General features: G+C 45.9%; 382 protein-coding genes, 10 tRNA genes, 3 rRNA genes, 19 pseudogenes, 1 CRISPR repeat array, 8 riboswitches and 1 other annotated feature (1 of these 424 running past the window's edge). Of the genes and pseudogenes, 138 read left to right on the top strand and 276 right to left on the bottom strand.

The features are described 5' to 3' along the window. Positions 1-67 precede the first annotated feature (67 nt). Entirely contained in the window at positions 68-1,186 is a 1,119-nt protein-coding gene (locus NSQ19_RS02955) for an RNA-guided endonuclease TnpB family protein (RefSeq protein ID WP_340702346.1), read from the bottom strand. Positions 1,187-1,273: 87 nt separating this feature from the next. Between NSQ19_RS02955 and NSQ19_RS02950 the strand changes: the two genes are divergently transcribed. Continuing rightward, positions 1,274-1,414 carry a ribbon-helix-helix protein, CopG family gene (locus NSQ19_RS02950; RefSeq protein WP_003352379.1) on the top strand — a complete coding sequence of 47 codons (141 nt, stop codon included), beginning with the start codon at positions 1,274-1,276 and terminating at the stop codon, positions 1,412-1,414. Positions 1,415-1,718: 304 nt separating this feature from the next. Here the strand turns inward: NSQ19_RS02950 and NSQ19_RS02945 are convergent, their stop codons facing one another. Then, positions 1,719-3,113 (bottom strand): MATE family efflux transporter, encoded by a 1,395-nt coding sequence (locus NSQ19_RS02945; RefSeq protein WP_133537693.1) that lies wholly within the window; start codon positions 3,111-3,113, stop codon positions 1,719-1,721. Between the two features lie 578 nt (positions 3,114-3,691). Between NSQ19_RS02945 and NSQ19_RS02940 the strand changes: the two genes are divergently transcribed. Together NSQ19_RS02940 and NSQ19_RS02935 are read left to right on the top strand one after the other, a co-directional pair. Further along, on the top strand, positions 3,692-4,567 hold the full coding sequence (locus NSQ19_RS02940) for a 3-hydroxyacyl-CoA dehydrogenase (protein WP_340702345.1): 876 nt from the start codon (positions 3,692-3,694) through the stop codon (positions 4,565-4,567). Positions 4,568-4,632: 65 nt separating this feature from the next. Further along, positions 4,633-4,782 carry a hypothetical protein gene (locus tag NSQ19_RS02935; RefSeq protein ID WP_340702344.1) on the top strand — a complete coding sequence of 50 codons (150 nt, stop codon included), beginning with the start codon at positions 4,633-4,635 and terminating at the stop codon, positions 4,780-4,782. A gap of 33 nt (positions 4,783-4,815) precedes the next feature. Here NSQ19_RS02935 and NSQ19_RS02930 read toward each other — a convergent pair whose 3' ends face one another. The 5 genes and pseudogenes from NSQ19_RS02930 to NSQ19_RS02910 form a co-directional block, all read right to left on the bottom strand. After that, the gene (locus NSQ19_RS02930; RefSeq protein ID WP_340702343.1) at positions 4,816-8,337 is read right to left on the bottom strand and encodes an AAA family ATPase; all 3,522 of its coding nucleotides are present in this window, start codon (positions 8,335-8,337) and stop codon (positions 4,816-4,818) included. Next, the gene (locus tag NSQ19_RS02925; RefSeq protein WP_340702342.1) at positions 8,334-9,608 is read right to left on the bottom strand and encodes a metallophosphoesterase family protein; all 1,275 of its coding nucleotides are present in this window, start codon (positions 9,606-9,608) and stop codon (positions 8,334-8,336) included. The genes NSQ19_RS02930 and NSQ19_RS02925 overlap by 4 nt, the downstream gene beginning before the upstream one ends. 138 nt (positions 9,609-9,746) lie before the next feature. Beyond that, a pseudogene (locus NSQ19_RS02920) lies at positions 9,747-9,923 on the bottom strand (helix-turn-helix domain-containing protein); the annotation flags it as partial. A 207-nt stretch (positions 9,924-10,130) separates the two neighbouring features. Further along, positions 10,131-10,703, bottom strand: coding sequence for an NADPH-dependent FMN reductase (locus NSQ19_RS02915; protein ID WP_017554788.1), 573 nt, complete (start codon positions 10,701-10,703; stop codon positions 10,131-10,133). Between the two features lie 409 nt (positions 10,704-11,112). Then, positions 11,113-11,862 (bottom strand): alpha/beta hydrolase, encoded by a 750-nt coding sequence (locus tag NSQ19_RS02910; RefSeq protein ID WP_013858544.1) that lies wholly within the window; start codon positions 11,860-11,862, stop codon positions 11,113-11,115. Positions 11,863-12,008: 146 nt separating this feature from the next. Between NSQ19_RS02910 and NSQ19_RS02905 the strand changes: the two genes are divergently transcribed. From NSQ19_RS02905 to fbpA, 3 genes are all read left to right on the top strand, one after another. Further along, a complete protein-coding gene (locus tag NSQ19_RS02905) occupies positions 12,009-12,170 on the top strand; it encodes a hypothetical protein (RefSeq protein WP_235430878.1) in 162 nt (53 codons plus the stop codon). 138 nt (positions 12,171-12,308) lie between these two features. Then, a complete protein-coding gene (locus NSQ19_RS02900; RefSeq protein WP_013858543.1) occupies positions 12,309-13,073 on the top strand; it encodes an alpha/beta hydrolase in 765 nt (254 codons plus the stop codon). 41 nt (positions 13,074-13,114) lie between these two features. Beyond that, a complete protein-coding gene (fbpA, locus tag NSQ19_RS02895) occupies positions 13,115-13,300 on the top strand; it encodes a Fur-regulated basic protein FbpA (RefSeq protein WP_013858542.1) in 186 nt (61 codons plus the stop codon). Positions 13,301-13,694: 394 nt separating this feature from the next. Here fbpA and NSQ19_RS02890 read toward each other — a convergent pair whose 3' ends face one another. The 4 genes and pseudogenes from NSQ19_RS02890 to NSQ19_RS02875 form a co-directional block, all read right to left on the bottom strand. Then, positions 13,695-14,474 carry a Cof-type HAD-IIB family hydrolase gene (locus NSQ19_RS02890; RefSeq protein WP_340702341.1) on the bottom strand — a complete coding sequence of 260 codons (780 nt, stop codon included), beginning with the start codon at positions 14,472-14,474 and terminating at the stop codon, positions 13,695-13,697. A 23-nt stretch (positions 14,475-14,497) separates the two neighbouring features. Then, positions 14,498-15,043, bottom strand: coding sequence for an SIS domain-containing protein (locus tag NSQ19_RS02885; protein ID WP_237348964.1), 546 nt, complete (start codon positions 15,041-15,043; stop codon positions 14,498-14,500). A 141-nt stretch (positions 15,044-15,184) separates the two neighbouring features. Further along, positions 15,185-16,144, bottom strand: coding sequence for a LacI family DNA-binding transcriptional regulator (locus NSQ19_RS02880; protein ID WP_340702340.1), 960 nt, complete (start codon positions 16,142-16,144; stop codon positions 15,185-15,187). Between the two features lie 300 nt (positions 16,145-16,444). Then, positions 16,445-16,932: pseudogene (locus NSQ19_RS02875) on the bottom strand (MFS transporter); the annotation flags it as partial. Between the two features lie 341 nt (positions 16,933-17,273). On the opposite strand from NSQ19_RS02875, the gene yfkAB reads away from it, so the two are divergent. Both yfkAB and NSQ19_RS02865 read left to right on the top strand, forming a co-directional pair. Next, entirely contained in the window at positions 17,274-18,425 is a 1,152-nt protein-coding gene (gene yfkAB / locus NSQ19_RS02870; protein WP_013858537.1) for a radical SAM/CxCxxxxC motif protein YfkAB, read from the top strand. Between the two features lie 140 nt (positions 18,426-18,565). Beyond that, positions 18,566-19,099: a hypothetical protein gene (locus tag NSQ19_RS02865; protein ID WP_340702339.1), complete on the top strand. Its 534-nt coding sequence runs from the start codon at positions 18,566-18,568 to the stop codon at positions 19,097-19,099. Positions 19,100-19,310: 211 nt separating this feature from the next. On the opposite strand, the gene NSQ19_RS02860 is transcribed toward NSQ19_RS02865, so the two are convergent. Beyond that, positions 19,311-19,511 carry a hypothetical protein gene (locus NSQ19_RS02860; RefSeq protein ID WP_013858535.1) on the bottom strand — a complete coding sequence of 67 codons (201 nt, stop codon included), beginning with the start codon at positions 19,509-19,511 and terminating at the stop codon, positions 19,311-19,313. Between the two features lie 212 nt (positions 19,512-19,723). On the opposite strand from NSQ19_RS02860, the gene NSQ19_RS02855 reads away from it, so the two are divergent. Further along, entirely contained in the window at positions 19,724-20,149 is a 426-nt protein-coding gene (locus NSQ19_RS02855; RefSeq protein ID WP_013858534.1) for a universal stress protein, read from the top strand. Positions 20,150-20,282: 133 nt separating this feature from the next. On the opposite strand, the gene NSQ19_RS02850 is transcribed toward NSQ19_RS02855, so the two are convergent. Next, positions 20,283-21,611, bottom strand: a complete 1,329-nt coding sequence (locus NSQ19_RS02850; RefSeq protein WP_340702338.1) for a polysaccharide biosynthesis protein — start codon at positions 21,609-21,611, stop codon at positions 20,283-20,285. A 105-nt stretch (positions 21,612-21,716) separates the two neighbouring features. Here NSQ19_RS02850 and NSQ19_RS02845 point away from each other — a divergent pair, with 105 nt between their 5' ends. After that, entirely contained in the window at positions 21,717-22,544 is an 828-nt protein-coding gene (locus NSQ19_RS02845; protein ID WP_272907865.1) for an aminoglycoside N(3)-acetyltransferase, read from the top strand. A 331-nt stretch (positions 22,545-22,875) separates the two neighbouring features. Here NSQ19_RS02845 and NSQ19_RS02840 read toward each other — a convergent pair whose 3' ends face one another. Continuing rightward, positions 22,876-23,862 carry an SDR family oxidoreductase gene (locus NSQ19_RS02840; RefSeq protein WP_340702337.1) on the bottom strand — a complete coding sequence of 329 codons (987 nt, stop codon included), beginning with the start codon at positions 23,860-23,862 and terminating at the stop codon, positions 22,876-22,878. 147 nt (positions 23,863-24,009) lie between these two features. Here NSQ19_RS02840 and NSQ19_RS02835 point away from each other — a divergent pair, with 147 nt between their 5' ends. Beyond that, a complete protein-coding gene (locus NSQ19_RS02835) occupies positions 24,010-24,591 on the top strand; it encodes a biotin transporter BioY (protein WP_340702336.1) in 582 nt (193 codons plus the stop codon). 236 nt (positions 24,592-24,827) lie between these two features. On the opposite strand, the gene map is transcribed toward NSQ19_RS02835, so the two are convergent. After that, positions 24,828-25,571 carry a type I methionyl aminopeptidase gene (gene map, locus NSQ19_RS02830; RefSeq protein ID WP_029142023.1) on the bottom strand — a complete coding sequence of 248 codons (744 nt, stop codon included), beginning with the start codon at positions 25,569-25,571 and terminating at the stop codon, positions 24,828-24,830. A gap of 245 nt (positions 25,572-25,816) precedes the next feature. On the opposite strand from map, the gene NSQ19_RS02825 reads away from it, so the two are divergent. Beyond that, positions 25,817-26,260 (top strand): C40 family peptidase, encoded by a 444-nt coding sequence (locus NSQ19_RS02825; protein ID WP_061574980.1) that lies wholly within the window; start codon positions 25,817-25,819, stop codon positions 26,258-26,260. 204 nt (positions 26,261-26,464) lie between these two features. Beyond that, positions 26,465-26,980, top strand: coding sequence for a hypothetical protein (locus NSQ19_RS02820; RefSeq protein WP_237348959.1), 516 nt, complete (start codon positions 26,465-26,467; stop codon positions 26,978-26,980). 248 nt (positions 26,981-27,228) lie between these two features. Here the strand turns inward: NSQ19_RS02820 and NSQ19_RS02815 are convergent, their stop codons facing one another. The 8 genes from NSQ19_RS02815 to NSQ19_RS02780 form a co-directional block, all read right to left on the bottom strand. Then, a complete protein-coding gene (locus tag NSQ19_RS02815; RefSeq protein ID WP_340703163.1) occupies positions 27,229-28,359 on the bottom strand; it encodes a DEAD/DEAH box helicase in 1,131 nt (376 codons plus the stop codon). Positions 28,360-28,458: 99 nt separating this feature from the next. Next, complete coding sequence (adhE, locus tag NSQ19_RS02810; RefSeq protein WP_340702335.1) at positions 28,459-31,071, bottom strand: bifunctional acetaldehyde-CoA/alcohol dehydrogenase; 2,613 nt, start codon at positions 31,069-31,071, stop codon at positions 28,459-28,461. A 410-nt stretch (positions 31,072-31,481) separates the two neighbouring features. Next, positions 31,482-32,423 carry a magnesium transporter CorA family protein gene (locus tag NSQ19_RS02805; RefSeq protein ID WP_340702334.1) on the bottom strand — a complete coding sequence of 314 codons (942 nt, stop codon included), beginning with the start codon at positions 32,421-32,423 and terminating at the stop codon, positions 31,482-31,484. A gap of 337 nt (positions 32,424-32,760) precedes the next feature. After that, a tRNA-Lys gene (locus NSQ19_RS02800) sits at positions 32,761-32,833 on the bottom strand. Positions 32,834-33,211: 378 nt separating this feature from the next. Then, positions 33,212-34,660 (bottom strand): sodium/pantothenate symporter, encoded by a 1,449-nt coding sequence (gene panF / locus NSQ19_RS02795; RefSeq protein WP_340702333.1) that lies wholly within the window; start codon positions 34,658-34,660, stop codon positions 33,212-33,214. After that, positions 34,657-34,929, bottom strand: a complete 273-nt coding sequence (locus tag NSQ19_RS02790) for a YhdT family protein (protein ID WP_013858520.1) — start codon at positions 34,927-34,929, stop codon at positions 34,657-34,659. The genes panF and NSQ19_RS02790 overlap by 4 nt, the downstream gene beginning before the upstream one ends. 211 nt (positions 34,930-35,140) lie before the next feature. After that, positions 35,141-36,028 (bottom strand): UTP--glucose-1-phosphate uridylyltransferase GalU, encoded by an 888-nt coding sequence (gene galU, locus NSQ19_RS02785; protein ID WP_081105606.1) that lies wholly within the window; start codon positions 36,026-36,028, stop codon positions 35,141-35,143. A 22-nt stretch (positions 36,029-36,050) separates the two neighbouring features. After that, complete coding sequence (locus NSQ19_RS02780) at positions 36,051-37,535, bottom strand: bifunctional ADP-dependent NAD(P)H-hydrate dehydratase/NAD(P)H-hydrate epimerase (protein ID WP_013858518.1); 1,485 nt, start codon at positions 37,533-37,535, stop codon at positions 36,051-36,053. A gap of 148 nt (positions 37,536-37,683) precedes the next feature. Between NSQ19_RS02780 and NSQ19_RS02775 the strand changes: the two genes are divergently transcribed. From NSQ19_RS02775 to thrB, 5 genes are all read left to right on the top strand, one after another. Further along, entirely contained in the window at positions 37,684-38,097 is a 414-nt protein-coding gene (locus NSQ19_RS02775) for a DUF4064 domain-containing protein (protein WP_340702332.1), read from the top strand. 325 nt (positions 38,098-38,422) lie between these two features. Further along, positions 38,423-39,202 (top strand): arginase family protein, encoded by a 780-nt coding sequence (locus NSQ19_RS02770; protein ID WP_340702331.1) that lies wholly within the window; start codon positions 38,423-38,425, stop codon positions 39,200-39,202. Between the two features lie 116 nt (positions 39,203-39,318). Then, a complete protein-coding gene (locus tag NSQ19_RS02765; protein WP_340702330.1) occupies positions 39,319-40,614 on the top strand; it encodes a homoserine dehydrogenase in 1,296 nt (431 codons plus the stop codon). A 4-nt stretch (positions 40,615-40,618) separates the two neighbouring features. After that, a complete protein-coding gene (thrC, locus tag NSQ19_RS02760; RefSeq protein WP_237348952.1) occupies positions 40,619-41,683 on the top strand; it encodes a threonine synthase in 1,065 nt (354 codons plus the stop codon). Next, positions 41,680-42,600 (top strand): homoserine kinase, encoded by a 921-nt coding sequence (thrB, locus tag NSQ19_RS02755; protein WP_029142013.1) that lies wholly within the window; start codon positions 41,680-41,682, stop codon positions 42,598-42,600. The genes thrC and thrB overlap by 4 nt, the downstream gene beginning before the upstream one ends. A 29-nt stretch (positions 42,601-42,629) precedes the next feature. Here the strand turns inward: thrB and NSQ19_RS02750 are convergent, their stop codons facing one another. From NSQ19_RS02750 to NSQ19_RS02730, 5 genes are all read right to left on the bottom strand, one after another. Next, positions 42,630-43,379 carry an ABC transporter ATP-binding protein gene (locus tag NSQ19_RS02750; protein ID WP_340702329.1) on the bottom strand — a complete coding sequence of 250 codons (750 nt, stop codon included), beginning with the start codon at positions 43,377-43,379 and terminating at the stop codon, positions 42,630-42,632. Beyond that, positions 43,376-44,374 carry an ABC transporter substrate-binding protein gene (locus tag NSQ19_RS02745; protein WP_017553400.1) on the bottom strand — a complete coding sequence of 333 codons (999 nt, stop codon included), beginning with the start codon at positions 44,372-44,374 and terminating at the stop codon, positions 43,376-43,378. Before NSQ19_RS02745 ends, NSQ19_RS02750 begins: the two co-directional genes overlap by 4 nt. Continuing rightward, positions 44,371-45,168: an ABC transporter permease gene (locus tag NSQ19_RS02740; protein WP_019722212.1), complete on the bottom strand. Its 798-nt coding sequence runs from the start codon at positions 45,166-45,168 to the stop codon at positions 44,371-44,373. Before NSQ19_RS02740 ends, NSQ19_RS02745 begins: the two co-directional genes overlap by 4 nt. Then, positions 45,119-45,442, bottom strand: coding sequence for an MTH1187 family thiamine-binding protein (locus NSQ19_RS02735; protein WP_029141401.1), 324 nt, complete (start codon positions 45,440-45,442; stop codon positions 45,119-45,121). Before NSQ19_RS02735 ends, NSQ19_RS02740 begins: the two co-directional genes overlap by 50 nt. Positions 45,443-45,523: 81 nt before the next feature. Then, a riboswitch (TPP riboswitch) is annotated at positions 45,524-45,627 on the bottom strand. A 104-nt stretch (positions 45,628-45,731) separates the two neighbouring features. After that, the gene (locus tag NSQ19_RS02730; RefSeq protein WP_340703162.1) at positions 45,732-47,219 is read right to left on the bottom strand and encodes an amidase; all 1,488 of its coding nucleotides are present in this window, start codon (positions 47,217-47,219) and stop codon (positions 45,732-45,734) included. Between the two features lie 123 nt (positions 47,220-47,342). Between NSQ19_RS02730 and NSQ19_RS02725 the strand changes: the two genes are divergently transcribed. Then, positions 47,343-47,834: a general stress protein gene (locus NSQ19_RS02725; RefSeq protein WP_340702328.1), complete on the top strand. Its 492-nt coding sequence runs from the start codon at positions 47,343-47,345 to the stop codon at positions 47,832-47,834. A gap of 48 nt (positions 47,835-47,882) precedes the next feature. Here NSQ19_RS02725 and prpB read toward each other — a convergent pair whose 3' ends face one another. The 11 genes from prpB to NSQ19_RS02670 form a co-directional block, all read right to left on the bottom strand. Then, positions 47,883-48,809 carry a methylisocitrate lyase gene (gene prpB / locus NSQ19_RS02720; protein ID WP_237348948.1) on the bottom strand — a complete coding sequence of 309 codons (927 nt, stop codon included), beginning with the start codon at positions 48,807-48,809 and terminating at the stop codon, positions 47,883-47,885. A gap of 15 nt (positions 48,810-48,824) precedes the next feature. After that, a complete protein-coding gene (prpD, locus tag NSQ19_RS02715; RefSeq protein ID WP_340702327.1) occupies positions 48,825-50,282 on the bottom strand; it encodes a 2-methylcitrate dehydratase in 1,458 nt (485 codons plus the stop codon). Positions 50,283-50,391: 109 nt separating this feature from the next. After that, positions 50,392-51,513: a citrate synthase gene (gene mmgD / locus NSQ19_RS02710; RefSeq protein ID WP_340702326.1), complete on the bottom strand. Its 1,122-nt coding sequence runs from the start codon at positions 51,511-51,513 to the stop codon at positions 50,392-50,394. 267 nt (positions 51,514-51,780) lie between these two features. Next, positions 51,781-52,155, bottom strand: coding sequence for a DUF956 family protein (locus NSQ19_RS02705; protein ID WP_237348945.1), 375 nt, complete (start codon positions 52,153-52,155; stop codon positions 51,781-51,783). A gap of 312 nt (positions 52,156-52,467) precedes the next feature. Further along, complete coding sequence (locus NSQ19_RS02700; protein ID WP_340702325.1) at positions 52,468-53,379, bottom strand: PTS system mannose/fructose/sorbose family transporter subunit IID; 912 nt, start codon at positions 53,377-53,379, stop codon at positions 52,468-52,470. 19 nt (positions 53,380-53,398) lie between these two features. After that, positions 53,399-54,208, bottom strand: a complete 810-nt coding sequence (locus tag NSQ19_RS02695; RefSeq protein ID WP_029142005.1) for a PTS mannose/fructose/sorbose transporter subunit IIC — start codon at positions 54,206-54,208, stop codon at positions 53,399-53,401. A gap of 36 nt (positions 54,209-54,244) precedes the next feature. Further along, on the bottom strand, positions 54,245-55,213 hold the full coding sequence (locus tag NSQ19_RS02690) for a mannose/fructose/sorbose PTS transporter subunit IIA (RefSeq protein WP_340702324.1): 969 nt from the start codon (positions 55,211-55,213) through the stop codon (positions 54,245-54,247). Positions 55,214-55,286: 73 nt separating this feature from the next. Then, positions 55,287-55,790 (bottom strand): PTS system mannose/fructose/N-acetylgalactosamine-transporter subunit IIB, encoded by a 504-nt coding sequence (locus NSQ19_RS02685; RefSeq protein WP_019722201.1) that lies wholly within the window; start codon positions 55,788-55,790, stop codon positions 55,287-55,289. Positions 55,791-56,125: 335 nt separating this feature from the next. Next, positions 56,126-56,431, bottom strand: coding sequence for a PRD domain-containing protein (locus NSQ19_RS02680; protein ID WP_340702323.1), 306 nt, complete (start codon positions 56,429-56,431; stop codon positions 56,126-56,128). Between the two features lie 370 nt (positions 56,432-56,801). Continuing rightward, complete coding sequence (locus NSQ19_RS02675; protein ID WP_340702322.1) at positions 56,802-59,666, bottom strand: sigma 54-interacting transcriptional regulator; 2,865 nt, start codon at positions 59,664-59,666, stop codon at positions 56,802-56,804. Between the two features lie 454 nt (positions 59,667-60,120). Next, positions 60,121-62,844 (bottom strand): GTP-binding protein, encoded by a 2,724-nt coding sequence (locus tag NSQ19_RS02670; RefSeq protein WP_340702321.1) that lies wholly within the window; start codon positions 62,842-62,844, stop codon positions 60,121-60,123. Positions 62,845-63,153: 309 nt separating this feature from the next. Here NSQ19_RS02670 and NSQ19_RS02665 point away from each other — a divergent pair, with 309 nt between their 5' ends. After that, positions 63,154-64,206, top strand: a complete 1,053-nt coding sequence (locus NSQ19_RS02665; RefSeq protein WP_340702320.1) for a lactonase family protein — start codon at positions 63,154-63,156, stop codon at positions 64,204-64,206. Positions 64,207-64,417: 211 nt separating this feature from the next. Here the strand turns inward: NSQ19_RS02665 and NSQ19_RS02660 are convergent, their stop codons facing one another. The 5 genes from NSQ19_RS02660 to NSQ19_RS02640 form a co-directional block, all read right to left on the bottom strand. Then, positions 64,418-64,726 carry an MTH1187 family thiamine-binding protein gene (locus NSQ19_RS02660; protein WP_013858492.1) on the bottom strand — a complete coding sequence of 103 codons (309 nt, stop codon included), beginning with the start codon at positions 64,724-64,726 and terminating at the stop codon, positions 64,418-64,420. 371 nt (positions 64,727-65,097) lie between these two features. Beyond that, complete coding sequence (locus NSQ19_RS02655; protein WP_042512392.1) at positions 65,098-66,513, bottom strand: ISLre2 family transposase; 1,416 nt, start codon at positions 66,511-66,513, stop codon at positions 65,098-65,100. Between the two features lie 133 nt (positions 66,514-66,646). After that, positions 66,647-68,776 carry a YhgE/Pip domain-containing protein gene (locus NSQ19_RS02650; protein WP_340702319.1) on the bottom strand — a complete coding sequence of 710 codons (2,130 nt, stop codon included), beginning with the start codon at positions 68,774-68,776 and terminating at the stop codon, positions 66,647-66,649. 194 nt (positions 68,777-68,970) lie between these two features. Further along, positions 68,971-69,519: an HD domain-containing protein gene (locus NSQ19_RS02645; RefSeq protein WP_017554123.1), complete on the bottom strand. Its 549-nt coding sequence runs from the start codon at positions 69,517-69,519 to the stop codon at positions 68,971-68,973. A 103-nt stretch (positions 69,520-69,622) separates the two neighbouring features. Further along, positions 69,623-69,811 (bottom strand): hypothetical protein, encoded by a 189-nt coding sequence (locus NSQ19_RS02640; RefSeq protein ID WP_026685048.1) that lies wholly within the window; start codon positions 69,809-69,811, stop codon positions 69,623-69,625. 230 nt (positions 69,812-70,041) lie between these two features. Between NSQ19_RS02640 and NSQ19_RS02635 the strand changes: the two genes are divergently transcribed. Continuing rightward, the gene (locus NSQ19_RS02635; protein WP_061565691.1) at positions 70,042-71,256 is read left to right on the top strand and encodes a 3D domain-containing protein; all 1,215 of its coding nucleotides are present in this window, start codon (positions 70,042-70,044) and stop codon (positions 71,254-71,256) included. Positions 71,257-71,466: 210 nt separating this feature from the next. On the opposite strand, the gene NSQ19_RS02630 is transcribed toward NSQ19_RS02635, so the two are convergent. Both NSQ19_RS02630 and NSQ19_RS02625 read right to left on the bottom strand, forming a co-directional pair. Further along, entirely contained in the window at positions 71,467-72,405 is a 939-nt protein-coding gene (locus NSQ19_RS02630; RefSeq protein ID WP_046721206.1) for an L-lactate dehydrogenase, read from the bottom strand. Between the two features lie 424 nt (positions 72,406-72,829). Continuing rightward, complete coding sequence (locus NSQ19_RS02625) at positions 72,830-73,120, bottom strand: hypothetical protein (RefSeq protein ID WP_235601585.1); 291 nt, start codon at positions 73,118-73,120, stop codon at positions 72,830-72,832. Positions 73,121-73,413: 293 nt separating this feature from the next. On the opposite strand from NSQ19_RS02625, the gene ppc reads away from it, so the two are divergent. Both ppc and NSQ19_RS02615 read left to right on the top strand, forming a co-directional pair. Beyond that, positions 73,414-76,173, top strand: a complete 2,760-nt coding sequence (gene ppc, locus NSQ19_RS02620; RefSeq protein ID WP_340702318.1) for a phosphoenolpyruvate carboxylase — start codon at positions 73,414-73,416, stop codon at positions 76,171-76,173. A 201-nt stretch (positions 76,174-76,374) separates the two neighbouring features. Beyond that, on the top strand, positions 76,375-76,617 hold the full coding sequence (locus NSQ19_RS02615) for a hypothetical protein (protein ID WP_046721204.1): 243 nt from the start codon (positions 76,375-76,377) through the stop codon (positions 76,615-76,617). 39 nt (positions 76,618-76,656) lie between these two features. Here NSQ19_RS02615 and NSQ19_RS02610 read toward each other — a convergent pair whose 3' ends face one another. Both NSQ19_RS02610 and NSQ19_RS02605 read right to left on the bottom strand, forming a co-directional pair. Further along, entirely contained in the window at positions 76,657-77,391 is a 735-nt protein-coding gene (locus NSQ19_RS02610; RefSeq protein WP_258921932.1) for a sensor histidine kinase, read from the bottom strand. Beyond that, complete coding sequence (locus NSQ19_RS02605; RefSeq protein ID WP_340702317.1) at positions 77,370-77,888, bottom strand: hypothetical protein; 519 nt, start codon at positions 77,886-77,888, stop codon at positions 77,370-77,372. The genes NSQ19_RS02610 and NSQ19_RS02605 overlap by 22 nt, the downstream gene beginning before the upstream one ends. Positions 77,889-78,069: 181 nt before the next feature. On the opposite strand from NSQ19_RS02605, the gene NSQ19_RS02600 reads away from it, so the two are divergent. The 4 genes from NSQ19_RS02600 (at position 78,070) to pgmB (ending at position 84,195) form a co-directional block, all read left to right on the top strand. Further along, positions 78,070-79,047, top strand: coding sequence for a LacI family DNA-binding transcriptional regulator (locus tag NSQ19_RS02600; RefSeq protein WP_013858482.1), 978 nt, complete (start codon positions 78,070-78,072; stop codon positions 79,045-79,047). 521 nt (positions 79,048-79,568) lie between these two features. After that, a complete protein-coding gene (locus tag NSQ19_RS02595; protein WP_340702316.1) occupies positions 79,569-80,975 on the top strand; it encodes an SLC45 family MFS transporter in 1,407 nt (468 codons plus the stop codon). Between the two features lie 19 nt (positions 80,976-80,994). After that, positions 80,995-83,277, top strand: a complete 2,283-nt coding sequence (locus tag NSQ19_RS02590; RefSeq protein ID WP_340702315.1) for a glycoside hydrolase family 65 protein — start codon at positions 80,995-80,997, stop codon at positions 83,275-83,277. Between the two features lie 228 nt (positions 83,278-83,505). Next, on the top strand, positions 83,506-84,195 hold the full coding sequence (gene pgmB, locus NSQ19_RS02585; protein WP_013858479.1) for a beta-phosphoglucomutase: 690 nt from the start codon (positions 83,506-83,508) through the stop codon (positions 84,193-84,195). Between the two features lie 147 nt (positions 84,196-84,342). On the opposite strand, the pseudogene NSQ19_RS02580 reads toward pgmB, so the two are convergent. Next, a pseudogene (locus tag NSQ19_RS02580) lies at positions 84,343-84,645 on the bottom strand (transposase); the annotation flags it as partial. A gap of 370 nt (positions 84,646-85,015) precedes the next feature. Between NSQ19_RS02580 and NSQ19_RS02575 the strand changes: the two are divergent. After that, complete coding sequence (locus NSQ19_RS02575) at positions 85,016-85,927, top strand: LCP family glycopolymer transferase (protein ID WP_328191786.1); 912 nt, start codon at positions 85,016-85,018, stop codon at positions 85,925-85,927. Positions 85,928-85,980: 53 nt separating this feature from the next. Here the strand turns inward: NSQ19_RS02575 and NSQ19_RS02570 are convergent, their stop codons facing one another. Continuing rightward, a complete protein-coding gene (locus NSQ19_RS02570) occupies positions 85,981-86,640 on the bottom strand; it encodes an HAD family hydrolase (RefSeq protein ID WP_035189428.1) in 660 nt (219 codons plus the stop codon). Positions 86,641-86,985: 345 nt separating this feature from the next. On the opposite strand from NSQ19_RS02570, the gene qoxA reads away from it, so the two are divergent. From qoxA to qoxD, 4 genes are read left to right on the top strand one after another with little or no spacing between them, the layout of a single operon-like run. Continuing rightward, positions 86,986-87,912, top strand: coding sequence for a cytochrome aa3 quinol oxidase subunit II (gene qoxA / locus NSQ19_RS02565; protein ID WP_019722179.1), 927 nt, complete (start codon positions 86,986-86,988; stop codon positions 87,910-87,912). A gap of 24 nt (positions 87,913-87,936) precedes the next feature. Continuing rightward, on the top strand, positions 87,937-89,886 hold the full coding sequence (gene qoxB / locus NSQ19_RS02560) for a cytochrome aa3 quinol oxidase subunit I (RefSeq protein ID WP_035189426.1): 1,950 nt from the start codon (positions 87,937-87,939) through the stop codon (positions 89,884-89,886). Continuing rightward, positions 89,883-90,491 carry a cytochrome aa3 quinol oxidase subunit III gene (gene qoxC / locus NSQ19_RS02555; protein ID WP_029141974.1) on the top strand — a complete coding sequence of 203 codons (609 nt, stop codon included), beginning with the start codon at positions 89,883-89,885 and terminating at the stop codon, positions 90,489-90,491. Before qoxB ends, qoxC begins: the two co-directional genes overlap by 4 nt. Then, on the top strand, positions 90,491-90,775 hold the full coding sequence (gene qoxD, locus NSQ19_RS02550) for a cytochrome aa3 quinol oxidase subunit IV (RefSeq protein ID WP_029141973.1): 285 nt from the start codon (positions 90,491-90,493) through the stop codon (positions 90,773-90,775). The genes qoxC and qoxD overlap by 1 nt, the downstream gene beginning before the upstream one ends. Positions 90,776-91,039: 264 nt before the next feature. On the opposite strand, the pseudogene NSQ19_RS02545 reads toward qoxD, so the two are convergent. The 5 genes and pseudogenes from NSQ19_RS02545 to NSQ19_RS02525 form a co-directional block, all read right to left on the bottom strand. Next, a pseudogene (locus NSQ19_RS02545) lies at positions 91,040-91,258 on the bottom strand (SDR family NAD(P)-dependent oxidoreductase); the annotation flags it as partial. A 205-nt stretch (positions 91,259-91,463) separates the two neighbouring features. After that, a complete protein-coding gene (gene tagH, locus NSQ19_RS02540; protein ID WP_017552234.1) occupies positions 91,464-92,276 on the bottom strand; it encodes a teichoic acids export ABC transporter ATP-binding subunit TagH in 813 nt (270 codons plus the stop codon). 67 nt (positions 92,277-92,343) lie between these two features. Further along, a complete protein-coding gene (locus NSQ19_RS02535) occupies positions 92,344-92,829 on the bottom strand; it encodes a VanZ family protein (RefSeq protein WP_061566515.1) in 486 nt (161 codons plus the stop codon). 255 nt (positions 92,830-93,084) lie between these two features. Next, positions 93,085-93,579 carry an Ig-like domain-containing protein gene (locus NSQ19_RS02530; protein WP_328194243.1) on the bottom strand — a complete coding sequence of 165 codons (495 nt, stop codon included), beginning with the start codon at positions 93,577-93,579 and terminating at the stop codon, positions 93,085-93,087. A 344-nt stretch (positions 93,580-93,923) separates the two neighbouring features. Continuing rightward, complete coding sequence (locus NSQ19_RS02525) at positions 93,924-95,666, bottom strand: phospho-sugar mutase (RefSeq protein ID WP_340702314.1); 1,743 nt, start codon at positions 95,664-95,666, stop codon at positions 93,924-93,926. Positions 95,667-95,854: 188 nt separating this feature from the next. Between NSQ19_RS02525 and NSQ19_RS02520 the strand changes: the two genes are divergently transcribed. Next, positions 95,855-96,730: a cation diffusion facilitator family transporter gene (locus NSQ19_RS02520; protein WP_029141967.1), complete on the top strand. Its 876-nt coding sequence runs from the start codon at positions 95,855-95,857 to the stop codon at positions 96,728-96,730. Positions 96,731-96,902: 172 nt separating this feature from the next. Here NSQ19_RS02520 and NSQ19_RS02515 read toward each other — a convergent pair whose 3' ends face one another. The 4 genes from NSQ19_RS02515 to NSQ19_RS02500 form a co-directional block, all read right to left on the bottom strand. After that, complete coding sequence (locus tag NSQ19_RS02515) at positions 96,903-97,889, bottom strand: acrylyl-CoA reductase family protein (RefSeq protein ID WP_340702313.1); 987 nt, start codon at positions 97,887-97,889, stop codon at positions 96,903-96,905. Positions 97,890-97,905: 16 nt separating this feature from the next. Further along, positions 97,906-98,220, bottom strand: a complete 315-nt coding sequence (locus tag NSQ19_RS02510) for an iron-sulfur cluster biosynthesis family protein (protein ID WP_014096042.1) — start codon at positions 98,218-98,220, stop codon at positions 97,906-97,908. 181 nt (positions 98,221-98,401) lie between these two features. Next, the gene (locus NSQ19_RS02505; RefSeq protein WP_118498086.1) at positions 98,402-99,127 is read right to left on the bottom strand and encodes a WecB/TagA/CpsF family glycosyltransferase; all 726 of its coding nucleotides are present in this window, start codon (positions 99,125-99,127) and stop codon (positions 98,402-98,404) included. Between the two features lie 280 nt (positions 99,128-99,407). Next, entirely contained in the window at positions 99,408-100,154 is a 747-nt protein-coding gene (locus NSQ19_RS02500) for an AraC family transcriptional regulator (RefSeq protein WP_340702312.1), read from the bottom strand. Between the two features lie 115 nt (positions 100,155-100,269). Between NSQ19_RS02500 and NSQ19_RS02495 the strand changes: the two genes are divergently transcribed. From NSQ19_RS02495 to NSQ19_RS02480, 4 genes are all read left to right on the top strand, one after another. Then, the gene (locus NSQ19_RS02495; RefSeq protein WP_118498084.1) at positions 100,270-101,514 is read left to right on the top strand and encodes an extracellular solute-binding protein; all 1,245 of its coding nucleotides are present in this window, start codon (positions 100,270-100,272) and stop codon (positions 101,512-101,514) included. A 185-nt stretch (positions 101,515-101,699) separates the two neighbouring features. Next, the gene (locus NSQ19_RS02490) at positions 101,700-102,914 is read left to right on the top strand and encodes a carbohydrate ABC transporter permease (protein ID WP_118498083.1); all 1,215 of its coding nucleotides are present in this window, start codon (positions 101,700-101,702) and stop codon (positions 102,912-102,914) included. A gap of 12 nt (positions 102,915-102,926) precedes the next feature. Beyond that, on the top strand, positions 102,927-103,754 hold the full coding sequence (locus NSQ19_RS02485; protein WP_014096047.1) for a carbohydrate ABC transporter permease: 828 nt from the start codon (positions 102,927-102,929) through the stop codon (positions 103,752-103,754). Positions 103,755-103,956: 202 nt separating this feature from the next. Next, on the top strand, positions 103,957-106,251 hold the full coding sequence (locus NSQ19_RS02480) for a glycoside hydrolase family 65 protein (protein ID WP_340702311.1): 2,295 nt from the start codon (positions 103,957-103,959) through the stop codon (positions 106,249-106,251). A 148-nt stretch (positions 106,252-106,399) separates the two neighbouring features. Here NSQ19_RS02480 and metC read toward each other — a convergent pair whose 3' ends face one another. The 5 genes and pseudogenes from metC to NSQ19_RS02455 form a co-directional block, all read right to left on the bottom strand. Next, positions 106,400-107,575, bottom strand: a complete 1,176-nt coding sequence (metC, locus tag NSQ19_RS02475) for a cystathionine beta-lyase (RefSeq protein WP_340702310.1) — start codon at positions 107,573-107,575, stop codon at positions 106,400-106,402. Further along, positions 107,572-108,687, bottom strand: coding sequence for a methionine biosynthesis PLP-dependent protein (locus tag NSQ19_RS02470; protein WP_340702309.1), 1,116 nt, complete (start codon positions 108,685-108,687; stop codon positions 107,572-107,574). Before NSQ19_RS02470 ends, metC begins: the two co-directional genes overlap by 4 nt. A 77-nt stretch (positions 108,688-108,764) precedes the next feature. Continuing rightward, positions 108,765-108,885, bottom strand: a riboswitch (SAM riboswitch). A gap of 141 nt (positions 108,886-109,026) precedes the next feature. Beyond that, entirely contained in the window at positions 109,027-110,004 is a 978-nt protein-coding gene (locus tag NSQ19_RS02465) for a KpsF/GutQ family sugar-phosphate isomerase (RefSeq protein ID WP_340702308.1), read from the bottom strand. A 14-nt stretch (positions 110,005-110,018) separates the two neighbouring features. Continuing rightward, positions 110,019-110,861, bottom strand: a complete 843-nt coding sequence (kdsA, locus tag NSQ19_RS02460) for a 3-deoxy-8-phosphooctulonate synthase (RefSeq protein ID WP_340702307.1) — start codon at positions 110,859-110,861, stop codon at positions 110,019-110,021. A 402-nt stretch (positions 110,862-111,263) separates the two neighbouring features. Next, positions 111,264-111,929, bottom strand: a pseudogene (locus tag NSQ19_RS02455) (IS110 family transposase); the annotation flags it as partial. A 35-nt stretch (positions 111,930-111,964) separates the two neighbouring features. On the opposite strand from NSQ19_RS02455, the gene NSQ19_RS02450 reads away from it, so the two are divergent. Beyond that, a complete protein-coding gene (locus NSQ19_RS02450; RefSeq protein ID WP_013858443.1) occupies positions 111,965-112,372 on the top strand; it encodes a YndM family protein in 408 nt (135 codons plus the stop codon). Positions 112,373-112,517: 145 nt separating this feature from the next. Here the strand turns inward: NSQ19_RS02450 and NSQ19_RS02445 are convergent, their stop codons facing one another. The 4 genes from NSQ19_RS02445 to NSQ19_RS02430 all read right to left on the bottom strand — a co-directional run bounded on the left by NSQ19_RS02445 (position 112,518) and on the right by NSQ19_RS02430 (position 117,660). Continuing rightward, positions 112,518-113,243: an Ig-like domain-containing protein gene (locus NSQ19_RS02445; RefSeq protein ID WP_340702306.1), complete on the bottom strand. Its 726-nt coding sequence runs from the start codon at positions 113,241-113,243 to the stop codon at positions 112,518-112,520. A 280-nt stretch (positions 113,244-113,523) separates the two neighbouring features. After that, complete coding sequence (locus NSQ19_RS02440) at positions 113,524-114,819, bottom strand: transposase (protein ID WP_014097075.1); 1,296 nt, start codon at positions 114,817-114,819, stop codon at positions 113,524-113,526. A gap of 200 nt (positions 114,820-115,019) precedes the next feature. Next, positions 115,020-116,126: a M30 family zinc metallopeptidase gene (locus NSQ19_RS02435; RefSeq protein WP_340703161.1), complete on the bottom strand. Its 1,107-nt coding sequence runs from the start codon at positions 116,124-116,126 to the stop codon at positions 115,020-115,022. A gap of 235 nt (positions 116,127-116,361) precedes the next feature. After that, on the bottom strand, positions 116,362-117,660 hold the full coding sequence (locus tag NSQ19_RS02430) for a globin-coupled sensor protein (protein ID WP_340702305.1): 1,299 nt from the start codon (positions 117,658-117,660) through the stop codon (positions 116,362-116,364). A gap of 169 nt (positions 117,661-117,829) precedes the next feature. Here NSQ19_RS02430 and NSQ19_RS02425 point away from each other — a divergent pair, with 169 nt between their 5' ends. From NSQ19_RS02425 to NSQ19_RS02415, 3 genes are all read left to right on the top strand, one after another. After that, positions 117,830-118,048 (top strand): DUF1659 domain-containing protein, encoded by a 219-nt coding sequence (locus NSQ19_RS02425; RefSeq protein ID WP_013858440.1) that lies wholly within the window; start codon positions 117,830-117,832, stop codon positions 118,046-118,048. Between the two features lie 25 nt (positions 118,049-118,073). Beyond that, on the top strand, positions 118,074-118,292 hold the full coding sequence (locus tag NSQ19_RS02420; RefSeq protein WP_013858439.1) for a DUF2922 domain-containing protein: 219 nt from the start codon (positions 118,074-118,076) through the stop codon (positions 118,290-118,292). Between the two features lie 62 nt (positions 118,293-118,354). Beyond that, complete coding sequence (locus tag NSQ19_RS02415; protein WP_013858438.1) at positions 118,355-118,495, top strand: YvrJ family protein; 141 nt, start codon at positions 118,355-118,357, stop codon at positions 118,493-118,495. Positions 118,496-118,723: 228 nt separating this feature from the next. On the opposite strand, the gene NSQ19_RS02410 is transcribed toward NSQ19_RS02415, so the two are convergent. Further along, the gene (locus tag NSQ19_RS02410) at positions 118,724-119,941 is read right to left on the bottom strand and encodes an MFS transporter (protein WP_340702304.1); all 1,218 of its coding nucleotides are present in this window, start codon (positions 119,939-119,941) and stop codon (positions 118,724-118,726) included. Between the two features lie 186 nt (positions 119,942-120,127). Here NSQ19_RS02410 and NSQ19_RS02405 point away from each other — a divergent pair, with 186 nt between their 5' ends. Both NSQ19_RS02405 and NSQ19_RS02400 read left to right on the top strand, forming a co-directional pair. After that, on the top strand, positions 120,128-121,042 hold the full coding sequence (locus tag NSQ19_RS02405; protein ID WP_026104874.1) for an LCP family glycopolymer transferase: 915 nt from the start codon (positions 120,128-120,130) through the stop codon (positions 121,040-121,042). 665 nt (positions 121,043-121,707) lie between these two features. After that, positions 121,708-122,073 carry a hypothetical protein gene (locus NSQ19_RS02400; RefSeq protein WP_340702303.1) on the top strand — a complete coding sequence of 122 codons (366 nt, stop codon included), beginning with the start codon at positions 121,708-121,710 and terminating at the stop codon, positions 122,071-122,073. 260 nt (positions 122,074-122,333) lie between these two features. Here NSQ19_RS02400 and NSQ19_RS02395 read toward each other — a convergent pair whose 3' ends face one another. Continuing rightward, on the bottom strand, positions 122,334-123,515 hold the full coding sequence (locus NSQ19_RS02395; RefSeq protein ID WP_340702302.1) for an aminotransferase-like domain-containing protein: 1,182 nt from the start codon (positions 123,513-123,515) through the stop codon (positions 122,334-122,336). A 370-nt stretch (positions 123,516-123,885) separates the two neighbouring features. Further along, positions 123,886-124,596, bottom strand: a complete 711-nt coding sequence (locus NSQ19_RS02390; protein WP_029142617.1) for a FadR/GntR family transcriptional regulator — start codon at positions 124,594-124,596, stop codon at positions 123,886-123,888. A gap of 215 nt (positions 124,597-124,811) precedes the next feature. Between NSQ19_RS02390 and NSQ19_RS02385 the strand changes: the two genes are divergently transcribed. Together NSQ19_RS02385 and NSQ19_RS15740 are read left to right on the top strand one after the other, a co-directional pair. After that, the gene (locus NSQ19_RS02385; RefSeq protein WP_046721814.1) at positions 124,812-126,485 is read left to right on the top strand and encodes an L-lactate permease; all 1,674 of its coding nucleotides are present in this window, start codon (positions 124,812-124,814) and stop codon (positions 126,483-126,485) included. A 254-nt stretch (positions 126,486-126,739) separates the two neighbouring features. Then, positions 126,740-126,844, top strand: a pseudogene (locus NSQ19_RS15740) (zinc ribbon-containing protein); the annotation flags it as partial. Between the two features lie 165 nt (positions 126,845-127,009). Here NSQ19_RS15740 and NSQ19_RS02380 read toward each other — a convergent pair. The 3 genes from NSQ19_RS02380 to NSQ19_RS02370 form a co-directional block, all read right to left on the bottom strand. Next, positions 127,010-127,225 carry a hypothetical protein gene (locus NSQ19_RS02380; RefSeq protein ID WP_340702301.1) on the bottom strand — a complete coding sequence of 72 codons (216 nt, stop codon included), beginning with the start codon at positions 127,223-127,225 and terminating at the stop codon, positions 127,010-127,012. 340 nt (positions 127,226-127,565) lie between these two features. Next, entirely contained in the window at positions 127,566-128,651 is a 1,086-nt protein-coding gene (locus NSQ19_RS02375; RefSeq protein ID WP_026104662.1) for a M42 family metallopeptidase, read from the bottom strand. A gap of 542 nt (positions 128,652-129,193) precedes the next feature. Further along, positions 129,194-130,834, bottom strand: a complete 1,641-nt coding sequence (locus NSQ19_RS02370) for a bifunctional metallophosphatase/5'-nucleotidase (protein WP_340702300.1) — start codon at positions 130,832-130,834, stop codon at positions 129,194-129,196. A 208-nt stretch (positions 130,835-131,042) separates the two neighbouring features. Here NSQ19_RS02370 and NSQ19_RS02365 point away from each other — a divergent pair, with 208 nt between their 5' ends. Both NSQ19_RS02365 and NSQ19_RS02360 read left to right on the top strand, forming a co-directional pair. Beyond that, entirely contained in the window at positions 131,043-132,356 is a 1,314-nt protein-coding gene (locus NSQ19_RS02365; protein WP_017554688.1) for an IS1380-like element ISBco1 family transposase, read from the top strand. Positions 132,357-132,648: 292 nt separating this feature from the next. Further along, positions 132,649-133,596: a phosphate/phosphite/phosphonate ABC transporter substrate-binding protein gene (locus NSQ19_RS02360; protein WP_029142613.1), complete on the top strand. Its 948-nt coding sequence runs from the start codon at positions 132,649-132,651 to the stop codon at positions 133,594-133,596. Positions 133,597-133,711: 115 nt separating this feature from the next. On the opposite strand, the gene phnE (NSQ19_RS02355) is transcribed toward NSQ19_RS02360, so the two are convergent. Genes phnE (NSQ19_RS02355) through phnC form a run of 3 tightly spaced genes read right to left on the bottom strand, consistent with a single transcriptional unit; the run spans position 133,712 to position 136,061 of the window. Beyond that, positions 133,712-134,515, bottom strand: coding sequence for a phosphonate ABC transporter, permease protein PhnE (gene phnE / locus NSQ19_RS02355; protein ID WP_013858424.1), 804 nt, complete (start codon positions 134,513-134,515; stop codon positions 133,712-133,714). Then, on the bottom strand, positions 134,512-135,291 hold the full coding sequence (gene phnE, locus NSQ19_RS02350) for a phosphonate ABC transporter, permease protein PhnE (RefSeq protein WP_013858423.1): 780 nt from the start codon (positions 135,289-135,291) through the stop codon (positions 134,512-134,514). Before phnE (NSQ19_RS02350) ends, phnE (NSQ19_RS02355) begins: the two co-directional genes overlap by 4 nt. Further along, positions 135,291-136,061, bottom strand: a complete 771-nt coding sequence (phnC, locus tag NSQ19_RS02345) for a phosphonate ABC transporter ATP-binding protein (RefSeq protein ID WP_029142746.1) — start codon at positions 136,059-136,061, stop codon at positions 135,291-135,293. The genes phnE (NSQ19_RS02350) and phnC overlap by 1 nt, the downstream gene beginning before the upstream one ends. A gap of 397 nt (positions 136,062-136,458) precedes the next feature. On the opposite strand from phnC, the gene NSQ19_RS02340 reads away from it, so the two are divergent. Then, positions 136,459-137,454, top strand: a complete 996-nt coding sequence (locus NSQ19_RS02340; RefSeq protein ID WP_019722143.1) for an MBL fold metallo-hydrolase — start codon at positions 136,459-136,461, stop codon at positions 137,452-137,454. 89 nt (positions 137,455-137,543) lie between these two features. Here the strand turns inward: NSQ19_RS02340 and NSQ19_RS02335 are convergent, their stop codons facing one another. The 6 genes from NSQ19_RS02335 to NSQ19_RS02310 all read right to left on the bottom strand — a co-directional run bounded on the left by NSQ19_RS02335 (position 137,544) and on the right by NSQ19_RS02310 (position 141,797). Continuing rightward, positions 137,544-137,735, bottom strand: coding sequence for an AMP-binding enzyme (locus NSQ19_RS02335; protein WP_041818730.1), 192 nt, complete (start codon positions 137,733-137,735; stop codon positions 137,544-137,546). 44 nt (positions 137,736-137,779) lie between these two features. Further along, positions 137,780-138,610 carry a glycerophosphodiester phosphodiesterase family protein gene (locus NSQ19_RS02330; RefSeq protein WP_340702299.1) on the bottom strand — a complete coding sequence of 277 codons (831 nt, stop codon included), beginning with the start codon at positions 138,608-138,610 and terminating at the stop codon, positions 137,780-137,782. 37 nt (positions 138,611-138,647) lie between these two features. Beyond that, positions 138,648-138,923: a hypothetical protein gene (locus NSQ19_RS02325; RefSeq protein WP_013858419.1), complete on the bottom strand. Its 276-nt coding sequence runs from the start codon at positions 138,921-138,923 to the stop codon at positions 138,648-138,650. Continuing rightward, positions 138,920-139,078: a hypothetical protein gene (locus NSQ19_RS02320; protein WP_340702298.1), complete on the bottom strand. Its 159-nt coding sequence runs from the start codon at positions 139,076-139,078 to the stop codon at positions 138,920-138,922. Before NSQ19_RS02320 ends, NSQ19_RS02325 begins: the two co-directional genes overlap by 4 nt. A gap of 376 nt (positions 139,079-139,454) precedes the next feature. Then, entirely contained in the window at positions 139,455-140,918 is a 1,464-nt protein-coding gene (locus NSQ19_RS02315) for a transposase (RefSeq protein ID WP_340702297.1), read from the bottom strand. A 450-nt stretch (positions 140,919-141,368) separates the two neighbouring features. Further along, complete coding sequence (locus NSQ19_RS02310) at positions 141,369-141,797, bottom strand: transposase (RefSeq protein ID WP_236579010.1); 429 nt, start codon at positions 141,795-141,797, stop codon at positions 141,369-141,371. Between the two features lie 125 nt (positions 141,798-141,922). On the opposite strand from NSQ19_RS02310, the pseudogene NSQ19_RS02305 reads away from it, so the two are divergent. Next, positions 141,923-143,475: pseudogene (locus tag NSQ19_RS02305) on the top strand (IS5 family transposase). Between the two features lie 25 nt (positions 143,476-143,500). Here the strand turns inward: NSQ19_RS02305 and NSQ19_RS02300 are convergent. The 6 genes from NSQ19_RS02300 to NSQ19_RS02275 form a co-directional block, all read right to left on the bottom strand. Further along, complete coding sequence (locus NSQ19_RS02300; RefSeq protein WP_047185753.1) at positions 143,501-143,824, bottom strand: hypothetical protein; 324 nt, start codon at positions 143,822-143,824, stop codon at positions 143,501-143,503. Between the two features lie 12 nt (positions 143,825-143,836). Continuing rightward, entirely contained in the window at positions 143,837-144,274 is a 438-nt protein-coding gene (locus tag NSQ19_RS02295; RefSeq protein WP_340702296.1) for a hypothetical protein, read from the bottom strand. A gap of 66 nt (positions 144,275-144,340) precedes the next feature. Next, positions 144,341-145,603 carry an IS1380 family transposase gene (locus NSQ19_RS02290; protein WP_445684497.1) on the bottom strand — a complete coding sequence of 421 codons (1,263 nt, stop codon included), beginning with the start codon at positions 145,601-145,603 and terminating at the stop codon, positions 144,341-144,343. Between the two features lie 399 nt (positions 145,604-146,002). Next, positions 146,003-146,293 carry a hypothetical protein gene (locus NSQ19_RS02285; protein ID WP_340702295.1) on the bottom strand — a complete coding sequence of 97 codons (291 nt, stop codon included), beginning with the start codon at positions 146,291-146,293 and terminating at the stop codon, positions 146,003-146,005. A 102-nt stretch (positions 146,294-146,395) separates the two neighbouring features. Beyond that, positions 146,396-148,330: a DUF2339 domain-containing protein gene (locus NSQ19_RS02280; protein WP_340702294.1), complete on the bottom strand. Its 1,935-nt coding sequence runs from the start codon at positions 148,328-148,330 to the stop codon at positions 146,396-146,398. Between the two features lie 100 nt (positions 148,331-148,430). Beyond that, on the bottom strand, positions 148,431-148,790 hold the full coding sequence (locus tag NSQ19_RS02275) for a glycoside hydrolase (RefSeq protein ID WP_340702293.1): 360 nt from the start codon (positions 148,788-148,790) through the stop codon (positions 148,431-148,433). A 241-nt stretch (positions 148,791-149,031) separates the two neighbouring features. On the opposite strand from NSQ19_RS02275, the gene NSQ19_RS02270 reads away from it, so the two are divergent. The 5 genes from NSQ19_RS02270 (at position 149,032) to NSQ19_RS02250 (ending at position 153,527) form a co-directional block, all read left to right on the top strand. Next, complete coding sequence (locus NSQ19_RS02270; protein ID WP_017552432.1) at positions 149,032-149,178, top strand: hypothetical protein; 147 nt, start codon at positions 149,032-149,034, stop codon at positions 149,176-149,178. 25 nt (positions 149,179-149,203) lie between these two features. Next, positions 149,204-149,467, top strand: a binding site (T-box leader). A gap of 48 nt (positions 149,468-149,515) precedes the next feature. After that, positions 149,516-150,370 carry an SAM hydrolase/SAM-dependent halogenase family protein gene (locus tag NSQ19_RS02265; protein WP_013858410.1) on the top strand — a complete coding sequence of 285 codons (855 nt, stop codon included), beginning with the start codon at positions 149,516-149,518 and terminating at the stop codon, positions 150,368-150,370. Between the two features lie 13 nt (positions 150,371-150,383). Next, on the top strand, positions 150,384-150,938 hold the full coding sequence (locus NSQ19_RS02260) for an ECF-type riboflavin transporter substrate-binding protein (RefSeq protein WP_340702292.1): 555 nt from the start codon (positions 150,384-150,386) through the stop codon (positions 150,936-150,938). A 20-nt stretch (positions 150,939-150,958) separates the two neighbouring features. Then, on the top strand, positions 150,959-152,656 hold the full coding sequence (locus tag NSQ19_RS02255; RefSeq protein ID WP_340702291.1) for an ABC transporter ATP-binding protein: 1,698 nt from the start codon (positions 150,959-150,961) through the stop codon (positions 152,654-152,656). Between the two features lie 4 nt (positions 152,657-152,660). Next, positions 152,661-153,527 carry an energy-coupling factor transporter transmembrane component T family protein gene (locus NSQ19_RS02250; protein WP_237348905.1) on the top strand — a complete coding sequence of 289 codons (867 nt, stop codon included), beginning with the start codon at positions 152,661-152,663 and terminating at the stop codon, positions 153,525-153,527. Positions 153,528-153,870: 343 nt separating this feature from the next. On the opposite strand, the gene NSQ19_RS02245 is transcribed toward NSQ19_RS02250, so the two are convergent. Further along, the gene (locus tag NSQ19_RS02245) at positions 153,871-154,659 is read right to left on the bottom strand and encodes a formate/nitrite transporter family protein (protein ID WP_017552436.1); all 789 of its coding nucleotides are present in this window, start codon (positions 154,657-154,659) and stop codon (positions 153,871-153,873) included. A gap of 788 nt (positions 154,660-155,447) precedes the next feature. Between NSQ19_RS02245 and NSQ19_RS02240 the strand changes: the two genes are divergently transcribed. Next, entirely contained in the window at positions 155,448-157,133 is a 1,686-nt protein-coding gene (locus NSQ19_RS02240) for an IS1634 family transposase (RefSeq protein WP_340702290.1), read from the top strand. 160 nt (positions 157,134-157,293) lie between these two features. On the opposite strand, the gene NSQ19_RS02235 is transcribed toward NSQ19_RS02240, so the two are convergent. After that, the gene (locus NSQ19_RS02235; protein ID WP_019722134.1) at positions 157,294-157,821 is read right to left on the bottom strand and encodes an NYN domain-containing protein; all 528 of its coding nucleotides are present in this window, start codon (positions 157,819-157,821) and stop codon (positions 157,294-157,296) included. Between the two features lie 1,047 nt (positions 157,822-158,868). Between NSQ19_RS02235 and NSQ19_RS02230 the strand changes: the two genes are divergently transcribed. Continuing rightward, complete coding sequence (locus NSQ19_RS02230) at positions 158,869-160,164, top strand: transposase (RefSeq protein ID WP_014097075.1); 1,296 nt, start codon at positions 158,869-158,871, stop codon at positions 160,162-160,164. A 453-nt stretch (positions 160,165-160,617) separates the two neighbouring features. On the opposite strand, the pseudogene NSQ19_RS02225 reads toward NSQ19_RS02230, so the two are convergent. The 6 genes and pseudogenes from NSQ19_RS02225 to NSQ19_RS02200 form a co-directional block, all read right to left on the bottom strand. Continuing rightward, positions 160,618-161,214 (bottom strand): annotated as a pseudogene (locus NSQ19_RS02225) (IS21 family transposase); the annotation flags it as partial. A gap of 345 nt (positions 161,215-161,559) precedes the next feature. Next, positions 161,560-162,261 carry an ATP-binding cassette domain-containing protein gene (locus NSQ19_RS02220; RefSeq protein WP_029143145.1) on the bottom strand — a complete coding sequence of 234 codons (702 nt, stop codon included), beginning with the start codon at positions 162,259-162,261 and terminating at the stop codon, positions 161,560-161,562. A gap of 12 nt (positions 162,262-162,273) precedes the next feature. Next, the gene (locus tag NSQ19_RS02215) at positions 162,274-163,005 is read right to left on the bottom strand and encodes an ABC transporter permease (protein ID WP_029143144.1); all 732 of its coding nucleotides are present in this window, start codon (positions 163,003-163,005) and stop codon (positions 162,274-162,276) included. An 11-nt stretch (positions 163,006-163,016) separates the two neighbouring features. Next, positions 163,017-163,586 carry a M16 family metallopeptidase gene (locus tag NSQ19_RS02210; protein WP_340702289.1) on the bottom strand — a complete coding sequence of 190 codons (570 nt, stop codon included), beginning with the start codon at positions 163,584-163,586 and terminating at the stop codon, positions 163,017-163,019. 6 nt (positions 163,587-163,592) lie between these two features. Then, positions 163,593-165,146, bottom strand: a pseudogene (locus NSQ19_RS02205) (IS5 family transposase). 312 nt (positions 165,147-165,458) lie between these two features. Continuing rightward, a complete protein-coding gene (locus NSQ19_RS02200; RefSeq protein ID WP_118499514.1) occupies positions 165,459-166,604 on the bottom strand; it encodes an IscS subfamily cysteine desulfurase in 1,146 nt (381 codons plus the stop codon). An 83-nt stretch (positions 166,605-166,687) separates the two neighbouring features. Between NSQ19_RS02200 and nadB the strand changes: the two genes are divergently transcribed. The 4 genes from nadB (at position 166,688) to NSQ19_RS02180 (ending at position 171,523) form a co-directional block, all read left to right on the top strand. Continuing rightward, positions 166,688-168,280, top strand: a complete 1,593-nt coding sequence (nadB, locus tag NSQ19_RS02195) for an L-aspartate oxidase (protein ID WP_340702288.1) — start codon at positions 166,688-166,690, stop codon at positions 168,278-168,280. Continuing rightward, on the top strand, positions 168,249-169,100 hold the full coding sequence (nadC, locus tag NSQ19_RS02190) for a carboxylating nicotinate-nucleotide diphosphorylase (RefSeq protein WP_017552440.1): 852 nt from the start codon (positions 168,249-168,251) through the stop codon (positions 169,098-169,100). Before nadB ends, nadC begins: the two co-directional genes overlap by 32 nt. After that, entirely contained in the window at positions 169,097-170,194 is a 1,098-nt protein-coding gene (gene nadA, locus NSQ19_RS02185) for a quinolinate synthase NadA (RefSeq protein ID WP_340702287.1), read from the top strand. Before nadC ends, nadA begins: the two co-directional genes overlap by 4 nt. Positions 170,195-170,440: 246 nt before the next feature. Further along, on the top strand, positions 170,441-171,523 hold the full coding sequence (locus NSQ19_RS02180) for an iron-containing alcohol dehydrogenase family protein (protein ID WP_340702286.1): 1,083 nt from the start codon (positions 170,441-170,443) through the stop codon (positions 171,521-171,523). Between the two features lie 203 nt (positions 171,524-171,726). Here NSQ19_RS02180 and NSQ19_RS02175 read toward each other — a convergent pair whose 3' ends face one another. From NSQ19_RS02175 to NSQ19_RS02165, 3 genes are all read right to left on the bottom strand, one after another. Beyond that, on the bottom strand, positions 171,727-171,891 hold the full coding sequence (locus NSQ19_RS02175) for a hypothetical protein (protein WP_013858399.1): 165 nt from the start codon (positions 171,889-171,891) through the stop codon (positions 171,727-171,729). Positions 171,892-172,018: 127 nt separating this feature from the next. Next, positions 172,019-172,993, bottom strand: a complete 975-nt coding sequence (locus tag NSQ19_RS02170) for an Rpn family recombination-promoting nuclease/putative transposase (RefSeq protein ID WP_340702285.1) — start codon at positions 172,991-172,993, stop codon at positions 172,019-172,021. Then, a complete protein-coding gene (locus NSQ19_RS02165) occupies positions 172,938-174,515 on the bottom strand; it encodes a YifB family Mg chelatase-like AAA ATPase (protein ID WP_133536231.1) in 1,578 nt (525 codons plus the stop codon). Before NSQ19_RS02165 ends, NSQ19_RS02170 begins: the two co-directional genes overlap by 56 nt. A gap of 151 nt (positions 174,516-174,666) precedes the next feature. Here NSQ19_RS02165 and NSQ19_RS02160 point away from each other — a divergent pair, with 151 nt between their 5' ends. Further along, positions 174,667-175,188 (top strand): carboxylesterase family protein, encoded by a 522-nt coding sequence (locus NSQ19_RS02160; protein ID WP_029142388.1) that lies wholly within the window; start codon positions 174,667-174,669, stop codon positions 175,186-175,188. A gap of 29 nt (positions 175,189-175,217) precedes the next feature. Here the strand turns inward: NSQ19_RS02160 and NSQ19_RS02155 are convergent, their stop codons facing one another. Further along, positions 175,218-175,934 (bottom strand): MBL fold metallo-hydrolase, encoded by a 717-nt coding sequence (locus NSQ19_RS02155; RefSeq protein WP_013858395.1) that lies wholly within the window; start codon positions 175,932-175,934, stop codon positions 175,218-175,220. Between the two features lie 623 nt (positions 175,935-176,557). Next, positions 176,558-177,373: an SGNH/GDSL hydrolase family protein gene (locus NSQ19_RS02150; protein ID WP_013858392.1), complete on the bottom strand. Its 816-nt coding sequence runs from the start codon at positions 177,371-177,373 to the stop codon at positions 176,558-176,560. 303 nt (positions 177,374-177,676) lie between these two features. Between NSQ19_RS02150 and NSQ19_RS02145 the strand changes: the two genes are divergently transcribed. The 3 genes and pseudogenes from NSQ19_RS02145 to NSQ19_RS02135 form a co-directional block, all read left to right on the top strand. Beyond that, positions 177,677-178,249, top strand: coding sequence for a cupin domain-containing protein (locus NSQ19_RS02145; RefSeq protein WP_013858391.1), 573 nt, complete (start codon positions 177,677-177,679; stop codon positions 178,247-178,249). A 150-nt stretch (positions 178,250-178,399) separates the two neighbouring features. Continuing rightward, positions 178,400-178,693: a hypothetical protein gene (locus NSQ19_RS02140; RefSeq protein ID WP_013858390.1), complete on the top strand. Its 294-nt coding sequence runs from the start codon at positions 178,400-178,402 to the stop codon at positions 178,691-178,693. A 350-nt stretch (positions 178,694-179,043) separates the two neighbouring features. After that, positions 179,044-179,223 (top strand): annotated as a pseudogene (locus tag NSQ19_RS02135) (SDR family NAD(P)-dependent oxidoreductase); the annotation flags it as partial. 122 nt (positions 179,224-179,345) lie between these two features. On the opposite strand, the gene NSQ19_RS02130 reads toward NSQ19_RS02135, so the two are convergent. After that, positions 179,346-180,464: an RNA-guided endonuclease TnpB family protein gene (locus tag NSQ19_RS02130; protein WP_340702284.1), complete on the bottom strand. Its 1,119-nt coding sequence runs from the start codon at positions 180,462-180,464 to the stop codon at positions 179,346-179,348. An 86-nt stretch (positions 180,465-180,550) separates the two neighbouring features. Here NSQ19_RS02130 and NSQ19_RS02125 point away from each other — a divergent pair, with 86 nt between their 5' ends. Next, positions 180,551-180,691 (top strand): ribbon-helix-helix protein, CopG family, encoded by a 141-nt coding sequence (locus NSQ19_RS02125; protein WP_003352379.1) that lies wholly within the window; start codon positions 180,551-180,553, stop codon positions 180,689-180,691. Positions 180,692-180,790: 99 nt separating this feature from the next. After that, positions 180,791-181,652, top strand: a pseudogene (locus NSQ19_RS02120) (SDR family oxidoreductase); the annotation flags it as partial. A gap of 272 nt (positions 181,653-181,924) precedes the next feature. Here the strand turns inward: NSQ19_RS02120 and NSQ19_RS02115 are convergent. Together NSQ19_RS02115 and NSQ19_RS02110 are read right to left on the bottom strand one after the other, a co-directional pair. Continuing rightward, positions 181,925-182,485 (bottom strand): maltose acetyltransferase domain-containing protein, encoded by a 561-nt coding sequence (locus NSQ19_RS02115; RefSeq protein ID WP_029142384.1) that lies wholly within the window; start codon positions 182,483-182,485, stop codon positions 181,925-181,927. A gap of 14 nt (positions 182,486-182,499) precedes the next feature. Next, positions 182,500-183,045, bottom strand: coding sequence for a GbsR/MarR family transcriptional regulator (locus NSQ19_RS02110; RefSeq protein ID WP_340702283.1), 546 nt, complete (start codon positions 183,043-183,045; stop codon positions 182,500-182,502). Positions 183,046-183,241: 196 nt separating this feature from the next. Between NSQ19_RS02110 and NSQ19_RS02105 the strand changes: the two genes are divergently transcribed. Genes NSQ19_RS02105 through NSQ19_RS02090 form a run of 4 tightly spaced genes read left to right on the top strand, consistent with a single transcriptional unit; the run spans position 183,242 to position 186,662 of the window. Further along, a complete protein-coding gene (locus NSQ19_RS02105; RefSeq protein ID WP_340702282.1) occupies positions 183,242-184,387 on the top strand; it encodes a betaine/proline/choline family ABC transporter ATP-binding protein in 1,146 nt (381 codons plus the stop codon). An 11-nt stretch (positions 184,388-184,398) separates the two neighbouring features. Beyond that, a complete protein-coding gene (locus NSQ19_RS02100) occupies positions 184,399-185,052 on the top strand; it encodes an ABC transporter permease (protein ID WP_019720482.1) in 654 nt (217 codons plus the stop codon). Positions 185,053-185,067: 15 nt separating this feature from the next. Then, a complete protein-coding gene (locus NSQ19_RS02095) occupies positions 185,068-185,982 on the top strand; it encodes an osmoprotectant ABC transporter substrate-binding protein (protein WP_340702281.1) in 915 nt (304 codons plus the stop codon). 2 nt (positions 185,983-185,984) lie between these two features. After that, entirely contained in the window at positions 185,985-186,662 is a 678-nt protein-coding gene (locus tag NSQ19_RS02090) for an ABC transporter permease (protein WP_046721282.1), read from the top strand. A gap of 388 nt (positions 186,663-187,050) precedes the next feature. Here NSQ19_RS02090 and NSQ19_RS02085 read toward each other — a convergent pair whose 3' ends face one another. From NSQ19_RS02085 to NSQ19_RS02070, 4 genes are all read right to left on the bottom strand, one after another. After that, positions 187,051-189,048 (bottom strand): beta-galactosidase, encoded by a 1,998-nt coding sequence (locus NSQ19_RS02085; protein ID WP_340702280.1) that lies wholly within the window; start codon positions 189,046-189,048, stop codon positions 187,051-187,053. Positions 189,049-189,245: 197 nt separating this feature from the next. Further along, positions 189,246-190,232, bottom strand: a complete 987-nt coding sequence (locus NSQ19_RS02080; RefSeq protein WP_340702279.1) for a LacI family DNA-binding transcriptional regulator — start codon at positions 190,230-190,232, stop codon at positions 189,246-189,248. 285 nt (positions 190,233-190,517) lie between these two features. Beyond that, complete coding sequence (locus NSQ19_RS02075; protein WP_029142377.1) at positions 190,518-191,717, bottom strand: MFS transporter; 1,200 nt, start codon at positions 191,715-191,717, stop codon at positions 190,518-190,520. After that, positions 191,714-192,142 (bottom strand): MarR family winged helix-turn-helix transcriptional regulator, encoded by a 429-nt coding sequence (locus NSQ19_RS02070; protein ID WP_029142376.1) that lies wholly within the window; start codon positions 192,140-192,142, stop codon positions 191,714-191,716. The genes NSQ19_RS02075 and NSQ19_RS02070 overlap by 4 nt, the downstream gene beginning before the upstream one ends. Positions 192,143-192,595: 453 nt before the next feature. Between NSQ19_RS02070 and NSQ19_RS02065 the strand changes: the two genes are divergently transcribed. Further along, the gene (locus NSQ19_RS02065; RefSeq protein WP_181981030.1) at positions 192,596-193,993 is read left to right on the top strand and encodes an MFS transporter; all 1,398 of its coding nucleotides are present in this window, start codon (positions 192,596-192,598) and stop codon (positions 193,991-193,993) included. Positions 193,994-194,013: 20 nt separating this feature from the next. Here NSQ19_RS02065 and NSQ19_RS02060 read toward each other — a convergent pair whose 3' ends face one another. Both NSQ19_RS02060 and NSQ19_RS02055 read right to left on the bottom strand, forming a co-directional pair. Continuing rightward, positions 194,014-194,427, bottom strand: a complete 414-nt coding sequence (locus tag NSQ19_RS02060) for a hypothetical protein (RefSeq protein WP_259299168.1) — start codon at positions 194,425-194,427, stop codon at positions 194,014-194,016. After that, positions 194,424-195,116 (bottom strand): helix-turn-helix transcriptional regulator, encoded by a 693-nt coding sequence (locus NSQ19_RS02055; RefSeq protein WP_259299169.1) that lies wholly within the window; start codon positions 195,114-195,116, stop codon positions 194,424-194,426. The genes NSQ19_RS02060 and NSQ19_RS02055 overlap by 4 nt, the downstream gene beginning before the upstream one ends. A gap of 284 nt (positions 195,117-195,400) precedes the next feature. On the opposite strand from NSQ19_RS02055, the gene NSQ19_RS02050 reads away from it, so the two are divergent. Next, positions 195,401-196,813 (top strand): glycoside-pentoside-hexuronide (GPH):cation symporter, encoded by a 1,413-nt coding sequence (locus tag NSQ19_RS02050; RefSeq protein WP_118499587.1) that lies wholly within the window; start codon positions 195,401-195,403, stop codon positions 196,811-196,813. 234 nt (positions 196,814-197,047) lie between these two features. On the opposite strand, the gene NSQ19_RS02045 is transcribed toward NSQ19_RS02050, so the two are convergent. From NSQ19_RS02045 to NSQ19_RS02025, 5 genes are all read right to left on the bottom strand, one after another. Then, complete coding sequence (locus NSQ19_RS02045; RefSeq protein WP_327077200.1) at positions 197,048-197,254, bottom strand: HTH domain-containing protein; 207 nt, start codon at positions 197,252-197,254, stop codon at positions 197,048-197,050. Positions 197,255-197,343: 89 nt separating this feature from the next. Beyond that, positions 197,344-198,114, bottom strand: a complete 771-nt coding sequence (gene istB, locus NSQ19_RS02040; RefSeq protein ID WP_035191190.1) for an IS21-like element helper ATPase IstB — start codon at positions 198,112-198,114, stop codon at positions 197,344-197,346. Then, positions 198,098-199,693 (bottom strand): IS21 family transposase, encoded by a 1,596-nt coding sequence (gene istA / locus NSQ19_RS02035; RefSeq protein WP_412734241.1) that lies wholly within the window; start codon positions 199,691-199,693, stop codon positions 198,098-198,100. Before istA (NSQ19_RS02035) ends, istB (NSQ19_RS02040) begins: the two co-directional genes overlap by 17 nt. 254 nt (positions 199,694-199,947) lie before the next feature. Further along, a complete protein-coding gene (locus tag NSQ19_RS02030; RefSeq protein ID WP_029143032.1) occupies positions 199,948-201,147 on the bottom strand; it encodes an MFS transporter in 1,200 nt (399 codons plus the stop codon). Positions 201,148-201,739: 592 nt separating this feature from the next. Then, positions 201,740-202,753, bottom strand: coding sequence for an NADP-dependent oxidoreductase (locus tag NSQ19_RS02025; RefSeq protein WP_019720364.1), 1,014 nt, complete (start codon positions 202,751-202,753; stop codon positions 201,740-201,742). Between the two features lie 490 nt (positions 202,754-203,243). Between NSQ19_RS02025 and NSQ19_RS02020 the strand changes: the two are divergent. Beyond that, a pseudogene (locus NSQ19_RS02020) lies at positions 203,244-203,481 on the top strand (CoA transferase); the annotation flags it as partial. A gap of 96 nt (positions 203,482-203,577) precedes the next feature. Here NSQ19_RS02020 and NSQ19_RS02015 read toward each other — a convergent pair. Both NSQ19_RS02015 and NSQ19_RS02010 read right to left on the bottom strand, forming a co-directional pair. Continuing rightward, on the bottom strand, positions 203,578-203,838 hold the full coding sequence (locus tag NSQ19_RS02015) for a hypothetical protein (protein WP_340702278.1): 261 nt from the start codon (positions 203,836-203,838) through the stop codon (positions 203,578-203,580). After that, positions 203,835-204,749, bottom strand: a complete 915-nt coding sequence (locus NSQ19_RS02010; RefSeq protein WP_340703160.1) for an Rpn family recombination-promoting nuclease/putative transposase — start codon at positions 204,747-204,749, stop codon at positions 203,835-203,837. The genes NSQ19_RS02015 and NSQ19_RS02010 overlap by 4 nt, the downstream gene beginning before the upstream one ends. A gap of 196 nt (positions 204,750-204,945) precedes the next feature. Here NSQ19_RS02010 and NSQ19_RS02005 point away from each other — a divergent pair, with 196 nt between their 5' ends. Then, entirely contained in the window at positions 204,946-205,863 is a 918-nt protein-coding gene (locus tag NSQ19_RS02005) for an aldo/keto reductase (protein WP_118499696.1), read from the top strand. 233 nt (positions 205,864-206,096) lie between these two features. Here the strand turns inward: NSQ19_RS02005 and NSQ19_RS02000 are convergent, their stop codons facing one another. Next, positions 206,097-207,065 carry an LCP family protein gene (locus tag NSQ19_RS02000; protein WP_340702277.1) on the bottom strand — a complete coding sequence of 323 codons (969 nt, stop codon included), beginning with the start codon at positions 207,063-207,065 and terminating at the stop codon, positions 206,097-206,099. A 677-nt stretch (positions 207,066-207,742) separates the two neighbouring features. On the opposite strand from NSQ19_RS02000, the gene NSQ19_RS01995 reads away from it, so the two are divergent. Both NSQ19_RS01995 and NSQ19_RS01990 read left to right on the top strand, forming a co-directional pair. Continuing rightward, positions 207,743-209,206: a transposase gene (locus tag NSQ19_RS01995; protein ID WP_042512439.1), complete on the top strand. Its 1,464-nt coding sequence runs from the start codon at positions 207,743-207,745 to the stop codon at positions 209,204-209,206. Positions 209,207-210,064: 858 nt separating this feature from the next. Further along, on the top strand, positions 210,065-211,453 hold the full coding sequence (locus tag NSQ19_RS01990) for an Ig-like domain-containing protein (RefSeq protein ID WP_340702276.1): 1,389 nt from the start codon (positions 210,065-210,067) through the stop codon (positions 211,451-211,453). A 124-nt stretch (positions 211,454-211,577) separates the two neighbouring features. Here the strand turns inward: NSQ19_RS01990 and NSQ19_RS01985 are convergent, their stop codons facing one another. Further along, positions 211,578-213,233, bottom strand: coding sequence for an APC family permease (locus NSQ19_RS01985; RefSeq protein ID WP_340702275.1), 1,656 nt, complete (start codon positions 213,231-213,233; stop codon positions 211,578-211,580). Between the two features lie 670 nt (positions 213,234-213,903). On the opposite strand from NSQ19_RS01985, the gene NSQ19_RS01980 reads away from it, so the two are divergent. Then, a complete protein-coding gene (locus tag NSQ19_RS01980) occupies positions 213,904-214,422 on the top strand; it encodes a hypothetical protein (RefSeq protein WP_017553320.1) in 519 nt (172 codons plus the stop codon). A 328-nt stretch (positions 214,423-214,750) separates the two neighbouring features. Further along, positions 214,751-215,907: a CRISPR direct-repeat array (repeat unit 32 nt; unit sequence ATTTCAATTCACACACTCACGAGGAGTGTGAC). Between the two features lie 373 nt (positions 215,908-216,280). Here NSQ19_RS01980 and cas7c read toward each other — a convergent pair. Genes cas7c through cas3 form a run of 4 tightly spaced genes read right to left on the bottom strand, consistent with a single transcriptional unit; the run spans position 216,281 to position 221,686 of the window. After that, positions 216,281-217,204: a type I-C CRISPR-associated protein Cas7/Csd2 gene (gene cas7c / locus NSQ19_RS01975; RefSeq protein WP_017552738.1), complete on the bottom strand. Its 924-nt coding sequence runs from the start codon at positions 217,202-217,204 to the stop codon at positions 216,281-216,283. 3 nt (positions 217,205-217,207) lie between these two features. Next, positions 217,208-218,884 (bottom strand): type I-C CRISPR-associated protein Cas8c/Csd1, encoded by a 1,677-nt coding sequence (cas8c, locus tag NSQ19_RS01970; RefSeq protein ID WP_328013449.1) that lies wholly within the window; start codon positions 218,882-218,884, stop codon positions 217,208-217,210. Then, positions 218,885-219,532, bottom strand: a complete 648-nt coding sequence (cas5c, locus tag NSQ19_RS01965; RefSeq protein WP_104851188.1) for a type I-C CRISPR-associated protein Cas5c — start codon at positions 219,530-219,532, stop codon at positions 218,885-218,887. It lies immediately after the preceding gene. A gap of 3 nt (positions 219,533-219,535) precedes the next feature. Beyond that, the gene (gene cas3 / locus NSQ19_RS01960; RefSeq protein ID WP_340702274.1) at positions 219,536-221,686 is read right to left on the bottom strand and encodes a CRISPR-associated helicase Cas3'; all 2,151 of its coding nucleotides are present in this window, start codon (positions 221,684-221,686) and stop codon (positions 219,536-219,538) included. Positions 221,687-222,381: 695 nt separating this feature from the next. Between cas3 and NSQ19_RS01955 the strand changes: the two genes are divergently transcribed. After that, positions 222,382-225,954, top strand: a complete 3,573-nt coding sequence (locus NSQ19_RS01955; RefSeq protein ID WP_340702273.1) for a glycosyl hydrolase 53 family protein — start codon at positions 222,382-222,384, stop codon at positions 225,952-225,954. A gap of 232 nt (positions 225,955-226,186) precedes the next feature. On the opposite strand, the gene NSQ19_RS01950 is transcribed toward NSQ19_RS01955, so the two are convergent. Together NSQ19_RS01950 and NSQ19_RS01945 are read right to left on the bottom strand one after the other, a co-directional pair. Further along, a complete protein-coding gene (locus NSQ19_RS01950; protein WP_340702272.1) occupies positions 226,187-226,399 on the bottom strand; it encodes a DUF3006 domain-containing protein in 213 nt (70 codons plus the stop codon). 15 nt (positions 226,400-226,414) lie between these two features. Continuing rightward, a complete protein-coding gene (locus NSQ19_RS01945) occupies positions 226,415-227,746 on the bottom strand; it encodes a ComEC/Rec2 family competence protein (protein ID WP_340702271.1) in 1,332 nt (443 codons plus the stop codon). A gap of 261 nt (positions 227,747-228,007) precedes the next feature. On the opposite strand from NSQ19_RS01945, the gene NSQ19_RS01940 reads away from it, so the two are divergent. The 3 genes and pseudogenes from NSQ19_RS01940 to NSQ19_RS01930 all read left to right on the top strand — a co-directional run bounded on the left by NSQ19_RS01940 (position 228,008) and on the right by NSQ19_RS01930 (position 230,130). Then, positions 228,008-228,514 (top strand): DUF1648 domain-containing protein, encoded by a 507-nt coding sequence (locus NSQ19_RS01940; protein ID WP_340702270.1) that lies wholly within the window; start codon positions 228,008-228,010, stop codon positions 228,512-228,514. A gap of 274 nt (positions 228,515-228,788) precedes the next feature. Continuing rightward, positions 228,789-229,144 (top strand): annotated as a pseudogene (locus NSQ19_RS01935) (MmcQ/YjbR family DNA-binding protein). A 2-nt stretch (positions 229,145-229,146) separates the two neighbouring features. Next, on the top strand, positions 229,147-230,130 hold the full coding sequence (locus tag NSQ19_RS01930; protein WP_017553301.1) for an NAD(P)H-dependent flavin oxidoreductase: 984 nt from the start codon (positions 229,147-229,149) through the stop codon (positions 230,128-230,130). A 456-nt stretch (positions 230,131-230,586) separates the two neighbouring features. On the opposite strand, the pseudogene NSQ19_RS01925 reads toward NSQ19_RS01930, so the two are convergent. The 3 genes and pseudogenes from NSQ19_RS01925 to NSQ19_RS01915 form a co-directional block, all read right to left on the bottom strand. Continuing rightward, positions 230,587-230,985, bottom strand: a pseudogene (locus NSQ19_RS01925) (class II aldolase/adducin family protein); the annotation flags it as partial. Positions 230,986-231,144: 159 nt separating this feature from the next. Further along, positions 231,145-231,897 carry an HIRAN domain-containing protein gene (locus NSQ19_RS01920; RefSeq protein ID WP_017553302.1) on the bottom strand — a complete coding sequence of 251 codons (753 nt, stop codon included), beginning with the start codon at positions 231,895-231,897 and terminating at the stop codon, positions 231,145-231,147. Further along, on the bottom strand, positions 231,898-232,740 hold the full coding sequence (locus NSQ19_RS01915) for a HipA domain-containing protein (RefSeq protein ID WP_061566290.1): 843 nt from the start codon (positions 232,738-232,740) through the stop codon (positions 231,898-231,900). 690 nt (positions 232,741-233,430) lie between these two features. On the opposite strand from NSQ19_RS01915, the gene NSQ19_RS01910 reads away from it, so the two are divergent. Beyond that, positions 233,431-236,097 carry a glycoside hydrolase family 70 protein gene (locus NSQ19_RS01910; RefSeq protein WP_340702269.1) on the top strand — a complete coding sequence of 889 codons (2,667 nt, stop codon included), beginning with the start codon at positions 233,431-233,433 and terminating at the stop codon, positions 236,095-236,097. 171 nt (positions 236,098-236,268) lie between these two features. Here the strand turns inward: NSQ19_RS01910 and NSQ19_RS01905 are convergent, their stop codons facing one another. Further along, a complete protein-coding gene (locus NSQ19_RS01905) occupies positions 236,269-236,889 on the bottom strand; it encodes a class I SAM-dependent methyltransferase (protein ID WP_340702268.1) in 621 nt (206 codons plus the stop codon). Between the two features lie 1,017 nt (positions 236,890-237,906). Here NSQ19_RS01905 and NSQ19_RS01900 point away from each other — a divergent pair. Next, positions 237,907-238,206, top strand: a complete 300-nt coding sequence (locus NSQ19_RS01900; protein ID WP_340703159.1) for a glycosyltransferase — start codon at positions 237,907-237,909, stop codon at positions 238,204-238,206. Positions 238,207-238,586: 380 nt separating this feature from the next. Then, positions 238,587-241,256, top strand: coding sequence for an SH3 domain-containing protein (locus NSQ19_RS01895; RefSeq protein ID WP_340702267.1), 2,670 nt, complete (start codon positions 238,587-238,589; stop codon positions 241,254-241,256). Positions 241,257-242,146: 890 nt separating this feature from the next. Here NSQ19_RS01895 and NSQ19_RS01890 read toward each other — a convergent pair. Both NSQ19_RS01890 and NSQ19_RS01885 read right to left on the bottom strand, forming a co-directional pair. Continuing rightward, a complete protein-coding gene (locus NSQ19_RS01890; RefSeq protein WP_340702266.1) occupies positions 242,147-242,701 on the bottom strand; it encodes an FMN-dependent NADH-azoreductase in 555 nt (184 codons plus the stop codon). Between the two features lie 109 nt (positions 242,702-242,810). Continuing rightward, positions 242,811-243,929: an RNA-guided endonuclease InsQ/TnpB family protein gene (locus NSQ19_RS01885; RefSeq protein ID WP_340702265.1), complete on the bottom strand. Its 1,119-nt coding sequence runs from the start codon at positions 243,927-243,929 to the stop codon at positions 242,811-242,813. An 87-nt stretch (positions 243,930-244,016) separates the two neighbouring features. Between NSQ19_RS01885 and NSQ19_RS01880 the strand changes: the two genes are divergently transcribed. Next, positions 244,017-244,157: a hypothetical protein gene (locus NSQ19_RS01880; RefSeq protein WP_013858507.1), complete on the top strand. Its 141-nt coding sequence runs from the start codon at positions 244,017-244,019 to the stop codon at positions 244,155-244,157. Between the two features lie 152 nt (positions 244,158-244,309). Here the strand turns inward: NSQ19_RS01880 and NSQ19_RS01875 are convergent, their stop codons facing one another. Together NSQ19_RS01875 and NSQ19_RS01870 are read right to left on the bottom strand one after the other, a co-directional pair. After that, a complete protein-coding gene (locus tag NSQ19_RS01875; protein WP_340702264.1) occupies positions 244,310-244,669 on the bottom strand; it encodes a helix-turn-helix domain-containing protein in 360 nt (119 codons plus the stop codon). 259 nt (positions 244,670-244,928) lie between these two features. Continuing rightward, positions 244,929-248,507: an Ig-like domain-containing protein gene (locus NSQ19_RS01870; protein ID WP_340702263.1), complete on the bottom strand. Its 3,579-nt coding sequence runs from the start codon at positions 248,505-248,507 to the stop codon at positions 244,929-244,931. A gap of 321 nt (positions 248,508-248,828) precedes the next feature. Here NSQ19_RS01870 and NSQ19_RS01865 point away from each other — a divergent pair, with 321 nt between their 5' ends. After that, positions 248,829-250,166 carry an IS1380 family transposase gene (locus tag NSQ19_RS01865; protein WP_081355869.1) on the top strand — a complete coding sequence of 446 codons (1,338 nt, stop codon included), beginning with the start codon at positions 248,829-248,831 and terminating at the stop codon, positions 250,164-250,166. Positions 250,167-250,373: 207 nt separating this feature from the next. Here NSQ19_RS01865 and NSQ19_RS01860 read toward each other — a convergent pair. Continuing rightward, a protein-coding gene (locus NSQ19_RS01860; protein WP_445798028.1) for an IS5 family transposase occupies positions 250,374-251,170 on the bottom strand; the annotation gives its coding sequence in 2 pieces (ribosomal slippage) (positions 250,374-250,897 and positions 250,897-251,170; 798 coding nt in all). Positions 251,171-251,287: 117 nt separating this feature from the next. Here NSQ19_RS01860 and NSQ19_RS01855 point away from each other — a divergent pair. From NSQ19_RS01855 to NSQ19_RS01845, 3 genes are all read left to right on the top strand, one after another. After that, on the top strand, positions 251,288-252,217 hold the full coding sequence (locus NSQ19_RS01855; RefSeq protein WP_340702261.1) for an IS30-like element ISLpl1 family transposase: 930 nt from the start codon (positions 251,288-251,290) through the stop codon (positions 252,215-252,217). A gap of 127 nt (positions 252,218-252,344) precedes the next feature. Beyond that, the gene (locus NSQ19_RS01850) at positions 252,345-253,691 is read left to right on the top strand and encodes an MFS transporter (RefSeq protein WP_340702260.1); all 1,347 of its coding nucleotides are present in this window, start codon (positions 252,345-252,347) and stop codon (positions 253,689-253,691) included. A gap of 225 nt (positions 253,692-253,916) precedes the next feature. Then, positions 253,917-255,227, top strand: coding sequence for a transposase family protein (locus NSQ19_RS01845; protein WP_013858128.1), 1,311 nt, complete (start codon positions 253,917-253,919; stop codon positions 255,225-255,227). Positions 255,228-255,720: 493 nt separating this feature from the next. Here NSQ19_RS01845 and NSQ19_RS01840 read toward each other — a convergent pair whose 3' ends face one another. From NSQ19_RS01840 to NSQ19_RS01795, 10 genes and pseudogenes are all read right to left on the bottom strand, one after another. After that, a complete protein-coding gene (locus tag NSQ19_RS01840; protein ID WP_340702259.1) occupies positions 255,721-256,521 on the bottom strand; it encodes a hypothetical protein in 801 nt (266 codons plus the stop codon). A gap of 165 nt (positions 256,522-256,686) precedes the next feature. Next, the gene (locus tag NSQ19_RS01835; protein WP_340702252.1) at positions 256,687-258,150 is read right to left on the bottom strand and encodes a transposase; all 1,464 of its coding nucleotides are present in this window, start codon (positions 258,148-258,150) and stop codon (positions 256,687-256,689) included. A gap of 278 nt (positions 258,151-258,428) precedes the next feature. Continuing rightward, positions 258,429-258,590, bottom strand: a complete 162-nt coding sequence (locus tag NSQ19_RS01830) for a hypothetical protein (RefSeq protein WP_340702258.1) — start codon at positions 258,588-258,590, stop codon at positions 258,429-258,431. A gap of 206 nt (positions 258,591-258,796) precedes the next feature. Continuing rightward, positions 258,797-259,894, bottom strand: a pseudogene (locus tag NSQ19_RS01825) (nucleotide sugar dehydrogenase); the annotation flags it as partial. A 25-nt stretch (positions 259,895-259,919) separates the two neighbouring features. Further along, positions 259,920-260,945, bottom strand: a complete 1,026-nt coding sequence (gene rfbB, locus NSQ19_RS01820; RefSeq protein ID WP_340702257.1) for a dTDP-glucose 4,6-dehydratase — start codon at positions 260,943-260,945, stop codon at positions 259,920-259,922. Positions 260,946-260,948: 3 nt separating this feature from the next. Continuing rightward, positions 260,949-261,794, bottom strand: coding sequence for a dTDP-4-dehydrorhamnose reductase (gene rfbD, locus NSQ19_RS01815; protein WP_340702256.1), 846 nt, complete (start codon positions 261,792-261,794; stop codon positions 260,949-260,951). A 2-nt stretch (positions 261,795-261,796) separates the two neighbouring features. Next, positions 261,797-262,360 (bottom strand): dTDP-4-dehydrorhamnose 3,5-epimerase, encoded by a 564-nt coding sequence (rfbC, locus tag NSQ19_RS01810; RefSeq protein WP_017550923.1) that lies wholly within the window; start codon positions 262,358-262,360, stop codon positions 261,797-261,799. A gap of 15 nt (positions 262,361-262,375) precedes the next feature. Continuing rightward, positions 262,376-263,254 (bottom strand): glucose-1-phosphate thymidylyltransferase RfbA, encoded by an 879-nt coding sequence (gene rfbA / locus NSQ19_RS01805; RefSeq protein ID WP_017550924.1) that lies wholly within the window; start codon positions 263,252-263,254, stop codon positions 262,376-262,378. A gap of 276 nt (positions 263,255-263,530) precedes the next feature. Continuing rightward, on the bottom strand, positions 263,531-264,685 hold the full coding sequence (gene wecB / locus NSQ19_RS01800; protein ID WP_017550925.1) for a non-hydrolyzing UDP-N-acetylglucosamine 2-epimerase: 1,155 nt from the start codon (positions 264,683-264,685) through the stop codon (positions 263,531-263,533). Continuing rightward, a complete protein-coding gene (locus tag NSQ19_RS01795) occupies positions 264,675-265,337 on the bottom strand; it encodes a glycosyltransferase family 4 protein (RefSeq protein WP_340702255.1) in 663 nt (220 codons plus the stop codon). The genes wecB and NSQ19_RS01795 overlap by 11 nt, the downstream gene beginning before the upstream one ends. 149 nt (positions 265,338-265,486) lie before the next feature. On the opposite strand from NSQ19_RS01795, the gene NSQ19_RS01790 reads away from it, so the two are divergent. Beyond that, positions 265,487-266,797 (top strand): transposase family protein, encoded by a 1,311-nt coding sequence (locus NSQ19_RS01790; protein ID WP_013858128.1) that lies wholly within the window; start codon positions 265,487-265,489, stop codon positions 266,795-266,797. A 180-nt stretch (positions 266,798-266,977) separates the two neighbouring features. Here NSQ19_RS01790 and NSQ19_RS01785 read toward each other — a convergent pair whose 3' ends face one another. From NSQ19_RS01785 to NSQ19_RS01730, 12 genes are all read right to left on the bottom strand, one after another. Next, positions 266,978-267,502, bottom strand: coding sequence for a glycosyltransferase family 4 protein (locus NSQ19_RS01785; protein WP_340702254.1), 525 nt, complete (start codon positions 267,500-267,502; stop codon positions 266,978-266,980). A gap of 15 nt (positions 267,503-267,517) precedes the next feature. Then, complete coding sequence (locus NSQ19_RS01780) at positions 267,518-268,813, bottom strand: hypothetical protein (protein WP_340702253.1); 1,296 nt, start codon at positions 268,811-268,813, stop codon at positions 267,518-267,520. Continuing rightward, complete coding sequence (locus tag NSQ19_RS01775; RefSeq protein WP_340703158.1) at positions 268,814-269,548, bottom strand: glycosyltransferase family 2 protein; 735 nt, start codon at positions 269,546-269,548, stop codon at positions 268,814-268,816. A gap of 260 nt (positions 269,549-269,808) precedes the next feature. After that, the gene (locus NSQ19_RS01770; RefSeq protein WP_340702252.1) at positions 269,809-271,272 is read right to left on the bottom strand and encodes a transposase; all 1,464 of its coding nucleotides are present in this window, start codon (positions 271,270-271,272) and stop codon (positions 269,809-269,811) included. Positions 271,273-271,584: 312 nt separating this feature from the next. Further along, positions 271,585-271,878 carry a glycosyltransferase family 2 protein gene (locus NSQ19_RS01765; protein ID WP_340702251.1) on the bottom strand — a complete coding sequence of 98 codons (294 nt, stop codon included), beginning with the start codon at positions 271,876-271,878 and terminating at the stop codon, positions 271,585-271,587. Further along, positions 271,871-272,983: a hypothetical protein gene (locus NSQ19_RS01760; protein ID WP_340702250.1), complete on the bottom strand. Its 1,113-nt coding sequence runs from the start codon at positions 272,981-272,983 to the stop codon at positions 271,871-271,873. Before NSQ19_RS01760 ends, NSQ19_RS01765 begins: the two co-directional genes overlap by 8 nt. Beyond that, positions 272,980-274,245 carry a flippase gene (locus tag NSQ19_RS01755; protein WP_017550930.1) on the bottom strand — a complete coding sequence of 422 codons (1,266 nt, stop codon included), beginning with the start codon at positions 274,243-274,245 and terminating at the stop codon, positions 272,980-272,982. The genes NSQ19_RS01760 and NSQ19_RS01755 overlap by 4 nt, the downstream gene beginning before the upstream one ends. A 547-nt stretch (positions 274,246-274,792) precedes the next feature. Next, entirely contained in the window at positions 274,793-275,491 is a 699-nt protein-coding gene (locus NSQ19_RS01750; RefSeq protein WP_340702249.1) for a sugar transferase, read from the bottom strand. A 12-nt stretch (positions 275,492-275,503) separates the two neighbouring features. Continuing rightward, the gene (gene galU / locus NSQ19_RS01745; RefSeq protein ID WP_340702248.1) at positions 275,504-276,400 is read right to left on the bottom strand and encodes a UTP--glucose-1-phosphate uridylyltransferase GalU; all 897 of its coding nucleotides are present in this window, start codon (positions 276,398-276,400) and stop codon (positions 275,504-275,506) included. Between the two features lie 324 nt (positions 276,401-276,724). Further along, positions 276,725-277,489, bottom strand: a complete 765-nt coding sequence (locus NSQ19_RS01740) for a tyrosine-protein phosphatase (RefSeq protein WP_061565270.1) — start codon at positions 277,487-277,489, stop codon at positions 276,725-276,727. 126 nt (positions 277,490-277,615) lie between these two features. Beyond that, positions 277,616-278,311 (bottom strand): CpsD/CapB family tyrosine-protein kinase, encoded by a 696-nt coding sequence (locus NSQ19_RS01735; RefSeq protein ID WP_118500488.1) that lies wholly within the window; start codon positions 278,309-278,311, stop codon positions 277,616-277,618. Continuing rightward, on the bottom strand, positions 278,301-279,038 hold the full coding sequence (locus NSQ19_RS01730; protein ID WP_340702247.1) for a YveK family protein: 738 nt from the start codon (positions 279,036-279,038) through the stop codon (positions 278,301-278,303). Before NSQ19_RS01730 ends, NSQ19_RS01735 begins: the two co-directional genes overlap by 11 nt. A 290-nt stretch (positions 279,039-279,328) precedes the next feature. On the opposite strand from NSQ19_RS01730, the gene NSQ19_RS01725 reads away from it, so the two are divergent. Beyond that, positions 279,329-280,141, top strand: a complete 813-nt coding sequence (locus NSQ19_RS01725) for a hypothetical protein (RefSeq protein WP_340702246.1) — start codon at positions 279,329-279,331, stop codon at positions 280,139-280,141. A gap of 173 nt (positions 280,142-280,314) precedes the next feature. Here the strand turns inward: NSQ19_RS01725 and NSQ19_RS01720 are convergent, their stop codons facing one another. Further along, a complete protein-coding gene (locus tag NSQ19_RS01720) occupies positions 280,315-280,908 on the bottom strand; it encodes a sigma-70 family RNA polymerase sigma factor (RefSeq protein WP_049783528.1) in 594 nt (197 codons plus the stop codon). A gap of 288 nt (positions 280,909-281,196) precedes the next feature. On the opposite strand from NSQ19_RS01720, the gene NSQ19_RS01715 reads away from it, so the two are divergent. Next, positions 281,197-281,670 carry a competence protein ComK gene (locus tag NSQ19_RS01715; protein ID WP_017554778.1) on the top strand — a complete coding sequence of 158 codons (474 nt, stop codon included), beginning with the start codon at positions 281,197-281,199 and terminating at the stop codon, positions 281,668-281,670. A gap of 458 nt (positions 281,671-282,128) precedes the next feature. Then, positions 282,129-282,314, top strand: coding sequence for a CsbD family protein (locus NSQ19_RS01710; RefSeq protein WP_013858290.1), 186 nt, complete (start codon positions 282,129-282,131; stop codon positions 282,312-282,314). 905 nt (positions 282,315-283,219) lie between these two features. Here the strand turns inward: NSQ19_RS01710 and metH are convergent. From metH to NSQ19_RS01680, 6 genes are all read right to left on the bottom strand, one after another. Next, a complete protein-coding gene (gene metH / locus NSQ19_RS01705) occupies positions 283,220-286,684 on the bottom strand; it encodes a methionine synthase (protein ID WP_340702245.1) in 3,465 nt (1,154 codons plus the stop codon). A 76-nt stretch (positions 286,685-286,760) separates the two neighbouring features. Then, positions 286,761-288,596, bottom strand: coding sequence for a bifunctional homocysteine S-methyltransferase/methylenetetrahydrofolate reductase (locus NSQ19_RS01700; protein WP_340702244.1), 1,836 nt, complete (start codon positions 288,594-288,596; stop codon positions 286,761-286,763). Between the two features lie 67 nt (positions 288,597-288,663). Then, positions 288,664-288,764: riboswitch (SAM riboswitch) on the bottom strand. 352 nt (positions 288,765-289,116) lie between these two features. Beyond that, positions 289,117-289,716: a hypothetical protein gene (locus NSQ19_RS01695; RefSeq protein ID WP_340702243.1), complete on the bottom strand. Its 600-nt coding sequence runs from the start codon at positions 289,714-289,716 to the stop codon at positions 289,117-289,119. Further along, positions 289,709-290,671, bottom strand: coding sequence for an LCP family protein (locus NSQ19_RS01690; protein WP_340702242.1), 963 nt, complete (start codon positions 290,669-290,671; stop codon positions 289,709-289,711). The genes NSQ19_RS01695 and NSQ19_RS01690 overlap by 8 nt, the downstream gene beginning before the upstream one ends. Before the next feature lie 608 nt (positions 290,672-291,279). Then, positions 291,280-291,879, bottom strand: coding sequence for a DedA family protein (locus tag NSQ19_RS01685; protein WP_013858283.1), 600 nt, complete (start codon positions 291,877-291,879; stop codon positions 291,280-291,282). Positions 291,880-291,910: 31 nt separating this feature from the next. After that, the gene (locus tag NSQ19_RS01680; protein ID WP_340702241.1) at positions 291,911-293,185 is read right to left on the bottom strand and encodes a VTT domain-containing protein; all 1,275 of its coding nucleotides are present in this window, start codon (positions 293,183-293,185) and stop codon (positions 291,911-291,913) included. Between the two features lie 1,181 nt (positions 293,186-294,366). Between NSQ19_RS01680 and NSQ19_RS01675 the strand changes: the two genes are divergently transcribed. Beyond that, the gene (locus NSQ19_RS01675) at positions 294,367-294,690 is read left to right on the top strand and encodes a winged helix-turn-helix transcriptional regulator (protein WP_019720495.1); all 324 of its coding nucleotides are present in this window, start codon (positions 294,367-294,369) and stop codon (positions 294,688-294,690) included. A gap of 44 nt (positions 294,691-294,734) precedes the next feature. On the opposite strand, the gene NSQ19_RS01670 is transcribed toward NSQ19_RS01675, so the two are convergent. From NSQ19_RS01670 to NSQ19_RS01635, 8 genes are all read right to left on the bottom strand, one after another. After that, on the bottom strand, positions 294,735-295,820 hold the full coding sequence (locus tag NSQ19_RS01670; RefSeq protein WP_340702240.1) for a DUF1648 domain-containing protein: 1,086 nt from the start codon (positions 295,818-295,820) through the stop codon (positions 294,735-294,737). Further along, the gene (locus NSQ19_RS01665; protein WP_017554236.1) at positions 295,808-296,209 is read right to left on the bottom strand and encodes a GntR family transcriptional regulator; all 402 of its coding nucleotides are present in this window, start codon (positions 296,207-296,209) and stop codon (positions 295,808-295,810) included. The genes NSQ19_RS01670 and NSQ19_RS01665 overlap by 13 nt, the downstream gene beginning before the upstream one ends. 159 nt (positions 296,210-296,368) lie before the next feature. Then, entirely contained in the window at positions 296,369-297,076 is a 708-nt protein-coding gene (locus NSQ19_RS01660) for an amino acid ABC transporter permease (protein ID WP_019720496.1), read from the bottom strand. Positions 297,077-297,102: 26 nt separating this feature from the next. After that, positions 297,103-297,756, bottom strand: coding sequence for an amino acid ABC transporter permease (locus NSQ19_RS01655; RefSeq protein ID WP_017554238.1), 654 nt, complete (start codon positions 297,754-297,756; stop codon positions 297,103-297,105). A gap of 65 nt (positions 297,757-297,821) precedes the next feature. Then, positions 297,822-298,631 carry a transporter substrate-binding domain-containing protein gene (locus NSQ19_RS01650; RefSeq protein ID WP_340702239.1) on the bottom strand — a complete coding sequence of 270 codons (810 nt, stop codon included), beginning with the start codon at positions 298,629-298,631 and terminating at the stop codon, positions 297,822-297,824. 671 nt (positions 298,632-299,302) lie between these two features. Continuing rightward, positions 299,303-300,103: an amino acid ABC transporter ATP-binding protein gene (locus NSQ19_RS01645; protein WP_412734228.1), complete on the bottom strand. Its 801-nt coding sequence runs from the start codon at positions 300,101-300,103 to the stop codon at positions 299,303-299,305. Positions 300,104-300,341: 238 nt separating this feature from the next. Next, positions 300,342-301,367 carry an AI-2E family transporter gene (locus NSQ19_RS01640; RefSeq protein WP_340702238.1) on the bottom strand — a complete coding sequence of 342 codons (1,026 nt, stop codon included), beginning with the start codon at positions 301,365-301,367 and terminating at the stop codon, positions 300,342-300,344. Positions 301,368-301,879: 512 nt separating this feature from the next. Further along, on the bottom strand, positions 301,880-302,065 hold the full coding sequence (locus NSQ19_RS01635; RefSeq protein WP_013858271.1) for a twin-arginine translocase TatA/TatE family subunit: 186 nt from the start codon (positions 302,063-302,065) through the stop codon (positions 301,880-301,882). A gap of 175 nt (positions 302,066-302,240) precedes the next feature. On the opposite strand from NSQ19_RS01635, the gene NSQ19_RS01630 reads away from it, so the two are divergent. Beyond that, complete coding sequence (locus NSQ19_RS01630; protein WP_029142908.1) at positions 302,241-303,077, top strand: undecaprenyl-diphosphate phosphatase; 837 nt, start codon at positions 302,241-302,243, stop codon at positions 303,075-303,077. Positions 303,078-303,555: 478 nt separating this feature from the next. Here the strand turns inward: NSQ19_RS01630 and NSQ19_RS01625 are convergent, their stop codons facing one another. The 4 genes from NSQ19_RS01625 to NSQ19_RS01610 all read right to left on the bottom strand — a co-directional run bounded on the left by NSQ19_RS01625 (position 303,556) and on the right by NSQ19_RS01610 (position 310,407). Continuing rightward, on the bottom strand, positions 303,556-305,376 hold the full coding sequence (locus NSQ19_RS01625) for an APC family permease (RefSeq protein WP_340702237.1): 1,821 nt from the start codon (positions 305,374-305,376) through the stop codon (positions 303,556-303,558). A gap of 109 nt (positions 305,377-305,485) precedes the next feature. Then, positions 305,486-305,634: riboswitch (cyclic di-AMP (ydaO/yuaA leader) on the bottom strand. Between the two features lie 1,290 nt (positions 305,635-306,924). Then, positions 306,925-308,307: a glycine--tRNA ligase gene (locus NSQ19_RS01620; protein ID WP_340703157.1), complete on the bottom strand. Its 1,383-nt coding sequence runs from the start codon at positions 308,305-308,307 to the stop codon at positions 306,925-306,927. 473 nt (positions 308,308-308,780) lie between these two features. Further along, positions 308,781-309,803, bottom strand: coding sequence for an HD-GYP domain-containing protein (locus tag NSQ19_RS01615; protein ID WP_340702236.1), 1,023 nt, complete (start codon positions 309,801-309,803; stop codon positions 308,781-308,783). 130 nt (positions 309,804-309,933) lie between these two features. Continuing rightward, entirely contained in the window at positions 309,934-310,407 is a 474-nt protein-coding gene (locus NSQ19_RS01610) for a hypothetical protein (protein WP_118498435.1), read from the bottom strand. Positions 310,408-310,550: 143 nt separating this feature from the next. Here NSQ19_RS01610 and NSQ19_RS01605 point away from each other — a divergent pair, with 143 nt between their 5' ends. The 3 genes from NSQ19_RS01605 to ric all read left to right on the top strand — a co-directional run bounded on the left by NSQ19_RS01605 (position 310,551) and on the right by ric (position 313,422). After that, a complete protein-coding gene (locus tag NSQ19_RS01605) occupies positions 310,551-311,669 on the top strand; it encodes an NADH-dependent flavin oxidoreductase (RefSeq protein ID WP_340702235.1) in 1,119 nt (372 codons plus the stop codon). Positions 311,670-311,984: 315 nt separating this feature from the next. Further along, complete coding sequence (locus NSQ19_RS01600) at positions 311,985-312,521, top strand: YceI family protein (RefSeq protein WP_133536621.1); 537 nt, start codon at positions 311,985-311,987, stop codon at positions 312,519-312,521. 196 nt (positions 312,522-312,717) lie between these two features. Next, positions 312,718-313,422, top strand: coding sequence for an iron-sulfur cluster repair di-iron protein (gene ric, locus NSQ19_RS01595; RefSeq protein ID WP_327077098.1), 705 nt, complete (start codon positions 312,718-312,720; stop codon positions 313,420-313,422). 502 nt (positions 313,423-313,924) lie between these two features. Here the strand turns inward: ric and NSQ19_RS01590 are convergent. After that, complete coding sequence (locus NSQ19_RS01590; RefSeq protein WP_445798027.1) at positions 313,925-314,605, bottom strand: Crp/Fnr family transcriptional regulator; 681 nt, start codon at positions 314,603-314,605, stop codon at positions 313,925-313,927. A 204-nt stretch (positions 314,606-314,809) separates the two neighbouring features. Here NSQ19_RS01590 and NSQ19_RS01585 point away from each other — a divergent pair, with 204 nt between their 5' ends. Continuing rightward, positions 314,810-314,950, top strand: coding sequence for a ribbon-helix-helix protein, CopG family (locus NSQ19_RS01585; RefSeq protein WP_003352379.1), 141 nt, complete (start codon positions 314,810-314,812; stop codon positions 314,948-314,950). Positions 314,951-315,087: 137 nt separating this feature from the next. Here the strand turns inward: NSQ19_RS01585 and dctA are convergent, their stop codons facing one another. The 7 genes from dctA to helD all read right to left on the bottom strand — a co-directional run bounded on the left by dctA (position 315,088) and on the right by helD (position 325,183). Next, positions 315,088-316,356: a C4-dicarboxylate transporter DctA gene (gene dctA, locus NSQ19_RS01580; protein WP_041818673.1), complete on the bottom strand. Its 1,269-nt coding sequence runs from the start codon at positions 316,354-316,356 to the stop codon at positions 315,088-315,090. 255 nt (positions 316,357-316,611) lie between these two features. Continuing rightward, positions 316,612-318,240: a glycerol-3-phosphate dehydrogenase/oxidase gene (locus tag NSQ19_RS01575; RefSeq protein WP_061566193.1), complete on the bottom strand. Its 1,629-nt coding sequence runs from the start codon at positions 318,238-318,240 to the stop codon at positions 316,612-316,614. 504 nt (positions 318,241-318,744) lie between these two features. Continuing rightward, positions 318,745-320,235, bottom strand: coding sequence for a glycerol kinase GlpK (gene glpK, locus NSQ19_RS01570; RefSeq protein WP_340702233.1), 1,491 nt, complete (start codon positions 320,233-320,235; stop codon positions 318,745-318,747). A 15-nt stretch (positions 320,236-320,250) separates the two neighbouring features. Continuing rightward, positions 320,251-321,051 carry an MIP/aquaporin family protein gene (locus NSQ19_RS01565; RefSeq protein ID WP_061566190.1) on the bottom strand — a complete coding sequence of 267 codons (801 nt, stop codon included), beginning with the start codon at positions 321,049-321,051 and terminating at the stop codon, positions 320,251-320,253. A 436-nt stretch (positions 321,052-321,487) separates the two neighbouring features. After that, on the bottom strand, positions 321,488-322,048 hold the full coding sequence (locus NSQ19_RS01560) for a glycerol-3-phosphate responsive antiterminator (protein WP_026684237.1): 561 nt from the start codon (positions 322,046-322,048) through the stop codon (positions 321,488-321,490). Positions 322,049-322,392: 344 nt separating this feature from the next. After that, entirely contained in the window at positions 322,393-322,584 is a 192-nt protein-coding gene (locus tag NSQ19_RS01555; RefSeq protein WP_081110474.1) for a hypothetical protein, read from the bottom strand. Positions 322,585-322,891: 307 nt separating this feature from the next. Next, the gene (helD, locus tag NSQ19_RS01550; protein WP_328004962.1) at positions 322,892-325,183 is read right to left on the bottom strand and encodes an RNA polymerase recycling motor HelD; all 2,292 of its coding nucleotides are present in this window, start codon (positions 325,181-325,183) and stop codon (positions 322,892-322,894) included. Between the two features lie 368 nt (positions 325,184-325,551). On the opposite strand from helD, the gene NSQ19_RS01545 reads away from it, so the two are divergent. Continuing rightward, positions 325,552-326,559 carry a glycosyltransferase family 2 protein gene (locus NSQ19_RS01545; protein WP_327077093.1) on the top strand — a complete coding sequence of 336 codons (1,008 nt, stop codon included), beginning with the start codon at positions 325,552-325,554 and terminating at the stop codon, positions 326,557-326,559. 307 nt (positions 326,560-326,866) lie between these two features. Here the strand turns inward: NSQ19_RS01545 and NSQ19_RS01540 are convergent, their stop codons facing one another. The 4 genes from NSQ19_RS01540 to NSQ19_RS01525 all read right to left on the bottom strand — a co-directional run bounded on the left by NSQ19_RS01540 (position 326,867) and on the right by NSQ19_RS01525 (position 332,019). Beyond that, positions 326,867-328,168: a CitMHS family transporter gene (locus tag NSQ19_RS01540; protein ID WP_340702232.1), complete on the bottom strand. Its 1,302-nt coding sequence runs from the start codon at positions 328,166-328,168 to the stop codon at positions 326,867-326,869. 146 nt (positions 328,169-328,314) lie between these two features. Beyond that, positions 328,315-329,004 (bottom strand): response regulator, encoded by a 690-nt coding sequence (locus tag NSQ19_RS01535; protein WP_061577727.1) that lies wholly within the window; start codon positions 329,002-329,004, stop codon positions 328,315-328,317. Continuing rightward, on the bottom strand, positions 329,001-330,602 hold the full coding sequence (locus tag NSQ19_RS01530; protein ID WP_340702231.1) for a sensor histidine kinase: 1,602 nt from the start codon (positions 330,600-330,602) through the stop codon (positions 329,001-329,003). The genes NSQ19_RS01535 and NSQ19_RS01530 overlap by 4 nt, the downstream gene beginning before the upstream one ends. Before the next feature lie 163 nt (positions 330,603-330,765). Then, the gene (locus NSQ19_RS01525; RefSeq protein WP_013858247.1) at positions 330,766-332,019 is read right to left on the bottom strand and encodes an ammonium transporter; all 1,254 of its coding nucleotides are present in this window, start codon (positions 332,017-332,019) and stop codon (positions 330,766-330,768) included. 277 nt (positions 332,020-332,296) lie between these two features. On the opposite strand from NSQ19_RS01525, the gene NSQ19_RS01520 reads away from it, so the two are divergent. Further along, entirely contained in the window at positions 332,297-333,454 is a 1,158-nt protein-coding gene (locus tag NSQ19_RS01520; RefSeq protein ID WP_315957937.1) for an iron-containing alcohol dehydrogenase, read from the top strand. Between the two features lie 191 nt (positions 333,455-333,645). Here NSQ19_RS01520 and NSQ19_RS01515 read toward each other — a convergent pair whose 3' ends face one another. Then, a complete protein-coding gene (locus NSQ19_RS01515; RefSeq protein WP_029142176.1) occupies positions 333,646-335,049 on the bottom strand; it encodes an amino acid permease in 1,404 nt (467 codons plus the stop codon). Positions 335,050-335,548: 499 nt separating this feature from the next. Here NSQ19_RS01515 and NSQ19_RS01510 point away from each other — a divergent pair, with 499 nt between their 5' ends. Genes NSQ19_RS01510 through NSQ19_RS01500 form a run of 3 tightly spaced genes read left to right on the top strand, consistent with a single transcriptional unit; the run spans position 335,549 to position 338,438 of the window. After that, complete coding sequence (locus NSQ19_RS01510; RefSeq protein WP_265114491.1) at positions 335,549-336,268, top strand: (Fe-S)-binding protein; 720 nt, start codon at positions 335,549-335,551, stop codon at positions 336,266-336,268. A 23-nt stretch (positions 336,269-336,291) separates the two neighbouring features. Next, the gene (locus NSQ19_RS01505; RefSeq protein ID WP_340702230.1) at positions 336,292-337,722 is read left to right on the top strand and encodes a LutB/LldF family L-lactate oxidation iron-sulfur protein; all 1,431 of its coding nucleotides are present in this window, start codon (positions 336,292-336,294) and stop codon (positions 337,720-337,722) included. Beyond that, positions 337,719-338,438, top strand: a complete 720-nt coding sequence (locus tag NSQ19_RS01500) for a LutC/YkgG family protein (protein ID WP_029142179.1) — start codon at positions 337,719-337,721, stop codon at positions 338,436-338,438. Before NSQ19_RS01505 ends, NSQ19_RS01500 begins: the two co-directional genes overlap by 4 nt. Positions 338,439-338,503: 65 nt before the next feature. On the opposite strand, the gene NSQ19_RS01495 is transcribed toward NSQ19_RS01500, so the two are convergent. Then, positions 338,504-339,913, bottom strand: a complete 1,410-nt coding sequence (locus NSQ19_RS01495) for an amino acid permease (protein WP_019720533.1) — start codon at positions 339,911-339,913, stop codon at positions 338,504-338,506. A 502-nt stretch (positions 339,914-340,415) separates the two neighbouring features. On the opposite strand from NSQ19_RS01495, the gene NSQ19_RS01490 reads away from it, so the two are divergent. Further along, on the top strand, positions 340,416-341,804 hold the full coding sequence (locus tag NSQ19_RS01490) for a hypothetical protein (RefSeq protein WP_013858238.1): 1,389 nt from the start codon (positions 340,416-340,418) through the stop codon (positions 341,802-341,804). A 699-nt stretch (positions 341,805-342,503) separates the two neighbouring features. Here the strand turns inward: NSQ19_RS01490 and NSQ19_RS01485 are convergent. The 5 genes from NSQ19_RS01485 to NSQ19_RS01465 are packed head-to-tail and all read right to left on the bottom strand — an operon-like array spanning position 342,504 to position 346,848. Continuing rightward, positions 342,504-343,577: an ABC transporter substrate-binding protein gene (locus NSQ19_RS01485; RefSeq protein ID WP_019720134.1), complete on the bottom strand. Its 1,074-nt coding sequence runs from the start codon at positions 343,575-343,577 to the stop codon at positions 342,504-342,506. Further along, a complete protein-coding gene (locus tag NSQ19_RS01480) occupies positions 343,574-344,383 on the bottom strand; it encodes an ABC transporter permease (protein WP_340702229.1) in 810 nt (269 codons plus the stop codon). Before NSQ19_RS01480 ends, NSQ19_RS01485 begins: the two co-directional genes overlap by 4 nt. 3 nt (positions 344,384-344,386) lie before the next feature. Continuing rightward, positions 344,387-345,178: an ABC transporter permease gene (locus tag NSQ19_RS01475; protein ID WP_019720133.1), complete on the bottom strand. Its 792-nt coding sequence runs from the start codon at positions 345,176-345,178 to the stop codon at positions 344,387-344,389. Then, the gene (locus tag NSQ19_RS01470) at positions 345,175-346,275 is read right to left on the bottom strand and encodes an ABC transporter ATP-binding protein (RefSeq protein ID WP_118498396.1); all 1,101 of its coding nucleotides are present in this window, start codon (positions 346,273-346,275) and stop codon (positions 345,175-345,177) included. Before NSQ19_RS01470 ends, NSQ19_RS01475 begins: the two co-directional genes overlap by 4 nt. A gap of 30 nt (positions 346,276-346,305) precedes the next feature. Continuing rightward, positions 346,306-346,848, bottom strand: a complete 543-nt coding sequence (locus NSQ19_RS01465) for a helix-turn-helix domain-containing protein (protein ID WP_026684611.1) — start codon at positions 346,846-346,848, stop codon at positions 346,306-346,308. Positions 346,849-347,305: 457 nt separating this feature from the next. Then, positions 347,306-347,499: riboswitch (Lysine riboswitch) on the top strand. 99 nt (positions 347,500-347,598) lie between these two features. Here NSQ19_RS01465 and NSQ19_RS01460 point away from each other — a divergent pair. Both NSQ19_RS01460 and NSQ19_RS01455 read left to right on the top strand, forming a co-directional pair. After that, complete coding sequence (locus tag NSQ19_RS01460; protein WP_340702228.1) at positions 347,599-349,089, top strand: amino acid permease; 1,491 nt, start codon at positions 347,599-347,601, stop codon at positions 349,087-349,089. Positions 349,090-349,434: 345 nt separating this feature from the next. Then, the gene (locus NSQ19_RS01455) at positions 349,435-350,928 is read left to right on the top strand and encodes a peptide MFS transporter (RefSeq protein ID WP_207369097.1); all 1,494 of its coding nucleotides are present in this window, start codon (positions 349,435-349,437) and stop codon (positions 350,926-350,928) included. Between the two features lie 67 nt (positions 350,929-350,995). Here NSQ19_RS01455 and NSQ19_RS01450 read toward each other — a convergent pair whose 3' ends face one another. The 3 genes from NSQ19_RS01450 to NSQ19_RS01440 form a co-directional block, all read right to left on the bottom strand. Next, positions 350,996-352,363, bottom strand: a complete 1,368-nt coding sequence (locus tag NSQ19_RS01450; RefSeq protein ID WP_340702227.1) for an amino acid permease — start codon at positions 352,361-352,363, stop codon at positions 350,996-350,998. A gap of 229 nt (positions 352,364-352,592) precedes the next feature. Beyond that, positions 352,593-353,159 carry a nitroreductase family protein gene (locus NSQ19_RS01445; RefSeq protein ID WP_340702226.1) on the bottom strand — a complete coding sequence of 189 codons (567 nt, stop codon included), beginning with the start codon at positions 353,157-353,159 and terminating at the stop codon, positions 352,593-352,595. Between the two features lie 89 nt (positions 353,160-353,248). Then, the gene (locus tag NSQ19_RS01440; protein ID WP_340702225.1) at positions 353,249-354,181 is read right to left on the bottom strand and encodes an aldo/keto reductase; all 933 of its coding nucleotides are present in this window, start codon (positions 354,179-354,181) and stop codon (positions 353,249-353,251) included. 92 nt (positions 354,182-354,273) lie between these two features. On the opposite strand from NSQ19_RS01440, the gene NSQ19_RS01435 reads away from it, so the two are divergent. Then, positions 354,274-354,825, top strand: coding sequence for a spore coat protein (locus tag NSQ19_RS01435; RefSeq protein ID WP_340702224.1), 552 nt, complete (start codon positions 354,274-354,276; stop codon positions 354,823-354,825). A gap of 363 nt (positions 354,826-355,188) precedes the next feature. Here the strand turns inward: NSQ19_RS01435 and hxlB are convergent, their stop codons facing one another. From hxlB to NSQ19_RS01395, 8 genes are all read right to left on the bottom strand, one after another. After that, positions 355,189-355,740, bottom strand: a complete 552-nt coding sequence (gene hxlB / locus NSQ19_RS01430) for a 6-phospho-3-hexuloisomerase (RefSeq protein WP_340702223.1) — start codon at positions 355,738-355,740, stop codon at positions 355,189-355,191. 558 nt (positions 355,741-356,298) lie between these two features. Beyond that, positions 356,299-356,679 (bottom strand): LacI family DNA-binding transcriptional regulator, encoded by a 381-nt coding sequence (locus NSQ19_RS01425; RefSeq protein WP_340702222.1) that lies wholly within the window; start codon positions 356,677-356,679, stop codon positions 356,299-356,301. 544 nt (positions 356,680-357,223) lie between these two features. After that, the gene (gene istB / locus NSQ19_RS01420; RefSeq protein WP_035191190.1) at positions 357,224-357,994 is read right to left on the bottom strand and encodes an IS21-like element helper ATPase IstB; all 771 of its coding nucleotides are present in this window, start codon (positions 357,992-357,994) and stop codon (positions 357,224-357,226) included. Next, positions 357,978-359,573: an IS21 family transposase gene (istA, locus tag NSQ19_RS01415; protein ID WP_412734241.1), complete on the bottom strand. Its 1,596-nt coding sequence runs from the start codon at positions 359,571-359,573 to the stop codon at positions 357,978-357,980. Before istA (NSQ19_RS01415) ends, istB (NSQ19_RS01420) begins: the two co-directional genes overlap by 17 nt. A 290-nt stretch (positions 359,574-359,863) precedes the next feature. After that, a complete protein-coding gene (locus tag NSQ19_RS01410; protein ID WP_340702221.1) occupies positions 359,864-360,499 on the bottom strand; it encodes a hypothetical protein in 636 nt (211 codons plus the stop codon). A 666-nt stretch (positions 360,500-361,165) separates the two neighbouring features. Then, a complete protein-coding gene (locus NSQ19_RS01405; protein WP_013858225.1) occupies positions 361,166-362,521 on the bottom strand; it encodes a PFL family protein in 1,356 nt (451 codons plus the stop codon). 15 nt (positions 362,522-362,536) lie between these two features. Next, positions 362,537-362,806: an ACT domain-containing protein gene (locus NSQ19_RS01400; protein WP_061574608.1), complete on the bottom strand. Its 270-nt coding sequence runs from the start codon at positions 362,804-362,806 to the stop codon at positions 362,537-362,539. Between the two features lie 300 nt (positions 362,807-363,106). After that, entirely contained in the window at positions 363,107-363,754 is a 648-nt protein-coding gene (locus NSQ19_RS01395; protein ID WP_017554217.1) for a carboxymuconolactone decarboxylase family protein, read from the bottom strand. A 120-nt stretch (positions 363,755-363,874) separates the two neighbouring features. On the opposite strand from NSQ19_RS01395, the gene NSQ19_RS01390 reads away from it, so the two are divergent. Then, the gene (locus NSQ19_RS01390) at positions 363,875-365,044 is read left to right on the top strand and encodes a MalY/PatB family protein (protein ID WP_118499690.1); all 1,170 of its coding nucleotides are present in this window, start codon (positions 363,875-363,877) and stop codon (positions 365,042-365,044) included. Between the two features lie 104 nt (positions 365,045-365,148). Here NSQ19_RS01390 and NSQ19_RS01385 read toward each other — a convergent pair whose 3' ends face one another. From NSQ19_RS01385 to mvk, 8 genes are all read right to left on the bottom strand, one after another. Then, positions 365,149-365,712, bottom strand: a complete 564-nt coding sequence (locus tag NSQ19_RS01385) for a hypothetical protein (protein WP_445798026.1) — start codon at positions 365,710-365,712, stop codon at positions 365,149-365,151. After that, positions 365,703-365,879, bottom strand: a complete 177-nt coding sequence (locus tag NSQ19_RS15735; RefSeq protein WP_445798025.1) for a sigma 54-interacting transcriptional regulator — start codon at positions 365,877-365,879, stop codon at positions 365,703-365,705. The genes NSQ19_RS01385 and NSQ19_RS15735 overlap by 10 nt, the downstream gene beginning before the upstream one ends. Before the next feature lie 83 nt (positions 365,880-365,962). Continuing rightward, a complete protein-coding gene (locus tag NSQ19_RS01380; protein WP_340702220.1) occupies positions 365,963-366,283 on the bottom strand; it encodes a Fis family transcriptional regulator in 321 nt (106 codons plus the stop codon). Positions 366,284-366,733: 450 nt separating this feature from the next. Continuing rightward, a complete protein-coding gene (locus NSQ19_RS01375) occupies positions 366,734-367,378 on the bottom strand; it encodes an SDR family oxidoreductase (protein ID WP_340702219.1) in 645 nt (214 codons plus the stop codon). Between the two features lie 120 nt (positions 367,379-367,498). Next, positions 367,499-367,732, bottom strand: a complete 234-nt coding sequence (locus NSQ19_RS01370; protein ID WP_041818660.1) for a hypothetical protein — start codon at positions 367,730-367,732, stop codon at positions 367,499-367,501. A 359-nt stretch (positions 367,733-368,091) separates the two neighbouring features. Then, positions 368,092-369,192 carry a phosphomevalonate kinase gene (locus NSQ19_RS01365; protein WP_340702218.1) on the bottom strand — a complete coding sequence of 367 codons (1,101 nt, stop codon included), beginning with the start codon at positions 369,190-369,192 and terminating at the stop codon, positions 368,092-368,094. Positions 369,193-369,550: 358 nt separating this feature from the next. Beyond that, the gene (gene mvaD, locus NSQ19_RS01360; RefSeq protein WP_013858215.1) at positions 369,551-370,531 is read right to left on the bottom strand and encodes a diphosphomevalonate decarboxylase; all 981 of its coding nucleotides are present in this window, start codon (positions 370,529-370,531) and stop codon (positions 369,551-369,553) included. Positions 370,532-370,932: 401 nt separating this feature from the next. After that, on the bottom strand, positions 370,933-371,874 hold the full coding sequence (gene mvk, locus NSQ19_RS01355) for a mevalonate kinase (protein WP_340702217.1): 942 nt from the start codon (positions 371,872-371,874) through the stop codon (positions 370,933-370,935). Positions 371,875-372,503: 629 nt separating this feature from the next. Between mvk and NSQ19_RS01350 the strand changes: the two genes are divergently transcribed. The 3 genes from NSQ19_RS01350 to NSQ19_RS01340 all read left to right on the top strand — a co-directional run bounded on the left by NSQ19_RS01350 (position 372,504) and on the right by NSQ19_RS01340 (position 377,559). Beyond that, a complete protein-coding gene (locus NSQ19_RS01350) occupies positions 372,504-374,021 on the top strand; it encodes a glycosyltransferase family 2 protein (protein WP_340702216.1) in 1,518 nt (505 codons plus the stop codon). Between the two features lie 465 nt (positions 374,022-374,486). Next, complete coding sequence (gene glmS, locus NSQ19_RS01345) at positions 374,487-376,322, top strand: glutamine--fructose-6-phosphate transaminase (isomerizing) (protein ID WP_340702215.1); 1,836 nt, start codon at positions 374,487-374,489, stop codon at positions 376,320-376,322. Between the two features lie 295 nt (positions 376,323-376,617). Continuing rightward, positions 376,618-377,559, top strand: a complete 942-nt coding sequence (locus NSQ19_RS01340; RefSeq protein ID WP_340702214.1) for a cation diffusion facilitator family transporter — start codon at positions 376,618-376,620, stop codon at positions 377,557-377,559. On the opposite strand, the gene NSQ19_RS01335 is transcribed toward NSQ19_RS01340, so the two are convergent. Both NSQ19_RS01335 and NSQ19_RS01330 read right to left on the bottom strand, forming a co-directional pair. Continuing rightward, positions 377,551-377,841 (bottom strand): hypothetical protein, encoded by a 291-nt coding sequence (locus tag NSQ19_RS01335; RefSeq protein ID WP_340702213.1) that lies wholly within the window; start codon positions 377,839-377,841, stop codon positions 377,551-377,553. The two genes, NSQ19_RS01340 and NSQ19_RS01335, sit on opposite strands and share 9 nt — an antisense overlap. Positions 377,842-378,320: 479 nt before the next feature. Next, positions 378,321-379,214, bottom strand: a complete 894-nt coding sequence (locus tag NSQ19_RS01330; RefSeq protein WP_340702212.1) for an NERD domain-containing protein — start codon at positions 379,212-379,214, stop codon at positions 378,321-378,323. Positions 379,215-379,436: 222 nt separating this feature from the next. Between NSQ19_RS01330 and NSQ19_RS01325 the strand changes: the two genes are divergently transcribed. Together NSQ19_RS01325 and NSQ19_RS01320 are read left to right on the top strand one after the other, a co-directional pair. Then, positions 379,437-380,372, top strand: a complete 936-nt coding sequence (locus NSQ19_RS01325; RefSeq protein ID WP_445798024.1) for a DMT family transporter — start codon at positions 379,437-379,439, stop codon at positions 380,370-380,372. Between the two features lie 121 nt (positions 380,373-380,493). Next, a complete protein-coding gene (locus NSQ19_RS01320; protein ID WP_340702210.1) occupies positions 380,494-380,718 on the top strand; it encodes a hypothetical protein in 225 nt (74 codons plus the stop codon). A 303-nt stretch (positions 380,719-381,021) separates the two neighbouring features. On the opposite strand, the gene NSQ19_RS01315 is transcribed toward NSQ19_RS01320, so the two are convergent. Next, positions 381,022-382,062, bottom strand: coding sequence for a GGDEF domain-containing protein (locus NSQ19_RS01315; RefSeq protein ID WP_340702209.1), 1,041 nt, complete (start codon positions 382,060-382,062; stop codon positions 381,022-381,024). A 78-nt stretch (positions 382,063-382,140) separates the two neighbouring features. After that, a riboswitch (cyclic di-GMP riboswitch) is annotated at positions 382,141-382,226 on the bottom strand. Positions 382,227-382,481: 255 nt separating this feature from the next. Next, positions 382,482-384,074 carry a long-chain-fatty-acid--CoA ligase gene (locus tag NSQ19_RS01310; RefSeq protein ID WP_340702208.1) on the bottom strand — a complete coding sequence of 531 codons (1,593 nt, stop codon included), beginning with the start codon at positions 384,072-384,074 and terminating at the stop codon, positions 382,482-382,484. A 233-nt stretch (positions 384,075-384,307) separates the two neighbouring features. Between NSQ19_RS01310 and NSQ19_RS01305 the strand changes: the two genes are divergently transcribed. Then, positions 384,308-385,411: a glycerol dehydrogenase gene (locus NSQ19_RS01305; RefSeq protein ID WP_029142933.1), complete on the top strand. Its 1,104-nt coding sequence runs from the start codon at positions 384,308-384,310 to the stop codon at positions 385,409-385,411. A 725-nt stretch (positions 385,412-386,136) separates the two neighbouring features. Here the strand turns inward: NSQ19_RS01305 and NSQ19_RS01300 are convergent. From NSQ19_RS01300 to NSQ19_RS01270, 7 genes are all read right to left on the bottom strand, one after another. Continuing rightward, positions 386,137-386,667 carry a YbaK/EbsC family protein gene (locus NSQ19_RS01300; protein ID WP_340702207.1) on the bottom strand — a complete coding sequence of 177 codons (531 nt, stop codon included), beginning with the start codon at positions 386,665-386,667 and terminating at the stop codon, positions 386,137-386,139. A 138-nt stretch (positions 386,668-386,805) separates the two neighbouring features. After that, positions 386,806-387,432, bottom strand: a complete 627-nt coding sequence (locus tag NSQ19_RS01295) for an NAD(P)-binding protein (RefSeq protein WP_340702206.1) — start codon at positions 387,430-387,432, stop codon at positions 386,806-386,808. A 316-nt stretch (positions 387,433-387,748) separates the two neighbouring features. Further along, positions 387,749-388,489, bottom strand: coding sequence for a sirohydrochlorin chelatase (locus NSQ19_RS01290; RefSeq protein WP_340702205.1), 741 nt, complete (start codon positions 388,487-388,489; stop codon positions 387,749-387,751). Positions 388,490-388,495: 6 nt separating this feature from the next. Then, positions 388,496-389,254, bottom strand: coding sequence for a uroporphyrinogen-III C-methyltransferase (gene cobA / locus NSQ19_RS01285; RefSeq protein ID WP_340702204.1), 759 nt, complete (start codon positions 389,252-389,254; stop codon positions 388,496-388,498). A gap of 127 nt (positions 389,255-389,381) precedes the next feature. Further along, a complete protein-coding gene (locus NSQ19_RS01280; protein ID WP_014096354.1) occupies positions 389,382-390,107 on the bottom strand; it encodes a phosphoadenylyl-sulfate reductase in 726 nt (241 codons plus the stop codon). 91 nt (positions 390,108-390,198) lie between these two features. Further along, a riboswitch (SAM riboswitch) is annotated at positions 390,199-390,303 on the bottom strand. Positions 390,304-390,404: 101 nt separating this feature from the next. Further along, entirely contained in the window at positions 390,405-390,584 is a 180-nt protein-coding gene (locus NSQ19_RS01275; protein ID WP_019720423.1) for a hypothetical protein, read from the bottom strand. A 29-nt stretch (positions 390,585-390,613) separates the two neighbouring features. Further along, positions 390,614-390,919: a TIGR04104 family putative zinc finger protein gene (locus NSQ19_RS01270; protein ID WP_061565026.1), complete on the bottom strand. Its 306-nt coding sequence runs from the start codon at positions 390,917-390,919 to the stop codon at positions 390,614-390,616. Positions 390,920-391,089: 170 nt separating this feature from the next. On the opposite strand from NSQ19_RS01270, the gene NSQ19_RS01265 reads away from it, so the two are divergent. Then, a complete protein-coding gene (locus NSQ19_RS01265; protein ID WP_327076800.1) occupies positions 391,090-392,493 on the top strand; it encodes a glycosyl hydrolase family 28-related protein in 1,404 nt (467 codons plus the stop codon). Between the two features lie 1,303 nt (positions 392,494-393,796). Here the strand turns inward: NSQ19_RS01265 and NSQ19_RS01260 are convergent. Both NSQ19_RS01260 and NSQ19_RS01255 read right to left on the bottom strand, forming a co-directional pair. Further along, positions 393,797-395,215: an NAD-dependent succinate-semialdehyde dehydrogenase gene (locus tag NSQ19_RS01260; RefSeq protein ID WP_340702203.1), complete on the bottom strand. Its 1,419-nt coding sequence runs from the start codon at positions 395,213-395,215 to the stop codon at positions 393,797-393,799. A 231-nt stretch (positions 395,216-395,446) separates the two neighbouring features. After that, positions 395,447-395,776 (bottom strand): annotated as a pseudogene (locus NSQ19_RS01255) (RNA-guided endonuclease InsQ/TnpB family protein); the annotation flags it as partial. A gap of 108 nt (positions 395,777-395,884) precedes the next feature. On the opposite strand from NSQ19_RS01255, the gene NSQ19_RS01250 reads away from it, so the two are divergent. Beyond that, entirely contained in the window at positions 395,885-397,300 is a 1,416-nt protein-coding gene (locus NSQ19_RS01250; RefSeq protein ID WP_340702202.1) for an ISLre2 family transposase, read from the top strand. Between the two features lie 803 nt (positions 397,301-398,103). Here NSQ19_RS01250 and NSQ19_RS01245 read toward each other — a convergent pair. Then, positions 398,104-398,688, bottom strand: a complete 585-nt coding sequence (locus NSQ19_RS01245) for a TetR/AcrR family transcriptional regulator (protein WP_327077300.1) — start codon at positions 398,686-398,688, stop codon at positions 398,104-398,106. Between the two features lie 175 nt (positions 398,689-398,863). Between NSQ19_RS01245 and NSQ19_RS01240 the strand changes: the two genes are divergently transcribed. Together NSQ19_RS01240 and NSQ19_RS01235 are read left to right on the top strand one after the other, a co-directional pair. Beyond that, positions 398,864-399,412, top strand: a complete 549-nt coding sequence (locus NSQ19_RS01240; protein WP_327077299.1) for a hypothetical protein — start codon at positions 398,864-398,866, stop codon at positions 399,410-399,412. Between the two features lie 367 nt (positions 399,413-399,779). Beyond that, positions 399,780-401,216 (top strand): IS5 family transposase, encoded by a 1,437-nt coding sequence (locus NSQ19_RS01235; protein ID WP_445798023.1) that lies wholly within the window; start codon positions 399,780-399,782, stop codon positions 401,214-401,216. 299 nt (positions 401,217-401,515) lie between these two features. Here NSQ19_RS01235 and NSQ19_RS01230 read toward each other — a convergent pair whose 3' ends face one another. The 4 genes from NSQ19_RS01230 to NSQ19_RS01215 form a co-directional block, all read right to left on the bottom strand. Further along, positions 401,516-402,535, bottom strand: a complete 1,020-nt coding sequence (locus NSQ19_RS01230) for an STAS domain-containing protein (RefSeq protein WP_340702201.1) — start codon at positions 402,533-402,535, stop codon at positions 401,516-401,518. Positions 402,536-402,714: 179 nt separating this feature from the next. Then, positions 402,715-403,434 (bottom strand): YebC/PmpR family DNA-binding transcriptional regulator, encoded by a 720-nt coding sequence (locus tag NSQ19_RS01225; protein ID WP_029142573.1) that lies wholly within the window; start codon positions 403,432-403,434, stop codon positions 402,715-402,717. A 107-nt stretch (positions 403,435-403,541) separates the two neighbouring features. After that, a complete protein-coding gene (locus NSQ19_RS01220; RefSeq protein WP_445798022.1) occupies positions 403,542-404,105 on the bottom strand; it encodes a hypothetical protein in 564 nt (187 codons plus the stop codon). Positions 404,106-404,124: 19 nt separating this feature from the next. Continuing rightward, positions 404,125-404,691: a membrane-spanning protein gene (locus tag NSQ19_RS01215; RefSeq protein WP_340702199.1), complete on the bottom strand. Its 567-nt coding sequence runs from the start codon at positions 404,689-404,691 to the stop codon at positions 404,125-404,127. Positions 404,692-404,769: 78 nt separating this feature from the next. Between NSQ19_RS01215 and NSQ19_RS01210 the strand changes: the two genes are divergently transcribed. Then, on the top strand, positions 404,770-405,027 hold the full coding sequence (locus tag NSQ19_RS01210) for a hypothetical protein (protein ID WP_340702198.1): 258 nt from the start codon (positions 404,770-404,772) through the stop codon (positions 405,025-405,027). Between the two features lie 134 nt (positions 405,028-405,161). On the opposite strand, the gene NSQ19_RS01205 is transcribed toward NSQ19_RS01210, so the two are convergent. From NSQ19_RS01205 to NSQ19_RS01195, 3 genes are all read right to left on the bottom strand, one after another. Next, positions 405,162-406,199, bottom strand: a complete 1,038-nt coding sequence (locus NSQ19_RS01205; RefSeq protein ID WP_340702197.1) for an NAD(P)/FAD-dependent oxidoreductase — start codon at positions 406,197-406,199, stop codon at positions 405,162-405,164. Positions 406,200-406,230: 31 nt separating this feature from the next. Beyond that, positions 406,231-407,046, bottom strand: a complete 816-nt coding sequence (locus tag NSQ19_RS01200; RefSeq protein ID WP_014096376.1) for an ABC transporter ATP-binding protein — start codon at positions 407,044-407,046, stop codon at positions 406,231-406,233. Between the two features lie 314 nt (positions 407,047-407,360). Further along, positions 407,361-408,323: an ABC transporter substrate-binding protein gene (locus tag NSQ19_RS01195; RefSeq protein WP_340702196.1), complete on the bottom strand. Its 963-nt coding sequence runs from the start codon at positions 408,321-408,323 to the stop codon at positions 407,361-407,363. A 157-nt stretch (positions 408,324-408,480) separates the two neighbouring features. Here NSQ19_RS01195 and NSQ19_RS01190 point away from each other — a divergent pair, with 157 nt between their 5' ends. From NSQ19_RS01190 to NSQ19_RS01170, 5 genes are all read left to right on the top strand, one after another. Beyond that, positions 408,481-409,527, top strand: a complete 1,047-nt coding sequence (locus NSQ19_RS01190; protein WP_061574565.1) for a FecCD family ABC transporter permease — start codon at positions 408,481-408,483, stop codon at positions 409,525-409,527. Continuing rightward, positions 409,527-410,549 carry a FecCD family ABC transporter permease gene (locus NSQ19_RS01185; protein ID WP_340702195.1) on the top strand — a complete coding sequence of 341 codons (1,023 nt, stop codon included), beginning with the start codon at positions 409,527-409,529 and terminating at the stop codon, positions 410,547-410,549. Before NSQ19_RS01190 ends, NSQ19_RS01185 begins: the two co-directional genes overlap by 1 nt. 133 nt (positions 410,550-410,682) lie before the next feature. After that, positions 410,683-411,465, top strand: a complete 783-nt coding sequence (locus tag NSQ19_RS01180; protein WP_017554321.1) for a TSUP family transporter — start codon at positions 410,683-410,685, stop codon at positions 411,463-411,465. Positions 411,466-411,566: 101 nt separating this feature from the next. After that, positions 411,567-411,908, top strand: a complete 342-nt coding sequence (locus tag NSQ19_RS01175; RefSeq protein WP_013858186.1) for a DMT family transporter — start codon at positions 411,567-411,569, stop codon at positions 411,906-411,908. Continuing rightward, positions 411,908-412,222, top strand: a complete 315-nt coding sequence (locus NSQ19_RS01170; RefSeq protein ID WP_013858185.1) for a DMT family transporter — start codon at positions 411,908-411,910, stop codon at positions 412,220-412,222. The genes NSQ19_RS01175 and NSQ19_RS01170 overlap by 1 nt, the downstream gene beginning before the upstream one ends. 55 nt (positions 412,223-412,277) lie before the next feature. Here NSQ19_RS01170 and NSQ19_RS01165 read toward each other — a convergent pair whose 3' ends face one another. Together NSQ19_RS01165 and NSQ19_RS01160 are read right to left on the bottom strand one after the other, a co-directional pair. Beyond that, the gene (locus NSQ19_RS01165; RefSeq protein ID WP_340702194.1) at positions 412,278-412,775 is read right to left on the bottom strand and encodes a PaaI family thioesterase; all 498 of its coding nucleotides are present in this window, start codon (positions 412,773-412,775) and stop codon (positions 412,278-412,280) included. 131 nt (positions 412,776-412,906) lie between these two features. Next, positions 412,907-413,269: pseudogene (locus NSQ19_RS01160) on the bottom strand (DUF4351 domain-containing protein); the annotation flags it as partial. A 269-nt stretch (positions 413,270-413,538) separates the two neighbouring features. Here NSQ19_RS01160 and NSQ19_RS01155 point away from each other — a divergent pair. Together NSQ19_RS01155 and NSQ19_RS01150 are read left to right on the top strand one after the other, a co-directional pair. Further along, the gene (locus NSQ19_RS01155; protein WP_340702193.1) at positions 413,539-414,624 is read left to right on the top strand and encodes a glycosyltransferase; all 1,086 of its coding nucleotides are present in this window, start codon (positions 413,539-413,541) and stop codon (positions 414,622-414,624) included. Next, positions 414,621-415,235, top strand: coding sequence for a glycerol-3-phosphate acyltransferase (locus NSQ19_RS01150; RefSeq protein ID WP_340702192.1), 615 nt, complete (start codon positions 414,621-414,623; stop codon positions 415,233-415,235). The genes NSQ19_RS01155 and NSQ19_RS01150 overlap by 4 nt, the downstream gene beginning before the upstream one ends. Positions 415,236-415,613: 378 nt before the next feature. On the opposite strand, the gene NSQ19_RS01145 is transcribed toward NSQ19_RS01150, so the two are convergent. The 3 genes from NSQ19_RS01145 to NSQ19_RS01135 are packed head-to-tail and all read right to left on the bottom strand — an operon-like array spanning position 415,614 to position 419,273. Then, complete coding sequence (locus NSQ19_RS01145; protein ID WP_029142232.1) at positions 415,614-416,657, bottom strand: ribonucleotide-diphosphate reductase subunit beta; 1,044 nt, start codon at positions 416,655-416,657, stop codon at positions 415,614-415,616. Beyond that, positions 416,602-417,084, bottom strand: a complete 483-nt coding sequence (locus NSQ19_RS01140; protein WP_061565650.1) for a flavodoxin — start codon at positions 417,082-417,084, stop codon at positions 416,602-416,604. Before NSQ19_RS01140 ends, NSQ19_RS01145 begins: the two co-directional genes overlap by 56 nt. After that, positions 417,069-419,273 (bottom strand): ribonucleoside-diphosphate reductase subunit alpha, encoded by a 2,205-nt coding sequence (locus NSQ19_RS01135; RefSeq protein ID WP_013858177.1) that lies wholly within the window; start codon positions 419,271-419,273, stop codon positions 417,069-417,071. The genes NSQ19_RS01140 and NSQ19_RS01135 overlap by 16 nt, the downstream gene beginning before the upstream one ends. Before the next feature lie 156 nt (positions 419,274-419,429). Continuing rightward, positions 419,430-419,626: riboswitch (cobalamin riboswitch) on the bottom strand. A gap of 371 nt (positions 419,627-419,997) precedes the next feature. Between NSQ19_RS01135 and NSQ19_RS01130 the strand changes: the two genes are divergently transcribed. Next, positions 419,998-420,246 (top strand): hypothetical protein, encoded by a 249-nt coding sequence (locus tag NSQ19_RS01130; RefSeq protein WP_328013339.1) that lies wholly within the window; start codon positions 419,998-420,000, stop codon positions 420,244-420,246. Between the two features lie 266 nt (positions 420,247-420,512). Here NSQ19_RS01130 and NSQ19_RS01125 read toward each other — a convergent pair whose 3' ends face one another. The 3 genes from NSQ19_RS01125 to NSQ19_RS01115 form a co-directional block, all read right to left on the bottom strand. Further along, positions 420,513-420,734 carry a heavy-metal-associated domain-containing protein gene (locus NSQ19_RS01125; RefSeq protein WP_017553182.1) on the bottom strand — a complete coding sequence of 74 codons (222 nt, stop codon included), beginning with the start codon at positions 420,732-420,734 and terminating at the stop codon, positions 420,513-420,515. A gap of 21 nt (positions 420,735-420,755) precedes the next feature. Beyond that, positions 420,756-422,699: a heavy metal translocating P-type ATPase gene (locus NSQ19_RS01120; RefSeq protein WP_340702191.1), complete on the bottom strand. Its 1,944-nt coding sequence runs from the start codon at positions 422,697-422,699 to the stop codon at positions 420,756-420,758. A gap of 205 nt (positions 422,700-422,904) precedes the next feature. Then, the gene (locus NSQ19_RS01115) at positions 422,905-423,657 is read right to left on the bottom strand and encodes a Crp/Fnr family transcriptional regulator (RefSeq protein WP_029142236.1); all 753 of its coding nucleotides are present in this window, start codon (positions 423,655-423,657) and stop codon (positions 422,905-422,907) included. A 135-nt stretch (positions 423,658-423,792) separates the two neighbouring features. Here NSQ19_RS01115 and NSQ19_RS01110 point away from each other — a divergent pair, with 135 nt between their 5' ends. Next, the gene (locus NSQ19_RS01110) at positions 423,793-423,900 is read left to right on the top strand and encodes an ATP-binding protein (protein ID WP_302466540.1); all 108 of its coding nucleotides are present in this window, start codon (positions 423,793-423,795) and stop codon (positions 423,898-423,900) included. A 13-nt stretch (positions 423,901-423,913) separates the two neighbouring features. Here the strand turns inward: NSQ19_RS01110 and uvrC are convergent, their stop codons facing one another. Further along, entirely contained in the window at positions 423,914-424,999 is a 1,086-nt protein-coding gene (uvrC, locus tag NSQ19_RS01105; RefSeq protein ID WP_340702190.1) for an excinuclease ABC subunit UvrC, read from the bottom strand. Beyond that, a complete protein-coding gene (locus tag NSQ19_RS01100) occupies positions 424,996-425,457 on the bottom strand; it encodes a flavodoxin (protein ID WP_017553187.1) in 462 nt (153 codons plus the stop codon). The genes uvrC and NSQ19_RS01100 overlap by 4 nt, the downstream gene beginning before the upstream one ends. A 696-nt stretch (positions 425,458-426,153) precedes the next feature. On the opposite strand from NSQ19_RS01100, the pseudogene NSQ19_RS01095 reads away from it, so the two are divergent. Beyond that, a pseudogene (locus NSQ19_RS01095) lies at positions 426,154-426,318 on the top strand (ISLre2 family transposase); the annotation flags it as partial. Beyond that, positions 426,315-426,584 (top strand): annotated as a pseudogene (locus NSQ19_RS01090) (ISLre2 family transposase); the annotation flags it as partial. The pseudogenes NSQ19_RS01095 and NSQ19_RS01090, both read left to right, overlap by 4 nt. 356 nt (positions 426,585-426,940) lie before the next feature. Here the strand turns inward: NSQ19_RS01090 and NSQ19_RS01085 are convergent. Then, positions 426,941-427,918: a 2-hydroxyacid dehydrogenase gene (locus tag NSQ19_RS01085; protein WP_340702189.1), complete on the bottom strand. Its 978-nt coding sequence runs from the start codon at positions 427,916-427,918 to the stop codon at positions 426,941-426,943. Positions 427,919-428,132: 214 nt separating this feature from the next. Between NSQ19_RS01085 and NSQ19_RS01080 the strand changes: the two genes are divergently transcribed. Further along, positions 428,133-428,540 carry a CBO0543 family protein gene (locus NSQ19_RS01080; RefSeq protein ID WP_340702188.1) on the top strand — a complete coding sequence of 136 codons (408 nt, stop codon included), beginning with the start codon at positions 428,133-428,135 and terminating at the stop codon, positions 428,538-428,540. A gap of 129 nt (positions 428,541-428,669) precedes the next feature. Next, positions 428,670-429,008, top strand: a complete 339-nt coding sequence (locus NSQ19_RS01075) for a DsrE family protein (protein ID WP_013858157.1) — start codon at positions 428,670-428,672, stop codon at positions 429,006-429,008. A 263-nt stretch (positions 429,009-429,271) separates the two neighbouring features. Here NSQ19_RS01075 and NSQ19_RS01070 read toward each other — a convergent pair whose 3' ends face one another. After that, positions 429,272-429,412, bottom strand: coding sequence for a hypothetical protein (locus NSQ19_RS01070; protein WP_340702187.1), 141 nt, complete (start codon positions 429,410-429,412; stop codon positions 429,272-429,274). Positions 429,413-429,443: 31 nt separating this feature from the next. Further along, the gene (locus NSQ19_RS01065) at positions 429,444-430,622 is read right to left on the bottom strand and encodes an acetyl-CoA C-acetyltransferase (protein ID WP_328005163.1); all 1,179 of its coding nucleotides are present in this window, start codon (positions 430,620-430,622) and stop codon (positions 429,444-429,446) included. Positions 430,623-430,796: 174 nt separating this feature from the next. Here NSQ19_RS01065 and NSQ19_RS01060 point away from each other — a divergent pair, with 174 nt between their 5' ends. Next, positions 430,797-431,969 carry a hydroxymethylglutaryl-CoA synthase gene (locus NSQ19_RS01060; RefSeq protein ID WP_340702186.1) on the top strand — a complete coding sequence of 391 codons (1,173 nt, stop codon included), beginning with the start codon at positions 430,797-430,799 and terminating at the stop codon, positions 431,967-431,969. A 303-nt stretch (positions 431,970-432,272) separates the two neighbouring features. Here the strand turns inward: NSQ19_RS01060 and NSQ19_RS01055 are convergent, their stop codons facing one another. From NSQ19_RS01055 to sigW, 10 genes are all read right to left on the bottom strand, one after another. After that, positions 432,273-433,562, bottom strand: a complete 1,290-nt coding sequence (locus NSQ19_RS01055; RefSeq protein WP_104851093.1) for a hydroxymethylglutaryl-CoA reductase, degradative — start codon at positions 433,560-433,562, stop codon at positions 432,273-432,275. Positions 433,563-434,170: 608 nt separating this feature from the next. After that, complete coding sequence (locus tag NSQ19_RS01050; protein WP_340702185.1) at positions 434,171-435,166, bottom strand: LLM class flavin-dependent oxidoreductase; 996 nt, start codon at positions 435,164-435,166, stop codon at positions 434,171-434,173. Then, on the bottom strand, positions 435,163-435,462 hold the full coding sequence (locus NSQ19_RS01045) for a DUF3219 family protein (protein WP_340702184.1): 300 nt from the start codon (positions 435,460-435,462) through the stop codon (positions 435,163-435,165). The genes NSQ19_RS01050 and NSQ19_RS01045 overlap by 4 nt, the downstream gene beginning before the upstream one ends. A gap of 174 nt (positions 435,463-435,636) precedes the next feature. Next, positions 435,637-436,071, bottom strand: coding sequence for an ArsR/SmtB family transcription factor (locus tag NSQ19_RS01040; RefSeq protein WP_340702183.1), 435 nt, complete (start codon positions 436,069-436,071; stop codon positions 435,637-435,639). A gap of 983 nt (positions 436,072-437,054) precedes the next feature. Beyond that, complete coding sequence (gene glmS, locus NSQ19_RS01035; RefSeq protein ID WP_340702182.1) at positions 437,055-438,857, bottom strand: glutamine--fructose-6-phosphate transaminase (isomerizing); 1,803 nt, start codon at positions 438,855-438,857, stop codon at positions 437,055-437,057. A gap of 429 nt (positions 438,858-439,286) precedes the next feature. Continuing rightward, positions 439,287-440,639 carry a phosphoglucosamine mutase gene (gene glmM / locus NSQ19_RS01030; RefSeq protein WP_013858135.1) on the bottom strand — a complete coding sequence of 451 codons (1,353 nt, stop codon included), beginning with the start codon at positions 440,637-440,639 and terminating at the stop codon, positions 439,287-439,289. A gap of 36 nt (positions 440,640-440,675) precedes the next feature. Continuing rightward, the gene (locus NSQ19_RS01025; RefSeq protein ID WP_340702181.1) at positions 440,676-441,926 is read right to left on the bottom strand and encodes a CdaR family protein; all 1,251 of its coding nucleotides are present in this window, start codon (positions 441,924-441,926) and stop codon (positions 440,676-440,678) included. Beyond that, the gene (gene cdaA, locus NSQ19_RS01020) at positions 441,919-442,746 is read right to left on the bottom strand and encodes a diadenylate cyclase CdaA (RefSeq protein WP_017553452.1); all 828 of its coding nucleotides are present in this window, start codon (positions 442,744-442,746) and stop codon (positions 441,919-441,921) included. The genes NSQ19_RS01025 and cdaA overlap by 8 nt, the downstream gene beginning before the upstream one ends. Before the next feature lie 146 nt (positions 442,747-442,892). Then, positions 442,893-443,507 carry a zf-HC2 domain-containing protein gene (locus tag NSQ19_RS01015; RefSeq protein WP_017553451.1) on the bottom strand — a complete coding sequence of 205 codons (615 nt, stop codon included), beginning with the start codon at positions 443,505-443,507 and terminating at the stop codon, positions 442,893-442,895. Positions 443,508-443,519: 12 nt separating this feature from the next. Next, the gene (sigW, locus tag NSQ19_RS01010; protein ID WP_340702180.1) at positions 443,520-444,083 is read right to left on the bottom strand and encodes an RNA polymerase sigma factor SigW; all 564 of its coding nucleotides are present in this window, start codon (positions 444,081-444,083) and stop codon (positions 443,520-443,522) included. 175 nt (positions 444,084-444,258) lie between these two features. On the opposite strand from sigW, the gene NSQ19_RS01005 reads away from it, so the two are divergent. Next, on the top strand, positions 444,259-444,432 hold the full coding sequence (locus tag NSQ19_RS01005; RefSeq protein WP_013858130.1) for an aspartyl-phosphate phosphatase Spo0E family protein: 174 nt from the start codon (positions 444,259-444,261) through the stop codon (positions 444,430-444,432). Positions 444,433-444,538: 106 nt separating this feature from the next. Here the strand turns inward: NSQ19_RS01005 and rocF are convergent, their stop codons facing one another. The 18 genes from rocF to NSQ19_RS00915 all read right to left on the bottom strand — a co-directional run bounded on the left by rocF (position 444,539) and on the right by NSQ19_RS00915 (position 458,856). After that, positions 444,539-445,438 (bottom strand): arginase, encoded by a 900-nt coding sequence (rocF, locus tag NSQ19_RS01000; protein WP_013858129.1) that lies wholly within the window; start codon positions 445,436-445,438, stop codon positions 444,539-444,541. 262 nt (positions 445,439-445,700) lie between these two features. Then, positions 445,701-445,772 (bottom strand) — tRNA-Gly (locus NSQ19_RS00995). A 40-nt stretch (positions 445,773-445,812) separates the two neighbouring features. After that, a tRNA-Lys gene (locus tag NSQ19_RS00990) sits at positions 445,813-445,885 on the bottom strand. A 46-nt stretch (positions 445,886-445,931) separates the two neighbouring features. Continuing rightward, positions 445,932-446,003, bottom strand: a tRNA-Gln gene (locus NSQ19_RS00985). 64 nt (positions 446,004-446,067) lie between these two features. Continuing rightward, a tRNA-Tyr gene (locus tag NSQ19_RS00980) sits at positions 446,068-446,152 on the bottom strand. 5 nt (positions 446,153-446,157) lie between these two features. Next, positions 446,158-446,233: transfer RNA gene (locus tag NSQ19_RS00975), tRNA-Thr, on the bottom strand. A gap of 7 nt (positions 446,234-446,240) precedes the next feature. Next, a tRNA-Val gene (locus NSQ19_RS00970) sits at positions 446,241-446,313 on the bottom strand. Between the two features lie 11 nt (positions 446,314-446,324). Further along, positions 446,325-446,399: transfer RNA gene (locus NSQ19_RS00965), tRNA-Glu, on the bottom strand. Between the two features lie 11 nt (positions 446,400-446,410). Next, positions 446,411-446,483: transfer RNA gene (locus NSQ19_RS00960), tRNA-Thr, on the bottom strand. Positions 446,484-446,489: 6 nt separating this feature from the next. Beyond that, positions 446,490-446,561 (bottom strand) — tRNA-Asn (locus NSQ19_RS00955). Between the two features lie 7 nt (positions 446,562-446,568). After that, positions 446,569-446,684: ribosomal RNA gene (gene rrf, locus NSQ19_RS00950) — 5S ribosomal RNA — on the bottom strand. A 167-nt stretch (positions 446,685-446,851) separates the two neighbouring features. Then, positions 446,852-449,783 (bottom strand): 23S ribosomal RNA (locus NSQ19_RS00945). Between the two features lie 319 nt (positions 449,784-450,102). Further along, positions 450,103-451,656: ribosomal RNA gene (locus tag NSQ19_RS00940) — 16S ribosomal RNA — on the bottom strand. Together the 16S, 23S and 5S rRNA genes with 9 tRNA genes alongside form the textbook arrangement of a ribosomal RNA operon. 549 nt (positions 451,657-452,205) lie before the next feature. Next, positions 452,206-453,930 (bottom strand): thiol reductant ABC exporter subunit CydC, encoded by a 1,725-nt coding sequence (gene cydC / locus NSQ19_RS00935; RefSeq protein WP_019722032.1) that lies wholly within the window; start codon positions 453,928-453,930, stop codon positions 452,206-452,208. After that, on the bottom strand, positions 453,905-455,653 hold the full coding sequence (cydD, locus tag NSQ19_RS00930; RefSeq protein WP_029142970.1) for a thiol reductant ABC exporter subunit CydD: 1,749 nt from the start codon (positions 455,651-455,653) through the stop codon (positions 453,905-453,907). The genes cydC and cydD overlap by 26 nt, the downstream gene beginning before the upstream one ends. A 242-nt stretch (positions 455,654-455,895) precedes the next feature. Continuing rightward, the gene (gene cydB, locus NSQ19_RS00925) at positions 455,896-456,906 is read right to left on the bottom strand and encodes a cytochrome d ubiquinol oxidase subunit II (RefSeq protein ID WP_013858125.1); all 1,011 of its coding nucleotides are present in this window, start codon (positions 456,904-456,906) and stop codon (positions 455,896-455,898) included. Next, the gene (locus NSQ19_RS00920; RefSeq protein WP_029142969.1) at positions 456,906-458,297 is read right to left on the bottom strand and encodes a cytochrome ubiquinol oxidase subunit I; all 1,392 of its coding nucleotides are present in this window, start codon (positions 458,295-458,297) and stop codon (positions 456,906-456,908) included. The genes cydB and NSQ19_RS00920 overlap by 1 nt, the downstream gene beginning before the upstream one ends. 331 nt (positions 458,298-458,628) lie before the next feature. Further along, positions 458,629-458,856: a hypothetical protein gene (locus tag NSQ19_RS00915; RefSeq protein ID WP_019722035.1), complete on the bottom strand. Its 228-nt coding sequence runs from the start codon at positions 458,854-458,856 to the stop codon at positions 458,629-458,631. A gap of 138 nt (positions 458,857-458,994) precedes the next feature. Here NSQ19_RS00915 and NSQ19_RS00910 point away from each other — a divergent pair, with 138 nt between their 5' ends. The 3 genes from NSQ19_RS00910 to NSQ19_RS00900 all read left to right on the top strand — a co-directional run. Continuing rightward, positions 458,995-459,735: a polysaccharide deacetylase family protein gene (locus NSQ19_RS00910; RefSeq protein WP_013858122.1), complete on the top strand. Its 741-nt coding sequence runs from the start codon at positions 458,995-458,997 to the stop codon at positions 459,733-459,735. A gap of 571 nt (positions 459,736-460,306) precedes the next feature. After that, complete coding sequence (locus NSQ19_RS00905) at positions 460,307-461,221, top strand: helix-turn-helix domain-containing protein (protein WP_019722038.1); 915 nt, start codon at positions 460,307-460,309, stop codon at positions 461,219-461,221. Between the two features lie 112 nt (positions 461,222-461,333). Continuing rightward, a protein-coding gene (locus tag NSQ19_RS00900) for a C45 family peptidase (protein WP_327077246.1) crosses the window boundary here: on the top strand, positions 461,334-461,373 show its beginning. Its footprint extends 1,025 nt past the window's final position; only the first 40 of its 1,065 coding nucleotides appear in the window; its start codon is at positions 461,334-461,336; its stop codon lies beyond the right edge, outside the window.

The raw sequence follows: 461,373 nt of genomic DNA, 5'->3' as shown, positions 1-461,373 counted from the left end.
TATCGTTGCTTTTACTAGCCAACGAAAACTGACCGAGCTAACCCTCTTGTTCCAAGAGTTTTGTTACTTATGATAACGCTAATAAGCGTATACCTTCATTTTTGATATTGATTGCTGAATTATAGTCGCGATCTGCCACATAACCGCACGAACAACGGTAGGTGCGTTCAGATAGTTTCACAGGTTTTGCTGCACCACAACAAGAACACTTCTTAGTGGAGGGAAACCACTTATCAATTTTCACAAGTTGTTTCCCCTGTTCTTTTAGCTTATACGCTAAGAAAGTAGTAAACATCCCCCAGCCGTTATCATGAACGCTTTTCCCAAAGTGAAGGGCTTGAGACATCCCTTTCATGTTCAAGTCCTCAATCACGACAGCATCAAAGTTAGAAGCTAATTCTTTTGACTTATGATGAAGAAAATTCATGCGTTGGTTCGCCACTTTCTCATGTAACTTAGCCACTACTAGTCGTTGCTTGTTCCAACGTGCAGAACCTTTCTTTCTTCGAGAAAGAATTCGTTGTGCTTTTGCTAATTTATCTAAGGCTTGCCGATAGTAACGTGGGTAATTGGCTTTCTTACCCTGTTCACTCTCGACATATAGACCATCCATAGCAAAATCCAAACCAACAACTTTCTGTATGTTAACTGGACGAATATCTTTCTCATATTCTGTCAAAATTGAAATGTAGTACTTGCCTGTCTTTGTTTTAGAAATAGTGCAAGATTTGATTTTATAATCAGCAGGTATCTCTCTATGCTGTTTCATTTTTATTGGCTTTTTGATTTTTGGCAGTTTGATATGACCATTTTCTAGCTTAATATTTCCGTTGACCATATTAGTTGTATAGGATTGTTTTGCTTTACGATTTTTGAACTTTGGAAAATCCGCATTTCCTTCAAAGAAATTCTTATAAGCAGTCTGTAAGTTCATTTGTGCATTTGCCAAAGCTAAAGAATCCACTTCTTTTAGGAATGGAAATTCACTTTTATATTTTGCAGGAGTCGGAAACTTTTGCTTTTTAAGCAATTCTTTATCATCCTTGAACTTTTCATACGTTTCTTTGCGTTCAGCTAACATCTTATTGTAGACAAAGCGAACACAACCAAATGTCTTAGCTAATAATGCGGATTGTTCTTTGTTTGGTAACAAACGAAACTTGAAAGCTTTGTTTTGCTTGGCCATATCAATTCACCTCACTTTGTGCGGAAAAATTTCGTATATATTGATTATATCGTAAAAAATCCGTACAATCAATATGAGGTGATAATCATGAGAGAAGAGAAAGAACGTGTAGAAATTCGTATGCCTAAGACGATATTAGAAAAATTGGAGCAATATCAAAAAGAAAATGGGATTCCAACTAGAACAGCCGCAATCTTAGAATTGTTGAGAAAAGGATTGGAAAAATAACTTTGGCTAAAGCCAACCGAAATTCATCTCCCACCTACTCATTGGTGCAATTCGCACCTTCACATTCCTTGAGGATGGGAGACTTTTTTCGGAAAGCCGTTAAAAAACATTTCCAACCACGGATCACCCCTTTTGTCCCCCGGCAATCCTGTTCTTGAAACAGTATGCTTTCCAAATGAAAGGCAGTGCGATGAACGGGTCCTTCATCGCACTGCCTTTAGTTTGGTATTACAGGGGACCCAACCATGCCGCATCCTGTTTTTAAAATATAAAGCAGTGCGGGCGACCGCACTGCTTTCCGTCGTTAAACCAGTTTATGCGCATACCATTTGGAACCTTTGAAGCGGTTCATGAAAATGAGCCCGCGTACGCCCCATTCGGCAATCATCGCAACCCAGATGCCAGTGATGCCAAAACCGAATGTGATCCCTAAAATATAACCGAGTATGACCCGCAAAAGCCACATCGACAACAGCGAAGCCACCGATGTAAATGTTGAATCGCCTGCTGCCCGGAGCGCGGCCGGCATAATAAAACTTTGCGGCCATAACAGCGGCTGCCCGACTGCAGAAATCAGGACAATCGTAAAGATCGTCGGAATAATCGATTCAGGCGGATTAAACAGCTTCATCATGACAGGGAAAAACGGCAAAAGAACCGCTGACGTTACGACATAAAGCAGCGAAGACATAACAATAAACGACTTTGCAAATTTCCGCGCGTCAACGATATTCCGCCGGCCCATGCATTGTCCGACAATCGTGACAATCGCAATGCTGAGCGCGTTCGGTCCAATCTGGAAGAGCAGCGTGATTGAACTTGCGATCGCATTTTCCGTCAGCGCCAATGTCCCAAGCTGCACAATAAATGTCTGCGTCAGCAGTTTCCCGCCGTTAAAAAAGATTTGTTCCGCCGCAAACGGGATCCCGATAAACATCACTTTCTTCAATAATGAAAAATCGAGGTGAAGCGCATTTTTTATTTTAAAACGAACCGACTCATTGTACTTCATGACATAAAAAATGGAAGCGATCATGCCGAAAATTCTTGCACATAAAATGGATGTCACAAGGCCGACGACACCCATATGAAAAAAGGTAATAAACACAACATTGAGCACGGTGTTCGTTAAGTTCATAAACAGCGACAAACCGAGGCATGGCTTTGTATCCCCGACGCCGCGCAAACCGCCCAGTACCGCCTGGAAAATCGCAATAAAAGGATATGAGAGGCAGCTACCAATCAAATAAATTCTCGCATTATGAAAAACGGCTGCATCTGCTTTCCCGAACAGTAAATTTAAGGTCGGCGTGTTGAATACAATCACAAACGCGGCAAGCACGACGGAAAAAATGGCAACGGCAGAAATGGCCTGTGTCGCTGTTTTTGATACCATTTCTTTATTGCCAATTCCTTTATACTGGGCAACAATCACCGTTCCACCGGTTGCAATTGCGATAAATACGTTGACAAGAAAAATATTCAATGAATCTACCATGTTCACGGCACTGACAGCACTGACGCCGGCAGAACTGATCATCGCCGTGTTGAGAAAACTCATTAAGATCAAAAACGCCTGGTCCACCAAAATCGGGATAATAATGCCAATAACTTCCCGGTAATCTATAGAATCCCCCGTTAAGTATCTGTTCAGGTAAAAAGTAGACTTCTGCTTGAGTTTAACAGCTTTGATTTCCATAAGACCTCTCTTCTTCATTTTGCGGGCTTTTTTGTCCGTTCTTTTTAAATGCAACCCATATTATATCACCTTAATAAAAAGAGTAAAGCTTTTTCGCCTGGCGAAATTTACGATTTTGTGAATGGCAAATTACCCGGAAAGCAAGCGCCAGCACGCCAATTTTACATATAAAATATACTTCCGTTTTTCCACAGGAAGAACAATAACTACTTTTACAGTGGGGGAAAACGACAAAATTTATTTCGGGCTTGCTGAACGAATCCGATTATGGCTTGTATCTGATTTGTCAGCAAGCTCTACCTCAATATCATAGGAGAATGCATCTGCGAAAATGCTTTATTCTGTCCTCTCTGTATGTTGAATCAGCTTTAGAGTGCAAAGTTTTTCCTGCATTTTTTATAAAACCCTTGCATTTAAAGTTCGGCCAAAGCTGTCAGTATCCTTACCAAGTCTAGGACTTTTGCTTATTCAGCAAGCCCTATTTCATTTTATATGCATCTTTTATTTTGACGCTCTATTGATACAGTGATACGATGGATATGTAAGGGGTTACATAAAATGGGAAAGGAAGTATGGTTATGGACTTTCAAAATATCACAATAGCAGGGAGCGGTGTACTTGGGAGCCAAATCGCCTATCAAACAGCTTTTAAAGGCTTTCATGTATACGTTTATGATATTTCTGCCGAAGCAATTGAACAGGCGAAAGAAAGAATTTCCGGGTTGAAGGCACGCTACAGGAAAGATCTTAGTGCAACAGAACAAGAAGTGGACGCAGCCTATAATAGAATTTCTTTTTCTGATGATCTGGGACAAGCCGTAGCCAGTGCCGATCTGGTCATTGAGGCCATTCCGGAAGTGGTTTCCATTAAAACGGACTTTTACCAAAAACTTGGAAAATTGGCACCAAAAAAAACGGTCTTTGCAACGAACTCATCGACCCTGCTGCCAAGCCAGTTTGCTGAAGCTACCGGCCGCCCAGAAAAATTTCTGGCGCTCCATTTTGCCAATGAAATTTGGAAAAACAATACGGCAGAAGTCATGAAACATCCCGGCACAGATGAAAAAGTATTTCAAGATGTGATCGCGTTTGCAGAGGCAATCGGCATGGTGGCGCTGCCTTTGTACAAGGAACAGCCGGGCTATATTCTGAACTCATTGCTCGTACCGCTGTTGGAAGCAGCCCAAATGCTGCTGGTAAAAGGGATTGCCGATCCGGAAACGATTGACAAGACATGGCGCATTGCAACAGGCGCCCCGGCCGGGCCATTCCAGATTCTGGATGTGGTCGGCATCAACACCGCCTACAATATCAGTTTGGCAAAAGCAGAAGCTACCGGCGATGAAATGTACAAAAAAATTGCAGACTTGCTGAAAACGGAATACATTGACAAAGGCAAACTTGGAAAAGAAACAGGAGAAGGCTTTTACAAATATCCTTCCGATGAATCCTGATGTGACAGAAGGGCCCGCACAAAGCGGGGCCTTTTTTATTTTGCTCTGCTAAATGGGCAAAAGCCATGGACTTAGGCTCCAGCCAACATGCAAGAATGCGGAAAAAACTTAATTCAAAAGCCGCAGCCATGGATAGAAAAAAATCAGCCTATAGCTTTTCTATCGATGGCAAACTTTGGGCAAACTTTGCAGAACTTGCTAAACGGGCCGGGTAAAACGCCAAAACAGATTCGTCCAGCAAACCCTGTTTAATGCACGGTAACTTTCTGCCCGTGGAAAGCCAAATATTGGACGGCTTCCGGCGGGGCGATTTCCTGCATCATGTCGACAAGGCGCTGATGATGCGTGAAAAAGATGATTTGCGTGCAGCTGGAAAGTTCAAGTAATATTTTTAATGTTTCTTTTGAACGTTCATCATCGAAATGGACGAGGATGTCATCGACAATGAACGGCAGCGGCTCGTTTTCGGCTGCGTATCTTTCAATGCTCGCAAGGCGGAGGGACAAATACAGCTGGTCGGTCGTCCCATCGCTCATCCCGTTCAGCGGTACATTCTCCCCGCCGCGCACGCCCATTAAAACAGGCTCGTCCTGCTCGTTGTAATCAACAGCCAATCCGTCAAAAGAATGGAGTGTCAGCCGCGCAAAAATGTCACCCGCGCGGTTTAAAATCGGATTCTGATTCTGGCTACGGTAAAATTCAATCCCTTTTTGTAGCAAAGCTGTAGCGAGTTTCAACTGGATATATTGCTCGGTCAAACTGGCGATTTGCGCATGCACGCTTTCCCTTTCCTGGTCGGCTTCAATGGCTGTCATGTTGGCGCCGCGAATCTGTTCTTCGTATTCTTTTTTGACCGCCCCATATTCCTGCTCCACCTCGGAACGCGAGGCTTCCAAACGGTCAAGTTCACGCCCGGTTTCCGCCAAATCGGCGTCAATCGAGTCTGCATCAAACCGGGCCGCCTCATCAAGCAGTTCCTGCAGTGACTTACCGGCACCCGCATCCAGCATATCCGCTTCGATTTGCCGGATTTCCTTTTCAAAACTTTTTTTCAGCAGGAATGCTGTTTCAATCTGCTTTAGTTCTTCGATTGTGCTGCAGCCTGCCTGTTGGAAAAGTTCTTTTAAAACCGCACCGGCTGCTTCCAGTGCTTCCGCTTCTTCTTTTCTCTCATTCTCCAAGTCTTCTGACTGGCGTTTGAGCTTTTTCAAAGCGGCATCGTCCTGTTTGGCATTTTGCAACAGCTGGTACATCCGGTTTACGGCAACAGCAGCATTCTCCCCGCTCAATGGAAGTTGGGCCGTTTCAAGGATCTGCTGCACTTTTTCTTCAAAGCGCGCCATTTTTTCAGTGACGGCTTGCTGCTCTTTTTCAGTCTGGTTGTATGCATCATAGAGTTGCATACATGTTTCATAGCGGGCGAGCAGGGATTCAGCAACCGCCGGCGGCACCTCTTCCAATATTGCCGTGCCCGCGACAGCCGAAGACCAATTTGCCAGCCATGCTTCGCGTTTCTTCCCGATTTCCGCTTTCTCCGTTTGCATTTCTTCCCGTTTTTCTTTTAAATCGCGGATGGCCGTTTCAAGGCTGTCCTTCTTTGCTGCAAGATTGCGGACTCGTTTCAATTCATTTTCTGCAAGGCTCACCAGTTCCGCAAGCGGCTGTCCTTCTGAAACGGCGGCAAATGTTTTCAGCACGGCAGATAGCGCATTGCAGCAGTCCGCACAGCTATCATGAAGCGCGCGCATTTTTTCTTGCGCCTTCTCATAATCCTGCATCAAGCTTTTAATTTGCGCGTGTTTTTGCAGCCATTCCCGCATCTCTGCAGGGGTAAGCGGACGGATTTGCGCCGGCGCCCAAAGTTTTTCCCAGGCGGATTCCCACGCACGCAAAGCTTCTTCAAGCCCGGATTTTTCCTTTTCAAGCTGTTCTTTTTTCCCACGGAACTTTTGAATATCGGCTAAAAGTTTATTCTTCTCGCCGACTTTTTCCGCCTCCAGCCGCATGGTATCAGCAATCTGGTCAGCCTCGCGGACATGTTTCTCATAAACCGGCACGACCGGCTCTCCCTTTGTATACGTTTCAGCCGTTTCATGCCAATGGCCGGTTTCAAGCTTGGTGCGGATCAACTGCCAGCCGGCATCCCTTAAGGCGCGGGCCGCCGACAGCTTTTCTTCGGACGGGATTTCAGCAATTGAATCAAGCCGGCGGATGCTTTCTTCTGAAGCTTCGATGTCCTCTTCCAACCGGAAAATCCGGCTTTGCACCAATTCCAGCTTCCGTGTCAATTGTTCCGCTTCTTTTTCAAATTTTTTCACCGTTTCTTCCAAACCGGGCACCGGAAGTTTGACAAGTTCTTCCGCCTCGCCATCCCATAACGGCAAAGCACGAACGGCTTCTTCCACTTGCCGCTGTTTTTGCCGGCATTCCGCGGCCAGCTCGTGTATCGCCGCTTCCACGTCTCCCGCACGGTTCACCTTGGTCAGGACGGCTTCCAGTTTTTCCACGTCCGGCAGATCAGGCAAGGCAGCCAATTCTTCCAGCTTCTTTGCCAGCTCTTTTTCCAGTTTTTCGCCTTCCCGTTTCAATGATTCATAAGCCTGATCGAGCAACGGCTTTTGCTTGCAAAGCTCGCGAATCATTTCTTTTTGGGCGGAAGGCAGCCGGTAATGTTCTATATTTTCAACTGCTGCACGGTCCGGGTCGATCTCCTTCATAACGGACATCAATTGGGCTTGGAGCTGCTGCTTTTTTCCTTCGAGCTCAGGCAGCATTTTTTCATCGTCTTCGTACTGTTGCACTTGGCGGTAAAGGCCGGTAATCGCGGCAGCCTGTTCCAAAATGTGTTCCGGAATGCTGATTTCTTTCATTTCTGCTTCGGCGCGCGCCAGTTGCCGGGAAATTTTGTCCAAGTTTGCCCGGGAAGCGTTCCATTTGTTTTCCGTTTCTGCACGGACTTCGGCAATATTTTCCGGAAGATCCGGGACATCGCCGAGCGCTTCCAATTTTTGCAAAAGATTTTCCCGGTTTGCGATCTTCGGCAAAATCCATTTGACGCGCTGCAGCTGTTCTTTTTGGCTGCGCAGCGTTTTAATTTTTGCGGTGAGGCGGCCGAGTTCTTTTTCCAACTCCCGGTAACGCGCCTCAAAAGCTTTCCATGCCTGTACTTTCAGCTGCTGCTCATTGATTTTTTTCGAAAGTTCTTTTTCCCGCTTGAGCAGCTTATTTAATTCAGGGACGGAACCGGTTTTTTTGTACAGTGCGCCTGCCTGTTTGTCGAAGTTCTCGAGAACCCGGCGCAGCACATTGATGCCCGAAGCGGCTGTGAAAAAACTTTCCCCGGCATTGCCGCCGCTTTCCAAAAGGCTCTCGCCGCCTTCACGGAGACGGACATGGTCAAGGGCAAACATATTTAAAAACTGGGATTCAGGCATATGGTTTAAAAAAGCGGCGACCGTATTTTCCGGGACCGGGTTGCCGTCCGGGCCAAGTGCCGTATTCTTTTTTCCTTTTCTGCGGGTAAACTGCAGAGCTTCCCCTTTTGTGTTGCGCAAAAGCCCTTCAATTCTTAATTTCGTATTGCCATGGAGGAAAGCGTCGTTCGTTTTTTGCGGAAATCCATATAAAAAATGCGTAATCGAGCGGAGTGTTGTGCTTTTTCCGGCTTCATTCGGCCCGAACAGCAGATGGAAGTTTTTCTCCGGATCAAAGGAAAGCATCTGGTCTGTAAAATGCCCATAAGCAAGCAGGTTCAAATAATCAAATCTCATGCCTTTTCCGCCCCCGTTTCCGTTAAGGAGTAAAGAATGAAGTCTTCCACATCTTTTATCCGCTTTTTGATCAGGCCGGGGTTGGAAAAATCAAACCCGTCTTCCCCTTCTTTCAGTTCATGCGGAATGGCCTGGCGGATATCACTGAACTCATCCAGCAGCGCTTCAAGCATCTCTTCATTTTCGGCCGTGCTGCGGATAAATTTTAGCACCGTCCCGATTGGCGACTGTTCATCGGAAAAGGCATCGGCATCGTTCAGTCCTGTTGTTTTGATTTTTACTTTCTCCACCCAGATTTCACCGAAACCTGTCTCAAGCGCAATGGAACGCAGCTGGTTCAAGAGGAGGTCTTTTTTTGCAATCAGTTCCCTGTGCATTTTCGTTGCGCCGGCCAATTCAAAACGCACCGCCAAGTAACGCCCGTCTGCTTCCCCGTATGCCTTTTCAAGCGCACTGCGGGCCGCGTCCATGAGCCCGTCCATCGTTTCGATGTCGCCCATATCAACCGGGCATAATGTCCAGCGCAACACATCAAGCGGGATGGGTTCCATCTTTTCAATCGTATCGTCTTTTACTTCCACATAGGTGCAGCCCTTTTCTCCTGTCTCCCGGATATGCCGTCCCTGGATATTGCCCGGGAACAAAATCACCGGATCATGCGGATGGAGCAATTCCCGCATATGGATATGGCCGAGCGCCCAATAATCATACTGCTTCTCCATCATATCTTCTATCGTGCACGGCGCGTAATTTTCATGCCCTTCACGCCCCGTCGCGCTTGTATGTAAAATGCCGATATTGAAATAGCCTTCTTTTTTCGGCGGATAGTTTTTCACAAGATTTTCTTCCACTGCCCGTTGTGCAAAACCTTGCCCGTGAATGGCGACGCCAAGGGCATCAAGGGTAACCGTTTCCGGCGCTTTTACCGGAAATTCGTGGACATTCTCCGGCAGTTTCAGAGATTTCGTCATCAAATTGGCCGCATCATGGTTGCCGCGGATGAGGAAAACAGGAATGCCTTCTTTCTGCAGGCGCACCATCTGGCTTGTGAAAAAGAGGCCGGTATTGTAATCTTTCCAGTTGCCGTCATACAAATCGCCGGCAATGATGAGAAAATGGACTTGCCGTTCAATCGCCGCATCCACCAAATTTTTAAATGCTTCACGGGTTGCACCGCGGATTTTTTCCACTGGTGCCCCCTCGTATTGCTCCAGGCCGGCCAAAGGGCTGTCCAAATGAATATCAGCCGCATGGATAAATGAAAAAGACAAGGCACTCCCTCCCAAATTTAAAAACGAGAACATTTATTTGCTATTTTTATTTTACATGGACAGGGAGGGAATGATCAAGAGAAAAAACGTTTTTCTGAAAAAAATTTATATTTTGGTAAAGCTTTTTGCAGGCCGCTGCAGTTTAAAATAGGCTGCCATTTTGGGAAGAATCACAATGTCCGGGTAACTTTGCCCTGTTTCCCATTTGAATACAGAGGCTTTTGAAACGCCCATGTAATCTGCAAGCTGTTCCTGTGTAATGCCTTTTTCCTTGCGTTTGCGGATAATGCATTTGCCAATATTCAGTCCGTTCATCCACCTCTTACCTCCATTGTATTTCCCCGTCCCACACCTGTCGATGGATTGTCTGTTGACTTTGATGAAAAAAGTTAACTAACCGGAAACTTTATCATAACTCCCACTTTTCGTCCTGCATGTCTTGGCATGCTCCCGTTCACCCAGAAAAGGGCGGACAGTTTTAGCTGTCCGCCCTTTTCTGATCCGTCCGGTACACGTGCGGCTTTAGTCGCGGGAGGTGTACGCTGCTTTTTTGGCTTCTTTTATTTTTGCATACGTTTCCGTAAGCATGACTGTGTCCTCCACAAGCCGGCTGATCCGCAAGAGGACGTCTTCATTGATAATTTCTTTCCGGTAAAAATCTTTTTCTTCGATAAAAACATAAGACTGGACAATTTGGGCCCTCATGTAAGACAAAATCGGCTTGATCTGCTGCTCGGCAATCAAATAATGTTTCGGCGAGCCGGCCGTGACAATGATGCTTGCCACCTTATCCCGAAGTGATTTTTCCGGCAGCAGGTCAAACACATTTTTCAATGTCGCCGGAATGGATGCCTGGAAAACCGGCGTGCCGATGATAAGCGCATCCGCTTCCATGACAGTTTGCGCCACAAATTTTGTATCCCCTTCGTAATCCATATAATGGCGCCCGTCGCTGAACTGCACATCGTAATCCGCCAGATCAAGGAGCGTGACTAACGCATCCGGATATTTCCCGCGGATCACGTTTACCGCGTAATTCATCGCTGTTCTTGTTTTCGAGCCGACGCGCGATCCCGAAAGTGCAACAATCTTCATTTATGCTCCCCCTGGTTCTTTGCTGTATATTTTTCAATGCCGGTAAAAAGTTCGCCGCAATCCGTATGTTTTGTCTATTTTTTCCAAACAGCATGCCGCCGCCGGGCAATCTTTCCCGTACTTTACAGCAGACTGCCGGCGTTATTCCTGTTATGCCTTTTTTCAAAGCGAAGGATACGGCATGGTAAGTGGTTTCGCCGTTCGGGACTTGCCATGTGCCAAGGCCGATTTTCGGAATCGCCACCCCATTTTCCAATACAAAGGTTTCATTTAAACATGACATGTGCAAACCTCCCAATTTTTACATAATGGTTTGTCATACAGCGCCGCTCGTCCCCAGTTATGCATGGAAAAATTTTCTGATTTTATCAATCTGGAACCGTTTTTCCGGCCGGTCAAATCTCCGCAATCAGGCATTAGCCGGAAACTGGCCGAGCACTTTATGAAGCCAGGAAACGCTCAGGCCAAACCATTGCGCCGCATCTGCATCCACATTGGCTTTCAATCCGTTTGAAGTGTGGGGTTTGGCGAGAGACAGCCCGTGCTTTCCCTTTTGAAAAATATGCGACTCGAATGGAATGCCGTGTGCATTCAACGCCTGCATAAAGGCAATCGAGTTTTCAATCGGCACGGTTTGGTCTTCAAACGTTGAAAACAGAAAGACCGGCGGCGTTTCGGCAGTCACTTCCTTGTCAACAGACGGCACCGGAAAAGCAAGGCTCCCGCTCATCGAATCCAAAATACAAGGGTAGCCTAAAATCAATGCATTGGGCTTATTTTTCCCGATCGTACCGAGTGCGGCGGCAAGATGCCCTCCTGCAGAAAAACCGGCAACCGCAATTTTTTCAGGGTCTGTATGCCATGCCCCCGCATAGTCGCGAATCCGCTCCATGGCTTCTTCCGCATCTTGTAAAACCGCTTCAAAACGGAATGATTCCCCGACCGAGTAGCGCAGTACAAACGCGTTGAATCCTTCCGCCAAATATGCCATCGCAACCGGTTCCGCTTCCCTGTCCGAGGTAAACCGGTAGGCGCCACCGGGAAAAATAAGCACACCCGGGCGCGCCCCGATATTGCTGAACTCGGGGGATCCGTCCAGTACGTACGCCGTCAGTTCAGCATCCTGATGCGCCTTTAAACGTAAAGTTTCTGTCTTCACAACCCTCTCCTCCTCCTGCCCATTTGCGGGACGGTTTCATTTTTACAGTAGCACCGGCCATTGCAAAAAACAATGAAAACGTTCCTGTATATCCTGCCCCGTTTAAAACAAAATAAGGTTGGTTCAAAAAAAGTGGAGGTTGAATCATGAAATTAGCCGCACATGAACTGTATGGTTTAAATGAACTGGCGATGGGCTGTGTCAACTCGATTACGAACATGGCATATATGCTCCAGCATGTCCAGGATCCGGCGTTCAAAAAAATTCTTGAAAGGCATTTTCCGCTCCATATCCGGGACTATAGTTAGCCCTTTTTTACAATGGTTTTTACCTATCCTGCGTCATTTTACCGATAAAACATACTTTACAACTAGGATTAATTGGTTTAAAATTACATTAACATTTTAAATTCACTGACCGTATAAACGTTAGGAAGGAGCTTTTTTATGGATGAAAACTATCCCGTTCTCCCGGGTGCAGATTCCTTTTTTATAAAAGGAAATGAAATTGGCATTCTCATCTCGCATGGATTCAACGGCACCCCGCAAAGTGTCCGCTTTTTGGGAAGGGCAATGGCATCGGACGGGTTTACGGTTTGCGCGCCAAGATTAAAGGGGCACGGGACGCACTATTTGGACATGGAACGCTGCACTTACAAAGACTGGATTGACAGCCTTGAAGAGGGTTATCAGCTGCTGAAACGGCATTGCCGCGATATTTTTGTTATCGGCCAGTCAATGGGCGGCACGCTGGCTTTGCATCTCGCGGAAAAACACCCGGATATCCGGGGAATGGTGTGTATCAACGCGGCCATCCAAAGCATCCCCGAACTGGAAAAATGCCTGGCGAAAGGGCGGTATATTCAAGAGGGCCCGCCGGATATCAAAGCAGCGGGCGTGCATGAAATTGCATATGAAAAAGTGCCGGCGGCTTCCATCCGTGAGCTTCTGTCCGTGATGCGGGAAACGCGGGAAAACCTCTCCGCCATCCATTGCCCCGCACTGTTTTTCCAATCAACAGAAGACCATGTCGTGCCTCCTGAAAATACAGATTATATTGCCGCGCATATCCTTGCCAGCCGGAAAAAAATCATTCCGCTCCGCAACTCTTATCACGTCGCTACAATGGATCATGAAAAAGAATGGATTGCGGCACAATGTTCATCATTTGTTCAAGAAATTGCGCATATCGAATCCCGTACGGAAATATGATGAGTTTTAAATCATGCTCCAAAGGATGGGAGGATGCGCATTTGAAAAATTTTCTGCGGCACGCGATAGAAAAAAAGCGGCAATATTTGATCGAACAACTGATTGCCCTTGGCGCCTATCGGGAAGATGACAAGCAGCTATTCACCCTGACTTTGACGGAACTTGAAACAGAATATGAGTACTTCAGCAAAATCAGCCAGGAGAAAGAAGCGTCGGGAAGGGAATAGTTTTGTCGGCGCGTCTTTTTTTTGTGTTTTTTAAATGCCCGAAAACGCCCTATAACTATTCCTTAACTATTCCTTAACTATTCCTTGGTACACCGGCGCCGGCAATTGCGCTTGTGGAAATAAAAAAGCACCGTTTCCATTTTGCGCTGAAAACGGTGCTTTTATTATAGGGCTTTTTCCGAATCGGGTTTTGGCTGGTATCCGTTACGTTGAAAACCGGCTTTCGAGTGCAAAACTTTTCCTGCATTTTTCATTTAGTGAACGCGGCGCCCGCAGAAGAATGAAAATTAGCCGGCGCATATTTTTGGGACAGGCTTTGCAGTGAAGTTTAGCCAAAACAGACAGAGCCTTTCCCGGTACGGGATGATTGCTTATACAGCAAGCCCTGTATGGATTATAACAGCCCGACAATCTGCAGGCCGTGGGGAATGCCCCTGTCTTCCACAGATTTTGTAATGTATTTGGCGGCGGCCTTTACCTTTTCTTCCGCATTCCCCATTGCCACACTGTTTTTAATCATGGACAGCATTTTAATATCATTTAACCCGTCGCCAAACGCATATTGGCGTTCTGGAGGAAAGCCCAATTTTTCAACAATCTTTTCAATTCCCCTCGCTTTTGACCCGCCTTTTGGCAAAACATCCACAGAGAGCGGATGCCACCGGATAAATTCAAAATCCGGAAACGCCTGTTCATACTGTTTCTCTTCCCCTTCTGAACAGAACAGGAGCGCCTGGTACAATTCCCGCCCTTTATAATAATGCGGGTCATACGCAGGAAAACTGCCAATTTTCAAAGACGCAATGCTCTTTTCTATATAATCGTGGTTTGGCACATTGGCTTTCATGTCTTCATGGTCCATATAGACGAGCGGATGCTTGTGGGAAAGGGCATATGCAGTCAATTCTTCAAGGGATTGCCTGTTTAACGGATTTTTATATAATACCTCCCCGTTCATGACGACATATTGCCCGTTATAGCTCACAAACGTATCCATCCCGAGTTCCTTCCGCAAATCTTCAAACATAAACGGGGCCCTGCCCGTTGCAATGGCTGTGACATGACCATCGCTTTTCAGCTTATCTATCGCTTTTTTGGTTGTGGCAGGCAGCTTTTTCTCATGTGTCAGCAAAGTCCCGTCTATATCAAAAAAAATCACGCTTTGTTGTTTCATATTCTTCCTGATCCTTTCCCGTTCTATTTCAGGCATACTTTTTCAGGCTGGCGTTTTTTCATTAAAGATGCTGTAATGACATCATAAATCAAAAAACTCAGCAGTTCAAATAAGGTTTCCGTTCTTTCCGGGGCAAGGCCGGCCTGTTTTATATTTTTAAATTCGGGCAGTTCACCCGGCAACAAGACTGTCAAATCAGCCATTTTTGCAAGGGTTGATTCAGGAGAAGCCGTTATGACCACCATTTTTATGCCGTGGAGCCGGGCTTTTCGGGCGGCATTCAATAAAGCGGGATTTTCTCCCGATTTTGAGCTGAAAAGGATGATATCCCCTTTTTTAGGAACAGGCGAAATTAAGTCGCCGATCATCCCAACCCGGAACCCCAAATGGACCAGCCTGTTGGCAAAGACACGGAGGATCATTTCCGAACAGCCCGTTCCTGCCAAAAACAAACGGTTCGACCGGCTGATCACATCTACAACCTTCTCTAATGGCTGACCGCCTATTTTGCTGCACAAACTGGCATACAGTTCTAAAACCATGGCCTTTGCATCTTCCAGTATATTCACTTTTCTCCCTCCCCGTTTGATCAAACAAAAGTATCCATTTTGCGGCGCCGTTTCGGGCACAGTGATTGTTTTGGCAGGCTGGGGCTGGCCGGGCTTTACACGCGGCAGAACTGAACGGAACTTCTCCAGCCTCCCTTTTCCCTATACCGTGCCTCTTTCAATGAGTTTTACAGAAATTTCCTTGTTTTTAATTTCCTTCCTCAAAACCTGGCGGACAAGGTTCCGGCCCATTTCAACAAGCGGAATATCAATGGTTGTGATATTCAGCATTCTGGCAATCGGTTCATTGTCAAATCCGATGATGGCCAGCTCATCCGGAATAGAAATCTGCTGTTTGTTGCAACTGATGACAATCCCTGCTGCAACCTGGTCGCTTGTCACAAGCAGTGCCGTCGGGGGCGGGTCCATTTCTTTTACCCGGCTTAAAACCATTTCTCCATCCGCATAATCGTAGCATTGGTCAAAAATATATTCCGGATGGTGCGGCAAATGGTATTTTTTATGAAAATCCCAATAGGCTTTTTCGCGGTTCCGGCTGTTGGTGCCGGATTTCCTGCCGATGCAATACCCGATTTTCGTATGGCCTTTCCGGTACAAAAATTCAAGTGCATCCATAAAAATTTTATAGTGGTCAATATACGTTGACGATATTTCGCCGCCTTTTACACATTCACAAAGCGCAATCGGCCCGAATGGCAGGTATTCTTCAATTTTGCGCATACTGCAGGCGCGCGAACAAATGATTAAACCGTCAATTTGCTTTTGTTGCAACATTTGCAGGGCTTCCGTTTCCCTGCTTTCCATATAGTCTGTTTGAAACAAAAGCAGCTTATAGTTATACTCGAGCGCCTGTTTTGCGATCCCTTTCAATAAAAGGGAAAAATAAGGATGATCTGTAAATGGCAAAACGACCCCGATCAATTTTGTTTTCCCTTTGCTCAAATGGACGGCATTGATATTTTTATGGTACCGGGTTGCTTTTACCGCTTTTAAGACGGCATTCTTTTTTTCTTCACTTACATACGGATGATTGTTCAGCACACGGGAGACGGTCGTCACAGACACGCCGGCCATTTTCGCCAAGTCTCTGATATTTGTCATAACCTCACCTAGTTAAAACACTTGCGATTTTTCAGCAGGCATCCATGCTTTAGGATGGAGGTATTTAAACCAAGCCCCTGCCGGCAGGCTCATTTTTATGTAGTTATAGTGTAAATAATGAAACGCATTTCATGTCAATTTTTATTTTTACAAAATCTGTTTCGGCACTGAAATAGAAAGCCGGCCTGTTAAAAAAGATGGGGACATGCAAAAAAGGGCTGGTGGCTGCAGCCCTCCCGTTTTACCGGGGAAAAAGCACCGACCCCTCGGTCTTCTGTTCAAAACCCCCGTACAACGGTTTCATCTTTTCTGCTCCAGCTCCTTCATCATCTTCCTGTATCTGTTTTCTGTAATAGATAGAAGCTGATCAGCAAAACAGACAGAAGAATAAAAATGCCGGGGATGATTGCATTTATGTCCTTAATCGCTTGAAGGGATGAAACGGACTGGGCTGCATTTGGAACATAGCCGGCCTTGTTTAAAAAGAATGCTGAAAATGAGCCGGCGAGCGCGACACCCAGTTTATTGGTAAAACTCATGCTGGAAATCACCACAAAGTCTGCGCGGATTCCCGTTTTCCACTCTGCATAGTCCACACAATCCGCAAGCATCCCCCATGCGAGCGTGTTCAGCGGGGTGGTAAAAAACCCGGAAACAAACAATATAAACAAAATCAGCGGAATAGAGGAATATGCTGTAAATTGTAAGCCGGCATAAGAAATCAGGGAAAGGGCTGCCGAAATCATCATGACGTTCTTCCTGCCCCATTGCTGCGTCATGGGAACAAAGCATCAGCATCCGCGATGAAGCGGAAAAATTCAATCAGTTTATAAAGAACAAAATCCAATCCCAAAAATAACAAGCCGGATAAATTGCTTTGGCCGGTTTTCGCCGATTTTTGGTTGCCGCACGCATTGTGGTAGGAGCGTCTGTCCTGATAATTGCGCCGGCTGTTTTTCGACACCCGGACCCCAGGAAATGGAATGTGCGAAAAAAAAAACAGGCTGCATGTTATAATGAACCATGGCATATATAGGAAAAAAGCAGAAAAAAGATGGGGCCTGCCATTTGGAGGTGGACACGGGCAAAGCAGGCGCCCGGGTTGATTTTTCAAAAAAGGAGCACAAACATGTTAAAAGAAGAAACATCACGAAGCATTACACCTGAATACGATCCGTGGGAAGCATACATGGACATTACGACACACGGCAAACTGACTTTGTCGAATATTGAATTCACAACGACCACTTTATGCAATATGCGCTGCGAACATTGTGCAGTCGGTTACACACTGCAGCCAAAAGATCCGGATGCGCTACCGCTTGATCTGCTGCTCAGGCGGCTGGATGAAATCAGCACACTGCGCTGCATCAGCATTACCGGCGGCGAACCGATGCTGTCAACCAAATCTGTTGAAAATTACGTTCTGCCACTGTTACAATATGCGCATGAAAGAGGGATCCGCACCCAAATCAATTCCAATTTAACAATGAAACTCGAAAAATATGTGCAAATTGCACCTTATCTCGATGTGCTGCACATCTCCCACAACTGGGGAACTGTCCGTGATTATATTGACGGCGGGTTTGCCAACATGCGGATCAAGCCAAGCGATCAGCAGGGTGAAAAAATGTTCAGGCGTATCGTGGAAAACAGCCGCGCCTTGTCAGAGATGGGCGTGATGGTTTCTGCAGAAACGATGTTAAACAAGCGTACATTGCCTTATATGGAACAAATCCATCATCAGATTGTCGAAGAAATGAAATGTGCAAGGCACGAAATTCACCCAATGTACCCAAGCGATTTTGCTGCTGATCTTGAAGTGCTCAGCCTGGATGAAATTCGGGAAGCCATCCACCATTTGCTCGATATCCGTGATGAAAGCGTGTGGATGCTGTTTGGCACGCTGCCATTTTATCCGTGCAGCAGCAATCCAGAAGACCAGGCATTGTTGAAAAGATTGTACGAAAGCAAAAATGTGACCATCCGCAATGACCCGGACGGCCGCTCCCGCCTGAATGTAAACATTTTTACCGGTGATGTGATTGTCACGGATTTCGGCGATACACCGCCGCTTGGCAATATCCGCCATGACAGGCTGCCCGACGTCTTTGAAAAATGGCTCAAAACGCCAATTGCAAAATCGCTGAACTGCCATTGCCCGCAAGCCAGATGCCTCGGGCCGAACATTTTAGTCAAAAATGCTTACTATAAAAATATTGATTTTACCCAACGAAAAGCTGTCATCGGCATGCAGGGCCCCTCTTCCCGGATGGGCTGAGAAACAGGCGAATGGGGCGCGCCTGCCCCATGCTTTCTCGTAATCTCAACTACTTTTATCCTGGTTATTTTCCTTCTTTTGCGTTAAAATACGCAGCAAAGATGAATAAAAGCAGCGAATTGACTTTTGATCAGGAGGGAATGAAATTGGGTTGGTTGATCGGGATTATCATTATAATCGTGCTCGTGCATTTTTTAATCATCCGTCCTTTGATCGAGCGGAACCGGCCGCAAATTATTGAACCGCGAAGAAGCATCTACAACGGGGATGCCTACGAGCCGCACCCGGAGCAAACCGGATGGAACGAGGGGGGCAATTCCGGAATCGGCCGGTTTGGCATGTTTGCCGGCGGGATGGCAACAGGCGCTTTGCTGACGTATTTACTGGAACAGGGCAGAATCGGTTTAGACCAGTTCGAGCATTTTCAAAATCTTGATGGCAACGATCTGTTGCAAGAACTGGAAGAGCAAAATATTTTACAACAGGATGAGATTGACCATCTTGAGGATTCGTTAAGGAACTTTGAAGACAGCGGCCATGATGCCCATGACAATGGGGATAATGGAGACAACGGCCAGCAGGGTACCGGTTTCGATTTAGCCAATTTCACTTCCAATGATGACAATGACTTCGGCGGATGGGACAGCGGATCGGATGACAATAACTGGTTGTAAGAAGTTAACGGAACAGGTGCTCAAACAGCCTGTTCCGTTAACATTCTTACAGCGGTTTCTAATGGCGGGTATGCCTGCATTGCTTTATTTCACTCCCGCTCCGGGCAAGACAGATACATTGCTGCTTGGCGGGTAATTTGAGTTCATTTTATACAAGCACCCGGGGATTCGGATTCCATTTTACCGGCCATCCCGCGGGTGCTTACAAAGTTTACGGCTTATACTTTTTTTCGCTTGAAGAAGTCGTTTTTTTGTCATGATCCGTTTTTTCTTCAAGCTTTTCTTCCCGCAAGTCTTCCATTGGAATCGGGTCAACTGTTTGTTCACTCATAAATTTATCATGCATGTCTTCGTTTTCTGTGGCAAATTGTTCAGGGTTGTCCATTTTTCCCTGCTTTTTGTTTTCGCTCATTTCGTATCACCTCGTATGGTTCAATACCCTTTATTTTTCCGAAAAGAACTGAAAATATCCGGCGAACATGCAAAAAAACCGCGCCTGCCTACCCCGGCCTGTCTTCCCCAAGGGCGGAAATTTTTTGTATTCCTTCCATATTCTCTGTTAATTGTTGCAATTTTTTATGATATGATAAGGTTGATGAGAAGAAAGCCGATGGAGATGATTTTATGTTTAATCGCATTCTTGTGGCAATAGACGGTTCAAAAATGAGCGACAAAGCACTGAAAGCCGCACTGAATTTTGCAAAAGAAAGGTTTACAAAAATCGGTGTGATCCATGTGGAGAAAAATCCGGTTATTCCGGATGGGATGCCAAATGCGTCAATAGATACCCTTTATTCTGAACAGCAGAGAGACGGAGATGTTTTGTTAGACCAAGCCGCTGCTCTTGCCGAAGAGGAAGAAATTGAGATAGAAAAATTTTATGAAACGGGCGATCCCGCTGCCCAGATTGTGAGAAAGGCGGAAGAAGGAAACTATCAGCTTATTATTATGGGGAGCAGAGGGCTCGGAAATCTGAAGGGGCTCATGCTTGGCAGCGTCAGCCAGAAAGTCACCCAGCTCGCCAAATGCCCGGTACTGATTATAAAATAGCCCTGCTTAGAAGCCTGCCCTGAAATACCGGACAGGCTAATTTAATTGGGCAAAAGCCGCCATAAGCATACTGCGGACGCTTAAAAAGCCCGGGCAATCATACAAAATGCCAGGCCGGAACCCGCATGTCCCGTTAAAAAGTATGTTTCGCCGGTTTGCGGAGAACCAAGGAAATTTCAATTTTTTTACAAATCGTTAAATAATGCATCATCATGATAAGCAATGTTCCCGTATTCATGGCAATGATGACGCCGGCCATTTGGTACTGTGGATTTGTGCCAAGATAATAAATGAGGCAGTACGTAACCATCGTTGACCAAATAAAATGTGCGAGGGCATCCCTGACCAGGCCGAGGCCGATTAAAAATGCCTGCATCGGAATGACAAAATAGTGAAACAGAAAATACGGCCATAACAGCCGGACATAAACGGCGGCGGCAGACGAATGGGAAAACAAGGTTGTTAGCGGTACGGAAAATAACTGAATGACAATGACAGCCGGAAGCCCGTAAAGAAACGTCATCATCATCACCTGCTGAAGCAGTTTCTGCAGCTTTATGCCATCTCTTTTGGCATAAGCTTCAGAAACAGTTGGAATTAATACGGTGGACAGGGAATGGGCAATAAAGGCCGGAAAAAATCCGATCGTAAAAGCGACGCCGGCCACCAGTCCGAAATGTTCGTTTGCCATCCCCTCCGTCATCCCGGATTTAAGCAATACCCATTTGATAAAAAACGGCTCAATCGCACTTGTTACGGCATGGAACACGCGCATGCCCGTTGTCGGCAATGATACGGAAAGAAGGCTCCTTCTGATTTCCTTCCCCCCCATTGGAGCATGTTCTTTTTTCTTGAGCGTCCGCATTTGCAGCACAAACATATGAAAAAGATACAGCAGCACAATCAAGTCACTACCGACAAGCGTGCATATCGCGATAAAAATCGACATTTGCACGTCAAATTCCATCCAATGAAATAGCAAGACAAGCAGGATAAGCTGCATCATTTTTCTCAGGAAGTTGGCAGCAGCAATCTTCCCCATTTGCTGGACACCCATAAAATAACCTCTCGCAATTGAGGAAAAGGCGATCATCGGGATAAGCGCAATGATCAGCCAGCGAAGATACGGGTGGTAATGATGGAAAATTGGAAGCACCGGCAGCAACAATGCAACTGCCGCCATGAGCAACAGGACAAACAAAGATGCCAGCCGGATTGTAAACCTCAGCATATCACGATGATATTTTTCTTCCTGTTCCGCAACAAATTTTGAAATGGAGATGGGCAGTTCCATGCTGGCGATGGTGACAATTAGAAAAATGGCCGGCAAAATAGACATGTATAGCCCCATGCCGTGCGCCCCGAGTTCATTTGCAAGTACCATATTGGTTAAAAATTCAATGCACTCTCCGATGAAAGCAACGCCAATCAGCATAAATGCCCCTTTAAAAAACACTGCCATGTTCTTCCTCTTCTCCTTATCAAGAAAAACTTTTTCAATAATAAAGGATATGAGGCAAGCCTGGAGAATCATTACAAATAAATCAATAGAGATGGAGGAACTCCTGTGACAGAAGAAAATGTAATTCGAAAAAAACAAACGCTCGTAACAAAAGAAAGATTAGTAGCCGATTTTCGCAAGCTCGGGCTGAAAGAAGGCATGGTGGTCATCGTCCACTCGTCTTTAAGCGCGCTCGGCTGGGTTTGCGGGGGAGAGGTTGCCGTCATTCGGGCTTTAATGGAAGTGGTGACAGACCGCGGCACCATTGTGATGCCGGCCCAAACAGCGAATAATACCGACCCCGCCTTTTGGGAAAACCCGCCCGTTCCGGAAGCATGGTGGGAAGAAATCCGGCGCTCCATGCCTGCTTTTGACCCTGCCATTACCCCAACTTACGGCATGGGCCGGATTGCCGAACTTTTCCGGACGTTTCCGGGAGTTTTAAGGAGCAACCATCCGAACTGCTCGTTTACCGCCTGGGGCCGGGATGCAAAATCGATTTTGAGCGGGCACTCGCTTGACTTCCCGTTCGGGGAAAAGTCCGCGCTCGCCCGGATTTATGACCGGGATGGCTGTATTTTGCTGCTCGGCGTCGATTACCAAGTCAATACATCCATGCATCTCGGCGAATCGAGGGCCAAGCATACAAAACGGTGTACGCAGAGCTGCGCGATGAAAATAAACGGAAAAAGAGTCTGGCAATCATACGAAGATTACGAGGAAAACTCCGACTTATTCAATAAAATTGGCCGCGCCTTTGAACGCAGCCATCAGGTAAAAACCGGTTTTGTCGGCGCTGCCCCGTCAAGGCTTATCAACCAGCGGGCGCTCGTCGACTTTACCGTGCAATATTTGGATGATTTATATGCAGATGCGGAAAAAGCGCACCACTAGTTTTCTTTTTGTACGCCGGCGCCGGTTCCGCTGCGGAAATGGGCGGGCACCCCATGCACGGAACTGGTTTCGTTTTTAAATAGGGCGGACAGATCATTCACGCATTTTGTTTGCAGCTGTACCGCCTCCGTTGCGGAAGTTGGCGCAAAGCATGCGCACCAATTTTAGTTGCTTTGCTTTACGCCTCCGCCGGCTTCGTTGTTGGAAAAAAAGCAAAACCCGGCATGGCACAAACTTCCTTTTGTTCCGTCTTGCGGAAACGGGAAAACCCGTCATGTGCCTTTGTTTGCACCGGGCGGAATCGGGCGGACATGCCTGTCTTGCCTCCTGCCTACGAGCCAGTAATCGTCCCGCCGTTTACATGCAGCACCTGACCGGTCACATAGCTGGAATCACGGGACGCGAGATAAACATAAGTCGGGGCCAGTTCGTAAGGCTGGCCGGCCCGCTTCAATGGCACATTACGGCCGAATTTGGCAACCTGTTCCGGATAGAAGCTTGCCGGAATCAGCGGTGTCCAAATCGGCCCCGGTGCCACCGCATTGACCCGGATCCCCTTTCTAACCAGATTTTGCGACAAAGAACGGGTAAAAGCCACAATTGCCCCTTTTGTTGCAGAATAATCGATCAAATTTGGATTTCCTTCATACGCCGTTACAGAAGTGGTAAAAATAATCGAGCTGCCGGCTTTCAAATACGGCAGTGCGGCTTTTACCAGGTAGAAAAAGCTGTGAATATTGTTTTTAAAGGTAAAATCCCATTGTTCATTCGTAATATCTTGCAAATCATGCTGCACAAACTGCATGGCGTGATTGTTCACAAGCACATCCAGATGCCCGAATGTATCCACCGTTTGCTTCACAACGTTTTGGCAATGCTCCGGATCTTTTAAGTCCCCCGGAATCAGCAGGCAACGCTGCCCGAACGCTTCAATCCTTCGCTTTGTCCGCCCGGCATCTTCTATTTCATAATTGGAATAATACGGGATCACGACATCCGCGCCTTCTTTCGCAAACGCAATCGCGGCGGCTGCGCCGATCCCGCTGTCCCCGCCGGTTACAATCGCCACTTTATTTTCAAGCTTTCCAGATCCCTTATAGGACGGGTCTTCGATCAGCGGGCGCGGATGCATCAGTTTTTCAATCCCCGGCTGTTCCGGCTGGTGCTGGGGCGGAAATGCATATTTTTGCCGGTAATTTTGGTAACCCGGTTCCGTCCGGGAAAAATACATATCTGGCTTGAGCCAATACAAATGGACCACCTCTTTATCCAGGCTTTTTCCGTTTAGTGTATTCGCCCAAAAGCCGGTGGGTGACAATTAATTTCCCCTCTCCCTCAATGTAAACTTCAAGATCGTAAGCCCAAAATCCTTTAAAATATGTAAACCAATTATATTTCTAAGTTGACATATATGCCGCGGTTTTTTAATCTATTAATAGATAAAGGAAAAAAGGGGAGTGAAAAAATGGAAGCGAAAAAATTCCGTGCCATTGATCTTTGTTATGCGGGTATGTTTGCGGCGCTGATGGCCATCGGGGCAAATATTACATCTATTGCGCCGTTTCTTGTCATCGGCGGGGTGCCGATCACATTGCAAACTTTTTTTGCCGTGCTGGCGGGTTTAGTGCTCGGCAGCAGGCTTGGAGCGATTTCGATGGTCGCCTATATGCTGATCGGCTTATTGGGGGCACCGGTTTTTGCGCGATTCAGCGGCGGGTTTCAAACCGTATTCAGCCCATCATTCGGATTTATTCTTAGCTTTATCCCCGCAGCCTGGGCCACGGGCAAGATTGTGGAAAAGCGCCAAAACATGGCAGCGTACTTTACCGCTTCCATCATCGGCATGATTGTAAACTATTTGATTGGGACCAACTGGATGTACGCCGCTTATAAAATATGGGCGCAGGCCCCGCAAGCGTTCAGCTACAAAATCGCCTGGATGTGGATGGCGGTGCCGCTGCCGAAAGACATTATTTTATCCTTGGTTGCAGGCTGGCTGGCACACCGGATCAGAGCCGTTTCCCCGCTTATTGCGTTAAAACGGTAGAATGGCCCGCTTATACTGCTCCGCCTGAAACGGTGCAATCTTCGGGCGGGGCGGTATTCCGGAGAGGGCATTTCTCCGCTTACTGCGTTAAAACGCGGTAAGACGGCGGGATCTTTTCAAATGCATACTTCAGCCCCCGCTTACGATTAAAACGAGCGGGCCATTTATTCCACTTGCTCCATGTCTGCCCGAATGGTGCATGCTTCGGGCGGGGCATACTCCGGAGCAGGTTCCCCTTATCGCGTTAAAACGATAGGGGTCCCTTTTGTTACAATGACGGTATGTTCCACTTGGGATACAAAGCTCCCGTCCGGCGTTACATACGTCCAGCCGTCGCCCGATTCGACCACTTCATCGGCGCCGGTCGAGACAAACGGTTCAAACGCAATGACCATGCCGTCCTGTAACAAACCTGTATCGTCCGGATCATAGTAATTTAAAATATACTCGGGATCCTCGTGCAAGGCCTTCCCGACACCGTGGCCCGTCAAATTCAGGAGCACTTCAAATCCGCTGCTGTACACTGCTTTTTCAACCGCCCGGCCAATTTGATTCTGCTTATTTCCGGCCCTGATCTTCTTCAAGCCGCTGTCAAACGCCCGCTGCGCACATTCGCACAGCGCAAATAATTCGGGATCTCCTTTTCCAACAACAAAAGAGATGCCTGTATCCGCATAATATCCATCCAGCGATCCGGATACATCCACATTCACAAGATCCCCCTCTTTTAACACGCGGTCTCCCGGAATGCCGTGCGCCACTTCTTCATTTACACTGATACAGGTGTACCCAGGGAAATCATACTCTCCCTTTGGCCCGGAGACCGCCCCGTTTTCTGCAAACCGTTTGCCTGCCCATTCATCCAGCTCTTTTGTTGTGATGCCGGGCCTGGCTTTTTCCTTCAGCTCATCGCGAATGCTGGCAACAAGCCTCCCGATTTTTTTCAGTCCTTCCAAATCCGCTTCTGACTTAACTATCATGTTGAACGTTCCCTTCTGCTTTAAAGTCATGACTCCATTATATAGAAATAACGTTAGATATCAAAATCCATGGTTCATCCGAACAAAAAAAGCTGCCGCGCCCCGCATGCCGGATGCTGCCAATCTTTTCACACTTTTGTCGTATACGTAATGTTTTTGTAATATTATTTAATGTGAGCGTAACCAAAGAATAGACAAAAATTGGTATAGTGGGATTGTGAGATTCATAGACAGAGGTGGGAAGTTTGAAGAAAGTAGCTCCAATATTGCTTGCGCTTATGCTGGGGACCGGTTTTTTACTGCCTGCTAAACAAGCGGCTGCTGCATCCTATTCCCCGTCAAAGGTCATCAGTACGGCAAAGAAATATATAGGGACGCCATACAGATGGGGCGGCACAAGCCCGTCAGGTTTTGATTGTTCCGGCTTTGTAGGTTATACATTTAAAAAGAACGGAAAAAACTTGCCGAGAACAGCAGCAAGCATTTACAAAAAAGGGAAAAAAGTCAGCAAGTCAAATTTAAAACCGGGCGATCTGGTTTTCTTCCATACTTATTCAAAAGGCGTTTCACATATCGCCATTTATATCGGCCATAATCAAGTCATCCACTCCGTATCGCAAGGCGTCAAGATCGACACCCTCAGCAATCCTTATTGGAAACCGCGGTACGTCGGGGCGAAAAGGCTTTGAGACAAAAAACTTCGGAGAGTCCCGATGTTTTTTTTTTGCCCCTACCCTTTCCCTGGGTATTTAAACGCGGATACGAAAAAGACGAATTAAAACTTTTTCCATAAATCTTATTTTTCCCTCCCCTATTTACCATAAGAAACAAAAAATGCTATGATCGTACTGCAAGTCTATTAAAAATTTACAGATTTAGGAAGGGGCTACAGCATGAAAAAAATTTGGTTTGCACTATTTAGCCTTGCCTTTGTGCTCGCACTTGGCGCATGTTCCGGAAATGCGGGCCAGTCCGGGGCAAAGAAACCGGCAAAAAGCGCCACAAAAACGGCTTTGATGAATTTTTACATGGATCTCACCAATCGTATCAACGCCCAGGACAGGGATTTAAATACGTATGAACAGGCGATCGCTAAGACGGACGACAGGCCGCCGAAAACCGAGCTTGCCACCATGCAGAAGGCGGCGCAGTCATCCGCAGAAAATGTGGGAAAGGAAGTAAAAAATACGAAAATCCCATCCAAATTAAACAACTATCAATCGGAGATAAAAACCGCTGTAAAAGATTTGCAACAGTCCTACCAAATGAAAGCGGATGAGTTGAAAAAAGCGAACCCTTCGCTGGATGCTGCGAACAAAAAGCTGGAACAAGCCAACGATGAACTCGGCAAAGTATTTAAGAAAGCCGGCTTGTCACCGGCCAGCCTCCCGGACGATGTTAATTCATAAGAAGGTTCAAAACACGATCGGGCGATTGCCGATGCTCATTCAAAAAGAAGTTTCAAAACACAAGGCCTGCCGGAAATCGATTTCCGGCAGGCCTTTCTTCCGCATGATAAAGCGTACAGAACTTTGCATTTCTTCTTCTCTAAAGCTAAAAAGCAGAATCATTTTCCCGCTTTCGGAATCCGCCCGCGGAATGAAGCCACCATCCGACAAATTTTCCGCATTTCAAAAAACAGGTTTTGCCCACATGCTTATTCGGGATCCACCAGTTCGCCCCGCTTGATGTCTTTCCGCCCCAGTTCCACATGCTGCGCTTTTGCGAATTTTTTCAACACCTTTTCTTCTCCGGGCGTCACAAGGGAGACAACTGTGCCGGCGTTCGAACCGAGCCGGCCTGTCCGCCCTGAGCGGTGGACATATGCGGATACATCTTCCGGCAAATCAAATTGAATGACATGCGTAATCACCGGGATATCCAGGCCGCGGGCAGCAACATCCGTTGCCAAAAGGAGCGGGACATCGCCATTTTGGAACAACCGGATGCTTTTTTCCCTTTCTTCCTTGCGCATATCGCCATGCAGTTCGGCGACGGCCAGCCCTTTGAACCGGAGCTTTTCCGCTGCAACCGAAACATCCCATTTGTTATTGAAAAACACGAGCCCCCGGACCCCCATCCGGGCAATTTTTCGTAACTGCTCGATTTTGCCGCGCGGGTCGCCCGTTACGATATAAATATGTTCAACCGGGCTCCGCGCCTCCTCTTTTGCAATACGGATCAATAGGGGTTCTTTCATCTGGTCTATTGCCTTTTGGGCTGCTGCATCAGGCAGAGTGGCTGAAAACAAAAGGATCTGGCAATCGCGCATGGCGGATTTTACAATTTGTCCGACTGTAAGGCTGTATTCCTTTTCGAGCAGCTGGTCCCCTTCATCGAGCACCATCATTTTCACTTCATGCATTTTCAGTTTTTTCTGGCGGATCAATTCGAGGATGCGCCCGGGCGTCCCGATCACAAGGTGCGGATGTCTTTTCAGTTTTTCAATTTGCCTTTTCACATTTGCGCCGCCGATCAGCGGGATGCTCTGTATTCCGCTTCCTTGTGACCATTTTCCGGCTTCCTCTTGTATTTGCATGACCAGTTCTTTAGAGGGCGCCAAAATGACAGCCTGGACCGCTTGTTTTCCGGGATCCATCCGGTCGAGCACAGGCAGCAGGTAGGCGAGTGTCTTTCCCGATCCTGTCGGTGCCACAGCAATCACATCCCGGCCGTCCAGCACAGCAGGAATCACTTTTTCCTGTACAAAAGCAGAATGTTCAAACGTTGAATTTTTCCATGCCTGTTGTAAAAAAGGCTGTAAATGATGAATGAATGTAGGTTCCATTGTTTTTCCCTGACCTTCCTTTTCCAGTCCTTTTATCATACACTACCCCGGCCGGAAAAGAAAAGAGCCCGGTTCACATCCGGGCTCTTAAAAAATCGTTTATTTTTCTTCAACGCCTTCAAAAGCTTTGCGTAAAATGTCTTCCAATTCGCTGACAAGCGGCAATTTCGGGTTTGCAGGCGTGCATTGGTCTTCAAATGCGCGGTCTGCAATAACGGCAACCCGTTTTTCAAAGTCCGCCCGGTTCACGCCGGCTGCTTTCAGGCTAAGCGGCATATTGAACAGTTTGCACATCCGGATAATTTCCTGGCAAAGGCTTTCGACGCCTTCTTCTGTCGTGCTTGCCGGCAGCCCGAGAATACGCGCAATTTCCGCGTAGCGCTGATCCGCTACGAAATGTTCGTATTTCGGGAATGCCGCAAATTTTTTCGGCCTTTGCGCATTATAGCGGATAACATGCGGCAAGAGAATCGCGTTGGCCCGCCCGTGCGGAATATGGAATTCAGCGCCGATTTTATGGGCAAGCGAATGGTTGATGCCAAGGAATGCATTCGAGAATGCCATCCCTGCCAAAGTCGATGCATTGTGCATCTTTTCGCGTGCCAGTTGATCGCTCCCATTTGCGTATGCTTTCGGCAAGTATTCGTGAACAAGCTGGATGGCCTTAATTGCCAGGCCGTCCGTATAGTCATTGGCCATGTTGGAAACATAGGCTTCAATCGCATGGGTCAAAACGTCCATCCCGGTATCGGCTGTTACGGATTTCGGGACGGTCATGACAAACTGCGGGTCAATGATCGCAACATCCGGCGTCAGTTCGTAGTCTGCGAGCGGATATTTTGTATTGTTCTTTTTATCCGAAATGACGGCGAAAGAAGTCACTTCAGAACCGGTGCCCGATGTGGTCGGAATGCAGACCAGCTGCGCTTTTTCACCCAGTTTCGGGAATTTGGCAACCCGTTTCCGGATATCCATAAATTTTTGCTTCAATTCGTTGAAATCAACTTCCGGATGCTCATAGAACAGCCACATGCCCTTTGCAGCGTCCATGGCCGACCCGCCGCCAAGCGCGATAATGACGTCCGGCTGGAAGCTTGCCATTGCTTCGGCGCCTTTCCGTACCGTTTCAATGGACGGATCCGGTTCGACTTCAGAGAAAATTTCACAGTGGACATAGTCCGGGCGTTTCCGCAAGTAGTATAGCACTTTCTCAACAAATCCGAGCCGGACCATATCCGGATCGGTGACAATAAAGGCACTTGAGATATCCGGCATTTTTTCCAGGTATTGGACCGAGTTCTTTTCAAAATACACGCGCGGTGGAATTTTAAACCATTGCATATTGACTCTCCGTTTCGCCATTGTTTTTACATTGTACAAATTAATGACACCGACGTTTGTGGACACTGAGTTGCCGCCGAACGTGCCGCAACCGAGCGTCAAAGAAGGCATGTAGGCATTGTAAATGTCGCCGATTGCCCCTTGCGAAGACGGGGAGTTGACAATGATCCGGCCGGCTTTCATTTTTAAGCCGTATTGTTCAATGACTTCATCATTTGTCGAATGGATCACAGCCGAGTGGCCGAGTCCGCCGAATTCGAGCATGGCTTCTGCAAATTCGAAACCTTGTTTTGTGCTGCTGGCTTTGTAGCAGGCCAAAACCGGGCTCAATTTTTCTCTGGAAAGTGGATAGTCCGGGCCGACGCCTGTAAGTTCAGCAATTAAAATTTTGGTATCTTCCGGGACGTCCACGCCTGCCATTTTTGCAATTTCATAGGCCGGTTTGCCGACAATGGCGCTGTTGACGGATTGCGTCTTTTCATTGATGACGGTTTTCTCAACTTTTTTCTTTTCCGCTTCATTCAGGAAGTAGCAGTGATTTGCAATCAATTCGTTTTTCACATTGTCATAAATTTCTTTGTCGATAATGACAGCCTGTTCCGACGCACAGATCATGCCGTTGTCAAACGTTTTGGACAAAATCAGGTCATTGACGGCGCGTTTGATATCAGCAGATTTTTCAATATAGCAAGGGACGTTTCCCGGCCCGACGCCAAGCGCAGGTTTCCCGCTCGAATAGGCGGACTTTACCATGCCGGAACCGCCCGTGGCAAGAATCAGCGAAATACCCGCATGTTTCATCAATTGCTGTGTCGCTTCAATGGCCGGTTTTTCGATCCATTGGATGCAGTTTTCCGGGGCGCCGGCTTTCACAGCAGCGTCAAGCATCACTTTTGCGGCATGACTGCTGCATTTTTGTGCGGACGGATGGAACGCGAAAATAATTGGGTTGCGTGTTTTAATGGCAATTAATGCTTTAAACATCGTGGTTGATGTCGGGTTCGTTACAGGAGTGACCCCGGCAATCACGCCGACCGGTTCCGCAAATTTAACAATCCCTTCATTATTGTTTTCGTCAATGATGCCGACTGTTTTGTTATATTTAATGTTGTGATAGATGTATTCTGTTGCAAACAAGTTTTTTGTCATTTTGTCTTCATATACGCCGCGCCCTGTTTCTTCCACGGCCATTTTGGCGAGCACCATATGCTGTTCCAACCCTGCAAGCGCCATTTGTTTTACGATATTGTCCACTTGCGCCTGATCCAGTTCCATAAATTCACGCAGTGCTTTTTGGCCTTTGACGACGAGGGAATTTACCATTTCCGTCATTTGTGCGGATTTGCCAACAACTTTTTCATCAATTGCCATGATCGTGGCCCCCATTCTGGTGATTTTGTGAAGAATTTCACATAAAGGGTAAAAAATAAAGTTTGTGAATAATTTCACATGATTTTCTGCTGTTTTTCAATATTTCTTTTCTTTATGGCTCTATTATATGCGATTTCACATGCTATGGCTGTGTCAGATTGGTGACAAATGAATAAATCATTTATAAACTTTTTTCTTTCAAATATTGCTTTCCAGCCGTGATTCAATTAAAATAAGTTTTTCCCGCCTTTTTACATTGTAAGTGCTTCCATTTTATATTTGCATATTTATGCAGAATTCAGTATAGAAATTGCCGTAAAAAAACCGCTTCTCGTTTGTGAAACCTGCACATTCACAAGAAAAAAACAGAAAAGGAGATGAATTTTATGCAAATCCATCTCCCGGGTATGTTAGAAATATCTTTTTTTCCAAAAAATGAGGGCTGTGACACTGGAAAGAACCAGAGAGACCAAAAACGCCAGCCAAAAACCATGGGGGCTTGATTGCCACGGCAGGCCGTGAAGATTCATTCCGAAAAAGCTGGATACCACCGTTGGCAGGGAAAGGATAATCGTGACCGTCGTCAAAAATTTCATCACGCTGTTCACGTTATTGGAAATGACAGAAGCATAGGCATCCATCATACCACTTAAAATATTGCTGTGGATTTCACACATTTCGATTGCCTGTTTGACTTCAATCATGACGTCATCCAGTAAGTCCATGTCATCTTCATATACTTTTAGGAAATGCTGCCGTGTCATTTTTTCCATGACGATTTTATTGGCTTTTAATGAGGTCGTAAAATACACGAGTGTCTTTTCAAGTCTCAGCAGTTCGAACAGTTCCTCGTTTCGCATCGATTCGTGCAATTCGCGTTCGATCAGGCTTGATCTGCGGTCGATATATTTCAAATAGTTTAAATAATAACTTGCAACTTCATATAGAATTTGAAGGGTAAATCTGGTTTTCATGTAGGTGTAAAACCCGCGCACCCGTCTGTGGATAAACTTTCCGATAATCGGATTATCCTGCAGGCAGACCGTGATGAAATAAAAAGGCGTGACGATAATTCCGAGCGGAATCGTATCATACAGCGCGGAGTCCACATCGTCCTTTACCTTAACGGGAAGGCCGACAATGATTAAAATATCATCGTCTTCTTTTTCAATACGGGAGCGTTCATCGACATCCAGCGGGTCTTTAATAAAATCGGCCGGTATATTCGTTTGCTGGACAACCTGGTTGATTTCTTCCTCTGTCGGGTTCACCAGGTTCACCCAGCATCCTTTTGATAAAGTTTCTGTTTCCTTCAGTTTGCCGTTTTCGTCCGTTAAATACATATTTAACATGCAGGCCACCTCCTCTTCACTTTTGAGGAAGCTCAAGCATACTTTACTCTTCCAGAGACTGATAACCTGTAGGGATGGTCGAGGCCAGTATGAAGACTTCCTTTTGCTTATGTTTCATGCACGACCTCGGATGCGCGTCAGAATCCATCAGTTATCATCTCCTTTTTTCTTCGATTCATAAATAGCTGCGAAACTTGCAACTATTTTATTATACCACAATATAGTATGCCTGAATATGTCCGCTTGTTATTTTTTAGCCGATTTATCCGCCTAAAAAACTTTATAAAAATAAAAAAAGCAATATAATGTCACATTTGTGCATCATATTGCTTCGTGATGGGACATGAGGGGCTCGAACCCACGACCCGCTGATTAAGAGTCAGCTGCTCTTCCAACTGAGCTAATGTCCCGCAGATGACAATCATTATATTACCACAATTCCGGGAGAGATGCAACGAAAAATTTTTTCGCAGCCTTAAATTCCAGCCATCATGAACCTGCTTCAGGCAGAAGAACAGCGAAAGCTTCGGTTCCAACCATAATTGGCTACCCCATTTTGAAACGCTCCCAATCTGCCGTGCATTTATCCCGGGGAAAATTTTGGCCATTTTTTGCGGATTTACACCAAATGATTTGCGGGCAGCTTCGCTTTTTCGGCAAAATTTTCGAGGCTGTCTTTCAATCAGGGGCCGGGAGGATGACTCGTCCCGGTCCGATTGATTCTTATTTTGCAGGCTTTCCCCGGGCACCGCGCATTTTTAGCCAAAATTTCAATTTGGGGCGCCAGATTACTCGGACCCGGCCCGAATGGCAGCCCTTTTGCGCCCGAAGAGGAGGCTCGCCGCAATAAACCCGGCGCATGAAATAAGAACCGGAAGCACAACTGTATGCAATCCGAACGGGTTTGGGTGCAGGCGGTCCAGCAAAATGTACGAGCCCATACCGAGTATCATGGAACAAACCGCGCCGTACTTGTTTCCTTTTTTCCAGTACAGGCCGAAAATAACCGGCCATATAAATACGGATTCCAGGCCGCCAAAGGAAAACAAGTTGAGCCATATAATCAATTTCGGCGGGCTGAGCGACAACAGCACGACAACGGCGGCAACCGCTGCGGTCACGCCGAAACTCGCTGCTTTCATCTGTTTTTCGGATGCGTCCGGCTTCACATAATTCAAATAAAGGTCTTTGACGAGCGCAGAACCGACGAGAATAAGCAGCGCATCAACGGTGGACATAATCGCGGCCATCGGGGCAGCGAGCACAATACCGGCCGGCACTGGCGGCAGCACTTTCATCGTTAATAGCGGCATAACCGTATCCGGCACTTCCACACCTGGTATGACAGCGCGTGCCATCACGCCGATAAAATGCATGCCGAACATAATAAAACCAATGACAATGGTACCGATGATGATCGCCCTGTGCATCGCCCGGGAATCTTTATAAGACATCGCCCGGACCGTAATTTGCGGCAGGCCGACGACACCGATCCCGACCAAAATCCAAAACGACGATACATAGGCAGGGGCCAGGCTGTGCCCATGCCCGAACGGCGTAATCAGGTCCGGGTCCTGCACAGCAAGATTGTGCATAATATGTTCCATCCCGCCGCCCGCTTTAATGGTTGCCACTAGTAAAATAAGCGTGCCGAGAAACATGACCGTCCCCTGGACCGCATCTGTCACCGCCACTGCGCGAAATCCCCCGACTACGACAAACAGCGTAACAGAAGCGGCAAAAATCAGGAGCGACGCCGTATACGGCAGGCCGGTCAGCGATTCAACAAGGCGTGCCCCGCCGATCCACTGTGCCGTCATGGATGAAAACAGAAAAATAATAATGCTTGCTGCCGCCAAAATGACGACGGTATCACTTTGATAGCGGCCTTTTAAAAAGTCAATCAGCGTCACCGCATCATATTTGCGTGCCATAATCGCAAATTTTTTCCCGAGTACCATCAGGACAAAATAACCGGTTGAAAGCTGCGCCATGGAAAGGAGCACCCAGCCAAGCCCCTGCGTGTACGCCACGCCCGGGCCGCCGATAAAGCTGCTGGCGCTCCCGTATGTCGCCACCATTGTCATCGCAAGGATAAAGCCGCCGAGCTGCCGTTTCCCAAGAAAATATTCATGTACAAAAGATTGCGTTTTGATCACATATTGATTGGCCCAAAAACCAACGGCAAAAATAATAAGCAAAAAAATGAGCAGTGGTGCCAGTACCGGCCAGTTCATGGCTTGTCCCCCTCTTCATCATCGAAAGGAATATCTTTGAAAAAGAACTTCACAATGAAGATGACAAGCGCCGTCACGACAATATAGCCGGCAATGCAGCTGTAAAAAAACCATGACGGCATGCCAAATATATAATGGTACTGTTTGGCCGGCCGTGTACCTAAGCCGTAAGCAAAACCGTACCACCAGAGAAAATTGAACAGCACAAGCCCGACGCCGATCCATGCTTCCTTATGCGCCTGTTTAAATCTTTGGTCATCTTTTTTCAAAATGTGCCATCCTTTCCTTGCTTTCGCTACTATCTTACATCTTTTTTCATCCGGCCGTGTGATTTTTGCCAATGGACAGGGTTTGTTTTTTGCATCAAAGCAGCCGGAGCTTCAGATTGTATCCCGCACCCCCTTCACACAGGTCCGATAAAAAACGCCTGCGTTCGCACATTTCACGAAACAGGCGTTTTTACCGGCAGACCCGGCAGCTTCAGATCCGGTCGTTTTGTATTCTCCATTGCAAATCTTCCAGATACCGGAGCAAATCATCGCGCAGATCTTCCCGGGAAAGCGCCATTTCAATCGTCGATTTGATAAACCCGAACTTTTCGCCGACATCGTAGCGTTTCCCTTCATAAGCATAGGCATACACTTTTTGGATTTCATTCAATTGTTCAATGGCATCGGTCAGCTGGATTTCTCCGCCTGAACCGGTCTTTTGCAATGAAAGGAAATCAAAAATCTCCGGTGTTAAAATATACCGCCCGATAATGGCGACATTTGACGGCGCTTCCTCCACTTTCGGCTTTTCTACAAAGCCTTTCACATCATAAATTCTTCCTTTTTGATCGAGCGGGTCAATAATCCCGTAACGGTTTGTTTCCTCACGCGCGACTTCCATGACGGCAATCACGCTGGAATGGACCTGTTCATAAACATCGATCATTTGTTTCAGGCAAGGCGGTTCAGCCTGGATGATGTCATCTCCAAGGAGCACGGCAAACGGTTCATTTCCGATAAATTTGCGCGCACACCAAATCGCGTGGCCCAATCCTTTTGGTTCCTTTTGCCGGATATAATGGATATCCACTTCTGCAGGCTGGCGCACTTTTTCAAGCAGATCAAATTTTTTCTTTGCGATCAAATTGTCCTCAAGCTCAAATGCATGGTCAAAATGGTCTTCAATCGCCCGTTTCCCTTTCCCGGTTACGATGATGATATCTTCAATGCCGGAATCAATGGCCTCTTCCACAATATATTGGATTGTCGGCTTATCGACAATCGGAAGCATTTCTTTCGGCATTGCCTTCGTCGCCGGCAGGAAACGTGTTCCAAGCCCCGCTGCCGGGATAATCGCCTTCTTGATTTTTTGCATCATTTGTCACCTCTTTATAAAACGGTCACCGTTCTCCTAAACCCGGCGCTTCACATGCATCTTTCGCGGCCGTTTCCAATTGGTGCATCACTTTTGGAAGCAGCCGGGAAAATTCATGGGCAGTGAGTGTAGAGGACCCGTTTTCCCGGATCCACAAGTCGGCGCATGCCCCGTGAATATAAACGGCATTGGCAACCGCTTCCTTGATATTAGCATACGTGCATATATTTGCCAAGAGCATGCCGGTTAATGTATCGCCGCTTCCGCCTTTTGCCAGGCTGCTGTTGCCGGTTGCATTTACATAGCCGCTGCCATCCGGAAAAGCCATCACCGTGTACTGCCCTTTTAAAACGACGGTGACCCCGTGTTCCTGCGCATAAGCGGAAGCAAGCCTGATCCTGTCCGATGCCATTTGCCCGGCCGGAATGCCCGCCATCCTTGAAAATTCCCCCGGATGCGGCGTTAAAACGACCGGAGCCGTGCGTTTCGGGTATGCCCTTTTATGTAATGCACCCGCATCGAGGACAACAGGAAGCGGTTCTTTTAAAACGCCATGAATGAAAGACTCCAGCTGCTTATCCGGTTCAATCCCGGGACCGATGGCCACCCCGGCAAACTTCTGCCCCAAATCGTTCAGCCGCTTTGAAAAATCCCTTTTTAAATAAGTGGCTTCAGGAACGAGTGTGGCAATCACATTCCGAGCACCGCTTTCCGTAAAAACGGAGAGTTTCCCGATCCCCATCCGCATCGCGCCGATCGCAGCCAACGCCGCGCTGCCCGGCATATCGTCACTTCCGGCAACCAAAAGCCCGGTCCCGAACGTGCCTTTATGGACATTTCCGCTTCTTTCGGGAAGCGAACGGATGACATCTTCTTCCGACCAAATTTTCCATTTTGATGTATGCGGCAGGCCGATTTCGACAGCCTTTGTTTCGCCAAAATAAGCGGAAGAAGGGAATAACAGGCTGGACGGTTTCAATCCATGGAGAGAAAACGTATAATCCGCGTGTACGGTATGCGGATCGGCATCACCCGTATCCCCCGCCACTCCCGTCGGTACGTCAATGGCGGCCACTTTTGCTTTCCGGGTATTGATCCAATCGGTTATTTCTGCAAGATCATCCCTGAGCGGCAGCCTGGTACCTACGCCAAGTAGCCCGTCTGCGATCCAGTCATACTGTTTCTCACGGTCAAAAGGGGCTGCTTCAAAGCCGCACGATTGAAAATAGGAAAAATGCTGCGCGGCCTCTTTCGTTTGCGGCGGACCTAAAGGAAAGATCAAATCCGCTTTGTATCCGTTCAGTTTTAAATAGCGGGCAAGCACGATTCCGTCCCCGCCGTTATTCCCCTTGCCGGATAGCACCGCAATCGTGTCGCGTTTGGAAAGGAGCGGCGCAAGTGCCCGGTACAGGCCGCTTCCGGCATTTTCCATCAGCGTAAACGTATCCATGCCGAAAGAAGCTGCCGTTGCATCGGCTTCCTTAATTTCTTTGCTTGTATAAATTTGCATTGCCAAACACCCCCGTTCTCATAGTTTTATTGTAACACTGCTTGAATGCGGCAACATAAAATTTCTAATTTCCGAATCCTTTTTTTGTTTTTTTCGTATTTATGGAAGGGAATGGGTTTTATAGACAAGAAAGAAAGGGGTGGTATAAATGAAACGAACTGCTGAAATTATACTGAGCGTCATTGGCGCGGTGCTAAACGGACTTGCCGCAATTCTTGTCTTCTTCGGTACAGTAGCCATGAAAAGCGAAGGTATCAACCAAATGGAAGCCCGGATGAAAACGGATGCCTCCATCCCGGAAACCGATTTTCAAACAGCCCTTCATACGATCCAGGCACTCGGCTGGGGAATTGCTGTGGTGCTTGCCATCGGAACGGCGGTCGGCATTTTCGCCGCTGTTCAACTGAGGAATAACAAAAGTCCGAAGCTGTCAGGCATTTTGCTTATTATCGGCGCAGTGCTTGTGTTCTTTTTCACCGTCGGATTCGGGGTGCTCCCGGCGCTGCTTTACCTGATTGCAGGCATTATGAGCCTCGTGCGCAAACCGCCGGTCATCGTTTAATAGAGCATAAAGCCTTCCTGCATGAGGGAGGCTTATTTTGATGCGAAAAAATAATACGGCCGGCGCGATTCCGCTTTTCATGCCGCAATCTCGCAATGAAAAATTCGGATGAAAATCCCCCCCAAAAGGACGCGGGAGCGCGGCGTTTGCCGGTTGCCATTTCAAGAATTTACGTGTGTAATCTTTCCCGCCCCTTCCTGTTGAGCCGGAAACGGTGCACGCTTTAAAAAAGTGTGATAAAATAAATCATAAACGTTTCAATATTCCGCCATTCAAAGGAACCTTGTTCAACCCGTTCTGTGATTTCTTAAAGGAGATGAAAGAGATGGGTTTATTGCATAAAGGTGTCACGATATTGGCTTTTGACGAAACGTATGATGAACAAAAAAGGGTCCAGTCTTTTCCCCATGAAACAATCAATATGAAACATATCCGCCATACCAATCTTTTTTGTGAAAAAGAGGCGCTTTTCCAAATTGAAACGGCACTGGGCCGCCGCAAGCAAAAAGGCATCACCTTTCTTGGAAGCGGCAATTACCATTATGTAACCTCCCTGCTTTTAAAAGAAGCGCCGGAACCGTTCACCCTTGTGCTGTTCGACAACCATCCGGACATGGACGACAGCTTTGAACAAACACTGCTGTCATGCGGGTCATGGGTTTCCTACGCCTTAAAAATGAACCCGCTGCTGAAAAGCGTTGCCATCATCGGCCCGACTTCTTTCATAACACATCGCCGCCCGCCGCAAACCGTCCAAATCTTTCCTTTTAACAGCCGGAATCTTGAAAACCGGCAACGGATTTTATCCGCCATTCCAACAGATACCGTCTATATCAGCATTGACAAAGACGTCCTTTCCCCGGCTTTTGCCGAGACAAACTGGGATCAGGGGGCGATGGGCAGGCAGGAATTGCTGTCCTGCATTTCGGCCATTCTCGATCAAAAACAAGTATTTGGCATCGATATATGCGGGGAGGCCGCAGTCTCGCCGGCTGAATGCTTTCTCCCGCATGCGTTTGAAATGGTCCAAAAAAACGACGCCATGAATGCCGCAATTCTCGAAGTTTGCCTGGAGCGGCACCCGCAACCAGCACTATACGTCTGATTCTTTTTCTTACTTTTAAAAAAAGAAAGACTTGATCTTCCTCTGTATTCATGCTTTAATGTCTATTATACAAAGACATTTGTTTTATGTAAAAATACATAAAGAGGTGTGATCAAATGAAATCGGACGTTTCAATCGGACTGCTCGGACTCGGAACCGTTGGCTGCGGCGTTGTCAGACTGATCCGGCAGCATCAGGAGGAACTCGTCCACCAGCTTGGGCGTGAAGTAAAGGTGAAACGCATTCTCGTGCGCGACATCGAAAAAGACCGCGGTGTAGACATTGATCCCGCCTCTGTCACTACAAATCCCGATGAGATATTAAATGACCCGGAAATTGATGTCGTCGTCGAAGTGATGGGCGGAATTGATGAAGCCCGGAGGTACATTGTCAAGGCGATTGAAAATAAAAAACATGTCATAACCGCGAACAAAGATTTAATTGCCCTCTACGGCCCGGAGCTTCAGGAACTGGCCTGGAAAAACCAGTGTGACCTCCTGTATGAGGCAAGCGTCGGCGGCGGCATCCCGATTATCAGGGGGCTCACGGACGGCCTTGTTTCCGACCGGATCCAAAAAGTGATGGGGATCGTCAACGGGACAACCAATTTTATTCTAACCAAAATGATGGATGAAGGCGTTTCTTATGACGAGGCACTGAAAGAGGCACAGGAACTTGGTTTTGCCGAAGCCGACCCGACGTCAGATGTGGAAGGCCTGGATGCGGCAAGAAAAATGGCGATTTTGGCACGGCTCGCATTCTATACAAATGTGAAACTTGAAGATGTGGAAGTGGAAGGCATTACCCATCTTTCATCTGCAGATTTGCATTACGGGAAAACGCTTGGGTATACGATGAAGCTGATCGGCATGGCGGAATGCCAGGATGAACATATTGAAGTGAGCGTGCAGCCGACGTTTATCGCCCAAAAACACCCGCTTGCTTCCGTGAAAAATGAATTCAATGCCGTTTATATTAACGGGGAAGCAATCGGCGAGGCGATGTTTTACGGGCCCGGCGCCGGAAGCATGCCGACTGCGACCGCGGTCGTGAGCGATTGTATTGCCGCGATTAAAAACATGCAGCTCGGTGTGAACGGCCGGAACCTCAGGGGCCCGCGCTTTGAACGGAAACTCATGCCGTCTGAGCAGCGCTACGGGCAATTTTATATCCGTATGCATTTAAAAGACCAGGTCGGCGCATTTTCGAAAATTACAGCCGCCTTCAGCGCGCTCAACATCAGCTTTAAACGGATTTTGCAGACGCCTGATAAACGCGATGAGCTTGCAGAAATCATCATTGTCACCCACAAAGTGTCGCTCGACCGTTTCCAAAAGGCGCTCGAGCAGTTAAATGACATGCCTGTTGTCAAAGAAGTGAACAGCTACTACCGTGTTGAAGGAGAGGCGTAAAGACATGAATCAATGGCCAGGATTACTCAAGCAGTACAAATCATTTTTACCCGTCACAGACAAAACACCAGAACTGACATTATTTGAAGGCAATACGCCGCTTATCCCGTTTGCCCGCTTATCGGAAAAACTCGGCGTGGAATTGTACGGAAAATTTGAAGGGTTGAACCCGACCGGCTCTTTTAAAGACCGCGGCATGGTGATGGCGGTTGCGAAAGCGATCGAAAGCGGCAGCAGGTCCGTTATCTGCGCCTCTACCGGCAACACATCCGCTTCTGCGGCCGCCTATGCTGCAAAAGCCGGGATCCGGGCGATCATCGTGATTCCGAGCGGAAAAATCGCGCTTGGCAAACTGGCGCAGGCCGTTATGTACGGTGCTGAAATCGTGGAAATTGACGGCAATTTTGACCAGGCGCTTAAAATCGTCAGGAAAGTAAGCAAAACTTCGCCTGTCACACTTGTAAACTCAGTTAACCCTTACCGGCTGGAAGGCCAAAAAACGGCAGCTTTCGAGATTTGTGAGCAGCTGGGTTCAGCACCTGATGTCCTTGCCATCCCGGTCGGCAATGCCGGAAACATCAGCGCGTATTGGAAAGGATTCAAAGAGTTCAATGAGAAATTTGAAACCGGCCTGCCGGAAATGCACGGCTTTGAAGCGGAAGGCGCGGCTGCCATCGTCCGGGACCGGGTGATCGAAAACCCTGAAACGGTCGCCACCGCGATCCGGATCGGCAACCCGGCAAGCTGGAAACTGGCCGTCAATGCCCGCGATGAATCAGGCGGCGTGATCGACTTGGTGTCAGACCCAGAAATTCTTGATGCGTTCCGGCTGCTCGCCCGCAATGAAGGGACGTTCGCCGAGCCGGGTTCATGTGCGTCCATCGCCGGTGTCATCAAGCAGGTCAAAACGGGACAGATCAAAAAAGGGAGCAAAGTGGTTGCTGTCCTGACCGGAAACGGGCTTAAAGACCCGCAAACCGCCATGTCCCAAGTCGAAGTCCGGCCTGCCGTGCTGCCGGCAACGGAAGAAGCCGTGACAGATTATCTTTCGAATGTGATCCATGTATGAACAGGCTGGTTATCCGTGTACCCGCAAGCACGGCAAATCTCGGGCCCGGATTTGATTCAGTCGGCATGGCGCTCAACCGTTTCTTAACGCTTGAAGTGTGCGGCAGCAAGGAATGGGTTTTTGAACAAGTATCGCCCCTTTTGCCGCCGCTTCCGGAAGACAGCGACCCTTTTATCTTAAAAATTGCGCGGCAGGTTGCGGATTTATATGGCAGCCGGCTGGCCCCGTGCAAAGTCATTGTTGACAGTGAAATTCCGCTTGCCCGCGGGCTTGGCAGCAGCGCCTCAGCCGTTGTAGCCGGCATTGAACTTGCCAACTTTGCCGGAAATCTCGGGCTTTCGCTTGCGGAAAAGCTGGACATTGCCTCGCGGATCGAGGGGCATCCGGATAATGTCGCGGCATCCCTGTTCGGCGGGCTCGTTGTTTCAGCCGAGCGCGGGGACGGACGGTTTGAAGTCATGCCGTTTTTTGACATCATGGCGGATTTGCTCCTTTTTATTCCCGATTATGAGCTGAAAACGGAAGATGCGCGCAGAGTGCTTCCTGATTTTTATGCGCGGAAAGAAGCGGTAAAAGGGAGCGCGGCCAGCAACCTTTTTATTGCGGCGCTCATAAGTGGCCAGTACGAACTGGCTGGAAAGATGATGGAACAAGACCGTTTTCACGAGCCATACCGGACAAAATTGATCCCCGAATTTTTGGAGATCCGCAGGCTGGCCAAATCACTCGGCGCATACGGGACGGTCATTAGCGGCGCCGGCCCGACGGTTATTTCGCTCGTACCGTTCGAAGAGGCAGAGGCCATGGCAGAAACGATCCGCGCCCATTTCCCGCATGTGCTGGTTGAACCGGCCAAAGTTGACCGCACCGGCCTTTCCGTCGAAAAATATGCAGCATCCAATATGCTGAACTTGTAAAAAAGGTTTGGAGCCTCTCCAAACCTTTTTTATTTCCCCAAAAATGAGGCAAGCTCTCTTAACAGTTCATCTTTGTCTTTTTTCAACACATCCGAAGAGAGCATCTCCCATTTCCGCGGGCGCGGCAAATGCACCTTCAATTCGTGGATGATGACGGACGGCTGCTGCGACATGACAAAAACACGGTCCGATAGCAGCACGGCTTCATCAAGATCATGGGTAACCATAAGAATCGTCTGATTTCCTTTCTCCCATGATTCAAGCAGCCAGCGGTGGACATCCATTTTTGTAAAAGCATCGAGTTTTCCGAACGGTTCATCCAGCAGCATAACCGGCTTTTCACATAAATACGTGCGCAAAAAGCTGATCCGCTGCCGCATGCCGCCCGAGAGCGAGGCGGGATAGTGGCCGGCGTAATCTTCAAGGCCAAACTGCCGGAGTACCTCCATCCCCCGCAAAATTCGTTCCCGTTTCCGCACCCCTTTTATTTCAAGCGGTAGGACAATGTTTTGCAGTGCCGTCCGCCAGGGCAGAAGCAAATCCTGCTGCGGCATGAAACCGGCGGCATCCTGAACCCCGTCCGGTTTGCCGCCAAGCATCACTTTGCCGCCATCCGCCTTTTCAATCCCGGCAATGATATTTAACAGCGTGCTTTTTCCGCACCCGCTCGGCCCGATAAAAGCGCAGAACTCACCTTTTTGGATCGTTGCGGAAATGCCGTCGAGCACTTTTTTCCCTCCAAATGTTTTCGTAATGTCTTCCAATTGCAAATACGTCATGGCCGGTTTGGAAGAAATTCGTTTGTGTAGGCAGCCTTGATGTTAATTTTTTTCTTAATGACTTTATGGTCATAAAGGAAGTCCATATAACGGCGCCACACTTCTTCCTTCTGTACCCCCCATTCCGCGGCATCGTCCTGGTACTTCGTGCTCAGCCACTTCTGGCTGGCGCGGACAAGCCCTTTATTTGTATCCGGCACGTCCTGAATCAGGATATCGGCAGCCTGTTCCGGGTGCTTGATCGCAAATGTATAACCTTGCGCCGCAGCCTTCATAAAAGATTTGACAAGGGTTTTATCCCCTTTGGCCAGTTTTTCGCTTGTAATGATGACCGGGCTGTAATAATCAAGCGCAGGGTCGAGATCTTTGACCATGATAAGATTCAGTTTTTTCCCGTTCCGCTCTGCCTGGATGCCGTCCCAGCCGTAATAAATCCATTCAAAATCCGCTTCACGTCCGATTGATTTGAAAAAATCCGTCTGGCCGAGCACGATATTTTTTACTTTGCTGTAGTCGGCGCCGTATTTTTCCATGACCGTTTTGATGACAGCTTCTTCAGACGGCGAACCCCAGCCGCCGTAGCGTTTACCTTCAAAATCTTTCGGAGAAGTGATGTTGTCTTTTTTCAAAGAAGCAAAGCCGGAAGTATTGTGCTGGATGATCGCGGCAATGGATACAATCGGGATTCCTTCCGTCCTTGCCGTGGTGACATTTTCCTGATAGCTGATCCCGAAATCCGCTTTCCCGGAGGCCACCATCTGTTCAGCCGTGATATTGTCTCCCGGCTGGATAATTTTCACATCTAGGCCCTGCTTTTGAAAATAATGTTTTGTTTTAGCCACATACAGGCCGGTATGATTGGTGTTCGGAAACCAGTCCAGCACAACCGTCACCTTTTGCAACGCTTTTTTGCTGCTGTCCTTCTGCCCGCTGCCGGCACATCCGGCAGCAAGCAGCAACATGGCCGCCTGCAACATGATTAAAATTTTCTTCATTGATGATCTTCCTTTCGATATACCCATGGTGCGGATAGCCTTTGCAAACATTCAACAGCGCCGTATAAAAGAAATGTGAGCCCAATGATGACAGCGGAGATGGCAAACAAGCGGGCAGTCATAAAAGATTTTGTCGCCCTTGTCAGCATGACGCCGAGCCCTTCGCTTGCGCCGAGCCACTCACCGATAATGGCACCCATCACACTATATGTAACGGCAATTTTTAAACCTGAAAAAAAGTAAGGGAGCACAGCCGGAAATTTGACTTTCATGTAAATTTGCCCTTTTGAAGCATGCATGGTCTTTAACAGTTTCACCAAGTCATCATCCACCGTTTGAAACCCTTCCAGGATGCTCAATGCCAGCGGGAAAAAGCAGATTAAAATGACCACAATAACTTTTGACTGGAGCCCGAATCCGAACCAGACGATGAAAAGCGGCGCAATCGCCACAATCGGAATTGTTTGCGAAACGACCAGTAGCGGCCGGACCAGCATCCGGAAAACGGGAACCATATCCATAAAAACGGCAATCGCTGCGCCAATCATAATGGAAAAGGCAAGCCCGATCAATACTTCTTTTGCAGTTTGCCAAATATTGGGCCAAACCATCCATTGCAGATTTTTCAATTCCTGCCATACTTCCGTCGGTTTTGGCAGCATCCATTCACTGATATGAAAGCCGGCCGTTACCCCTTGCCAGACGAAGAGCAAAAAAATGAGCCAGGCAGCCGTGAGCGCCGTGTTAACGAACAGGCTGCGGCGCTTGTTCGCGATATTTTGCAATTTTTTCATCCATTGTCACCCCGGTGCTTGGCCGGTAATGGATTTTGATCGATGTGATGACATCAATCGCACCGGCTTGGACGCAAGCATCCTGCGCTTTTTTGATGATCCCAAGCAGTTCGTCAAGATCGCCTTCCATCGTCGTTTCCATTGCCCCAACTTCATAACGTACGCCGGCGTTTTGAACAACTTCGATCGCGCGGTCGACGACACCGTATAAGTCATCACTTTTAATATGCGGGACAACTGAAAAAGAAACCGTTACTTGATTCGATTTTTCCATCAAATTTTCCTCCTTTTTTTCAAATAAAAAAGCTTTCATTGCATGCGCAAGAAAGCCTGTCCATCCAAAACATGCCGAAACATGCTTCAATATGAGACTCCCTACGCTGGCATTATCCAGATCAGGTGAAGGGTCGATGCAAAACGGCATCCTCTCAGCCAAAACCGGCTCCCCTGCTTTTTTTCTTGTCATTTTATTGTAACATGAAAATCATCCTTTTTGGCAAACATTTTTCAATTCTTCAATTCCTTAGAACGTCCGGGCCTGCACAACGCCCCTCATTTATGCTTTAAAGGCAGGGATTCCCCTGCATGCCAACCCAAAGTTCCGACTGTTCAAGCGCATATGCGACATCCAGCAGCCAATGTTCATTTCCTTTCGGCGCCACCAGCTGTATCCCGAAAGGAAGCCCGGCCGCCGTTATATGGACCGGCAGGCTGATCGCCGGCTGCCCGGTTAAATTGGCGAGCTGCGTAAATGGGGAAAACGTTAAGCTCGGCTCAAACATTTCATAGACAAGCGCCTGCTGCTTTTCTTTCGGGAGCCCGGTGACGCCAAACAATCGATCCCGCTCTTTCCCGGTCTGGGTAAGCTCCCCGATTTTCGGCGCAGTAAAAGCAGTTGAAGGCGTAAGATACAGATCATACGTTTCGTGGAATCCCGCCATTTGTGCTGCGGCCTTATCCCACTCCGCAAGGCTCTTTGCGTATTCTGCCGCCGTGACATTTTTCCCGGCAGCATACAAGACCCACGAAACCGGCTCCATATCTTTTTCCGTAAGCGGGCGTCCAAGTGCGCTTTCCAAATCCGAAAGTTCCGCCGCCATTTCCCCGCAGTTCATTAAATAATAGTTTTCCATCAGCCGTCTGCCGTCAACGCCGTTTTCGGCTTCTTCCACAAGATGGCCCTCCTGCTCCAGCCATTTTGCCGTTTTATAGACAGCCTGTTTTGCGTCGCGGCTGACAGGCGTCCCGACCGGCGATTCAACCGAAAATGCGATCCGGTATTTTTTCGTTCCGCTCTGTTTTAGTTCCTGTACATATCCCGGAAAAAGCGGCGTTTGAAAAGCAGCGGCGGGTTCCACAGTTTGCAGCACATCGAGGAGCGCTGCGCTGTCTCTGATTGTTTTTGCCAGCACGAAGTCAATGGCCGCCCCTTGCCATTGCCGTCCACGTCCCGGCCCGACTGGTGTCCTTCCCCTTGTCGGCTTTAATCCTATTAAACTTGTAAAAGAAGCAGGAATGCGGATCGATCCGCCGCCGTCGCTTGCACCGGCAACCGGTACCATCCCGGAAGCCACCGCAGCCGCGGAACCGCCGCTTGATCCGCCGGGTGAAAAATGGGGATTCCACGGATTGCGCGCCGGACCGTAAAGTTCAGGTTCCGTAATATTTTTTAATCCAAATTCCGGTACGTTTGTATGTCCGAGAATGATAAACCCCGCTTCCTTCAATTTTGCCGTAAAAAAAGCATCTTCTCTGGCACGGTTTTGCTGCAGCAGTTTTGATCCGGATGTGAGCAGCTCGCCCTTTACCGCCTGGGAAATGTCTTTGAGCAAAACCGGCACGCCGGCAAATGGCTGCTCATCTGTACGGAGCGCGGCCGCTTCCTTCTTTGCTTTCTCAAACCGTGTCCGGATGACGGCATTTAAACGCCTGTTTGTTTTTTCAATCCGGGCCATTGCCGCCTCCAACACTTCTTCCACACTCACTTCTTTTCGCTTTATGAGCCTGGCCAGTTCTGTTGCATCATACGATAGATATGCAGATTGTTCTATCTCAATCCCTCCATTCAATCTTATATTGACTGAATTTTATGGATATGTCAAAACCTGCGAAAACCGTTTAACCCTTTTTCTACCGGGTAAAAGTGCACTATCACCGTTAGGAGGCAGATAGAGATGGCAAAAGAAGTAGTTGGCATTTACACAACATTGCAGGAAACGATTAACGCAGTAGACCGGTTGACCGCAGAAGGCTACAGCACTTCCGATATTTCCATTATTTCAAACGGGAATGATGGGACTTTATTGAAAAACCAGACCGGCGCAAATGTGGACCACACCTCTTCTGCCCCGGATGAACAAAACAGCTCTCTCTGGGAGAAAATCAAAGGGTTCTTCAAGCCGGGCTATTATGACGAAACGACAAGAAAACTGACCAATCTCGATCTCCCGCAGGACGAACTGGACCGCTATTCGGCCGAAATTGATGCCGGACACTATCTTGTGCTCGTAGATAATGATGCTTCTGCCCTCAATGAAACGGCCGCTCCCGGAACAGCCGATCCTGCCGCAGAAGTTTCCGGCCAAACAACAGGATCCGGATTGAAAAACGAATTTGGCGAAAACTACTCCACGACGCAGGAGAAATCTAAACAGGCCGGCCGCTAAGTTGAATAGGGCAACCCCGCGCGCAAAAAGCGGGTTTGCCCTTTTTCTTTACGTTGATGATGAAGGATCAGGCGTAACAGGAAGAATCGTTTTAGCGATCGACTGGTCGAGCGCTTCAAATTCCTCTAAAGAAATCGTGCTGTACAGCTCTTTCCTCGTCTGCATGTCGGAGAGGGCATTTTTTTGCGTCCCTTCGTTCTTAATCTTTTCAAATACCCGTTCATAAGCCTTTGCGGCAACGCGCAGCGAAGTGACAGGATAAATAACCATGGCATAACCCATTTCTTCGAATTCTTCCGCCGTATAATAAGGGGTTTTGCCGAATTCGGTCATGTTGGCAAGGAGCGGCGCTTTTATTTTTTCCGCAAATAAACGGAACTCCTCACGGGACTCGAGCGCTTCCGGAAAAATGGCGTCCGCACCTGCCTCCACATAGACGTTGGCCCGCTTCAGCGCCGCTTCCACGCCTTCCACGCCTCTCGCATCCGTACGGGCTACAACGACAAGCGACGGCGTCACACTTTTCAACGCCCTGATTTTCTCGCACATTTCAGATGCAGTAACGAGCTGCTTCCCGTTTAAATGCCCGCATTTTTTCGGAAGCTGCTGGTCTTCAATCTGAACAGCCGCAACACCTGCTTCGACCATTTCGCGGGCGGTGCGGGCAACGTTCAGCACGCCGCCAAAGCCGGTGTCAATGTCAACAAGAACCGGTAAATCGGTGGCACGCACGAGATCACGTGCACGCTCCGCCATTTCCGTCGATGTGATCATGCCAAGATCCGGAATCCCTTTGCTCGCGGTATAGGCAGCGCCTGATAAATAAAGCGCCTCAAACCCTGTGTTTTTTGCAATGAGTGCCGCCATTGCATCATGCGCGCCGGGGATTTGCAAAATGCCTGGTGCCTGCATGCGTTCCTTAAACCGTTTGGCAAGCGCCTCCTGTGAAGACGGCTGATTGACAATCCAAACCATGGTGCAACATCCTTTCTACAAGGTGAATAAATTGACGAATTCATGAACGGCCATTTTTTCAAGCGCTTCTCCCGCAAGGCAGGCTTCTTTGATCCTTTCCTGCTGCTTCGCGGAATAGTGGGTGGCGATATTATCCGAAAACTTGGTGATAATTTTCGGGATCGCTTCTTCCCTTCTGAAGCGGTGGCCAAGCGGATACTCGACTTCCACATTTTCAGTTGATGTGCCGTCTTCAAAAAAGACTTGTACGGCATTCGCGATGGAACGTTTATCCGGATCAAGGTAATCGATGCTGTATTGTTTGTTTTCAACAACTGCCATTTTTTCCCTTAATGCATCAATGCGCGGGTCAGCGGCGGCTGCGTCTTCATAATCGTCCGCCGTAATATTGCCTTTGATCAAGCCGACTGCCGTCACATACTGGATGCAATGGTCGCGGTCAGCAGGGTTATGAAGCGGCCCTTTTTTATCAATGATGCGGATGGCGGACTCATGCGTCGTAATTGTAATCCGGCTGATTTGATCCAGTTTCCCAGCTACAACCGGATGGAGTTTGACTGCGGCTTCCGCTGCTGTCTGCGCATGGAATTCTGCCGGATACGACACTTTAAATAAAACGTTTTCCATCACATAGGAGCCGAGCGGGCGGGCCAGTTTCAGTTCTTTCCCTTTAAACATAACGTCCTGAAATCCCCAACCGGGTGCGGAAAGCGGCGTTTGATAGCCCATTTCCCCTTTCATCGCAACAAGCGCAAGCGCCACGCCCCTGCTGGTTGCATCGCCGGCCGCCCATGATTTGCGCGAACCGGTATTCGGCGCGTGCCGGTATGTGCGCAACGGGCCGTTATCAATCCAGGCGTGGGAAACGGCGTTCATGATTTCGTTTTTCCCTCCACCAAGCATTTTTGTCGCAACAGCAGCCGTCGCCACTTTGACAAATAAAACATGGTCAAGCCCGACGCGGTTCAAGCTGTTTTCCAAAGCAAGCACACCTTGGATTTCATGGGCTTTGATCATGGCCTCAAGCACATCGCGCACTTTGAGCGGCGCTTTCCCATTGGCAACGCGCGTTCGGCTCAAAAAATCCGCAACAGCAAGGATGCCGCCGAGATTGTCAGAAGGGTGCCCCCACTCCGCCGCGAGCCACGTATCGTTGTAATCGAGCCAGCGGATCATGCAGCCAATATTAAACGCCCCCGCAACCGGATCGAGCACATAGGAAGTGCCTGGCACATGCGTCCCGTTCGGCACGGCCGTACCCGGGACGACCGGCCCGAGCATTTTTACACACTCCGGAAAACGGAGGGCGAGAATGCCGCATCCGAGCGTATCCAAAAGCCCGTAACGTGCAGTCTCAAAAGCTTCGGAACTCGTAATCTCTTTGTCTGCCACATAACGGGCAATTTCTTCTATCAGGGCGTCCCGCTCCCCTGTTTTTTCATTTACAGCGGTTGTACCGGCCAATTTAAACATTCCCCTTTCCAAACTTTATCTGCAGGTCAAAGCCCGGATCATTTGAGACAGCGTTTCAATCCCGGCTTTTTGTTCACTTTATCTCTTAATGGTCCAGCCTTTTTAAAACTTAATCTTGCGGATGCAAACCGCGCGGGCCTTTGTATTGGACGCGCGGACGGAACAGGCGGTTGTTTTCATGCTGCTCCATAACGTGTGCGCACAGCCCGACCGTTCTTGAGCTGAAAAAGATCGGCGTATAAAGCGGAATCGGAATGCCGAGCATCCAGTAAACTGGGGCTGCATAATAATCGAGGTTCGGATAGAGCCCTTTTTCCTGCGCCATAATTTTTTCCCCGGCTTCGCACATTTCAAGCAGCGAATGATCCCCTTTTTCCTCACAAAGTTCCTTCAGCGCTTCTTTCATCATCAGGGCGCGCGGATCCATCTTTTTCATGTAGACGCGGTGGCCGAATCCCATTACTTTTTCTTTATTTTTCAGTTTCTTATAAAGCATTTCTTCGAATTTTTCCACCGTGCCGGCTTCTTTCAGCATTTCCATCACCGCTTCATTGGCGCCCCCGTGCAGATGGCCCTTGAGCGATGCCACCGCGCCCGTTAACGCCCCGTATAAGTCGGACAGCGTGGAAGCAATGACCCTTGCCGTAAAAGTCGAATTCGGCAGTTCATGTTCGCTGTACAGGACGAGAGAACGGTCGAAAATGCGTTCCTCCCTTTCCGAAGGGACTTTGCCGGTGATCATGTACAGGAAATTGGCGCTGTACGGCAAATCCTGCCGCGGTTCAACCGGGTCTTCGCCGTTTAAAAGATGGTAGCTGTTCGCGACAATGTTCGGCACATTCCCGAGCAAATGGTATGCACGGTTTAAATTGGCTTTGCGGGAACGGTCCAGCAGGTTTTCATCATACCCCGAAAGCGCCGAAACCCCCGTACGGAGCGCATCCATCGGGTGGGTGGATGCCGGCAGCAGCCTCAAAATGTCCAGCACAGCTTCCGGAATCCGGTAGTTTTTCTTTAAAGTTTCTTCCAACGCTTTTTTCTCGGCACCGTTCGGGAGCGTTCCTTCGAGAAGCAAATGCACGATGTCCAGATAGCTTTTCTTTTTCGACAACTCAATCAAGTCATACCCCTTTAAAACGATTTCGCCCTGGGCCGTATCAAGAAAAGAAAGCTCCGTTTCAACAGCGACAACCCCTTCAAGCCCCGGCACAAACTGTGTCGTGTTTCCCATCTCCATCCATCCTCCGTTTCTGTATTTTGCCAAAACTGTAAGCACTTACAGTTTTATGTAAAAAAACAAAGCTGCCCACATCCCTGATACTTTCATAAAAAAACATATCATAATATTTACAAAATGGCAACGCCCACAGGCTCCGGATGGCGCTGCGGACGGCCCTGTGCAAAAAAGCCGGCTTCAGGAAAATTTTTCATACGCTTCCTGCCATTTCTGGGAACGGCCAACAAAAAAAGACAAGTTTAACCTGCCTTGTCTTTCAAACTATTGCTTTTTCGGTTTTCTTTTAAAACTGCGCTTCACAACATCAAAGAAACTCAGCGACTGGACCATCCGGTTCGGGTCGACATATTGGCGGACCGCCCGCAATACTCTTTTCGGATCTTTGGAAGAAAAGGTGTATGTCCCGTTTTTCTTCGTTTTGATGGCATAACGTGGGATCCATTTTCCCTTGAACATGACGGAAGCGATCACGTAATCGACTTCTTCCCAAGGAATTTGAATGAATTTGCGCACATCGCGCTCATTGAAAAATTCAAATCCTTTATCGCCGATCATGATCTTGCCGTAATCTGTCAATCCCATATGCGAGGCTGCCTTTATCACCAAATCCACTTTTGTATTGATTGATTGGACCATTTGATCCACCCCGTTCTTTTCTTTTTGTGTTCCAAAAATTGATATCTATACAGCTGATCTTGATTTCCGGATCTTTGCTTCCAAAAAGGGGCCTGGTTGGCCGGTGAAACGGCTGTACGTCCCGTCTAAACCGGGGCCGGCTCCCAAGGCAAAATGCCGAAAGCGGCTTTTATAATAGGGAAGGCCTCTCCCTTATTATACGAAGTTTTATTGCCTGAAGCAAAACATACTCAGGATCCGCGTACAACCCGGGGGCTTTCGGTTTCTTTGAAAAAAGCCCAGGCCAGAAAGCCCGGGCATGTGCCTTTTCTCTTACATTAAGTGAATTAAATGGAATACGATACCAACAACAAACAATCCAAGAATCATAACGATCGGAGACACTTTCTTTTTCAAGAGCCACATGCAGAACAGCGTCAAAAGCAATGGGGCAAGGCCCGGAATTAAGCTGTCCAGGTTGTCTTGCAATGTCGTGACTTTGACCGGGTCCAGTGAGAGGCCGGCAGCTTGCTGTTCGAGCGCCGTTTTAATCCCTTGCGCTCCGGCAGGCAAATGATCCCAGTCAATATAAGCGCCTTTAGAAAGTTTTACTTGTGATACAACCGGTGTAAATTTAATCGATACCCACCGGTTAACCAGTGCGCCAAGGATAAACATCCCAAGGATTGATGCGCCTTTTGTAATATCCTGAAGAATGCCGCCCGATAAGTCCTCCGTAATTCTTGAACCGGCTCTGTAGCCGAATTCTTGCGTATACCACAGGAATCCCATCCGGATGAGGTTCCATGCAACGAAGAAAATAATTGGCCCGAGAATGTTGCCGTCCATTGCAAGAGAAGCACCTAACGCACCAAGGATTGGCCTGACCGTGAACCAGAATACCGGATCCCCGATCCCTGCCAGAGGCCCCATCATCCCGACTTTCACACCTTGAATGGCTGTGTCGTCAACGGGGGCGCCGTTTGCACGTTCTTCTTCAAGCGCTAAAGTTACACCAACAATCGGTGCAGCGACATAAGGGTGAGTGTTAAAAAATTCCAAGTGGCGCTGCAGGGCAGCAGAACGGTCTTCTTTCGTTTTATATAATTTTTTGATGGCCGGAATCATGGTATATGCCCAGCCGCCGTTTTGCATCCGTTCATAGTTCCAGGAACCTTGAAGGAAAGTTGAACGCCACCATACAGAAATACGATCTTTTCTAGATAATTTTAGTTCTTGTGCCATTTTTCTGTCCGCCTCCTTCTTAGTAATTGTCAATAATATCGCCTAACGGATCGCCGGTGTTTGCATTTCCGCCGCCTTTACCGGAGCCGCCTTGTTTGGAGAGCGCCAAATAAATCAGTGCAAGTGACACACCGATACCGCCAAGGCCGATAAGGGTAATTTGCGAAACAGTTGCCAAAACGAACCCAATGGCGAAGAACGGCCAAACTTCTCTTGTCGCCATCATGTTAATGACCATTGCATAACCAACAGCAACGACCATTCCCCCGCCGATTGCAAGGCCATCTGTCAACCAAGCTGGCATGGCGGATAACAAGTCACGCACTGGCCCTGCGCCAATGGCTAAAACCAGGACAGCCGGAATCGCAATACGCAGCCCTTGCAAGCAAATCGCAACAATATGCCAAAATTCAACTTTTCTAATGTTTCCTTCCCGTGCTGCGGCATCCATTAAGTGGACAATCCCTGTTGCAATTGTACGAACGATGATGGTCAATAAAAGGCCGGCAACCGCAAGCGGGACGGCAATCGCGATTGCAGAAGTTACACCGGCTTTGCCTGCACCGCTTAAAACTAAGATAATGGCAGACGCAACAGATGCAAGCGCAGCATCAGGCGCTACGGCAGCCCCGATGTTTGCCCAGCCCAAAGCGATCATTTGCAGGGTACCGCCTAAGATAATACATGGCACCAAGTTACCTGTAACGAGGCCAATTAACGTACAAGCAACGAGTGGCTGATGGAACTGGAATTGGTCCAAAATCCCTTCCATACCAGCTAAAAATGCTACGATAAAGACTAGTATCATTTGGACAATATTTAAATCCATAACGAGTCGTCCTCCCTTTTCTCCTGATGGGCAGGATTATTTTTGTTTGTTCAGCTCTTCCTGAGCCCTTTTGAGAATTTCGTCCATGTCGCCTTTTGCATCGCCCGGAACTTTGCGCACATCAAATTTCAAACCAAGTTGTTTCAGTTTCTTGAAAGTATCGACATCGTCCTGGCTGAAGGCCAGTACCTTGTTTGCCTGGACTTTGCCCGGCGAGTGTGCCATGGAACCGACGTTGATTGTTTTCAATGGAACGCCGCCTTCAACCGCCCGGAGCACGTCCTGCGGGTTTTCAAAAAGGAGCATGGCGCGCTGGCCGCCGAAATGCTGGTCATCCTTTGCAAGTTCAATCATTTTACGGATCGGAACAACGTGTGCTTTTACACCCGGAGGCGCAGCCTGTTGAATCAGTTTCTTTCGAAGTTCGTCCTTCGCTACCGCATCCGATACAACGATAATGCGCGTAGGCCGTGTCGCTTTTGTCCAAGCAGTTGCGACTTGCCCGTGAAGCAGGCGGGAGTCGATCCGTGCCAGCACGTATTCAAATTTGCCAGGAGCCCCCACCGTTAACGGTTTCCCGGCAGCCTTGGAAGGTGCGGCCGGCTGTAATGCTTCAGGCCTTACTTTCACGCCTTCTTTCGCTGCGCCTAAAATATGCGCGGCAATGTCATGGGCTTTGTTCATCGTGGCGCGCGCTGCAAATGCTTCAATGAGCATTGGCAAGTTCATGCCTGAGACGATGGCCCACTTGTCTTTGTGTTCTTCAAACAAGCTGTTGGCCTGGTTGAAAGGTGTTCCGCCCCAAAGATCGACTAAGAAAAGGACTTCATCCTGGTTGTCGAAAGAGGCGACTGCTTCTTTCATTTTTGCCTTTACATTATCAGGGCCTTCGCTCGGCATCAATGTAACAGCTTTTACATTTTCCTGCTTTCCGAAGATCATCTCTCCGGATTGCAAGACACCATTGGCGAAATCGCCGTGACTGGCAATGATAATTCCTACCATCTTCTTACCTCCCTATTCGTATTGTTACAGTATCAATCTTATAAATAAGTTCTAAAGAACCTGTAACCAAAATTCATGGATGAAGCAGTTTCTCCTTTTTGATCAGCTGCATCAAATCGATTTTCCGGTCGGCAGGCACTTGGCGGATTTCCAATTCGATGCCGAGTGCAGCCAGCTTCGCAAAGGCCTGGACATCATCCTCATTGACTGAAATAAAATTGGTGATCATCTTCTTGCCTTCCGTAAAACGCATGCCGCCGATATTGATCGATTTCAAACCAACCCCTGCCCGGACAACCTCCAGTACATCCTGTGGCGAAACAAACAGCAGCATCGCTTTCATTTCGTCAAACAGCCGGTTTTGGTAAAGTTCAAGCAGTTTTTGCTTCGTGATGACATGTGATTTGATGCTCGGTGGTGTCGCTTGCCTCAACAAAAGCTTTCGAAGCTCGTCATTGGCGGCTTCATCATTGACCACTAAAATCCGGTCAATCCCAACTGCCCTCGACCAAACTGTGGCAACCTGGCCATGAATCAAACGATCATCAATGCGCGCAAGCCGTATATCCAATGCCATCCGACCACCTCCTGCTAATCAATCGTAAAAAACTTGCCTTTCCGCCTTTTATAATGCAAGATGTGTGCCAACTTTTGAGTATCAAAAAACAGCCCTTGTTAAATAAGCGTTTTCAGTATCCCTTTATGTTTATGATACACAAACCGTTTATTTAATACACATTGAAAAAGGGTTTTATTTTTCATTTCACTACTGTATTAAAAAGTTCTGCAATATCCGTATCATTTTGATACTTTTGGCCTGCATGTGCATTCTGTATCTGTGATATCCCTCCGTCTTTTTCCCCAGCATAAAAAAAGCCTGCAAATAGCGAAACTGCGATTTGCAGGTGAGAATTACTGCACGGCTGCAGTTTGCTCGGTGGATAAATGGTCGATCATATCTGCAATATAATAGAGTTCATCATCCGACAGCCTCAATTTCAGCTGGTCTTCAAAAATTTGCGCCGCCTTTTTATATTTTTCGATTTTAGCAGCTTTTTCCGGCGTGATGTCATTTTTGTAAATGAGGCCGGACTGGGTGACCATTCTTTCGAGCGCGCAACCGATATGAATATTCATATTGATTTTTGAAGCGTTGTTAAACGGCCTTTCCGCTATTTTTTCAAGGGAAGTGACAAACGCCGTAATCGCTGCGATCACTCATCAATGCGCGCAAGCCGTATATCCAATGCCATCCGACCACCTCCTGCTAATCAATCGTAAAAAACTTGCCTTTCCGCCTTTTATAATGCAAGATGTGTGCCAACTTTTGAGTATCAAAAAACAGCCCTTGTTAAATAAGCGTTTTCAGTATCCCTTTATGTTTATGATACACAAACCGTTTATTTAATACACATTGAAAAAGGGTTTTATTTTTCATTTCACTACTGTATTAAAAAGTTCTGCAATATCCGTATCATTTTGATACTTTTGGCCTGCATGTGCATTCTGTATCTGTGATATCCCTCCGTCTTTTTCCCCAGCATAAAAAAAGCCTGCAAATAGCGAAACTGCGATTTGCAGGTGAGAATTACTGCACGGCTGCAGTTTGCTCGGTGGATAAATGGTCGATCATATCTGCAATATAATAGAGTTCATCATCCGACAGCCTCAATTTCAGCTGGTCTTCAAAAATTTGCGCCGCCTTTTTATATTTTTCGATTTTAGCAGCTTTTTCCGGCGTGATGTCATTTTTGTAAATGAGGCCGGACTGGGTGACCATTCTTTCGAGCGCGCAACCGATATGAATATTCATATTGATTTTTGAAGCGTTGTTAAACGGCCTTTCCGCTATTTTTTCAAGGGAAGTGACAAACGCCGTAATCGCTGCGATCACTTTCTTTGGGTTTAAAAAGGTTAAAAATTCATTCAGGCTTTCTTCCGTCATTTCCCGCACCATTGCCGGAGACCTTGGCGGTTGTTTCAGCAGCTGGTGGTTGTGAATGAGATGGGTGACCTGCGTTTCCCCGTCACCCATAAACAATGCTTCAAGCGGAACAAACGGGGCCTGGACTTTCGGATCGGCAATCCCGACAGCGAGCAAAATGTCATATTTCTGCATCAGCGTTTCTTTCTTTTCTTCTACTTCGTTGATCGGCAGCGGGATAACGGCAATATTGTTTTTGCCGATGTTTTTGAGCAGTCTTGTAATCAGCTGCTTTAATTTTTCCGCCGTCCCTTCCCCTGTTGAACAGACGGAAAGAATGGCCTGCGGTTTGACAGGCTTCCCTGTTTCCCGCGGTTTGCTTTCCATCTGGTAAGATCCGTAGCCGCGGAATTCCTTTAACGACTCATAAATATCGTCGAGGTCCATCTCCATAATCGTCGCTTTGCGGATCGCTTCAATGACGAGCGCCGTTGTCACCATATCGATGGTCCGCGTTTTGATGCCCGTTTCCTGTGTAATAATATCGCCGAACCCGGTCAGCGAGCCCATATCGACAAGCAGCAGGACACCTTTTCCCATATCAATTTCTTTTACCCGCCTCTTCATTTCCTCCAAAACATATTTCGGGTCCATATCGAGCGGCATATCGATGCAGTCCACATTCGATTCGCCCAGGAGGCTTTTCACAACACTTACCATGCTGCTTGCCGTGCTGAACCCGTGTGCGGCAACAAGGATCGCCACCTGCTCGGCCTTTTGTTCGTCTATGAGGGATGTGAGTAGAATCGTTAAATACATGGCTTCTTTTACCGGCACATGCACGCGGTATTTTTCCCCGATCATTTTGCAGATGTCAAGTGACAGCTGATACTCCTGCGGCCGGTCATTGATGACATTTTCGATATTCGTATAATTGGCTACCTGCTGGTTTTTTACCCGCTTCAGGAAGGAAGTCAAATGCAGGCTGAATGCCAGCAAAAAACGTTCATTTACTTTGCACTTCAGCCGCTTTTCCACGATATCCTGCACTTCTTCGCTGAAATTAAGGATATCTTCACTGACAATTTTTAAGATTTTCTCACGGTTCAGCGCATAGCTTGAAAACTTATTGTAAAACTTGTTTAAATGGATATCGATATCCAGCTTCAGAAACCGGTTAATGTCTTCATCCGACACGTCCTGTTCCATCATAAAACTGACTTTGTCCTCGATGATGTTGTACAGGTTAAAATCCGGTTCGTATGGGTCTTCTTCAAAGAGCGCCTTGTTTTCCCCTTCCGGATAAACCGTCAAATATGAATCAATTAAATCAGAAATCTCCTGGATTTCCTGGCGTTTTCTACTAAAATAGAAGAAACCGTTTTTCAGTTCGGAAGGCAAATCTTTAAAGTGGATGGTGATGACATCATCGTGCAGGCAGTGCAGAAAACCGTTGGCGCAGACAAGCTGTATGTTGGATTTCAACTGCCCGACGTTGCCGTATGACGTATTGCCGATTAATGCCTTCATCGATTCCGCATCAATTTTAATCGGTTTTTGGACGCGGTTTGCTTCAATGGCAAGCAGAAATTTCAAAATCTCAATCTTGTCAATTGCCGGTCGTTCTTCAAAAGACGGAATCCGGATCAGAATCGGAATACGGCGGACAAACGTTTTCAGCAAAGAAGATTCCGGGTCTTCCGTTGTCGCCCCGACGATCAGGACATTGGCGTTGCGATTCCGTTCGGTTTCCCCGAGCTTTGCATACGTCCCCGTATCCATAAAGTAAAAGAGCATTTCCTGGCCTTCAGGCGGGAGCCGGTGGATTTCATCGAGAAACAGCATGCCGCCGTCCGCTTTGGAAACAAGGCCGTCTTTTTCGCTGTCCGCACCCGTAAAGGCGCCTTTGATATGCCCGAAAATGTGGGAAATGAGCAGCTGCGGGTTATTTGCATAGTCCGCGCAGTTAAAGACAATAAACTGGGCGTCTTCGTCCATAAACGGTGCTGCCAGTTTTGCATAATTGAACATCAAATTGGCAAACAGCGTTTTCCCGACACCGGTCTGGCCGACAATGAGCGTATGAAGGCCATGCGGGGGATAGAGGACGGCCGCCTTTGCCTGTTCGACCTGCACTTTCAGGCTTGTTTTCGAACCGATCAGGTCATCAAAGGGATTCGTTTCCCAAGCGGTATCATGATTCGCAGACGGGCCGTTGCCCGGATCCGGGGATTGCCCGCCCGTCACTTCAAGTATATTTTCATATTCATATTGATCTTCCGGCAATTTCGTTCCCAGAAGGTCTTCCATGATTTGTTTGACCAAGTAATGAACCGGGCGGCCTTTTATTTTGATAATCCGTTTCTGCCGCAGCAGCTTGTTCAGCTCGGCACTGACATTGTTTCTTAAAATGCCAAGGTCTTTTGCGATATCCGAAGCCGTAAATCCTTCTATACGGATCCATTCATCAAGCGTTTTGCCTTGCGACTGTTCAACAAGATACGCGTAAATGCGGTCAATGCGTTTCAAATTGCCACCCCATTTCTAAGTATAAACTGTATCTTAATAGTATCACGAATGTATCATACATAATAGCAGGAATATTTGCGAACATGTGTCAAGTTTTTGCCGGAAGGGGGCTTATTTTTAATACACTTCAGGCTCCGCGGTGCTTCCGGGAAAACAGGGCAGGAAAAAACAGCGCCGCATATGGGCGCTGTTCATCCAACAATTTCCGGCCGTTTCAAGCCGTTTCCATCCTTCTGCTTTCCGCAACATCCGGCCGGTTAATTTTTTTGTTCCGGAACCGGTCCATGCATGTATTTCCGGCGGAATCCAGGCGGTTCATTTATGATCTTATATTATTGAGGGCTTGCTAAATCAGCACTCGGGCCCCATTTTCAGCACTTTAGCCATGCGTTCAGCAAGCCCCGTTTACCCCTTAAATCTTGTACCTGCCCCGTCCATCCGCCTTGCGAAAAGCTTACACTTTCCCGCCTGTTTTCTGCCCGAGTTGCATCCATTCAAACTGGCGGAGTTTCAGCTCGAACAATTTCAGCGGATCCTGATACACTTCCGGATTTTCTTTCATATTCTCCAGCATCTCTTTTGTTTCGGCAATGGCCGCCTCTGTTTCCGCAATGGTTTCGCGGAGAACTGTTTCCGGATTTTTAAAGAACAGGCGGACATCGCGCTCAAGCCCTTGTTCAAACAGCTCGAATTGCAGCATCACTTTATTCGTGACAAGGTTTGCAATTTCCGTATAATCTTCGCTTTCGATAAATTTTTTATAGCGGTTATACAGCATCGTTTTGTTTTGCGAAAGCACGCCAAACAATTTGCCCGCGCTCTTTAACAGGACCTGCTGCGGCGTATGGCGCAACAATATATTGACCGGTTCAAAAGGAATTCCGTTTGCCATCCGGTCCGCATCACGCCGCCAGTCCTCCATAATTTTAAAATCACAGGCAAGCACAAGAATCTCTTCCCCGTACAACTTATTAAACCCTTCCGCCATTTCATCAAGATAATCCTGGCTTTGCTGCAATTCCCCTTCTGACGCTTCTATCCACTCCGCCACCAGTTCCTCGTATTTCGGGGAAATGGTCGTCTGCAAAAAGTGCCGGATCCGTTTGTTCATTTCTTCATTCAATTCAAGATGAATTTTCCGGAAATCACTGTCCGGCTTAATAAAATCGGCGCTTTTCCGTAAAATTTCCGGAATCCGGTTTTGCAGTTCATCGCGGATTTTCTGGGTCATACTGTGGTAGGACGAGCGGACCAGTTCGGTTTGTTCATGGATGACATCCTGAAGCTGGTTTGCCGCCCCGTTTAATTTTGCGTACAGATCTTCATGCCGGTTGATTGACTCTGCCAGATGCTGTTCATTTTGCAGCCTTTGTTTCAGCAAATCGGCAATCGATTCCCGGATGCAGTGCGAAAGTTTGTCAATCCGGCTTTCTTCCAGGTTTTCCGGCTTGAAATTTTGCCGGAAAAAGCGGGCAAGATCCAGTCCTGCTTCCCGGGATGCATAATTGGACGTATAAGGGTGCAAGTTTGCCTGCGGAAAAATTGTTTTTACCTTTTGTACTGTTTCTTCCACTAAATCTGCCGCTTCCTGCTTGCTGTATATCATATCCATTTTGGACAGCAAAAAGTGAATCGCAAGCCCGGGCACTTGTTCCTTCATTTTCAACAGCATATCCGCTTCTTTGTCTGTAAGGGGATCATTTGCATTTAAAACGAATAAAACGCCGTCAACAAAACGCAAATACTCGTATGCTTTTCCCCGCCCCGGCCCGTTCAGCCCGGGTGTATCGATGAAAATAAGCGCATTTTCTTCCAGGAACCGGCTCGGGCCCCGCCATTCAAGCATGTCCCCGGGCTCCGGCGCCGCATTGTCCTCTTCCGTTACAGGCGAAATGCCTTTGTCCGAGATCACAGAAAGTGCATGTTCATCATCATGGCGCACCGCCATCACAAACTGTGTCGGCCGTTCGGGCAGCGGGTCGGCCAACACCGACTGGATAAAGGCCGTCTTGCCGCTGCCGTTCATGCCGGCAACGAGAATATGCTGGACATCAAAGTCAATCAGCTCCCTCGCCATCCATTTCAAACGGGTGCTGACAGATAGCCCGTTCCTTTTTGCCCATTGCATAATGGAATCAAAGAGCCGGAGCGCATATTCAAGCTGGTCCAATGTTTGCTCCGCATGATGCAAAATCGTTTCCGCATCGGCAATTTGCTGCGGCCCGATGCTGCCCGGAAAAAGATCGCCCCATGCGAGAACCGCAGTGGATGCTTGAAGGGCGTGCGCCTGGTCCGTGATCCGCAGCCAGTTCGTTAAAATGCCCGGCATCACCGGTGCCAGTTGTTCTAACAGATAGCTGCCGCTGATTAAAGAAAGATAGGTTTCCCCGTAAATGGCAGACAGCTCGTGCCACGTTTCAAGCGAATGGAGTTCAAGTCCGGCAAAAAGGCCGTTAAATTCGCGGAGCCAGCCAAGATACACGCCCTCCGTTTCGTAAGACCGCCAAAACGCAACCGCCAGTTGTTCAAACTGAATTTGATCCACCTTGTATAAAACGGACAGCGCATCCCGAAAATAATCCGGCGCAATCGTTTTGGTATGCCCATTTTCAATATACGACTTTAAAACTTGAAACCAGAACAGCGATTCAGTGCGGATGGATTCATTGACAGCCAGTTCAACCGCATTCATCCAGTCTTCGTTTTTTTCAAAGTAGGCACGGGCGATTTTCGTCACATTCGGATAGTCCGGGTTCATGGCGACCGCTTGTTTGATCGTCTGGACAGCCTGTTCATGCTTTTGCTCCTCCATATAAAGCGAGATAAGCTGAAGCGCAATCTCCGTCTTTAATACCATGGAGTCTGTCTGGACCGACTTGTAAATTTCTTCGGCCATGCTGGTGAGGCCGAGTTCAAAATAAGCATCCCCCATGTTTTTTTGCGCCCACGGTTCAAAGTCGTTATGTATGCTTTCCCATTTAAAAACGGCCGCTTCGTAATCTTTATAATGAAAATAAATTTCCCCTTGTGCAAAGCGGATATAGGAAAGATCGGCATTTTCAAGGGCGTTTTCTTTTTCGAACGCTTCCCCGAGCACTTCAAGCGGATGGCGCTCTTCCCCTTCTTTGATAAACGTTTCATAATAAGATTTTTGGACAAACTGGTCTTCCGGCTTCATGATTTTCCTCCTCACACGGCCTTTTATATCTCTATCATATGGCATCCGGGATGCAGCGATGTGTAGAATTTTGTCGATTACTTTATTTTATCAAAACATCTCCAGCAAAAAGTTTCAGTTCGCTTTCAATTTTGATACAAAAATGAAACATTTGCCATATTTTCGCTTGCATGCCGGCAATTTTGAACATGCTTCCCGTTTATCACGCCGTTTCCGCTCATGGCATCATACCCGGAAAAGCGCCGGAATGAACGGGAAACGTTTTCTATGTTATAATATTCACATTACAGATGGGAAGGAGCATCAGCCATGGGAAAGACAAAATGGACAGGGTATGCCGGCACCTATACAAAAGGCGCCAGCGAAGGGATTTACACCTTTACCCTTGATACAGAAAAAAAGCAAATTGAAGATGTGAAAGTTGCCGCCAGACTGGGCAATCCAACTTATCTTAATATCACGGCAGACAACCGCAATCTGTATGCCGTTGTCAAAGAAGGCAGCCAGGGCGGGGTTGCGGCTTTTTCAATTGATGCGGAAACCGGTGCTCTAACAGAGTTGAACCGCCAGTTATCCGGCGGCGCCTCCCCGTGCCATGTCAGCGTGGATTCAGCCAAGAAAACGGTCGTCTCCGCCAACTACCATAACGGGACGGTCAGCGCCTATCTGACAAACAAAGACGGCAGCCTGCAGCCGGCAGTAAGTGTTATCGAACATACCGGCTCCGGCCCGAACCCTGAACGCCAGGAAAAACCGCACGTCCATTTCGCAGACTTTACCCCGGATAAAAAATATGTCGTCGCGGTGGACCTCGGCAATGATACGATTACAACGTACGCGCATGATGGCGGCAAATTAACGGAAAAAGCCGTCCTTTCCGTCCGCCCGGGAAGCGGCCCGCGCCATCTTGCCTTTCATCCAGGCCGGAAATTGGCCTACTGCATGACAGAATTGAGCAATGAAGTGATTGTGCTCGAATTTGACGAAGCTTCCGGCACGTTTAAAGATGTCCAGTATATCAAAACGATTCCGGAAGATTTTACGGAAAACAGCCAGGGAAGCGCAATCCATCTCTCTTCCGACGGCCGTTTTGTTTATGCCGGAAACCGCGGCCATGACAGCATTGCCGTGTTTGCAGCCGGCCCGGACGGCAAACTGTCCCTTGTTGAATACACTTCAACCGAAGGAAGCTGGCCGCGCGACTTTGTGCTTGACCCGACCGAAAAATTTGTCGTTGCCGCAAACCAAGAATCGGGCACGCTCGTTTTATACGCCCGCGATCCGGAAACCGGGATCCTCACTTTGCTGCAAAAAGACGTCCCGGTTCCGGAAGTGGTTTGTGTAAAATTTTTGCACGGGTAAAATTTTAGCGATTCAAAAGGCGGGTCCCGGTCCGCTTTTTGCTTTTTCCGGGGAAATTCTCATCATTTTATCATTTTCATTTCACAAGTTTTTCTTTTTCATGTTTTACATTTAGGACAGCGGCAAGGAATTGCAGCAAACCATATTTGGCCAGGCTTCCCCCAGAGCCTGGCCAAACCTCCTTTTATCATACCGGCCTTGTGCCGGTTTTTTATTGGCCGAGTTTTTCGGCGACGGAGGCCAGTTTTCCTTCCATCGTGAGCTGTTTGTCCCTGCGGTCGTCGATGCGGATATTCGTTTCAACACGCTTTACGCCATTCGAAAAAGGGATTTCATGCAGTTTTTCAATGATTTCAAACAGGTCATGGATGTCCCCTTCTATTAAAGTGCTCATCGGGGTCAGCTTGATTTTCACCCTTCCCTGTTCTTTTCCCAGCGCCTTCTCAATCTCCGCCACATATTTGCTGATGCTTGTTGAATCCGTTCCGACCGGAAATATGGTAATATCGGCAATCGCCAATGCAATCCCCTCCTAATATTCTTCTTTCTTATTATAAACCAACTTTATTTTTCATGTCTTCCTTCTCATTTTTCGTATGTGTCAAGTTTTTCTCGACAAGGTTTAAATATCGGGTATTCCAAGACACTCTTTTTGTACACTTTCGGCTACCGTGCTTCACTTGCTCGGTGTAATTTTCGGAAAAGATGTGATATTTCCGTATAAAGATGGACAACGGGGATGTTGAGGCGCGCGAAATTCACTCGCTTTCCGCGGGCGGCCGGCGAGCCTCCTCGCTCGTACCTCGCTGCGGGGTCTCTCCTGGCTCGCTTTTCCCGCAGGAGTCTCGTAAATTTCGCGCGCCTCAACGATCAGTCCCCACTGAGCCAAGCTTAAAACGAAAGCTCTAATATTTTGCTTAAATGTCCCATTGCCGATGAACTGCTTGAATGCAGGGCAACTGATCCGTGCTTTACGCCCACTGACGGGCGTACAGGCTGCTTGAGTAGTTGAGACATCCTGATGGATTGTTTCAAGTTCCGTTGCTTTCTCTCGCTTCTTGAACGGTGTTTCAGATAGGCTTCTCTCAATGTCCCATTGAGTATGCCTTGTTTGATTTTCACCATGGCTTCTGCGCCAAGTTCACTCCAATGCATGCCCCTTTTTTTCATCCTGAAGGAGATATGCCTTTGATTCGATTCCATCGCTCCCAGGCCTCTCGCACCTTCCGGCACGTTTTTCACCCTGTCTCTCCAGTCAAAAATGCGGTCCCAGTTTTTCAAGATATACGAACGGAATTCCTTGATTTTCTTGAGGGCCTTTTTATCCGTCAAGGTGCTTTCGTGCGTATCCAAATATAACGTGAATTGGTCTAGGTCATGCTTTCTAATCGCTTTTCTAATCTGCTCCTTGATCTCGCTCTTTCCGCCCCCAAATGTCCTTACAATGGCTTGTGCAACGTGGTAGGTATCCAGCTGGTTGAGCACCGGGAATTCCGACTGTGAGAATGCTGTTTGAAACCGTTCAGCTGTGTACCCAGCACCTCCATCACTGTTTGTAATGACATGCGCTTTTTCGAGGGAATAGGTGTTGGCAGCTGTGGCTTGGACTTCATCCCAAAATGTCTGAATGTCTTCCGTCGTCATGATGACTGTGGGCTGACGCAGGGAGACCCTTTTTCCATTGGTTTCCCAACCTTCATAGAGAATGGCATGGTGGACTTCCATACCCTGTTTCTTTTCCAGTCCCCGGATGAATACGCCATCTGCTTCGGAAAACAGGTAGTCTACCTTCTTCCCATCAGGCAGTGAAGCAGCTATTTCCATCTCTTCTACAAGGGCCTTGTCGGCTTCCGCCTGCGTTTTCCCTACGCGTTTCACCATTTCCCCTACAGTTGTATGACTAAGACTCACGGCTGTCCATTCTTTTAAAATATTAGCCGCCTCCCGATAGGTGTTCTCACTTGCCAACTCTGCCACCTTTAATTCCACTAACGGGCTATATCTCTGGTGGGGTAACAGCCCCAAGCATTCATCCAAAGGATAATGTGAGTTCCCTCTCTTATCACGCATTAATGATCGTTTAAAAGTCACACTTCCAAATAGAAACTGAACGCTTCTGTTATCACTCCGGCAGTACTCCCAGCCTTCCTCCAACTTCTTCTGTTTTATTGTTTTATCTAACTCCTCAAATACATCCCCAACCCATTGTGTAAAAACCTTCTGCATCAGAATTTTAACCTGTTCTTCAAACTCCATAAGACTCTTTGTATTCTTTAATAATCCAGCAATTATTGATATAATATCCATGGGAAGACCTCTCTCTAGATGTTCATTCAAGGTGTACATTTAGATGATAGAGTGTCTTCCCATTTTTTTCCACTCATTTGCCCCTTCGAGTAAAATTTTACACATACCATTTTTCTTGTCTATTCCGCTTTTTTCATTCGAATAGCCCGCTTTCTTTCCCTTTTCTTGTAAAACGTTCGGTCATACGGCTGAGCAGTTTCTTGGCTGCGGTCCCGAAAATAAGCGCAATTGCCAGAAATCCTGCCAGATAAATGATATCTGTGATCACAGCCTCCATCAGCATCCCGCCAACAGCTTCACGCATTAAGCCAATTCCGTAAGTAAATGGCAGGAGCGGATGGATATGTTGAAAGAAAGACGGTTCCACCTGGATTGGAAAAGTGCCGCCCGAACCGGAAATTTGCAGGACAAGCAGGACAATCCCAAGTGCTTTTCCCACATTGCCAAAAACAGAAACGAGTGTATAGACCATCACGGTAAAAACAGCACCAATCCCGATACCGAATAAAATAAACCAGGCTTTTTCCTGCACATCCACATGTAAAATAAAAAGGTCACCCGCCGCCGTTATCGCCGACTGGAAAAACGCAATCGTTAAAAACAGGAGCAGCTTGCCGAAATAGACTTGCCAGCTGGCATATGCGCCGTCACGATGGTGTTCAACCGACAGCAGGGATACCAGCAGCATTGCCCCCACCCAAAAAGACAGCACCGTATAAAACGGAGCCATGCCCGAACCGTAATTTTTGATTGGATATAGGACTTTTTCTTTCAGCGATACAGGCTGCTTTAAAAATTCGCTTTCTTCCTGTGCATCGTTCTTCAACAATTGAATCCACTGGTCTATATTTTCCTGTTTTTCAAACGCCCGAATTTTATCAGCCAGTTTCCTGATTTTTCTCTCAGCAGCCGGCAGTTCCGTTTCAGCCGTTTTCAATTTTGCCTTTCCGATTGCAAGCCCGGTTTTCGTATCGCGGAGAATCGCCTGGATTTCCGGCAGGCTGCCTTCCAATTTTTGAAACAGCTTGTTTGCTTTTGCACTGTCCTGCCCGGCTTGTGCCACAAATGTTTTTAAATCCGCGGCGATGGCTGCACCATCGTTTTCAAGCAGGCTGCCGGCGATGGCCCCGGCACGGCCGGCTTCCTGCTTTAGATCTGCCTGCAATGTTTCCGGCAGCAACCCGTTATTGACCTGTTGGAGCATTTTCCCGTTTAGGTCCTGCTGTTTTTGAAAGGATTGGCTGAGTGCAATAAACCGGGCTGCCATACGCTTAAGATGTTCCGAACCGGTTTCTTCAGCAGCGGTTCGGAGCAAATCACTGAACGCGTCAGAGATTTGCTTGCTATTTTGCAAAATTATCGTATTTTTTGGCGCTGTTTCTGCAATTTTCGTTTTGTCTGCCAGCATACTCACCTGGTTCGAGACTGCAGGGGCGGCATTCAGTGCTTCCAGTCCGGTTTTGATCACGGTATCCGTCTGCTCAAGCAAACTTCCAGTGTTTCCAAAAAAGCGGGACAAGTCCCCTGAGACGGTTTTGCCGTGTTTTGCAAGCAGCAGGACATCGGGCATCGCGCTTTCTGCCTGTTTTCTTACTGCGTCTGCTTTCGTAATATCCCGATCTGCCGTCCTGATGATCCGGTTAAGCTCCGGAATGTCTCCCTCCAATCTAAAAACCCATGCTTTAAAATTTTCAATATCCGGCAAATCCCTTTCAAGTTCAATGCCGATTTGATTAAACATTGTAAAAATCGCTTTGCTAACGGTTTTTACAAATTGCGCACTAATTTGCTGTGTAATAGCAGACGCACCCGACCCTGTTATTCTAGGCGCAATCGCATTGATTTTTTCATTAACGGTATAAGTAATGACCGGTTTCTCCGGCTTATCACCCAGGATGGAAGCCAGTTTTTCCGAAAAATTTTCCGGGATGGTCAGGCTCGCATAATATTCTCCGGTCTTTACGCCGCGTGCGGCTTCCTTCTCCTGCACAAACCTCCAGCCGAGCGCTTTATTTTGTTTCAACTTTTTTATAACTTCATTCCCGGCGTGTACTTTTTTTCCGTTGATCGCTGTCCCCCGGTCCAAATTCACAACGGCTACCGCAATTCCTTTTGTGTGGCCGTATGGGTCCCAGGATGCCTTGATGTTAAACCAGGCATACAATGATGGAAGAATGATCAAGGCGGCAATGATCAGGCTTGCTGCCCAGTTTGTTGTCATTTTTTTCAAATCAGTTGCATAAATCCTCCATACCTTTTTCATTGGCAGCCTCCAAGTGTTGTTGTATCTTTATGTTTTCCAACCGCTTGAGCTGTCATGCACACGCAAAAAAGCCTGTGCGTCTCCGTTTTCGCACAGGTAACGTTAATATGATGAATGAAGGCCGGTGCCCATATTCGCAGTTTTTCAAGCAACAAGTCCGTTATTTCACCGGCAATGTCTTGCCCTGCACTTATTCATGTCCGGATAACGCCGAAAACCTGCTTTATTTCCGACTGCAGCTGCTCCAGTAAAGGAAAAGAATGGTGCAACGCAATAGTTTCTGCAATCTTTCTATAGTACCATTCCTGCTTTTCTTTTCCACGGCTAAACGCATTCCACACGCTTTCCCCGCTTTTTCGCAATTCTTCGTGTATCGTTTTCAAGTTATGGAGTTTATCTGCGCATATGAGCATACAAATTTCCTCTTCTGCCGTTTTTAATCGCTCGATGGTATGCTGCTTCCGTTCCTCCCACCGCACATTTTTAGGCGGTTCAGTGCAGGCTTCAACAATCCGGGCAACATTGCTTCCAAACTCGGCTTTTATCTCCTCGTTTGTCACCGCAGTATCTTCAACCGTATCATGAAGAAGCCCTGCTGTGACCACTTCTTTGCGGCAGCCTTCTGTTAAAAGCATCATGGCAACCGCATACGGATGCGCAATATACGGCAGGTCGGACGCTTTCCGGTATTGGCCTTCATGTGCTTTTGCCGCAAATTCAATTGCTTTTTCCACCATTTCCATAAGAAATTCCTCTCTTCATACAAAGCTGCTTTTATCATCATACCAAAACGGCGCGGCTATACATGAATGAAAATCGAAAAGCTCAGCACTACTTTTGGACTTCTTAAACATCAAAAGAATCCTTGACCGGCACAAAGGCACAGAATATTCCTTCCCATCCTGTCTGAATTGAAAAAGAAGCTGATCCTTGCTTCTTTTTATCTATTTTCTTTGCCTTTACCCCCGCGAATTCTTTTATGTTATCACTTTTTCCCACTTCTCGATATGCTTTATCCGACCATTGCTTGAGCACAGTGATTTGCCGCTGTACCCGCTTTATTTCTTTTTGCTGCTTTTCATACGCCTGGAGGCAGAAGTCTTATAACTGCCCATCATCATGCGAAAAAGCACCCAAATCTATCTTTTCCCTTTTTCGCATGATTTGAGTCCGTTTTCATTCTCGTAATATGAATTTAATCGTATTGTAATCTTCCTTTCTGCCTATTTGTGTTATAACAAGAGTACGGAGAAGGGAGTTGTCTTATGCACTTAAAAAGGCGAATTGCAGTTATGGCGTTTGCCATATTCGTTGGCACGGCACAACTAAATGCCTATGCAGAAACAGATCAAGGTTCCTTACAGAAAAAATTGGATGAAAATACGCAAACCATTCAAAAGAAAGAATCGGAGAAAAAAGCCGTCGAAAGCAAAATGGAAAATTTGCAAAAAGACTGGAACGCATTGCAATCATCCATTCAGAAAAATAAAGAAAATATCGCAGCAACTGAAGCGAAAATCCAGTCAGCAAAAGATTTGATTGAAAAGAAAAAAGAGGAAATCGTAAAGCTGGAGGACCAAGTTTCTGCACGGGAAGGCGTGATTAAAAAACGCCTCGTTGCCATGCAAAAAAACAACCAATACGACTATGTGATTGAAACGATTTTAAACGCGGAAAGCATTGGCGACCTGATCAACCGGGTCAGTGCAGTCGCGACACTGCTGAACGCTGATACAAGCCTTTTGGATCAGCAAAAAGCGGACCTTGCGAAAATTGAAGCCGATAAAAAAGCCATTGCAGACCAGGAAAAAGTGCTCGAACAGGAGCAGGCAAACTTGAAAAGCAGCCAGGCAAAACTGCAAACAAATTTAAAAGAAAAGGAAAAAGCATTGTCGGGATTAAAATCGAAGTATGACAGCATTCAAAATGAGCTGTCAAAAGCGGAACAAAAACAAACCGACTTGAATACGAAAATCAGCAACCTGCAAAAAGAAATAAAGGCACAGCAGGCGGCCGCAAAAGCAAGGGAAGAAGCCCTCGCAAAACAAGCGAGCGAAGCTGAAGCCGAAAAGGCAGCGGAAGCGCAAGCTGAAAAAACAGCAGAAACACAAGCGAAAAAACCAGCGGAAGCCGGTGCCGGGAAAACGGCCGGAACCAAATCCGCCGCATCTTCCGGCCACAGCACGCCACAAGGCAAATCCTTTTATGTGACGGCGACATCTTATAACCATGAAGATACGAAGCTGGATATTACCGCTTTGGGATATAACATTAAGAAAAACCCGAACATGAAATTGATCGCTGTCGATCCATCGGTCATTCCGCTCGGCAGCAAAGTCTGGGTTGAAGGATACGGGGTTGCCATCGCAGCCGATACCGGCGGTGCCATTAAGGGCCATATCATCGATGTCCTGATGCCGAACAAAAAAGCTTCCATCGCATGGGGGCGCCGTACGGTCAAAGTGATCATATTGAATTAAGAAAAAGCAGCCTTGAATCGATTCAAGGCTGCTTTTTTATATCCGCCTATGGCAGGCCCGCTCCTAACCCCGGCAAAAAACAGGCCCATGCTTTTCCCGGAAAGCGGGGCAAGCATGGGCACTTTTTTCGGCAGTCCGCCTTAAGCAGGCGCCGGGATTTTTTTCAAAGAAAAAGCCGGGCCTCCCATGAAGCCCGGCCGGCACAAATGCTTACAATACCGGTGCCATTGTTTCTTTTAGCACTTTTACAGAATGATTGAACTGTTCCTGTTCTTTTTCGTTCAGTTTGATTTCAACCACTTCACGGATGCCCTGGCGATTGATGATGGCCGGAACGCCAACGTACACATCGCTGTTTCCGTATTGGCCTTCAAGAAATGCAGAGACCGTCAATACGCTGTTTTCATTGTTCAGGATTGCCCTTGTAATCCGGGTCAGGGACATCCCGATGCCGTAAAATGTGGCCCCTTTTCGTTCAATAATATGATAAGCCGCATCTCTCGTATTGACAAAAATGTCATCTAACGTCTTTTCGTCAATAATTCCTTTTTGTAGATAACTTTCAATCGTATCATAACCGATATTTGTATGGCTCCATACCGGAAGTTCCGTATCGCCGTGTTCGCCGATAATCGCAGCATGCACATTGCGCGGGTCAATTCCAAATTGGGCGCTCAAAGAGTTGCGGAGACGCGCGGAGTCAAGCACTGTGCCCGAACCGATAACATGTTCTTTCGGCAGGCCGGACTCTTTCCAAGTTACATATGTCAAAATGTCAACCGGGTTGCTGGCAACAAGAAAAATCCCGTTAAAGCCGCTGTCCATGATGCTCTTAATCATGCCTTTAAAAATTTTTGCGTTTTTGGCAACAAGATCAAGCCTTGTTTCGCCCGGTTTTTGCGGGGAACCTGCCGTAATGACAACAAGATCGGCAGTGCCGCAATCGGAATAATCGCCTTTCCAAACGCGGGTCGGCGTAGGCGCAAATGGCAGGCCGTGGTTCAGGTCCATGGCTTCCCCTTCTGCTTTTGCTTCGTTAATATCGATTAAAACAAGCTCTTCTGCAACACCCTGATTAATCATGGCGTAGCAGTAACTTGTACCAACTGCACCCGTTCCAACCACTGCAATACGATTGACTTTTTTCATGTATAATCTTCCTTCCCATCAAAAGTAAAAAATATTTCCACTGTATGAAAGCAGTTTTGCAAGCCCGGCATGGCGGGCCCCTATCCAGTCTATGGATATTGTGCCAACTCCTAATGGATTCTATACTGCTTTTCCTTTAAAGCAGGACAATTAAACTTTTGCAGCAAATGCTGCCGTGCGGTTTGTGAAATAGATGGACGGCATGCCCTTTTATGGCTGAAATGGATCGTTCCGTTCATTTTCCTTCATTCCACATGGGTAAGTATACCACTATTTTTGTGATTAGATTCACATATTTTATGGCGAAAATTTGAAAATTTGCTTGCCCAAATGCCCGGTTTTAAAGGAAAATGACGGTTTTTCAAAATTATCCGTTTACATTTTTCACAAATGGCTTTATTTGAAAGAGCCAGATATGTAAGCGTTATTCATTCTTGTGCTGATTTTCACAAAGTTCCCCGGGCGGAGGAATAAATGGCTGATCCCGCCCAAATGATCTCTGCCATTTTTGCTCCTGAATGCCTGCCCTCCAAAAAAGCGGGTGCTGCCCGCTTAAAAGAATCTGCTTCACATGCATGGAGGCGTGCCCGCCAGACATCGACAAAAACGCAACTGTACAGCCATTCAATTGTGCATCAAAAATGAACATCGTGTGGACAGCCAGTACGACGGGCAAAATAAAGCCGACCATAAAATCAACTTCATATAAGTGCACTTTTTTCTCTCCATACCGGCTGCTTTCATTTATTATCAAAGAAGAAGAGACCGGTTTCAATGCCAATTCTTTTCTTTCCATTCTCGGTACTTGCCATGTAAAAACACGAATGATATTCGCAGTTGACTTTTAATTGTTCGCGTTTTATCCTTAATTTATCCCTTTATGCGGGAAATGTTCCTTTACTGGTTTTTAATTTTATAAAGTATTAGACTTTTTTCATTTTACAAGTATAATAATAAGTATCATTTTCTTTGTGCATTTTTCTGACCAAATGAAAGGAGCGATTATCCTTGCATCAAATTGATGAAAAGAAAGCCCCCCGGATGGCCCTGCAGGCAGACATGGATTTTCTCGCCGGGCTGCTGGATAAAGTGATCCTATTTGAAGGCGGCGAAGCATTGCTCAAAACAATCCAAAATATTCGCTCCCTGGCACAAAAAGCGAGGGAAACCGGCGATGAGGCTTTCTACCTTCAATTAAAAAAAGAAATTACAGACCTGAATCCGCCAGAACGGCAGGAAGTCATCCGCGCTTTCTCTACCTATCTGCAATTATTTAATATTACCGAGCAAAATTTCAGAATTAAGCGCCGGCGGGAGTACCAGTCGGAAGATACAGACCAGGTCCAACCGCGTTCACTTGAAGATGGCATCGAAACGCTGCGGAAAGAAAAAGTGCCAGCTGAAATGGTTGCAGAACTGCTGAACAGTTTATCGCTTGAGCTGATTATAACGGCACACCCGACAGAAGCAACGAGGCGGACCATTCTGCAAATCCATAAACGCATTGCAGACCTTTTAAAAACGCTCGAATTTACAAGCACCCGTTATGAGAAAAAAGTTATTGAAGAAACGATTTTGAATGAGATTACCATTTTATGGCAAAGTTCCGAAATCCGCGAGAAGAAACCGTCCGTTCTCGACGAGGTGAAAAACGGGCTTTATTATTTCGACAATGTCCTGTTCGACGTGCTGCCGCGCATACACGAAGACCTAGAAGACTATCTGTACGAATCGTACGGACAGCGTTTTAAAGTCCCTTCTTATCTTCATTTCGGATCGTGGATCGGCGGCGACCGGGACGGGAACCCGAACGTGACCGCGGACATCACCTGGAAAACGCTCGAGATGCAGCGTGAACTCGTATTGGAAAAATATAAAAAGTCGCTTACCACACTCCGGGAGCTGCTCAGCCATTCTGTCAAAAAAATAAGCGCCAGCCATGCCCTGCTTGCGTCTGTGGAAAGCGAAGAAAATACAATGCCGGCTGCAAAATTATGGCCGACAAAAGATGAAATTTACCGCAGAAAGCTGGCGATTATGATCCATAAACTGGAATGTGTGGGAAAAAGCAATGGCGGCTACCAATCCGCAGAGGAGCTCCTTGCCGATCTGTATATGATCCGGGACAGCGTGAACCAGCACCATCCGGCCGGGCATCCGATTAAATTGCTCCGCAAAGTTATCCGCCAGGTCGAATTGTTCGGGTTCCACCTAGCATCACTCGATATCCGCAACCATAGCGGCGAACATGAATCAGCACTTGCCGAGGTGCTTTATAACGTCAATATCGCGAAAGACTATAAAAATCTGCCCGAAAATGAAAAAGTCGCGGTGCTCCTGAAGGCTTTAAACGACCCGCGGCCGATGATTTCAATCTATGATACGTTTACGCCGGAAACGCAGGAAGTCATCAACACATTCCGGATGATCAAACGCGCCCACCAAACATTCGGCGAACGGTCCATCCAGGTGTATTTGATCAGCATGGCACATTCGGTCAGCGACGTGCTGGAAGTGCTCGTGCTCGCAAAAGAAGCCGGCCTGTACCGCGTCTACCCGAACGGCGAAATTTTAAGTGAGATCCATATCGCCCCGCTTCTTGAAACGATCGAAGACTTGCGGAACGGCGCGAAAATGCTCGAAACCCTTTTCCAAATGCCCATTTACCGCAACCATTTAAAGGTGCGCGGCAATCTGCAGGAAGTCATGCTCGGCTATTCCGACGGCAGCAAAGACGGCGGCACGATGACGGCGAACTGGCAGCTGTACAAAGCACAGAAAGAGATCCACGAAATGGGTGCCAAATACGGCATTAAGCTGAAGTTTTTCCACGGGCGCGGCGGTTCACTCGGACGCGGCGGTGGCCCGCTTTATTCAAGCCTTTTGTCCCAGCCGCCGGTTACACTTGGCGACGGCGTGAAAATCACCGAGCAGGGCGAAGTGCTGTCATCGCGCTATTTGCTGCGCGACATTGCCTACCGGAGCCTTGAGCAGGCGACATCCACGATGATGTGTGCCATCACAGAACAAAAACAGAACGAGAAAAATGGCAAAACGCCAAACGAAGAAGCTGTCAGGGCAATGGATAAAATTTCCGAATATGCGCTTGAAAAATATCAGGAACTCGTCTTCCGCGACCCTGACTTCCTGTCTTATTTCAAACAGGCAACGCCTTTAAATGAGATCGGTGAACTCAACATCGGCTCCCGCCCGATGAGCCGGAAAGGGAGCGCCCGTTTCGAAGACTTGCGCGCCATTCCGTGGGTATTTTCCTGGACGCAAAGCCGCCAGCTCCTTCCCGCCTGGTACGCAGCCGGGACAGGCCTGAGCAAATATGTGGAAGAAACCGGCAATTTCAAGTTGCTTCGGGAAATGTATGCATCATGGCCGTTCTTCCATGCAACGATCAATAACCTGCAAATGGCATTGATCAAGGCGGAGCTTTCCACGGCTGAAGAATATACAAGGCTGGTGAAAGATCCTGAAGTTGCCGGCCGGATTTTCGGCCTGATCAAAGCGGAATACGAACTAACGAAGGAAATGGTTTTAAAGATTGCGGACCAAAAAGAATTGCTGGATTACACGCCAAACATAAAAGAATCGGTGCGTCTCCGCAACCCGTACGTCGACCCGCTGAACCTGTTCCAAGTCTACCTTATTTCGCAACTGCGTGAACGCGAAAACAAAGATGAAAAAGCCCGGCACCTGCTGATGGAGGTCCTGCTTACGATCAACGGCATCGCCGCAGGGCTCCGGAATACAGGCTGATAGCAATCCCAAAAGCTCTTTTTAAAACAAAAAAACCGTTGGGAAAATCATTTTTTCCCGGCGGTTTTTCTCATTTTCCGGATGTTTTTCTGAAGGGCTGCCCCGAAAAGGCTGGCGGGAGCCCCCTTTTTTGACGGAAATGGTAAAAAGAATGCAGCACTTATTGTATAATGGGTTTAAGAATATGTCGGGGGTGGGCCAATGGATGACTTCATCGGATTGATTTCAGTCATTTTAATTTTTTCGGTGCCAATTGTCGCAATTGTCACGAATTTCTTTAAGTCGCGTGAAAAAATAAAGGTGCAAATATTGGAGAAAGAACTGGAGCTCGAAAAGCTGAAAAACGAAAACTTCCTGCTGGAAACAGAAAAAATGAGGCTGGAATTGCAAAAAATGGAGCTGGACGGGCCCAAGGATGAGTGGGTAATAAGCCGGGACCGGTAAATGTAAAACAGCTAAAAGAGCGGCTGCTCATTTGCCGCTCTATTTCACCTGCACATCTTTCCGCTTCTTTTTCGGGAAGGTAATCGTAAATGTTGTCCCTTCGCCAAGTTTGCTGTCGACTCTGATTTTGCCGCTGTGCTTTTCCACAATCCATTTTGCAATGGAAAGGCCGAGGCTTTCCGTTTTCGTCCGTGATTTGCTGACCTGAAAGAAGCGGTCAAATATTTTCTCACGGTCCTCCTCTTTCAGGCCGATGCCGTTGTCCTGTACGGAGATACCGACATGGTTTTTGCTTTCAAAGCAAGCCAGCTCAATTTTCCCGCCGTCCCCCGTGTATTTCATCGCATTGTCAAGCAAAATGACAATGAGCTGGTGGATCCGGTCGCGGTCCCCTGAAAACGTAACCGGCGGGGCGGATTTTAAAATCAGGGTTTTTCCCTGGATGGCCGCCAGTTCTGAAAAATGATCCATAATCTCCCGGAGCAGCTCATCGAGATAAAATGGTTTCCGTTCAATTTCAATTTTATCCGAATCGGAACGTGCCAGTGTCAAGAGGTTGGACACAAGCTTTGTAAGACGGCGGCATTCATTCAAAACAGTGGAAATATCCTGGAGAACATCCCGCACCGTTTCATTCGGCTTGCGCAGCAAAAGCTCCACTCGTGACTGGATCACCGCAAGCGGCGTGCGAATTTCATGGGAAGCATCAGAAACAAATTGCGTTTGTTTATCCCACGCGGCTTTGATCGGTTTTAATGCCCGTTCCGCCAACACCAGCCCGGCGAGCACCGCAAGCAGGTTGGCGCAATCGTAATGATCATCAGTTTATGGAGCATGAGCACTTCCCCGTCAATTTGCGCAAGGAACTGGATTTTCACATCTTCATTTTGCATCATGTCTTTTACCGTGTATGTCCGAAAGTAATGCCCCGCTACCTTGATCGCTTCCATAAAGTGGACATGTGCCGGTGCAAATTCCGCCGCATATTGTTCATAAAGATACACATCCGGACCGTCACTGGGTGTGGACATCAGGTTATTATTTTTGTCCCAGATCAAAATGCGCAGGCGGATATCATTGCCGTGGGGATCGCCGGCTAAGCTTCCACCTTTTTTTTCGATCCTGTCGAGCGCCCTGTAAATGGACTGGTCAGCCTCGCTGTACATATGTGTGCGCACATACATATAAATGACCGTTCCTAAAACGGCAATCAGCAAAATAAATACGCATGCGTTTAATGCCGTCAGCTTGATCCTCGTTTTACGGAACATGAATTATTTGTCCGGCTCCTTTAAAAGGTATCCAATCCCATTTTCCATTATATTAAAAATTAATTTAAAAATCATATATTCAGTCTATGATTTCTGTGAATAATTGCTTAAAATAAATCTATATAAGAGCTCTGCATCGATCCGATTATTCAGTTATTTTTCCTGAAGAAAGGTGATTTAGATGACAACCATTCGGGATATTGCGAAAAAAGCAAATGTCTCCGTTTCGACTGCTTCACGGGCTTTGAATAATAATCCGCGCATCAGCGTAAAGACAAGACAGCGCATCCAAGCCATCGCAGCCGCGGAAGGTTATATGCCGAACTATAATGCCAGGAATTTAACGCTTGGTGAGGCAAACGTCGTAGGGATTGTATTTCCGGCAGCTGAAAACAATGTACAGGGGAATCCTTTCTATATTGATATTTTACGGGGCATCAACAAACAGCTGGCCCCTCGCCACTACGTTCTGTCAGTTGCGATTGGTGATCACACAGAACAAGTTTTTGAGAACGTGAAATCTATGGTTGAACAGGCGAAAGTAAAGCGATTTATCTTACTGTATTCCTATGCAGGCGATCCGGTAACAGAATACTTGCGAAAAAAGGCACTGCGCTTTGTCATTATCGGCGAGCCGGTTGAAGATAAAAATGATTTTTATGTAGACAATAATAATTATCAAGCTGGTATTGCTGGAACAGAATACTTGCTTGGGCATTTAGGGGCGAAACACCCGGTTTTTGTCGAATCTTCCCATGAATGGCCTTATGAGCGCAGCAGGCGGGAAGGCTTTCAGGCAGCCATTTTAAGACGTGGCGTTTCCCCACTGATTTACCGCCTTCAAAAGGAAAACAATGACGGCATAACGGTGGAGTTTATCCGGCAGCATCCGGAAATTGATAGTATCATGGCGACTGATGATATGATCGGTTTTGAATTTTACCATCATTGGCAGTGCGCCCATCCTGGCAAAAGCATACCGGCTGTAAGCTTTAATCATTCTTTTATTTTACAATTGGCAAATCATCAGTTTCATTCGATCAATTTATTTCCGGAAAATCTCGGTTCTGCAGCTGTCGATCTGCTTTTTACAGATAAGGAAAATAAGGGGGGCGAAGAGCCACCGCGTAAAATCATTCTGCCATTTGAAATCAGTTAACGGCAGTGTTTTACATGCAGCAGATTCCAATCTTGCAACCGGTTTATGGATATTTTGTGAAACCGGTTGCGCTGATCCGGTAAAATCATATATAATAAAGATGTTCGATGCAGAAGACCCAAAATGAGGAACATGTTCATTTTTTATTGCCTGTAATGCAACCGATTGCGCAATCCCCTGCCATGAGGTTTTAATAAGATTAAATCTATAACTACTAGCTGGAACTAAGAAATCTGGAAGAAAATTGGTTGGGGCTTCCAATAAATATGGAAAGCGATAGTACATTGGCGGCAAAAATGCAACCGGTTGCGCCTTGAAAAGGGGGAATTACGATGAGGATTACCCAAAAATAAGGGAATAAAACTTCTGCTGGAACGAACCAATATGGATCTTCAAAGTCTGTAATAAATATGGAAGGTGTCTCTGCATTTACGGGGGAATGCAACCGGTTGTGAACGAAACCAGAAATATCCGTCCTGAGCGCAGGCTCTTAAATAGATTAATAGAATGGAGGAATGATCATGCGAGAAACGGTGAATACCGACGAAAAAAGTATTGGACGGGTAAAATCATCTGCAACTGTTAAAGACGGCAAGAAAATTGGCAGCCACCAATTGCCGGCGCTGCCAATCAGCACGATTTGGATGATTAGTTTTGGTTTTTTAGGTGTGCAAATGGCCTTTTCGCTGCAAAGTTCGAATATGGGGCGCATCTTTCAAACGATTGGCGCCGATCCTACAAAATTAGGTTTCTTCTTCATCTTGCCGCCGCTTGCTGGACTTGTTGTCCAGCCGTTGGTCGGTTATTTCTCTGACCGGACATGGATACCGAAACTGGGCCGCCGGATCCCTTATTTGTTGGTAGGGGCCGTTGTGGCTGTGATAGTTATGTGTTTGCTTCCGAATGCCGGAAGTTTTGGCTTTGGGTTCGGATCAATGACAGCATTGACATTTGGAGCGGTGACTATCTTGTTTATGGATTTATCTTCCAATGTAGCCATGCAACCGTTTAAGATGATGGTCGCCGACATGGTAAATGAAGAACAAAAAGGTTTTGCTTATGCTGTCCAAAGTTTTCTCTCTAACAGCGGTGCAGTACTGGCCTGTATTTTTCCGTTTGTTTTAACGGCATTGGGCGTTTCAAACAGTGCACCAAAAGGCGTGGTGCCGCAATCGGTTGTGGTCTCGTTTTACAGCGGAGCCGTTATTTTAATTGTGTGCAGCCTGTTTACGGTTTTTAAAGTCAAAGAATATCCCCCGGATGAGTATGCCGTTTATCATGGCATCCAAAATCAAGCACAAAAAGAAAAAAAGGGCATGTTTCAATTGCTCCTCAATGCGCCGAAAGAGTTCTGGACGATTACTCTCGTACAATTTTTCTGCTGGATGGGTTTTCAATATTTGTGGACGTATGGAGCGGGGGCAGTGGCCAAAAACGCTTGGAATGCAGTGGATCCGTCAAGCGCGGCCTATCAGGAAGCAGCCAACTGGTTCGGCGTTTTATCAGGTGTGTATTCCCTTGCCGCGGTATTTTGGTCTCTTGTGTTAACAAAGGTACCGAAAAATAAACAGAAACCGGCTTATGCGTTCAGCCTAGTGCTTGGCGGGGTTGGTTTCGGTTCAGTTTTCTTTATCCACAACCCGGGCACATTACTTGTTTCGTTTATCCTGATCGGCATTGCATGGGCTGCGATGATGGCATTCCCGTTCACGATTCTGACCAATTCATTATCAGGAGAGAATATGGGAACCTATCTCGGGTTGTTTAACGGCAGCATCTGTTTGCCACAAATTGTGGCTTCCTGCTTAAGTTTTGTGATATTCCCGGCGCTCGGGTCCTCTATGCCGGCGATGATTTTGTTGTCAGGCGTGCTGCTGGTTATTGGGGCGGCTTCTGTTTCGCTGATTAAAAAAACGCAAACAAAGTAAATTTTTATGGAAAAGGAGAATGAATATGAAACGTATTTTTGAAGTACAGCCATGGAATGTTGTCAGCCATGATTTTAACCGGGCAGAAAAAAGGTTGCAGGAATCCATGACCAGTTTAGGCAACGGCTATATGGGCATGCGTGGGTTTTTCGAGGAGAACTACAGCGGAGATACTTTGCCGGGCATTTATTTAGGCGGTGTATGGTTTCCGGACAGGACCCGTGTAGGGTGGTGGAAAATCGGTTATCCTGAATACTTCGGCAAGGTGATTAATGCCATCAATTTTATTAAAATCAATATTGCGTTAAACGGAGAATTTATCGATTTGGCTAAAGATGAGATTACCGGATTCGAACTGAATCTCGATATGAAAAACGCACGTCTTACCCGTTCTTTTACTGTGGAAAAGGGTACGGCAAAAGTTGTGGTTACCTTTGAACGTTTCTTGAGTGTTGCCCAAAAAGAATTGTCATTCCAGCGGGTTCGCCTAAAAAATCTCGGTTCAGATGATGTGGACGTTAAGATCATTTCAGCCATCGATGCGGACGTTAAAAATGAAGATGCAAACTACGGCGAACGCTTTTGGGAAGTATTGCAAACTGATCAAAAAGAACAATCCGGATCACTGGTTGCCATTACGAAAGCCAACCCGTTCGGAACCCCGCGCTTTACGGTCGGGGCGGAAATGCACCATCGGACAGCTTTGCAAGCGAAAGTAGCTGCACCGGCTCATGATAAAGAAGTTGTAAATGAATTTAGCGGTAAATTGGTAGCCGGTTCGGAAATCGATTTTGAAAAGCGCGTGATCGTGGTTACCTCTCGGGATTATCATACTCAAAATAATTTGGTTTCTGCGATGAACGCGATCAGCGAAAAAACTGACAATCTATCCTATGATGAATTATTCGATGCCCATCGTGCGATTTGGGCAGAGCGCTGGGAAAAGTCGGACGTCAAAATTGAAGGCGATGTTGCAGCACAGCAGGGGATCCGTTTTAACCTCTTCCAGATGTTTTCAACGTATTATGGTGAAGACGCCCGCCTTAACATTGGTCCGAAAGGATTTACAGGTGAAAAATACGGCGGTGCCACGTATTGGGATACTGAAGCTTTTGTCCTGCCGTTTTACTTGGGGGTGGCAGAACCAAAAATTTCCAAAAATCTGTTGAAGTACCGTTACCAGCAGCTCGATGGCGCTTATCATAATGCTAAAAAGCAAGGATTAAAGGGCGCTTTGTTCCCTATGGTCACTTTCGATGGCATTGAGTGCCACAATGAATGGGAAATTACGTTTGAAGAAATTCACCGGAATGCGGATATTGCTTTTGCCATTTATAACTACACCCGCTATACCGGAGACAAGTCCTATGTTTTAAACGAAGGCAGCAAAGTGTTGACAGAAATCTCCCGGTTCTGGGCTGACCGCGTGCATTTTTCCAAACGCAAACAAAAATATATGCTGCACGGCGTCACCGGTCCAGACGAATATGAGAATAATGTGGATAATAACTGGTATACCAACTACATGGCCCGATGGACTTTGGCATACACTTTGCAGGTCCTGGAGGAAGTTTCGCAGGAACAGGCAGCTGTTTTAAATGTGACAGAGGAAGAAAAACAGTTGTGGCAGGATATTGTAGACCGCATGTATCTTCCGGAAGATGAAGAGCTCGGCATTTTTGTCCAGCATGACGGTTTCCTTGATAAAGATATTAAGCCTGTGAGCGAAATTCCGGCTGATGAATTGCCAATCAATCAGCACTGGTCATGGGATAAAATACTGCGTTCGGCGTATATCAAACAAGCGGATGTATTGCAAGGAATCTGGAATTTTATTGATGAATTTACACCGGAACAGAAAAAACGCAACTTTGATTTTTACGAACCTTTAACCGTGCATGAATCGAGCCTGTCTGCTTCTATCCATGCGATTCTGGCTTCCGATCTGCACTATGAAAACAAGGCGGTGGAAATGTATGAACGGACATCACGTCTTGACTTGGACAACTATAACAATGATACCGAAGACGGGCTGCATATCACTTCAATGACGGGGAGCTGGCTGGCTATTGTGCAGGGATTTGCCGGCATGCGTGTCCGGGATGGCAAGCTGCACTTTGCCCCGTTCCTGCCGAAAAAATGGGACAAATACCAATTCCGCCTGTTGTTCCGAGGCCGTCTGATTGAAGTAGGTGTGGATACAAATGGAGTGTCACTTGAATTGCTGGAAGGCGAACCCTTGACGGTCGGTTTGTATGGAAAAGACGTTGAACTGGTTGCACAATCTTCGGTTTTTGTTTAAATGATTCTCCTTTATGCGAAGATATCGGAGGCATTTTTCCAAAATATTTTCATCTTAAGGCTCGGTTAAATGTTATTGTTGATGGCCGCGGGAGACTCCTGCGGGATAAGCGGGCCAGGCTGGCCCCCTCTTGCTGAGGTATCGGGCAAGAATTGGCAAACGGGCGGATATCGCGGCCATCAACATTGTACACTAACGTAAAAATAGAAAAACTCTGGGGGATTCCAAATGAGAAGTTTTCATGATATTAAAGGATTTGCTTTTGACCTTGATGGTGTATTGACGGATACCGCCCGTTTCCATGCACAGGCATGGAAGAAAACGGCAGAGGAAGTCGGCACGAAATGGACAGATGAACTGGCTGCGGGTTTAAAAGGAATCAGCCGGATGGATTCCCTGGAAATGATCCTGAAGGCCGGAAACTGTGAGCATTCTTATACACACGAACAGAAAGCACAATTGGCAGATGAAAAAAATGAGTATTATAAAAAGCTGATCGATACATTAACGCCGGAGGATATTTTGCCGGGAATGGCTGAATTTTTAATGGAGGTCAAGCATAAAGGGTACAAGCTTGCCGTCGCTTCGGCTTCCAAGAACGCACCCATCATTTTAGAGAGATTGGGCATCGCTGATATGTTTGATGCGGTTGTTGATCCGGCTGCTTTAAAATCCGGTAAGCCTGACCCTGAAATTTTTGTCCGCGCTGCAGAGTTGATGAATCTGCAACCTTGTGAAGTGATCGGCTTGGAAGACTCTATCGCGGGTATCAAGTCAATTAATGGTGCGGGGGAAGTATCGGTCGGGATCGGGGACAAAGATGAACTTTATGAAGCGGCTATCCACTTTGCCTCAACCGCGGAGGTCAGCCTTTCTGCCATTCAGGGTGATCCATATTTTTCTAGATCAAATTTGTAAAATATCCATTGTTCATCTAAGAAAAAGAAATGGATATTTTTTCAGAAAAGGGGCAGTCCCAAAGTCCTTTTTAAACAAGAAAACCCGTTGAGATATTAATTTTGAACTGCCCCCTGTCAAGTAGACAGTTGAAATAATAAAAATGATTTAAGCGGCTTTAGCTCTATATTCCATCGGGCTAAGGCCGTTTAATCGTTTTTGGTATCTTTCATGATTATAAAAATGGATGTATTCATCTATTGCCAGAGAAAGTTCCTCAAATGTCTTATATTGATGTAAATAATACTTCTCACATTTCAGTGTTCCCCAAAAAGATTCCATTGGCCCATTATCAATACCCCGACCAACTCGTGACATACTTTGTGTCATCTTTACTGCGTTTATCTTACGTTTAAATCCTTTGGAAGTGTACTGGAACCCACGATCACTATGAATAAGTGGATGTTCTCCATCTCATAATACTATAAATCGGATTTGGCTTAGTTTCGCCTCCTTTCGATCTCCTCTAACTTTTTTAAGAATAAGTTCTCCGCACGTAACCGTTCATTTTCTCTTTCTACCTTTTTCATTTGAAGTTTGAATTTCTCTTCTGGAGTCAGCTTAGCTTCTTCTTTCTTATTCCCACGTCTATTCCGCAACATCGATGGGGCAAACTTAAATTTTTCTTAATGTTTTCGTTGCAAAATGCGATGATTGAAAAACAGGCCGCACCGTCAGCCCGATACTGACGATATATGATGGGAATCGACAAAAAGGATATTCAAGCGTAGCGAATCATGTTATAATAACCAATTATATGACGAAAAAGTGAGGGCCATCGATGAAGAAAAAAATCCTGATGTCTTTTTTAAGCTTAATTGGGATCCTGGTCATCGCCTGTGGCGGTTATGCCTACTATGTTTATCACTCGGCAAAAGCTGCGGCTAATAAAATGCATGAATCGTTGGCAGGCACTTCAAATGAAAGCATCTCAAGCCAGAACGGGCAGCCGATTTCCGTTTTGCTGCTTGGTGTGGATGAACGTGCAAATGACAGCGGCCGTTCCGATGCCATCATTGTGATGACCATTAATCCGAAAAAAGGCACGACACAGCTCGTCAGCATCCCGCGGGATACAAGGACGCTGATCGCCGGACGCGGCACATATGACAAAATCAATGCTGCGTATGCATATGGCGGAACCAGTATGGCACTGCAGACCGTTGAGGACTTTACCGGTATCCAAATGGATTATTATGTGAAAATCAACATGCAGGCCCTGAAAAAACTGGTCGATGCGGTTGGCGGCATTACCGTCAACAACACAATTGACTGGCATGACGAAGGGTACTATAAAAAAGGGTACCATTACAAAAAAGGGGAAATTCATCTGAACGGAGCCCAGGCGCTCGGCTATGTCAGAATGCGCCATCTTGATCCGGAAGGCGATTTCGGCCGCAATAAACGGCAGCGGAAAGTGATCGAGGCGCTGATCCGGAAAGCAACCAGCATTTCTTCTGTGGCAAAATACAGCAGTATCCTTGATACGCTTGGCGACAATGTCAAAACAAATATGACGTTTAATGACATGCTTACGATTGAGAAAAATTACCGGAATGCCGCCAAAAACATTACCCAGTATGAAGTAAAAGGCACCGATGCCAACATTGACGGGATCTATTATTTGGCGGTGTCAGATGCTGAAAAAGAAAAAGTCACGCAAATGCTGGAAGAAAATCTGTCTGATGACTAAGGAATAGTGGAAACAAACAACCCGCTTCCGGCATGCAGAAGCGGGTTGTTCTGTCAACGGCTTTCAATAAACCGGATTACTTCTTCAAGCGGCGTTTCTGCCATTGACCCGAGGCGGTGGTCAATCTCGCCGAACTTGAGGTCTTTTGTTACCCGGTTGGGGACGACTACGCATGCCATACCGGCGCGTTTTGCCGCAAGCGACCCATTTGGCGAATCTTCGAAGACGAGGCATTGTTCCGGTTCCACGCCGAGACAGCCGGCCGCTTTCAAATACAAAGCTGGGTCCGGTTTGACTTTTTCAACGTCATCGGAAGATTTGATGCAGTCAAAATAAGCGAGAAGGCCAAGCTGGCGCAAATAGCGGTGCAGCCATTTCCTGTCAGAGCTTGAAGCCAGTCCGACTTTAAGCCCGAGGTTCTTGGCCGACTTTAAATAATCTTCCACGCCTTCGCGGGCCGCGCCTTTTTCGAGCCGTTTTAAAAACATTTCCTCCAGCTCGTGGTCCAGTTTTTCTGTATCAAGCGGCTTTTTGATCTGCTCTTCAAGATATTTAAACGGCTTAAAACCCGAATGCGTGCCAACCCCCTTTCCCCATAGTTCAAGCGGCATCTCGCAATTGTAGCCGCGAAAAATTTCACAAAGCGCTTCATAGTGTTCCGATTCCGTATCCATAATCAGCCCGTCGAAATCAAAAATCACAGCTTTTATCATCCGTAAAACCCCTTTCTGTTTCCCTTAACATTATACGTTAAAAACACTTTTCCTCCCAGAATGGTTTTGAAATCTTTTCCAAAATATTAAATACCGTATTCCTTCACAAAGTTGTAAATTATTTCTGGATAATGCCAGTATTTGACAAATCTATGAAAAATATATGAACTTTTTATGAAATTTTTATGAAACATGGCGGAATAAGGGTAAAAGACAATACATCTATATTTTTTTATTGTAAAATAGGTTAGCACCATAATAAAGGTGAAAAAATAAAAGTACCACCTTTTTTTCATTTGCTTTTATTTGTACACTATTTTACCAAACCGGAAGGAGAGAAAAAATGTGTTGAGGAAACTACCTTGGAAATTGGTGCTGCTTTTGTCCCTCACATCGCTCTTTTTGCTCGGCGGATGTGACACCAAAATTGCAGTGCTCGACCCACAAGGTCCAATGGCGCGGGAACAATATCATTTGATTGTTTACTCATCCATCTTGATGGCCTTTGTATTCGTCGTTGTCCTTGGGTTGTATCTTTATATGGTGATCAAATACAGGGCGTCGCGTCTGCCGGCTGATTATAAACCGCCGCAAATCCACGGCCATAAAGTGCTGGAAACGGTGTGGACCATTATCCCGGTGCTGATTATTATCGCCATTGCCATTCCAACCGTTAAAGCAAACTATTCGGTTGAAGAAACGCCAAAATCCATGAAAGGCGAAAAACCTTTAACGATTTATGTCACGTCATCGGAATGGAAATGGATTTTCAGTTATCCGGAACAGGGCATTGAAACCGTTAACTATGTAAACATCCCGGCTGGGCGGCCAATCAATTTCGAATTGACATCATCCGGTACGATGGCATCTTTCTGGATCCCTGAACTTGGCGGACAGAAATATACGATGCCGAACATGACGATGAGGCTGATTCTGGCTGCTGACCACCCTGGCGAATATACAGGAAGAAACGCAAACTTCAACGGGGAAGGCTTTGCAAAGATGGACTTCGATGTGTTGGCCCAAACGCCGAAAGATTTTAATGCGTGGGTGAAGGAAGTCAAAAGCAGAGCGCCTCAAATGAAAAAATCGGATTATGAAAAACTGATTAAAAAAGAAGGCCTCGTAGGAAGACAGACTTACACCGGGACCCATCTAAAATGGGATAAACCGGATGAACAAAAAAGCTATTATGAAGAATCGGAAAAAGGTGAGAAACAAAATCACCACCATCACCACGATATGTCCGGGATGGATATGGGCGGAAAATAATCATTGGAATAGGAGGAAAACAGTGTGAAACTTAGTGATTTTTTCGTCACCGGTGAACCGGCCATATATGCCGCCGAAGTTGGCATGGCACTTGGCGCGGCCGCTGTGATCTTTTCTCTAACCTATTTCAAGAAATGGAAATGGTTATGGAAAGAATGGCTGACAACCGTTGACCATAAAAAAATCGGGATTATGTACATTATCGTTGCGGTATTAATGTTATTCCGCGGCGGTGTCGATGCTTTAATGATGAGAACACAGCTTGCACTGCCGAACCAGCATCTGCTTGATGCCAACCATTATGACGGGATCTTTACGACCCACGGGGTTGTCATGATCTTATTTATGGCGATGCCGTTTTTGTTCGGCCTGATTAACGTTGCTGTTCCACTCCAAATCGGGGCGCGCGATGTTGCCTTCCCGCTTTTGAACGCATTCAGCTTCTGGGCAATGGTTGCAGGGATGTGCCTCTTTAATATTTCATTTATTATCGGGGGTTCCCCTACTGCCGGCTGGACGAACTACTTCCCGCTTGCAGGCACGGAATTTACAAAAGGTGTCGGAAACAACTATTATGCAATGGGCCTGCAGCTTTCCGGGATCGGGACACTGGCAACAGCCGTGAACTTCATTGTCACGATTCTGAAAATGAGGGCGCCGGGCATGACATTAATGAAAATGCCGATGTTCGTATGGTCTACTTTGATTACTTTTATCATCGTGCTTTTTGCTTTCCCTGTTTTGACAGTGGCTTTGGCAGAAGTAACGTTTGACCGTACTTTCGGCGCACACTTCTTTACCATGGGTTCAGGCGGCAGCCCGATGTTATGGGCAAACTTGTTCTGGATCTGGGGCCACCCGGAAGTGTACATTGTGTTGCTGCCATCTCTTGGGATTTACGCGGACATTATCGCTACATTCTCGGGTAAACGATTGTTTGGATATGCCTCCATGGTCGTTGCGATGGCTGGTATCGCATTCTTCAGTTATTTCACATGGGTTCACCACTTCTTTACAATGGGGAACACAGCAGTCGTAAACTCGTTCTTCTCGATCTCAACGATGATTATCGCGATACCAACGGGTGTCAAATTATTTAACGAAATCTTTACATTGCATAAAGGGAAAATTAGAACAACAACGCCTATGCTTTGGTCGCTTGCCTTTATCCCGACATTTTTGATCGGCGGGGTTACGGGTGTTATGCTTTCCATGGCAGCGGCAGACTATCAATATCACAATTCATATTTCCTGATTGCCCACTTCCACTATACATTGATTCCGGCAGTCGCCTATGCATGTTTCGCAGGGCTCCACTACTGGTATCCGAAAATGTTCGGCTATATGCTGAATGAAAAACTGGGCAAAATTACGTTCTGGTTGTGGATGGTCGGCTTTAACCTTTGCTTCCTGCCGCAATTCTTTGTCGGCCTCGACGGGATGGCGCGCCGGATGTACACTTATGAAGCAGGGCTTGGCTGGACAGGTTGGAACTTTGCCTCTACAGTAGGTGCCTATATCATGGGGATTGGGTTCCTCGTCCTGGCTTGGAACATTGTTTACAGTATTAAACATGGCGTTCGCGACACGACCGGTGATCCTTGGGATGGCCGCACATTAGATTGGGCAACCCCTACACCGGTTCCGGAATATAACTTTGCGAAACAGCCGGTTGTCTCTACACTTGATGCGTTCGCAGAATACAAAGAAAACGGCACACCGATTTACCGGGATGAAGAGTACAAACCGATCCATATGCCAAATAACTCGGCAATGCCATTTTTCTCCGCTGTATCGATGGGCCTTGCAGGTTTCGGCCTTGTCTGGTCCTGGTGGTGGCTCGCCATTCTCGGCGGTTTGATGATGCTCGGCTGCCTTGCGTGGAGATCGTTTGACCCGGATAAAGGGCACTATATCAGTGTAGAAGAAATCATTCGCACAGAAAATACAAGAGCAGGAGGTGTAAAACGATGAGCGACGAACATTTGGATACATCATTGCCCCTCGAATACCAGCGCAATCAGGACCGTTTAACCATTTTCGGTTTCTGGGTTTTCCTGGCGGCTGAAATCACTTTGTTTGCAACGCTGTTTGCAACGTATTTTACACTCCAGCACCAAACAGCAGGCGGGCCTGCTCAGCAGGACATCTTTGAGCTCAAAGGTGTCCTGATTGAAACCTTTGTCCTTTTGACAAGCAGTTTTACATGCGGAATTGCCGTCTTCAATATGCGAAACCGGAATAAAGGCGCGATGCTCGGCTGGTTTATCGTTACCCTTCTTCTCGGTTTAACTTTCGTCGGCTTTGAAATCAATGAATTTGTCACGTACGTTCATGATGGGGCAACACTGCAGACAAGCGCATTCCTTTCCGCATTCTATTTATTGCTCGGAACGCACGGATGCCACGTTTCCCTCGGGATTTTATGGGGAATATCGATTATTATACAACTGATCCGCCGCGGTTTAACGCCGATGACGGCACGCAAATTTTTCGTTGTAAGTATTTACTGGCACTTCCTTGATGTTGTCTGGATCTTTATCTTCACTTTCGTTTATTTAGGAGGGTTGATGAAATAATGGAGCATCATTCAAAATATCCGATCGGCCATGTCATCGGTTTTCTGCTTTCAATCGTATTGACCCTTGTGGCACTGTATGTTGCTTTGTATACCAACCTTTCTAAAACGGCGATCATCTGGACAATCGGATTGTTTGCCTTCCTCCAGGCTGGCGTGCAATTATTTATGTTCATGCACGTCAAAGAAGGCGAAAACGGAAAGATCAATGTCAGCAATATGATCTACAGCATCATCATTGCGATCGTCGTTGTTTACGGAACCATCTGGGTTATGCACTTTTAACCAAAAAAACCTGCATCCTTTTAGCGGATGCAGGTTTTTTTATGGCTTGTCTGGACAGACGCATTTGCAAATACGGCCAAATCGGCGATTCTTCCCGAGGGCCGGTTTATGGCTTGAACGCATCAACCGGTATCAACCCGGACCGGATGGATGCCTTTTGGCGCTGGTTATGCCGCACTTATTGCGCTGTATAACCGCCGTCCACGAGCAGGGCAATGCCGGTTACAAATTCATTTTCACTGAGGAATACGATGGCCTTGTCGCAAGGCCGGCGACGGACTGTTCATCAGATGCATCGGCGCGAATAAAGCAAACATCCGCCCCTTTTTCTTTGAGTTCTTTTTCAACCGTTTTGCCGCTTTCTTCGTTGTAATCGGAAATCACCACTTTCGCCCCTTTTTCCGTAAAAGCTTTTGCGGTTGCAAGCCCGATCCCGGAAGCGCCGCCTGTGACAATTGCAATTTTATTTTCTAAGCTGGCCATTATGATTCCCTCCCATTGTGAGTATGTGCACATTTTCACTATACCGCTTTAAAGTAAGCGCTGTCAATTCTTGATATCTTTTTTACGAAAAACATTTTGCCTGGCTGGAATTGTTCTTCAGCCGCCACTCCCGGTTTTCCAGCAAAAAGCCTGGTAAGCAGGAAAGCTGCTGCCCGGGATGCTTTTGCATCCCGGGCAGCAGCCCTTATTCTGCCACTTTTTCTTTTCTTTCTTTGCTCCGTTTTTCGAGAATCATCTGTTTGAAGTTTTTCTGTTTGTCTTTTGGCCATGATTTGAATTCTTTCAGGAACTTTTCGTAATTTGGCAGGACATCATCGATCGCGCCGTATTGCTTAATTTCCCCTGCTTCCAGCCACATCGCTTTCTCGCAAAATTTCTTTACCTGGCCCATCGAGTGGCTGATGAAAAAGATCGTTTTGCCCGCATCCTTGAATTCATTCATCTTCTCAAAACATTTATCGGCAAATGTCTGGTCGCCGACCGATAACGCCTCGTCAATGACAAGAATATCAGGGTCAACGTTGACCGAGATGGCAAATCCGAGCCGTGACTTCATCCCGCTTGAATATTTTTTAACAGGCTGGTCAATGAACTGCCCGATATCCGCAAATTCAATAATTTGCGGGGTTAGCTCCTTAATCTGCTTTTTTGTGAACCCAAGCATCAGGCATTTCAGTTCAATATTTTCAAGGCCTGACAATTCATTGTTTAAGCCGGAGTTAATGGCAATCAGCGATGTTTCGCCGTTTAATTCAATCGTTCCGGTTGTGGGCGGAATAATGCCGGTAATCAGATTGGACAAGGTTGATTTGCCGGCGCCGTTAACGCCGATCACGCCGATGACATCCCCGTTGCTCGCCTCAAAAGATATGTTCTGCAGGGCGTAAAAATCATCGCCATAACCGCCCGGCAAAATGATGTCGAGAATTTTTTCCGAATTGCTCCGGTACATTTTATACTTTTTCGAAACGTTTTTAAATCTGACAGATATGCTCATAGATTAGAACTCCCTGTTGTATATTCAATACGATTATTATAAAGAAACAAATGCCGTTCGTTAAGCATTATCGGGATTTTTTCCTTCGCGTAAACCATAAAAACAGACAGACGCCAATCAAGATTCCGAAGCTGTCAAAAGTGATGACATCTATAAAATGCCCTGTTCTGCCGCTGACAAAACTTTGATGCCATTCGTCGAAATTGGCATAGAAAAAACTTGCCAGAAAGCCGGCCGGGACTGCAAAACGGACAGGAACCAAAACCGTGCGCAAAGTTAGAAGGATCAGCAAAGTACAGACGGCATATTCCGCCACATGGCAGGATTTCCGGATCCAGAATTCAATAAAATCATACGGCAGCGTTGACGTGACAAGCGCACCCCCGTAATAAAATTCGATTTTCGGCAATGTGTTTGCATCGAGGTGTACCAGCTTTTCCAGTTCCGGCCGCATATCCTGTTCCTTATAGGGCTGGCTGGAGAAAAGAAACATGGCAGCCATAAACAGGATGCAGAGACCTGCAAGCACCAACGCGCTTTGTTTTTTCTTCATGAGCAATGGCAAAGCCTCCTATTCGCTCTTTCCATTTTACATGAGTAAGAAAAATGTTGCATCCTTTTTGGGCGTTTTTCTTCCAACGGACAACAAAAAAAGCCGCCCTTTTCAGCCGTTTCCGCGGAAGAAAAAAGCATGGCATTTGCCCTTTATCATAAGCAAAAAAACCGGGACGGCTCCCGGCCTTTTTGGCCCTGAAACGTTATGCTCCTTTTGAAAAGGATATCGTTTTGAATGGGGTGATCCGCTCTCCTATTTTTGTACCGTAATCGTTTTAGCGTCGCTCCAAATGCCGTTTTTAACAGCATACAACGACAATTTTGCGCCTGCCTTTTGCTTTTTGATTTTCACGGTGAACCTGCCATTTTTTCCGGCAACAGCATGGCCGATTGCCGTTTTTCCGGTTTTGACATAGACTTTGGACCCGCTAAGTGCAGTTCCGGTCACTTTCGTTGCGCCTGCTTTAACGCCCTGTGCGGACGGTGCCGGCGGTTTTACGGTTGTGGCTGCGGCCTTTCCTGTATGGCGCGCTGCATCGGTTGCATAGACATACAGTTTTCTGCCGATGCATTGCGGTTGTATCTTGGCCGCAAATTCCCCGTTTTTACCGGCCTTGCCGGTTCCGATCGTTGTTTTGCCGGCTTTCACCGTGATTTTCGCATATGGCTCTGCTGTGCCGGTTACCTTTTTCGAAAAATTGGTGACAGTCCGCAAACCGGACCGGTTGGCCGGACTCTGTTGAATCAAACAGATACGTCCCGGCCGAAAATGTGCATCTGCCCAGAATATACCATGCCTTATTTTTTAAGTAAAGAAAAATCAGGCTCATTTTTTCGCAAAATTTCTGCAAATGATGCCTGTTTTTGCAGAAAGGGAAAATCGTACTGAACCTGCATAGAAGCGGGAAAGAAGATCCGGCGTACATGGCAGGGCGGCACCAATACAGGCGGTTCCTGAGAGATGCCCGGGGCGCTGAAAATGAGCCTTGTCCTTTGTTGTGAGGGAGCCGATTATGGTGTTCTGCATCAATCTGCCGCACGGCGAAAAAACGCCCCGGACGTCAATCCGCCCGGGGCACCCTATGAATACAATTAAAGCATACGGTTTACGAGATTCATCACTTCATCGCTTAGGCGTTTGTTCCGTTGTTCGCTCTCCGCGAGACTGTCCGCTTTCACACCAAAGTAGAACTTCACTTTCGGTTCTGTTCCGGACGGGCGCATGCAGAACCATGAACCGTCTTCAAGGAAAAATTTCAGCACATTGGACTTTGGCAGTTCAATTTTTGACGTTTCTCCCGTTTTCGCGTTGGTCCGCAGTTGTGATTGATAATCCTCGCGGGCGGATACCGGGATGCCCGCCACTTCTGTTAACGGATGGGCACGGAAGTTGGCAAGGATGCCGGCGATTTTTTCCGATCCTTCTTTTCCTTTCAAAGTGAGCGATGTTAAGGATTCCTTATAGTAGCCGTACTGTTCGAAAATGTCGAGCAGGCCTTCATACAATGTTTTTCCCATCGACTTATAGTAAGCGGCCACCTCCGCAGCAAGGACTGCCGACTGCACCGCATCTTTATCGCGCACAAAATCGCCGATTAAATAACCGTAGCTTTCTTCATACCCAAATAAGAAAGTATGGGCACCGGTTTTTTCAAACTCTTTGATTTTTTCACCGATGAATTTAAAACCGGTCAAAGTGTCGATGGTCGGGATGCCGAAAGACCGGGCAATATCGCGGCCGATTTCAGACGTTACAATCGTTTTGATGACAATACCGTTTTCCGGCAGAGTCCCTTGCTTTTGTTTTTGTGTTAAAAGATAATGGAGCAGTAATGCGCCTGTCTGGTTGCCGGTTAAAACCTCGTATTTTCCTTCATGGTTTTTTACGGCAACGCCGAGGCGGTCAGTGTCCGGATCCGTGCCAAGCAAAATGTCCGCGCCGATTTCTTCGCCGTAGCGGATGGCAAGTTCAAAAGCGGCATGTTCTTCCGGATTTGGCGATTTTACTGTTGAGAACTCGGAATCCGGCAGCTCCTGTTCTTTTACAACGGTGACGTTTTGAAAACCGAAATTTTCAAGGCCGCGGCGGACCGGGAGATTGCCTGTCCCGTGCAACGGCGTGTAGACGATTTTGAAAGAATCTGCAACCGAGCTGATCACTTCCTTGTTTTGGCGGAGTTTGATGAGCTGGTCCTGGTAAGCTTTGTCTACATTTTCGCCGATATAAACGAGCAAGCCTTTTTCGATCAGATCCTTTTCTTCGCCGACTTCGACAAGCAGTTCATTTTCGACACGGTTCACATAGCCTGTCAGTTCGTCCGCTTCTTTTGGCGGCATTTGCCCGCCATCCGGCCCGTAAACTTTGTAGCCGTTGTATTCTTTCGGGTTATGGCTCGCTGTAATGACAACGCCGGCATAAGCGTTCAAGTACCGGACCGCAAATGACAAAAGCGGCGTCGGATGGAGGGAATCAAATAAATAGGCTTTGATCCCGTGCTTGCCGAGCGTTTTTGCGGTTTCAAGGGCAAACTCCGGCGATTTGCGCCTTGAATCGTAGGCGATCGCGACCCCACGGTTTATAGCTTCTTCCCCCTGGTCGAGAATGAAGTTTGCCAGCCCTTCTGATGCTTTCCGGACTGTATAAATATTCATGCGGTTCGTGCCGGCGCCCAGTTCCCCGCGCATACCGCCCGTTCCGAACTCAAGGTTTTTATAAAAGCGGTCTTCCAGATTTTTTTCATCCCCGCTTACGCCGGATAGTTCTGCTTTTAATGCGGCATCCAGCCCTGCAAAGCGGTTCCATTTTTCATAAGAAGTTTTCCAATCAGTGCTCATGTTGGCCTCCTGTAAAAAATTTTCTATTTCCATATTAGCATAAATTTGTTGAAATCCCAGACCTTAATGCATGAGAAGGCGGATTTTCCCGCATCTAACTTTTATAGCGGCCGGAAAAAACGTTGCTGTAGACCCACCCTGCACTTCATTGTTATGATAGAGAAGGAAACCAAATGGAAGTGAAAGCAATGAATGAAGAAAAATACCAAAATTTAAAATTAGGCGAGTACGGCATTATGATCAGCATGGCGGCCTATTTAAGCCTGTCGGTGCTGAAACTAGTGATTGCCTTCTATACGGATTCAAACGCCCTGAAGGCAGACGGGCTGAACAATATTACGGACATCCTGTCTTCGATCGCCGTCCTGATCGGGCTCCGCCTCTCCCGGAAACCGGCGGACCGCGATCATCCTTACGGGCACTGGAAAGCGGAAAACGTCGCCTCCATGGTTGCTTCTCTCATTATGGTGGCGGTCGGCATCCAGGTGCTCTATGATGCCATTCTCTCGATTGTGCATGGAAAATCCGAATCCCCGGATATGGCAGCGGCATGGACCGGGTTACTTTGTGCTGTTGTCATGTTTTTTGTCTATTTGTACAATAAACGGTTATCAAAACGCATCAACAGCCAGGCGGTGCGGGCAAGCGCGATGGATAATTTGTCCGATGCCTGGGTGAGTATCGGCGCGAGCATCGGCATCATCGGTTCGCAGTTCCATCTTCCGTGGCTTGACCCGGCGGCTGCGATTGTTGTCGGCTTATTGATTTGCAAAACCGCCTGGGAAATTTTCCGCGATACTTCCCATCTTTTAACGGACGGATTTGATGAGTCGGAGCTGGAAAATTATAAAGCGAAAGTATTAAGCGTAGCCGGCGTCCAAAGCGTGAAAGACATTAAAGCGCGGCAGTACGGAAATAATACAGTCATTGATCTTGTCATCGGCGTTGAACCGTCTCTTGATTTGCGCCATGCCCATGACATTTCAACAAAAGTGGAGAATTCATTGATTCGCGATTGTGAAGTATATGAGGTCATTGTGCATGTAGAGCCGGCGGAAAGTTAAAACCCGGACTCGCAAGCATGCCAGCTGGTAATGGAGGTACATTCGAAGGAAAGGTGAACCCTGGATGGAATGGCGGAATGGCCTCAAGACGCCAGCCGGTGCCCTTATCCATTCAACCAGCGCTTTTTGCGGTTGTTAAAAAGGATGCGCGAGTGCCACGCATCCTTTTTTGTTACATTTTTACAATTGTCCGGCCCTGGAGCTTGCCTTCCAAAATATCCGAAAGTGCGGCCGGGACTTGCTCAAGGCTGATTTCCCGGACAATTTCACTCGTCAAATGTTCCGGTTTGAATTCGCCGGCAAGTTTTTCCCAAACTTTCACGCGGAGATCCATCGGGCAAAAAACAGAATCAATCCCGATCCAGCTGACGGCCCGCCCGAGAAACGGGGTTACGGTTGTTTTGACTTCCCTTCCGCCGGTGAGGCCGCTCGTTGCCACCGCCCCGCCGTACTGCAGGGAGCTGATGATGTATTGTGTCGTTTTCCCGCCGACGGGATCGACAGCCGCTGCCCATTCCGTTTTGCGGATCGGCCGGTCTTCATGGTCCGTAACGGCTTCCCTGTCAAGGATGCGGGCCGCACCGAGCCGTTTCAAATAAGCGTGTGCCTCTTTTTTCCCGGTTGAAGCTGTGACCTCATAACCCCTTTTTGCCAAAATATCGACAGCAACACTGCCGACACCGCCGCTTGCTCCGGCAACAAGCACCGGCCCTTGTCCCGGTTTGAGCCCGTGGTCTTCCAGTTTTTGCACGGACAGCGCTGCCGTAAAGCCGGCTGTCCCTAAAATCATGGATTCTCTTAATGTCAGCCCTTTCGGAAGCGGTACCACCCAGGCAGCCGGCACGCGCGCCATTTCACTGAATCCGCCGAAATGCCCGGTGCCCAGCTTGTAACTTGTGACGATCACTTCATCGCCTTCTTTAAAGCGGCTGTCAGCGGACGCAAGCACCGTCCCTGCCAAATCAATCCCCGGTATAAACGGATAAGATTTGACAAAGTCCCCTCTCACGCCAACAAGCGCATCTTTGTAATTGACACTTGAATAGGCAACTTTTACGGTGACTTCCGCGTCCGGCAGCCGGCCCGTATCCCATTCCTGTACGGAGCGTGCCGGCTGTGATGCATTTTCCATGACCAACGCACGAAAAGTTTCTTTCAATGCAAAGCACCTCTTTTTACTCGGCTCTTGTCAAGTCAAGATTGTATTGGTAAACTTCCTGATCTGAAGAAAGTTTGTACCCTTTATTCGGATTGTAATCGATGATGACTTTCTCACCGAGCTGTTTTTGGCTTGCCTTCGATACAAGGAGCGGAATGCCATAAACATTAAACAAATCGTCATCTTCCCGTTTATGGTCAATTTTCAAAGAATGTTCAGCGGCAATTGTACAGCTCCCGACAAAGACCGCCTCAATCCGGATGCCTTCGCCTTCTTGAAATTCAATTTGTTTAAATTGGGAGAGTGCAGCGGGTTTGATATCAATTTCCATCTTTCTCACCTTTCTTTTACAAATGATTACATTATCCTACCCGCTTTTCCCTTTTGTAAAACAAAAATTGGCACATCTTTTATCGTTCGGCAAGTGCCGGGCATTCCCTTCTTTTTTTGGGCACGTGTCTGAATTCCCGCCCTGCACGCCCCGTTCCTTTTTCCGCGCCGGAAAAAGGAAGCTAAGAATGTTTCCATTTATATAGCAAAATCCGGCATAAAAAGATGAGGCTGCCGACATTCCGCTTCCACAGCCGTTTCGGTTCGCGCAACAGCCGGAACAGCCACTCGATCCGCAATTTCCGGAACAGATACGGGGCACGCGGTACGTTTCCGGATGCAAAATCAATAAAAGCGCCGACACCGAGCCGTGCCGTGCAGAAAAGTTCCCGATCGAAGCCGGCAATGAATTTTTCCTGGAGCGGCACGCCCATTCCGACGATCAGCACATCGGCATGCGAGCGGTTAATCGCCTCTACAATCTCATGGTTTGATTGAAAATAACCGTGATGGGCGCCGGCAATTTTCAAACCGGGATAGTCCCTGCGGAAATGTTGGATTGCACTTTTCAAATTCGTTTCGGTAGCGCCGAGCACAAATACGGAGAAGCCGTTTTTTTCACAGCGCTTTAATATTTTCGGCGTCAAGTCGGTACCGTTTAAATTGCCGGCAAGCGGAATATCAAACAGTTTTGCGCCGATTTCAATCCCGACCCCGTCGTTGAGCAGGTAGTCGGCTTCATTGATAATCCGGTAGTAGTCGCGGTCGGTTTGGGCGATATTGTAACAGTGCGCATTTAAAAAAAACACATTGGTTTTAATTCCTTCGTGTACCCGGCTCTCAAATTCGCCCAAAAATTGTTCTTCTGTAATCACGGTCAAATCAATATTGCCAAATGCCTTTTTCAAAACAGTTTTCTCCTTAGCATGTTGAAATGTTTCCATGTTTAGTATATACGTTCTGTGCACCGCCGGCAATTACAAATCCCCGCTCCGCCAACGCCTGTGGCAAAAAGGGAAGACCCGCAGCATGGGCGATATACGGTTTTGTTCGAGTGTGCAGACGGTGGCTAAGGAAAGGAACTTGATGGAAATCCGGACGTGAAACGGTGCTGTTGTTTTGTTAAACATTGGAAAATCACAAGGAAGCGCCGGCCGACCGTTAAAAAACGGATACATGCCAGCAAAACTAGTACTGGTTTTGCTTTCGGAATTCTTTTGGGGTGAGCCCCATATATTTTTTAAAAAGCGAAGTATAGTAGCTTTGGTTGCAAAAATGGAACAGAAGCGCAATTTCAGAAATGGGTATATTCGTATGGAGCAAAAAATAAATCGACTCTTCAATCCGCTTTTTATTTATATAATCCGTCACCGAGACGCCGGTCTCTTTTTTAAACAAGTGGGACAAGTAGCTCGGATTCAGGTAAACATGTTTTGCCAGCGATTCGAGCGTGACCACCTGTAAAATATTTTCATGAATATATGCCACAGCCATATGAATCGCATGGCTGTAGCGATGTTCCTGTTTCCTTGCCTGCCGGACGGTTTCCGTAAAATTGCGCAGCATGCTGTACTCCAACTCAAACAGCTTTTCCTGCGTCTCCATCCTTTCAATCTCCAAAATATGCGCATCGCTGATGTTAAAAGCGGTTTCCGGCGGCACGCCCGCTTCGATCGCCGCCCTCGTGAACAGCGTGCAAATGCAGATGAGAGAATTACGGAGCGAGCGGACCGGTTCTTCCGCAAGTTTTGCCCGCTCCAGCGTATTGATGTTTTTCAAAACGGATTCGGCTGCTTCCACTCTTCCTTCTTTTACAGCATTCAACAACTGCTTTTCCATCATATAAGGCGGATGCAGAAAATACTCGCGCTGGTGTTCAACGCGGTACGAAAGGTAGCGTTCTATAATGGATTTGCTGATGACAGACTGTTTCATCGGAGCCGCCCCTCAATCTAAAAATTTTATTATAGATCTAAAGATTTCAATATCATTGTATGCGCATACATGGTAATATTCAAGTGTAATCATCAAAACTAAAGGGGGCTTTAGGATGTGGAAAAAAGCGGGCGTTATTTTGGCAGCGCTTACGCTTGTTGTGGGCGTGCTGGCCGGCTGCGGCAGCAATTCAAGCTCGAAATCAAGTAAAAACGGCAGTTCCTCGAAAAAGATTGTGTTAAAATTTGCGGCACAAAATGACAGCACACCTGCGACAAAAGCAGTCATTGCAGCTTTTAACAAACAATCGAAAAAATACCAGGTGAAATGGGTGCAAATGACGAATGACTCGGCACAAATGCATGACCAATTGCTGACTTCGCTCTCCAGCGGATCAAGTGAGTATGACATTATGTCCATGGACGTTGTATGGGGCGGAGAATTTGCCGGTGCCGGTTACCTTGTCCCGATTGACAAGAAAATGATGGATGCCAATTTGACGAAAGACCAGTTCAATGCCGGTTCGATGGCTTCCGGAAACTATGAAGGGAAACAATATACACTTCCATTCTTCCCGGACCTCGGCATTCTGTATTACCGTTCCGATATTGTCAGCAAGGAAGATGCTGCGAAACTCGAAAGCGGGGACTACACCTATAAAGAACTCGGAAATATGGCTGCAAAATATGCCGGCAAAGGCGGAACGACAAACGGTTTTGTTTATCAATCCAAACAATATGAAGGCTTAACTGTCAACGTGACAGAATTCACGAATCATTATAAAGATATCAAAGGCGGCCTTGAGACGATGTACAATTTTACAAAAGCATCATGGGCGCCGAAAGATTTGCTAAACTATATGGAACAACAAACGCTGGACAGCTTTGCACAAGGAAAATCAGTCTTCGCGCGGAACTGGCCGTACCAGTACGGCACCATTAAAACAGGCGGAGAAGGCGTAAAAGTAGACATCAAAAATGTCGGCATTGCCCCGCTTCCAAACGGCGGCGCTGTCGGCGGCTGGCTTCTCGGCATCAACAAAAACTCAAAACATGTGGAAGGCGCATGGGAGTTTGTAAAATTCGTAGCCGGCAAAAAAGGGCAGAAGATTATGTCCACAAAAGGCGGTTACCTGCCGGGATATAATGATTTGCTGGATGATCCAGATGTCCAAAAACAAAACAAAATGCTGACCATGCCGGGCTTCCAAAAAGCGTTGAAAACGACGATTGCCCGCCCGGTATCCGCGAAGTACAGCAAAGTATCCGACACGATCCAAATTGCGGCCCACAAATATTTAAGCACAGGCCAAAATCTGGATGACGCAGCCAAAACGATCCAGGACGCAGCAGGCGAATAAGCAACCGTCCGGGGGCGCGTTTTACTCCCTTTCCGTCCCCGGGCGCCTGCTTTTCATAATGGTTTGATATCGGCGAAAGGCTCTATTCAATAGAGCCTTTTTTAAAAAGATATGAGGGGGCGCTGCATAAACTGTGCATCCTCCGTACGGGAAGAAACATTACGGCGAAAAGAGGTGCCAGCATCATGAAGAAGAACCGCTTGCAGGCTTTTTTATTTATCCTTCCAACCCTGCTGATTATCGGCGTATTCTCGCTGTGGCCGATTTTTCAGTCACTCCGGTATACCTTTTTTGATTACCAGCTGAATAACCAGCAAAAATCGGGGCTGTACATGAGCCCGCGCTATAATTTCAGCTTATTTGATGAAACGCAAACGTATGTCAGGCTATTTCTGACAGAAGACCGGGAAAAAATCACCGACCCGGCCGACCGGCAAAAAGCCGACAAACTGGTCCATCACGTTGCGGATGTAGCTAAACAGTATAAAGGCAGAAAAGGCGTCCAAAAAATCAGCAAAGCTGACCAGAAAAAGCTGATGGGCCTTTATACCGACTCATCTAAACTGGTAAAGGAAATCAATGCCAAATACGATACGCCGAACGGAAAAAATTTATCGAAAATTGTCAAAGATTTCAAAAGTAGCTTTGTACCTTCCAACTTCACCGGCTTCAAGTCTTATAAAGAAGCATTGCATGATAAACGGCTCGGGCATGCCTTATGGAATACCGTGCTCTTTACCGTCGTTTCGGTTTTCCTTGAGTTTGTCCTCGGCCTCGGCCTCGCCATGATTATGAACAAAGCGTTCAAAGGGCAAGGCATTGTAAGGACAACTTCGCTGATCCCGTGGGCGATTCCGACCGCGGTTGCCGCGCTCATGTGGAGTTATTTGTATGACGGCACAAGCGGCGTTGTCGCACACTTTTTCCAGTCTATCGGGCTGATCAGCGATTCGCGCATTCTGCTTTTAACGGGGTCCGGCGCGATGGTATCCACGATCTTAGCCGACGTTTGGAAAACAACGCCTTATATGGCCCTTTTGCTGCTTGCCGGCCTGCAAAACATTTCCAAAGGGTTGTATGAAGCCGCATCCATTGACGGCGCAACAAAAATCCAGCAGTTTTTCAAAATTACGCTGCCAATGCTCAAATCTTCCATTTTGGTCGCACTGCTGTTCAGGACACTTGACGCTTTTCGCGTTTTCGACCTGATTTACGTCCTGACAGGCGGCGGTCCGGGCGGGGCAACAGAAACCATGTCTGTCTACGGTTACAAAACGATGTTCGGGCAAACCAACTTCGGCTACGGCTCCGTCATTGTGATCATCATGTTTATTTGCGTTGCCATCATCGCAACCATTTACATTAAAGTGCTCGGTGCCAATCTGATGGATAAAAACTAAGGAGGGATGACCATGAAAACGAATCGCAAATGGAATGTGCTCATCATCGCCCTGATTGTCGTATTTTTATTTGGGATGATATTTCCGTTTTTCTGGATTTTTATCACCTCCTTTAAACCTTCCGGGGAAATTTTTGGGGACGGGGCTTTTCGGGTCTTTGCCCATCATCCGACATGGGAAAATTACACGCAGATTTTCCAAAAGGGAATCCTGACATCGGTGAAAAACAGTTTTATCGTTGCGACAACGACAACGGTTTACATTATTTTAATTGCCACGTTTACGGCTTACGCCATTTCGCGTTTTGATTTTAAAGGGAAAAACTTGTTGCTCGGGCTGATTCTGGCGGTTTCGATGTTCCCGCAAATGATTGTCACCGGGCCGATTTATAACTTGTTCCTGCATTTGCATTTAACGAACTCGTATGCGATTGTCCTGCCGTATTCGACGATCACCCTGCCGACTGCGGTATGGATCCTAGTGACGCATTTCAACCAGATTCCGCTCGCGCTTGAAGAATCGGCAAAAATTGACGGTGCGACGCCGGTTCAGACGCTGTTCCGGATCGTCTTCCCGCTTGCCGCGCCGGGTGTCTTTACAACTGCGATTATTACATTCATTGCTGCGTGGAACGAATTTTTGCTGACGATTACCTTAAACTCGGACGCTAATTACCATACTGTGCCGGTCGCGATTTCTTTCCTCCGCACCCAGTTCGAAATACTTTGGGGACAGGTCGCTGCCGCTACCACAGTCGTCACGGTCCCGACCCTGATCATCGTCCTTCTGTTCCAGAAACAAATCGTCTCCGGCCTTACAACAGGCGGGGTGAAAGAATAAAAATTTCCGCTAGCGGAGCGTTCTCCCCCGGTATCGCAACCGCGCGGCATTTTCCAGATCCCTGTCAAGCTGCCGTTGTTTAACTTACAGGCCCGGCAGGCAATCCGATACGGGGAAAGGGTTTTTCGGTCCGGGACATAAGAAAAAAAGGGCGCTTGGCACCATGCCCTCTTCGAATTTGGAATTTTTGGAGGAACAGCGTATGACATGGGAAATCACGAAACACGAATTGGACAAACAAATGTTGCTGGTCAATGAAAGCTTATTTGCACTCGGGAACGGCTATCTTGGCGTGCGCGGAAACTTTGAAGAAGGCTACCCGGAAGAAATCCCTTCTATCCGCGGCACTTATTTGAATGCTTTTTATGACAATACAGAAATCCAGTACGGGGAAAAAGCGTACGGATTCCCGGAAACCGGGCAGAAAATGCTGAATGTGATCGATGCGCAGACCATCGAAATTTTTCTTGGAGAAGAAAAAGAACGCTTTTCTCTTTTTGAAGGGGAAGTTCTCGGTTTTTCCCAAACTTTGCACATGAAACGCGGGTTTTCCGAACGCGTCATCCATTGGAAATCGCCTTCCGGAAAAGAAATCAAGCTCACTTTTTCACGGTTGGTTTCTTTTACATGGCGGGAACTGTTTGCGATTCAAGTGAAAATGGAGCCGGTGAACTTTTCCGGGCCGGTGCGGGTGATTTCCACTGTCAACGGTGATGTGCAAAATTATGTCGATAAAAACGACCCGCGGACCGGATCTGCCCATGCAAAAAGGCTGGCTGTGACAAAAGCAGCGGCGGAGAGCGGCACGATTGTACTGCTTGCCCGCACATTTGCTTCCGGGCTTGAAATGGCTTGTGCCACAACCCACGCCGTTTCCGCCTCTTGCGAATGTCATTATGAACAAGACGAACAAAAAGTGCACGCCATCATCGATTTCAAACCCGGCGAGCCGGTGTCCCTTACAAAATTTGCGATCTATACGGACACCCTCCGTCACGGGGACCATATCGCAGAAAAGGCGGCGGACATCCTGAAAAGCATGCAAGGGAAAGATTTTTCCGCACTCATACGGGAGCAGGAGCAATATTTAGCCACTTACTGGCAAACAGCGGACATTGAAATTGACGGCGATCCGAAACTGCAGGAAGGGATCCGTTTCAATCTGTACCAGCTCCTGCAGTCTGTCGGAAAAGACACCGCCAGCAATATTGCGGCAAAAGGGCTGTCCGGGGAAGGTTATGAAGGGCATTATTTTTGGGACACGGAAATTTATATTTTCCCGGTGTTTCTGTTGACGCATCCGGAACTCGCGCGGCATTTGCTGCTGTACCGTTACCATATCCTTGGCCATGCACGGGCAAGGGCAAGAGAAATGGGCCATCAAAAAGGCGCGCTATTTCCGTGGCGGACGATTTCCGGCCCGGAATGCTCCCCGTATTTCCCTGCCGGCACAGCGCAGTATCATATTAGCGCGGACATTGCTTACAGTTATATGCAGTACTGGTATGCCACGCAAGATCAGGACTTTATGAAGCAATACGGCGTCGAAATTCTCGTGGAAACGGCGCGGCTTTGGCTTGAGGTTGGCCATTACCGGGAAAAAGACGGCAAATTTGCGATTGAAGATGTGACCGGGCCGGATGAGTACACAGCCATCGTCAACAACAATTACTATACAAATGTAATGGCAAAATACAATTTAAAATCAGCCCACAAATTTTACCACTGGCTGAAAACAACAGATGCAGCCTATTTTGCGGCATTTGCTGCGCGGCTCGGTTTAACGGACAAAGAAGCGGCAAGCTGGCTGAAAGCAGCGGATGCCATGTATCTCCCTTATGATGAAAAACGCGGCATCCACAAACAGGATGACAGCTTTCTCGATAAAGCGGTCTGGGATTTTGAACATACGCCGAAAGACCATTACCCGCTCCTTTTGCATTACCATCCGCTCACGATTTACCGGTACCAGGTATGCAAACAGGCGGACACGGTGCTCGCGCATTTTTTGCTGGAAGAAGAGGCAGATCCGGAAACGATCCGAAACTCATATCATTATTATGAAAAAGTCACAACACACGATTCATCGCTGTCCACTTGCATCTTCAGCATCATGGCGTCCAGGCTCGGCGAAACGAAAAAAGCGTATCATTATTTTATCGAAACAGCCCGTCTTGATCTTGATAACACGCACGGCAACACAAAAGACGGCCTGCATATGGCCAATATGGGTGGGACATGGCTGTCCATCGTGTACGGATTCGGCGGCGTCCGGATCAAAGAAAATGGGCTTTTCTTAAACCCGGCCATTCCGGAACAATGGGACCGCTATTTATTCCGTCTCACCTACCAAAACCGCAGGCTCCAGGTGGAAGTCACGTGCCATGCGTTCAAAGTGGCATTGCTGGAAGGAGATGTGCTGGACATCCATATCGGCGGCCGGACAGAAACGCTGCAACCAGGCAGGACGATTACCCGGCCGATTTCCGGCTTGTAAATGCAAGCGTTCGTTCCTTTACACAAAAAATAGAAAAAAGCGGCGGGACCCTTTTTACAGTGGTTTCCCGCTGCTTTTTTCGGAACTTCTGAACGAAGCGGGCTTTAACCGGCAACAGTTGGCGTTTCCTGCTGAAGGAATCCGGCTTCTATTTCACTGTTGTGCCAGCTTTCGTGTATGAAAAAGCCTGCTCAAAATCGGCAATCAGATCATCCGGATTTTCGAGGCCAACCGATAAGCGCAACAAGCTGTCGGAGATGCCGCGTTTTCTTCGGTCCTCAGGTGGCATTGCGGCGTGGGACATTTTTGCCGGATAGGACAGAATCGATTCCACAGCGCCGAGGCTGACGGCAAAGACCGGGATTTTTACATGGCTGACGAATGCCCGGAGCGCTTCCTCATCTTCCAGTTCAAACGACAATACCGCGCCCGGCCCTTGTGCCTCCAGCTTTTGCAACGCATGCTGCGGATGGTACCCGAGCCCCGGATAATACACGTTTCGTACAAGCGGATGCGCATCAAGAAAATGTGCAATTTTCACCGCTGACTGCTGTGATTGGAGCAGCCGCACATGCAACGTTTTCAACCCGCGCAAAACGAGCCATGCATCCTGGACGCCGAGCACCGCCCCGAATGAGTTTTGCAAAAAGCCGAGGCGCGCTGCCAATGCTTCATCTTTTACTACAGCAAGCCCGGCGACGACATCGCTGTGCCCCGCTAAAAATTTCGTCGCGCTGTGCAGCACGATATCCGCCCCGAGTTCAAGCGGGCGCTGCAGGGCAGGCGTTAAAAAGGTGTTGTCGACAAAGGTGAGCGCCCCGGTTTCCTTTGCCAGTTCACTCACCGCACGGATATCCGTCACTTTTAAAAGCGGGTTTGAAGGGGTTTCTACATAAAAAGCTTTCGTGTTCGGGCGGACGGCCTGCCGCACTTCTTCAAGGTTGGTCATATCCACAAATGTATGTTCAATACCAAGCCGTGTCAGGACTTCTGTCACCATCCGGAACGTGCCGCCGTACACATCCTCGGTGATCACAACATGGTCGCCCGCCGACAAAAGCAGAAACGCCGTTGAAATCGCCGCCATCCCGGAAGCAAACGCGAAACCTTTGGCGCCGCCTTCGAGTTCGGCTATGACATCCTCGAGCGCTTCCCTCGTCGGATTGAGCGAGCGGCTGTAATCGTATTTGCCGAACTGATCAATGTCCGCCTGGTGGTATGTCGAAGCATGCTGGATCGGCACACTCACCGCACCGGTCACCTGGTCAATTTTGTGGCTGTTATGTAAAAGCCTCGTTTGAAAAGAATAATCTTCATTTGTCATCGTGTTTGCACCCCTTCGTGAATGTTGGCAAAAGCTTTTTCAATATCTGCAATCAAATCGCGGTCATCTTCAATTCCGACTGAAAAGCGCAAAAGGCAGTTGTCCACGCCCGAGGCAATCCGTTTTTCTTCCGGAATGTCGGCATGCGTCTGTGTAGCCGGGTAAGTGATAAAACTTTCCGTCCCGCCGAGGCTTTCGGCAAATGTAATCAGAGACAGGCCGCGTAAAAACGGGTCAATCCATGATTCTTCTTTTACACGGAAAGAAAGCATCCCGCCGCGGCCCGGATATAGCACATCTTTTACATCCGGATGCGCACTTAAAAAGGCCGCCACAGCTTTTGCATTCTTTTCGTGTTTTTCCATCCGGAGCGCCAGCGTTTTCATGCCGCGCATCAGAAGCCACGAATCAAACGGGCTGAGTGTGGCGCCGGCACCGTTATGGTACAAGAAAAGCTTGTCGCAAAGTTCAGCGCCCTTTGCCACGATCAGCCCGGCCAGCACATCGTTATGCCCGCCAAGATATTTCGTTGCGCTGTGGACCACAATATCAGCGCCTTCTTTGATCGGCTGCTGCAAAAGCGGGGTGTAAAAAGTATTGTCCACGATCAGCAGGATTCCGTGCCCTTTCGCAATTTCAGCCACTGCGCCGATATCCGTCTGCTGCATGAGGGGGTTTGTCGGCGTTTCAAGAAAAATGGCTTTCGTTTTCGAGGTGATTTCTTTTTCAATATTTTCCGGGTTGCACGTATTCACGTACTTACAACAAAGCCCCCATTTTTTATACCCCTGCTCAAGCAGGCGGTAGGTACCGCCGTATAAATCATCACTCACAATCCACTCATCGCCGGCCTGGAACAAAGATAAAACAGTGAAAATCGCAGCCATGCCGGAACTGCACGCAAACCCGCGGTCCCCGCCCTCCAGATCCGCAATCGCTTCTTCCAGCAACTGGCGTGTCGGGTTGCCGGTACGGGAATAATCAAAACCGGTCGACTGCCCAATGCCTTCGTGGTGGTAAGCGGTAGAAAAATAAACAGGCGGGTTCACCGCACCTGTCACGCGGTCACTGCGGTTTCCGATCTGTGCAAGTTTTGTTTCTGTATGATACATGATGGACACTCCCTCACTTAAAATCAAAAAGCCTTCTCCAATAAGAAGAAGGCCATTCTTTTCGTGCATGAACCATCTTCTTATCTTTCAAGTTATGGATCCCATAACTTGCAGGACTTAGCACCTTTTCAACGCGTAAAAGCATTGAAGGTTGCTGAGGCTTCATCGGGCCATTCCCTCAACCTCTCTTGATAAGAAAATACGAGTATGAAATTTGCCATAAACACCGCAAAAGCCATTACACAACGGACTTAAAAAATGCTTATGTTCAATTTATCCCCTTTTTTCGGATTCGTCAAGCTTTTTTAAAAAATTTCCAATTTAATTTTTACCATTTGTCTATATAGTCTGGACCAAATCCTGAATATGGAGCATGGCAACCGGTTTCTGGGCGGCAACAACCGGCAACACCTTGAAAGCATGGTCTTCCATTATCCGCAATGCTTCCGCTGCCAGCTGATGCTCACTGACGCAAACCGGATATTTTGTATACAAATCTGCCACTTTTTTATCCAGTACTTCATGGCCGTTTAAAAGCTCGCGCCGGATATCGCCATCCGTTAAAATGCCGGCAAGCCGGCCCTGCTTATCAATGACCGAGACAGCCCCCGTCCCCGCTTCCGTCATCATAAATAATGCTTCCTTTATGCCGGTATCCATTCTGGCAACCGGGTTCATGCTTTTGCGTTTAGCCACATGGCCAACTGTTAGAAGCAAACGCCTGCCAAGCGAGCCGCCGGGATGGAAGAGCGCAAAGTTTTCAGGTTTAAAATCCCTTGCCTTTAAAAGGGCTACCGCGATCGCATCCCCGAGCGCAAGCGTGACGGTGGTTGTAGAAGTCGGCGCAAGGCCGAGTGGGCACGCTTCCTCAACTTCCCCGATATCCATCACCAGATTCGAACACCGCGCCAGTGTCGACTTGCGTGAACCAGAAATGGCAATCATTTTTGCGCCGATCCTTTTGATGGAGGGGATCATATTTAATATTTCCGACGTTTCCCCGCTGTTGGAAATGGCAATGAGGATGTCTTCTTTTGTTATTTTTCCAAGATCGCCGTGCAGTGCTTCTCCCGGGTGAAGGAAAAATGCCGGGGTACCGGTGCTTGCAAATGTGGAAGCAAGTTTCCGGCCAATGATGCCCGATTTCCCCATTCCTGTAAAAATGACTCTGCCTTCGCACGCCAATATCATTTCAATGCCTTCATTTATACGAAAATTGATCCGGTCTTTCAGCTTTAAGATCTCATTGGCTTCTTTTTCCAGTACTTCACGGACGCTTTCGACATAATTGATGCTTCGTTTGAAATCTTTTAACATCCTATTCACCTCCGTTAATGGATGTTTGCTGCCGTTTGTTCTTTTATCATGTGATCAATTTCAATTATTGGCTTTAACATTTCTTCAATATCATCCAGTTTCACCATATTCGGGCCATCCGACCAGGCCTGGTCCGGATCAGGATGGGCTTCGAGAAACAACGCATCGATCCCGCAAGCCGCCGCTGCCCTTGCCAGATACGGGACAAACGCACGCTTTCCGCCTGTTGAAGTGCCGTTTCCGCCCGGAATTTGGACACTATGGGTAGCGTCAAACACGACCGGATACCCTAATCTGCGCATTTCCGGAAGTGCACGCATATCCACCACCAGGTTATTGTAGCCGAATGTCGAACCACGTTCTGTAAGGAGAATTTTTTCGGTGCCGGATTCTTCCAATTTTTGAATGACGTTTTTCATATCCCAAGGCGCCAAAAACTGCCCTTTTTTGACATTCACGATTTTGCCCGTTGCGGCGGCGGCAAGCAGCAAATCGGTCTGGCGGCAAAGGAAAGCGGGGATTTGCAGTATGTCGAGCACTTCCCCGGCTGCTTTTGCCTGGTGCGGCTCATGAATATCGGACGTGACCGGTGCGCCAAATACATTTTTAATCCGGTCAAGTATTTCGAGCCCTTTTTCCAGTCCCGGGCCCCGTTTGGAAAAAATGGATGATCGGTTGGCTTTATCGAAAGAAGCTTTAAAAACGAAAGGAATGCCGAGTTTTCCGGCAATGGTTTGAAGGGTTGCGGCTGTTTCCATGGCCATCGTTTCACTTTCAATTACGCACGGGCCGGCAATCAATACGAACGGCAGAGATGGGCCGAAAGCTATCCGGCTGTTCAGTTGGACTGTTTTCATTTGCTCACTCCTCATTTTTAAGTTTTCACGTGTCTTTACTCCTTCTGCTGCAGGTTACAAATATTATCCTTTAGGAAACCGCACAGGGCAAGGAAGTTGTAAAAAATATTCACAAACTTTTTTCATTTTTATGTAGGGTTATCTTCCAACAAAAGTGTAAGTGTGGAAACATTTTCCTTCCTCTCTGTTTCCATTTTCCCGATTAACGGCTGTAAGAGCGGGTTATGATATAGTACAAACACCAAAAGTCCTACGGTGTGATGTCAAGGGTTAAAAACAAGTGAATTGGAAATTTTATTGGCTCTATGTCGTAAAAATGGCAATACAGAACTAAGCCTCCAGATAACCGGAATAATCTGGAAGTTTTAAGTTCAGGCTATCGATGATGGTTACCTGGTTACCTCATCGCGTCACCTTCTTTTTCGGCGCATAAATTTGATCGTTGCGGAGCAGCGCATCGATCAGGCGCACCAGTTTTCTTGCCGTTAAGACGAGGGCGCGTTTGTGTGAGTGCTTATGCACCTCACGATATTTCTTTTGGTAAAAGGCGCGGTACTCAGGTTCGTGTCGCCGGACCAGATTGGCAGCCTCAACCAGGTAATACCGGAGATAACGATTGCCTGTACGCGCAAGCATTTTGTCATCAGCCTCAAAATCACCCGATTGGTGGCGGGGCCAGAACAATCCAGCAAATTTTGCGATCGCAGCTTGGTCGTCAAAGCGCTCAATGTCGCCGATTTCAGCGAGAATCCCAGCACAGCTCACCGGGCCTATTCCCGGAATGGTCTGGAGGGTATTCGGGATTCCATCAAGAACGCGGGCAATCGCCTTATCCAAATCCTTGATTTGGCGTTTAAGATGCCGGATGATCTCAATAGAACTGCCCAGGACCAAGTCAATCGAATCCTCCACACATTTAGAAAGCCGGTAAGAGGACCGGGCAGCTTTTTGGATGGATGCGGCCAAATCCTCGGGATCGCTAAAGCGGCCATGGCCTTTGGTCTGGAGATACATCGCTAAGTCCTCCAGAGGCATTTGGGCAATTTCATCGAGGCTATAGGCCTCAAGCTGGATTTAAACTTATTATACGAGGAGGGACCGTTATGGAACATGCAAAGGCGTTAGTGGTGAAATTTATTATGGTCGCAGTTGTGTTGGGCATCATTTTATCCGCCATCTTCAACATGCCGTTTGGCGATATGATCGCCACCAGTGTAGTGCTGACCATTCTTGCATATGTCCTGGGAGATTTGATGATATTCAAGCGGGAAAATGAACGCGAGGAGGATACGCAAAGAAATATCATGGCGACTGTCGCTGACTTTGTTCTGGCGTACCTTGTCGTGTGGCTGATGGGCAGATCACTCGCCCCGGACATGGACAATCTGTTATGGGCGGCGCTGGCTTCAAGCATCGTAATTGCAGCCGGCGAATGGTTCTTCCATAAATATTTGCACCATCTTTTCCATCACACGCCTGACCGTGAATATACCGGATACGGCGGTGACTGATTGAAAAAACGGCAGCTGATGAGCTGCCGTTTTTTCGTATTCCTATAAAAACTTACCATTCATCAATCAATCATCCAATTGTGCAAGCATCAAGTTTTTTCAATCGCTGTGCACTTCTTCGGGCCAAGCAAAACTTTTATTTCCCTCACCTTACCGTAACCATTCTTGTTTTGCTTTTGTTTCCGGCTCTGTCTTTCGCAAAAATGGAAAGCTTTGTGCCTTTTTTCTGTTTGCTGATTCTCACACTGTATGCGCCCTTGGCATTTGCTGTGGCTTTGCCGATCTGTTTGCTGCCGCGGTATACATAGACAACTGCTGATTTTTCCGCTTTACCCGCAACATGTGTGGACTTCGTTGTGACATTGCCGGCAGTCGGCATGCCCGGTGCCGTTTTGTCTTTTACCGTTACTTTCACTTTGCTGCTTTTTAAACCGGCCTCTGTGTAGACATAGAGGACTGTTCCGGCTTTTTGCTTTGGAACCGGGACTTTAAAAAGTCCTTTCCCGTCCGCTGTGCCGCGTGCAAGTATTTTTCCGTTCTTCATAATGGCCACTTCGATGCCCGGGTCAGCGCTGCCGGAAATGGATGTGCTATTATCGCCGACAGTCCATACTTTAGGTGTTTTCGGCTGCTGTGCCTTGCCGCCGATACTTCCGGACAGCAGCGTGTACGTCACATCCCGCCCTTTTCCGGACGGAACGGAGAAGCGGCTTGCCGAAGACAGCTTTTTCACAACCGCCCCGCCGCCTTTTAATTTCAGTGAACTGCCGTTGTAAGTTTTAATTCGGAGCGGTTTGAACGCGGCATTCCCTTTAAATCCGTATAATCCGTTTGTCTGCTTTAACACGAGTGCGGCCCGGAAATCGGTCATAAACTGCCCGAAAGTCAGGTTCGGGTCAATGTATTTTTGGATCGAGCTTTTTGCGATGTTAACAATTTTTCTTTCAATGCAAATAGAACACCACCAGAAATATAATATTGTCAGATAAATATATGCCCATTTTCACTATAAAGTCAATTTTACACGCTTAAAAAATGTACTGTTATCAGATAATTGTTGAAAAAATATAGAAATGTATCTAAAAAAAGGCGCACGAATCCAATGATCCACAAGCGCTTTTTTTGAAATTGATTTCCTTTATGTGGATAAGTTAAGAAACGAGGCTTCTCATTTTTTCAGCCTGGTTCTCTTTGATCCGGCCTAAGGCCATGGCTAACATGACACAGAGTGCCAGTCCACAACGCAGCTTCATTTTAGCCATTCCCCGAATTGTATGAAGTTCAAAGCCGAAAGAAGTATCAAGCCGGCTGTTCACGCGCTCTACAGCTGTACGTCTGTTGTATTCTTTTTTCCACTTATAGCTCGATCGATCAATGGGTGTAAAAATACGCCTGTCTTCAGATAATGAGATACGGAGCCCTTGTGCCACGGGGCATTGAGCCTTGCCTTCACATGTCACTCCCATTTGTTTCGCCGGGCAAAGTTTTTTTAGTTTCTGGCGGTCTTTCTCAAATCCCCCGTTGCACATTTCCCGTTGTTTACCTGTTTCAGGGCATACGCAGGATACGGTTCCTTTGTAGTTATAAACGACGTTTTCCTTTCCCGGGAGTAATCGTGTTTTGTCGGGGTCTTTCCACATATTGCGAATATCAATGATGGGCTTAATCTTATACGTATCCCAGAGTTTCGTAATCAGCTTCGTGTCATCATAACCCCGGTCTCCCGCCATCGTTTCCGCTGTTTTCAGAAGCTTTGGCTGCTTTTCTTCCATTTGCTCTAAGAGTTTATGCCCTTCCGTAATGTCTGACTCAGACGCTTTTGTAACCTTGAATGTTACCGGTAACTCGTAGGTTGCATCCACCACCAGATGCAGTTTGTAGCCAAACCATTTCACAACTTTTTGCCATGGGTTGCCTTCTTTTGTCACACCACTGTAAACCTTCTGGCTATGATTTGCATCCAGATCCCGGCGACCATCCTCGGTTTCATGCTTGTTCGGATGTTTAGAAAACGATGAGATCGCCTTGCTGTCGATTGCCAAGCGTTTACCAAAATCCGGCAACCGTTCCAGGAGCTGTTCTACCAAAGTCTCAAACATTTTATCCATCATTTCTTCGTCACGGATTAGGGATTTTAGAAAGCGCGTATAGGCATATGAAGTTGGAACCTGCCCTTCAAAGCCACACATCTCCCTTAATTGGCCATTACGGGAGAGTTCACGGCGTAATTTCTCAATGCTTTCATGTTGAAATACAATGCCTGCCAAGATAGAATTCCACATGGCACGAACGGGGTAGTCATTACGGCCCTTCCCCCTTTTCTTTTCAAGGCTTTGCATGAACGCTTCATCAGGCATGTAGTCCAGTACAAGGCGAAGACGGTCTAAATCTCCAAGAATCTCAATTTCTTTCCATGTAAACAGACTCATTTGTGGTATAATAGCCATACAGGTGAACCTCCCAGTGTTAACTCCCAGTGTTAAGATGTTAGTCCTAAAACTATTTTAACCTACTGGGGAAACGGGTTCACCTGTTTTTGTTTCAGTGGGGTGGAATTTTTGTCCACTCCTTATTTTTTTATCATTTTTGCTTGTTTCCCCCTCTTTTTAGGGGGAAAATTTTTTTATCCTTTTTTCAAACCCTTGGGCTACAAGGAGTCTGTAACATCGCAATTACCTCGGATCACATCCTGGATAGCTTTTTCATTTGTATTCGGATCATCCATGATTTTTTTGAAAATGGCATCTTCTTGTCCGCATTGGATTTTCAAATACTCCATAAACAAATAGGACAAGGAATAATTGGCAAGCACATCCCCGCTGTCATCCCAGTAGAGAAGCGAGTGGCCGTTTGTAATGGAAGCATCATTGTTATAGTCATCAATCCGGTCGGAAAGCGGTTTGCCGGTATAGATTTGCTCTGCGGCCATGGACATCCCTTCGTCAATCCATGTATCAAACGTATCCCAATGATGCTGGATGAACACTTTCTGGTTAAAAGAGATCATATGCTGAAACTCATGGGCGAGCGTCGAATACGCTTCGGTTACATTTACATTTTTGGATGTCCCCGTCCCCATAAGCGGGTATGTGTCAATATAAAAGATTTCCGACTTGTTGGAAGTGTCGGCATCAAAAAGGTCAAGCGGGTAAAAATAGCCGGCTACATATCCGCCCGAGCCGTCAAACCCGTCCTGGATGTCATAACAAAGAATATTCACTTTCCCATTACCATCAACATCGGACGGCATGCCGAAATATCTCGTATCGAGCGCATAAATACGGTTGTCAAATTCTTTTCCAAGCTGTGCAGCCTGGTCGCCGTCCAGCTGGTTGTTGTATACCCAGACATCCGCATGCGACCCGCTGTATAAAAGCTTGGCGCTTATTTGGTAATCTTTATTGCTGGCAAGATTGGACACCCAGAATTTTTTCGTATCACCTACCCGGGGAGGGCGGGTTTTTTTCATTTCCATGCGGATGGAATACTTCCGCAGGCTTAAATATTTTAATAGATCAAATGGCTTCTGGTAATCAATCCGGTAAACACTGCTTTTGAACTTTTGGTGGAGCGGTGCCAGGTTCGCAATCTTGAAAGTGCCGGTCGGCTCTGTCAAAAGGCTCGAGACAGACTCGTTGCTGACAAGCTTATAATAGTCCTGGGCCGACGCACTTCCGCCTGCGCCGAATACCCCGGCCGGGAGTATAAACAATAGCGATAGAATAATAGGCAAAGATAATGCCCGCCTGAACATTCTCAATGAAATTCCTCCTGTACCTTTGTCCGGGCAACCCGGCCTTTTGAAAAGTTGTTTCTTCCATTCTAGCACAGCCGTCCGAATGTTGGCTGAAAATGAGAGAGGTTTTTTTACAAGTTTTACCCAAATTTGCCTGGCTGCAATGTCGATGAGTGGATTCTTCTGCAGCAACAAAAGTATGGGACTGGCCTGCACAACCCTTACCATTTCCACTAAAAAGCAGCGGGAAGTTTCATATTCCCGCTGCATTGTGGAGTTTTTCGGCCTCCGCTGCGACCCCGGCGCTGGCTGTTTCGATTTCTTTTACAATTTTAACGAGTTCTGCCACATGGTTTTGGACGATTAATGCCGTTTGTTTGTTTTGTTTGACCGAAGCGGTAATTTGCCGGAACGATTGCCCTGCCGCTTCTGCGCTGTTCAACCCGGAGTGAATGGCGCTGTTCACTTGAACTAAAGAATTTTTAACATCCAAATTGTATTGCCCTGAGGCAGATAACATCGATTGAATCTGCCCTGCCAGCTTTTTCGTCTCCTCTGATAATTTCCGGATTTCTTGTGAGACAATCGCAAATCCTCTGCCATTCTCTCCGGCCCGTGCTGCCTCTATGGCTGAGTTTAACGCAAGCAGATTGGTCTGGTCAGCAATCTCTTTCACAGATAGCACAACATCTTCAATCTGGCGGGAAGAATCACTCAGATTCTCGATCGTTTCCATCATTTCTTTTGTACGGGCTGCAATCATTTTGACGTCGCGGATCAGGATGCCCAGCTTTTTTTGCCCCTCTGTTGCGGATAATTCGGCACGGTTTGCTTCCCGGCTGCTTTCAATCGCCGTTTCATCCGTTTTTTGCAGATTGAAACTTAAAGACTCAATCGAAGCTTGGGTTTCTTCTGCCAGTGCAACCAAACCTTCACTGATTTGCACCATTTGTTCTTTCAGATCGCGCTGGCCGGTTTGATACCGCTCGTTCAGTTTCCTGATCGTTTCACTTTCATAGGCTTCGAGCACAATTTGCTGTTCGAAACTCAATATCTTGCTGATGGCTGCCGAGATTATCCGGACTTCTTCTTTCCTGCCAATCTCAAGGAAAAGCACGTCGTTCAATGTGTTTTGAATGTTTTGAAAAGAACCGATATACCAGCCGTGTTCAAGGCCGATCCGATAATGCGTGCTAGCAATCCGCAAGCGTTTTTCGACAAAATTTTTGTTAATGTCGCCTTGAAACATTTCAATAAGATGGACCCTTAACGTTTTTTGGAGCCGCTCAACCGTGCTGTGTTTTTCAATGATCTCCTTCAGCTCCTGTACTCGCAAAATCGCATCATAAAAAGCTTTGACAATTTTATCAATATATTTCTGTACGAGCGGTTGTACGCTTTTTATGATTTTTAAATCTTCTTCCGTCAATTGGATCAATTTCAACCGTTCAAGAATGCCAGGTTGATCCAGATCGATGGAAACCTCCATTTTTTCTGCATCTTCCAACACGCTGCTCCGTTTATCCGATTTAAGCATATGATACAGACCCATACCGCCTTCCCTCCTGTCGATGTCAGTCAAAAATAAACATCAGTACCCCCGCCTATGTCTTTAGACCTATTATACAATAACTTTTGCCTATTTCTATCTTTTCAACAAAAGAATAGTACCCTTTTTTCTGTTCAGCCGCTATATAAGGAGTGAAAGGGGGTGAGCGGGAATGGCACAAGTCAATTTAACAAATTCCCGCATTTCATTAATCTTTGATAACGGGGTGAATGAAAATGGAAAACCGGTGACCAAAGCGAAGTCGTTTGCCAATGTGGCCGTGTCGGCAACACCCGATGCCATCCGGCAATTTGCAGAGGCATACGCTTCGCTGCAGCAAAAAGCGCTGGTCCGTGTGACGCGCACTGACTTGAACGACATCAGTGCGTGAAAATAAAAAAAGGGGGAATGGGTAGATGAAAACTTTGGAACTTCAGTTTTTGACGCAGGACAATAAAACAGTGAGGGTTGCAGTCGATGAGCCGGCAGAACCCATCGATACGGTGAAAGTGAAAAACGCCATGGCCCAGATGCTCGGCTCGGGCGTGCTGGTCAGTTCATCCGGCATGGCGCTCTCCAGCGTGAAAGGCGCACGCCTTATTGAGCAAAACATTACGGAATATACGCTGGCGTAATCTTTTGCCCCCGGTTCCCGTTCCGGAACGGGGGCTCTTGATTTTACAGGGGGAGAGGAGAAATGCATGAAATGGTGTCGCTCATCAGTGAAGTCGGATTTCCGGTCGCCGTCACCGTCTTTTTGCTGTACCGGATTGAGGCCAAGCTTGATGCGGTGATTGAATCGATCCAAAACCTGCCGGAACGGATGAAGGGAATCTGAAAGGGAGGGGCTTATGTACAAGCCCCTCCCTTTTGCCGGATGGATCATTTTCCGGTTTGCCGTTGTTCATATTCCACAAAGCAGCGCGAGCCACAATCTCCCCGCTTTTTCCCGCATACCTGCCGCCTGCATGCTCCATTCCGCAAAATCCACGCTATAGATGGTACACTTCGAGCAGAACGCGAACATTCGTGAGCAGTTCCCCCACATGAAAATTGGGACATGCCGCTATTTTCCCTCCGATTCTGCATTCCCCGGCACACCTGTTTTCAACATTGGAAAAACAAAGAACAGCCCGATGATGAAAAACAACGCAGCAAGTTCGAAAACAGCAGTGATCGAAAACCATTCCTTCAATGCCCCCGCAAGGCTCATGGTCACCACCATGGAACCAGTGAAAAGGGGGCTCAAAATGCCGTTCACCCTGCCGATAAAATCGGATTCTGTATTTTGCAGGATCAGGGTGTTGATGCCGATCTGGATGCTCGGCATGAAAAAGCCCGAAACGAGTTCGGCGGCAAGCGTCAGCCAGAGCGCAGTCGAAGCACCGATTACCGCAAGCCCGATGGCATTTGCAAGCATACCGGTGAACAGCATTTTTTGCGGTGAAGCGGATTTTGAAAGGGCCATGGAAAAAGCGCCGCCTGTAATCATCCCAATGCCATTCACCATCACAAGCCATTGCAGGTTCTCTTTCGGCAGGCCGAGGCGGTCCGTTACGAGGAAAATGTTCATTGGCTGGATAAAACCGACGCCAAGCCCGGCCGCCAGAAAACCAAGTCCCAACAGCCGCAATTCCCTTTTAGACAGTACATAGCGGACCCCGCTCTTCATTTCCTGGAAAATATTCGACAATTTTTCCTTCTTTTCAATTGCCTGGTCTTGCGGGATAAATGACAAACTGGCGGCGGAAAACAGAAAAGCGAGACCGGTTATCAAAATAGAATAATCTATTCCAAACCTTTCATAGGAAAACGTGCCGACCACCGGGCCAAAAATCATGAAAACAGCAAAAATGGTCTGGTAAACGGCCATTGCCTGCTGGATCAGGCGTTCCTCCAAATGCATTTTAAACAGTTTCATCCCGGACGGTTGCGAAAACTGCGATAAAATCGAGGAAATCAGTGTTGCAAAAAAGACGGACTGCCACGAGCCAAAAACAAGCGCGCCGATGACGCCAAAAATGGATACGGCACTCAGCAAATCACACCAAACCATTGTTTTCTTCGGCTGCCAGCGGTCCGCAAATGTCCCGCCGATAAAACTAAAAATGAAAATGGGCAGAAACTCCGCCACTGAAATCATGGAAACGGCAAACGGGTTCCCGTTTGTTTTTTCTGTCACAAACAACAGGACGGCAAAATTGCGCACCCAAATGCCCACCTGCAAAAACAACGCGGATACAAACACCATCCGGACAAACCGGTTTTTCAAAAGCTCTCCCACAAGCGCCCCCCTCTGGCCAAATCTGTCTCATATCGTGCCATTATCATACCGGAATCGGAAGCCTTAAGCAATACAGATTGATTTCCGGGCCGTTGCATAAACGAAAAATTCCCGTTAACAATTTGGAAAAACCATGATATGATAGCGATTAGATTAGAAAAAAATTTGAAGAAAAGGGTCGAAAAAATGAAGAAGAAGATATTTATCACACTCGGGATTCTCTTAGCGATCATCGTGATCGGAGGCGGAGGGTTCGCCTATTACGTCTACCATTCAGTCCAAAATGCCGCAGACAAAATGTATGACAGCAAATCCGTGAAACCATCCGAGAAGAATACAGAAAAAATTAAAAGTGAAAAACCCATCTCCATTCTTTTACTCGGTGTGGATGAACGGGCCGGAGATGTAGGAAGATCCGATACGGTCATTATTCTTACCCTGAACCCGCAAAAAAAAGCCATGCAGATGATTTCCATTCCGCGTGATACGAGGACAGAAATCGTGGGCAAGGGGACATTGAATAAGATAAATGCGGCTTACGCTTATGGCGGGCCAAAAATGGCACTGGATACAGTAAACAAATTTGCCGATTTAAATCTTGACCAGTACATACGCATAAACATGGAAGGACTGGCTGACCTTGTTGACGCTGTTGGCGGTGTAACCGTCTACAACAAAATCAGCTGGCATGACGAAGGATATTATAAAAAAGGCTATTATTACGCCAAAGGGAACATCACATTGGATACCGGCAAAAAAGCGCTTGGTTATGTGAGAATGCGCCACCTTGACCCTCAGGGCGACTTTGGCCGCAACCAGCGCCAGCGTGACGTCATTATGGCCGTCATTAACAAAGCGTCGACCATCCAGTCTTTCTCACGCTATCAGGAAATCCTGGCTGCGATCCAGAACAACATCAAAACAAACCTGACGCTTGATGATATGAAAAACATTGCGATGAACTACCGCGACTGCCGCCAAAATACGACAGACTATGAAGTAAAAGGCTCAAGCGCGACCATTGATGGCATCTACTACCTCAATGTCAGCCAGGCAGAACGCGACAAAGTCCATAACATGGTTACCAATATGGAACAATGAGGACAGGCCCCATTGCCCGGGGCCTGCCCTTTTCAATTTTTATTTTTGTTTTTCTTGCGGTTTTACCGGAGATCTTTCCGGCTCTATGTCTTTGTGATGATGCTGTTTTTCCTGTTGTTCCGGTGAGTCGCCTTTTTTGTCCTTGTTGTAATCCATTTGGTGCCTCCTCCCGGCTAGATTGATGCTCCTCAAGCAAGCATCACTGCCTGTTTGTTGTAAAAATACCTGGCAGGTGCACGGAATAAACAAAAAACATTGGCGCCTGCACCAGTTGGAGAGATACCTGTCCCTTTTACGGGGAACGTGTGCTAAAAGGCAAACAACCTTACAAACTTGCATCAGCCGCCGGTACCTGCCCCGTCCGGAGTGCTTTTACAAAAGCGGCCCGTGGAAAACGGAAACGCTCAAAACAGCTTGAACAAAACCCATATTACAAATGCCCACACCGGAATGGACAATCCAATGCCAATCAGACAGCCTTTCGCAAAATCTCCGTCTTTGTCATTCATTTCTTCATTTCCCTTTTTTATCAAGATGATCGAAATTCGCTTTGTTATCATTTTGGCGTATATGGTGAACATTATTATAACAATCCATTTTTCGAAAACCAAGTAACGATTGACCGGAACATGCGTTTGTTTATATAATGGAAACAGGTGATCCGTATGCCGCAAATCTTAACCGAGGAAGAAGAAAAACTGATCGAGGCATTTATCCTTCTGCCGCTTGCCAAAAGGACGCTGGAACGGGACCAGAGAGCGATCCGGGCAAGCCTGTTAAAATTTAAAGAGCCTTATCTTTTTGCAACAGACCAAATGCTTTTGCAAATTTCATCCTGCCTCGCCCAGGTTAAACGGGAAGCCGGCAGAAAAAAGATGCACTTTTACAAACGGAACGACCTTTCCTATACCGTGTTTGTGCGCGGCTGGCGGTTTGAAAAGAATTACCACCCGCAAATAGCAGCGGAGTGGGTAAGAAACCGAATCACCGGTTTCTTCCTCCCGTTGCGCCGGCCTTTTGAAGAACAGTAAAGAGCTTGCGAAAATCAACAGCTTTACTGGTATTTTAAGGAACGCCGCCCGGACGTAAAGCGCTCCAAAACGCCTGTCCATGAAGCATTCCGGAATACACGGGAGATTGGAATGCCGGGTGAAAGGGAGACGCCCCCCCTCTTTTTAAAGAACGCGAAAAAATTCCAATATACGATTGACAAACAGCCAGTGTAATCCCGGAGAACATGGCAGCCTGGAATTTTCACACGCCCGGAAATCCCTTTAGCGGATCCTCCCCGCTAAGCGCTTGTTTTCTTCCACTTTTTGAAACTTTCTTCCAGACGGGCAAACCCTTTTTTCATTTCCTCATCACTGCAGTAGGCGAAACAAAGGCGGATTTTTGTGTTTGGCCCGCGCTCAAGCGTAAAGGCATCACCCGGCACAAATACGGCGCCGTCCTGTGCCGCCATTTTCATCCATTCCGCCACACCGCCTTTTTTAACATCAATCCAGTAAAACAGCCCGCCGGCAGGTTCAGCCCCTTCCCATTGCTCCGTTTCGTGCATATGCTGTAAAAACCGTTTTGTCCAGTCTTTCCGTTTTTCATAAAAGTGTTTTTGTTTTGCAAGGATCTGTGGCCAGTTTCCGGAAGAAATGAGTTTTCCCGCCAGCATCTGGTTTATCGGCGATGTGCAGGCGTCTGTTACCTGCTTAAACTGTTCGAGTTTTTTCAGAAATGCCGGGTGTGCGAGAATAAAGCCGGTCCGCATCGCGGGTGCCATGACTTTTGAAAAACTGTACAGGTATATGGTTCTTTCTTTTAAGGAATCGAGTTCGAACAAGGAAGGAGGGCGGCTGTGAAACAGCAGATCACGGTACGGATCATCTTCTATAATGATAAAATGATACTGGTAAGCGAGTTCAATGAGTTTTTTCCGTTTTTCGAGAGAGGTCGTGACGCCGGTCGGGTTTTGGGCATTCGGAATAATATAAAGCGCTTTCAATCTTCTTGTTTGCAATGTTTTTTCAAGAAAATCAACATCCAGACCATCTTGTTCAAGCGGAATGCCGGCCGCCTTGAGCCGGTACTGGTGCACCGCCGAAAAGGCAATGGAATACGTGTACATTTCCATTGCAAAACTGTCCCCTTCATCCAACAGCATTCTGCAGACAAGGTCAACCCCCTGCGTATTGCCGTTTGTCGCCATGACATAAGCTTCAGGAATATTTTCCTTTTTGGAGATGGCATCCACATACGGACCAAACCCTTTTGCACTGCAATACTCATACAGGCGTGCCGGATCCGCCTCAAAGATTTCATTCATGATGCGCTGCAGTTCTTTTTTCGGGATCATGCCGCCATTTGGCATGCCGACGCTGAAAAATACCGGATCCCGGACAGCCGGATTGATACTATCCATATACACATCAATCGCATTTTCTCTAATCTTGCCGCTCAACGCTGAAAACATTTGCTTCATCGCCGCCGCACCCCGCTTTCCATTTCTGAAAAATTGCCTATACCCTATGTATATGGGAAAGCGCGGAGAAAAGTGACATAAAAAATGAAACGGGAAAAGAATACAAGACCACCCAGGCCGGATGCCCCAGCAGCCAACAAATGCCGGAACAATAGCGGAGAATGCTTCCCGCTGTTCTGTTTTGGCATTACCCTGTCATCGAAAGCCCGAAGCCGTACGGATCGGCGCAATACAAAAGCCTATCCCGCTTGAAAAATATTTCAAAGCGGAACAGGCTTTAAATTTCCTCTCATTCCCAGGTTTCTCAAAGGAGCCGTACTGTCCCAAAGCACATACTCTGCGGACGATTGCGTTCATGAAAACAGATTGGTTAACGCAGAAAATCCTGCAGGCTGCTTTCCACAAACTGCAAATGGCCGATCATGGCCTTGCGCGCTTTTTCGCTGTCCTTTTCTTCGATGGCTACCCTGATTCTTTCATGTTGTTCGTACAAGGCGCCCATTGTGGAAGGATCAGAAAAAAGAAGCATTCTGCGCGTTTCTTTCATTGCATCCTCCATCGTCTCGGCGACCTGGTTCATCAACCCGGTAAGAATCGGATTTTGTACAGCCCGGACAATGGCAAGATGAAAGGCAAGATCTGCTTTTTCACCGAGTTCTTCGTTTCCCGTCGCCCGCTTCATATCTGCGAGCGCCTGGCTTATACTTTCCAGATCAGCTTCAGTCCGTTTGACAGCGGCCGCGGCTGCTGCTCCGGCTTCGAGAATCTTCCGGACTTCAAGCAGGTTTGCCACATCTTCCTGGTTCATCAGTACTGCCTGCGAAATGGGATACGAAATGCCGCTTGCATCAAAGTTGCGGACAAATGTCCCCTCGCCCTGTTTTAATTCAATATAGCCGAGCGCCCTTAGTGATGTTAGCGCTTCTCTTATAGCCGATCTCCCCACTGAAAACTTTTCCGCCAGAAGCGGCACCGGATCGAGCTTATCCCCAGGCTTAAGCTCCCCGTTTTGGATCATCTCTATCAATTCATTTGCCACTTGTTCATAAATTTTTGCAGGTTTAATTTTTTTATACTTCATGTTTTCTCCTCTTATCCCTTTTCTATATTTTATGAATACCAGCAATCCGGAAAAATAGCAAACAAAAATTTAAAAAAAGAGTTGTTTTTTCTTTTCATTATACTTATACTTTTTAACATGTAAGCCTTATCATCTGATGACTATTTCATCTAATGACCTTAAAAATTGCAATTGGGATGGATTGGAGAAAATTTTTCAAAAAGGAGTGTAGATTGTTGGAGTACGTACAAAATTTTATTCCGCTTAAGGGGCATTTGTTTTTATCCGCACTGATTGCTGCCTTTCCGATTCTGTTTTTCTTCTGGGCACTCGCCATAAAAAAAATGGCGGCACATCTTGCAAGCCTTGCCACACTGGTGATTGCGCTGCTGATTTCTGTGATCGTTTACAGAATGCCGGCCGTACTGCCGGTTATGTCGGCCAGCCAGGGGATTGTGTATGGGATTCTGCCGATTGCCTGGATCATTATCAATTCTGTGTTCTTATATAAATTGACGGTCAAAACCGGCCAGTTTGATGTGATCCGCAACTCAGTCGTATCGATCACGGAAGACAGAAGATTGCAAGCTTTATTGATTGCGTTTTCATTCGGCGCTTTTTTGGAAGGCTGTGCCGGGTTTGGCGCACCGGTTGCGATTACCGCTGCGCTGCTTGTCGGTCTCGGATTCAACCCGCTTTATGCAGCCGGCATCTGCTTATTGGCCAACACTGCACCGGTCGCATTTGGCGCAATCGGATCCCCTGTCATTGCGATGGCAGGGCCGACCGGCGTTTCTGCGCTGGAAATTTCAAAAATGATCGGACGGCAATTGCCGCTTATTTCCATGTTCATCCCGCTATATCTCATCATTGTCATGGCGGGCTTTAAAAAAGCAATGGAAGTGCTGCCGGCGCTTATTGTATCAGGCTTGTCCTTTGCCTTGACACAGTTCTTCGCTTCCAATTTCCTGGGGCCGGAACTGCCGGACGTTTTATCGGCACTCGTATCTTTGGTTGTCCTTGCCGTCTTCCTGAAATTTTGGAAGCCGAAAAACATTTTCTATTTTGAGCATGAAGAGGCTGCTGCCGCGCTCGAAACGCCGCATGTTTCCAATACAGGCGGGCAAATTGCAAAAGCATGGTCGCCGTTTATTGTCCTGACGGTTTTGATCACCATCTGGGGCATCCCGCAGATCAAACTTGCGCTCACCGGGCAGTATGCCGGGGCGAACCCGGTATTAAAGGCTCTAAACCCGATCGGCGGGGCGGCTTCGTTCAGCGGGAATGTGCCATTTTTAAACAATCATATTATCAACGGCGCACACACCCCGATCGCGGCCATGTATAAGCTGGATCTGCTTGGCACTGCAGGCACAGCGATTTTTATCGCAGCCATTGTCACGAAGTTTCTTTTAAAAATTTCATGGAAAGCATGGTTTGCCGCATTCTTTGAAACGTTAAAAGAATTGAAGTTTCCGATTCTTACCATCTTGTTCATTGTCGGCTTTGCGTATGTCATGAACGCTTCCGGCATGATTACAACATTGGCATTGGCGCTCGCCAAAACAGCCGCATTGTTTCCGTTTTTCTCACCGGTACTCGGCTGGCTCGGCGTTTTCATTACCGGCTCGGACACTTCATCCAATGTTTTGTTCGGCACGCTCCAGCAAGTTTCGGCCCAGTCGGTCGGCATGAATCCGCTGCTTGCCATTGCGGCCAATTCATCCGGGGGTGTCACGGGAAAAATGATTTCCCCGCAGTCGATTGCCGTTGCCTGCGCTGCAACCGGGCTGATCGGCAGGGAAGCACAACTGCTGAGATTCACAGTCAAGCACAGTATGTTTTTGCTTTTCATCATTTGCCTGCTCACCTTCCTGCAATCCAACATCCTTTCCTGGATGGTGCCTTAATCAGGAACCCCGCTGCGGAAATTTCGCGGCGGGGTGTTTTATGTTCAATTACGGGATCCCGGGCAGCTTGTGGGAAAATGCCCCGGCGGAAAACCCGCTGCATGGCAGTTGGATTTCAGCCTGTAGCGAACGGGCAGTTTTGCACGCGTAAGCGCGCCGATGTTTAGAAACTTTTTCGCGCGGGTATTCAAACGGCAATACGAAACGAAAGGAGCATGGTCGATGCCACATACAGGTGAAACACCGGGAAAAGCGAGTACAAATGCAAAAATTGCGGGGAACAAATTACGCTTGATGAAGATAAGGACAGGCTCCCTCCATGCCCGAACTGCCACGAAACGGAGTATACGGAAGCGTGAGAAAAACGTCATCCTATTGGATGGTGTTTTTCTTTATTCATATATAAGTGAAATTGGAAATTTACATCTTTACGCACAGTCGGTTCATGTTCGTTTCCCTTCTTTTCTTAGTCCATCCGCATACGTTATTATCATGCTTCCCTCCCATTTCAAAGCCATCAGCCCTTATTCCTTTTCCAGCTTCTCCTTTATTTCAAGGATCTTTTTTTCAGAAAAGCCAGTTGCCTTTTTGGTAAAATCTAGTGGCATCCCAAGTTTAATGAGATTTCGGGTGATCTCGATTTTCCCTTCTTGTCTTCCTTCTCGTTTACCTTCTTGTAGTCCTTCTTTTCTCCCTTCTTCTCTTGCTCCTTGTTTTAGTTCATCTTCATACGTGATCATCGTGCCGCCCTCCCAATTTTTGATTTCCTGGTTAAATTTATTTTTCCACTATTTTCTATCAACCAGCTTCTCGTTTCAATATTTTTTCAAAAATTAGGTCTTTTAGGCTAACTTGGTTACTTATTTCCCTTTCTTCACTTACTAAAACCAGGATATTCAGATGGTGGCGGCCATCCATCATCTTCCCCATGAGACACCAATAAGAGGATATGAAAGGCGGACAAAAGAAGAGAATACTTGGTGGCAAATTTTTGCATAAAGGGCTTTTTGGTGGACTATCGGAAAACTTTATTCATAAAAAAATCCGGACATCAAAAAGTGCCCGGAATTTTTTATGATTTTAGTCAAAAATAATATGGTTTACTGTTTTGCGGTCGAGACGTTTGATCACTTCTGTTATTAGTTTAACAGTATTTTCGTAATCATCACGGTGCAAGATACCGGCGTGCGAGTGGATATAGCGTGTTGCAATCGTGATGGCAAGAGATGGAATGCCGCTGCCTGTTAAGTGAATGGAGCCGGCGTCTGTTCCGCCGCCCGGAATCGATTCAAACTGATACGGGATATTTAACTCTTCAGCAACTTTCACAACCGTATCGCGCAAGCCTTTATGCGCCACCATTGAAGCGTCGTAAATCACGATTTGCGGACCTTTGCCCATTTTGCTAAGCGCTTCTTTTTCGGAGATTCCCGGTGTGTCCCCGGCAATCCCGACATCAAGTGCAAAGGCAATATCCGGTTTCACTTTGCTGGCTGCCGTTTTCGCACCGCGCAAGCCCACTTCTTCCTGGACATTTGTTACGCCGTAAACGATGTTTGGATGGTTTTCTTTATGCAGATTTTTTAGCACATCAATGACAACTGCACAGCCGATCCGGTTATCCCAGGCTTTGGCAAGCAGCATTTTTTCATTTTTCATAACCGTAAATTCAAAGTAAGGTACCACCATGTCGCCCGGTTTTACGCCCCATTCAAGCGCTTCTTCCCGGCTTGTGGCACCAATATCAATGAACATATCCTTGATTTCGTACGATTTTTTGCGTGCATCCGGTGATAAAATATGTGGTGGCTTTGATCCGATCACACCTGTCACATCACCTTTATCTGTTACAACCGTAACGCGTTGGGCAAGCATCACCTGTGACCACCAGCCGCCGATCGTTTGGAAGCGCAGAAAGCCTGACTCATCAATTTGCGTCACCATGAACCCAACTTCATCCATATGGCCGGCGATCATAATCTTCGGACCGTCCGCCTGCCCCGTTTTCTTCGCAATTAAGCTGCCGAGGCCGTCTGTGTCGAGTTCATCGGCATAGGGCTCTATATATTTTTTGACAACGGCACGCACTTCTGCTTCATTGCCGGCAATCCCTTTTGCATCGGTTAAATCTTTCAACATGGACAATGTCTCATCTAACTTTGCCACTGGCATTCCCTCCTCGTCCCAATATGTACTGTTTTTTGCAAGAAAAAAGTGCAGAGTATTGCAGTATATAAATTCGTTTATACCGCATAAAAATTCAATCTGAATTCTCGCTATTAAGGGCTTGACATGGAGCCTCTGCAGCCATGATTCTTTTGCCAAGCGGCCAGCTGTAACAGATTTGGCAAACCCAAACAGGTTATCATGGCTACCCCTCCATGTAAAGCCCCTCTGCATAACCATTTGCATAGAAATTTTGCACATCTCTGCACTTTAATTTTGCAATAAACAATGTACAAAGCCTATTATAATCAAAATCGCAAAAAGTGTAAAAAGTTTCAGCCTTCTATTTTATATCACGTCGGTACTATACCGGGTATTTCTCGATACTCTTTTTGTGGGCTTTTGGCTACCGCGTTTCTGAGAAAAGTCACGACACAGTCCATTAGTGGAATTGAAAGTGACAGCCGTATGGGCATTTATGGTCATCAAGCAGCCGCATCGCATTGGGCTTTACCATTTTGGCCATGTGACATACACTTTCTTTAAAAAATCACTTTCCAATTGTGATCCACCGTTGCCCGAATCACTTTCCGTTCTAAAATGTAGTTGGCGATCAGTTCGGCCGCGTCGATTTGCACATCTTTTACAACAGGCTTACCCTTGAACATCAAATAATCACCGCCACCGCCGGCCCGGTAGTTATTCATCACGACATCATATTCGGCGGCCGGATCAACGGGCTTTCCTTTGTATTTGAGTTTAACAACCCGTTTGCCGACTGGTTTTGACAGATCGATCACATAGTCGATGCCCTCCCACATATCATAATTATAATGCTGTGGTTTTGGGTTCGAAAAAGCGGGGTTGACTTCGATTGTCCCGCCGTTACTAATCTTAAAATAGCTAGCCGAACGCTCAAGTGCCGCTTTTATATCTGCTCCGGTAATTCGGATAACCTTAAAGGTATTCGGATAAATGTAGTTGGAAACAACATCCCGCATTGTCACGTTTTCAGGAAAGCCTGGCGACTGGTTATCAAATAGTGCTGTGCATGATATGTCTACCCCAGTCGCTTCCATTTGCACGCGATTCATAAATTCAATCAGGGGATGATCTTTCAAGCGGACCTCCATCGGGTTATGCACGAGCATATCCCCTTCAATTTTACCGATTGGCTGGTCAAGCCAGGCCTGTGTCGCCTCTTCATATGGTTTGGCAAGAGAAATAATCGCAGGGTCGGCTTTTACTGTTTCAACAGACAAAAGTTCTGATGTCTTCTGAACACAGCGCCAGTGTCCCTGTTGTTTTTCCAATTGCAATACAACTTTTCCTACCGCCCTGCCGTTATTGCCTGGCTGTACCACCGTCACCCCGTTGATTGCTTTTCCAGCGATCATCCGGTGCTGATGACCGGTCAAAAGCACATCGATTCCGGATACTTTCTGGCACAGCTGGTAACCCTGATTTTCACCTGTCAAGTCTTCTGTCGGTTCGCCGCTGTCCAAGTCCCGTTCAAATCCGCCGTGGTAAGAGAGGATGACGATATCTGCCTGTTCTTTTTCACGCAAAAATTTCACCCACTGTTTTGCCGTTTCAACAGGGTCGGCAAACAACATCCCGCTGATATGCTGCGGCTGCTCCCAGTTTGGGATATAAGGAGTAGTCAATCCCAGTACGGCCACTTTCAATCCTTCCGCGAATCTTTTTATGATATAGGGGCGCCCAAAATAAGGCATTTTCGTCTGCTCGTTTAAAATATTGGCGGACAGCCACGGGAAATGGGATTCCTTCACCGCCCCCAGGAGCAGCGCTTGCCCATAGTTAAACTCATGATTTCCCGGCACGGCTGCATCGTACTGCAACGAATTGGCAGCAAGCACCATCGGGTTGGGACCTTCTGAATCAATCCTTGCATAATAGTAGGTTAGCGGCGTCCCTTGAATAAGGTCTCCATTATCAAGAAGCAGCACGTGCTTTTGCCGTGCGCGTTCTGTTTTGACCAAAGTGGAGATTTTTGCCAACCCAACAGCCGCTTCCTCATTTGTTCCATAATTGATCGGCAGAATATTTCCATGAATATCGCTTGTTTCAAGTATCACCAGCTCAAATGTTTTCATCCCTATTTCCTTTCTTTTCGACATCTCATTATCCACATTGTAGCTTTTTTCTTTTACATTTTCCATGTATGTTCAAAAATCCCCATTTTTTCTGCGTTGTTAAAACATTTATAAACAACCTGAATTATTCACAGAAATTCAGAAACTTATTATAACTTATGGATTACCAAGCCTTTTCGGCTTTATTGTAATTCATTAAAAAAATGAAAAAAGAATCCATTTCTGTTAAAGTTAAAGTAACCAAAACAAAAACCAAACAGAAAGGACTCTTTATATGGTTACTTTAACGCAAAAAACACTTGATTTCAATCATAAAATTAAATTGTCAAATGATGGAGGTTCTCTTTCCTCCGATACAGGTGAGTTTCTTTTTAGAGAATTCGATGAAAAAATTGGTTTTTCAAAGACTTTAGTTAAGTACTTGAGACTTAACGATTCAAGGAAATATTATCTTCATTCAAATGAAAACTTGTTACGTCAAAAAGTCTATCAACTCATTGCCGGGTATGCGGAAGATGATGCGGCTGATCAGTTGACTCATGATCCTGTGTTTAAGGAAATCATTGAAACTCCAACACTTGCTTCCCAGCCCAGTTTGTCTCGCTTTTATACACGATTTGATAAAGATTCAATTGAACAATTAAATCTGGCTAACCAAGAAATGCTTGATAAGATTCATTGTTTTCGACAATCGAAAGAGTTATTTATCGACTTGGATTCGACTCATTCGGATACATATGGGGACCAAGAATCTTCGTCATATAATACTCATTATGGCACGATGGGTTTTCATCCATTAGTCGCCTTTGATGGTGCGACTGGTGACTTTTTGAAAGCACAACTCCGTCCCGGAAATGTTTATACATCAAATGGTGTGGTGGAATTTATTCGGCCTCTCATTAAACATTATAACGAAATGTTTCCGGAAACTACCCTGTTTCTTCGTGGAGATAGCGGGTTTGCTGTTCCGGGATTATACGATCTGTGTGAAGAAGAATCTGTTTTGTATATTATTCGGTTGAAATCGAATTCACAACTACAAAGTTTAGCGAAGGAATACCATCCTTCTTCCGCACCTTTAGATGTTTCCAAGACGGAAACCTATTATGAAGAAACGATTTACCAAGCAAAATCATGGTCAAAACCAAGAAGGGTGATTATTCAATCGGTACGTCCTGCAGGTGAGCTGTTCTTTACCCATTCCTTTTTTGTTACTAACTTTGAATTAGCTTTTCCTCAAGATATCGTCCGAGCTTATCAAAAAAGAGGGACGATGGAAAACTATATCAAAGAAGCAAAAAATGGCTTTTACTTTGATCATATGAATAGCCACGCTTTTCTAGTGAACGAAGTAAAAATGATGTTAACACTTCTTGCATATAATTTGACCAATTGGTTACGAACTCTTTGTTTTCCGGAAGGTCAAAAAACTATGCAAATTGATACGATACGTACTCGGTTAATTAAAGCGGCAAGTAAAGTCGTGAAATCAGGCAGATCCCTTTACTTCAAACTATCATCGAGTTTTGTGTATCAAAATTTCTTTTGGGATGTACTGAATCGAATTCAAAAGCTACAATTGGAATGACCAATAGAATACTTCTCATAACTGAAAAAATAAATTTTTCAGTCAAGGGGCAAGTATGCCCAAAATACCAGAGTTGTTCTATTGAAAATTCAGTTATTTTATGAATTGGCTACGGTTCTTAATTAAATACCGTTATTTTCAACTAATTTTAACAAAATTTATCAAATGGGATTTGTAGCTATGAATATTTCAGGATAACAATTAAAATTTCGTTTATTTTGTTTTCCATGTAGTATATAATAGAAACTGGAAGTGAAGGTGAATCCATCATGATAAAATTGGGGGTAAATGTATGCTGAAAAAGTTTCTTGCACTGTTTGTCGTTTTAGGACTGACTTCCTCCTTGGCTGCCGGTTGCGGGAGTAGCGGGGAAAAATCAGGGAATAGCAGCCACTCCAGCAGCAGTTCCTATACACCTAAAGAACTGAAAATCGGCTTTGTGCCTTCCCAGAATGCCGAAACATTGGAAGCGAAAGCTAAACCGCTGGGGAAACTATTGTCAAAAGAACTCGGCATTCCGGTCACCGTAACAGTGACAACGGATTACAACAGTATTGTGGAAGCATTGGGTTCGAAGCAGCTGGATATCGGATTCCTGCCGCCAACGGATTATGTGCTTGCCCATAAAAAACACTATGCAGATGTCTTATTACAGGCGCTCCGCTACGGGGTGGATCCGAAAACCGGAAAACCCACTTCGGAAAAAGTGGATTACTATTATTCCGGCATGCTTGTTAAAAATGATTCTAACATTAAAAGCATCAAAGATTTAAAAGGTAAAAAGATTGGCTGGCAGTCACCAACATCTTCTGCGGGGTATGTATGGCCGGCCGTTGAAATGAAAAAAGCCGGTGTCGATGCGCAAAAAGATGTAACCGGCGTCCAACTGCAGGGCCATGACAAAGGCGTGCAGGCGCTGATGTCGGGTGACGTTGATGCTGCTGCCGTCTTTGTCGATGCCCGTAATATTGTTGAAAAAGAGTACCCGAATATTTATAAAACAACGCATTACTTATTCTTGACGGAGAAAATTCCAAATGACACGATTAGTGTACGGCCGGATATGTCTAAAAAGTGGAAAGACAAGGTCACTGACGCTTTTATCAAAATTGGAAATGATCCAAAAGGTCAAAAAATAATCAAAGATATTTACACACATGTCGGCTATAAAAAATCATCCGATGCGAACTTCGATACTGTTCGAGAATACAGCGAAAAAGTCCAGAAAATCGGAAAATAAGCACGAAAACGCATGAAAAGGCTGCCTGCAGGGCGTTAATAAAGCACTGCAGGCAGCCTTTTCTTTTATCTATTATCCTAATTGAACAGTCCATGTTTATCGAAAAAACCGCTTGTTATATCAAACGCTTGCGGATCGATCCGGAAATATAGTCGATTATCGTAACCATTATAATAATACCCCAAAGAATAATTCCAACCCGGTCCCATGAGTGGCCGTTTAAAGCAAAAATCAGCGGTGCACCGATTCCGCCGGCACCGACAATTCCCAAAATTGCCGCCGACCGTACGCTAATTTCAAACCGGTACAGCGTGTATGACATAAAAGCTGGCATGACTTCCGGCAGAATTGCAAACCACAGCACCTGGATCCGGTTTGCACCCGATGCGATCAGCGCCTCTCTGGCAGAAAAATTCATATTTTCAATCGACTCTCCGAACAGTTTTCCAAGCATCCCGATCGAATGGAAACCAAGTGCCAGTATCCCGGCAAAAGCGCCAAGCCCGACCGATTTAATAAACAAAAGTGCCATAATCAGCTCCGGAAATACGCGAATACTGCTTAAAACCACTTTTCCAAGCGTGGAAACGACATAATACTTGCTCATATTCCGCGCTGCCCAAAACGCAAACGGCACGCATAGAACTGCCGAGATAAATGTCCCTAAAACCGCGATTGCTAATGTTTCAAGGAGAGCATGCAACAAATCTTCCCCGTCCGGATCATAAATATAGCCGAAATCGGGGTGGATGAACCCATGAATGATCGCTTTTAATGCCTGTGCCGCCGTATCTTTTAATTCAAGATGGGGTGCACTGCCGAATGCCCATGCATAGATCAGAACGACAATCAGCACAATCGCCCATGTTTTGATCCTCTTCAGCAGCGGTTTTTTTACCAAATCCGATTGACCCCTCATATTAATTTCTCCCTTATCCGATTACTTAAGCCATCAATGATCAGAACGACAACAAACGTGTATAAAATGATCGTGAGCACTTGGTTATATTGGAAAAAACCGAGGGCATTATTTAAATACAGTCCGATTCCGCCAGCGCCGACATACCCCAGAACAGCTGCCGCACGAACATTAATTTCAAAACTATAAAGGAAATACGACATATAGCTTGCCGTCACTTGCGGCACTACTCCGAAAAAGATCCACTGGATTTTATTGGCGCCCACCGCTGTCATGGATTCAAGCGGCCCACTGTCAATCGCTTCAATCGATTCATAGAAAAGCTTGGCGATGACCCCGAATGAAAAAACCGCCAACGCAAATATTCCTGGTATTTCACCGATCCCGAAAACCGGTACGAACAATGCGGCAAGCAGCAGCTCAGGCAGCGTCCGGATCAAGTTCATCATGACGCGGGCAATTTGGTAGATGACCGGTATTTTCACAACATTGCTTGATGCAAGCAGGGCAACAGGAATCGCTGCGATGCCGCCAAAGGTTGTCCCCAAAATCGCCATGCGGATCGTAGCAAGCATCGGCTTGGTGACGGAACTGAAGTAATGCCAGTCAGGGGGGAACATTTCATTCAATAACGACCCCATGTTTCTGCGGCCTGCCCACAATGCTGCCAAAGAGACTTGTGTAGTATGCGCGCTCCCCCAAATGATAAGTATCAGGAAAAGGATGGTCAGGCTTGTCTTTATCCTTGCCACTCTTTTCCGCCTGATTACATCCATTACAACGCACCCCCTAATAGCTCATCATCCTTCAGATTACGGCCGTAAATATCAGCGAAAACATCATCTGTCGCTTCAGATACGGGGCCGTCAAACACGATGTTCCCGGCACGGATGCCAATAATTCTTGTCGCGTAGGCCTTCGCCAAATCAACGAAGTGAAGATTTACGACCGTTGTAATCCCCAGCTCCTGGTTAATCCGTTTGAGGTCATTCATTACCTGCTTTGTGGTGAGCGGATCGAGCGACGCTACCGGTTCATCTGCTAGAATGATTTTTGCCCCCTGTGCAAGCGCCCGCGCAATCGAAACGCGCTGCTGCTGCCCACCAGATAATTCATCTGCACGCGAATACGCTTTTTCTTTTATATTTACACGTTCCAACGCATCCATGGCAAGATCCATATCTTTTTTCGGGAACAGACCCAAGATTGTTCGGAGGGTTGAATGGTAGGCAACACGGCCGGATAACACATTACGCAGTACCGTAGAACGTTTCACTAAGTTAAAGTTTTGGAAAATCATCCCGATATTACGGCGGATATAACGAAGTTCCTTTCCCTTGGCAGCGGTAATCGACTTGCCATCAATCAGAATTTCACCTTCCGTGATTTCATGCAGTCGGTTAATTGAGCGCAGTAATGTAGACTTTCCCGCGCCGGAAAGACCGACAATTACGACAAACTCACCCTTATGTATCGTCAGGTTCACATTGTTTAACCCTCGTGTCCCATTCGGATAAACTTTAGAAACGCTCTTAAACTCGATCATTTCTACTCCCCTTTAATATTGAAAGTTGTCAAAATTTAATGTGCTATTTTTACTATACCAATGAATGCCCGCAAACTCAAGGATGATTTTGTTCCGTATATCTCACGTTTTTCTCGGCACTATACCAGGTATTTCCCGACGCTCTTCTTGTACGTTTTTGGCTAATCATCAGATGGCTCGTGATATGCCTGCAGAAAAAATCACGGAGTACCTCTTCATTGCAGCACGGGGCGTCACGTATGACTGGTGCTTGCATGATGGGGGTTATGATTTGGAAAAGGCAATGAGAGCGTATATGGGAAGATTGTTAAAGGTATTTTTGCAATAGACAAAATGGTTCAAATTCATTATAATAAAGAAAAATGAATGATCATTCATTTTAAAGGGGGCCTTACCCATGGCATATACGAAATTCGGGCCGCTTACCGTCATTCCGGGGGAAAACGGCAGCCGTGTCCCGTTCAGTACCTCGCTTCTCGTCGAGGGCGGGCAGGGGGCGGCGCTGGTTGACTGCGGCAGCGGCTTTCAAATTTTAAATGAAATAAAAAAGGAATACGCCATTCGGTCTGTTTATTTGACCCATTACCATCTGGACCATATTTGGGGCGCGTACCTGTTTAAAGACGCCGAAATTCAAATCAATCCATATGATGTAAAAAAACTGAATGATGTTGAAGAGCTGGCAAAAGCGAGCGGTATGCTGAGCCCGGCCGACCCGGAGAGCCGCAAAAAGTGGATGAAGCAGCTGTTTGAGAAACCGCCTGAAAACTGGAATCGCCCGCACTGGCAGCCGGTGCTGAACCTTACGGAAAAATGGTATCCGTACGGGGAAGAGCTCAATGTATATGGGACGAAAATGTTGATGATCCATGCGCCCGGCCATACGGAAGGATACTGCTGCCCGTATTTTCCGGAACACGGTGTCCTGTTTGCCGGCGATTTTGACCTGGCCTCTTTCGGACCGTGGTACAACAACGCCGACTCTGACATTGACGCCTTTATCGCATCCGCGAAAACCACGTTGGAAACAGATGCGCAAATTTTCATCACTTCCCACCATAAAGGGGTGGTGGACAGAAAAACATATGAAGAATTGCTGAAGCGGTATATCAACAAAATTTACGAGCGCGAAGAAAAAACGCGGTCTGCTGTAAAGCGGGGTGTGGCGCCGGACGAAATGATCTACGAAGAAATTTTTTATTTCCGGAAAAATCTAGAACAGAACCCGCAACTTGTGATTTCCGAAATTGTCGGCATCGCCAAGCACCTCGACAGGCTTGTGCGTAATGGGGAACCGTTTGAAGCTTATTTTGAGGCATTTTTGCAGCACTTTCAGTTAACAAGGGAAAATATTTTCTATCACACATCTTCTGTCCCGGCACAACTCCAATAACAGGTAGCGGCGCCCGCTTCGCCGCTATTTTTCCTGTAAAAGCCTTTTTCTATGCCGGACACAGCGCTTGCACAAAAAAACAACCGCCATTACGGTTGCAAATCGGCAGCTTGTTTCCTCAGCTGCGTTTTTAAAATTTTTTCGACCCCGTTGCGCGGCAGGTCATCTAGAAAGACAAATTTTTTCGGCACTTTGTTTTTCGCGAGATGCTTGAGGCAATATGTGGCCAAATCCTGCGCTGACGTTTCGTCTCCCGGCTTCTTCACGACAAAAGCGAGCACTTCTTCCTTCTTTCATGCAATAAAAAAAGCACCCACCCGGATGCTTATTTCAGTAATGCCTTTGTATAAGTAAGATGATTTGTAAAAACGCCATCAGCTCCATCTTCTATGACTCTTTTTTGTTCTGCTTTTTCTTTTTTAGAATCAAAGAAGAATACATATACTTTCAAATGGTTTTGGTGCATTTTTTGGATTAATTTTTTGTCAGCCAGTTTTGCATCTAAGCCAATGCCAACAGCGTACTTCCTCCATTCTCTTGTTTTCTGATCAGTGAAGTCTTTTTTGTTTTTAAAAAGCGTTAGTTGCACGAGAGGAACTGATCTATCCAATTTATGGATTTTCTCAAGGCTTCTTGCCGAAAAAGATTCAATCATTACCTTCTTTTTCTTAATTAGGCCTTTTTTATTCAGAAGCCTGATCAATGGCTCCTCCATTTTTAATTCATTGCCGACTCGTCTGGTTTCAATAAAATAATTTGTTTTCGATCCATACTGATTGATGAGTTCTTCAAGGGTAAGAATACGTTGGCCCTTGTATTTTTTACCGAACCAGCTTCCCGCATCCAACTTTTTGATTTGCTTCAAACTGTAACGTGTTACATCCCCTTTCCCATTTGTAGTTCTGTCCAAAGTTGGATCATGCATCAGTATGAGTTTGTTGTCTTTTGTTTCCCTTAAATCCAACTCAATATAATCAGCTTTTTCATTGACGGCAAGCCTAAATGCGGGCATTGTTTCTTCAGGTGCCCGGTCATCTGCTCCTCTGTGAGCAATAATAAGTGTTTCCTTTTTTTCTTTTTTCGCAACCGCGGAAGAGCAGCCCATCAGGTTAAAAACAAAAATGCAGACTATGGAAATAAAAAATATTCTTTTCATACTATTAATTTATCATAAGATGGGCAGAAATGTGTTTTTAATTTGTCTCTTGTTCTGCTGTATTATCTGCCGTCATGTCGTTCACCATGGCGGATAGATTTTCCGCCGTTTTCTGTGACAATAGTTTTTCAAATTTTTCCATATCGAATCCGGTACTGGTCAACTCATCACGTGTCAGGGTATACGTGCCAGATGTCGAAAAATACGCCGAATCAATTTGAGATGTCACCGTTACTGGAACCGTTGCACCGGTAATATTTCCGTCATTGTCCTTTGCAAGGTTAATATTTGTAAATTGGATTTTAGCGCTCATTTTTCATCCACTCCTTTTTCATCATTTTCGTCTTCCTCGTCATCTACTCCAAACTGGTCACATAGATAATCATAGATTTCCGATTGCTGTCCCTCATATTCGGTATCCTCAAATTTTTTTAACACCGCCTTGTGAATGCTAAGAGCCTCTGCCAAAATAAAAATATACCCTTGAGCGAGGCTCTGGAAAATTAATTATCCCGATTTTTTTTGCCTTTTCATCCAGATTTTCAATTTACATCCAGATTTTTAATTCAATAGAAGTAAAACGGTCATTTTTCTTCAGAGCCTCTGCCAAAATAAAAATATACCCTTGAGCGAGGCTCTGGAAAATTAATTATCCCGATTTTTTTTGCCTTTTCATCCAGATTTTCAATTTACATCCAGATTTTTAATTCAATAGAAGTAAAACGGTCATTTTTCTTCAAAAAAAGGGCATACGTATCCCGCCTTCACAAAATGGTTTTTTTCACTACCCTTTGTGGAAAGAAAACGTTCATTTGAGTTATTCACATATCCACCTGTGAATAACTTAATTTGCTCTTTGCAGCCGATTGCGTGTCCATCCACAATTGGCCTTTCCAGTCTGATGGTACGCCATATTTGCCATGATATGCATAGATATCATGCATCGATCTACATGAGCTTCAACTGCCTGTTTCCCACGCTTGTGAACACGACGGAGACTGTATCCGTCTTTTAGAATGCCAAAGATTCTTTCGATGATCGTCCTGGCACTATATAACACTTCAAATGTGCGACCATGTTGCGGCAACTCGACATCTACTTGAGGCGTTTGATCAAAGTCTATCCTAAATACTCTTCCTTGTGCTGCCCCATTACAACATTCCGCGTGATTCGCTAGCGGGCAGGTGAGACCTTCTTGCTTGGCATTTGGATGAAATACAGGACAAGTGTAAATATATTGCCCCTTTTCCCGATCAGATCCTCTAAGTTCCATTTTATGTCCACTGATACAGATGGGAGTGCCGTACCGGTTGATTTTTTCAATCCCCCGGGCGGTAGTTGGTTTATCTTTACGGTTCCGTGGATTGATCGGTGCCACCAATTTCGCCTGTAATACATCCTTTGTCACTTTTTGATTTTCCGGCGTTTGGTAGATTCCATCTGCCAGGATAAAGCTCAACTGCTCAGCCATCTCGGGGTGCTCTGCCTTAAACGTTTCCAATGTCGGTTCTAATGTTTTCCCATCGGGTGTATTTCCTTTAAATACTTCCCGCGTCAAAGGCAAACCGGATCTCACCCCGCACACCATTGATAATTTATGCGCAATATAGGAGACTGCATTACTTTTACGCATTACCCCTACATTGTCGTCCGTAAGGACTTTGGGGCAATCGCAATCACCCTCACAAGAACACGTCTTCCTTGTTTTATTCAAGGTTGCTTCTGCCTCTATATGCGATGTATCCACGGCGGCTGCTTCCTCATTCGTTTCAACCACGCCTTCCCCTTTATTATATTCAACAACCAATAGCCGGGCTTTTTCCCAAAGACCATTTGTTGTCATGATTTGATCAAAACGAGCAAAGGAACGGTAGCTCGGAATTTTCTCCGTAAATCCACACATGGTGGCAAATAGCGGGTTTGATTTCACTTGCAAATAGACACTCTCCACCATCACTTCAATATACTGTAAAGAGGCCAGTTCAAAAGCACGAAAAAAGGGCATGAAAGGATGCGGTTTTCTCCCAGTGGAAGGGAGATGAAATAATGAAGACGCAGACTTGTCTTCTTCCTCCGTTATTGAAAATAGTGCCGGTTGTATTTCATTAGAAGGATCATGTGCTCTTTCATTTTTTAGGTGCAAATATAAAAGGGTGTAGTATTCTCGTTCAATCGGCTTAAAAATCTCCCATGGGAAACACATGGCTGGAATGACAAATGGTATATCGGCATAGTCTTGCCAATTGTGGGGAATCAAATTTTGTTGTATTGAAAAGTCTCTGGTTTGTGTTAGAATAGAAATAGTCATGAAATCACTCCCTGGATATTTGGTCGTACTTATATCTTAACAAAGGAGTGGCTTTCATGGCTCTTTTTTTTCAAAAAAAATCATCCTTTTCCGTTTTACAATATTTACCACAGGAATGAGTAGCCTAATCTATTGAAACCCGCCCAAAACCGACCAAAGTGGAAAAATTTAGACACTTATAATAAATAAATTTACCCCATTAAAATCAAAAACTCACAATTTCTTTTTACATTTGTCATAATGTTCCTACAAACGTCTTTTTTCTTTAGTGGAATAAATCAACGACCTTTAATTGTCTGACTGCTTACAGTTTCAGGGGATATAGCATTTTGGCAAGGGCTCTCAAAAAAAGGGCATACGTATCCCGCCTTCACAAAATGGTTTTTTTCACTACCCTTTGTGGAAAGAAAACGTTCATTTGAGTTATTCACATATCCACCTGTGAATAACTTAATTTGCTCTTTGCAGCCGATTGCGTGTCCATCCACAATTGGCCTTTCCTGTCTGATGGTACGCCATATTTGCCATGATATGCATAGATATCATGCATCGATCTACATGAGCTTCAACTGCCTGCTTCCCACGCTTGTGAACACGACGGAGACTGTATCCGTCTTTTAGAATGCCAAAGATTCTTTCGATGATCGTCCTGGCACTATATAACACTTCAAATGTGCGACCATGTTGCGGCAACTCGACATCTACTTGAGGCGTTTGATCAAAGTCTATCCTAAATACTCTTCCTTGTGCTGCCCCATTACAACATTCCGCGTGATTCGCTAGCGGGCAGGTGAGACCTTCTTGCTTGGCATTTGGATGAAATACAGGACAAGTGTAAATATATTGCCCCTTTTCCCGATCAGATCCTCTAAGTTCCATTTTAGGGCTTGCTGAATAAGCAAAAATTCCAGATTTGACAAGGATTTTGGCTACTTTTGTCGAATATAAAGTGTAAGGATTTCAAAGGAAACACGTAAAAAACCTTGCACTTGGAGGCTGTTACGATGTACAAAAAGACCGAACATCAATTAACTTTTGTAGATGATTTTTTTCTACCATTCGGTGGGAAATGAAATAAAGAAAATCGCTGGGTCCGTCTTGCTGAAATGATTCCTTGGTGGATGGCCGAAGAAAAGTATGCCAAGTCCTTCAAGAAGAAATTCAAAGGCGAAAAGGCTTATTCTGTCAGAATCGCTCTTGGGGCTCTTTATATCAAAGAACGGCTTGGGCTGTCTGACCGGGAAACAGTCGAACAGATCACAGAAAACCCGTATCTTCAGTATTTTATCGGCTTGCCTGAATTCCAGGAAAAAGCCCCATTCGACCATTCTCTGATGACTCGTTTTAGAAAACGTTTGGGCGCAAATATCATCAACGAACTGAATGAATGGATCGTTCTGGAAGAACAAAAACGCCAATTGGAAGAAGCATCTAAGGAAAACGACAACAATGATGATCAGGATCACGACGATGACGATCATGATGATGAAGATCGTAATGATCATGATCATGATCGTGGCGATCTTCAGCCTTCCGGTTCCGATTCAGAAAAGCATTCAACTGAATCGGCTTCTCCCAAAACGAAGAACAGAGGAAAGCTCATTTTGGACGCAACCTGTGCACCGGCTGATATTGCTTACCCTACAGACCTCGGGTTGTTGAACGAAGCCCGTGAGAAATTGGAACATATCATTGATGTCCTGCATGAACCACACAAAGGGAAATTACGTAAGCCACGGACCTACAGAAAAAGAGCCCGCAAGGACTATCTTTCTGTCGCTAAGCAACGTAAAGCTGGCGCCCGGAAAATCCGGAAAGCTGTAGGCAAACAGCTCGGATATGTGAAACGAGATCTGGAGATCATTAAAAATCTTGTTTCCCAAAGCTCTCTGTCTCTTTTAAGCAAAGATGAATACAGGCAACTTCTCGTGATTCATGAACTTTACCGCCAACAGGCAGAAATGTACAAAAAGAAAACACACCGGGTTGACCACCGGATTGTAAGCATTTCCCAGCCACATGTCCGTCCAATTGTGCGCGGCAAGGCAAAAGCGAACGTGGAGTTCGGTTCAAAAGTCGCCATCAGTGTCGTAGATGGTTATGCCTTGATTGAGCACCTCGACTGGGAAAATTACAATGAAGGGACCACTCTCAAGGAATCTGTTGAAAACTACTACAACCGGTTCGGATTTTATCCGGAAGCGATCTTGGCAGATAAAATTTACCGAAACCGTAATAATCTGGCATACTGCAAATCTCTTGGCATTCGTCTGAGTGGGCCAAGGTTAGGACGCCCATCCAGAACGGAAGACAAAACCTTGGAACGCGTCGCAAGGCAGGATGCCTCTGAACGTAATGCCGTTGAAGGCAAATTTGGCGAAGGCAAGCGCAAGTATGGGCTGGGCCTTATTCGAGCACGCCTTCAGGAGACCAGCGAAACAGTAGTAGCCCTTCAATTCTTCATACTGAATCTGGAGCGCAAGCTCAGGGTTCTTTTTTTTAATTTTTACACAACACTATTTTATATTTTGATAATCGGAATTTGGCTTGTATCTGACCAAATTTGATTCGTTCAGCAAGCCCTAATTATCATCTTGTTTTCTTAACAATTTTTCACAGAGTTCCACACAAATACCTTGTGAGCTAAACCTTTTCAACAGTTCGCTTAAATTGACTGACAAACCATTATCTTGTAATATTTCTTCAAACTGTTGGTAGGTTAAATCAGGCATGATTTTTGCTTTCTTTTCCGGAAAAGTCGCTTGAAATTTTTTGTTAATATCTTCTGTTTTAGACTCTAGTACAATTGCTGTGGATGTGAAAGTCAAAATTGTTTCAATGAAATCAATATCAGTATTAGATAATCCTTTACTTCCTAACCATTCACTAACAGTTTCATTTTCCATACTATTTCACTCCTAAAAAAATAACCAATCAGCACCGTGAATTGCCCAAGCTACAGCGATTGATATATTTTCAGCTACTCCTTTGCTAACCCTTGTGTTATCTTTAAACCATACAGGAAGCTGAGTACGAACTTCATTAGCTGCGTTGGCCCCTGCATTTTCAAACTTCTTCAAAAAATTCCCTATCTTTACACTATTGCTTTTAAATGTTCTTGCAGTGGCAGAATCAATAATTTTGAAGGCTCTAGCTGCATCAATAACTTCATCTCCACCTTTTAAAAGTAACTCCTGAATCCGTGACGAAAATATAACAAACGCCGTTAATAGGTAGATTTCCCAAGAGTAAGGATATAGTGGTGTCCGACTATTCGATAAATGCACTTTTAGTGATTCAGTATGTAAAAATTTCCCTGTTTCATTCGTTTTTGTGCACGCCAAATAAATCTGCAAATTTCCATTTTTTGCAAGTTTTCGTTTTTTATTTCTTTTTTCCTAGTAGTCTATTGATCGGGATGTTTAGTAAAAGGCTTGATACAAACGAGTAAAGACCGGTAACCATTTGTTGGTCTCCGCGACTTTTAATTTCCATTGCCGGCCACGGAAAACCAGCTTTGAGGCCAGTGTGATCATATTCTGGATGACGGTTCGGATTCTTCTTCTTGTTGTTTTCTTTTTCAATGGCGTATCTTGTTTTTTCAAGCTTTCTTGTCCAATCAAGCGAAGCAGGTTATACGCAAATACACCGAAATGGAGCACAAGGCCATTCGTTTCATATTTGCCTGACGGCAGCCGTTCGAGATCCAGTTCTGATTTAATTTCACTATGGAACTGTTCGCAAGTGCCATGGTTATGATAAAGAGAGATCACCACATGAGGCGGCACTTCAAGGTCCGTCCAGTAGGTTTCAAATTCATACTCGGGAATTAAAAAAATTTGTCCGTCTCTTGAGATGGTTCTTTCGGTCACTTTAAAAACTTTTCGGATGCTTCGCTCCTGGTCCTTAATTTGAATGGTTTCGGGGATGGATCCAAGGTAAACCTTCTTTCCTTCCCGTTCTTCACAACAGATCCCATATTTTCGGGCAATGTACAGCCAGTCCTCAGCTTTTTCCTTACGGGGATTGCGTTTGATAATAAAGCTTGCATGGTTTTCTAGGAGAATAATGAGATTATCCCGGCTGTCATTTCCGGAATCAAGCCTGAAAAGCAATGGCTGATCTGTTAGTTTCCGGGCAGATTGAATGGTTTCCTGGATGAAATTTGGTGTACCTTTTTGGCAGTGGACACTTCCCTTTCGCATCTCAACATGCAGGCAGTAACCTTCCTGTCCCATGTAAGCGAACATAGGGGCATAACCGTCACAGCCTTTATAGGTTCTTTCTACCCCTTCCTTTTTTGTCTTGGAGTTATCGAAAGGGGAGACATCCAGATCAACCGGGATATACGGCTTGTCTTTGGCGTAAACCGGGCTGATTTCCGCATTTGTATGGCGAATCAGATCCAGCGATTCTTCGTGCAAGATCGTTTTCCATTTTTCCACCAAGGCGGCCTGGTCCAATCGTTGCCTGAGAGTCGGGCTGGAAGGAACCCTCTGGATATCCAAAGCCAGTGCAAAAAAAGCATCATCACGGAAGGTTTCAATATTGTCATAATCACTTTTTCCCTGGCAAAGCAAGCCGATATAAGATTTAGCCACATCGCCATTGAAGCAAGCCGGATACCGGGAGATATCCGGGAGTTTATAGGCATTCAACCTGTTTATTGCAAAATTAAAGTGCAGAGATGTGCAAAATTTCTATGCAAATGGTTATGCAGAGGGGCTTTACATGGAGGGGTAGCCATGATAACCTGTTTGGGTTTGCCAAATCTGTTACAGCTGGCCGCTTGGCAAAAGAATCATGGCTGCAGAGGCTCCATGTCAAGCCCTTAATAGCGAGAATTCAGATTGAATTTTTATGCGGTATAAACGAATTTATATACTGCAATACTCTGCACTTTTTTCTTGCAAAAAACATTCAACCTGGAAACTAAATTCGTTTGATTTAGTAAATTTCCTACTATCGCTAAGCCAGCTTGGGCAACAATTCATTCTTTTGTGGGTTCTATCACAAACTTTTTCATGAGATCACCTGAATGTGGAATGAATTTAATTTGTCTGATATACCAATTATACTAAATTTTATGCGATTTGTTTGCCTTTAAGCGGAAATTTCGTCACGGATTCAGGTTCGTTAAATGCCTTCATATCTTTCACGTCGTAGGTATCGTCGTGGATGATGGGTTCTCCGTTTTCATCTTTTTTTGAGTGCTCTTTTAATAGCTCAATGCGGTCTTGATCGACCAATATAGCGCGCTCCTGTAACATATCAATAAACCGACGACGGAAACGCGATTGTTTCCGTACCAGTTTCAGCCCGTACATAAAGTTGGCAATTTGTGTTGATTTTCCATTTTCCAATTCTACTTTCACTTGTCATGCCCCTTTTTAAGGATGATCGCGCTTTCATTTCACCGTTTTTTGCCTCTTCAGCCATATTTTTTAAAAAAAACTGCACCTATCACCTGCCTTCTTTCAGGTGATAGGTGCAAGGCAATAAAACACTATTTTTTTCACATAGAACAGCCTTGACACAAGCAACCCGACTGTCCCGAGCGCAATAAACAAAATCGTCCGGATGAAAAGGTTGACGGTATGCATATCGACAAAAATCAGTTTACAAAGCGTGATCAAAAGCAGGATCATCCCCGCGAGCCGGATCTTCTTATTGTCTTTCCAAACCCCGAGCGCCACTCCAGCTGCAGCATATACCATCCAGACAAAAGACTGGAGCATCATCCGCAGGCTGACGGACCAGCTTTCTGCAACCGCACCTGCCAGCTGGGTAAGAAAAACAAGATGAAAAAAGGCATTTACGGCGATCATAAAGTTTTTCAGACCTTCCTGTTTCAACGAAGGTGCAGCCAGCATCCGGTAGAAAAACAGCATCGTCCCGATCACAACAAGCCACACGAAAGTCTCCGCACTGAACACATCCCGGATCCATGCGGTGGAAAATAATTGAAAAGTTGTAAAAATATAAAGCAATAACCCGATAACCTGCTGAATGACTGCTTTAAAATGAAAGCCAAGATAAATGGCGACCGTGGCTACAATAAAATACACGGCAAGATTTAGCACATGATCAGGCAAAATCTGGTATAGGAAATAAACAACGCTTACTGTACAAATGGAAATGGAGACAGAGATCTGCTCCCGGTTTTGTTTTTCCCGGCCGTAGTAGGCAAACCAGCCGTAAGCGACTGCAGCGGCCAATAAGTATAGATTAAACAGCGCATGTTGAAGCGATGCTTGCAGCAATATGCCCGGCACTTCCTCCAGCGTACTATAAGCCCATCCGGTTGTCAGCACAAAGCTTGAGAATAAGACCGGCACCGTTGCCTCTCCTATTCCCTTCTTGTAAAAAGCAACCCAGCAAAGCAACGCATGCTGAATGATCGCCCCAAGCACAACAGAATACGAGATCCCTGCACCAACTTGATTGATCAAAAGATTGATATAAAGGATAAAAACGGCGGCATGCCACAGCCCACTTGCCGTATAAAACAGCGCTTTGTAAGCTTTCCGGACGGCAAACAAGAGCAAAAGCGCATAAAATGCCGTTTCATACCAAATAACAAAATGGGCGGCATGTTCCCTTCCTTCTACCAAAAGCGGCACAAGATATCCGGCACATGCGGTTAAAATCGCCATGGCTTCCGAACGGTGCCGGCCGGAAAGAAACATCCCGATCCCGACCCAGACCAGGTTCACGATAAATGCAACAAAAGGCGGTACCATGCCGTACAAAACATGCATCGCAAACGTCGTCAAAATGGCAACGGAAACGGCGCCGGACAGCAGCACGGTTCCAAGTGCCACCATTTGTTTCTTAATCTGTCTCTCCCCAAAAAAGTACAGCACAGCGGCCACGCCAAAACCGAGCAAAACCCTGATTAGTTCCGTCCCCGCAATGGCCACAATGGTAAAGGCAAAAATGATGCCCAGAAGCAGCACGAAAATAAAAATTCTCGGCAGCCACACCCTCCCAAGGCGGTATTCCCAATCAACCGGTTCCGGTTTCGCCTGAACCGGCGTTTTCTGCACCGGTATTTCAGCATTTTGCACCGGTGTTTCAGCATTTTGGGGGCGCGGTGCGGTTTTCTCAACCCGTTTATCCGGCGTGCCGGTGGTGGATGGCACGGTACTTTGACCGGCTTCCATTTTGGCCGGCCGGTTTCCTTGTTTCGCCGCAAGGCCAGTTTTTAATGTTGCCACTTCCTGTTCCAAAACGGCCACTCTTTGTTCAAGCTGTTCAATCCGGTCCATTTGGTTCCCCCTCAATTTCTCTTCTTCTATAAAGATATTCGAAGCAGGCAGTCTGATTTCCTTTCTCATTTTGTCTTTTTTCGACAGGTTAAGGCGGATTTTGCCGGTTGACCCGCAACCAGCAAGCGTGCCGTTTTCCAAATCGGGATTACCCCGCTGCAAGTTCCTTTTTGATGGCAATAACCTCCCCGGCTTTGTTCCGGATTGTCTGGATTGCGATTTCTATACTTGCACTTTCCTTTCAAAACTCATTTGCCAAATCTGCAAGCCGCCTTCCGCGGTTCTTGTAATTTGTAAAATTGCTTTTCACATCGATAAAAAGCGCATTCGGCGAAAACGGGCCTTTCTTAAGGTAGTGCAGATGGAAAGCTTCGGTGATGATTTCAAGCGAAACATCGTTTTCCAGCTTCCGGAATGCCGGGACCGGAAACTGCCGGTTCAGCACGGTTTGTGTCGCCCTGTCTTCAAATACGCCGTTTTCCGCGTATTCCAAGCGGATCAGCTTCGGCGTCAGCACGGTAAACCGGTAATGCTCCCCTGTTATAACAGCCTGCGGATCGGCCTGCGGGCTTAATGGAAAACGCATTTTTTCTTCATTCATCACGGACCACCCTTTTTTCATTTTACTATTCGCTCATGCAACCTTTTCCCTTTTTCCTCCAAACAGCAACTCTTTTCCCATTATAAATCATGCTGATCCGGCAAAAAAATTTTACAAATGGCACTTTTCAAAAGGAAATCGGCAAGAAAAGAAGAAATTATTCTTTGCATGCTTAAAAACGATTTAAATAGAACGGCTACCGGTATTCCGGCAGCCTTCGTTTCAAAAAGGGGAATGAGAAATGGCAAAACCGCTTTACGCGGAGCAGCGAAACCGTGCCGTTTTCATCTGCAACAAACCGGAAACGGCACGACCCGGAGTTGGAAGACGGCATTTGATGAAAAAGGCAGGAAATTTAAAATCTTCTCTTGAAATTTCAAATGATTAATCCTATAATGAATTCAAAGTTCATTCCAAAAACGAGGAAAAGGAAAAGTACGGTCCACGAATTTTCACAGAGAGCTTCGGTTGCTGAAAAGAAGCAAAAGGACGGATCGGAAAAATGGCCTTGGAGTTCCGTGCTGAAAGCTTAGCTGCAAGTAGGTTCCGGCGGGAAGAGCGCCCGTTAAAGCGCCGCAGTATAAGGAGATTGCAGGCTCCCGTACTGGCTAAGGCTGTTTATGTGAGTAAACAGTGAATGAAGGTGGTACCGCGTGAATTCAAACCACGCCCTTATCGTGTAGGGGCGTGGTTTTTTATTTTTCAAAATTCAAGGAGGAACTGACATGACAAAACCACTGGTACTTCAAACAGATTTCGGATTATGCGACGGCGCCGTAGCCGCGATGAACGGGGTGGCAATCTCGGTTGACCCGGCGCTCCGAATCTTTAACCTGACCCATGAAATTCCGCCATATCATATTTGGGAAGCTTCTTACCGGCTGTACCAGACCATTTCCTACTGGCCGGCGGATACCGTGTTTGTGAGCGTGGTCGACCCCGGTGTCGGATCCGACCGGCGCAGTATTGCCGCCAAAACGGCAAACGGCCAGTACATCATCACACCGGATAACGGCACCCTGACCCACATTAAAGACACCATTGTGGCCGCCAGAGAAATTGATGAAACCGCCAACCGGCTCCCGCATTCAGAAGAATCGTATACGTTTCACGGCCGGGATGTGTACGCCTACACCGGCGCGAAACTGGCTGCCGGGGTGATCCGTTTTGAAGAAATCGGGCCGGAAATCCCGGCTGGCTCCATTATTGAACTGCCGAGAAAAGCACCGGAGCTTCAGGATGGCGTGATTACAGGCACGATCGACACGCTGGATGTCCGCTTCGGCAATTTATGGACCAATATCGATTCTTCCTTGTTCAGACAATTGGACGTCAACTACGGCGATTCGTTCGAAGTCACGATTTTTAACGAATCCCGCCAGCACTACAAAAACATTATGACATTCGGCCATTCTTTTGCCGACAGCCATATTGGCGAACCGCTTTTATACATCAATTCCCTGTACAAACTCGGCATCGCCATCAACCAGGGCTCTTTCGCAAAAGCCTACCATATCGATACCGGCATCAAATGGAACATTACCATCCGGAAAGCGCCGAAAATTGTCTATCAAAAATAGGGGGAATCACGACATGCAATCAAACAGAAGATCGATCGTCACAATTGTTGCAATTGGGATTGGCGCTGCCATTTTCATTATTTTGGGCAGGTTTGTTTCCATCCCAACCGGCATCCCGAATACAACCATTGAAACGTCTTATGCTTTTCTTGCCCTTATGTCGATTGTATACGGCCCGGTTGCAGGCGCGCTGATCGGCCTGATCGGGCACGCGTTGAAGGATGCCATTTCCTACGGATCTATCTGGTGGAGCTGGGTGATCGTTTCCACCCTTGTCGGCTTCTTATTCGGCCTTGTTTCGAAAAAAATAGACATCGATTCCGGCATTCTAAACGGCAAAAAGATTTTTCTGTTTAATATCGTACAGGTCATTGCCCAGGCAATCGGATGGTTTCTTGTTGCCCCTTTGCTCGACATCCTCATCTACGCGGAACCTGCCAACAAAGTATTTTTGCAAGGCATTGTCGCGGGCGTGTCCAACATGGTGACTGTCGGCATCATCGGAACATTGCTGATTGCTGCTTACGCGAAAACGAGAAGCAAAAGCGGCAGTCTCCGAAAAGAATAAGAGAACAACGGGAGGAAAAGATGAAAAAGCCCGTCATTGAATTCCAGAATTATACGTTTCAATACAGAAGTCAGGCCACCCCTACCCTGCATGATATCAATTTAACGATTTATGAGGGGGAAAGCGTGCTGATCCTCGGGCAGTCCGGGTCGGGGAAGAGCACACTTGGCCACTGCATTAACGGTCTCATTCCTTTTTCATATAAAGGCAAAGTATCCGGAAGTCTAAAGATAAACGGAAAAGAAACAAAAGATATGGACATTTTCTCCATATCCAAATTAGTCGGGACGGTGCTGCAGGATCCGGACGGGCAGTTCATCGGCTTAACCGTCGGCGAGGATATCGCTTTTGCTCTGGAAAATGAAGGCCTTCCGCTCCGTGACATGCATGATGCTGTTGATGAAGCAGCACGGACAGTCGGCATTAGAAACAAACTTGCCGCACGTGTCCATGAATTATCAGGCGGCCAAAAGCAAAAAGTGTCTCTTGCCGGTGTAATGGTGAACAATACAGGGATTCTTTTGTTTGACGAACCGCTTGCAAATCTCGACCCGGCAACCGGAAAGCAAGCCATGGAGCTTATTTCGGACATCCGGAAAAAAACAAATGTGACCGTCTTGATCATTGAACACCGGCTTGAGGATGTGCTGGCTGAAAAAATAGACCGGGTCATTGTCATAGATGACGGCAAAATCATCAGCGACTGCACGCCGGATGAACTGCTTTCTTCTTCCGTGCTGGAAACGTGCCATGTCCGGGAGCCGCTTTATGTCAAAGCTGCAAAATATGCCGGCTGCCGCATCACACCGGAGATGAAGCCGGCACACCTGGATACTTTTCAACTCGGCCGGTGCAGAGATGCCCTTTTAAACTGGTATAAACATGCTGCTAAAAAGCCGGTTGCCCGCATTGAAACAGAACCGGTGCTTGAAATCCGTCAGTTGTCTTTTTCGTATAAACCCGGGCAGCCTGTGCTCAAAAACCTTTCTTTTACCATCCAAAAAGGGGAAATGGTAAGCATTGTTGGAAAAAATGGCGCAGGAAAATCAACGTTGTCACGTCTGATCTGCGGCTTTGAACAACCTTCTTCCGGAAAAATTTTTTACAAAGAGAAAGACATTACAAACGACACCATTAAAGAACGGTCGCTTCGGATTGGCATGGTCATGCAAAATCCAAACCAGATGATCTCAAAACATATGATTTTCGATGAAATTGCGCTCGGCCTGGCCAACCGTGGGATTGCACCGGAAGAGATCAAAAGCCGTACAGAAAATGCCATGCGGCTTTGCGGACTTTACTCTTTCCGGAATTGGCCGGTATCCGCGCTTAGTTTCGGCCAGAAAAAACGGGTAACGATTGCTTCTATTCTCGTGCTGGAGCCGGACATTCTGATTCTCGATGAGCCGACTGCCGGCCAGGATTATATGCATTACCATGAAATCATGGAGTTTTTGGCGGAATTGAATAAAAAAGGTATCACGATTCTCTTCATCACCCATGACATGCACCTCATGCTGGAGTATACGCCGCGCGCCATTGTGCTTGCAGACGGAGAAAAAATTGCCGACGGTCCGGCTGCCGGAATTTTAGGCCATTCTGATATGATCCGGCGCGCCAACTTAAAAGAGACATCCCTCTATACGCTTGCAAGCCGGCTGCATCTGAACCCGGAGCGTTTCACGGAACGCTTTATCACGTACGAAAGGGGGCTATAGCCAAATGGCAACCGAAATGCTGTCTTATATTGAGCGGAAATCCCCCGTCCATGAACTGGCCGGCGCGACAAAGCTGATCTGCTTTTTGACGTGGTCTTTTGCGGCTATGCTTACTTACGATACGCGTGTGCTCCTTTTCCTTTTTCTTTTGAGCCTTGTTATTTTTAAAATTTCACGCATCAAGATCCGGGAAATATTATTTATTTTGCTTTTTATCCTTGCTTTTCTGCTTTTGAACAACATTGCGATTTATATCTTTTCGCCGCAACAGGGCGTGAGAATTTACGGGACAAGCCATGTGCTGTTCTCGATTGCCGGTCGGTACAATATCACGTGGGAACAGCTTTTTTACCAGTTTAACGTCACACTCAAATATTTCACGGTCATTCCAGCCGCACTTCTGTTTATCGTAACAACAAATCCAAGCGAGTTTGCCGCATCGCTCAATAAAATCGGGATCAGCTACCGGATTTCATTTGCGGTTGCCCTGGCGCTCCGCTATATTCCCGATATTCAGCGGGACTTTCATAATATCGCCCTTTCCCAGCAGGCAAGGGGCTTAGATATGTCACGCAAAGAAAAACTGCCGAAACGGATAAAAAATGCCGCCTCCATCCTGATTCCGCTCATCTTGTCGAGCCTTGAAAAAATTGAAACCATCAGCAATGCCATGGAACTGCGCGGCTTTGGAAAAAATAAAAAACGCACCTGGTACAGTGCGCGCCCTTTTCAGTTAAAAGACTATGCAACAATGGCCGCCTTTTTGGTTATCCTGGTTGTTTCACTGCTGATCACCTTTCACAATGGCAGTCGCTTTTATAACCCGTTTCTTGGGCTTGCTTCGGTGGTTTATCTTGATAAAGGCTTGTAAAAAGAGATTTGGATTTTCTTTCCATTAAAAATTTTCGGGAACAGGTTGTTTTTCGTACGGAAGTTTATAGAATGATGCAAAATTAAGAAAAATGGGGAGCGACAGCAAATGGGCGTTAGCCCGGGAAGCTCTGTGGATATCCATTTTGATACGCGGGGCTTGGTAAATGGTCTTTATCCGGTTCATTCACCAAGTTCTGCATCTAGTTTGCCATAAAGCAGAAACAGGCGGAGTACAAGTTTTTGCTGCTTTTTCTATCAAATCTTTGCATTTTACGTTTTAATGACCCAAAGCGGCCCTATTTTTAATGAAAGGCTTCCCATTTTGTGAGAAGCCCTCCGTCTCAAAGTGCAGTGTCTGTCTTTTGAACTCCTTCTTTTTTATATGCGATAAAGTAGAGCATGCTGACAAACACAACTGCGCCTGCCGCATTTCCGAGGAAAACCGCGATGATATTTTTCAAAAATAACATCCATGAAAGATGCCCCGCAAAAATAGCGGCCGGAATAATGAACATATTGGCAACGACGTGCTGGAACCCGATCAGCACAAAAGCCATGATCGGAAACCAGATGCCGAGGATTTTGCCTGCAAACGTTTTGGCGCCGTAGCAAAGCCAGACCGCCATGCTGACAAGCCAGTTGCAACCGATCCCGGAGACAAATGCCTGCCAAAAAGGCGCGCTCGTCTTCATTTCTGCCGTGTGGACGGTTTTCGCCAAAAAATCCCCTTCTGTCAGGCCGATAAAATGCCCGAAAAAGTAGGCAACAAATAGCGCTCCAATCAGGTTGAAAATGGTTATCCACAACCAGTTCCAAATAAGCTGCAGGATGTTAATCTTTTTGTCAAAGCAGGCCATGCTGACGGCCATCATATTGCCGGTGACAAGCTCGCCGCCGCCAACCAAAATCAAGATCAGGCCGGTCGGGAACACTGCGGCGCCCATAAATGTGTCAAAACTGCCCCAGCTCTCCGGCATCGTGCCGGTCACCCGGATATACGCCAAATAACCGATAGCAATAAAAGCCCCGCCCAAAAAGCCGAGCACCACCATCGACAAAAACGAGCTGTTCGCTTTCGCTATTCCTTTTTCAATCGCTACGTCCGCAATTTCTTTCGGACTTAAGTCCATCTTACCCACCTCTCGTTTCTTATAGGATAGAGAATACAGACATTCCTGCTGCCTCTCACCCGCACCAGGATCAGCGCAAATTTTCAAAATAGATCATTCTAAATGAGGCTTTATTTAAGTGCCAGCGTGTTTCTTCCCGCTCCAGCCGTATTTTTTCTCGGGCGGGTATTATATCTTTTAGGGTGTATAAGCAAAATTTTTTTATCCCGTTTTCTTTGCATGATATTTTTTGAAACTTCCACGATGGAAAAATTTCTAATTTATAATATATATAAACTTTCCATGAAGTCGAATGCACTTTGGCGTTTCTGGACATTTGGCAAAATACCTTTCCCCGCTTCGGCGCATGCTTAAACAGACAAGCAGGGAATTTTATATTTCTTTTTAAAAAGATTCAGTCAGTATGGATATTTAAAGCTGCGCCCTAAAGAAGCCATTCATCTTATGGCGGAAGCCGCGCGTATTTTTGTCTAAATCATAAAAGCTATTCCCACACTGATTGCATGGCAGACAGTTTTTTCATTCCTTCAACCGGGAAAAAAATGTCGAAAGAAAATGGGTATGAACCCGTGTTGTCCGTTCATACTCATGATTAGAAGGCTGTACAGATTCGAACTATACAGCCAAGCGCATCATTGGCTGCCTTGAGGCTCGGACTCCGGGCAGCTTTCTTTTTCATCGCATATTCCGCACGTAAATTTTTCCATTTTAAGATTTTTTTAAAGGAATTTTCTCCTTCTTTGTAGAATTGAATGATTATCTAATTACGGGAAGATGAGGAAATTTTTATGTCAGATCAAATTTTAACCTTACATGTGGGGCCGTCTCAACTTTTATCTAAACTGTGTGATGAAATAGAACTCGAAAAAACCATTAATGATTTAGTCAAATGGGATTCTGTCCGTTGTCATATCTCACCCGGAACAAGGATTAAAGCCCTTGTCTTAAACATTTTATGCAGTGGCAAGCCCCTTTATAAGGTTCATGAATTCTATCAAAACCTAGATTCTGAGATGCTTTTCGATACATCGGTTTCACCCGATCAATTAAATGATGATGCATTAGGAAGAGCATTAGATTACTTGTATGAAGCCGAAGCATGGAAAGTCTATTCCACCCTTGCATTAAAAGCACTAAAAAAATTGAATCTTCCTATTGGTATACTGCATAACGATACAACCTCAATTTCTGTTTACGGCGAATATAAGCAACCGAAGGAAGATGGACTGCAAATTACGTACGGGTATAGTAAGGCCCATAGGCCTGACTTAAAACAAATCGTTCTGGGGATGGGGGTCACACCTGAACGAATTCCTATCCTTGCAAAAGTAGAAAATGGGAATACTTCGGATAAATCTTGGAATGTGGAATTCATTCAAAAGATGAGAAAAATCCTTTCCCATGAAGATTGGAAAAATCTCATTTATCAAGCCGATTCTGCATTAATCACAACGGAAAATCTAGCGGAAATTCAACAACAAAATTTATCGTTTATTTCCCGTTTACCTGATACATTCGGTTTAAGCACAGAACTAAAGAAAGAGGCATGGTTGCTCAATAACTGGGAAAGGGTAGGCTCACTTAGCAATAAAAAAGACGCAGCTATTTACCAAATTCAAGCTTTTGAAAGACAAATTCAAAACCTTCCTTACCGGTTTCTTGTTGTCCACTCAAACAATTTAGATCAACGAAAAGAGAAAACCCTAAATCGGGCGATCGAAAAGGAAGAAATACAATTAAAAAAAGAGATAGAAAAACTGAGTAAAGTTATCTTTCATTGTAAAGAGGACGCACTAGAAGCAATTCAATCTTTTAAGAAAAAACAAAAGGCTTCATATTTCTGTTATAAACTAAACGTCCAGATGAGTGATCAACCTATCAAACGAAAAAAGAGAGGAAGACCTAAAAAGGACGAACAGACAAAACGAGAACAAATCTATCAAATACAACTGGAATCGTTTGAAAAAGATCATGATTTTATCGAAAATAAGAAAAAAATGCTCAGCACTTTTGTTTTAATCACAAATAAATTAGATGAGGAGACACTATCCAATCAAGAAGTTTTGAGGGTTTATAAAGGACAGTCGGCCGCTGAGACCCGTTTCCGATTAATCAAAGATTCACAAATGATTGATGCCATTTACTTGAAAACCCCGGAAAGGGTTGAGGCCTTAGGTATTGTGTATGTGATGGCTTTATTAATCTATGGAATTTTAGAATATCGAGTTAGAAAAGAACTGAAAGAAAAGAACCTATCTCTAATCTTGAAAGGAAAAAGGAAACTCTATCAACCCACAGGCCAAGCATTGTTAGAGCAATTAGAAGATATTACCGTGATCCTTATAAATCAAAATCAACAAAAAATAAGGCTCTTACCCGATAATATTGATTCACAAGCCAAAAAAATCATTGAATTATGCGGGTATGATGTATCAATATACGTGTCAAAAAATGTCGAAAACAAAGGAGAATAACACACAATAGGAGGAATTCATGAAAAGAATGTCGAATTGAAAAGAATTTTATCGAAAATTCCTCAAAAATAAGAAGATATCATCCCACCAAGCCATTTAAATATAGTTCATTCAAAAATTAGAATAAACTATATTTAAGACGTGCGAAATGTGGGTTTCATTAACGCATGCACTGATTAAAGTCTTCTTTTTTTAAAGTGATATACTCATCACAAAGATCCTTCATATAACCTGCTTTTTGTTGGTCTACTACGCCGGCAACAACATTTTTCCCCAAACTTCTGGCCATTTTAATGGCTGCTTCGTAATCCGTATCGGCACTGAATAATATTGCCTCATCATAACCGTTATGAAAAGCAAGTGAGACCAGATCTACCGCTATATTTACATCTGTTCCTTTTTCTGTAAAAATGGGATTGCCCGACGCGTCCGTTCCGACAACACTTAAATAGCCCAGTTTCGCTATACATTTTGGAATCTTTTTATTTAAATGGTCAATAAATGATTTCGTTGCTGCTGCTTTTGCTTTATCCAAATTTCCGACTGCCGTGTAATAATAAATGCGCTGAAGCATCCCATCTCTCCGGGCAGCCACGTATTCTGCCAACTTTAAATAGTCCACCCTCTGCTGGGATCCGTACAAGGCAGTAAGAGCAGCTTCAAAATTATTGCCATCGATAAATACCATCACTCTCTTCACATTTGGTTTCCCCCTTTGACATACTAAAGGCGCCAGCTTCGATGCTGACGCCTTTTCTGATTCTCTTGTACTTAGCTCCGATTGCTAAGCACCTCACAACACTGAAAGACACCGCCTCCGACTGACGGTCTTATTATATCCCTTTTTGGTTAAGTTCCCGAGCTTCTTAACCTTTTCGAGGTAAATATATCACCATCCTGGGGAAGCTGTCAACAGCAAAATATTCTTCCATATACGCTGGTTCCGAAAATCTACATAAATCTATATAATCATACAGATGATCTAGATATTCGGATGATTCGCTCTTGAAAACAGGCCTTAGTTGAGCCAGTGGAACAGCTGTACACACAACTGCTCTATGCCATCACCGTTTCTTCCCACAACCGTAATTTTGAAAAACAGGTAGGCCCTCGCCTACCCTAGAGTAAAATGTAACCAGTGGTGACATTTGTAATAGGAGAAGGCCTGTTTTTTGATTGGAATTTTATTTTCTAAATGTCACTATCTATCGATTTCATATATGCCATTCACCTCTGTGTAGAAATCCCTGAAATTAAGGCGTCTATTAAACTCATCCACTATCTCTCGCTTTTTATCTCGTTTTGTTTCCCTGATGCCCAAAAATTCAAGAATTTCCTTTAAGTGACCCAACTCTAATAATATGTCCCTATAAAATATATGGTTTCGATATTTCCACTGCATCCTTCCATAGGTGCATGTAACTATCAACAGAGAGTCATCGTACTGAAAATTGTCTACAATTTCCCAATCATCGAGTAATGGTGACAAATATAATATTTTATGAGGTAATTGCGATGTTACAGACTCCTTGTAGCCCAAGGGTTTGAAAAAAGGATAAAAAAATTTTCCCCCTAAAAAGAGGGGGAAACAAGCAAAAATGATAAAAAAATAAGGAGTGGACAAAAATTCCACCCCACTGAAACAAAAACAGGTGAACCCGTTTCCCCAGTAGGTTAAAATAGTTTTAGGACTAACATCTTAACACTGGGAGTTAACACTGGGAGGTTCACCTGTATGGCTATTATACCACAAATGAGTCTGTTTACATGGAAAGAAATTGAGATTCTTGGAGATTTAGACCGTCTTCGCCTTGTACTGGACTACATGCCTGATGAAGCGTTCATGCAAAGCCTTGAAAAGAAAAGGGGGAAGGGCCGTAATGACTACCCCGTTCGTGCCATGTGGAATTCTATCTTGGCAGGCATTGTATTTCAACATGAAAGCATTGAGAAATTACGCCGTGAACTCTCCCGTAATGGCCAATTAAGGGAGATGTGTGGCTTTGAAGGGCAGGTTCCAACTTCATATGCCTATACGCGCTTTCTAAAATCCCTAATCCGTGACGAAGAAATGATGGATAAAATGTTTGAGACTTTGGTAGAACAGCTCCTGGAACGGTTGCCGGATTTTGGTAAACGCTTGGCAATCGACAGCAAGGCGATCTCATCGTTTTCTAAACATCCGAACAAGCATGAAACCGAGGATGGTCGCCGGGATCTGGATGCAAATCATAGCCAGAAGGTTTACAGTGGTGTGACAAAAGAAGGCAACCCATGGCAAAAAGTTGTGAAATGGTTTGGCTACAAACTGCATCTGGTGGTGGATGCAACCTACGAGTTACCGGTAACATTCAAGGTTACAAAAGCGTCTGAGTCAGACATTACGGAAGGGCATAAACTCTTAGAGCAAATGGAAGAAAAGCAGCCAAAGCTTCTGAAAACAGCGGAAACGATGGCGGGAGACCGGGGTTATGATGACACGAAGCTGATTACGAAACTCTGGGATACGTATAAGATTAAGCCCATCATTGATATTCGCAATATGTGGAAAGACCCCGACAAAACACGATTACTCCCGGGAAAGGAAAACGTCGTTTATAACTACAAAGGAACCGTATCCTGCGTATGCCCTGAAACAGGTAAACAACGGGAAATGTGCAACGGGGGATTTGAGAAAGACCGCCAGAAACTAAAAAAACTTTGCCCGGCGAAACAAATGGGAGTGACATGTGAAGGCAAGGCTCAATGCCCCGTGGCACAAGGGCTCCGTATCTCATTATCTGAAGACAGGCGTATTTTTACACCCATTGATCGATCGAGCTATAAGTGGAAAAAAGAATACAACAGACGTACAGCTGTAGAGCGCGTGAACAGCCGGCTTGATACTTCTTTCGGCTTTGAACTTCATACAATTCGGGGAATGGCTAAAATGAAGCTGCGTTGTGGACTGGCACTCTGTGTCATGTTAGCCATGGCCTTAGGCCGGATCAAAGAGAACCAGGCTGAAAAAATGAGAAGCCTCGTTTCTTAACTTATCCACATAAAGGAAATCAATTTCAAAAAAAGCGCTTGTGGATCATTGGATTCGTGCGCCTTTTTTTAGATACATTTCTATATTTTTTCAACAATTATCTGATAACAGTACATTTTTTAAGCGTGTAAAATTGACTTTATAGTGAAAATGGGCATATATTTATCTGACAATATTATATTTCTGGTGGTGTTCTATTTGCATTGAAAGAAAAATTGTTAACATCGCAAAAAGCTCTTTATTATTATGAATTGCAAATATATCTAATGTGTGCCTAGCACCGTTAGAAGGGTACGTCTTTTTTAGGTATGGGAAATTCATATAAATACATTTTGTTGATTTAAGCAGTTTATTTAATGAATGAAATAAATGAACTTCATTCCTTTTCTCTGTATATCCTGTAAGAGCATTGAATATTGTTTCATGGCGAACAGTGCCTGGCACTGTTCGCCAATTGTCGATGCGCAGTTTTCTCGGGACGCCTCCGGCTTGGCGAAACAGCTGAGTGAGCCCGTAAAGAAAACATTCGCTGTTTTCCGCCGGCAATGGATACGCATACGCGGCGTTGCTGTACGGAAAGCTCAAAATCAGAATTGATCGGTCTTCCTCTTTTCCTTCCTTCGTCACAACGGACATGGTGCCGAAATCCACCTGCGTTTCCCCCGGAGGGTGTTCCAGCCTCTCGTAACGCCGTTCCTTCTCCAGCTTAAGCTGAGGTCTTCGTTTTTGAACGTAGGCGCAAACCGTTCGATAAGACCCTTTAAAGCCATGTTCCTGCTTTAATTGTTCGTACATCTTCTTGCTTGTCCGCTGTTGTTTTCTTGGCAGTTTGGCGTCCTCCTCCAGCCAGTCATCAATGATTTGACCGTATCCTTCTTCCTCCATCATTCCCCGTTTTCTCTTTATTTTTTGTCTGACCGAAATGTCTCCATCCGCATATTTCTTGACTGTTCTCCAGTTAAATCCCGTCCTGCGGACAATTTCGGAAAGCGATAACCCTTTCTTTTCACGCAAATGTTTGATATGATGAATTTCAGGCATTGCTAGCATCCTTTCTTTACCTCCACTGTTTTGTTCTTCACAACCTTAACAGTAGAGGGAATTTTAGGAGCTGGCAAGCCTTTTTTTATGCCATGAAGCTCTGCACTTTTTTGTTGCAGAACTCTGTACTTTCATTTTGCACTAAACAACTAATTTCATATCATCTAGCCACAAGTGCTTTATTCACAACTTCTAATGCTTATTTCACCACTTGTAGTTAATAAAATTCATGGGAATGTTTTCTCCGTTTCATATATCAAAAGCCCCCCCTTCATTGATCACTACGATTATAAAAAACAACAACCTTATCGAGTGTCTAAATTCATTAGAGGGCTAATGAAAGGATGGTGAAATTTATCCCTGTTCGATCATTCTTGCGAATGCCTCATCAGGGTTAATTGTGTTAAATAATTTTAACCAGTCTTGAAAATCGCCTTCATAAAGGACCTTACCTTTGTGTAGCAAAATTAAATGCGAGTCAATATAAGATAAGTCTTGAAGTTGATGTGTAGAGATTATGCAGATACGCTGATTTTCAATTAATTTCTTAAATTTATTCATAATTTTTAATCTTGATGAAGGGTCAACACCACTTGTCGGTTCATCAAAGATATATAATTTTCTCTCAATACTACTGAGAAGGGCTATGAAAAGCCACTTTCTTTCACCAACAGACATCTTACCAATTTTCATAGACCACAGGTGTGCCATTAATTCTCTTTCCCTACTATCCAAAAAGTCCAAGTAGTCATCAATTTGGTTACTTCCTTTTTTTCCAGATAATCTAGCTACAAACTTTGCAAAGTCTTTTCCTTTAATTTCGGGTGAGAAAAATATATTTTGAGTTAGATAAAGCATTTCCTTTTTATCAGGTAGTGATATTTCGCCTGTTTCCGGAGTTAAGTTCCCAGTTAAACAATCAAATAAAGTTGTTTTTCCAGCACCATTAAGTCCAACGATAACATTAAGCTTTTTAGTATTTAACGTGAAAGTAACACCATTCAACACATAATCTTTTGCTTTTTTATACTTATATTTCAAGTTAAAAACATGCAATTAATTTTCCCCCTAACGAGATGTTAACGATAAAAGATTAAATCGTTTAATAATAAAAAGTCCAACTACAAGGTATAGAAGAATCGATAAAAGTAACAGATAAAAATTATACGTATAATCTATGCCCATTAGCAGATTAATGACTATTTCCGTAATTTCATGAATGATATAATACGGATTTACATAGTTTAATAGATTACTACTTCTGCTATTTAATGAGAGAAAAAAAAGAGGATAAACTAATATATTCATAATTGTAGATAAATTATTAAACTTAATTGGAATAGCGGCGATTGAGACACTTGCAATAGCTAACGGGAAACTCACTAGTAATACTATTAAAGAAGATAATAACAAATTAAAAGAAAAGGCTCTGTAATAAATGGAAACTATACTTGTAAATAGAAGCAAACTAATTGCCCCGAAACTAATTTGTGTTAAAAGGATCGCAGTTAGAAAAGTATATCTATTGCCTGTAATCATTACATAAGTCTTTAATAAACCATATTCTCTAATTCTAGCTATTTGAAGTCCTATACCGTTTATGTAAGTTGATATAATAATGAATACCCAAAAAAAGGAAATATACTGAACTATTTCTTTTTCGTCTGTAGCATCGTTTAAAAAACCTCTTTGAAATACAAGAGCTATTACTACTGGAAAGATAACAGACCAAATAAGAGCTATTTTCTCTGCTAGTAACATCTTTAAGTACAGAAGATAAAATGCTAGTACTTGACGCATAGTATTTCTCCTCACTTTTCATTTAGTAGTCCGTAATAAGAAAAAGGTTGCTCAAAGAATTTTTTTAAAAAATCACAAAAATATTCATAAGTAATTTCCTTTAGATTTTCCATCGTTTTATTCAAGTTGTTATAGTCAACTATGCTTCGGTTGTTATTTATCCCCAGTAGCTCATTTCTCCCGAGTTCCAGCATGATATCATGAGGATTCTCAGTTTTGAACAATATCTGTGATTTTATAATAGAGTGAACTCTGTCAAAATCTTTCTTATCTAATCCTCTATTCTTTAATCTTTCTATAACTTCTCCAAAAATACTTATTATTCTGTCTATGTTACTAGCAGAGTTAGATGTTGTACTGATTATTAATGCCCCTCCCTCGTTATAAGTATGCAAGTAGGCATTGAGATTATAGATAAGTCCCATTTCATCACGTAGTATCCTGTTTAATAATGAAGTACTTCCATATCCAAGAATACAAGTTAAAAAACTTAAATAAACTGTGTCGATTTCATGATAACTATATCCAGGCAACGCAAAAGAAATATAATTCCCTAAATTAGGGCTTGCTGAACGAATCAAATTTGGTCAGATACAAGCCAAATTCCGATTATCAAAATATAAAATAGTGTTGTGTAAAAATTTCAAAAAAAGAACCCTGAGCTTGCGCTCCAGATTCAGTATGAGGAATTGAAGGGCTACTACTGTTTCGCTGGTCTCCTGAAGGCGTGCTCGAATAAGGCCCAGCCCATACTTGCGCTTGCCTTCGCCAAATTTGCCTTCAACGGCATTACGTTCAGAGGCATCCTGCCTTGCGACGCGTTCCAAGGTTTTGTCTTCCGTTCTGGATGGGCGTCCTAACCTTGGCCCACTCAGACGAATGCCAAGAGATTTGCAGTATGCCAGATTATTACGGTTTCGGTAAATTTTATCTGCCAAGATCGCTTCCGGATAAAATCCGAACCGGTTGTAGTAGTTTTCAACAGATTCCTTGAGAGTGGTCCCTTCATTGTAATTTTCCCAGTCGAGGTGCTCAATCAAGGCATAACCATCTACGACACTGATGGCGACTTTTGAACCGAACTCCACGTTCGCTTTTGCCTTGCCGCGCACAATTGGACGGACATGTGGCTGGGAAATGCTTACAATCCGGTGGTCAACCCGGTGTGTTTTCTTTTTGTACATTTCTGCCTGTTGGCGGTAAAGTTCATGAATCACGAGAAGTTGCCTGTATTCATCTTTGCTTAAAAGAGACAGAGAGCTTTGGGAAACAAGATTTTTAATGATCTCCAGATCTCGTTTCACATATCCGAGCTGTTTGCCTACAGCTTTCCGGATTTTCCGGGCGCCAGCTTTACGTTGCTTAGCGACAGAAAGATAGTCCTTGCGGGCTCTTTTTCTGTAGGTCCGTGGCTTACGTAATTTCCCTTTGTGTGGTTCATGCAGGACATCAATGATATGTTCCAATTTCTCACGGGCTTCGTTCAACAACCCGAGGTCTGTAGGGTAAGCAATATCAGCCGGTGCACAGGTTGCGTCCAAAATGAGCTTTCCTCTGTTCTTCGTTTTGGGAGAAGCCGATTCAGTTGAATGCTTTTCTGAATCGGAACCGGAAGGCTGAAGATCGCCACGATCATGATCATGATCATTACGATCTTCATCATCATGATCGTCATCGTCGTGATCCTGATCATCATTGTTGTCGTTTTCCTTAGATGCTTCTTCCAATTGGCGTTTTTGTTCTTCCAGAACGATCCATTCATTCAGTTCGTTGATGATATTTGCGCCCAAACGTTTTCTAAAACGAGTCATCAGAGAATGGTCGAATGGGGCTTTTTCCTGGAATTCAGGCAAGCCGATAAAATACTGAAGATACGGGTTTTCTGTGATCTGTTCGACTGTTTCCCGGTCAGACAGCCCAAGCCGTTCTTTGATATAAAGAGCCCCAAGAGCGATTCTGACAGAATAAGCCTTTTCGCCTTTGAATTTCTTCTTGAAGGACTTGGCATACTTTTCTTCGGCCATCCACCAAGGAATCATTTCAGCAAGACGGACCCAGCGATTTTCTTTATTTCATTTCCCACCGAATGGTAGAAAAAAATCATCTACAAAAGTTAATTGATGTTCGGTCTTTTTGTACATCGTAACAGCCTCCAAGTGCAAGGTTTTTTACGTGTTTCCTTTGAAATCCTTACACTTTATATTCGACAAAAGTAGCCAAAATCCTTGTCAAATCTGGAATTTTTGCTTATTCAGCAAGCCCTATTTAAATTATTACATATTTAGCCGCATTTTTGGGGGGGATAGTTAAATTATCACGAAAAATTTTTACTCCTCAGAACTGATTGCAATTTTATATATTTTTCTTAGCTGTTTCATCCTCTTTCCGTCTTGCCAACTGCTTGAAACACAAGCCACTCCCAAATCCATCTTTATATATAATCCCCGCCGGATTCAACGGGCAAACAGGTCTTGCATAGCGGTTCCGGCACTGTGCGCAGCCGCAATCTTTTTTAATGTTTCTCCGAGTGACAGGATCTCCTCTTTTGTTGTATGGCGCCCAAAGGAAATTCTGAAAAACTGATCCATTGCTTCCTCCGCGTATCCCATTGCTTCAACTGCTTTGCTCCCGCCTTCATGATGTTCCTGGCAGGCGCTCCCGGTTGAGATCGCAAATCCCGCTTTGTTGCACTCCAATAAAACAAGCTGCCCTTGAACCCCTGGAATCATACCGCCGACGATGGAAGGAAGCTGCATCGCCCGTTCCCCCTCTATAAAAACAACCGTCCCACCGGATGCCTCTTTTAACGCGGTCCGGTACTCCCAGTCCCGCTCACTTTCTATCAAAATCTCCTCGGCAGCCGCAGCAAATCCGGCAATGCCAGGCACATTCACTGTCCCGCCGCGGAACCCCTTTTCATGGGAAAGGTACGGAAAAACGGGGGCGATGACGCAAGAGGGGTGAATGTATACTGCCCCGACCCCTTTTGGCCCGTGGATTTTGTGTGAAGAGAGGGTAATGCTGTCGACATAAGGGATCATGCGTGCTACATCTGCTTTGCCAAATGACTGCACACAATCGGAATGAAACAGGATCCCCCGCCTTCTTACCATCAGGGAAATTTCCTCAATGGGCTGGATGGTGCCGATTTCCTGGTTAATATGCTGAACCGAAACAAGCACCGTGTCCGGCCGGATCGCTGCTTCAAGCTTCTTTAAATCCACCGTCCCTTTTTCCGTAAACGGGAGCCTTGTCACTTCAAATCCCAGCCTTTCCAAAAATCCGAGCGCTGAATGGACGGACGCATGCTCCGCCATCGACGAAATGATATGTTTCCCCCTTCCGGAAGCTCCCATTGCAAGCGAAACAATCGCCAATAAATTCCCCTCCGTGCCACCTGAAGTAAAATACAGCCCTTCAGCCGGTACGCCGAGATAACCGCTGATCAAGCCCCGCGATTTTTCAAGCACCGCCCGCGCATCCGTCCCGATGTCATGCAGGCTTTCACTGTTTCCGTAAAAAGATTCGGCTGCTTCCATAAATGTCTCCCGTGCCCGTTCGCTCATTTTTGTCGTTGCCGCATAATCAAAATAAAACATGGCTGGCCTCCTAAAAAGTACTTGTATTCAGTTTAATTTTGTGCAAAGATAGGTGTCAAGACAGATGTAAAGTAGGGAGACGGATGAAAGAAAAAATATGTATCTTGGGAAGCGGGATTGCCGCCCTGCAATTGGCCGTGCACCTGGACAGCCGCTACGATGTGACGATCATTACAAAGTCGCAAACAAAGACGAGCAATTCCTACAAAGCACAAGGCGGGATCGCAGCCGTCCTCTCGCCGGAAGACCGTTTTGAATTCCATGTGAAAGACACAATCCGGGCGGGTTGCCGGCACCATAATGAAAAAGAAGTGGAAAAATTGGTGAAAGAGGGTGCGGCCGTAGTAGAAGAACTCGTAAAAAGCGGGCTTCCCGCAGACAGGCGGCCGGACGGCGGGCTTGATTTAGGGCTTGAAGGCGCACATACAGTGCACCGTATTCTCCACTGCGGCGGCGATGCAACCGGAAAATTTGTCATTCAGCATCTTCTCGGGCAACTTGGAAAAAGCGTCCGGATTATCGAACATGAGCTGGCGTTTGAACTCATGGTATCCGCAGAAACAGGACGCGTAACCGGTGTAAAAACAAAAACGGCCGACGGCAACATCCGCCACTATTTTTCCGATCATACCGTGATCGCAACCGGCGGGCTTGGGAGCTTGTATCCTTTCACCTCCAACCACCCGGAAATCATCGGCGACGGGATTGCAATGGCATACCGGGCCGGCGCGGAACTTGCAGATATGGAGTTCGTCCAGTTCCACCCGACATTATTGTATGCGGAAGGCCGCGCGAAAGGCCTTGTGTCCGAAGCCGTCCGCGGAGAGGGTGCAGTGCTTGTGGATGAAAACGGATCGCCTGTCATGGCGGGCGTCCACCCGTTAAAAGACCTGGCTCCCAGGCATGTGGTCGCCCACCAAATCCATCAGACGATTCATAGCGGAAAGAAAGTTTTTCTAGACATCCGTAAAATCAAAAACTTTGAAAAAAGGTTCCCGACCATTTCCCGGATTTGCCGGGAAAGCGGCATTGATATCCATTCCGGCCTGTTGCCTATTGTCCCGGGCAGCCATTTCTTTATGGGCGGCATCGTAGTAGATACATACGGGAGAACAACGGTAAACGGGCTGTATGCAATCGGGGAAGCAGCAGCAAGCGGCGTGCACGGTGCAAACCGGCTCGCCAGCAATTCGCTTTTGGAAGGGCTCGTATTCGGCAAACGGCTCGCAGCATTTTTAAATGCATTGGAACCTGAAGCAGCGGGCGGCGAAACAGCGGAAATCGCCCGCCCTCCTTTAAATCCGGAAATCGCCCGCCGGCTGGACACCGTGACATTGAAGAAAAAAATGATGGAGAATGCCGGCGTGATCCGCTCAGAAACCGGGTTGCGGCATCTTTTGCAGTGGCTCGAAGCACGTGGGGCTGATACGTTTTCCGCTTTTTCACTCGACCATCTTACAAAGGAAGAAACGGAAAAAGTCTTAATGTTTACAAACAGCTTGCTCATCACACAATCGGCGCTTTTCCGGAAAGAATCGCGGGGTGCCCATATCCGCGCCGATTACCCGGATGAAAGCAGCGGCTGGCAGGGTGTCCATCTCATTCATGCAAAAAACAAAGGCTTAATCACACGGAGGGGACTTTATGAACAAGCTCCAACTTCAATCCATGCTTAAACATTTTTTCATGGAAGACATTGGGGAAGGCGATATCAATACGGAATATATTTTTTCGCCGGATCAGCCGGGCAAATTAACGTTTATTGCAAAACAAAACGGGATTTTCTGTGGAAAGGATGTGATAGAAGAAGGTTTCCGTATTCTGGACGGTACGGTGAGACCGCGTATTTTTCCCAGGGATGGCGCCCGGATTGAAAAAGGGGCAGCTATTGCGGAAATTCGCGGCCCCATTGTAAGCCTCCTTTCCGGAGAGCGGGTAATCCTGAATCTCATCCAGCGCATGTCGGGCATTGCAACAACCACAAACGCAGCAGTCCGCGAGACGGAAGGCACCCACGCAAAGATTTGCGATACAAGGAAGACAACCCCCGGCCTCCGGATGCTTGAAAAATACGCCGTCAAAGCAGGCGGCGGATTCAACCACCGGCGCGGGCTGTACGACTGTGTCATGCTGAAAGACAACCATATCGCATTTGCCGGCAGCATCACAAAAGCCGTGGAAACAGTGAAAGCATCCATCGGGCATACCGTAAAAATTGAAGTCGAAATTGAAACAAAGGACCATCTGCTTGAGGCTGTCCGTGCCGGTGTCGACATCATCATGTTTGACAACCGCACACCGGAAGAAATCTGCGAATGGCTGCCACTCGTGCCACCCCATATTGCGACGGAAGCATCAGGCGGCATCACAATGGAAAATATCCGGAGCTATGCTGAAACCGGCGTCGATTGGATCTCGCTCGGATTTTTGACCCATTCCTATCAAATACTTGATATCAGTGCAATCGTGGAAAATACGAAGGAGGTTGCTTTATGAGCCTGCTGAAAACGTTACAACTTACGGCTTTGCCGGAAAAATATCAGTCCCTTGCGCAAGAAGAAATGGAAAACCGGGTTTGGGACATCAAAAAAGAAATGGGCGCGAAACTTTTCCTCCCGTGCCACCACTACCAGCGTGAAGAAGTATACCAGTTTGCTGATGCAGCCGGTGATTCGCTGCAGCTCGCGCAAATTTCGGCAAAAAACCGCAATGCCAAATATATTGTGTTTTGCGGTGTACATTTTATGGCAGAAACGGCGGATATTTTAACATCAGCGGAACAAACTGTCATTCTCCCCGACATGCGCGCAGGCTGCTCGATGGCAGACATGGCCGACATCCACCAGACGGAACGGGCATGGGATATGTTGCAATCTTTGTTCGGGGATACGATGCTGCCCCTTACCTATGTCAACTCCACAGCAGCGATAAAAGCATTTGTCGGGCGCAACGGCGGGGCAACCGTTACCTCTTCGAATGCGAAAAAAATGGTCAAGTGGGCCTTCACCCAGAAAGAACGGATTTTCTTTTTACCAGACCAGCATCTTGGCCGGAATACCGCATATGATTTGGGCGTGGATCTCGCAGATATGGCCGTCTGGGACCCGATCCGGAACGATCTTATCTACGAAGGTGCGCTGGAAAATGTGAAAGTCATTTTATGGAAAGGGCACTGCTCCGTACACGCGCACTTTACCACCAAAAATATCGAATTCGTGCGCGCGAAATATCCGGATATGCAAATCATTGTCCATCCGGAATGTGCGCATGAAGTCGTGGCCCGATCAGATTTCAGCGGCTCCACAAAATATATCATTGATACGATTGAAAACGCGCCCGCCGGGAGCGCCTGGGCAATTGGCACTGAAATGAACCTGGTGCAGCGCCTGATCAAAAATCATCCGGATAAAAAGATTATTTCGTTAAATCCGGTCATGTGCCCGTGCCTGACCATGAACCGGATCGACCTGCCGCATCTTTTATGGTCGCTGGAAAATATTGTCGAGGGCAAAGAAACAAACGTGATCAAAGTAGAGGAAAACACAGCGCGGGATGCGGTGTTGGCATTAGAGCGGATGTTAAAACTTTAATAATTCCCGGTTTCAAATTGGCACGTGCTTGGACTCAGGGGCCCCGGTTACTGCGGGAACCCCTTTTTGTCTTTTTGGCAGATTCCTGAGTCTGTTTGCTTTAAAACCACACTTTTCTTTTGCAACTCCCGGTAATCGAACCATTGATATATTAATAGCTGAATGATGAAAAAATTATTGAAATAAAACCTATTTAGGCGTAAGCTGGACATACATCAAATTTTTATATCACGGAGGTCCTGTAAAATGCGTCTAAGCCAAGTCATAAGAAGCGGTCCAAACCAATACATATGTGAAGAGGATGCAGCCAAATATTTGGAAGAAAAGCTGGAAGAATTCAAATATCCGGTTGTCATTACCGGGGTAAAATCATTCAAAGCATTTCAAAAATTTGCGTCAATACCGCAAAACTGGCCGATACTCCGGTACGATCATACTGCAAGTGAGAAAAACATGGCAAAACTGGCGGAACAGGCAGGCCGTGCAGATGTCATCGTCGGGATTGGCGGCGGCAAAGTGCTCGATACGGCAAAGGGAACAGCAGAACTGCTCAACTGTGAAGTCGTGCTCGTTCCAACGCTAGCCGGAACGTGTGCCGGTTATACGCCTTTATCCGCTGTTTATCATGAAGACGGCTCATTCAGTCATGTCGCTTATTACAAACGTTCCGCCTTTTTAACCCTGATCGATTTGCGTATTCTCCTGAACGCACCGGCCGAATATTTGCTGGGCGGAATTGGCGATTCTTTAGCCAAATGGTATGAAGCAGAAGGCATCACCCGTTCCATGAAACATTTGCCGGTGATGGTCGAACTCGGCCTCCGCTCCGCAAAAGCGATTTATGAAGGGATCTTGCGCGACAGTGAGCAGGCATTACACGACCGAAACGAAGGGAAGATAACCGACGCTTTCCGCAATATAGTTGAAATTATCATTGGCGCAGCCGGGACAGTCGGCGGCTTTGCCGGCGAATACGGAAGAATGGCTGGGGCCCACGCCATCCATAACGGGCTGTCCTTCCTGCCGGAAACGCATTCCATTCTGCACGGTTCCAAAGTGGCTTACGGCATCCTTGTCCAATTAGCGGCAACAGGCGATATCAATGAAGTGAAAAAACTGCTTCCGTTGTATCAAAAACTCGGTTTTCCTTATAATCTGGATACACTGCATGTGACGGAAAATCATGGCGCGGCCATTGAAAAAGTCGCAGCATATGCCGCAAAACCCGAAGAATCCTTTCGCCTGCTTGGCAGCTTTACGAAGGCGCAAATTGCAAAAGCAATGGAAACAATCGAACAGCTCACGACTGAAAAGGCTGATATCAAATGATTGGCACGGGCGGCCCCGGAACAAGGCCGCCTTCACCCTGCTTAAATGCAATCCGTTTGTTGCACCATTTTTTCAAAGTTTCCGCCTTTTCTGTTTGCATCACTTGCAATAGAAATGGCCGCCATAGCGGACTTTCATACGGGATCGCGATTTAAAATGCAGTTATGGAGGCAATTAAGCCTGCCAAAAAATTCGATGCCATATTAATCTTCACCCTTACTTGGATCTGCTTCATCCAGAGACAATCTGACCACTTTCGTATATTCACCTTTTGCTATTTCTTCCGGCGTTGCTTTTTGGTCGAGCTCTTCCTGGTCGTCAAGGCCAGTCGCAAGTGTCGGCTCAACACGTCCGTTCTCTTTTTCCACTCTCTCCACATCCTTATTGAAGTGATGCGGCTAGTTTTCCACGGATGCTCACAATTTATGCGATTGCAGCCGATTGCTCGGTTCTATTTTAAAATTTTGAATTTCTTCTTCCGGCAACCCAGTGTATTTATTGATCACACCTACGTCTGGTTGCTCCGCTCTGTTTCAGCTTTTTCAATTCTTCCTCTGCCAGCCCGGTGTATTTTGCGATTGATGCCAGATCCTGGTTCTCTTCCAGCATTCTTTTGGCAATCCTTAATGCCGCTCTCCTTTCCCCTTCTTTCAACCCCTCTTTCAATCCTTCTTCCTTTCCTTCTTCTTTTCCTTCTTCTTTCCCTTCTTCCTTCCCTTTTTTGTACCCTTTTTCGTAAAAGGAATTTGGCAGGCGCAGGATTTGGTCGGCTTCTTGCGGATCCAGATTTTTAATGCTTGACATCACAAGTTCATCCTCCTTATCCGTTAATTTAAAATAAGAATCAAAAAATCCATAGATGAGTGCCATTCTTGCTGGGTCGAGTTCCATGCGGGCCATCATTCTTAAGAACTCTACTTTTACCTGTACTTTTTCTTTTTTTGTATACCCCATTTTGCTGAGCAGTGCAGCCGCAACGGGATTGTTGCTTCGAATATATTCTTTCCAGTTTTTCCTGATTAAGTGTATGGACATATAACGAAAACGGATGGACTCAAAGTTGCGGATTCTTACGGTGAAAAGAGAAGGAGTTTCCCTGCGTTTATTATAACTGAAAACAGCAATTGGCAAAACCGGCAAGCGATATTTTTCATAAATGCGGGAATAGTAAATAAACATCCGTTCCGGAAATTCCATTTGATAATAAGACTGCGGTTCCACATGGATGAGGACAACCGTGTCTTCCCCTTTTAATTTCAATTTTGCCAAAATATCAATTCTGCGTTGTTCACCAGCTGTGATGTCTGTAAACAGATCCTGCTGGAGGAATTCCACATCAGAAAAGTCCATCCACCGCGCTACTTCCGGGAAAAAGGCTTCCATGAAATCTGCAAAAAAAGTTTGGATAAGTTCTTTAAACAAGCGGTCGTGCGGCAAATACTCCGCTTTTTCTTCCATCATAAGTTGCATATGCATCCACCTTTCTTTTTCCAAAAAGATGATTTCTTTTCATTTGCAATGCCTGCCAGAGCGCGTCTTCTGACAGCTCCCGGCTGCCTTGCAAATCTGAAATCGTCCTTGCCAGCCTGAGAATTTTCATTTGTGCCCGGCTGCTGAAGTTTTCCTTGCTTGCCCACTGCCTGAGCATTAAACTGCTGCTGTTTGCGAGCGGATTTTTTTGTAGAAAGATTTCGTTTGGCACTGTACCGTTACAAACTTCCGCCCCGTACCTTTCGTACTGCCTTTTCCTTGCTTCCGTGACGCGGGTTCGGATCTGTTCTGAAGTTTCGTTTATTTTCCCGGACTCTTCCAGTAACGGTACTGTCCCGACTGGCAAAAATATGTCAAAGCGGTCTAACAGCGGTCCGGAAATCCGGTTTTGATAAGCTTGAATTTGTTTTGGCGTGCATGTGCAATACGCATGGGGCGACCCGAGATAACCGCATGGGCACAAGTTCATGGCCGCAAGCATAATAAACCGGGCAGGGTAAGTCACCGTGGAAGCGGCTCTGCTAATGGTTACTTTCCCATTTTCAAGCGGCTGCCTGAGCATATCAAGCGTTCTTTTTGGAAACTCGGCCATTTCATCGAGAAACAGCACCCCGTGATGGGCTAATGAAATTTCACCCGGATGCGGCCGGGAACCCCCACCGACGAGTGAAACTGCAGATGAAGCGTGATGCGGCGCGCGAAACGGCGGTTTCCGGTGAAATCCCCTTTTCACGTTTGCAAGCTGATAGAGTCCCGCCACTTCAAAAGAAGACGTTTCCGAAAGCGGCGGCAAAATCGAAGGAAAAGCCTCAGCCAGCATACTTTTTCCGCTTCCGGGCGGGCCGTACATTAAAACATTGTGGCTTCCGGCGGCGGCAATCTCCAGTACTTTTTTCGCATGCCGGTGCCCAAGAATCATGCTGAAATCTGCTTCGAACGAATACTCATCTGGTTGCAGCTGCCTCTTTTTCCGGACAGGCGGCAGCTTCTTTCCGGACAATGAATCGAGTACGTCCTTTAAATGCTGGACAAATATAATATCCATCCCGTCCATTTGTGAAAAGGGAAGTTCCGCAGAGGCTGGCAAATACAATCTTTTCATGCCTAATCCCCTTGCTGCCATCACATACGGAAGCATCCCAGCCACTGCCTGAACAGACCCGTCCAGTGAGAGCGCGCCCAAAAAGGCAGTATGATCAGGAATTCTGGCATGAAAAAAGTGGTTTTCTGCCATCAGCCCGATTGCAATGGGCAGATCAAGTGCAGGACTGTTTTTCCGCTCGTCTGCCGGGGAAAGATTGACAATCGTTTTGCTTTGGAACAGCATACATCCAATCGATGAACATGCACCCCGTATTCGTTCCTTAGATTCTTTCACCGAAGCATCCGGCAACCCGACAATGGTGATCCCGGACCCGCACCCCAACATCATCTGCACTTCGGCATGAACACAATATCCTTCTATTCCCTTTAGGCCAATGCTGCTTATGATGGTTGCCATATTTTCGCACCCCTTCACCCGAACTTACATTCTATAAACAGAATAAAAGATCGTACGTTCGTTGTCAATCTATTTTTCAAAAAAAACTGAAAGGAAATTTGCACATTCCCGTCGAATACTTTAGAAATCCATTCCGGAAAGGAGAATAAAAATGAAGACAGCAATTGTTGAAACCGTTTTCGAAAAGTCCCAGGGATACGAGGAAAAAGGTGTGCAAATCTGGAAAGGGATTCCCTATGCAAAACCGCCAATCGGACCTTTGCGTTTCCGCCCGCCGGAACTGCCCGAACCCTGGGCAGGCGTAAAAGATTGCACGCAGTTCGGGCCAATTGCATGGCAGCCGCCGGTTGAACTGATGGATTTTCTCGGGAATCCGGCTGAAAATATGGACGAAGACTGCCTGAATCATAATATTTGGACGCCTGGAGCAGACGGGGAGAGGCAGGATGACAAGGCCGCCCGGAACATGAGCGGCAACAAAACCCATTTTATATCACACACCGGCGATACGGCCTGCACCAGAAAAGGAAGGCTGCGGGGCAAGGTCGGCCGCTATATGACTCAAAAACGACAAAAAACGGCCCACACCAGAAAAGGAAAAAACAGAAAGACAGGGACTTTTCTTCCCCATGTCCGGCATCTTTTCCCGCCCTCGGTTTGGCTTATGAAATAAGAACGTGGCTTTTTTGCCACGCTCTTATTTCATTCTGCAAGCTTGCGAATCTGTTCATTTACATTTTCATGGCACAGGCCGCCGTGGTAGCAGATGACGGATTCAATATCAAAATCAAGCAGCTTTTTCAATGAAGCCATTGCGGTTCCCATATCAGGCGTGACTTGCTGTCTGGGGCCATGCAGTTTGCCGTTGTCTGCAACCATCGCATCCGCAGCGATCAATGTTTTGCTCTTTTTAAGATACAGGCAGCAATGGCCAGGCGTATGCCCCGGTGTAAAAATCACCTCTATTCCGCCGCTAAAAGGCAGAACTTCTCCATCCCCGATCACTTTGTCCACTTTCGCTTTCGGCGGATTCAAATACATCTGTTTCATTTCTTCCGGCATCGATTCCCATCTTGCCGGATCGATCTTTTCCGGATCCGCTTTGATCAGAAGCCTCTCCCCTTCGATATATGGCTTGTCCAGCCCGTGTGCGTACACCGTAATGGAATGGCCGGACTCTGCCAATATTTCCGGCACGCTGCCAATATGATCCATATCCTGGTGCGTCAGAATAACTGCGTCCAATTTTTCAAACGGCACGCCCGCCTTCTCCATTTCTGCACGGATCAAATCAAGCGAACCCGGCATGCCGGCATCTACCAAAACCGCTTTCTGTTCATCCCAGATCAAAGTGGGGTGAATGATAAAATGGTTCAGGTTGATTTCCAGCATCGCAACGCCCTCGGCAATTTTTTTCAATTGAATCCCTCCCATCTGCATTGTCTTTTCCATCTTATCACAAAAAACAGACAGCCCTATTCTGCTGCCTTTCGCTATTCCTTCCGAAGCTGGAGCTTATGGCACTGGTGCGCGCCATCGCTGCACCAATAAGAAAAAGGAGGACTCCTGGCACGAGAACGTTAAAAACATGGGTGGCCGTATTAGGCAGCACCGTACTAAATCCGTTTCTCGGTGAAGAACTCCCGGCCACGCCGGCAACGCCAACTTTATAAAACCACAATTGGAAACGGCATGTTAACCTTTTGCATCTCGATAGTTCTTGATAACGAATTACAATGGGCATTGCATCAACTGTCTCTCAAAATAAATGCAGCTGAAAGCGGCGCCATTTTTTCGTAATAACGAACAAAATACTTTCTTTTTCGCAACATTCCTTTGTTTTCCTTGCTTTTTAAAAATATATTGAGAACAAATTGTTTTATATTACGAACAATTCGTTTTTCACTGGGGTGATTTATCCGGAAACAGCAAAAAGCCCTGTCTTTCAGAGATAGCCTTCTGAAAGACAGGGCGATATATTCACAATCCTTGAGCGCCTGCCAAAAGACCGGGGGTTGCCCTTCCGAAAAGCAGCCAGTATTTTACTTTAACAGCCCATACGCTTTTTTGTACACCGTATTTGCAATTTCTTTATGCCCTTTGTCATTGGCAAGCCAGCCATCGCTTTTGCCCGTGGCCGCTTTCTCTCCTTTCTGGCCGTGTGTATCGGAACGGTTCAGCCAGACAGATTCAATATTGGCAACAGGAACACCCTTTGCCTTCCCCACCTCTTCAATGGCGCGGTCATAAGTAAAAGACAACTGCCCGCTGTTCCAGGTGGTGAGCAAAATGATTTTTGTTTTCTTGCCGGTACTCTTTCTGATTTCATCCACAAAATGTTCGAGATCTTTCTTAAATTGGCCGGCAGAAACGTAAGTGTTTTTGGCATTCCGGTTCAGATCAAATGTACCGAACTCAATCGTCACAAGATCAGGATGATTGAAAATAATATGGGGAAGACTGTCTGCCCCATGTTCCTTCAGGCCGGCCCCGCTCTTGCCGTAGCCATTGATGGTCTTCACTTTATATCCAAGGCCTTGGTGAATGCGCGCAGCCAACAAAGCGGCATACGTTTTGCTTTTTTTCGTTGCAAAATCCCCTGCTGTCAGGCTGGAGCCGACCGGCAAATACACCAGTTCTTTCCCTTTATGTTTTTCGTAAATCTGTTTTGCCGCGCTTTCCTTTGCTGCCTTTGCCTCCAGGCTGCGCTTCTTTTCTTTTGCCAAGTCTTTTTTATATTGCTGCTGTGCTTTTTCAATCGTTTTTCCGGTGTTCGCCTGATAATACCAGTTACCGATTCCCAGCACACCAGCCGTAATGAAAAACAATAAAACTACGAGCCATCCTTTTTTTCCCAAACTGCCGTCCTCCTGAATGGTTTCTGAGACTATTATACAAGATTTGCCTGTAAGAGGGAAAAAGGATAGGATGTGGTTGGGTATCCAAAAAAACTTGCTTTGCCGTATCCCATTACACCATGGAGGCCTTTATTAAAAAAGCCCATGGATTTTTGGCAAAAAATGAAAGTTTCCGATAGTTAGGCGGGGGGAAAACAATAACAAGGGCGGAGCATACCAAAAAGAAAATTCTGCCTGTATCGTGCAGATGAACGAGAAGCCGGGAAATCATGAAACCTGATTAAAAGAGGAGGGGAAACAACCATGAAACGATTGCTTCCATTTATGTCAGCTTCAGATGGCAAAGATGCAGGGAGCACGGCAGCAAACGATAACGTTTCTGCATTTTATTTTGAGGAGAACGGCGGTATTCCGAATAATCCGTTTCTCCCTGTGCTCATTTACCACGGTGTTTTTAAAGGACGGACAGACGAAATTGAGAAAGTGTTTCAAAAAAATAATTGGGGAAACAACTGGGTATGGACCATTTTCCCTTACCATCATTTCCACAGCAATTCCCATGAAGTGATTGCGGTACGGAGCGGCCATGCCAAAGTACAGCTTGGCGGCCCTCAAGGTAAAATTTTTACAATTTCTGAAGGTGATTGTGTGCTGTTGCCGGCCGGAACCGGGCATAAACGGATTGAGTCAGGAGGCGGGTTCGCGGTGACAGGGGGTTATCCGGGCGGGCAGGATTATGATACCCAAATGAGGGCAGATGAAACCTTGCGCGAAAATATCCGCAAAACCGGCATGCCGGAAACCGATCCCGTGTTTGGAAAAAACGGGCCGCTTTTTTCCTACTGGACCCCTGAACCGGGCGGCAAAGCAGGATAAGCGGCAGTTCGCGGGCAGAAACGGCCGCCAGGGCAGGCTGGTTCCAGCGCAAAAGATGAAATTTCTTTCTCGTTTGCATTCCATATTGCATAAAATGAAACCCAACTTGAAAGACTAGCCTTGTATTCTTTACAGAAATGGGTGTGAATCATGAAGGAAATTTTGGAACAAGTGAAGGAAAAGCTCGAAAACGCTTATAATCATCCCGATTCAGCAGATTTAGATGCCTGCATCCGGCAGCTTCAGGATGCCCGCCAGCAGTACGGGGACAAAGGGACGATGATTGAAGATGCCATTACGGCGATCGAACAGGCGAAGCATTCGATCCCGGAACACCGCCATGCAGGTACTGATTCGGCGGCAGGCGCATTCGGCCAGGCATACAACGCCCTTGAGCATGCCATTGAGTCTTTCTCTGGAACGGAAAATAATGATCCATTTTAAAAGGCAGATTTTTAAAAACAGCATCGTGCTCCATTCAAACCTTGGATTTTCCAAGGTTTTTCTGTTATTCCATCCATGTAGCGCGAACCGGGCAACGATTTTGGCCAAGGAAGCCAATACTCTCCAAATGATTTCCGCAATCGCGGTTTCAGCAATTTCTCCCATGCATCCCTTAAAAAAAGCCCAACCGCGCCTTCCCTGCTTTTTCAATTCCGGAACCTCCCATTTCCAAATCCTGCTGCTGCAAAAATAACCGCAATCAGAGTATAGATATATTACGAAACACAGCAAAAAAACTTCAAGGAGGGCATACATTGGACCAATCTTATGTACAACAAGGCAACGGCAGTATGGATGCCAGTATGGAAAAACCATTATCACTGAAAAAACTGGCAGACCAGGTCATCGTGATCACCGGCGCTTCGAGCGGGATCGGGCTTGCCACCGCAAGAATGGCTGCAGCCCGCGGCGCACGGATTGTACTCCCGGCAAGGAATGAGCACGCGTTGAAAATTCTTGCCAATGAGGTGAACTACCCTCCACTTATCAACCTTACGGTTTGATTGAAGTGGGGGCTTCTCGACTTATCGTTGCTTTTACTAGCCAACGAAAACTGACCGAGCTAACCCTCTTGTTCCAAGAGTTTTGTTACTTATGATAACGCTAATAAGCGTAATCCCTCATTTTTGATATTGATTGCTGAATTGTGATCGCGATCTAATACAAAGCCGCAAGAACATTTATATACACGTTCAGATAATGGCATTTCTTTTTCCTTGCCGCAACATGAACACTTCTTAGTGGAGGGAAACCACTTATCAATTTTCACAAGTTGTTTCCCCTGTTCTTTTAGCTTATACGCTAAGAAAGTAGTGAACATACCCCAGCCGTTATCATGAACGCTTTTCCCAAAGTGAAGGGCTTGAGACATCCCTTTCATGTTCAAGTCCTCAATCACGACAGCATCAAAGTTAGAAGCTAATTCTTTTGACTTATGATGAAGAAAATTCATGCGTTGGTTCGCCACTTTCTCATGTAACTTAGCCACTACTAGTCGTTGCTTGTTCCAACGTGCAGAACCTTTCTTTCTTCGAGAAAGAATTCGTTGTGCTTTTGCTAATTTATCTAAGGCTTGCCGATAGTAACGTGGGTAATTGGCTTTCTTACCCTGTTCACTCTCGACATATAGACCATCCATAGCAAAATCCAAACCAACAACTTTCTGTATTTTAACTGGACGAATATCTTTCTCATATTCTGTCAAAATTGAAATGTAGTATTTGCCTGTCTTTGTTTTAGAAATAGTGCAAGATTTGATTTTATAATCAGCAGGTATCTCTCTATGCTGTTTCATTTTTATTGGCTTTTTGATTTTTGGCAGTTTGATATGACCATTTTCTAGCTTAATATTTCCGTTGACCATATTAGTTGTATAGGATTGTTTTGCTTTACGATTTTTGAACTTTGGAAAATCCGCATTTCCTTCAAAGAAATTCTTATAAGCAGTCTGTAAGTTCATTTGTGCATTTGCCAAAGCGAAAGAATCCACTTCTTTTAGGAATGGAAATTCACTTTTATATTTTGCAGGGGTCGGAAACTTTTGCTTTTTAAGCAATTCTTTATCATCCTTGAACTTTTCATACGTTTCTTTGCGTTCAGCTAACATCTTATTGTAGACAAAGCGAACACAACCAAATGTCTTAGCTAATAATGCGGATTGTTCTTTGTTTGGTAACAAACGAAACTTGAAAGCTTTGTTTTGCTTGGCCATATCCATTCACCTCACTTTGTGCGGAAAAATTTCGTATATATTGATTATATCGTAAAAATCCATACAATCAATATGAGGTGATCATCATGAGAGAAGAGAAAGAACGTGTAGAAATTCGTATGCCTAAGACGATATTAGAAAAATTGGAACAATATCAAAAAGAAAATGGGATTCCAACTAGAACAGCCGCAATCTTAGAATTGTTGAGAAAAGGATTGGAAAAATAACTTTGGCTAAAGTCAACCGAAATTCATCTCCCACCTACTCATTGGTGCGATTCGCACCTTCACATTCCTTGAGGATGGGAGACTTCTTTCGGAAAGACGTTAAAAAATAATGGCAGTTCCGCCATCTGGGTGCGGGCGGATGTCGGCCGCGAAGAAGATGTGAAGCATATTGCGGCAACCGCCATTAAAACGTTCGGCGGCTTTGACACCTGGGTGAACAATGCCGGCGTTTTCGATTTTTGGCGAAGCGATGGACGTCAGCATTGAAGACATGAAACGCATGTATGACACGAATTTCTGGGGCGCCGTATACGGGACAAGGTTAGCCGTCCAGCATTACAAAAGCCGCGGCGTGCCCGGCGCTGTGATCAATATCGGCAGCCTGTTCGGCGACCGCGGAACCGTCATCCAGTCCACCTATGCTTCCTCTAAATTTGCGTTGCACGGTTTTACGGAAAGCATCCGGATGGAACTTGAAAAAGAGCATGCGCCCGTTTCGATTACGCTCGTTCACCCCGGCCGGATCGATACGCCGTATAATGAGCATACGCGCAGCTACCTTAAGAAACAACCGGCGCATTATATGTCCATGATTTACCCGCCTCAAGCCGTCGCGGAAGCCATCCTGTTTGCAGCCGAGCACCCGAAGCGGGATATGTATGTCGGATCGCAGGCAAAAATAGTCGCAGTCTTAGGCCGCTTCTTGCCACGGTTCATGGATAAATTAATGGAGCTGACCATGTACCGGACGCAGCACAGCGACCGGCCGTCAAAGTCGAAAGCGGACAGCGCCCTCTACCATCCGGGTTACGGCCTGCATGAACGGGGCACGAATAAAGGCTGGATGCGCAGAAACAGTTATTATGTCAAGATGAGCAAATATCCGCCTGCATCAGCCGCCATAGCTGCATTTGTCGGGGCAGCGCTCTGGGCTGCCGTTTCACCCAGGCAAAAAGATTAAGGGGCAAGCCACCTTGACCGCAGGGTGGCTTGTTATGGTTGACATTCCGCTGTTTTTTTACTGATGGCCGCCAGTTTTCACTGATTCTGGTCACTCGATAGGCTATGTTTACATAACCCCAATTTTGAGAGTGTTTTTTTCACGTCCTCTCTTTTCCCTGGCTTTAACTGCTCTCCCGGCTTTTCCCAACTTCCCGGGTTTCCCATGGCGTTTCGTTGATACCAGGCTTGCATCCCTTCTTGCATCGACAAAAAAGGAAGGCGCCGCCTCCCTTATGATTCCGCCATCTTGATGATCCGCGCCGGGTTTCCGCCGACGACTGCATTGTCGGGCACATCTTTGACCACGACGGCTCCGGAAGCGATCACCGCGTTGTTGCCGATCGTAACGCCCGGGTTAATCACCGCGCGTCCGCCGATCCAGACGTTATCGCCAATTTTCACCGGTTTGGTCAACTCCAGGCCGGACACGCGCGTTTTTGCATCAAGCGGATGTGTTGCCGTATAAATATGGACACCCGGCGCCAGCATGCAGTTTTTCCCGATTTCAACCGGCCCCCCGTCGAGAATGACACAATCGAAATTCGCATAAAAATTCTCCCCGACATGAATGTTAAACCCGTAATCGCAGCGGAAATCAGATTCGATAAAGAGGCATTCCCCCGTCGAACCGAATAATTTTTTCAACAATGCTGTCCGGGTTTCCAAATCGGTTTCGTCCGTTTCATTGAACGTACGGACGAGGCGTCTTGCATTAAGCCTCGCCTGCGCGAGTTCCGGGTCTCCCGCATTGTACAACTTCCCGGCAATCATTTTTTCTTTTTCTGTACTCATGGGCCAGCCTCCGTTTATCCCTGTTTTTTCTTCGGTACATATTCAAAAATTTTTCCGCTCTCAAAAAAATCCACAAGCCGCGAAAGCCAATCATAATATTCTGCAAGATTGCCGAGTTCATTTAAGAAGTTATTCAGCTGTTTTTTCATTTCCGGCGGCAGTTCTTCATTGGCCTTCAGTTCTGCCAATTCACGCGCAAATTTTTTTTCAAAAAATTTGTTGCGGTGAATGATTTTCTGCAAATTGGACGTGAAAATGGTAACAAACGTGTCGTAAAAATCGAGGCCGACATTGTAAAGATCTTTCCGGACCCCTTTTTCAAACACTTTTTCTGCGATATTCATATCGACCATTTCGCGGACTACCTGGCTCATCCTTGTCTTGCTCATGCCTGTTGCCTGGGACAATTCATCGAGTGTCATCGGCCTGTGGTTCATATAGATAATGCCGAGGACACGCCCGACGGTTGGCGGGATGCCGAAAGCACGAATATGGTCCGCAATTTTTTCGATATATTGTTCCTTCGCCTGGACAACCTTGTCCAACGTCTTTTCTTCCATCTCTTAGAAATGCTCCTTTTGGCCGCTTTTTCAAATGCCGGAAAAAGGTACCGTAAAAAATGAATAACAAATCGCCTTCAATTACAATATATATCATCTATATAATAAGTACAATACGTAAACTTTTCATTTTACAAATTTTACGTTATACTAATATTGTAACCAATCTTTAACCAAAAAACTGGAGGTGCGAAAATTGTTAAAGTTTGACCACGTCTCGAAAATTTATAAGGGCGGCAAACGCGCCGTGGACGATTTGAATCTCGAATTCGAATCCGGCCGCTTTATCGTTTTTATCGGCCCGAGCGGCTGCGGTAAAACGACCACGATGAAAATGATCAATAGGTTGATTGAACCAACAGAGGGTACCATTTATATCAATGGCAAAAACATCAAAAATACGGACCCCGTCAAACTCAGAAGAGAAATCGGGTACGTGATTCAACAAATCGGTTTATTCCCCCACATGACAATCCAGCAAAACATCTCTCTTGTCCCGCGATTACTGAAATGGCCTGAAGAAAAACAACGGGAGCGGGCCAAAGAACTGCTCCAGCTCGTAGATATGCCTGAAGAATTTTTGGACCGTTACCCGCATGAATTGAGCGGCGGCCAGCAGCAGCGTATTGGCGTTTTGCGGGCACTGGCGGCAGACCAGCCGCTCATTTTAATGGATGAACCGTTTGGCGCGCTCGATCCGATTACACGCGACAGCCTGCAGGACGAACTGAAAAAGCTGCAAAAGGAACTTGGCAAAACCATCATATTTGTCACCCACGACATGGATGAAGCAATTAAACTTGCCGACCAGATTGTCATCATGCGCGACGGCAAACTGGTCCAAACTGGCACGCCGGATGAAATTCTCCGCGAACCGGCCAACGAATTTGTGGAAACGTTTATCGGCAAAGAACGGCTGCTTCAGGCTCGGCCGAATATCCAGACCGTTGAACAAATCATGAGCCCGAAAGCCGTTACAGTCACAGGCGATAAAACATTAACAGAAGCCATCCAAATCATGAAAGAACGGCGGGTTGACTCCCTGCTTGTCGTGGACAGCCGGAAAGTGCTCCTCGGCTATATCGATGTCGAAATCATCGACCGAAACCGCAAGAAACCGGTTCTTGTCAAAGACATGGTGGAAACGAATTTAATCGCAGTGGAAAAAGATACCCTCATCCGCGATACCGTCCGGAAAATTTTAAAACGGGGCATTAAATACGTGCCTGTTGTCGACCATGAACACCGGCTTGTTGGCATTGTCACGAGAGCAAGCCTTGTCGATATCGTTTACGACTCCATCTGGGGCGAAGAGGAAGCCGTATCTGAAATCATCAGTTAGGAGGAAAAATCATGGAAGCCTTCATGCAGTTTATGGAAGCCAACTGGAGCGAACTGTTGTTCAAAACATGGCAGCATTTCTATATCTCCATTACGGCTGTCATCCTGGGCATCGTTGTCGCTGTTCCGCTTGGCATCTGGCTGACAAAATACCGGCGGGCGGCACATATCGTGATGGGCATAGCGGGCGTTATCCAAACTTTCCCAAGCCTTGCCATTTTAGCCTTCTTCATTCCGATCTTCGGCATCGGAAAGCTTCCCGCAATTGCGGCGTTGTTTTTCTATTCGGTCCTGCCTATCTTGCGGAACACGTACACCAGTGTAAAGGGGATTGACCCAAAACTGGTGGAAGCAGGGCGCGGGATGGGGATGACCGGATGGGAAAGAGTGATCCATTTGGAACTGCCCCTTGCCATCCCTGTGATCATGGCCGGCGTCCGCCTGTCCACCGTTTACTTAATCGGTTGGGCAACACTTGCTTCCTTTATCGGTGCAGGCGGCCTCGGAGACTATATTTTCAGCGGCCTCAATTTATACCAGCCGGAAATGATCGCAGCCGGCGCAGTACCGGTAACCATTTTGGCGCTTATCGTGGACTATCTGTTTGGAAAGCTTGAAACGATTGCCACACCAAAAGGTATCCGGAAACAAAAACAGGCCGCTTAGAAAGGATGACGGCACATGAAAAAGTTAGCAGCCCTCTTGCTTATTTTCTGCTTAAGCATCTTTGCGGGCGGCTGCACCCTGCCAGGCCTAAGTGCCGCAGACAGCCAGTCCGTAAAGATCGGCATGACAAACTCAACCGAAACACAAATTATCGGTTATATGGAAAAAGATATGATCGAACATTATACCGATATAAAAGTCGATATGGTCAATAATCTTGGTTCGTCGATTGTGCTCCATAAAGCGATGACAAGCGGGCAGATCAATATTTCCGCTGTCCGTTACACCGGGACGGATCTTGCGGGCGCACTCGGCATGGAACCGGTAACCGATCCGAAAAAAGCATTAAAAATTGTCAAACAGCAATTTGAAAAACGGTTCCACCAAACATGGTTCGACTCTTTCGGATTTGCCAACACATATGCTTTTACCGTTACCAAATCCTTAGCAGACAAAGACCACTTGGCAAAGGTTTCCCAATTAAAACCAGTGGCAAAAGATTTGCGGCTTGGCGTGGATAACTCCTGGCTGAAACGGAAAGGCGACGGTTACGACGGGTTTGTGAAAACGTACGGATTTACATTTGGAAAAACGTACCCGATGGAACTCGGGCTTGTCTACAAAGCCGTCAAAAGCGGGAAGGCGGATGTCGTCCTTGCCTATTCAACCGACGGAAGGATCAATGCATACAACCTCGTTATGCTGGAAGATGACAAACACTTTTTCCCGCCGTATGACGCCTCCCCTGTCGTACGGGACGACACGTTAAAACAACATCCTGAACTCAGGAAAGTTTTACAAAAGCTTGTTGGAAAAATTGATACGAAAACAATGCAGCAGTTGAATTATGAAAGTGACGTCGAAATGAAAGAACCATCGACGGTGGCAAAAGAATTTCTGGAAAAACACCATTACTTTGAGGAGGGGTGATCATGGAAACGATCAGAAGCGTACTTCATTATTACGGGGAAAACGGCAACTATGTATGGGTACAGTTTTACCGCCATTTCCTGATGTCGGCATATGGGGTTCTGTTTGCAGCGGTCGTCGCGATTCCGCTCGGGATTTTCATGGCCCGCCGCCGCAAGCTGAGCGCTTGGATTCTCACCCTTGCCAATATCATTCAAACGGTTCCGTCGTTGGCGATGCTGTCCATGCTGATGCTCGTCATGGGGCTCGGCACCAATACGGTCGTACTTGCCCTGTTTCTTTACTCGCTTTTGCCGATTTTAAAAAATACGTATACCGGCATCCTCAGCGTGGATCAATTTTTGCTTGAGTCCGGCATGGCAATGGGGATGACAAAGTTCCAGATCATGCGGATGGTGGAACTTCCGCTTGCATTGTCTGTCATTATGGCCGGCCTCAGGACCGCACTCGTCGTTGCGATCGGAATTGCAGCCATGGGCACATTTGTCGGCGCAGGCGGACTCGGAGATATCATCGTCCGCGGAACCAGCGTCTCAAATGGCACATCCATTATTTTAGCCGGTGCAATTCCGACTGCCTTGATGGCTGTCGCCGCCGACTTTATCATGGGCTGGATTGAACGCCGCCTTTCCCCGGTAAAAAAGAAAACACGCAAACAGACCGTAGAACAGGCAGCATAAAAGGATCCCCCGCGGGGACGCGGGGGATCCTTTTTGATAGGCATTACCGGACGGACCCGGTACAGCTTTGTGCCGGATGTTGCGGTCGTGTTCGTATCCTTTTGATGTGCAATTGCAACATCTCTATCCTGGAAATTTATGCCTGCTGTTTTTTATCCCTCTGCTGATACATGTCCGCTACAGCATGGGCGTCTATTGCATTTCTCGTATCCGTGCTGCCGGAACTGCGGCTCAACGGTTCACCGGGTTTCTTCCCCGATACGTCTCGAATGGCCGCTTTGCACGGCTGACGAGCGCCGGCAATCCAACTTGAAAACCCGGAGTGGCCTCTAAAAACAGGCGGTTTTTCTGGAGTAGGCAAAGGGCAGTTTTCCAATCCGGGCGCTTCCTATTTTTCAATTACCTGCAAAATTTTCACATCCCGGGGCGAGAGCCGGACTGTTTCTGCTTCAGTGCGCCCGTAAATCAGTTCCGGATACGTGCCGCCTGCATCCACAAACTGAACCTGATCCGTATGGTTCAGCAGGAACAAAAATTTTTCATGCCCATTTTTGCGCACTGCCACTTCCACACCACGAGGAGCATCCAATGCCGGCCGGACATCCGCTTCCTTTAAAATTTCTTTTAAAAGCGAAGACAAATATTGTTCATCCGGCTGTGTCCCGATATAATAAGCTTTTCCTTTTCCGCAATGATGCGCGGTGACAGCAGGCGACCCGGCCAAATAGCCGTCTTTGAACCAGGCCAAAGCTTCGGCGCCTTTCAAGTGGATCTTTTCCTCCCACACGCGGATAGCCGCATCGCCATACCCGGTCCGGATTTGATGTACTGCCCCCTTTTTCATCGGCGCAAACTCTTCAACATAAATGCCAAGAATATCCCGGTACGCGCCCGGATAGCCGCCAAGATACACACGGTCGTTTTCATCCGCAATTCCGCTGAAGAAATTGGTGGCAAAATAACCGCCGTTTTCGACATAGGCTTTTACTTTATCCGCAAATGCCTTTGTCACCCGGTAACTTGCCGGCGCGAAAACCACTTTATACCGGTCCATTGCCTCGTCCGGGTGAATAAAATCGACACCAATGTTTTGGGTATGAAGCACCCTATAAAACGGCAGAAGCTGTTTGATATAGGTTACAAGCGAAGAAGGTTTTGAATCGAGTTCCAACGCCCACCAGTTTTTCCAGTCAAAAACAATCGCAACATCGGATGCATATGCTGAACCCGTTACCTTTTCCAAATTTTTCAATTCATTGCCGAGTTGTACCACTTCCCGGAAATTCCGGCTTTCTTCATCCCCGGAATGCGGTACCATCCCGCTATGGAATTTCTCCGCACCGCCCTGGGATGCGCGCCATTGGAAAAACATGATGCCGTCCGCCCCGTGCGCAGCCGCTTCATAACTCCAAAGCCGCATCACACCCGGTGCTTTCACAGCGTTTTGCGCCCGCCAGTTCACCGCGCCGGCTGCCTGTTCCATTAGCAAAAACGGCTGTTTTTTCAAACTGCGCGTCAAATCATGGGCCATGAATTGCGCATACGGGATGTCCTCAAACGGATCTGGGTAGGCATCCCATGTCACAAGATCCATTTCTTTCGCCCAATGGAATCCGTCCACCGGTTTGTGCAGCCCCATTAAATTTGTCATTACCGGCACATCCGGCGTATATGCTTTCAGGATATCGCGTTCCATTTTATAAAGTGCAAGCAGTGAATCATCCATAAAGGCTTTGTAATCGAGCTGTTGCATCGGATTGGCAAAAGTCGGCGTTTTCCCTGGCAGACAGATTTCTTCCCATTCATAATAACGCTGGCTCCAGAAGTCTGTTGACCAGCTTTTATTCAAGTTTTCAATCGTCCCGTATTTTTCTTTCAACCACTGCTGGAATGCGTGCTTACAATGATCGCAGTAGCATTCGGAAATATGGCAGCCGTATTCGTTGTTCACATGCCACATCACAAGCGCCGGATGGTTTTGATAACGTTCCGCAATTTTCTCAACCAGTTTTCCGGCAAGCCGCGCATAGTCTTTGCTGTTCGGGCAATAATGCTGGCGCGACCCCGGCAAAAAGCGCGACCCGTCCTTGTCAACCGGAAGCGAATCGGGATATTTCCGCGACAGCCATGCCGGCGGTGCCGCAGTTGCAGTGGCCAGGTCCGCCCCGATGCCGTTTTCCGCAAGCATATCCATGATTTTATCGAGCGTTGAAAAATCATATGTTTCTTCATCCGGCTGCAGCCTTGCCCAGCTGAAAATGTTGATGCTTACATAATTGACGCCGGCTTTTTTCATCAGCCGCATGTCTTCTTTCCATACAGATTCATCCCATTGTTCAGGGTTGTAATCCCCGCCGTAATAAAATTTTTCATGTTTTTTTAGCATCACGCATTCCTCCAAGTTGTCCGTTATTTAAGTACACGCCACCCTGTAAATTCCAATGCTTCAATGCTTCCTTTTTGTAAACGTTACCATAAACCAACACCATCGTACTACAATTTTACGCAAAAATCAATAAAAATTTAAACTTTTTAACTCCCTTTTTGCATAATTTTTACGTAAATATTTTGCAGAGGAAGCGTTCATTTACTGCTTTCTCTTATGGCAAGTTTTGTCCCCAGTCTGACTTTTTTAGGGATTTCCCGGCTGTTTATACGTTCCAGCAACAATGCCACCCCTTCTTCGCCCATCACTTCGGTATACACTTTTACTGTGCTCAAGGCGGGAACCGTATATTGGGACATACTTACGTCATTAAAACCGATCAAACTCACTTGTTCCGGAACCCGGATGTTATTTTCATGAAGGGCCTTTAAACTGCCGATCGCCATCGGATCATTTGCAATAAAAAAAGCTGTCGGCAAATGATCCCCCCTGTTCCTAATAGCAGAAATCATTTGCTGGTAGCCGGCACGAACATCATATTTCCCTTTAAAATCAAAAACATCTTCTTTACGATAGAGCCCTAACTTTTGCATATATCTGGTATATTCAAGACTGCGCGGATCAATTCCGGAATTCATTTCATCCTCAGCCAACGACCCGATATATCCAATCCGCTGATGCCCCTGTTGTACAAAATAATCAATGACATCTTTAACTGCCTGTTCAAAATCTACCATAACCTGATCAGCACTTCCCACCTCATAATAAGTATCCACAAAGCAAATCGGTTTTTGAAAAGATTGAAGCACTTGAATCTGCTGTTTTGAGAATTTCCCAATCGCTAAAATTCCTTCCACATCACCCGGGATCTTTTCGTATTCGGCATAAACCCGGGAGATGGACAAGCCGTGTTCCTCTGCGTATTTTTCAGCCCCCAAGCGGATGGACATATAGTAAATATCATTCAGTTCTTCTTCCTGCGAGCTCCATTGTACAATTGCGATTTTTTCCCTCCTGGCCGTTTTTTTGTTTATATGTTTTGTATAGTTCAGACTTTCGGCTGCTTCAAATATTTTTCGCCTTGTTTCATCAGATGCCACTACCTTATCATCATAATTCAGAACTCTGGACACGGTTGCAATGGATACCCCCGCCATTTTGGCAATATCAGCCATTGTCGCCATAATAACCACCTTATCCTTTACGAAAACTATATGTAAATTTTTATTTATTTTTACGTAAAAAACTCCGCTTATGTTTATTGTAAACGGAACAATTAGTGATAATCAAATTTTTTATAAAATATTTTTTAACTTATCTTATGAAAAAACAGGGACCTTACGCTGTGCAGTCAAAAGAGCCTGCCTCTTGCTTCTTTTTTGATTCCCCGGCCTTTGCTTTTGAACCGGGCAAACGGCTAAAAAAAAAAACAAACCCGGGGGCAATCCCCGGGTTTGTGTTCAGACAAATTATTCTGCTTCTTCCACCACGCCTTGCATAGATGCAGCTTTTTTCCCATGGACAAAATAATAAAGAAATACGCAAAGGACAAGGACAACAGCCATGATGGCGTACAAGCCGTGATAACCAGCGAACGGAACCAAAAGCCCGAGCAAAAACGGCCCGACCCCGACACCGGCATCAAGAAAAATAAAGAACGTTGAAGTTGCAAGCCCAATCCGGTTTTTCGGCGATACTTTGACTGCAATCGCCTGCCCGCTTGCCGAGAAAGTGCCGTACCCAAGCCCGACGAAAATTCCGGCCAATAAAATTAATAGTCCGCTGTCAGCCTGGTTCAGCAGCACGAGCCCTGCCGCAAACAAAAGAAACGAAGGATACATGACAAAGTTCTCGCCTTTTGTATCAAACCATCTTCCCGTAAACGGCCTGGACACAAGCACCGTTACAGCATAAACAATAAAGAAAAAGCTTGAAATATCAACAAGATTCATTTCTTTCGCATATGAAGTCAAAAAAGACAGGATGCTAGAGTAGCCGAGCCCGACAAATGCACTGATGATGGCAATTGGGAACACTTTCGGCTCAAAGAAATTGCTGATTTTGAGCCCCTTCATCTTTTCCAGATCCGCTTTTGAAAGTACCACTTTCGGCATCTTTAAAAAGAGGGCGGAGATAAAGCTCAAAGCCAATAGCACAAGGCATAAAGCAAATACCATATTAAAACTTGCGTGCTGAATGAGGAACATGCCGACAAAAGGCCCGACAGCCGCGGCAAGTGTCACACTCAATGCATAATAACCCGTGCCTTCCCCGCGGCGTTCATTTGGTATGATCCCGGCAACAATGGTTCCCGTTGCAGTTGAAGCTATCCCAAGCGCTGCGCCGTTTAAAAAGCGGACAGCCAGTAAAACACCTAGTTGATTCGTCACAAAATAAAATAATGAAATGATGATAATCGCAATAAAACCAGCATAAAGCATCTTTTTCCTGCCGATGCGGTCAATCGATTTGCCGGCAAAGAGCCGCGCAACCAGGACCCCGACGACGAAAATCCCTGATGCCAGGCCGGCCGCGCTTGGTGATGCATGAAACCGGTCAGTCGCAAAAATCGTAACGGTCGCCATCAATAAGTAAAATGTAAAATACAGAAAAAAGTTCGCGGTCGAAACAATTATAAAATCCTTTGTCCATAACTTCGGCCTGCTCAATTTGTTTCCTCCCCTTTGTGATCTAAATTGTCTCTGATTTGCGGAAGCAGTTCGAATACCATCTCTTGCTCCGCTTCCGGAATCCCCTTCATTGCCTGCTGTTCCAATCCGGTAATTTCCGCGCGGCACTGCCGGTAGAGGTTTTCGCCTCTTTCCGTCATCCGAATCACTTTTTCACGGCGGTCTTTTCCCGGGATCTGTTCTACGATTCCCTGTTCTTCCAGCTTTTGGACAATCCTTGTCACATTCGGTTTTTCAATTTGATAATACTTGCAAATTTCCACAAGTGTGCACGGGCCGAAATTCCGCACATAAAACGTCACCTGCCAGAGCGAATAGGACAACCCGAACTGTGCCAATAAGCCGTTCAATTTCTTGATCAGTACGCGGTACAAGCGTATATAGCGGTAAAACAGCCCTTGCATCAAGCAAGCCTCCTCCAATCCCTTGAGCATCTGCCCAGGCCCGCATTAGAAAGCTCCGGCCACAGCGAAATCACACAAACAGTTTCGTTACCCTAAGCAACATTTCACAAGACTAAATATACAGGTTCATTCAGTCGTTGTCAATGGGCGGTTATACTGATAATTCAAAAAATGTATCCATGTTCCTGATAATTCGGTAAGATTTTTCTCTTGTTTGCGTTTGATGCATTTATTTCAAGGTTTGTTAAACCATAATCATTCCGGCAAGAGAATGGATTCTTTCAGTGTCTCTTTAAAATCATCTTCAAAGCTAGATGCTATATAAATACAAAAAGTTTAAATTTTTCGCCGCCGATAGTTGACGATCCGGATGGGAAAAGTTTATGATATAAAAAATTGAGAATGTTTTAATTACAACAGCTTGGTCATACAGACGGAATAGGAGGAATATGTGTGGCAGTAACCATTGGGGCACAGTTGGATCAACTTGCTGTTGGAAAATACCATAAGCGCGCAACGATCATTATTGGAGTCGGACTATTTTTTGAGTTTTTCGAAGTATTTCTAGCAAGCGTTCTGGGCAGTGTTCTAAGTGAAGAATTCCATGTTAAGTCATCCATGCTTTCATTATTATTGGGTTCCAGTTTCTTAGGGATGTTTATCGGAGCTATCTTTTTGGGCAGACTGGCCGACAAAATCGGAAGGAAAAAAGCATTTCTTATCAATCTGGGGATTTACAGCATTTTTACCTTTTGCATTGCATTAAGTCCGAACGTTGGATTCATTATTTTATTCCGCTTTTTGGCAGGCTTGGGTCTCGGTGCACAGCCTGCGTTATGTGATGCTTATTTAAGTGAAATCATCCCGACAGCAAAGCGCGGAAAATACATTGCCTGGGCCTATACGCTTTCATTTCTCTCCATTCCGGCCGAGGGATTCCTGGCTCGCATGCTTGTTCCGTTAACACCGCTTGGAATTGAAGGATGGAGATGGATGTTTATGATCGGTTCGATTGGTGCCCTTATTGTTTTTTTAACAGCACACTTGCTGCCGGAATCCCCGAGATGGCTGGCAACGGCAGGAAAGTGGGATGAGGCGGCAGAAGTATTTAAAAAATTGGGTGGCAGTAAGACACAAGCAGAGGAATTCCGTACAAAGGCTTCCCTGACACAGCGTGATGCCGCTCAACAGGACAGGCAAAGCAGGCCGATCTTCCAAAAAAAATGGATGAAGAATACAATCATGCTTTACATTTTCCAAATTTTCCAAACGATCGGATATTACGGGTTTGGTACACTGTCACCTCTTGTGTTGGCGCAAAAAGGTTACAATATTAGTCATTCCTTAGAGTATATTGCACTCTCATTTATCGGCTACCCGCTTGGTGCTCTGCTTTCCGTTCCACTCATCGAAAAAATTGACAGAAAATGGCTTGTTAGTGCTTCAGCTTTTGGCATGGGCGTGTTTGGAATTTTATTTGGAATGGGGACTATTGCTTCCATGATCATTGTTTTTGGATTTATTTATACGCTGTGCAGCAATATTTTTTCAAATGCTTTTCATGTACTGCAGGCGGAAATCTTTCCAACTGAGATCCGGGCAACGGCCACCGGTGCAGCTTATAGCGTAAGCCGGCTGATGAGCGGTTTAATGCCTTTCATTCTATTGCCAGTTTTGGAGCATCAAGGTGCAACAACAATGTTTGCGATCGTGGCGCTGGCAATGATTATTGTCATATTGGATATCTCCCTTCTGGCACCAAGAACAACCGGGCGTTCACTGGAGCATATTGAAAATGCGTATGATGATGCGCCGCCTATTCGCGCTGATGGTGTTGAAGCAACAAAATAACATGCCATATCATGCGGCGGTTACAAAAAGAGGATATTTACACCTTCAAAGGTACGGTTATTCATATCGGTAAAATCCACTTTTTCATTGGGGTTGCAAGTGAAACAAACGAACTCGCATTGGCCGGAAATTTGCTTCAAAAAGGCTGCCTTAGAAGCTTCCGGAGAAACCGGCACATGCAGGCCTACTTTCACAGCAGAAGCCCGCTTCTTCACTGTTTGATAAAAAGCCTGGTAAAAGTTTCTTTGCGTGCCGCCCCACTCCCTGAAAGCCAATTCAAACCGCCATTTTTCGACAAAAGGGCTGCCAAAGTATTGAAGGCTGTGCTGTAAAAAGGCATCCAGCTTCTTTAAATATCCGGCACTGTCTGCTGCTTCTTTCTCAACCTCCACGCGAATGAAAGGCACAAGCCCAAGCCGTTGAAAACTGTTCAACAGGGCATCCATCTGGTAAAATTGGTAAAATTGCCCGCCAATTTGATAGAGGGGGGTGTCATCGCAAAGCTGTCCGAAAACAGATTGGAAAAATAGACATAGTCAAATCCGATTTCCTCCTGGACGAGCCTCAACTCCGCCTGTACCTCTTCATGCAAAGCATATTCCAGGTTCCCAATTGCCAGTATTTTTGCACCTTTTTCGCCAGTGAACACAGGCTCCGGCGGCAGATCGATATAGACGGTGGAGACCGCCAGTTCCGTCAGCATCGTGCTTTTTTCCCGGTCCGAAATGTATTTGCTGACTTCCATGAAAAATTGGGGCGACTTCAGCAATGTGGATTTTTTCTTTCCTCGCCCTTCCTCCGTATCCGAAAGTTCGATTTGGTGAAAACGGCGATATTCGGAAGGCGTTTGCCGGTATTTTTCTTTAAAAGCTTTATTGAATGCCTTTACATTTGGGAAACCATTGTTCAGGGAAATCCGGGTAATCGGGTGGTCCGTATAAATAAGCTCGCGGACTGCCGATTTCAAACGGAGCTGTTTAATATATTGGGAGAAACTGGCACCCACTTGTTCTTTGAAATAGCGGGATAAGTAGTAAAGCGACAAATAATGACGGTTGGCGATTTCCGCGAGTGTAATCGGTTTACGGTAATTTTTCCCAATATAAGCGAGAATCTCTTTCATCCGTTCATCCTTGATGCCGGTGTGGGCATGGCGGACGAGCCGGAAAGAGGCTTTCTCCTTTTGGAAAACGTGGAACATGTTCGTAGAGAAAAGTACGTCGCATTTTAGTAAAACTTTACTAAAAATCACTTGACATCGCGGTTAGATTGGCATATCCTTTCTTTGTAAGCGGTTTATGTTAGCGCTTTTATGGTTTTCCTCTATTATTCTCGTTTGAAACTCCAAAATTTTTAGTAAAAATTATGAAGCTTTATACAGGCAAACCCAGGCAGGAGGAGTTAAGAATGAAACAGTTGAAACAGTATTTGTCATATGCACTCGGGGCTTTTGGACATGATGCTTTTTACAGCGCTTTAAGCACCTATTTTATGATCTTTGTCACCAGCCAGCTTTTTGACAACAGCCATTCGGGATTGGGTGCGAAAATGATTGGGATTGTAACGACCATGATCGTCGTGATCCGTATCGCTGAAATCACGTTAGATCCGTTTATTGGCGGCATCATTGACAATACGGAAACGCGTTACGGAAAATTTAAACCATGGCTGTTTACCGGGGCGGCTGTAAGTTCAATCGGGCTGATTCTTATTTTTACCAATTTAGGCGGCTTAACGACAAAAAGCCCGTATCTTTATTTGATTCTATTTGGCATTATTTTTGTGATTCTTGATGTATTTTATTCTATTAAGGATATTTCTTTCTGGTCGATGCTGCCGGCTTTAACGATTGATTCGGATAAAAGGGCCAAATTCGGCACGATTTCCCGTTTCGGCTCTACGTTAGGAGCCCAGGGCGTTGTCATCGCGGTTGTACCGCTCGTTACTTTTTTCTCCCATATTTTTTCCGGTACATCAGGTGAGACGGAAACACGCGCCGGGTGGCTCGGTTTTGCAATTGTCATTGCGCTTGTCTCTTTTTTAGGGGCGATGGCCACCATTTGGGGGACGAAAGAAACAAAGAACTTGATCCGGGAAAGCGCCGAGAAGATTCGCCTTCGCGATGTGTTTAAAGTGCTCGGCAAAAATGACCAGTTAATGTGGCTGGCACTCTCTTATTTTCTTTTTGCCTTCGGGTATACGATTACAAACTCGCTTTTAATTTACTATTTTAGATATGTGTTAGGAAGACAGAGTGATTATTATTTAGTCGGCGTGATTACGGCCATCTTAGGAATGGTATCTGTTGCCCTGTTCCCGGTCATGGTGAAATGGGTGAAACGCAAAACCATTTACACCGGCGGCATTATATTCATGCTTTGCGGTTACGTGCTGTTTTTAACGGCCGGGCATCATTTAATTCCTGTTTTGGTTGCTGTTTCGCTGTACTTTTTCCCTTATCCGATGATTTTCCTGGCCGCGCTTATGACGATTACTGACAGTGTGGAATACGGGCAATTAAAAATTGGGAACCGGAATGAGTCTGTCACATTAGCCGTACGCCCTTTGCTTGATAAACTGGCCGGCGCCTTTTCCAACGGGATTGTCGGGATAGCGGCCGTACTTGCCGGTATGACAGGGAATGCCCTCCCGAGTGATATCTCAAGCCATGGGCTGTCCATCTTTAAACTTTTCATTTTCTTCGGCCCGATGATTTTAATTGCCATTGCAGCATTGCTCTACTTTTTCAAAATCAAGCTGTCAGAAGAAAAACACGCGCAAATTGTACAACAGCTTGAGCACAAACTAAGCACAAAGTAACAGCATAAATGTGAACGGCCGGCAGGAGTGTAAATCATGATGCTAGGAAACATTTTGAATAAGAAGTTTTATAAAATTTGCGTTAGGCAGCAACTTCAACTATCTGATTTGTTCAGTAAGCCCTAAACGAATCATGCAAAGGCCGTAATATTTCCTTTCCGCCTGTTCCTGGCAGCCTGTGGGAAAACAGGTTGCCGGCCATGGGAACAAAACGAATTTGCCCGCAGCATTCCTTTATTTCCATTTTACGCCAAGCTCATCGCTTTTCTGTTGAATTTGCCGAATTTCCTCCCTTACCGTCCGGTCGCTAATGCCCAGCCGCTCCCCGATGGCCTTCGCATTCAGAGGGCCATCCGACTTTTGTAACAACCATAATATTTGTTTTTGCCGATTCGAAATCAAGGCTTTTATTCCCCTTTCACTGCCCTGCTGTCCATTCATTTTTATAGAACGATATACGAAAAAGGGTGCTTCCGCCGTTTCGAAGCATCCTCTGTAGCCGTCAAGTAAAATTGAACACTTTTTGCTAATTAATTTTGAACACTTTTTTTCATAAAAATGGATGATCGATGTTTCATACGATAGCTGTCATCGTTCCTAAAATGGATGACTTCTGCTCGGTGTAATAATCTGTCCAAAATAGCTGTCGTAATACCTGGATCCCCCAATAGTTCACCCCATTCATTTGGGCCCTTATTAGAAGTTAGAATGACAGAAGCATTGTCATACAAGTCGTTAATTAAATGGAAAAACAAATTTGCCTCCCGTGAATCCATGGCCATGAACATCAAGTCATCAATGATGACCAGGTTTGAATCCCGGATGCGCTTCATTCTTGTTTGCGATTTTCGGGTAACATCTTCCGTCTTCAATGTTTGGATAAGCTGCCCCATGGAGATAAAAGAAACTTTGTAGCCCTGATGAATTGCCTCTATCCCTAATCCCGTTGCCAAATGTGTTTTTCCTACTCCAGGCGGTCCCAGAATAATTAAATTAAAAAGCTGATCAAGCCATGTGAATTCTTTTAACTGATTGATCTGTCTCCTACTTAGCGATTGTTGCTCGTCTACTTGGAATGCATCTATTGTCTTGTAAAACGGAAACGTTGCCCATTTTAATCGTTTTTCAATCAATTTCTCATCTCGGCGTTCCAACTCATAGCTAGTCAGATGTTCCAGAAAAGTGCGGTATGTCCAATCTTGTGATTCAGCTTCTTGAATCAGAGATGGCAAATGATTTGCCGTCTCTGATAATCGCAATGTTCGAAGCTGCTGCTGAAGTTGTTCAAGTGACTGTGTCATACTTTGTTGCTCCTTTCAACACATCCAAATATTGTGCTAATTCCCGGTTCTCCGGCTGTGTATCCAGAAGTGAAGGTTCTATGCCATGCAATGCCTTAATCTCCTCTTCTGCCCGTTTAAATTCCTCTTTTTGTTGCTGCTGTCGCTGAATGAATGCCAGTACGTCACTATATTCACTCGCACTGTATATCCCACGTTTGATGCATTCGCACAATGCTTCATCCCTAGTTCTTTGATCAGAAGCTTTAGACATCTTTAAAACGATTCCCAGCTGATCCCGAACATAACGTGGATATCTGTGATGAATTTCTTCCAGAAAAGCTTTAGCCCTTTCTTCATCTGTAAAATACGAAGATACAGTGGAAATATACGCAGCTATCCCTTTAGTACGATCTCGTGTGTGCTGCCTATCTTGTATAAGTTTTCCTCTCTCGAATGAAATGATATGGTTGGCAATAACTGGCCCATCTGTTTGTTCACGTATTACCAGACGATTCTCAGCTGTTATTTCAATATAGACATCTTTATCTTTTTGATAGGTTCCGAGAGGAACCGAATAGCGATTGGATTGATAGACGATCGTATTGTCCTTACGCACTGTTCTTGTTATACTAGAATTAATACTTGTAGTAGTAATTTCTTTGATAACCGGTTTGAGGTGTTGCTTTTCCAATGTAAACACTTCAACTGGCCTTTTTTTTGTTGTATTATGCACTTTTCGGTTCCCAGTCCTCTCCAGCCAGGATATGCAGCTTTCATTCCATTGATCAATATTTTGAAAGATGCGGTGTTTGGCGAAATTGCCCTTCACATAACCAACGACATTCTCAATTCGCCCTTTGCTTTCCGGGTCAGCTTTTCTGCAGAAATAGACCTTCAATTTTCTCGCTTCCCGATAAGACTGAAATTCCTTTGTCAGAATTAAATCTCCCGCATTCTCGTTTACCATGAGCAGGGCATCCTGATCATATACCAGTTCATCGGTCATCCCTCCAAAGTATTGGAAAGCGTGCTCATGCATGCGAATCATATCTTTTGTCGTAAAAGGCCTGTCCAGCCATTCAACATACTTATATCTAGAATGCGATAACACAAAGCTTATAAAATACAATTTTACACATTTACCTTGAGGCGTTTTCTGATTGGTTTTCCCGAAGTCTACCTGAGCTTGTTGCCCCATTGGCGGGTCAGGTATCGCTTGATAAACCCGTTGATGTGTCTCTTTTGGTATGGCATATTTTTCACGAAGTTCTTTGACATAACTACGTACCGTACTTTCCCCAACAATTAGTTTAGGGTAGTGCTCCATCAACCAATCATGGATCTGTGCCGAAGACACATCTGGGTTTTCACTCAGCCAAGTATGAATAATCATTTCATAAGCATCGAGCTTCTTAGTTCGAGTCTTTGTTGAGGCCTCCCACAAAGCCATTTCTTCCGGAGACTTTTCCAGATATTTATATACTGTGGTTCTTGATATACCAAGCTTTCTGGCTATTCTTCTTATCTTAAATCCTTGTTCTTTTAATTGCTTGATCTTCATGTACATTTCCCATTTGTCCACCTTTACTTCCTCCATAACAATATAAATCAAACTATATTATTATATCGTATCGAGGGAATTATTATCAGGGGAATAACGTCGATGCATTTGATAGGTGTTGCCCCTCCCCGGGGCAACACCTATCAAATGCAAAATACCTGCCCCCATATCTCAGTAAAAGTGTTCATTTTTATCTAGCAGGAATGGTCTACTTTAGTTTAGCATTCACATCCTCTTTTGGAAAACTTTTTTTGCAAATATGTTTGCCTCTTGCCTATCCCGCAAAGACTTCACCTCGCGTGTGATCTTTCTTTCATTAACGGGAAGGCAAAGCAGAGGCCGATGATAAAAAATAACGCCGCAATTTCAAAAACAGCCGTCACCGACAGCCATACTTTCACCAGGCCGGCAAGGCTCATCGTGATCACCATTGCCCCCGTGAAAAGCGGGTAAAGCGTGCCGTTCACCCTGCCAATATAGTCCGATTCCGTATTTTGTAAAACCATTGTGCTGATCCCGATTTGAATGCTTGGCAAGAACAGGCCGGAAACCAGCTCCGCAGCAAGCGTCAGCCAAAGAGAAGTTGACGCGCCGATCACCGCAAGCCCGAGGGCATTCGCGAGCAGTCCGGTAACGAGCAACTTAAGCGGGGAAGTGGATCTTGAAAAAAACATTGAAAACGCGCCGCCTGCAATCATGCCGATCCCGTTTACCATCACGAGCCACTGGAGGTATTCTTTCGGCAGGCCGAGACGATCGGTTACAAGAAAAATATTCATTGGCTGAATGAAACCAACGCCGAGCCCGGCAGTAAGAAATCCGCAGCCAAGCAGCCTGAGCTCCTTCTTTGCAAGCACATAACGAACCCCGCTTTTCATTTCCTGGAAAATATTTGTCATATTTTTGGCCTTTTTTACTTTTTCATCGCGCGGAATAAAAGACAAGGTCGCTGCGGAGAGCAGGAAGGCCACCCCGGTAATGGTTATCGAAAGATCAATTCCTAACCTTTGATAAGCAAATGTGCCGATCACCGGGCCGAAAATCATGAACACGGCATAAATCGTCTGGTACACCGCCATCCCCTGCTGAATCAGGCTTTCTTCCAGATGCATTTTGAACAGCTTTAATCCCGACGGCTGCGAAAATTGCGATAAAGTGGAAGAAACGAGCATGGCAAAAAAGATCACCTGCCACGAACCAAATATAAGCGCTCCGATCACGGCAAAAACCGAGGCGGCACTAAGCAAATCGCACCAGATCATCGTTTTCTTTGGCTGCCACCGGTCCGCATATGCCCCGCCGATAAAACTAAAGATGAAAATTGGCAAATAGTCTGCGACTGAAATCATCGATACCGCAAGCGGATTTCCGTTCGTTTTATCTGTAACAAACAACAGTACGGCAAAATTCCGTACCCAGATCCCGGCTTGCAAAAATAATTCCGATAAGAAGATCATCCGGACAAACCGGTTAGTTAGCAGTTCTCTCAAATTTTATATCCTCCTGCGCCGACACCATTGTGCCCCTATCATACCGGAATCACCAGGCGTGTGCAAGGTAAAGATATTTGACGATTTCCCCTCTGCACAGCCGGATTCTTGTGGTGAAATAATGAAAAATCTGCCAATAAAAAAGTAGACTTGCATGAAACCTGTTCTGTTTTTGGCTTTTGCTAAATACTGTTAAAGAAGATTTTTAAAACCAACAAGAAAATTCCAGAAATACCCTGGGAGCAGATAAACCATTGGGAAAAACCATCTTGCTCTGACTTTCTCTCATTGCACTCCGGTTTAAAAACACAGATTCGGCCACGATCCAAAAGTATTTTTGAATGGCCGTTTTTGAATTCTTCTATATAAAAGATGCAAAGCAATACACCGGTACAACGGTATTTTTAATTTCTGCTGCATTGTGATGGATCCTATTGAAAAATTCCATATAGCCTGGGGAACGCACAAAAGAAGGACATCACTTGTTGTCAAGTATGGCAGCCTTTATCCCCGCCCTATACCTGATCCATGAATCGTTATGCCCCAATTTGTGCAGCCGGCCTGCACCCATTATGCATTATTTCTCACTACATTACTCAAATTCGCTGATTTTCACCAGCTGCTTACCGATATTTTTTCCTTTAAACAAGTCGAGAAAAGCGTCAATGATCGAATCAAAACCTTCTGTTATCGTTTCTTCATATTTTAATTTGCCTTCGTTCAACCAGGCGGCAAGCTGGGCGCCGGCTTCTTTAAAACGGGAACTGTAATGGCCGACTGTAAAACCCTGCATCAGCGAACTCGTTTTGATTAAATAACTCTGTACACGCGGCCCGACATCCGGCTCTGTTTTATTGTAAGCGGATATGGCGCCGCATACCGGAATGCGCGCAAAATTGTTCAACAGCGGGAAGACCGCGTCGGAAATTTCACCGCCGACATTGTCAAAATATACATCAACACCGTCAGGGCAGGCTTCCTTCAGTGCCTTTCCGACATTTTCCGTTTTATAATTAATGGCAGCATCAAACCCTAATGCTTCTGTCAGGTAGCGGCATTTTTTCTCGGATCCGGCAATTCCGACAGCACGCGCCCCTTTGATTTTTGCAATCTGGCCGACAGCGGAGCCGACCGCCCCTGCAGCACCCGATACAACCACCGTTTCGCCTGATTTCGGCTTCCCGATATCGATCAGGCCGAAATACGCGGTAAGCCCGGTCATTCCAATGATGCCAAGATTGGCCGTAACGGGCGCAAGATCGGGATCCAGCTTCCGGATCATTTTTTCATGCGCAAGCGAATATGTTTCCCAGCCAAGTGAGCCGATCACGATGTCGCCCTTGGCAAATTGGGCGGACTTGGATGCGACAACCTGTCCGATCACGCCGCTTACAATGACATCATTCAGCTGAAACGGTGGGATATACGATTTCACATCCTCCATTCTGCCCCTTAAGTACGGATCGACGGAGATATACACATTCCGAATCAGCACTTCGCCTTCACCCGGTGTGCCAATTGGCGCTTCGGTAAAAGCAAAATCTTCCATCGTTGGCGTTCCAACAGGCCTTCTTGCCAGCCGGATCTGTTTTTTATTCCCCTCCATGAAAATCCCTCCTGAAAAACCATTTTCCTCTAATTTAACATTCCCCAATTCGGCGGTCAAAAATAAAGCAAACAATTTTTCCAGATATTGGCATTCAACACGCACTGGTATGATGAAAATCCAATCAACCACGCGCTATGCGAATGCACCATAAACCGCAATCAGCAGGGCCAAGCTGGCTGATAAACCGTACAGGGATGTCACCTGTTTACTTTGATTTTTTAATAAAAATATTCAAAAACAATTTACAATTTTGCCGGAATGGATTATCCTATATACATAACACCCGCCAAGCTTTGTGCGATGTTCCATCCCCGGAATACGTGAACAAAGCCAGCCGGGGGCAATCCTGTTGATGAAAGACATAACTGTTTATTCTGCCTGCTTATTCCGCAAGATAAGTTGTTCGGCAGAAAAAACCAGTCATTTTTATCCGTGCCTTTTGGATGCAAATGCTGGTTTTTTCTATTTTTTGAAAGGGGTGGATAGATTGAAAGCCGCATTGTCCGGGATAAAAGTGCTTGACTTAACAAGGGTGCTGGCCGGGCCTTTTTGCACAATGATCCTTGGCGATCTCGGTGCAGAAGTGATCAAAGTCGAAGCACCCGGCGGGAGTGACGAAACACGGGGATGGGGGCCGCCGTTCCAGCAAAACGTAAGCGCTTACTATTTATGCGCCAACCGGAATAAAAAAAAGCATTACGCTTGATTTAAAACGTGAAATTGGAATCGTTTGTAACAATTCTTCTCTTCCTTCATTTTTTCCCTTCCTATACCCGCGGTCAAGGTAAGAATTCGGCAGCTTTATTACTTGTTCTGCTTCGTCACAAACCGGGCTCAATGCTTCCCCCCTCTATCTGCCTTTTGATTTTCAGGATCTCCTCTTCACTCAAGCCGGATGCTTGGGCAATGATCTTCAAATCCACTTGATTTTTTAACAAGTTGGCAATAAATCTTTTTAACTTTTCTTCACCTTCTTCTCTTCCTTCTTCCCTTCCTTCTTCTTTTCCCTTCCTATACCCGCGGTCAAAGTAAGAATTCGGCAGCTTTAGTACTTGTTCTGCTTCGTCACAAACCGGGCTCAATGCTTTTCCCCCTCTATCTGCCTTTTGATTTTCAGGATCTCCTCTTCACTCAAGCCGGATGCTTGGGCAATGATCTTCAAATCCACTTGATATTTTAACAAGTTGACAATAAATCTTTTTAACTTTTCTTCACCTTCTTCTCTTCCTTCTTCTTTTCCCTTCCTATACCCGCGGTCAAAGTAAGAATTCGGCAGCTTCAATACTTGCTCTGCTTCATCCGGATCCAGCATTTTAATGTTTTCCATTACTTCCGCCTCCTCTTTTTCATTCAGTTTTAAATAAAAATCAAAGAAACCATATAACAGCCTCATTTTTGCAGGGTCGAGTTCCATCCGGGCCAGCATCCGCAGAAACTCCAGTTTGACCTGCACCCGCTCTTTTTTTGTATACCCCATTTTGCTCAGCAATGCTGCGGCAACGGGATTGTTGCTCCGGATATAATCTCTCCAGTTTTTCTTAATCAGATGAATGGATAAATAGTGAAAACGAAGAATTTCGATGTTGTGGAAGGCAAAGGTGTACGTATCGGGGGTCTCTGTTTTCTCCTCATAACTGAATATGGCAATCGGCAATACTGGTTTCCGGTGCCTGAGGCTGACCATCATGTAATAGCGAAATAGTCGCTCAGGAAAAAGTTTCTGGTAATACGACTGGGGCTCTACATGGATGAGAATCACGGTGTCTTTGCCTTTTACCTTCGTCTCGGCAAGGATGTCAACCCGTTTTTGTTCGCCGCCCGGAAAGTCCGTAAACTGTTCCTGCGACAAAAACCTCACCCGGCGGTAGTCAAGATCCGCTGACACATCCGGGAAGAACGCTTCCATAAATTCCTTAAAAAAGTTCTGGATCAGCTCCTTAAACAAACGGTCATGCACGTTGTAACCGGCCTGTTTTTCCATTACCAGTTCCAATGGCAAATCGCTCACTCTTTTTCTTATTTTTCAGTTTTATTTTAAAGGACACTCGCCCTATTTTCAAGTGGATTTTACTATCTGCAATTTGCAAATTTGATCCGCCATTTCCCGGTCGTGCAAGTGCTTTTCATTGACTTAGCAGACGATCCAAACTCATAATAAAATTGTGAAGAATTTTACAGGAGGTATGAAGTTGAATCATATCAATCTTGGCAAGAGCGGTATATTGGGATCAGAAGTTGCTTTAGGCTGCATGCGGATGAATGCGTTATCGGAAAAAGAGGCACAAACGATGATTGAAACAGCAGTCGAGCATGGCATCAATTTCTTTGATCATGCCGATATATACGGAAAAGGAGAATCAGAGAAAATTTTTGCAAATGCGCTGAAAAACAGTTCCATCAAACGGGAAGATATCATTCTACAATCAAAATGCGGCATCGGCGATAAAATGTATGATTTTTCCAAATCGCATATTTTACAAGCGGTTGACGGTATTCTGGAACGGCTCCAAACCGATTACCTGGATATACTCCTGCTACACCGCCCTGATCCATTAATGGAACCGGAAGAAGTTGCCGAAGCTTTTTCAGAACTGCAAGATGCCGGCAAAGTCCGCCAGTTCGGGGTCAGCAACTTCCATCCGTACCAGGTAGAACTTGTCCAAAAATTCGTTTCTCAAAAACTGATTGTCAACCAGTTGCAATTCAGCATCGCGCACACCGGCATGATTGACTTCGGGATGCACGTCAATATGAAAGACGAACGCAGCATCAACCATGACGGCGGAATTCTGGAATATTCCCGCCTGCATGATATCACCATTCAAGCTTGGTCGCCATTCCAGTACGGGTTCTTTGAAGGCGTCTTTATCGACGATCCAAAATTCCCGGAATTGAACGAAAAACTCGGCCAATTGGCGCAAGCACAAGGCGTCTCCAAAGAGGCCGTCGCAACCGCATGGATTTTAAGGCACCCGGCGAAAATCCAAGTCATTGTCGGAACAATGAACCCGGAAAGGCTGAAAAAAGTCACAGAAGCATCAAAAGTAAGCCTTACCCGCCGGGACTGGTATGATATTTATTTTGCTGCCGGCAACGATTTGCCTTAACGGGTATATTGTTGGATCCAAAAACAGCAGTGGGCCTCGTGATCGTTTCCCTTTTAAAACAACAGAGCAGCTTTCCCGCTTTAGCTTCATAATGATAAAAAGATGCCGTACCAAACAACGGCATCTTTTTATCATCCTTACACTGCTTCCCTTTCCACGTACTTCGTCTCGTCGGAAAATGCCGCTTATCCCAGCTCCATCATGCAAATCACAATCCCCCATTCCGAATCCTTTTATTCAAAGTGCTTCATGGTCTTTTTCAATGCCGTCTGGTCAAGGACGATTTCCGAGTTGTTGTTTTTTAAAATATCGTCATACATGCTTTTAGAAGTGCCTTTCAGCTGGTAATAGGTCACTTGCTTATCTGTGTTGAGATTTTTTACAAGAAGGCCGAGGCTTGCGATATCTGTTTTGGACATATTGGTAGCAATGACAAAATCAGATGATTTGTCCACCAGATTCGGCAGTTTTGTTAAATTTTTCGGCTGGAGTGCGGTTTTGGCAATACCGATCAGCACTTTTGCCTGCAACAGCTGGCGGTCATAGTCCACGTTTTTCAACGAATAGCGTTCATGTACAAGCTCTGTCACCATCTCCCCGTCAAGCGTCTGCGTGCCTTGCGCGATGACTTTTCCATTGTTTTCCGGGTACCAGGGGTGCGTCAGTTTTACATCAAACGGCACATCCACGTCAATCGTCCCCAGCGCATCCACCATCGACTGCAAGCCTTCATAATTCGTTTCCACATAATAGTTGACCGGTACGCCTGTCAATTGGCTGATTGAATTGATAGCGGCTTTAATCCCGGCTGTTGTGCCACCTGTTGCTTGTTTAATATATTGCACGCTTGTCAGTTTCGTATAGCCGTAGCCATCAAGATACACGCGCGTGTCACGGGGAATGCTGGCCATGTTATACTTGTGCTTATTCAGATCGACATGAAGCAAGATAATCGAATCCGAATGTCCTACCTTCTGCCCTTTCCGTTCGTCTGAACCGAGTAAAAGGACATTGAATACGTTTTCCTTCATTTTGGGTGTTGTTGTCCCTTGGCTGCCCGGGTTGTTCCTTGTTTTAGAAACGGTCGGCACGTTTTTAAAATGGTTCTCCGGCTGCAGCTTTTGGTAAGCAAAATAAGCTACACCGCCGCCCAATACAACAACCGCCAGTAAAATGGATAAAAAGATCCTCAGTTTTTTCATCATTTCCTCCAAAATCATTTATGTGTAAACTATTTAAATTATATAACATTTTTCCATCCAAGACTATACAATTCGACAAAATTTTGTTGTAGCTGGCAACTTATTCATATGATATCTCACCTTCCCCATGATGCCACAAGTTGAAAATTTGTCTGTTACCAAACAATGGGGCCATAGTTTCCTGTCCTATGAAGAACCTTCTCATATTTTTTTCAGATTGAAAATCCCCACTTTTAAACGGAACCCAGCTGCAGCCCCGCTGGTACTAACTGACTTCCCCGGAATTCCCGAACTACTCTGGAAAACAGGATTTGTAGCTTTAAAAATACGATAAATCCCTCAGAGCCCTTGCCAAAATGCTATATCCCCTGAAACTGTAAGCAGTCAGACAATTAAAGGTCGTTGATTTATTCCACTAAAGAAAAAAGACGTTTGTAGGAACATTATGACAAATGTAAAAATAAATTGTGAGTTTTTGATTTTAATGGGGTAAATTTATTTATTATAAGTGTCTAAATTTTTCCATTTTAGTCGGGTTTCAATAGATTAAGCTACTCATTCCTGTGGTAAATATTGTAAAACGGAAAAGGATGATTTTTTTTTGAAAAAAAAAAGAGCCATGAAAGCCACTCCTTTGTTAAGATATAAGTACCACCAAATATCCAGGGAGTGATTTCATGACTAGTTCTATTCTAACACAAACCAGAGACTTTTCAATACAACAAAATTTGATTCCCCACAATTGGCAAGACTATGCCGATATACCATTTGTCATTCCAGCCATGTGTTTCCCATGGGAGATTTTTAAGCCGATTGAACGAGAATACTACACCCTTTTATATTTGCACCTAAAAAATGAAAGAGCACATGATCCTTCTAATGAAATACAACCGGCACTATTTTCAATAACGGAGGAAGAAGACAAGTCTGCGTCTTCATTATTTCATCTCCCTTCCACTGGGAGAAAACCGCATCCTTTCATGCCCTTTTTTCGTGCTTTTGAACTGGCCTCTTTACAGTATATTGAAGTGATGGTGGAGAGTGTCTATTTGCAAGTGAAATCAAACCCGCTATTTGCCACCATGTGTGGATTTACAGAGAAAATTCCGAGCTACCGGTCCTTTGCTCGTTTTGATCAAATCATGACAACAAATGGTCTTTGGGAAAAAGCCCGGCTATTGGTTGTTGAATATAATAAAGGGGAAGGCGTGGTTGAAACGAATGAGGAAGCAGCCGCCGTGGATACATCGCATATAGAGGCAGAAGCAACCTTGAATAAAACAAGGAAGACGTGTTCTTGTGAGGGTGATTGCGATTGCCCCAGAGTCCTTACGGACGACAATGTAGGGGTAATGCGTAAAAGTAATGCAGTCTCCTATATTGCGCATAAATTATCAATGGTATGCGGGGTGAAATCCGGTTTGCCTTTGACGCGGGAAGTATTTAAAGGAAATACACCCGATGGGAAAACATTAGAACCGACATTGGAAACGTTTAAGGCAGAGCACCCCGAGATGGCTGAGCAGTTGAGCTTTATCCTGGCAGATGGAATCTACCAAACGCCGGAAAATCAAAAAGTGACAAAGGATGTATTACAGGCGAAATTGGTGGCACCGATCAATCCACGGAACCGTAAAGATAAACCAACTACCGCCCGGGGGATTGAAAAAATCAACCGGTACGGCACTCCCATCTGTATCAGTGGACATAAAATGGAACTTAGAGGATCTGATCGGGAAAAGGGGCAATATATTTACACTTGTCCTGTATTTCATCCAAATGCCAAGCAAGAAGGTCTCACCTGCCCGCTAGCGAATCACGCGGAATGTTGTAATGGGGCAGCACAAGGAAGAGTATTTAGGATAGACTTTGATCAAACGCCTCAAGTAGATGTCGAGTTGCCTCAACATGGTCGCACATTTGAAGTGTTATATAGTGCCAGGACGATCATCGAAAGAATCTTTGGCATTCTAAAAGACGGATACAGTCTCCGTCGTGTTCACAAGCGTGGGAAACAGGCAGTTGAAGCTCATGTAGATCGATGCATGATATCTATGCATATCATGGCAAATATGGCGTACCATCAGACTGGAAAGGCCAATTGTGGATGGACACGCAATCGGCTGCAAAGAGCAAATTAAGTTATTCACAGGTGGATATGTGAATAACTCAAATGAACGTTTTCTTTCCACAAAGGGTAGTGAAAAAAACCATTTTGTGAAGGCGGGATACGTATGCCCTTTTTTTGAAGAAAAATGACCGTTTTACTTCTATTGAATTGAAAATCTGGATGTAAATTGAAAATCTGGATGAAAAGGCAAAAAAAAATCGGGATAATTAATTTTCCAGAGCCTCGCTCAAGGGTATATTTTTATTTTGGCAGAGGCTCTCATACAAAAGCCCTATAAAAATTGTGGTTTATTTTTCCAATTTCTTTTATAATAGAATTAGTTTTTTTAATTTTGCAAAGAAAGGAGACGTGTTTTCCCACTTATTTTTAATTTGTCGATACTGGAGGGGTTGAATAGTGAAGGTTATAAAGAAAACCATTTACTTGGTCTTGGCAATTGCATTAATTTTACCAGCACTTGTTTTACAAACAGGTCATGCTTCTGCGAGCACCACGCAAACTTTAAACTTTAATACGACAGTTACTAACACAATAAGTAGGGCTTGCTGAACGAATCCGATTATGGCTTGTATCTGATTTGTCAGCAAGCTCTACCTCAATATCATAGGAGAATGCATCTGCGAAAATGCTTTATTCTGTCCTCTCTGTATGTTGAATCAGCTTTAGAGTGCAAAGTTTTTCCTGCATTTTTTATAAAACCCTTGCATTTAAAGTTCGGCCAAAGCTGTCAGTATCCTTACCAAGTCTAGGACTTTTGCTTATTCAGCAAGCCCTAAGTAACAAAAATGCTGAGCAAGTCTATAAAATTACACTGCCTTCGGCTGGTACAGTGAAAGTCAATTTAAACTCGTATATCGAAGCTGTTATCTTGGATCTGACAGATGAAAATGGAGAGAGTGTATGGGGTTATAGCAGAGACATTTACGATGGATCTGCTTCCACGCCAAAACAATGGTCGGATCAAGCTGATTTGGAGGCCGGGATCTATTACATCAAGATTTCCCAATCCAGTGACTATACTGGAAAATATGATTTAAAGGTTGGATTTAATACTGCTGGAAACAATGAAACAGAGCCGAACAATGGCACATCACAAGCACAGCCTATTACACTCAATACCCAGAAAATCAACGGTTTTCTTAGCTTAAATGATGATACGGATTGCTATAAATTCATTTTGAAACAAGCAGGCACCATTGATGTTCACGTAGATTCAAACATTTATAATGTTTCGCTGAATCTTCTGGATGAAAATGGAAATGATGTTTGGGGAGATGAAGACATATATGGTGAATCCTCTCAAACGCCGAAGCAATGGTCAAAGAGTGTTGATCTGGAGGCAGGAACCTATTATATCAAGATTTCTAATTCCAGCGGTTATACGGGTAAATACAATTTATATGTCAATTACACACCAGCAGGAAATAATGAAGTGGAGCCAAATAACAGTACATCTCAGGCACAGGAGCTGTCAAACGGCCAAAAAGTAACCGGTTTTTTGAGCTGGAGTGACGATACGGACGTTTATAAAGTAAACCTGCCAAAAGCAGGAAACCTTAAAATCAGTCTTGACTCCAGTATAGATTGGGCCTATGTGGATCTTATAGATGCGAACGGAAACAACATCTGGGACGACTATATTTACGACGGCTCCATTGAAACACCTAAACAATGGAACAAAAGTGAGAGCCTGCCAGCGGGAACATACTATTTAAAAATTAGCAGTGATTATAATACCGGCAAGTACGTTTTATCCGTCAATGCACCTTTGTACCCTTCTGCACCATCTATTAATACGGTAAGTACCAATAGTACAAGTGTATCTGGCAAGACAGACGCAAACTGCACGGTTTATGTTAAAGCCGGTTCCAAAACCTATAAAGGCAAAAGCAACAACAAAGGCGACTATAAAGTTTCTATTCCTAAACAAAAAGCCGGAACAAAAATTTATGTGTATGCTACAAACACCTATGGCAAAAGTGGAACAAAAAGCGTGACGGTGGTTGACAGAATTGCACCAAGTACACCGTCTGTTAACACTGTCAGCCACACTTCCCGTTATATCACCGGAAAAACGGAAGCATATGCAACGGTCACCGCTTATACCGGCAGTAAAAAAATCGGCTCTGCCAAAGCTGATAAACATGGTAGTTACAAAATAAAAATCAGCCCGAAGAAAAAAGGGACTGTGGTCAAAGTAAAAGCTACAGATAAATCCGGCAACAGCAGTGGATACCGGACGGTGAAAGTGAAATAAAAAGGCATAAAAAGCGCAGTGGTTCAGCTGCGCTTTTTTGGTATTCAGTTTTTCAATAATAAATGGGTTGCTGCTTTTTGTACGTGTTTTAAGGGATTCCCCTGTTAGACAAATTCTACGATAATCAGTGTGGCCAATCCGTTGAATAAGCCGGGTTTCGTTTCCCGTTTCCATTTTCATCATCATCCACACCCATGTCGTGCTCTTTCAAAGCTTTGTTTAATTTTGCAGCTTCAAGCAGGTCAGGTGTTTCGTATCCGCTTTTCACTGCCCAGATGTAAAAACCGAGCGAAACGAAAGCAATGAGGACCATGTCCCAGCCGTACGGGATCATGTTAAGGCCGCCAAATTTCTCACTTCCAAAATAAGAGATGCCCATCATCACAATCAGATAGGCGACCATCCAAATGCCGGACTTGAAATTTTTCGAAAAAGACTTCCATTTCCTTTTCGCCTGATAGTAAAAATAAATAGGAAGCCCGATCATGATGATGAGGAAAACTTCCCCGGTAAGCGGCCACCGTGCCCAGTACAGCGTCAACGAAGCAAAAATAAAGCCGCATGGCGCAATGATCTGCATGCCTTTCACCCGGAGCGGACGGTACAAGTACCCCGCAGTTTTTCGCAAAGCCATGACAGTCACAGGCCCGGTGATATAAGAAATCAACGTTGCAACAGAAATGACCTCTGCCAGTGAACCCCAGCCTTTAAACACAAACAGGAAAATAAAACAGATGGCTAAATTGACAAACATCGCCGGGCGCGGAATGCCATAAACCGGATGCAGTTTGCCGATAAACCGCGGCAAATATCCATTTTTCTCCATGCCATACAGCATGCGTGCCGTTGTTGCAGTATAGGTTATCCCGGTGCCGGATGGAGAAACAAAGGCATCCAAATACAAGACAATTACGAGCCAGTTAATATTTAACGCAATGGCAAGATCTGCAAACGGGGAGTTAAAATTCAAATGATTCCAGCCATGTGCCAGGACAGAAGGGCTGACACCCCCGATAAACGCAATCTGCAACAGAACGTAAATCACCGTTGCAATTAAAACAGATCCCACGACTGCAATCGGGATCGACCGGCCCGGCTTTCTCGCTTCGCCCGCCATATTGATCGGGCTTTGAAAGCCGTTAAATGCGAACACAATCCCGGATGTCGCCACCGCCGTAAGCACACTTGACCATCCATACGGGGCAAAAGCTTGGCCGTATGTAAAATTGCTGCCATGGAACCCGACAATCAGAAGTGCAAAAATCGTCAACCCTGGAATAATTATTTTGAATATTGTGATAAGTGAGTTTACCCTTGCAAATAAACTGACTGCCCAGTAATTCAGAAAAAAATAAATCAACAGCAGTAAAGAAGCAAGACCGAGTCCTTTTGGCGTCAGCATTCCGTTATGTGCCAAACTCTGTGCCCAGCTCCAATGCCATGAGCTCATATACTGCACAGAAGCCATGGCCTCACTCGGAATAACGGAAACAATGGCAATCCAGTTCGCCCATGCAGCAAGGAAGCCAACAAAAGAACCATGGGAATATTGGGTGTATTTTACCATTCCCCCCGCTACCGGAAACATGGCCCCCAGTTCACTGTAAGAAAGGGCAATAAACAAAATAACAACCATCCCGATCACCCAGGCAAAAATGGCTGCCGGGCCGGCAATCGTAGCTGCTTTCCAGGCACCAAACAACCAGCCGGATCCGATGATGGACCCAAGGCCGGTCATGGTAAGCGCAAAAGTTCCCAACTTACGATGCATCGTGTTCATACAAGATCCTTCTTTCTTTTTTCTGTGTTGGCCAAGTTGAAAATTTCAAAAAGCATGATATGAAAAATTTGATGAAAATTTTATTTTACCCCGGCAAAAGCGAGAGAAACTCATCCGCCTCCTCTAATAATGACAAAATTTATAAATACATAATTCCATTTTATCTTTAAAAAATACGAATGCCCAATAATTTGAATAGAATCTATACAATATCTTTTCCATCTTGAAGCAAGTGGATTCCCGGCCAGATTTCAGACTGTAAATGGACGGGCCGGCTCTCCTTTTCATTCGGATTCAACAGTTGGCACAAAAAAAATCGATCCACAATAGAAATTGCTGAACGAATCGGATTTAGGCATTTTAACCGATTTACCCAGCAAGCCGGCTTGAATGTTTACCACCAATAGAAGAAATATCTCAAAAAGGGGGTGATTTTGTCCTCTTCTAACCGTTAAAATGCTTTCGAGTGCAAAGTTTTTTTCTGTATTGCATTTAAAGTTCGACAAAATCTACGGAATCATTTTTAACTTTGAGAATGCCGCTTGTTCAGCAACCTCAAAATAAAAAGAGATGACGGCCGCAAGAACTACAAATCCACCATTGCACTCTTAAAAGCAGGAATTGTATAATAATAGCAAATAGAAAAAGTCAGAGGGGAGTGGGGCGTTAAATGCAAATCACGGTCGCGGAAGCACGGCTGCTTAAAAATGCGGTATCGAAAAAACTGCATGACTTGATCCAGGAGCGAAACCAGATTGCCTACGTTGAATTTGAAAAAGGGGAAAAATATACGCCGCATGCACGAACATTTCAGGTGGTGAGCGCGGAAATTCAGCAAGTGCGAAACCACTACCGGGCGGTCACAAAGGCACTGGCAGCATCCAACTTACGCACAACGATTGAATGGAAGGGTGAAAAAATATCCATCGTAGAGGCGCTAGAGCTTGTGAAACAACTTCGCGCCGAAGCTGAAATGCTCCAAGAGTTTGGCAACAGCCAACAAGTGGAACGGATAGCAAGAGGCGCTTTTGACGCAAATGTTGTCTACAAGAAAGCGCTGTTTGACCCCCCTGCGGTTAAAAAGCAGGCTGAAAAAACCGAAAAAGAAGCCAACCGTTTGTCGATACTGATTGATAAAGCCAATTTTAACGCAGCGGTTGACCTGGACTTTGTAGAGGAGTACCAGTAAACACCCGGCATGAGACCCGGCGGCAAGGGGCGGAGCTTGGATTCCGCCTTTTGCCGCCGGATCTCATGCCGGCAAGGAAAAGGAGATCTGGGGGCTTGCTGCTTAGATTTGAGCATATCAAATTGCTTGACACTCACTATTTACAACTGGTTGCGAACGAATCATGGTTCACGCTTGACGCCTTAACGCCGGAACACGCGTAACGAACGAATTTATTCTTTGGATAGAATATCACTGATTACGCCCCCGGATCTCTCCTTTTTCACAATTATTTCATGCGTAAAGTGACTGTTCGGCTCTGTTCCATTGTTTCCTGCTGCGTTTATTTTTTTCAATTTCTACACTCATGAGGAGTGTGACGCCGCCGTCAGCCATTTTACCGATAACCCGTTTGATTTCAATCCCCACACTCACGAGGAGTGTGACCCTTCCCGGTACCGGAGAGCGAACAAAAGCTGTGGATTTCAATTCACACACTCACGAGGAGTGTGAATTTAATTTCTTCGGCTGGCAAATTCGTTTTTTCAATATTTCAATTCACACACTCACGAGGAGTGTGACCGACTTTCGCCTTCTTGTAGCCGTTACCCTTCATCATTTCAATTCACACACTCACGAGGAGTGTGACGATGCTTTTGGCTGCAATTCGTTCACCTGCTGGATTTCAATTCACACACTCACGAGGAGTGTGACTGGACAATTGGAACGCCTGCTAACAAAATTATAAATTTCAATTCACACACTCACGAGGAGTGTGACGATTATGAACGCGAAGGAAAAAATCGCAGTATTAATTTCAATTCACACACTCACGAGGAGTGTGACGATACATAGATGATGATAAGGGGTTGACAATTATATTTCAATTCACACACTCACGAGGAGTGTGACACCATCAGCACAATGCCCGTGGCTACCAATCGCGATTTCAATTCACACACTCACGAGGAGTGTGACTTGACATTAGCTTATACTGGGATGAGAGTTGGGATTTCAATTCACACACTCACGAGGAGTGTGACCCCCCGGACGGCGACCCCAAAACGAAGGTTTTGGGATTTCAATTCACACACTCACGAGGAGTGTGACGAGCTCTCCAGCGCTATTAAACAAATCGGATGATATTTCAATTCACACACTCACGAGGAGTGTGACGCGGTACAAAATGGGTCAAATAACGGAGGTGGCTATTTCAATTCACACACTCACGAGGAGTGTGACACGTCTGTTTGACCGGTTTTCCCATTCCGGAATGATTTCAATTCACACACTCACGAGGAGTGTGACGGGTCGTAATTTTGAGCGGCATCCATTTCCATCAATTTCAATTCACACACTCACGAGGAGTGTGACATCAGTATGTAGACTTGGACGAGTGGGACGGCAGATTTCAATTCACACACTCACGAGGAGTGTGACGGACGGGACATTCAACTATGAAACACTTGTTTTTATTTCAATTCACACACTCACGAGGAGTGTGACAGCTATAACCTTGTAGAAATTTGATGTTTTTTGACGAATAACTGTGTTTTTTCCATATTATTCTAAATTTATCCATGCAAAAATTCCGTAATTTGAAAAAAAGCAAGGGGATTCCTGGTGCGAATCCCACGGGAAATTCATGTATACTCTCCATTCGCACAGTTGCGCCAAAAAGCAATTCTCATTACAAGGCTGCTATTTTGCATAAAACAGAGTGTTAAAACGCAGCAACATCATAGTCCACGGTCGTAACGCAATTAACATTAAACTATTTCTAATGGTTATTATGTTTTACAGGTTATAAGCCTCTGTTAAGCTTCTCCTTCAATAAAGAACGACACTGAAGAAAGGATCCGTATCCAAAAACAGCAACTCAGTTGACAACTTTAGCATCTTTAAAGGAATTTGCAATTTTGTGCAGTGTTACTCCCTCTGGCATCTTTTCATCAAAAACGACGGCATAATCTTTATATGATCTTGCAACCTTATGTTGATCAATGCGATGGATTTCAATTTTTTCAAACAATTGGTTAGATGGCGCATTGCCTAAGTAACTTTCATGTGAAAATACATATAATCCCCGGCATGCCATCCGGCCGCGGGAGGCTGAATGATCCAGATCCCACATGTTAATAAGCGACTCCCACAGTCCTTTTAAATCCTCTTCTCTTACTCCTGTCTGAACTGCAAATGATGGTGTATAAAAACCATAGGCGATATATAAACCGTATGGCACATAGGCTTTTCTCCCCATTTGGCCAGTACGTGCCTCTTCATCAGTAGCTTTCCCGCTTTTAATATCATCAGCATTCGTTAGTGCAACACGAGTAATACTCGATTCAGCAGGAAAAATAGGATCAACCGAGCGTGCGAATGTCAGTTGGACAGCTCCCCGCACTTGACCTGCATTAAATTTTTTTGTGGACATTACAGCGCCAAACATACGTGTATCAAAATAATGTTCGCACATCCACTGCCGCGCATCTTTTACTGTTTTCGGGCTGTCGTCGTTTTCCTGTTTTTCTAATTGTTCATAAGCCTTCTTCTGCTCCTTTGTGAGAATCCCGCGATGCTTGACATAAATATCAAAACCTTCCAAATGCCCTCTGGTCAAATAAATGTAATCCCTTATTTTTCTTTTTATTGCAACGTCCGTTACGATACCCTGCATTGTTTCCGGATCAATTCTCGGCAGATTGCCTGCATCCGGATCACCGTTCGGATTTCCATCCGTCACATCAAAAACGAGCACAAAATCATAGCGTTTGTTTGGATCAATAATTGAATTTATGTTCATGTATTACTCCCCCTCAACAACGGTTTTATTTAAATCACTTACATTGGCAGCATCAGCAGGCATATTTTCTTTTTTCTTGTATATATCTTGTCTTTCATGATAGTAGCCTAGCGCAAACTCAGCCTGTCCTTGCAAATCAAGGACAGCTGGGAATTCTTTCAATTGGCCGGTTATTAATTGAATCCTTTGCTGATAACGAACTTCATATCCTTTGTTTTCTTTACTAATTTTACTTAAATGCCATTTGCTATTTCTCATTAAAAGCCCGAAAATTGTCCTTGGAGTAGATGAAGCTGCCGCATAGAACCTTGAAGCAATCGTTTCGTTTCCCTTTACTGCTTCGTATTGTACCGCTTCCAATACCGCAAACAACCTGCCGCACAAGTAAGCCGGCGTGACTCTGGCTTGATCCAAATCCACTGTCCATTCCTCCTTTTTTTGACTAATCAACCAGCTTTTTATTGCTGCTGCATGTATCCATGCCATACCGCCTCTTGCCTGAATTCTTTTTACCATTTTTGCTATAATCCGCCCGGAGAGCCTTTTCCCGTAAATGGCCCAGTTCATCCAGTCCTGAACATCTTCCTTCTGCATTTCCTTTCTGCCGTCACGGTACATGCACGCCGCCAATAAATAAATGCTGGCCGGTTTTGGCGCTCCCACAATTTGTTGTGCATCAAAAAATTGCCGGATTTGGTTTTTCACCTTCCATACAGGCGGCTCTGCATAGTCGCGGACAACCATTCTGGCCTTGTTTGCTGAAAGTGCTAAAATACATATACGATCTAAAGAACCGTGATTTTCGGCCCGTTTGAACGGCGATGATAGAATTCTCCGGACTGCAACAGGATCCGGGTCGGATAGAAACGTAAACATGCTGGTCGTTTCCGGATCGTTTTGCCTTGCCCAATAAACGTATGTTACATTGCCGATTTCCATCATATGCGGGCCGCCGTGCTGCTTTTTGTTTGCATATTTTCTCAATAAGTACGAGAGCGCTTGCCCGTATTTTTGTTCACATTCAAAACAAGTAGGTGCAATCTCCGAGTTTTCCAATCCGTATGAAAGATAGGCACTTTCATTGGCAGAAATAAGCTTTGTCCTTTCTTTTCCCACAGAAAATTCAATGGTATGGCGTTTTACTGCCGGTGCAGAACGTCCGCAAATGAAGCAAACACTATCGTTCTCTTCCTTTGAGCTATTCTTTATTAGAAAATCCTCCCAAAACTTTTTTACTTTATTGTCTTCATGGGGAAAATCGCCCGCTTCCGTCCGAAACAAGATCACATCAGTAGATTTCATACCGTCTGGAATCTGCCAGTCTTGCCTTTCCAATATCTGCACGATCTTTTGAACAAGTTCATTGCGTGTGGCCTCACAGCATTCTTTCAATAACTTCATATATGCAAGGTGGCATTCCGCTGCTCTTTTTGCATTGGCGGGATTTTTAGGCAGCTTGAATACATACTCCGCCTTGTCAGTAAGCAAAATAGGCGACACACCCGATGCACGGCTGCGATTTGGGATAACACGCTGTTCCCCCCGATCAGCCTGAATAAATTCAAAACGGTCATCATGTGTAATTACAACAAACCATTGATAACTTCTCCGGGCATATCCGACAGGCGGCAAATCATTGGCATGCTGTTCGGCGAACTCCACCAATCTGCGCATATACATTCAGCCATCCACCTCCTTATATAAATACTCGGGCACATGCAATATACCCCGGTCCAATTTGGCATTAAAGAAATAGGGGATCGCACGCGCATTTTTTTGTCCGGGATCTGCGGGATATTTTAAGTCGAATAACATTGGGCCAATATCCATTGTATCGGGTATTGCCTGATCATCGTCTTCAGGCAGGGAAAAGTGAAGTGAACATTCCCTTGTCCCGAGATAAGGGCGATAAAAGCACTGCCCTTTGGCCACTCTCCGCAAAAACATGGATGCATACTTCCTCTTATTTTCCATCGTCGGGTTCATTAGATGCATTTCTGCCGTTATAATATAGGCAACGTCTCGCAGCATGATTGAATGGCGTAACTGCCGGTCATCATCTGTGAAATAGTCCCGCTTGCTTGTGACAATATTACTGGGTACAATTGAAGCAACTTCATTCCGCAAAATGGAATAATACTGAATGGGCTTCAAGACGTGGATGCTTTTTATTCGCCATTTGAATTCCGGCTTCCAAAAAATCCCTGTTAAAATACCCCTTGCCGCAGACGGAGTCATTACGGGATAAGATACCCGTTCCACTTTTGCTTCCACCCTGGTAAACAGCGCATACTCGCCCCAGACTTTCAGCCGGAAAATTTTCCCCATCAGTCAATCTCCTTTCTCGTCCATATCCATAATCCCGGTTTTCATGTCATAACCCCCGTGCCAAATATACCAACCTTCCGAAACCTTCTCTAGCTGATTTTGATTCTCTTTTAAAAAACGGCTGTCCACATATTCATTTACAGCAAATAACTGTGCTTCACGATACCATTCCTTTGTTAAATACGGCGCTTCTTTATACATCCGGATTAATCTTTCAATCTGTCCGTCTTCACCCTGGTAATTTTTGCAAAGGATGGACACCGTATTCTGATCAATCATTTGAAACAAGCGGTCCGCTGTCTCAAACGAAAAAGGTTTAAGGTTTGTTATCCCATATGAATCCAGCAAATCGTCTGCACCGAAGGAGTACAAGCTCCGAAAATATTTTTCGAAAATCCAAGGATCATGCAATGCAGCGGTGCTGTAGTGATCCAATAAAATCCTCGTTTGCTCCGTTCCTTTGCGGTACATTCCGCCAGGCATCCCCCCTCCAATCAATTCGAAAATAAACACTGCCCCCTTTTCCAGTTTACCTTCTCTATTGCTCCTTCCAGCAGCCTGGACAATCGAGTCCAAAGGGGCCATTGCGCGAAACACTGCCGGAAAATCAAAATCTACTCCCGCTTCTACCAATGACGTCGCGATTACAAGGATGGACTTTTCATTTTTTAAATCCTCTTTGATTTGTTCGATCACCTTTTTCCGGTGGTCAGGACACATCCGATTCGATAAATGATATAATTTCTGTCCGTTCACCTTTTGGCTGATTGCTTCGCGATATACCTGAAAAGCATCTTTCCTCGTATTTAGGATACAAAGTGCAGCAGGGTGTTCTCTCATTCTGGCCACAAGCTCTGAGACAGTTAGCGGCTTTTCAATCCGGGTATATTCAACCCGTTTCATGCTTGCAAACAGTTGATTGCGATTTTTACAGATTTCAATTGGAGTACCCATATTTCCTATCAATTTTGCATTTTCAAAAGACAATGGTGTTGCACTGCACAGAACGACAGTGACATTAAAATGTTCCATCAATAGGTGCAGAGCTTGAAAAATTGGCGCAAGAACATGGATGGGCAGTTTTTGAAACTCATCCAAAATGATGACGCTGTTTGCTAAACGGTGAAGCTTTCTCACTTTGCTTGTCCGGTTTGAAAATAAACTCTCGAACAGTTCCACTGTCGTTGTCACGATAATCGGAAACGAGTCCCAGTTTTCGGCTGCCAGCCTTGCCCGCTCCATTGCCTCATCTTTATCATCCGTATAACTTAGCTGGGAATGCTGTTCCAAAACAGATGCTTTTCCGAACACCTCTTGATACTTTTGGGCTGTCTGGTCAATGATGTTCACAAACGGCAATGCCACAATCACCCGTTTTTTGTTAAACCGTTTTGCCTGCTCAAGTGCAAAAGCTATTGAAGCCAGCGTTTTCCCCAGCCCGGTCGGCACCACCAGCGCCCGGAAAAACAAAGGCTGTTTTGCCGCTTCTCTGCAAGCCGTATATACTTCATTTCTGTATCTATTTATCTCTTTATCCTTGCCTTTCATCCGCAACTCAAGCATGTAGTTCTGTAATTGTTCATCCAGTTGATGTATACTGAATGCTTTTCCCTGCCGTTTTATACTCTTCCCATAATCAAAGTATCGTTCAGTATCCAGGAAATCAGCATCTACCAGTGCAGAAAAACACATTCTCATCAGCATTTCTTTGTATGCAAATGGAGATTTGCTATCAGATTTCCCTCCGAGCGGCAATCCCGGAAATCGCTTCAATATGTCTTTAATGATTTGCATTTCCGTTTGCGACAAATCCGGAATCGTTTTCAAATATTGCGGAGCGTCAGGGATCTTTTCATCAAACACTGTATTCAGATCCGGCATTCCTGTATGATGCCCCGCTACGATTGCTGCCGCCATGATCATCCGTTCATCCTGCACCCCCCGTTGCATGATGTCATGAAGTGCAATCGCACCGCCAATAGCATGTTGGACTGACCCGCGAATTTTTTTGTCTGCTTTTAAGTATTGTACAAACGCACCAGACTTTTTCCCCAAGTCATGTGCAATCGCAGCAATGGCCGTGATCCCGTATCGGTCAAACGTATGGCTGAAACGCCTTGCTTGAAAGTACGTCCCTTTCATATGCTCGTCCAAATAATGTGGCTCTTGACTTTCAGATTGAGATGAATGGGCAATGTATCTGATTTTTATCATCTTCTGTGAATTGGAAATTTAAATATATATTAATTATAGTTCAAATTTTCTTATGCTGCAACGAAAAATTTGAACTTTAAATAATTTTTAACCCCATATAAATAGGAAATAAGTTCACAAAAAAGTGATGTTTTTTAAATCTGGTTAGCATTTTTCCTTCGACTCAATGGTCATACATGTCTTTTAATTTTGAACTTTCACTCCCAATCTGCTGACGATCTATTCGCTCTACTGATAGCAGTGAAACAAATAAAAGCCAAACTGTCGGAGCAATACCCTGGCAGTTTGGCCTACACACGTAAAAAAATCAAGAATAACGTAAATTTCCAAATCACAATTTCAATCCACGCACTTACTGAGTACAGCAAAATATAAACAACGCATCCATTTCGCGTTAGCGTTTATACCTTATCGTACTCACCATAAATGCGAATACATCGGTAGTTTATCAAAGATGATTAAAAATTTCAAAGCATCTGTATTCACCTTCCATCTTCGTTTGTTTTCCGCACGCCTTCCCTGCATCCCTTGTTCAGCTCAATAAATGCAGGCAGAAAAAATGATTAACCATTCTTTTCGCAAACCAAACTATAGTATAATCTAATAGTATGTGAAAAAAATGAGGGGGAAGTTTGATGAAGAAAGTAACAAGGTCTTTACTGGTGGCTGGTTCTACGCTCGCTTTGCTGGCTGGTTCTTTTGCCCCATCTTTAGCTGTGCCATTCGCACTTGCTGATACACCTTCAGACACTGCGGCGGCCTACAGCAACGGGACAGATACGGGCGCTTTTAAATTGCCTGCCTTAATCAGTAAAGTATCCACTGTAACAGATGATACCATCCGCGGTATTGATTTAACACCCTATCAAGCAGAACTGGCCGCCGGGGTAAAATACAAAGACTTTAATGGCCGTTCGCTCGATGAAGAAGGCTTTATGAATCTATTAAAAGATTCCGGCGCCAATTATGTCAATCTTAAAGTTGCCGTGAATCCTGCAAATGATGAAGGCAAATCATACGGCGGCGGGAACCCGACGCTCGAAAACGCCGTTAAAACTGCACAGGCAGCCAAGTCAGCAGGATTGAAAGTCAATATTAATTTCTTATTCTCAGATTTTTACACAAGCAAAAATAACCAGAAGCTTCCCAAAGGATGGGCAACGGATAACTTAAAAGATACGGCTGTTCGCTATATAAGCGAATCCTTGAACAAATTAAAAAGCAACAAAGTAACACCTGATATGGTTACAGTGGGAAGCAACTTAGCCCAAAATTTTTTGAGCCAGGACATGGCAACCGGCAACGATATTTTGGCGGCTGTAACGAAAGAAATCCGGTCATTTGACAGTAGCATCCAAATTGCATTGGCCTATGCCGGGCCTGGTTCAAACTGGTTTACAACCATTGCGAACAACCTAAAAAGTGCAAATGTGGATTATGATATTTTGGGTGCCAATGTATATGCGGCATGGGATGCAATTTCTGATATCAAAGGGGCCATGGAAGCGGCAAAACAAGCCGGCAAAAAATTCGCAGTATTAAGTGTCAGCTATCCCTTTACAGACCAGGATTCAGACGGGGAAAGCAACGGGTCAACAGCTTCCGACATTCTGAAAAATGGAATTGGCGAAGTCAGCCCCCAAGGCCAGGCAACTTATCTGCACAATCTTTACAGCGCAATCACGGCAGATGGAAATAACACTGCTGACTGCGGTGCATTTTACGACAATGCTGTGTGGATTGCAGTGGAAGCCGGCAATAGTGGCACCCACTGGCAGCACAATAAAGACGCAGCTGAAAAATACGGGACAGGCTGGGCAACAACGGCGGCAGCCGGATATGTTGATGGCGCCGATCAATGGGCAGGCGCGAGTTCAGTGGATAACCAGGCATTATTTGATGACTTGGGCAATCCGCTCCAATCGCTCACAGCTTTTAAGCAGTTATTAACCGGTACAGATGATGGCAGCAGTGATAACACGAGTGGCAATACAGGCACAACGGCCCCTGCTCCACAATCAGACCCGTTTGAAACCGGGACGGACACCGGCTTAAAAGCACAGACTGTTACAATTAACAAGTTAACAAATATGTCCTCCGATACGATTCGCGGGGTGGATATCTCATCTTATGAAGCGCTGAAAGAAGCCGGCGTAAAATATTACGACTTTAGCGGCAATCGGGAAAGCCTCTTAAAAATTCTCCATGATAACGGCGTGAACTATATCAGATTACGGATTTGGAACGATCCAAAAAGTTCAACTGGCGCAATTTACGGCGGCGGGCAGTGTGACGTTGAACACGAACTGGCGATTGCCAAGGAAGCTGCCCAATACGGGATGAAAATCTTGCTGGACTTTCACTACTCGGATTTCTGGGCAGACCCGGCGCAGCAAATTTTGCCGAAAGCATGGCGGGGGCACAGTGACGCCCAGTTACAGAAAGATGTTTACGGTTTTACAAGCGGCACCATTAAAAAATTCCAGAACGCAGGCGCGGATGTTGGGATGGTGCAGGTCGGCAATGAGATCACCAACGGCATGATGGGCGTAACGACGAACCGTGACGCAGGAGAATCATACACCGGCATTTGGAATAATAAAACAAAATCAGCCCGGGTTGACAGTTATATCAAATCCGGCATCAAAGCTGTTCGCGATACTGTACCGAACGCTTTAGTCACTTTACACATTGAAACACCGGATGTGCAAAAGTATACAGACATTATGAATGCATGGAAACGTGATGGTGTCGACTATGATGTGCTTGGATCGTCATACTATCCATACTGGTCTGTAACGGCAAAAGCCAACACACCAGAAACCTTAACGAAGGTGGAAAAACTGGCCGCCAGCTACGGCAAACTGTTTGCCGTGATGGAAACAGCTTGGGTAAACAGCTTGAAAGATGCTGACGGGACACCAAATTCAATCGGCGAAGAGCAAAGCAATTGGCAAAACACAAATGCTTTCCCGGTAGGCCCACAAGGCCAGGTAGACGCACTGACAAGTTTATACAGTACACTGATGAGCCAGCAAAACGGCCTCGGGGCATTCTACTGGGAGCCGGCCTGGATTCCGGTTTACGCTGGCTGGGATAATTGGAAGGCGAATAAAGATGCTGCTGAAAAATACGGGACAGGCTGGGCCAGCTCAGGTGCTGTCGGTTATTTCCCAGACAGCAAAATGTATTACAACGGCAATCCTGCCTGGGGCGGTACATCTTGGGATAACCAGGGGCTATTTGATGACCGCGGCTATGCTTTGCAGTCACTGAAGTTTTATAGGGATGCTGTCAACGATGTATCCAGACAAACCACAGTAATCAAGTATGTAGATGCGAAAACGGGTGAACCGATTACACCAAATACAATTGTTAGAACAACTGTCGGCAACACCGCAAAAGTGTCTTTACCAAAAGTAAATCACTATACCCCGTCTTCAAAATCGTACAGCTACAGCTTGAAGGCTAATACTGCCGGCGTGAAAATGGTGACTGTAAAATATGACCTGACCAGCAAACAAGGGAATGCCATAAATTATGGCAAGTACGTGACAGTAACAAACAGCAAGTATGCTGTATACCAGAACTTTAACTGGAAAAAGAAAAATGTCAAAGTTGCCAATAAAACCTACCTTGCCAAATATGCCTATCATCATACAAATGGCTCAACTTATCTTTCACTTTATGATGCCAAAGGAAAGTGGGCCGGATATATCAACGCGTATGCTGTAAAAACCGGTCAAGGCAAGCAAGGTGCCGGAATTCCTTACAGCAAGTATGTCACAGTGACAAACGGCAAGTATGCTGTATACCAGAACTTTAACTGGAAAAAGAAAAATGTCAAAGTTGCCAATAAAACCTACCTTGCCAAATATGCCTATCATCATACAAATGGCTCAACTTATCTTTCACTTTATGATGCCAAAGGAAAGTGGGCCGGATATATCAACGCGCATGCTGTAAAAACCGGACAAGGTAAGCAAGGTGCCGGAATTCCTTACAGCAAGTATGTCACAGTGACAAACGGCAAATATGCTGTATACCAGAACTTTAACTGGAAAAAGAAAAATGTCAAAGCTGCCAATAAAACCTACCTTGCCAAGTATGCCTATTATCACAGCAATGGCCTCACCTATCTTTCCCTGTACGATGGCAAAGGGAAATGGGTTGGTTACATCAACGCAAAAGCGGTGAAAGCAAAATAATCATGATAGGAATAAGGGCGTGCCTAAAAGCCGGTCACTCGGCCGGGGCATGCCCTTATTTTTTTCACATTCCAGTACTTTACCAATCCTCCTTCTTTGCAGATCGTAAAAGTTAATGGGACACATAGATTCCCGTGTACTTCTTTATTATAAAAATTGGGCAGTACAAACCCTATTTGGATATAGCTATACGCCCAATCGGCATCCCGATAGATCCTTCCCCCCCTGCTGCCTACTCAAATAGTTCATCCGCCAATTTTTTGATTTGGGCTTTTCGTTCCTTCGTCAGTTGCCTGTCAATGCGCGGTATTCCATCTTCAACGATAATCACGTCCCCGGCATGGACACCGGATGGAAGCTCACTCAGACGGATATCCACCGTCGTCCGGTCATCTTTTTCACAAACAGCAAATTCCCCTTCGATCCGATCAACAATATATTTCATCAAAAACGGCCTCCTTTATTGCGGGGTAAAAGAAGTGTGGGTGGTATATGTTTTCCCTTTTACAACAGCTTTTATATCAATCCGCACTTCATAGCCGGGAGCCGCTCTGCCGATCCGAACCGGAAGCGGCGTCCCTGCCGTCCCCTGATAGACGGTGTCCTTGCTTTTGTAATGAAAAGTTGCCTGATATGCCGCGCCTGTCAAACCTGTAACCATTAAATTAATTTTACCATACTGCTCGGGCGTTTGATCATCAACCTTCGCCTGTAATGTACCATTAGAAGTGGTTCGCTGGGACGGCTGCTTTGCTGGCGGAACAGCCTTGCCGGAAGCCGTTGCATTCCCCGCTTCCGAAGACAAATGATTTGGCGTTAAAGACGGAACCGGCTGGAATTCAATGGAATGCCCATCTGTCACCGCTAAAATGGTCTTCATTTCGTCTGTCCGGAAAATTTGAATATGATTCGCCTTTAAGCGATTGATGACCTCGTCACTTGGAAGGCCGTACGAATTAACCTTCGCTACCGAAATAATCGCGTACTTCGGTTTTACGGCATCCAAAAACGCCTGGCTTGTTGCAGTCTTTGAACCATGGTGCCCCACTTTTAATACCTGAGACGAAAGATCCTGGTGCGTTGCAATCATATCTTCTTCAGAACGGAAGGGGGCATCTCCCGTGAATAGAAAAGTGCCCTTCTCCCCATAGGAGAGTTTTGCAACAGCCGACCAGTCATTCATCTCTTCGTGATAATCTTTTACAGGCGCGGCAAACTTCATCGATGCCCCCTGCAGCCCCAGATCCACATTCGCTTTTGCCTGTTTGATTTTAAGCCTGCTATTTTTCACGGCCAGCAAAAAATCTTCATAGGTTCTGGTTGTATTCACGACCCGCGGCGCATATACATTTTTTACTTTTAAGTTTTCCAGGACCGTATCCAGGCCCCCGATATGATCAGCATCCGGATGGGTGGCAATCACATCATCCAATTGGCTGACATGCAGCTGGCGGAGATACCGGACAACATCATCGCCTTTGTCATTATTCCCGCCATCAATTAACACATTTTCTCCTTTTGGCGTTTGGATGAGGATGCTGTCCCCTTGCCCAACGTCAAAAAAATAAACCTTTAGTTTTCCTTTTGGAAGTGATGCAGTACTTTTATGATGGCTGTCTGTCTTGTTAACAGTTTTGCTGTCTGCTTTACTCTCTGATTTTTCCGTGCTTACCTGCTGAACCTGCTTTTCTTTTGCCGGCTGGCTGTTAGCGGGTTGGGTTTGGCCGCAACCGCTGCAAAAGAGCATGAAGAATAATAGCAGAAACCATGCGCCCGTCCGGTTAATTTTCAAATTTTATTCTCCTTCTTTCCATATGGACTCAAATGGTGAAAAAACTGGAGCCCCTTTCAAAGTGGCAAAGACATCATTAGTTTACCATACACAACCCGCTCTAGAGAGAAGTCCGGATAAAAAAACCAATTTCAAATTTGATAAGAAATTTGGCTACTTTTGTCGTATATAAATAAAGATGGCATGGAATGTAAAAAAGCTTGCACTTGGAGACGCTGTCGTATACAAAAAATTTTTAAACTGGATTGGAGGGGAAATGGCATGCCAAACTCCCGGAAGCGGCCCAAATTGAAAATTCCCAAGACAAAAAGCAAATGGTTTTGGGACATCATTGGCTATTTATTTTTCCTTGGGTCGATTATTTTTCTGGCCAGCGTTTGGGGAAAACTTCCGGAAAAAGTCCCCGGACATTATGATGCCGCCGGTAGAGTTGATCGTTGGGGATCAAAATGGGAACTTTTGATTTTACCCGGCGTGGGGGCAATCCTTGCGCTATTGATGCAGGTTTTGGAAAAATTCCCTCATATTTATAATTATCCTGAACGATTAAATGCATTGAATGCAAAACAATTTTATGTGCATAGCCGGAAACTGCTAAATCAATTGAAAAATATCTGTCTGATTTTCTTTGCCCTCATCTTATTGGAGTCCATTGGGATTGCAATGGGATGGGATAACGGTTTTGGTAAATGGTTTTTACCCATCATAATCATTGGCATCGGAATTCCGATTGTATTAGGAATCGTGACGCAAAGGAAAATAAAATAACAACAATACGATAAAGGAAGCATGAACGTTGAAAAATTTCGCCATTTGGAACCAACATAAAGCACGCTTACGTTAAGAAAGTGAGAAAAAATGACGCCCTTCCACAACATAGACCGCGCCTGCATTAAGAAAACACGAATAAACAGCATCCTTCCTTAACAGATCCCAAGTCTCGTTAAGAAAGCGAGAGATATGAGAACTGGAAAAACTGACGGCACCCTAAATATTTTTATATAATATAAATAGCAAGCGGCATGTTGAAGGAGCATCATAAATGAAAACAAGAGAGGACGCTATCCATTACTGTTTAAAACTGGAAAACACGTATGAAGATTACCCCTTTAAAGATAAGAATTGGACATTAATGCGCCACAAAAAAAATAAAAAAGTCTTTGCCTGGATTTTTGAAAGAAACGGCCATATTTGGATCAATGTGAAAGGTGAAAACGGCTGGCTGGACTTTTATCGCGGAAATACCACGCTGTTGTTCCGGCATACCATCTGAACAAAGAACATTGGAATTCCGTTATTCTTGACGGCACCGTCCCGGAGGAAGAAATCTGTGATATGATAAGGCAAAGCTATCACTTAACGAAGAAAAAAGGAATTCAGTCAAATAGGGGCCGGTAAAAATGAGAACTCGCATTACGGAGATATTAAAAATAAAATACCCCATTATCCAAGGAGGCCTTGCTTATCTCGGATATGCGGAATTAGCTGCTGCTGTTTCCAATGCGGGCGGCCTGGGGCAAATCACTGCCGCGACGCTGCGAACACCTGAAAAACTTCGCAATGCAATTCACAAAGTACGAAAATTAACCGGGAAGCCCTTCGGTGTAAACTTTGCAATCGCAAGGTATAACGGCCGGTACGAGGAGTTGCTTGAAGTGGCCATTGAAGAAAAGGTTCCAGCCATTTCCATCAGTGGCGGTAACCCGCAACCGGTCTTCGAAAGGATAAAAGGAGAAAACATTCGTACACTTGTGCTTGTGGCTGGAACCAGACAAGCACAAAAAGCTGAACAATTGGGTGCAGACGCAGTGATCGCCGTCGGGCAGGAAGGCGGGGGCCATTTAGGCCGGGACGACATTGGCGGCATGGTGCTCATTCCCCGGGTTGCAGACGAAGTATCCGTTCCTGTAATCGCCGGCGGGGGCATTGGGGACGGGCGTGGATTATTGGCTGCCCTTGCTCTTGGCGCAGAAGGAATTCAAATGGGGACCCGTTTTATTGCCACCAAAGAATGTATTCATGCACACGAGAAATATCAACAAACAATCGTGCATGCAAAAGAAACGGATACAGTAGTGATTAAGAGAACATTAGGGGCACCGGGCCGGGTCTTGAAAAACCGCTTTGCCTTGAATATTATGGAACGTGAACAGGAAGGGGCATCCTACGAAGGCCTGAAAGAGATGATTAGCGGTAGCGCAAATTGCAACTATATTTATGACGGGAATGAAGAAAAAGGTTATGCTTGGGCCGGACAGGTCGTCGGCCTTATTCATACGATTCCGACAGTGCAGGAATTGTTTGACGAGATGATGCATACTGCAGAAAAAGGGTTATCCCGATTAGATCATATTATGAAAGAACAAACCCATAGATCATCGTGAAACAACGATTGACGAATCTGACGAGGCTCCCTTGCCCAATATCTCGCTCGGATTGGATAACAATTGAATCCTCTGCTAAAAAACTGCCAAAGATCCATCTTTGGCAGTTTTCTCATTTTCCCCATTCCAGAGTCTCCTGGATCAGAATGTTCTTCAAATTCGATAAGACTCTTTGTATCCTTTCCAAATCCAGCAATTCGTGATATTATATCCATGGGAAGACCTCTCTCTAGATGTTCATTTCACGGTGTACAGTAGAGTGTCTTCCTTTTTTTCCATTCATCTACCCCTTCGACTTCGAGTACATACTTACCAAAAAACCAATTAGATAATGTTCCGCTCCTCCCCTTTATGTGTTACGATACTCATATAAAAAGCTCTCCCTATGGATCGCCTGCCAGCTGCCATAGGAAGAGCTGATTTTCGATTTTTGTTTTGTTTGGGCATGGTCCAGTCTTAATGAGCAGAGACCTCATCAGGGATTGCGGCGATGCCCAATTTTTCAAAGACAAGGGCTTTGCTTGCAACATATGCGTTATACTCAATTCTCTCAAGCATATCATAGGCTTTGTGCAGGGTTTCATCTGTAATCAGGATACCATGCCTATTGAGCAGCATGGCTGCCGGTGTTACTTTTTCCCCTAACGAGATAATGTGCTTTCGGACAGTTTCTGCCAGTTCTACTGTTGTTGCCGGGCGGTATTCCAACGTTGGGATTTTTCCGAGCTTTTGTGTAGCCTCAGTTAAATTCGGCATATCCATTCCCAAAGTCGCAAAAACGAAAGATTCCTTTGGATGGGCATGGAGCACACAGCCGATCGATTCATTCTCATGATAACAGGCCATATGCATGTCACTTCACGGAATGCATTCAGTTGCAGAAGTTCATGCTATGGTGAATCAATAAGGCTAACGGCTAGACACACCGCCAAGAATACCCATCTTCCGGCTCAATCCAGAAACACCATTTCCTAGTAATGTATACGGGAAACGATTATACAGAGTAAGCTGTTTTTAAACAAGCACATGTACTGATTCAACATTTTCGCCATTTTTTACGAAAAAACCGTTCGCCAAACATCCGGTAACTGAAATACTTACCTTTGATTGCGGCCTTGCCATAGGGCTCACTTTTTCAATTCTTGCTTCATAAACGAAATGTTCTTCAATCATCTCATACATAAAGCCACTATAGAAAGCCGGAATATATCCTAATTTATATTCCCCTTTTTCTGACAAAACGATTACAGCTTTTTCATCTTCCTTGTTTGAAGGCTCCAATTGAAAACGCACAGCCGCGCCTTCTTTCAACTGATTAATTACTTTTTCTCCGTCATAGTAGCGCCACCCCGCGATATAAAAGTCAAAATTAAACCGGTCTTCAAAAACACGAATCGGGGCAACAAATTCATACGGATCAGTAGCCAGCCGTCCACCAGTAGCCCGCAATAAATCCATTTCTGTATAATCCGGAGGCAGCCCATAATTTTTTAAAATCTTATCAAAATCCGGTCTCCTTTTATCCGGTAACCGCCGTTCAAATGGTCCAAATAAGCGATCAGAAACGTATGTCTTATTTAGATTACGAAATGACAGATGCGGTTTATATCCATTTTCCAAAGCCTCTTTTAAGGTTCTGCGCTTCCCGCTTAATTCATATAAAAAAATGTATTTTCCATTTTCATGAAATAAATTGCCAATATGATAACGCTGCCTTGTCTTCTGATTTTGCCAGATCAGCCATAAGACACATGGATTTTTTTGCATTCAAGCACCTCCTTTGTACCAGTTCAAGAGCCATTCTTTACGATAGAGGAGTAACTTTTTTACCCACTTTTTGTATACAGGTCCCATCACTTTTTCCGGTATGGAGTCTACGATTTCCTGAAGCATCTGCAAGTTTATTTTATTTAATGAATTTATCGATTCTTTGGTCTCTAAAGGATAATATTGTTTGATCACTGTTAATAAATCAAGAAAGCGCGGCTTCTTTTTTTCAGGCAAGCCTATCAAGGAATAACTACGATTGCTAAAAGCTTTAAACATATTGCAATCTTTGTCCATTAGACGGATTCTGTTTTCTTTCAATTGAAATCCTAGAGAAGCGCCATTATCATAAACAGGGGCGATTCTATACTCATTATTATCATATATAATTCCCCAATTGTCACAATGTCTATCCTGATTTCCAATTAAGGCGTCAAATACAATAATTCCAATGAAATCACGGTTCAATTTAAATTCTGACAGAACACGCATAATATTAAAAAAGTGGTAATGCTTAAGACTATATCTGTCAAAATCCTCTGCGATATTGAAAAATAAATCTCCACCTTCAAATAGCTCTTCTTGTTTGCTTATAAAATTTTTCGCCAGTGTGGCAACTTTTCCATTTTTCTTAGCCAGTTGCACATCCATTGTGGAGAGGCCGATTGCTCTCCCCACGTCAGATGCTACTTTCTCCGCCCAAGCTTCTCCCGTGTTTTCCTTGGGAATTTTCAATAGAAAATGTTGGCCAGTCTCCGGATGAACTAACCAATATTTCTCTCTTGTTCCTGAAACCTGCCTTTTTTCATCTACTTTCCAATTTGTAACATCCATTAAGCACATCGTTTCACCTTTTAGGAATCTTTATTCCATTATAATTGAACAAGATGCAGTTGTCAGCCAATGAACTTATTTTTAGTCATTTACGTTCGGCCCCCAACCAACTTCATCACAACCTTATAGAGCGCTTACATTTAAGCTGTGATGAAGATCCGAAACCATTAACCTTGTGAAGGAAGCATAGATCTGCAGACTTGAAATCAAAAAAATAGCGGCGTTATGCCGCTATTTTTTCTTAAAAGGAAAACTTGAACAAATCACCGGTCCAGTTTCTTGCTCCCCAGTTTTCTATGGAAATCCTTGTCTTTTGGCGTACTTGGGTCGATCCCTTTTAACTGCGGAACATACGCACAGATCAGTTGAACCGGGATGATGTATTCATAAGTTTTATAAAATGTGTGATTCACTTTATTGCTGAAGGGAGTGGAACCTCTGTTGCCCATTCCCTCAAAAACAAACATGTGTTACATTCGACACATATCTTCAAATTTCCTTTTTTATCCTTTCTTTTTCAGGCCATCTCCGGATACAAAATTTTCCCCTGCAAAGGTTCCCTGCGTCCTCCAAAGGTGTTCCTTTTAAATGAAAAAAATTAAAATTTTATGTGAAACTTGTGAGGATGATATTGCATATTTTCCCATCATGCAGTAATATTTTACTATTGAAACATTATTTTTAAAAGGGGCGGATATGTTGGAAAAGAAATTTTTTAGTAGATTATCAATATTGATCTTTTCTGTATTGTTGGTTGCCGGCTCGGTCAGTTATTTTCCTAAATCTGCCAAGGCTTATACATCCGGCACATCGCTCGATAACCGCGTGATTTTCCAAAGTTTTAGCCTGTACATGCCATATGAAAGCAATATGTACAAAATTCTTTCAACGAAAGGCAACGAATTGAAAGATTGGGGGATTACGGATATATGGCTTCCGCCGGCTTACCGTTCTTTCAATAAGGCACGTTACATGGAAGGCTACGCCATTGCCGACCGTTATGACCTCGGTGAATTTAACCAGGGGCCGAATAACACCCGGCCGACCAAATACGGGACAAGCGATGAATTGAAAAGTATGGTTTCCGTGCTTCACGCAAATGGTTTAAAAGTACAGGAAGACCTTGTGCCCAACCAGGTTCTCGGATTGAGCAAAAGGGAAGCAGTTTACGTCACACGCGTTGATCAAAACGGAAATTTGTTTAAAAATCCTTATACAACAGGACTTCAAACGCAAATCAGGGCCAACCTTTATCTCGCTTACACAAAAGGTGGCGGCGAAGGACAGGCAAAATATGGCTATATCAAAGAATGGAACAAAAAATATTTTAACGGTACCTCCGTACAAGGGCAGGGTATGGATCGCGTGATGAAAGACAGCAAGGGCTGGCCGTACCGTTATTTTGGGCCAAACAACCCGAAAAACCACTTGCCAAGCTGGCTTGATGAAGCTGCAGCAGCAAATAAAATCAATACAGTTGATACTTATTTGCCAGTAGACGGCTGGTATGCTGCAAAAGACGCTTCGACTTCGGATAATTATTGGAAGCCGATGTTAATGCATGACCCCGGCTATTTAAAGTACATGAAAAGCCATGGCTATTCATCTGTTGACGATATACTGAACGGCGACAACGGGCAAATCGCAAGTTTAACAGATGCGTATATTGCATCCCAGCCCGGGTACGGCTTCGGATCGGAAGAAAGGTCGTTTAAAAATGATATTTCCGGATCAGATAACCAGGATCAATTTTTATTTGTGAACAAGTATGGGACAACTTTTCACAACCTTAACAACACGATCAGCGGGAAGAACCAGTTTCTGTTAGGATTGGACATAGACAACGGGAATCCAACTGTCCAAAAAGAACAGATCCACTGGATGAACTGGCTGCTTGATACGTATCACTTTGACGGCTTCAGAATTGATGCGGCAAGCCATTACGATAAGCAAGTGCTGCTGGATGAAGGTGACGTTATGAAACAGCATTTTGGCAGCCATTTAAACGACCATTTAAGCTATATTGAGACTTATGAAAGTGCCGGGACAAATTTTGAAAATGCAAACGGGAATCCGCAGTTAATGATGGATTATGCCCTGTTCTATTCTTTGCAAAATGCTTTGGGCAAAAATTCGCCATCAAACAGCCTGTCAACCATTGCTACAAACGCTGTTGTCAACAGGGCAGGCGCAGGCACGGCGAATGCAACGCCTAACTGGTCATTTGTGAATAATCATGACCAGGAAAAGAACCGTGTGAATAAAATCATGATGGACCTGTACGGCATTAAGCCGGGTATACATTACGGCACATCCGCACCGAAATCTTTCCAAGATCTGTATGATAAAAAGACAGAGGCAAAAGCTTTGGATATTTATGAAAAAGACATGGAAAGAACGGTAAAAACATATGCGCCATCCAATGTGCCGAGCCAGTACGCATATATTTTGACGAATAAAGATACCGTCCCGACTGTCTTTTACGGCGACTTGTACAAAACGAATGCTTCTTACATGAGCGAGCATACGCCGTATTATGATACGATTGTGAAATTGTTGAAAGTGCGCAAAAATTATGCCTATGGGAACCAGCAAGTAACCAACTATAAGTCGAACACTTCCGGCACGGCGGGAAAAGATCTAATCTCAAGCGTCCGCTATGGAAAAGACCGGAATACCGGCGTGGCAACCGTAATCGGAAATAACCCGAAAACCGATACGACTATTAAAGTGGACATGGGTACCCGGCATGCCAACCAGCTATTTGAGGATGCAACCGGATTTCATAACGAAAAGCTGTCCACAGATAGCAAAGGCATTTTAACCGTTCATGTAAAAGGGACGCAAAACGCCCAGGTAAAAGGGTATCTTGGCGTCTGGATCCCCTCAAAAAAAGCGGCAACGCCGAAACAAGGCCCTGCACTTCAATACGGTAAGTATGTAACGGTAACAAACAAGCACTATGCCGTATATCAAGACTTCAACTGGAAAAAGAAAAATGTCACTGCAGTGAATAAAACGTATCTTGCCAAGGTCCAATACCATCACAGCAACGGATCCACTTACCTGTCGCTTTATGACGGCAAAGGCAAATGGGCAGGCTATATCAACGCCAAAGCTGTGAAAACCGGAAGCGGCAAGCAAGGCGCTGCCATACAATACGGCAAACATGTCAAAGTCACCAGCAAGAACTACGCCGTATATCAAAACTTCAACTGGCAGAAGAAAAATATCCGGGCCGTAAACAAAACATACTTGGCGAAGTACATTTTTTACCACATAAATGGGTTAAGCTACCTGTCCCTTTATGACAACAAAGGCAAATGGATAGGTTACATCAATGCCAAGGCGGTTAAAAGCAAATAAATTTCTTTAAACAAAAAGCGTCCCCATAACCGGCAACGGGGTGGGGATGCTTTTTTCTGCTCACTGCAAATCAGAAAGAAGGGCACCTTCAAGGTAGGTTTTATTTAAAATTCGGGGTTTTCTTTGATTGTTTCGAGTCCCTCCTGCTCATTCATCGCCCATTCCTCCAGTTCAGGGAAACATTAATGTCTCCGGATTATCAGGGACATTTTGGACTCCAAATTGCAAATCATTTTTTTCAGAATGGATGGATGGAAACCCTGCTTTCTGAAAAAGCTGCACCCACTGTTCCTCGGTTAAAATTTGGGATACGCCATAAAAATCTTTGATGTGTGCCAGTTTTTGGGGCGAAACAGGTTGTTCCAAAACCATTTCAATCGCAATTAAACATCCCCCGGGCTTCAGCACCTGCCGGAATTCCTGAACCGTTGTGGGCATATCGGTAAAAACGATCACCGACTCTGACAATACCAAATCAAATTGCCTGTCTGCAAACGGGAGAGCCTCTGTATTCCCGTGCACAATTTGTACCGGCAAACCTAATGGCCGGACTCTTTTTCTGGCTTTTTCCACCATCAATTGATGATGATCCAGCCCTGTCACTTGGCATCCGTACTGCTGCGCGACGTATGCAGCAGTCTGGCCGGTGCCGCAGCCCGCATCAAGCACTGTTGTTTTTTTCCCTATATGTTCAGCCGATAATATATCCTGTGTCAGCTTGAAACCGCCTGGATGCGCTCCGCCGACTCCCAGTTCTGCCAAGCCATTCAGGTAAGTATATTCCTGATCCACTCTAACCCCTCCCTTGCCATCCAAACAGTTGGCTCGTTGATATATCGTATGTACCATTGCAGAAATCGGTAACCTTTATCGTTTAAAAACATACTTTGGTTAAGAAAAAACAATGGAGGAAGGCATATGGGGGTGTTTATTGCAAAATTAAAGTGCAGAGATGTGCAAAATTTCTATGCAAATGGTTATGCAGAGGGGCTTTACATGGAGGGGTAGCCATGATAACCTGTTTGGGTTTGCCAAATCTGTTACAGCTGGCCGCTTGGCAAAAGAATCATGGCTGCAGAGGCTCCATGTCAAGCCCTTAATAGCGAGAATTCAGATTGAATTTTTATGCGGTATAAACGAATTTATATACTGCAATACTCTGCACTTTTTTCTTGCAAAAAACATCTTCGGCATTTAAAGTCCGTTTTCCATGCCCCCCTCACATGCTCGAAAGTTGCACGGAAAAAGGGAATGCTGCCTTATACAGCTTTATCATGAGAGCCGGAACAAAACCGGGGGTACGCATTGTGCTCCCGGTTTTGTTTTTAGGGTTTTCTTATCATTAAAATGCCCATTAAATGATTGGGTGGACAAGCCGGCCGTTTTTGCAATCCCCGCTGTCCCTGTTTCCATTAATACCGATTCATCAACGATTCAGCTATCTAATCACGAAGCCGGCATCCGCTGGACATCCAAATCAAATTGCGATAACGCCATGCTTAGCATGATCAGGAGTTAAGGATCGCTTTTTCGCCTCCACACCAATCTATAAATCTTGCGGCAAAATTCGGTCTGTCCCCCCCTACCGAAACATTCAGGCGAAATTAAGAAAAATTTAAAAGAAGCCCTCTAGACTAAGTTTCTGTAATAAACCCCAAAGACACAGGGTGGATTTCCTGGAAGGTCTGAATCCAAAAGTAAAAAGATTGTGAAGTTGTTACAAAAAGGTGCTTCAACATACACTTGGGTCGCTGCAACGGTAAGTGCGCATCTCCGGCGACTTATCAGCTTGCAACAGATCAACCCGTGATGGACATCGGCGGTTTTACAGGAAGTGACCCGGCCCCGACCCTTTCCGCGTTTAAAAAATATGTCCGCCAAGGGAAGATCCACTACTTTATCAATAATGGAAGAGGCTCGTTCGGCAATATGAAACAAATGGCCAAAACCTTGCAAGATGGCAATACAAATGGCAAAAAGGTTGAAAACAATGCCCCAAATGGCGCCATGGGCAGAGGTTCCAATACAAGCTCATCGATCACCAGTTGGGTTCAAAAGAACTTTAAATCAAAAACAGTTGATGGCGTTACCCTTTATGATTTGACATAGCCAAAATCGAAGTAAGCTCTATCGTGAAGACTATCCAAAAAGTTACAGACGGTGAACGCTGTCATTTATTGCGTTCACCGTCTTTTAGTCTAATGACTGGCTAATGATCACTGATGCATTCTTGTTTTTCTTAATGGGGTTTCTTCCAATTCAACGCTGGGAGGATGATTCCCGGCATTTGCCAAAAGAGATTTTTTCACACTTTGCGACTTTCGGTTTATTTTTTCAATGAAATTGGCCTGTCCCCCTTAAAAAATACCAAAAAAAGACGATAAATTTACTAGACGGATGTGATAAGGTTTAGGGTATTTTGATAGAACAAAGACTCATAGAATGAAATTTTAAGTTTGGCGAAAGATCCAATTGGAAAGGAGATTGAAATGAAAAAAGGCTTAGTCATACCACTTTGTTTTGCAGTATTATCCACTCCTGCTTTTGATAAAACGGTACAGGGCGCTTCACTGACAAAATTCCTACATAGTTCAAGTGTACAAGCCGCAGCAAAAACAGAGACAAAATATGTCAATGTTGATTCGAATTCAAGCTTGACATTAAGAGCAAAGCCTTCAAAAAGTGCCGCCAAATTAGACAGCTTAAAAAAAGGAACAGCTGTATTGGTATACAATGTGTCTGATGGTTGGGCAGAAGTAAAAGCCGGGACAAAAACGGGGTATGTTCGTGCGGAATATTTAACCAGCACAAAACCCGGCAGTACCGCAACAACAACGAGCACAGCCAAAACAACGACGAAGTATGTCAACGTGGACAAAGGCTCTCATTTAATCTTACATTCGAAAGCCTCCAAAACGGCCAGCATTTTAGCAAGCCTGGCAAGAGGCGAAAAAGTGACGGTTTACTCCATTTCCGGGGAGTGGGCAAAAGTAAAAGCCGGTAACAAAACGGGGTATGTCCTTGCATCTTTCTTGGCGAACTCAAATCCGGATAGCAGTGCAGACACTTCTACTCCGGCCAAAACAACGACGAAGTATGTCAACGTGGATAAGGGTTCACATCTAATCTTACGTTCAAAAGCCTCCGAAACGTCCAGCATTTTGGACAGCTTGCCAAGAGGCGAAAAGGTGACGGTGTACTCTATTTCCGGGGACTGGGCGAAAGTAAAAGCCGGCAGCAAAACGGGCTATGTTCATGCATCTTTCTTGGCGAATTCAAATCCTGATAGCAGTGCAGATACTTCTACTCCAGCCAAAACAACGACGAAGTATGTCAATGTGGATAAGGGTTCACATCTAATCTTACGTTCAAAAGCCTCCGAAACGTCCAGCATTTTGGACAGCTTGCCAAGAGGCGAAAAGGTGACGGTGTACTCTATTTCCGGGGACTGGGCGAAAGTAAAAGCCGGCAGCAAAACGGGCTATGTTCATGCATCTTTCTTGGCGAACTCAAATCCCGATAGCAGTGCAGACACTTCTACTCCAGCCAAAACAACGACGAAGTATGTCAACGTGGATAAGGGTTCACATCTAATCTTACGTTCAAAAGCCTCCGAAACGTCCAGCATTTTGGACAGCTTGCCAAGAGGCGAAAAGGTGACGGTGTACTCTATTTCCGGGGACTGGGCGAAAGTAAAAGCCGGCAGCAAAACGGGCTATGTTCATGCATCTTTCTTGGCGAATTCAAATCCGGATAGCAGTGCAGGCACTTCAACCCCAGTCCAAACAACGACGAAATATGTCAATGTGGACAAAGGTTCCCATCTGGTTTTGCGTTCCAAAGCCTCCAGAAGTGGCAAAATATTAGCAAGTCTGCAAAGAGGCGAAAAAGTGACGGTTTATACCGCTTCCGGCCCGTGGGTAAAAGTGAAAGCGAGAGGCATAACCGGTTATGTGCTCGCATCCTATCTGTCAAGTTCAGACCCTGATGCAAGCACAGCAGATGACGGCAATAATAGTTCCGAACCAACTCCAGACGCTACGGTAACTAAATACACAACAGCAGATTTGAATTTACGTAAAGGGCCTTCTAAGTCAGCAAGTGTGATTGAAGTCCTTGATAAAGGAACCGCTGTAAAGGTCTACTCCGAAGAGGATGGCTGGGCAAAGGTAGAAATCGGTGGAAAAATTGGTTATGTCAGCACAAATTATTTAACATCCGCTGCGCAACAATCCAATGGCAAGGTGACATCGATTGTAAAAAAATATGATCTTTCACTGGATGAACTTGCAAATATTCAAATGAAAGTTTCGCCTCAAACAGATACAAATAACCGTTATATCAGAAGTGATGCCATTAAGCTGACAAGCCATACAACAGGTGTTGTCCAAAACGGAAGCTGGAATATCAGAGATGGTGCGGGTACAAAGAATCATGAAGTCGGCGAAACGCTTAAAGAAGGCACAAAGGTCACCATCCTATCCACCGTAAAAGGGGATGACGGCTATACATGGTATCAAATCAGTTATAACAAAGCATGGAAAAATGCCACGAAAAATGAAGTGAAATACTATTTAAATCCGAATAACTTTGTTTCGGATCCAGTCCGCTCACTTCAATTTTTGAAATTAACTTCGACTGCCAATTTGAATGCAACAGAAGTGAACCAAAAAATTCTTGCGGGTAAAGGCATTTTAGCCGGGAAAGCATCTGCATTTTTAACCGCTGCAAAACAAAATGGAATCAATGAAATTTACTTGATTGCCCATGCCTTACTTGAAACAGGAAATGGCACATCCCAGCTTGCAAATGGCGTCAAGTATAATGGCAAGACTGTTTATAATATGTATGGGACAGGTGCGAATGATGGCAATGCTGTCCAAGATGGAGCCAGGTATGCCTATCAACATGGTTGGACGACCCCGGAAGCGGCCATCATTGGCGGAGCTAAATTTATCAGCAGCAATTACCTTGGCGCCGGTCAAGATACCTTGTATAAAATGAGATGGAATCCAGATGTCGCTGCAACATATGGCTATGCCTCCAACCAATATGCAACAGACATTGGCTGGGCTTACAAACAAGTGGATGAAATCTATAACTTATACAACCTATTAGACAATTACAATATTACATTGGAAGTTCCAAGTTATCAGTAACTGCCTGCAGCCACTAAGCCGTTCATAAGGTTTTACGAACGAAGGCTATTCAGGACCTTGTAAAGAGCATGACAAATGGTAAAAGCTTCTCCCTTTTTGGGAAGCCGCTGAAAAAGTTCAAAAGAAAACATAAAAACGGCGAGACACCAGCATTCATAGTGTCTCACCGTTTTTTTGCATCTTGTATAAATAGGGCTTGCTGAACGAATCCGATTCTGAGTTTGTACCCAATTTGTCAGTAAGTTCTAGAAGAATCCATCTTTAAAAATACGATTCTGTCTTCTCTATATCTATACATTGAATCAGCTTTCAAGTGCAAGCTTTTCTCTGGATTTTTATAACACCCTTGTATCCAAATTTTTGCCAAAGCTAGGAATTTTGGTTATTCAGCAAGCTCTATGTTAAGGAAGCATGGAAAAAAGACGTTGTTTCTTTACATAGAGGCTGCCTACGTTAAGAAAGCACGGAAAAACCGAGGGCCTTTCTTCACATAAAGCTCGTCTACGTTAAGGAAGCACGGAAAAACGAGGCTCTTCCTTCACATAGAGCCCGTCTATGTGAGGGAAGCTCGAAAAATTGACGGCCTTTCTTCACATAGGGTACGTTTCAAATGCAAGCTTTTTCCCACATTTTTTATAAAACCCTTGCATTAAATTTATGCCAAAGCTGTCAGCATCCCTGCCAAATCTAGGAATTTGCTTATTCAGCAAGCCCTAAATACGGGTTGCTGAACGAATCCGATTTTCCAGCATAACCTGCCCCACCTTTACAGAATCATGCACTTATGAAAATGCATGATTCAGCTGCTCTATATATTGGTTCAGCTTTCAGGAAGAGTGATCAGAATCCTTGCCAAATTCAGGTATTTAGCCAAATGACCGAGCTCTTCATTAAAATGTTTTCCCCATTTCAACTGCCTTTTTGATCGCTTCCTCCATAATTTCTTCAGCCCGTTCAGGAAAGTGGTCCATTCCCTCAACAAATAATTGTTGAAAATCTTTAAAGCCCAAGAAAGTGAACAGCGTTTTAACGTATTGGCTTGCAGGGTCACTTCCGTTGTAGACACTTCCGCTTGATTGAATGTGCAGTGCTTTTTTTCCTTCCAATAAACCAACAGATCCCTGGTCAGTGTACTTGAAAGTTTTCCCTGCCACTGTAATGGTATCAATCCATGCTTTTAAACGGGTGGGCACGCTTAAATTCCACAAAGGATTGGCAATGACAACTTTATCCTTTTCCAAAAAACTTGCAGTAAAAGAATCAAACAGCGTCACTTTGTGTTGCTGTTCAATTGACAATGCGTAAAAGGGAACCTTTTGATTTAATTTATTCCACGCTTCCAACAGATCCCTATCAATTTCAGGAATGGTGATATCATACAAATGGTTTTCTTCTATTTCATCGTCTGGATGATGCTCCCAGTAAGACTGTGAACTACCCTCCACTTATCAACCTTACGGTTTGATTGAAGTGGGGGCTTCTCGACTTATCGTTGCTTTTACTAGCCAACGAAAACTGACCGAGCTAACCCTCTTGTTCCAAGAGTTTTGTTACTTATGATAACGCTAATAAGCGTAATCCCTCATTTTTGATATTGATTGCTGAATTGTGATCGCGATCTAATACAAAGCCGCAAGAACATTTATATACACGTTCAGATAATGGCATTTCTTTTTCCTTGCCGCAACATGAACACTTCTTAGTGGAGGGAAACCACTTATCAATTTTCACAAGTTGTTTCCCCTGTTCTTTTAGCTTATACGCTAAGAAAGTAGTGAACATACCCCAGCCGTTATCATGAACGCTTTTCCCAAAGTGAAGGGCTTGAGACATCCCTTTCATGTTCAAGTCCTCAATCACGACAGCATCAAAGTTAGAAGCTAATTCTTTTGACTTATGATGAAGAAAATTCATGCGTTGGTTCGCCACTTTCTCATGTAACTTAGCCACTACTAGTCGTTGCTTGTTCCAACGTGCAGAACCTTTCTTTCTTCGAGAAAGAATTCGTTGTGCTTTTGCTAATTTATCTAAGGCTTGCCGATAGTAACGTGGGTAATTGGCTTTCTTACCCTGTTCACTCTCGACATATAGACCATCCATAGCAAAATCCAAACCAACAACTTTCTGTATGTTAACTGGACGAATATCTTTCTCATATTCTGTCAAAATTGAAATGTAGTATTTGCCTGTCTTTGTTTTAGAAATAGTGCAAGATTTGATTTTATAATCAGCAGGTATCTCTCTATGCTGTTTCATTTTTATTGGCTTTTTGATTTTTGGCAGTTTGATATGACCATTTTCTAGCTTAATATTTCCGTTGACCATATTAGTTGTATAGGATTGTTTTGCTTTACGATTTTTGAACTTTGGAAAATCCGCATTTCCTTCAAAGAAATTCTTATAAGCAGTCTGTAAGTTCATTTGTGCATTTGCCAAAGCGAAAGAATCCACTTCTTTTAGGAATGGAAATTCACTTTTATATTTTGCAGGGGTCGGAAACTTTTGCTTTTTAAGCGATTCTTTATCATCCTTGAACTTTTCATACGTTTCTTTGCGTTCAGCTAACATCTTATTGTAGACAAAGCGAACACAACCAAATGTCTTAGCTAATAATGCGGATTGTTCTTTGTTTGGTAACAAACGAAACTTGAAAGCTTTGTTTTGCTTGGCCATATCAATTCACCTCACTTTGTGCGGAAAAATTTCGTATATATTGATTATATCGTAAAAAATCCGTACAATCAATATGAGGTGATAATCATGAGAGAAGAGAAAGAACGTGTAGAAATTCGTATGCCTAAGACGATATTAGAAAAATTGAAGCAATATCAAAAAGAAAATGGGATTCCAACTAGAACAGCCGCAATCTTAGAATTGTTGAGAAAAGGATTGGAAAAATAACTTTGGCTAAAGCCAACCGAAATTCATCTCCCACCTACTCATTGGTGCGATTCGCACCTTCACATTCCTTGAGGATGGGAGACTTCTTTCGGAAAGCCGTTAAAAATTGCCCGGCGAAAGCTTCACTAACTTGTTCCGACTGTAACTTCAGCTTACTCATGTGGTTTTTCCCCAGCAGCCCGATTGATCTCCTCAATCCGTAAACAATCTTCAATTGCAAATAACATATTTTCCAACTGGCGTTTGGTAGCCCTCGAATTGGCTTTCCCGTGTAAAGAAAGTACATAAGGTTTTTCTGAACGATCTTCAGCTAACAATTCTTCAACGGTAACCCCAATTACTTTTGCGACTTGAGCCATTCTGTTTGGAAGAAATTGCCGTTTTCCTGTTAAAATATGTCCCATTAAGGATTTACTGATTCCTACTTCCTCAGCAAGATCTTGAATGGATTTTCCTTCTGTGTCAAGCCAATCTCTCACTTTTTTGATTGCCGCTTCATTGGCTTTATTCATGAATTACACTCCCTCAATTATTCCTATATCTTTATTATATACAAAACCACGCAAAAAGTGTAGACGTCTACAAAAGTTGCAGCATAGTATCTCCCTTGTTTGGGATACCTTATACGAATACACTATTCATTGCATTTGGTAATAATTGACCAATATCCCCAGCTTAAAACACCAGCTGAAGGCGATGGAATTTTCACCTAAAACGATCTATCATTCCAGGATATGGAGAAACGGCCCCCTACCTGGAGGCCGTTTCATCTTACTTCACTTTTACATATCTGTATTTGCTTTTATTCCCTGCCTTGTCTTTTGCATAAATCTTCAGCGTGGATCCTCTTTTTTGTTTCTTCATATGCACCGAGTAGGTTCCTTTTGAATTTGCCGTTGCTTTTCCGACGTAATGGCTACCGTTGTAAACATAAACCGTCGCGTATTTTTCCGCCTTACCGAAAACCGTTGTTGATTTGTAAGTGACCTTTCCGGCTGTTGGAATGCCAGGGGCGGTTTTATCTACAACCTTAAACGATTTGCCTGCACTTGTATTTCTCGATTTATCCGTCGCGTAGGCTGTCAGAGTCGTTCCTGCCTTTTGCTTCGATTTGATCCTGATTGAGAAGGTGCCTTTACTGTTTGCTGTCCCTGTCCCCAGCACCGTTTTACCACGTTTAATCGTCACTTTGGCGCCGGCTTCTGCTTTACCTGTAATCGTTGTTTGATTATCACCAAACCGATTGACGGACGGGGCCGATGGTGCTGTTTTGTCTTCCACTTTGAAGGATTTGCCTGCACCCGTATTTCCCGCTTTATCTGTCGCATAGGCTGTTAGAACCGTTCCTGCTTTTTGCTTCGATTTAATCCTGACCGAGTAGGTGCCTTTGCTGCTTGCGGTCCCTGTCCCCAGCACAGTTTTGCCACGTTTAATCGTCACTTTGGCGCCGGCTTCTGCTTTACCGGTAATCGTTAATTGATTATCGCCAAACGGATTAACGGTCGGAGCTGCCGGAGCCGTTTTATCAATGACCGTTACCACCGTTTCAGCGCTCTTGTTCCTTGCCGCATCTTCCGCATAAACGACAAGCTTCGTTCCTGCTTTTTGTTTTGCAATGGTTACCTTAAATGCACCGGTATGATCAGCCGTTGCCGTACCCAAAATGTTTGAGCCGGATTTTACAGTAACTTTTGCCCCTGCTTCTGTGGTTCCAGTAACCGTAGTACTTGTATCGCTTACTTCTCCGACTTTCGGCGCTGCCGGAGCCGTTTTATCAATAACCGTTACTGTTGTTTCACCGCTCTTGTTCCCTGCTGCATCTTCCGCATAAACGACAAGCTTCGTTCCTGCTTTTTGTTTTGCGATTGATACCTTGAATGCACCGGTATGATCAGCCGTTGCTGTCCCTAAAATGTTCGATCCGGATTTCACTGTAACTTTCGCGCCCGCTTCCGTGGTTCCTGTAACCGCAGTACTTGTATCGCTTACTTCTCCGACTTTCGGCGCTGCCGGAGCCGTTTTATCAATAACCGTTACTGTTGTTTCACCGCTCTTGTTCCTTGCCGCATCTTCCGCATAAACGACAAGCTTCGTTCCTGCTTTTTGTTTTGCAATGGTTACCTTAAATGCACCGGTATGATCAGCCGTTGCCGTACCCAAAATGTTTGAGCCGGATTTTACAGTAACTTTTGCCCCTGCTTCTGTGGTTCCTGTAACCACAGTACTTGCATCGCTTACTTCTTTCACTTTTGGCGCTGCCGGAGCCGTTTTATCAATGACCGTTACCACCGTTTCAGCGCTCTTGTTCCTTGCCGCATCTTCCGCATAAACGACAAGCTTCGTTCCTGCTTTTTGTTTTGCAATGGTTACCTTAAATGCACCAGTACTATCGGCTGTTGCCGTGCCTAAAATGTTCGAGCCAGATTTTACTGTTACTTTCGCGCCCGCTTCTGTGGTTCCAGTAACCGTAGTACTTGTATCGCTTACTTCTCCGACTTTCGGCGCTGCCGGAGCCGTTTTATCAATAACCGTTACTGTTGTTTCACCGCTCTTGTTCCCTGCTGCATCTTCCGCATAAACGACAAGCTTCGTTCCTGCTTTTTGTTTTGCGATTGATACCTTGAATGCACCGGTATGATCAGCCGTTGCTGTCCCTAAAATGTTCGATCCGGATTTCACTGTAACTTTCGCGCCCGCTTCCGTGGTTCCTGTAACCGTAGTACTTGTGTCGTTTACTTCTCCGACTTTCGGAGCTGCCGGAGCCGTTTTGTCCTGAACAGTGACGACGGTTTCTTCACTCTGATTGCCCTTGCCATCTTCTGTATATACATGCAGTTCTGTTCCAGCCTTTTGCTTAGGAATGCTGACCGAAAAATTTCCATTTGAATCAGTAGAATTGGAACCAATTTCCTTTCCGCTCACCGCTACTTTCACAGTCACATTCGGGTCGGCCGTACCGGTAACCACTGTGTCATTATCCCCAACCGTTTGAACGGACGGTTTTGACAGGGACGTTACAGCGCCTGCATCTCCTTTTTCAAGAAGCGTATAGGTGATATCGGTTCCTTTGTCAGAAGGAACTTGAAAATCATCTTTGGAGCTTAAAGCTTTGACGATGGCTCCGCCGCCTTTTATATTGATGGAGGAACCGCTGTAGGTTTTTACTTTCAGCCCGTCAAAAGCAGTATCTCCTTTAAACCCGTAAAGACCGGTATCTTCTTTCAAGACAAGTGCGGCACGGAAATCTGTCATAAACTGGCCAAAGCTAAGGTTCGGATCAATGTATTTATGGATGATATTCTGCACTGCTTGATAATCAGTATGTGGATCACTAATCAATTCTTTATAAATCGTGTTTCCTTGTCCACACTGGGCCTTTAAATATTCCATAAACAGGTATGATAAAGAATAGTTTGCCAATGTGTCACCCTCATAATCCCAATACAGGAGCGAATGGCCTTTTGTAATGTCCGCATCTTCATTATAGTAATCGATCCGGTCATTCAACGGCGCACCGGTGTAAATTTGTTCAGCCGCCATCGAGAGGCCCTCATTCATCCAAGTATCCATATCGGTCAATCCTTGCACAAATACTTTCTGGTTAAAATTAATCATATGTTGAAATTCATGCGCCAGCGTAGAATAAGCTTGCGAAACATCTTTCGTAGCAGACATGCCCATCAGCGGATAGGTATCAATATAGAAAATTTCCGACTGATTGGAATAGCTGTAATGATACAGGTCACGCGGAGAAAAATAACCAGCCACATAACCGCCACTTCCACTAAATCCATCTTGAATATCATAGCATAGTATATTGACCTTCCCGTTTTGGTCAACATCAGATGGCAATCCGAAATTATCGACATCTAATCGATAGATTTTATTATCGAATTCTTTTCCAAGTAACGTTGCTTCGTCCTCTGTAATATCATTGTTGTTCACCCAAACGTTGGCGTGGTCGCCGCTATAAAGGAGCGTTGCAGAAATGGATGAAAACTCGTTGGTTTCTAAGTTTTGGACGTAGAATGATTTGCTGTCCCCTTTAACATAATCTTTTTTAATCGACTTTGTCTCTTTTTTCAGGGCTTTATGTTGGTTTTTCTCTGTGTCAAACGGTGCCACGTAATCCATACGATATGCGGACGGGCTGAGATTTTTGCTGTCGGCATAGGCATCATTATTAATACGGAAAGAACCGGTATATTCAGAAACCGAGCCATCAGTAGATTCATTGCTGATGAGTTCATAGTAATTCGTATCCCCACTGCTTGCCTGTGCCCCTACTGGCAACCCAATAATCAAAGAGAACGCTAACAATACATAGAGTACTAATCTCACTTTTTTCATATGATACCCCCCTAATCTATTGCATCTCACTCCCTTGTTTACAGAATCCTTTCTATAAAAAGGAAGAAAAAACACTTTGTTTAAAGTTTACGATATTTTCTAAATAGTGTCCAGGGTATATTACGAATTCCCCCTCTAATTTTTTTGTAGATAGGATAAACAAAAACCCCAGAATTGGTAAAAATTCCGGGTCTTAGTAAAATATTTAAATATAACCTGAATCCGTGACGAAATTTCCGCTTAAAGGCAAACAAATCGCATAAAATTTAGTATAATTGGTATATCAGACAAATTAAATTCATTCCACATTCAGGTGATCTCATGAAAAAGTTTGTGATAGAACCCACAAAAGAACGAATTGTTGCCCAAGCTGGCTTAGCGATAGTAGGAAATTTACTAAATCAAACGAATTTAGTTTCCAGGTTGAATGCCTATAAACTCCCTGATATCTCCCGGTATCCGGCTTGTTCCAATGGCGATGTGGCTAAATCTTATATCGGCTTGCTTTGCCAGGGAAAAAGTGATTATGACAATATTGAAACCTTCCGTGATGATGCTTTTTTTGCACTGGCTTTGGATATCCAGAGGGTTCCTTCCAGCCCGACTCTCAGGCAACGATTGGACCAGGCCGCCTTGGTGGAAAAATGGAAAACGATCTTGCACGAAGAATCGCTGGATCTGATTCGCCATACAAATGCGGAAATCAGCCCGGTTTACGCCAAAGACAAGCCGTATATCCCGGTTGATCTGGATGTCTCCCCTTTCGATAACTCCAAGACAAAAAAGGAAGGGGTAGAAAGAACCTATAAAGGCTGTGACGGTTATGCCCCTATGTTCGCTTACATGGGACAGGAAGGTTACTGCCTGCATGTTGAGATGCGAAAGGGAAGTGTCCACTGCCAAAAAGGTACACCAAATTTCATCCAGGAAACCATTCAATCTGCCCGGAAACTAACAGATCAGCCATTGCTTTTCAGGCTTGATTCCGGAAATGACAGCCGGGATAATCTCATTATTCTCCTAGAAAACCATGCAAGCTTTATTATCAAACGCAATCCCCGTAAGGAAAAAGCTGAGGACTGGCTGTACATTGCCCGAAAATATGGGATCTGTTGTGAAGAACGGGAAGGAAAGAAGGTTTACCTTGGATCCATCCCCGAAACCATTCAAATTAAGGACCAGGAGCGAAGCATCCGAAAAGTTTTTAAAGTGACCGAAAGAACCATCTCAAGAGACGGACAAATTTTTTTAATTCCCGAGTATGAATTTGAAACCTACTGGACGGACCTTGAAGTGCCGCCTCATGTGGTGATCTCTCTTTATCATAACCATGGCACTTGCGAACAGTTCCATAGTGAAATTAAATCAGAACTGGATCTCGAACGGCTGCCGTCAGGCAAATATGAAACGAATGGCCTTGTGCTCCATTTCGGTGTATTTGCGTATAACTTGCTTCGCTTGATTGGACAAGAAAGCTTGAAAAAACAAGATACGCCATTGAAAAAGAAAACAACAAGAAGAAGAATCCGAACCGTCATCCAGAATATGATCACACTGGCCTCAAAGCTGGTTTTCCGTGGCCGGCAATGGAAATTAAAAGTCGCGGAGACCAACAAATGGTTACCGGTCTTTACTCGTTTGTATCAAGCCTTTTACTAAACATCCCGATCAATAGACTACTAGGAAAAAAGAAATAAAAAAAACGAAAACTTGCAAAAAATGGAAATTTACAGGTTTATTTGGCGTGCACAAAAACGAGTGAAACAGGGAAATTTTTACATACTGAATCACTAAAAGTGCATTTATCGAATAGTCGGACACCACTATATCCTTACTCTTGGGAAATCTACCTATTAACGGCGTTTGTTATATTTTCGTCACGGATTCAGGTAATAGTGCTAAAAACGCTAAAACGACCATTTGCAGACTGGTGGTTAATTGACGCTCACAATTTTTCCAAAGTCGCCGACAATTCTCTAGCCAACTAAAAGATCGTTCGACTACCCAACGTTGGGGCATGACTTCGAATCGATGCAACTCATTGCGCTTCGCAACCTGCACGGTTGCGTTTAAATTACTGGCTACATCGAGCTGAAAATTAACGCCTGAATAACCACCATCAACTAAGACATTTTGAACCTGGCGTAAATGCATGGCATGTAAAGCGATCATTGCACTGGCCCCGTCTCGATCAGAGACGTTCGCTCGCGTCATGTGAATGGCCTGCGGAAAGCCATTGATATCAACTGCCAGATGGCGCTTAATCCCCGAGATTTTCTTACCAGCGTCGTAACCTTTGTTTTCAGCAGTAGCGGTGTTTTTGACGCTCTGAGCGTCAACGATAATAAAGGAAGTTAAAGCTGAACGTCCTTGGTAAGTTCGCCGAGCAATGACAATTTTTTTAAAACTTGTTCCAATAAAGAATCAGCCGTAGGCTCAGCTTTAGTTGACCAAATTTTGTAATAGTTGTAAACTGACCGCCATTCTGGGAGATCACCGGGGACTTGACGCCATTGGCAACCGGTTTTCAAGACATATAGGACCCCACAGAAGACCTCGTAGAGGTCATATTTTCGAGGCTTAGTTCGCTTACGAAAATTTTCTAAAGCTGGTCGAATTAATTCAAATTGTTGCCGAGTAATATTGCTGGGATAATTTTTCATAGCTTAAACTCGCTTTTTGGTAGATTGTAAAATTAATCCGAACGCTGTTCGGACAAAAAAGATCAGCTTCCTTTAAAATGGTGTTTACCACAAACCCATCTTTTAGGAGCTGATCTTTTGTCTAGTATAACCTATTCCGAACGAATTAAAATCGAAACCTTTTGTGAACTAGGGCTGTCCAATATCCAAATGGGCGTTCGGCTGAACCGATCACCGTCAACAATTTCTTATGAATTATCTCGATGTCAACCTTATCAGGCTGAATTAGCACAAACAGATGCCGAATACAAGCGATCACGATGTGGTCGGAAAACTAAGCTGAGCGATGAGTTAAAGCAAAAAATTCTCAACCATTTACGTCTAAGCTGGTCACCAGGAATGATTGCTCACGAATTTAAACTAGCTACTAAATCTATTTATAATTGGCTAAATCAGGGGAGAATTGGTTTCTCCTTGAATGATCTACCTGAACATGGCGTACGCCAACGGCGTAACGTTGACCAACGATCCAAATATAATCAATCTTTGGGGCGATCAATTGAACAGCGTCCCATGATGATTAATCAACGTAATCGCATCGGCGATTTTGAACTAGATACAGTCGTTGGTCCTCGTGGGCATAGTAAGGCAGTTTTATTAACTTTAATCGATCGCAAATCACGGTTCCTTTGGGCATACCGGTTAAAAGATCGGACGACAGCGACTGTTAATGAAGCACTAACTAAGTTCCTAACCACTTTTAATGGTCCGGTGCACAGCTTTACTGTGGACCGTGGCACTGAGTTTAGTGGGCTAGTATCACTTGAATCACAATATGGTATTAAGACCTATTACTGCCATGCTTATACTCCAGCTGAACGTGGTAGTAATGAACGCTTTAATCGGAATTTACGTTATTTTTATCCTAAAGGGACTCTTTTTGAGCACATTAGTGCTCAAGATTTAACGACGACGTTACTCCAAATTAACCAGCGACCGCTTAAAATACTCGACTGGCAAACACCGTATCAGGTTATGCTGACAAATTTGTCCAAAAATTCGGATTAAATTTGCAATCTACCTAATGAACAAAATTATTTTAAAGTGTAATGGCTTACATTGACGTTAAATCAACCTTGTGGTACATTAAAAGTGTATCAAGGATTTACCAATTTGTTACATAGGAGATGAGCTTATGTTTTCATTTCTGAAGCCCGCACCAGATGCTAAAGTGAAAGTTCCTACTGAAAAAGTTGTGGGGACTTATCGTTTACGGCAGACAGGTGTTTTGCTGTCAATTTGTATCGGTTATATTGGCTATTATATTATTCGTTTGATTTTTACAACCGAGCAAAATGACATCATGAAGGCGTATGGGTTTACCACCGCAGATATTGGGTTGGTTATGTCTTGTTTTGGGATTGGTTACGGGATTTCCAAGCTGTTCATGGGGGCACTGAGTGATAAGAGTAATCCGAAGTGGTATTTGGCCACCGGTCTCTTTATTTCCGCCATCCTGAACTTTGGCTTGGGCTCCACGCGTAACCTCTACGTGATGATGCTCCTCATGTTGGTCATGTCGGTGGCCCAAGGCATGGGTGCGGCGGCCTGCCAGCGAACCGTACAGCTATGGTGGGGTAAAAAGTGGCGGGGAACCGTCTATGCCGTCTGGTCTTCGGCGCATAACGCCGGTGCTTTTGTCTGTGTGGCCGTGGTCCAAATCGCCACGTTGATGTTTACGCACTCAATTGCGGCCGTCTTCTACACGGCATCGGTTGTCTCGATTGTCATTGCCATCTTCATTGTCTTAGCAGGCGCCGATCGTCCGGCAACGGTGGGGTTACCTAGCATCGGCGAGTACACCGGTGACAAAGTCGTTTTAGATGATGGTCAGGCCACGAGGGCCGAATTAACTGATCTCTCTTTGTGGCAGATTTTCGTTCGGTACATTTTGACCAACAAGGTTGTCTGGGCTATCACGTTGACGTCAATGTCCTTATATTTAGTCCGTTATGGCATTATGAGTTGGATTCCGAGTTACCTGACGCAATTCAAAGGCTTTGATCCGGGAACGGCTAAATGGTTAGTTGGTACCTTTGAATTGGCCGCAGTTCCAGGCGTTATCTTGATGGGGGCCATTTCTGATTTACTGAAAGATCGGCGGGCGATCGTTTGTATCGGGTGTGTGATCGGGTTACTGATCTGTCTCACGACGTACTTCTTTAGCACCAGTCATCTAGCGATTATTATTGTATTACTCATCATGGGTAGCTTGATTTACGCGCCGCTAACTTTGGTGGGTCTGATGATCAATGAGTCTGTGCCAAAGTTCGCTGTGGGGTCGTCGACAGGCTTCATGGGTTTTTTCCAGTATATCTTCGGTGAAACGTTGGCAACGGCTTTAATCGGAATTTTGGTAGCAAAATTTGGCTGGATTGCCAGCAACACGGTGCTTTACACGGCGGCTGGTTTAGCTTTGCTGTTATTGTGTTACATTGCCATTCATGAACATCACGTGGCAAAGATCGCGGCTGGCGAATAGTACAATGAGCCATTGTACTAATGATCAGCTCTGAGGAGTAAAAATTTTTCGTGATAATTTAACTATTCCCCCCCAAAAATGCGGCTAAATATGTAATAATTTAAATAATTAGAGCTTGCTGGACGAATATTTTGGCATGGCTTAGTGACAAGTCGAATACAAGCTAAAATTTGATTCGTTCAGCAAGCCCTAATTAAACTTGGCTGTTTTGAGGGGGTTTTTATTTTGGTTACTAGAAAAGAAAAAAGAAATCGTGAAAAAGAAGCAAATTATTTTTTCGAGTTCCTTAAAATTCAGAAGCATTTTTTCAAAGACCTGATGAATAACCTAAAAAAGGTAGCAGACCACCGACATCAAAGCTATATCACTTATGGTCCAGAGGTCCTTTTATTTACGATGATGTTGAAAAATATGACCGGCCTAAAATCCATGAGAAACATGAGTGAGAGTTTTAATAAAGAAGAATGTATTAAAAATGTAGGGAAGGTGTTAGGCTTAGATTCTCTTGAAGAACTTCCACATTATGATACAATTAACGACTTTTTATCTGGCTTAGATGTAAATGAATTAGAAAAAATTAGAACGTATATGATTAAAGAATTATTGAAAAAAAGGTCTCTCGAGTCTTATCGAATTGAAGGAAAGTACTGGGGTGTCATCATTGATGGAACTGGATTACACACCTTTCATGAGAAACATTGTAAACACTGCCTGAGACGGGCATATACAAATAAAGAAACAGGAGAAACGAACGTACTTTATATGCACCATGTACTTGAAGCCAAGCTTGTCGTGGGGGATATGGTCTTCAGTATTGCCTCCGAATTTATCGAAAATGAATCAGAAAATGTTTCTAAGCAAGATTGTGAATTAAAAGCCTTCGACAGGCTGGCAAAGAAAATAAAAAAAATATTTAAAAGACTACCGATTTGTATCTTGGGAGATAGTCTCTATGCATGTGAAACGGTATTTAATCTGTGCAGGGCGCACAAATGGAAATATATATGCAGATTTAAGGAAGGGAGAATTAAAAGTATCTCGACGGAGTTTAAGGCAATAAAAGAGCTGGAACAAAGTAAGGATCAGAATTCATTAGTTTGGGTGAATGATATTGCCTACAAAGACAGAACGGTCAATCTGATGGAGGCCACAATGAAAACAGAGGATGGGAAATCGAAAGAGTATGTATTTATAACGGATATTAAAATCACGAAAAAGAACGTGGAACGACTCATCGCTGCAGGAAGAAGCCGCTGGAAGATTGAAAATCAAGGATTTAACGAACAAAAAAATAATCGTTACAATATAGAACATGCCAATAGCCAAAACTACACAGCCATGAAAAATCATTATTTATTAGTTCAAATAACAGATATTATTAGACAGCTGTTTGAAAAAGGTTCGTCAATCTTAAAAGCACTCAAAAAAACGGCAAAAGAAAAATCCTCAAATCTGTTGGAATCGTTTCGGACACGCATTTTAACAGACGAGGATTTCACCCATTTAAGTAAGCCAATACAAGTAAGGTTTACTTAATGGTTATATTATAGCAAAGGATGTGATGTAAAAAAAGGTTTTTTTGAAGTTATCCACAATTTTAAAAAAGAAATTTGCAAATTCGGCTCTTTTTGACTTTGAAAGCAGAAAAAATAGATGGAAAAATTTTCTAAATGTGGATAAGTCATTTTATCATAAAACATCTAAAAATTGATGAATTTACTCTTCAGAACTGAGTGTTTGTTCGGTGACTTGATTAATTTTCTGATTTTGTTTAAAATCCATTATGGAGTCCTCCTTGGTTACAAATTAGGTGTCAATTCTTGCAGATTTGACACCCCGCATCATACCAAGAGGGCTCTTTTTATTCAAGTCCCCGAAAATCCTTCTAACAGGAATGCTCCTTTCTGATTTGATATTTCTCTTCAAACACAATTATACCAGAGGTTTGGGGCGCCCTTTTTTAATCTTCTGTTTTACTTTCGCAATTCAGGATTATTCTTATGCTTCCTGGAAAAACTGAATATTATATTTACCGATATACCAGCTCAAATTTCATTCCATCTGAATACTCTTGTATATATAAAGTTCTATCTTCTTTTTGATATTGATTTACAATATCATATGTTTCATCTGAATAATCCACTTCTGTTGTAGACCACTTAAATCTTCTCTCATTATCAAAAAACCTCATTTCAAATAAACGGTTCTTTTGTTTTTTTCTTGTATACCGACCTTTATTATAAATGTTTTGAGATACTATCAACTCCTTTGCTATTTGTCTGATAGCAGCATATGCAGGATTATTTTTTACGGAGTTTCCCATACCATCCGTCCAACCTAAAGAATTATGCTTTACTAATTCAGCATATTTCCCGCTCAGTTTCATATCGACATGAGCACCACCGTCTTGATTCGCAACATAACAAACAATGTCCTTTCTAGTAAATACATTTTTTTTATCATCAAAAATTATTTCATTCCACCAGTCTTCGTATCCCAAAAAGAATGTTCTACTATTGTGTGGACCAAGTGGCTTATAAAATAATCCGTCCTCTTTTCCCTCTAGTTTTAGCAATACCCATGATGAAACTAAATTAGATGGGGTGTATAGACCTGCAGATGACCATAATAGAAAATTATGTTTTAGCCCTGTTTGTTTAATAAGAGATTGAGACCTAGAAGTCTCATGAAACATCACTCTTAGACTTGTAGCTATTCTTCTTGCCTCATTTTCTTTTGAGCCTCTGCCAAAATAAAAATATACACTTGAGCGAGGCTCTGGAAAATTAATTATCCCGATTTTTTTTTGCCTTTTCATCCAGATTTTCAATTTACATCCATTACATCCAGATTTTTAATTCAATAGAAGTAAAACGGTCATTTTCCTTCAAAAAAAGGGCATACGTATCCCGCCTTCACAAAATGGTTTTTTTCACTACCCTTTGTGGAAAGAAAACGTTCATTTGAGTTATTCACATATCCACCTGTGAATAACTTAATTTGCTCTTTGCAGCCGATTGCGTGTCCATCCACAATTGGCCTTTCCTGTCTGATGGTACGCCATATTTGCCATGATATGCATAGATATCATGCATCGATCTACATGAGCTTCAACTGCCTGCTTCCCACGCTTGTGAACACGACGGAGACTGTATCCGTCTTTTAGAATGCCAAAGATTCTTTCGATGATCGTCCTGGCACTATATAACACTTCAAATGTGCGACCATGTTGCGGCAACTCGACATCTACTTGAGGCGTTTGATCAAAGTCTATCCTAAATACTCTTCCTTGTGCTGCCCCATTACAACATTCCGCGTGATTCGCTAGCGGGCAGGTGAGACCTTCTTGCTTGGCATTTGGATGAAATACAGGACAAGTGTAAATATATTGCCCCTTTTCCCGATCAGATCCTCTAAGTTCCATTTTATGTCCACTGATACAGATGGGAGTGCCGTACCGGTTGATTTTTTCAATCCCCCGGGCGGTAGTTGGTTTATCTTTACGGTTCCGTGGATTGATCGGTGCCACCAATTTCGCCTGTAATACATCCTTTGTCACTTTTTGATTTTCCGGCGTTTGGTAGATTCCATCTGCCAGGATAAAGCTCAACTGCTCAGCCATCTCGGGGTGCTCTGCCTTAAACGTTTCCAATGTCGGTTCTAATGTTTTCCCATCGGGTGTATTTCCTTTAAATACTTCCCGCGTCAAAGGCAAACCGGATTTCACCCCGCATACCATTGATAATTTATGCGCAATATAGGAGACTGCATTACTTTTACGCATTACCCCTACATTGTCGTCCGTAAGGACTCTGGGGCAATCGCAATTACCCTCACAAGAACACGTCTTCCTTGTTTTATTCAAGGTTGCTTCTGCCTCTATATGCGATGTATCCACGGCGGCTGCTTCCTCATTCGTTTCAACCACGCCTTCCCCTTTATTATATTCAACAACCAATAGCCGGGCTTTTTCCCAAAGACCATTTGTTGTCATGATTTGATCAAAACGAGCAAAGGAACGGTAGCTCGGAATTTTCTCCGTAAATCCACACATGGTGGCAAATAGCGGGTTTGATTTCACTTGCAAATAGACACTCTCCACCATCACTTCAATATACTGTAAAGAGGCCAGTTCAAAAGCACGAAAAAAGGGCATGAAAGGATGCGGTTTTCTCCCAGTGGAAGGGAGATGAAATAATGAAGACGCAGACTTGTCTTCTTCCTCCGTTATTGAAAATAGTGCCGGTTGTATTTCATTAGAAGGATCATGTGCTCTTTCATTTTTTAGGTGCAAATATAAAAGGGTGTAGTATTCTCGTTCAATCGGCTTAAAAATCTCCCATGGGAAACACATGGCTGGAATGACAAATGGTATATCGGCATAGTCTTGCCAATTGTGGGGAATCAAATTTTGTTGTATTGAAAAGTCTCTGGTTTGTGTTAGAATAGAAATAGTCATGAAATCACTCCCTGGATATTTGCTCGTACTTATATCTTAGCAAAGGAGTGGCTTTCATGGCTCTTTTTTTTCAAAAAAAATCATCCTTTTCCGTTTTACAATATTTTCCACAGGAATGAGTAGCCTAATCTATTGAAACTCGCCCAAAGCCTCAAAAAGTGATAAAATTCTGGCACTTATAATAAGCAAATTTATCCTATTAAAATCAAAAACTCACAATTTCTTTTTATATTTGTCATAATGTTTCTACAAACGTCTTTTTTCTTTAGTGGAATAAATCAACGAACTTTAATTGTCTGAATGCTTACAGTTTCAGGGGATATAGCATTTTGGCAAGGGCTCTTTCCTTTATCATATTGTTGTGCAGAGGATTGTATAAAACTCAGTTGATCATCCCAATGCTCTAGTAACTCTTTCTGATTTAGTTTATATTTTTCCAAAGCGATTCACCTCTTCACCATAAATTTCAATTAGAGCTTGCTGAACGACTCAGATTCAGTCAGATACAAACCACGCCGGTTATCAAAGTATAAAATAGTGTTGTGTGAAAAATTTTGAAAGTTGGGCGTATGCCAATTATCATTCTGACAAGCACTCTTCTAATACTTCGCCATATCTCCAGCGAGATCCAGCTAAGAGCAATCCTTCAATCCCTGCTAAACAAATCCCTCGTGTACACCTTCTTCTCCACATCAACCAAGTCATCTGATAACCGGTTTGCCACTATGACATCGCTGATCTGCTTAAACTCTTCCAAGTCATTAACTACGCGGGAGTTAAAGAACTTCTCTTCATGCAGTACAGGTTCGTATACGACTACTTCAATGCCTTTTGCTTTGATTCGTTTCATGACGCCTTGGATGGCGGATTCTCGGAAGTTGTCGGAGTCAGTTTTCATAGTGAGGCGGTAAATGCCGACGACTTTCGGGTGTTTCTTGATAATCATTTCGGCAATGTGGTCTTTTCTTGTTCTGTTCGCATCGACGATGGCTTGCATGATGTTGTTCGGAACGTTCTCGTAATTGGCGAGCAACTGTTTTGTGTCTTTAGGGAGGCAGTAGCCGCCGTAGCCAAACGATGGGTTATTGTAATGGCTGCCGATCCTCGGATCGAGCCCGACGCCTGCAATGATTTGTTTCGTGTTTAATCCTCTCACTTCCGCATACGAGTCTAATTCATTGAAAAACGCAACCCGCATGGCAAGATAAGTGTTGGTAAATAGTTTAATGGCTTCTGCTTCTGTCGAATTCGTGTACAATACAGGAATGTCATCTTTAATTGCACCTTGAGCCAATAATCCTACAAAAACCTTGGCCTGTTCTGATTGCTCTCCCACTATGATTCTCGAAGGATATAAGTTATCATATAAAGCCTTGCCTTCACGTAAAAATTCAGGAGAGAAGACCACATTGTCTGTTTCAAACTTTTCTTTTATCATTTCAGTATATCCAACTGGTACAGTTGATTTAATCACCATAATGGCATTCGGATTAATCGAAAGCACATTGGCGATCATAGCTTCCACAGTTCTCGTATTGAAATAATTTTCTCAGGGTTATAGTTTGTCGAGGTAAAAATGATCACATACTCGGCATCTTTGTAAGCCAGATAGTTACCTGCTGTCACTGTAAGATTTTACTTTTGTTATAAGATATTCCTCAATTTCAGGGTTCACAAGTTTGAGCTCTTAATATTTGATACTATCCACTTTTTCATGGATAGTATCAAACAAAATCACTTCATTTATTGAGTCAAATATTTCCAGATAATTATTTGCTTAATGTATATTGCTTCGCAAAATATGCCTTGTATTCCCCGCTGATGATCCGTTCCCACCATTCTTTGTTATCCAAATACCACTGGATTGTCTGGGAAATTCCTGTCTCAAACGTGTACGTTGGTTTCCAACCGAGTTTTTCAAGTTTTGAAGGGTCAATGGCGTACCGTTTGTCATGTCCTGGCCGGTCTTTGACAAACTCTATGAGATCGTCTGATTTCCCTAAAGTTTTAATGATCGTTTTGACGACTTCCAGGTTTGTCCGTTCATTGTGACCGCCGACATTGTAAACTTCACCATTTACACCTTGATGCAAAACCAAATCAATAGCGGCACAATGGTCATGCACGTGCAGCCAGTCGCGTATGTTTCCGCCGTTACCATAAACCGGTACTTTCTGGTCATTTAGCACACGGGAAATGGTCAAAGGAATCAGTTTTTCCGGGAAATGGTAAGGGCCATAGTTATTTGAGCAGCGGGTGATGTTAATTGGCAAACCAAATGTTTCGTGATATGCCCGAACCAACAAATCTGAAGAAGCCTTGCTTGCACTGTATGGGCTATTGGGCTGAAGCGGCGTTTTTTCTGTAAAAAACGTCGTTGTGTCAAAGTCCAATTCACCGTATACTTCATCTGTGGATACATGCAAAAATTTCTTCACACCGACTTCTTTTGCTGCATCAAGCAATACTTGCGTCCCCAGTACGTTCGTCCGCACGAAAATTTCAGGATCCGTAATAGAGCGGTCTACATGGCTTTCCGCCGCAAAATGTATTACAAAATCAAATTTTTCTTTTCTAAACAATGGAAAAATCGTTTTACGGTCAGCAATATCTGCTTTGATAAAATGGTAGTTTTCCCTATCCTCAATTGAATGGTGCTTTGTTAAATCCCCTGCATAAGTCAGCAAGTCTAAGTTATAAATATCATAATCCGAATATTTATTGACCATATGCTGGACGAAGTTTCCACCTATAAAACCGGCCCCACCGGTTACCAATACTTTTTTCTTTGCCATATGTTACACCCCAAGCTCCTTCAGATAATGTGCCAATGCTTCTTTCCATGGACGTAAAGGTTCAAAACCGTTATCCCGCAGTTTCTGTTTGGACAGCCGCGAGTTTTTCGGTCGAACTGCCTTTGTTGGATATTCTTCTGTTGTAATGGCATTTACTTTTACATTTTTTCCGGCCTGTTTGAAGATGTCTTCCGCAAATTCTGCCCAGCTGCAAAAGCCCTCGTTGGTCGCATGATAAACTCCGTATTTCTCAGTTTGAATCATATCAACAAGCAGTCGCGCTAAGTCAAACGTATATGTTGGAGAACCAATTTGATCCCCGACAACATTGACTTGATCATAACTTTCCGCAAGCCTCAGCATGGTTTTTATGAAGTTCTTTCCGTTTATGCCAAATACCCAGGATATCCGGACTATGAACGCATTAGTAAGTAAGGAACGGACAACTTTTTCAGCTTCGTATTTTGTATATCCATAATAATTAACTGGATTAGCGGGGGCGCTTTCCGAAAAAGGTTCCGTGCCTTCTCCCTTAAAAACATAGTCCGTACTGATAAACATAAATTTTGACCTGGAAGCTTTTGCGGCAGCCGCCAAGTACTTCGTTCCATTTACATTTACATCCCAGCACATCTCTTTTTGCTCTTCAGCCAGATCAACTGCAGTATAGGCTGCGCAATGAATTATCGCATCGGGCTTTAGTTCTTCGACATATTGGTGAACATCTTTTTCATTTGTAATGTCAAGATCCTTCTGTCCAATGCCGATCATCTCTAGTCCGCGATTTAACCCTTCTTTTACAACGTCATAACCAAGCTGACCAGTATATCCTGTAACTAATATTTTCATGTTTACTCACCATAAACAAAATTAATTTTGGCTTCTTCTAAAAAAGGTGATTTTTCATCTTTAGCTGATAAAATAGGTTGAATGTCATGTATCGGCCATTCGACATGAATCGTTGGATCATTCCAACGGATCCCACGGTCGCATTCCGGCGCATAGAATTCATCCACTTTATATTGAACCTCAACATCATCGGTTAACGTCATAAAGCCATGTGCATAACCTTTCGGAATCAAAAGTTGTTTTTTATTCTCTGCACTCAGCTCAATTCCAAACCATTTGCCAAAAGTTGGGCTGCCTTTTCTTATGTCAATAGCCACATCAAAAATTGTACCTCTTGTGCAACGGACCAACTTGGATTGTGCTTTTGGATTCAATTGGTAATGCAACCCACGCAATGTTCCTTTTGCAGCAGAAAAAGACTGGTTATCTTGCACAAATTTAATATGAATTCCGGATTCTATAAAATTTTTTTCATTGTATGTTTCCATAAACCAGCCTCGATGGTCGCCAAATAACGCCGGTTCAATGACAAATACACCTTCTAAATCTGTTTTAACAATATTCATCTTTTTTCCCCCTTTTTAATATTTGATTTTTCCTTCTGCAACTTTAATCAGATACTGACCATAACCCGTCTTACTTAGCTTCTCTGCACATTCGAGTAATTGCTCCTTCGTGATCCAGTCATTAATAAAAGCAATCTCTTCCGGAGCGGAAATTTTGATACCCTGATGTTCCTCTACAGTCTTAACAAAATTTGTTGCTTCCACTAATGTTTGATGGGTACCGGTATCAAGCCAAGTAAATCCGCGCCCTAATAATTCTACATCTAATTCACCCATTTTTAAATACGCCTCATTAATCGAGGTAATTTCCAATTCTCCCCGTGCAGACGGTTTTGTTTCTTTGGCAATGTCAACAACACGATTGTCATAAAAGTACAAACCAGTAATTGCATAATTGGATTTTGGTTTTTCTGGTTTCTCTTCTACACTTAAGACTTTTCCATTGCTATCAAATTCAACAACCCCGAAACGTTCAGGATCTGGAACATGGTAACCAAAAACAGTAGCTCCACGCTGTTTTTGTGAAGCCCTGCGTAAAATACTCCTCATTCCGCTTCCATAATAAATATTGTCGCCAAGAATCATTGCAACAGAGTCATCACCTATAAATTCTTCACCCAAAATAAACGCCTGAGCTAAACCGTCCGGGCTGGGTTGAATTTTATATTGTAATGATAAACCAAATTGTGATCCATCTCCCAATAAATTTATAAATCTTGGTGTATCTTCTTTTGTAGAAATTATTAGAATTTCTCTAATTCCTGCAAGCATAAGGGTGGAAAGTGGATAATAGATCATCGGCTTATCGTAAATTGGTAGTAATTGCTTACTTGTAACCATAGTGAGTGGGTAAAGGCGTGTGCCGCTTCCTCCAGCTAGAATAATTCCTTTCAAACTATCTTTTCCCCCTCTAAAATTATATGTTTTTCTCAACTTTTTACGGATAAAAACTCATAGTAAGATAATTCAACTTTTCATATCTTACAAAAAAATCATTTGTGAATCCTCTTTTCCTTTCTTCTGCCAGACAATAAATATTTATTTGATATCGGGATAAATTCAATAATTTTAGTTATATAAAGGAATCTAAACATTGTTAAATTTGTTGCCCGATGCACTGACTTTGTCTCAATGTCAAAATTTAAGTTCGTTTTATAAATATATTTTTTATTATTTTCCTGGAGAAAGATACTGCTCTGGCTTTTTATTTCTCATACCAAAATAATATAAAAGAGCTTCAACAATTCTTTTCGATGCAAGACCATCACCATACGGGTTTGATGCCTTTGCCATTTTGTTATATTTTTCTTCATCATTTAATAACTGGTTTGCAGATGCAAAAATAGACTCTTCATTTGTACCAACCAATTTTAATGTTCCCGCTCTTATTCCCTCTGGTCTTTCAGTAGTATCTCTCAATACTAAAACTGGGACTCCTAAAGAAGGAGCTTCTTCTTGAACCCCTCCAGAATCAGTCAGAATTAAGTAGGCCCGTGAAGCAAAGTTATGAAAATCTACTACATCTAAAGGCTCTATCAAATGCACGTTTTTGTTATTTCCTAATATTTCATGAGCGATATCTCGAATTGTTGGATTTAAATGAATAGGATAAACTACTTTTAAATTTTCATTTTCTTTTGTTAATCTATTAATTGCTTTAAAAATATTTTTTAAGGGTTCTCCTATATTTTCTCTTCGGTGGGCCGTTAAAAGCAACATCTTATCTGAGCCAATTGTTTCAAGAACCTCATTTTTATACCCTTTATTAACCGTGGTCTTTAAAGCATCTATTGCTGTATTACCTGTAACATAAATTGAACTTTCGCTTTTTCCTTCTTTTATTAAATTATCCTTAGATTCTTTTGTAGGAGAGAAATGCAAATCTGCTATAACTCCAGTTAACTGCCTGTTTATCTCTTCAGGAAAAGGTGAATATTTCGTATATGTCCTTAGACCAGCTTCTACGTGTCCAACAGGTGTTTTATTATAAAAAGCAGCAAGACTAGCAATAAAAGTTGTAGTGGTATCCCCATGTACAAGAACAATATCCGGTTCAACTTCTTTTATAATTTTCTCTAATCCATCTAATGCTCTAATTGAGATACCTGATAAAGTTTGCCTGTCCCTCATAATATTTAGATCATAATCTGCATTTATATTAAATACTTTTAGAACTTGATCTAGCATCTCTCTATGTTGTGCAGTAACAGTAACTACGGTATCTATTTCATCTCTATGTTTTTTTAATTCCAATACTAAGGGAGCCATTTTTATAGCTTCAGGCCTAGTACCAAATACTGTCATAACCTTAACTTTACTTTTCATTATTATCCCTCATTATGCTACTATTTTTCTCACTCAATAAATCAAAGTATACCGATAGTATCTTTTTATTCATTATATCACTTGTATATAACTTTTTATATAATTCATATCCATTTATGCCCATATCTTTTAACATTAATTTATCAATTTTTTTTAGTATAGTAATTAAATCTTCCTCATTATCATACAATAATCCGTTATAGTTATGTTTTATAATATCACTTAATGGTTTAATGTTACTGCATATGACTGGTTTGGAATTTCTCATAGCTTCGATAGCAACTAGTCCGAAACCTTCCCATCTGGATGGAATTATTACTCCATCGAATCGAGCAATATAATCGTCAATCTTTTCATTATCAATCCATCCAAACACTGACACATTATCTGGTAAATTATTAAAAAGCTCTTTTCCAAATTCATTTAAGATTGAATCACCAAAGATATTCAAACTAAGATTATTAAAATGATTTTTTTTAAATATATTTACTAATATATCAATGCCTTTAGCATAATCAAATCTCCCAAAATATGCTAAATTTATAATATGTTTGTCTGACTTTTCAATGGGAACGGTATATATAGGAGGTCGAACCCCGCTACAGCTCTGAGGAGTAAAAATTTTTCGTGATAATTTAACTATTCCCCCCAAAAATGCGGCTAAATATGTAATAATTTAAATAATTAGAGCTTGCTGGACGAATATTTTGGCATGGCTTAGTGACAAGTCGAATACAAGCTAAAATTTGATTCGTTCAGCAAGCCCTAATTAAACTTGGCTGTTTTGAGGGGGTTTTTATTTTGGTTACTAGAAAAGAAAAAAGAAATCGTGAAAAAGAAGCAAATTATTTTTTCGAGTTCCTTAAAATTCAGAAGCATTTTTTCAAAGACCTGATGAATAACCTAAAAAAGGTAGCAGACCACCGACATCAAAGCTATATCACTTATGGTCCAGAGGTCCTTTTATTTACGATGATGTTGAAAAATATGACCGGCCTAAAATCCATGAGAAACATGAGTGAGAGTTTTAATAAAGAAGAATGTATTAAAAATGTAGGGAAGGTGTTAGGCTTAGATTCTCTTGAAGAACTTCCACATTATGATACAATTAACGACTTTTTATCTGGCTTAGATGTAAATGAATTAGAAAAAATTAGAACGTATATGATTAAAGAATTATTGAAAAAAAGGTCTCTCGAGTCTTATCGAATTGAAGGAAAGTACTGGGGTGTCATCATTGATGGAACTGGATTACACACCTTTCATGAGAAACATTGTAAACACTGCCTGAGACGGGCATATACAAATAAAGAAACAGGAGAAACGAACGTACTTTATATGCACCATGTACTTGAAGCCAAGCTTGTCGTGGGGGATATGGTCTTCAGTATTGCCTCCGAATTTATCGAAAATGAATCAGAAAATGTTTCTAAGCAAGATTGTGAATTAAAAGCCTTCGACAGGCTGGCAAAGAAAATAAAAAAAATATTTAAAAGACTACCGATTTGTATCTTGGGAGATAGTCTCTATGCATGTGAAACGGTATTTAATCTGTGCAGGGCGCACAAATGGAAATATATATGCAGATTTAAGGAAGGGAGAATTAAAAGTATCTCGACGGAGTTTAAGGCAATAAAAGAGCTGGAACAAAGTAAGGATCAGAATTCATTAGTTTGGGTGAATGATATTGCCTACAAAGACAGAACGGTCAATCTGATGGAGGCCACAATGAAAACAGAGGATGGGAAATCGAAAGAGTATGTATTTATAACGGATATTAAAATCACGAAAAAGAACGTGGAACGACTCATCGCTGCAGGAAGAAGCCGCTGGAAGATTGAAAATCAAGGATTTAACGAACAAAAAAATAATCGTTACAATATAGAACATGCCAATAGCCAAAACTACACAGCCATGAAAAATCATTATTTATTAGTTCAAATAACAGATATTATTAGACAGCTGTTTGAAAAAGGTTCGTCAATCTTAAAAGCACTCAAAAAAACGGCAAAAGAAAAATCCTCAAATCTGTTGGAATCGTTTCGGACACGCATTTTAACAGACGAGGATTTCACCCATTTAAGTAAGCCAATACAAGTAAGGTTTACTTAATGGTTATATTATAGCAAAGGATGTGATGTAAAAAAAGGTTTTTTTGAAGTTATCCACAATTTTAAAAAAGAAATTTGCAAATTCGGCTCTTTTTGACTTTGAAAGCAGAAAAAATAGATGGAAAAATTTTCTAAATGTGGATAAGTCATTTTATCATAAAACATCTAAAAATTGATGAATTTACTCTTCAGAACTGACCCCGCTAAGAATTATTTGCATTTTAGAAGCCGGTAATTTATACTTTAATGCATTAGCATGTTCTTGGTAAGATACGTTGATTATTGCATCTGTTTTTATAGACAATAACTTTTCTATAAAAGCATATAACCGCTTTTTTGAATTGGATATTTTTTGTGAAAAACTCCACCCATGTGAGCAATACACAATTTTAAATCGTTTCTTTTTAAAAAAATAAATAGTTCTTGTAAGGAGACCTGCAAATGAACTGTGAATATGGACGATGTCTGGATTAAACAGATCAATTTCTCTTTTAATAAAAAATAAAAATCCAATGGTCCTCATTAAGTTTCCTCGGTTATAATCTTTATACTTTTTTATGATAACATTAGAAATGTTAATGTCCTCGGAACCATTCTTGCTAAGTAATAATAAAACTTCATTATCCTTTTTTTGATAGTTCGCCACTTCTTTAATATAAGTCGCGACGCCACCACTTACATATTCCCCAACGTGAATAATTCTCATTTTTAACACCTACATTTATTCTTTTGAAAAGAATATTTTTTTTGCATAAATATTCTTAGCTAAAACATCATATAAAATCTGCGATATTCTAAATAATAACCAAAATAATAACAACATAATTAATGTATTAATTATGTTGTAAGCTAGCGAACCATTTACCAAAAATACATAAGTTCTTAATAATATGAAGCCATATGCTGTTCTTTTAAAAAGAGTATTGCTTGTTTTAGCTTTAAAAAACAAAAAGTGAAATAAAAAACCAAAAATTAGCATAGAAAAATACGTAAAATACTGGCCAAATAATATATAAAGATATGCGAAACCACCAAGTGTTACAGACACAATAAAATTGTTTGTTGTTAATGGTGTGCCTGTAAGTAAAGAAGATACAACCATCTCAACAGGAAAGTTTGCGCTCTTAAAATTAATGATTCCATTTGTATATTTATCTATATAATACTGAAATTCGTTAATAAAAGGATGTAAATTTTGATAAGCGTGTAAAAAACTACTATTATTTATTGTAAAGTATCCAGCTAATGACGCTTGTTCTGTCGCTCGATTTAAAAGATAATTTAATGAACTATTAATAGAGACAGCGCTTACGCTTTTGTAATTTAAGCTCATCACAATAGCATAAATTATCGCTACAACAGCAAAAACTATATTTCTTAATTTAAATAGATTAGGGATATACCATTTTTTATTGCTAATTGAAGTCACTAAAAAAAACTGTAAACAAATTGTGAGTAAAGCACCTTTAAATCCAGTCAATAAATTAAAAAAAACATACAGTGCCCAAGTTATTAAAAAAAATTTTTTTGTTTTTGAAGAATTATACTTATAAAAAAGTATTGATACCATTGTGGATATAAAAGGTAACCCAAATAATAACATACGACCAGGTATTCCAAACAAACCAGAAGATGAAAAGTTAAATCTATCCATTTCGACATTTGAAGATAAAATTGGAATCCCACCAACTGCAAAATGATATACAACAAACAGTTCAACTATAAGAAAAAAAGCAAAGATCGAAAAGTAACTTTTATTATCAATTATATCTTTATTATTTTTTTTTATTCTTTGCTCTTTCTTAAAGATATAAAAGAGAATATATCCTATTAAAAATAAATAATGATTTACCAAGACTAGAATGGATAAATGAGTATCATTTTTCAAATCCAAGGTATAATAGCCAATAAAAATGGGTATTAAATTTATAAACGTTAATGTCAAAGGGTTTATTTGGAATTTATCAATAATAAGAACAATAATAATCAATATAATAAACAACAAATAAAATAACATTTAACCTATCCTCTCGTTTAGAAAAAAGTCATAAAAGGCTCTATATAATGGCTTAAACAAATAAATTTCACGGTTTTTTAAAAAAAATATACTTTTTAATATAAACCTGTTAGTTAAAATCAGCCAAAAGTATTTTTTGTAAAATTTACTTGAAAACTTAAGGGCGCTTAGATTACTATAATATTCTGCTTGTATAGATTTTTTATTATTTAAAGACCTACTACCCGCGGAACTTCCACCCTTGTGATATATTATACTTTTTTGTGACCACCCCAACTTATAACCAAATTGTTCTAATCTTTTTGCATAATCAAGTTCTTCATAATATAGAAAGTAGTTTTCATTAAACATACCAACCTTGGTTATAACATTAAACGGGACAAACATGGATGCTCCGCATACATAATCAAAACCTTCTGCTTTTCTAATTCTTTCTAATACATTAATCTCAAATCCACTTAAATTTGGCTTATTTATTGTTAGAATAGCATTGTAACGGCTACCTCCACCAACTTGTATTTTAGTTTTATCATAATATTCTATAATGGTTGTCCCAATCATACCACACTGTGGATTTTTTTTTGCATACTCCAAAAGATAAATCAGTGAATTGTCATCCACAATTGTATCATTATTTAAAAACCATATATAATCATACCTTTTCTTAGATTTATTAATATACTTTATACCAAAATTAAGAGCTCCTGCAAATCCATTGTTTTTTTTATTTTTTATTAAGAGCCTCTGCCAAAATAAAAATATACACTTGAGCGAGGCTCTGGAAAATTAATTATCCCGATTTTTTTTTGCCTTTTCATCCAGATTTTCAATTTACATCCATTACATCCAGATTTTTAATTCAATAGAAGTAAAACGGTCATTTTCCTTCAAAAAAAGGGCATACGTATCCCGCCTTCACAAAATGGTTTTTTTCACTACCCTTTGTGGAAAGAAAACGTTCATTTGAGTTATTCACATATCCACCTGTGAATAACTTAATTTGCTCTTTGCAGCCGATTGCGTGTCCATCCACAATTGGCCTTTCCTGTCTGATGGTACGCCATATTTGCCATGATATGCATAGATATCATGCATCGATCTACATGAGCTTCAACTGCCTGCTTCCCACGCTTGTGAACACGACGGAGACTGTATCCGTCTTTTAGAATGCCAAAGATTCTTTCGATGATCGTCCTGGCACTATATAACACTTCAAATGTGCGACCATGTTGCGGCAACTCGACATCTACTTGAGGCGTTTGATCAAAGTCTATCCTAAATACTCTTCCTTGTGCTGCCCCATTACAACATTCCGCGTGATTCGCTAGCGGGCAGGTGAGACCTTCTTGCTTGGCATTTGGATGAAATACAGGACAAGTGTAAATATATTGCCCCTTTTCCCGATCAGATCCTCTAAGTTCCATTTTATGTCCACTGATACAGATGGGAGTGCCGTACCGGTTGATTTTTTCAATCCCCCGGGCGGTAGTTGGTTTATCTTTACGGTTCCGTGGATTGATCGGTGCCACCAATTTCGCCTGTAATACATCCTTTGTCACTTTTTGATTTTCCGGCGTTTGGTAGATTCCATCTGCCAGGATAAAGCTCAACTGCTCAGCCATCTCGGGGTGCTCTGCCTTAAACGTTTCCAATGTCGGTTCTAATGTTTTCCCATCGGGTGTATTTCCTTTAAATACTTCCCGCGTCAAAGGCAAACCGGATTTCACCCCGCATACCATTGATAATTTATGCGCAATATAGGAGACTGCATTACTTTTACGCATTACCCCTACATTGTCGTCCGTAAGGACTCTGGGGCAATCGCAATTACCCTCACAAGAACACGTCTTCCTTGTTTTATTCAAGGTTGCTTCTGCCTCTATATGCGATGTATCCACGGCGGCTGCTTCCTCATTCGTTTCAACCACGCCTTCCCCTTTATTATATTCAACAACCAATAGCCGGGCTTTTTCCCAAAGACCATTTGTTGTCATGATTTGATCAAAACGAGCAAAGGAACGGTAGCTCGGAATTTTCTCCGTAAATCCACACATGGTGGCAAATAGCGGGTTTGATTTCACTTGCAAATAGACACTCTCCACCATCACTTCAATATACTGTAAAGAGGCCAGTTCAAAAGCACGAAAAAAGGGCATGAAAGGATGCGGTTTTCTCCCAGTGGAAGGGAGATGAAATAATGAAGACGCAGACTTGTCTTCTTCCTCCGTTATTGAAAATAGTGCCGGTTGTATTTCATTAGAAGGATCATGTGCTCTTTCATTTTTTAGGTGCAAATATAAAAGGGTGTAGTATTCTCGTTCAATCGGCTTAAAAATCTCCCATGGGAAACACATGGCTGGAATGACAAATGGTATATCGGCATAGTCTTGCCAATTGTGGGGAATCAAATTTTGTTGTATTGAAAAGTCTCTGGTTTGTGTTAGAATAGAAATAGTCATGAAATCACTCCCTGGATATTTGCTCGTACTTATATCTTAGCAAAGGAGTGGCTTTCATGGCTCTTTTTTTTCAAAAAAAATCATCCTTTTCCGTTTTACAATATTTTCCACAGGAATGAGTAGCCTAATCTATTGAAACTCGCCCAAAGCCTCAAAAAGTGATAAAATTCTGGCACTTATAATAAGCAAATTTATCCTATTAAAATCAAAAACTCACAATTTCTTTTTATATTTGTCATAATGTTTCTACAAACGTCTTTTTTCTTTAGTGGAATAAATCAACGAACTTTAATTGTCTGAATGCTTACAGTTTCAGGGGATATAGCATTTTGGCAAGGGCTCTAAGATTAGGGTGCTAAAATTATTGTCCATATTTAGCTGGTATTCAAAAGAATCCTCGTATTGATAACTAGATGCCACTTTGCCATTTGAGTGAATCCAATTATTAATCATTTTTACAGACTCATCGGTAGAAGCATTGTCAACAATAATAACATCTAAAAAAAATGTATCAGTTTGCAAATTAAAAATTGTCTGAAGACATTCTATGGTATCTTTCCAACCGTTGAAGTTAGGTATAATTATGCTAACTCTCTCATTAATCATTAGCCTTTTCCCTTCTCCTTAATATTATGCTTTCTTCAATTATGGAAACAGCACGCTTTGTCCTTTCTTTCCAAGTGTTTTTTTTCAAAAATTCAGTTACTTCTTCCATATCTTTTTTGGGTTTTAAATTTTCATTAACTAGTTCATAAATAATTGAATATAGTTCTTGATAACTATTATAAAAATATATATAATTTTCAAATCTTTTTATCTCATCATAATACACACTAACAACGGGCTTTCCTGTAAGTAAATATTCATACAGTTTAACAGGATCAACTGATTCTATAAGTCGATTTAATTTAAAGGGCATAATAAAGCAATCAAAATCACTGACAATTTGCATCAATTTATCGTGAGACAAGGGTCCATAATACGTGAAATTTTGTGATTTAAAAGAGCGCTTACTCTTATATGGTCCTATTAAATGAAGATGAACATTAGGAAATGAGCTTAAAATTTTATCTAATTTTTCATAATCAAACCAATTTTCAATTGTTCCGAAATAGCACAAATTGATTTTATTATTTCCATTATTCTTAGAATCGGATCCTAAATATTTTATTGAATTAATTCCATTTCTAAGTAAATGTATTTTACTTCGATCAGCTTTATATCTTTCAATTATTTTATTCATAAGGCTGATACTTGAGCAAAAAACTAAATCTGACTGTAATACAGTCTGCTTCTCAATTGTTTGCAAATAATCTTTGTAGTTGTTATCAAATTCAAGAATATCATCCATACAATCATATATTATAAATTTATTCAAGTGCTTTTTCTTAATAATTTTAAATAACTTGGGATGTGTTATCCAAATAATATCCGGTTTATTTATTGTAATTAATAAATTTATGATTATGCTATTAAATAACTTTAGCAAGACAAAAATAAATTTGCCGCCCTTTAAGGAAAGTGGTAATATTGGTACCTTACTAAAGTTTGCTCCTTTATTGGATTTCATCAAACTTTTTCTATCTAGTTGAATAACATAACATAAAACTAACTTATTATATAAGCTTAGATTCTCTGCTAAAAAATGAGGCCTTTGTTTAATCCATTTCCAATCGACGTGTTGTATATACAAAATTCTTTTTTTTCTCATTTTCCCCACCATACTAACTTTATAAATTTATCTTTACTTTGAATCGATAACAGCATTGAAATACTTAAAGTGACTTCACCTATTATTACACTTAAAATACTACCCCAAATTGATATACTTGGAGCTAATAAAAAGAATAACAATAAAGTGACTAGTGTTGATATAAAAAAAGATTTGCTGTAAATTTTTGATTTCCCTGAAGCGACTAAATATTGTATTCCAATTAAATTATTAAATATAGAAGAAATAATCCATATTGTAAACAGGTTTAAATATTTAGCGTATTTTTCAAAATCTATACCATACATTAAAACTAATATGCGGTTAGAAAACATTAATACAGCTATACAAATAATTAGGCTAAAAAGGATTATAAATTTTCCAAGTTTAATTAACATAGAAGTTGCTTTTTCTTTATCAAGACTAAATTTATTACTAAAATAAGGGAATAGAGCTTGAAAAACGGGGGAAAAGACTCCGGTAATAGATTTTACTAATTTTTCTATGGCAGCATATATTCCCACAATCTGACTACTTTGAAATAATCCCAAAATAAAAGTCCCACTTGAGGATAGTATATTCGTCATAAAAGATGTGGTAAATATATGCCATCCGTCCACTAACTCTTGTTTTATTTTTCCTATACTTACTCTCGTTAATCTAATTTTTAATTTAAAATGAATAATATATATACTTGCCAGTCCGGCAATAAAATAGGGTAGGTTATAAAAAAGATTAGCAAGTTTGACATCGCTTGGGCTTTTGACAAATAAAAAAGTTAATACTACTGTTATAATTCTTCCGAATAAACTTAAAAAGGTAATATATTTCATTTTTTCTATTCCTTGAAAAAGCCAAATGGGATAAATAACATTCCCAATAACTGAAATAAACGAAATAGCATATAAATTTATATAAACATTAAATTTTACAAAAGAGATAACAATAGAAAAATATACTAATATAGAGACTAGTAATAAACTTATTTTTATAAGCAATACGGTGCTGTATAATTTAGAGATTTCTTTTTTATTGTTTTTTACTAAAGATGCCTTTCTTGTAGCACTTAAGTCAAAACCATAATTTGTGAGAATAACAAAAAAGCTTGCAAAGGATACAGTAAACATCATTAATCCATATTTATTACTACCCAATATTCTTACCAAATAAGGCAAAGTTATTAGGGGAAATATATATTCTGCACCTTTTACAATTCCTAAAAATAATACATTTTTATACAGTTGATTATTTATTTGTATCATATGCAACATCCATTTTTTAATTTTAGCTAAACTTAATAACTTTTAAGAGAAACTCATAGTAAACCCTATTAAGGTTAAGCAATCATCTATCGTTTATTAAACAAATTAAAAAGTTCCATGAAACGCGCATGCTTATTTTTCCTAATCACTTTTTAAAACCTTTCCTGATGCTATCCTTTATTTATTTGGGTATAACTTTTCTTAGCCTTGGTGATCTTCACTCCACACCAACCCATTTTCTCCATTGAAGACTCCAAAAACCTAAAAGTAATTTCAAATAAAATCCAAATTCTGATTACACTCGAGCCTTCTTATTTTATACTATATATTAAGATTAATTTTACATAAACATCAAGCACCAATTTACATGATGGCGACTTTATGCAGTAATAGTAGAGTGTAATATTTCGTTTTTTTCATACAAGAATCTTATAAGATAGCTCTCCCTATTAAATGCGCAATCAATTCAATTATAAGAAATAAACTTTGGTACCATTATATATGCAAATCAATTGCCCTTTTTCTTCAAATTATACAAGAACTTTTTCTAATAAGCGCTGTTAGGAATAAAAACTATATAAATAGTTTTTAAAATTATTTTTAAATCAAACATTAAAGATCTTTGCCTTATATATTTTATATCTAATTCAACCATTTCATGGAAGCCAACATCATTTCTTCCACTAATCTGCCATAGACCCGTACATCCAGGCTTAACAAGCAAACGTTGCATATCATAATCTGTGTACTCTTTTACTTCCCTGTGGAGTGGTGGTCTTGGCCCCACTAAGCTCATTTCTCCCTTTAAGACATTCCATAGTTGGGGAAGTTCATCAATACTTGTTTTTCGAATAAATTTCCCTATTTTGGTTACACGCGGGTCTTCTTTTATTTTAAACATGGCACCTTCAATTTCATTGTATTTCAAGAGGTCTTTTAGTTTCTCTTCCGCATCGGGCACCATGGAACGGAATTTATACATATAGAATTCCTTACCATTCTTGCCAACCCGGATTTGTTTAAAAAACACGGAACCTTTTGGGTCTTCTAGTTTAATTAGAACAGCAACAATTAAAAATAGCCACGATAAAAAAACAAGCCCCGTAATCGCACCAATTATATCCATCCCGCGTTTTAAAATTGTATAGGCTTTTTTCTCTTCAAATTCAATTTTTTTTGTTGCCTTAACTTTCTGGGCAGCAGAGGACCTTACAGCCGAACTGGAAGCATAACTGGTGTCAGCCACTTCAAATACCCCCTATTTCGTTTCCAACACGCTTATATTTGTTTTTTCAATGATTCCTTTCATCATTTTTAACAAGTCTTTGCTCAATGTCTCATCCTGTAAAGCCATTTCAATTTGGGATTGAATAAAGCCAAGCTTTTCCCCTACATCATACCGCTTACCCTCAAACTGATAAGCAAATACTCTTTGGATCTGATTCAGCTGCTGGATGGCATCTGTTAACTGGATTTCGCCGCCGGCGCCTTTTTCCTGTTTGTCCAGGAACATAAAGATTTCCGGTGTCAATAAGTAACGGCCGATAATGGCAAGATTGGATGGTGCGGTGCCTTGTTTTGGTTTTTCGACAAATTTGTCAACTTGATAACGGCGGCCTTCTTTGGAAGCTGGTGCAATGATCCCATAACGGTGCGTTTCTTCTTCCGGTACTTCCTGTACACCTATTACAGAAGAATGGGTTTTTTCATATTCGTCAATGAGTTGTTTTAAACATGGCGGGTCATTCTGCACGATATCATCACCAAGCAGAACAGCAAATGGCTCGTCGCCGATAAAGTTGCGCGCACACCAGACAGCATGCCCCAGGCCGAGCGGTTCTTTCTGTCGGATATAGTGGATATTGGCTAAATTGGAAGAATAGCGGACTTTATCTAAGAGGTCGAACTTCCCTTTTTCAGCAAGGTTTTGTTCGAGTTCCCAAGCGTTGTCAAAATGGTCTTCAATTGCGCGTTTCCCTTTTCCGGTTACAATGATGATGTCTTCGATGCCTGATTCAACGGCTTCTTCGACTATGTACTGGATCGTAGGCTTGTCCACAATCGGCAACATTTCTTTCGGCATGGCTTTCGTTGCAGGCAAAAACCGCGTTCCAAGGCCTGCAGCCGGAATGATCGCCTTTCTCACTTTTTTCACGTAAATTCCCCCTTATTTTAATTCATTTTTAAGATTTGGGCCGTACGATAAAATCATCGATGTTTATTCTTCCAGTATCTGGGTATAAAAGTAAAGGAAACCGGGCATCTAACCCGCCCTCACACCATACTCTTGACGACAGGCGTCTAAGGTGCACACACACCCACAGCATGGCCGAGTGCCTCGCACGATAACGGATGAGAGACATACCCGAAAATAGCTGTTCCAAAATCAAACAATGTTGGATAAAACTGTTTGCTAAAAACAGCGGAGCAGCCCACATAGCATCATTCATCTACCCGGAATGTTAAAAAAGAAAGCCGATTAAAACAAACCGAACAGTTTCTTTTGTTTTACCGGCTGCGGAATTTCTCTGTAGATGGCTTGGCCTTTGGCAAGCAGTTCAGCGTTTTCCGTAAAGAAATAGAGCATATCCGCACCGTATTTCTTTTCAATTTCGTCCGCTGCTTCATCCATTTTAAAAGCACGGGTTTTCACATTATGGGCATCTGATGCAAGAAAATGGGCGAGATTTGCTTCAATCAGCTGTTCGGTGAATTTTTTAATCTTTTTCCCGAAAGCGCCTGTTAAGCTTGCAGCCGTAATTTGGGTCGCCACACCATTATTCACCATTTCATACAGCCGGTCCGGATGCTGGATCAGCTCTGCGTTCCGCTCCGGATGCACGATAATCGGCATTAAGCCCTTTACTTGTATCTCATATAAAAGGGTTTCCGCATAGCGCGGCACATGCCCCGAGGGGAACTCGATAAACAGGTAAGAAGTGCCGGCCAGCGTTTGAATTTCTCCTTTTTCATAGTCTTCCAAAATTTCGCCGTAAATCCGGTTTTCCTGCCCCGGCAGAATTTCTAGATCAATCTGTTCTTCTTTCAATCTTTTATTTAACTCATTTACTTTTTGAATGATTCCAGTTTTGCGGTTTTCATATTTTCCATTCATATGATGAGGGGTAGCAATAATCTGCTTGATCCCCTGGGAGACGGCTTGTTTTGCCATATCAAGGCTGTCGTATATCGTTTGCGCACCGTCGTCAATTCCCGGCAAAATATGGCAATGAATATCCATCATCCCGTACCCCTCCAAACATGTTAAAAAATGAAATTTCGTTTCAATGAAAACCAAACCCTATACAAAATTATAGTGCATTCTTACCATTTTTCAATAGTGATTGGAAAACTTTTCACGCAAATATTGTCAATCTTTTCCGTAATAGTAATAATAATGCGTGTTTTGGGTTTTCTTGTTGTTCAGGACAACGCCAAGCAGATTGGCATTGGCAGATTCCAGCAATTCTTTTGCCTTTTTGACAGCTTCCACTTCCGCTTTCCCGCTTGAGACGACAAGAATCGTGCCATCACACTGATTGGTCAGCACCTGCGCATCGGTCACAGCCAAAACCGGCGGGGTATCCAGTAAAATAATGTCGTACTGTTCTTTTGCTTCTTTTAAAAATTCCTTCATTGCCCGTGAGCTTAACAGTTCTGCCGGGTTTGGCGGAATTGGTCCGCTCGGCAGGAGATGCAGATTTTTCACATCACATTTTGAAACAGTCTCCAGCAATGTCCCCTGCTTGGTCAAAACCGTTGTCAGTCCGAATGTATTGGTCATGCCGAACGTATAATGGACGGTCGGACGCCGCAAATCGGCATCGGCGAGCAGCACCTTTTTTCCTTGCTGGGCAAAAACGACAGCGAGGTTGCTGACAATCGTCGATTTCCCTTCTCCAGGCCCGCTTGAGGTAACCATCAGAAGCTGCAGGTCATTGTCAACGGAAGAAAAACTGATATTTGTACGGATTGTCCGGAACTGTTCGGAAATCGGTGACTTTGGATTTAGCTTTGCGATTAATTTTCTTCTCGTGTTCAACAGCTTTGTTTTTTTAGGCGCCAACCGTCTCAACCTTTCCTTTTGTTTTTTTTCCTGCACGGTGCAAACCATTCAGTTCCTGATCATCAATCTGCCCGATCACGCCAAGGACAGGCAATTCCAACATTTGTTCAACATCTTGCTCATCTTTAATCGTATTGTCGAGGTATTCAAGAAGGAAGGCAATCCCAACACCCACCATCAGGCCGACCACAAGCGCAATTGCAATATTTAAAAGCGGTTTCGGGCTGACAGGTCCCCTGGGCACTTGTGCTTTGGAAATGACAGTCACATTGTCGACTTTCATAATGTTTTTGACTTCTTTTTTGAACACTTCCCCGATTTTGTTGGCAATTTTGGTTGCCATATACGGGTTTGTATCTTTTACTGTCAAGGTAAAGACTTGTGAATTTTGCTCCGTGCTGACTTCAATTTTGCTGTTCAGTTCGTCTGTTGTCATGTTGAGTTTCAGTTCGTCAATCACTTTATCGAGAATTGATGGGCTTTTAATAATCACATTATATGTATTGACAAGCTGAACATTTGTTTGCACGGCATTAGTGGTATACATCGTTTGGTCATCGCTTGCTTTATTGACAAGGATTTGTGTCGAAGATTCATAGACAGGCGTCATCACAAAATAGGTCACAATGGCCGTCACAATCATCGCCCCCAGTGTAATCAGCGCGATCATGGAAAGCCGTTTGCGCAGCACCTGCATCAATTCTTTTAAACTAATTGTCTCTTCCATAAGTTCCTCCCTTTAGATCTGCAGCACAAATGCGAAATAGATAGAAAACTATCATACATTATATCATAGATCCTCCCGAAATTTGCGGGAAACTGAAATAAATTTAAACAATTTGATACACTTTGTATTAAACCACAATATTTTGCAGAAAGAAACCGGTTAGATAATCTTCCTGTATTTACCTTTGGCGGATTTTCTTTCAATTTTGGTTGTGTAATTTGTCTTTTTTTGTCATAATTTTTGTAGGTTCGTAGGGACGTTACACATGAGAATGAGCGGGGGTATGAGAGATGAAAATGTTTACGGCGATTTTGTCGGTTATTGCCGCCATTGCCGTATTTGTAGCCGGGCACCTGTACTGGGGGTATAAAACGGATCCAAGCCGTTTCAAGCCGGCTTCTCGGGAAGTGAAAGCGGAAAAGGCAAAGGCGGAGCCGGCTGCCGGGAAAAAGCGTGAGGCAAACAAAACAGACAAGCCGGCTTCTTCCCTGGCTGATTATACGAAAAACTGGCCGAAAAAAGCCCGGTCGGATTTTAAAACCGCGCTTTCTAAGGAGCATGCCTACAAAATTGCGATTGTCGGTTCGGATGCGATGGGGGCGGATACGAACGGCTGGGGGCCGCAGTTAAAGCAGGCATTGCAAGATGCGTACGGCAGCCATGTGTCGGTTTCCCTCTTTGCCTATCATTTAAATTCCGATGAGTTTATCCGGGAAGGCAAGTATAAAGACGTCGCCAATTTCAAACCGGATCTCATTTTGTTTGAGCCGTTTATTTTAATCAACAACGGGGCTGTGGCGATGGACAATCAGCTTGAGGATATCAAAACGGCCGCTGCTGCCTGGGGTGATGCAGTGCTTGTGATCCAGCCGTCATACCCGCTCTATAAGGCGGCAAACTATCCGGCGCAGGTGAAAGAGCTTGAATCGTACGCAAAAAAAGAAGGCTACACGTATCTGGACCATTGGAAAAACTGGCCGGATCCGGACAGCGACGCATTTAAATCGTATGTCACCTTTCAAAACGGCGAGCAAACCTCCCCGAGCAAAAAGGGCACAACAGCATGGTACGACTACTTGCGCAAGTTTTTTATCGCAGATTGAGGAAACCGTTCGGCAGCCTTGGGAAACCGGGGTGCCCTGGACGGGGGAGGCAAGGGCAAAAGCGGCGAACACCCAATCATCGTGGATGCTCGCCGCTTTTTTAGTTTATCAGTTTTTAGTTCGTTTCATGTTGCTTTCGCTACCCCGGATGTATTGCCTTCACGGGCACGCATTCAGTGCTGCCTCTCTTTTTGTTCCATATTCTTTTTGATTTTCTCGAGGGCTTGCCTCCGCCATTTTTTTACCGCCTCGGCGGACTTGCCTTCGCGGGATGCGATTTCGCCTTGTTTCAGTTGTTCATAAAAGGCAGCCACTACCCATTTTTTCTCTTTTTCCGAAAGGCCGTCGCAATACGACAGCAACGTTTCAAGTTCAAGCGGGGGGCGGAGCGACTCGTCCACTTTCACATTCCAAAATTCCTCTTTCGGGCACGCAAACATTTCTTCCTCCCTCCGCTTTTTCGTAAGTTCGGTCAGCATTTTCCCGCGGATCGTGTTGTATGCGTAACTTGTGAATGACCCTTTGTCATCCTGCCTGTTTTGATACGCTTCCCACAGTGCAATCATGCCGATCTGCTCAAATTCATCGATGTTTTTGTAAATGCGGAGTTTGCGGATCATATGAAAAATCATCGGCCGGTATTGCCGGAGCACTTCTTCAAAACTTTCCATTTTGCTTCCCCTTTTGGAAAGCGCGCTTTCCTTGAATTCCCGGGTTGATTGTAAAATAACAGGTTCAAAGGGAGAGGGCGAACCGGCAATGTGCATCTTTTCGTTTCCAAAACATCCAGTTTTCCGCGCGAAAATTTAATGTTTTTTTAAGGGGAAACGTGAAATTTTGCCCAAAATTTACACGGATTATAAATAATAACAAAATTGTAAATTCATACTTTATTTTTTTGGGATTTATAGTATAATAGGACCAGGGAACAAATGATATCCCTCTCTTTCAGGGGAAGGATATTTTGGCAGCAGCAAGACACGGCACCCCTGGCCTCCTGCCCTTCATACAGAAGAGAGGGAATGCACAATTGACAACAGGGGGGAGTTTTTTAGATGAATAAAACAGATTACCTCATTAGAAAAGAAACGATGGCGCTGGATACCGCATTTGACCCGGAATATCAGACAATCATTTATGATCAGGACGGCGTTTTTCACTCACGGAAGAGCAAGCTTGAATTGTTGCGGGAAGCTTGCATTCATTACCGGATGTGCGATTTTGAAGGCGTTCTCAAAGGCACAAAACAAATTTTTAACTTTAATAAGGCACCGGTTGTGTTGGGGGATGGTTTGATTGCAACGCCGACAAAATCCCCGAAATCGTATGACTGCCAGTTCATTTTCCTTGCGAATGTGGTAGACTTTAACGCCACAGCGGACGGCCTTTATGTGACTTTTTCCAACCAGCAAAAGCTAAAGCTGAACTGCTCCATGCATACATTTCAAAAGCAATTCAGCCGCACAATGATTTGTGCCGGCTATTACCATGGCCTCGGCAAATACATACCATGGAAGAAAATGATCTAGGGGCATTCCGGGGGCTTTGAGAACGGGCGTGCAATTCCTGAAGTTGGGCGATACAGGAATAAACGAAACGAACATTCATCTACTCTGCAAAACCATCCAACCAATGTACGCATGCGTTTCCTTCCAATTTTGCCGGACGGAGAAATGATGCGCATGCGTTCCCTTTACCCATGTTCCACTCTATGAATTTTGAATTTACCTGTCTCCTACTCTTGTTGCGAATCTACATATTTGGGGTTATGGCAGTTTTTCCTATCTGATTTGGCCAGGATTGTGAAGTGCCGATCCTGTATTTTGGCGCGGCTGTCCAAATTTTGCGCACGGCTTTGATTTGGTTTTGCCTCAATTTGCGCCATTTTGGATGTTGATCCTCTCCATCGATTTCTTTTGCATTTTTCGTTTATCGGCCTGTGATCAGGGAATAGGAAAGATGAACAATATGAATGGGAGGAATGAAAATGGACCAAGACGCCATGAAGGACAAGCTTAAAGGAAAAGGGAACAAATTGAAGGGCGAAGCAAAAGATACATGGGGTGACATTACCGGCGATGCGAAGAAAAAAGCTGAAGGCAAAATGGACAAATTGAAAGGCGAAGCCCAGGACTCGGTCGGCGATGCAAAAGACCGCCTCTCCCGTAAGTAAGCACTTTGCTTTTGATAAGACACTGAAAGGCAATGGAGCTTTTGGACTCCCATTGGCTAATATCAGAACAGGACAAAACAGTTCAATGCGGATTTGACGCCCGTGCCACAAAGGATACGGCAGGGGCGGAAGGATGAAAATCCGCCGCAGTCGCCGCACATTTTCAGACAGATTTTTAAGCTCGGATTCCGATATCCGGGCTTTTTCATGTAGGTATTTCCGTGGAAATATTGCTGGTTTTGTCGAAACTAAGCCTATCATGTCATCTTGTTAAGGCAGCAAAAAAGCCAATATTCGCAGCGTTTGGGAATGTTAGGCTGGATGAAGAAGCATATGTCTTGGCCTTGGCAAGGGTTGTAACAGCACTGGCTGAATTTTAGATGTAAAGGTTGCACCCGGAGCTGATTTAATGTAGGCGTTCATGCCACAGGGAACGTGGCAGGTGAGTAATTTTATAGAAGGAAAACGGGGTCAAGCATTTTCGGGCTTGCTGGCAAGTGGTATTTGTTCAAAAAAACCTGTTCAACATGCACGGTTGCACAATTTTCATTGGAATGTTTCCCGTGGAACATTGGGGGCGGAACAGAAAAGCCAGTGCAAATTTTGTCGATTAATACGGTTTTTTGCAGAATGGTATATGGGTCCGGGTTCCGCATTCTTCTGTCGAAGCCGCAAAAATGCAGCATGGCGCCTATGGTAAGAAAGTGGCGGGTAAGCTACAAAATTTTCGACTGATTGTTAACATGGACTGCTCTACGGTAAGATTTTTGCCTGTCAGTTACACGATTAGGAAAGCGATGGAATTTTCAGCCGCTTGTTCACGTAGAAAACGTCCATGTTTTCTTGATGTATGGCCGTTCCTTGCTTTAAAAAACCTAAAGCGGGCCGGGGCCCGCTTTAGGGGGTCATACCGCAAAGTATCTTGCCTCCGGATGGGAGAACACGAGCGCGGTGACGGCGGCTTCGGGTTCCATCATGTAGCCTTCGGTCAAGTGGAGACCGATTTTTTGCGGTTGCAGCAATTTAAACAGTTTGGCCTGGTCTTCGAGGTTCGGGCAGGCCGGGTAGCCGAAAGAGTAGCGCTGGCCCTGGTATTTGGCGGCAAAGCGTTGCTGCATTGTGAAACCGGCCGGGTCCGGGAAGCCCCATTGGCCGCGCATCAGTTCGTGCAGCCGCTCGGCGAAGCCTTCTGCCGTTTCGAGGGCAAGCGCCTGGAGGGCATGGCTTTTGAAATATTCGCCTGCTTCTTTCAAATAGCGTGCGTGGTGGCGGATGTTTTTGCCGGCGACGACCGCGAACATGCCGACATAGTCAACGACCCCGCTGTCTACGCTCCGGACATAATCGGCAAGGCACAAATACGGCGGCTTTGCCTGGCGCGGGAATGTGAACCGCTCTAAAATGGATAAAGATTTCGGATTTAATGCTCCAGGCTCTCCAGCCGGTTCGTAAACAATCAGATCATTACCATCCGACTGGGCCGGGAAAAATTGGTATACAGCGGATGGCTGAAGCAGTTTTTCTTTCATCACCCACTCGCGCAGTTCATCCACCTGCTGCTTCAGCTTACTGGCGCGTTCGTCTCCCTCCGCAAGCAGTTTTTCGACACGGCCTTTCAATCCTAAATGGTGGCCGAGGAGCATTTGCATGTTCACGTAGGGATCAATATGGGAAAGCGGATAATTGCGCAGCACATGCCGCTTCAAATCCGCCGGCTGGTAAACGCGCGCATCCGGGGATACTGAAGAACGGCGCGGTAAAGTCGCAACCGGCGCCCCGCCGGCATTCGCCGCTGCCACCCTTGTCCCGCCGCTGCGCTGGTTGGCAAGTTCCGTTTCGAGCGAGCTGCGTTCCGATTCATCCTGCAATTTGTTTGCAAGCGTGAGGCCCTCCATTGCGTCTTTTGCATACAGCACAAGCCCCTCATATTGCGGAGCGATTTTATTTAACGTGAATTTTCGCGACAAGGCTGCACCGCCGACCAGTATCGGCTGGCGGATGCCCGCTTCCCGCAAATCCTGGGCAGTGACAACCATTTGCTGGGCGGATTTGACAAGGAGGCCGGATAGCCCGATCACATCCGGTTTCTCTTTGCGGACAGCGTGGATAAGATCAGCCGGCGCCACTTTGATGCCAAGGTCCACCACTTTATAGCCATTATTCGACAAAATGATGTCGACCAGATTTTTGCCGATGTCATGGACGTCGCCTTTCACGGTTGCGAGCAGCACTTTCCCCTTTGTGCTTGTTTCATTTTTTTCCATAAAAGGCTCAAGGAATGCGACAGATGCTTTCATCACTTCCGCACTTTGCAAGACTTCTGCGACGATGAGCTGGTTGTCATTAAACAGGCGGCCGACTTCCGCCATCCCGTCCATAAGCGGGCCGTTGATAATGGCGAGCGGATCCGGGTATTTTTTCAAGGCCTGTTCTAAATCCGGGATGAGTCCTTCTTTCGTCCCTTCGACAACATCATTCGCAAGCCGTTCGGCAAGCGTCATCGTGCTCTTTGGCGCTTTTTTCTCCTGCACTTTGCCGCGGTAATATTCGGTGAACGCGGCGAGGGCTTCGTCACTCGTTTCAAACAACAGTTTTTCGGCCATTTTCACGTTCTCTTCCGGGATGGACGCAAAGCGTTCAAGCTTTTCTGTATTTACGATGGCGTAATCCAGCCCGGCTTTCGTACAGTGGTAGAGAAACACTGAGTTGAGCACTTCACGCCCGGCAGGCGGCAGCCCGAATGAAACATTGCTGACGCCGAGGATCGTCTTGCATTCCGGCATCGCTTCTTTAATGAGCCGGATGCCTTCGACTGTTTCTTTTGCTGCGCCAAAATACTGCTTGTCGCCGGTGCCGGCAGGGAACACGAGCGGGTCAAAAATGAGATCACGCGGGTTGAGCCCGTACGTATGGACGAGCAGGTCATAAGAGCGGCGCGCAATCTCAAGTTTCCGTTCGGCAGTGACAGCCATCCCCTCTTCATCGATCGTGCCGACGACAACGGCACCCCCGTATTTTTTGAGGAGCGGCACGACTTTTTCAAACCGTTCCGTCCCGTTTTCAAGGTTAATGGAATTGACAATGCTTTTTCCTTGGCAGTATGTAAAAGCTTTTTCGATCACGTTTTCATCCGTGGAATCGATCATAAACGGCACTTTCACTTTTTTCACGGCGATCGAAATAAAGTTTTCCATGTCGCTGATTTCATCGCGGTCCGGGTCGGCGAGGCAGATGTCGATGATCTGTGCGCCGTTTTTGACCTGGGTGCGGGCAATTTCGCTTGCTTCTTCCCATTTGCCTTCTGCGATCAGGCGCCGGAACTTACGCGAACCGATGACGTTTGTGCGTTCGCCGACAAAAATCGGGCGGGTGGACGGGTCATCGTAAATAAAAGGTTCGATGCCAGAGACGGCGTGGTGCTCTTCTTTTGCAGGCTGGCGCGGCGGGAGCCCGGCTAGTGCTTCATTCAGCGCTTTGATATGGGCAGGTGTTGTGCCGCAGCAGCCGCCTGCGATGTTAAGCCAACCTTTTTCGGCGAAGCCTTTCATTTTTACAGCGAGCGATTCCGGTGTTTCGTGGTAATGCCCTTCTTCGTCGGGAAGCCCGGCGTTCGGGTAGCAGCTCACTGCCGTTTTGGCGAGCCCCGCGAGTGTGCGGATAGAGTCAGCCATGAACTCCGGGCCAGTCGCGCAGTTGAGCCCGACTGCGGCCGGCTGCATATGCGCGACGGAAATGTAAAATGCTTCGATGTTCTGGCCGGCAAGCGTTGTGCCCATCGGTTCGATGGTGCCGGAGATGAGAAGTGGCAGTTTTTTTCCGGTTTCGTTAAATGCATCCGTAATGCCAAGAAAAGCGGCTTTGACGTTCAGCAAGTCCTGCGATGTTTCGAGGAGGAGCACGTCGGCCCCGCCTTTTATGAGCCCGCAAGCCTGTTCCTGGTAGGCGGTTTTGAGCGCGCCAAAAGTGGTGCCGCCTGTGACGGAGAGCGTCTTTGTTGTCGGGCCCATTGAACCGGCGACAAACCGCGGCCGGCCGGGTGTGGAAAATTTTCCGGCAGCCTGCTTGGCGATGCGCGCAGCTTCGATGTTGATTTTTTCGGCAAAGTGCCCAAGGCCGTACTCGTTAAGGACGATGGACGTTGCGCCAAATGTGTTCGTTTCGATGATGTCGGACCCCGCTTCGAGATATGCTTCATGGATCGAGCGGATTAGATCGGGCGCTGTGAGATTCAAGTATTCATTGCAGCCTTCGTATGCTTCGCCGCCAAAATCTGCCGCGGTGAGGTGTTGCTGCTGGATCATCGTGCCCATCGCCCCGTCGAGAATGAGAATGCGGTTCGCAAGCTGCTGTTCAAATATCGTTTTCCCCATGAAAAATGCCCCCTTTGGTTGTGCGTTTGATCGGTTAAATTCAGGTTGCCGAGTAGCCAAAGAATCTCCTATACTTTTAGAAAATGCCCGCGCTGCGCACTGCTGTTTTTTCGTGGATGTGGCGCGTGCATTCCACTGTCAGTTCATAGCGTTCGAGCGGCGTAATCAGGTAAATGCCGTTGAAATAGGCGAGGGCCGCATCGATCAGGGTACGGCTGATCGCAAGGCTTTCTTCGCGCGCTTTCACAGGGTCGCCGTTTGTTTTTTCCATCGCTTGCAAAATATCATCCGTCAGTGTGATGCCCGGCACTTCATTGTGCAGAAAGACCGCGTTCCGGTAGCTGGTAAGCGGCATAATGCCAAGATAGATCGGCGCGTCCAAATGCTTCGTGGCTTCATGGATTTGCTCGATTTTTTCCGTGCTGAAGACAGGCTGGGTGATAAAATAATCAGCACCGTGGCGGATTTTGCGTTCCAACCTCCCGACCGTTTTATCGAGATTGCGGACGTTCGGGTTAAATGCAGCTGCGACGGAAAAATTTGTTTTCCGCTGAAGCGATTTGCCGGAATGGGAAATGCCATCATTGAATTGCTTGATCATTGCGATCAGTTCCATGGATGACAAATCGTATACGCTCGTCGCTCCCGGGAAGTCGCCGATTTTTGTCGGATCCCCCGTGATGGCAAGCACCTGGTCAATCCCGAGCGCAGCAAGACCCATTAAGTGCGACTGCAGCCCGATCAAATTACGATCACGGCATGTAATATGAACAAGCGGCCGGATGCCATGTTTCTCTTTTAAAATTGAAGCAATCGCTGTGTTGCTGATGCGCGGGCTTGCAAGCGAGTTGTCGGCCATTGTCAAGGCATCGATGCCGGCGTCGTGCAGCGCTTTTGCCCCTTCGAAAAAGCGGGCTGTGTTCAGCGTTTTCGGTGTGTCCAATTCGACAATGACGGAATGGCGTTTTTTTACAATTTCATGCAACGGCGGTTCGTACTGCGCCGGGGCGGCTGCGATTTCGATTTTCGGTGGGCGGACCGTTTTTTCTGTGACAGGCAAAAGCCCCTGCACCCCGTCTGCGATTGCTTTGATGTGAGCTGGGGTCGTGCCGCAGCAGCCGCCGATCAGGCGCACACCCTGTTCGACCAGTTTTTCGGCGCATGTTTTAAAATAATCGGCGTTATTTGTGAACGTGAACCGGCCTTCCTCGTAATCTAAAAGACTCGCATTCGGGTATGCGGACAAAAAGGCACGCTTCGGTATCGGGATTTCTTCGAACGCCTGGATCATGTGGTGCGGGCCGAGCCGGCAGTTTAGGCCGGTCACATCAGCGCCGCGGTTTTCAAGTTCCTTGAAAGCATCGCGGACCGGGGTTCCGTTTTGGAGCACGCCCGGTTCGATAAGCGAGAACTGGGCGATGACCGGGACATCCGCTTCTTTTTTCGCAATGTCTACGACCGTATACAGTTCTTCCGCGTCAAAATACGTTTCCAAAAGCAGGGCATCAACTCCTTCGTTCAGGAGGTGAAAAATCTGCTCGCGGAACGTACGCTTGATTTCGGCAAGTGTTGCTTCGGTTTTGCGCTGGCCGCGGATGCCGCCGACCGTGCCGAGTATAAATGTGTCACGGTTTGCCGCTTCTTTTGCGATCTGGACAGCCGCTTTGTTGATATCTTTTACTTTTTCTTCCAGGCCATACTGTGCCAGCTTGATATAGTTGGCGCTGTACGTGTTTGTCTGGATGACCGATGCGCCTGCTTCGATATAGGCGCGGTGGATCGCGTGGATGTCTTCCGGATGGGTCAGGTTGAATGACTCATAACATGTGTCGGCGCCGTATGCATATAGCAGTGTCCCCATTGCCCCGTCTGCAACAAGGATGCGGTTTTTTAACGTTTCGAGAAGGTTCAAATTTTTACACTCCCTTTGAATGATATGAAAAAAGCCTCCCAGAAAAGGAGGCAAGATGACAACATTCTCCTTATCTTTTCAGGTATACCTGTTGGATTTAGCACCGTGCCGTATGGCTGGTTGCTGAGGTTTCATCGGGCCAAGTCCCTCCGCCTCTCTTGATAAGGCTATTCGATTGAACGTACTTAAAATTTTGACTTATTTATACTTTACACTTTGTCGGGTGACATGACAAGGGGGAAATTGAAATTCATATTGGATGCGGTTTCGCCCCTATTGTCTAATTGGCTTTCTTTTGCCTTTTTGAGCCCTCCAAAAGGACAATTTGCTCCCGGTACGGCTCTCTTTTGTCTTTTTGAGCTCTCCAAAAAGACAATTTGCTCTTGGTACGGCTCTCTTTTGTCTTTTTGAACCCTCCAAAAGGACAATTTGCTCTTGGTACGGCTCTCTTTTGTCTTTTTGAACCCTCCAAAAAGACAATTTGCTCCTGGTCCGGCTCTCTTTTGTCTTTTTGGGCCCTTCAAAAAGACAATTTGCTCTTGGTCCGGCTTTCTTTTGTCTTTTTGAGCCCTTCAAAAGGACAATTTGCTCTTGGTCCGGCTTTCTTTTGTCTTTTTGAACCCTCCAAAGAGACAATTTGCTCTTGGTCCGGCTCTCTTTTGTCTTTTTGAGCCCTCCAAAAGGACAATTTGCTCTTGGTCCGGCTCTCTTTTGTCTTTTTGAGCCCTCCAAAAGGACAATTCGCCCCTGATCCGACTCTCTTTTGTCTTTTTGAGCCATTCAAAAAGACAATTTGCTCTTGGTACGGCTCTCTTTTGTCTTTTTGAACCCTCCAAAAGGACAATTTGCTCTTGGTACGGCTCTCTTTTGTCTTTTTGAGCTCTCCAAAAAGACAATTTGCTCTTGGTACGGCTCTCTTTTGTCTTTTTGAACCCTCCAAAAAGACAATTTGCTCCTGGTACGGCTCTCTTTTGTCTTTTTGAGCTCTCCAAAAGGACAATTTGCTCCCGGTACGGCTCTCTTTTGTCTTTTTGAGCTCTCCAAAAAGACAATTTGCTCCCGGTACGGCTTTCTGTCTGCTACAAAAAAAAGAGCCGGAACCGGCCCCCCTGTTATTCATCCAAAAACTGTTTGATGGCTTCGGTATTTTTTTCTTTGTCCACTTCGAGCGCGGCGCCGACGCCCGGATAACTGACATTGGTATAGGTACCGGCAACCGGTACGGTCATTGTTTTGACCTTAAGGTTGCCATTGACCATGACGTCTTTAACGAGCGCAAGAATGTTCATTTTGCTCATGTTGGTGGCCATATACGGCTGGATGGTTCCGAGCAGTTTCGGTGCTTTGGCGATGCCGTTCACGCTGAAGACTTCAGATTGGAGCGCTTTAAGCACTTTTTGCTGGCGAGCAACCCGGCCAAAGTCGCCTTGCGCATCATGTCTGAACCGTGCGTAGGCGAGGAGTTGTTTCCCATGCATGAGCTGTTTGCCAGGATAAAGCGTCAAGCCGATGTTTTTCGACATTTTATGTTCGACGTTCATTTCAATGCCTTGAGGCGCCAGGGTATCGACAATTTTAACAAAGCCTTGGAAATCGACGAGTGCATAATATTGCACATCAATGTCAAAATTGGTTTTGAGTGCTTGGCGGAGCAGTTCAACGCCCTTCTTTTGATGGTTCAAATTGCCAAGATAATAGGCAGTGTTAATTTTATAGTTTCTATACCCCGGGATTTCGGCATAAATGTCACGCATAATCGAAATGAGCTTAACCTGGTTTTTCTTCGGGTCATATTGGGCAATCATGATGGTGTCGGTTCTTGAATCTTCTTTGCCACGCCGGTCAATTCCGAGAAGGAGAATATTGGTCCGGCCATTTGCATCCTTTTTACCATTAAATTCCAGATTGTCCATATTTAAGGCATCTTCCGGGTCTGTCTGATGAACTCCGGCGTAGTATTGATAGGCTGTGTAAACCGCGCCGGCAACGATGAGCAGTAAAAAGAGCATAAGAGACACTCTGCGCCAGCGGACTCTTGACCGTTTTTTCTTTTTTTTCGCTACTCTTGACTCCATAGAATCCCTCGTTTTAGTAGTCTGTCTTCATTATTATTATCTAAATGCGGCAATTTGTCACGAAAATTTTGATGAAATTTTGTTATTTTTTGTCGAGAAAATAGATGGTGGGGAAATTCACATAAATTTTAGGTAAAGTTAAGGTGTTTTTTATTTTCCACTTGTATATTGATGTTTGTCATCAGGTAAGAGCTTTAGTTGGTTCGTCTGCTTTGTGCAGGCGTTTTTTTATGGCCGAGAGGTGCGGGATTTTAAGCATTTTTTAAGTGTTGGCAGGTATGCTTTTCTTTGCAAGAGAGCTTACAACCTGTTTTTTTCATATGCCCCCTTTTTTGGCCGCCACCCTTGTGCAGGCGGTTTTTTTCGGGCGCAGCAGATAAGCGCGCCCCTTTTTCAGAATTTCAGCCTGTTAAGGTTGTTTTAAGCTTCCGGCGTTATCTTTTTTCTTGTGATCAGGCAAGATGCAAATCCGGCTTGCTTTTTCATCCATATTAACCCCTTTTTTGTGCAGGCTCAAAATCCGGCACCCGCCTTTGTGCAGACGGGTTGCACTCCCCACATCACATGGCCGGTTTGGTACGGAAAAAGCCCGGCCCCTGAATAGAGGGTCAGGCTCTTTTTTTCTTGCGGTACATCGAGTAAGCGATATAAAGCACAATGATGATGATCGCGATAATGGTAACCGGCTTGACATAAGGAGCCGCGACGTCATCAATTTGTGCCCAGTTTGATGCGAGACGTTCACCGAGAAAGATAAACAGCACCGCCCAAGGAATGGTCGCAAGCAGCGTGAAAAAAATAAATTTGAAATACGACATTTTGGCAATGCCGGCCGGGATCGATATGGCCTGGCGGATGACCGGGATGAAACGGCCTGTAAAAATAACGCCGGCGCCGTACTTGTTGAACCATTCTTCCGCGAGATCGAGATGCCTTTCGTGAATCAGCAAATATTTGCCGTACTTTAGCAGGAACGGGCGCCCGCCGTATGCACCGATCCAGTATAAAATCAGTTGGGCAATCAAAATGCCGAGTGTGCCTGCTGCAATGGCCCCAAAATAATTGATCTCTCCGCGGGAAATTAAATAACCTGCATAGGCAAGGACAATCTCGCTCGGGATAATCTCAATCGCAAGCCCGAGTGCAACACCGAAGTAACCCAGATCAGCGAGTGCTGTTAAAATTTGTGTGACAAAATCTGAGAACATGTTTCCCCTCCAACATTTGCTTTCTTATCCATCATATCATACGGAAAATTTCCAGCAATAAAATATTTAAGCCAAGCCAGACGCCGCCGAAAACGTAACCGCCCGCAATGTTGCTCGGCACTTCAAGGCTGAAATAAATATGGCTGACAGCTGCGAACAACAAAACAGCTAAAAGAAGTACATCCATAAACGTATGGACCCAAAACATCTCAGCGTGCCGGACGACGAGATATGTAAAATAGCCGTAAATGATCAGAATCATCATCGCCTGGTCGCTCGGAAATGAGAAGACAAAGTGGGAAAACGTCGGAATTTCCGTTTCCGACATCCGGTGGAACACTTCATGCAGCACATTTTGATACAGTTCCCCGCCGATTGTAACAAGCAGCATAATCAAAAATTCGTGCGTGCGATCTTTGCCTTTCCAAATGATCCAAAGAACCGTCAACACCATGACGAGAATGAGCGCCTGCCGCGAGCTGAGCGCCAGCATCCCTTTCATGACGCCTGCCCAATGGTGTTTGAACAAAAGCGATACGATTAAAGAGGTCACCTCGTTAAAGTCACTGAAATCTTCGCTGAAAAGGTTTTGAATCATTGTGATCATTAACACAATCAAAAACAATGTCACCAGCGTGGTGCCGATGATCACAAACTCGGCGCGGACCCGGCTGCGGAAAATCATGAAAACGCGCCGGAGCACCGCCATCATCGCCCAGAAAATCTGCTTATGGAAATAGCGGAACACATAATACGCGATGATTAAACCGGCGCTTACAATACCGCCTATGACGAGATATTTTTTGACCGCTTCGTGAAACTGCTCCCACTGCGGGCCAAGCAGCTTCCCGAGGGAAATAAACGTGCTTGTCCAAATCAAAGCGCCGGAATAGGCAAAAATGGCAAATGACCGGAATGGCAGTTTCGTAATTCCGGAAAAATAGCCGGTGATGTGGCGGACACCTGGTATAAAATACGCGACAACAAGCAATTTATTCCCATATTTATTAAACCAGCGCGATTGTTTTTCAAGCTGTGCCGGGCCGAGATGGATAAAATGGCCGTATTTATGTAAAAACGGGCCGCCGAGCCGCTGCCCGATAAAATAGGCCGTTGTCATGCCGGCAGATGTACCGGTGGCGGCAATGAGAATGCTCAAGATCCAGTTGAGCTGCCCCTGGTGCACCATATAACCGGCATAGCTCATCAACACTTCGCCTGGAAGCGGAACTGCAATCATTTCGAGCAAAAGTGCCAAAAGCAGCACAATATATCCATATTGATCGACGTATGATGTCACCGACATTTGTATCCCTCTCTTAAACGGCGTCAATAAAAACGACCGCTTTTGTTTGCATAAAGTTCACCCCGCTTACAGCCATTTTCGGGCATCAGGCGGAGGTTTGTCAAAAAGGTTAAGACTTGGTATTTGTCCTATTTTAGGATAGGCACTTCGCAGGGAATCATTCAGTTTTAAAACCAGCTTTCTTCCCCAGGACAGGCGCGTTTTTTACACCCGTTTTGCGTCAAGTCGGGTATGGCGTTTTCTGCTTTCGGCTGCTATTCACCAGGCCTTGGGAAATTTTTTACATGAGCTTATTGGTTCGGTTTCCGTATTTTGCCAGGGAACCTTCAAGATTCAGTGTTTTATTTTCAAACTCATTTTATCCGCTTTCGGCCGCTATGCTTCACCCGGCTCCGGATGATTTTTGCACCTGTCAATCTTATTGGGGATTGGAAAGTTCACGACTTTCCTGTTGTTTTCGGCCGGGAAAAATTTTACATTTACGGGTGGACGGGGGTTAGAAGAGGGCTTGAATGACCATGTCCATTTTAACAGATTTTTAAAAGGGGTCTCCCATCCTTATGGCCAAAGTGCAGGTGGGAGATAACTCCAAGCGTTCGCCTGACTGGTTGCAACAGTGGTAATTGCGGTTGCGCCCGATCAGCGTCTGCCTTCAGGCTTGTATGCCGGATTGCCCGTCTCCGCTGCGGTTTGATGGCTGAAAATTTGAGAGCCATTTTTCCACGTTCCCATAAAACTTGTTCAGAGCTTGAAGTATTGGTAGCCGGCAAAGCCTACAGCTGTATAGAAAAGTAATTTTTTCACCTTAAAAACCTCCCTTTCTTTACTCCCTTTATTTTATATGAAAATTCAATGGATTGGAAGAACTTTACCCGGACAGGACTTATCGGAGCATTTCCTTTTTCGTTTTTTGTTTGGAGGCGGCACTGTTTCACTGAGCATTTCATCCCATTTTTTCCCGTGGATTTTTCGGTTCGTATGGGGCCATTTCCGTCCCGTTTTTGCCTGTCGCGGGTTTGCCGGCTTTTCCGCCGAACACAGCATTTCCCCTGGATATTTTTACAACAGGGATTGTTAGCTAGTTACTTTTAGTAAGTTTACAATTCATGTATAATGGTTAAAAAGGCTTTTGTTGATATAGCCCCGGAATGCAGGGTTGATGAGAAAGGTGCGTTTCAAAAATGGGAAACCAAAGTTTATGTCCGCGTTTCGAAAAGGCGTTTCAGCTATTGGGAAAACGCTGGGTTGGCGTGATTATCCGTGTCCTGTCTGATGGGCCGATGCGGTTTAACGAAATGGCGGAGCGTATCCCGCATATCAGCCAGAAGGTGCTTTCGGAACGGCTGAAGGAGCTGGAAGACCAGGGCATCCTTGTGCGGGAAGTGTACCCGGAAAGCCCTGTCCGGATTGAATACCGGCTGACGGAAAAAGGTGAGGCCATCAAACCGGTCCTTGATGAAGTGCAAAATTGGGCGGACAAATGGGTTGAACTTGAAAGTGAATGATAAAAGGGGCTGCTTCCATTCTCTGGAGCAGCCCCCTTGTTTTTTTAAGAAAAGAAAACAGCAAGCAAAAGCGGAATCAGAATGATAAGCCCGATGATAGCCCAGCCTGCCGGATGCGCAAGGTTCAGGGTCCAGCCGCTTCCGAACCTTTTTTCCACCCATAAAGAAGGATCGTTGCGGTTGAAGTAAAAAACACCGAGTTTCCAATACGCATCGTCATCATACTGGAAGCGGCCCTGAACGGCACCATTGCCCACGCGGATGCGGCTGCCGCCCTGCCCGGTGGTAACCGAGAGCACGACCGCCCCGGCCACAATCAACAATACCGCGCCCATGCCCCCGTATGAAAGCAAGAAGATCGGGACCGGCACAATAAAGGAAAGCTGAATCGCAAAAAACAGTAAAATGAGAAGCAGGCCTGCGATGATCATAAATGCTGACCATCTGCGCCGGAAACGGACATTTTGCTCGAGGGAAGTTTCCGGATTGGCGGCATTGAGCTGCTGCTTGCTTTTGGCAATCATTGTATTCAGCCAAATGAACAAGATGAGCAAAAGCAGCTGGACAGTTGGCAGTTCGAACACGCTCCGGTACGATTTTTCCACCCAGTCTGTCGGTGTACCGTTAAAATCGTAATGCATCGCAATCCGGTCCGGAATCCGCCCGTAGCACAACCATGTCATCAGGAAAGTGGCTGCTGTCACGCTTGCATGGATCAGAAACCATGCGTTGGAAAAAATGAGTTTCTGGCTCCTGAATTTCGGGTCGACCATGACCGCCTGCTTTTTCCCGGTTGCCCAGTTCCGCGCCGCCTTGATTGCTTTCATTTTCCGGTGAAAATAAAGGTAGATGAGAAAATCGCCGGCAATGCAGGCAATGACTGCGAGAGCGAAACCGGTTTGAAGCAACCGGCTCGTGCGCACGGCCATGAGCAAAGCGGCTGCCAGAAGGATACTGAAGGCAATAATGGCTGCGGCGTATTGTTTTCTCAGTTTTTTCAGTTCAGGATCCGGGTAGGCTTCTTCCGGGATGGTGACCCCGAAACTTTCCGTTCTTCTTGTGATATACGGTGTCACTGCCATCATGGCGGCAACCAGTCCGAAAAAGATCAATACGATTACGGTTTCCATTGTTCTCCCACCTTTTGAATATCGTTGTATAGCTTTTCACACATTTTTAAAAAATGCTTGTCGTCCAGGCCGCGGCAGATCGCTTCGCTGATAAGCGGGCGCAGTTTTTCCGCAAGGCTTTCAAGATACGGTTCATCGGCCGGGGGCATCTGTTCAGGCTGGATGACAACCCCCTTTTGCCGGTGGATCTGGATAAAACCTTCCTGCTTCAGAATTTGGTAGGCTTTATTAACCGTGTGCATGTTGACGCCGAGGTCGGATGCCATCGCCCTCACGGATGGAAGCGAATCGCCCGGTGCCAGCTCTTTGGACGCAATGCCTTCAATGATGCTGTTATGCAGCTGTTGGTAGATGGGAACATCAGACTCAAGATCGATTTTAATGAGCATGAACATCATCTCTTTTATTTGGGTTATTTGTTATATATAATGTATAACAGTTAACACAAAAAAGCAAGGGATATTTGGTTTGTTTTTTGATTTTTCGATCGGTTGCGGGAACTGGCGCAAACGTCTCAATTAAAAAGAGGAACCTTAAGACGGGTTCCCCTAGAGCAGATTTTCTGTTGTGTTCACAAGCTGTTTGGCAGCGGAGCGGTCCGGGTCGAGGCGTTTTTCGAGCCGGCGCGCGAGAATGGAAAGCAAGTAGTTGACAACAAAATACATAAAAGCTGCCATGAGCAGAATCGGGATGATGTATTTTGATCCGCCTTCCCCGTTATAAATCCCTTTTGCATTATGCAACAGTTCCGGCAGCGAGATGATGATTGCAAGCGAAGTGTCTTTTAACAGTGAGATGAACTGACTCACGAGCGGCGGGATCATTTTTTTCAAAGCCTGCGGCAAGATAATGTACCACAGCGTTTGGATATAACTGAGGCCTGACGAACGGGCAGCTTCGATCTGGCCTTTTGGGATGGCGTTCAGGCCGCCGCGCACAATTTCAGCGATCATCGCGGATTCGAACACCGTCAACGCCGAAATGGCTGCAGCCGTGACGCTCATTTTCACGCCAACTTCCGGCAAGGCAAAATATGTAAAGAAAATAATCAAAATCAGCGGCAGGTTCCGGGTGATTTCCACAACAAGTGCCACGATTGGCGATAAAACCGGGATTTTGGCGTAACGCAAGATGCCGAGGATACAGCCGATGAGAAAGCTCAGCACGATTGCAACAAAAGCCACTTCCAATGTTACCGCAAAACCCTTTAGCAAATAAGCCAGGTTTCCGCTTGAATAAGCTCCGGCAAAATCCATCACATTTCCCTCCTTTAAAGTATGATTCAACTGCTTCTGGCCAGCCGGCGTTCAAGATAGTTGACAAGCAGGCTGAGCGGGATCGTCAGAATGAGATAAAACATGCCGACGAAAATATACGTATCAAAAGTGACCCATGTTTTTTCATGAATGAGATCGGCGTAATACATGAGGTCGAGTCCCGCAAAAACGCCGAGGATCGAAGAGTTTTTGACCAGGTTCAGGAATTGGTTGCCGATCGGCGGAATGACGATTTTGATTGCCTGCGGGAGGACGACGTAACGCATCGCCTGGGTATACGTCAAACCGGTTGACCGTGCGGCTTCAAGCTGGCCCTTGTCCACCGATTGAATGCCGGCACGCACGGCTTCCGCAATAAAAGCGGCAGTGTAAATGGAGAGCGCAATGGTGCCCGCGATAAAGCCGCTTAAATTAATATGAAAATAGCTGAGCCCGTTATAGAAAAAGAACCCGGTCAGGATTAACGGAATATTGCGGACGACTTCGACGTAGACTGCGCCGATAAAATTCAGCAGTTTCACGGGGGCCAGCCTGAACACGGCAATGATGTTGCCGAGAATGAAACTGGCGGCAAGGCCGATGATGCTGATTTTAATCGTATTGACAAAACCTTTCATGTATAAGTCGATATTGTCGGTGAGGATGGAAAAATCGAGCACGCTGTTTCACTCCTTTGCGGTTTAATCAGGAGAAAGGGATGGGCGATTTTGCCCACCCCTTATCCTTATTCTTTGATCCATTTGTTTTTGATTTTGTCGTATTCCCCGCTGTCTTTCAGTTCTTTCAAAGCTTTGTTGACGGCTTTTACGAGTTTCGTATTGCCTTTTTTCATCGCGATGCCATACGGTTCATTTGTGAATGTCCCGCCAACGACTTGATAGTTCGGATCCTGGGCAGCCATGCCGTAAAGGATCGAGTTGTCGGTTGTCAGCGCATCCCCTTTGCCGGATTTCAAAGCCGTGAACGCCTCCTGATAGTTTTCATACTCGAGCACAGTTGTATCCGGTGCGGCTTTCTTGACGTTGTCCCCGGAAGTTGCACCTTTTACTGTCAATACTTTTGTGCCTTTTGTCAAATCTTTGACGCTTTTAATCTTGCTGCCTTTTTTCACAAGGAGCGACTGTCCGGCATCAAAGTAAACATCCGAGAAGTCCACCACTTTTTTCCGGTCCGGCGTGATCGTCATGGTCGCGACAACCATGTCAACATCGCCGTTTTGCAGCATCGGAATCCGGGTTTTCGATGTAACTTCTTTCAGTTCGACTTTGACTTTGTCACCGAAAATTTTCTTGGAAATTGCTTTTGCGATGTCTACATCAAAGCCTTCCACTTTTCCGGTTTTCGGGTCTTTGTAGCCAAATAGATATGTATCATATTTGACTCCGACGACCAATTTCCCTCTGTCTTCGATTTTTTTGATCGGATCATCGCTTGCAGAGCCGCCTGTCGTTTTTGATTTGCCACAGCCTGCGACCAGTGCTGCTGCCAAAATGAAAACCAATCCTGCTGCTAACCATTTTTTGACCTTTCCCATTTGAATCCCCCTTTTTTATTTATGGTCACCGCGAAAGCAAGCGCTTTGCGGAAGTCCCCAATGATAAATGTTTTATGCTAGTGCTGCTTTGAGTAGCACGGTATTCCCGCGGGCCGGCACCTACCATTCCTTGGCTTATGGCCATGATTGCGCACCATCCCCGGATATGAATGTATATGCAGATGCAAATGGTTTATGACTGCGACTGGAACCGGCTTTCCGGGCGATTGACGGCCACCTTACGTGTACCCGATAGCCGCGGATCGTTTGCTTTCGATTTTTGGCATCCTGACCCGCGTGGTACAGGTTATTTGGCCACCATTCGTAACCGGCTTTCCGGCGATTGATGCCGCCATGTATGGACCTGATAACCGCGTATGGTTTGCACCCGATTTTGACATCCTGCCCGGGCGTGATGCAGGGTGTTTGGCCGCCACGAGAAACCGGCTTTCCGGCGATTGACAGCCGCCATGCATGGACCAATAGCTGCACATGGTTTTCACCCGATTTTTGGCATCCTGCCCGGGCGTGGCGCAGGATGTTTGGCTGCCATTCGTAACCGGCATCCCAGCGATTGATGCCGCCATGCATGGACCCGATTGTCGCACATGGTTTGCACCCGATTTTTAGCATCCTGCGCGGATACAAATATTTTGCCCGTGGCCTCATGATTAATGGTTCAGTACACGGTTTAAGAAGGTGCGGGCGCGTTCTTCACGCGGGTTTTTGAAAAAGGCTTCCGGTGTATTGTCCTCGATGATCCTCCCCTGGTCCATAAAAATAACGCGGTCCGCCACTTCGCGGGCAAAACCCATTTCGTGCGTGACGACTACCATGGTCATGCCGTCTTTTGCAAGTGATTTCATAACGTCGAGCACTTCTCCGATCATCTCGGGGTCCAGGGCGGAGGTCGGTTCGTCAAACAGCATGATGTCCGGCTCCATTGCCAGCCCCCTGGCAATTGCGACACGTTGCTGCTGGCCGCCTGACAACTGTGACGGGTAGGCGTTTGCTTTATCCGGAATACCTACCCTTTCTAGGTAGTGCATCGCCTTTTTTTCCGCTTCTTCCTTGCTTTGGCCCAGCACTTTGATCGGCGCCAGCGTGATATTTTGCAAAACGGTTTTATGCGGATACAAATTGAAGTGCTGGAAGACCATGCCGATATTTTTGCGAAGGTCGTTGATATCGGTTTTTTTATCATTGACTTTCATATTGCGGACGAAGAGTTCGCCGTCCGTGATTTCTTCCAGGCGGTTGATGCAGCGGAGCATTGTGCTCTTCCCTGATCCGGAAGGGCCGATCACAACGACGACTTCCCCTTCTTTTACTTCAAGGTTAATATCTTTTAAAACGTGAAAATCACCATAGTATTTGTTGACATGACGGAATGAAATCACATCTTCACCTCCCGGCTGCTCATCTTTTTGGTGTGCGCTTCCAGAATTTAGAAACCTTCCATTACTCCCTATTTTAGAGTATATCAATCTATTCAGATAACATCAATATTTTTATTGGAGGCATTTTTCTGTTTTTTGAAATGGATTTTTGGGTGAGGTATTTTTTAAAAATATTAAAAATCTCAGAAATCCCTTTAGAAGAAGCCTATAAAATTTCCCGTGAAGAAAGCAGCCTGTTTCATTTATTCACTAAAAAAGCCGTTCCAAAATGCTTACCCATTTTGGAACGGCTGGCGTACATTTATGTCGATTATGTTTTTTTCTTTGGCTCCGCGCTTTGCCCGGTAACTTCAAGGACATCAAGGAAGAACATTACAATGGGAATACCAAGAATGAGCCCCCACAGACCGAAAAAATGCTCACAAAAAATTAAAATGAGAAAAGTGTAAAAAACAGGCATATTCGTTTTTGAGGACATCAGCTGCGGATTCAGCACATAGGCTTCCACGGCATGCACGATGACAATCAAAATGAGGACATACAGTACTTTCATTCCGCCACCGATGCTGTAAGCGATGATACAGAGCGGAATGAGCGAGATGAAAACGCCGGCGACCGGGATAAGGCCGAGAGCAAAAATGAGAATGGCGAGCCCGAATAACTGCGGAAAGCCGAGAATCCAGAGACCGATCGTAGTAAGAACGGAATTCACAACGGCGATAATGAACTGGGCCTCGATCACTTTCCCGAATGTCCCTACAAATTTGACACCGAAATACTCGATTTCATCGTAAAACGCTGCAAGTTTGCTCTTTTTAAACTGTTTTGTAAAACGGATGATCCGCTCTTTTTCAAGCAGGAAAAACAAACTCAGGATAATGGCCATGAAGACCTGGATGCTGACTTTGCTGATGCTTGTAAAATAATCGAACAGGATAGAAACGCCTTTTTGTGCGTAGTCGACAATTTTCTTTTCCTGGATGTTTTTCACAATATAATTCAGTACTTCATTGTGCTGAGGTTTTGTGTAAAAATCGGAAATCTGCATAACAAGCTGGGTAATTTCATTGACCAGGATCGGAAAATATTTGATCACGCCGAGTGTGAGGCCGCCGAGAATCAAAATATACACGATTAAAACAGCCAGTCTGCGTTTGATCGGAAACCATCTTGTCACAATTTTTTGCAGTCTGTTGACAAGATAGGAAAAAATAAAGGTGAGCAGCATCAGGTCCATCATGCTGCGCAGAAAATACAGGATAAGTGTGATCAGCACAAAGATAAGAACCCTTCTGACCCCCCGTTTTTGAAATAATGAAAACAGCCGGTCTTCCATCGTATTGTTATTACCCCCTCCGGATTCAAAGGAACCATTTTTCTGTTTACCCTTATCTTAACACATTTATAGCCGGTTTAAGTAATTTAGCTGGCGGGGAATTTGTGAAATTTTTTCCTGCCATAAAAGGAATCCATCTTACAGATGAATGCGGCCCCGGGGAGCCCCCGCTTCCAGCACGATCCGTCCCCAGGGGCAGGGGGAGGGCAGCGGATTTTTACGCGACGGCCCATTGAAGGTGTCAGGGCGGACGTTTTTCACTGTTTTACTGTGAAAAGCATTTGATGATGGCAGCACGGATGAAAAACGGGCCGCTGCATTTTTCGCAGGGATCAGGCATCTTTTGCAACACTGGCAATGAGATGAAAAATAGTATGCTGGCCGTATTTTTACACGTGGCCCGTTGAAGGTGTCAGGGGCGGATGTTTTTCGCTGTTTTACCGTGAAAAGCGTTTGGAAAATGGCGGGGGGAATGCAAAAAACGGGCCGCTGTGTTTTACAGCGGCTTATGGTTATGATTTGCTTTTTTTCACTTGTGGCTTTTCTTCTTCATCAATGGCGTCGCGCACGCCTTTTTTGAATTCGCGCAATGTTTGGCCGGCTGCCCTTCCAAGCTGCGGGAGTTTCGACGGGCCGAAAATTAAAAGTGCAACAACAAGGATAATGAGAATTTCGCCAAAGCTGAGATTTCCAGGCATTTTTTCCCCTCCCCGGGCTTCTTTATCTTTATCTTATAGTGTATTGTAAACATTTTCAACTTATAATCACCGGAATACAGTTTATTTTCAGATTAGGCAAGGCGGGGTTCGTAAAAAAATTTATTCGTTTTGGCCGGCGTCCATGGTAGAATAATGTAGTCTGGAGGTGACGTTTTTGCATTTGTGGAATTTGTTTGTGGCCGCAATTCTCGGTCTTGTGGAGGGGCTGACAGAGTTTGCCCCGGTTTCTTCGACGGGCCATATGATTATTGTGGATGACTTGATTTTGAAATCGAATCATCTTTATGGCACTGAAGCGGCAAATGTATTTAAAGTGGTGATCCAGCTTGGGTCCATTATGGCGATGGTGGTCGTATTCTGGGACAGGTTTTTAAATTTGCTCGGCCTGAAGAAAAATATTACGAGAGAGCAGATGTACGGTGAACGGCTGAAATTGACGCATGTGATTACCGGTCTCGTTCCGGCGGCTGTGCTCGGCTTTTTGTTTGAAGATTATATTGACGCCCATCTGTTTTCGGTGAATACGGTACTTGTTGCCCTTGTGGCCGGGGCCGTTTTGATGATTGTGGCGGATCTCACGCGCCCGCGCCGGCCGAAGACGGAGACGGTCGACCAAATTACATATAGACAGGCGTTTGTGGTTGGGCTTTTTCAATGTCTTGCCCTGTGGCCGGGTTTTTCACGTTCCGGTTCTACGATTTCAGGCGGCGTCCTGCTTGGCATGAGCCACCGTGCTGCAGCGGACTTTACGTTTATTATGGCCGTGCCGATCATGTTTGGCGCGAGCTTTCTTTCGCTTGTAAAGCACTGGGGCGCCGTGACGCCTGAGACGATTCCGTTTTTTATTACCGGATTCATCAGCGCGTTTATTTTCGCCTTAATCGCGATCAAGTTTTTCCTCGCATTGATCAACAAAGTAAAGCTGATCCCGTTTGCGGTATACCGCATCCTTTTGGCGATCATTTTGCTTCTTTTGATTTGGAACCGATAAGATTTTGGCTGCGCAGCGTTGCGTGGCTTTTTTTTTGCGGGGATGGGCCGGGGAGCCGGGCATGCTTTGGCAGAAAGGGACTGTGTGATGATCCGGCTGTGTATCTTGGAAATTGCGCGGCGCTGATTTTCATTCTTCTGCTGGTGCCGCGTTCATTGCGGCATGGGCGTCTAATTGGACGAAGCAGGAATGCGGGGCCTTTGCTTTGTCTATCCTGAAAATATGCGCCGGCTGGTTTTCATTCTTCTGCTGGTGCCGCGTTCATTGCGGCATGGGCGTCTAATTGGGTTTTCCAATTAGACAAAATGGGCGGGCGGGGCCTCTGTTTTGTCTAATTAGGCATTCTAATTAGCAGTACGCAGGGGACAGCTCTTCCTTTTTGTCTGTATTAGACTTCCCATTTAAACATTCCTGGCACGCCCTTGCCCTAAATATTTTCGATGCTGTACGAAAAAAGCTGCCAGATCCGGCAGCTTTTTTACTTTTTAAAATGGTAGGGCATTGTTGCAACGACAACGTCTTTTTCCCATAGAAGGCGCATCCGGATGAGGAGTGCAGACTGGTTGTGCAAAATGTTTTGCCAGCGTTTTTTCGGGATGAATTGCGGAATGAGCACCATGACCTGGTACTCGTTTTCTTTTGCTTTCCGCTGGATAATTTCCAAAAATTTTGCAAGTGGCTGGACAATGCTCCGGTAAGACGAGTGCAGGGTGACAAGGCGGACACCACAACCCCACTCTTTCCACTTTTCTTCCATTTTCTTCTCGTCTTCATGATCAAAAGCGACATAAACGGCAATGACCTGATCCGAGAGCGATTTTGCATAATTAATCGTCCGCTCCACGACCGTTGTAATGCCGGCCACCGGGACAATGATCACATTGGAGTGGATTTCTTCCTGAAACATGCCTTTAATCCGCAGCTGCTCGCCGACCGCCTCGTAATGCCGGTTCACTTTCCGGAAAATATACATGACAATCGGCAGGAAGATCAAAACCGGCCATACTTGCGTAAATTTCGTAATGAATAAAATCGCAAGGACACTAAATGTAATAATGGCACCGACAAAGTTGACTGACATTTTGCCGGCCCAGCCCCTCGGCCTTTGAGTAACCCATTTCACAATCATGCCGCATTGCGCAAGCGTAAACGGAATAAACACGCCGACTGCATACAATGGAATGAGGCGCTCGGTATTGCCCTGGAATGCCACAATTAAAATTATGGAAGCAACGCCGAGAAAAATAATGCCGTTTGAGTAACCAAGCCGGTCACCGCGGATCGTGAACATGCGCGGCATAAATTTGTCCCTTGCCAGGTTAAAAGCGAGCTGCGGGAACGCTGAGAACCCGGTGTTCGCAGCAAGCACGAGAATTAAAGTCGTAGTTGCCTGGACGAAATAGTACAAAACACCGTTGCCAAGTGTCCGGTGGGCCATTTGCGATACAACGGTTTCTGTTTCTTTCGGCGCAATGCCGAGCCAGTATGCGAGAAAACTGATGCCCGCTAAAAGCGATGCCAGAATGATACCCATCATGGCAAGCGTGCGGGCTGCGTTTCTCGGTGCCGGGTCGCGGAAGTTCGGGATCGCGTTGGAAATGGCTTCGACCCCTGTCAATGCCGAACAGCCGGATGAGAAAGCTTTTAACAAAAGAAACAGTGAAATGCCGGCGACCGGCGTACCGATATGCGGATGCAGGTTTTGCGGGATTTGCCCCGTTACTGTTTTGAATAAACCGACAACAATGATGACAAACAATGAAAATACGAACAGATAAACCGGGTAAGCGAGCACATTGGCCGATTCCGTCAGCCCGCGCAAATTCAGAATCGTAATGATCAGAACGAGAAAAACCGCAATCTGCACACTGTACGGATGCAAGCTCTGAAACGCGGAAGTAATGGCATCTGTTCCGGCTGAGACGGAAACGGCCACCGTTAAAATGTAGTCCACCAGCAAAGATCCGCCCGCAAGAAGGCCAGGGGTGACGCCGAGATTTTCTTTCGAGACACGGTATGCCCCGCCGCCTTGCGGATAAGAGTAAATGACCTGGCGATAAGATAAAATAAGTGCAGCCAATAAAATTAAAATGCCGACTGTAATTGGAATAGAATACCAAAATGCCAGCGCCCCCACTGTGGCAAGTACAATCAGCACCTGTTCAGGCCCGTACGCAACAGATGAAAGCGCGTCGGATGAAAGAATGGCCAATGCTTTTAACTTGGTCAGCTTCTGCCCTTCAAGTTCATTTGAACGAAGCGGTCTCCCAATTAACAATCGTTTTATCGTGGTGAACATTTGAATGGTCTCCTTTTATCTGCAGTGTTTCAAAAATGCTTCCCCTAAAATAAGAAAAACCACAAAGAGAATTCATCTTCCCTGTGGTCTATTGCCCGATCACAGTTTCACATCCTCTATTATAACGCTGACGGGGTTAGCTGTCGGGTTCGGGCATAAGAGTGGCCCTGCCTTTTAAAAAAAGGCTTCACCCCAGAGCGGCGCGCGGCCGCCAACCTGGTTCCCCCGTTCCGTTTCCGGATTAAGCGGTTCAGTTATGAAACGCAAATTTTACATACGACATCCTATCTTACTCCCGTTGCCATTGTTTGTAAAGACTATTTCGCAATTGCGTTTCGGTATGTCCATCTTTACCCGCCATATCCCCGGGCAAACTGTCTTTATTCACAGTACCTAATTTTCGATCATGCTTCTTTTGTAGAATATCCGAATGTGCCTAAAGCACGCAAAAAGCAAGGTTTTTCGGCAAATCCGGAGTAAAGAGATAAACAGAGTTAGGAAGGTAAAACCTGAGGATGAAAAGATGACCTCTTGGGGCAGGCGGATCAATTGGAAACATAAGACCAAAAGAGGCGCGAACCCGGTGGAATTGTCTAATTAGGAGCTCCATTCGGGCCCGAAATGTCCTTTTGAACCTGTCAAAAGGACAAAACGTGCCGCATCCGGGAATGAAATGTCCTTTTGAACCTGTCAAAAGGACAAAAGGAATTGCATCCGGGCCCAAAATGTCCTTTTGAAGCCGTCAAAAAGACAAAACGAGCTGCATCAGGTAACGAAATGTCCTTTTGAACCTGTCAAAAGGACAAAAGGAGTTGCATCCGGGCCCGAAATGTCCTTTTGAAGCCGTCAAAAAGACAAAACGAGCTGCATCCGGGCCCGAAATGTCCTTTTGAACCTGTCAAAAGGACAAAACATGCCGCATCCGGGAATGAAATGTCCCTTTGAACCTGTCAAAAGGACAAAACACGCCGCATCCGGGAATGAAATGTCCCTTTGAACCTGTCAAAAGGACAAAAGGAGCTCCATTCGGGCCCGAAATGTCCTTTTGAAGCCGTCAAAAAGACAAAACGAGCGGCATCAGGTAACGAAATGTCCTTTTGATCCTGTCAAAAGGACAAAACATGCCGCATCCGGGAATGAAATGTCCCTTTGAACCTGTCAAAAGGACAAAAGGAGTTGCATTCGGGCCCGAAATGTCCTTTTGAAGCCGTCAAAAAGACAAAACGAGCTGCATCCGGGCCCGAAATGTCCTTTTGAACCTGTCAAAAGGACAAAACATGCCGCATCCGGGAATGAAATGTCCCTTTGAACCTGTCAAAAGGACAAAACACGCCGCATCCAATTAGACAAATTAGGCGAAAACCCGTTGAAAATGTCTAGTTAGGCGTTCTAATTGGACAAATCCAAGCGTAAAACCCGTTAAAAATGTCTAATTATGGTCTAATTAGGCGTTCCAAACGCCAAAATCCATTACGATCAGGATAGATTTGCTTATGGCTGACCTGGCGCACCACCAAAGAAAAAAACCCGCAAGCTGCGGGCTTTTTTTTAAAACTTAATTTTTTCTTCCAAAAAGGCTTTAAGTTCCGTGATTGGCACACGGGTTTGCTCCATTGTGTCACGGTCGCGGACGGTCACCATATGGTCGTCGCGCGAATCGAAGTCGTATGTGATGCAAAACGGCGTGCCGATTTCGTCCTGGCGGCGGTATCGCTTGCCGATCGACCCGGTTTCGTCAAAGTCAACCATAAACGTTTTCGACAAATCCGCAAAAATGTCGCGTGCTTCATCCGATAATTTTTTCGACAGCGGCAAAACCGCGGCTTTGTATGGCGCAAGGGCAGGGTGCAGGTGCATGACCGTGCGGCTTGTGCCGTCTTCAAGTGTCTCTTCTGCATAAGAGTCAATCAGAAATGCCAGCGCTACACGGTCCGCCCCGAGCGACGGCTCAATGCAGTACGGAACAAAGCGTTCATTCGTTTCCTGGTCAAGATAAGTGAAATCCTCGCCGGAATATTCCATATGGCGTTTCAGGTCGTAATCAGTACGGGAGGCTATGCCCCACAGTTCGCCCCAGCCGAACGGGAAGTTGTATTCAAAGTCGGTGGTCGCGTTCGAGTAGTGGGATAGTTCTTCTTTTTCATGGTCGCGCAGCCGCAAGTTTTCTTCCCTCATGCCGAGATTCAGCAAAAATTCGCGCGCATACTGTTTCCAGTAGTCAAACCATTTGAGCTCTTCGCCCGGCCTGCAGAAAAATTCAAGTTCCATCTGCTCGAATTCGCGCGTACGGAAAATGAAGTTCCCCGGGGTGATTTCGTTCCGGAAACTTTTTCCGATTTGGGCAATCCCGAACGGCAATTTTTTACGCATTGTCCGTTGTACATTTTTAAAATTGACAAAAATGCCTTGTGCGGTTTCCGGGCGCAAATACAGTTCATTCGTGCTGTCTTCGGTTACGCCCTGGTATGTTTTGAACATCAGATTAAACTGGCGGATGCCGGTCCAGTCTTTGCTGCCGCAATCCGGGCAGGCGATGTCATGCGTTTTGATCAGCTCTTCCATTTTTTCAAACGGCAGGCCGTCGACAATCATGTCGATCCCTTTTTCATGCAGGGCATTTTCGATCAGCTTGTCGGCACGGTGCCGGGCTTTACAATGTTTGCAGTCGATCATCGGGTCATTAAAATTGCCGAGGTGGCCGCTTGCTTCCCATGTGCGCGGGTTCATCAGGATCGCAGCATCGAGGCCGACATTGTACGGCGACTCCTGGATGAATTTTTTCCACCAGGCTTTTTTGACGTTGTTTTTGAATTCGACGCCGAGCGGGCCGTAATCCCAAGTGTTGGCAAGTCCTCCGTAAATTTCCGAACCCGGGAAAATAAACCCGCGGTGTTTCGCGTGCGAGACGATTTGATCCATCGTGACGCTCATTGTCATCTCTCCTTTTTTCATTGAAATGGTTTCCCCTGGGGACGGGAATGTTTTCCATATAAAAAGCTCCCGGCTCCAGGCAACAGCCTGGGGACGAGAGCTTGAATTCCCGCGGTTCCACCCCAGTTGATGCAGAATTTCCGCACCCACTTTCCATGAAAAAACTCCGGACTGCCGTTTCACCGGGTTCCTTGCCGGGCTTCCACCGCCCCCGGCTCGCTTGAAAAGGAAAAGTTCCGGCTACTATTGATCCTTCATCGTCGCTATTTGAATAGAAATACTATACCAAAACCGGGCAGGACAAGTCAATGCCCGGCTTGCTTTGGAATGAATATCTGCCATACTTTGCAAACCTTCTATTTTTGTTGAAATATCCGGGCGGCCGTACTGCTCCTGTCCGCCTTTCCGGCCCCAAAAAGGCACGCTTTGTCTTTCAAGTCGTTTTTTTTACATTTCATACAAAAGATCCCCGGTTAATAGGGATTAGCAATTTGAAACAAGGTCAGCTTTTGTTCCATCAGGTTTAAAACCGGGTAACCTTCAACTTTAAGGACAGGCTGATTTGGATGAAGCGGATGGATCCGGATAATGCTCCCTTTTATCCCGTTACGGAGTGTAATCGGTTGTTTCCGGTAATTTTCCATCAGGAAGTTGGCAAACGGGAGGACAATTTCCCGATCGAGCCGGCCGGCATCAGCATCTGCCATTAATTCGTCAATCGCAAAAAACACCGGCTGCCTCCTGCGGTATGCGCGGTTGGAGCAAATGGCGTCAAACGTATCTGCCACCGATAAAATTCCGACAAGAAAAGGAATGGTTTTCCTGCCATCCGGGTAGCCTGAGCCGTCCAGCCGTTCATGGTGCATCAGGACCCCTTTTAAAATCATCGGGTCAAGCGATGTTTTCTCAAGCAGCCGGTAACCCGCTTCCGGATGCTTCTTGATCAAGGCAAACTCTTCGTCTGTTAGCCTTCCCGGTTTATTGAGAATTTGCGGGTCAATGGTGAACTTGCCAATATCGTGGAAAAGCCCCATTTGCGCCAGCAGGCTTTGCTTTTCAGGATGCAGCTTCAAAATTTTCCCGATATTGGCAGCGATCAGCCCGACATGGATACAGTGTTTGAACAAATATTCGTCAGCGGAGAAATGCTCCATTAGTTCCAAAATAGACGTCCGGGTGGCAAACACTTCTTTGTAAAGCTTGCGAAAATTTCTTTCCATACTCTCCACTTCTGCATCATAAAGGGTTGTTTTCATTTGAATGACGCGCTGGAGCTCTTCCATTTCATGGTAAATATTCTCATATAATAAGTCATGGAAGATCCCGGGAACTTCGGTGGCAATACGCCTGCCGTCCAGTTCCGGATCGCGGATGACTTCATATTTATTTAAAATGGCAGCAAGCCTTTCTGTAAGAAACGTCCCTTTTCGCAGCAACAGGACGCCGCTATTGGAATACAAATCTTCTGCTAACTTTTCCCTTTTTCGAAACACCATTGAAAATGCTCCCCTTGAACGTACTTTTTTTACATTTTAACACAGGAAATGTTCGTGAGAGGAAGCCTTTCCGATTTTTCTTAAAAAGTTCATTTATGTTCCGCTGCCTGCCGTATCCCATTGCAAGCCATCAGTTTTCCGCCGTGGTTTCCTGTTTCAGAAAACGGATAACTTCCGCATAGTTTCCCGTAACGAGCGCCGGGTTTTGCAACGATTCCTCTATTCTTTTTGTATCATCCGTTTCGACGAGAACAAATCCGGGAAACGCCTGCAGCTGGATCAACGGATTGATGCGGCGGATATCTTCATATTGATAATGTAGCTCCAAGGAGACATGATCCATTTCAAGAAACGGCACATGCTCTTCTTCATACCACTCTTCATCTGTCACAACGATCAAAGTATAATAGCGCTGGTTTTCCGCTGCCCGTGAATGGCCTTTTTCACTGATGATCCGGTCAACGCAAATCAGGCCGCCCATTATGATGAACGCAAATACAGCGTACAGCCATAAATGGGACAACAACAGCAATACCGCTGTAATCAACGAAAGGACACTCAACCTTTTTGCCACCATTTGAAGCAGTAAAAGGACATCACTCATCATTCACGTCTCCCAATTCATGATGTAAAAAATACTTTCCTATATGATATGCCTGCATGGTTGAATCGGTGCTTTTCGTTTTCGTTTTTTTGCAAATTGGAACATAATAAAAAAGCGAAAGCAAACAGGAAAGGAGCACTACCATGAGCAAATACGATAAACTGTTTGAACCCATTACGTTTAAAAGCGGCGTCAGGGCGGAAAACCGCATCGTGATGGCGCCGATGACCCATTATTCCTCGAATGATGACGGCACGATTTCCGATGCTGAGCTGCGTTATTACGCGGAACGTGCCAAAGGGCCGGGGATGGTCGTGACGGCATGTGCCAATGTTACGGAAAACGGAAAAGCGTTTACCGGGCAACCCGGCGCGCATACAGATGAAATGGTTGAGAGCATGAAAAAACTGGCACAAACGATTCAGCAAAACGGCGCAAAAGCGGTTGTGCAAATCCACCATGGCGGCCGCGAATGCCCGGCTGAACTCGTGCCCGGCGGGGATGTTGTGAGCGCGAGTGAAACAGATTCGTCAGACGGCAGCGTCCATGCGCGCGCGTTGACAGGAGAAGAAACCGCTGAAATTGTGAAGGCATTCGGCGAAGCAACACGCCGCGTGATCGAAGCCGGTTTTGACGGCGTTGAAATTCACGGTGCAAACGGTTATCTGATTCAGCAATTTTTCTCCCCGTATACGAACCGGCGTGAAGACGAGTGGGGCGGCAGCCTAGAAAAACGGCTTGCATTCCCGCTTGCTGTCGTTGATGCTGTGAAAAAAGCGGTGGCGGAATATGCAGACCGGCCGTTTTTAGTCGGATACCGCTTGTCCCCGGAAGAACCGTACGAACCGGGAATTACGATGGATGACACGTTCGCGCTGTTGGATGCGCTGATGGAAAAAGAGCTCGACTACGTGCATATTTCCCTGCAGCATTTCTGGTCTAAAGCCCGCCGCGGCGGTGAACCCGGCCGTCCGCGCATGGAACAGATCGTGGAACATACTGCAGGCCGCGTGCCTTTGATCGGCGTCGGTTCCCTGCACACAGGAGACGAGGTTTTGAAAGCAATGGAAACCGGCGTGCCACTTATTGCCCTCGGCCGTGAGCTTGTCATGGAACCGCATTGGGTGGAAAAAATCAAAGCCGGACAAAAGGATGCGATTCAAACCGCGTTACAAAAAGACGACCGCGAACGGCTCGTTATTCCGGAACCGCTGTGGAAGATGATCACCTCAACTCCGGGCTGGTTCCCGTTTGCAGAATGACATCTGCATGTTGCACGGCATTGCTCCGCCTGCCGAATCTGGCCTAAGGCTTTAGCAGCTTAGTTTGGCACACATTGCTGCGGGCTTTAGCAGCTTAGTTTGGCACACATTGCTGCGGGCTTTAGCAGCTTTTGCGCAACTTACGGCATGCCCGGATTGGTTCCCGCAAACACCGTTAACATGCAGGTTTCTGCCTGCTGCTGATTCAGAAAACCGACCCACTTTAAAAAATAGGTTCGGTTTTCTTGACTTTTTTCACTTACAATATTAAACTAAGTTACGAAAAGTAAGTTTTAAAAACAGGAGGAATTCATGATGGCAAAAACAAAATGGGCAGTTGACTATGCACACAGCACCATTGATTTTACAGTAAAACATATGATGATTTCAAAAGTAAAAGGGTCTTTTCAAAATTTTGAAGTCGAACTCGAAGCCGATCCCCAGGATTTAACGGATGCAAACATTTCTTTTATTATTGATGCCAGCAGCATTAGCACGAAAAATGATGACCGCGATAATCATCTTCGTTCTGCAGATTTCTTAGATGTCGAACAATATCCGAAAATTACATTTGTCTCCAAGTCGGTTACAAAGGCAGGAAACAATGAATATAACGTCACCGGTGATTTGACGATCCGTGGCGTGACAAAAGAAGAAACATTTAAAGTCACATTTGAAGGGATTTCGAAAAACCCGATGAGCGGTGCAGAAACCGCCGGCTTTAGTGCAGAAGGGACCGTAAAACGGAGCAACTACGGCCTTACTTGGAATGCAGCCCTTGAAACAGGCGGTGTCCTCGTTGGCGATGAAATCAAATTTACGGTGGAATTAGAAGCAAGCAAAGCAGAATAATTGCGGAAGCGCCAATTTAAATTGGCGCTTTTTTCTTTGGTCAGATCATGCTTCTTATGGCCAAAACATCCCGGATATTTTGGGGGTGCTTTTTTTCTAAATAAGAACTTGTCTCAATTTTTGTGATGTGCATCACAAATAAGCGGGTGCTGATGGTTTATGATGAAGACAGCAATGAAATGGAGGAGTGAATTCGATGGAACGTTTTACAACAAACCAGACTGTCGGGGAAATTGTAACTTTATTTCCAAAAGCGGCGGATCTGTTTAAAGCAAACCGTATCGATTTTTGTTGCGGCGGCAATGTGTCTGTGAAAGAAGCAGCGGAAAAGCGCAACCTGTCAGCAGATGAACTGGTTGATGCCATTTGCAATCTTTATGGCCAATATGCCGGAAAAGCCGTTGGGAAAACTTGGAATGAAGCGGGCTATACGGAAATTGCCAACCACATTCAGGCCACCCACCATGCGTTTTTGCGCGAGGAACTGCCAAACTTGAGCCCGTATGTGACAAAAGTGATGCGCGTCCACGGTGGCAACCACCCGCATCTCATCGAAGTGCATGAACTGTTTAACCAATTAAGAGCAGAACTGCTGGCGCATACTGAAAAAGAAGATGCTGAACAATTTCCGGCCATTCGTGCGTACGAAAGCCATCCATCTGCCGCTAACCTGAAAGCCGCGACAGCCGGTTTGGCCGATCTTGAAACGGAACATGCCGCTGTCGGAGAAATTTTGCACCAGCTCCGCGAAATTACAAATGACTATACATTGCCGGAAGGAGCATGCCGTACATTCCAGCTCGTGTACCAACGCCTTGAAAATTTTGAAAATGATACATTCCAGCACATTCACCTGGAAAATAATATTCTATTCAAGCGGTTGCTCGAAGAAGCCGTTTGACTTTTAAAAGGCTGCCTGAGAGGACAGCCTTTTAAAAAGGGGCGGTTTTGCATTTCATTTTTCTTTTCTAGCCTCGGGGAAGAACAACTCGTTGCGCATTCGTTCCCCTTTTGTCCTTCATTATCTTGATGAAGGACGTTTCACTGCTTACGGGCGTTTCTTTTGTCTTTCATACTTTCGATGAAGGACATTTCGTTGCACAGGTGCCCTTCTTTTGTCTTTCATACCCTCGATGAAAGACGTTTCACTGCTTACGGGCGTTTCTTTTGTCTTTCATCACCCCGATGAAAGACATTTCGCTGCCCTGGCAACCCTCTTTTGTCTTTCATCACCTCGATGAAGGACATTTCGCTGCCTGGGCGACTCTCTTTTGTCTTTCATACCCTCGATGAAGGACATTCCGTTGCACAGGTGCCAGTCTTTTGTCCTTCATCACCCCGGATGAAGGACGTTTTGCTCCCATGTCTTTCTTTGCTTTAATTCTTACCGGCGGGAGAGTTCTTTATACCCCAAGCAGTTCCTCTGTCAGTTTTTCCTGGTGAATGAAGTATGTGCCTTTTTCCTGCGGGAGAATGAGGTTTTTTTCTTTAAGCTGGCGGATCGTGCGGCTGACCGTTTCGCGGGTGACGCCGATCATGTTGGCGAGGTCTGAGTTGTTGAGCGGGGTTTTCACGAGGACCAGCCCGTCTTTTTCCTGAACGCCATGTGTACGGGCGAGGCGCAGAAAAAGTTTGACCACTTGCTCGTAAGCGTTGTTTAAAATCTGGGCTTCGAGGCGGTCCTGCAAGTCAAGGATTTCATCACTCATCACACCGTATAGAGTCATGGTCAGCTGCGGATTGTTGAGCAACACGTTTTCAAAATCAGTAATCCGGATCGCAACGAGATTCGTGTCTACAACCGCCATCGCATTCGCCGGGTAGCTTATTTTACGGAAAAAACCAACATGCGGGAACATGTCGCCATCGCGAAGCAGTGTGACAACTTGCTCTTTGCCGTTCGCATCGGTGCGGTAAATTTTCACTTCCCCGCTTTCAATAAAATAAACGGCCTCCTGCGGGTCCCCCTGGAAAAAAATATGCGCACCCTTTTCGGCATGCTTTTTAACGGATATTTCTGCGATCACAGCCAGATCCGCATCCCGGAGTCCTTTAAAAAGCGGCATTTTACGCAGGTTTCCCAAAGCGCTCACTCCTTTCCTCATTACGCAGCTGCAGGCGGCCTGCAGGACAAATCCCTTCAACACACTCTATTGTACACAAAAATAAGCACACTGCCCAAAGCCAATGGTGAACTACCCTCCACTTATCAACACTTTGTGCGGAAAAATTTCGTATATATTGATTATATCGTAAAAAATCCGTATAATCAATATGAGGTGATCATCATGAGAGAAGAGAAAGAACGTGTAGAAATTCGTATGCCTAAGACGATATTAGAAAAATTGGAGCAATATCAAAAAGAAAATGGGATTCCAACTAGAACAGCCGCAATCTTAGAATTGTTGAGAAAAGGATTGGAAAAATAACTTTGGCTAAAGCCAACCGAAATTCATCTCCCACCTACTCATTGGTGCTATTCGCACCTTCACATTCCTTGAGGATGGGCGACTTCTTTCGGAAAGCCGTTAAAAAAAGAAGAGGGCCCCAATCGGAGCGCCTCTTATTAAGAAGGAATCGATTCTGTAGGATGGGCAACCGTTTCCGGTGCTTCCTTTTTGTCAAATTCTTTCTCTGTTTTGGAGATGACGACCGTCGCGACGGCATTTCCAATAATGTTTGTGAGCGCGCGCGATTCGGACATGAACCGGTCCACGCCGATCAACAGTGCGATCCCCGCAACCGGGATAACCGGGAACGCAGACAAAGTCGCAGCAAGGGTAATGAAACCGGAACCGGTCACGCCCGCCGCCCCTTTTGATGTCAGCATTAAAATCAGCAGCAGCATGATTTGGTGCCCGATCGTCAGGTGCACATTGTACGCCTGCGCAATGAAAATGGAAGCCATTGACAAGTAGATGGCGGTGCCGTCCAGGTTAAACGAGTAGCCGGTTGGAACGACAAGGCCGACAACGGATTTTGAGCAGCCGAATTTTTCGAGTTTTCTCATCAGGGAAGGCATCGCCGATTCCGATGAAGAAGTCCCGAGCACGAGTAAAAGTTCTTCCTTTATATAAGCGATGAATTTGAAAATATTAAACCCAAACGCTTTCGCAATCCCGCCGAGGACAAGCACGATAAAAATGATCATCGTCAGGTAGACGGATCCCATTAATTCGCCGAGATTGATCAGCGAGCTTGCGCCAAACTGGCCGACTGTATAGGCCATTGCCCCGAATGCAGCGATCGGCGACACTTTCATGACAATGCCGACAATTTTAAAGAAGATTTCCGTTATGTCTTCAAAAAAGCGGATAACCGGTTTTGCCCTCTCCCCGAGGGATGCGGCAGCGACCCCGAACAGTACCGCAAAGAATAATATTGGCAAAAGGTCTCCCTTGACAAAAGCCCCGGCGATGCTTTCCGGAATAATACCGGAAATAAAACCAATAAAACCGTGTTCGTTGTCTTTTGCCTGCGTGACGAATTGTGAAACCTGGCTTGTTTTCGCATGGCTTGTATCAATGCCGTGGCCAGGCTGGATCAAATTAACGATAACCAGACCGATGGCGAGCGCAACCGTGCTGACGACTTCAAAATAGATAAGCGCCTTGCCGCCGATCCGGCCGACTTTTTTCAAATCCCCCATGCCGCCGATCCCGATAATGACCGTAAAGAAGATAATCGGCGGGACGAGCATTTTGATGAGTTTAATAAACCATTGCGCGAGAATATTCAGTTCTGCGCCGAATTTAGGTGAAACAAGCCCTACAATAATCCCCAGAATGATGCCAATCACGACTTGTACTGTAAGATTCCGAAAGTTGATCCTCATTTGCCATCCCCTCTGTTTGCGCTTACATTTTAGTGTCACGAATTATATTTCTATTATAGTACAGGTTTCTCCCGTTTTCACTATTTTTATATTAAAAAAATTTTGCTTTTAAAAAAGCATGGTCTAAACAAAACGCAAAAAGCAGCGGAACAGTGTCCGCTGCTTTTTTCCAGCTGTCTTTGAAAGAATGCTGGGAACGTATACTTCCAATATGAATAGTCGCCACCAGGGTCTGTGCCTTTTTCCGGGACAAGTTTATACTTCCGGTACCGCTTCTCGCAATGCTTCTTCCAATTCTTCCCTGTACGCCTGTTCTGTCTCCGCATCCCAGGAAAATTCGGCGGCCAACCATGTCATGACCGGCTCTTTCCATTTGCGGACCCAGTTGATATCAAAGAAAAGGGCACCGGTACGCCGAATGAAGAAATCGACCGGTTTTACCGCCATTTCTTGTTCCACTGCGTATTTCAATACGGCGTACACTTCCCGCGGCAGCGGATAGTCGTCTTTCCAGCTTTTCGCGTATGCATATACGTGATCCGCGTTCGTGCCATATTTTTCCGCAATCGCCCGGCTTGCTTCAGTAGACAGGCCGCTTGCTTCCCCTTCTTTTGATTTTGCTTTGACAAACGCCGGCAATTTTTCAGAGCCGCCTACGTCACCGCCGGAAATCGGCAAGTGCTTCGTTTGGCACGGCCGGAAATTGCCGCCAAGCCTACGCGCCACAAGATCTACAACCGTTTCCGCCATTTTCCGGTAACCGGTCAGTTTGCCGCCTGCGATTGTCACGAGGCCGCTGTCGGATTCCCAAATTTCATCTTTACGCGAAATTTCGGAGGCGTCTTTTCCTTCTTCGTAAATCAGCGGACGGACGCCGGCCCAGCTTGATTCGACATCATGGGCTGTCACTTTGACTTCCGGAAACATAAAGCGGATCGCTTTCAATAAGTAATCAATATCTTCCGGGAGCGGTTTCGGGTGAATCGGGTCTTTGTCGTAAAATGTATCCGTTGTGCCGACATACGTTTTGCCGCCGCGCGGAATGGCAAACACCATGCGGCCATCCGGCGTATCAAAATACACGGCTTGCCGGAGCGGGAAGATGCTTTGGTCAAACACAATATGCACGCCCTTTGTGAGGCGGAGGCTTTTGCTCCCTTTCCCGTCCTTATTGCGCATTTTATCACTCCACGGACCGGTCGCATTGACGACCATTTTCGCCCGCACGTTTACGGTTTCCCCGCTGATCTGGTCACGAACAGTGGCCCCGCAGATACGGCCGTTTTCATACAAATACTCTTCCGCTTTTGCATAGTTTACAGCCAGCGCCCCATGTGCGACAGCTGCTTTCATGACTTCAATGGTCAGCCGCGCGTCGTCCGTCCGGTATTCGACATAATAACCGCCGCCTTTCAGCCCGTCTTTTTTGATCAGCGGTTCCTTATTTAAGGTTTCCGAAGCCGACAGCATTTTCCGGCGTTCCGTTTTTTTCACGCCAGCTAAAAAGTCGTACAGCCGTAAGCCGATATTCGTTGTAAACGCGCCGAACGTGCCGCCCTTATGGAACGGCAGCAGCATCCATTCCGGTGTTGTCACATGCGGGCCGTTTTCATAAACGATGGCGCGCTCTTTTCCGACTTCAGCCACCATCTTTACTTCAAACTGCTTCAAGTACCGCAGGCCCCCATGGACAAGTTTGGTTGACCGGCTTGACGTGCCCGCCGCGAAATCCTGCATCTCGACAAGCGCTACCGACATGCCGCGCGTCACTGCGTCAAGCGCAATGCCGGCCCCTGTAATGCCGCCGCCGATCACAAGCAGATCGAACGTTTTATTTTTCATGCCTTGTAAAACCGTCCCGCGCTGTTTTCCTGAAAATTCCATTTTCGTCCCCTCCTTAAAATAAAAAGAGACCTGACACATGCATTATGGAAAACTCCCATAAAACAAGCCAGGTCTCTCTGCATCTCTTGACATTTTATGAACTTGTTTTTATTATAACAGACCTTCCGCTGATTTTCAGCTGTTATGCACCGGGCAAATGTGAGTAATACCTGTTTCATGCCGTTGCCCTGACAGATAAGGCACCGCCGGCCAAAGCATGGAAGGCAATAGTGCCCGAACCATGCGCGGCAACAAAGCAATAGCCGGCCACGTTTCCCGAAAGCTGTTTAAAAGTCCAATAGACAAGCCATCGAAGGAAAACCGGCTGAATACCGCATTTTCTGCAGTCACATCCGGATGGCCGGGAATCCAAGGTGCTGTGAAAACCGAACCATAGCAATCTATTGAAAAGCAGTGGCCGCCTGCAACAGCTAAACTGCCACAGGACAAGCCGGATCAAACCATGCCGGCTGCAGCAAGAACGGCAGCCGAAATGCTATAAATCTATTTAAAGGCAATGGTTGCGTGTATTGCTTTTTTCCATCCGCCATATAAGGCTTCGCGCTCTTTTTCCGCGAGTGACGGTTCAAATTTGCGTTCCACTTTCCACTGGCGGGCAATTTCTTCACGCGATTCCCAGTAACCGACCGCAAGCCCCGCCAAATATGCGGCGCCAAGTGCTGTAGTTTCGCTCACAACCGGGCGTTCAACCGGCACGCCCAACATATCGCTTTGGAACTGCATGAGAAAATTGTTTTTCACTGCGCCGCCGTCCGCACGCAATGTTTTAAGCGGCAATCCGGAATCCGCCTCCATCGCGGCAAGCACATCTTTCGTCTGGTAGGCGAGCGATTCAAGCGTGGCCCGGATAAAATGTTCTTTCGTGGTGCCCCGTGTCAGCCCGAACACCGCGCCGCGCACATCGCTTTCCCAGTACGGCGTCCCAAGCCCGACAAATGCCGGCACGACATACACGCCATCTGTCGAATCGACCCGTTCTGCATACGATTCACTTTGGGCGCTGTCTTTGATCATGCGCATCCCGTCACGCAGCCATTGAATTGCTGACCCCGCCACAAAGATGCTGCCTTCAAGTGCATACTCGACTTTGCCGTCAATGCCCCATGCAAGTGTCGTCAGCAATCCATGCTTGGAAGAAACAGCTTTTTCACCGGTATTCATGAGCATAAAGCAACCGGTGCCGTACGTATTTTTCGCCATCCCTTCGTCATAGCAGGCCTGCCCGAACAGTGCCGCTTGCTGGTCGCCCGCCACGCCTGCGATCGGAATTTCCTCGCCGAAGAAATGGTACGGCGCAGTCTGTGCATAAACATGGGAGGAAGGTTTGACTTCCGGAAGCATCGCAGCAGGAACGTCCAGCATTTCAAGCAGCTCGGGGTCCCACTTCAAATCGTAAATATTGTACAAAAGTGTCCGCGACGCGTTCGAATAGTCGGTAACATGGGCTTTTCCGCCTGAAAATTTCCAGATCAGCCAAGTGTCGATTGTTCCAAACAGGAGCTCGCCTTTTTCAGCGCGTTCTCTTGCCCCGTCAACATGGTCGAGGATCCATTTGATTTTTGTCCCGCTGAAATACGGGTCGATAAGGAGCCCGGTTTTTTCACGGACCATATCAGCATAGCCTTTTTCTTTTAAGTCGGCACAAATATCCGCTGTTTGCCGCGACTGCCAGACGATGGCATTGTAAATCGGATGCCCGGTTTTTTTATCCCAGACGACCGTTGTCTCACGCTGGTTGGTAATTCCGATCGCGGCAATCTGCTTCGGCTCCACATCCGCTTCTGTCAAAACGGTCGTCATAACCGCCAGCACCGATGCCCACACTTCATTTGCATTGTGCTCCACCCAGCCAGGCTGTGGAAAATACTGGTGAAACTCCTGCTGGGCCGTATGCACAATCTCCCCTTTTTGGTTAAAAAGAATGGCCCTTGAACTCGTTGTCCCCTGGTCAATGGATAAAATAAATTTCTCCATCCCGTTTTTTCCTCCTTACGCTCTCTTTTTCTTGTTTTCTATCATCCATACTATCAATAATACAAGCAAACTCGTTAGCAAAACACCCCAAAACGCGGGCGTCCAATCATTCTTAAATACAGCCCGGTAAAAAACACCCCCGAGAGAACCCCCGAGCAGCGGACCGGCAACCGGCACCCACGAGTAGCGCCAATTCGAAGGCCCTTTTCCTGCAATCGGGAGCAGAAAATGGGCAATTCTCGGGCCAAGATCGCGGGCAGGGTTGATCGCATAACCCGTCGTCCCGCCAAGCGATACCCCGATCGCGACAATCAGCATGCCGACGATGAACGGGTTCAGCCCTTCCGTAAACTTATTCGCGCCGATTGTCAGTACGCCGAGCACGAGAACAAAAGTCCCGATGATTTCACTGATAAGATTCGCAAAATAATTTGGAATGGCCGGCCCGGTTGAAAATACGCCAAGTTTGACGCCGGGATCGTCCGTCTCCTTCCAGTGCGGCAAAAAATGAAAAAATACGACGGCAGCACCGATCATGGCCCCGACCATTTGTGCCAGAATATATCCGGCCACTTTCGACCATGGAAAATCCCCGTTAAATGCAAGCCCGACTGTAAGCGCAGGATTTAAGTGAGCGCCGCTGTATTTTCCGACTGCATAAGCCGCCATGGCTACGCCAAGCCCCCACCCGAACGAAATGACAATCCAGCCGCTCTGGTAGGCAAATGATTTTTTCAAATTGACATTGGCGCAAACACCGCCGCCAAAAATAATCAGGATGGCTGTGCCAACCAATTCTGCGAAATATGGATTCATACCCCTTCCTCCATTTCCAATGAATTAAAAGCTGATCCGGCAACACTCCGGTCCTTTTCATCAAAAAAGAACAAAAAGACCCACCACGCCCGCAAATTTGTTGCGAATGGAGTGGATCTCTTTGTTCTCCTGCCAAGTTTATTAACTTATGTATGATGATAACGCTTACTTTAAATTTTGTCAATCCATGTTCACAAAAAATATATGCGGATTTTCCTGATTTTGTTGAAAGAAGCGGGCACCCTTCTATTCCGAAAACATTTCCATTATTCGGCTGGTGCCCATTCGGCACCAATGGGAGAATGTTTCACATACCTGAAGTCCGCTTCCGCTTCTGGTTTGGGCTTCCCCGGAGTCATGCCAATATGCCTGCTGTACACCCGGGTGCCGCCCCATGCAAAAAAACGCTGCGGCCGCCCGGAACAGCCACCTGTCGTTATTTCTTTTCCAAAAAGGCTTCCCACAATTCCGTATCCGAGGTGGTGATGCCTTCTGCTCCGGCTTTCAATGCTTTTTCCACATCTTCCCGCGTACGGATCAACCCGCCTGCAAAAATTGGAATGCCAAGCCGTTCTTTTACTTCGGTAATCATCCATGGCGCGATGCCCGGCAAAACTTCAATATAGTCAGGTTTCGTCCGTTCAATTAATTTGTAACTTTTCTCAAGCGCATGCGAATCAATCAGGAACATTCTTTGGATCGACACGACTCCCCTTTGCTTTGCTTTTTGTATAACATTGGCTTTTGTTGATATCAGCCCGAAAGGTTGATACTCCTGGCATAAATATTCCGTTGCGTAATCATCACTCTTCAAGCCCTGGATCAAGTCCACATGGTAAATCATTTTTTTGCCTTCCGCCTTTGCCATTGCCGCAACGTATTTGAGTTGTGAGATGTGTAGTTCGAGAAAAATCCCGATTTCATAATCACTTTTTAAAAACCTTTCAAACTCCTTCATGTTGACAGAAGCCGGAAGAATTCTTTGAGAAAAGGCCATTTTTTCTCCTCCTTATGTTTATGCAAATTTAGTTTACCACGGAATACGGATGGTGCTCGTTTTGTATATGTCAAGATTTCCATGATATGTAAGAATGACCACAGTCATCTTAGATTACCTTGTAATGCCTGTATCAAAGAGCAAAAATTATTATTGGACTACTAAAAAATATGTTGACGAAGATAATGCCGCAGTATATGTAAAATGGAGTACAAAATTGTATTCAAATTCTTCGAGAACTAAGCTGGTAGGTTCATATGACGCTATAACTTCGTACATGGAATAACCAAGGCAACTGCCTTGGTTATTTACTTAAACAAAGCTGAAATAAAGAAAAATCAATATCAAACAAACAGTAACAACTTTTTTCTAATTGCCGCTTTTTTGTAAATTTCTATGATGAGGTGAACAAAAAAATAAAAGGCCAATATTAAAAGAGAAACATGAGCATGATCGAAAACTTCGAACAAAAGAACCAGCAGAAAAATCAAAAGCCACATATAGGTACCCATCCATATTTTAATAAACTTTTCCATAAGCTCCCCCCTAAAAAGTATTCGTTCTCTACTGTTTCTGCACCCAAGCTTTAAACTCCTGCTCAATTTCCTAGACAGGAATGCCTCTTTCATGACGTCCATCATACCCGCAAACGATTTAAAAAAAAACAAGAACAAGATTCTCAAGAACCATCCATGGAAAGCCATAAAACAAGTGTAATAGTCCCGTCCATTTGATTCCGCATCATAAACCTGATCAAACTATTTCAGCATGCCGTTTTACTTGCTGGATATGATCATGGCCGGCTGATGGGTTTAGCAGCAGCCGGCCATTGTTATCCTGTTTTTATTCCTTTACATATAGCGTCTCAGGCACTTTATCTAAAAGCGGTGTGACCGGACCGTTGCTGATAAGAGCAAGGTGATGCATTGCCCGCGTTCCGACGGTGTATAGCAGGGTGCGTTCTGCTTCATCTTTATACACAGACGCGGAAACATCAAGCACGATGACGCTGTCAAATTCCAGCCCCTTCGCAAGATAAGACGGGATCAGGATGATGCCTTCCGGAAGATCGCTGTATTCTTTTTCAATAAAGGCCAGATCCAGTTCTTTTCGCAATGTTTCATACGCTTCAGCACACTGCTTCCGTGACTTGCCGATGATCGCAACTGTATGGCTATCTTTTGCGTATTTTTTCGCAAACCGTACTACTTTTGCCAAAGCTTCTTCCTTGCCGCGGGCCGCCGCGACAACCGGCAAATCGCCTTCACGTTCAAACCATTCAATCTTCTCCCCGCCCGCTAAAATTTCTTTCGTAAAGCGGGTGATCTGGGCAGTCGAGCGGTAACTTTTCGTCAAGTATACGACCTGCGCTTTTTCTTCGCCGAAAATCTCCTTGATCAGCTCCATCTGCGAACGGCCGCTTGTGCCGAATATGGACTGGTTCAAGTCACCAAGCATCGTAAACTTGCTGTACGGGAACAAATAGCGCAAATAGGCAAGCTGGATCGGCGAATAATCCTGGATTTCATCAATAAACACATATTTGATCGAACTGCTCGTTGCTTTGCCTGTCAAAAGGTCAAAGAGATACAAAAACGGCACCGTATCTTCATAGGGCAGCCAGCCTTCGCGGAAAGCGGCGCGCGTTTTTCCATCAAGCCGTTCTCCCGCGCCAGGCACAAACTCCGGCGCGCGCCGCAAAAAGTCCAGATACTGCGCACGGATATGGAAATAATGAAATGCTTTGATTTGTTTCCGGATCGAGCTGAAGCGCCGGTTGACGATTTTACGCGCTAAAAATTCTTTTTCATCATCGGCCCCGCTGAACGCATCATTGTTCTTGCGCGATTTGCGCTCGGCATATTGATGGGCGGCAAGATAGGCTTCCGTCCCGAGCAGTTCCATTTCTTCTTCGACCCAAGGCTTTTTCCGCTCTTCTTTTGCAATGTGTTCCAGTTCTTTCAGCAGCTTTTTGCTGACAAGCTGAAACCGGTTCGGCAGCGAGTAGCTTTGATCATAGGCATAAAACATCTCCGCAATTTTTTCCTTCGGCACGATCGTCTCGCCTTTAAAACGGATATCGCGGAAAATGATGCCGCCGTTTAAAAGTTTTTCCGCATAATCCCGAACGGCATGGAAAAATGCAAGGCTGCCTTTGATTTGTGCTTCTTTCCTGTTTTCGGCTTTGCCTTCGAGCGCTTCTTCCATTTGCTCGAGCAGGCTTTCGACTTTTAGCTTTTTGCCAGCGCGTGCCTGGGCAAACTCCAGGAAAGTCGTCTGCTGCATATTGTTTTCCCCGAGCTCCGGGAGCACTTTTGACACATAATGATTAAACAGCTGGTTCGGCGAAAATAAAACAATTTGCTCGGAATGGAGCGAATCGCGGTACCGGTACAGCAAATACGCAATCCGCTGCAGGGCAACCGATGTTTTTCCGCTTCCGGCGGCCCCTTGCACGAACAGAAGATTGCTTGAAACATCACGGATAATCCGGTTCTGCTCTTTCTGAATCGTCGCCACAATATTTTTCATATGGGTGTTTGCGTTTGCCCCAAGCATTTCCTGCAGCATTTCATCGCCGATCGAGATCCCGGTATCAAACATCGCTTCAATATGGCCGCGCCGGATTAAAAACTGCCGTTTCAAATCCATGATGCCTTCGCGCCTGCCGTCCGGCGCCTGGTACGAAACCGGGCCGGGCACCCCGTCATAGTAAATACTGGAAATCGGCGCACGCCAATCGTACACGAGATACTCATCCTCATCCCGGTAGGAAGCAATACCGATGTAGATGGGCTCGGAAGGTTCCCCTTCTTCATGAAAATCGACGCGGGCAAAATACGGCGAATAAATGAGGCGGTCAAGTTTTTTCACGTCTTTTTCCATATGCCCGTAGCTCCGTTCGCGTTCAGCAAGCAGTTCTGCCTGCTGGCGGACGCTCGCCGATGTTTCCACGACATCATCCGGCTCATCGAGGTTCACCGTTACGTCTTCCCAGAACGTATTGCGGATTTCCTGTGCCTCGCCGCGGACAGCCCTTACTTTGGAAAGCAGTGTTTCTTTTTCCTGCTTCATTTTTTCAATTGTATAATCAACGCGTTTTTGTTCCTTTAACCATTCTTCATCATGTGGCATAAAACCGGCCCCTTCCTGACAAGTAAGAGTATAGAAAAACTTTCTTCAAATGCATTGGCATAAAGCAGCATATTCCAACCAGCCGGGAAAAACGCGGCCCCTTAAGCCAATAAATTTGACAATCGTCATTGGAAGATGCTATAATTAAGATGGTAAAATGTATATTGCACCATCCATTGTACTCCGCATTTTAGTATACCACGTTTCTGCCTGTTTTTCCAATGTCTGGTCTGTTCTCATGTTTTTTCTTAGAAGACCGCATGATCTATCATCTTGCCATTCTTTTTCTCCATTTCCCTTTTTTCAAGCATAAAGTGATTCACGCTGGCAAAACCTATCCGTAATACTGTTTGTTGGAGGTTGCTAACGTGGAAAATCCAGTACTGACCATTGTCGTTCCCTGTTACAACGAAGAGGCTGTTTTATACGAAACGGAACGCCAGCTGACGGAAATGGTGTATTCCTTGATGAACGAAGGCCTGATCAGCCCGAAAAGCAACATTTTGTTTGTGGATGACGGCAGCCGTGACCAAACATGGCCGATGATTGAAGAAATCACAAGGAAAAACCGGCTTGTCAAAGGATTGAAGCTTTCGCGCAATTTCGGGCACCAAAAAGCGCTGCTTGCCGGGCTTGAAAAAGCAAAAGAAGCGGCCGACTGCGTCATTTCCATCGATGCCGATTTGCAGGATGACATCTCGGTTATGCGCGAATTTCTATTAAAGTTCCACGACGGCTGTGACATTGTATACGGCGTGCGAAAAAAGCGCGAGAAAGATACCTTTTTTAAAAGAGCGACTGCCCAGGGGTATTACCGGGCAATGAAAAAACTCGGCGTCGATCTCGTATACAATCATGCAGATTACCGGCTGATGAGCAAGCGTGCGCTGGAGGAGCTTTCCCGCTTTCCCGAGCAAAATTTATTTTTGCGCGGCGTAATGCCGTTAATCGGCTTGCAAACGGCTGAAGTGCTTTATGACCGGAAAGAACGGGCAGCCGGCGAGAGCAAGTATCCGCTCAAAAAAATGCTGGCGTTCGCCTTTGACGGCCTTACTTCTTTCAGTGTGGTGCCGATCCACTTTATTACCCTTGTCGGTTTGTTTACTTTTTTATCAAGCACCATTGCCGGCTTGTATGCACTTTTTGTAAAAGTTTCCGGCCATGCGGATGACGGCTGGGCTTCGATTATTATCTCCATTTGGTTTTTAGGCGGCTTTATGTTGATGAGTATGGGGTTAATCGGCGAGTATATCGGTAAAATTTACCAGGAAACAAAAAGGCGTCCGCGCTACACGATTGCGCAGGATGCACAGCAGGAGACAATCAGCCAGCAATTGTTGCGGACACAGCAGGATTCGGCAAAAAGGATTAATTGACAAACCTGTTGTCGCTTTTTACGTCGTATCAGAAGCGGTGGTTGGCTTATTCTACCCCGCCGCTTCCTTCTATCTCGCTTTTTTGGGGAGCGTGTTTTCATATGCAGCAAAGCACCTTTTATATCGGTATTCGGTGAACGCGTAAACACGGGCTTCTTTTTTTCAGATCATTTTACGAAAAGCAGCCGTAAAAATCGCAGTTTTTCAATCCATGATCTTACCAGCCTGTAAGAACCGGAACCAAACGCAGGCGTTACCTCAAGTGCAAAAAAGCGAAAGGCACACATCATCCTTTCGCTTTTCCTGCTTAAAATGGAATCACCCCAATCACCAATGCCACAATGATCATAACGAGAGCCGATACGCACGCCCATTTTAAGAAAGCACGCTGCAAATCGCCAAACTCGGCGCCGACCATGCCGACCAGCAAATAGGTGGACGGGACGAGCGGGCTTAGCAAATGGACCGGAAGCCCGAGCAGCGATGCCCTGCCAATTGCCTCCGGGCTAATGCCGTACGCTGCAGCTGCTTTCGCAACGAGCGGGAGAACCCCGTAATAAAACGCATCATTGGACATGAAAAAGGTAAACGGCGCACTGATGACTGCTGTGATGACGGCAAAATGCGGGCCCCATGCAGCCGGAACGTGCGTGATCAATGTATTTGCCATTGCGTCAATCATTTTTGTCCCGGACAAAACGCCTGTAAAAATCCCGGCTGCAAAAATCATCCCCACAACCGACATCGCATTTCCGGCGTAGGCGGCCACCCTTTCTTTCTGGACATCCATATTCGGATAGTTCACCATCGCTGCAATGGCAAAACCGAGCATAAACAAAACCGCTGCCGGCAGCACTTCCATAATGAGCCCAACAAGCAGTGCAATCGTCAAAAGGCCGTTGAACCAAATCAGTTTCGGGCGCTTTAATTCATTCCCCTCACCGACTGCAACGGCTGCAGCCTGTTCCAAAAATGCCTCATTTTCTGTACGGATGATTCCCAGCCGTTTTCTTTCTTTCCGCCCGAGGTAAAAAGCAAGGAAAAAGACAAATAGCAAACCGCCGATCATAGACGGAATCACCGGCGTGAACAGATCTGACGTCCCGAGTCCGAGCGCGCTCATTGCCCTGGCTGTCGGGCCGCCCCATGGCAGCAGGTTCATCACGCCTGATCCGGAAACGGCAATGCCCGCAAGCACGAGCGGTTTCATGCCAATCCGCTGGTAAAGCGGCAGCATCGCGGAAATGGTAATCATATAGGTGGTTGTGCCGTCCCCGTCTAGCGATACCAAAACGGCTAAGACCGCTGTCCCGATTGCAATTTTGAGCGGGTCCCCTTTTACGAGTTTTAATATTTGCGAGATCACCGGGTCAAATAACCCCGCATCGATCATGAGCCCGAAATAGAGAATCGCAAATAAAATCATAATGCCGGTCGGCGCGACGCTTGTAACCCCGTCGATCGCCATCTTCCCGATTCCTTTCCAAAACCCGCCGATTACTGCAAAAATGACCGGAACCACCATCAACGCAATCATGGCGGAAAGCCGCTTGGTCATGATCAAAAACATGAAAACAATAATCATCAAAAATCCCATGAATGCCAACACAACAGCCACCCCTTCGTTCGTTTCTTTCAGTTTACCCAACAAAGCAAATATTGTAAGCGATTTCAAAATTAATGATATAAAATCTATTTTGATGATTTTGTTCATTTTGTTCACGAAAAAAGGGGGGCATGGCCGGCGCTTACCTATCAAACGGATGAAACAAGGTAATATTTCCGCTCCGGCCTGCCGACGATGCCGTATTCAACTTCTGCCCTGCACGTCCGGATGGAAACCAGGTATTCCAAATAGCGGCGGGCGGTTGTCCGGGAGGCGCCGATTTTTTCGGCGACCTGTTCAGCGGACTGCCCCTGGTCCGGAACCAGCACCGCTTTTACTTTGCTCAGCGTAATCGCATCAATTCCTTTCGGCAGCTCCGTTTCCTGCGCCCCCGCTTCCCGGCGCGGCGCCCCGAACAGCGAATCGACCCAGGCCTGGTCCACCGTACCCGCTGTTTCCAGGAGGCGCTTTTTATCCAGATACTTTTCGACCGCCTCCTTAAACTGCTTGAGTGAAACCGGCTTGATCAAATAATGTTCCACCCCATAATGAAGCGCCTTTTCGATAAAATCCTTTTCCGCAGCGGCTGTAATCATCATAATGTCAAGATGCGGCGCCAATGCCCGCAGGCCGGGAAGCAGGTCAACGCCGAGCCGGTCAGGAAAATACACATCAAGAAGCAAAAAATCCGGGGACTTCTCCTCCACAAGCGCCAGCGTTTCTTTTGCATTCAGGGCTTTGCCAACCACTTCGAAACAAGGGAACTCTGCCAGAAATTTTTCATGGACAAGCGCCACGCGGAAATCATCCTCGGCGATCACCGCTTTTATTGTTTTCAACTGTCGACACCCTTTCTTTTCGGCAAATAAACCGTAAAAACCGTTCCTTCCCCGGGGTGGCTGTGGACTTCAATGAAACCCCCGAGTTCTGACACAGCATGGGCAGCATTGGATAAGCCAAACCCTCTGTTCGCTTCTTTTGTTTTTGTCGTAAAACCCCTTTCAAAGATATGCCTGAGGACCGCTTCTTCCATGCCGGGCCCGTTATCGCTGATTTCAAATACAATGTCATCCCCCATATCCGTCGCAAAAAACAAGACGGCCGGGCGATCTGTTTTCCCTGCTGCTTCAAAAGCATTGTCGAGCAGATTGCCGAGAATGACAATCAGCCGCATCACATCGATTTGCTTTGGCAACCTTTCTAAAGAACTGTTCGGATCAATATCAAAACGAATCTTTTTTTCGGATGCTTTGCCGAGTTTGCCGAGCAAAACCGCCTGGACTTTCATATCTTTTATCTTTTCAAAAACACGGGCATGCTGGTTTTTCAAGGATGCTGTCTCTTCCCGGATAAATTCAATTGCGTCTTCATATGCCCCAAGCTGCAGCAGCCCGGAAAGAACATGCAGCTTATTTGCGTATTCATGGGACTGGGCCCGCAAATCTTCCGAGTATTTGCGGACTTCACTCAATGTATTGGCCATTCGTTCAATTTCAGAACGGTCGCGGAAAGAAGCGACCGCTCCTTGCACTTGTCCCCGTTCATCGTGAATCGGAGTGCTGTTCACGATGAGCGTCTGGTCTTTCCATACCATTTCCCGGTCCATTTGCGGCTTGCCGGATTTTAACACGGCGTAAAAAATGGAAGCCGGTATCAGCCTGTCAATCTTTGTACGCCTGACTGATCCGCCAATATGCAGCATTTTTTTCGCCGGCTGGTTCATGGTGGTGACAAACCCCTCCCGGTCCACAGCAATAATCCCTTCTTTGACCGCATGTAAAATGGCCCGCTTTTCTTTGTAAAGCGAGGCAATTTCGAACGGTTCAAGCCCCATTGTGTCTTTGCGGATATCCCGGGCAAGCAGCACGCTTCCGATGATGGCCCCGAAAAAAGCGAGCAGTGCGACTCCGGCAACTTTCATCATGTGGATGTTGGTCTGCCGGTTCACATCGCTCAGCATAAATCCGACCGATACGATGCCAATAATGTTTCCGCTCCGGTCGCGTACCGGTGTTTTCCCTCTTAATGACGGGCCAAGCGATCCTTTTGCGCTTGAAATATAGGATTCCCCTTTCAAAATGGCCCGTTCATTGTCACCGCCAACCATCTTTTTGCCAATCCGGCCCGGGAGCGGATGGGAGTAGCGGATCCCTTCCCTGTTGCCGACAACGATAAACTCGGCGCCGGTTTCTTTGCGGATTTTTTCCGCAAGCGGCTGGATCGTGTCGGACGGATCCTTGCTTTGGAAAGCGTCCACGACATCCGGCATTGCCGCCACCGTTTTGGCAATATTTAACGCCAGGCGCCCTTCCTGTTGTTCGATTTGGCGCTGCTCCAGCATCATAAAATAACCGGAAAGCGCGCCGATGATCAAAAAAGACAGGAGCAGCACAAGCCCAAGTATTTTTGTCTGCAATGAAACTTTCCTTTTGCGCATCCCCATCCCCCGCCAAACAGGATTTATCTCCATTTTACATGATTTTTGGAAATGTTGCGGCAAAAAAGGAATGATGCACTGAAACGGGTACCCTGACCAAGCAAATTAAAAGCCGCCGGGAATGTCCCGGCAGCTGGAAAAAGGCGGATATGCCCGCCCTCTATTATTTTGCTGCAGCCTGTTCGTAAACCCCCTCTTCGTACGGCTGTCCATAAGCATGTTCGCCGTGCAACGTGATATCAAGGCCTCTTTTTTCCGCTTCTTCATCAACGCGGATCGGCATAAACAATTGGATCGCTTTGATGATAATAAAGGAGGCAATGCCGACGAAAATATAGGTGGACACAATGGCGACGAGCTGCTTCCAGACGAGCGACGGATCGCCGTAGAACAAGCCGTTCGCGCCGGCGGAGTTGACCGCTTTGGAGGCGAACAGGCCGGTTGCAATGCCGCCCCATGTGCCGCCGATACCGTGAATGCCGAATGCATCCAGCGTATCATCATAGCCGAGTTTCGATTTCAAATACGTGACGCCCCAGAAGCAGACGATGCCGCCAACCAGGCCGATCAAAATCGATGCCATTGGTGTTACAAACCCGGCTGCCGGTGTGATCGCTACGAGCCCTGCAATGCCGCCCGAGATCGCACCTGACAATGTCGGCTTTTTATTGACAATCCATTCCACCGCGGCCCAGCCGATTAACCCGCAAGCCGCCGCTGTATTGGTATTGATAAAAGCATACATGGCAACTTCGTTTAACGATAAGGCACTTCCGACGTTAAATCCGAACCACCCGAGCCAAAGGAGGCTGCCGCCGATCAGGACAAGCATTAAGTTATGCCGCCCGGTTTCGGATTCTTTCCGTTTGCCGAGTACAAGCGCGAGGATGAGGGCCGCCACGCCGGAAGAAATATGAACCACATTGCCCCCTGCAAAATCGAGTGCGCCAAGGTTGCGGATCCAGCCGCCGACGCCCCATACCCAGTGGGCAACAGGCGCATATACGAGCACGCACCATAAGGAAATGAAAATCAAGTATGCCGAAAACCGCATCCGCCCGACAAAACCGCCTGAAATAATGGCAATGGTTAAAACCGCAAACGTCATTTGGAACATCATGAATAAGTTATGCGGAATCGTCGCGCTGTAATCTGCATTCGGTTTAAAGGTGACATCGTGCAGCCCCGCCCAGCTTAAATCGCCGAGAATCGCGTTGCCGCCGGTTGAAAATGCCAGCGAGTAACCAACAAGAATCCATAATACCGATACAATGCCAAGCGAACCGAAGCTGTACATCGCGGTGCTTAGAACGTTTTTGCTTTTCACCATCCCCCCGTAAAACAGCGCAATCGCAGGTGTCATAACCCAAACAAGCGCCGTCGATACAAACATAAAGACCGAATCTGCAGGAACCATTTGCCTCTTCCTTTCTGATGTTAGATTTTATAACGTATCTTTGTTATATAAATTATCATATGTGATGTCAGCCATTTTTTCAATACTTTTTCGTTAATTTTTTTAAAATTTTTATATTTCTTGTCAGGTTTTCTTACAAACCTGTCAGAATGCGCTTTCAGTGCACAAATCATTACAGATGGGGGCTGTTTTCCTCCTGCAAGCTTTTAAAATGATTGGTACATCCTAAAATGTGGTACAATCTGTCTGTAAAACTCCAAAGAAAGAAGGGAATTGAATGAACCCGTTTACGTTTTATAACCCGACTGAACTGATTTTCGGAAAAGGGCAGCTCGAAAAGCTCAATGAAAAAATTGACCAGCTTGGCAAACGGATTTTGCTTGTATATGGCGGCGGCAGCATCAAACGTTCCGGCTTGTACGATAAATTGCAGGCGATTTTTGAGAAAAAAGCCTGCCATGTGCGCGAACTTGCGGGTGTTGAACCGAATCCGCGCCTGTCCACTGTTAAAAAAGGCATCTCCCTGATCCGCGAAAATGAACTCGACTGGATTCTTGCTGTCGGCGGCGGCAGCGTCATCGACTGCTCGAAAGCAATCGCAGGCGGCGCCCTGTATGACGGCGATGTATGGGATTTTTACGAAAGAAAGGCAAAAGTGGAAAAAGCGCTTCCGCTTGGCACTGTGCTGACGCTGGCTGCGACGGGTTCAGAGATGAACAAAGGCTCCGTTATTACGAACTGGGAAACACAGCAAAAACACGGAGCGAGCATGACTTTCCCGGCGTTCTCGATTTTAGACCCAGAAAATACGTTTACCGTGCCGCGCAACCAGACTGTTTACGGCATTTCAGATACGCTCTCGCACGTATTTGAGCAATATTTTTCGCATACAACAGAAATTCCGTTGCAAACCGGCTTTGCGGAAACGATTATGAAAACCGTGATCGAAAATGCGCGCAAAGTGCTGCAAAACCTTGAGGACTATGATGCACGCGCAAACTTAATGCTGAGTTCCACTTTTGCTCTTAACGGCCTGCTTGCGGCCGGCGTGGAAACCGACTGGGCAACGCACTCGATTGAACATGCCGTCAGCGCTGTTTACGATATCCCGCACGGCGGCGGGCTTGCGATCATCTTCCCGAACTGGATGAAGTATGTATATAAAGAAAATATCCCACGTTTCAAACGGTTTGCCGTTGAAGTATGGGGTGTGGATCCTGAAGGAAAAACGGACGAAGAAACGGCTCTCGCCGGCATTGATGCAGTCCGTGCTTTCTTTAACGAAATCGGCGCGCCAAGCCGGCTTGCAGATTACAATATCGGCGATGACAAGCTCGGCGTCTTGGCGGAAAAAGCTCTGCCATTCGGCCCAATCGGCAACTTTCGAAAACTGGGCAAAGAAGATGTGCGGGAGATTTTGAGAATGAGCTTGTAATAAGAAAAGGATGTCCTATATAGGGACATCCTTTTCTTATTGACGGGGCCTGCGAAATGAGGGGTTATCGTCTTTAAAATACTCGCACCCCACTTCCGAATCAGCAGAAATTCCGGACAAAGCGGCGGCCCGTTAGAAACCGACCAAGCAAAGGAGCCCAGTCAGGAAGCAGCCTTCCCAACGGGTTGCAGTTACTCCAGCACTTCTTTATATACTTTATTTTCCCGCATCAAAACCGGGTACAAAACCAGGCCGATAACAAACAGCCCGATGCCGAGGAAGAATGTTTTTAAATCGGCAGTGCCGGTGATGATGACCCATATAGAATAAACCAGCGCAATGCCGGTAATGATGCCGTCCGTTGTGCGCGCGCCAAGAGACGTATAAGTTTCCCCAGCTGCCACCAGCTTCAACTGGTAAATAACCGATACAAGATACGGGATCAAATACGCCAGTGTTGCCACAACAATGGCAAAATCATATGCTTCCGAAATGGTGTCCGATACAGTGGAAAATAAAAAGATTTGCGTCATCATATTCGTTACCAATAACGAACGGGACGGCGATCCTTTTCTGTTCGTTTTCCCGAAAAATGCCGGAAAAAGTCCGGACTTTGCCGCCTGGTACGGCACTTCGGAGCTGACAATAATCCAGCCTACCGTGGAACCGAACAAGGAAATGAGCGCCAGTGCGGCTAAAATATACTGGCCGTTTGCACCGAGCACCTGGCCGAGCGCATCGACAAGCGGCTTATGCGAGACGCGCAGTTCAGCCTGGGACAAAGCGCCCATTGTCAGCAGGGTAATGCCGACATAAATCAAGATCGAGATCAAAAGGCCCAGAAGTGTTGCCTTTTTCACATCTTTTTGTGATTTGGCGCGGTTTGACAGCATCACCGCCGATTCTATCCCGATAAACGCCCACAATGTGGAGATGGCGCCGCCGTTAATTTGCCCGAAGAGAGAAACGGCGTGGCCGTCCGCATCGGTAAAAGCTTTCGCATTGCCGAAGTTCGCGGCATCGAATGCAAAAACGGTAATGACGATAAACATCATAAAGCCGAGCACTTTTGTGACCGTCGCCACAAGATTCATTTTTCCGCCGCTGTTAAAGCTATGCGACAGGATCCATTGAATCCCCCATAGCATCACTGTACACACGGCAAATGTCAAAAATTTCCCGTCCTCCATTTGGAAAGAGCCGAGCGAAAACAAGATTTTCGTGCTTTGCATAATCGGGAAAAATGTCGTTAAATAACCCGCAAACGAAATAATGACGGAAGCCGTTGCCGCCCAGTTGGCTGCCCAGTAGCCCCATGCCATGCTGTAGCCGGCGACCCGGCCGGCCTGCTTCGATTTAAAAAGCGACTGTGCGTAGCTTTGCGGCCCTGCTTTCAGTTCCGGTTTCCGGATGGCCAGGTTTCCGAACACGAGCGCAATCATCAAAACGCCAAAGCCGGTCAGAACCCATGCAAGTGTTGAACCGAGCGCCCCGGCCTTATTTGCGAGATTGGCCGGCAGCATGAAGACCCCGCCGCCTACCATATTGCCAACAACGAACGTGGTTAAAGTCCAAAGTCCCCATTTTTTATTCATGTATATTCACCCTCTGTGTTGGTTTGGTTTCGCTCCATTTCATGTCATTATTTTAACGTATTTCTTTAGTTTGGTAAAGTGATAAATTGCTAATGTGGTAAAATTATAGTCTGGTAAGAAAAGGAATTTGACAGGAAGCCTGGAAGCGCACAAACCAAAACCGGCAAGATGCCAGGCCAAGATCAATTGGCAATGCTGCGGGATGAAGAGAAAAGGAAACGCAAACCGATCCCGGAAAAAACCTGATGCCCAAGCTTGCGGCCGGGCCAAAAAAAAGCGGCAAATCAGGTGCTTTATTTGTATTTTTCCATTAAAATGAATATATAGAATGGACTTAACTTTTCAATTCCGAAACGGGAATCAATCAGGCTTGCCGTTTTATACGGCAAAAGTTTTAAATCCTATATTTCTTTCATTGCCAAGTTTTCACTATAAGGAGTATAATAACAGTAATCCGGTCATCTGATGATTGGCCTAATACTATAAGAAGGTGAATATTGTGAGAGTGAGTTTGTTCATCACTTGCCTTGTCGATATGTTCAAAGCGGACGTCGGGAAAGCAATGGTGGAAGTGCTGGAGCGGCAGGGCTGTGAAGTTGATCTTCCAAAAGGCCAGATCTGCTGCGGGCAGCCGTCCTATAACAGCGGTTATCTGGAAGATACAAAGCCTGCGATGAAACAAATGATGAAAGCGTTTGAAAACGCAGATTACGTCGTATCCCCTTCCGGCTCATGCGCATACATGTTTAAAGAATACCCGGAAATTTTTGCGGGCGACCCGGTGTGGGAACCAAAAGCAAAAGCGCTCGCTGCAAAAACATACGAATTTACACAATTTCTCGTGGATGTATTAAAAGTGGAAGATGTCGGGGCAAGCCTGCACGCAAAGGCCACCTACCATCCATCATGCCATATGACGCGCCTGCTCGGGGTAAAAGACGCGCCTATGAAACTGTTAAAACATGTGGACGGCCTTGAATTTATACCGCTGCCTAATGCATTGTCATGCTGCGGATTCGGCGGCACATTTTCCGTGAAAATGAGCGAAATCTCCGAGCAAATGGTGGACGAAAAAGTGGAGCACGTCGAAGAAACCGGCGCCGACGTTTTAATCGGCGGCGACTGCGGCTGTTTAATGAATATTGGCGGCCGGATGACGCGTAAAGGAAAACCGATAAAAATTATGCATATTGCTGAAGTTTTGAACAGCAGGGATTAAAAAACGGCAAAGGGGTGAAAAAAATGGGTTTATCGATTAGTGATGAAAAATTTAAAGGCAGGGTCGAAGAAGGCATCAACGATGATTTTATGCGCGGTGCCGTCCGAAGTGCCCAGGAACGGCTGCAAACCAACCGGCTGGCAGCGGCCAATGAACTCGGAAACTGGGAAGAATGGCGTTCGCTCGGCGAAAAAATCCGCCAGCATGTTTTAAACAATCTGGACTATTATCTATATCAATTAAGCGAAAATGTATCGAAACGCGGCGGCCATGTCTTCTTTGCCCAGACCGCTGAAGAAGCGAGCCGGTATATTAAAGAAGTCGTGCAGAAAAAAAACGCGAAAAAAGTGATTAAATCGAAATCGATGGTGACGGAAGAAATCGGCATGAACGAAGCCCTGATGGAAGCGGGCAGCACTGTTGTCGAATCCGACCTCGGCGAGTACATTTTACAGGTGGCCGGCGACCATCCTTCCCATATCGTCGCGCCGGCTTTGCACAAAAACAAAGATCAAATCCGTGACGTGTTCCGCGACCGCCTCGGCTATACCGGCACAGAAAAACCGGAGGAGCTGGCCGCGTTTGCACGTAAAGTTTTGCGCGAAGAATTTTTATCAGCGGAAATCGGGATTACCGGCTGCAACTTTGCCATTGCCGAAAGCGGATCGGTCGGCCTTGTCACAAATGAAGGGAATGCCGACATGGTCACAACCCTTCCGAAAACACAGATCGCTGTGATGGGGATGGAACGGCTTGTCCCGACTTACGAAGAGTTTGAAGTTTTGGTGAGCCTATTAACGAGGAGCGCGGTCGGTCAGCGGCTGACGAGTTATATTACAACCGTGACCGGCCCGAAAGAAGCAGGAGAAGTCGACGGGCCGGAAGAATTCCACCTCGTGATCGTCGACAACGGGCGTTCCGATATTCTCGGGACGGAATTCCAACAGGTGCTGCAGTGCATCCGCTGTGCAGCCTGCATCAATGTTTGCCCGGTTTACCGGAATATCGGCGGCCATTCGTATGGCTCCATTTACCCGGGACCGATCGGCGCGGTATTAAGCCCGCTTTTAGGCGGATACGACAAATACAAAGAACTCCCGTACGCCTCTTCGCTTTGCGGCGCCTGCACGGAAGCCTGCCCGGTGAAAATTCCGCTGCATGAGCTTTTGATCAAGCACCGCCAAGTGATCGCGGAAAAAGAAAAACGCTCGCCGGTAGCGGAACGGCTGCTGATGAAAGCATTCGGTGTCGGCGCTTCAAAACCCGGGCTTTACGGGGCAGGGGCAAAAATGGCTTCCAAAGTCGTCCGCCCGTTTTTAAAAGACGATTTGATCCACAAAGGGCCTGGCCCGATGAAACCGTGGACGGATGTGCGCGATTTCCCTGCGCCGAACAAAGAACCTTTCCGCGACTGGTTTGAAAAGCGGGAAAAAGACAGGGGGCAGAAAAAATGAACGGAGCCATCCAAAACCGGGATGCATTTTTAAAAAATATTGCCGGCAGGCTCGGCCGCAAGCCGGTTGTATCCGGTGTTGCCCGCCCGGATTACAAGCACAAGCCGCAATATGATGTACTGCCAAATGCAAACCAGGAGGAACTGCTGGAAGTATTGCGCCAGCAGTCGCTCAGTGTCCATGTTGATTTTTTTGAAACGGATGCAAAAACTTTGCCCGGAAAATTAAACGAAGTCGTGGAACTGTACGGCGGCGGGCCTGTCTCGCTTTGGAATGACAGGCGGTTTGGGGAATTCGGTTTAACCCCGCTGATTGAGGAAGGCTGGCCGAAATTGGGAATTGAAACCCATGTCTGGGATCCCGAAATCGGCGAAAAAAATATCGCGCTGTGCGAGAAAGCGAATGTCGGGATTACGTTCAGTGATATCACATTGGCGGAATCCGGCACGGTGGTTTTATTCAGCAGTAAAGAACGCGGCCGGTCGGTCAGCCTGCTGCCGAAAACCTATATCGCGATTGTGCCGAAAAGCACGATTGTCCCGCGTATGACGCAGGCCGCCTTAAAGATCCGCGAAAAAATCAAAAACGGGGAAACCGTCCCGTCGTGCATCAATTTTATTACAGGCCCAAGCAACTCCGCTGACATTGAAATGAACTTGATCGTCGGCGTCCATGGGCCAGTTAAAGCAGCTTATATTGTCGTAAACGATCAATAACAAAACGTAAAAAAATTCAAAAAATAGATGGCCTGCTGAAACAGGCCATCTATTTTTTTTGGATTTTATGCTGTTTTTTTCGCTCCCTGCTGCAGCTCACTGTGGCGGATACTGTATCCGAAGTAAATGACCATGCCGATTGCGAACCAGACAGCGAAACGGATCAAAGTTGCCGGCTGCAGGCTTGCGATCAGGATGGTGCAACAAATCGCGCCAAGGGCTGGCAGGACTGGCACAAGTGGCGCTTTAAACGGGCGTTCCAGATCCGGGCGTTTATATCGGAGCACGATGACTGCCACGCATACAATCACAAATGCAGCAAGCGTCCCAATATTGGTCATCTCAGCCACGATATTGATCGGCAGGAACCCGGCTGTGACCGCGGTTACGATCGCGACCAGAACGGTTGAAGTCGCCGGGGTTTTTCTCCTTTCACTGACTTTTGAAAAAATTTTAGGCAAAAGTCCATCACGCGACATGGCAAACAATACACGCGTCTGCCCGTATGCCATGACAACCAATACGGAAGTAATCCCGCAAATGGCCCCGACGGAAACCAGTGCCGCACCCCAGTGAATGCCGATTTGCTGCAATGCATAAGCAACTGGAGCAGAAGCAGCTTCCGGCCTGCCGAAAATGCTGAATTTGACAACGCCTGTCAAAATGGCGGAAACGATGATATACAACACGGTACAAATTAACAAGGAGAACAAAATTCCGCGCGGCACGTCTTTTTGCGGGCGGCGCGTTTCTTCCGCAGCTGTCGACACAGCATCAAAACCGATGTAAGCAAAGAAAATAACCGCTGCGCCCGAAAGCACGCCTTTAAACCCGAACGGCATGAACGGATGCCAGTTGACCGGTTTTACATGCCCGACAGCAAGCACGATAAACAACAGGACAACGGCCACTTTAATGGCTACGATGATGCCGTTCAGGCGGGATGTCTGCTGGACCCCTGAATACAACAGCCAGGCAACCAAAGCGATGATGAGAATGGCCGGCAGGTTGACAATGCCGCCGTCCATCGGTGCAAGCGTCAGCGCTTTTGGCAGATGGACCCCGAGATTTCCGAGCAGGTTCACGGCGTATCCGGACCAGCCGATCGCAACGGTCGCAACCGCCAGGCCGTATTCCAAAATTAAATCCCAACCGATAATCCATGCCCAAAATTCACCCAGCGCCGCATACCCGTAAGTATAAGCACTTCCGGCAACCGGCACCATTGATGCAAATTCTGCATAACACAAGGCAGCAAATCCGCATGCGAGGCCCGACAGGATAAAGGAAATGACGAGTGCAGGGCCGGAATAGTTTGCTGCTGCCACACCTGTCAGCACGAAAATGCCTGTGCCGATAATGGCGCCGATCCCAAGCAAAGTGAGATCGAGTGCACCAAGCGCTTTTTTCAGCCCTTGCTTGCCCTGGGTCTCTTCTACAAGGTTTGCGATTGCTTTTGTCTGAAAGATGCTCATCTCTCATCCTCCCCAAAATTTTTGTATAATTGCATATCTCTATTATACTTTTCATTGAAAATTTATCAATATAGAAATATAACAAATTAATAAAAAATTTTGATTGTAAGAAATTATAACCCTTATCACGCTTTTCCAGCCTGCCCGGATATATCCGTATTGGTTTGCCGGCAGCAAAAACTGTTGTATTTGCATCGTAATAGAACATGGCAGCGTAAAAACTTTGCATATGAAATAAAAGAACGTCCGCGAAGCTTTTTCGTGAAGGCCCCTGATACGTTTACCCGGGGCCGGGTAAGCATATCAATTCGCAATTTAACCCTGCGGCGGGCTTTTGCCACGGATCTTTTGCCTGCCAACGGTGGTTCAGCGCCAAAAACAGGCCTAAAATCTTTCTTGGAACAACCCGCAATCTTTCAAAATCGTGAGCCTGCTACGGAATATCCGATGGTCGCAATCCCGCTGCTGTATGGTATAATCAAACTATCAAGGAGGGGATTTTATGGCAGCCCAATTGACCATTACAGACCGCAAACACGTGATTCACGCGGATATAGAAAGGATGGCCGTTTTTTTGCAGGGCAAATTTGTCGAGGCAACCGGTGATGATGGCCGCCTGTGGTATGTGATTTTTTACAAGGACCATTATTTGAACGCGGTACCCGCCGCCAAAATCAAACGGCAGTCCGCAGTGGCGCAGGCTTTCCGTGACTGCATTGTGCTGGAGCCTCCCCATCCGCTGATTGATTTGCTTTTCCAGCCGGGTTGCTCTTTTAAAACCGTTCATTTTGCCCAGCTTACCGGCAAAATGGAGAAACTGTTCCCGCCACTTGAAGCCGCCTGGATTGCCACGTTTTTCGAATCGTTTGTCCCGAAACGGAAGCTCTTTGAATATATCCAGTCCATCTTTTACGAATACCGCCGCAACGGCCAGCTATTGCAGTGCGCGCGCATCCTCCGCATCTTAAAAGATTTTGCGCCGAAGCAAAGCTGGGTCAAGCAAATGTCCCGCGATTTAAATCTGATTAAGTACGACAAACTCTTTCAATCCTATTCACCCGAACTGATCCGGAAAGACCCCCTTTATGCCGAAAAACTTTTATATGAGAAAATGCCGGATACCGATGCTTTTGCAAAACTTTGCAGCCTGCTGCGGGCGCAAAACCGGTGGGCGGACGAAATCGCGTTAAGCCTTGAACAGATGGAGGCGGCGCCATCCGATGCCGGTTACAAAGCCCTTCTTGAGCGGCTGGAGGCGCATTTTGAACAGGCGGAAAAAATGGCCATTTTGGAAAATCTTTATGCCCGCATCCGGCAGTTTGAACCGCTGCAGCAGGATTTACTGAAGTTTTATATTGAGACAAAACAACTGGAAAAAATGATCCCGATGATGCTTGAGGAACAGATTCAGCTTAGTGCGAAACAGGCGGAAAAAGTGGAAAATATGCTTGAATCATGGAGCCCGGATGGCCATACAGATGTGGAAACGCTGAACCGGCTTGCCCCACTTTTTTCCGGGCACCCGGCACAGGCAGAGAAATTTGCGGCAAAGTGCATTTCATATTTGTTACAGCACCGAGACACTTCCTATATAATGGAATGGCTGCTTCCGTTCAAGAAAGCAGCGGGGCATTTGCCGGCCATCCGCAAAGTGGAGCAAATGCACCAAATGGCGGACGATCCCGACAAGCAATCGCTGCTCGGAGAATTGTATTTTGAATTTGGGCAATACGACAAGGCGCTTGACTGTTTCAGCTGGGAAATGGAGTTGCGGGAAAACGACCCAACCCCGGTCAAATGGTTGTCAAAAATTTATCACGAACTCGGCATGCAGGCGGAATCGAATGCATACCGGAATTTGTATATTGATATGGAAAAACGAAGAGCATAAGGCGGGGGCGGTCCCTGCTTTTTTTATCGGCCGGGCACGCGGGTCCCCCAATGGCTGCGATGAAGGACATTTTCGAGGTCAGGCGGGGTCCCTTTTGTCTTTCATGCCTGTGATGAAGGACATTTCTGGGGGCGGGCGTCTCTCTTTTGTCTTTCATAACCATGATGAAGGACTTTTCGCGGGCGGGACGGGTCCCTTTTGTCTTTCATAACTTTGATGAAGGACATTTCTATTGGCGGGCGGGTCCCTTTTGTCCTTTTGAACTCTCCAAAAAGACATTTCGAACACTACCCAAGCCGCTTTTGTCCTTTTAAAACCTCCAAAAGGACATTTCTATCGCTGCACAAGCCGCTTTTGTCTTTTTGAAGCCTTCAAAAGGACATTTCGAACACCAACCAAGCCACTTTTGTCCTTTTGAACTCTCCAAAAGGACATTTCGATCGCTGCCCGGGCCGTTATTGTCTTTTTGAAACCTCCAAAAGGACATTTTGACCACTACCCGGGTTCCTTTTGTCTTTTTGAGGCCTTCAAAAGGACATTTCGAACACTACCCAAGCCGCTTTTGGCCTTTTGAAACCTCCAAAAAATATCTCAATCACCACCCGAGTGATGTCCGTGCCCGCTGGAAAAGACATTCAGCCGGTTATTTTCGCCCGTGATCAACTTGAAAGCCGCCCCGCGGATTCGGGACGGCTTTCGTTATTTGGTATGCATTTTAAATTCCAAAAACAGCTCATTATAGCGGGCGAGTTTTTTCTTGCCAAGATTTTTATATACTTCGAGTTTCTTTGTAAGTGCAGCGTCCGGATAAAAACGGCGGTCGCCGGAAATCGATTTTGGCAAAAGCTGCAAAGCCGCTTGGTTCGGCGTTGAATAACCGACGTACTCGGCGTTTTGCGCGGCATTTTTCGGATCGAGCATAAAATTGATAAACTTCAGGGCGCCATCTACGTTTTTCGCTGTTTTCGGGATAACCATGTTGTCGAACCAGAGATTGGAGCCTTCGCTCGGCACAACATAGTTCAGCTTTTTATTCTCCGACATGATTTCAGCCGCATCTCCCGACCAGACAACCCCGAGCGAAGCTTCTCCATTGGCCAGCAGCATCTTGATTTCATCACCGACGATCGCTTTCACATTCGGCATCAGCCGGTCAAGTTTTGCTTTTGCCTGCTGCAAATGTTTTTCATTCGTGTCATTCAACGAGTAATGCAGGCTGTTGAGCCCCATCCCCATCACTTCGCGGGCGCCGTCCACAAGCAGAATCTGATTTTTCAAATCGGGATCCCACAGGTCATCCCAGCTTGTAATTTTTTTGCCGCCGAGCATGCTTGAATTGTATACAATCCCGACTGTCCCCCAGAAATAAGGCACCGAGTATTTATTTCCCGGGTCAAACGGCAAATCCATAAAGCGCGGGTCGATATATTTCAAGTTCGGCAACTTCGAATGATCAAGCGGAATCAGCAAGTTCTCCTTTTTCATCTTTTCGATCATATATTCGGACGGAACCGCAACATCAAACGTTGTGCCGCCCTGGGAGATTTTCGTCATCATGGCTTCGTTCGAATCGAAAGTCTGATAAATGACTTTGATGCCGGTCTGCTTTTCAAATTTCTTAATCAAGGCGGGGTCGATATAATCCCCCCAGTTGTAAATCGTAAGCGTATTGCCGCCTGCGTAGCCTTCCGTTTGGTTCATGCGCCCGGCGAGAAACTGCAGGGCAAGGGCAACCACGAGTATCGCAATGAAAACACGCAACAACTGTTTCATCTTTTAACCCCCATTCCGTTCGTGCGGGCCTGGCGCTGGTTAATAAGGTAGTACCCGATCACAAGGATAATGGAGAAGAAAAAGAGCAGCGTTGACAGCGCGTTAATCGTGAGTGAAATCCCCTGGCGCGCCCGTGAATAAATTTCAACGGAAAGCGTGGAATAGCCGTTCCCGGTGACAAAAAAGGTGACGGCGAAATCATCGAGCGAATACGTGAGCGCCATGAAAAAACCGGCAAAAATACCGGGCGTAATATACGGGAGAATCACTTTTGACAACACATCCCACTGGCTCGCCCCGAGGTCGCGCGCCGCATCCATCAAAGTCGGGCTCATTTCCTGCAGTTTCGGCAGCACCATCAACACAACAATCGGAATGCAAAAAGCGATGTGCGAAACGAGAACAGACGTAAAGCCGAGCTTGATTCCTGCAATCGTAAATAAAATCAGAAACGAAGCGCCGATAATGACGTCCGGGCTTACGATCAGCACATTATTGAGCGAAAGCAGCGCATTTTTCGTTCTTCTTCTTTTCACAAACCGGATCGCGAGCGCCCCCATCACACCGATCACCGTTGAAATCACGGATGCGAGAAGCGCAATCACAAGCGTGTTGATGACAATGATCACAAGGCGCGTGTCCTGGAACACTTCCTTGTACCATTCCCATGTAAAACCGGTAAATTCATGCATGTTCCCTGCTTTGTTGAACGAATAATACATTAAATAAAAGATCGGTGCGTAAAGGACGATAAACACAAATATCAGATATAAGTTTGACCATTTCCATCTTTTTTTCAACTTCATCCCTCACTTCCGGTTGCCGGTCACAATCATAATGACGACCATGGCAATGATCAAAAAGACGGCGATCGTAGACCCCATGCCCCAATCCTGTGTGACAAGGAAATGCTCTTCAATTGCCGTACCGAGCGTAATGACACGGTTTCCCGCAATCAGGCGCGTAATCATAAAGAGTGACAGAGACGGAATAAAGACCGCCTGGCACCCCGATTTTACGCCGTCCATCGTGAGCGGAAACACAACGCGGCGGAACGTGGTCCATTTCGAGGCGCCAAGATCGCGTGCCGCATCCATAAAGACCGGGTTCAGTTCTTCAAGCGCGTTATAAATCGGCAAAATCATAAACGGGATAAAAATATAAGTGGACACAAACAAAAAGCTGAAGTCTGTAAATAAAATCTGCTTTTGCCCAATGCCAATCCATTCAAGAAACGAGTTGGCCGGGCCGAATGTGCCGAAAATCCCGAGAAACGCATACGCTTTTAACAACAAATTGATCCATGTCGGCAAAATGATTAATAAGAGCCAAAGCTGCTTATGCCGCGATTTTGTCAAAAGATAGGCGGTCGGATACGAAATTAAAAGCGTAAACGCCGTAATCAAAAATGCATACCAAAAAGAGCTCAGCGCCATTTTCAAATAAACGGGCGTAAAAAATTTTTCATAGTTGACAAGCGACAAATGCCCTTCAATATCAAAAAAAGAATAATAGAGAATGAGCAAAATCGGTGCGACTACAAAAAGAAGGATCCACAGCAAATACGGAACGAGATAAAAAGCGCGTGCATTCACTTTCATGGCCGGACCTCATCGTACGCTTCCAAGCGCCGGTCGAATTCCTCTTCCGTTTCGCCGAATCTCATCACGTGGATCGCTTCCGGTTCAAAATAAAGGCCGATCGTATCCCCGACTTTTGCTTTTTTTGTCGAGTGGACAAGCCATTCATTTCCCTCTTCATCGTAGCAGCAAATTTCATAATGGACGCCGCGGAACAGCTGGGTATCCACACGCACTTTCAAATTTCCTTTTTCCGGCGTCGTGATCTCCAGGTCTTCCGGGCGGATGACAATTTCAACCGGCTCGTTCGGGTTAAGGCCGCGGTCTACGCATTCAAACGCACGGCCGTTAAATTCCACAACAAAATCCTTGATCATTTTTCCCGGAAGGATATTGGACTCGCCGATAAAGTCCGCGACAAAGCGGTTGATCGGTTCATCGTAAATATCGGTCGGCGTACCGCTCTGCTGGATTTTCCCGTTATTGATGACAAAAATTTCATCGCTCATCGCAAGCGCTTCTTCCTGGTCGTGCGTGACAAAAATAAACGTAATGCCAAGGCGGCGCTGCAGTTCACGCAGTTCATACTGCATCTCTGTCCTTAGCTTCAAATCCAGCGCGGAAAGCGGTTCGTCCAGCAAAATCACTTCCGGTTCATTGACAATCGCGCGCGCAATCGCGACCCGTTGCCGCTGCCCGCCTGACATTTCGCTGATTTCCCGGTTTTCATAGCCTTCCAGGTTCACAAACTTCAAGGCTTCTTTTACTTTTTGGTCAATCACAGCCGCCTTCATTTTTTTAATGCGCAGCCCGAACGCGACGTTTTCATACACATTTAAATGCGGAAACAGCGCATAATCCTGGAAAACGGTATTGACCTGGCGCCGGTTGGCCGGAACGTCATTCACGATTTTTCCGTTGATGTAAATATTTCCTTTTGTCGGCGCAATAAATCCTGCAATCAGGCGCAAAATGGTTGTTTTCCCGCAACCCGACGGCCCGAGCAGGGTGTAGAATTTTCCGCGTTCAATTTCAAAACTGACGTCATCCAAAATAGCAGGATCATCGTCGTATTGTTTCGTGACATGGTCAAAACGAATGATGATATCGCTGTTCATTGCTGTCCTCCTCTTCTTTCCGCATGCAGCCTACAGATACGATTCCGTGGCAACGAGCACAAGCCTGGACCGGCCTTCCGCGTCATTCAGTATCTGATGCTCATCGGATGCATGATAATAAATGGCTTCTCCGGCTTTCGCACGGTACAGGCGTTTGCCAAGCCGCACCGCAATCCGGCCTTCTAATACATAGGCAAAGGTTTCCGATAAAGAAGGTTCAAAGGTTTTAAACTCCCCCTTTTCCTCAAGCGTGAGCAGGATCGGTTCCATTTCCTTTTCATTCGACTCCGGGACGAGCCACTGGATTTTATACCCGCGCTCTTCATCGAGATAATCGGTCTGGTCTTCTTCCCCGTATACCACTTTTTGTTCACGCTCTTCTTCATCAAAAAATTCTTTTGGCGTGCAGCCGAGCACTTCCAATATATTAAAAAACGTGTCAATCGAGGGGGAGCTTAAATCCCGCTCAAGCTGGGAAATGTAGCCTTTGCTTAAATCCGTGCGCTCTCCAAGTTCCTCCTGGGTGAGTCCTTTTTTCAACCTTAAGTTTTTAATCTTTTTCCCAATTTCCATCATAAGCCCTTCCCATTTGTTTAGCATTTGTAAACTCAAAGGCAAGGAAGTTCTGTTTTATTAAACTTTAAGTTTACTTTCATTTGTATTATACAAAAAAGCAGGCAGATGTAAAGGCCTTTTTGAAAAAAACACGAATCAGGCTGTCCTCCTGCCTGTTTGTACCCGCGAAAAAGCGGCAGCCCCTCCTTTCCAGCCAACGAACCATCCCAATCAGGTATTTGCACTTTTCGCACGGAAAGGCAGATGTTTGTAATAAGCCTGTACATAAAATGAACAAAATATTGCCGCGCTGTTGCCCGCTGCAAAAAGTCAATCATGCGAATTGGCACCGGGCTTGATGTAAAAACTTAAGCCCATTTGTCACCCCATTCTGCTGCCTTTTCTATTGATTTTCCCTAAAAAAATAACTATAATAATATGTAAATCAAATGGAATAAAAAATCCTCATCAAATCCGGTGAGGTAGAGGTCGCAGCTTTTATGAGTAAATCGGACGAGACACGGGTAAAGTTTAAGACTCCGGTTGAAAGGAAAAGCTGCCGAAACGTGGTGCCGGATCCCGCGGTGCCATGTTGGGGCTGTTTCCGAACAGGAACAGAACTGTCACATATGCGATTCCCCCTCGCATATGTGTTGAGCTATCTTCGGAAGGTTGATGGAGGGTATACGCTTTGATGCCGCGTCTCCACGACTGCGGCATTTTTGTTTATTCCCTGCTCCTTCCTATATAAAAAGGAGTGAATCAAGGATGGATGACTTCTATCATGGGCAAAGCACTGCAGCCGGAGCGGTTCCCGTTGCAAAAAAGGGTGAATTGACGAAGCTGAAGCGGAAATTAAAATCCCGCCACCTGACCATGATTTCCCTCGGTGGATCAATCGGAACCGGGCTTTTTCTGGCAAGCGGCGGGGCAATCCACAGCGCGGGGCCTGGCGGTGCGCTTCTCGCTTATGCATTAATCGGCGTCATGGTGTACTTTTTAATGACAAGCCTTGCAGAAATGGCCGCCTACATGCCGGTTGCAGGCACCTTCAGCACGTACGCAACAAAATTTGTTGATCCGGCACTTGGATTTGCGCTTGGCTGGAACTATTGGTACAACTGGGCGATCACGATCGCAGCCGAATTATCAGCAGCAACCATTATCATGAAATTCTGGTTCCCGCACATGCCTTCGATCGTGTGGAGTGCGGCTTGCCTTCTCATCATGTTCTTATTAAATTATTTATCTGTAAAAGGGTTCGGGGAAGCTGAATACTGGTTTGCAATCATTAAAGTCGTAACCGTCATTGCCTTTATCATTGTCGGCGCACTGATGATTTTCGGGATTATGGGCGGAAAAACAATCGGCTTTTCTAACTTTACGATTGCAGACGGCCCAGTCCACGGCGGATTCCTGGCCGTGCTCGGGGTTTTTATGGCAGCCGGGTTTTCATTCCAGGGAACAGAACTGCTCGGGGTTGCGGCCGGTGAAAGCGAAGATCCGGAAAAGACCATTCCGCGTGCTGTGAAATCTGTATTTTGGAGAATCTTGCTTTTCTATATTCTGGCGATTTTTGTCATCGGCCTGTTGATTCCGTTCACGGATTCGAGATTAACCGCCGATGACATTACGATGAGCCCGTTCACAATTGTATTTCAGCGTGCCGGCATTGCTTTTTCGGCTTCTGTCATGAATGCGATTATTTTAACGGCTGTTCTTTCTGCCGGCAACTCGGGCATGTACGCGTCAACGCGGATGCTCTGGGAACTTGCGTGCGACGGCAAAGCGCCGAAATTCCTCGGGAAACTGGATAAACGCGGGGTGCCGGTGAATGCACTGATTGTCACTGCGCTTGTCGGAACGGTTGCTTTCCTTGCGTCTTTCTTCGGCGACGGGGCAGTGTACAACTGGCTCCTGAACGCATCCGGCTTATCCGGCTTTATCGCCTGGCTCGGCATTGCCATCAGCCATTACCGATTCCGCCGTGCATATGTAGCACAAGGCAAAGCTTTGAGCGACCTGCCTTACCGTTCAAAATGGTTCCCATTCGGCCCGCTATTTGCGTTTGCCGTTTGTACGGTCGTCATTCTCGGGCAAAACTACCAGGCATTTTTGGGAGACCATATTAAGTGGGGAAGCGTATTTGTCTCGTATATCGGCCTCCCCATCTTTATTGCCGTATGGCTCATTTATAAATGTGTGAAAAAGACAAAAGTCGTTTCTTTACGGGAATGCGATTTTAACCGGGAACCATAACGGAAAAACCTGCGGTGGATGCCGCGGGTTTTTACTTTTATCAGAAACTTACTCTTTACATAAATTATATGAAATTTACCTTTATTTCTATTTATGAAAACGTTTCCCTTACCTAGGAAAAAATTCTTTTTAAATATTTTCTCAGCACAAAATCCTTTATTTCACGCGGGTTTCAGGGCTTAAACAATAGCGCACACAAATTTGCCAAAAAATTAATCTTTATTTTTTTCCCATTTTACGTTAATATTTTATCTATCGCATTTATTCCCCGAAAAAACCAGCACTTATTTTTCAGTTAATTTCACAAATTGTGCCAATATGGGATGTTTACAAGGAGGCAATGGCATGTCAACAATCGACAAGAAAAAAGTTCTGGAAACTGTTCCACAGACCGGATTTTTCGGTCATCCAAAAGGATTGTCGACTTTATTTTTCTTAGAGTTTTGGGAGAGATTCTCCTACTATGGGATGAAAGGGATTCTGATTTACTACATGTATGACCGCCTGTCAAACGGCGGGTTGGGATTGGATCCGACAACAGCCGCATCGATTGCTTCGATTTACGGCGCGCTTGTTTACATGTCGGGGATTATCGGCGGCTGGATTGCAGACCGCCTGCTTGGCTCCGCCAGAACCGTTTTTTACGGCGGGGTGCTGATTATGCTCGGGCATATTGCGTTGTCCTTTCCGGGAGGGTTCCCGGCGCTGATCGTTTCTATGGTGCTGATTGTGCTTGGGACAGGCTTGTTAAAACCAAATGCCGCTTCAACCGTCGGGGAATTGTATGATGAAAAAGACCTGCGCCGCGACTCCGGTTTCAGCATTTACTACATGGCGGTTAACCTCGGTGCCTTCCTTGCGCCGATCATTGTCGGGACTATCGGCCAGGGGTACAATTACCATCTCGGCTTCAGCATTGCAGCCATCGGAATGTTTTTCGGTTTGATCTCATTCGTGATGTCCAGAAAGAAAAATCTCGGGCTTGCCGGCTCTGTCGTGCACAACCCGCTGACGCCGGAAGAAAGAAGATCGACTTTCACCAAAATCGGCGTAGGAGCTGTCGTCCTGATTATTTTGCTGGCGATTACCATTCCGACACGGATTTTAAATCTGAACAGCTTTATTACCATCGTCAGCATTTTAGGATTTTTGATTCCTGCCTGGTACTTCTTTATGATGTACTTTAGCAAAAAAACATCGAAAGACGAACGCTCACGCATTTTGGCTTATATTCCTTTATTTATTGCTTCCATCGTCTTCTGGGCGATTGAAGAACAAGGCGCGAGTTTGCTCGCCGTCTATGCGGACAAGCGGACACAGCTGAATTTTGCCGGCATCCATATTTTGCCGTCCTGGTTCCAGACACTTAACCCGCTGTTTATCGTCGTCTTTGCGCCGGTTCTGGCTTCGCTTTGGGTGAAGCTGGGAGACAGGCAGCCGTCCACACCGGTTAAATTTTCTTTCGGGCTCATCCTTGCCGGTTTTTCCTATATTGTCATGATGGTGCCGGCTTACCTTAACGGCTCTTCGTCGCTTGTGAGCCCGCTCTGGCTTGTATTGAGCTACTTCCTTGTCGTGATCGGGGAACTTTGCTTGTCACCGGTTGGTTTGAGCGTATCGACGAAGCTGGCGCCAGCTGCATTTTCGGCGCAAATGCTCAGTCTCTGGAACTTGTCTGATGCTGCGGCCCAAACGTTGAATGCCCAGCTTGTCAAACTGTACAGCGCCGACCATGAAGTGATCTACTTCGGCGGCGTCGGTCTTGTTTCGGTCATTTTGGGCATATTCCTGCTTCTCTATGCACCGGTCATCAAACGGCTGATGAGAGGGATAAAATAATAGATGAAGTGATTAAAAATACCAGAAAAACCCGCTTGGAAATCCCTTTCCAAACGGGTTTTTCTGGTTAAATGCTTTTCTTCTTTCGTGTCAGGCCGTAAGCGATGACAAGCAGGATGAACCATACTGGTGTCACAAATAAGGCAACACGCGTATCTTTTGCAATCCCGAGAACAACCAGGACAAAGACAAAGAACAAGAGTACAACCCAGTTGATGACCGGGGCAAACGGCAATTTAAAGGAGATTTTGGCCGCTTCTTCCGGCATATTTTTCCGGAAACGCAAGTGGGCAACCATAATGACGCCCCATACCCAAACAAAACAGATGGACGAAATGCTTGTGACAAGCGTAAAGACTTGTGTGCTCTTCATAAAATAATTCAGCACGACGCCGATTAACAGCATGATCGTTGAACCAAGCAGAGCAGGTGCCGGGACATTCCGCTTGTTTAACTTTTTAAACATTTTCGGCGCTTTTCCGTCTTCCGCAAGAGAATACAGCATACGGCTTGTACTGAAAATGCCGCTGTTGCACGAGGAAGCCGCCGAAGTGAGCACCACAAAATTGATGATGCCTGCTGCAGCCGGAAGACCGATATCGGCAAATACCCGGACAAACGGGCTCGCGTCCGGATTCAGCCGGTTCCAAGGATAAATCGACATGATGACAAACAAAGCGCCGACATAAAACAGTAAAATCCGCAGCGGAATCTGGTTGATCGCTTTTGGCAGCGTCTTTGATGGATCCTCTGCTTCCCCGGCTGTTACGCCGACCAGTTCAATCCCGACAAATGAAAAGATGGCCATTTCAAACGCCAGCAGAAACCCTTTAGAACCATTCGGGAAAAAGCCGCCGTGCTGCCACAGGTTCGTAAAAGAGGCATGTGCCCCATGGCTTTGAAAACCGGCGAACACGAGGAGAATGCCGATAATAATGAGCGCAATAATGGTCACAACTTTAATGATGGCGAACCAAAATTCCATTTCCCCGAATGCTTTGACTGTCGCAATATTGATGAGAAACAGAACAGCGACGCAAATCAAAGCGGGAATCCACTGCGGCAATTCGGGTACCCAAAATTGAACATACATGCCGACTGCGGTAATTTCGGCAATGCCGGTTACAATCCAGCAAAACCAATAGGTCCAGCCGGTAATAAAGCCTGCCCACGGTCCGATAAATGTTTCGGCAAAATGGGTAAACGATCCGGTAATCGGCTTGTACATCAGCAGTTCACCGAGTGCCCGCATCATAAAGAAAAGAGCTAAGCCGATTACGAAGTATACGAGCATAATAGACGGGCCGGCAAAGTGAATCGATTTACCGGAACCGAGGAAAAGCCCCGTCCCGATTGCGCCCCCGATCGCAATCAATTGAATATGGCGGTTTTTCAGCCCGCGACTCAGTTCTTGTCCATTCGGGCTTTGATCCATACCGATCAACTCCTTATCTATGTATAAATTTGATTATATCACAATCTTCTTATTTGCTGCCGGCAAAAAAACAAACCGTATGTGCAAACGCCTCTGCGGTCGTGTCAGGGTTTTGCAAGGCAGCCTTTATTGTGCGCTTTCAAAAACGTCGGGCTGAAACTTCCCATTTTTGAGAAAATTCAACATGCAGAAGCGAACCGGCCCATGATAAGAGCCGGTAAGCTTGGGTTTAAGCAAACCATTGCGTTTTTTCTTCTGCTGGGGTTCGTTGCGCTTTGATGTCCAATTCCTTTTTCGGATAGCCAACATAGATGAGCCCAGCAATTTTATCTTTCGGTTCGAGGTTCAGGTAGTTTTTCAATTCGGGTTCATGCGCGATGTCACCGGTCCTCACGATTGTAGCCAAACCGAGCTCGGTTGCCGTAAGCAGCAAATTTTGGATCGCACAACCAGTCGCAACGACTTCCTCAATTTCCGGAACAATGCCGGAAGGACTGACGGCAACCGCGATGATCACCGGCGCTCGCAGCGGCCCTTTACGCGCTTTTTCAATCTTTTTCTCCGCTTCTTCTTCACTCAGGCCTTCCGCTTTCCGGGCTGCAATCCGGGCCATTTCCTCTCCGAGTTTGGCGCGTCCTTCCCCTTTAAACACGCGGAATTTCCACGGTTCTGTTTTCTTATGGTTTGGCGCCCACGTGGCAGCTTCGAGCAACGTTCTAATGACATCATCGGGCACCTCTTTATTGTCTGTCACACCGATGGAACGGCGCGATTTGATCAGATCCATCACACCCATTTTCCCAACTCCTTTAGCCATATTAGTTTAAGTATAAGACAGGAAAATACGTCAATCAACAAAAAACATTTTTCCACCGTGGAAATACATTATTGAAAGATGGCGCTGATCTTTTGCAGATCTGCTTCCGTCAGGCTGACTTCCAATGTTTTCAGATTGTCAATCACCTGTTCCGGCCGTTTGGCACCCGGAATGACAGCATCAATGGAAGGCTGGGCGAGATACCAGGCGAGCACAACATGCGCGACATCCACGCCTTTTTCTTTCGCAATCGGGCGGAGCTTGTCAACCTTTTCCAAATTGCGGAGATAGGTTTCGCCCTGGTAGAGCGGATTTTTCGCACGCCCGCCTTCAAATTTGGTATCTTTTGTATATTTGCCGGCAAGAAGCCCGGATGCAAGCGGAAAGTACGGAATAAACGAAATGCTGTTTTCCGCTGTGTACGGAAGCAAATCTTTTTCAGCCCCGCGCTTGAATAAATTGTACTCCGACTGCAGCACATCGACATACCCGTCTTTGTTTGCCTCTTTCAGTTGTTCAATGGAAAAATTAGAAACGCCGATTGCACGGATTTTTCCTTCATCTTTCAGTTCTTTCAAGGCGCCGACCGCTTCGTCTTTCGGGGTGCGGTCATCCGGAAAATGGATATAAAACAAATCAATATAATCGGTTTTCAGGCGTTTCAGGCTACTTTCGACGGCTTCTTTTAAAAATGAAGGGGAGTTGTCGAACACCACTTTTCCATCGACAAATTTATGCGCACCTTTTGTGGCGAGGACGACCTTGTCACGGCCGCCGTGCTCTTTCAGCACCTCGCCGATCAGCTCTTCCGAACGTTCCGGCCCGTAAATAAACGCTGTATCAAGAAAATTGATGCCATGGTCAATGGCCGTGCGCACCACTTCTTTCCCGGTTTCATCATTGAGATTCGGGTGGATATTATGCCCGCCGACCGCGTTTGTTCCGAGGCCGACCGGGTTGACATACAAATCCGATTTGCCGAGCCTTCTTTGTTTTTCCATCTTACCTCCGCCTTTCTCTTCAGATTTCATTTTTTATCATAACAAATCAAAAAGAAATGTAAAAATATTTCGGTTTCCGGCCAAACAGGCACATGCACGGACCGTTTGCATACAAATGGGAACGTGTGAAAGAAAAAGGAGGGAATATTGTGGCAAGAACGTTAGCTTGGCATGAAACTTTGGAAATTCATGAGCTGGTTGCATCCCAGACGATTTGTTTGATCCGGTTTAAATCAGTCGTGAGAAATGTGTCCGATGCAGGACTCCGGGAACTGTATACGTTTTCGATCCGGGCACTTGAAAAAAATATCCGCGACCTCCTGCAGTTTTATCCGCAGGCGCCGCGGGAAGAGGAAACAGAAGAAAACGAGGAGCGGCAAACCAACCCCGGATTTCAGGCCGGTGAACTGCTGACTGCTTCTAAAACAGCTGTAAGAAATTATGCCGCTGCGATCACGGAAACAGCCACGCCGGCATTGCGCACCGTGCTTGTGCGCCATTTAAACAGCGCGATCGACTGGCATGCGCGCGTATTCAACTATATGCATGAACATGGCATGTACCCGGCCTACAACTTAAGCCAGTTGCTGAACAACGATGTCCGGAACGCCAACCGGGCGCTGCAAATGCGGGAAGAAGAGTGAGTGATACCGGCGCCCGTGCTGCATTGAATGCGGCGCCAGCGAAGGAATATAGATCAACCGGCACCTATTACAGCAAAATAAATAACGCCGGGAAAAAGGATGAAATCAGCCGGCGTAAATGTGCAGGATAAAAAAATGGAAAACCGCGGATCGATTGTTCGTCCGCGGTATATCCTTTCAACGATACAGCAAGCCGATCCGCAAACGGAATGGCCCGGATCCGGCCCCTTATCCAGCGGGATAAGGAAAAGCCATATCTGCTGTTTTTTCCTGTGTTTCATTACCACTTTGCCTTATTCAGAAACCGGATAGCCAAATCCCGTTGCTTGCTCGGTCCCGTTCGCATTTGCGCTCTTCCATCTCTTATTCCAGATTGCTGTCCCGGCTCAACGCCGCTTCATCCCCCGATTCCTGCTGTCCGGCAATTTTCAGGCAAACCGCGTCAAAAAACAGATGGACGGACTGGTCGAACAATGAGCTGAGCGGCTGCCTGCTTTCAATTTCTCCCGGCCTCCGGTATTTCGTGGCAGACGGAATATGGACCACGCTATCCGAAGTTTCCGCAAGCCTCGAAGACGGATCAGAAGTCACGCCCACAACAGATACCCCATTCTTTTTCGCTTTTTCCGCCGCTTGCACAACATTGGAAGTCGTGCCGGAACCAGAGACGGCAATCAATAAATCTCCTGGCTGAATGGAAGGGGTGATCGTCTCGCCGACGACAAACACATGGAAACCAAGATGCATGAGCCGCATCGCAAAAGACTTGGCCATCAGCCCTGAACGCCCCTCGCCCAATACGAAAATGCTTTTCGGAGAGGCAAGCATATCCGCAAGCTTTTCCACTTGTTCCCCGTCTATTTTTGAAAATACCGTTTGAATTTCATTTAAAATGACTTCTATTTCCCGATTCATTTCAATGCCTCCCAAGTTTCTTTTATCTTTCTTGCCGCAAGCAAAGGGTCACTTGCCTTGCTGATTGCCGAACCAACAATGAGCGCAGCTCCCGCCGGATTTCCACCCCGTCACATCCGGCCTCGCGGATGGCGGCGAATAACACCGGGTAAGAAAAAATGGCAGTATCCTGAAATGCATTCATGGTGACAAATAAATGGGCCATTGGCCATTGGTGTTTCCTCTTTTCTTATTTGTTGGAACCAGATTTCGTTTATGGATTGGGACCGGTACCATTTTTTCGTGCCGGACCTGTATTTTTTAGCTTTAGAGCGTGCGATGTTAAGATGTTATTTGGATTTTTTCTTTTACTGTATCTATCGTTTTTTCCGTTTTGGATGCTTCTTTCCGGGAGCTCTCTTTTTCTTTTAATGGGACCGATACCATTACAGGAGAAAGCTGCCACTTCTTTTCTGGCCAATCCCATGTTGGCATCTTTTCAAGCTATCCCGCAGGGTTTCAGCCTGTATCGTCGCTTCTTTTTTGGTGAAGCCGGTCTCACTTTTCCTTAGGGGGAAGTCATCTCCCCGGGGCAGATCCCCTTTCAATCAAACGCGTCTGGTAAGAGATCGTCTGGGCCGGCGATTCGTTATCCGCCAGCCGTTTTAAAATAAGCTCCATTACTGTTTTGCCAATTTGATAAGTCGGCTGTTCAGTTGTATACGGGTTGGTAATATCGGCAACCAGCGCGCCAATCAAGTAGCTGCGGCTATTTTTCAGCCCTCTCGCCAAATTATTCGGGCGGTATTGAAGTTCATCGATCACCTGCTTGATTTTTTGCCGGGTTTTCGGTGACAATTCATGAAACCGGCCGCCTAAATATCTTGAAACGGTCGATTTCGACACGCAGGCCTTCTTTGCTACATCGTAAATCGTAACTTTCGCTTCTTTTCCCCTCATGTTGTTTACCATCCATCTTTAAAATGAAACCGGTACCATTTGATTTCGTTATAACAGAGTATGGAGAGCTGTCAAATAAAAAATAGCATCCTGTTATTTCTATCCTGTTTGTAAAAATTCCGTTGGCATTCCGGTCTGTTTTTTTTTGAAGGCTTGAGTCATGTTTGGGCGTTTCCTCTCCCGCTTCTCGGACTTTCTTTCCCGTCGGCCTAATGAAACTCGGTAATTAGCCGGCGTTCTTGTTTGAATGTTCATCCTGGGGTCTGCGTTGCCGTTTGATATAAGAAAGGTACTATATAAAATGAACTTAAGCTTTATATCAAGCTTAAGCACCAAATTGCATGATGACTTTATGTTGCAACAGGCAGCAGAACGACAATGTTGTGTTCAATTTATATCACTTAAAAACCAAGAAAAATTCGTCGAGAATCTCTCTCAACATTTATGACATGAAAAAGAGCCTAAAAATAGGCTCTTGAATTAATTCATTTTGTTTAACTTTATTAGCTGTAGCCGTCAAGTAAAATTGAACACTTTTTGCTAATTAATTTTGAACACTTTTTTTCATAAAAATGGATGATCGATGTTTCATACGATAGCTGTCATCGTTCCTAAAATGGATGACTTCTGCTCGGTGTAATAATCTGTCCAAAATAGCTGTCGTAATACCTGGATCCCCCAATAGTTCACCCCATTCATTTGGGCCCTTATTAGAAGTTAGAATGACAGAAGCATTGTCATACAAGTCGTTAATTAAATGGAAAAACAAATTTGCCTCCCGTGAATCCATGGCCATGAACATCAAGTCATCAATGATGACCAGGTTTGAATCCCGGATGCGCTTCATTCTTGTTTGCGATTTTCGGGTAACATCTTCCGTCTTCAATGTTTGGATAAGCTGCCCCATGGAGATAAAAGAAACTTTGTAGCCCTGATGAATTGCCTCTATCCCTAATCCCGTTGCCAAATGTGTTTTTCCTACTCCAGGCGGTCCCAGAATAATTAAATTAAAAAGCTGATCAAGCCATGTGAATTCTTTTAACTGATTGATCTGTCTCCTACTTAGCGATTGTTGCTCGTCTACTTGGAATGCATCTATTGTCTTGTAAAACGGAAACGTTGCCCATTTTAATCGTTTTTCAATCAATTTCTCATCTCGGCGTTCCAACTCATAGCTAGTCAGATGTTCCAGAAAAGTGCGGTATGTCCAATCTTGTGATTCAGCTTCTTGAATCAGAGATGGCAAATGATTTGCCGTCTCTGATAATCGCAATGTTCGAAGCTGCTGCTGAAGTTGTTCAAGTGACTGTGTCATACTTTGTTGCTCCTTTCAACACATCCAAATATTGTGCTAATTCCCGGTTCTCCGGCTGTGTATCCAGAAGTGAAGGTTCTATGCCATGCAATGCCTTAATCTCCTCTTCTGCCCGTTTAAATTCCTCTTTTTGTTGCTGCTGTCGCTGAATGAATGCCAGTACGTCACTATATTCACTCGCACTGTATATCCCACGTTTGATGCATTCGCACAATGCTTCATCCCTAGTTCTTTGATCAGAAGCTTTAGACATCTTTAAAACGATTCCCAGCTGATCCCGAACATAACGTGGATATCTGTGATGAATTTCTTCCAGAAAAGCTTTAGCCCTTTCTTCATCTGTAAAATACGAAGATACAGTGGAAATATACGCAGCTATCCCTTTAGTACGATCTCGTGTGTGCTGCCTATCTTGTATAAGTTTTCCTCTCTCGAATGAAATGATATGGTTGGCAATAACTGGCCCATCTGTTTGTTCACGTATTACCAGACGATTCTCAGCTGTTATTTCAATATAGACATCTTTATCTTTTTGATAGGTTCCGAGAGGAACCGAATAGCGATTGGATTGATAGACGATCGTATTGTCCTTACGCACTGTTCTTGTTATACTAGAATTAATACTTGTAGTAGTAATTTCTTTGATAACCGGTTTGAGGTGTTGCTTTTCCAATGTAAACACTTCAACTGGCCTTTTTTTTGTTGTATTATGCACTTTTCGGTTCCCAGTCCTCTCCAGCCAGGATATGCAGCTTTCATTCCATTGATCAATATTTTGAAAGATGCGGTGTTTGGCGAAATTGCCCTTCACATAACCAACGACATTCTCAATTCGCCCTTTGCTTTCCGGGTCAGCTTTTCTGCAGAAATAGACCTTCAATTTTCTCGCTTCCCGATAAGACTGAAATTCCTTTGTCAGAATTAAATCTCCCGCATTCTCGTTTACCATGAGCAGGGCATCCTGATCATATACCAGTTCATCGGTCATCCCTCCAAAGTATTGGAAAGCGTGCTCATGCATGCGAATCATATCTTTTGTCGTAAAAGGCCTGTCCAGCCATTCAACATACTTATATCTAGAATGCGATAACACAAAGCTTATAAAATACAATTTTACACATTTACCTTGAGGCGTTTTCTGATTGGTTTTCCCGAAGTCTACCTGAGCTTGTTGCCCCATTGGCGGGTCAGGTATCGCTTGATAAACCCGTTGATGTGTCTCTTTTGGTATGGCATATTTTTCACGAAGTTCTTTGACATAACTACGTACCGTACTTTCCCCAACAATTAGTTTAGGGTAGTGCTCCATCAACCAATCATGGATCTGTGCCGAAGACACATCTGGGTTTTCACTCAGCCAAGTATGAATAATCATTTCATAAGCATCGAGCTTCTTAGTTCGAGTCTTTGTTGAGGCCTCCCACAAAGCCATTTCTTCCGGAGACTTTTCCAGATATTTATATACTGTGGTTCTTGATATACCAAGCTTTCTGGCTATTCTTCTTATCTTAAATCCTTGTTCTTTTAATTGCTTGATCTTCATGTACATTTCCCATTTGTCCACCTTTACTTCCTCCATAACAATATAAATCAAACTATATTATTATATCGTATCGAGGGAATTATTATCAGGGGAATAACGTCGATGCATTTGATAGGTGTTGCCCCTCCCCGGGGCAACACCTATCAAATGCAAAATACCTGCCCCCATATCTCAGTAAAAGTGTTCATTTTTATCTAGCAGGAATGGTCTACTTTAGTTTAGCATTCACATTAGCACTCTCACAATGAGAACGATAATAATTAACAAAGCCAAAACATTTACGATTTGCCATATATGATCCATTTTCTAACATCCTTTCGATTATATTATAATTTATACGTGAATTTAATATCGATTGACCGTGAATACATTTTACCTATTCCTGAGACAAAGATGACATAATTTAAAACACCACCACCGGCAACAGTCACACTTGAATGATCTTTGGAAATTTTATGCCAATGATACTTTTCGTCCCAATCAAGAGAAAAGGTAAAACCCGTATGGTCTGTCCATTCGTGACAACTCTTTATCTCCCGGAAAGATCCACTGCTGTAAACTCTAATATCCGCTTTTAAATTAACATTTGCAAATCCTGTATTCACTGTTTTTGTTTTTCTGACTGTAGTATAGTTTGAAGATCTTAAAGCTAGAGGTTGAGACAGGCCTAATTTGGAAACAGGTAAAGGTTCTGTATTGTTGATCGTGGTTTCAATTGTCTTTGGTGCGGCGTCTTCAGTGGCCAAGAATTTATTTAAGTCTTCTACACTGTCAAATTTGAGTACAGGTGTTCCTTCTGGGCATTCACTTATGTTGACATCTTTTAGGTTATATTCCGTACTTAAATCGTCTAGAGTTGCATTATCTGTTACAACATCATCACTAATATTTGCATCATTAACTAAAGCACTACCATCCTGCACGACAATGCCTGGATTGTCTTGAAGTGAACTACCCTCCACTTATCAACCTTACGGTTTGATTGAAGTGGGGGCTTCTCGACTTATCGTTGCTTTTACTAGTCAACGAAAACTGACCGAGCTAACCCTCTTGTTCCAAGAGTTTTGTTACGAAATTCATCTCCCACCTACTCATTGGTGCGATTCGCACCTTCACATTCCTTGAGGATGGGAGACTTCTTTCGGAAAGACGTTAAATTACTATCTGTTTCGTCAGCTTTTGCTGGTATAGCTGAAAACAGACCAACTCCTCCTATGGCTATGGCCAATACTAAACGAGCAATTTTTTCATATTATCCCTCCAATATCAATTTTTCTTACACTTTATAAATACTGCGTCGAATTGAAAAAATCCTCTTAAAAAATAAAATCGATTTATTAAAATTTGACAAATGAATCTATATGGCGGTTATTAACAACATAACATTCCATATAACCTGTTGTGTACTTAGTTTTTCTTGTCCATTGCACAATTTTGTTTCCACTCGATCTAGTGATCGCCATTTCATCCCGGTTTTAGGCCGCCGTATATGAAAAAGAAAGGGGCCACTGAAAAAGTAATTTTGTATTTTCCGTGCATACAACATATAGCTTGCAAAAAAAGCGTTGAAACACAAATAGCGGAGTGTCTCAACGCCTTTTCTATTTTGGTGGTGCTTTTTCAAGCGCTCAGTTTTTAAATGAGTGAATCGGGGCCGGGATTCTGCCGCCGCGGGCAATGAAGTCCGCTGATGACAAGGAATGGACGCCCATTACCGGCGCATGGCCGAGCAGGCCGCCGAATTCGACGCGGTCACCGACGTTTGTGCCCGGTGCTGGAATGATCCGGACCGCTGTCGTTTTATTGTTGATGACACCAATTGCAGCTTCGTCTGCGATCATCGCCGAAATCGTTTCTGCCGGTACGTCGCCCGGGATCGCGATCATATCAAGTCCGACGGAGCAGATCGCGGTCATCGCCTCCAGTTTTTCGAGATTCAAGGACCCGCGGTTGACCGCATCAATCATGCCGGCGTCTTCAGAAACCGGGATGAATGCGCCGCTTAAGCCGCCAACATGGCCGCATGCCATGACACCGCCTTTTTTCACGGCATCATTCAGCAAAGCGAGCGCCGCCGTTGTTCCGTGCGTACCCACGGATTCAAGGCCCATTTCCTCCAAAATATGGGCTACAGAGTCGCCAACAGCCGGTGTCGGGGCAAGCGACAAGTCGACAATACCGAACGGAACGCCAAGCCGTTTGGATGCTTCCATGCCGACGAGCTGGCCCATCCGCGTAATTTTAAATGCCGTTTTCTTTACCGTCTCCGCAACGACATCAAACGGTTCGCCTTTCACTTTTTCAAGGGCGCGTTTCACCACACCCGGGCCGCTGACGCCGACATTGATGACGACATCCGCTTCACCGACCCCGTGGAACGCGCCGGCCATAAACGGATTGTCCTCCACCGCATTCGCGAACACAACGAGTTTTGCACAGCCGAGCCCTTGCGTATCCGCGGTCAGCCCGGCCGTCTTTTTAATGATCACACCCATATCACGGACCGCATTCATGTTAATGCCGGAACGTGTCGAGCCGACATTGACAGAAGCGCAGACCCGTTCGGTTTCCGCCAATGCCCGCGGAATCGAATCGATCAATATTTTATCGCCTTTGTGGCAGCCTTTTTGCACCAGCGCCGAAAAGCCGCCGATAAAATGAACACCGACTTTTTTCGCAGCCGCATCAAGTGTTTTGGCAAAAGCAATGTAATCTTTTTCGTCCGTTGCCCCGGCGATGAGGGAAATCGGCGTTACCGAGATCCGTTTGTTAATGATCGGGATACCGTATTCCGATTCAATCTCTTCCCCGGTTTGGACAAGGTTTTCTGCCAATCGCGTAATTTTATCATAAATCTTCCGGCGCGCCTTTTCCCCGTCCGCGTCAATGCAATCGAGGAGCGAAATGCCCATTGTGATGGTGCGGATATCGAGTTTTTCTTCTTCAATCATCCGGATGGTTTCAAGTATTTGTTTCGTTTCCATGATTTTCCCCCGTTTTTACAAGCTGTGCATCGATTGGAAAATTTCCTCGCGCTGAATTTTGATTTGGACTTGCAGTGCCTCGCCTTTTTTTGCAAGGGCTTGTTTGATTTCATCAAAATTCACTTCAGCATTCGACAAATCCAGCATCATCATCATGGTGAAATACCCGCTCATGATCGTCTGGCTGACATCGAGAATATTAATCTTCAGTTCTGCCAGCTGTGTGCTGACACCGGCAATGATGCCAACCTGGTCTTTGCCGATTACTGTCAAAATTGCTCTCATTTTGTCCACTCCTGTTTTGTAAAAAAATTCATATCCTTACTATCACAAATTTTGCCGGTCTTGTCTATGTATACTTTTGGAATTTTTCATTAAAAAACAGGGCAGCAAGTTGAAGCTCCCCTGCTGCCCTTTTCACCGTAAAAAAACGCTCGCAGACTTTTCATCTCATACGGGACCGGCTCCGCAAGCCGTTCTTCCGCTGTGCAGTTCTCATCTGCTTTTACCGGCCATACTCCCGTTTAAATGGAGGCGCCGCCTGCAAAAACCCTGCGTTCAAAAGCTTTTCTTCCGACGCCCGGGTCAGCTTTCGTAGCTGTCAATCATATTGGCGATATGCGTATAGGCACCCCCTGCTGCGAGCGCGCCTGCAACAAGGATGGCTTCCGCAAGCTGTTCTTCCGTTGCGCCCGCTTTTTGCGCCTGTTTGGAATGATAGTCAATGCAATACGGGCACTCGGTAATATGGGCGACCGCAACAGCAGCCAGTTCTTTGACAAGTGCGGGCAGTTTGCCGGCTTTCATGGCAGCAGCACCGAACGCATTGTAGGCCGCAAAGCCGTCTTTGGCAAGATGGTTCATGTTGGATAGTTTTTTCATATTGGATTTTTTGTAAATCGTATCACCGGCATCTTCAATCAGGGCAAGCTGCATATGGACACTGTGGGCCACTGCGCCACCTGCTTCCAGCGCTGCTGCCACAAATGCCGCTTCTATAAGTTCTTCGAGACTGGCACCGGCCGCTTTTGCTTTTTTCGTATGAATGTCAAGGCAATACGGGCATTTTGTCGCATGGGCCACGGCGACCGCAATGATTTCTTTGTCCCGGGCGGAAACGGCGCCGTCTTTAAACACTTCGGCATTGAGACGGTCAAAAGCAGCCGCCTGTTCCGGCGCAAGGTCTTTTAATTTCGATAGATGTTTGAGCTTATCTTTTTCATAATACGACATAAAGGACACTCCTTTTCCCAATTGGAATACTTGTTTTTCATTATAGCCCTTCCATCCGAAAATGAATATTCATCTGCTTTTGTGTGGTAAAATGGGAAGAAGATGAATATCAGGATGGTGATGGTTTTGTTTGATTTTGATACAGTCATTGAGAGGAAAAATACCGCTTCTGTTAAATGGGAACAGGTCAAACAGGTCTTCGGGGAGGAAGATGTGCTCCCGATGTGGGTGGCCGATATGGATTTCAACCCGCCGCATGAAGTGGCGGAAGCGATTAAAAAGCGGGTTGAACACGAAATCCTCGGATATGCGTTTGTGCCGGATTCCACTGCAGAAGCGATTCAGGCATGGCTGAAAAAGCGCCATAACTGGGACATCCCCCCGGCGTGGATCGCATACTGCACTGGCATTGTGCCGGCGATCAGCACAGCCATTCAGGCATTTACCGAACCGGGCGATAAAGTGCTGCTGATGTCCCCGGTCTACCATCCGTTTTTCCATATGGTTGAAAAAAACGGCCGTGTTGTCGCAAACGCGCAGCTGAAGCTTACGGAAAACCGGTTTGAAATCGACTGGGAGCAGGTTGAAGCGCGGCTGAAAGAAGGGGCAAAGCTGTTTTTAGGCTGCAATCCGCATAATCCGGGCGGGCGCGTCTGGACGAAAGACGAGCTTGTAAAAATGGCGGATCTTTGCGCGCAGTATGGCTGTTTGTTTTTGTCCGATGAAATCCACTCCGACCTTGTGTACCCGCCGCATGTCCATGTGCCGGTTGCATCACTCGGAGACAAGTACCGCGATATGACAATCACCTGCATCGCGCCGACAAAAACGTTTAATCTGGCCGGGATCAAAGCTTCTGCCGTCATCATTCCAAACCCGGAACTGCGCAAAAAGTTCAAAGATGTGCAGGCGGTAAACGGGACATCCGCGTTGAATACATTTGGCATTGTCGGCATGGAAGCGGCATACCGGCACGGCGGTGAATGGCTGGATGCGCTCCTCGTTTACTTGAAGGAAAATATTGATACAGCGGCACGGTTCATCGCGGAACGCCTGCCGGAAATCCGGGTGATGGAAACGGAAGGCACGTATTTAATGTGGCTCGACTGCCGTGCATACGGCCTGGAAGAAGAGGCATTGAAGGACCGTTTATGGAAAAAGGCAAAGCTCGGCGTCGAAATCGGCAGCAAATTCGGCCCTGGTGGAGAAGGCTTCATCCGCATGAACATCGCCTGCCCGCGTAAAATTTTGATGGAAGGCTTAAACAGGCTGGAAAAGGCCTTTGCCTAAGGAAAGAAGCCGGCCCAAAAAACTTTGGGCCGGCCCGGGTTTTGGGCGCTTACAATGCGGGATGAAGGAGTTTTATTTGGAAGGGTCAGTATTTTCTGCTAGCCCTAAATATTGTTGCCGTTAAACCGGATGTTATTGCTTTTTTCAAGGTACTGGATCGTTTCTTGCACGTTTGCTGTTATCAATTGAAGCAGGATATCAGCCTTTTCTTTTGATGTATTAAAAATCAAACTGTCAAATAAAATTGTAACTTCATTCATGATCGTTTGTTCAATTTCTTTTCCGGAAAAACTTTTCTCCTTCCCTTCACGATAGATTTGTATCATTTTTTCATAAGTCCCTTTAATACGCTGCATGTGAGAAATGCTGGTTTTATACAGTTGTTCCAATGTTGAATCCGGTTGAATCATGACTTCATTCGCCTTTTTGATTTTTGTGTCAATAAAAGGGATGGCATTCTCAATGACATTTTCCGGCAAGTCCTGCAGTGTGATATAAACCTCATCTTTCGTTCGATTTTTCACTAAAGAGGAAGCGACAATATATTTGATCGTATTTTTCAAGTCTCCCATGTTTCCTGTATAATGATGTTTTGCCAGGGCATCGAGGGCACGGTCCGTCATTTTTATTGGACGATTCAACGTGCGTGCTTCATTTATTAAAAACATGTAAATATATAGCCAAATAAGTTGCTGGATAAAAGTTCGGGGTTATTGGCATATTGCGCACAGTTAAAACTGATAAAGGGGGCATGCGGGGGCAACACCTCATTTTCCACACAGCATTTGTAGATTAATTCCGCAGTGTAACTTTTGCCTCCCCGGTCGGCCCGCAAAGCATAATCGGCAAGCCGACCGGATAAAAAATGGACGTTTTAATTTGTGTGATGGCTTTTTTTAAACTCCCTTCCGCACCGATTCATTCATCAAATACATCATGCTTGTCATTTTTTGGCGGTTCATACTCCTTTAATTCCTGAAAACTATCCAGGATGCTTGCCGGAATGTTAAAAAATTTTTTCTCAAAAACGGACCGGCTTAAAAAATATACAGGCCTTGTATTGATTTTTATGACCAGGTTTTCCTTAACCAATTGATTCAGGTATGTGCTGACCGTATTGCGTTTGACATGGAATACTTTCTGCATGCCGTTCGCAGTTAACTGTTCTGAGGGATGTTCCCAATCAAATTTTTCAGTTTCTTTACTTAAGTAAACCAAGATGTCATTTTTTAAAGACATTCCATGTTCACTCCCTTCGTATTCATTTCAAAAATTTTATCCTCATCATCACTCGTATTATAGCAGAAGATGCGGAAACTTTTCGGCAAAATCCGATGAAAATATTTTTCATATTGGAATAATCAAAAAAGTATGCAGAGCATTTGCCAAAATTCTTGGTTTTTCACCATTATTCCAGAAAAAATTTTCTTTCAGACTATGAAGAGTTTGGTTATGGCAAACGGAGAAATATAGAACAGTCAAATGGAGAAAATGCATCGGATGGTTGGGGTATGAAAAACAGCCGGCATAAGTTTTCAAGCGAAAAAAAGGAAAAAAGCAAAACACAAATGAAGCAGGGCTTGCTGAATGCATTCATCCAGCAAGCCGGGACATATATTCAACCCCCTTCTTAATGAAGCAGGGGGTAAGGCGTTTTCAACAATCGCTACTTTTTTGATTTGCACATTTCTATAAGCGTTTCAGCTCTTCCTCAATCGGTGTATTCCCCGAAACGAGGTCAAATGCTTTCCGGTATGTTTTCGGTTCGTCGAGGCTTGCAAGAATGGTGCGCGCGACGTCTTCACGCGGAATGGTACCGCGTTTTAAGTTTTCTGATGCTTCGATTTTTCCGGTGCCGGGATCGTTCAGCAAACCGCCGGGACGGATGATCGTGTAGTTCAGCTTGGTCGACTGGAGCACGCGGTCTGCATAATGCTTGGCAACATAATACGGCTTGATGGCCTCGCTCCAGTTTTCGCGGTGGTGGGCCTGGAGCGCACTCACGATAACAAAACGGCTGATGCCTGCTTTTTCTGCCGCCTCCATCGTTTTCACCGCACCGTCCAAATCGACAAGTAACGTTTTGTCCGCGCCTGTGTGCCCGCCGGAACCAGCGGTAAACACAATGCAATCGCATCCCTTCGCCGCTTCCGCCAGCTCATCGACAGTACCTTCCAAATCGGATAGGACCGCGTCCACACCTTTTTGCCTGAAAAATTGGGCCTGTTCTTCTTTCCGCACCATGGCGCGCGGGATATGGCGGTCACTTTTTTGTAAAAGGTCCACAAGGATTTTACCGATCTTGCCGTTTGCACCAGCAACAAGTACTTTCATTCAGTCCATCTCCTTTCGTTTTTTTCTATTATTTCAAAAGGAGTATGGAGAAGCAAATGATTGAGAATGTATGTACTTGGGGTGGAACATCCGTTGTTCCACAGCAATCACGTAGGAGGCTCAATATATTGTAGGTATAAATACAATAACTGTAATGATTAATATTACAGGTATCAAATAGACCAGAATTTTTAATATTTTATTGCTGAGTAAGTCAGCTAATTGAATACATGTTATGCCTATAGAGATTGTTATTAATATTAGTCCTATAGAAGAGAGATCTGTAAAAAAAGCAAGGATTACACCTAATAAAAATAAAATTGTTGCTGTGAAACTCAAAATTTTCTTGTTCATTAAGAACCTCCTGTAATATTTAAGGTGTGATATAGATTTCTATAATAGAAAAAATTATTGTCTTTTACCATAATTACAAATTCTTCACTGAATTTCTTTTCTGAAGATAATATCCTGATCACGCGAAAACCGGAGCGAGACCACCAAGCCTTATTATCCCTACAAGCATTTTTCCGATCTTGCCGTTTGCGCCAGCAATAAGAACTTTCATCTAATCCATCTCCTTTCGTTTTTTTCTATTATTTCAAAAGGAGTATGAAAAAGCAAATGATTGGGAAAAGTGGGATGATACTTACTCGGCGGTGGAACTTCCGTTAATTCCACAAAAAAGCAAAAAATCCGCATTTTTTTGCGGATTTTCACTCCATAATGGACACACCTTTTTTAGAAATATGAAGCGCAAGCGGGGTAATGCCTGCCGCTTCCCATGCTGCTTTCAAGGCGGCAGCTTTCTCTTCCCCCGCTGCAAATGCAATGCCGCAGTCTCCGCCGCCCGAGCCCGATGATTTTCCGGCACCGAAACGGCCGGCAATGTCTGCAAGTTGCTTCAATGGCGCCGTTTCAATGGCGGTGTGGGCTGCTGCTTCAAGCTTCTGCAAAGCACGCCGGTTTTGCCGGATACTTTCAAATACGCCGGCCGCATCCTGCTGCATGAAACTTTCCGCCAGTTTATCCACTGCGGCGGTACTTTCTTGCAAAAATGCCGTGTATGTTTCGGTTGCCGCCTCCCGCAATTTGCCGATACGCTCCACCATCGGCCCGGTTGCCACCGCTTTCCCGGTCCAGCCTGTGCAAAAAATGAGGCCCGGGGGAAGTTCCAAATTGGAAATGGCCAAATGCGGCCATGTTTCTGCCAGCAATTCCGAAATCGTGCAGCCCGCTTCCAACCGGGAAAAAATCCAATCCGGCCTGAATGCGGCATATTTCAGCATGCCGCCGTACACGGAAGCAGCAAGATCCGCGCCGGACCCGTTGCCCTGTGTTTTCAGATGGGCCACGGCGGCCAGTTTAAAAATCGCTTCCTTCGTATCCGGCATCCCTTGATGGGCATGCAAAAGGGCGGCAAGGACGGCAGAAAGAATCGCTGCACTGGAACCGAGCCCGTATTTTTGCCCTGTTGCGGGATCATCCAATTCACTCGTTACCGTGATGTGAAGCGGGCGGAGCGGTATCGATTTTTCCGTAAGCAGCCGGTAAAAAACGGCGAGTGCATTTTGGATAAACCGGAGTTTCGAGTCATCGTGGTCAAAGCGGACTTCCCCGTTCTCCACACGCCACGCTGCATGCGAAATGCCAATCTGCGGCAAAGAAAAAAGATTCTCCGTGCTTTCTTTTACCTCTATTGTGATGTACCGGTCTACCGCGGCAACCACAGCAGGGCAACCGGGTTCAATGACCGCATATTCGCCGGCAATCATCAATTTGCCCGGCGCCTTTACTTGAAATTGCATCCCGTTCATCTCTTTCAATCCTTTTTAGGTCGGTTTACCCGTCAAATTTGCAAACATCGCGTCCAATGCCCGCCTGCTGCACCCGCTTTTGCGGACACATCCTCTGTCTAACTGGCGAACGGCAATCCGGGCGTTTCCCGCGTCAAAAGCAACCCCCAAGGTGTTTCCAAAAGCCGTGTGAAAAGGGTTCCATTCGCACAGCCGCAACCCGGTTACGGGCATGGCGCCGCCAAATAGCGCGAAACAGGCCGAAATGGTTTTTCAGCCGCAGCTGCAGAAGGAAAGCGGCATTTTATAATCACGAAAGAAAGCCCTAACATGGATGTTTTGGAGCTTCCCTGCCGGCGTTCCAAAGTCCCGGAAAAAATTAAAACGGGCCGTATTGAATGCCCGGACCCGGATGGCAAACCAGCACTTCGCGGACGGACGGGACGGCTGCAAGCGCATTGTACACCGTCTCTTCATCTTTTCGTTCACACAGCACTTTTACATTCGGCCCGGCGTCAATTGTAAAATAAGCTTCAATCCCGCGTTCGCGCAAAAGCGCCACTTCCTGCATAACATCGAGCGTCGCACTTTGCCAGTATAAAAAGGGCGGGTCGGCGCTGATCGTTGTCGCATGCATTTTTAACGCATTGGCTTCAAGCACGCGCCCCAAAAGCGAAAAATCGCGCGCTGCAATCGCGGATTTTGCGGCGGCCAAATCTTTTTCCACGGTTTCCATCCAGGCTTTATAAAACGGCGACGTGGTGACCGTCCGTTTCATCCCTTCCCTGCTCGAAATTTTTTTCTGCTTTGATTCCACCAGGCAAGATAAAATGCTGAGATTCCAATCGTCTTCGCCAAGAATCGGAACCGCGTACGAATCGGAACCATCCGCTTTTTCACCTTTTTGCCACTCAACAAAACCGCCGTAGATGCTGCGGCAAGCGGACCCGGAACCTTGGCGCGCCAAGATTGACAGCGTGCGCCCGTCCACCTCAAGGCCGAGCGCTTTAACGGCCGCAGCCGCAAGCGCCGCCATGCCGGATGCGGAAGAGGCAAGCCCGGCAGCGATCGGCACTTCGTTTTGCGATTCTATATATGCATATCTTTTTTCTCCCGCAAATGCCCTGATCTTATCCATAAAGCGGGAAATTTTCGCTGTTTCCGCATCAATGGCCGGTTTTCCGTTCAAAAAAAACACATCCGCTTTTAAAGCGGGATCATAAGCCACCTTTGTTGTCGTATAAAACCTGTCCAGCGTAATGGACAGACTGCTGTTCATCGGGAGAAAAAGCTTTTCGTCCCGTTTCCCCCAGTACTTGATCAGGGCAATATTCGTATGGGCCCTCGCTGTTGCCTCCATCTTTCATCGTTCCTTCCAGTCAAAATGCCTTCCTGAGAGAGCTGCTTTGAAAAGGGCACCGTTCTGCCAATTCTATTCCCGCTGCCGGACAAAAAAGCGCTTTGGCCAACTGCCTCCAAAGGAAAATGCCTCAAACATTTTATGGCAAGAGGCAACTGCCCGCGATTCCCCATTCTCAGCAGCCTTCGCACCGCTGCCGGATAAAAGGGGCCCCTTTGCCAGCCGCTTTAACGGAAAATGCCTTCTCATGATCCGCCCGGCTTCAAAGGGCCACCTTCTTCCTTCCCATCACTGCCGGACAAAAAGAGCTGCCCGCTACAAGCAAAAACAGGCAGCCTCTTTCCATGAAGCATCTCCTGTTTACGGGGCTGTGCTATCATGTTTCTATTGCGAGATCACGGTCATCCTTCCAGCGAAAATTGCCATACTTGCGCGGCGCCTGCTGTTTGCAGGGCTTGGGCCACTGCTGAAGCTTTTTTCCTGCTTTCGGCGAGCGAAATAATGCAGCCGCCCCGGCCTGCGCCGGTCAGCTTGGCACCGAGTGCGCCGGCTGACCGTGCTGCAGCGCACAATGTGTTAAGCCCTTCGTCGCTGACACCCAAAACGGAAAGCTGTGCATGTGCTTCATTAAATAAACGGCCGAGATGCAATCCGTCTTTTTCAATCAATGCCCTTCCCGCTTCGTGCACGATTTCGCCTAAACGGCTGATGGCGGACTCCACCGTTTTCGGGTCAGAACCGCTTTTTTCACGGATGCTCCCGACCGCCATTGCCGTATTATGCACGCGCCCGGAATCGGCGACCACCAGATAAAACGGAAGCGAAAACGGAAGCGGCCGGGCCGCCTTCCCTTTTTCAAACCAGATCGGGTCATTGCTGATGACTGCCATCATATCGATGCCGCTCGGATTCCCGTGGGCAAAATTCTCAGCAATTTGGACAAACCGTTCAAGTTCCATTTTCGTTAATTGTTTTTCAAAAAAAGCATATAGCCCGCGGACAATGGCAACGGCAACAGCGGCACTCGAGCCAAGCCCGCGCCCGATCGGAATGGTCGATTCCAGTTTAATTGCCAAATTTTCGGCCGGCTTTTTTAACGTACGGAGGATTTCTTTGACACATGCCCTGATTCCGTGAAGCCTTTCCGGCGCTTTATCCAGCGCCCCTTTGTAAAACCGGCAGTCAATGGAGAGCGGGCCTTGTTTCCGGATGACTGCCGTTTCAATTTTCACATGATCAAATGGAAGCGCGATCGCCGGTTGCCCGTAAACGACAGCATGTTCCCCCGCTAAAATTAATTTTCCGTGTGCCGTCCCGGTTGCTGTATTGCCGGGAATTTTCATCATGTTTACCCCTCGCTTTCCCTTGCCAGACCGATGCGCGGTTTTCGGGAAAATTTTTTTCAAAAAAGCCCTTCATTGTGCCGCTCCTTAAAAGGTGCCATACAGCAAAAAAGTCATCTATGTTATCCAGCGGTGAAGGAGTTGCTGGCAAACCTGTTTATCCTATTCAATCCAGTATCGCCACTTTTCGACAATACCCATTTTATCGCAACAGGACGCGTGATGACAATGGTTTGGGCCTTGAGCATATATATGAAAATATGGGCCGGATTCCCGAAAGTTCCAAAAGAAAACCGGCCGTTGGAAATCCAGCTGTAATCCGGTACTTATAAAACCGGTTCGTGCGAAATTCACTTAAGGGCTGTGTCCGTGCATCCGCCTTTTGCGACGGATGTGGAAAGATTGCTGTTCCCATTCCCGTTTCTACAGGTGATGAAACGAGAGAATCCATTTTTTAAATCGGTGCCAAAAAATAACCGCTCATGGTTGTGAGGCTATCCACAAACAGAGCGATCACAGGATTTATTTCACGGTATCGTGATTCCCCGTCCATTCTATCGAAAATTGATCTTATTTGCAATAAAAGCGCAACGATTTGAACATAATGGAAGTGATAAGGAGGATGTTTTGTGAAAGTCAGCGTCATACTTCCCGTTTACAATGTTGCAAATTATTTGGATGACTGCATGGAAAGCCTCGCCCGCCAGACCTTGCCGGCTTATGAAATCATTGCCGTTGATGACGGTTCAAAAGACGGGAGCCGGAAAGTTTTGAAAAAGTGGGCAGCGCGCCTCTCGCAGCTGAAAATCATCCGCCAGAAGCATAGCGGCGCACCGGGCGGCCCCCGGAACAAAGGGCTTGCGCTTGCCACCGGCGATTACATTCATTTTCTTGATCCGGACGATTATATTGACCATGACTTTTACGAAAGTTCATTTGCCTGCATCCGCAAGCACGACCCCGATATCGTCGTGACGAATAGATACAAATTCAATTCCAGGCAAAAATGGCAGGTGTATACGTTTAAACTGCTCGGGCTGTTTGAGGAAAGCCGGCTGACAAACTTGTACGAAACGAAAAACCTGATCCATAACCTGGGGCCTGCCAATAAAATTTTCAAACGGGATTTTTTAACGCGGAACGGGCTTCGTTTTCTTGAAGGCTGCCGTTTTGAAGATGTCCACTTTATCACCTGCTGCCTGTACCTTGCAAAAAAAGTGTTCATCCATTGCGGCACGCATTACCACTGGCGGAAACGCGAATCTTTGCGCAATTTGTCGATTACGCAAAAGAATTTTATGTTCCGCGCTGTCGCCGACCGGGTGCGTATCCACCGGGAAATTGATCGGTTTTTAATGGCACAGGGGCTGCTCGGCCACCGTTACATTAAAGATATCCGCGCCATCCTCGATTTTACGCGTTATGCTTCGAATTTGTATCGCTACCTGCCGCATGCCCGGCGCCGCTTTTTTCCGCTTGTAAACCATTATTTGCAGGACATTGACGAGCGGGCGTTCGACTATGTGCCGGAACCGGAGCTTGTGCGGGCGCGCTATTTTTTCCTGCACAACGGGATGCCGTTTGAATTTGCGGCAACAGCAAGCGTTTCGCGCGGGTATTTGCCGGTAACCCCGGACGGCTGCTTTGATTTCCGCGCCTTTAAAGGGAAGCATGCTTTCGACCATCTGCTTCCGGATTCTGTCCGCGTGCCGCCGGGTTTGCAACCGGAAAAAGCGGAACTGCTTGCCGCAGATTTATGCAACCGCGCCCTTTCTCTAAAAAGGTTCGGCCAGATCGGCTATGTGCCGCCTCGCTCAAAGCAGGACGCGGGCATCACGGTGATTTTGCAAAACCGAACCACAAAAGAGGAGCGGCGGATTCCGGCTGTGATCCGACTGTTGCCGCAACGAAAAATGCGCTTTGTTGCTGCTGTTGATGTGGCGCTTTTGGCGGACTGGCTTGCTTTACAGCAGACGGCGGATCTTTTTCTCGAGATCAGGGCAGGCACTTTGCTGAAAAAACTCCGCCTTCATGCCGATCCGCATGCGAAACTCGGAAACTATGGCAGATGCGGAAAGCTTACGATCACGAAGTATGGAAATGTTTCGATTGTCCCGGCTGCGGTGGAGCAGCGGAAAAGAGCATAATTTCCATATTTTGGTTCGTTTTATTTTGTGCCTGCCGGGAATAGGAACAGTGCAAGGCCAATACATCTTAAAAGAAGGGACTGGTAAAGTTTTTGATGAAAGACTTGACAGCAACTTCATCTTCCGTATTTGGCACTGCATTTGTCCACCGGGCAAGTGGGACGACCGTCCGGAACCGGTATACTTTCGGTGAAGGTTCGTGTCCGCCTACTATTTGAACCCCCGGACTTATCTAAAGCCAGGTTTGGATAAGCCCGGACTGGACGTCATCTGAATACCAGGTTTGGATGAGGCAAAAGGCGCAATCCGATCGGGTTGCGCTTTTTGTCCGTGTGCTCCCTGGTATGCTTTGGAAATCCCGACATTTGCCTGCAGCACAATCGCTTTATTCCCCGCCCGGTTCATGTTAGCATGAAGGTAGGAATACACGTGATATAAGGAAAGCGATACGTTGAGGTGAAAAAGATGAGTGGAATCGTTGGGTACATTGGCAGACATTCGGCACAGCCGGTTCTGCTCGATTGCCTGAAAAAACTGGATTACCGGGGCTATGATTCAGCAGGCATTGCCGTCTCCGATATGAAAACCATCGGCGTCCGCAAAGAAAAAGGACGCGTCGAAGATCTGGAAGCTTCCCTCCAGCTCGAACCGATTCCCGCCGGATGCCTTGGGATCGGCCACACAAGGTGGGCATCACACGGGATGCCGACCGTTGAAAATTCCCATCCGTTATGCGATGAAGAAGCACGTTTCTACGTTGTCCATAACGGGATCATTGAAAACTACCAGCAATTAAAAAAATTTCTTATCGCGCAGGGGCATCGTTTACAAACGGACACCGACACAGAAGTCATTCCGTATCTTCTCGCGCATTATGATACCGGCAATTTTGAAGAAACCGTGCGGATCGTCATTCCGCAATTAAAAGGTGCGTTTGCGCTTGCAATCATGGCAAAAGATCACCCGAACCAGATTATCGCCATTTCTTATGATAATCCACTCATTATCGGCTTTGGCAGCGGGGAAACGTATCTCTCCTCGGATATCCCGGCGCTGCTTTCGTATACAAAGGAAATTTATCCGATTAAAAACGGCGAAATGGCCATTTTGACCCAGACAAAAGTGGAAATTAAGACACTTTCCGGGGAGAAAATTCTGCCGGAAAAGACATCCGTGCGCTGGAATCAAGACGAACTCAACCTGCAGGATTACGGCCACTACATGTTAAAAGAAATCATGGAGCAGCCGGAAGCAATCAAGCGCACGTTAAAAGGCCGGCTGACAGAAAGCAGTGTTGTGATTCCGGAAGTGGACGATTTTTTCGCAAGGCGCAAGCTGACAGATCCGGAGAGAATCATCATTGTCGCAAGCGGCACTTCCCATCACGCCGGCATGATCGGCAAAAAGATTCTCGAAACCATGCTTGATATACCGGTTGAAGCCGCGATTGCATCTGAATTCAGATGCGAGCACGGCCGGCTGGACGAAAAAGCGCTTGTCATTGCCATCAGCCAATCAGGGGAAACAGCCGATACCATTTCCGCCTTGAAAGAAGCGAAAAAATCCGGGGCAGCGGTGATCGCGATCAGCAATTACCGGAAGAGCACGCTGGCAAGGAAATCGGATTGCGTCATTTATACGCATGCAGGCCCGGAACTGGCGGTTGCCGCAACAAAAGCCTATACAACCCAGATTACGGCGCTCGTCCTGCTTTCGGTTGTTCTGGCAAAAAAACTGCACGGCCCCGGCGAAGGCCAAATCCCCGCCCTGCTCGATGCCCTTCATTCACTCGCCGATGACGTGGAAAAATGCCTGGTGATGACGCAGGATGCCATCGACCAGTTTGCACAGGTCACAAACGACCAGGAGCATCTATTCCTGATTGGCCGCGGGCTCGATTATGTGCTGGCGCTTGAAGGGGCGCTCAAACTCCAGGAAGTCGCCTATCTCCATGCGGATGCCTACGCAGCGGGAGAAATGAAACACGGCACGATGGCTTTGATCACGCCGGGTGTTCCGGTCATTGCCCTTGCCACCCAGGAACATTTGCGCGACAAGGCCATAAACAATATTAAAGAAGTAAAGGCACGCGATGCATATGTCGTCGGGATTACGACGACGGGAGATGACGAAGTGAGCGCGGTCGTTGATGAGGTGCTTTACATTCCGGAAGCCCATCCGTTCCTCATGCCGATTTTGGCGGCCATCCCGCTGCAGCTGCTTGCTTATTATGCCGGCATCGTACGCGGCTATGACGTTGACCGCCCGCGCAACCTGGCGAAGAGTTTAACCGTCGAGTAAAGGGAAATCGCGTGAAACTTTTTCAGTCCATGCCTTTCACACAAAAACCGCCCGGGAAAAGGATCCTGGCGGTTTTTTCTCCTTCGGGGCAGGATCCCATTTGATTTTTTATCATATAATAAGTATTATAAATAATTCCATTTCTTTTTATTTACAGCAATAACCCCTAATCCATATTGATTCCCATTCTCAATTATTCAAAAAAGTTTATATTAATTGAGAATAAATGCTATTCTTTTTCCTTTCTTCGTGCTACAATACAGGTGAAATAAGTTTACTCAGGAAGAGGTGTGCGATGATGCCGGAATATGATTATCACCACCTTCCGCATGTCAAAGTCCAGTCCGCATCAAAAAAAGCGTTATGGGCAACGCTTGTCCTGACCTTGCTTTTCACGTTTGTTGAAATGATCGGCGGCCTGATTTCGCATTCGCTTGCTTTGCTTTCCGACTCGGCACATATGGCTTCAGATGTCATTGCGCTCCTCTTCAGCATGCTTGCTTTGTTCATGGCGACACGCCCGCCAAACCGCAAATATACATTCGGCTATTTACGGTTTGAAATCGTTGCATCGTTCCTGAATGGGCTTGCGCTCATAGGCATTTCAATCGGCATTTTCATTGAAGGGATTAAGCGCCTCGTCCATCCGCAACCCATTGATTTTAAGTGGATGTTTCTCATTGCCATGACCGGGCTTGTTGTGAACATCATCCTCACCATTGTGCTGCACCGGAGCACAAAAGAAGAAGAAAACTTAAATGTTAAAAGCGCGTTATGGCATTTTATCGGGGACTTATTGAATTCAGCCGGTGTGATTGTTTCCGCCCTGCTCATTTATTTTACGGGAATGAATTTCTTTGATCCGCTCATCAGCATCGCAATCGGCGGCGTCATTTTTTACGGCGGCGCCAAAATCGTCCGCGCTTCCTATTTGATCCTGATGGACACCGTGCCGGAAGGGTTTGATTTAGAGCAGATCCGCACAGATATGTATCAAATTGAGGGCATTGAAGACGTCCATGACATGCATCTTTGGAACATTACTTCCGACCATTGTTCGCTGACCGCCCATGTCTTTGTCAAGCATTCATCTGAACCGATGCGCGTCATTTTAGCTGTAAATCAGATGCTCGAACAAAAATACGGCATCCGCCATACGACCATCCAGACAGAAGACCCCGCCATCCATGACCATACCGATTATCTCCGGCAGAAAAACCGGACTGTTTCACTGTAGCTGCTGCTCAGCAGGTACAGTTTTTTTGTTTTCCAGCCAGACAACCCATTTGTAAAACCCGGCCACAATGAGCAGGAGGAACGGATTTACAAGCGCCGAAATGGTGAAATCCCACCATCCGTAATGAAAATAGCCCCATGGTGCCGGCAGCAGGGTGATCCACTCATACCCCAGCATCAGCACTTCCCAAACAGCAATATAAAGTATCTTTTTTGGCCATCTTTTTCCAAACAGAAACCAGTTAAGATACAAAATATTCACAGGCGGAAGCAAACAAATCATACCCGGGAGATTCTCCCAGTCCACCCCTTTTGTAAAATACCAGTAGCGATGCTACTTGTAATCGATATATACATCAAAAACCAGGTGGGAAGCTATGGTAAACGTCCAAATCTGTACGATCTGCCCGGGGGAAAGCCGCTTATTGGCACAAAAAACAGCCAGATTAAAAACAATGAGGGAAACAACATACCCAATCATGTTTGATCCTCGCAATCAGCGTTACCGTTCTTTCAATAGCTTATGCACCCGCCGGTTTTCTATACAGCCGCCAAATGGGCAGTGGGGAAACGTATAGATTTGGGCTACTTGTACGCCAGGCCAATGCTTCTTAGTTTATGATTCAGAAACCAAAATTCCTAGTTTGTATTTTTATCGGGGCAGCCAATAATTATTCTGTTCCCCCGTAACCGGATGAAGATCTTTTTCCGGCGGGCTTCAAGCAAAGTGCCGGTCCTCCGGCTGGCATCACAGTTTACGGACTAATGCGCTGCCTCGCGCACGATTTGTGCCGCTGTTTGTGCATCCACGCGCAAAAAGGAACAAAGCGCTTCATCTGGCGCATCCCGGCCAAAAAGCAAATAGAACTCTTCTATCGCTTTACGGTGCGCATCTTTACTGGCATGCCCGCAAACCTGGCAGTGCCATGCGCCATTGTTAAAATCCATTTCAAAACGGCGGCACAGCGGGCACCCGACCCCCGTATACATTTCACTTTGGTCAACCGGCCACGGACAGATCCCCGGATTTTTGCGGCATTCCAGCAAATGCTTGTGCCATTTTTTAAAATGCTTGCCGTCCAGGACCGGCTGGCTGTATGTTTCCTGCATCTTTGTCACTTTATAAACAACCTGGCTTGCCGGACAGATCTTCAATTCATCTGCTGAATTGGCAACAGGCATTTTCAACTCGGCCCCCTCATGGCAAAGGACAAGCAAATACTCCAGCGGCAATTCGGGTAAATGCCGCATCCGGGCCCATGTACACAAGATTTCTTTTTGTTTTTGCAGGCGTGCAAATGGTTCCGGCCAGCCTTTTTCCTTCCCGCCTTTTTGCTGGATAAGCTGGGCAAAAGCCGGATCCGGAAAAATCACACCGGATAAATGGGTGTAGCCTGTAATCAACACAAAATTCCGTGTGAGAATCAGCCCGTCCAGACATGTGCTTGCCATGGGCAGTGCATGGTAAACATAGAATTGGCCAGACGGAAGAATCTCCAAAAACCGGTCTGCCCGCTTCTCCCTTTTATATTTTGCATCCCACTTTTTTACATCCCTAGCAATCTGCCCATACAGCGGATGCCTTTCGGGCAGCCTCCCCAGCAGCGCCTCTCCCGCCCGGATTTGCGCGGGGTATTCCCGCTGTTTTACAATCACGTCCAACTTCCCCTTTTTTAATGATTTTTTTTATTTTATTCGCAGTGGGAGAATAAATATGTTAAAATTAAGAATATTGTAGTGGGAGGTGCTGTTTGTGCGTCTGTATTTTGATCGGTTTGAAAATGACCAGCCTGTTCGTTCCTGATGCGGGGGACGAACATCCGCTTCGAAACCCCCGTCTGGCTGTTAGATAAAAAATAAAGACGGAGGTTGATGACTGTGAAAAACAAATGGGCAGGCGCACTTTGCCTCGCGCTTGCATCCGGCATCTGGGGCGGGATGTATGTGGTCAGTAAATATGTCTTGAACTTTGTACCGCCGCTTACGCTTTTATGGTTGCGGTATATGATCGGTTTTGCCGCACTGTACGCGCTATTGCATGCCGGCAGAAAGAAAAAGGGAAAGGCAAGCCTTGCAAAAAAAGACTGGCTGCTGCTTGCCTGGATCGGGTTTGTCGGCTATTTTGCATCCGTTGCCATGCAGTTTATCGGGACGCAAAAAGCGGATGCCCATACCGGCGCGATCATCACGTCCGCTTCTCCAGTTTTTATCGTGATATTCGCGCGCTTCATTTTAAAAGAAAAACTGACCGCGCGCAAAATATTGGCGCTGATTATCGCATCAGCGGGCGTTGTCATCGTGATCGGCTGGGACATCCATCTTCAAACCTATTTTTGGGGCAGCCTGATTCTGGCTGGAGCGATGATCACATGGGCACTTCTGTCCGTTTATGTAAAAGTGGCTTCCTGGAAAATGGATTCGTTAACCATTACAACCTACGCCATTTTGTTCGGGCTGCTGTTTACAACGCCTTTTGCCGCCCGCGAAGCCATGATGGCCTGGCCTGTATCATCGGGCGGTTTTTGGGGAATGGCAGGTATTTTGTATCTCGGCGTCATCTCTACAGCCGGCGCTTTCTTCCTGTGGAACAAAGGGCTTGAAATGGTAGAAGGCGGCAGCGGGTCACTTTTTATGTTTCTGCAGCCTGTCACCGGCTCTTTTCTCGGCTGGCTTTTGCTTCATGAAAGCCTGAACGGCCGCTTCTTTGCCGGCGGCGCCCTGATTCTGGCTGCGATTGCCATTTCATTGCTCCCGGAAAGGATGCGCCTCGTGCCCCGGATGGAAACGCAAAAAAAATATATCGGATTAAAATAGCAGCATAAGGCAAGGCCTGCCGCACCGGTCTTGCCTTTTTTGTTTCTTTTTTTGCGAATTTGCAGGAATTTTTGCCGCTTTTATCGAAAAAGGGGATAAAAAGGTTCCGGGAGGCAGAACAATGGATCGGTACAGTTGCTTGGCATATCTTTTGTTTCAAACTGGTGATGGCACGGTAAAAGAAGCGGCAATCCGCCTTGTACAGGGCAGCCTTACGCTTGAGGAAGCAAAAGCAGACAGCACGATCAAGCCGTATCTGGAAGCATGTGAAAAACGGCTGAACATACAGCCACCGGATGCCGGGCTGGTTTATGCATTTATGGCAAATTACGTATACGCCGTTTAAAATCTGGCAGGGCAAACCGGCGGACTTCTAAAAGGCATTGCCCCGCTTTGCTCCGAAAGCGGATTGTGCCGCCGCAAAACGTACGCCCTGCCTCTCCTAGTGGTTTTGCAAGTTTTGAGGTTCGTCCGCAGTTATAGGCAGGAAGTTCCCCTTCATGCCAAGACATCCATCTCATATCCATTTATAAGCAGCAAATCCGCCAATGAAATGGACTGCCGCTGTCCATGCGGTTTTTGATCGCAAATCCGCCAGCTAAAATGTTCGCCACATACAATGATAAAGGGAATCCGCCTTTTCCCTGTCTTACAGCACCGTAATCCGGTTTCTGCCCTGACCCTTCGACATGTACAGCCCTTCATCCCCCCGCCTCACAATGGTTTCCGCCGTATCCCCCGGTGTATATGCAGTCACACCGAAACTTGCGGACAGCTTTCCCGCATGCCCAAATTGATGGCGGCTGATGCTTGCCCTTAAATATTCCGCCAGTTCCTCTGCCTGGGGCAATCCATCCTTTGTAATGATGATGAACTCTTCACCGCCCCAGCGGCCGATGCAATCATTCGCCGAAATGGCCCTGGAGGAAAGACGGACAAATTCCTTCAGCACCTCATCTCCTGTCTGGTGCCCGAACCGGTCATTCACCAGTTTAAAATAGTCGATATCGAAAAAAATCACGGAAAAAGATGTGCCGTTTTTTTCCGCGTGTTTAACCGCGGCATCCAGCCATGCCTGTACCTGGCGCCGGTTGGCGATCCCGGTCAACATGTCCGAGTAAGCCTTCTTCTTCTCCTCTTCCAAATCTCTAAATACTTTTAAGAGATAATGAGAAATGCAAAAGATGGCGATATAGACGAGATTGGCAAGGTAAAAGACCAGCATGGATATTTTATAGTCAAAGGAAAAATGGCGGAATTGCGACATTCCGATCAGAAGCGTAATCACGAACAAAGTGAGCGAATAAAAGATCCCATTCCGCTTTTTCAACGTGATAAAAATATAGAGAAACAGAAGCGGGCTCCAAATGATCGAAATTCCGATTGCCCCCTCTTTTCCCGGAACCATGTATTGAAAAACACAGTCCATCACGATGGCAAGATAATAAACCGTGAGGATCACGAGATTCACATAGTCAAACAAGCGGAAATAACGCTTGAACACCATGCAGATAAGAAACAGAATGTTCCAAGCAATCAGGATCCGCGTAGTGGCCAGATAAAATAAAGCTGTACGGGTGCCTGTGTGAGGGACCAAATTGTAAATCGCAAGGGCAGCGATCAAAATCGGGCTGATCCAAAGATAAAGGATTCTTTTAAAATCTTCCAATGTCTCGATTTTCCTGCCCATTCCCGCCCCGCCTTTCTGGTCTATCTCCGGGGAACTTGCAAATGAAAACAAAGGCCAAGCTTCGATTTTTCACTACGCGTTAGCAACTGGCTGGCATGATTGGAAAACCGGTAGCCCCTGTAGTTTTGCGTCTCCATTTTTCAATGGATTTGCCCCTTTGATATAGGTCTTTTATCCTATTATACTGTATTTCTGTCCAAAAGAAACCGCCAGTCAAAGGATAAGAAAGGGCAATTCGGTTAAAATTTGCCGTCTGCAGCTGCCGGAAACGTTTATGGCGGTTCCGCCAACGCCCCCGCCTCATCGCTGAAGCAAGGGGCGTGGATGCGGCATGCTTTCCGCTGTTTTACGCCGAAATGGCACGCGCTGTCCTGTGCTTTTCAGCGGCCTTGCGTTTTGCCGGATCTGTTTCCGGCATGTTAATTTACGAACCGCTCTGTTTTTCCGAGCTTTTCCCAGTATTCGTTACGCAGGCGGACTTTCTGGATTTTCCCGGATGCCGTTTTCGGCAGTTCCTCCACAAATGTCACACCCGTCACGGCTTTGAAATGGGCAAGCCTTTCCCTTGAAAAACGGATGATATCTTCTTCAGTGGCGGCCGCATCTGCCTTCAGGACGACAAATGCATGCGGGGTCTCTCCCCATTTTTCATGCGGAACAGCAATCACCGCCGCTTCAAGGATATCCGGATGTTCATACAGCACCCCTTCCACTTCAATAGAGGATATATTCTCACCGCCGCTGATAATAATGTCTTTTTTACGGTCGACGATATCGATATAGCCGTATTCATCAACGGTTGCCATATCCCCTGTATAGAGCCGCCCGTTCCGGATCGTTTTCATCGTTTCTTCCGGGTTTTTCCAGTATCCGTGCATAACGCCATGCCCTCTTACCGTGACCTCGCCGATTTCTTTTCCGTCATGGGCCACTTCTTCGTCGTTTTCCCGTAAAACCCGGACATCACTGCCGATCATCGGAAACCCGGCTTTCGCCCGCAACCGCAATTGTTTATCATGATCCAGCCCGCCAAGCTGCGAACGGATGACAGACACAAGGGTGAGCGGTGTGGACTCCGTCATGCCGTACACCTGGATGAATTCCCAGCCAAGCTCTTTTTCCACCCGTTCTACAAATGCAGGCGGCGGCGCAGCTCCGGCGATGACAACACGCACATCCTGTTCAATGGCGGGATGGTGTTCCGCATTGTACTGCAACAGGCTGTTCAGCACAGTCGGCGCCATATGCACTACCGTTACATGATGCCTGATGATTTCCGTGAAAATGGCTTCCGCCGACGGTTTGCGGAGGCATACATGGGCCGCCCCGTTTGCTGTATAGTAAAACGGCGAACCCCATCCGTTTACATGGAACATCGGGAGCACATGCAGATAGACATCGCGGTCCGTAACGCGCAAATGGTGCATGGCGCTTAATGCATGCAAATAATTATTGCGGTGGGTAAGCATCACGCCTTTAGGATTTCCGGTTGTCCCGCTCGTATAAAGCAGGCTGCACACATCGTTTTCATCGAGGCCGGCACGCGGAAACGGCTCAGGCGGAAATCTGTCCAGCCAACGGTCATAATCAATTTCAGCACAGTCATCCTCTTTATAGTGGATAATAATTTGCTCCACCGTTTCAAGCTCATCCTTTACCGGCTCGATCAAATGGTACATCTCCTGGTCCACAAACAATACTTTCGATCCGCTGTGATTTAAAATAAACCGGTAGTCTTCCGGGGTCAGCCGGATATTCAGCGGCACCATCACCGCCCCCAGCTGGAAAATCCCGTAAAAGCCTTCCAGCATTTCCACTGTATTCGGCGCGAGATAGGCCACCCGATCCCCTTTTTCAATGCCAAGATTTTTTAACCCGTACGACAGCCGGTTCACCCTGCCGTTCAGCTCCCGGTATGTAAACGCCCGGTCCCCGCAATACACCGCTGTTTTCCCGCCGTACAAAAGCACCGCGCGATCCAGAAATTCCGTCAACACCAACGGCACGTTCATGGACTCCCCTCCCATTTTCATTTTCTCCCTGTTTCCCCTTGCTGTTTAAAAACCAGCACTGTTGTATAACAATATTATAAAAGTTTTTGAACGCGTTTTCAATCATCATATTTATTTGTTTTTTTATAACATTGGATGATCTTATTTTCACTTCTTTTACCTTGGTTTCCGCTTACATTTTTAATATAATGAGAGTGTAGAAAGAAAAAAATGTTTAGGAGGTAGTACATGTTATGAAAATTCCTGTAAAATCCGTTACATCGCCGAAAAAGTTTATCGTAGGGAACGGCCTGCTTGCCAATTTATATGCGTATATAAAAGATTTGGGCGACAATGCCTATGTGATTTGCGACGAATTCATCCTCGGCCGCGCAAAAGAAGAAGCCGGAAAATCTGTCCGGGAAGGCGGTGGGAAAGCAACTTTCGAACAGTTCAATTATCAAATCACCCAGGAAGAAGTAGACCGTAACCGCCGGCTTGCACGTGAAGCAGGCGCCAATGTCATTGTCGGCATCGGCGGCGGAAAAACGCTTGATACCGCAAAAGCAACCGCTTATTATGAAAAACTTCCGGTTGTCATTTTTCCGACGATTGCCTCCACTGACGCACCGTGCACGGCCCTTGCCGTTCTTTACAAAGAAGACGGCGCTTTTGACCGTTACTTGTTCCTGCCGAGCAATCCGGATGTCGTGCTCGCAGACACGGAAATTTTAGCTGCAGCACCGGTCCGCTTTTTCGCCGCCGGGATCGGGGACGCGCTTGCCACTTATTTTGAAGCGCGCGCCTGCTACGCGGCAAACGGCGACAACCTTGTTTTAATGAAGCCATCCCTCACCGGCCTGGCCATTGCCCGCACTTGCTACGAAACGATTCTCGAAAACGGCGTAAAAGCAGTGGAAGCCGTGAAAAACAAAGTGCCAACCCGTGCAGTGCAGGATACCATTGAAGCGACCATCTATTTGAGCGGTGTCGGGGCGGAATCCGGCGGCCTTGCCGCAGCACACGCCATCCATAACGGCATGACCGCTGTCCCCGCCCTCCATCGTGCACAGCACGGCGAAAAAGTGACATTCGGCCTGCTCGCACAGCTCGTTCTTGAAAACGCGCCAAAAGAAGAGCTTGAAACGGTAATCCGCTTTATCAAAGCAGTTGGCCTGCCGCTGACACTGAAGGACCTCGGCGTTGAAGAATTTGTGGAAGCCGAATGGCGGAAAGTGGCGGAAGATGCCTGTGCCGAGGATGACACAATGGGCAACGAACCATTCCCGGTTACGCCTGATGATGTGTACAATGCCATTGTTGCCGCTAACGCCATTGCTGAAAAATACCATGACTAAATCAAAGCAGCATATGTGAATCCATCACAAAAACGACGGGAAAACACGATCGTGTATCCCGCCGTTTTTGTCTATATCATATGAACTTAAGTTAGGACTTGCTGAACAAATCCAATTCTGCGTTTGTGCCCAATTTGTTAGTAATCTCTAGAAAAATTCATCTTTGAAAATGCGATTCTGTCTTCTCTATATATTGAATCCGCTATCAAGCTTTCTTCACATAGAGTACGTCTACGTTAAGGAAGCACGGAAAATTGAAGGTCTTTCTTCACATAGAACGCGTCTACGTTAAGATAGCATGAAAAATTGACGGTCTTTCTTAACATAGAGCCCGTCTACGTTAAGGAAGCACGAAAAAAAGATGACCTTTCTTCACATAGAGCCCGTCTATGTTAAGGAAGCACGGAAAATTGAAGGTCTTTCTTCACATAGAGGGCGTCTACGTTAAGGAAGTACGAAAAATTGACGGCCTTTCTTAACATAGAGCCCGTCTACGTTAAGAAAGCACGAAAAAAAGATGGCCTTCCTTCACATAAGGCGCGTCTACATTAAGAAAGCAAGCAAAAACGAAGGCCTCGCATTAAATTTATGCCAAAGCTGTCAGCATCCTTGCCAAATCTAGGAATTTTGCTTATTCAGGAAGCCCTAATTATATATCAAGCATTTTCCGGCGCGTACCCGGGGCCTCTTTCCATCTCAAAGGCAAGTCTGAAGCGACACGTAGATTATTGCGGATCCGATAAGACACCAGTCCCAGCTACTTGCTGGTAATCTTCCACCGTTTTCCAGCCCTTGCAGACGTCCACCCATTTTTCGGCCTTCCCGTATGTATACAATTCTTCGCAGGTCAGTTCAATTGCCGAGTTGCCGCTCCCGCATGCCGGAAATACAGTCGTGAACCGTTTGAGTGAGACGTCCATATAGACCGGCAAATCTTTTTTCAAACCGAACGGGCAGACGCCGCCGACAGCATGGCCGGTATGCTCGAGCGTTTCTTCTGGTGACAGCATCCGCGCTTTCCCGCCGAATGTTTGCCGGAATTTTTTATTGTCGATTTTCGCATCTCCCGCGGTGACAACAAGAAGGGCTTCTTCCCCACCGGTACCCCTGAACGCAAGCGTTTTTGCAATCCGTTCCGGTTCCGTGTGCAGCGCCTCAGCTGCAAGTTCAACCGTCGCGCTTGATGACGGCAGGACGAGCACATCTTCTTCCCGGTCCCACTGCTTAAAATAAGCTTTGACATCTTCCAATGACATGAAGGCGACACTCCTTTTTGTGAAAATTTTAACCCTATTGTAACGGAAGCCATTCCGGGTTGCAAACGGGCTTGCCAAGTTTTTCGCCGGGCACACCGGCTGATTTCCCAAAGATGGGCGCTAATCTTCATCCGTTTTTCAGTGGGCAGTCCCTTGCATGCGGCTGCGAAAGAAAGACAAGGCTTCCTGCTGTTTTTCAGGCTTGCGGTATGCTTCTCCAAGCAGCTTTTCCAGCCACTCGCTTTTTTCCGATGCAGAAAACTGCGGCTGCTTCAGAAGCTGGCGGCACTCGTATAAAAAATCCACATATTGGGCGTAGTTCGTATCATAATGCCTGGATAATTCATTTACAATGCGGGAAGCCAGTTTCGGGCTTGCCCCGGCTGTAGAGACACTGATGGAAAGCCTGCCCTTTTGGAAAAACGCCGGAAAAGCAAGGTTGCCGCTTCGCGCATGGCCGGCATCGTTCACGAGGGCTTGGGCCGGGGCATGTGCAACAATCCGGCTGTTTGTCTCCGGATCATTTGTCGCTGCAACAACCACATCGGCCTCCCGGATGTCTTCCGGTTCGAATGTTTTCTGTTTCCAAATGAACGCGTGTTGTTGCGCCAAAACCTGCAATTCATCGTTCAGGTGCGGGCTCACGACGGTAACGCATGCCCCCGCTTCCTGGAAGAGCCGGAATCTGCGTGCCGCCACTTTTCCGCCGCCGATGACCACAGCCTGCTTCCCGTCTAAATTGACCATAACCGGTACCCAAACCATTCCTGATCTCCTTTCCAGTTTATCCGGTGCAGAAACGCCTCGTGCTTCCTGCCATTTTCGTGAATGTGCCCGTACGCTCCCTTTCCAGCGTTTCCTGGGGAGCCGGAACCGGGCAAGTGCCGGCATGCACAATGGAGCGCCGGACCGCGGGCATCTTTCAGGCTGATCGGGCCCAAAAAAGTGCCGGTACGCACATTGAAACACCGCACCCAGGCATTTTTTAAACTGCATCTCCCCCAAATAAGGGAGGGGTTCACAATAGAAAACGCCGCAGGCTTCCCCCAGGCTTTCCGGGGGCAAAAAAGGTCCCGGAATCTCAAATAAAAGCCTCTGCACCCAACGCTTCCTTTGCCCGGCCGGCCAATGCGTCCGCCATATCCGGGTGACAGCCGAGATACCGTGCCAGCCGGATATCATATCCTTCCCGCTGCAGCATGCCCACTTTCTTTTCCAGCGACCGGACGAGCACGCCGGTGAACCAAAGATATGGGGCCACAACCACCGGGCGCCCGGCCGCGGCCAGCTCCTTCAGCGCCTCATCAAAACGGGGCTCAAGCACCGCCAAATAAGCCGTTTTGATCTGTTCTGCCCCCAGTTGCACGCCCAGCCCGTCCGCAATTTTTGCAAAATCGCACAGTGTTTCCGGATTGCGGCTGCCGCGTCCGACCAGCAGAATCCAGGCACCCGGAGGCATGCCGGTTTCCAAAATATTTTCCGCCAGAATTCCGGTGATCCGGTCCCCGACGCCGAGCGGGCGGCCGTACGTAAACACAATATGCGGATAACGTCGTTTCGCTTCCCGGATCGCACGCGGGATATCCTCATAATAATGCCCGGCACTCAGCAGCAATACCGGCACAACGGCGATACGCCCTGCGCCGCCCCGGACAAGCGCATCAATCCCTGCTGCAATATCCGGTTCCGCAATTTCCAGATAACAAATTTCCTGGAGATCCGCATCCACCTGTGCCATCGCTTGCCGGATTGCCGCTGTTGCTTCCCGGGCGGTTTCGGGCACACGGCTGCCGTGGCTGACATATAAAACACCTTGTTTCATACCCGTTCACCCGGTACAGGCCGGAGCAGCGGAAAGCTGTTCAAACCATTTCAACTCATCGCGCAGTTTTACCACTTCTCCGATGATCAAAAGCGATGGGTTGCGCAACCCGTCCGCCTTTTCACTTAAATTTCCAAGCGTGCCGACCGCGGTTTCCTGTTTTTCCGTCGTGCCCCAGCGGATAAGTGCAGCCGGCATGTCCGGCGATTTGCCGTGCTTTATCAGTTGCGCACAGATGAGCGGCAGATTTTTCACGCCCATATAAATGCAAAGTGTATCAATTCCCGCATATTTGGACCAGTATGCATCAAGATCTTCGCCTTTTTTCGTGACGCCCGCGATAAAAGCAACGGATGTACTGAGCCCGCGGTGGGTGAGCGGAATGCCGGCATAGGCGGGCACGGCGGAACCGGCCGTAATCCCCGGAACGATTTCAAACGGAATATGCTTTTGCACCAGTACTTCCGCCTCCTCCCCGCCTCTGCCGAATATAAACGGATCGCCGCCTTTTAAACGGACAACAGTTTTGCCTTGGTTGGCAAACTTCACAAGCAGGTGGTTGATCGTATCCTGCGACATCGTATGGGCGTCCGGCTTTTTCCCGCAGTAGACGAGTTCCGCATCCGGCCTTGCTTCTTTTAACAGATCCGGATTCACCAGGCGGTCATATAAAATGACATCCGCTTCCCGGATCATGCGCAATCCTTTCACTGTGATCAGTTCCGAATCGCCGGGCCCTGCCCCGACTAAATATACTTTTCTCATTTCTTCACCTGCTTTAAACTTAATCGGATAACTGGTTGGTTTGGTTTATGCGCCCACTTCTCCCGGAGTGGCTGTAGCAGCGGCTTAGAAGGGATGGCCGTTTTTGCCGCAGCACCACCGGGCAGCCTTACTTTTTCTGAACCGTATGCAGCCCGCATTCGGTTTTATGAAAGCCCGCCCATCTTCCTGCTCTTGAGTCGCTGTTTCCAGCAGCACGTGTGCACGGGAAACAGCCGATGCTCGGATATCCCTGGTCATGCAATTCGTTATACGGAAGATGATGGGACTTGATATAGTTCCAAACGTCATCCCATGTCCAATGAATCAGCGGGCAAATTTTAATCGAATGGAACCTTTCATCTTTATTGACAAAATTCGTTTTCGCCCTTGTCGGCGATTGCTCCCGCCGCAAGCCGGATATCCAGGCCGACGCTCCCTGCAGCGTTTCTTCAAGCGGCTTGATTTTCCGGATATAGCAGCATTGGTCCGGATCCCTTTTCCAAAGGGCAGATCCGTATTGCGCCGCCTGTTCATCAAGCGTAAGCGACGGTTTTTTCATTTGGATATTTAAAGCCGGATATTTCTTTTTCACTTTTTCAATCAATTCGTAAGTTTGCGGAAAGTGCAGGTCCGTATCCAAAAATACGATATCCGCATCTTCTCTGACTTTCGAAATGAGATCAATCAGCACCATTCCTTCTGCGCCGAAGCTGCACGCATATACCACTGATTTACCGTACGTGCCATATGCCCACTGCAAAATTTCCAATGCGCCCTTTGTTTCATCTTCCGGCACGAACACTGCAAACGGATCCGACGTAAACTGTTCATATGTGAGCCGCGTTTGCTCCACTCTATTCCCTTCTTTCTTATTCGATTACTAAGGATTAAACGACAAAAATCTTCTTACCCTGAAGTAAGAAGATATCCATTCCCGGGAAATCTTCTTATCTTTCAGGCCACCACCTGCAGGAATTGGCACAGTACCCGTTTTCGGACCTGCTGCCGAGGCTTCACAGGGCCCTTCCCTCCACCTCTCTTGATAAGAAAATAACAACATATAAGCTTAAAGTTTATTGTATACCTTCTTATGCTATTCGTCAACGAAAAATTCTGATAAAGAAAATAAGGCCCATTTTCACGAAAAGTGTTACATGTAGTTTTGGGCCACCTTTTTCTTTCTCATTTGATGAAATGGTTTCCAATCTTTGCTTGCATGTGTTTTTTTCAAATCTTGCTCTGTACCAAATCGGTTCATCAATTCACCTTTAAACTTGCGGCGTACCGGCTCAGCTCCGCGTTTCATCATCACCTGGATTTTTGAAGCCATTTAAAAGGGCGACAACTATTCGTTCCCTTTTACCATAGAGGCCTTTCTTTATGATCAAACGAATAAACATAAGGCATCATAAGAATCAAACAAGCCCAAATAATGATGATTAGTGTTATGAATGCAATTTTTGGAATGCCCAATATCATTAGTCCAAATGAGATGAAAAAGCAAAGCAGGGAAAAATATCCAACTTTATTTCGAAACTTCAAACTTGGATATAACTTGGCTTTACAATTTGGACATTCTATGGTTTGGTCAAACTTCCATAATCTCTTAAAGATATAAATCCACTTAAATGGATGGTTACAATCAGAACATTTTGGCAGGCTCATTGACTTCCACCTTCCTTTTCTTCGATTTTAACATAAAATTCAATCTTTTTTATGCCAACAACAATGATTTAGAAAAGAGTCTTCCTTTTTCAGTGCATTTTCCAACCTGCGGGGGTAAACTACATATATCCAATGACAGAGACTGAATGAAGGCAAAGCGGGGTGAAAAAATGATTCATTTGGATAAGCATCATGACCCCCGGACAAACGGCATGCTGCTGCGCCAGCTTTCACGCAGGGCAGTCCAGCCGGGTACCCTAATCCAGGAAAATGAAGCGCTTTTTCAAAAATACTGCCAGCCGGAATTTCACAAACCGTTTTCCCTTTCACGGCTGCTGCTGAACCGGAGATATCCGGTTGAACCGTATAAAACCCTTGCAGATCAGAACGGCCTTGTCTACCCGGAATGGAAAACGATATTGGATCAAGCATACAGCCGGCTGCTGTCTGTGGCATCCCGTACAGTCAATGTGGCAGATTTCGGGGCTGCCGGCGATGGAAAAACCGACTGCACAGCGGCATTCCAAAAAGCACTGGGAAACGGCCGCGTGAAAGTGATCGTACCGGAAGGCGTTTATCTTGTAAAGGGGCTTAAGCTGCCTTCATGGACATGCCTTTGCGGCAGCGGAAAAGGCGTAACAGTCATCAAACTCCATCCGCATGCGCCGAAAAAAACGCGTCTTATCCAAAACGCCCATTTCCACCGCGGCAATCACCATATATCAGTGGAAGGGCTCACGCTGGACTGGAATGTCGAAAGGCTCGGAAATGAGGAAAGAACGGCAGCAGGAAATAACCGTTCAAGCTGTCTGACTTTTGCGCACGTCACGTTCGGCTGGGTGAAAAATGTGGAGGCGGCGGGGGCCGGCCTGCATGGTTTTGATGTATCGTCTGCCCGGTATCATTATTTGGGCGACGGCTTTCTCGCCCCGGGAAGGAGCCGCTATATCTGGCTGGACGGGCTTACGGCAAGCGGATTCGGTGATGACGGCATTACCACCCACCATAGCGACTATTGCTTTATTTCAAATTCTTTCTGTTACAACCCGAGTGGAAAGGCCCACAAAAAAGGGTTTTCCAACTCCAATGGCATTGAGATTGATGACGGGTCGCGCCATGTCTGGCTTTACAATAATGCTTCAAGCGGCTGTTTCGGAGGTGTCGAAATCAAAGCCCACCACAATGCTTCGGCTGCTTCTCATGTCCACCTTTACGGCCATCTTTCTGTCCGCGACAACCGTTCTTTCAATTTCCGGCATATCGGTCACCATAAAGGTAAGGATAGCGATTCGAAAAGCGCGGACCATATTGTGGCGGCCAATCTTGTTTCCATCGCGCCGGTGTTTACGGATTTATATGAAGGTTCAACGCCGCGCAGCCTCGTTGTTTCCGCTTACCGGAACGTTGTCATTAACGGGCTGACAGCACTTGGCGACCCGGATTACGATTTCAAGGGAAATCCTGTTGTCGCCATCCAGTACCGTGCAAAAAATGTTATCTTGAAAAATGTAGAAATCAGCGGGTTTCAAAATGCGAAACGGATCAAGGGCAAAGACAAATGCGTACTGTTGTAATGCTTGGATTGTTCATAAATAAAGAGAGAATCTAAGCAAGACTTGCAGGGTGAATCGGATAATAGCTTCTTATCCGATTCACCCTGCAAGTCCAGCCTTCATGTTTGCCACCAATAGAAGCGATATTTGCAAAAAAGGGGGGTAAAATGACTTTCGAATTCAAAGTTTTTTCTACATCTTTTTAAAACCCTTGCATTTAAAGTTCGGCAAAATCCTTGGGATCCTTGCCAATTCCGATTATTTTGCTGATTCAGCAAGCCCTGGATTCTTCCTTTTCATCATCGTTTGAAGATCATTTCCCGGGGAAACTTGGTGTCTTTTGTCATGAATGCGGGCGCGGAAAGACATTTCTATACAAAGTTTTTGCCGACTTTGTGCTCCTTCTCGAGTAAAAGACATTTTGTCTTCCTTGATGCCAATGCCCGGAAATTTGTTGTGACATGTCTTTCATAGCACTCGTGCCAGTAATATTATCGCAATTTTTCTCTCATTAAGTTGCGAATACTTTTCCCGACCAATTGTGTTATTTTCCTTTCACCATAAAGGACGCTTTCCCGGGAAATTTGTTGCCTTTTGTCTTTTTAAAGACCTCTAAAAAACATTGGGACCATCGTACGGATCCTTTTTTGTCTTTTTGAACGTTTTAAAAAGACATTTGGACTCAGTCCCACCCCCGTTTTGTCTTTTTGAAGGCTTCTAAAGGACACTTGGACCACTACCCAGATCCTTTTTGTCTTTTTGAGCATCTTAAAAAGACATTTTGGCTCGATCCCCACTCCTTTTTGTCTTTTTGAAGGCGTCTAGGGGACATCTTGGGGCGAGAATCATTGCCTTTTGTCTTTTTGAAGGTCTCTAAAGGACGTTTGGACCTCCGCCCGGATCCTTTTTTGTCTTTTTGAACGTTTTAAAAAGACATTTGGACTCGGTCCCACCTCCTTTTTGTCTTTTTGAAGTGTTCTAGGGGACATTTCAGGGTGGGAATCATTTCCTTTTGTCTTTTAGAAGGCCTCTAAAGGACACTTGGACCACTGCCCAGATCCTTTTTGTCTTTTTAAACGTCTTAAAAAGACATTTGGGGGCGGATCCCATTCCTTTTTGTCTTTTTGACGGCTTCTAGGGGACATTTTGAGCTCTGGCCTGATCCCTTTTTGTCTTTTTGAAAGCCTGTAAAAGACCTTTGGACCACTTCCCCGGATCTGCCTCAAAAACATTCGAGCCAAGTACCGCAACTGGTTTAGGATCAAAAAAGTGGGATCCCCATTTTTAGAGATCCCACTTTTTTCCTGCAGGCCGATCCAGGTACTTATAAACCGAGCGAAATATATTTGACTTCCAAAAATTCTTCGATGCCGTAACGGCCGCCTTCCCTGCCGAGACCACTCTGCTTGAAACCGCCGAATGGGGCCTGCGGCGTGGACGGAAGCCCGTCGTTCAGCCCGACAATGCCATATTCCAGCCCCTCTGCAATTTGAATGCCTTCTGAAATATTTTCCGTGAACACATACGCAGCAAGACCGTAAATGGAATCATTGGCACGCCGAATTGCTTCATCAATATCCGTAAATTTCGTTACCGGTGCAAGCGGCCCGAATGTTTCTTCATTCATGCATATCATATCATCGGTAACATTGGAAATGACTGTCGGATCAAAGAACAACCCATCTTTCGCGCTGCCGCCTGTTTCCACGGTAGCCCCTTTTTCCACTGCATCTTTGACGTGATGTTCTACTTTTTCAACCGCATTCCGGTCAATCAGCGGACCGATATCCGTTCCTTCTGCAAGGCCGTCCCCAACACGGAGTGCTTTCACTTTTTCTGTAAATTTCTTGGTAAAAGCTTCATACACTTCTTCCTGTACATAAATGCGGTTCGAGCACACACAAGTCTGACCGGCGTTGCGGAATTTTGCTGCAACCGTGCCCTCTACAGCTTTATCGAGGTCCGCATGTTTTGTGATGATCACCGGTGCATGCCCACCAAGTTCAAGCGACACTTTTTTCACTGTGTCAGCTGAGCCGCGCATCAGCTCTTTCCCGATTTCGGTCGATCCGGTAAAAGTAAGTTTGCGGACGCGTTCATCGGCAAGCCAAGTGTCCCCGATTTCCTTCGCACTCCCGGTTATTACATTGATGACGCCTTTCGGAATGCCGGCTTTTGCAGCAAGCTCAGCAAGCTTCAAAGCAGTAAGTGGTGTCTGTTTTGCCGGTTTGATGACAACGGTGCAGCCGGCAGCAAGCGCAGGTGCAACTTTGCGGGTAATCATGGCAGCCGGGAAATTCCACGGGGTAATTGCCGCGACAACGCCGACCGGCTGTTTATGGACAAACAGGCGTTTATTGGTAGCGGATGCCGGAATCGTTTCGCCATACACACGCTTTCCTTCTTCGGCAAACCACTCGATAAAGCCATTTGCGTAACGCATTTCCCCAAGTGCTTCCTTGAGCGGCTTGCCCTGTTCTATGGTCATCGTCCTGGCAAGCTCGTTTTCATGTTGACGGATCAGTTCAAACCACGTGCGGAGGTAGGCACTTCGTTCATAGGCAGAAAGCGCCGCCCACGCCGGAAAAGCCGCATGCGCCGCGTCAACAGCGAGCTTAGCTTCTTTTTCCCCGCCTTTTGGAATCGTCGCAATCACTTCGCCGGACGCAGGGTTGTCCACTTTGATTTTTGGCAGTCCTTCCCCCGTCCATTCACCATTCAAGTACATCAAATAGTCTTCCATAGCTCCATCTCCCTTCGAGTAATAGTTTACGATTTTTCAGATGATTTTTCCTGTTTTATGATTGCAACACTTGTTTCGCATGGCAGGTGTGTTCGTGATTTCAGAAGTGAACTACCCACCACTTATTGACCTTGCGGTCTAATTGAAGTGGGGGCTTCTCGACTTATCGTTGCTTTTACTAGCCAACGAAAACTGACCGAGCTAACCCTCTTGTTCCAAGAGTTTTGTTACTTATGATAACGCTAATAAGCGTATACCTTCATTTTTGATATTGATTGCTGAATTATAGTCTCGATCTGCCACATAACCGCACGAACAACGGTAGGTGCGTTCAGATAGTTTCACAGATTTTTCTGCACCACAACAAGAACACTTCTTAGTGGAGGGAAACCACTTATCAATTTTCACAAGTTGTTTCCCTTGTTCTTTTAGCTTATACGCTAAGAAAGTAGTGAACATCCCCCAACCGTTGTCGTGAACGCTTTTCCCAAAGTGAAGGGCTTGAGACATCCCTTTCATGTTCAAGTCCTCAATCACGACAGCATCAAAGTTAGAAGCTGTATGTGTAAAATTTTACTCGAAGGGGCAGATGAGTGGAAAAAAATGGGAAGACGCTCTATCATCTAATTGTACACTTCAAGATGAACATCTAGAGAGAGAGGTCTTCCCATGGATATTATATCAATAATTGCTGGATTATTAAAGGATACAAAGAGTCTTATCGAATTTGAAGAACAGCTTAAACTTCTGATGCAGAAGGTTTTTACACAATGGGTTGGGGATGTATTTGAGGAGTTAGATAAAACAATAAAACAGAAGAAGTTGGAGGAAGGCTGGGAGTACTGCCGGAGTGATAACAGAAGCGTTCAGTTTCTATTTGGAAGTGTGACTTTTAAACGATCATTAATGCGTGATAAGAGAGGGAACTCACATTATCCTTTGGATGAATGCTTGGGGCTGTTACCCCACCAGAGATATAGCCCGTTAGTGGAATTAAAGGTGGCAGAGTTGGCAAGTGAGAACACCTATCGGGAAGTAGCTGATATTTTAAAAGAGTGGACAGCAGTGAGTCTTAGTCACACAACTGTAGGGAACATGGTAAAACACGTAGGGAAAACTCAGGCGGAAGCCGATAAGGCACTTGTAGAAGAGCTAGAAATAGCTGTTTCCCTGCCTGAGGGGAAGAAGGTAGACTACCTGTTTTCTGAAGCAGATGGTGTATTCGTTCGGGGACTAAAAAAGAAACAGAGTATGGAAGTCCACCACGCCATTCTCTATGAGGGATGGCAAACCAATGGTAAAAGGGTCTCCCTGCGTCAGCCCACAGTCATCATGACAACGGAAGCCATCCAGACATTTTGGGATGAAGTCCAAGCCACAGCTGCCAACACCTACTCCCTCGAAAAAACGCATGTCATTACAAACAGTGATGGAGGTGCGGGATACACAGCTGAACGGTTTCAAACAGCTTTCTCACAGTCGGAATTTCCGGTGCTCAACCAGCTGGATACCTACCACGTTGCACAAGCCATCATAAGGACATTTGGGGGCGGAAAGAGCGAGATCAAGGAGCAAATTAGAAAAGCGATTAGAACGCATGACCTGGACCAATTCACGTTATATTTGGATACGCACGAAAGCACCTTGACGGATAAAAAGGCTCTCAAGAAAATCAAGGAATTCCGTTCGTATATCTTGAAAAACTGGGACCGCATTTTTGACTGGAGAGACAGGGTGAAAAACGTGCCGGAAGGTGCGAGAGGCCTAGGAGCGATGGAATCGAATCAAAGGCATATCTCCTTCAGGATGAAAAAAAGGGGCATGCATTGGAGTGAACTTGGCGCAGAAGCCATGGTGAAAATCAAACAAGGCATACTCAATGGGACATTGAGAGAAGTCTATCTGAAACACCGTTCAAGAAGCGAGAGAAAGCAACGGAACTTGAAACAATTAATCAGGATGTCTCAACTACTCAAGCAGCCTGTACGCCCGTCAGTGGGCGTAAAGCACGGATCAGTTGCCCTGCATTCAAGCAGTTCATCGGCAATGGGACATTTAAGCAAAATATTAGAGCTTTCGTTTTAAGCTTGGCTCAGTGGGGACTGATCGTTGAGGCGCGCGAAATTTACGAGACTCCTGCGGGAAAAGCGAGCCAGGAGAGACCCCGCAGCGAGGTACGAGCGAGGAGGCTCGCCGGCCGCCCGCGGAAAGCGAGTGAATTTCGCGCGCCTCAACATCCCCGTTATCCATCTTTATACGGAAATATTACATCTTTTCCGAAAATTACACCGAGCAAGTAAAGCACGGTAGCCGAAAGTGTACAAAAAGAGTGTCTTGGAATACCCGATATTTAAACCTTGTCGAGAAAAACTTGACACATACTCAAATTTTGTTGTATTGAAAAGTCTCTGGTTTGTGTTAGAATAGAAATAGTCATGAAATCACTCCCTGGATATTTGGTCGTACTTATATCTTAACAAAGGAGTGGCTTTCATGGCTCTTTTTTTTCAAAAAAATCATCCTTTTCCGTTTTACAATATTTACCACAGGAATGAGTAGCTTAATCTATTGAAACCCGCCCAAAACCGACCAAAGTGGAAAAATTTAGACACTTATAATAAATAAATTTACCCCATTAAAATCAAAAACTCACAATTTCTTTTTACATTTGTCATAATGTTCCTACAAACGTCTTTTTTCTTTAGTGGAATAAATCAACGACCTTTAATTGTCTGACTGCTTACAGTTTCAGGGGATATAGCATTTTGGCAAGGGCTCTGAAACATAAAACTTCTTAAACATTATACTTGAAAATGAATCAAAATATAGAAGAGAGACACCGCGAATGAAAAGGGGTGTGTTTTCTAACCCCTTAAATGTACCGAAAATTAAAAATGACAAATTTCGTCGATATGATGAGCCAATATCGAGATAATCCGCTCTTTTGTCAGTCTTGTTGGGTTCAAGATGGCGTGAATAGCCAATCCGTCAATTAATGCACACAATCTCTCCGTTTCCAAATCTTTGTCGATCTCTTTTTTTAGAAATTGCGCCCGATCCAGTGAATCCAACAGCTTTTGAATCCCCTCCAAAATCCCATCATTTTGGCTTTCCCTGTTTCCTTTATTGCGGAAATATAATACAAATTCAAGCCAAACCTCCATTTCAGCTCTTGTCGTTTCATTTGTCGGAACAATTTCCAAAAGCATCTGTAAAATCATTTCCTTTGGCGGCAAGTTTTTTAAAGCAATTTTTTCAACCCGTTCAGCCACTCTCTCTTTCACCATATCCATCGCGTAAATTAACAATTCTTCTTGGGTGGAGAAATAGTGTCTAAGAGCGCCTAATGATAGCCCCGCTTTCCTAGCAATATTTCGTACTGTCGCCCCTTTCATTCCTTGCTCTAAAATAACTTGCCAAGTCGCTTCAGCAATTGCTTTTTTTCTATTATCATGATCAACAATTTTTGGCATACTATCAGTTTACCATAAAAATTTAAATAATACACTTGTATTAAATAAAAATGTTTGTTATGATTTATTTAGCACATTTGTATTAAAAAACGGTGATGCCTGGTGTTTGGGAAAAATCGTTATCAAAATTTTTCCCTGTATTTTGATTCTTATTTTGTAAAAAAAGGTGATGGAAATGAATTGGATAATTTGGTTAATAATTGCTTGTGAAATCGGCTTTTGGGCTTTTATTTTACTTGGGTTGAGTTTCCGTTATTTATTGAAGAAGGAGAAGCTGGGTTTCATCTTTTTGGCACTAACACCTGTTGTAGACCTGATCTTGATAATTGCTGCAACTTTCGACCTTTATAGCGGGACGCCGGCAACAAAAGCTCATGCACTCGCAGCTATCTATATTGGTATTTCTGTTGGATTTGGAAAAAGCATGATTCGTTGGGCTGATGAGCATTTTCAGTACTATATCACAAAAACCGGACCAAAACCGGTTAAATTATATGGATTACAATTTGCCAAACAGAATTTGAAAAGCTGGGGGCGTCATCTTCTTTCGTACTTAATTGGGGCAAGTTTAATTGGAATTATTTACTATTTTATTAATGACTATGAACGGACAAAGGCGCTTATTCAAGTACTGGGGATTTGGTCGCTTGTTTTAATCATTGATTTACTTATTTCCCTTTCCTATTTTGTATTCCCAAGACAACCAGGAAAACCAACAATATAAAACTAGTTCTGTGACATTTAAAAAAACAAGGAAAAGGTTCTCAAGGGCATTTAGGTAAAGCGGTCATTATCCTCCGTAATTTAATGGGGAGATGAATTACCGTCTTTTTTTTATAATTTACGACTATATCTTGTAGTTATAAATATTTATTACATTGGGTATTTATCATGAATATTATATACTACACGTATAGAGAATAGAGGGAGCAGAATCAAAATAACAATCAAGACAATAATGATGGTAACGACTCTTCTGTTAATAAGGCCCAAACAGATAACAATGTTTCCGATACAAAAGAAAATTGAGGAGAACTGATTCTAGATGCAACTTGTGCACTGGCTGATATTTCCTACCCCACCGATTTTTGATGGCCGAAGAAAAGTATGCCAAGTCCTTCAAGAAGAAATTCAAAGGCGAAAAGGCTTATTCTGTCAGAATCGCTCTTGGGGCTCTTTATATCAAAGAACGGCTTGGGCTGTCTGACCGGGAAACAGTCGAACAGATCACAGAAAACCCGTATCTTCAGTATTTTATCGGCTTGCCTGAATTCCAGGAAAAAGCCCCATTCGACCATTCTCTGATGACTCGTTTTAGAAAACGTTTGGGCGCAAATATCATCAACGAACTGAATGAATGGATCGTTCTGGAAGAACAAAAACGCCAATTGGAAGAAGCATCTAAGGAAAACGACAACAATGATGATCAGGATCACGACGATGACGATCATGATGATGAAGATCGTAATGATCATGATCATGATCGTGGCGATCTTCAGCCTTCCGGTTCCGATTCAGAAAAGCATTCAACTGAATCGGCTTCTCCCAAAACGAAGAACAGAGGAAAGCTCATTTTGGACGCAACCTGTGCACCGGCTGATATTGCTTACCCTACAGACCTCGGGTTGTTGAACGAAGCCCGTGAGAAATTGGAACATATCATTGATGTCCTGCATGAACCACACAAAGGGAAATTACGTAAGCCACGGACCTACAGAAAAAGAGCCCGCAAGGACTATCTTTCTGTCGCTAAGCAACGTAAAGCTGGCGCCCGGAAAATCCGGAAAGCTGTAGGCAAACAGCTCGGATATGTGAAACGAGATCTGGAGATCATTAAAAATCTTGTTTCCCAAAGCTCTCTGTCTCTTTTAAGCAAAGATGAATACAGGCAACTTCTCGTGATTCATGAACTTTACCGCCAACAGGCAGAAATGTACAAAAAGAAAACACACCGGGTTGACCACCGGATTGTAAGCATTTCCCAGCCACATGTCCGTCCAATTGTGCGCGGCAAGGCAAAAGCGAACGTGGAGTTCGGTTCAAAAGTCGCCATCAGTGTCGTAGATGGTTATGCCTTGATTGAGCACCTCGACTGGGAAAATTACAATGAAGGGACCACTCTCAAGGAATCTGTTGAAAACTACTACAACCGGTTCGGATTTTATCCGGAAGCGATCTTGGCAGATAAAATTTACCGAAACCGTAATAATCTGGCATACTGCAAATCTCTTGGCATTCGTCTGAGTGGGCCAAGGTTAGGACGCCCATCCAGAACGGAAGACAAAACCTTGGAACGCGTCGCAAGGCAGGATGCCTCTGAACGTAATGCCGTTGAAGGCAAATTTGGCGAAGGCAAGCGCAAGTATGGGCTGGGCCTTATTCGAGCACGCCTTCAGGAGACCAGCGAAACAGTAGTAGCCCTTCAATTCCTCATACTGAATCTGGAGCGCAAGCTCAGGGTTCTTTTTTTGAAATTTTTACATAACACTATTTTATATTTTGATAATCGGAATTTGGCTTGTATCTGACCAAATTTGATTCGTTCAGCAAGCCCTAATTTAAGTATAAACAATCATTTGAAAATTTCAAGAAAAAAATAAGCCGAATTTCGCCAGTATATGTAGAAATAACGGGAGTTGCCCTTTTTCCGGTATGAAAGAGGGTTGCTGAATAACAAAAAGGACGCTGATCACTCGCCGAACTTTATAAAACGTGCAAAGAAACAGAAGCCAAATGTAAACCAAAATTGTTCAACAAGCCCGAAAATACAAAAAGTGGGGAACCATTTCCCCGCTTTTTGAAACAGATGATTGGCGGGCCTTGCCAATCAGAGTATTTTCCTCCCCAATTGTCCGAGCGCATAGTGGATGCTGTGCTGCAACGTCTGGAAGCAGTCAAACTGGCTAAAATCAAGCCCGGAAGAAGAAATTGTCATGCTCATGGACGGCGATATACCGACAAGGATCGTCTGCGTGCCAATTAAGGAAGATGCCTTTCCGATATTTTCAATAAACTGGATGCTGTGCGGATCGTCTTCCACATCGAGCGCCGTTAAATCAAGCACCAAATACTTTGCTTTGTACTGCGGCAAATTTTTCAACGTTTTTTCTATCAGTTCTTCGGCACGTTCATCGTCATATTTCCCGATTAACGGCACGACGACAATGCCGTCCAAAATCGGAATAATCGGTGATGACAGCTGCTTGACGAGCTCTTTCAGTTCCCGCGTCTTATCTTCGACGAGCGCCTCCAGCTGAATGATCTGCTCGGCTTCCTTTTTCCGCGCCAGCTGGTGAATATTATGTGACACCGTGATATCCGATGGGAAATACTCAATGATCGTGGAGTCATGGCCTTCGATCTGATACCGGACGACTTTATACCATATATTTGTATGGAGCAACCCGGTAAAAATACCAGCATAGTGGGCAGGCAGAAAATTGCTGCCCGTTTTCTTCCCCTGGGCCGCATTGATTTTATGCTCCCAGCTGTCTTTCAGCTCAATCGTCAATGTCTTCTGATCAAAGTCCATGTCTTTCATCACGGCTCGTCCCCAGCCCGCTGATGCGTAAGTAGTGGTAATGAGTTCAGACGCCTTTTTCACATCGAAATCTTTGATTTTATTAAAATAATCGGCAACGAGCAATCCTTGGCGGAAACCCGCTGTCTCAAAGACAACATTGGATGCTTCTTCCCCGGATATTTCTTCAATTTTAGTAAACAGATCGCGCATCGCAGTCGGAATCCAGAAAAGGACTGCATCTTCCCCTTCAAAAATGAATCTGCCTTTGTCCAATTCCCATTCAAATTGAAGACCGCCCACATGTATATTCGGATGTTCGCTCACAGAATATCCCCTCTATTATGTACAATGAATTGTATTATTATACCGGTTCAGTTTTCTTGCGTCTATTGATACGGGTTCTGTATGTGACAAAATTCACGTGTTTGCCGGAAAATGTGCTCAGCCTTGCTTTCAAAGAAATTGGCTTATACGAAAAAGGCGGGATTGCCCCGCCGTCCATCTTAATCGCCAAAATTGACATTATGGTAAACTTGCTGGACATCTTCCAAATCCTCCAGCACATCAATCAGTTTTTCGAATTTCTCCCGGTCCTCATCCGGCAATGTGACTTCGTTTTGCGGCAACATTGTCAATTCAGCAACGGTAAATTCCGTAATGCCGGCATTTTCAAAAGCTTCCTGAACCGCGTGAAACTGGTCCGGCTCCGCGTAGACAATGACGGCGCCGTCTTCTTCAAAGACATCGCGGACGTCAATATCAGCCTCAAGCAAAAGCTCCAGCACTTCATCTGCTGTTTTCCCTTCAATGCCAAAAACTGCCGTTTTATCAAACATATACGCTACTGAACCGCTCACCCCCATATTGCCGCCGTTTTTCCCGAAAGCGGCGCGCACTTCGGATGCGGTCCGGTTGACATTGTTCGTCAACGTATCGACAATGATCATCGAGCCGCCCGGGCCGAAGCCTTCGTAACGCAGCTCGTCATAGTTTTCATCGGCGCCGCCTTTTGCTTTTTCAATCGCGCGGTCAATGATCGCTTTTGGCACGCTGTATGTTTTGGCGCGCTCGAGCACCATTTTTAATGCGCTGTTTGCCACCGGATCCGGCACACCCTGTTTCGCAGCAACATAGATTTCGCGGCCGAATTTCGCATAAATGCGGCTCGTATTGGCATCCCTTGCTGCTTTTTTATCTTTTATATTATTCCATTTGCGTCCCACTGGGATCACTCACTTTCAACAAAGATTCGAATGCTTCCGTACTCGCCCATTGTTGAATTATACACCAAAAGCCTTCCGGTGGGGTAAAATTTTTTGGTTTTTGTTTCTTACTTCCGTTTCGTCCGTATCCCGGAACCCGTTGCCACAACCAGGCCGCCGAGCACATCTGCAATTAAATCGGTCATGGTATCCTTGTTCCCGCCGCCCTGCAAAGTGGTGCCAAAGAATTGATCGCCCGAGAATTCATAGATCTCCCACAGCACGCCGCCAAGCGCGGCAAACCCAAGCACAAACAAAAATACAAACCAGGCGGAGACCCCCTTGCCCGCATCCCGGTGCACCAGCCGTTCATAAAGTGCGATAGCAGCAAATCCGAGAAGGACGCCGCTCACAAAATGCAAAAAGGTGTCCCACCAACCTAAGCCGTACCAGCCGCGGATCGATCCGAAATATTGGGAGCCGGTTAAAAAAAGAAAATAAGAAATAACAAGGGGCAGGTGGAACCGGAGGCGCGGAATCCACGAAAGGATAAGCGGAATTGCGCCGCAGATCACCCCGCCAAGCGCGACCGCAGCCTTCCAAGACGAGCCGGCCGTATATTGCATGGCGCACAAAACAGCCATCCACAGTACATAAACCAAGCTGATTCCAAACACAATTTTCCGGTCCATATTCACACTTTCCTTCTTCTTATACATTTTGTTTCCTGAATCCAGTATATATCGCGATCAGCATCCCGCCAAAAAATCCGGCCAATAAGTCCACCATTGTATCGGTATTGCCGCCGCGCTGCATCGTATGGGAGGCAATCACATCCCCGATAAATTCATACATTTCCCAAAGAACGCTTCCTGTTATCGCAAGCCCGAGGGCAAACAATGCGGGAATCAAGCGCGACATGCCCCGCCTTGCCGCCTCCGGAACCAGTATTTTATACAGCGTAACACCGATACAAGCTGTAAAAATGCCCTTATAAAAGTGAACGGACGTATCCCACCATGCAAAACGCCCGTAAAATCCGGCGAGTGAACCGAGGCAGATGGAGCAAATCACGAAAATATACCAGCCAATAATCGAGGGCGTATTGATCCAGTTATGTTTTAAAAATAATAGGCCGAGCGGCAGCGCACTTAACACAATCCCGCCGGCCGCAATCCCCCAGCGCAACGTATCATGCTTAAAAATAAAATAGACCATAGGCCCGGCCAGCAGCAATATCATGGCGGAACTGAGCAGTATAATAATGATGCGTTTCACCTTTCCACCCCGTTCTGTTTCTTTTCCAAAAATAGGATACCCTTTCTTTTTCCATTTCATCCAGAAATCAATAAAGACGTGCAGAAATTCGTCCATCAAAACATGGGGGCAGGGGAAAGGGGGGCAGGGGATAAAAACATCAACCCGTTTTCCTTCAGCGGCGTTGCCGGCGAAGAATCAATAAACGGCAAAAAGTTTTTGGGTGCCATTGGTTTAACAAAAGATGAATCTGCCGTGACCCCTTCGCTACCTGTTTTTGAAGACCTGAAAAAACACAAAAAAGAGATACGATCTTACGCAACCCTTTTAGTCGTGCAGTGCGAATTTAAAAAATAGATGGCGGGCCATATATCCGCCTTTCCTGTCCAGTTACCGCCATGTGCGGACAGAAAGGAGCGGATGCGCATTTTGCTGCTTTTCAGTGCACACAAAAAAGACGCTGAGACACATCTCAACGCCCTTATTAGCTTTTAGCGTGCCTGTGGTTCTTTTTCGCGGCCGTTTTTATCTACAAAATCTTCGTGGTGCGTAGAATACATGGCCATCGGTTCTGCATCCGGGCACATATAGCGGACGGCGCTGTTTAAAGCAACCGGGCCTTCCGCAAACCCCCCGGCAATCAATTTTAATTTGTGCGGGTAGGTTGCCGCATCCCCTGCCGCGAAGATCCCGGGTATATTCGTTTCCATCGCGCCATTGACCTCGATCCGCTCGTCTTTCATTTTAAGGCCCCAGTTTAAAATGCCGCCATAATCGCCCTGAATGCCGTGGTTCACGACAACTTCATCGGCTTCAAGCCATATTTCTTCGCCCGTCCCGGCGTGTTTCACCGCAACGCGTTCGATCCTGTTGCCAGTCCCGTGCAGGGCTGAGATGCAGTAAGGGATAAAAAGGCGTGCATTTTTCACCATTTCGGACACATCGGATTCATGCCCGCTGAATGCTTCCCGCCTGTGGACGATCGTAATGCTTTCGGCGATCGCGGCCAGTTCGTTTGCCCAGTCAACTGCCGCATTCCCGCCGCCGGAAATCAGCACCCGCTTGTTGCGGAAGCGATTCAAGTCGTCGACGGCATAATGGAGATTGCCGGATTCATAGCGCTCTGCCCCCGGAATATCAAGCTTAATCGGTTTGAAAATGCCCGCCCCGACGGTGAGGATAACCGTTTTTGTCAGGTGAAGGCCGCCGTTTTCCGTGCTTAACATCAAAATGCCGTCCGGGCGCCGCTTTAAACCGGATACATGCTGATGAAAAAGGATCGTTGGCGAAAAAGTTTCCGCCTGCCGGATCAGTTCCTTCACAAGATCCCCGCCTGTTATTTTCCGGATCCCGCCAATATCCCGCAATGTTTTTTCCGGATAAAACATCGAGATTTTTCCGCCCAGCTGGCCGCTAGACTCCAGCACTTTCGTCTTTAATTTCCGCATGCCGCTGTAAAACGCCGTAAACAAGCCAATCGGCCCGCCGCCAATAATGGTTACATCGTAGATTTCATGGTCCAATGCCAAGATCCTCCAATCCCGCTCATAAAAAAAGTGGCTACGCCATTTGTGCGCGTACTTCTTTATACGGTTTAATCAAATCATAGGAAAGGCAAACCGGTTTTTTGCACCTCGGATCAAGCGCAATTTGGGCATCCAATCCGAAACATTCCCGCATCATTTCCGCTGTCACCACAGCTTCGGGGCTGCCCTCGTAAAGGATTTCGCCATCTTTCATGGCAACGATATGGTCCGCAAAACGGGCGGCCTGGTTTAAATCGTGCAGCACCATCACGATCGTGCGGTGCTCCATTCTGTTCAGCTCCTGCAAGAGTTCCAGCACTTCCAGCTGATGGGACAGGTCCAGATAGGTTGTCGGCTCATCCAGTAAAATCATTTCGGTATCCTGCGCAAGTGCGAGCGCAATCCAGACCCGCTGCCGTTGCCCGCCCGAAAGCGCATCCACAGGGCGGTCTTTCAATTCTTCCGTCCCGGTCATTTCAAGGGCCCGGTGAATGGCTTTCCAATCTTCACGATTCAGCTTTCCAAACCTTTTTTGGTGCGGGTACCTGCCATAAGATACAAGTTCCGAAACCGTCAGTCCTTCCGGCACACTCGGAGACTGGGGCAAAATCGCAAGCTTTTGCGCAATTTTCTTTGTTGATTGTCTTGCCAGTTCTTTTCCATCCAAATAAACGGACCCGTTTTTCGGAAAGAGAATGCGCGCCAATGCCTTCAGCAAAGTGGATTTGCCGCATCCGTTCGGGCCGATGATCGCCGTCATTTTTCCGGCTGGTATATTTAAATTTAAGTTTTTAATAATTTCATGATCTCCATAGGCAACTTTTAAATTTTCTGCACAAAGCTTTGGCATCTCAGTTCCTCCTATGAATCTGGCATTAAATGAAAATGATTCTTAATATCAATTTCATTCTATAAGGTTTTCAAATAGGTGTCAAATCGATTTTTCACCGGCAATCTCCAGGTTTTTCCGCAATTTAAGCATTTCCTGCTGCCCTTCCTGTACTTTTGTTTTTCGGAGGAAAGGCTCTCCTTTTTTGGGCCTTTCCAGTTGGAATAAGGGTGTTCTTCCCCCGTATCCGCATGATGCCGGGTTTGGAAACATCCATATGTTCTTCCCGCAGCCAAAGCCGTCCATGCAACATGGACGGCAGGCCGTGAAAATAATTATTTGATCGTTTTTAACACATCCTGGATCATCTCTCTGTTTGCAATCGCGCCGGAGTAAAGCCAGCCGGTATCAGCGGAAAACTCAGCCACATGGTGTTTCTTGACGGCAGGAATGCTTTTCCATAATGCATTATCCAGCCCTGTTGCGCGGGTTTTATCGCTGTTAATCAGGAAAATATAGTCTGCATCCAGCTCGGTTAATTTTTCAAGCGAGATGGCATTCCAGTTACTGGTTGCTTTTGCAGAGATTTCATTTACAACAGCCGGCACCTTCAAGCCCAAATCATTGTACAGGACGTCCCCGCTTGATACATTTTTCGATACGATAAAAAATTTATTGTTCACAAGCCAGATTGCAGCGGCAGAAGGAGATTTTCCGTTTTTCGCCAGTTGTTCTTTTGCTTTCTTGGCTGTCTTTTCATAATCTGCGAGCACTTGTTTTGCCTTTGCTTCTTTGTTCAACACTTTCCCGACAGTAAGCAGTTCTTTTCTCCAGTCACTGTTTTGCTTTTTGCTCACGACAAAGGTTGGAGCGATTTTGCTGTATTGTTCATACTTCCCGCCTTCCACCATGCCGGCATCATCAATCAGGATTAAATCCGGCTTGAATTTTTGCACTTGTTCATAGGGCAGGTCGTAAGAAATCGCCGGCACCCCTTTCAGTAAATCGTCCTGCAAATATTCCTGAATGCCGTTGCTGACACTCCATTGTGCGACAGGCTTCACCCCGAGCGCAACAAGATGGTCTTCCAAATAAGTCGCAATGACGCGTTTCGGATGGGCCGGCACTTTTACTTGATGCCCCACTGCGTCTGTTACCGTCCGGGTTTTCGCCCCGCCGGCAGGCTTGTTTCCGTTCCCATTTCCGGCCTGGCCGTTCCCGCAGGCAGCGAGGGCAACGGACAGAAAGACAATCCCGCATATTTGGAAAATCTTTTTTAATTTTAGATTGTAAGACATTTTCATCCCCCTGGCATTATGATAAAATATTGTAGACAGATAAATGATAATGATTATCAACATCAATTAAAGCGAAATTTTTTCATTCTGTCAATCTTTTTTCTTTTTGAACAAAAAATTTTTTAACCGTATCGAAAGAGAAGGAAGGAAGTCTGGGATGGCAAAACCGCACACAAGTAAAGCGGCACACCGCGGGCAGGATCAACCGTATAAAAAACGACTGGCTTATTTTATCCTCGGCTTCGGATGGATTTTTATCATTCTTGCCGTCGCAGGTTCCATTCAATTGGGTGCATCGAATATCAACTATACAACGGTATGGAAAAGTTTGTTTTTTTATGATGCAAACAACCCGGCCCATGTCATTATCCATGAATTGCGGCTGCCGCGTGCCATTGCCGCTCTGTGCGTCGGTGCCGGGCTGGCTGTTTCCGGTTCGGTCATGCAGGGAATGACGCGAAATCCGCTCGCATCCCCGTCTATTTTGGGGGTAACTTCGGGATCCCTTTTTCTCATGGCGGTTGCCTATGCTTTTTTTCCGGGCATTTCTTACCGGAGCCTGGTTTTCGTATCTTTTGCCGGAGCCGGTTTGGGGGCGGCACTCGTTTTTTCAATCACAGCTTTATCCAGGGGCGGGAACACCACTGTGAAGCTGGCGCTTGCCGGATCGGCTGTTGCTTCTCTGCTTAGCGCCTTATCTACGGCGATCGGGCTTCGTTTCAACATATCAAAAGATTTGAGCTACTGGTATGCAGGCGGCGTGAGCGGTGTGCAATCCAGCCAGCTCAAATATGTCATTCCGGCCATCATTGCTGGCATCATCATCGCCGTTGCCATCTCGCGCGCCGTCACCATTTTAAGCCTCGGGGAAGAAATCGCAAAAGGGCTCGGCCAGAACACGGTATTTGTTTATATAGCAGGCATTGTGGCAGTTCTTTTGCTGACAGGGGCGGCCGTATCCATTGCCGGGATGATCGGGTTTGTCGGATTGGTCATCCCGCACATTACCCGCTTCCTTGTCGGGTCGGATTACAGCCTGATCATCCCTTGTTCGGCGATTCTCGGCGCCCTTTTGTTGATCATTGCCGATGATGCCGCAAAAATGATCAACGCCCCTTTTGAAACACCGGTAGGCGCAGTGACTGCAATCATCGGCGTCCCGTTCTTTCTCTATTTGGCACGAAAAGAAGGGGGCGGATTATAGTGGGAAACCTTTCAACCGGCAAACGGAAATTCAGCATGCTTTGCGCTGTCCTGCTTGTTTTGCTGGCCGTCCTCTTTTTTGCCAGCATCCGGACAGGCACAATGAATATTCCGTTCCCGCAAATATGGTCTGCCTTTTTCGGCAGTGATGTTGGCAACCAGCGGATGACCCTGTTTGAATTCCGTCTGCCCCGGATCGTGCTCGCGATGCTAATTGGCGCCGGAATTGCCGTTTCAGGCGGCATTCTCCAGAGCATTTCCAGAAACCCGCTTGCAGATCCCGGCATAATCGGCGTGAATGCAGGGGCAAGCTTTTCCGTAGTATTATATACATTCTTTTTTAAAGGCACGGCCTTTCTTTCCGGGGTAGTTTCTGTTTTTGTCATGCCGTTTTTTGCATTAACCGGCGCCTTTTTTTCGGCGGTCCTTGTCTATTTGCTTGCCAAAAAAGGCGGAAGCGTGGCGCCCGCTCGTCTTGTCCTGACAGGGATTGGTTTAAATGCGGCTTTTAATGCGGCAACAACAGTCCTGCAAATGAAAATGGACCCCCAGGATTTCACAAAAACGCTGACCTGGATATCTGGAAGCATTTGGGCGACAAACTGGGATTATGTCCTTGTCACTTTGGCCTGGATGGTTGTTCTGCTTCCATTTGCGGTATACAAAGCCCGTTACTTGAATATTATGCGCCTGGATGAGCCGGTAATCACAGGGCTCGGGGTGCCGCTTGAAAAAGAAAGGCTGAAACTTCTCGGGACCGCGGTCGGGCTGGCCGGGTGCTGTGTAGCGGTCGGGGGCGGCATTACGTTTCTCGGCCTGATCGCGCCCCACATTGCCCGCGGGATCATGGGGACAAAGCATGAATTTTCCCTGCCTTTAACGGCGCTGATTGGCGCAAACATTTTGCTGCTGGCCGATACAGTCGGGAGAGTCGTGATGCCTTCAATGGAACTGCCGGTCGGGATTGTCATTTCAATCCTCGGCGCACCGTATTTTATTTTTCTGTTGATGCGGACAGCATAATCGTGAGGCAACATGGAAGCCCCCTTATTCCATCCATTGGCAAAATTTGCACATGCCCGGGGTGGAAAGATATTTACAATTTTTAAATTTTTCGCTACGATAACAACAGTGATAAAAAAGGAAGGCTGATTTAATGATATTCGGGCTTGATCCATCCATGTTGGCACTGTTGGTCGGTTTTGGGTTTTGTGCAGCTTTTATTGATTCTGTTGTCGGCGGGGGCGGCCTGATTGCCCTGCCTGCCCTGCTGTTTACCGGGCTTTCGCCGTCTGCAGCGGTTGCCACCAACAAACTTGCGGGAACAATGGGATCATTTACAAGCACATTTGTATTTTACCGTTCCGGAAAACTGGATCTATCTTCCATTTATAAAATGTTTCCGCTCACGTTTTTCGGTTCGATGCTCGGCGCGTACACCGTCCATCTGATTGATCCGGATGTATTAAAACCATTGATGCTGATCATGCTTGCCGCAGTCGGCATCTATACGGTGACGAAGAAAGACTGGGGAAAAATCATGGCGTATAAAAAGTTATCCGCCAGCCGGCTGATTTTGTTTACAGCGCTCATTTTTCTGATCGGTTTTTACGACGGATTTCTCGGCCCGGGCACCGGTTCCTTTTTAATGTTTGCCTACCTCATGATCGGGTTTGACTTTTTAAAAGCAGCCGGGAACGCGAAGTTTTTAAATTTTGGCAGCAATATTTCGGCCCTCCTTATGTTTATCTTTTTAGGGCAGGTCCATTATGCCTATGGGATTCCGATGGGCCTCGGGCAAATCGCCGGTTCCATCATCGGCTCGCGGTTTGCGATTAAAAAGGGGAGCAGCTATGTGCGCGCCCTGTTCATTGCCGTCACATTTTTGCTGCTGGCGAAAAATACATATGATTATGTACATGCGTTTCTTTTCGGCTGACAAAGATGAAGGATCACGTTTTTGCCATGGTACAGAGGGATCAAAACCCGGGGGATGCTTTTTGCGCAGCTCGCCGGGATTTTTTATGGGAGGTGTTTGAAATGAATAAATCCTGGCTCATTGTGCTCGTTGGGGCTTTTTTCGAAGTCTTTTGGGTCATCGGGTTGAAACATGCAGATAACTTGCTGGAATGGATGGGTACGCTGATTGCCATTACCGCCAGCTTTTACGCACTCATTGCGGCAAGCAAGAATTTGCCGGTCGGAACGGTGTATGCCGTTTTTGTCGGGCTTGGCACAGCCGGAACGGTTTTCTCCGGAATCGTATTTTTCGGCGAACCGTTTAGTTTGATAAAAATCATTTTGATTCTCATTCTGCTGGCGGGCATTGTTGGCTTGAGGATGGTGGAAAATGAAAAAAGCAGCGGGGAGGCTGATTCTTGATGGCTTGGGCTTCTTTACTCATTGCAGGGTTATGCGAAATGCTCGGCGTAGCCGCCATGAATATGGTAAACCGCCGCCGCAATCTGCAGTCTATGCTGCTCATGGTGCTTGCTTTCAGCGGGAGTTTTTTGTTTATGTCATTTGCGATGCGGACGCTGCCGATGGGCACGGCCTACGCCGTCTGGACAGGCATCGGCGCAGCAGGGGGCGCAATTGTCGGTATGTTATTTTTCGGAGAATCGAGAGACTGGCGGAGAATTGTTTTTATTACGATGATTTTAGGCGCAGCGGTCGGCTTGAAGCTGGCATCATGACCGCCGCGCGGTGTCATGTATGGGTATCTTTCCTGGGCCGATGCCGCGCTAGGCTTTACTTTGGTTTTACTGTCTCCCTAAATTTTTCCGGCATCATGACCATGATGACTTCCCCTGTTACGACCACTTTATCTTCCGCAAATACTTCTGTGTTGATCCGGTACTTTTTCGGATGAATCTCGGTAACGGTTCCGATTGCCTTAAGCGGCACACCGAGCGGGGTTGGGTGCTTATATTCCACTTTTAATGTGCCGGTTACAAACCGCGGCGGCTCTGTTCCGTCGCCAAGTTCGTTGCCGTTTTTCCGGAGCACATACAGGGAGGCGGAGCCCGCGCTATGGCAGTCAATCAGCGATGCTACGATCCCGCCGTAGGCAAACCCCGGGATTCCCCCCATATATTCAGGAAGCGGCGTATAAATCGTGATGGTTTTGTCCCCCAGCCAGCCTGTGCGAAAATGATGGCCTTTTTCATTCAGCCGCCCGCAGCCGTAACAAGTAGCAAATGAATCGGGATAGTAATCCTGAACTGCCTTTGTAACTCTTTCCTCCATTTTCTCACCCCTTTTTATTCTATTTAAAATTATAATACATTTTGCACAAAATTTTAACGGCTGTATTTTTAGAAAGTTTTGCGTTATAAAAAGCACCGGCAACCAGATGTCCGGTGAAAATCTTTTTTTTCTTATAAATTTTTCAGCTGCTGTTTTGTTTTTTCCACTTCTGTCCGGCTCAAGCCGGTTTTTTCCACAATGAATTGAAGATCCATACCCTCCTGCAACATTTTGATGGCTGATGGAATCGTTTGTAACAATTCTTTTCTTTCTTCTTTTCTTCCTTCTTCTCTTCCTTCCTCTTTTCCCTTCCTATACCCGCGGTCAAAGTAGGAATTCGGCAGCTTCAATACTTGCTCTGCTTCGTCCGGGTCCAGCATTTTAGTGTTTTCCATTACTTCCGCCTCCTCTTTTTCATTCAGTTTTAAATAAAAATCAAAGAAACCATATAACAGCCTCATTTTTGCAGGGTCGAGCTCCATCCGGGCCAGCACCCAATCTTTTCTTATTTTTCAGTTTTATTTTAAAGGACAAACGCTCGTGGCAGCCACACCAATTTTTTTGCCAAATGCCATCCGCTTGTTCCCCCGGGACGGGAGGGGCAGATGCAAAACCATCATCTCTGCAGTCCGGCAATGCTAACTTTATCCTTCCGGGACACCCTGATGTAAAATAGAAGTACAAAATTGATCTTAACTGTTTTGCCATACAACTTAACCAAAATGGAGTTCAAATCTATACAGCAGAACAGGAAGTGGTGAAAATGCCTGCCATTTTATACGGGTTTATGTTATGCGGCCTGCTGGCGGGATTCGTCCTTTTCCGCAAGCGCCCTTTACCGCATGCAACCGGCACAGCCGGGCGGGAAAAGATATCCGTTATTATTCCGGCAAGAAATGAAGAAAACACCCTGCCTGCCCTGTTGCATTCTTTAAACAGGCAAACAACCAAACCCGGTGAAATCATTGTGGTGGATGACCACTCCGAGGACAGGACAAAAGAAACAGCAGAAAAATTCGGCGTCACCGTCGTTTCTGCGCCTGATCTTCCGGATGGCTGGACCGGAAAAACGTGGGCCGTCTGGAACGGTTACGTGAAATCCACAGGGGATCTGCTTATCTTTCTCGATGCCGACACCCGCCTTGCTAAACATGCCATCAGCTCCCTCGTCACAGCACACAAACAGCAGGGGGGCGCCATCTCTGTCATTCCATACCACCATACTGAAAAATTTTATGAGAAACTGGCAATGGTTCTGAACCTGCTCGGGATTTTCTCATTCACCTCGCCGTTTGAACGCTTCAACCGGCAAAAAGGGCTTTACGGTGCCTGTATTTGTGTATCAAAAGAAGATTATGACAAAATTGGCGGGCATGGGAATATCCGCGCTGAAATGCTGGACGATCTGAACTTAGGCGCCCGTTTTCAACAGGCCGGCATTCCGGTCACCAATTTTACCGGAAGCGGGCTCGTCTTCTTCCGCATGTATCCCGGCGGTTTCAGGCAGGAGTTGCAAGGATTTGCAAAAGGGGCGGTGTTAAGCACATCAGCCATCCATCCTTTTACAATTGCGGCTGTCGTTTTCTGGATTCTTGGCCTGCTCATATCCGAGCTCGGCTGCTTTTCCGGCATCCCTTACTTTGTGGCAGGCTATTTGCTGTATGCCGCCCAAATCTATTATTTTAACCGGCATGCGGGAAACTTTGGCATCCTGCAACCTTTGTTTCACTTTTTATCCATGATTTTTTTCCTGACCATCATCCTGTATTCCCTTTATCAGTCCCATTTTCGTAAAAAAGTGCTTTGGAAAGGCAGATACATTGATGTGGGAAGGGGGCAAAACAAATGACTTTTTTATTGTCAGCACTTTGTTTTCTTTCGGGTTCGCTGATGTTTTCTTACTGGATCGGCCTGTTATTGAACATCAATATTCGCGAAACTGAAGATGGAAATCCCGGTGCAGCTAACCTTTGGAAAAAAGCCGGTTACAAATACGGGTTGCTTGGCATTGCGGGTGACTTCGGCAAAGGGTTTCTTCCGGTTTGGCTGATCATAAAATCCGGGGCGGCCCCATCGCATAAGGCATTGATTCCCATTGCCCTGGCGCCGATTGCCGGGCATGCCTTTTCCCCTTTTTTAAAAGGAAAAGGCGGAAAAGGCCTTGCCGTAAGCTTCGGCGTATGGAGCGCATTGACCAAATTTCGCATATCCCTCACTTATGCAGTTATTCTTGCATGCTTTTATGTCCTGGCGAAGGTGGTGAAAAAAGGCAAAAAAACAACCAGCAGTGAAGACAGCCTGCAAACGGCAACCGGATTCCTGCTGCTGTCCCTCTTTCTTATTTTTCGAAGATTCCCTTCTTTTCTCTTATGGATCTGGCTGGGCAACTTTGTCATCCTGCTGTGGAAAAATAAAAAAGCGCTCATGCGTTTGAAAAAGGAAAAGCATTTCACCACGTAATTGGGGCTTGCTGAACGAATCCAATTCTGAGTTTGCACCCTATTTATTCGTAAACGCTGTCTCAAAATATCTCGTTTGTATTGGCTTTTGAATGCAAGTTTTCCCCTAAATTGGTTGTAAACCCCTTGCATTTAAATTTTTGCCAAAGCCGTCAGCATTCTTGCCAAATCTAGGAATTTTACTTATTCAGCAAGCCCTAGTTGGCATGCAAAAAGCGGGAATCACTCCCGCTTTTTTTGCCAAGACCATCCATCAGATCTTTTTTTGCCGTTTTCTTTCCAAAATTGGTTTTCACCGTGCTGCAAATGATGTTCTATCCCGAAAATATACGCCGGCTCTGGTGCCGCGTTCACTGCAGCATGGGCGTCTAAAGGCAGATTACAGCTCGTCAAATCCGTTCAAATCGCTCACTTTCGTATAAGAACGGGACTTTTGTTCAAAGAAATCCGTTTTCGTTGCGTCGAAATTATCTGCATAGGCGCGGATCCATTTCATCGGATTTTCAACATGTTCCGGGTATAGCTCGCTTAATCCGATCATGCGCAGCATTTTATTGGCACGGTATTTGATAAAACCGGCCATTTCCTCAAGATCGATCCCTTCCACGCCCCGGAGCACGTATTCCGACCACTCGGTTTCCAAGTCAACGGACTCGCGGAACCGGGCATATACCCAATCGGAAAAGGCCGGCGTGTTCAATTCCGGATGTTCGGAAAGCACCGCGCGGATCAGTTCCGAAATAAAGCGCCCGTGCTCCAGCTCATCGCGGTTAATATAACTGATCATCGTCGATGTGCCGACCATTTTGTTCTGCCGCGCCAGATTATAAAAGAAAGCAAAACCGGAATAAAAGAACAACCCTTCCAGCAATGTCGAATACACGAGCGTTTTTACAATGTCTTCCACATCCGGCTGCCGGGCAAACGCATTGTATTGCTCCATCAGCTTTTCATTCCGCTTTAGTAGTACCGGATCTTTCCGCCCGATTTCAAATGCTTCATTTTGTTTATCAAGGGACACGACGGACGATAAAATATAAGAATAACTCTCATTGTGGACAGCTTCCTGCTGGGCAATCACCGCCAAAATCGATTGGACGGACGGATCAGTCGCATACAGCGAAGCAAGCAAAATCGTCCTCGTTTGTGACGAATCGAGCGTTGCCAGCAGGCTGATGATTTTCAAAAACGTTTCCTGCTCTTTTTCCGATAACAGCGGGAATTGTTTCACATCTGTCGACATATTCACTTCATCCGACTGCCAGTAATTCCCCAACAACCGTTTATACGTTTTGTACCAGTGCGGATAAGCAAGATCATTCCAGTTTAAAATCCCGCTTGACTTCCCTCCGAATAAGGCAGTCGCTTTATTCGGGTGAACTGGATCCAACGTTTTCGCTTTTTCCAGCAAAGCGTTTGACATCTTCCAGCACTCCTTCTATCCATTTTTCCACTTCTTTTTCCTGGCTTCCCCTCGGAGACTGTTCAATTTTCAACGGTTCCCACGGACTGTTGTAAAATTTTGCGAGTTTGCGGGCGGCTAGGCAGAATAAATCATCACCGCCAAACTGCGTATCCCCCGTTCCGAACACAGCGACATTGGGAGGTTTCCAGCCAATTTCCAGCACAAAATCCTTCACTTCTTCAGGCGTGGCTCCCCGTTCCCATGTGAATGTCCCGACCAGGATCAAATCATAGTCGTGCGGCGAAAACGGCGGGGAAATGCCAATGGCGTGCATGTCCACCGCAATCCCGCGCGCCCTGCACCAGAATGCCAGCAGCTCCGCCGTTTCTTTTGTATTGCCGCTGTAGGACAAGTATGCAATCAGCACTTTCAACTTTGGCACCACTCGCATTCTTCCACTTCACTGGAGGTCGAGCGCACATAATAGGTCGTTTTCAAGCCGGACTTCCAAGCCTGCAAATGGAGATCAAGCAATACTTGCGCGCGGATATTATACGGCACATAGAAATTGAAAGAGATGCTCTGGTCAATATGTTTTTGCCTTGCCGCATTCTGCCGGACGGACCATCTTTGGTCAAGTTTATAAGCCGAACGGCGGTAAATATTGTACGTCCGGTGGTTTAAATCAGGCGCTGTCACCGGAAATTTGTAATCCTTTTTTTCTTCCATATAATAAGGCTGGAAAACCGGGTCGATGCTTGCTGTCGAGCCGGCAATAATCGAAGTGGTCGCATTCGGCGCAACCGCCATTAAATACCCGTTCCGCAAACCGTATTGTTTCACTTCTTCAGCAAGCGCTAACCAGCGTTCACTCGTGTAGCCTTTGCCGGTAAAATAAGCGCCGGTGCTCCACTTGCTGCCTGGAAATGCCGGATAGCTTCCCTTTTCCCTGGCTAATTCCATGCTGCTTTTAATCGCATAGTAGGCAATGTTTTCATACAGTTTATCCGCATATTCGACGGCTGCTTCCGTTTCCCATTCAATTCCTTCAAGTGCCAGCAAATGATGCCAGCCAAACGTGCCAAGCCCGACCGCACGGTACTTCTTATTCGTAATTTGCACTTGTTTAATAGGTAACGTATTGACATCTATCACATGGTCGAGCATGCGGACCTGAATGCGGATAAGCCGTTCGAGCACCCCGTCCGGGACGGCTTTCCCAAGATTGATGGAACTCAAGTTGCAAACGACATAATCCCCGGAACGGTATTTCTTTACGATCATATTTTCTTCTTCGATCCATTCTTCAATCAGCTCAGTCGGGGACTGGTTCTGGGCAATTTCTGTGCATAAATTGGAACAGTAAATGATCCCTTTGTGGCTGTTCGGGTTTTGCCGGTTCACTTCATCGCGGTAAAACATAAACGGCGCTCCTGTTTCAAGCTGCGATCTCATGATGCGCTTCATAATCTCGATTGCCGGTACTTTCCTTTTTGAGCGGAGACCGGCATGAATGCACGCCTCATATTTTTCACGCCAGCTCCCTTTTCCCTTCTCTTCATCGTAAAAATCTTCAAGGGCAAACCCCATGACTTCTTTTACTTCATGCGGATCAAACAAATACCAGTCCCCGCGGTTTTCCACCTGTTCCATAAAATAATCCGGGATGCACACGCCCGTATAAATATCGCGCGCACGGAGCCGGTCATCGCCGTTATTTAACTTCAAATCGAGAAAATCTTCGATGTCGCGGTGCCAAACATCGAGGTAGACGGTAATGGCGCCTTTTCTTGTCCCGAGCTGGTCCACGCTCACCGCCGTATTGTTCAGTTGTTTGATCCACGGCACCACGCCGCTTGACATGCCCGGGAAACCTTTAATCGCGCTTCCCCGCCCACGGATTTTTCCCATATACACGCCGATCCCGCCGCCGTTTTTCGAAAGCTGGGCGATGTCGGTATTGCTGTCATAGATTGATTGCAGGCTGTCACTTACTGTATCAATGAAACAGCTCGACAGCTGGCCGTGCGTTTTGCCCGCATTCGCAAGCGTCGGGGTTGCGACCGTCATGTACAGATTGCTGAGCGCCCAGTACGCTTCCTTCACATGCTCCATGCGGGTTTCCTGCTGCTCATCCTGCATCAGGTACATCGCAATCACCATCCAGCGCTCCTGCGGCAGTTCATAGACATGCTTGTCAAAATCGCTTGCCAGATAACGGGTTACGAGCGTATAGAGGCCGGGATACGTAAAAAGCAAATCCTTCTCCGGGTCGATTATGCGGCCGAGCGTTTCGATTTCCTGCTTTGTATATTTGTCAAGCAGTTTTGGAGAATAAATGCCCTTTTCTGCCAGCTGCCTGAGCAAATCATAGAAAGGCCCGTACTTGAGGGCTGGATCATAATGCCGGTTTTTGGCGGCTTCGGCATAAAGCTTATGTAAGTAAATTCTTGCTGCAAAGAATGTCCATGCCGCACCTGCTTCATCGATATTTTCAAGGGCATGTTTAATAAGCAGATCTGTTTTTTCCGCCAAAGTGGCGTCCGGGTCCCATAATTTTAAAATCTTTTCCTTATAAGCGCCGGTCTCAATGTCCAGGCCTGCGGACATTTGATCAATGAGCTGCAAAATCATTTCTTTTGATTCCAGTTGAATAGATATCACGTTTTCCCCTCCCTTTTTTGAACGCAAAAAAGCCGTTCATTTCAGGGGGATGAACGGCAAAAACGGCAGAAAAACAGCATCCGTGATCATCTGTTCCGCCGTTTCCCGTTCCCGCACCCCGAAGAATAGAAACTTCAAGTATTGGCAGGTCTCCTGGCTTGTGTTTCATTCTAATGAAGCCCTTCCCATACCGCCGCCAAAAAAAAGCAGCCGGTACAGTGGTTCGCTCTTTCGTCCACACTGACAGTTGCGGGGGCAGCTCCGGTTTCCCACCGGATTCCCTTTTCAGGCATTTCAAAGCCACCAATACTCGCATACTATATTTAGTATTTTTTTGTTTAAGAATTTCTATATGTTGTTATCCTACCATATTCGACAAAAGATATCAATCCTCAGTTGCGTTGAATATGTGCCAAGTTTGTCCGTAAAAAGATGCCGGATACGGGCCAGCCTTCTTCGCCTTTTTTCTGAGCCATAGAATAGATGGCCCCCCGATATTTTCACAGTCCGTTATCCATTTTAGACGATTAAGGTGGCAGGTACAATACATCGGTTTGAATTTATCAGCTATCCCGGCAAACTTTGAATATCCCCCATAAATGGCAGTGGCTATAGGGGCTTGCACTAACAACTCAGCAGCCAATAAAACCAGCAAACATCCAAAAAAAGTACACATGGACGGGACTTTTTCAATATGGATAACCCTGAAGAAACTGTTGGAGACGCTGATTATGTATTTTTAGCACGTGTTGATGAGAAAACCGGGACTGAGTACAAAAATACAACACAAATTGAAACAGAAGATGGTACAAAAGAAATCTCCACACCCTATACCAATTACAAAGTGACAGTATTAGAAAATATGAAAGGAGAATGGAGACTGACACATCTATTCCCGTTCAAAAAGCCGGCGGAATCTCAGAAGACGGAAGTTCTATTGTAACATTTGATGAAGATAATCTGCCTGCAGCCGGCCAATCTTATGTATTCTTAGCAATGCACAAGAAGATGGTTCTTTACTTGTTTCAGGCCCGAATTCAAACATAAAGGTTATACGTCCTGAATGGCGAAGAAAACTATATCCTGAAAGACATTGCAAAAAATGCCGGTGTGGTTCAATCACAGTTATTACCAGGATTTCAAGTTGCAGCAGATAAGCTTTTTTCATAAAAAGGTTGGGGCCAGCAACCGGCCTCAACCTTTTCACCTTTAATTCGTCTTTACTGCTTGAACTTGATAGCCTGTTTTTTCAACGATTTCTTTCAACTCATCTGTTGAAACCTTTGCCTCGTCGAAATCTACTTTTGCCTTGCTGGCGTTGAAAAGTACTTTCACATTTTCCACGCCTTCCACTTTGTCCAGCGCGCCTTCTATTTTTTTCATACAAGACGGACAGGTTAACGTTTCTAATTGCATCACGGCTTTTTTCATTCCGTTTCCCTCCTTTTGTTTTTATTTTACATGCCGCACCGGTTTCCGTAATTGATCTCCATCAAGTTCGCCCATTTTGCTGATCTTGAACTTCTGCCGTCCGCCTTTTGGTGCAAACCCGATCAACCGCATCGCATTGAGAATAACAGCTAAAACGCTGCCTTCATGGACAAACATGCCGGCTGCAAGGTCTACCTGCCCCCGGAGAACCCCAACAAGCAAAAATACGACGACCGAAAGTGCCACTGCTATATTCTGTTTCATATTCCGCATCGTTTTTTTCGAAAGGACAAAGGCATGGGCATATTGGGAAAGCTTGTCTGCCATCAAAACGATATCAGCCGTTTCGATAGAGATATCCGTTCCGCCTTTCCCCATGGCAAGCCCGATATCTGCAGTTGCAATCGCAGGGGCATCATTCATGCCGTCTCCTGCCATCGCCACAACCGCTCCTCCCTCTTTCAGTTTCTTCACATACTCCACTTTTTCATCCGGAAGCAGCTCTGCATAAAAGGCATCAATGCCCAATTGGCTGGCGACGGCCCGGGCGGTATGGCGGTTATCGCCCGTTAACATGACGATCCTTTTGATCCCGGCAGCACGCATATCCTCCAAGGCAGCCCGGGCATCTTCACGGATTTGGTCGGCGATGGACAGAATGGCTTCTAACTTTCCATTGGCTGCAATAAAAATAGCCGTATTCCCCATTTTTTCACGATCGGTTGCGTAACTGTCCGCTGATGGAGAAATAGCGATGCCTTGTGCGTCCATCCATTTGCGGTTCCCCGCTGTAACGGCGATGCCGTCAATGGTTGCCGCAATTCCTTTCCCTTTTATCGCTTCGCCTTCCTGCAAGTGGTACCGGTTAAACGGGATGCCTCTTGCTTCAGCTTCTTTCACAATCGTTTGGCCGAGCGGGTGTTCAGAGACGGTTTCCGCCTTGGCTACAAGCCCGAGCACTTCCTCTTCGCGCCTTTTGCCAAACAGGTGCACATCCGTGACTTCCGGCTTTCCTTTTGTCAGCGTGCCGGTTTTATCAAATACGAGCGTATCCACTTTTGCGAGTTTTTCCATCACATCGCCGCCTTTGATCAGCGCACCGTGTTTCGCGCCGTTTCCAATCCCCGCTACATTTGACACGGGAGCGCCAATCACAAGCGCACCCGGGCAGGCAATGACCAGGAAGGTAATCGCCTTGTGAAAATCACGGGTAAAAACAAACACAGCAAGTGCAAGGATGACAATCACCGGTGTGTAATAGTTGGCAAACCGGTCGAGAAAACGTTCGGTTTTTGATTTTGCATCCTGGGCTTCTTCCACCAGTTCAATCATCTTTGCAAACGTTGTGTCATCCCCGACTTTTTCAGCGATCATTTCGATATAGCCGGTATCCAAAATCGAGCCGCTAAAAACAGGATCGTTTTCTTTTTTCATGACGGGTGCCGGTTCCCCGGTAACCGCTGATTCATTCACGAATGCCCGGCCCTTTGCAATGGTCCCGTCAACCGGTATTTTGCCGCCCGGGAGGACTACCAGCTTGTTTCCTGCCCGGACGCGATCTGCAGCCGTTTTTTTGCGGGTTCCGTCTTCTTGAAGCAAGATCGCTTCCTGCGGGGCCATATCCGCCAATTGCTTTAAAGATGAACGGGTTTTTTTTAATGTCCTGGCTTCTAAATAATCGCCGAACAGAAACAGGAAAGTGACAGCTGCGGATTCCATATATTCGTGGATCAGGAAGGCGCCTGCAACCGCCACCGTAACGAGCAACTCAATACTGAACGTTTTCATCCTGGCCGCTTGCCAGGCTTTGATGGCGATGGGAAGGGCAGCAGCAACGGTTGCCGCAATCAGAAAACCGTCCCTCCAGGCGTAAAAGCCCAACCATTTCATCCATAAACCAAGAACGATTAAAATGCCGGCGATCCATGCCAGATGATGCTTATGTTGATGGATTTGTTCTAACATTGGAACTCCCCCTCACCTGTTATACGATTATTTTAAAAGAGCCCCTTGCTTTCATCATTGACCCTTGTCAAGATTTTGGATTTAAATATACTCTGCAGGCCGGGCCATTGAAAAAGTTTGCAGACAAAATGTCGGGCGCACAAAAAGCGGCGGGTCACCATTATTAGTGGTTTCCCGCCGCTTGTTTATTTTTTTCAGTGCTTTTTCAATGGTGCCCGCCGGCTGATGTTGCTTCATCTGCATACAATAACAGCTCGTCCAAATCAGGAATTTTGATTTTCTTATTTGGCAACTGCTCTATTAATCCCTGTTTTTCCAGGTTTGTAAACTTTCGGCTGATGGTTTCGGGGGTTGTTCCCAGGTAAGAAGCCAAATCTTTTTTAGACATTGGCAAGGCAATCACTGTATCATCCGCGCCGCTTCGTTCCACACAACTGGCTAAGAAGGAGATGATTCTGGATTCCACGTTTTCGACCGCTACCCGGGCCGTTTGTTTTTCCGATTCTTCCAAACGCTTCGTGATTTCCGTTAAGATTTTTAAAGCGATTTGGGGATATGCCAGCAAATAGGCTTGAAGGTCCTTCTGTTTCATCCTGCAGATGGTCGAATCCTGCAGGGCCTCTGCATAATTTTCATGAATTTCCCCCGGTTGAAAAACAGCCAGCTCGCCGGTAAAATCACCCGGATTTAATATGCGGACAAGCTGCTCCTTTCCCGAATCAGCCAACCGGTAAATCCTCACTTTTCCGGTATGGATAATATACAGCGTATCATCTCTTTCCCCTGCCCGGAAAAGCATTTCCCCTTTTTGTAATGCCAGCGTTTCAACAGACGCCCCGATTTTCGCCATCTGTTCTTCTTCCAGATGGTTGAAAATCGGCACGAGCCGTATGCATCCCGCATGGCTGTTACAACCATGCCCGGGATGGGAACCATGGATATGATGACGGCACTCCATATGACGAGCCCCCCTAAAAAAGGATTTGATTTTGCCCAAGCGCTATGTTCATTGGATGATGGCTTAGCTTCTCATGCCATTTTACCCGGAAAACGCTTTACAGACAAATTGCCCCGGATGCGGTATAGATGATGTGTGGCGATCACAAAACAGCTCGTGGAACTTCACGGGGGCTCTATCAATGTAAAAAGCGAACCTGGCAAAGGCACTGCAGTACGCATTCTTTTGCCGATATTGCCGTGAAATATGCGGCAGTCTACACCGTTTCAAGCTCCATTAACGAGACCTTTTCTTCCAGCGCAATGCGCGCATTTTTAGTTGCCAGCTGCACCATTTCTTTTTTCTGCCCGCGTTTCGGCTGCACGATACGGGCGGAAATGCACATTTCGGCCGCTTCCTTCCCAACTGCTGCCGGAAGGAGTATTTCCTTTGGCAACGCATTGCCCCCATTGCCATAAAAAAGCTGTAAAAAGCCAAGAAATGCCCTTCCCGGCTCCTTGCTTCCGATCGGCCTGAACATAACCTCCCTCTCCATAATCCTGCCATCACGCATATAAAAAACATGGACGCACATCAAGCCGCCTTGCACAGCAAAGCCGAATATATCCCGGCTTACAGGGTCGTTTAGCACGATATTTTGATGTTCCATGGTCACTTCAATTTGCATAATTTGTTCCTTCAGTTGTTCCGCTTTTTCAAAATCAAGCTGAGTTGCTGCCTGGTTCATTTCTTTTTTCATGTCTTTTAAAACTTCCCGGTAACCGCCGTGGAAAAAACGGACAATTTTGCGGATTTGTTCCTTGTATTCTTCTTCACCCACTTCCCTTGCACAGGTGCCAATGCACAGCCCAAGCTGGTAATACAGGCAGGGGCGGGTGCTTGATTCCGGACAACGCCTGAGCGGATAAAGCCTGTCCAGTACTTTTTTTGTCTCCGCTGCCGCCCGGGCATTCGGAAACGGGCCGAAATATTTCCCTTTATCACGGCCTGCTTCGCGCGTTAAAATGAGCTGAGGGTGCCGTTCATCCGTAATTTTGATAAAGGGGTAGCTTTTATCATCTTTTAGCATAATATTGTATTTCGGCCGGTACTGCTTAATCAGATTCATTTCCAGCACCAAAGCCTCCGTGTTGGTCGCTGTGACGATCCATTCCAGATCAAAAATCTCTCCGACAAGCTGGGTTGTTTTTTCATCATGGGAACCAGTAAAGTAAGAGCGTACCCGGTTTTTCAGCTTTTTTGCCTTTCCAACATAAATGATTTCCCCTTCCCGGCTTTTCATCAAATAGCATCCCGGCTCTTCCGGCAAAAGGGAAAGCTTGTGCAGGATAACGGTATTCATTTCTGCACCAGTCCCAACTCGCGGCAGCGCAAATCAAGTTTCCGGGCAAAATCTTTACAGGCGGTTTCGATTTCTTCATCCGGGACGACATCTACTTTTAACCCGTCCAACAGCAGCTCGCACCCCTGCTTTTTCAATGCTTCCTCCATCGTATCCACTGCGGTGGCGAAATGCTCGTAAAACGAGTCGCCGGCGCCAAACACCGCCCCTTTTTTGCCGGTTAAATCGACTTCCGGAAGTTCCTCATAAAAATCGATCATCTCATCCCAAAGATCGCCCTCGTCCCATGTATTTGCGCCGATCAGAATCAGATCATAACCGGCAAGCTCGTGCGGCGATGTATTGGTTGATTCTGCTATATCAACGGCATAACCCGCTTCTGTCAGGGCTGCCGCAATTTGTTCTGCCATAAATTCTGTTGTACCTGTCATGGTTGAATACACAATGATCGTCTTCATCTTTTTTCACTCCGATCTCTTGAATTCCCCCTCCCTTTATTCTATATCAATTGTGAAAATCTGCATTTGATCTGCATCAAGTTTACATACCGCCTGAAACTTCCAATGCGGACAGGCGGGCGTATCTCTTTCAGCTATGAAAGGCTTGAAAGCAAAAAAGGCATTTTTTAAAGGGATTTTCTTATTGTTTGAAGAATAAATATTGACGAACTGGTAAAAAAGGCGATGAAAAGGGGGGACGGATTAATACGTAGACCAAATGGGAAATGTGCATTTAAAAGTTGTTGGTGACAAGAATGGAAAAGTATCTGATTCTTTTTACTAACTAACCCTTAATACGAGGGAGACTGAATCATGAAAAAAACACGAAAATTATATTATTTACAATTATTGGGATTCTATTATTTCTCTGGGTGATTGGCATATTAAGCTTCTACTCAAAATGAGAACAGATTAGAAAAAATCAAAGAATAAATAGCCTCAAACAGCTTAAGAGCCTTTCTTTTGGCCGCTAAGCCGTTTTGAGGCTATTTCTTATAAGTCGCATCTGAGAATATCCGATCCAGTTTCATACCGCCTGAAAATTCCCCTGCCGAACCGGTGGAACACACGTATGCAGATGAGTGAAAAAAATAGGAAGACACTCTATCATCTAAATGTACACCACGAAATGAACATCTAGAGAGAGGTCTTCCCATGGATATTATATCAATAATTGCTGGATTATTAAAGGATACAAAGAGTCTTATTGAATTTGAAGAACAGGTTAAAATTCTGATGCAAAAAGTTTTTACACAATGGGTTGGGGACGTATTTGAGAAGTTAGATCAAACGATTAGACTGAAGAAACAGGCGGAAGGGGGATGCATTGGAGTAAAGCTGGCGCCGAAGCCATGGTAAAGGTGAAACAGGGCATGCTTAACGGGGCATTGCAGGAAGCCTATCTGAAACACCGTTCAAGAAGCACGAGAAAGCAACGGAGCTTGAAACAATCCATCAGGATGTCTCAACGATTCAAGCATCCTGTACGCCCGTCAATTGGCGTAAAGCGCGGATCAGTTTCCCTGCATTCAAGCCGTTCATCGGCAATGGGTCATTTAAGCAAAATAGTAGAGCTTTCGTTTTAAGCCTGGTATGTGGGGGGCTGATCGTTGAGGCGCGCAAAATTTACGAGACTCCTGCGGGAAAAGCGAGCCAGGAGAGACCCCGCAGCGAGGTACGAGCGAGGAGGCTCGCCGGCCGCCCGCGGAAAGCGAGTGAATTTCGCGCGCATCAACACCTCCGTTATCAATCTATACGAAAGTGTACAAAAAGAGTGTCTTGGAATCCCGATATTTAAACCTTATCGAGAAAAACTTGACACATACTCACCCGTGTCATTACTTGACAACAGGCTTTCCCTGCATCATACCAAAACAAAACAGCGCTTACCGGACGAATCGGGATCCCCCCTCAATTGGAATCGTTCAGCAAGCATTCGCGATTACGCCCGGCCGCGAAAAACTTCCCGGTTAATCAAATTGGGCGGGCATTCTCCAAGCAGCCCCTTCGTGAGATTTTCAACCGCAAGTTTTGCCATTGCATATCGTGTTTCATGGGTAGCAGAGCCGATATGCGGAAGGGTGACGACATTGTCCATTTTTAAAAGCGGGTTATCCGGCGAAACGGGTTCCTGTTCATACACATCAAGGCCGGCCGCATAAATTATTTTTTCCTGAAGGGCTTTGACAAGCGCCGCTTCGTCTACTGTCGTGCCCCTTGAACCATTGACAAAAACGGCCGTTTTCTTCATCAATTTGAATTCCTGTTCCCCGATTAGCCGGTGCGTTTCCGGGGTAAGCGGCACCATCAGGCAAATGAAATCAGATTTTTCCAGCAGTTCATCAAGCTCACAGTATACCGCATCATACAGCTGCTCGGCTTCCGGGTCACGGGAACGGTTATGGTATAAAATGTCCATATCAAAACCGAAATGGGCCCGTTTCGCAATTTTGTTTCCGATTCTGCCCATGCCGATGATGCCAAGCGTCTTATGGTGGATATCAATGCCGTAATGTTCAGTAGAAACAGGCGCTTTCCAATTCCCGGTTTTGACAAGCCGGTCCAGTTCCGTAAATCGCCGCGCCGCTGCAAGCATCAAGCCAAAGATGGTATCCGCTGTTGTTTCATCGAGCACACCCGGCGTATTGGTTGCCATAATCCCCCGCTCTGTTAGCAACGGGATATCGAGATTGTCATATCCGACCGTTATATTGCTGATGATTTTCAAGGCCGGTGCGTGGTCCAGCAATTCTTTTCCCGCCTGGAGCCAGGAACCGAGCAGCCCGTCCGCTTCCGTTAAGCCGGGCAGAAGATCGGAAATATTCTTGCATCCTGGTATGTAGCGTACCTCAAATGTTTCCTTCAGCTTTTCAATCAAATCCTCAGGCAGTTCGCTGTATACCAATACTTTTTTCGCCAAATGATCCATCCCCCTTTGTTTACGCTATTCTTGTAAAATTATAACAAAGAATAAGACAGGCGTCCTTTGACCGGGTTTCCGGAATGTGCGATTTTTTGTAATCTCCCGGCCAAAATAGGAGAGGGTAAGAAAAAGCCAATCCTGGAATCGGGGTGTTGAAGCATGGTATTCCTTATCGTTTTTGATGATCGTTCTGAATCTGTTTGCTTTTCTCATGCCAAAAAAATTTAGCGGCGCTGAAATGCTGTGCACCACCCTGTTTGCCATGTACCTTGAATTAATCGTCAATTTATTTCTGGATATCAAGTATGATCTTTTTGGATACTTTACAAAAGGAGTCGACTGGAAAGCCCTTTGTTATTTGTTTGGGATTTATCCGGCCATCAATATTACCTTTATCAACTTTTTTCCAAACAGGTTCCGCACCCGGTTCCTCTATATTGCAGGATGGACGATCGTGACGATGGTTTTTGAGTTTTTGTTCATCATGACGGGTACGCTTTACTACAATGGCTGGAAACCTGTGTATTCTGCTATTGCGTATCCTATCCTCTTTTGCATCCTGGCGTTATTCTATCAGCTTGTTCACCTGCTTTTGCTCAAATATACCCCAAACCGCTAGGCACCCAAATAAATGGTTAAAGAAACCGCGGCACTGAACGCCCCAGGCTTGTGGCAGCCGCCGTATCTGGCACGGGAAAAGTCTGGCAGGATTTGCTAAAATAGAAAGAAAGTCATTGAGGTGGAGACATTGAAAAACAAAGTTATTTTGCTTGCATCGGATCAGCTTGGAAAAGGAGAACAAGAATTGGGGGAAGGATTGTTGGAAACCTTCTTTACCATCCTGAAACAAAAGGAAGAACTGCCGGCCGCTGTGTTTTGCGTAAACCGCGGTGTGTTTACGTTAACAGAAGACTCGCTCGTTTCCCTTCAATTGAAAGAATTGGAGGAAAAAGGCGTGGACGTTCTTGCTTGTAAAACCTGTGTGGACTTTTATGGGCTAAACGAAAAACTTGCAGCTGGAAAAATCAGCAGCATGGCACAATTTGCAGAATTAGCATCCAAATATGAAGTCCTTACGTTATCCTGACCAGGTGGAAAAATCCTATCCGGAACAAAAAATAGAGAAAAAGCCCTGCATCAGGCAGGGCTTTTCCTGTTCTTGCCAAATCCCAGCGATGTCACGTGCGCCCGACCAGCATCGAAATGCCAAGGCCGCCACCGACACAAAGCGAGGCGAGGCCGGTGCACACATTTCTTTTTTCATTTCATGCAAGAGTAATAGCGGAAAAGTTTTGCGCCTGACAAAGATTTTCTACATCTTTCCAAAAACCAGGTAAAATCCCAGCGATGTCACGTGCGCCCGACCAGCATCGAAATGCCGATGCCGCCGCCGACACAGAGCGAGGCGAGGCCGGTGCGCACATTTCTTATTTCCATTTCATACAAGAGTAATAGCGAAAAAGTTTTGCGCCTGACAAAGGTTTTCCGCATCTTTCCAAAAACCAGGCAAAAGCCGGCAATGTCACGTGCGCCCGACCAGCATCGAAATGCCGATGCCGCCGCCGACACAGAGCGAGGCGAGGCCGGTGCGCACATTTCTTTTTTTCATTTCATGCAAAAGCGTAACGAGAATTCTTGCGCCGGATGCCCCGATTGGATGCCCCAGTGCAATGGCGCCGCCGTTGACATTGACTTTTTCCGGATCAAGCCCCAAATCCCTGACAACGGCAAGGCTCTGGGAAGCAAAAGCTTCGTTCAGCTCGATTAAATCCACCTTTTCAAGGGATGCACCGGTCTTTTCAAGCAGCTTTTGAATGGAGTAATAAGGGGCATAACCCATGATGGAAGGGTCCGTTCCTGCTTCTGCATACCCTTTGATGACCCCGAGATAAGGAATCTTTTTTTCATCCGCAAGTGATTTTTCCATTAAAACAACTGCAGCTGCGCCGTCATTGATCCCCGAAGCATTTCCCGCTGTGACAGTGCCATCTTGGAGAAAAGCGGGTTTCAGCTTCGCGAGCCCGCCAAGCGTCGTATCGGGGCGGATATGCTCATCATCGGCAAACAGCATTTCGCTTCTTCTCTGTTTTACTTTTACCGGCACAATTTCGTCTTTGAAGCGGCCGGCCTTTTGTGCCTGCGCGGCTTTTTGCTGGGATTGAAGCGCAAAACGGTCCTGTTCCTCGCGGGAAATGCCGAATTGCTCCGCCACTTTTTCCGCCGTCAAACCCATATGGATGCCTTCAAATGCATCCGTCAGGCCGTCGCGCAGCATACTGTCTGCCATCGCCATATTGCCAAGCTTATGGCCCCAGCGTGCCTGCTCTGCAAGATAAGGCGCACGCGACATGTTTTCCGCCCCGCCAGCAACCGTTATTTTCGCCTCGCCAAGCTGAATCATCTGGGCAGCAAGCAGCACAGCTTTCAATCCGGAGCCGCACACTTCATTCACGGTGACGGCAGGCACTTCATACGGAATGCCGGCTCTGACTGCCATTTGCCGGGCCGGGTTTTGGCCGAGGCCAGCCGAAAGAACATTGCCAAAAACGGCATAATGGACCTCCCGTGCAGAAACGCCGGCGCGCCGGATCGCTTCTTCTGCGGCAATCGCGCCCAGTTCCACAGCGGATATATCTTTTAAACTGCCGCCGAATTTCCCGATCGGGGTCCGGACGGCGCTGATAATCGCAACTTCATGCATATACGTTTACTCCCTCTCTGTCATTTCCCATCCACAATCTTTGCAACTTGTACTATAATGGGAAGGTGTCAGTGTGTCGTGATAAGTTGTATTTCGACACCGTTTATATTAAATTATTTAGTACAGTTTCTCAAATTTCAATTACAATTCCTGTAAAAAAGGTGTGAAGAGCTGTTGCAAATCGGAATAGACAAGATCGGGTTTTATACCCCGCATTTATATGTTGACATGGAAAAACTGGCACTTGCCAGGAATGAGGACCCCGGAAAATTTTTAATCGGGATCGGCCAGGAAAAAATGGCTGTCGCCCCGGTGACCCAGGACGCGGTGACGCTCGCAGCCAATGCGGCGCTCGAAATTTTAACAGACGAAGATAAAGAAAAAATTGATTTTGTTATTTTCGGCACGGAATCCGGCGTCGACCACTCGAAGGCAGCCGCAATTTATGTGCACCGCCTGCTCGGTTTAAAACCGGAAGTGCGGGCCGTTGAAGTGAAAGAAGCATGCTTCGGTGCTACGGCAGGGCTGCAAATGGCAAGAGGGCATATCGCCCTGCATCCGGAAAGCAAAGCGCTCGTGCTCGGGTCGGATATTTCCAGATACGGATTGAATACTTCAGGAGAGGTCACCCAAGGGGCGGGCGCCGTCGCCATGGTCGTAAGCGCCCATCCGAACATCCTTGCGATCGAAGAACCGAGCGTGTACCATACGGAAGACATCATGGACTTTTGGCGGCCGGTCTATTCGGATTCCGCTTATGTGGACGGCAAGTTTTCCAATGAAAAGTACATCGGTTTCTTCCAGACCGTCTGGCAGCAGTACAGAGAAAAAACCGGCTTTACGTTAAGTGACTTCGAAGCCATTTGTTTCCATATGCCATATACAAAAATGGGCTTAAAAGCGCTGAGAACGGTGCTGGATGAAACGGATGAAGACGGGCGCGAAAGGCTTCTTGCCCATTATGAAACAAGCAAAAGTTATAACAAAATCGTCGGGAACATTTATACCGGCGCTTTGTATTTGAGCTTGCTTTCCCTGCTTGAACAAAATACAAAGATAGAAGCAGGTGCGAGGATCGGCCTGTACAGCTACGGGTCCGGCGCAGTCGGGGAATTTTTTGCCGGGATCTTGCAGCCGGGCTATCGTGAAGCCTTGCAGCCGGCCCGCCATCAGCAAATGCTCGATGCGCGGAAAGAAATTAGCGTTGCCGAATACGAAGCCATTTTTACAACATCGCTTCCAAACGACGGATCGGCCGTTACCTTGCCGGTGAACGAGGATCCGGCCACCGTTTGCCTTGCCGGAATCGAAGGGCACAAGCGGCAATACATCAATAAAAACATGTAAAAATGAGAGGCATGCTTTATAAGCGTGCCTCTGGTTTTTACAGAGGGAAATGACCGCCCCCCTTTAAGGCGACTTTCTTTTCAAAAACGGGGAGTTGCGCCGTAAGCCCGGCCCCCAGGGGTTTCATCCTGCTTTAAAGGAAAAAAACTGCCTGGCCAAATGAAAACAAAAAAACGGCGGGACATTACCATAATCGTGTCTCACCGTTTTTTTCTATATTTTGTTCAGTGCCTCGGTATTCTTGGCGCCGTTTTTCATACCCGCGTGTTTTTTTCTTCCTATTTCTGTTCAGTGCCCCGCCTGTCATCCTCTGATTTCTTTTAAAATTTTCTTTGCCGTAGCAAGATCAATTGTCCCGCTTTGTTTTAGTTTTTCTGCAACCCGGTCAATTTCGCTTCCGGAGGCGCCTGCACTGATGGCCAGCGATTTGGCGTGCAGGGCCATATGCCCTTTTTGAATGCCGTCTGTGACAAGGGCTTTGATGGCGGAAAAGTTCTGGCCAAGCCCAGCGGAGACAATGATCGATTCCAGTTCTTTCGCATTTTGGTAACCCAGCAACCGCTTGCTGAAACCGGCAGCAGGGTGGATGCTGATCTGGCCGCCGACTGTCCCGACCGGAAGCGGAAGGGTGAGGCTGCCAAGCAGGTCTCCGTTTTCTGCTTTGCTCCAAGTAGAAAGGGAACGATACTTGCCGGACCTTGCTGCATAGGCATGGGCGCCCGCTTCAATCGCGCGCCAGTCGTTCCCAGTTGCGATCACAACGGCATCAACGCCGTTCATAATGCCTTTGTTATGCGTCGCAGCCCGGTAAGGATCCGCGTATGCAAATTGGGCGGCTTCAATGATCCGGTCGCGGACTTCTTCACCGGGCATGCCGTTTTTTTCAAGCAATGGCACGGGTATCCGGCACTCGGCCGTTGCCAGGCACTCAGTGGCATAATTGGAAAGAATGCCCATTAACGCCCGTCCCCCTGTCCACTCTTCCAAATGCGGTTTGATCGCCTCCGCCATGGTGTCGATGATATTCGCACCCATTGCTTCCCGCGTATCAATATGGAGATGGACAACAAAAAAAGCAGGCGTGCCGGCTTTTTCATCAGCCGGGATCAGGCGGACTTCCAGTTTCCGGGCTCCGCCGCCCCGCTTCACAATCGAAGGCTTGGCCTCATTCGCCGTTTGCAAAATATCTTCCGCATGGGCCATAATCACCGTTTTCGCACGGATCGGATCCGGAACGTCCATTAACGCCACCTGCCCGATCATCATACGGCTGCTCACTGTCGTCCGGAAACCGCCTGCCTTGTTGATGATTTTTGCCGCCGAACTTGCCGCCGCCACAACAGAAGGCTCCTCAATCGCCATCGGGACGACATACTCTTTTCCGTCAATCAGAAAGTTCAATGCCGTACCATATGGCAATTCATATTTGGCAATCTGGTTTTCAATCATATGGTCCGCCGTTTCATCCGGCAGCACAAGCCCTTTTTCAAGCAGCGCGGCATCTTCGGCTGAAATGGCCTTCGCCTGTTCCAGTGCCTTGATTCTTTCAAGTCGATTTTTTTCGTAAAATTTATGCAAAGGTTGCTTGTCCATGTTTCCCTCCTCTGTGCGCGATAAAGTGCCATACATTTATTTTAACGCATTTCAGGGGGAAAACCAGCCATCCATTTTTCCAGCTTGACATCTTCCTGCGTGCATTTCATATCTTAACAGCCACGCAGATAATTTTTCCATAATTTAGTTTACTCAGAAGAAACGGGGTGCTCTCCGTTTCATAGTTGAATTATAAAAAATTTTGCCTTTTTCTCGGTATCTCCGAAAAAAGCCGGAGATTTTCGTTAAGAGCCTCTGCCAAAATAAAAATATACCCTTGAGCGAGGCTCTAAGGCAATTGGAGTTACTCTATAAAAACCGTAATCCGGCAAGACAGCACTGCGGCTTTCTTTCAGTTTTACGGAATGAAAGAAATAATCCTCTGCAAAAATTCGTTGTTGTTCCGTATTGATATTCGGCAAAAGCATCTAAAATCCTTTCTTCAGCTGAATTTTTTTATGAATGCAGTCATTGCCGTACGGCTGAAAAAACGGCCGCTGGCGATCTTAAAAAAACACTGGTATTCTAAGCCCCGCTACCGCGACAACAATAATTAAAGCCCTCCTCTTCCATTAATAGGAAAAAGAAGGCTTTGATTCGCTAATCCATTACCCCAGCACTTCTTCGGCAATGTACCGGTATGAAGCAATCCGGTCCTCAAAAGAATGGGCAATGGTAAAAATCATCAATTCATCCGTTCCGTATTTTTCCTGCAACTTGGTGAATGCCGCGCGCACTTGCTGCGGATTTCCGATCACCATGTTTTGCTTCATTTTTGCCAATTTTTCTTTGTCTTTTCCGGTTAATGGATAAGATTTTGCTTCTTCAATGGACGGTACGGATGCTTGTCCCCCTTTTTCCGCCTGCAGCTGCCATATTAGGGAACTCCATGCCACTTCTTCCGCTTTTTCAGCTGTTTCGGCACATACCGCGGAAACAGTTAACAACGTTTGCGGCGCATCCCCCGGCTTTCGGGGGGTAAAAGCCTGCTCATATTGCTTTAAAATTGCCGCGCCATCCTGTTCGCTCATAAACTGGCCAAACGCATACGACATGCCAGATCGGGCAGCCAGCACGGCGCTTTTGCCGCTTGTGCCAAGCAGCCAGGCATGCGGCGGATCAGCCGGAACAGGGGCAGCCTTGACGCGGGAAAAAATATTTTCTTCCGGAAAATCGTGATAGAGAAAATGAAGCAGTTCCTCTACCAGCTCCGGCATTTTGTACACTTTTTGCAAAAATTGGCCGGATAATGCGGTGGTTGCTTCGGCAGAGCCGCCCGGCGCCCGGCCAATGCCGAGGTCAATGCGGCCCGGAAACAGCACAGAGAGCAAATTGAACACTTCCGCGACTTTATACGGCTTATAATGCGGCAAAAGCACGGCCCCGGAGCCGATCCGGATCGTGCTCGTATACGCGCCGATAAAACCGAGCATTACTTCAGGCGCACTGCTGGCAATACCCGGCAAATCATGATGTTCCGCAATCCAGTACCGCGTGTACCCGAATGACTCGCCTGCACGGGCCAGCTCCATCGCGTTGTAAAGGGCGTCTTTCGCTGTCTGGCCGGTTGAAATGGGCGCCTGGTCTAAAATACTGAGTTTCACGCTTTGTTCTCTCCTTCTTTCACTTCCAGCAATGCTAAATGGTAGTCGCCGACCCGGCCTTTTTCATACAGATTCGTAATGGAAGTGGAGCATTCCCGGATCGCCCCCTTAAAAGCAAGCCCCTGTTCAGGTACTTCCACATCGAATTTTTCCTGATACAGTAAGGTGGCAATATCATGGTAATCTTCGCTTGTTACCTTGAAGTCCGCCACGATCTGCTTCAGCCCCTGTACGTCCTCTTCCCGATAACGTTCCACATCAATCTTCCGTTTGTTTAATACGATATAGGATACCAAAACAACACCTGCTTTCTCCTTTGTCTCTTTTCAGTCTACATGCACGGCTGCACCAAGTACAGGAGAGAGGCTTGCCCGTGCGGCCGGTGTAGGTCAACAAACCACTCCGCTTGAAACGCATTTACTTCAAGGGCATTTTGGCTGCTTTCCAAAACAAACCGGCCAAATCAAGCATCAATCGGAGACCTTGAGAAACTGCTCCCCTTCCAGTTGTTTTGCCCAGCGCCTGAACTCGCTATGATTGATAAAGTAAATATTATGGCTTTTTTGCTTGGTTTCCGTGATGAGCTTGCAATTTTTCAAAATGTTCAAGTGCCTGGAAATCGTGGCAGGGTTTAGGTCTAATTTTTCGGCCATCTCCTGGGCTTTGACCCCTTCCTTTCTTGCAATCAAAGATAAAATACGGATACGCATCGGCTCTAATAACGCTTTGCCAAAAAAGGAGATTTCATCCAAGGTGGCCGGTGTGCCGTTGTTTTCGGAAGTGGAAGGCGCGGGCAATGGCCGGCCCAAATAGGCTGTAAGATCATAAACGAGATTTAATTCGCCCCATCCCCAAATCAGGATAAACTTTGGTGAAACAGAGTAAGAAGGGAAAAAGCGAACCACTTTTGTTTGCTTATTTTCAGGAAATTGTTCAGGAATCGTTTTTCCCTTCAGCAGCCTTCTTACTTATATAAGTTGGTTCTGATTGAGTAGACATCTGACCGTTAATAGATTGAATACCAGGATCTACTGCAAGAGATGAAGCTTGAGCTTGAGTTGCCTGACTTTGTTGTACTACAGGAGATGTGGTTTCACTCGGTTTCTCAGCAGCAAATGCTGCGGATCCTGAAAAGATACTTGAAGTACCACAACAAATTCTACCATAAAATAATATTATTGGTACATATTTTTTGATATTTTAGATATATATTACTATTTATTCCCCTGTAAAAAAGTCCTTCCCCGCCAAAATCCCCCTTTCCTCTTACTCCCCCAAGGCTCCAACCGCATTTTGATGACCGCTGGCAATGTTAAAAAGTTGGTTCCCAAAACGCCTGATTTTTACCAGAAATTAGGTTGCTGGTTTGTTCAGCATAGTCTGGAAATGTCAAAAAGTTCTTCCCTGATTAGAGAAAAAATATTGGAGAAATGACGGAACTGAGCTGGCTGGGAACCACATGAAAAAGGACTGAGAATCGCCCAATTCCATACAGTGGAGCTTCTAACGCTATAGGATTAGAGAACGGCGGAGCCCATGCGGGACAAAGGATTGGGGCCGCTGTACAAAAGAAAAACTGGACCCGTTTTGGATCAGCCCGAGTTTGTCTTTCTATTGAATTAGGGTTGAAAATGACCCGGAAAACAACCATATTTGCCTGCTGAATTGGCCTGGTCTCCTGCCGGTCAGGTACCAACGATTTAACAGCGGGTCCCAACTTTTTTGCAGGGGACGGACTTTTTAACAGGGAGATACAAGGCCTAATCCAAAGAAGCCGGGCCAATAAAATCGCCTTATTTTACCTTGTATCATCCCTTTAATCAATCATTTGATTAAACAAAAAGCCCAGGAAAACCAGTCATTCTGGCTTTCCCGGGCTTTTTGTGGTTTATTCGACTGTGACGGATTTGGCCAAATTTCTCGGCTTGTCGACGTCGCAGCCGCGATGCAGCGCTGCGTAATAAGCAAGCAACTGCAATGGTACAACAGAGATAAGAGGTGTCAGTAATTCGTGTACACGAGGAATGACGAAACGGTCGCCTTCCTCATTCAGGCCTTTCATCGAGATCACGCAAGGGTTGGCCCCGCGGGTGACAACTTCCTTGACATTGCCGCGGATGCTCCAGTTGACGTCTTTTTGCGTAGCAAGCGCGACAACCGGTGTGCCGTCCTCAATCAGGGCAATTGTGCCGTGTTTGAGTTCGCCCCCTGCAAAACCTTCCGCTTGGATATAAGAGATCTCCTTCAGCTTCAGTGCGCCTTCAAGGCAGACAAAGTAGTCCATCGAACGGCCGATGAAGAAGCAATTGCGGGTGACCGTCAAGTAGTCATATGCCATTTGTTCAATTTCTTCTTTTGAACCACACAGCACTTCCATCGCATTTGCCACAAGGCCGAGTTCATGCACCAGGTCAAAGTCTTCGCTGAAACCGCGCGATTTTGCCGCTACATCAGCAAGGATCGCAAGGACGGCAATTTGCGCCGTATATGCCTTTGTCGAAGCAACCGCAATTTCCGGTCCTGCATGAAGCAATAGGGTATAATCCGCTTCACGGGACAACGTCGAGCCCGGCACATTGGTCATCGTCAGCGTCTTGTAACCCAATTCTTTCACTTTTACAAGCACAGCACGGCTGTCGGCTGTCTCCCCACTTTGTGAAATAAAAAGGAACAACGGTTTTTCTGACAGAAGCGGCATATTGTAAACAAATTCACTTGATACATGGACCTCAACCGGAATTTTCGCCAGCTTTTCAATCAGCTGCTTGCCAACAAGGCCGGCATGGTAGCTCGTGCCGCATGCGATGATATAGAGCCGGTCAGCCCCGGTTACGGCATCGATAATCTGGCTGTCAACAGACAATTTGCCGCTGATGTCCTGGTAAGCCTGGATAATTTTCCGCATCACGAGTGGCTGCTCATCGATTTCTTTCAGCATATAATGCGGGTACGTACCCTTTTCTATGTCGCTTGCATCGATTTCCGCTTTATACGGTTGGCGGCTGATCGTTTCACCGGCAAGATTTTGGATTGTGACTTGCCCGCGGGTAAGAATGACCATTTCTCCATCTGCCAGTTCGATAAACTGGTCGGTCACTTGCAGCATCGCCATTGCATCGCTCGCCACCACATTAAAGCCGTTGCCGACGCCTACCAAAAGCGGGCTTTTATTTTTTGCCGCATAAATCGTATTGCCGTCTTTTTCATCCAAGAGGGCAAGGGCATAAGAACCCTTTAAAAGCGTCAGCGTTTTCCGGAACGCTTCCGCCGTTTCAAGGCCTTCTGAAGCAAATTTTTCTACCAGTTGCACGATAATTTCCGTATCTGTATCACTTTTTAAAGGAACATCCGTAAGATACTCTTTTTGCAAAAGCGTGTAGTTTTCGATCACGCCGTTATGCACAAGCGTAAAACGGCCGGATGCACTTTGGTGCGGGTGGGCATTTTCCCTGCTCGGTACCCCGTGGGTTGCCCAGCGTGTATGGCCGATGCCGGTCGTCGCCGCAATACGCATATCCACGATCCGGCGCAAATCTTCAATCCGTCCCTTTTCTTTAAACACATGCACGCCGGCTTCATTCCGGAGAGCGATCCCTGCAGAATCGTAGCCTCTATATTCCAGCTTCTCCAAGCCTTTTAACAAAATTTCCTTCGCATCTTCAGTACCGATATAACCTACAATACCACACATTTGTTCTTCCTCCCTGGATCACAAGGGGGCAAGAACCACCGGGAGCAGTCCTGCCCCCTTATCTCTTGAAATTTTTGTAAAACAGCTGATCCGTTTTCTCTTCCCACATGCTTTTCCCTTTGTCCAGCGGGTCACCCCGCCGATTTGTGGAAAAACATACGGCTGTGTGTGGCAGCCGGGAGGCATCCGCCGAAAGCTCGATACTCCTCCTCCTCGTCAACTGGGTCAATCCGTCCCGAACCCAGTTCTGGCGCTTTTAGAAAAAAGTCTTAAACGATCCTCCTTTTTTGTAAAGTGAAGAGAAAACAACATCATTATCATAGCGTATGCGTTATACTGCGTCAACATATTTTACCATTCTCAACATAAAATATGCATAAGAGGGTTGTTGCGTTCCCCCTTATGCACCGAAAAAATCAATCGTTGAAATTATTCTCTTAAACCCATTTCCGCTTCCACTGCCCCGGCAATCCGGGAAACAAACCGGCTGCAGTCTTCCGCCGTCTGTGCTTCCACCATGACACGCACAAGCGGCTCTGTTCCGGAAGGGCGGACAAGGACACGCCCGTTCCCGGCCATTTCTCTTTCTACCTCGTCAATCACCGATTTTATTTTTTCGTTTTCTAAAACATGGTATTTATCGGTTACCTTAACATTCACGAGTTTCTGCGGGTACTTTTTCATTTCCGCAGCCAGTTCGGAAAGCGGCTTGTTCGCGATCTTCATGATGTTGATCAGCTGCAGCCCGGTTAAAAGGCCGTCACCGGTCGTGTTATGGTCAAGGAAAATAATATGGCCCGACTGCTCGCCGCCCAAATTAAAGCCGTTTGCTTTCATTTCTTCGACAACGTACCGGTCGCCGACAGCCGTTTGAACACTATTGATGCCAAGCGCTTCAAGGCCCTTATGGAAGCCGAGATTGCTCATTACAGTAGAAACGACGGTATTTTTCTTTAAAAGCCCTTCTTGTTTTAAGTATTTGGCACAAATATACATAATCTGGTCCCCGTCTATGATCTGGCCTTTTTCATCAACAGCGATCAACCGGTCGCCGTCGCCGTCAAATGCAAGCCCGACATTCGCGCCTTTTTCCTGGACGAAAGCAGCAAGCGCTTCCGGATGCGTGGACCCGACCCCGTCATTGATATTCAGACCGTTCGGGGATGCCCCCATTGTCGAGACATCTGCATCAAGATCGGCAAAAAGATATGTCGCCAGCGAAGAAGTCGAACCGTTGGCACAGTCAAGCGCCACATGAATACCGGTAAATTCTTCATCCACTGTCTGTTTTAAGAACTGCAAGTATTTCTGGCTACCTTCAAAGTAGTCGCTGACAATGCCGAGATCTTTCCCGACCGGCCGCGGCAGGTCATCCGTGTCTTGATTGAGCAGTTCTTCGATTTCCGCTTCCTCGTCATCCGACAGTTTAAAACCGTCGGGGCCGAAAAACTTAATGCCGTTATCTTCCACCGGGTTATGCGAGGCCGAAATCATGACGCCGGCCTGCGCCCCCAATGCTTTTGTCAAATAAGCAACCCCCGGCGTGGTAATCACGCCAAGCCGCATTGCTTCTGCCCCGATGGACAGAAGCCCGGCAACAAGCGCCCCCTCAAGCATCTGCCCGGAAATGCGCGTATCGCGGCCAATCAGAACTTTCGGCCGCTCATTCGCATGCTTGGTCAAAACATATCCGCCGAAACGTCCCAGTTTAAAAGCAAGTTCAGGTGTGAGTTCAGAATTTGCTATGCCTCTTACTCCGTCTGTACCAAAAAATTTCGTCATCAGGTTTCGCTCCTTCTTTTCCGCATATCAGTTCTGTTATTCTGTCTTTTGTGCTTCGTCACTTATGCGTATTTTCGCCTTTTCACCGGAAAGCCTCCACGTTATATTTTTCGGACCCGATACAATATAGCTTACTTCGTGGTCTCCCTCCTTCAGGCCGGACAGATCGATCGAGACATTAAAGTCAGAGGCGGAAATCTTGTCCAAATCGCTCTTTTTCCCGTCTGCAATGATATCAATCGTTCCGTTCTTCGGAGAAAGGAAATCCATTTGATAGCCGGCAGCCAGCCCTTTTTCCTTAATCGGAATATTGCTCAGTGTTTTCTCATCTTCATCTTTTTTTTCTTCCACTTTAATGGTCGCTGTGACCATTTCCGGATCCACCTTATTGATGCCGTCCGGAAGGGAAATTGGAACATCAATGGTCGTATCTTTCGTAATTTTGCTGATGTCGATGTTAACCGGCAGCGCCTCAATCCCGGCAAGGCGGGCACTGGTGCCGTAGATGGTCACCTTTTTCGGATTTGTCGTGATGCTTTTTATCGTCAAATTGTCGCGGTTACTGCCAACCGGGTTAATGGAAATCGGGACGGTTTTGCTCGGATTAGTCACATTCACCGAGACATTCACTTTATCCGGGTTGACCGAGACATCCAGTTTATTTAAATTCCGGTCGAGGACATTCACTGTCGCGGCCCTCGTAAAACTTTCCGTAATCGGTTTGCTGATTTCCACTGTCGCTTTTACATAGCTGATCCTGTCAATGACGTTTTTCGCCCCGGTAATTTTCACTGTACTTGGCTCCACAGCAGGCACAGATGCTTCATACCCGGTTGCCAGCAAAGCTTTGTCGTATTCTGCCTCAACGTTGAAAATTTTGGATACTTTTTCTTGTACCGATACGGTAGCATACGTACGGCTGAGTTTGTATTTCAGTTTATCGGAAAGATCTTTTACTTTCAATTTGGCTTTTTGCCTGCCGATTTGTGCATTGCTTAAATCCATGTAAACGGTGAAATCCCTTGAGGCTTTCACCTGCTGAACGATGACTTTCGGGCCGGTTACAGTCACGTCCACCGTTTTCGGTGCGCCTGATACAACAAGGTTTTTGTTGTCATAAATCAGCTGGACCGGCATATTTTCAACCACGCCGCTGCTGTTTTTTGTGGCGGAACCGATAATTTTATTGCCTTCACCGTTTTCCACCGCAACTGAAATATAAAGCAGGATGGCTAAAACAAGCGCCAGCACCCTCATAAACCAACGATTGTCCATTAGTTTATCCATGTTTTCTCACCCTCCAGTTCCATTTCGACGAGGAAGGCTCCTTTGTTTTCTGGGTATAGTTCAGTTCGGCTTCCAGCATTTCCTGCAATTGCTCCAGGCTTAAATCCCTGTGAAGCTCGCCATTTTTCGTGACCGTGATCCCGCCCGTCTCTTCGGATACAACCACCGTCAAACAGTCTGTTACCTCACTGATCCCGACCGCGGCCCTGTGCCTTGTCCCCAGTTCCTTCGAAATAAACGGGCTCTCGGAAAGCGGCAAATAGCAAGCTGCGGCCGCCACTTTCCGCTTCTGGATTATGACGGCGCCGTCATGAAGCGGAGTGTTCGGAATAAAGATGTTAATCAAAAGTTCAGCCGATACAACAGAATCAAGCGGGATACCGGTTTCGATATAATCGCCTAATCCTGTTCCGCGCTCAATCGAGATCAGGGCGCCGATTCTGCGTTTCGCCATATAGCTGGTCGCCTTGACGATCGCTTCAACGAGGTGGGCCTGCTCATCTTCTTCCTGGCCGTTCGTTCTTGAAAAGAATTTTCCCCTGCCGAGTTGCTCAAGGGCCCGCCGCAACTCCGGCTGGAAGATAATAATCACGACCAGAAATCCGTATGTAAGTGCCTGGTCCATCATCCATGCCAGCGCCTGCAGCCCGAGCAAGCTGCTAAGGCTCCTGACGATGATGATCACAAAAATGCCTTTCAAAAGCTGGACCGCTTTTGTTCCGCGGATCACCATCAATAATTTATAGATGACAAACCAGACGACCAATATATCCACAATTTTGGAGAGATAGTTCCAGATGGGGAAATCAGCAATATGCATGACCCTGCCTCCATTAATTCATCAATCTTCATATCCTCTGTCTTCAACTGTTTTATTATATCATTTCCCGCGGCGAAATAGCAGCTTTTCTATACCTGGAAAAAGAAACGGGAACCGGATCCGGCCCCGCTCCAATATATTTATATTCATTTCAAATGCTTCCATGCATCCTGTCCTGCATCTTTTATTTTATACCAAATCCATTCAAAAACTTCATTAATTTCTTCTACATTTCCGGTAACGTCCCCCGCGGAGGCCATGTATTCATTTCCCCGGACCACCGTCACATTCCCTTCCACTTTCCCTTCAATCCGGAGATCGCCGTTTGTTACCGTAATGTCCTCTTTAATTACTTTTCCCTTCGGCACAATCGCGGTATGCCCCTGGACAATAATGTCTTTGTTTTTCGTTACGGAAAACTCGTCCGGGTTATGCCACTCGGAAAACATCGCGCCTGCCATTAAAATGAAGAACAAGCCGGCAGAGGCGAGAAACGGGTGCATTTTCAACCAGCGGCCCGCCCCGATCCGTTTTTTCTCCCTTGGAAGATTTTTCATGACGCGGCCTGTAAATCCGGGAGGCGCCTGGACATTCGGAAGGCTTTGCACGTAAAAGATGCTTTTTTGCAGCTCATAAAAATGCTGCCGGCACGCGCGGCATGTTTCCAAATGGTACTCGAGAATTTTTTTATGGTCTTCCGGAATGTCTTCATCTAAGTATTCATGCATATACAGTACAATTCTCTCAGAACATGCCTCCATATTTTTCCCTCCTCACAGCCTGCCTAATTGCTTTCGCAGCGCTTCACGCCCGCGGTGGATTCTTGTTTTTACCGTTCCCAGCGGAATGTCCAGCATTTCACTGATTTCATTTAAAGATAATTCTTCAATATACTTTAAAACGATAATAATCCGGTATTTTTCCGGCAATTTTAAAATTTCCCGCTGGATCATTTCCTGCATCTCAAGTGTCTCCACCTGCATATCCGGCAGCTTTTCCTCCGCCGGTACGATTGAGTAAAGGGTCAGCCCTTCCGTCCCGGAAATTTCCGCATCCAGATAAAAATCCGGCTTCTTCTTGCGGATCCGGTCAATACACAAATTAGTAGCAATCCGGTACAACCACGATGAAAATTTCCGTTCCTGCTTAAAACTTTTAATATGGATATAGGCGCGGATAAACGTTTCCTGCGCCAGATCCTCCGCTTCGGTGCGGCTCCCGATCATGCGGAAACAGATTTGGAATACTTTATCTTTATATAATTCAACGATATCATTAAAAGCATTTTGGTCACCCTTCATGACCTGCTTAATTTTTCGGTCTACAATTGCTTCCATTTTCCCCCTCCGCCCTGTGCGGTACGTTATTTTTACGATTTTCTCCTGAAAAGGTTTCAAAAAAAGTAATAAAATATTCAAGTCTATTGTAGCAAAGTTATGGAAAAAATGTTTAAATCTTTAGTAAAATGGATATAAAATTATTACAAATTTGAATACGAACGGGGAGTCAGGGATGAACCAGAAAAGCCAAGCCTTAATGTTGGAAATTGAGGAAAAAAGACGTGAAATGATTCAGCTCGCTTCGACCACTGCGTATTGGGACGACCAGGTCTTACAGGCAAGCAGGCATCTGGACCAGCTCATCAATCAATTTAACAAATTGAAAAGCAGTAAACTTCAGGGATAAGTGGACAGAACACCCATGGAATAGATTTAAATAAAAAAACGGCAAAGCGTCCATCATTTGCCGTTTTTTTATTTGCGTGCCGGGCACCAGCTAATAGGGGCTTTTTTTAAAGAAGTTTTTTCCCAAACAATGTTTCAATCAGGCGGACAGCTTTTTCTGCCGTTTGATTGCGGCTGTCAAGAATCGGGTTTACTTCAACAACATCAGCTGAAACAACGGCATTTGCATCGTGCAGTATCTCCATGGCGAGCCGGCTTTCGCGGAAATGAAGCCCGCCGTATACAGGCGTTCCCACACCCGGGGCTTCTTGCGGATCGAGCGCATCTAAATCGAGCGACAAATGAATGCCGTCCGTTCTTTCTTTTAAATAGTTAATGCTTGCTGCCATGACGCTCTCCATCCCAATCCGGTCGATTTCAGCCATCGTGTAAATTTTAATGCCCAGGTTGCGGATGAAATCCTTTTCCCCTTCGTCCAAATCCCGCTGCCCGATCAGGACAACATGCTCCGCTTTCAGTTTCGGAATATAGCCGTAAACGCCCGTTAAAGAAGCATGCCCGTACCCGAGGCTGGCGGCAAGCGGCATGCCGTGGACATTTCCGGAAGGGCTTGTCTCAGGAGTATTCATATCCGCATGCGCATCAAACCAAATGACGCCGAGATTTCTGTAATGTTTGCTGATGCCGGCAATTGTCCCAATGGCAATGCTGTGGTCGCCGCCAAAAATAAGCGGGAACCGGTTGCTTTTTACAATTTCATCTGTATGCTCTGCAATGAACTGGCTCGCTTTTGCAATCGTTTTTAAATTTCTTGCATTGACTTCGTCATCAGGGAGCTGCTCCGCCCTGCCAATTTCAATATTGCCCAAATCGGTAACCGCGCAGCCGAGTTTCTCGAGTCCTTCTTTCACACCTGCATACCGGATCGCCTGCGGGCCTAGATCTACCCCTTTATACCGCTGCCCAAGATCCATTGGAACCCCCATTATTGCAATATGTTTCTCCATCAGACTGTCCCCTTTCCTTCTCTCTATCTATCATTGTAAAATTGTTTTCCAATTGGCTCAACTGTACAAAATTCTGTATAATTATTCAAGAAAATGGAGGTGAGACTATTCATCTTAAAGGGGCCTTCCTTCACCAATCCAGAAAACCCATCAACCATCCGCCAACAACACTGGAGTTGTATTATAGAGTGAAAAATATTTACAGACAAATAAAAAACGCTCAAACCCTTTTATATCAAGAGGTTTGAGCGTTTAAACTTTAAGCGGAAGACGGGACTCGAACCCGCGACCCACACCTTGGGAAGGTGTTGTTCTACCACTAAACTACTTCCGCATATTTGTAGAATACCACATATTTTAAAAAAAGAAAAGAGTGAGCCATGCAGGATTCGAACCTGCGACCCTCTGATTAAAAGTCAGATGCTCTACCAACTGAGCTAATGGCTCGTAAAAATCTATATATCCATTGGCGTAACCAATTCAATAGAAAAGGCTGGGCCAGCTGGATTCGAACCAACGCATGACGGAGTCAAAGTCCGTTGCCTTACCGCTTGGCTATGGCCCAATTATCTATAGTATGAACCCTCTCACCAAAAAAATGCACCAAAGTGCATGCCCAAAAAATGAGATGGTGGAGGGGGACGGATTCGAACCGCCGAACCCTGAGGGAGCGGATTTACAGTCCGCCGCGTTTAGCCACTTCGCTACCCCTCCGTAAATGGTGCCGGCCAGAGGACTTGAACCCCCAACCTACTGATTACAAGTCAGTTGCTCTACCAATTGAGCTAGACCGGCATACAAATGGAGGATGACGGGCTCGAACCGCCGACCCTCTGCTTGTAAGGCAGACGCTCTCCCAGCTGAGCTAATCCTCCAAATATGTAAATGGTGACCCGTACGGGATTCGAACCCGTGTTACCGCCGTGAAAGGGCGGTGTCTTAACCGCTTGACCAACGGGCCAAAAAAATATAAGCTTCCAATCGGGCTCGAACCGATGACCTCTTCCTTACCATGGAAGTGCTCTACCTGCTGAGCTATGGAAGCATATGACTCCGCAGGTAGGATTCGAACCTACGACCGATCGGTTAACAGCCGATTGCTCTACCACTGAGCTACTGCGGAATATCGGGCCCGGCAGCGTCCTACTCTCGCAGGGGGAAACCCCCAACTACCATCGGCGCTGGAAAGCTTAACTTCCGTGTTCGGGATGGAAACGGGTGTGACCTTTCCGCCATCGTCACCGGACCTCAATGACAAAAATCATTATAACAAAGTTTCCATTGCTTATCAACAGGAATTATGTGATTCCCTGAAAACCGGATGGGAGAAAAAACTGTAAACGGAGAATGCGTTTCTAACTTTGAAAATGGTTCAGCGCCAGTGCCTTTGGTAAGGCACCTCCGCTTTTCTATTTGGTTAAGTCCTCGATCGATTAGTATCCGTCAGCTGCACGCGTCGCCGCGCTTCCACCCCGGACCTATCAACCTGATCATCTTTCAGGGATCTTACCAGTTAAACTGTGGGAAATCTCATCTTGAGGGGGGCTTCATGCTTAGATGCTTTCAGCACTTATCCCTTCCGCACATAGCTACCCAGCGATGCCTTTGGCAAGACAACTGGTACACCAGCGGTGCGTCCATCCCGGTCCTCTCGTACTAAGGACAGCTCCTCTCAAATTTCCTGCGCCCGCGACGGATAGGGACCGAACTGTCTCACGACGTTCTGAACCCAGCTCGCGTACCGCTTTAATGGGCGAACAGCCCAACCCTTGGGACCGACTACAGCCCCAGGATGCGATGAGCCGACATCGAGGTGCCAAACCTCCCCGTCGATGTGGACTCTTGGGGGAGATCAGCCTGTTATCCCCAGGGTAGCTTTTATCCGTTGAGCGATGGCCCTTCCATGCGGAACCACCGGATCACTAAGCCCGACTTTCGTCCCTGCCCGACTTGTAAGTCTCGCAGTCAAGCTCCCTTATGCCTTTACACTCTGCGAATGATTTCCAACCATTCTGAGGGAACCTTTGGGCGCCTCCGTTACCTTTTAGGAGGCGACCGCCCCAGTCAAACTGCCTGCCTGACACTGTCTCCCACCCCGGTAAGGGGTGCGGGTTAGAATTTCAATACAGCCAGGGTAGTATCCCACCGATGCCTCCGCCGAAGCTGGCGCTCCGGTTTCCAAGGCTCCTACCTATCCTGTACAAGCTGTACCAAAATTCAATATCAGGCTGCAGTAAAGCTCCATGGGGTCTTTCCGTCCTGTCGCGGGTAACCTGCATCTTCACAGGTACTATAATTTCACCGAGTCTCTCGTTGAGACAGTGCCCAGATCGTTACACCTTTCGTGCGGGTCAGAACTTACCTGACAAGGAATTTCGCTACCTTAGGACCGTTATAGTTACGGCCGCCGTTTACTGGGGCTTCAGTTCAGAGCTTCGCCTTGCGGCTAACCCCTCTCCTTAACCTTCCAGCACCGGGCAGGTGTCAGCCCCTATACTTCGCCTTGCGGCTTCGCAGAGACCTGTGTTTTTGCTAAACAGTCGCCTGGGCCTATTCACTGCGGCTTCCCGGGGCATACACCCCAAAAAGCACCCCTTCTCCCGAAGTTACGGGGTCATTTTGCCGAGTTCCTTAACGAGAGTTCTCTCGCTCACCTTAGGATTCTCTCCTCGCCTACCTGTGTCGGTTTGCGGTACGGGCGCCTTTCACCTCACTAGAGGCTTTTCTTGGCAGTGTGGAATCAGGAACTTCGGTACTTTAATTTCCCTCGCCATCACAGCTCCGCCTTGGCGCGAAGGATTTGCCTCCGCACCGGCCTAACTGCTTGGACGCGATCAACCAGTGTCGCGCTTGCCCTATCCTCCTGCGTCCCCCCATCGTTCAAACGGTGAAGAGGCGGTACAGGAATATCAACCTGTTGTCCATCGCCTACGCCTTTCGGCCTCGGCTTAGGCCCCGACTAACCCTGAGCGGACGAGCCTTCCTCAGGAAACCTTAGGCATTCGGTGGAAGGGATTCTCACCCTTCTTTCGCTACTCATACCGGCATTCTCACTTCTAAGCGCTCCACCGGTCCTTCCGGTCCGGCTTCAACGCCCTTAGAACGCTCTCCTACCACGGACACCAAACGGTGTCCATCCGCAGCTTCGGTGATACGTTTAGCCCCGGTACATTTTCGGCGCAGCGTCACTCGACCAGTGAGCTATTACGCACTCTTTGAATGATGGCTGCTTCTAAGCCAACATCCTGGTTGTCTAAGCAACGCCACATCCTTTTCCACTTAACGTATACTTTGGGACCTTAGCTGGCGGTCTGGGCTGTTTCCCTTTCGACCATGGATCTTATCACTCACAGTCTGACTCCCAAGCATAAGTTTTTGGCATTCGGAGTTTGTCTGAATTCGGTAACCCGATGAGGGCCCCTCGTCCAAACAGTGCTCTACCTCCAAAACTCTCCGCTTGAGGCTAGCCCTAAAGCTATTTCGGAGAGAACCAGCTATCTCCAAGTTCGATTGGAATTTCTCCGCTACCCACACCTCATCCCCGCACTTTTCAACGTGCGTGGGTTCGGGCCTCCAGCAAGTGTTACCTTGCCTTCACCCTGGACATGGGTAGATCACCTGGTTTCGGGTCTGCGGCCTCATACTCTTTCGCCCTGTTCAGACTCGCTTTCGCTGCGGCTCCGCTTCTTCAGCTTAACCTTGCATGAGACCGTAACTCGCCGGTTCATTCTACAAAAGGCACGCCATCACCCGTTAACGGGCTCTGACTACTTGTAGGCACACGGTTTCAGGATCTCTTTCACTCCCCTCCCGGGGTGCTTTTCACCTTTCCCTCACGGTACTGGTTCACTATCGGTCACTAGGGAGTATTTAGCCTTGGGAGATGGTCCTCCCGGATTCCGGCGGGATTCCTCGTGTCCCGCCGTACTCAGGATCCACTCGGGAGAGAACGAAGTTTCAGTTACAGGGCTTTTACCTTCTCCGGCAGGCCTTTCCAGGCCGCTTCACTTACCCCGTTCTTTTGTAACTCCCATATGAGTGTCCTACAACCCCGGAAGGCAAGCCTTCCGGTTTGGGCTGTTTCCTGTTCGCTCGCCGCTACTTGGGAAATCGCAATTGCTTTCTCTTCCTCCGGGTACTGAGATGTTTCAGTTCCCCGGGTGTGCCCTTCCTGCCCTATGGATTCAGGCAGGAATCCTGTCCGATTAAAGACAGGGGGTTTCCCCATTCGGAAATCTCCGGATCAAAGCTTACGTACAGCTCCCCGGAGCATATCGGTGTTTGTACCGTCCTTCATCGGCTCCTAGTGCCAAGGCATCCGCCGTGCGCCCTTTCTAACTTAACCATAAAAGGTTTAAATCCAAAAATAAGCGATTCTCGGTTTACTTGGTTTATTTCTCCTATCCGGTTTTCAAAGAACACATACTGAAGGATTGGACCTTCAAAACTGAACAAAACGAAAACGCCAAACTTAATTTCGGAAAACCGAAGGTTTTCCTTTTATGTCTAGCTCCGGGCGCTATCGGCTAGCGTATTTCTACGTCTTCTCCCTACGATAAGCGGGCATCGATTCGCCTTTAAGGCTCATCGTGTTTCCTTTATCTCAGTCGAAGACTTCGAAATCCGTACGCCGATGAACGAGCGCCCTACGCTTTTCCCCTTAGAAAGGAGGTGATCCAGCCGCACCTTCCGATACGGCTACCTTGTTACGACTTCACCCCAATCATCTGTCCCACCTTCGGCGGCTGGCTCCGTAAAGGTTACCTCACCGACTTCGGGTGTTACAAACTCTCGTGGTGTGACGGGCGGTGTGTACAAGGCCCGGGAACGTATTCACCGCGGCATGCTGATCCGCGATTACTAGCGATTCCGGCTTCATGCAGGCGGGTTGCAGCCTGCAATCCGAACTGGGAATGGTTTTCTGGGATTGGCTTAACCTCGCGGTCTCGCAGCCCTTTGTACCATCCATTGTAGCACGTGTGTAGCCCAGGTCATAAGGGGCATGATGATTTGACGTCATCCCCACCTTCCTCCGGTTTGTCACCGGCAGTCACCTTAGAGTGCCCAACTCAATGCTGGCAACTAAGGTCAAGGGTTGCGCTCGTTGCGGGACTTAACCCAACATCTCACGACACGAGCTGACGACAACCATGCACCACCTGTCACTCTGTCCCCCGAAGGGGAAGGCCCTGTCTCCAGGGAGGTCAGAGGATGTCAAGACCTGGTAAGGTTCTTCGCGTTGCTTCGAATTAAACCACATGCTCCACCGCTTGTGCGGGCCCCCGTCAATTCCTTTGAGTTTCAGCCTTGCGGCCGTACTCCCCAGGCGGAGTGCTTAATGCGTTAGCTGCAGCACTAAAGGGCGGAAACCCTCTAACACTTAGCACTCATCGTTTACGGCGTGGACTACCAGGGTATCTAATCCTGTTTGCTCCCCACGCTTTCGCGCCTCAGCGTCAGTTACAGACCAGAGAGCCGCCTTCGCCACTGGTGTTCCTCCACATCTCTACGCATTTCACCGCTACACGTGGAATTCCACTCTCCTCTTCTGCACTCAAGCCTCCCAGTTTCCAATGACCGCTTGCGGTTGAGCCGCAAGATTTCACATCAGACTTAAGAAGCCGCCTGCGCGCGCTTTACGCCCAATAATTCCGGACAACGCTTGCCACCTACGTATTACCGCGGCTGCTGGCACGTAGTTAGCCGTGGCTTTCTGGCCGGGTACCGTCAAGGCGCCGCCCTGTTCGAACGGCACTTGTTCTTCCCCGGCAACAGAGTTTTACGACCCGAAGGCCTTCTTCACTCACGCGGCGTTGCTCCGTCAGACTTTCGTCCATTGCGGAAGATTCCCTACTGCTGCCTCCCGTAGGAGTTTGGGCCGTGTCTCAGTCCCAATGTGGCCGATCACCCTCTCAGGTCGGCTACGCATCGTTGCCTTGGTGGGCCGTTACCCCGCCAACTAGCTAATGCGCCGCGGGCCCATCTGTAAGTGGCAGCCGAAGCCGCCTTTCCTTTTTCCTCCATGCGGAGGAAAAAACTATCCGGTATTAGCCCCGGTTTCCCGGCGTTATCCCAGTCTTACAGGCAGGTTGCCCACGTGTTACTCACCCGTCCGCCGCTAACCTTTTAAAAGCAAGCTTTTAAAAGGTCCGCACGACTTGCATGTATTAGGCACGCCGCCAGCGTTCGTCCTGAGCCAGGATCAAACTCTCAGTAAAGATGTTTGATAAAAGCTCAAAAAGAATTTGACGTTTCGTTTTGTCCAGTTTTCAAGGAACAATCTTTGCTGTTTCTTCATAACAGCGACTTTTACATTATATCAAGTATAAAGTGCGTTGTCAACACTTTTTTATCTGCCATGCCTCATGTGAAGCAGCGACATTTACTAATATACCAAGATAGCAAATCCATGTCAACAGTCTTTGTGTATTTTTATTCTATATTTTTTAGCTTATGGAGGGAATCCGGATTTAGCTTGTTACCGTTATGCTTCGTAGCGGATTTCTCCTCCGCCGCTGGTCACGATTGCCAATTTTCCTGTGAAATCAAATGTTTGGACTGGCACCACCCTTTCCAAATTCGGTTCATTTTCAGTGTAATGGTTCGCAAAGAAGAAATCAATGGAAACGTTTTCATAATTTGTGTCTATTTTTTTGCAATCGGCCCTTAGATGCTTCTTTCCCGGCACGGGCAATAATGAAAATCATCGGCAAATTCACTGCAGGCGCCCATGATGCAACAGCGGCACTGGAAAAAGCGGGGGCTGGTCAAGCGCCCCCGCGGTCCATTTGATAAAGTTTGCGGTAACGCGCATGGTTTTCCATTAATGCCACGTGTGTGCCCTGCATGGCGATTTTTCCTTCATCCAAAAAGACGATCTGATCCATTTTTTCCATACCGGCCAGATGGTGGGTAATGAAAATCACCGTTTTATCCTTTAAAACTTCAAACATCGTATCGAGCAGGTCTTTTTCTATCAGGGGGTCAAGCCCGACAGTCGGTTCATCCAAAATGACCACAGGCGTATTTTGCAGCAGGATCCGCGCGAGGGCGATTCTTTGCCGCTCGCCTCCCGAAAAACGCTGGCCGGTTTCCTCCATTTGGGTATGGATCCCATTTGGAAGGGAGTGGAGGTACCGGTCAAGTTTGACTTGCCGGATGGCCTCCTCGATTTCTACGGGTGTGGCGCCGGGGCGTCCGAGGGCAACGTTATTTTCGACTGTTGTCGCGAACAAATAAGGTTTCTGGTTCAAAACGCTGACCAGCTGGTGAATCCCTTCGCCGTATGCTGCCGGGGCATGCCCGCCGATGGAAACGGTCCCTGAAGCAGGCTGCAGCGCCCCGATCAGCAGATGGAGAAGCGTCGATTTGCCTGCCCCGCTTTTGCCAAGCACGGCAATCTTCTGCCCGTGGGGAATGGTGAGTGACACATCGTTCAAAGCTGCGGCCGGTTCGTTTTCATAATAGTAAAAGACGTGTTCCAAACGGATCTCCGCTTTCTCTCCCGGAACTGCACTGGGACTGCTTTTATCCGGGACATGTTGCCGGATCGTGTCAATCCGTTGCAGGGATTCTTTGTATGCCGGAATCTTTTCCACCGCCGCGGATGCCGGGATAATGCCTTCCAGAATCGGAAGGGTTACAAGCGTAAAAGACGCAATATAGGTCGGGGCGATATCGCCGTGCATTGCGGCATGCCCTGCCCAGATGCCGGCAAATATTAAAATGATGCCCGAGATGACCTGCAGCTGAAAGTTCCGGTTATGGTTCCAAAAAGACATCTTTCTTTCTATTTCATGACTCTTCCGGCTGTCTTCATAAAACTGCCGGAAGAACCGTTCTTTCTTTCCGCTGATGATCCAGTCGCGGATGCCGAATAAAGTATCCGTGACGCTCCGGTACAGCCGGCTCTGTGTTTCTTTCAGCGCGATTTGCCGTTTTTTCATGAAATATAAGGATAAAAGCGGGTAAACAAACAGGATGATCCCCATTAATATGGCAATCCACAACGCAAACAGAAAGTCAAATGCAGCCAGCGTGCAAACGGAATATAAAAACAAAAACAGCGCCGTTACAACAGGAAAAATGGTGCGGATATAAGCGTCCTGCAAGTGCTCGATGTCATCGGCAAGCGTGCCGAGCAGATCCCCCGCCTGAAAACGGGAGCGGATAAACAGCGCCTGCGGTTCGAGCATTTCATACAGTTTGACGCGCATATCAGCAAGAATCTTCAACACCGTATTATGCCCGCTAAGCCGCTCAAAATAACGGGCGACCGGCCGCGCGATCCCGAAAGCGCGGACGCCGACGATCGGCACATAAATCAAAAGAATTGTCGCCGGCATTTCCGACGCCCTTGTGATCAAATAGCCGGACGTAAAGGTGAGCATCGATGAAGCAAGAAAAGCAACAATGCCAAGCAGGACAGTAGCTGCCATCAGCCACCGGTACTGGCGGATATACGGTTTAATATACCGCTTGAAGTATGCCATGTTCTGCCCCTCCCCGCTGCGCCTCGACAAGTTCGTAAAAGGCGCCTTTTTTCCGGTACAGTTCTTCATATGTGCCCGCTTCTCTAAGCCTGCCGCCATCCATCACCAAAATCAAGTCCATTTCTTTTACCCAGTGCAGGCGGTGGGTGGCAAAAAAGACAAGTTTCTGTTCAAAAAGCGGGAGCATCAGCTGTTTAATTTCTTGTTCCGTTTCGATATCGAGATGCGCAGTCGGCTCATCCAAAAGCATAACCGGCCGCGTATCCAGCAATGCCCGCGCGAGCGCAATCCGCTGTTCCTCACCGCCGCTTAGCGCCCGTCCGCCCTGGCCAATTTTTTCATCGAGCCCTCCCGGAAAGCCGGCGATGAGGCCGGAAAGCCCCGCCGTCCGGACCGCTTCCTCGATTTTTTCAAGCGGCGCATCCGGCGCATACCAGGCAATATTTTCCCGTACGGTCCCCGAAAAAATATACGGATGCTGCGGAATGTAGTTCACCTGCTTTTGCCATTCGGAAAAGGACAAATGCGGAACTTCCAGGCCGTCAATCCTGATCCGCCCGCCATCCGGCATGGAGAACCCGGATAACAGGTCAATAAGCGTCGATTTGCCCGAACCGGAGATTCCGATCACGCCAATTTTTTGAAACCCGCGGGCGGTAAATGTGACATCCTGCAAAATCGCCCGGTTTTCTTCCGGCGACTGTTTTTCAAGCCCTTCCACTGTTAATGTGCTGTGTTCGTTCCAAACCGGGACGGGAAAAGAAAGCCCGGTTCCAAAGTCTTCTTTTTCGGCAAGCAGGCGGTGGATCTTCTCGCCCGCTTCTTTCCCGTCCATCGTGGCATGGTAATCGCTGCCGAGATCGCGGACGGGCATAAAGTACTCCGGTGCAAGAATTAAAAGCGCAAGGGCCGGTTCAAATCCGATTTGCCCGTTAATCAGCCGGAGCCCAAGTTCCACGGCCACGACCGCCACGGACAAAGTCGCGAAAAAATCCAGGGAGAACGACGATAAAAAAGCAATCCTGAGCGTCCGGTTTGTGGCAATCCGGTACTTGTTGCTGACTTCCCAAATGGCTTCTTTATGGCTTTTGCTCCGCCCCAAAAACTTTAGCGTCACAAGCCCCCTTAACGAGTCCACGAAATGGCGGGAAAGCAGCTGGTACGTTTCCCACCTTGCTTCTTTCTGCTTTTGCGCGGCAAGCCCGAGCAGAATCAAAAACCCGATTAAAATCGGCATGACAACGAGCAGCGTAATCCCAGTTTCAACGTCCTGTGAAAAAACATACACAAGGAGAACAGCCGGGATCGTCAGGCACGCGATAAAGCGCGGAATAAAAAGTTCCAAATAAGTACGGAACTCTGGAATGCCCTCAAGGCAAAGCGTCACCAGATTGCCTGTGCCATGCCTGCTGATGGCGCGCGGCCCGATGCGGAACAGCTTTTCAACGAGCAGGTTTTGGTAATGGAGGGACGTGCGGCTGGCAAACCGGAACGCAACCCGCGACTTTGCCCACTGCAAAAAGTGGCGGATGAGATGGGCGGCGAAAAAGATGCCAAATTCGGCCGCTGTTTCCTGCCACGGCACCCCTTTATATAAATGGACAATCGCTTTTGCCAGGTATGCCGCCTGCACGATAATGGCAACCGATTGGACCATCGTCAGGCATCCGGCAATGATAAAAGTTTTCAAGCTGCCTTTATACTGCATCAGATGTTTATCCATCCGCACCAGCTCCTCTCCGGTATGGCCGGCCGTTCCGCCATACGCAGGGCTTTTTTGATTCGTTCACCGGCATCTTTTTCCACCTGCACGGGGCGATTGTGCCGGATTCATACTACAATCTGCGTTTTCTCCGCACCCATTCAAACGGTGCCGGATGAAAAAGAAAACACCCGGTTTGCCCGAAATCCGCTCCCCGGGTGGGCAGCGGGCGGCAATCTTTAACCCCCGCCCCCTGAACTTTTTTAATAATGCAATTCATGCGGTGTAACCCGTTTCCGGAAGACATAGTAACTCCAAATTGTGTAAGCGAGCACGACCGGCACCATCGTGCATGCGACAATCGTCATGACTTTTAACGAATACGGGCTTGACGATGCTTTATAGAGCGTCAGGTTGTTCGCCGCCCCCATGGAACTGATCAGCACGTTCGGGAAAAGCGCAACGAAAAACGAGACGGTTACAAGAATTAAAATCAACCCGGTTACGGCAAAACTCAATCCTTCTTTTTTATTCCGCAAGAGCGGATACAGTCCCAGATAAAGCACAATGGCAACGGCATAGACTGGAATTAAAATGGCGCCCCGTTTCACAAACGCATCTGTAAAAACAGCAGTTAATATGGCAAACAGGACAACGACGGCGCCAGCAGCCATATACATTTTCATCGCTGCTTTTCCGGCACGTTCACGGATTTCGCCGTCCGTTTTTAAACGGATAAACATCAGGCCATGCAGATAGACAAGGGCGACAAAGGCCAGCCCGCCGACGATCGTGTAAAGGTTGACGATGTCGAAAAATCCGGCATGCATCGTCATCGAGCGGTCAATCGGAAGCCCCTTGATCATCCCGGAAAACAGGGCGCCGAGCAAAAACGGCGGCAGGAGGCTTCCAAGCAAAATGGCCCAGTCCCAAATGCCTTTCCATTTGCTTGCCTGGAGCTTGCCGCGGAATTCAAAGGCAACCCCTCTGGCAATGAGCGCAAGCAGCAGGACGACAAAGGCAAGGTAATAGCCGCTAAAAAGCGTGGCATACCAGTTCGGGAAAGCGGCAAACATGGCGCCGCCCGCTGTCAGGAGCCATACTTCATTGGCATCCCAGAACGGCCCGATCGTGTTAATGAGCACCCGTTTTTCCGTCTCATTTTTGGCAAGGAATTTTGTGCTCATCCCGACCCCGAAATCAAAACCTTCCAGAAATACAAATCCGACAAATAACACACAAACAAGCACAAACCATAATTCATTTAACTGCATTATACAAACCTCCTTGTATTGAAAGGATCCGATGCAGTAATGTCTTCTATCGGTTTTGCCTGCGGGCCCTGTTTAATGACGCGGATAAACAGGTAAGCCATCGCCACGGCAAGCAGCGTATACACAATCGAGAAAGCAATCAGTGAAAACAGCAGCTCGCCGGCCGAAACATTCGGCGAAACGCCCGCACTCGTTTTCATCAGGCCGTTTACCACCCATGGCTGCCGGCCCATTTCAGACATAACCCAGCCGAACGAGTTGCCGATCGTCGGGATAAACATGCAAGGGAACAGCCATTTCAAGTAACGCATGCTGTTTTCGATTTTTTTCTTCCAGACAAGGTACAGGCCGATCAAACTCATCAGGATCATAATGCCGCCAGTGGCAACCATGATCCGGAAGCTCCAGAACGTTGTTTTTACAGGCGGAATATAATTGCCTTCCCCGTATTTTTGCGCGTATTCTTTTTGCAGCTCGTTCATCCCTTTGACGGATCCGGAAAACTTGCCATAGGATAAGTAGCTCAGCAAGTACGGAATTTGCACCTTGTATTCCGACTTTTTATTTTTCGTATCAATGATGCTAAACAGTGTCCATGGCGCAGGGTCCCCGGTGTTTTTCCAGATTCCTTCCGCAGCAGCCATTTTCATCGGCTGGACATTAATAAGATAACGTGCCTGGCTGTGCCCGGAAAAGGCAAGGCCGAGCCCGCTGAGAAGACCGACGATAAGTGCGATGGCAACAGACCGTTTGAAAAAGGCCACATCTTTTTTCCTGATCAAATTCCAGGCCGAAACACCGGCGATGAAAAACGCACCGGTGGCAAGGCTGCCGAAAATAATGTGCGGGTAAGCCACCTGCAATTTTTGGTTCAACAGCACGGCGGCAAAATTGTTCATTTCGGCGCGGCCATTGTGAATTGTATAGCCGACCGGGTTTTGCATAAATGAGTTTGCGGCCATAATCCAGAGCGCCGACAGCATGGTTCCGATCGAGACGAGCCAGATGCAGGCCAGATGCAGTTTTTTCGGGAGTCTGTCCCAACCGAAAATCCACAGGCCGATGAAAGTCGACTCCATAAAGAACGCAAGCAGCGCTTCAATCGCAAGCGGTGCGCCGAATACGTCCCCGACGAACCTCGAGTAGGCCGACCAGTTCATCCCGAATTGGAATTCCTGGATAATCCCGGTCACCACCCCGACTGCGAAGTTGATGAGGAAAAAGGTTCCCCAAAACTTCGTCATTTTCTTGTAAATTTCTTTCTTTTTCACCAGGTAAAGCGTTTGCATGACAGCGACAATAAATGCCAATCCGATTGAAAGCGGCACGAAAATGAAGTGGAACAAGGTTGTAGTTGCAAACTGGGTCCGTGCCAATATGACTTCACTCATTTCCCAAAATCCCCTCCTCTTCCATATTTCCGTTACTTTTTCATTACACTTATATTATATTTAATCTTTTTATGGTACAGATAGGAGCTGTGTGACAATTCGGTTAAAAACTGTCGAATATTATTTGACAAATCATTTTTCTGGAAAAATATTCTTCCCGGCCTATTGACTTTTTGTGAAAGCGTGATCAAAAGAGGAGCGGCTCATTCGGGCGGCTGGGATAATCGCGTCCATTTTTTCCGGTCCAGGTCCGTAATTTCCTTTTTTCCTAAACGCTCTCCGCTTCTTCTTTTCCAAAAAGCCGTAAAAAAAGAGCGGCTGCCTCCGCTCTTTACTGTTTCATTTCCCGCCTATAGGACACGGCGAACTGGGCATATTCGCTTTGGGGCGCGACTTTTGTCAGGAGCTTAAAAAGAATTCGGTACCGTTCTTTCATGGCCCTTTTGATGACCCGCTCAATCCGCTCATCATTCAGGTCAAGTAAAATTTCTTCCATTTCTCTTTTCAACAAATACTGCATTTCCAGCAGCTCTTTTTCATGGACGACAAGACCTAACACCCGCATGCACCCTTTCTGTTCATGGTGCGTCTATTTTTACCAAATTTAAGGGAAATATCACAGCACTTTTCCTTGCATAATCCTGAAAAAATGGCGCATACAATAAGACAAGTGCAGTTTTTAACGGGAGGTTGAATCATGCACCATACGAAATCGCGAAACTGGAAACCGTATCTTTTCATTGTCATTGTCTCGTTTTTTACTGCCTTATTGATCTATACCCAAACGCTGGCGCAGACGGCAACTTTTTCAGCAAAAGGCACCCCGAAAGCCGTTTTTAAAGGAGAAAACGGCATTGCGTTAACTTTTAATATTGGCTGGGGCGATGAAAAAGCCGTCCCTATCTTGAAAACGTTGCAGAAAAACGGCGTAAAGTCCGCAACCTTTTTCCTGTCAGGCGCGTGGGCGGAACAGCACCCGGATATTGTGAATAGGATTGAAAAAGCCGGATATGAGATCGGAAGCCTCGGTTATGCCTATGTGGATTACACGGATGAAGAACCGGCTAAAGTGCGGCATGATATGCAGAAGGCACAAGAAGTGTTTAAAAAACTTGAAATAAAGGATGTAAAACTTTTGCGTTCCCCGACCGGCCATTTTGACAAAACGTCACTAAAAATCGCTGACCAACAGGGGCTTACAATGGTTCACTGGAGCGTCAACACCGATGACTGGAAAAACCCGGGCACCGCAAAAATTATTGAAAAAGCAAGCACAGCCGAAAACGGGGATATTGTCCTGCTGCACGCTTCTGATGCCGCAAAGCAGACGAACAAAGCCCTGCCGCAAATCATCCGTCACTTGTCGGATAAAGGAAAATTTGTGACCGTTTCCGAAATGATTGCAAACGGAAAAGCAGAAACGAAAGTGATTCCTTAAAGGCCAGGGCTCCCGGACAGGTTGGATGGCAACGCTGAATCGGGAGCCTTTGTTTCTGCCCACCGTACCATGGCTGATAATGCTTTCTGCTGCGGATTGCTGGGATATGGCGATGGAGGGAAAGATTTCTTTCCTTCTCCACCGCGTATACAGCCAGCTTCATTGCTGTATACATTTCTGACTATCCATATTATAATAAAGGAAGAGATTATTTAAAAATCATTCAACAATTTGTCAAGCATAGTAAAAAAGTTGGGTTCTAAAAATTTATATAGACATCGATTAATAGAATACAAGTAAAATATCCACCATGTACAGATTTCCAGTGAAATTGGGAATATTAGAAAGCCCGCTTTTCACTTCAACCTTTATCATTACTGATGCGCCGTTCTCTCCTTAAATCACAGAATCATTTAAATATATAGTAATTTCCTGGAATTCCTTTGAAGATGATATGTTAGAAGCAATTGTAGCCAATCTGGTTCCATACGGGCCAACAAAAGTTGTACAAAAAATGTAAAGCGGGTTTGCGCGATTGTATTGCATAATGAAAGGGGAAGGGGGCGTTACAATGGAAATTCTGGATAAAACACAGCAGGTCATTGATATGCTTGAAGCAGATATCATGCATCCAGATTATGAAAAAATCGCAAAAATTACGGGGATTCCTTTGGGGCTTTACCAACGCATTTTTACGTATATCTGCAATATTTCATTGGCTGGATATGTACGCAAACGAAAACTCACGCTGGCGGCTGAGATGCTGCTTTCTAAAAGGAAAAATGTAACAGAAACAGCAATGGAGTGCGGCTATGAGAGCAGTTCCGCCTTTTCAAGGGCGTTCAAGGAACAATTTTCAGTGCCGCCTGCCATGATTACCGGTGACATTTATCAAGAAAAAGCTTTTCCGCCGCTTTCCTTTAAAGACAATGACACCTATTACGTGATGAAAGGAAGAAGAATGATGGCAGAACTGGTAAAAATCGAATACATGACGGCAGAAGACGTGCTCCTGATCGGCATCAGCAATCAAGATTTTGGCGTCACCACCAGCGACCTGTGGGAAGTTTTTTGGGAACGGGGATTTGACAAAAAGCTTCATGAACTTCATGAATACAGCGTAGGCATGGAAGACTGCATCGGCCTCGGTTATATGACCGATTTTGCAAACGACTCCGGGCTTGGCGAAACGTATATCATCGGCAAGTATTTTAAAACAGGAACCCCGGTCCCTGAAGGCATGACGGGGAAAATCATCAAAGGCGGAACCATTGCAAAAGCACAGATTGGCGCAAAGAACCTTGACGATATCATCAGCAACGCATTTATCCTCATTTCCGACATGGTACAAAAAAACGGCTATACACTTGACTATGAACATTTCTACTGGGTGGAATTTTACACGGTCAGCCGTTTCTGCAACCCGCTTGAAAACGGCGCCAAACAGGTCATTCTTGATTTTCAAATGCCATGCAGGAAAATATGATAATGGAACTGAAAATCGTTGCGGCTGACCCGCTTGGGGAAGGAAAGAAACAGAATGTGTTAAAATGAATGGTGTGAATATGATCCCAATGGGTTTGCAGGTGAATTGAAAGATGAAGCAAATTTTCAGCACGGTGGTCCAATTTCGTGGAT

Source organism: Weizmannia sp. FSL W8-1119 (assembly GCF_038008605.1).
Lineage (GTDB): Bacteria > Bacillota > Bacilli > Bacillales > Bacillaceae_C > Weizmannia > Weizmannia coagulans.
This window is presented reverse-complemented; position numbering and strand designations above follow the sequence as displayed.

Coding starts and splice junctions, on each gene's coding strand:
- NSQ19_RS00910 (WP_013858122.1), top strand. CDS start 458,995: ATGCACCATACGAAATCGCGAAACTGGAAACCGTATCTTTTCATTGTC.
- NSQ19_RS02510 (WP_014096042.1), bottom strand. CDS start 98,220: ATGGAAATTGATATCAAACCCGCTGCACTCTCCCAATTTAAACAAATT.
- NSQ19_RS02635 (WP_061565691.1), top strand. CDS start 70,042: ATGCACTTAAAAAGGCGAATTGCAGTTATGGCGTTTGCCATATTCGTT.
- NSQ19_RS01475 (WP_019720133.1), bottom strand. CDS start 345,178: ATGAAAGTGAATGCACGCGCTTTTTATCTCGTTCCGTATTTGCTGTGG.
- NSQ19_RS01460 (WP_340702228.1), top strand. CDS start 347,599: ATGGATGACTTCTATCATGGGCAAAGCACTGCAGCCGGAGCGGTTCCC.
- NSQ19_RS01120 (WP_340702191.1), bottom strand. CDS start 422,699: ATGTTAGAACAAATCCATCAACATAAGCATCATCTGGCATGGATCGCC.
- NSQ19_RS02820 (WP_237348959.1), top strand. CDS start 26,465: ATGAAAAAAATTTGGTTTGCACTATTTAGCCTTGCCTTTGTGCTCGCA.
- NSQ19_RS02115 (WP_029142384.1), bottom strand. CDS start 182,485: ATGAGTACAGAAAAAGAAAAAATGATTGCCGGGAAGTTGTACAATGCG.
- NSQ19_RS02435 (WP_340703161.1), bottom strand. CDS start 116,126: ATGTTCAGGCGGGCATTATCTTTGCCTATTATTCTATCGCTATTGTTT.
- NSQ19_RS02090 (WP_046721282.1), top strand. CDS start 185,985: ATGGAAACGATCAGAAGCGTACTTCATTATTACGGGGAAAACGGCAAC.
- NSQ19_RS02340 (WP_019722143.1), top strand. CDS start 136,459: ATGGCATATACGAAATTCGGGCCGCTTACCGTCATTCCGGGGGAAAAC.
- yfkAB (WP_013858537.1), top strand. CDS start 17,274: ATGTTAAAAGAAGAAACATCACGAAGCATTACACCTGAATACGATCCG.
- NSQ19_RS01850 (WP_340702260.1), top strand. CDS start 252,345: ATGTTTTCATTTCTGAAGCCCGCACCAGATGCTAAAGTGAAAGTTCCT.
- NSQ19_RS01605 (WP_340702235.1), top strand. CDS start 310,551: ATGAGCAAATACGATAAACTGTTTGAACCCATTACGTTTAAAAGCGGC.
- NSQ19_RS02265 (WP_013858410.1), top strand. CDS start 149,516: ATGACAAAACCACTGGTACTTCAAACAGATTTCGGATTATGCGACGGC.
- NSQ19_RS01930 (WP_017553301.1), top strand. CDS start 229,147: ATGAGAACTCGCATTACGGAGATATTAAAAATAAAATACCCCATTATC.
- mvk (WP_340702217.1), bottom strand. CDS start 371,874: ATGAAAATTCCCGGCAATACAGCAACCGGGACGGCACACGGAAAATTA.
- NSQ19_RS02945 (WP_133537693.1), bottom strand. CDS start 3,113: ATGGAAATCAAAGCTGTTAAACTCAAGCAGAAGTCTACTTTTTACCTG.
- NSQ19_RS02170 (WP_340702285.1), bottom strand. CDS start 172,993: ATGCAACTTATGATGGAAGAAAAAGCGGAGTATTTGCCGCACGACCGC.
- NSQ19_RS02665 (WP_340702320.1), top strand. CDS start 63,154: ATGGGAAAGACAAAATGGACAGGGTATGCCGGCACCTATACAAAAGGC.
- sigW (WP_340702180.1), bottom strand. CDS start 444,083: ATGGAAGCAATTGTAGACCGAAAAATTAAGCAGGTCATGAAGGGTGAC.
- NSQ19_RS02095 (WP_340702281.1), top strand. CDS start 185,068: ATGAAAAAGTTAGCAGCCCTCTTGCTTATTTTCTGCTTAAGCATCTTT.
- NSQ19_RS02860 (WP_013858535.1), bottom strand. CDS start 19,511: ATGAGCGAAAACAAAAAGCAGGGAAAAATGGACAACCCTGAACAATTT.
- NSQ19_RS01920 (WP_017553302.1), bottom strand. CDS start 231,897: ATGCAAAAAAATCCATGTGTCTTATGGCTGATCTGGCAAAATCAGAAG.
- NSQ19_RS01915 (WP_061566290.1), bottom strand. CDS start 232,740: ATGTGCTTAATGGATGTTACAAATTGGAAAGTAGATGAAAAAAGGCAG.
- NSQ19_RS01375 (WP_340702219.1), bottom strand. CDS start 367,378: ATGAAAGTACTTGTTGCTGGTGCAAACGGCAAGATCGGTAAAATCCTT.
- NSQ19_RS01555 (WP_081110474.1), bottom strand. CDS start 322,584: ATGGAAAAGTTTATTAAAATATGGATGGGTACCTATATGTGGCTTTTG.
- mmgD (WP_340702326.1), bottom strand. CDS start 51,513: ATGGGAAACACGACACAGTTTGTGCCGGGGCTTGAAGGGGTTGTCGCT.
- cydD (WP_029142970.1), bottom strand. CDS start 455,653: ATGGATAAACATCTGATGCAGTATAAAGGCAGCTTGAAAACTTTTATC.
- cdaA (WP_017553452.1), bottom strand. CDS start 442,746: ATGCATATTGCTGATTTCCCCATCTGGAACTATCTCTCCAAAATTGTG.
- NSQ19_RS02850 (WP_340702338.1), bottom strand. CDS start 21,611: ATGGCAGTGTTTTTTAAAGGGGCATTTATGCTGATTGGCGTTGCTTTC.
- NSQ19_RS01315 (WP_340702209.1), bottom strand. CDS start 382,062: ATGGGCAGGAAAATCGAGACATTGGAAGATTTTAAAAGAATCCTTTAT.
- NSQ19_RS02955 (WP_340702346.1), bottom strand. CDS start 1,186: ATGGCCAAGCAAAACAAAGCTTTCAAGTTTCGTTTGTTACCAAACAAA.
- glmS (WP_340702215.1), top strand. CDS start 374,487: ATGAGTGGAATCGTTGGGTACATTGGCAGACATTCGGCACAGCCGGTT.
- NSQ19_RS02000 (WP_340702277.1), bottom strand. CDS start 207,065: ATGAAAAAACTGAGGATCTTTTTATCCATTTTACTGGCGGTTGTTGTA.
- kdsA (WP_340702307.1), bottom strand. CDS start 110,861: ATGAAAACAGTCCAACTGAACAGCCGGATAGCTTTCGGCCCATCTCTG.
- NSQ19_RS01520 (WP_315957937.1), top strand. CDS start 332,297: ATGAACCCGTTTACGTTTTATAACCCGACTGAACTGATTTTCGGAAAA.
- NSQ19_RS01995 (WP_042512439.1), top strand. CDS start 207,743: ATGACTAGTTCTATTCTAACACAAACCAGAGACTTTTCAATACAACAA.
- NSQ19_RS02365 (WP_017554688.1), top strand. CDS start 131,043: ATGGTTACTTTAACGCAAAAAACACTTGATTTCAATCATAAAATTAAA.
- NSQ19_RS01015 (WP_017553451.1), bottom strand. CDS start 443,507: ATGGAGGCATGTTCTGAGAGAATTGTACTGTATATGCATGAATACTTA.
- NSQ19_RS01080 (WP_340702188.1), top strand. CDS start 428,133: ATGCCAAAAAAATTTAGCGGCGCTGAAATGCTGTGCACCACCCTGTTT.
- NSQ19_RS02420 (WP_013858439.1), top strand. CDS start 118,074: ATGAAAACTTTGGAACTTCAGTTTTTGACGCAGGACAATAAAACAGTG.
- NSQ19_RS02770 (WP_340702331.1), top strand. CDS start 38,423: ATGGGTTTATTGCATAAAGGTGTCACGATATTGGCTTTTGACGAAACG.
- NSQ19_RS01155 (WP_340702193.1), top strand. CDS start 413,539: ATGCCTGCCATTTTATACGGGTTTATGTTATGCGGCCTGCTGGCGGGA.
- NSQ19_RS01180 (WP_017554321.1), top strand. CDS start 410,683: ATGATATTCGGGCTTGATCCATCCATGTTGGCACTGTTGGTCGGTTTT.
- NSQ19_RS01390 (WP_118499690.1), top strand. CDS start 363,875: ATGGTTTTGTTTGATTTTGATACAGTCATTGAGAGGAAAAATACCGCT.
- ric (WP_327077098.1), top strand. CDS start 312,718: ATGGAACGTTTTACAACAAACCAGACTGTCGGGGAAATTGTAACTTTA.
- NSQ19_RS01305 (WP_029142933.1), top strand. CDS start 384,308: ATGAAAATTCCTGTAAAATCCGTTACATCGCCGAAAAAGTTTATCGTA.
- NSQ19_RS01240 (WP_327077299.1), top strand. CDS start 398,864: ATGAATTGGATAATTTGGTTAATAATTGCTTGTGAAATCGGCTTTTGG.
- NSQ19_RS01710 (WP_013858290.1), top strand. CDS start 282,129: ATGGACCAAGACGCCATGAAGGACAAGCTTAAAGGAAAAGGGAACAAA.
- NSQ19_RS02370 (WP_340702300.1), bottom strand. CDS start 130,834: ATGGAAAATGTAAAAGAAAAAAGCTACAATGTGGATAATGAGATGTCG.
- NSQ19_RS01665 (WP_017554236.1), bottom strand. CDS start 296,209: ATGCTCATTAAAATCGATCTTGAGTCTGATGTTCCCATCTACCAACAG.
- NSQ19_RS02330 (WP_340702299.1), bottom strand. CDS start 138,610: ATGAAAAGAATATTTTTTATTTCCATAGTCTGCATTTTTGTTTTTAAC.
- hxlB (WP_340702223.1), bottom strand. CDS start 355,740: ATGAATCGGGAAATAGAAGTCATTTTAAATGAAATTCAAACGGTATTT.
- NSQ19_RS02480 (WP_340702311.1), top strand. CDS start 103,957: ATGACATGGGAAATCACGAAACACGAATTGGACAAACAAATGTTGCTG.
- NSQ19_RS01660 (WP_019720496.1), bottom strand. CDS start 297,076: ATGGATTTTGCCGGAGCTTATTCAAGCGGAAACCTGGCTTATTTGCTA.
- NSQ19_RS01585 (WP_003352379.1), top strand. CDS start 314,810: ATGAGAGAAGAGAAAGAACGTGTAGAAATTCGTATGCCTAAGACGATA.
- NSQ19_RS01690 (WP_340702242.1), bottom strand. CDS start 290,671: ATGGAGTCAAGAGTAGCGAAAAAAAAGAAAAAACGGTCAAGAGTCCGC.
- NSQ19_RS02950 (WP_003352379.1), top strand. CDS start 1,274: ATGAGAGAAGAGAAAGAACGTGTAGAAATTCGTATGCCTAAGACGATA.
- tagH (WP_017552234.1), bottom strand. CDS start 92,276: ATGAGCATATCTGTCAGATTTAAAAACGTTTCGAAAAAGTATAAAATG.
- NSQ19_RS01615 (WP_340702236.1), bottom strand. CDS start 309,803: ATGGTGTTTCGAAAAAGGGAAAAGTTAGCAGAAGATTTGTATTCCAAT.
- prpB (WP_237348948.1), bottom strand. CDS start 48,809: ATGGTTTGGATTGTCAATCAGCCGTCTTCACAGGAGGCGCTTGCCAAA.
- NSQ19_RS01145 (WP_029142232.1), bottom strand. CDS start 416,657: ATGTCAAACGCTTTGCTGGAAAAAGCGAAAACGTTGGATCCAGTTCAC.
- NSQ19_RS02130 (WP_340702284.1), bottom strand. CDS start 180,464: ATGGCCAAGCAAAACAAAGCTTTCAAGTTTCGTTTGTTACCAAACAAA.
- NSQ19_RS02110 (WP_340702283.1), bottom strand. CDS start 183,045: ATGGAAGAAAAGACGTTGGACAAGGTTGTCCAGGCGAAGGAACAATAT.
- NSQ19_RS01175 (WP_013858186.1), top strand. CDS start 411,567: ATGAATAAATCCTGGCTCATTGTGCTCGTTGGGGCTTTTTTCGAAGTC.
- NSQ19_RS01715 (WP_017554778.1), top strand. CDS start 281,197: ATGAATAAAACAGATTACCTCATTAGAAAAGAAACGATGGCGCTGGAT.
- NSQ19_RS01600 (WP_133536621.1), top strand. CDS start 311,985: ATGGCAAAAACAAAATGGGCAGTTGACTATGCACACAGCACCATTGAT.
- NSQ19_RS01900 (WP_340703159.1), top strand. CDS start 237,907: ATGGACATCGGCGGTTTTACAGGAAGTGACCCGGCCCCGACCCTTTCC.
- NSQ19_RS02630 (WP_046721206.1), bottom strand. CDS start 72,405: ATGAAAAAAGTCAATCGTATTGCAGTGGTTGGAACGGGTGCAGTTGGT.
- NSQ19_RS01385 (WP_445798026.1), bottom strand. CDS start 365,712: ATGTTTTTAATAAATGAAGCACGCACGTTGAATCGTCCAATAAAAATG.
- istB (WP_035191190.1), bottom strand. CDS start 198,114: ATGACACAGTCACTTGAACAACTTCAGCAGCAGCTTCGAACATTGCGA.
- NSQ19_RS02745 (WP_017553400.1), bottom strand. CDS start 44,374: ATGAAGAAAATTTTAATCATGTTGCAGGCGGCCATGTTGCTGCTTGCT.
- NSQ19_RS01865 (WP_081355869.1), top strand. CDS start 248,829: ATGAAAAAGTTTGTGATAGAACCCACAAAAGAACGAATTGTTGCCCAA.
- NSQ19_RS02670 (WP_340702321.1), bottom strand. CDS start 62,844: ATGAAGCCGGAAGACCAGTTTGTCCAAAAATCTTATTATGAAACGTTT.
- NSQ19_RS01670 (WP_340702240.1), bottom strand. CDS start 295,820: ATGGAAACCGTAATCGTATTGATCTTTTTCGGACTGGTTGCCGCCATG.
- cas5c (WP_104851188.1), bottom strand. CDS start 219,532: ATGGGGAAAATTTTCCGGCTGAAAGTCTGGGGCGAGTATGCGCTGTTT.
- NSQ19_RS02535 (WP_061566515.1), bottom strand. CDS start 92,829: ATGAAGAAAAAACAAAGCGCGTTGGTGCTTGCAGGTCTCTGCATCCTG.
- NSQ19_RS01760 (WP_340702250.1), bottom strand. CDS start 272,983: ATGAGAAAAAAAAGAATTTTGTATATACAACACGTCGATTGGAAATGG.
- NSQ19_RS02080 (WP_340702279.1), bottom strand. CDS start 190,232: ATGGCGACAATGGCTGATATTGCCAAAATGGCGGGGGTATCCATTGCA.
- glmM (WP_013858135.1), bottom strand. CDS start 440,639: ATGACGAAATTTTTTGGTACAGACGGAGTAAGAGGCATAGCAAATTCT.
- NSQ19_RS01785 (WP_340702254.1), bottom strand. CDS start 267,502: ATGAGAATTATTCACGTTGGGGAATATGTAAGTGGTGGCGTCGCGACT.
- NSQ19_RS01755 (WP_017550930.1), bottom strand. CDS start 274,245: ATGATACAAATAAATAATCAACTGTATAAAAATGTATTATTTTTAGGA.
- NSQ19_RS01985 (WP_340702275.1), bottom strand. CDS start 213,233: ATGAACACGATGCATCGTAAGTTGGGAACTTTTGCGCTTACCATGACC.
- NSQ19_RS01470 (WP_118498396.1), bottom strand. CDS start 346,275: ATGAACAGCGATATCATCATTCGTTTTGACCATGTCACGAAACAATAC.
- NSQ19_RS01870 (WP_340702263.1), bottom strand. CDS start 248,507: ATGAAAAAAGTGAGATTAGTACTCTATGTATTGTTAGCGTTCTCTTTG.
- NSQ19_RS01940 (WP_340702270.1), top strand. CDS start 228,008: ATGCCAAACTCCCGGAAGCGGCCCAAATTGAAAATTCCCAAGACAAAA.
- NSQ19_RS02775 (WP_340702332.1), top strand. CDS start 37,684: ATGAAACGAACTGCTGAAATTATACTGAGCGTCATTGGCGCGGTGCTA.
- cas7c (WP_017552738.1), bottom strand. CDS start 217,204: ATGAACATAAATTCAATTATTGATCCAAACAAACGCTATGATTTTGTG.
- NSQ19_RS01070 (WP_340702187.1), bottom strand. CDS start 429,412: ATGCGGAAAACCTTTGTCAGGCGCAAAACTTTTTCGCTATTACTCTTG.
- NSQ19_RS01495 (WP_019720533.1), bottom strand. CDS start 339,913: ATGAGCATCTTTCAGACAAAAGCAATCGCAAACCTTGTAGAAGAGACC.
- NSQ19_RS00905 (WP_019722038.1), top strand. CDS start 460,307: ATGGAAATTCTGGATAAAACACAGCAGGTCATTGATATGCTTGAAGCA.
- NSQ19_RS01275 (WP_019720423.1), bottom strand. CDS start 390,584: ATGGCTTCAAAAATCCAGGTGATGATGAAACGCGGAGCTGAGCCGGTA.
- NSQ19_RS01740 (WP_061565270.1), bottom strand. CDS start 277,489: ATGATGGATATTCATTGCCATATTTTGCCGGGAATTGACGACGGTGCG.
- cobA (WP_340702204.1), bottom strand. CDS start 389,254: ATGAGAAAAGTATATTTAGTCGGGGCAGGGCCCGGCGATTCGGAACTG.
- NSQ19_RS01895 (WP_340702267.1), top strand. CDS start 238,587: ATGAAAAAAGGCTTAGTCATACCACTTTGTTTTGCAGTATTATCCACT.
- NSQ19_RS02485 (WP_014096047.1), top strand. CDS start 102,927: ATGAAAACGAATCGCAAATGGAATGTGCTCATCATCGCCCTGATTGTC.
- NSQ19_RS01135 (WP_013858177.1), bottom strand. CDS start 419,273: ATGATTTTGCAGCTCATTGATCAAATGTCCGCAGGCCTGGACATTGAG.
- phnE (WP_013858423.1), bottom strand. CDS start 135,291: ATGGATGTAATCAGGCGGAAAAGAGTGGCAAGGATAAAGACAAGCCTG.
- NSQ19_RS02940 (WP_340702345.1), top strand. CDS start 3,692: ATGGACTTTCAAAATATCACAATAGCAGGGAGCGGTGTACTTGGGAGC.
- NSQ19_RS01875 (WP_340702264.1), bottom strand. CDS start 244,669: ATGAATAAAGCCAATGAAGCGGCAATCAAAAAAGTGAGAGATTGGCTT.
- NSQ19_RS02525 (WP_340702314.1), bottom strand. CDS start 95,666: ATGAGCACTGATTGGAAAACTTCTTATGAAAAATGGAACCGCTTTGCA.
- rfbB (WP_340702257.1), bottom strand. CDS start 260,945: ATGGCAAAGAAAAAAGTATTGGTAACCGGTGGGGCCGGTTTTATAGGT.
- NSQ19_RS02440 (WP_014097075.1), bottom strand. CDS start 114,819: ATGGCTATTATACCACAAATGAGTCTGTTTACATGGAAAGAAATTGAG.
- NSQ19_RS01635 (WP_013858271.1), bottom strand. CDS start 302,065: ATGCCTGGAAATCTCAGCTTTGGCGAAATTCTCATTATCCTTGTTGTT.
- NSQ19_RS02590 (WP_340702315.1), top strand. CDS start 80,995: ATGAATATGAAACGTATTTTTGAAGTACAGCCATGGAATGTTGTCAGC.
- NSQ19_RS01440 (WP_340702225.1), bottom strand. CDS start 354,181: ATGGAAAAACAAAGAAGGCTCGGCAAATCGGATTTGTATGTCAACCCG.
- NSQ19_RS02450 (WP_013858443.1), top strand. CDS start 111,965: ATGGAACATGCAAAGGCGTTAGTGGTGAAATTTATTATGGTCGCAGTT.
- NSQ19_RS02240 (WP_340702290.1), top strand. CDS start 155,448: ATGTCAGATCAAATTTTAACCTTACATGTGGGGCCGTCTCAACTTTTA.
- NSQ19_RS02025 (WP_019720364.1), bottom strand. CDS start 202,753: ATGGAGGGGAATAAAAAACAGATCCGGCTGGCAAGAAGGCCTGTTGGA.
- NSQ19_RS02750 (WP_340702329.1), bottom strand. CDS start 43,379: ATGACGTATTTGCAATTGGAAGACATTACGAAAACATTTGGAGGGAAA.
- NSQ19_RS02865 (WP_340702339.1), top strand. CDS start 18,566: ATGAAATTGGGTTGGTTGATCGGGATTATCATTATAATCGTGCTCGTG.
- NSQ19_RS01200 (WP_014096376.1), bottom strand. CDS start 407,046: ATGCCAAAGCTTTGTGCAGAAAATTTAAAAGTTGCCTATGGAGATCAT.
- NSQ19_RS01435 (WP_340702224.1), top strand. CDS start 354,274: ATGCACGGACCGTTTGCATACAAATGGGAACGTGTGAAAGAAAAAGGA.
- NSQ19_RS01565 (WP_061566190.1), bottom strand. CDS start 321,051: ATGAATCCATATTTCGCAGAATTGGTTGGCACAGCCATCCTGATTATT.
- adhE (WP_340702335.1), bottom strand. CDS start 31,071: ATGGCAATTGATGAAAAAGTTGTTGGCAAATCCGCACAAATGACGGAA.
- NSQ19_RS02315 (WP_340702297.1), bottom strand. CDS start 140,918: ATGACTATTTCTATTCTAACACAAACCAGAGACTTTTCAATACAACAA.
- NSQ19_RS02430 (WP_340702305.1), bottom strand. CDS start 117,660: ATGGGTCTGTATCATATGCTTAAATCGGATAAACGGAGCAGCGTGTTG.
- galU (WP_081105606.1), bottom strand. CDS start 36,028: ATGATGCAAAAAATCAAGAAGGCGATTATCCCGGCAGCGGGGCTTGGA.
- NSQ19_RS02705 (WP_237348945.1), bottom strand. CDS start 52,155: ATGGTCCAATCAATCAATACAAAAGTGGATTTGGTGATAAAGGCAGCC.
- NSQ19_RS02490 (WP_118498083.1), top strand. CDS start 101,700: ATGAAGAAGAACCGCTTGCAGGCTTTTTTATTTATCCTTCCAACCCTG.
- NSQ19_RS02905 (WP_235430878.1), top strand. CDS start 12,009: ATGAAATTAGCCGCACATGAACTGTATGGTTTAAATGAACTGGCGATG.
- NSQ19_RS01980 (WP_017553320.1), top strand. CDS start 213,904: ATGCAAATCACGGTCGCGGAAGCACGGCTGCTTAAAAATGCGGTATCG.
- NSQ19_RS02230 (WP_014097075.1), top strand. CDS start 158,869: ATGGCTATTATACCACAAATGAGTCTGTTTACATGGAAAGAAATTGAG.
- wecB (WP_017550925.1), bottom strand. CDS start 264,685: ATGAAAAGTAAAGTTAAGGTTATGACAGTATTTGGTACTAGGCCTGAA.
- NSQ19_RS02390 (WP_029142617.1), bottom strand. CDS start 124,596: ATGAAGTATAAAAAAATTAAACCTGCAAAAATTTATGAACAAGTGGCA.
- NSQ19_RS01130 (WP_328013339.1), top strand. CDS start 419,998: ATGGATAACCCTGAAGAAACTGTTGGAGACGCTGATTATGTATTTTTA.
- NSQ19_RS01730 (WP_340702247.1), bottom strand. CDS start 279,038: ATGGAAGAGACAATTAGTTTAAAAGAATTGATGCAGGTGCTGCGCAAA.
- NSQ19_RS02645 (WP_017554123.1), bottom strand. CDS start 69,519: ATGGAAATGGTGGAAAAAGCAATTGAATTTGCGGCAAAAGCACATGAA.
- NSQ19_RS02405 (WP_026104874.1), top strand. CDS start 120,128: ATGAAGAAGAAGATATTTATCACACTCGGGATTCTCTTAGCGATCATC.
- NSQ19_RS02055 (WP_259299169.1), bottom strand. CDS start 195,116: ATGAAAGAGATTCTCGCTTATATTGGGAAAAATTACCGTAAACCGATT.
- NSQ19_RS01395 (WP_017554217.1), bottom strand. CDS start 363,754: ATGTCGTATTATGAAAAAGATAAGCTCAAACATCTATCGAAATTAAAA.
- NSQ19_RS01490 (WP_013858238.1), top strand. CDS start 340,416: ATGGCAGCCCAATTGACCATTACAGACCGCAAACACGTGATTCACGCG.
- NSQ19_RS01610 (WP_118498435.1), bottom strand. CDS start 310,407: ATGAGTGATGTCCTTTTACTGCTTCAAATGGTGGCAAAAAGGTTGAGT.
- NSQ19_RS01150 (WP_340702192.1), top strand. CDS start 414,621: ATGACTTTTTTATTGTCAGCACTTTGTTTTCTTTCGGGTTCGCTGATG.
- dctA (WP_041818673.1), bottom strand. CDS start 316,356: ATGAGGATCAACTTTCGGAATCTTACAGTACAAGTCGTGATTGGCATC.
- NSQ19_RS02270 (WP_017552432.1), top strand. CDS start 149,032: ATGGCAAAACCGCTTTACGCGGAGCAGCGAAACCGTGCCGTTTTCATC.
- NSQ19_RS01780 (WP_340702253.1), bottom strand. CDS start 268,813: ATGTTATTTTATTTGTTGTTTATTATATTGATTATTATTGTTCTTATT.
- NSQ19_RS01950 (WP_340702272.1), bottom strand. CDS start 226,399: ATGAAATATATTGTTGATCGGATCGAAGGGGAATTTGCTGTTTGTGAA.
- NSQ19_RS01885 (WP_340702265.1), bottom strand. CDS start 243,929: ATGGCCAAGCAAAACAAAGCTTTCAAGTTTCGTTTGTTACCAAACAAA.
- NSQ19_RS01695 (WP_340702243.1), bottom strand. CDS start 289,716: ATGAATAACAGGGGGGCCGGTTCCGGCTCTTTTTTTTGTAGCAGACAG.
- NSQ19_RS01400 (WP_061574608.1), bottom strand. CDS start 362,806: ATGAGAGCAATTTTGACAGTAATCGGCAAAGACCAGGTTGGCATCATT.
- nadB (WP_340702288.1), top strand. CDS start 166,688: ATGAAAGAAAAAATATGTATCTTGGGAAGCGGGATTGCCGCCCTGCAA.
- NSQ19_RS02835 (WP_340702336.1), top strand. CDS start 24,010: ATGGAAGCGAAAAAATTCCGTGCCATTGATCTTTGTTATGCGGGTATG.
- NSQ19_RS02145 (WP_013858391.1), top strand. CDS start 177,677: ATGAAACGATTGCTTCCATTTATGTCAGCTTCAGATGGCAAAGATGCA.
- NSQ19_RS01290 (WP_340702205.1), bottom strand. CDS start 388,489: ATGAAACAAGGTGTTTTATATGTCAGCCACGGCAGCCGTGTGCCCGAA.
- NSQ19_RS01115 (WP_029142236.1), bottom strand. CDS start 423,657: ATGGAGTGCCGTCATCATATCCATGGTTCCCATCCCGGGCATGGTTGT.
- NSQ19_RS02900 (WP_013858543.1), top strand. CDS start 12,309: ATGGATGAAAACTATCCCGTTCTCCCGGGTGCAGATTCCTTTTTTATA.
- NSQ19_RS02855 (WP_013858534.1), top strand. CDS start 19,724: ATGTTTAATCGCATTCTTGTGGCAATAGACGGTTCAAAAATGAGCGAC.
- NSQ19_RS01955 (WP_340702273.1), top strand. CDS start 222,382: ATGAAGAAAGTAACAAGGTCTTTACTGGTGGCTGGTTCTACGCTCGCT.
- NSQ19_RS02215 (WP_029143144.1), bottom strand. CDS start 163,005: ATGCGTCAAGTACTAGCATTTTATCTTCTGTACTTAAAGATGTTACTA.
- glmS (WP_340702182.1), bottom strand. CDS start 438,857: ATGTGTGGTATTGTAGGTTATATCGGTACTGAAGATGCGAAGGAAATT.
- NSQ19_RS01480 (WP_340702229.1), bottom strand. CDS start 344,383: ATGAAGTTGAAAAAAAGATGGAAATGGTCAAACTTATATCTGATATTT.
- NSQ19_RS01125 (WP_017553182.1), bottom strand. CDS start 420,734: ATGAAAAAAGCCGTGATGCAATTAGAAACGTTAACCTGTCCGTCTTGT.
- NSQ19_RS02070 (WP_029142376.1), bottom strand. CDS start 192,142: ATGCAAGGGCTGTTTTACCGCTATATACGCTTGTACCGCGTACTGATC.
- NSQ19_RS02655 (WP_042512392.1), bottom strand. CDS start 66,513: ATGGATATTATATCAATAATTGCTGGATTATTAAAGAATACAAAGAGT.
- NSQ19_RS01245 (WP_327077300.1), bottom strand. CDS start 398,688: ATGCCAAAAATTGTTGATCATGATAATAGAAAAAAAGCAATTGCTGAA.
- NSQ19_RS02520 (WP_029141967.1), top strand. CDS start 95,855: ATGAATGAAGAAAAATACCAAAATTTAAAATTAGGCGAGTACGGCATT.
- NSQ19_RS02425 (WP_013858440.1), top strand. CDS start 117,830: ATGGCACAAGTCAATTTAACAAATTCCCGCATTTCATTAATCTTTGAT.
- NSQ19_RS02690 (WP_340702324.1), bottom strand. CDS start 55,213: ATGGTAGGAATTATCATTGCCAGTCACGGCGATTTCGCCAATGGTGTC.
- NSQ19_RS01340 (WP_340702214.1), top strand. CDS start 376,618: ATGATGCCGGAATATGATTATCACCACCTTCCGCATGTCAAAGTCCAG.
- istA (WP_412734241.1), bottom strand. CDS start 359,573: ATGGAGGAAGTAAAGGTGGACAAATGGGAAATGTACATGAAGATCAAG.
- nadC (WP_017552440.1), top strand. CDS start 168,249: ATGAACAAGCTCCAACTTCAATCCATGCTTAAACATTTTTTCATGGAA.
- NSQ19_RS01270 (WP_061565026.1), bottom strand. CDS start 390,919: ATGAGCCTGCCAAAATGTTCTGATTGTAACCATCCATTTAAGTGGATT.
- map (WP_029142023.1), bottom strand. CDS start 25,571: ATGATAGTTAAGTCAGAAGCGGATTTGGAAGGACTGAAAAAAATCGGG.
- NSQ19_RS02235 (WP_019722134.1), bottom strand. CDS start 157,821: ATGGTATTTATCGATGGCAATAATTTTGAAGCTGCTCTTACTGCCTTG.
- NSQ19_RS02765 (WP_340702330.1), top strand. CDS start 39,319: ATGAAATCGGACGTTTCAATCGGACTGCTCGGACTCGGAACCGTTGGC.
- NSQ19_RS01250 (WP_340702202.1), top strand. CDS start 395,885: ATGGATATTATATCAATAATTGCTGGATTATTAAAGGATACAAAGAGT.
- NSQ19_RS02740 (WP_019722212.1), bottom strand. CDS start 45,168: ATGAAAAAATTGCAAAATATCGCGAACAAGCGCCGCAGCCTGTTCGTT.
- NSQ19_RS01310 (WP_340702208.1), bottom strand. CDS start 384,074: ATGAACGTGCCGTTGGTGTTGACGGAATTTCTGGATCGCGCGGTGCTT.
- NSQ19_RS01650 (WP_340702239.1), bottom strand. CDS start 298,631: ATGGGAAAGGTCAAAAAATGGTTAGCAGCAGGATTGGTTTTCATTTTG.
- NSQ19_RS02260 (WP_340702292.1), top strand. CDS start 150,384: ATGCAATCAAACAGAAGATCGATCGTCACAATTGTTGCAATTGGGATT.
- NSQ19_RS01765 (WP_340702251.1), bottom strand. CDS start 271,878: ATGATTAATGAGAGAGTTAGCATAATTATACCTAACTTCAACGGTTGG.
- NSQ19_RS01055 (WP_104851093.1), bottom strand. CDS start 433,562: ATGGACAAGCAACCTTTGCATAAATTTTACGAAAAAAATCGACTTGAA.
- NSQ19_RS01260 (WP_340702203.1), bottom strand. CDS start 395,215: ATGGAAGACTATTTGATGTACTTGAATGGTGAATGGACGGGGGAAGGA.
- NSQ19_RS02400 (WP_340702303.1), top strand. CDS start 121,708: ATGCCGCAAATCTTAACCGAGGAAGAAGAAAAACTGATCGAGGCATTT.
- NSQ19_RS02595 (WP_340702316.1), top strand. CDS start 79,569: ATGCGAGAAACGGTGAATACCGACGAAAAAAGTATTGGACGGGTAAAA.
- NSQ19_RS01500 (WP_029142179.1), top strand. CDS start 337,719: ATGAACGGAGCCATCCAAAACCGGGATGCATTTTTAAAAAATATTGCC.
- NSQ19_RS02780 (WP_013858518.1), bottom strand. CDS start 37,535: ATGCAAATTTATACAAGCAAAGAAATTAAGGAAGCCGATGCAACGGCA.
- NSQ19_RS02615 (WP_046721204.1), top strand. CDS start 76,375: ATGGATGACTTCATCGGATTGATTTCAGTCATTTTAATTTTTTCGGTG.
- NSQ19_RS02915 (WP_017554788.1), bottom strand. CDS start 10,703: ATGAAGATTGTTGCACTTTCGGGATCGCGCGTCGGCTCGAAAACAAGA.
- pgmB (WP_013858479.1), top strand. CDS start 83,506: ATGAGAAGTTTTCATGATATTAAAGGATTTGCTTTTGACCTTGATGGT.
- cydC (WP_019722032.1), bottom strand. CDS start 453,930: ATGGCATACTTCAAGCGGTATATTAAACCGTATATCCGCCAGTACCGG.
- NSQ19_RS01405 (WP_013858225.1), bottom strand. CDS start 362,521: ATGGAAACGAAACAAATACTTGAAACCATCCGGATGATTGAAGAAGAA.
- NSQ19_RS02465 (WP_340702308.1), bottom strand. CDS start 110,004: ATGTTAAAAGATTTCAAACGAAGCATCAATTATGTCGAAAGCGTCCGT.
- helD (WP_328004962.1), bottom strand. CDS start 325,183: ATGCCACATGATGAAGAATGGTTAAAGGAACAAAAACGCGTTGATTAT.
- NSQ19_RS01380 (WP_340702220.1), bottom strand. CDS start 366,283: ATGTCTTTAAAAAATGACATCTTGGTTTACTTAAGTAAAGAAACTGAA.
- istB (WP_035191190.1), bottom strand. CDS start 357,994: ATGACACAGTCACTTGAACAACTTCAGCAGCAGCTTCGAACATTGCGA.
- NSQ19_RS00920 (WP_029142969.1), bottom strand. CDS start 458,297: ATGAGTGAAGTCATATTGGCACGGACCCAGTTTGCAACTACAACCTTG.
- NSQ19_RS02245 (WP_017552436.1), bottom strand. CDS start 154,659: ATGGACTTAAGTCCGAAAGAAATTGCGGACGTAGCGATTGAAAAAGGA.
- panF (WP_340702333.1), bottom strand. CDS start 34,660: ATGAACTGGCCGGTACTGGCACCACTGCTCATTTTTTTGCTTATTATT.
- NSQ19_RS01505 (WP_340702230.1), top strand. CDS start 336,292: ATGGGTTTATCGATTAGTGATGAAAAATTTAAAGGCAGGGTCGAAGAA.
- NSQ19_RS01005 (WP_013858130.1), top strand. CDS start 444,259: ATGAACCAGAAAAGCCAAGCCTTAATGTTGGAAATTGAGGAAAAAAGA.
- NSQ19_RS02415 (WP_013858438.1), top strand. CDS start 118,355: ATGCATGAAATGGTGTCGCTCATCAGTGAAGTCGGATTTCCGGTCGCC.
- NSQ19_RS02325 (WP_013858419.1), bottom strand. CDS start 138,923: ATGAGCGCTAAAATCCAATTTACAAATATTAACCTTGCAAAGGACAAT.
- NSQ19_RS02250 (WP_237348905.1), top strand. CDS start 152,661: ATGGCAACCGAAATGCTGTCTTATATTGAGCGGAAATCCCCCGTCCAT.
- NSQ19_RS01770 (WP_340702252.1), bottom strand. CDS start 271,272: ATGACTATTTCTATTCTAACACAAACCAGAGACTTTTCAATACAACAA.
- NSQ19_RS01100 (WP_017553187.1), bottom strand. CDS start 425,457: ATGAAGACGATCATTGTGTATTCAACCATGACAGGTACAACAGAATTT.
- NSQ19_RS01515 (WP_029142176.1), bottom strand. CDS start 335,049: ATGAATAAAAAATGGGGACTTTGGACTTTAACCACGTTCGTTGTTGGC.
- NSQ19_RS02200 (WP_118499514.1), bottom strand. CDS start 166,604: ATGTTTTATTTTGATTATGCGGCAACGACAAAAATGAGCGAACGGGCA.
- NSQ19_RS02600 (WP_013858482.1), top strand. CDS start 78,070: ATGACAACCATTCGGGATATTGCGAAAAAAGCAAATGTCTCCGTTTCG.
- NSQ19_RS01235 (WP_445798023.1), top strand. CDS start 399,780: ATGGCCGAAGAAAAGTATGCCAAGTCCTTCAAGAAGAAATTCAAAGGC.
- NSQ19_RS02395 (WP_340702302.1), bottom strand. CDS start 123,515: ATGAAGCAAATGTTTTCAGCGTTGAGCGGCAAGATTAGAGAAAATGCG.
- NSQ19_RS01195 (WP_340702196.1), bottom strand. CDS start 408,323: ATGTCTTACAATCTAAAATTAAAAAAGATTTTCCAAATATGCGGGATT.
- NSQ19_RS01725 (WP_340702246.1), top strand. CDS start 279,329: ATGAAAATGTTTACGGCGATTTTGTCGGTTATTGCCGCCATTGCCGTA.
- NSQ19_RS02685 (WP_019722201.1), bottom strand. CDS start 55,790: ATGGCATTGGATATACGGCTTGCGCGCATTGATGATCGTTTGATTCAT.
- cydB (WP_013858125.1), bottom strand. CDS start 456,906: ATGCAGTTAAATGAATTATGGTTTGTGCTTGTTTGTGTGTTATTTGTC.
- NSQ19_RS01485 (WP_019720134.1), bottom strand. CDS start 343,577: ATGAAACAGTTGTTGCGTGTTTTCATTGCGATACTCGTGGTTGCCCTT.
- NSQ19_RS01525 (WP_013858247.1), bottom strand. CDS start 332,019: ATGGTTCCTGCAGATTCGGTCTTTATGTTTGTATCGACGGCGCTTGTT.
- NSQ19_RS02815 (WP_340703163.1), bottom strand. CDS start 28,359: ATGGAACCTACATTCATTCATCATTTACAGCCTTTTTTACAACAGGCA.
- NSQ19_RS02050 (WP_118499587.1), top strand. CDS start 195,401: ATGAAACAGTTGAAACAGTATTTGTCATATGCACTCGGGGCTTTTGGA.
- metH (WP_340702245.1), bottom strand. CDS start 286,684: ATGGGGAAAACGATATTTGAACAGCAGCTTGCGAACCGCATTCTCATT.
- NSQ19_RS02140 (WP_013858390.1), top strand. CDS start 178,400: ATGAAGGAAATTTTGGAACAAGTGAAGGAAAAGCTCGAAAACGCTTAT.
- NSQ19_RS01190 (WP_061574565.1), top strand. CDS start 408,481: ATGGCAAAACCGCACACAAGTAAAGCGGCACACCGCGGGCAGGATCAA.
- metC (WP_340702310.1), bottom strand. CDS start 107,575: ATGACAAATGAAGATTATTCTTTTCAAACGAGGCTTTTACATAACAGC.
- NSQ19_RS02380 (WP_340702301.1), bottom strand. CDS start 127,225: ATGATCACGTATGAAGATGAACTAAAACAAGGAGCAAGAGAAGAAGGG.
- NSQ19_RS01560 (WP_026684237.1), bottom strand. CDS start 322,048: ATGGCCTTTTCTCAAAGAATTCTTCCGGCTTCTGTCAACATGAAGGAG.
- NSQ19_RS01620 (WP_340703157.1), bottom strand. CDS start 308,307: ATGAGCGTCACGATGGATCAAATCGTCTCGCACGCGAAACACCGCGGG.
- NSQ19_RS02160 (WP_029142388.1), top strand. CDS start 174,667: ATGAAGACAGCAATTGTTGAAACCGTTTTCGAAAAGTCCCAGGGATAC.
- NSQ19_RS02650 (WP_340702319.1), bottom strand. CDS start 68,776: ATGAAAAAGGTATGGAGGATTTATGCAACTGATTTGAAAAAAATGACA.
- qoxD (WP_029141973.1), top strand. CDS start 90,491: ATGGAGCATCATTCAAAATATCCGATCGGCCATGTCATCGGTTTTCTG.
- NSQ19_RS01335 (WP_340702213.1), bottom strand. CDS start 377,841: ATGATTTGTTTGCTTCCGCCTGTGAATATTTTGTATCTTAACTGGTTT.
- NSQ19_RS01165 (WP_340702194.1), bottom strand. CDS start 412,775: ATGGAGGAAAGAGTTACAAAGGCAGTTCAGGATTACTATCCCGATTCA.
- nadA (WP_340702287.1), top strand. CDS start 169,097: ATGAGCCTGCTGAAAACGTTACAACTTACGGCTTTGCCGGAAAAATAT.
- NSQ19_RS01425 (WP_340702222.1), bottom strand. CDS start 356,679: ATGAGGGGAAAAGAAGCGAAAGTTACGATTTACGATGTAGCAAAGAAG.
- mvaD (WP_013858215.1), bottom strand. CDS start 370,531: ATGGAGGCAACAGCGAGGGCCCATACGAATATTGCCCTGATCAAGTAC.
- NSQ19_RS01320 (WP_340702210.1), top strand. CDS start 380,494: ATGGATCGGTACAGTTGCTTGGCATATCTTTTGTTTCAAACTGGTGAT.
- NSQ19_RS01455 (WP_207369097.1), top strand. CDS start 349,435: ATGTCAACAATCGACAAGAAAAAAGTTCTGGAAACTGTTCCACAGACC.
- NSQ19_RS02445 (WP_340702306.1), bottom strand. CDS start 113,243: ATGACCGATTTCCGGGCCGCACTCGTGTTAAAGCAGACAAACGGATTA.
- uvrC (WP_340702190.1), bottom strand. CDS start 424,999: ATGAATACCGTTATCCTGCACAAGCTTTCCCTTTTGCCGGAAGAGCCG.
- NSQ19_RS02570 (WP_035189428.1), bottom strand. CDS start 86,640: ATGATAAAAGCTGTGATTTTTGATTTCGACGGGCTGATTATGGATACG.
- rfbD (WP_340702256.1), bottom strand. CDS start 261,794: ATGAAAATATTAGTTACAGGATATACTGGTCAGCTTGGTTATGACGTT.
- NSQ19_RS01675 (WP_019720495.1), top strand. CDS start 294,367: ATGGGAAACCAAAGTTTATGTCCGCGTTTCGAAAAGGCGTTTCAGCTA.
- NSQ19_RS02500 (WP_340702312.1), bottom strand. CDS start 100,154: ATGAAACAGTCTGTCATCAGCAAATCCATTATAGAACGCTACCTTTCG.
- NSQ19_RS02880 (WP_340702340.1), bottom strand. CDS start 16,144: ATGACAAATATCAGAGACTTGGCGAAAATGGCCGGCGTGTCTGTGACG.
- glpK (WP_340702233.1), bottom strand. CDS start 320,235: ATGGAGAAATTTATTTTATCCATTGACCAGGGGACAACGAGTTCAAGG.
- cas8c (WP_328013449.1), bottom strand. CDS start 218,884: ATGTATATGCGCAGATTGGTGGAGTTCGCCGAACAGCATGCCAATGAT.
- rocF (WP_013858129.1), bottom strand. CDS start 445,438: ATGGAGAAACATATTGCAATAATGGGGGTTCCAATGGATCTTGGGCAG.
- NSQ19_RS01835 (WP_340702252.1), bottom strand. CDS start 258,150: ATGACTATTTCTATTCTAACACAAACCAGAGACTTTTCAATACAACAA.
- NSQ19_RS02470 (WP_340702309.1), bottom strand. CDS start 108,687: ATGTATCATACAGAAACAAAACTTGCACAGATCGGAAACCGCAGTGAC.
- NSQ19_RS02890 (WP_340702341.1), bottom strand. CDS start 14,474: ATGAAACAACAAAGCGTGATTTTTTTTGATATAGACGGGACTTTGCTG.
- NSQ19_RS02100 (WP_019720482.1), top strand. CDS start 184,399: ATGGAAGCCTTCATGCAGTTTATGGAAGCCAACTGGAGCGAACTGTTG.
- NSQ19_RS02605 (WP_340702317.1), bottom strand. CDS start 77,888: ATGTTCCGTAAAACGAGGATCAAGCTGACGGCATTAAACGCATGCGTA.
- NSQ19_RS02275 (WP_340702293.1), bottom strand. CDS start 148,790: ATGAATGAAGAAAAAATGCGTTTTCCATTAAGCCCGCAGGCCGATCCG.
- NSQ19_RS01450 (WP_340702227.1), bottom strand. CDS start 352,363: ATGGATCAAAGCCCGAATGGACAAGAACTGAGTCGCGGGCTGAAAAAC.
- NSQ19_RS02935 (WP_340702344.1), top strand. CDS start 4,633: ATGGACTTAGGCTCCAGCCAACATGCAAGAATGCGGAAAAAACTTAAT.
- NSQ19_RS01445 (WP_340702226.1), bottom strand. CDS start 353,159: ATGGGTGTGATGGATCTGATCAAATCGCGCCGTTCCATCGGTGTGACA.
- NSQ19_RS01625 (WP_340702237.1), bottom strand. CDS start 305,376: ATGTTCACCACGATAAAACGATTGTTAATTGGGAGACCGCTTCGTTCA.
- NSQ19_RS02575 (WP_328191786.1), top strand. CDS start 85,016: ATGAAGAAAAAAATCCTGATGTCTTTTTTAAGCTTAATTGGGATCCTG.
- NSQ19_RS01680 (WP_340702241.1), bottom strand. CDS start 293,185: ATGTCGGTGACATCATACGTCGATCAATATGGATATATTGTGCTGCTT.
- NSQ19_RS01220 (WP_445798022.1), bottom strand. CDS start 404,105: ATGGACCGGAAAATTGTGTTTGGAATCAGCTTGGTTTATGTACTGTGG.
- prpD (WP_340702327.1), bottom strand. CDS start 50,282: ATGTTTAAATTGGCCGGTACAACCGCTGTAAATGAAAAAACAGGGGAG.
- NSQ19_RS01465 (WP_026684611.1), bottom strand. CDS start 346,848: ATGGAAATTGGGAAAAAGATTAAAAACTTAAGGTTGAAAAAAGGACTC.
- NSQ19_RS02085 (WP_340702280.1), bottom strand. CDS start 189,048: ATGCTAAAAAAACATGAAAAATTTTATTACGGCGGGGATTACAACCCT.
- NSQ19_RS01170 (WP_013858185.1), top strand. CDS start 411,908: ATGGCTTGGGCTTCTTTACTCATTGCAGGGTTATGCGAAATGCTCGGC.
- thrC (WP_237348952.1), top strand. CDS start 40,619: ATGAATCAATGGCCAGGATTACTCAAGCAGTACAAATCATTTTTACCC.
- rfbC (WP_017550923.1), bottom strand. CDS start 262,360: ATGAATATTGTTAAAACAGATTTAGAAGGTGTATTTGTCATTGAACCG.
- qoxC (WP_029141974.1), top strand. CDS start 89,883: ATGAGCGACGAACATTTGGATACATCATTGCCCCTCGAATACCAGCGC.
- NSQ19_RS02310 (WP_236579010.1), bottom strand. CDS start 141,797: ATGGAACTTAGAGGATCTGATCGGGAAAAGGGGCAATATATTTACACT.
- NSQ19_RS02255 (WP_340702291.1), top strand. CDS start 150,959: ATGAAAAAGCCCGTCATTGAATTCCAGAATTATACGTTTCAATACAGA.
- NSQ19_RS01295 (WP_340702206.1), bottom strand. CDS start 387,432: ATGGTTTGGGTACCGGTTATGGTCAATTTAGACGGGAAGCAGGCTGTG.
- NSQ19_RS01530 (WP_340702231.1), bottom strand. CDS start 330,602: ATGCGCAAAAGGAAAGTTTCATTGCAGACAAAAATACTTGGGCTTGTG.
- NSQ19_RS02695 (WP_029142005.1), bottom strand. CDS start 54,208: ATGGATTTAAATATTGTCCAAATGATACTAGTCTTTATCGTAGCATTT.
- NSQ19_RS02725 (WP_340702328.1), top strand. CDS start 47,343: ATGGCAAAAGAAGTAGTTGGCATTTACACAACATTGCAGGAAACGATT.
- NSQ19_RS02165 (WP_133536231.1), bottom strand. CDS start 174,515: ATGGCAACCATCATAAGCAGCATTGGCCTAAAGGGAATAGAAGGATAT.
- NSQ19_RS01370 (WP_041818660.1), bottom strand. CDS start 367,732: ATGAACAAGAAAATTTTGAGTTTCACAGCAACAATTTTATTTTTATTA.
- NSQ19_RS02045 (WP_327077200.1), bottom strand. CDS start 197,254: ATGAATGGACAGCAGGGCAGTGAAAGGGGAATAAAAGCCTTGATTTCG.
- NSQ19_RS01575 (WP_061566193.1), bottom strand. CDS start 318,240: ATGGAATTTTCAGGAAAACAGCGCGGGACGGTTTTACAAGGCATGAAA.
- NSQ19_RS01065 (WP_328005163.1), bottom strand. CDS start 430,622: ATGCATGAAGTTGCGATTATCAGCGCCGTCCGGACCCCGATCGGGAAA.
- thrB (WP_029142013.1), top strand. CDS start 41,680: ATGAACAGGCTGGTTATCCGTGTACCCGCAAGCACGGCAAATCTCGGG.
- NSQ19_RS01365 (WP_340702218.1), bottom strand. CDS start 369,192: ATGAACGGGATGCAATTTCAAGTAAAGGCGCCGGGCAAATTGATGATT.
- NSQ19_RS01880 (WP_013858507.1), top strand. CDS start 244,017: ATGAGAGAAGAGAAAGAACGTGTAGAAATTCGTATGCCTAAGACGATA.
- NSQ19_RS01265 (WP_327076800.1), top strand. CDS start 391,090: ATGATTCATTTGGATAAGCATCATGACCCCCGGACAAACGGCATGCTG.
- NSQ19_RS02700 (WP_340702325.1), bottom strand. CDS start 53,379: ATGGCACAAGAACTAAAATTATCTAGAAAAGATCGTATTTCTGTATGG.
- istA (WP_412734241.1), bottom strand. CDS start 199,693: ATGGAGGAAGTAAAGGTGGACAAATGGGAAATGTACATGAAGATCAAG.
- NSQ19_RS02735 (WP_029141401.1), bottom strand. CDS start 45,442: ATGGAAAAATCGAATCAAGTAACGGTTTCTTTTTCAGTTGTCCCGCAT.
- NSQ19_RS02300 (WP_047185753.1), bottom strand. CDS start 143,824: ATGGAAAATGAAACTGTTAGTGAATGGTTAGGAAGTAAAGGATTATCT.
- NSQ19_RS02180 (WP_340702286.1), top strand. CDS start 170,441: ATGCGTCTAAGCCAAGTCATAAGAAGCGGTCCAAACCAATACATATGT.
- NSQ19_RS02125 (WP_003352379.1), top strand. CDS start 180,551: ATGAGAGAAGAGAAAGAACGTGTAGAAATTCGTATGCCTAAGACGATA.
- NSQ19_RS01720 (WP_049783528.1), bottom strand. CDS start 280,908: ATGCACATTGCCGGTTCGCCCTCTCCCTTTGAACCTGTTATTTTACAA.
- NSQ19_RS02930 (WP_340702343.1), bottom strand. CDS start 8,337: ATGAGATTTGATTATTTGAACCTGCTTGCTTATGGGCATTTTACAGAC.
- phnC (WP_029142746.1), bottom strand. CDS start 136,061: ATGATCGAGTTTAAGAGCGTTTCTAAAGTTTATCCGAATGGGACACGA.
- NSQ19_RS01300 (WP_340702207.1), bottom strand. CDS start 386,667: ATGTCATTGGAAGATGTCAAAGCTTATTTTAAGCAGTGGGACCGGGAA.
- NSQ19_RS02360 (WP_029142613.1), top strand. CDS start 132,649: ATGCTGAAAAAGTTTCTTGCACTGTTTGTCGTTTTAGGACTGACTTCC.
- NSQ19_RS02805 (WP_340702334.1), bottom strand. CDS start 32,423: ATGTTAAATATGTATTTAACGGACGAAAACGGCAAACTGAAGGAAACA.
- NSQ19_RS01640 (WP_340702238.1), bottom strand. CDS start 301,367: ATGGAAGACCGGCTGTTTTCATTATTTCAAAAACGGGGGGTCAGAAGG.
- phnE (WP_013858424.1), bottom strand. CDS start 134,515: ATGAGGGGTCAATCGGATTTGGTAAAAAAACCGCTGCTGAAGAGGATC.
- NSQ19_RS01025 (WP_340702181.1), bottom strand. CDS start 441,926: ATGGATAAACTAATGGACAATCGTTGGTTTATGAGGGTGCTGGCGCTT.
- NSQ19_RS02495 (WP_118498084.1), top strand. CDS start 100,270: ATGTGGAAAAAAGCGGGCGTTATTTTGGCAGCGCTTACGCTTGTTGTG.
- NSQ19_RS01685 (WP_013858283.1), bottom strand. CDS start 291,879: ATGTTCTCAGATTTTGTCACACAAATTTTAACAGCACTCGCTGATCTG.